This is a genomic window from Iodobacter fluviatilis, assembly GCF_004194535.1.
Classification (GTDB): domain Bacteria; phylum Pseudomonadota; class Gammaproteobacteria; order Burkholderiales; family Chitinibacteraceae; genus Iodobacter; species Iodobacter fluviatilis_A.
This window is the reverse complement of sequence record NZ_CP025781.1, coordinates 2,994,873-3,456,245: the sequence shown is the minus strand read 5'-3', so window position 1 is coordinate 3,456,245 and position 461,373 is coordinate 2,994,873. Positions and strand designations below refer to the sequence as shown.

Genomic DNA, 461,373 nt, shown 5'->3' with positions numbered 1-461,373 from the left:
CCACCGTAACCAGATAAAGGCACAAACAAAGCTTGTGCTAAAAAATCACTGGCATCGCTTACAAAAGTACCTACGCCTTGTCTGCGATATAAAACACCTTCAACGACTAATACATCTAAAGCTTTGCGTACCGTGCCTTGGCTAACACCAAAACGGTGTGCTAAGTCATTTTCGCTCGGCAAACTTTCATCGGCTCCCCACTCACCGGCATCAACTGCCGTTGTGACTGCACGAATAACCTGACGATAGAGGGGTATGGCTGCAAGTTTGCTCATATTTAAGATAGGTTGCTTTTTATCATGTTGTAGCATCATAGTCTACTACAGTCTTATATAAGACAAAAGATACACAACATTATATTTCGTATAGCAGCAAAACGCGCACAAAGCCACCACGTGCGTGATAGACTTTCACTGCTAAGCTTACGCAGTAGCTAAAACACACTACCATCCGTGTAAATACAAGCGTGCAGGATGTAGTCAGCAGATAAATTTATAAAAAAGAAATACGGTTACGCTCTGTTTTGCTCTACAAATAAAGAAAATAATCGGATTCCCTGATTGAATAACTTTTGTAGTAAAAAGTAATCAGCGAGGCTTTTTATTAGATTGACTGCTGAAAATCCCAGCATCGTTCACCGAGGTGCTAACCCCACCCACAACCGGAGTGACCTTCATGAAAAAACCTATTCGCGTTGCCGTTACCGGCGCTGCCGGCCAAATTGGTTATAGCCTTTTATTCCGCATTGCATCTGGTGCAATGCTGGGCCCAGATCAGCCAGTGATCTTGCAATTGCTCGACATCACCCCTTCCCTACCCGCATTAAATGGCGTGGTTATGGAGTTGGATGACTGTGCATTCCCATTATTGCAAGGCATTGTACAAAGCGATGATCCAAAAGTAGCCTTCAAAGATGTGGATATCGCCCTCTTGGTTGGCGCTCGTCCACGTGGCCCGGGGATGGAGCGCAAAGATTTGCTCGAAGCTAACGGTGCTATCTTTACTGCTCAGGGTAAAGCACTGAATGAAGTGGCATCGCGTGACGTGAAAGTACTGGTAGTAGGCAATCCAGCCAACACCAATGCTTACATCGCAATGAAAAATGCTCCGGATTTAAACCCAGCCAACTTCACAGCCATGATGCGTCTGGATCACAACCGTGCTCTGACTCAAATCGCACAAAAAACATCAACAGCCGTAACCGATATCAACAAGATGATCATCTGGGGCAATCACTCTGCTACCCAGTATCCAGATCTATTCCACGCTACAGTGAAAGGCCAAAGCGCTTCTGCTCTGATCAATGATCAAAAGTGGTTAGAAACAGAATTCATCCCTACCGTTCAGCAACGTGGTGCAGCCATTATTAAAGCGCGCGGTTTGTCGTCCGCCGCTTCTGCAGCCAATGCCGCCATTGACCATATCCGTAATTGGGTACTGGGCACAACGGATGGCGATTGGGTGACGATGGGCGTTCCAGCTAATGGCGAATACGGCTATAGCGATTTGATTTTTGGCTACCCAGTCACTTGCAAAGATGGCAAATACACCATTGTTGAAGGCTTGGAAATCAGCGAATTCAGCCGTACCCGCATGGACGTTAGCGCGAAAGAGCTGTCTGAAGAGCGTGATGCAGTGAAGCATTTAATCGGTAATTAATGGCTTAGGAGTACGGCAACGTGCCCCTAAATAAAAAAGGCGAACCCAAAAGGTTCGCCTTTTTTACAGCTAACAGCCTGATAAAGCAGGCTGCTAGCGGCCTGTCAGACTTAGGCGGTCGAAGCGAAAAATCGCATGATCGAGACCAGATTTTGCCGGATTTGCAGCGCCAATAACGAGTTATTGGTCAAAAATATGGTGAAATATAGGCCGATCAGGTGATTTTGCAGCTGACTGATGCTAAGTCCGACAGGCTGCTAGCTAAGCCAATTACTTAGCTTTAATCGTGTACAAAGCAGTTTTACCTGCTTCCACCTGACCTACAGCAAAATCAATCACGCCATCAAACTGCTCAACATTGCTAACAACCACAGGGCTGATGATCGATACCGCATTTGCAGTAAGGTATTCAAGATCCAACTCCAACACGGCATCACCCGCTTTTACGCGTGAGCCTTGTTCTAACAAGCGAGTAAAGCCTTTACCCCCCAACTTCACGGTATCCAACCCAATATGCACAATCAGTTCAGCGCCGTTATCTGCAATCAGCGCAAATGCGTGATTAGTGTTAAATATTTTAGCAATTACGCCATCTGCGGGGGCCAACACAAGCTTACCCGTTGGACGAATCGCCAAGCCTTCACCCACTGCCTTGCTCGAAAACGCAGCATCTGGCACTTGCAACAAGGAAACCACTTCTCCGCTCATTGGGGCTACTAAAACTAAGTTGCCCATCACTGGCTTAACTGCGACTGCCGGAGCAGCAAAGGCTGCCACTTTTACTGCGGCTACCGCTGGTACTTCAATCACTTTGCCCGCCAATAACTGACTCATACGTGTGGCAATCAGCTCAGCTTTTGCACCCACAATAATCTGCACATTGGTTTTATTTAGTTTAATCACGCCTGAAGCACCCAAGCGTTTAGCCGCAGCTTCATCCACGATAGCAGTGTCGTTCAGCGTCAAACGCAGGCGGGTAATGCAAGAATCAATACCCACTACATTAGCGCCACCACCAATCAGATCGATATAAGCATGTGCCAATGAATCAGTATCACTACTTACCGGTGAGCCATCTTGCTCTACGCCTTCTTCGTCATCTTCTTCTTGACCTGGAGTCTTAAAATTGAATGTTTTGATCGCAAAACGGAAGCTAAAGTAGTAGATCGCAAAGAATGCAAAACCTTGTACAACCAACATCAGAATATCTTTAGCCAACGGGTTTTTAGTCGACAGCACCAAGTCAACCAAACCTGCACTGAAACCAAAGCCAGCAATCCACTGCATACTTGCTGCGATATATACCGAAAGACCGGTTAATACTGCGTGCAATAAATAAAGCGCAGGAGCTACAAACATAAAGGAGAATTCAAGTGGCTCAGTCACACCGGTAAAGAAAGCAGCAAAAGCAGCCGCAATCATCAATGAGGCAACGCGTGCTTTATTTTGTGGCTTAGCGGTGTGATAAATTGCCAGCGCAGCACCAGGCAAACCAAACATCATAATTGGGAAGAAACCGGCTTGATACATACCCGTTACACCCAATACTGCCTTACCTTCAGCAAGGGACTTAGCCCCACCCAAGAAGTTAGGAATATCGTTAATACCCGCAACGTCAAACCAGAACACGCTGTTAAGAGCATGATGCAAGCCAACAGGAATCAACAAACGGTTAAAGAAAGCGTAAATACCCGCACCTACTGGGCCCATACCCATAATGCTTTCGCCAAAATGCACTAAGCCATTAAACACGATAGGCCATAGATACATTAGTGGGAAAGCCAACGCCAGCATCACTACCGAAGTGACGATCGGTACAAGGCGACGGCCACTAAAGAAGGCAAGCGCTTTATGCAGCTCTACAGAACTAAAACGGTTATATAGCTCCGCAGTGATCACACCCACCAAAATACCGATAAATTGGTTATTTATTTTTGCAAATGCCTTAGGCACTTGATCAAGGGGCAAGCCCTGAATTTGAGCAACCGCACCTGGTGATAACAGGGTAGTTAATACGTAGTAACCAACCAAACCGGATAAAGCAGCAGCACCGTCTTTATCTTTAGACATACCGTAGGCAATACCAACCGCAAACAGAATCGACATATTATCGATAATCGCAGCACCCGATTTAATCAGGAAGGCTGCCAGGGCACTATTACTACCCCAGCCTGTTGGATCGATCCAATAGCCAATACCCATTAAAATAGCTGCAGCTGGCAAAGTTGCCACCGGCACCATCAGCGCACGGCCTATTTTCTGTAGATAGCCCAGAATATTCATCACATCCCCTTTTTACTTGCTTAAACAACGAGTGTTAGTACGACTCTCGTTGAACCAAAATTTTGAAGCTCGAGAGCTTAAATGCTTGTGCAGAAAACTAATCCATACACCTTACAACACCAAACACGTTGGATTATTCACTGCACCGTGATAATTGGCAATCAAAAGATCAATACACTGCAATTAAATAACAAGAAAAATAAATATCACAATACTAGCGGATGAGAAATAGCAGCTACTTGAATTAAAAATGCTTATAAATAATATAATTATTATTCTAGCCATATTGACTAGGTAATTTACAGACTTCTCAACGGGCAGATATTGAGCTAGCTCAAAGGGAATAAGTCATAAATGTAGTTTAAAATTCAAACTGCATATTGCATTGCAGCAATAAATTATTACAATCAAAAAAAACTTGCCAAGGCCTTGCTGTATATGTAGAAACAGCCCATAAATGGGCTGTTTCTATTCAATTTCAAGGATAAATGTAACTTTATCTTTCAAGCCAAGTAGGCCATTTTTAAGAGAATCAACGGACTACTTTTTTTTGTATTGCTCAAAACGCTCTTGAGCTTCTGTTTCTTTTTCGCCACCAAATGCGTGGGTGCTTTCAAACCACAGCACATTAATCAGGCCTAAGGCCACGGCCAAACCCACGCCAAGTATCCAAGTAAAGTACCACATTGTCCTACTCCTTCTAGCGCATCCTCATTGATGCGGTGACTGGAAAATTAATAGCTATGTGTATCATTTTGCAGCCTTTCCACCGTGACCGGCCCACGCATAACGCGATACACCCAAGCGGTGTACAGCGTAATAATAGGTACAAAGATCACCACCACACCCAGCATCACACCCAAGGTTTTTTGGCTAGATACCGCATCCCAAACCGTTAAGCTAGAGCGCGCGTCTAAAGTTGAAGGCAAAATAAAGGGGAATAAAGCAATCGCTGTGGTGCACAACACGCCAACACTCGCCACGCCACTCAGAATAAAGGCGACCTGCGGTACACGCCTCCAGCTCGCCAAAGCCGATAATATTGCAGCAGCCACACCTGCAATAGGCACGCTCCAAGCCAGTGGATATTGGTTAAAGTTGTTTAACCATGCGCCACTCACGATCGATACTGTTTTATCCAGTGGATTTAGAATCCCTCCAACATCACCCATGCTATCGATATGCCAAGCGGCAAGTTGCCCAACCCACACACCACCAAGCGCAAATAACAAGGCCAAGCTCAACCCTGCGATGATCGCAGCGCGGATAGCACGGGCCTGCAATTGCTCTCTGGTTTTAATCACCAAAAAAGTAGCGCCATGCAAGACCAACATGGCAATAGCCACCACGCCCGCATACAGTGAGAATGGGTTAAGCAAATCGTAAAAATGCCCCGCATAACTCACCCGCAAAGTGTCATCAAATTGAAAAGGCAGGCCAATAAATAGATTGCCTATCGCTACCCCAAACACCAAACTTGGCACAACACTACCGATAAACAAGGCCCAATCCCAGCTATTACGCCAACGAGGATCAGCCAGTTTGCTACGGTAATCAAAACCCACAGGGCGCAAAAACAAAGCAAACAGTACAAACATCAAGGCCACATACATTACGGAAAAAGCCGCCGCATACAAGAGAGGCCAAGCAGCAAATAAAGCCGCCCCCACCGTGACCAACCAAACCTGATTGCCTTCCCAAGTGGGCCCTACTGAATTAATCACTAAACGGCGCTCATCATCGGTCTTGCCCACAAAGGGTAAGAGAATCGCCACGCCCAAATCAAAACCACCGGTGAGGGTGAAGCCGATCAGAAGAAAAATCATCAGCCCCCACCAAATCAACTTTAAAACTTCATAATCAAGCATGATTTTTCCTTAAGCGTGCACAGCAGTTTGTTCACCAAAATAACGGCCCGTGTGCAAGCTGGCAGGCCCAAGGCGGATATATTTCAGCATTAAATACATTTCAATCGCAAACAAGCTGCAATACATCAAGCCCAAACCGATCATGCTGAAATGTAATTGCCCTACACTGAGCGCTGATGCCGACATAAACGTAGGCAGAATCCCTGAAATCGTCCAAGGCTGACGACCATACTCAGCCACTAACCAACCGGCTTCAATCGCTACCCAAGGTAGCGGAATCGATAGCACGGCAAGGCGTAATAGCCATCGCTGCGGCGCAAGATTGCGGCGTGCCAAGAAATAAAACGACAAACTAAAAATAAACAGAAACAGCATCCCTAACCCCACCATAATCCGGAAAGACCAAAAGATTGGCGCTACATTAGGAATCGTATCCGCAGCTGCCGCTTTAATCTGCGCGGGCGTTGCATCAACCACATTGCGAGTGTATTTCTTCAGCAATAAACCAAAACCTAAGTCAGCCTTATGAGCTTCAAATAAATCATGTGCTGATTTGTCCCCCGCTTTTAAACGCGTTAATGCGCCATAGGCTTGTATCCCGCTGATGATTCTTTGCTCGTATTCAATTTTTAAGTCTTTAATGCCCGTGACTTCCTCGGTGGTAGAACGAGTGGCAATTAAGCCCAGCGCATAAGGAATGCTCACTTCATAATCCGTGCGCTCTTCTTTTTGATTAGGAATACCAAATAGCGTGAGCGGTGCTGGTGCGGGGTGGGTATCCCATTGGCCTTCCATTGCGGCCAATTTTACTTTTTGCACCTCACCCGTGGTGTAGCCGGATTCATCGCCTAAAACAATCACGGATAAAATAGAAGCAAGACCAAAAGCGGATGCAATAGCGAATGAGCGCAATGCAAATCCGGTATCTCTAGCTTTTAATAAGTACCAGCTTGAAACACCCAATACAAACATTGAAGCAGCCACATAACCCGCCGCCACCGTATGTACAAACTTAACTTGGGCCACTGGGTTAAAGAACACCTCGGCAAGGCTCACTAACTCCATACGCATGGTGATGTAATTAAACTCTGCACCTACTGGGTTTTGCATCCAGCCATTGGCAATGAGAATCCACATGGCCGATAAATTAGAACCCAATGCCACTAAGAATGTAATTCCTAAGTGCTGCACCTTAGATAGTCTATCCCAGCCAAAAAAGAATAAACCCACAAAGGTAGATTCTAAAAAAAAGGCCATCATGCCTTCAATAGCGAGAGGTACACCAAAGATATCGCCCACATAATGCGAGTAATAAGCCCAGTTGGTACCAAATTGAAATTCCAACGTTAAACCGGTGGTGACGCCCATGGCAAAGTTAATGCCAAATAACTTTCCCCAAAAACGCGTCATATCTTTGTAAATGACTTTGCCCGTCATGACGTATGCGGCTTCTGAGATCACTAAAATCCACGAAAGCCCCATGGTGAGTGGTACAAATAAAAAATGAAACATCGCGGTTAAACCAAATTGCATGCGCGACAATTCCACCACTTCAGCGGCGGGAATCATAAAAAATCCTTTATAGATAGTTAATGCTACAGCTGGCGTTGTGTTACTTCGTCAATGGGCTAGATGCAGTACCAAGAAATCGCTCCGCCACCATGGGTTGTGGCACCAACATATGCTTGGCCACTGGCTCAGAAAAAAAGCATTTCCAGATGACAAATAACAAGGCCATCTTTATCAGCAGCACCACGGTAATTTCCTGCCACAAAGGTAAACACTTGTTGATTCGCATCATTTACTCTCCACGCCCACCAGGGCGTAAATGCCCTGCGAAACTCAATACTTTTTGTACTTTTGAACCTAATCGCATCAGGCTTTCTAAGGTTTCAGGAGATAAATGCTGCACTTCATCAAACCAACCCGTGGCCAGCTCAATCAACTCGTGCATTTCGCGCATACGCTGTTGTGCGTGTTTATCCGCTTCTGAAGTTGCCTCGTCCATCAAGGCATCGCGTAGCAAAGTGAGCGTTGGCTCGATCTCGCGCTTACGTTTTTCTTCTACTAATGATCTAAAAATTTCCCAGACATCTTTGGGCGTTTCAAAGTAATCGCGTCGATCACCTGGTTTATGCACTAATTTGCAGAGCTTCCATGACAGTAGCTCCTTCATACCCATGCTGACATTGGAACGAGAAAACCCGAGTTGCTCAGCAATTTCATCAGAATTTAAAGCCTTAGGTGAAATAAACAGCAGCGCGTACATTTGCCCCACGGTGCGATTGACCCCCCAGCGACTCCCCATTTCGCCAAAATGCAGTACAAAACGTTCGTTGATTGGTGAGAGATTCATGGAATATTCCAAATTTCAGTAATTACTGAAATTATAATAAGTTCTTTGATTTGAAGCAATGCAAACTTCTCCGAGCCAAGGTATGACGCACGCGTTTTTTCTTGCTAACATCAATGCTAGCCTTGATTTGTGCCACAGCAACCCCAATGATTACTGCTTATTTTTGGAGTATTTATAAATGAAAATACGCATTGAAGAGTTATTAGAAAAGGTGATCTTTCAGAGCAGATGGCTGCTCGCACCTTTTTATTTGGCGCTGATTTTGGGCGTGGTCGCGCTGTTTGCTAAAATGCTCAAAGAACTCTTAGGCATGTTCAACGCCCTGATTACGGGGGATGGCAATTTAATCATTGCCATTTTAGGGATGGTAGATGTGACTTTAGTCGCCAATCTATTGTTGATTGTGATTTTTAGTGGCTATGAGAATTTCATTTCTAAACTTGATATTGCCCATCAATCGGTGGACAAGCCCTCCTGGATGGGCAAGGTTAGCTACGCAGATTTAAAACTTAAGTTGATTGGTTCTATTGTGGCGATTTCAGCCATTGATCTGCTCAAGGCATTTATGAATATAAAATCCACAGACCATACCGAGCTGGCATGGTTGATTGGTATCCACCTGACTTTTGTTGTATCAGGCGTCATGTTTGCAGTGATGGATAGAATTGCAGCAGGCAGCCCAAAGCACTAAGTAAAACGGTCGGCTTAGCCAATTTAAAACAAGCCGACCTTTTTTATGCTTTAGCGCTAAAAATAAAATTGATTAAAAATTAAGCGGCTTATTTTTATCTATACAAATCAGCCACCTAATTGACTTATCCACATCTTATCCTTAGTTAGACTCAGTTTATGCGTGGATAAGCGCCATGCCAAAGAGATACTCATCTCCAAACTAGCGGGCCCTTGGTCGCGTATTAAATTCATCATTCATACGCTGCTCATTACGTAATTCTTTTTGCATTTCAGCGCTTAAATGACGCTTTTTTAAAGCCTCAAATGCTTTTACTTTTTTTTCACACTCCAGCCATACATCACGCTGACTTTCATAAACAGCGAGTAAACGATTAATCTCTTGCTGCTGTGACAATGCCACATCATCGAGCTTGGCTAAAAACAATTGAAAATCACGCCACTGTGAAATACCCATGCCACCTTGGCCGTTATTTAACAATCTTGCTCGATATTCAACCCGATATTGATCAATTTGATCCAGCTTACCTTGGGCACTCAACCACAGCGCCTGCGAAGCTTGCATTAGCCGTGCCGCATCTTCACGTGCATCAATTGCCAGCTCTAATAAGAAAGCAAACCGAAACTGGGCCACGTCTACAACTCCTGCTTAGCTCACATTAATAGCTGTGAAAGCTTCATTCTAGCCGCATCATAGGGCTCGCACTCGCTAATTCCTTGCTGCAAAAAAGTCTCAAAGCTAGGATTACGTCGAATGGCTTCATCCAAAACGGGATCAGAGCCCGGTACATAAGCGCCCACGCTAATCAAATCACGGCTGCGCTGATAGCGAGAGTAAAGATATTTAAAGCGCCGCACCACTGCAAATTCTTCTGGAGAAATAATATCGTTCATCACACGGCTAATCGATGCCTCAATATCAATAGCAGGATAATGCCCCGCTTCAGCCAACTGACGGCTCAGCACAAAATGACCATCTAAAATAGCCCGTGCATTATCGGCAATCGGGTCCTGCTGATCGTCTCCTTCGGATAACACAGTATAGAAGGCAGTAATCGAGCCACCGCCTTCTTCCGCATTCCCTGCTCGCTCTACCAATTGTGGCAAGCGTGCAAAGACCGAGGCTGGATAACCTTTGGTGGCTGGTGGCTCACCCACAGCCAAAGCGATCTCCCGCTGCGCCATAGCGTAACGCGTGAGCGAATCCATAATCAGCAAAACATGCTTGCCCTGGTTTCTAAAATACTCGGCAATCGAAGTGGCATAAGCAGCGCCGTATAAACGTAGCAGGGGCGGCGTATCGGCGGGAGTCGCCACCACCACCGAGCGCTTTAAGCCCTCGTCACCCAAAATATTCTCAATAAAATCTTTCACCTCACGCCCACGCTCACCAATCAAACCCACCACCACTACGTCGGCGGTGGTGTAGCGCGCCATCATGCCGAGCAGCACCGATTTACCCACACCCGAGCCCGCAAACAAACCCAAACGCTGACCACGCCCCACTGTGAGCATGGCATTAATCGCCCGCACGCCCACATCCATGACGTGGCGTACTGGCTCTCGCGTCATTGGGTTATAAGGACGAGCAAAAAGTGGCATGTAATCATCGTGCTCAATACGCCCCTTGCCATCTAGCGGCCGCCCTAGGCCGTCTAAAATTCGCCCAAGCAACCCCCAGCCTACTGGCATTTGCCGACCATGGTCTTCTAAACGCCGCTGCGGTGGCCTTGGGTGGCCATAATCAGGCACCCACGCTTCCACATCCTCATGTGGCACCACTTGCGCGCCGGGTTCTACACCGTAAATCTCCGCGATCGGCATCAAAAACAGCCTATCCTCGTGAAAGCCCACCACTACAGCCTCTACCGATGCACCACTAGGCGTCATTACATCGCAAGATGCACCAATGGCAAGGCGTAAACCTACTGCCTCTAAAACCAAACCCGACACCCGCACTAAGCGCCCACGCGGCAGCCACGGCCGCATCCAGCGTACCGCATCTTTGCAATCAGCCAAATATTGGCTACAACCTTGCAATGCTTCAGTCATGTTTATCTGCTTCAGCAGGAGGTTCAAAGCCGTGATTTAGCGAAGGCTCAATCTCGGCGTCATCAGATAGAGCTGATTCAAGCGATGCAAAATCTGATTGTGTTGCAACACCATCAAGCTCTGAGTCTGGCTCTGGCTCTGGCTCTGGCTCTGGTTCTGGTTCTGGTTCTGGTTCTGCTTCTGACTCTGACTTTTGTTCTATTTTTGGCTCTGGCTCAATATCTGGGGGAGTAGAAGTCACAGGCTCTGCCACTTTATTTAATGGAGCAGCCCCAAAAGGAGGTTCAGGCGCGTCCCAAACCAGATCAGGGCGTCCATCGCGGCCCAATACCCGTAGAATATTCTGCCAGCGAACCGGCAAAGATAAATCAACCGCAGAATCTGGGGTTTCAATCCGACAGCCGCCAGACTCTAAGTGCGCATCAGCGATAAATCGCCACGTGTCACTCAGCATTTCGCCGCCCAACATGGCAGAGATGGCCGTTAAGTCTTCTGGGTTTAAGAATACCCGCGATGGGGATCGCGCTGCAGGCATACTGGCTAAGGCTTCTCGCACAATAGGCAGTAGGCGCTCAGGCGAATCACTTAATTCATCCCGCACCATTTGCCGCGCAATCACAACCGCCAAATCCAGCACTTCATTGGCAAGCATGGCTTCTGCTTTTTGCAAAGTAAATTCCACACTCGCCAGTACAGCGCGAAGACGATTAACTTCGTCTTCGGCCACTAAGCGCCCAGCCTCTAAGCCCGCTTCAAAACCTTCGCTTTGTGCTTGCTGAGAAATAGCTTCAATTTCTTCTGCAGTTGGAAAAGGAACATCAGGGGCGGCCGTCTCTTCCGGTTCAATAGGCAAAGGCACTAATACGTCATGCGCTTCGGCCTCAAGGTTTGCCTCAGCTTCCTCAAGAGAAATCGCATCTTCTAAACTCACTTCGGCCAACTCTGCAGCCGCTTCTGCCTCTGCTTCATTAAGCGAGGCTAATTCCCATTTTTCCCAAGCACTTAATTGCTCGCGTGGAATCACGCGTGGATTACTCATTAGAGGGTCTCGAAAAGCCTATTATTCTAAATAATTCAAGGCAAGATTGAATAAACACGATGCAGTGTCTATTTGATATATCAAGGTAATTCATTAAAGTGCAGCACTGCAGCATGCCTAAAGATGGACTTTTTATCACTCTCATTACTCAACCAAGCCTTCATCACCCTTACCACCCAAGACAATTTGTCCTTCATCGGCCAAACGTCGCACGATTTTAAGGATTTCTTTTTGCTCAGCTTCAACATCAGATAGCTTAACCGGTCCACGTGCTTCTAAATCGTCACGCAGCATTTCAGCAGCCCGTGAAGACATATTTTTAAAGATCTTTTCTTTGAGTGCTTGGCTCGTACCCTTCAGCGAAATCACCAAGGAATCGGATTGAATTTCGCGCATCAAGAGTTGAATACCCCGGTCATCAATATCTATAATATTGTCGAAGGTAAACATTTTGTCCTGAATTTTTTGTGCCAGCTCTGGATCGTAATCACGTACACTAGAAATCGCAGCAGCCTCTATCACTCCACCCATAAAGTTGAGAATATCGGCAGTCATTTGCACACCACCCATGGCGCTCTTTTTCACCTTATCAGTGCCAGACATCAATTGCGTAAGCACGTCATTCAACTCTTTCAAGGCAACTGGCTGCACGCCTTCTAAGGTGGCAATCCGCAGCAGCACATCATTACGCAGCCGCTCTACAAAACAGCTTAAAACTTCCGCTGATTGATCGGATTCTAAATGCACCAAGATGGTCGCAATAATTTGCGGATGCTCATTTTTAATAAGCTCAGCAACCGCAGATGAATCCATCCATTTTAAAGACTCAATCCCGTTATTATCATTACCCTGCAAAATGCGATCAAGCAAATTAGCGGCCTTATCAGTCCCTAACGCTTTAGTTAATACCGATCGAATATATTCATCCGCCGCTCCCAAGTTGGCTCGATTCTGCGTGGAGGCAATAAAATCGCCGAGCACGATACCAATCTCTTCACGCTTTACCCCATCCATCCCCGCAACGGCAAAGCCTAGCTTTTGCACTTCCTTGGGGCCTAAAAACTTAAACACTTCAACGGCCACGTCTTCGCCCAAAGTCATTAGCAAGAGAGCGCATTTGCGCACCCCTTCGTCCTTTAAATCAGCAGCCATGGTTTGCTCCTCAAGGCTTAAAGCATTGCTTCACAACATCTTTTTTTAGTTATATGCTGCAATAAAATGCCAGTGTGAATCAGTACAAAGGCCACTCATTCAGCCTTAGCAGTTTGCCAGTCACGTTGATAACCCTAAGCACTTAAGCCATTGGGGGCTAAGTATCGCTTCTTTCTTAAAGTTGTTATCCCTTTTTATTAGGACCACCGCCTTTATCATCACCGCTACTTAACATCCATTCACGCAAGATAGTGGCCACCATGCGAGGATCGTCCTTAGCCAACTCTCTAGCCTTCTGCAATAGCACTTCATAGGCTGCCAGGCTGTTTTGATTTTCATCTTCTTCTGGGCTCTGCTCAGTATCGCCATCTGTCCCTAGGGTTTCGCCAAAATCCAACTCTTGTATACGGGCTTCTTCGCGGGTTTTGGCCATATCCTTCATCAGTGGGCGCAAAACAAACAACAGCAAATACAACACAACAATGGCAATGAGCGCTAGCTTGCCCACATCGGTGGCATTAGTTTGAATATAAGCCAAGGCCTGATCTTTAATTTTCTTCTCTTCAAGGGGCAAGGAATCGGCAAATGCAGCATTCACCACATTCACCGAATCACCACGCTCTTTGTTATACCCTATCGCTTCTCGGACTAGATTATTGATCTGAGTCATTTCTTGTGGGCTAAACGGCAGGTATGTCATTTTTCCGTCTTTACCTTTACCTGGCTTATAGTTAAGTACTACGGCCGCGGATAAGCGCTTCACTCCTCCTACTTGCTGCTTCACATGCTGAATGGTTTTATCCACTTCATAATTAATCGTGGCTTCCTTACGACTATTGGCACTGCCACTACTGAGTGCCTCTGAAGCGCCGGAAGCAACTGGCGCTGTAATAGGTGCCGCCGCTGCGCCTGGCGGCTGATTAGATAATGCACCAGGCACACCACCAGCCGATTCACTACTGGATTTACCTTGTAAATCCAAAGTTTGCTGACTGCGCATGGCCGAGCTATTAGGCGGTGAATTTGGCTTAAACGACTCCGAAGTTTGCTCAATCTCAGCGAAATCAATTTGCGCCGTTACTTCGGCTTTTACATTTTCTTTACCCACCAGCGGTGCCAAAATGGTTTCTACCCGCTCAACAAAACCTTTCTCTACGTGTTGTACATAAAGTAATTGCCGCGGGTCTAAATTGTTTTGGCTCATTTCCGGCAATTTAGATAATAAATTGCCATCTTGATCCACAATGGTCACGTTTTTAATGGGCAATTCAGGGATGCTAGAGGAAACTAAATGGATAATCCCTGCTACCTGGCCACCATCTAATATTCGCCCTGGATATAAAGTTAACATCACGGAGGCCGTAGGTTTTTGCTGATCACGCAAAAACACGGTTTGTTTAGGCATGGCTAAATGCACCCGTGCTTTACTCACCGATGCAACCGTTTCAATTGAGCGCGCTAATTCACCTTCAATTGCACGTTGATAATTGACTTGCTCAGCAAATTGAGAAACGCCAAATTTTTGATTATCGAGCAGCTCAAACCCCGCATTACCTGATTTAGGCAATCCCTGTGCGGCGAGTTTTAATCTAACGTCATATATTTTATCGGCCGTTACAGAAATAGTGCCGCCAGGATCAAGCTTATAGGGCACATTCATTTGCTGTAGCGATTGAACGATGGCACCGCCATCTTTATCAGGAATATTGGTAAATAAAACACGATAGGCTGGCTCTTTAGACCAAAGTAAATTACCCACAATAAGCGCAATCACTGCGGCCACGGCAACCATTAATCCAATCTTACGCCCAGACGAAAGCGCGGCGAAGCGCTCACGCGCAACCCCAAATCCTCTTGCTGTAATCAGATTGTTATCTGCCGCTACACTTACCTCTGCCATACGTCAAAATCCTATGCAGGCTTTAAATAGCCTGTCTAAATTCTAGTCTAAATATTTCATCAGTGCTTACATGAAATATTCAGGCTAGCCTAGGCTAAGCTTTAGACCTGCATATTCATGACTTCCTGATAAGCACTAACTAGCTTATTGCGCACCTGCACCATGGTTTGGAATGAGAGACTGGCTTTTTGCAAGGATACCATTACGTCTTGCAAATTGGCTTCTGGCGCTCCTGACTGAAACGCAAGCTGTTGAGCTTGTGCGTCTTGTTGCACTTGATTCACTTGATCCAAGGAAGACTTTAACATCGATGCAAAATCAGGTGAGCCGGCAGTAGGCTTTACTTGCGACGCAGCCTGCCCACCCGCTTGAGTAGACATCGCTTTTAATTCGCTAAGAACCTGATCGATTCCTTGCACGCTCATGACTTATATCCCCTTTTAAGCCCTTAATCAATGTTTGCTGCCATCAAGGCAGGTGTCAGCTTGTACAATAAGGCTAGGCCGATAGAAACACTCAGTAAGAACACGCTTTTAAATTGTAGGTGTTTAGATTCATCTACCGCAAGCAATACTCGCGCCACTTACAACAAGCCCATAGCAAATTAGGAAAAATACCCATTATTCTGTTTTACTCAGCCTTAGCTCGCCCAAACCCTCACCGTTGAAAAAACGGCACTTAGATCAATAGATCAGGATTTTGCTCACGATATTGCTGTAATTTATACCTTAGCGTTCTTTCACTCATCCCAAGTTTTTCTGCAGTAGATTTACGCGCGCCACCTAAAGACTTAAGTGTTTCCAATATATGCTTTTTTTCCAACTCTTTAATATCACTTACGACAACCGGCATATCTACAGGGGCTAAATCGCCGCTCAATGTCTGCAAAGCGGCAACATTTGCCGCAGAAGAGTGCACTGGCAAATAAAGGTGCTCTGCAGAGATTTCATCTCCTGGCGCTAAAATCAAAGCACGCTGCATCACATTATCTAATTCACGAATATTCCCTTCCCAAGCATTTGCAAGCAGAGCCGATACAGCACCAGCTGATAAAACGGGAATACGGCGTTTTTGCCTAGCAGCATGCCTAGCCACCATGGCTTTAGCCAAAGGCAAAATATCATTACTACGCTCACGCAATGCGGGTAAATGCAATGGAAATACATTTAAGCGGTAAAACAAATCTTCTCGAAACCGCCCAGCCGCCACTTCTTGCTTCATATCTCGATTTGAAGTGGCTAAAACACGGATATCAATCTGTATCGGCCGACTACCCCCGACCCGCTCGACTTCACGCTCTTGAAGCACGCGTAGCAATTTAGCCTGCAGCACCAGCGGCATTTCAGAGATTTCATCTAATAATAAAGTACCGCCATTGGCTTGTTCAAACTTGCCCAAGTGCTGGGTTGCAGCCCCCGTAAATGAGCCCTTTTCATGCCCAAACAGAGTGGATTCTAATAAAGTTTCTGGAATCGCAGCACAGTTAATAGCCACAAAAGGCCGAGCAGCACGATCACTATTGCGGTGCAAAAACTTAGCAAGCACCTCCTTTCCCGTACCAGACTCGCCGGTAATCATGACGGATGCATCTGACAAAGCCACCCGCCGCGACATATCTAATAGGCTAAGCATGGCAGGATCTTCAGCAATGACATCATGCTCATCGCCCGCCCCCAGCATATATTTAGCCACTTCTTGTAGTAGACGATCAGGCTCAAAGGGCTTGGGCAAATAATGACATGCACCAGCATGTAAAGCGGCCACAGCTTTTTCAATCACACCATAGGCCGTCATTAAAATAACAGGGAGGTAGGGATAGAGTAATTTAATTTCTTGCAGCAGCGCCTCGCCATCTATGGGCTGCATTTGCACATCAGATAGCACTAAACCTACGCGGTTTTTTTCTAGAATATTCAGAGCATCCTGCCCTTCTTCTGCCAGCAAAACCGTATAGCCGCCTAACTCAAGGGTATCGGCCAGTGCCTCTCTTAAGTCATCATCATCTTCAACAATTAAAATCGGTAAGCTCATTGCCTGCTTCACTATCGGGGGTTTCGAAAAACCTTTATTTCTAAATAACACAAGGCACGTCTTAAAAATAGTCGTTACATACTATTGATAGTTAAGGGCACTTTTCATACGCAAGACAATACTCTAACAAAAGATAGGGTATTCAAGGTCTGCTATTAAATTCGTACATTACGCCCACCATGCAAGGTTAAAAACCCAAGCACGCGAGTAGAAATATCTTTTAATGGCAGAATTTCATGCACCCCACCCAAGGCAATGGCTTCTTTAGGCATGCCAAATACCACGCAGCTAGCTTCATCTTGGGCAAAGTTATAGGAACCCGCCTGCTTCATTTCCAGCATGCCAACTGCACCATCTTTGCCCATGCCCGTCAAAATAACCCCAATGGCATTTTTCCCCGCTAAATTAGCCACAGATCTAAACAATACATCTACCGAAGGTCTATGACGATTTACTGGCTCACCTTGAGACAATTGACAAACGTAATTCGCCCCTGATACCCCAAGCATTAAATGCGAATGCCCTGGAGCAATATAGGCATGCCCAGGCAATATACGCTCACCCTGCTCTGCCTCTTTAACAGTAAGACGGCATAAAGAATCTAAGCGAGCAGCAAAAGACTTAGTAAACATTTCGGGCATATGCTGGGCAATTAATATCGCCGGCGAATCGGGGGGCATAGGCATTAAAAATTCTTTTAATGCTTCAGTTCCGCCTGTTGAGGCCCCCACAATAATTAATTTTTCTGTTTTTAAAATGGGTTTAGAGACTTTAGGAAGCACCACGTCTGCCGAATGGTTTGGAGTAACACTGCTAAGCATTGGCTTCACTTTAGCCCCCGCAGCACTGCGGATTTTTTCCCGAATATCATCGGCATATCCTTGAATTCCACGCACAATATCCAACTTTGGCTTGGCAATAATATCCACCGCACCTAATTCTAAGGCGCGGAGGGCCGCTTCAGAACCCTGTTCAGTTAACGAGGATATCATAATCACTGGCGTGGGTTTAAGCCGCATAAGCCGCTCAAGAAACTCTAGGCCATCCATCTTGGGCATTTCAATATCAAGAGTAATCACATCTGGATTAAGCTCTCGGATTTTTTCCCGAGCAATCAAGGGGTCTGGTGCGGTTGCAATGCATTCTAAATCGGGTGCTTCATCAATAATTTCTTTTAACAGGTTTCTCATTAATGCAGAATCATCAATGACGATCACTCTAATATTTTTTTTCATCATTTATTTCCCGCACTAAACTCGCTGGACTAAAATATATTTAGCTAAATATTAAAACGACCCCATTTTTACATCTAGAACAATTCAATATCACCACCCTGCTTAACATCCTTGATCCTAGTACGATAATCTTTTTCTCTATCAACAATGGTATTGTTATGAACCGCTTTAAGTTTTTTAATTAATACACGTCCTGTTTGTGGAAAAAAATATACTTTCCTTGGGTAAATATCCAGCAAATCCTCACCCACAATTGGAATTCTTTCTAAGTTTAAAAAAGACCTTACAAAATCTACATTTTTTTGCCCAATATTAACGACCGTAAACCCTTTTAATACATTACCACCACCAAAAACTTTAGCCTCTAAAGAAGCGCGCGAGCCGCCCATTTTCATAATCTGATTAATCAACATTTCCATTGCATAAGTACCATATCGAGTCGATAAGCCTGCCATGGCCGTGGCCTCATCAGCCGCCTCTGGCAGCATAAAGTGATTCATCCCCCCAACACCGGTCTTTCTATCTCGGATACAGGCCGCGACACAAGAGCCCAATACGGTCACTAAAAGCATATTTTTCCCTGTAACATAATATTCACCAGGCAGTAGCTTTGCGGCATCAATATCAAAACTTTTATCAAAATATAGCGTTGGAGCGAGTACCTCTTCATATGATTTACTCATCGATGAGCGCCCCACTCTTTAATCGCTTTATCCGTTAAGCGATACACTGTTTTGCCACAAGAATGAAACCATTCAGACATATGATGTAGGTTTTCTGAATGCCCAACATAAAGTAAACCATCCGATTTTAATAAACGCCCCATTTTTTCCAGCATGACACGCTGAGTAGGCTGATCAAAGTAAATCATTACATTACGGCAGAAAATAGCATCAAAATAGGGCGTTAATGGCCATGAACTAGCCAATAAATTAATTTGTTTAAACTCAATCATTTCTCGCAATTCACGCCTAATTTTGGCTTGCCCTGTATTTTCTCCTCGACCTTTTAAAAAAAACATTTTACATCTTTCTTGCGATACTTTATCCAATTTATCCATTGAATAAATACCATTTTTTGCCTTATTTAATACTTGTGTATCTAAATCAGAGGCAATAATCTCTACATCGGGCTTTAATTTTCCATAGGCTTCTACTGCGGTCATGGCTAAAGAATAGGGTTCTTCACCGGTACTGGATGCAGAACACCAAATACGCACAGGGCCATGTAAATGCTGTAATTGCTCGGTTAGCATTTCAAAATGATGCTTTTCTCTAAAAAAGAAAGTCAAATTAGTGGTTAAGGCGTTGGTAAAGTGCTGCCATTCCCCACTTTTAGGATCTGCTTCTAGAGAATTTAAATAATCACTAAATCTTTCGAGATCTAAAACCCTTAAACGGCGAGCTAAGCGGCTATATACCATGGATTGCTTGCTATCATTTAAACGAATACCCGCTCGTGCATAAATAAGACCAACCACACGGCGAAAATCAGTATCGGTAAAAACAAAATCTTGCTCACGCGTATTTGTCATATTGGCCAATTTATCATCATCTGGGGAAGCTTATCCACAACATCAATTTCACCATCCTTTGAGCGTGATCGCCGACTGGATATAAGGCTGCTCTAGTGTAAATAGATGCAAAGAATAGCCCAATGAATGATTGATGCCGAGGATTGCAAATTTTAAATGCCAAAAACCAAGCTAAAGAGGGGCAGCACCACTTAAACTGCCCCACGGCACTCTACGACTTAAAACTCTTCCCAATCACCATCATCGGCAGTAGGGCTTGGTAGCTTTTTGCCGGAGCTCGCCGATTTAGATGACGCAGGGGGAGAAGCACGCTGAGCAGCGATAGCAGGACGAGCAGCTACCGGAGCACTGCGCGGTGCCGGCAAGCGTTTTGCGGCGACCCCTGCTTGTTGATATGAAGCACCTAATTTAAAGATCGCAACGGCATCTGCAAGGCTACCTGCCTGCTCTTCTAAGCTTTCTGCAGCAGCGGCGGCTTCTTCAACCAAGGCAGCATTTTGCTGGGTGTTTTCATCCATCTGCACCACAGCCTGATTGACTTGCTCGATACCTGAACTTTGCTCTGCGCTGGCTGCAGAAATCTCGCTCATAATGTCGGTGACACGTTTCACCGCAGCAACCACTTCTTGCATGGTGCGCCCTGCATCGTCGACTAAGCGTGAACCTAACTCGACTTTCAGTACCGAATCGCCAATCAGGGTTTTAATTTCCTTCGCCGCTGCTGCCGAGCGCTGCGCTAAATTACGCACTTCGCTGGCCACCACCGCAAAGCCTCTACCCTGCTCACCAGCTCTTGCCGCTTCTACCGCAGCATTCAATGCCAAGATATTGGTTTGGAAGGCAATGCCGTCAATGACCGAAATAATATCGACAATTTTCTTGGCGCTATTATTAATCTCGCTCATGGTAGAAACCACTTGCTCAACCACCCCGCCCCCTTTCACCGCAATATCAGAAGCACCAATCGCCAACTGATTCGCTTGCTTAGCGTTTTCTGCATTTTGTTTAACGGTACCAGTAAGCTCTTCCATGCTCGAGGCCGTTTCTTCTAAGCTGGCCGCTTGCTGCTCAGTACGGCTAGAAAGATTGTTATTACCCGCAGCAATTTCTTGCGAAGCCGTATTAATCAAGCCTACCGAGTCTTTAATCTGCATCACGATTTCAGACAAACGCTCGCCGGTTAAATTGCAATCATCCTTCAGCTGACCCAGCGTCCCTTTGTAATCATCATTAATCGTTTCGGATAGATCACCACGCGCTAAGGCCCCCAACACCCTGACTACATCGGCCAAGCCTTTTTCATTAGAATCCATTAACTGATTGATCCCTTCGCACAGGCCCAGGGTAAAGCCTTCTTTGCCTTCAAGTTTGGCGCGCTTAGAAAAATCCCCATTCACTGCAGCAGCTTCCACAATATTGGCAATTTCAACTTCCACGGCGACTTCCGATGTACGATCAAGCCACTCAACCACCGTACCTTGACGACTCCCCTGCTCATCGTGTACAGGATTTGCCACCAGTTTAAAAGTGCGACCACTGACCACAATTTCAGCGATATATGTGCTACGTAAACTACTTAACATATCACGCTGATGTGCTGGATTTTTATGAAACACATCCACGTTTTGCCCAATCAGTTTATTCACATCAAACTGAGGCAATACTTTACGCAATTCATTTTGTGCACTGCTTAGCATACTGATTACTGATTTATTCATGTAAATGATTTCACGATCATTATTTGCAATCATTACATTTGTAGTGCAATTATCAAGTGCGGATTTAATTCGACTATTGTCTGCACTTAAGCGGCTTTCAATTTCTACACGTTTCTCTTCTGCAGCTTGGGCAGCCAATTCAGCCGATAGATCTTGCCATTCCACCACGGTACCCTGTCTCTCCCCATGATCATCCATCACAGGGGAGGCAATTAAGCCAAAGGTGCGCCCCCCAACCAAAATACGCGTTTTATATGTGCCACGTAAATTAGCAAGCATATCCCTTTGATGAGAAGGATTTTTATGAAATAGATCTACATTCACCCCACCTGCTTGTACTTGCCTTGCATTAAACTGTGGTAATTCTTTGCGGATATCTGCCTCTGCTACTGATAGCATATCAATGACAGATTTATTCGTATAAATAATATTTCTATCATTATCTGCAATCATCACATTCGACGTTACACTGTCTAATGCTGATTTAATTCTTGAGTTATTCGATGCTAATTTATTTGCAGCACTTTCAATTGCAATGGCATCGGTTCTATCTTGCCACTCAACCACAGTACCAATACGATTTTTGTTTTTTGCAAAGACAGGCGTCACTAATAATTTAAACGTCCTCCCACCTAAAATCAATTGCGTCTCATGCATTGAACTTAAACCAGCTAGCATACTACGCTGAAAGGCGGGGCTTTTATGAAACACATCAATATTGCTTCCCAATACTTTTGAAGCTGAAAAATTAGATAAATCTTTACGGATATCCGCCTCTGCCACGCTAAGCATTTTTTCCATTGAATTATTGGTATAAATAATATTAAAATTTTCATCCGCCATCATCACATTCGTAGAGGCCACATCAAGTGCAGATTGTAAATTAGCACTTTCTATGAACTCTGTAACATCACTTGCAAATTTAATGACTTTGCAAGGTTTGCCGTTTTTATCAAAAATAGGATTATAGCTGGCTTGAATCCAAATTTTCTTGCCGTTTTTTCCAATTCGCTTATAAACACCAGAATCGAAATCACCACGGCGTAATTTATCCCAAAAAGAAATATATTCCGATGACTGCCTTTCTGTAGGCTCAACGAACATACTATGATGTTGGTCTTTTATTTCGCTTAATCTATACCCAAGTACACTCAGGAAGTTTTCATTTGCCGTGATAATCTTCCCCGTTAAATCAAATTCAATAACAGCTTGGGCTTTTTCAATTGCATCTGATTTAGCTTTAAATTCAATTAGCTCTGCTTGCACCCCAAGCAATTGTTTTTTCATTGCCTCATCTTTGGCAGGATCGTAAGAGAGGTTCAAAGCCATATATTTTGCTTTTACTTCTTGCAACTCTTCTTGCAAGCCAATAATCTGCTTTCTAGTTGCTTCTTCTTTAGCGGAATCTGTAAATAGATTGAACATCATATTATCCTCGAATCATGAATTAAGCGGGAATGGCAACATGATCAACCAATGACATATCATTACTTGTCATCAGCTTTTCAATATCAACAAGGATAATCATGCGCTCTTCTAAAGTACCCAGCCCTTGAATATAGGCAGTATCTAATACCGCACCAAACTCAGGGGCTGGCTTAACGTGATTAGCTGCCAAAGTTAAAACATCTGAAACACCATCGACTACAATGCCCACAGTACGATTAGCCACATTTAGAATAATCACTACCGTAAAATGGTCATACATAATATTGCCAAGACCAAATTTAATTCTTAGATCAACAATGGGTACAATATTGCCGCGTAGATTAATTACCCCCTTAATAAAAGCAGGAACATTGGCGATACTGGTCACTGCATCGTAGCCACGAATTTCCTGCACCTTTAAAATATCAATGCCATATTCCTCGTTACCCAATGCAAAAACGAGGATTTCACGAACGGCATCTGGGTGGTCTAAACCATTATCCATCTCCGGTCCTCCTTAATAAAATGAATTCGATGAGAATCACTCAAGCTGCTACGGCTCGAGCTATTCCTTGGCTAATACGCACCAATTGGGCGACATCTAAAATAAATGCCACGTGCCCATCCCCCATAATGGTGGCGCCCGCCACCCCTGGCACTTTTCGATAGTTTGTTTCTAGATTTTTAACCACAACTTGATGCTGGCCTAATAAATCATCCACAAACATCGCTACTTTTTCCCCTTCTGCCTCTAATATAATCACCAAGCCTTCATGAAATTCAGTGACTTTAGGGGGAACATTAAATATTTCATGTAAAGCAATAAGCGGTAGATATTCGCCACGAACATTAATCACCCGCCCTTTACCCGCCATTGTTTTTACTTCATCGTGCCGTGGCTGTAATGATTCAATAATAAAAGCCAGCGGGATAAGGTAAATTTCATCGCCTACCGATATAGACATTCCATCCAAAATTGCCAATGTTAATGGCAATCGAATACTCATCGTGGAGCCAATGCCGTACATTGAGCTAATTTCAATCCGCCCGCCCATTGATTGAATATTCCGGCGCACCACATCCATGCCTACGCCACGCCCAGAAACATCCGTTACTTGAGCGGCGGTTGAAAAGCCAGCTTCAAAGATAAGTAACCAAACTTCCCCATCCGTCATCCCGTCGTGCACAGCAATATCACGCTCACGCGCTTTAGCTAAAATACGCTCACGATTAAGCCCAGCCCCATCATCCGCTACCTCAATCACAATATTGCCGCCTTGATGAAAAGCACGCAGAGTGAGGGTTCCCGTTGCGGATTTACCTTTAGCGACACGCTCATCCGGCAATTCAATTCCATGATCAAGACTATTTCTAACTAAGTGAGTTAAAGGATCAGAAAGTTTTTCAATAAATCCTTTATCTAACTCAGTACTTTCACCAATTAATTTTAATTCTATTTTTTTATTTAATTTACCAGCCAAATCTCTGACTAGTCGTGGAAAACGACTAAATACAAAAGAAATAGGCATCATACGAATCGACATCACTGATTCTTGTAATTCGCGAGTATTGCGCTCTAATTGCCCAACACCAGAAAGCATATTTTCATGGATAACAGGATCAAGATTGAGTGCAGTTTGAACCAACATTGATTGGGTAATCACTAGCTCGCCGACTAGATTCAGGAGCTGATCAACTTTCTCTACACTCACACGAATAGAAGTATCTGCCGCCGCTACGTTTGCTTTTGCAGAAGGCGTTGCAGCCTTCGTTTTACTCGGCTCTGGCTCCTCAGCCTTAGCAATACTCACTTCTGGAGCAGGGGCCAATACTTTAGGCTTTGGGTCCAAAAAGCCATAACCGGCCCCCTCTGTAACGGTTGCAGCTTCGACGGGCAGGGTAGCAGGCGAGGGTGTAATTTCAGTAAAAAAGCCATAGCCCTCACCATCTTGAGTGCTTACCACAGGGGCATCATCAGTGAAGAAACCGTAGCCATCCCCTCCTTCCATCGTGGGGGCGGGCTCATCCTCGGTAAAAAAGCCATAGCCTTCGCCATCGCTCAATTTATCCGCAGCAACCTCATCCGCAGCAGCGCCAACGGTTAGCCGAGTATGCTCAATAGCAAAAGCCAGCGTATCTAGAATCTCTTGGGCTGCAGCCGTAGTGAGCAGTTCATACACCCAACACCTGTGCTCATTACCTACTGTGTGACCAACTAATTCGCCATAGCCTGTTAATGCTCTCTTAACAGCCTCTTCATCAAAGCTTGCACCCGCACTAACACTGATTTGTAAACGGGGCTGCTCAGCCGATTCATTGGCAAACTTCTCTAGCAGGGTTGTTATTTGTTTTGCTGCTTCTAAATCTGCACTGCCGCCATCGCGATGCGAGGACAAAATATTCTGCAAAACATCGCCACTACGCAAAAATACATCAATCATGTCTGCGCGAAGATCGAGTTCATTTTTACGAATCCGATCTAGCAAGTTTTCTAGGATATGGGTTACCGCAGCTAAATCGGTAAATCCAAATGTAGCAGCGCCCCCTTTAATGGAGTGCGCAGCCCGAAAAATAGCGTTTAAATCCTCACTATCGGGATCATCCAAACTGAGCTTAAGTAAAATAGATTCCATTGTTGCCAGGTGTTCTGCAGCTTCATCAAAAAACACTGCAATAAACTGGCTCATATCAATTGCCATACCCCCTCCTTCAGCCAAAAGCCTAGCGAATGGCTAACCAATCACTTTGCGCACAACTTCAAGTAGTTTCTGAGGGTCAAAGGGTTTAACGAGCCAACCTGTTGCTCCTGCCGTTTTTCCTTGCATTTTCATTGCATCACTTGATTCTGTAGTGAGCATCAGCATCGGGGTCGATTTATATTGCGGTGTGGCTCTCAGCGTTTTAATTAAAGTGAGTCCATCCATGCCGGGCATGTTTTGATCGGTAAGGATCAAATCAACTTGTGTTTTTTTAGCCTGCTGCACACCCAAATTGCCATCACTGGCTTCAACAACGTCATAGCCCGCGCTTTTAAGCGTAAACACCACCATCTGCCGAATGGATGTGGAATCATCAACGGTCAAAATCTTTTTAGCCATATCGCCCCCAAGCCTATAAATTTTTAAAAAATTAATATTTATACCAAATCACTTTTTCATATACCCAAAGCATAGTGATAAAAAATGTCAGATGGTATGTAAACTTAAGTAGTTAAAATAAATCTACATCGCCACTACTCATATTGCCCTGCGCGACAGGATTTTTATGCATTGAATCTGCCACTTGCACCGATCGCTCACCCAAAGTTTGAAATTCAGTTACTTTTTCTTTCCATGCCCGCATTGGGTTTTTATCATTTGCAATATAACCATAAATTAATCCCAATGCTTCTTGCATTTCTGCCTGAGCCTCCACACGGCCTTTAGCGTGTAATAAAAGCTGATTCACTAAATCCTGGAATTGTAAGCCTCGCACCGCATTAGCAACACCTAGCTCCACTTGCGCAGCGATTACTGCTAATTCACTCACCACCGCTTCAACATTTTTATTCATCTCACCAATCTTAGTCATGGTTGATTCAATTTGCACCTTTGATTGCATTGATTTACTCATATCTTGCGAAGCCAACCTCATAATCGCTCCATCAGCAATAGATACAGACTCATGGATTTGCTTAATATTTACCCTAATTTGTCGGCTAAAATGATTAGTACGTGTTGAAAGTGCTCTTACCTCATCAGCAACAACGGCAAAACCCCGCCCTGCTTCTCCAGCCCTTGCTGCCTCAATAGCTGCATTTAAAGCCAGTAAGTTAGTTTGCTTAGCGATGGATTCAATTTCATTTAATACACCCAATACTTCTACTATTCCTTCCCCTACCTGCTCCATTTGCTCAACTAAGCCCATTGCCGTATAAGAAGTAGAAACAATACTTTCTACAAACGTGCTTAAAATACTCCTTGTTTCACTCACAAAACTTTCAAAACCAACGCCTCCATCCTTTTTTGAATGTAAAAACAATGACTCCGCCATTTCTTTTTGTAAGCGGGACTGATCAGCAATTTGCACAAAGCCATCCAGTAATGCAGGTATGGCATCTTCAAATATGTCAGCAGCGCGTTTTACTTCATCATCAGCTAGTTGCAATTGTGCTACTGAAAAAAAAGCCATATCGGATTGAGCCTGCAAAGAGCCTCCCATCTGTAATAAATCAGTAAACTGAGTATCACCTAAATCAACAACGCTCTCTTTATTAAAAAATAATAAAATAAGAATAGGGCACCAAGCAGCAAGCAGCCCACAGATCAGTAAGAGCCACGCAGAAGCATTCAGCCACATGATAAAAAAGAATAGGAAACTTACGAAAAATGCAAAACAAAATAAAATAGACAGGTTCTTTTTTAGCATAATAAAACCTCAAAATCAGTACGCAGCATCAACGAGAAATCGCCTAGCCGCTTCACACTCATAAAGATAGCTTATATGGCTAAAATTGAAACAAGAACAATAGATAATGGATAGAATACGAAAAATAATTTATGAATGCAGCCTTTTAATTTTTTTTAAAAAGCCATCTAGTTATTAAATAAAGAGTAAGTATTTAATATTTGATAAAAATAGAAAATAACTTAGGCTGCCTCTGTACGAGGAATATAATAGGCAACCACTTCATTACCCGTGCCATGGTATTGCGTAGATGCGCAAAGAGATTTAACCAATGCAATCCCCCGACCAAAGGCGAGCTGATGCGACAGCGCATCTGTTTTAGAACTTAACTGTGCCCAATCGAAACCATGGCCACTATCTTTAACGCGAATTCTTAATACGTCTTTGTCCTCATAATGCAGCCCAGTTAAATCAATTTCAATTCTACCTTCGGTGAGTTGCTCTAGACGAATAGCACGCTCACACAGGTATTGCTCCATCCCATCAACACCACGTTTCATGGAAGAACTCAAACCAAGCACGCCATGATCTAAAGCATTAACAAATAGCTCAGTTAAAATTAAAAAAACATCTGATTGGCTAAACTCAAGAGAGCGCACTCCGCCAATAAAATTCATCATAAAAGGCACCGTATTAATATGCCGAATTTCATCCACGCCTAAGGCAACACTATAACGCCAAGCACTTTCGCCTAGAGCCGCCAATGTTGAGATATTAACTACTTCGGTACTATGGAAAACCCGCTCAACAGCAGTTGAGCTCGTTTTATCTTTATCACCAAAATAAGCCAGTACAAGCGAGATATCATCATGATGTGCCTCGCCCTCTAAAAATGCAGCTAGATCATTTTGAGCATGCTTTAATCTTTCTGTGGCGGGTACTTCCGCGAGCACTTTTAATAAACGCTCTAGGCCATAATCACCTTTTACAGAATGCCGCGCTTCAATTAATCCATCCGAGTAAGCAGTAAGGCAAGCAGGCTCATTAAAGTAATAACGATCCGTCATCAAATCCATGGCATGGGTAGGAACAATACCTAATGGTAAATGAGATGATTTCCACGTGTGTTTAACGGCACCACTTGGGTCAATGACATGCACAGATGGCATACCCCCATTCCACACTTCAATACAGCCAGCGGATTCATCAATTGAAATCAATACCAAGGCGACAAAACGGCCTATAGGCAAAACTTGCCTAACCTTGTTATTCATTTCAATAAGAATATCTGAGATCGTGTAGCCCTTTTCAGTCATAGTGTAAAACGGCTGGGTTAATGGCAATACATTAAGTGCAGCAGTTAAACCATGACCAATGCCATCAGCCAACATCAAATAAAGCGCCTGCCCAGGGGTGCGGGCTGCAGCAATTAAATCCCCAGAAAGGCTTTCAGCTGGGGAGAGATAGTATTCAAACTGAGGGTCATACAGTAATTCAGCATTAACCATTTGTTCCATTAAATGGCTAACTACGCGTTTCTCTTCTTCTGCTCTATCGTAGTAGTCAGCCAACTTAAGCGACTGCTCACGTACTTTACGATTCAATTCTAAAGTACGGCTAAAGGCTTTTAATTTGGCCTCTAAAACCCGAAAATTTACTGGTTTATTTATATAATCATCAGCCCCTTGCTCAATCGCTTCGGCTAATTTGTTTTCTTCTCCCACGCCAGTTACAAAAACGATGGGCACCCATGTTTCATTCGCTTCATGTTTAATAGCAATCGCAGCATCTAGCCCTGACATGACCGGCATCATCATATCCATCAGTACCAGATCAGGCCGTTCTAAACGCCACGTTTCTAAGGCCTCTAAGCCGTTGCGCGCCTGAATAGCCTTATGCCCTAAGGCTTCCACAAAGCGTGAAATAAGTAAGAGCACTGATTCAGTATCGTCAACAACTAGAATTTTCATTGTAAGCTTTAACGTATGGTGAAAATCTTACCGAAACAGGCAATTTCCAGCACTTGCCTGACCGAATCTCTACAATTAACCAATGCTAAATTCTTACTCGCAGCACCGATTTTTTCTTTCAGCAATAACAACATGCCTAATGCAGAGCTGTCTAAGTAATTAACATTTTGAAAATCAACCAGCACTTCTTTAATACTTGGATTGCTAATAAGTGTTTCACACACCTGGCGAAACTCTCGGTGAGCGCTGAAATCGAACTGCCCGGAGAGAACCACGCGGCCCACTTCCCCTTCGATCTGCACAGTTGGTGTCATACAAACCTCAATTTCATGAAAGATATATGTTTAAAATTACTATGAAGCACATAAGATGGGCGAAAGAAAAAAACCATCTCTTGCTTTCATACCTTAGTCGGGCAATACAAAACTGGCAACCGTATCGTAAACGAACTACCTGCTCCAAGGTTGGAATTTACGCCAATCTCCCCACCTAAGCGAGTCAGAAGGTTACTCACAATCGCCAAACCAAGGCCTGTGCCGTCTTTTTTAGTGGTAAAGAATGGCTCAAATAAACGCTCTTGCACCTCTACGGACATGCCGCAGCCCTGATCCTCCACGTTAACTTCCGCCATACCTTCATTTAGTGTAAGCGATAATTGAATTATGTCGCCCTTTTTAGATGCAAGCATGGCATTGTCTAGCAAATTAGTCACACAACCCAACAGTTCCTTGCGGTTTGCGCTGACGGCTAAAGTATCTGCCCCCGATGAAACATTAAGCACGCAACTTATTTGATGGCTACTCAGCTGCGGCAGCATCATTTGCTGTGCTTCATTGAGTAAACCCAATAAATTCACTGACTCCAATGGCACGTCTTGGCCACGGACAAAACTCAGCATATTTTGAATTAATACTTCTAAGTGTCTCAAGCGCGCTAAATTTTTTTGCCCAAATTTTTGTCTATCTTGATCACTTAACTCAGGCTTAGCTAGGTGCGCAGAATAAAGTAATGCCGTAGCAAGTGGGGTGCGCAGTTGATGCGCCAGACCTGCGGTCATTTCCCCCATGGCAGCTAAACGTTTGTGTTGGGTAAGTGCTCGCTGTAATTCCCACATATCACTCACGTCATGAATCAACATGATTTTGCCATGCTCATTTGGCATATCGTTCACCATAATACTGATGCGTCGCTCTCCATTTTCTGTCTGGGATAGCCATAGATCAGGGCCATTGCTGGCCTGTAAATGCTCAGTAATATATTGCTGCCAAACAGCCCCTAAACATAATGATTTCATCATTAAACCGGCAGCAGGATTGAATTCAACCACCACGCCATGCTCATTTAATTCCACCACCCCGCCAGGTAAACGCTGCAAAAGTAATGACAGCCGTCTTGATAAAGCGGCCTTTTCATCTAACTCGCGGCGTAGATTTCCATTGGCAATTTCCAATTGATCGGTCAAAGAAACAACTTGCTGCTGTAAATCTGCGTAAGCCAAGCTAAGCTGATTTGAAGCTTCTGTAAAAAGCGAAAAAGCACTTTCCAACTCACGGGGGTCAATACCAAGATTGTCCATATAACACCTTCCTTGTTGCTTTTTCTTTTTTACATTATAAAGTGACTAGACAGCAGTCCAAAACAATGATCTATATTTTTATGGAAGCCAAGATAATTTAAATATTAGTGAAAGTTTAAATAGTTCTAGTCTTACGGCTATAATTGCTTCTTTTAGTGTTTGTACAGCTGCTTCCTAAATGTTCCATCTCAACACCGTCGGTTAAGAATACTTAAACGCAGCCTGGAGCTATTTCTGTGTCTGACTTATTAAAAAATATTGACGCTCGTACAAAGCTGGCTGGTACTAACAAGCTGGAAATCCTTTTATTTACTCTCGGGCAAGATGAGCGCTCTGGCCGACGAGAAAACTTTGCAATCAATGTGTTCAAAGTGCGCGAAGTCATGCGAACGCCGGAAATCACCAAAGCGCCAGATATGCCCCCTTCAATCGAAGGAATGGTGAGTTTGCGCGGAGTACTGGTTCCCGTCATTGATTTAGCACGCTACGCGGGTATTGCTACCACAACGCGCCCAGAAATCATGATTGTTTCTGAATATAACGGCCACACACAGGGTTTTTTAGTTGAAGCGGTTGACACCATTTTACGACTGGATTGGTCGCAAATGCGTGTACCTCCCGACATGCTAATGTCACAAATGGGCGGTTTAGTTGTTGCGGTAACCGAGCTTCCAAATAATAAGCTTGTAATGATGATGGACGTTGAAAAGGTACTGGCTGAATCTGTACCTGGCTCTGATAAAATCGACCCTGAGTCCTTAATTCAAGATGTTAGCTTAGCCTCAAAAACTGTTTTTATTGCTGATGATTCGATCGTTGCTCGCCGTCAAATTGAAATGACCTTAGATGCGATGCATATCAAACATATTTCTACCATTAATGGCAAGCGTGCTTGGGAAGAATTGCAGCGCCTCGCACAATCTGCAGATTTGCAGGGAAAATTAGTAAGAGACATGGTTCATTTGGTGCTCACCGACGTAGAAATGCCAGAAATGGATGGCTATATGCTCACCAAATTAATTAAGAGTGACCCACGTTTTGCAGGGATTCCAGTTTTAATGCACTCGTCATTATCTGGTGCCTCTAATCAAAAACTAGGGCAATCCGTTGGTGTTGATGGTTATGTTGCCAAATTTGAGGCGCATCGACTATCTGAAGCAGTTGCCAATTTCCTAATTAAAGAATAATGCACCACTAAGAACAACAGCGGAGGTGATTCATGTCAAGTAATTCGAGCAATTTACTTGAAAGCATTGATGCGCGAACCAAGCTAGCTGGTTCCAATAAAATGGAAATCCTGCTGTTTACCCTAGGCACGCGTGAAATATTTGGTATCAATGTGTTTAAAGTACGCGAAGTATCCCAAACACCAAAAATTACCAAGACTCCAAATATGCCCCTTGGTGTTGAAGGTGTTCTTTCTTTGCGTGGTAATATCATCCCCGTTATTGCACTAGCAACATTTGTAGCTACACAAGAAACGCCTTCAGCAGAAGCCACCAGCACCATGATTGTGACTGAATTCTCGAAGCACACTCAAGCCTTCCTCGTTCATGAAGTGGATCGTATTATTCGAGTTGATTGGGACAAGGTTCGTGCGCCAGAAACCATGCTGGCAGGTAATCAACAATTAATTACCGCCCTCACCGAACTACCCGATGGCAAGCTCGTATCCATCTTAGATGTAGAGCAAATTTTAGCCAGTGTGATTGGCGACCCCACGATTCCTGATTTACAAAAAGCGGCCATTAATCCTGAAACATTCATGTTTTTTGTGGATGATTCAATGGTGGCCCGCAAAGAAATTATTAGCGTACTTGATAAAATTGGTGTTAAGTATCACCAAGCTAATAATGGCCGTGAAGCATGGGATAAACTGCAAAACTTAGCGAATCGCGCCACACATGACGGCGAACGGCTGCGCGACAAACTAAAAATGATTTTAGTAGATGCTGAAATGCCAGAGATGGATGGCTATGTATTAACTAAGCACATTAAGTCTGATAATCGTTTCCAAGGTATTCCCATCGTAATGCATTCATCTTTATCTTCAAATGCAAACAGAGCGATGGGAAGCAGCGTTGGTGTCGACGCTTATGTGGCAAAATTTGACGCCGTCATTCTAGCCGACACAATCACCCCTCTGCTGGTTGGTTAAGATCGGTTTTATAAAACAAGCCGTTTACAAAGAGTGTAAACGACATGGAGTATCATATGGCAGATAGTAACCTGCGTATTTTAGTGGTGGATGATTTTTCCACAATGCGCCGTATTGTTCGTAACCTTTTGAAAGAACTAGGTTTTTCCAATGTTGACGAGGCAGAAGACGGCCAAGTTGCATTGCATAAGCTCAAAAATGGCTCTTTCGAATTTGTGGTTACCGATTGGAACATGCCGAACATGACTGGCATTGAGCTACTACGTGCAATTCGCGCAGATGCACAACTTAAACATCTACCGGTCATGATGGTGACGGCAGAGGCTAAAAAAGAAAACATTATTGAAGCGGCTACCGCTGGCGCAAATGGCTATATCGTAAAACCATTCACAGCTGCCACATTGGATGAAAAACTGAAGAAAGTTTTCGCCAATATGAGCAAGTAGAACAAGAACCTGACAGACGCACAGGAGGCGACTGTGAACGATCATGCCCTAAATAGCGGAGATTCCGCTGACCTAGAAGCGCTATTCGATAGTATCTCCAATAAGGAGAGTGAACCGGAAGCCCCTGCCCCTGCTCCTGCCTCGGCTGAAGTTAGTCCACTGGCAGCAAGCAGCCCTCCGGTCACACTCACTGCTGAAGAGATGAACGATCCTGCTCGCGCTATGTTTTCACACATTGGGCAACTAACACGAAAATTACACGACACCCTAAAAGAACTCGGCTTAGATAAATCATTAGAGAAAGCTGCAACGGACATCCCCGATGCGCGTGACCGACTCTCTTATATCGCGACCTTAACCGAGCAAGCGGCAGATCGTACGCTCAATGCACTTGATTTTGCTAAACCCATCCAAGACAAAATCAGTGATGATGCAAAAGCACTCGGTACGCAATGGGATAAGCTTTTAGCAAACCAGTTATCTGTCGATGAGTTTAAAGCTTTGGTTGAAAAAACCAGAACACACTTAAACGACACCGTTACAGGCTCAGATCAAGTGAGCAGTAAGATGTTAGAAATTATGATGGCTCAAGATTTCCAAGATCTCACTGGGCAAGTCATTAAAAAAGTACTGGCTATGTCCAAGCAAATGGAAGCCCATCTGATGGACTTCTTGCTGCTGTTTTCTCCACAAGGCACCGTTGTTCGTCACGAGGCCCTGACAGTAGATGGTGACGCCTCCTTACTCAATGGCCCAGTTATTAATCCTGAAGGTCGTACGGATGTGGTGGCTAATCAAGGGCAAGTAGACGATTTGCTTGAGAGCTTGGGTTTCTAAGCCTCTAATTAAATGAAAGAGCGCAACCTTAGGGGGAGCGAAGATGAGCACTGACTTTGGCGGCATGGAAGACCTGCTGCAAGATTTTTTAACAGAAGCATCTGAGCTCCTGTCTGAAGTAGACAATAAACTAGTTGAGCTTGAAAAAAGGCCTAACGACAAAAATCTACTAAACGATATTTTTAGAGGGTTCCACACCATTAAAGGTGGCGCAGGCTTTCTGAATGTTGATGCGATGGTGCGCCTCTGCCATCGCACAGAAAATCTATTTGATAAGCTGCGTACGCTTGAGCTGGTGCTTACCCCCGAGATTATGGACACCATAATGGCCGCAACCGGCATTGTGCGTGATATGTTTGGTGCACTAGCGAAAGGGGCTCTACCTGCGAATGCACCAGAAGAATTAATCGCAGCACTCGATGCAGTATTGGAAGGACGGCCATTAGAAACCGCTGTTGCCCACGTTGCAACAGCAGCCCCTAGCCCAGTTCCAGTAGCTCCAGTAGCTCCACCGGCTCACGGCCCTGATTGGGATGCCTTATACAATGCACTACTTGGCAGCACACCTAGCCCAGCCATAGCAGCAGTTGTTGCACCGATTGATAACGAAACACAACATGGATCTGCAGCCATGGAACAAATTGTTACTGATCCAATGAATAGCTTAAAACCCGCTCCTATAAAAGCTGCGGCACCCGCCCCTCAACAGCAGCAACAGCAGCAGCAAGTTGCAGCGGCCCCCCAAGAAGCCACGATTCGTATTGATACTGTACGACTAGATCAAGTGCTTAACTTATCAGGTGAAATTGGTCTAACCAAAAACCGTCTGACTACGTTACGCACCGATATTATGGCAGGCAAGATGGATAGCAACACCTTAAAAGCGATGGATGAGGCAATTAGCCAGCTCGATCTCTTGGTAGGTGATTTACAAAACGCGGTAATGAAAACGCGCATGCAGCCTATTGGCCGCTTATTCCAAAAATACCCGCGTTTAGCGCGCGACTTAGCCCGCCAACTCGGTAAAGACGTTGAGCTGGTTATTTCTGGTGAAGAAACCGAGCTAGATAAAACCATGCTCGAGGACTTAAATGATCCACTCGTCCACTTAGTACGTAATGCGGTTGATCATGGTATTGAAACCATGGAAGACCGTAAAACCAGCGGCAAATCAGCTAAAGCGATTGTTCAGCTATCCGCCACGCAAGTTGGCGACCATATTCTGATCGCGATTTCGGATGATGGCCGAGGAATGCGCCCCGATGTGATTCGTAAAAAAGCAGTCGAAAAAGGCTTAATTGACGTCGAAACAGCGAATAGCCTCGATGACAAACAAAGCTTGCAACTGATTTTTATGCCTGGTTTTTCGACCAAAGACCAAGTTTCCAGCGTATCAGGACGCGGTGTGGGTATGGATGTGGTTAAAACCAATATCCAGCGCCTTAATGGCCGTATCGATATTCAATCGGTAGTTGGCGAAGGCTCACGCTTTACCATTTCTCTGCCACTCACCTTGGCGATTCTGCCGGTATTGGTGGTGCGCGTTTGCGACCAACCCTTTGCAGTACCACTGGCTATGGTGCGTGAAATTATCCCAATTCGTCACGAACAAATCCAAGAAGTATCTGGCCGTGCCACGATTGTGGTACGTGATGAAATCCTCTCAGTACGCTCCTTGGCCAGCCTACTTGGCTGGGAAGACGTTCAACTACCGCAGTTTGGCGTGTTGATGCAATCTGCTGAACATTCCTTTATCTTGGCCGTAGATAGCTTTATTGGCCGAGATGATGTGGTCATTAAACCACTGCAAAACATTCGCCCTAAAGGTGTTGCGGGTGCAACATTATCGGGAGATGGCTCCGTCGTGCTTGTTTTAGACATGGAAGATCTGCTAGGTGCTGCGGACGCAGATAACTCTGCAATCCGTACCTCGCGCTTCCTTGAAAAAACTGAGTAGCTCCATAACATTTGCAGCTAGGATAATTCATACCCCTAGCTGCACACAGAACTGGTACAATTTTCCGGTGCGAATATCACCTCGATGTCGCGTACAGGGTGTTTCCAAAATATGACGCAAGACCATGCATTTATAGGCCGCCAGCCTATCCTTAATCGCCAACAAGAAATTATTGGCTATGAGCTGTTATTTCGACTCAATAAAGAAGCGGTTACCGCAAATTTCTCCAGTGATATGCAAGCTGGTACCAATGTACTGGTAAACACGCTCAGTAATATGGGAACAGATTGGCTAGTAGGTAATAAATTAGCCTTTATCAATGTTGCTGAATCAATGTTAGAAAGTAATTTCTTAGAATTACTTCATCCAGAGCGTGTGGTTTTAGAAGTCGTTGAAACTACCGAAGCGACACCACAATTATTAGCACGTTTGCAAAGCCTGAAAGACCAAGGCTTCTCAATTGCCCTCGATGATTTTTTACTTACCCCTCAAACTGCACCGTTTTTAGAGTTTGCTGATTATATCAAGATAGATATACAGCTATTAGGCATGGCACAAGTGCCAGCACTATCTAAAGAATTACGCGGCTCTAAAGCACTACAAGTTGCAGAAAAGGTTGAAACAAAAGACGAATTCAAACAATGCATGGATTTAGGCTTTGAATGTTTCCAAGGTTATTACTTTGCCCGCCCAGAAACACTGTCAGCTAAAGTCATTAACCCCTCGTATGCCAACATCCTAAATCTTTTAAATATGCTGCGTAACAATGCAGAATTAAAAGATATTGAAAATGCACTTAAACGTGATGTGGCTTTATCTTTTAAACTATTGCGCTACATTAATTCAGTTGGGTTTGGCTTATCCTGTGAAATTCAATCGTTCCGCCATGCAGTGACTATTCTAGGCTACCAAAAACTATACCGCTGGCTCACTCTGCTCTTAGTTACAGCGGGTGCGGATAATGGTTCACCACCTGCCCTACTCAAAACAGCGATTACCCGTGGCCGTTTAGTTGAATTACTGGGCTCTCATCTGCTAGATGGCCAGGATAGAGACAATCTATTTATCGTTGGCGTATTCTCGCTACTCGATGTATTGCTCGATATGCCAATGGAAAAAATATTAGAAACACTGATTTTGCCAGAGAATGTCACAGATGCCCTACTGACCCGCACAGGCATTTACGGCCCCTTCCTAGCACTAGCAGAGGCTTGTGAAGACCCAAGCATGTCTGAAGTACCCTTTTTATGTGAGCAGCTGCAACTCACGCCTGACATGCTAAACGGCTCTCACGTTCAAGCACTAAAATGGGTTGAAGAACTGGGCATATAATCATTTTTTAGAACACAAAAAAAGACGCTAAATGAACTGCCCCAAAAAATTGGACACCCGTCCATATTTTTGGGGTGTTTTTATGTCCAAGCACACAACGCAACGCAAGCTTTCTGTTGTTCAGTAATATTTAAATGCCGAAGCAGACATCAAAATGATCGCCAACCAACATGGCATCGAGTACGCCATTTTTCGTAACTGGGTGAGGTCATTTCTCCTGCATGGTGGATCGTGCTTAACACCCAAATACAGTCATTACGATGCCGTATTCAAGCTCTCCGTGCTCCAGCACATGTGGGACAATCATATTTCCCTGCAGAAAACTGCCGCTTATTTTGATATTCGTAGCCCCACTTGCTTGAGTGAATGGAGCTCGAAGTATGACGCTGGCGGAATTGCTGCCATTGAACCTGCGCCTAAAATCACCCATGCCCGTCGCCGAAAATAATACAGCTCTCCCACCGATTGATGTTAATGCAAGAGCGGGGTTTGAAGTCGTGCGTTCGGCCTAAAAAGCACCGTTCATACAAAGGTGAATGCGGCAAAGTCGCGCCAAATAGATTGCAGCGGCAATTTAGCCCCCTGTATCAGGATAGTTGAGATACAGCCCGCCTTGCCAAATAAAGGCTTTGCCAGTCTGGATGAAGCAAGGCAATGGGTCAGGCGCTTTGTGGATTGGTACAGCCATACGCACCGGCACAGCGGGATTTAATTCGTCACGCCATCGCAACGGCATCAAGGGCAGGACAAAGCTCTATTAGAAAAACGCCATGCCGTCTACCAAACCGCCCGCTTGGTACGGCCGGAACGGTGGCGGAACACAACTCGGAACTGGATCTGGCAAAACGAAGTACAACTCAACCCAGGCTGGGTCATTGAGCCCAAAACAAGCAAGGAATTACAGGTAGCTTAAATCGTAAAAACATCTCCACTACTTTGACAATTACCGTAATGCGCCCGCCACTTCTAAATACCCAAGCACTTTCGTGCATTTCAACTTCAATATTGAGCACTCTTTAGTAGAGCATTTTTTTGACCAAGGTGCGAAATGCGCCAGCACTTGGGCTAAGTCCTCGTGATTTTCGCCAGATCATGGTGAAATCTCTCTCAATCTTCAAGTCAGTAACAGCTAACTTCACAAGCGAGCCATTGGCTAACTCTTCCGCGATGCTTCGCTGGGAAATCCACGCGACCGCATTGCCAAGCAGTAGTAACTGTTTGATCGCTTCCGTGCTACCAACATACAATTTAGGCGCAAGCACAAGACCATGCTGTGCATATGACTGCTCAACAACTGCACGGGAGCCAGAGCCTGCCTCCCGCACCACGAGTTCGCCACAGCCTATTTCCGCAGCACTTACGCTGCCTTTGGCATACAAGCTGTTGGATGGACTTACCACTGGAATAATCTCATCGTGCCCAATCAATACGGCATCGAACAATGCAATATCGTATGTTCCCTCGATAAAGCCGACTTGTCTTTCTTGGGTCAAAAGCGTCTCTTCAACTTGCTCCGTATTTGTAACGGCCAAGTCAATGGTCACTCCAGGATAAAGACGCCGGAAAGTGTCTAAAATTTTAGGTAAGAAGTAAACGCCAATGGTTCGGCTGGCCGCAAGGCGAAGATCACCACGTAGCACCTCAGCAAACTCTCCTACCGCATTTTCGGCTGAATTGGCTAATGTAAAGATTTGGGCAGCGAACTGAGCAAGTAGAACTCCTGCCTCCGTAGGTTTCATGCCTCTTGGTAAACGATCAAAAAGTACAACGCCAAAACGCTCTTCAAGCTCCCTAATCTCCCGTGTCAACGCAGGTTGACTGACGTGCAGATGCTCTGATGCAGCCGTCACGCTGCCCATTTTTACTACAGCAAAGAATGCTTCGAGGTGGGTAAAGTTCATAATATCAATCTATATCAAAATCATATGGCAGCCATAGTAAATATGTATTTTTTTTATAAATAGCACCGTTCTATATTAGAGGCATCTACTCCTTATGAAGTAGATGCATTCACTCCTTACGAAGGATGATGATTATGGGAAGCCTTGCAGAGAAAGTTCGCCAGTTCACGCCTAACTGGTTTGCCATCACGATGGGAAACGGCATTGTGTTTTTAATTTTGGCCGCACTGCCGATTCACTTTAGTGGCCAACAAATACTTGCTGAAGCACTTTGGGCTATCGATACGGTTGTATACATGATTTTTGCATTGATGTTTACGGCTAGATTGATTATTTACCCTGACACGATCAAACCCATGCTACAGCACCCCGTCCAGTCCATGTTCCTTGGCGCTATACCCATGGGGCTGGTTCCTATTATTAATGGCATCGTCATTTTTGCAGGTCCACGCTTTGGCTCAGATGTTTACTCGCTGGCTTTTTTTGTTTGGTGCTTCGATGTCGTGCTTGCTGTGGTGATTGCGATTGGCGTGCCTTATTTAGCCTTTCGCTCTCAAAACCATGCATTTGAAAAGCTCACTGCCGTGCTGCTCTTGCCCATTGTTGCGCCAGAAGTCGCAGCATCAAGTGCTGCAGTATTAGCGCCTCACCTCGCTCCAGAAATTGCTCGTTATATTATCGGAGCAGGCTATGTTCTTTGGGCTATTTCAGTGCCGCAAGCATTTATGGTTTTGACGCTGGTGTTTTTTCGATTAGTGATCCACAAACTACCGCATCGAGACTTGGGTGTTTCAAGTTGGTTAACCCTTGGCCCCATTGGCACTGGCGCTCTTGGCTTACTCACTCTTGGACAAGCCGCGCCTGCAGCCTTCAGCGGAACTCAATTAGCTAGCGTGGCCATCACAGCGAGGGATTTTGGTGTGATTGGCGGTCTGCTGCTTTGGGGAATGGGGATTTGGTGGCTCGTGTGTGCCATTTTATTTATGAGTCATTATCGCCGAGAAGGCTTGCCATTCAATCTTGGCTGGTGGGGATTAACCTTCCCGCTGGGGGTCTATGTTGCAGCTACATTGAATCTGTACTTCATAACTCAACTTATTGTGTTCGAGGTGATAGGCATTGTGCTTGCTGGGCTTTTGTTAGGTCTATGGCTCATTGTGCTGATTAAAACACTTAACGCGCTTATACATGGTCGCTTATTCCATGCTCCCTGTTTAAACGATTTAAATTAGCTATTTAATTAGCAATCGTTAAGTCATTAAATAGCACTTATTTAACTACTAAGAGATATATAAAAAATGAAAATTTATACTTTTATTCTTGCGATAGGACTTGCGTGTATATCTGCCCTATCGGGGGCAAATGAAGGCCCTTGCAAAAACAAGAGTTATTCATTGCAGCTTTTGGGTTCTGGTGGCCCCATTTCAGATGATGGCCGCTCTTCTTCTGCATCCTTGATCTGGTGGAAAAACAAACCTCTATTCATGATCGACGCTGGTGGGGGCTCATTTCTACGGTTTGGTCAGTCTGGCGCAAAACTAGAGGATGTACGTTTTATCGGTCTAACCCATTTTCATACCGACCACGTTTCAGATTTGCCCGCTCTTTTGAAAGGCAGTTATTTCTTTAATGCCCCGCACAATATTGACATTGCTGGCCCAACAGCAAGTGAAGCATTTCCTAGCTTGACTCATTTCATGAACGCTCAATTTGCCAAAAATGGCGCTTATGCTTATTTATCAGGAATCTTTGATGGAAAAGGAGATATTCCCTTAAAAGTGAAGCTGACTGATGTGGATTACCATCAAACAGCCGCAACAAAAGTCTATGAAGACGGTGATATTACGATCTCAGCCCTCGGTATTCCTCATGGCAATGTCCCTACGCTGGCATACCGAATTGATACACCCGAAGGGCGGATTGTGATCTCGGCCGATCAAAACGGCAGCAATCAGCATTTTATTGATTTTGCTAAAAATGCCGACATATTGGTCATGCCGCTCGCTATTGATGAAGGGGCCGACTCCAGCTCTGCTTTCCTACACGCCAAGCCTTCCACCGTCGGCAAGATTGCTGCGGCAGTTCAAGCTAAAAACCTCGTTTTGAACCATTTCATGGGCAAAAGTCTACGCACCAAAGATCAGTCTATTGCCATCATTAAGAAATACTACAAAGGTCCTGTTTATGCTGGGCGAGATTTGTCATCTATTTCTGTGAATTAAATTGTATTGCGATAAAACCATCGTAATTTTAATAAATAATTAAACTCGTTTAATCCAAAAAAAGAGGCAAAAATTGAAAAATAAAATCATTTTATCGATAGCGATGACTTCATTGGTGACTATGTATGCAGAGCCATTGATGGCCAAAACCAGCCATGCAGCACAGCCCGTAAAAAGTGAAAGTGGCAATGGCGGAAAGTGCGCAAGCGGGAAATGTGGAACCGTAAAAATGTACGAGAAAGCCGACCTTAAGAGTGATCCTCAGGACAAATTGGTACGCGCTCGTGACGGAAAATGCGGCAAATCTGGGCAAGGGACACATGCAGCTGCTTCAAGCTACAAAATGACGGAGGGAGTATGCGGACAATAGCCCCTTCCTCTCTGGGAGTAGGGCTACGCAGCGAGCACGCTCAATGGCTATCTGATCAGCCCATAGACCCCAATATTGATTTTCTTGAACTGACCATTGAAAACTGGTTGGAAGTGGGCGGAAGGAAACGTGAGCAGCTGGATATTCTGTCTAGCAAATACCCACTGATTGCCCATGGGCTAAGCCTTTCAATTGGCGATACCTTGCCCTTAAATATAGAGTTTATTAAAAGAGTAAAACGCTTTCTCGATCGCTACCAGATCGACGTATATAGCGATCACTTGAGCTATTCCAGGGACAAACAAGGCTATTTATACGATTTATTGCCGATTCCCCGCAGCCCAGAGATGGCGGTATATATTTCGGAAAAAATACGGCAAGCGCAATATATTCTAGAACGCACGCTTATTCTGGAAAACATCAGTTACTACTACAACCATGATGGGCAAATGAACGAAGCGGAATTTATTAACGAAATTGTTGAACGCAGCCAATGCCAGCTATTGCTAGATATCAACAATGCTTATGTTAATGGCGTAAATCATGATTACGATCCGCTTAAATTTATTGCCAACCTACCATCAGCCTCAATTCGGTATTTTCATATTGCAGGCCATTGGCAGCAAGAGGATGGCGTCATTATTGATACACATGGTGCAAATGTATGCGGCGAAGTGATTGAACTGGCTAAGCAAACTATTAAATTGCACGGTACTAAGCCCTTGGTATTAGAAAGGGACAACCACCTTCCTTCATTAAAAGACTTATGCGGGGAAGTTTCAGAGCTAGGTAGCCAATTGCTCTATTCGCATTAGAAACATCCAATAAATGCCGCAAAAGGAACATGAAATGAGCGCTTACGTAAATATGGAGCTTAGTCAGGAATTCAGCAGCATACTGCGCAATAAACAATCCATCACTAAAGATCCTAGCATTTTACTGTATCGCGAATTTTTGCGTGGCAATATTGAAAATGTAATTGAACACACTTTCCCCGTGTTTTATCAAAAAACGGGAATAAAAAACGTTCAACAGCATATTGATGATTTTCTGCAAGACCATCATGCGCTCTCGCCTGAGTTTCATCATATTGCCACCGAATTTTTAACATTTATTCAAGAAAGAGTTTCGCCAGAAATACGGCAGGGTTTGGAATACGAGTGGGTGCTTTTTTGTGTTGAGATTGATGAAGGCATCGTTAGCCATTGCTCACCGGAAGGATTATCCAACGAATCCATCCTTACAACTAATCCAACCCTGCTTTGTATAACGCTCAATCAAGAAATCGATGGTTTACAGGGCTCTTTCGCTATTTTTCGAGACGCCCAACATCAAGTCATCCGCAAGCCTTTAAGCCTGTTTGATCATTGGATGCTTTCGCAAATAGGCACTAGCTGCTCTTTCCTGGCTTTGAAATCCAGTACAGAAACAACAGAAATGCAATTGCAGCATTGGCTAAGTGAAGCTACAGAAATTGGCCTGATTCAACACCAATCTACGCTAAGGCTCGAATGCTGAAAATAAACAGCACTTGGCCCAAATACAAAACACAAGGAATATGAAAATGATTAAGAAAATAATGCATTATTTTGATAGTGCAGTTTCAGCGTGCAGCCGATATGACTTTATAGCCCTACTTTGTATTCGGCTTTATTTATTGCCGGTGATTTATGTAGGCGCATATTCTAAAGTGGTCGGCTTTAATGAGTCCGTTGCTTGGTTTGGCGCTTCATCCAGTGATGGAGGTTTAGGCTTGCCATTACCCTTCCTATTTGCGTTTTTAGCGGTGGCAACCGAAGTAGCCGGTCTGATTTGTATCGCTCTAGGGCTATTTACCCGCGTCATGGCCATTCCGATGATGATCTTGATGAGTGCTGCCAGCGCTATGGTGCACTTGCCACGCGGCTGGTTGGCTATTGCTGACAAAGGTGCGGAATCGAGTCAGCGCTTGGCAGGGCTCTTATCTTGGCTGGCAGAGAACTTCCCTGGCCGTTATAACTACATTACCGAGTTTGGCGACCCTGTTATTCTAAATAACGGGATGGAGTTCGCCGCCACTTACTTTGTCATGCTGCTGGTGCTGTTCTTTTATGGTGGCGGACGTTTTGTTAGCATGGATTTCTGGATTCGCAAAAGACTTACACAATAAAGCAGAGATTGCCTTAAATGCCATGACATAGATTTGTCATGGCTCTGCTTAGCCCTATAAGCCCACTTCTCGCTTAAATACTTGTGTTTCCGCCACTCTACTCGCTGATGCCGATGCCTGAAGTGGTGGCACGCCTACTTTATCACCCCGCCTTAACTTACAAAGACACTCTATGAACGTACTTGATGCGCTTACTATGGCGCGCATTCAATTTGGCGCCAATATCAGTTTTCATATTCTTTTTCCCTCTATTAACATTGCACTGGGCTGGTTTCTATTATTTTTCAAATGGCGTTATATTAAAACCGGCCAACAGGCTTGGATGGACGCCTATGCTTTTTGGATCAAGATATTTGCATTGTCATTTGCACTAGGCGTGGTCACCGGTGCCACCATGAGTTTCCAATTTGGTACCAATTGGCCAGGCTTTATGCGTGTCGTCGGCAATATTGCTGGACCGCTGCTCTCTTATGAGATTCTTACGGCCTTTTTCTTAGAAGCCACCTTTCTTGGCGTGATGCTGTTCGGAAGATCTCGCATTTCCGAACGTGCTCATACCTTAGCCACCTTGATCGTGGCTCTCGGCAATACCATGTCGACATTCTGGATCTTGACGCTTAACTCGTGGATGCAAACGCCTGCTGGCTTCGAGATGGTCAATGGCCACGCCGTTGTGACAAGTTGGTTAGAAGTCATCTTCAATCCCTCTGCCCCATACCGCTTCGCGCACATGCTGATTGCTTCTGGCCTAACGGCCGCTTTCTTATTAGCCGGTTTGTCCGCCTATCGCCGGCTGAAGGGGGACAGCAGTGAAGGAGTGAGCCTGACCTTAAAAACAGGCGTGCTTGCCGCTGCGCTGTTGATTCCACTGCAGATTGTAGTGGGGGACATGCATGGCTTGAAAACACGAGAAGTACAACCCGCCAAGCTGGCCGCGATAGAGGGCATCTGGCGAACGGAGCAATCTGTGCCCTTATTATTGTTTGCGCTGCCCAATGAGCAGACTCACAACAATGACTTCGCGCTGGGTATTCCAAAGCTGGGTAGCCTGATCCTCACCCACTCTTTGGATGGAGAAATAAAAGGACTTGAGTCCTTTCCCCAACATCCCCCTGTAGCAAAAGTGTTTTGGAGTTTCCGCGTCATGGCGGGTATCGGCTCGCTGATGCTGCTTGTTTCTTGGCTGGCCGCATGGAAGCTGCGCCGCAAAGAATCACCACGCTGGCTATTGCGTATTCTGGTGGGAATGACTTTTTCTGGATGGGTCGCCACATTGGCGGGATGGTATGTCACAGAAATGGGGCGCCAGCCTTGGCTAGTCACAGGCGTGTTAACTACCGCTGAAGCCGCTGGTGGTGCTACGCCAACCATGCTGGCTTCTAGTTTAGCCATGTACCTATCTCTATATGCGTTTCTACTTGTCGCCTACGTGTCGGTGCTATTTCATTTGGCTAAAAAGGCCGCCAGTGCTCAGGTACTCACTCAACAGGAGCAACTCGCATGAATCTGACTTATTGGCTGCCTGTTATTTTCGCTGGCTTGTTAACCTTGTCGATGCTGATCTATGTGGTACTAGACGGCTACGACCTCGGAATCGGCCTGCTACTGCCGCGCGTAGAGCGTGCGGAAAAAACCCAGATGCTTGCGACGATAGGCCCGTTCTGGGATGCAAATGAAACTTGGCTGGTATTGGGAATAGGCTTATTGCTCGCCGCATTTCCCGCCGCTAATTCACTCGTGTCTAGTGAGCTCTATCTGCCGCTTGCTTTCATGCTAGGCGGGCTCATTATCCGTGGGGTCGCCTTTGATTTTCGCGTTAAAGCGCGTGAGCCACACCAGCCATTATGGGATAGCGCTTTTTTCGTCAGCTCCCTGCTGGTTTCCCTGATGCAGGGCTTGATGCTGGGCCGTTATCTGATGGGTTTTAGCGAAGGATGGGTGGCTTGGGGCTTTGCCTGGTTAACGGCCTTATGCCTTTGCACCGCTTATGCCTTACTAGGGGCCAGTTGGCTAATTCTAAAGACCACAGGCTTATTGCAAGCTCGTGCTTATGTTTGGGCAAAACAGGTGTTATTAGGCGCAATCGCAGCTGTGGCCTTAGTCTCTATCGCCACCCCCTTGGCAAGCCCAGCGATCGCCGTCAAGTGGTTTGCATTGCCGCAGTTTCTGCTGCTATTGCCACTGCCACTAGTCACTTTTGGCTTATTTGCATTGCTGAATTACTTACTGCCGCGCCTTGCTCGCCGCCAGGCCCAAGGAGATGACCGCTATTGTTGGGTGCCATTTGTGCTGTGTGTAAGCATTGTGCTGCTATCGTTCTGGGGGCTTGCTTACAGCATATTTCCAGATATCGTTATCAGCAAAATGACGATATGGCAGGCCGCAAGTGACACGGAGGCGCTATGGGCGATTCTAGTGGTTGCTGCCGTGGTGCTACCGGTCGTGCTCGCATACACCGCTTACGTTTATCGCGTTTTTCATGGCAAGGCGGCTACAGAGCTAAGTTACGACTAAAGCCTTATCACTTAGGCATCACATCACAACCGTTATTCGTTTTGCTTGATGTTTTGCTTGATTCAAACAAAGCATTGAACGGGCCTAGCGAGCTAAGGTTTTCGAACCATAGTTGGGGCCGCTTCTTGCTTTCAACATAATTCCACAACCGAAGGGATGAGGCATGATGGAGTTAACGGAGACCTTCAGCCTGGTTGTATTTGGCGGGGGTTAAGGATGTATTTACGTGTGAGATTGTCCGTTATCCAATGGGTTCACGAATGATGAAAAAGTAAGTAAGTGCCGAATTAACACTGGCCTTGGCACATAAACGTCCCAGTAAAGGCTTGGTTTTACACTCGAATCGCGGCAGCCAATATTGCTCTTATAGCTACCAAAAAAAATCGTTGCGGCGGGTTTATAAGCCTCGATGAGTCGGAAGGGAAATTGCTACGACAACGCGCGGATGGAAAGTTTCTTGGGCTCGTGAAAAGGGAGTATCTCAACTATCCTGACACAGGGGGACGAACCGACTGAACAACCACCAGTAATTCCAAAGGCACTTACACAGAAAGATTTACAGGCTCAACCGGTCCGCTTTAGTAGTGCTTTTTTCTCTATGGCCAATAATTGCAAATCACCATTCCAAAAATAGCCTAGGCACGGGCCAAATCGAAACCTAGAATTCGTTGTTTCATTTCAATCTCCCATACCGCACAGCGCCGTATTTAGAACGAATAACTCACAGCAAGAGAAGCTAAAGGACTAGTTTTTGATTCTGTTAAAGGGCTATTTTCAGCATTCTTAAATAAACGCTTCACCCCTACAGATGAGGAAATCCCCCAGTTTTTATCAAAGGAGTGATTCCACGTCAGGCTTAAGCTGCCCGTATCAAACCCCGCCGTAGGCGCATAAGCCTTATACCCTGAGGCAATGCTTTGCACTGCAGTCACACCATAATAAGTTTGCGCGTATTTAGCATCGGCATAATGTGCAAAGGCACCAATAGATATTTGATCAGCCTCTGTAGAGTAAATAGGAACCGCCAGCGTTACATTATAGGCATTGCCATTTTCACGATGATTCAGCTTCAACTCTGCCCCCAAGGATAAATGCGCAATCTCCCATAGATTTACCCCAGCCTTTAAATTTAATAGCGCCGAGTTTTTAATATCTCCCATCCCCTTAAATTTAATTTTTGTATCTGAATAATTGGCAATATCGTCACCACGACTGCCCCCATAACCTAAAGCAATACTGCTATCAAAAATACCTTTTCCTACCTGAAAGCCAATGCCACGTATGCCTGCAAAAAAACCATTTGCAGCCTGATAATCAGCATAAAAGAGAGGGGATACTTTATTCTTCTTGCCGCCTACAAACTCCGAGCCGTAAGCCATTCCAACAGCAAGGGTTATTTTTGATTCATCTGCTGGCTGATCTGCGGCATAAAGGGGAGCAACCACAAATAGAGAAACCAGAGCAATAATACGACGCATGATGCTTACTCGTTTTTTGAAAGTAAACCATCATAACAGTTCGATCATAAAAAGATCCCTCTTGAGTTGTTTATAATTTGTCGCAAAATTGTATGTAATAAAAAGCTAAATTAAGATGTATAGAAAGTGTAGATCTTTGCAACGAAGTGTCTTTCCCCAAGCCATCACTGGCAAGCGCTTGTACAATACCGACTGCATATCAAGCTAAGGGCTAATAATGTACAGGTTAATGCTAGTAGAAGATGATTCCAAGCTGGCGGCGCTCATTCAGGAGTACCTCAGCAGCTATGAGTTTAAGGTAGAGATCATTAGTCGCGGGGACACGGCTCTCGACCACTATAAGGCAACTCTGCCCGATATTATTGTGCTCGATTTGATGCTACCTGGCTTAGATGGCATGGTCGTATGCCAACATATTCGTGAAATAAGTAAAGTGCCTATCTTAATTCTGACTGCACGCGAAGATATGTTTGATGAAGTTTCTGGCCTTGAGCAAGGCGCAGATGATTATATTAATAAGCCGATCCAACCCCGAATTCTACTCGCCCGATTACGGGCACTATTAAGACGAGGCGCAAGAAAGCTGAGTACCCCAAACGCCCCACTTAGCTTTGGCGAACTAGAAATATCCAAAACAGATCGAAGTGTACGCTGGAAAAATGAAACCTATAATTTAAGTAATTCGGAATTCAAACTATTACTCTTACTGGCCGAATCCGCAGGCCGTGTTTTATCACGCGATGATATTTTAAAATCCATGCGCGGTATTGAATTTGATGGGACAGATAGAAGTATTGATAATAGTATTTCGCGTTTACGCCGCAAGTTTAACGATCATGATTCAAAAAAAATAAAAACCATCTGGGGTGAAGGCTATTTATTTAGCCCTTCAGCCTGGGAGTAAACCGCTATGTATCGCATCTATTTACGTATCTTTGTATTGATTGCCGTCGTCACCCTTTCATTAACGCAAGTGCTCAGCTATATAACCACTCATTTTTATGCAGAGCAGCTTGAACAATATTCAGTTAAAGATGCGGTTGCTCAGATTTTTTTAGTTGAACTATATCTAGACGATAGCCAAGGGGCGCTCTGGTTTAAGCGTTTTAAAACGCTGCAGGAAAAATCCGATAATAGCTATACCCTTATCCCACTTGAACGCGCAATAGCCATGATTGCTCCCCACAACAGACAGAAGTTGCTGGAAAAGAAAGTGGTGGTTGACTTTCAAAGCGAAGCTTATTTCCGCCGGGTAGATATAGATAATTCAAAATTCCCCGGCAGCGCTAATCAGGTTATTTATGCCCCTGAAAAAGAAAATCACGCCTCCATAATTGTCAAAATAAAACGATTTCAATACACAATTATCTTTCTTTTATTACTCACTCTTTGCGGAGTTTGGTCTTATTTTCATTGGAGAGAATTGCAATCTCTCTCCAAAACAGCGAACGACTTTGGTTCTGGCCTATTATCTAGCCGTGCAAAGGTTAGAAAAAGCGCCAGCATCTATCCGCTTGCCCAATGCATGAATTTAATGGCAGAAAGAATTGAGCGCTTAGTTGATTCACAGAGCGAATTACTCCATTCCGTTTCCCATGAGTTACGCACGCCGATTGCTAGGCTAGAATTTGGCCTAGAACTACTCAAAAAAGATGCCCAAAATAATGATCTCAACCCGCGTTTTTTAGCAATGGAAAATGATTTACAAGAACTTAATGAGCTAGTTAGCGAGCTACTTAGCCTAACAAAAATTGAGCAACAACAAGCACTGCCAATGCATAAAATTAATCTGGCCGAAATGCTACATATGGTTTTAAATTCGCTAGAGCATGTCATGCACGGCAAAGAAGTTAGCCATGCTATTCACTCACAAAATAGCATGGTATTGGGTGACTCTAAACTGCTAAGCCGTGCGCTTAGTAATCTTTTGCGCAATGCCGCCAAATATGCAGAGCATAAAATCAAGATATCCACCTTACAAAATAACGCAGGTGAGCTAGAAATCACCATTGAGGATGACGGCCCTGGCATTCCAGACAAAGAGCGTGAGCATATTTTCGAGCCTTTCTATCGGCTCAATCGAAGCCGAGACAGGGCGAGCGGAGGATTTGGTTTAGGGCTAGCAATTGCTAAAAAAGCAGTGACTTTGCATCAAGGGGAAATTTGGGTCGATCAATCAACGCTAGGTGGAGCACGATTTACCATTCGTCTCATAGAAGCTTAAAATCCACAACTGCCTTTAAGGCCTGCGAATTTAAGTAATAAGCCTGTAACGGCTATGCCGAAACCATGCGCTGTGGCATCCAGCGTATGGCCTGTGGCACAGGTTGTGCGCTTAAAGCATCAGCCATCACTTGCTTAGCACAGCTGGTGCACTGACCACAGCAGGTTGACACGGCTGTTTGCTCTTGTAACTCAGCAAAGGTGCGCACGCCACCGGCCACGGCTTTGTAAATGGCTTTGTCGGTAACACTATTACAGATGCAAACATACATGGCAGGCTTCTAAGACTGATAACTGTTCTCATTATATTCCAAAACAACCACTTGCCAAGTGATAAATAACACCCATTCTCAAAAATCTGCGTATAAAGCATATCCAATCCCAAACCGCCTATTTATGATAAAAAATATCAGCTTTATGAAAGAAAATCGAATTTCATTCTTTAATTTTTCTGATACATAAATTCGTTAAAAATAATAATTAATGCAAGCTTATGCCAGAATGCTGACGCAACCCACGTTTATTCCACTGCCTAACAAAATGCGCTACGGCTATAAGACGAGCTGCACAATCTAAACATCTACTTAGCAGCCTGTCGGACTTAAGCGATCGTAGCGAGGGAAAGACTGGTTTGAGACAGATTTCGTGCGTTTTTGAGGCGAATAGCTGGCTATTAAATGAGAAAATGCGTGAAATATGGCCAAATCCGGCTTTTCCGTAGTAGATCAGTCTTAAGTCCGACAGGCTGCTAGCGCCCTTCCCATTTGCTATGAGCGCGCACTGACGCTACTTCCTCGCCTAAAAGCCGCTCATACCAGTAACACCGAGGCGCAGACTCGCTCATGGCAAACGGCACAGCAAGCTCAGGTCCGTGCATCAACGTTTTATAGAGGCCGTGGCTCAAAAAGCGTGTGAAACAGGGCTATTTGTAAGCAGCCGCCCCTACTTACAAGCGCTCGGCATGATATTAAAGAGCACATAGCAGCTGTGCTGTTTGCACGCACGCTTACGCCACTCCCCAAAGGATTGTGGCTGGGATGGGCGTTGTTACACAAATTAGTCATACCTTGCTACTGCTAAAATGTACGTATGTGCAAGTGGCAGAACTACAAGTGCGTGTTGCGATCTTAAATCGCTTCACGCAATTAGGTGCGCCAGTAACGATTGTGGCGTAAATCCGCATGGAGTTTGGGGCGGTTCGTCCTTAAATTGATTTGTGCAACAATACCGTTTTCAGGTATTAACACGTCATTAAAAATGGAGCACTGCCATTTATTCAGAGGCTTTCTAAAGAAACAATGATCAATTTTTAATTGTATTTCTGTTGTATGTATATACAATGCCATTTTTACAAACCAAATAAGAATTTCCTAATTATGTCTCTTCCTAAAAAAGGCTTGATTTAGCAATTCGTACGGCATAAAAAGCATCCACATCGGCGGTGCTTTGATTCGGTGCAAGACTTTTCGTTTTAAACTCAAACCGTGGGCAGCAAGGATTGTCACTGGGGTGTACACATTAATCGTGGGTATTGATTTGTGCGCCCTTGTTCCTCGTATGCTACATGCCTTACTTATAGCCAAGCCATGTCCGCGTGGATAATTAACTGAGCAAGAGACATAACAGGTTAATGCTTAACTAACTTTCTAGGTATGATTATGTCAATTCCGAACCAAATTGCAAGTCAGAACCCGCTGTCCAATACTGCACAAAGTAGAAATACAGCTACAACACTAAATAACTTAGCGTGTGAGCAGGAAATAGATTCTGAATTTGAAAAAGTTAAATATCAGCCAGAAATGCATAATAAGTTTTGCCATCTTTTTCCCAGTGATGAGTTTTTTCATAAAAATGGCCAAAATATTGATAATTACCTTGATAAACTATGGAATGGCTATCATTATATTCAAGCTAAAATTGCTTATGGCCCGAAGTTCCCTGTGACAGACTATTCCTATGAAGAAATGATACAAAAAGGATTGATGACTGATATAGGAAAAAAAAGCGATCAAGTTTTTAACGCATTTGCAGACATTGTTGATGGGAGTATTCGGCCTTCGTCTCCTTACGCTGTATTTAATATGGTGCCGAATCCAATGTTAGATTCTATCGCAGCCGCATCTTTAATGCAGCTCTATAATATAAATGCCATTATGGATAACTACGGTGGAAAATCCTTATTGTTTGAGCAGCAAGTAGCAAGAAGTTTAGGTGAATTGGCAGGGTGGGATCAGGCGACAGGACTTTCGTGCAGTGGAGGCAAGCTTACTCTTTTTTATGGAATCAAGGCAGCAATTGATAGAATTGAGCCTAATGCAGCAATTGTGGGTATTCCAAATGATTTGGTTATATTAGTTGCTGATGGAGCACATTATTCTCTTGAGCACACATGCAGCCTATTGGGGCTAGGCAGCCAGCAATGCATTCGTGTACCTATTCAATCTTCTGATGGAATGCAAGCCGATGATTTAAAAGCAGCATTTGCATCACAAGTTGCTAAAAAAAAACGAGTTGCTGCAATTATTGTCTGTGGAGGAACAACGTTAGATTTTCTATGCGAAGATACACATGTTGTGCATAAAGCAGTTTCAGACATTGTCAATCTCTATCAACTTAATTATTTCCCTTATTTGCATCTGGATAGTGTTATAGGTTGGCTCTGGCTGAGTTTTATGCAGGCGCCTGAGGGGATTTATGACGAAATGAATATTAATGAACCAATTAAGAGTAAAATTAATTCTGTATTAAATAAGTTTAAATACATAAAGCATTTTGATTCATTTGGTGTTGATCTACATAAAAATGGACTTTCTCCTTACTCTAGTAGTTTTTTTATTAGTAAAAAAATGGCAATCACAACACGTAAAGAAAATGAGGGGCAAGCACAATCATTACATTATGGTGAGTTAAAGGCATTTGAGAATACAATTGAAAACTCACGTTCTGCTTCAGGCATTGCAAGCTCATGGGTTGCATTACAAAGATTAGGCAAGAATGGTCTTAGAACCTATTTAGCTGAATTATTACATTCAACAGAACAAATTAAAGATTGCCTTCTAGAATATAACCAAGTAAATATATTAAATAATTACTCTTTAGGGTGGGAAATTATTTTTTCAATACAGCCAAATAAAGAGTTAAGCATTTTGCATTCAAATAATAAAATTTACGAAGGTTTTTATCAGTATGTTACTGAGCAAATCAATAGCGGAAATGAGATACCTAGCATCAGCATCGTTAAAGATTTTCGCCGTGAATATGGTAACAATTTAGGACATGGTTTTATTTGTTACAACATGGTCCCTGGTTTGAGCAAACAGAAAGCACGTGAGCTTGTCGATCATATAATGATGGCTTTTTCAAAATATGAACAATTGATTTTATCAGGGCGCTATTTTATAGCGAATGAAGATATTAGCTCGCCAATTCGTTAGTTTTTATTGCGGTTATATGTACTTTAAAACCATCCTATTTTTCAATTTTTGAAGCATTAAAGGGGTGGGGTTTTCCACGTATATGCATCGATAATACCATGGAGTAAAAATATGCCTATTGAACTTTGTCGCCAGCCCAGCTCGTATTTTCTTTCAGCATCAGAAAACATGATGCCGAAAGAAAAAAATGTTGAATTAAACTCACAAGTCAGTATAGATGCTATTGATATGCAATCAGAAAAAGCAGACTGTGGAGTTAAACCTCTTTCGGTTATTCTAATTGGCGTGAGCCATTTAGTGGAAAAAGTCAATGGATCATTATTGATGGCAAAGGAAGGTATCCAAGTTGTAAATGGGGATAGATTGCTAATTGATACCGCCAATACTGTGCATTCAAGACGTGGACCCAATCATGATATTTATGATCAGGTAGATAAGAGAAGTCGTCCAGATTACATATGGTTTCATGTTTTAGAATTAAATGGTAATGATATTACCGAAAGTGATTTGTATGTTCGTCAAGAGACATTTATAACCGATGACCATGAAGTATTGAATGCTTCCAACATTGAACTGAGTAATGAACATCGTTTCTATCCATTAAAAGTAGATAAATATGATTATCCTACTTTATTAACACATCAAAAATGCGCTCCAGGCGCATTAAAGACGATTAAAGATATAATTACCGCAGTTGAAGTACGGGAGGAAAATATCAATGTTAAATATGAAATAGAAAAATTTTGTTCGGAGTTATCTACACATTTAGGTGGCACTTTTGTATCATTTCTATATGGTTCATATGCAACGGGCAGTCAAAAGGAGGGTTCTGATATTGATGTTATGTTTTCTTGTGATAATCAAACTTATATTGTATATCAGGATAAACTCGTTCCTTTACTGACTGATTTTTTAAAAGTATTGCATGATAAAGTGGGGGCTAGAGTTGACGATGAAGTTCCTGCCGAGGCAAAGCATTTAATCTGTGCGCAAGAAATGATGGAGGCGGCTAATGGCAGAATCTATTATCCTCAAGGTGATACCGGCAAACCGAATATACATACATTGTCATATTTCCTAGATAAAGAGGTTGTACTGGATGGGATGAAAAAGTCTGAGAGTGGTAGGTTTGGAGCTGATTTTTTAGCGAGTAAATATTTGAAATTACGGTTGATTTTTAATATTCTAACGACACCAAATGAAATAGCAAGCAATAATAGTGATGTTGTTTTAGATATAAAAAACAATGTAAGAGATAGTTTAATTAAACTTAGCGGTGATTTATTAGCTATGAGACCTGACGAAGATCAATTTGGGGTTGGCCATTTACTACAGGATGGCCATGGCAATGCAGGTGAGATGTATTTAGGATATAAATTTGATCGTGTAGGGGTCGCTGAAAAGTTAAAACAGCTGATTTATAACTTTAATTAACCTGATTATGTTTCTTGCTCAGCCAAGCGCCCAAGGCTTGGCTATGAGTAAGGCATGTAGGGCACACAAATCAAAACGCCGATTAAATCGATACTACATTTCTGCCAAATAGCGACCCGCATATTTACCGTATTTGAATGCATGATAGGTCCCTGATTGCGCCGTTTTTAGATTCCCCAGCATCACATTGTGCCATTTAAATACGTCAATTTCCGTTCCGGCCTTACCTTTGGGCGCTTGGCTGACTCGGTGCTTAAATCTCAATTGTCGCACCACTTCAAAAACAACCAGACCGTCCGAAGTCACCGTGCTCGCTATCTTGTATAGCAATAAGGGATTTTAATGATGTTTAAACACTCTATTCATCATTTATTACTTATCCTTAGCTACAAATCCAAGCGCTTTAAGCCATTTTCGATCCTGTCTGATTGTTAAACCGTATATTGCGCTGATATTTTTCTGAGCTGGATTGCGCGTACTTTACTAGTAGGCGCAATCATTTTGCTTGATGCATGTTTTTATGCAGCATGTGCCGGTAGATTTTGCTTAAAAATGGAGCGTAAGCGCAATTTTTACCACTAAATAGTCTTGAACCCTGCTCCGCGATAAAGGTCTACTTCCTTTTCCCAAACACTGCACGTAAGAGGAATACTTTGCCTCATCCCCCTCCTATCCCCACATCCAAGAGCGACCCAAGCTGCTGGGTGCTTATTTTTATCGCATGGCTGATCGCTGCCAGCGGCACACTCGGTGCTCTATTTTTTGGCGAGGTGATGGGTCTTCCCCCTGCACTTTGTGTTGGTATCAGCGGATTTTTATGTTTCCACTGGCAATCTTCCTGCCGCTGGCGCTGTTCCCACTCGATACTAAAGTAGCCCGCTATGCCTTGCCTTTAGCGCTGATCGGCCTTGGATTTGCGATTTTTCACTGGTTTTTGCAGCTGGGGCTCATTTCGCCTTCCGCCAGCCCTTGCGCCCAAGGCTCGTCGTGCTCTGAAATAGAAGCCGAATGGTTTGGCTTTCTGACTATTCCACTGATGTCGGTCTGCGCCTTTGCGCTGATCAATATTTCTTTATTCGCTACATTTATTCAGGGTAAAAAATGAAGCAGAAAATTATCTTTATCGCCGCAGCGCTGGTTTTATTGGCACTGTTTATTGTCGGAACATTGGCATTTAAGAATAAGCAGCACTCGGCGGCCCAAGCGCATGTTCAGATCAATCAAGAAGCCTTAATCCGCATGCATTCGCCCATCATTGGTGCGCAAAATGCAAAAGTGACAATTGTTGAATTTATCGATCCCGCTTGCGAAGCTTGTGCAGCGTTTTACCCTTTTGTAAAAGAGCTGATTGCAAAAAATCCGGAGCAAATCCGCCTTGTGATGCGTTACGCCCCATTGCATCAAGGCGCAGAGCAGGTGATTGCCGTATTAGAGGCCGCACGTAAACAAGGCAAGTATTGGCCCGCACTTGAAACCGTGCTTGCTACGCAAGATCAATGGACAAAAAACCATCAAGCCAAGGTCGATCTCGTACTACCACTACTCGCGCCTCTGGGGCTGGATATGGCGCAATTACAAACCGATATGCAATCCAGCGGCATTCAAATAGTGATTCAGCAAGAAATAGCCGATGCGAAAGCACTGGGCGTGAATAAAACACCAAGCTATTTTGTAAATGGGAAACCACTGCTCAGTTTTGGCTACCAGCAATTAAGCGATTTAGTTGATGAAGCGCTCAATAAGTAAGCAAACAGCAACATAAAAATAGCCCTTCGCTTACACAGGGGCTATTTTTGAGCAGATAAATGGAGATGAACAACTAGCCTTTCTAATAAAACGAGCTAAAGTAAATAAAAATACAACTCTGGAGCTGATGATGCTTAAACCACTGCAAGAATGGATTTGCGATAGCTGCGGCAAAACCATTACATCCCCTGATGAAGGCTATGTGATTTGGCAGCACGATAGCAAGCAGCACGATTTTGATTTTAGAATCATCCACAAATTTGTGTGCGAGCCGCCATCCTATCCCTCGTCTGTGCCTCTGACTGATTTCTTAGGCAGCAAAGGCAGCACCTATTTACTCTCGTTTATTAGCCTTGGCAAAATCAAAGCACGCGGCCAATACCGCAATTATTGCCATGTGCTCGATTTCGACGAGTTCGTCGATCTATATCGCCGCGTACAAATCCCCTATTACGAAGAAGCGCGCAAGAAATTTAATAACCCCCAATTACTAGCCGATATGGAAGACGCCAGCGAAGTACATCCTTATCAAGAAGAGGTACTTAAGCAGATTATTGAAAAATACTAACCCTCCCACTCGGAGCAACTGTTAAAAAAGATAAATTATCTGTTTTTTAGTAACAACAAGTCGATACCCATTAGGCCATTTCCATTTTTCATTAAATAATTTTTAGGCAAAATGGTAAATTCCATCAACCTTTATGCAAAAAAACTCAATGACAAACAATTTATTACCCTTTTGCTAAGTGCATAAACACCTAACAAAAGGGTAATCATAATAACTTACATTTATTGAGCCCTGATCGCCCCGCCATTTTTTCAGAAAAAGCAGGCTTTTAAGCAGCGACTAATCAAGTTAATACCAGATGCGTATATAGTTTTTGTTGTTATCCGCAGGGTAGCGCACAAACTCTTGAATACCTAATCGCTCGCCATTTGCGTCTTTGAATTTATAAAAACGCATCGTCCGACTGCCCTGATTATCTTGTGTAGCTAAACTCATCCCTGCAAGCAACCGTTTGAAGTCATCCGCAGAAATAGCGATAGCTGGCTCACCTGTAATGATTTCTTTGGCACCGCCAACTGCATCAAACATCAAAGTTTTTCTACGCCCATCGTCTAAACAAGTACCCTTATCATGACGCTTACTAGATAATGTTTTATTTAAAAAACTATTCATATCATTCAATTGGATTGCCGCTGCATTAATTAATAAATGCTGCTGATCTGGCGCGCAAAGAGAAATGAAATCCATTGCAGGATTTGCATTTTTAGATGAGCCATTGCCAATATCAGCACGAGATTTCTTATCAGAATAAATCAAATAATCAATTTGGCTATCGTTTAATTGCTCTGAACCACCTATAAAACTCAAACCATCATGATTCCAAGGGCTACCCGCAGTAAAATTAAAACGCAAGCCTGTTTGCTTTGCTTGAAAATTACGTTTTTTTCCATCAAGAATCACTGCGCCATCAGCGCCTGCCACAACAACAAGGCTCGCTGCATCAAGCGTTTCTGGCTTATACGCCATATAGCTAGAAGGGCCAGTCCAAGGCTCCAAAACAATAGGAGGTGGCGGATTAAAATCAACACTCAATCCGCCCCCACAGGCGGTCAGCAAAACAATTAAGGCACTGGCTGCTGATGCTGGATAAGAAATAGCCATAATATTTCAGTTCCTTTATACAATTTTTTTAACTCCGCTTTGTCACCATATTACAAAACGCCCTTCAAAAAGAGCGTTGGTAAATAACGAAGTATCGGTCAGAAATTAAATACAAAATTGATAGTTACGGTGTGCGCATTGTTTACCATAAGACAGACAAGGGCTTACACAATCATCCCTCCTTGTTATTACTCACTATCGGTGCATTACACATACAGCAATCAAAAGCCTTCCTTTACAGGAATGCATTTGCACTTAACCTATTCACTTGATCTGCTGAATTCATGATTAACACAAAAAACCCGAAAGCAAGGCACCAAGGCATACAAAATCCGTAGCAGATTAAATCTACATACCAACTCTGATGAGTATGCAAAGGAGGCGTTCAATAAATATGACTTAATGCCAAAAAAACCATTAAATAACAAGGCTTCAAGTACATATGGTTGTTTTTATTCAGCGCCTACAGCCATTTGCTTCCAACTTTCTTGCTCAATCCCAAGGAAGCTCCTGCACGAATTGAACCATCAGAGATAATGCACCAGCAGTAAGCACCCAGCCCTCCCATATAACGCCCTTTTCTTTTTTCGTCATGCTGAGGTTTTTATCAGGCAGGAGGATTTACGGGAGATTTGCAGGCGATAAAGCGCTGTTTAGCACGGGCGTGACCGAACTCGGCTGCTGGGCGGGCACATGCACGGCGCAAATCCTATGAACTGTATGAATCGAACCAAAGCCCGATTGCCGCCTAAGCGCTGCGCCGCATCGTGGCTCTGTATGCGCTGGAAGGCGAGGTCAATGCGCTGGATCTCCATCTGGAGGCTCGCATTGCCGAGCGGGCGAGACGTCGTTTGCTCGAAGCCAAGCCCTTACTGAACGACTTCAAAACGTGGCTGGATCAGATATGACTCACCACAGCGCCCCATAGCGGTCTAGCAAAAGAGCTGCATTACAGCAGCAAACGCTGGGATGCGTTGGTGCACTACAGCCACAGTATTGCTCGTTACTTCATTTGCAAGTATTTCAAGGGTTTTAGCATCAATACCCTTGATACCCGTACTATCGACTGCCGCTACTTTTACACACCGAAATAATGGCAATAAGGTGTCTTTGCCATTGGCAGATCGATTAAGCAGAACTGAATAGCCGCGTCTCTAAAATCGGCTTATCTATTGGCTAGGTATTCATTGCACATTTATATCAAACAAAACAGACAAGACAGTGAACCACACGATTTAAGTGCTACGTGATCGGTTTTCCAGTTTGTGGGTTTACACTTTTTCGATTTGGATTTGCTCATGCTACTGTTCTAAACAGCAACAAAATTTGACCAATTTATGCAACAACGCTGCTTTGCCAAATACTGCAAAATGACGAAATTATTGCATCGAACTCAACTAAATAATGCTGAACGTGAATCCTCTTTCATTTATGGGCCATTGATAAAGCTTATAAAATAAATTGATGACTTACCCGCATCCTTCCAGCCAATCCGACGTGCATTCCTCCTGAAACACCACGGCTTCACAACCATTAAACTCAGCAAACTGCTGCAATTTTGCCCTAAAAGGTGCAGCAAAGGTATCGCTATCCGGCATCTCACCCTCTAGATGAAAGCGCATCACTTCTAAGCGTTTTGCTTGTCTGTGGGCTTTGCAATCGATGCGGCCAATAAAGCGCTCTCCAAATAAAACCGGTAGGCAGAAGTAGCCGTACTGGCGTTTAGCGGCGGGCACATAACACTCCAGTTTGTAATCAAAGCCAAATAATTGTTGCAAGCGTTTACGGTGAATCACGGCATTATCAAAGGGGGAGAGCAGGTGCACGGTGGGACTAGCAATCGGGGAAATGGCCAGTGCGGCCGTTGCTTTGTAGGCATTGGGGATGCCGCAATCTGTAAGCGCGCTGATTTCACCGCTGGCGATTTGTGCGGCCAGTAGTTCGCGCAGGCTGCTTTTAAGGGCTTTATCGTTATGTAAATGGCTAAGCTGCTCAAACGTGATTAGGCCGTGCGCACGCAGATTACTACGCAGCAAATAGGTGGCGTAATCGGCTAAATCTGGCGCTCGGGTATCCAGATCTGGCGGCAGGATACGCTCCTTCAAATCATAGACTTTCTCCATGCCGATACGCTGGCTCACCATTAAATCGCCCTGAAAAAACAGCTTTTCTAGTGCGCGTTTACCAGGGCCCCAGTTCCACCATGTGCCGCCCTTGGTTTTATGGCCTTCTAGATCACGGACCCGCAGCGGGCCTTCATCACGCACTTTTTGCAAAATATCCTGCATCAGCGCGGGGCTGATTTCACTATGCCAAGACTGCGCGCTATCTCTGGCGGCGGCCATGCGGCGCTGCGTAAAGCGATAATCACGCATGGGCAGATAGGACGCAGCATGAAACCAGTATTCAAAGATTTGCCGCTCGGCAAGCAGCTGGTTTAAGTATGGCGAGCGATAATCGGGCACTCTAGACCACAGCACATGATGGTGTGCGCGCTCAACCCTAGCAATAGTATCGATCTGCACATAGCCCAGATGCTCAATCGCCGCCAACGTGCCTGTAATACCCCCTCCAAAATAGGCCGCACCAAGCAAGCCTTGCTGCGCTAAGGCTAGGCGTTGTAATTGAAGGTTTGTGTAAGTATGCATGCCTAGCCCATAAAATAGAACGATCGTTCACCTTATGGTAGCGCAGCGCAAGGGACAGTAAAAGAGATTCAGGATTTGAGAAGAAAATGTGTTTAGTGATCACAACACGCAACGCTCAGTTTCCCCCCTAACTGAGCGATTTACGTTTGCTATAGGCTTAGTTATTAACCCGCTGCGTATTGTTGAATAAATTTTTGCACAGCAGTTGGGCGCAACGGGGGTTCTCCCTTGCTGCTAAATATTTGTGCTATTTCATTACGGATCAGCCCAGCTTCCAGCGTGCGATTTTTGGTATCTACCATCAGCCAAGCCGTGCCAATTTTTGCATCCGTAGGGGCTTTGCCCAGCACATATAAGACACCATCATATTGTAGAGCACTTGCCGAGCTCATCAGGGATACAAAGGCTGGATGCTCGCTATTAAGTATATTCTTTAGCTCTGCGCTAATTGGGCTTACCGCAGTAAACAGCCCAATATTTTGAGGAAGTTGGCCTTGATATTGTTCTAGCTGCTGCCAACTGCTATCGCTATTTAATGCTTTTTGCGCCAGTAAAACCCCTTTGGCTTTAACGGAGCTGGCAAGCTGATTAGCATCTATACCCAAAGGTTGCAACACGTCATTGGCTTGACCCGCTATCTGCTCTAATGCCCCATCGCTTTGTTTTTTGATTTCAGCACTGACTATGCCCGCAGCCGATGAAGCGGCCTGTTGAGCTATTTGGCTGGCTTGATCACAACCACTCAGTGCAAGCAGTAAACTAACAAGGAGTGGTGTCATTATTTTTTGCTTGATTTGAACGGGCATCACTTCGATCATCCACAGGATTAATCAGAGTAAGAGTGCTGCTCAGCAAGCAAGTTTCTATTTTGAATAAATATTTATGACATTGCCACTACAGATGAATCAGCTAGGCTATGCAGCCCACTAAAGCACAACTTCCTCCTTACTCCCCCTATCATTAGCGGCTTTTGGGCCGCTATAGTTTCTGCTTTATCTCCTCTGGCAAGCTCTAATCAGGGTACTACTCATACCAGCGTTGCCATAGCTGCTGCATATCATTTTTTAATAGATCAGTAATGGCATCAGTCACTTTCTTTACCTCATCTGCGGCGGGAATGGCGGATGCAAGCCGCAGTGATTCAGCTTGCGCGGCTTAATTTCTGGGAGTATGGGCTGATACAATGGTTTTAATTCAATAACTGCCGAGCCTGCAATCTGATCAGGGCCCTTACTTATGACTTCGAGCAGAGGGGGGGGTAATTCTGAAGTTGGGCGATTGAGTATCAATAACGCAGCCAAACACACCACCCCAACGCTGGCAAAAGCATCCACATAACCCGCAGCAAGAGCGCTGTTTACCTACGCCATATTTTGAACAGGAGCAGTAAGCAGCTCCTGCAATATTTTGGCAATTAAGACTGGCCTTGTTTCCCCCCTTGCCAGCAGGCCACATAAAGAGGCGCATCCACTTTGCAATCCTCATTAGGCACGGGTTTAGCTTGCAAGGTTTGAAATGGCAAAACGCCCGCCCATACCTCGATATGCATATCCTTAGTATCGTCCTCCGCACCACCGCTGCGCACCTTGGCGGCGGCCTCATCAAGGGTGATTTTCAGCACAATGGTTGCGCCCAATTCTTGCTTACTGCCGCTGCGCACTTCGTTCTTACGCCCAGGGGCCAGCTTATCCATAAAGGCATCCAGCGCTGCCATTTTTTGCTCCGCTTCAATCACCGTCACAAACTTGCCGTAAATCACCACCGAGCGGTAATTCATCGAATGATTAAACGCCGAGCGGGCCAGTACCAAGCCATCAAGATGGCTGATAGCAATACTGACCTCTGCTCCGCTAGACAAATGCTTCATTAAGCGGCTGCCATTAGAGCCATGAATATACAGCGCATCATTGATACGCCAATACGCCATAGGAATGCAATGCGAGCCGTTTTCATCTTGAAACGCAAGGTGGCACAGATAGCCCGCATCTAAAATACCATGCAAAACCTCACGCTCATACACGGCCAGCTCAGGGATACGGCGAATGCGGGTACGGCTACTTGGGGCTGCGTTCATTATTATTCTCTTTGTGTGATTCAATTTAGATGCATGCAGCATAGCCAAAGTAGTGGCTCTCACATAAGATCCATCTATTATCATTTTTTTAGAACCACAACACATTAGAATGGATTATGCACTTATCCTTGCCCAGTATCAGCGCCAACACCTTGCGGCCAACTACTCACGCCAACGTATGCTTTATGAAGCACTCAGAACGGCGATTTTAAGCCAGCAGTTACTCGCAGCAACCCGCTTACCGGCTACACGCCAGCTTTCTGCCGAGCTGGGTATTGCCCGCAATTCAGTGATTTACGCTTACGAGCAGCTGGCTAGCGAGGGCTTAGTTTGTGCGGATCAGCGTGGCACACTGGTTGCCCCGCTTAGCTTAAGCCTCCCCACTAGCAAGGCAGAGATACCACAGCAAGGCTTATCCCAGCGGGGCCGAGCGTTTAAAACCCCATTTATCGATCCAGATACCTTGGCCGCCTTTACGCCGGGCGTGCCTTCTTTAGCGGATTTCCCCCACGCCCGCTGGCAACGACTTATTGCCCGCAGCTGGCGCAATATCAAGCCAGAACAACTGGCTTATGGCCATGCAGCGGGCGAGCCTGCTTTGCGCGAAGCCATTGCGGGGCACTTACGCGCAGCAAGAGGAGTGGTCTGTGATGCCAGCCAAGTTTTTATTACTGATGGCACGCAAAATAGTTTGGACTTATGCGCCAGGCTTTTTGCCGATGCCGGCGATTTAGCCTGGATAGAAAACCCCGGCTATACAGGGGCCACCAATGCCTTTAGTACCGCCCAGCTTTTACTGCGTGGCATTGCCGTCGATCAAAATGGCATTAACCCTAGCCCAAAAGACTGGCAAAACCATCCGCCACGGCTGATTTATGTCACCCCATCGCATCAATATCCGCTGGGCAGCGTGTTAAGTTTAGAACGCCGGCTGATGCTAATCCGCCAAGCACAAGCGGTGGGTGCCTTGATTATTGAAGACGATTACGACAGCGAATTTCGCCGCGATGGCCCACCCCTACCGGCCATGCAAGGCTTAGTGCCTAACTCACCCGTGATTTATCTAGGGACATTTAGCAAAACTTTATTCCCCGCGCTGCGTACAGGATTTATGCTGGTGCCCCTGCAATTTACACAGGCGGTGGAAGCGGCGTTGGCGCAGTGCCATCCACTCGGGCGGCAAATAGAGCAGATCGCTTTGGCTGAGTTTGTTCGCAGTGGTGAATTTGCCAGCCATTTACGCCGAATGCGTAAGCTTTACAGCGAGCGTAGAGACGCCATGAGCGAAGCCATTACGCGCCATTTTGGCCCCCTTGCGCCTATCTATGGCGGCTCGTCCGGCATGCATTTATCAATAAAATTGCAGCCACAATACCCCGATCAAATCATCAGCCAGCAAGCGTTCAGCGAGCGGCTGATTGCTAGGCCTTTAAGTGCATACATAATCAGCCCAGCGCTTCCCTGCAATGGTTATATCCTTGGCTATGCTCAGGTTCCAAGCGCAGAAATGGATGCAAACATTGCCCATTTGGCTAGACTAGTTAAGACCTATTAAGTGGCAGGTACAAGGCTAGCAGCCTGTCGGACTTAGCATCAGTCAGCTGCAAAATCACCTGATCGGCCTATATTTCACCAGATTTTTGACCAATAACTCGTTATTGGCGCTGTAAATCCGGCAAAATCTGGTCTCGACCATGCGATTTTTCGCTTCGACCGTCTAAGTCCGACAGGCTGCTAGGCCATTTCCTTTATCAGAAAGAAGGTTGCCCTAGTAATTGCTGAAGATCATTCTGCCCAGCAGGCAAAGGCGAAGCATTGGTTTTTACTTTTCTGATCCAGATACCGCTGATTTGCTCAGGATAGCGCAGGGCTATTTCGGCGTAGATTTGCGGGTCAGATTCACCATCGTCACCCACCAGCGCAAATTTCACCTCAGGAAAATCATGCATGATCGCAGTGATGCGCGCGCGTTTATAGGCCCGTTGGTCAAGAATAGAATCGGTGCTTTCGTCCCCAATTTCTTTCAGCATCAATATGCCCTGTGGGAAGCCGTTTTTCTGCAAAAAACGCCGAATGCCATCCGTAAGCTGCTTTGGAGACGCTGAAACATAGAAAATCGGGGAGGCGGCGGGGTTGGCATTGCGCTCAGCCAACTGCCGATAGGTTTGGGCCATCTGCGGCACCGCTTGGCGTGATTCTGGTGGAAGTGTCAGGCTATTACGGAGTAGTTTTATTTTGTCTGGCACTTCACTGACTAAAATAGTGTCATCAATATCAGAAATAATGCCGAATTGATTACGAGGATCATGCACCAGCAAAAAGGCGGGGCTACTTGCAGCAGGATCGCTACGGATGCTTTGCCAGCCGCTACTTAACATTAATGGCTGATTACTGGTTAACTCCCAATAACCGTGATCATCCACACGGCTTTGCCACTGCGCCCCATCAATCTGCCAGCTCACCTTACCCTCAGCACTGCTGGCAAAAAGCAGCCGTGTATTACGGTGCAGGCTTTGCACTGCCCCAGAGCCTGCTTTGGCAGGCTGATGATTATCCTCAGTTAATCTGCCAGAAAACCGATAGCCCTGAGCGCTACTCCAGCCATCGTCCACAATAGCTTGCAGGGCGGACGCTGACGCGGCAAAACTGCCGATAACTGCAATGACAATAAGCTGAACCGCTCTACACATACGCATACCTAAGCTCCCTATTTAAACAGCCCCGTTGTTAGCAACAAATAGGCAGATAAAGCATCCAGCCGCAACGCCTCACCCGCCAAACTCAGCACCAAGGCCAGACACATCGCTGCTAGCCTTAGGCTTATTTCACTAACACCTGCCCCATCATGCCCTGCCCTTCGTGCTCTAAGATATGGCAGTGGTACATGCGTAAACCTTTGTGTTGCTGCGTCACTAAAATACGGGCGCTTTGCTGGGGTAGCAGATTAAACGTATCAATCAATGCACGCCATGGTGCGGGGCTGGTTTTGCCTTTGAGCGTACTATCTATCATTTCAAACTGCATACCATGCATATGAAATGGGTGATCCATATGCGAATCGTTAAAGATCTCCCATAACTCGGTATCCCCTACTCGGCTGACAAAATCCACCCGCTGCATATCATAGCTTTTGCCATTTACCAAAAACTGCATCGAATGCTGGCCCCCTTCCATGCTCATGGTTTCGCTAAAAACCACCCGCTTTTTAGCCACAGGGATGCGCTTGGGCGGCAAACTGCGTAAGCGCTCTGGCAATTGGGCACTCGTGTTTTGGATAAATTGAATGGTGGCTAACTTAATATCTTGCTCAGGCGCTACCGCCCCCATTTTATGCCTATCGTAAGCCATTGCCATTAAATCAACTTCAGCCTCGGGGCCAGCGACTAGCCATTCTGCACGCGATCCTGGCGCGAGCAATAGCTCATCCAGCTGCTGGGCTTTTTCCAGCAAACCGCCGTCTGAACCCAGCAGAATGATTTTTCTACCTGGCAAAGCCAGCCGCAGATAACGGGCGCTGCAGGCGTTCCAGATGCGCCAGCGCTGCGCTTCTGCCACTTTAATCAGCGGCTGGCGCTGGCCATTAAGCAATACAAACTGCCCTTCTCGGCCATTCATCCAGTCATTCATAGTGTTGTCTGGAATACTGCCATCGGCGGCGAGTTTTAGATCAGAGATCACCAAATGCTGCTCAGGCAGATGCGCCAACACATCGTCTTTAGCCCGCACAATAAACAACCCGGCTAAACCGCGATAAACTTGTTCCGCCGTATCGCCATGCGGATGGGGGTGATACCAATACGTGCCTGCGCAGCCCTTAGGCAAGCTAAACCGATACAACCGCTCGCCCCCCACCGGCACCGCATCCTGCGGGTTGCCATCTTGATCGGATGGCACCGGCAAGCCGTGCCAGTGCACCGTAGTGGGCTGAGCCAGCTTATTGATAAAGCGAATCTCTACGATATCCCCCTCAAAAGCCTCAATCAGCGGGCCAGGAATATGCTGGTTATAGGCCCACACCGTGGTCTTTTTACCCGGCAGCAACTCTACTTCATATGGCTCCGCCGTTAGTGTTGCCGACACCATGCCCTTTTTAGAGCTGAGATTAGGCAGGCGATATAAAGCGGCATGGGGCTGGCCAGCTGGCAACGCATCGGCAGCCAGCAGTGGTAGATTATCTGCCGCTATTTTCAAAGGTATGCTCGGCATTTGGCTATGCGCCTGCTGCATAGCGGCCCAAAGCGGCTTCGACATCAGCGCAAAGCCTGCCGATGCAAGGCTGGCATGTAAAAAATGTCTGCGATTCATATCCATAGCCCCTATTCAATCGAGAAAAGTTTAGGTTCTGCCGACTGGCCCAGCTCATAAATCTTTAATGTACCTTTGATTTCTGGCCCCATTCCAGGCGAGTTTTTCGGCATACCAGGCGCGCTAATACCGGCAATTTGCGGTTTTTCTTTAAGTAACTTATGAATCGCCGCCACCGGCACATGGCCTTCTACCGTGTATTGCCCAATACGAGTGGTATGGCAACTGGCCAATTGCGCCGAGCCATACTGCTTTTTAAGCGTAGACATGTCGCTACTATTAACAGCTTTTACTTTAAAGCCATTTTTCTCAAGGTACTTCACGTACTCCTCGCAGCAGCCACAAGCAGGATCTTTATAAAGGGTGGCATTGATCGCCGCAAAGGCCGGTTGGGCAAGCAGAACCAACAGCATTAAGAATAATTTTTTCATGATTAAATCTCTTATAAACAGCAAGCTACAGACGTGCAGCAGCCCATTTAAAATACACAAAAGATGTTGCTCACCAACAGAGCAAACAGCCATTCGGGCGAGTATGACCCACCCTGCAAAACATCTCGTGCATAAGGATAGTAAAGCGCTTAACTAGAACGAAATAATCGCGCCTAGAGTAGGTGGCTTATAAGGAGATTCAAGGGGAGGATCAGGCAAGAATTGAACGGGCGCGGCGCTAAAAACCGGCTTTATCGCCGTAAAAGCAGCAAAAGGAAGCACATTAGGCAAGGCAGGATAATGGCTAGTACATGCTTGTACGCAGTCGGCCATATCCAGCATGGCAGAATCCATCTGACAGGGGCCATGAGACTGAGACATGTGGCAAGGCGTGCTAGCGGCAGACGCAAGCCAGCCTGCCGTATTCAACGACAGCACTGACACTAGCAATAAGAAAAACCACACTTTTTTCATTTCTTGATTGTAGCACTGCAAGCAAAAATGGCGTATTTGAAAAATTACATGCGGCTTAAAAGAAGGCTCTATAATCCCTTTTTTTTAATGTAAGCCCGCCAATATGGCCGCTTAAGCCTTAAGGACAATGCTTTATGCTTCTCTATGGCAGCACCGACTCTGGCCACTCTTATAAAATCCGCTTATTCCTTCTGCTTACAGCCAGTCCTTTTGGCGAGTACCCATTTTAGTCGATCAAGGCAGAGTACTCTGCCAATCGAATGCAATTCTAAGTTACCTTGCCCAGCAAAGTGGGCAATTCACAGGAAATGAAGAGCGGCAAGCGGTGCTAGCAGCCTGTCGGACTTAAGCGATCGTAGCGAGGGAAAGACCGGTTTGAGACAGATTTCGTGGGTTTTTGAGGCGAATAGCTGGCTATTCAACGAGAAAATGCGTGAAATATGGCCAAATCCGGCTTTTCCGTAGTAGATCAGTCTTAAGTCCGACAGGCTGCTAGAGTGGTTATCTTGGGAGGCGAACCGCATCGGCTTTAGCGCGCCCAATTACCGCTATGCTCTGCTCTGGGCCCCGCAAGGGCCCGAGGTTATGGCCTATTTACATGCACGGCTAATGGCCGATCTGGCCATGCTGGAAGACAAACTTGCTGGCCGTGAATTTTTGCTGGCATCAGGGCCAAGCATTGCAGACATTAGCTGCTCAGCATATTTATTTTGGCTAGATCAAATCGGCATTTTAGAGGCAGACTTACCCAATATTAACCGCTGGCTAAGCGCGATACGCCAACTGCCCAATTGGCAACATCCTGATGTTGCCATGCAAAGCAATTAATATGGAAAATTGGCTAGGCTAATGGGTAAAGGCCATCGCTAAATTAAATGATGGCCTTTTTAATGCCAATTTACTGTAATACGCAGGGCGAAAATTATTTAGCCAAACGACGGCGGGTAACAAGCAAGCCCACTAAGCCCAACCCCATTAAAGTGTAGGTTTCTGGCTCTGGAACAGGCATGGCCGGCACGATACTAAAGGAGCCTGCACCAATATAACCATTTTAGGTGCCGGTTTGAAACTGCAATAAATGCTTACCAGTTAGAGTAGCTAATGTCAGGCTATTTTCATAAGCTTTTTTATTAGCAAATGAATCAAGCATTACACCATCTAGCCACATGCTTACAGATGCATTTGCTGTGGGTTTAGTTGCCGCATTATATGCGTTTTGCACAATAGACCAAGTCAAATAGCCTTGTTTTAATGTGGATCCAAAATCAATCGAGAAATCATATTTATTGGTCTTAACTACTTTAAAACCCCCAGTTGCCACGCCTTCTTCAAACGTGGCTTACGTAGCCGCGGCGGCAAACACCGCCGTACTTGCTGCAAACATGACACCTGCAATCAGTGATTTAAAGATATTCATCTATTCTCACCTTAAAAGTTGATTATAAAGTGATAAATAAACCTCACCTCTGCTTACATAAATTTAAAACAAAGCACAAGCGAACATTCATTATATTAATTAATCAAACCCTAAAAAACAAATAGGTATTTCTAATTTATCGAGTATTTCATTAAAACACCAAAAATACGTTTATTACATTAGTATGTAATCAAACAATCATCATTTAAAGCACATAATTTTTATATAAATTTAAAAAAAATTAAAAATCAATCATACTTAACAATACTTTACCTAGATTACGATTCTCTGCAATATATTGATGGGCCTCGGCTACTTTTCCCCAATCAAAAACGCAATCAATGGTTATTTTTAAATCACCAATAGCGATTAAAGGCAGTATTTTTTCGCGCAGTGCGGTAGCTAATTCAACTTTCACGCCCAAAGGTTGAGCCCTAAGGGTGGAGCCGGTAATGCGCTGGCGTTTCATCAGCAGTAAACCAAGATGAGCCTCGGCACTTATGCCACGTAATAAGCCTATCAACACAATCTGCCCATCCATATTCAAGCACGCTTGGTTTTTAGCGAGATAATCACCGCCTACCCCATCCAAAATCAAATCCACTCCACCGGCTTCTTTGACGATGGCGGCAAAATCATCTTGCTGGTAATCCACCACTAGATCAGCCCCAAGCTGGCGGCAAAACTCACCTTTCAAAGTGCCGCCTGCCGTGGTGGCAACCCAAGCACCTAAATGCTTAGCAAGCTGAATACCTGCAGCCCCTACGCCACTGGCCCCCGCATGAATCAGCACCCGCTGGCCTGCTTTTAGACCTCCAATTTGCACCAAATTAAACCACGCAGTCATCCACGCTTCAGGTAGGCTGGCTGCATCGGTAAACGAGAGCCCAGCGGGTATTTTCATGGCAAGACTAGATTCTATTATGCAATATTCTGCATAAGCGCCGCCCCCCACAAGGCCGAATACCTCGTCTCCCAGAGCAAAACGACTCACGCCCTCACCCACCGCAGTGATCACACCTGCTACTTCTAAACCCAAGATGGGCGAATCCCCCGCAGGAGCTGGGTAGCGCCCTGCAGCTTGGGCTAAATCTGCCCGATTAATCCCGGCGACATAAACTTGTATCAATAACTGCCCAGCCTGCACGTGGGGCAGCTCTGCGTGGCCTAAAGAAAGTAATGGCTTGGTCTGAATAACTGCACGCATCGATCGCCACCTAAAGAATGTGAAAAAATATTGAATAACCCATACTGTCACAATGCATTACACATGCCAAAGCCCCCCCCAGCCTCACTTTCATCATTCTTACTGCTTTTGCTATTCCATGCTATTTGCGGCCTTCACCTATTGGTAAATATGCCGAATACCAAGCCCTTATAAGAGCATTTTCCTAAGCGTCATTTTTAATAAGGGATGCTAGGGTCTGTTGACGTTCCATTCGCCATTGCGCTGAGCCGGAAAACGGCCAGGCACAAGGCATGTGACGAAGACAATAACGGGTTATTGTCGAGGAGCATAACGCAGTGAATGTCTGCCCATGCGTCGTAGCAAAGCCGCACATGAAGTAGGTGCGCTGCTTGCTATTCGTGGACGTCGCCATAAAGACGATCTATAGAGCAAAAACGTCATCAACTTGGTTGATTTGCTATGCCAAAAACGCCATACAAACAGTTTCACCAATAGTTACAAGTTGCTTCATTTACATTGTAGTCCAGCGTAAGCACGTGTTAAAAACTGTCCTCTTCTAAAAAATCACTCTGCATACAGCAGTGATCAAGGCCTAAAGCCTTTCTATTTGCACTGACGATATCGCGGCGCTTAGCCACTGATTTTCATCGAAATGGGCCGTAAAACATCATTACGGCCTCAGCCAGTGCACCCCATCTGCGATTTTTAAATCGCTAGGGTCTGTTGAGTTTTTCTGCGCTCACGCAGCAAAACCAGCCCAAAGTAAGGCAACCCTCAATTCCTAAGTTGTCACTCTCACCATTGTGAGCGGTTTTGGCCGCTCTACAATAAGGAGTATGCACATGTCTGTATATCTAAAACGTGGTGGGTTCGTCGTCTTTTTGGCGGCCATCTTCGCCATTATTCAGTCGCATCCGGCTTGGCTAAAAACTTACCAGAGCGATCTAATTTACCTAGGGCAGCAGCATCTGCGCTTGGTTGCCTATTCGATGTTTCTAGCGCTGATTATTGGGCTACCCGCTGGGGTCATACTCAGCCGCAGCTGGGCCAAACGCTTTGCCGAACCGATTCTGCAAATCTTTAACATCGGCAATACTCTGCCCCCGCTTGCCGTACTCGCGCTGGCCATGGTGCTGGTTGGCATTGGCGATCAACCCGCCATCATCGCCCTCTTTTTAGCTTCACTACTCCCCATTGTTCGTAACACTTACACCGGCCTTTGCGGTGTATCGCCCGCCTTGCTTGAAGCCGCACGCGGCCTTGGCATGACCCCAAGGCAAAGCCTTTACTTTGTTGAGCTACCCAATGCTGCTCCCGTTATTTTGGTGGGGGTGCGGCTAGCACTGGTGATTAATGTGGGCACCGTGCCACTGACCTTCCTCATTGGAGCCAGTAGTTATGGCGAGCTAATTTTCCCCGGCATCTTTTTAAATAATCATGCCCAGCTACTGGTTGGCGCAGGGGCGACCGCCATTGTCGCCTTAGCACTTGATCAAGCCGTTGCTGGCCTTGGACGTGTCTTTGCCGGACATGCTGCACACTAAAAGGAAACGGCCATGAAACGACTTATCATCAACATCAGCCTTATTCTGGCGGCTAGTTTTGCCAGCGCAGCGCAGATTCGCTTAGGTAGTAAAGACTTTACCGAGCAGCATTTACTCTCTGCGATGACTCGCCTCTACCTTGAAGAAAAAGGCTTTGAAGTCACCGCGACCACCGACCTACCCAGCGTCATCCTACGCGGCGCACTGATCAACAATCAGCTGGATCTGGTTTGGGATTACACCGGCACGGCGCTAATCGTTTATCACAAGCTCACCGAAGTAAACCCCGAGCAGAGCTATGAAAGAGTGAAGGAGCTGGATATTCCCAATGGCTTGGTCTGGCTTAAGCCCGCCGCCATGAACAATACCTACGCCTTTGCCATGCAACGCAAACGGGCCGAGGCGCTAGGCATCAGCACCATGAGCGGTATGGTCAAACAATTCAACCAGCATAAAAATTGGAAAATAGGGCTGGATATCGAGTTTGCAGGCCGGCCTGATGGCTTAAAACCGATGCAAGAAAAATATCAGTTGACGTTGGATCGCCCACAAATGAAGCAGATGAATTCAGGCCTGGTTTACAACGCCATTCGTGATGGCTTTGTTGACGTGGGCTTGGTCTATGCCACAGATGGCCGAGTCAAAGGCTTTGATTTTATTATTCTCGAAGACGATCTACACTTTTTCCCCAGCTACGCGGCAACACCCGTCGTAGAAAAATCCGTACTGGATGCCAACCCCGGCCTTGAAGAAGCCCTCAACACCCTGTCTGCGCTACTCGACAACGATACGATCTCTACGCTTAACGCCAAAGTAGATATTGAACACCTGCGTGTGGACGAAGTGGCCGCTCAGTTTCTAAAAGACAAAGGCTTACTGCAAGGAAAATAAGATGGAAATCATTCACTATGCTTGGGAAAACAGCAGCTTTATTATGGGATTAACCCGTGAGCACATGATGCTGGTCTCGATTGCCGTTGGCCTTGCCATTTTGTTGGGTGTGCCGATTGGTGTACTGATTATGCGGCTGCCCGCGCTCGCCCCTTGGGTGCTTGGCCTTGCCACCGTGATTTTAACCACCCCATCCATTGCGCTATTTGGGCTGATGATTCCGCTTTTCTCGCTGATTAATCAGGGGATTGGCTATGTTCCAGCCATTTCGGCGGTGTTTTTATACTCACTCCTGCCGATTATCCGCAACACCCACGCCGCATTTCAGCAGATCGATCCAGGTATTCGCGAATCATGCAAAGGCCTAGGTATGAGTTTTTTCCAGCGCTTGTGCTGGGTAGAGCTACCGCTGGCTGTACCACTGATTTTTTGCGGGATTCGCACCGCCGTGGTGATGAATATTGGTGTGATGGCGATTGCCAGCACCATCGGCGCAGGTGGCCTTGGCCTGCTGATTTTGCATGGTATTAGCCAGAGCGACATCCGCCAATTGATCGTTGGCGCAGTGATGATCAGCCTGCTCGCCATTGTGATGGATCTAATCCTTAGCAGCATCCAGCACTACCTCACTCCTAAAGGTATCCGCTCATGATTACGCTCGAAAATCTCAGTAAAACTTTTACCCAAAAAAATGGCCAGAGCATGCAGGCTGTCAACAATGTGAACCTGCATGTTGAAGAAGGCAAAATCTGCGTCCTGCTTGGCCCATCGGGCTGCGGCAAAACCACCACGCTTAAAATGGTCAATCGCCTGATTACGCCCACTTCTGGACGTATTCTCATTAATGGGCAAGATACCCAAGAAATAGATGTGGTAGCGCTGCGCCGCCAAATTGGCTATGTGATTCAGCAGATTGGTCTGTTTCCAAACATGACCATTGAAGAAAACATCTGCATCGTGCCGCGTCTTTTGGGCTGGGATAAAAAGAAAAGCCGCGAGCGTGCACGTGAACTGATGGATATGGTGGCGCTTGATCCTAAACGTTTTTTAAGCCGCTATCCACGCGAAATGTCTGGTGGCCAGCAGCAGCGGATTGGGGTAATCCGTGCACTAGCCGCCGATGCACCAGTCTTGCTAATGGACGAGCCTTTTGGCGCGGTCGATCCAATTAACCGTGAATCCATCCAAAACGAATTTCTACTGATGCAGCGTAAACTCAATAAAACGGTGCTGATGGTTAGCCACGATATCGACGAAGCCCTCAAGCTAGGTGACAGTATCGCCATCTTCAAGCAAGGTAAAATTGTGCAGCATACCAGCCCAGATCAGCTGCTGGCCGCCCCTAAGGATGAATTTGTGGGCTCCTTTGTGGGCCAAGATCGAACTTTAAAACGCCTACTGCTGATTAACGCTGGCCAAGTGTGTGATGGACAAACCACCATCACGGCGAAACCTAGCACCGCGTTAAAAGAAGCATTTAATCTAATGGATGATAACGATCAGCGTTTTCTGACCATCGTGGACGAAGCTGGCAAGCCATTAGGCTATGTCTCACGTAAAGAAGCGCGTCATGCAGAAGGAGTATGTGCAGATAAGGTTCATGCTTTTGAAGCAACAGCACAAGCCAGCGATAATTTACGCATCATTCTGTCTAAATTATACGAACACAATCTAGTTTGGATGCCGATTGTGGACGACGAAAACAGTTATCAGGGTGAAATATCGCAAGACGATATAGCGCGCCACCTCAGTAGCCCAGCAATCACCTTGGCAGTCTAACCAGCCACCAACTAGCCACCAACAATAAGCGATTCAGCCCAAGCCCCTTATTGCCGTAAACGTAATACTTACGGCAATAAGGGATTTTTTTGAAACAAATACAATTGGTAAGCATTATCATTCATGATAAGGTAGAGGTATTGTGAATGCCTTAAGAAGTTTGCCCTCATGAGCCAAGAAGCCACGCCTAAAAAAAAACCACGTCGATTACAAGTCCTAAAAAGTGTACAGCTAACGCCTCATCTGCAACGCCTCACCTTGGGCGGCCCAGAATTAGAGCACTTTCCTAGTGGCAGTAATGGGGCACATATCAAGCTGCTGTTACCGCAGCAAGGGCAAGCGCTCACGCTACCTACGGCAGGGCCTAAAGGTTTGATCTGGCCAGCGGCGCAAGATAGGCCCTTAGTGCGCACTTATAGCATTCGTCAATTTAATGAAGAGCGCAAAGAGCTAACCGTTGATTTTGTGATTCATGATGAATATGGCCCCGCTTCTTTTTGGGCCAAACACGCACAGATTGGCGATGAAGTAGGCCTTGGCGGCCCAGGCGGGCCTGCACTCTTTAATCCAGATGCTGAGTATTTTTTACTGGCAGGTGATCTATCCGCCCTACCTTTGATTGCTGCAGTACTAGAAATGCTGCCAAGCAATGCTATTGGCCATGCCTTTATCGAAATCCCCTCCGAGCAAGACCAGCAAACACTGCAACATCCCGAGGGCATCAAGCTGACTTGGTTAATCAGCCCAACACCTAGCTCGCGGCTTCCCCAAGCCGTTTTGGACTTACCTTGGCCAGAGCAAGTTGTTTCCGCCACCGTGGCCGGTGAAGCAAAGGCCGTGGTATTGATCCGCAATTATCTGCGCCTAGAAAAAAAACTAACCGTCAGCCATTGCTATGCCGTGCCTTACTGGAAAAACCAACACAGTGAAGAGGCCTATCACGAGGAGCGCCATCGCACTATGGATGAAGTGCTTACCCCCGCTTAAGCCACCATCTCATTTGCAAGCGTAGCCTTGGCCCACTCTTAACAAGCGATAACCTCATCATGAATAAAAAATACCTTTTGGCTGGCACAGTATTCGTTCTGGCAATCTTAGCTGCATTCAGCTTTAGCCCAAAACAAGCGGTTGAGAGCCAGGCCTTGGCCCCCGTCGCCATGCATACCATTACAGATGCAATGGGGCGAAAAGTGACCCTGCCGCTTAAGCCACAAAGAGTTATTGCTTTAGGTGAGTTTGATTTAGACGCGCTACTCGCTCTTGGGATTGAGCCCGTTGGCACCAGCAATGGCCGAGGCCAACAAACCGCCCCCAATTATTTGCAAACCATTGCAGCAAAAGTTCCCAGCGTCGGTGCATTTGCCCAGCCCACTATGGATAAAGTGATTGCGGCCCAGCCCGATCTCATCATCACCAGCACCATTAATGATGAGCAAATACTGAACCAGCTACAAAAAATAGCCCCAACCGTGGTTTCAATCAAAAATGGCACCGAATGGAAATCTGCCTTTAGCCAATTTGCAGGCTATTTAAACCGTGATGCTGAGGCCAAGGTATTTTTAAAGCAATACCAAGACCGCGCGGATCAACTTCAAGGCAAACTGGCCGCCCATCAAAATGAAACGGTTAGCATTGTGCGCTGGAACCCTAAAGGTCCTGGCTATATGTTCAATGACGCTTTTGCAAGCTTAGTGATCCGCGATTTGCAGCTCGCTCGGCCAAAAAGCCAAATGCAACCAGGTGTTGCGCACTCTCACCCATTAAGCCTTGAGGCCTTGGATCAAATTGATGCCGATTGGTTATTTTTGGGCACGCTTTCTCCTGAAGGCGAAGCCGCTAATATGCTTAAAACTGTTAAAGACTCCCCTGCGTTTGCTCAACTGAATGCGGTTAAACAAAACCATGTCGTGGTCATTGATGGCTCCTTATGGACCAGCGCGGGTGGCCCGCTTGCTGCACTGGCTATTTTGAACGACGTAGAAAAATTCTTGCTTAGCCCCAAAGCATCTCTTGCCAAGCTTTAGTCACCTGAGCCCCCTCACCACAGTCCATAAATGGCGGCTAGAGTTCGCTAAGCCCTGAAATATGTCTCAGCCTTGAGTAATAAAGGTCTTGTTAAAGACCGCTTGTTTTAAGTTTGGAGTTTTTTTGTGTTTATTTCTTCCCCCACTCTTGCGCAGCTATTGCGCTGGATGCTCTTACTAACGGCTTTACTACTCGGCCTTGCTTTTTTATCTCTCCTGATTGGTTCAGGCCATTTAGGTATGAAAGATAGCTTGGCTTATTTAGCTGGCGATACCCAAGCCCGTACCAATGAACAATTAAGTATGGTGATTCAAAGCTTGCGTGCACCGCGCACCTTAGCCGCCATTATAGTAGGGGCCTGTTTAGGCAGTGCAGGGGTGCTGTTGCAAACAGCCACCCGCAATCCACTTGCAGAAAGTGGCTTACTTGGCGTGAATGCTGGAGCGGCATTGGGCGTGGTCATTGGGATTAGCTTTGCGAATGCGCAAGACGGCTACGCCTATTTGCTATGGGCTTTTGGCGGGGCACTCTTGGGCAATGGCTTAGTACTGTTGGTGGCCAGCCGAGCCAGTGCGCTAAAGCTAGTACTGGCGGGCGTGGCCATCAGCGCCACCTTTCAAGGCTTAAGCTCATATTTATTGCTCAGTAATATTTCATCTTTTGATCAGTACCGCTTCTGGGTATTAGGCTCGCTCTCTGGCGTAAGCCTGAGCATGACTCTGCAATTACTGCCAATCAGTGTCTTTGCGCTACTGCTGGCATTGATTATGGCAAGGCCCTTATCCGCGTTATTACTTGGCGATGATAGCGCCCGTGCGCTAGGCCACAATCCCACCTTAACCCGCAGCATTATTGCCCTTACAGTCACGCTCATGAGCGGCATAGCCGTTGCCTTGGCAGGGCCACTGGTATTTTTGGGTATCGTTGCCCCCTACGCGGCACGCCACATTGTAGGGCCACGAATTGCTAGCCAAATCTTACTTGCAGCGCTTATTGGCGCATTAGTCTTGCTCAGCGCCGACATCTTGGCACGGCTAGTGATCCGCCCCTTTGACTCCCCTGTTGGCGTGATCTTAGCTTTTATCGGCGCACCATTTTTAATCTTGCTAGTGCGCTCTAGCAAAGTCAGCACAATATGATCAATACGCCTCCAATCAATCACGACAGCACGGTGATGCGTTACCAAGGATTCTCCTTGCTGCTATCGCATAGCGCCCTCTTTAGCACCATCGTAATCAGCCTAATCTTGCTGATCTCCGTGATCGCCTCTTTGGCTCTGGGCTCGACTTTTATTCCACTAAATGCGGCTCTTCCCGCTATTTTTGGCCAAGGCAGCCATAGCACGCTCTTACTGGTGCAAGAAATTCGCTTGCCGCGTATTTTTGCGGGCTTGATTACCGGAGCAGCCCTTGGCTCTGCAGGCTGCTTAATCCAAACCATGGCGCGTAATCGCTTAGCGTCCCCAGATTTATTAGGCATTAACAATGGTGCAACGCTGGCGATTATCCTAGGACTGATTATTGGCAATATCTTAGGCAGTTGGTGGCTTGCCCTGATCGGAGCGGCCGCCTGTGCCCTGCTGATTTTTACGCTAGCTGGTCGATGGGGCCGCCAAGGTTACCGCGTATTGGTGATTGGTCTTGCCATTGCCGTTATGCTGCGATCGGTGATTGAGCTACTCATGTCTACCGTTAGCTTACAGCACGCCAGCACGCTATATACATGGAGCCTTGGCAGCTTAGTAGGCCGAGGCTATAGCGCATCGCTGCCCGCAGCTTTTGGCCTGACGCTGCTCTTGCCCGCCGCACTCTTGCTCAGCCGCCGCCTTGCCCTCTTACGCTTTGAAGAAGACTTAGCCGCCAGCCTTGGCCTAAATGTAAACAAAACACAATTTTTCATTATGCTACTCACCATTGGCCTAGCGGGGCTGGGTGTCACCATTGGCGGCCCTATAGGCTTTATCGCCCTTGCCGCGCCCATCATCGCCAGCCGCTTTGCCGATCCCGCCCATGTTCCTATTTTTAGATCTGCCCTAATCGGCGCAATCGTGATTATCTGCGCCGATACGCTAGGTCGCATCACCAGCAGCCATGCTGAGGTGCCGGTAGGGGTGATTACCAGCATCTTGGGCGGGCCATTTTTGCTATGGGTTTTGCTGTCAAAACAATAAAAAAAGAGAATTTACAATGCGTCTGATGGTTAAAAATATTCAGGTGAGCTATGAGCAGCACTTAGCTGTAGATGGCGTGAGTTTAAGCGTGGCAGCAGGCCAGCTTGCAGTGATTGTTGGCCCCAATGGCTGCGGAAAATCCACATTATTGCGCAGTATTGCCCGCTTACAAAAACCAAAAAATGGCCAAATTTTAGTGGATGGGCAAAATGTTTGGCAGCTATCACCACGCAAAGCGGCGCACGCCATTGCCCTGCTCCCCCAAAGCCCGATTGCTCCTGAGGGCATCAGCGTAACTGATTTAGTACGCTATGGCCGCCATCCTCACCAAGGCTTATTTCGCCAGTGGTCCGCCCGTGATGAAGAAGTGGTTAACGCCGCCCTATTAAGCACCAACACCCACGATTTAGCCCAGCGCACCCTAGAACGTTTATCCGGCGGGCAACGTCAGCGCTGTTGGCTCGCCATGATTTTGGCGCAAGAAGCACCGCTGGTGCTGCTCGATGAGCCGATTAGCATGCTGGACTTGGGCCACCAAGTAGAAGTGCTATCGCTAGTAAAAGCGCTCACTCAAACAGGAGTAACCGTCGTGATGGTGCTGCACGATTTAATTGCCGCAGCCCGCTACGCAGATGTATTAATTGCCATGAAAGACGGCAAAATCATCGCCAATGGCCCACCGCGTGAGATCGTAAGCACTGAGCTCGTGCATACGCTTTACGGTGTACACGCAGATATTTTACAAGCGCCCAGCGATGGCAGCCCCGTCATTGTGCCCGCGGCACGGCCCAGCCCATCACCCCATGTAAATGCAAGCAAAAAGAATGTTTCAAAACAGGGCACACACTAAAATAAACAAGCTAAGGCGGATAATTCGGCCGCTTTAGCGAGTAATCAAAAGTAACCAAAATGTAACAAATGCTTTAAAAACAGCAAACTAGAGCACAAAACAGCCTAAAAAATGACTAATTTGCACATTTTTAACAAAAAACCAAACAAAGTGTTGACAGAGATAAAAAATACAGCAACAATCGATCCACTAATTTGATTGAGCATAACCTTGTAAAGCGAATATTTTTGATTCGCAATGTGTTTGTAGTAGTACTATCCAGCAAGCCTTCTCAGCTTTTCTGCAAGTTCTCCCCGAACCAGGTGCTCTTCTTTTGGTGCTTCGCCATCCGTCCTTGGATGGCCAATTACTAGGAGCCATCATGGCACAATTTGATTTTATCGTAGAAGCTCGTCCGTCCACCCGTCACACCGGTATGGAAGGTTGGTATCAAATCGTCGTTTGTCACGGCAAGCAAAAAAAACCAGTTACAGACTGGCAAGCTGCCCCACAAGCTCACGACAATAAACTACATAGCGTTTTAACTAGCGCCGCAGCTTTAGCCAAACAACAGATCCAAGTGCAATTTCATTAATCATTTGAATAGCAAGATCTAACGTAAAAAAGCCCACCACTGCGTGGGCTTTTGTTTATCTGCAAAATCTAACACACGCGCATGGTAGAATCTCCCCTTAATTGTTTTTCTGCCTACCCATGCCCTATCTAGCGCTTGACACCTCTACCGAATCTCTCTCCCTAGCCATTAGCAGCCAGCAAGGCATCATTGCCCATGACTGGCCTGCAGAGCAAAAGCATGCCGAGATGATTCTTCCTTGCTTAGCCGCGCTATTGGAAGAATGCCAACTGACAATGAAAGATATCCAAGGCATCGCCTTTGGCAATGGCCCTGGCTCCTTCACTGGCTTACGCATTGCCGCAGGCATCACCCAAGGCTTGGCCTTTGCACGAGGCATTCCGGTGCTAGGCGTTTCGACCCTAGCAGCCCTTGCTGCGGGCTGCGATGCAGATCAGGTCTATGCCTGCCTTGATGCGCGAATGAATCAAGTTTACTGCGCAGCCTATCGCAAAGAACATGGCACATGGCTAGAGGAAATCGCCCCCTGCTTATGCGATCCAGATCATATTCCTCTTCCTAATGGAGATAACTGGATGGCAGCGGGAAGCGGCTTTGCAATGTATAGCGACGCACTTAAATGCCGCCTAGGTGAGCAGATCAGTGGCATTGATGCCACACGTTTGCCGCTTGCCAAAGATATTCTCGCCTTAGCCCTACCTGATTTTGTAGCGGGCAAAGGCCTTGCCGCGCATGAGGCGGAGCTCGTATATTTACGCAATAAAGTCGCGCTCAAAACCCACGAGCGGATGAGTAAATGAAACAAGTACGCCAATTAGATGAGCGTGATATCCAAGCGCTGATGCAGCTAGATGCCGCCACCAATTCGCACCCTTGGGCAGATAGCCATTGGCAACACTCGCTAAAAGCCGATGTTTGCCTTGGCATTGATGACGATAAAGGGCTTGCCGCCTTTGCCATTGCCATGAGAATGGCCGATGAAGCCGAGCTACTATTGATTGCCGTCAGGCCAGCCTTACAAGGCCAAGGGCTGGGACAAAATATCTTTAACTCCCTTGTCAAACAACTATATGCCGTGGGTGCGCAAAGCTTATTTTTAGAAGTACGGCAATCCAACCGCCGCGCACGGGATTTCTACGAGAAGGCCGGTTTTGCAGAAACCGGTATTCGCCCCGCTTACTACCCCGCAGCCAGCGGCTCTGGCCGTGAAGATGCTTTAATTTTTGCCATGATGATGGGTACACACTAATGAATCGCCGGGCGCTGATACTGGATGAATTGGGCTTAAGCCCTGTCTGGGTACGTAAGGACATCTTGGCTGGACTACAAGCCAATCCCACTGAGCCTATGCTGGCTAGCGTTGAGTCTCATTCACCGGCACCTCGCCCGCAAGGCTTTTCACCCGTAGCGGTAGCGGCTCATCAAGCTCTCGCCCCACTGGTTAACCAAGCTAAATTCACCCCGCCCCCGCCCCAAACCATTCCTGCCAATGATCCCATTGAGGACGAGCGCTCACAACGCATTGCACGCATGAATTGGGAAGAGCTCAATGATGCCGTTAGCACGTGTACCGCCTGCCCGCTTTGCGAAGCAAGGCAAAAAACCGGAGGGCAAACGGTGTTTGGTACTGGCCCGATGCAAGCCAATATTATGGTAATTGGTGAAGCACCTGATGCAGATGAAGAAACCCAGCAAACGCCATTTTTGGGTGATGCAGGGAAGTTGCTCAGTAATATGCTAGCCGCGATTGGTGAAGATGAGCAGGTATATAAGGCCAATCTTTTAAAATGCCGCACACCCAATAAGCGCAACCCACAAGCTGCCGAAACATTGCAATGCGCGCCCTTTTTAAAGCGCCAGATCGAGCTTATTCAACCCCAAACCCTGCTGCTGCTTGGGCGCTTTGCCATGAAAACACTACTCGAATCCGACGAGCCAGTTAGCGTGCTGCGCGAAGCGCTGCAAGAATACAAGCAGATTCCGCTGGTTGTCAGCTACAACCCAAGCTACCTGCTGCGCAACTTACCCGACAAATCGCGTGCATGGCATGACCTACTTCGAGTAAAGGCCGCACTTAAAAGCCGCACGCAATAAACCGATTGTCTTGTCACACTACAATAAAATAAAAGGGAATTCGCCAGTCTTAAAAATTAAGGTCTAGACTGAATCAATCTTCACTATTTAGACCGCCATGCAAAATTCATATCATTTGGGGCGACAACCCATTTTAAACCGCCAGCAAGAATTAGTTGCTTACGAACTGCTATTTAGAAACAGCAGTCAACGCAATGAAGCCATTGTTTCTGACGATTTTTTAGCCACCCTTGATGTGATTCAACATGCCTTTAGCACCTTAGGTGCTAGCAGTGTACTAGGGGATAAACTCGGGTTTATTAATGTTAATGCTGATTTATTGCTATCAGATGTCTTAGAATTACTCCCGCCCCAGCAAGTCGTATTAGAAATACTAGAAACGGTTGAAATTACCCCCTTAATTGTTGATCGCTGCCTTGCCCTTAAAAAAAAGGGCTTTAAACTCGCACTTGATGATGTTATTCAATTAGATGACACTCAACGCTCTCTATTGCCCCATATCAGCTTTGTAAAGCTGGAAGTATTAGGCATGAACAAGAGCCAAATGAACGCGCTAATTAGAGAGTTGCGCGCCTACCCATTACAAATTTTGGCAGAAAAAGTTGATAATCCAGCTCAACATCTTTTATGCATGAAATTAGGCTTTGATCTCTTTCAAGGCTATTACTTTGCTAAGCCCACCATTTTATCTGGCAGCAAACCACAACCTTCGCAACTGGCCTTATTGCATTTATTAGGGCTAATAAATAGTAATGCTGACAATAGTGATATTGAGATGGCTTTTAAGCACTCTCCCGACTTAACCATTAATTTACTAAAGCTGGTTAATTCAGTAGGATCTAACTCCCCCAAAAAAATAGATAGCATTGCTGCCGCCATCACCGTATTAGGGCGTAGGCAAATGGGGCGCTGGATTCATTTATTAGCCTATGTACAACAATCAGGCAAATCCATACGTAGTAATCCACTGGTGCAAACAGCAGCCATTCGTGGCAAATTTATGGAGTTATTATCTTTAAAACAAAGCCCACACGACCAAAGCTTGGCTGATCAAGCATTTATGGTGGGGATGTTTTCTTTAATTGATGTGTTTTTTAGTGCGCCACTACAAGAATTATTAGAGCCGCTAAATTTAGCCGACAATGTAAAAGATGCACTTCTGGGAGAAAAAAATGCACTAGGATTGCTTCTTAGCCAAGTACTACTCGCAGAAGACAGAGACCCAATTAGTAATTCAAATCCACCCTGTGATTTTGAAGCGCTGCTAGCCGCAATGAGTTGGGCAAATGAATTAGGTTGATTTAATTTAAATAAAAAACACCGCCCATATCAACTATGCCGGTGTTTTTCTTGCCCTCACCTATCGACTAACACTTAGTATCTTTACTTTAACCTCATGGCCGCCTGGCGCAGGCCAATCAATGCTTTGCCCTACCGATAAACCCAAGAGGGCGCTACCTACTGGCGCAGTAACGGAAACCTTGCCCGTTGTGCCATCAATTTCGTGCGGGAAACATAAAGTCAGCTCAAACTCTTTATTACTCGGGGTCATTAAAAAGCGCGTCGTAGAATGCATTGTTACCACATCTGCGGGCATATCAGCTTGCTCAAGCACGGTGGCGCGACCTAATTCAGCCTCTAATGCCGCTGCATCAGGAAAAGCATCCGCTGGTAATTTATCCAACAAAGCATAAAGACGATCGCAATCTAAAGTAGACACGGTAATCGGGGGCAATGCACTCATCATCAGATCTCCAAACCTATCTGCACGCAGAAATTGACTTAATAAAGAATAAGACTTGGCAAATAAAAAGTAGTTCCCCTTAATGCAGAAATCCCCACCTTGTGGCGGGGATTTATAAGTAAGCCGCTTAATTACGGCGTCTAAATAAAGGCACAGGCTGATCCGTACCCGTTTGATAAGACTCAGCTAAGGCATCTAAGCCTAATAAAGCGTCTTCAATATTTTTATCGCTATTTACAACAAAAGCGTTAAATCCACAGCGCTTTAAATAAACGATTGTGTCTTTAAATACATCACCAAAAGCACGTAATTCACCAGTAAAGCCATAACGCTCACGCAATAAACGGCCAATAGAAAAACCACGGCCATCCGTAAATACTGGGAATTCAACCGCAATAAGCGTTAGGCTATTGGCTTCGCCACCTAAGCTTTCTGGCTCATCATCTGGAGCAAACCAAACACCAAAATCGCCACGCGATTGCAACTCTATTTTTTGCGCAAAATACTGAGCCAAAGGAACAATAATTAAGCCACTACTGGGTAATACCGTAAAGCTTCCATCCTCTGCATTTCTAAGGAGTTCTGCTTCACAATCAATAATAGCGTGGTCTTTAATGATACGCGCCATTATGCAGCCTCCTTCGCATAAACACGAGTTTTAAAGGGCAACATACCAATGCGATCAAACACATCAATAAAGCGCTCTTCACCCAAGCGGTTTTCTACAAATACATTCATGATTTTTTCAATCACGTCAGGCATTTGCTCTTGAGCAAAAGAAGGCCCCACCACTTTAGCTAAAGTAGCGCCATTACCTTGCCGCCCGCCTAAAGAAACCTGATACCACTCTGAACCATTTTTATCGACACCTAAAATACCGATATTGCCAATATGATGATGACCGCAAGCATTCATACAGCCGGACATATTTAAATCAATCTCACCTAAATCATAGAGGTAATCAAGATTATCAAAGCGCTCTTGAATGGCAATTGCAATCGGGATAGATTTAGCATTGGCTAAAGAGCAAAAATCACCGCCTGGGCAGCAAATCACATCCGTCATCAAGCCGATATTGGGTGTGGCAAAACCAATTTCCTTAGCTTTTTCCCATAGTGCAAATAAATCAGATTGTTTGACATCCGATAAAATTAAATTTTGCTCGTGAGAAACGCGCAATTCACCCAAAGCATAGCGATCGGCTAAATCGGCGACAGCAGCCAATTGCTCACTCGATGCATCCCCAGGGGCTACACCATGCTTTTTAAGACTTAAAGTAACAGCAGCATAACCCGCTTGCTTATGCTTAAACACATTACGCTCTACCCAACGGCTAAAGGCTTTGTTATCTAATTGCTGCTGAATAAAGTCGAGATCGTCACCCACAAAAGAATCGTAATCAGGCGTGGTAAAAAAGCCCTGCATCCGTGTCATTTCGGCGGTGGTTAACGTTTGTGGGCCATTTTTTAAAAACGCCCATTCTGTGGCTACTTTGCTAGCAAATACTTCAGGCGTAAGTGCCTTTACTAAAATCTTAATCCGCGCCTTATATTTATTATCGCGGCGGCCATAGCGGTTATAAACACGCAATACCGCCTCTAAATAAGTCAACAAATGAATACAGGGTAGAAACTCACAAATCACACTACCAATAATTGGCGTTCTGCCTAGGCCACCACCCACAATCACTTTAAAGCCTAATTCGCCTGCGGCATTTTGCACCACATTCAGGCCAATATCGTGCACCCAAATCGCAGCGCGATCTTCCACAGCGCCGTTAACGGCAATTTTAAATTTGCGTGGCAAATGCGCGAATTCAGGATGGAAAGTAGACCATTGGCGAATAATTTCGCACCACGGGCGCGGGTCGAGCAGCTCATCATGCGCAACACCGGCAAACTGATCGGTGGTGGTATTACGAATACAGTTGCCCGAGGTTTGAATGGCGTGCATTTGCACCGTTGCCAATTCAGCCAAAATATCGGGGATATCTTCTAATTTAGGCCAGTTGTATTGCAAATTTTGGCGAGTAGTAAAGTGTGCGTAATCTTTATCGTATTTACGTGCAATTTCTGCCAGCTTGCGCAATTGGGTGCTCGTGAGATGCCCGTAGGGAATCGCCACACGTAGCATAGGGGCATGGCGTTGGATATACAGGCCATTTTGCAGACGCAGCGGGCGGAATTCTTCCTCACTCAATTCTCCCGCTAAGTAGCGACGAGTTTGATCACGGTACTGAACCACACGCTGGTCTACGATGCGTTGATCGTAGTCGTCGTAAATATACATCTGAATCATCCAGAAAAAGGGATAGTGCTATCCGTCGCTGCCAATAAACAGGCAACAAAAAGGGCAGATAATCTCACCACCTGCAGAGATTTCTACCCCTGTACTTGCTCAGCCTGACGAGGAAGTCAATTTATTGTTCCGACTATACCAGCGGCACTTTGTAAACTAAATGACTATTTATGAATAAGGTTAGGCCACAATGTGTATATAAAGCACGGCCTTGCTTCTTTTAATCTGACACTCCCATAGTGCAATGGCTATACGCAAATGCAACAAACGCTACGCGGTAAATTTTGCGAGATTAACCTTCCACCCCCTCACTAATTAAAGCTTAATAAACAAGCTATTTAGCAGCATAAACCCTAACTTGAAGGCCCTAAGCTGCGGATAATTTTCTGCCTACCTTGCCTTGCTCATCGTGATTTATTTACACGGCTCTTGCACGAGGGGTATCCTCGCATTTCAACCGAACTTTGAATCCTCAGCATGACACTCCAAAGCACGCAAATTAATCGCCTCGACTACACCGCTCCGGCCTTTTTAATCGACCGCGTAGATCTCACTTTTGAGCTTGAAGAAAGCCAAACACGGGTTCAATCTAGATTGGTACTCAAGCGTAACCCCGAAGCGGCGGCTGGCCTGCCCCTGTCTCTATTCGGTGAAGAGCTATTGCTTGAATCAATCAAGCTAGACGGTGCACTACTCAAAGCCGATGCCTATAGCGTATCACCCACTGGCCTTGTGATTGCCGCCATGCCAGACGAGGCTATTTTAGAAATCGTCACCATTATTAATCCGCTGAGTAATACCAGCCTCAATGGCTTGTATGTATCCAGTGGCAATTTTGTAAGCCAATGCGAGGCGGAAGGTTTCCGTAAGATTACTTATTATTTAGATCGCCCTGATGTAATGGCTAAATTTACCACTACCATTATTGCGGATAAGACTCGCTACCCGATTATGCTATCTAATGGTAATCGCGTAGACAGCGGCCAGTTAGATAAAAATCGGCATTGGGTAAAATGGGTTGATCCATTTAAAAAACCCGCCTATTTATTTGCACTAGTCGCCGGTAAATTTGTGATGCTGGCCGATCAGCACACCACGCCTAGTGGCCGCCGCGTGGCTTTAGAAATTTTTGTAGAGCCTGGCAATCTAGATAAATGCCATCACGCCATGGCGGCGATTAAAAAAGCCATGCGTTGGGACGAAGAGCGCTTTGGTCTGGAATACGATCTAGACACATATATGATCGTGGCCACCAGCGACTTTAATATGGGTGCAATGGAAAACAAGGGCTTGAATATTTTCAACACTAAGTACGTGTTGGCCAAACCAGAAACCGCTACAGACGTTGATTTTGACGGCATTGATGCCGTGGTTGCGCACGAGTACTTCCATAATTGGACGGGTAACCGTGTGACCTGCCGTGATTGGTTCCAGCTCAGTTTAAAAGAAGGCTTAACGGTTTATCGCGATCAAGAATTCTCTAGCGATATCGGCAGCCGCTCGGTTGAGCGTATTAATAATGTTAAAGTACTGCGCGAGATGCAGTTTGCCGAAGATGCAGGCCCGCAGGCGCACTCAGTTCGCCCTGAAGCTTACTCAGAAATAAACAACTTCTACACCATGACCATTTACGAGAAAGGCTCGGAAGTAGTCCGCATGTATGCCACCCTACTTGGCCGCGAAGGTTTCCGTAAGGGCATGGATTTGTACTTTAAGCGCCACGATGGCCAAGCCGTAACCTGCGATGATTTCCGCGCAGCGATGGCGGATGCTAATGGTGTCGATTTCACACAATTTGAAGAATGGTATAAGCAAGCTGGCACACCAATACTTACTATCAGTAGCCATTACGATGCAGCCACGCAAACTTATAATTTAAATGTAAAACAAAGCTGCCCAGCCACCCCAGGCCAAGCAGAAAAACGCCCTTTCCATATTCCACTGGCGGTTGGCCTGCTGGATAAACAAGGCAAAGATCTGCCGCTGCAACTCACAGGCGAAACCGCTGCACAAGGCACAACCCGCGTCTTAGCACTAACACAAGCGGAGCAGAGCTTTAGCTTTATTAATGTCACGGCTGCGCCTACACCCTCCTTGCTGCGTGATTTCTCTGCGCCTGTGAAGATCAGCTACGCCTACACCGATGAAGAGCTGGTGTTTCTGATGGCTAACGACAGCGATGCCTTTAATCGCTGGGAAGCGGCCAATACCTTCGCTAAAAACCTGCTGCTGGCGCTTTACGCCGGCAACGAAGAGCAGCCTTTAGCCCCAGCAAGCTTTATCAATGCACTGCGTAAAGTATTAAGTGAAAAGCTTGATCCTTCGCTGATTGCACTGATGCTGGAGCTGCCACGCGAAAACTATCTGCTGGAGCAGCTAGATGAAGTCAATCCGGCCCGCCTGCATCTGGTGCATCACAGTATTAAAGCGCAAATTGCCCGCGAATTACGTGCAGAGCTGATCGCAACTTACAACAAGCTCAACGATGGCAGTGCTTACAAGTATGAAAACGCCGGTAAACGCAGCCTGAAAAATATCTGTCTAGATTACCTAGCCGAGCTGGATGACCCCCTAGTCACCGAGCTGCTCAGCAAGCAATATCGCCTGTCCGACAATATGACTGATCGCCTAGCCGCGCTCAAAGCACTGGTTAACCGAGATGGTGGTGAAGCACAGCTGGCTGACTTTGCGGTGCAATGGCACGACGACGCGCTGGTAATGGATAAGTGGTTTGCCCTGCAATCTACTAGTCGCCGCCCCGGCGCCCTCAGCCGTGTACAAGCACTGATGGATCATCCGGCGTTTTCAATTAAAAACCCGAATAAAGTACGCTCGCTGGTAATGAGTTTCTGTCTGCAAAATGCAGTGCACTTCCACGCTGCAGATGGCTATGGCTATGCTTTTGCTGCCGACCGGATTATTGAACTCGACAAAATCAACCCGCAAGTCGCTGCCCGCTTAGCCTCCAGCTTTAACCGCTGGAAGAAAATGGAGCCGCAACGCAAGCAAATGATGCAAGCAGAGCTGCAACGCATTGCCCAGCAAAACGAGCTGTCCAGTGATCTGGCTGAGATTGTGAATAAAGCTTTAAGCTAAGTAAGGCCATTGGCTTAATTTATCTGAGCTGACATAAAGCGGGTGAAGCATTTTTCAGTGCTTCACCCGCTTTTACATTTAAGAATCTAGCTCACAATGGTGATCTTGAATTAACCAGCAACGATGCTGGCCAGCTTTGCGTATCACTAACGCCACGGGGTGGAATCCCGACTGCGATGGCAACTATTTTGGTTTTAACTTTATCCTAGTAGCCTGTCGGACTTAGACGGTCGAAGCGAAAAATCGCATGATCTAGACCAGATTTTGCCGGATTTGCAGCGCCAATAACGCGTTATTGGTTAAAAATCTGGTGAAATATAGGCCGATCAGGTGATTTTGCAGCTGACTGATGCTAAGTCCGACAGGCTGCTAGAGTCTGTTGACGTTTCATTCACGGCTGCGTTTGGCCCAGTTTTGGGGCTGAACAAGGAGAAAATTGCGACATGGTACGAGTACCATGAGCGATTTTTAACTTTCGTTCCGCCCCAAAAATGAGCTAAACCCGAAGAGCTATGCCTTGCAATCACAGGTTATCTATTCTGAGTGGCAGATTACACAGGCTATTGCTCGGATTTATACCCTGCCCTGATTACTGAACCTTACTTTTAACTTTTATTGAGTAGCGTGGTTTGAGTTTAGGCGGGTAGATGCATGGCTTGCCGCTGAGGGGTTGCACCGCTTTTTCCGCGTTTAGATTTACCTGCATAGTCTGATGCAATCAACTCAGCAGCAGCAAGCTCAGACAAGCTGTGCAACACCAACCACTCGCCGACCATTTTAGCTAATCTATCTAGCGCAATGCGGTGGGTGGCGTCGGTGTTGGCATATAGCCAATCGCTAAACGCCATAAAACGCGCAAATGGCGCATCACCCAGCAGCACAGGCAAAGTGTTAGCAAAGCGGCCAGAATTGGCAACTAAATCCCAATAGCGCGAAAAGCGCACCAAACGCTGCATGTTGGCAAAATCTATCAGGCCATTGGCCAAAATGGTGTAAGGCGGGTAAGGATCGTACACCATGCCAAAGTCGCTAGTATGGCGAATAATTGGCGTGCCGCGCAGGCGTTTTAAAATACCAAATTGAATTTCATGCGGGCGCAAGGCGTAAAGCTGATCAAAACCGCGCCCAAAACTCGCCATATCTTCCCCCGGCAAACCGGCAATTAAATCCACATGCAAATGCGCGTGCGAATGCTCAATCAGCCAAGAAATATTATCCGCCGCCTTTTCATTATTTTGCTTACGGCTTACCAAGGCTTGCACTTCAGGATTAAAGCTTTGAATACCAATCTCAAATTGCAAAGCACCGGCAGGAAACTGACTAATGCCTGCTTTTAAGGCCTCGGGTAAATGATCGGGCACAACTTCAAAATGGGCAAACACAGGGTCATCTGGGTAGGCGGCAATTTTATCCAGAAAGAACTGCATGATCTTTAAGCTAGATTTGATATTCAGATTAAACGTGCGATCCACAAATTTGAATAGCCGCGCACCGCGCTGATACAGTGTTTCCATCTCGGCCAAAAACACATCCAAATCAAACGGCCACGCCGTTTTATCCAGCGCCGACAAACAGAATTCACACTTAAACGGGCAGCCTCTGGAAGCTTCCACATACAGGGTGCGGTGTGCAATATCTTCATCGGTATAAAGGGAATACGGCAGCGCCAAGTCATTGAGCGGCGGCTGCACACCCACATGCGTTTTCATCAAGGGCTGCGGGCCGTTCAAAATTTGCTTACAAAGCTGAGGCAAAGTCACCTCGCCCCAACCAGTAATTAAATAGTCTGCCAGCTGAACAATACTTTGCTCAGCGCTTTCATAAGATACCTCGGGCCCACCGAGGATAATCTTAATCTGCGGCGCAACGCGTTTCAGCATCGCCACCACCCGCTCAGTTTCCTCCACATTCCAGATGTACACGCCAAAACCAATAATCTTGGGATGCTTAGCCAGCAATTGCTCGACTATTTCAGTGGTTTTGGTGCCAATCACAAACTCCACCAACTGCGTCTTCCCCCGCAAATCGCCCATATTGGCCAGCAAATAGCGCAGCCCAAGCGAGGCATGGGTGTAGCGAGCGTTTAAAGTAGAAAGAATAATCGACATGGCGTAAATCTGGCTGAGGCAAAGGGGGGTATTTTACGGGTTTATAGAAGAATAGGGGATGTAAGAATAGAGCAAAAGACTGAAGCAACTACGAAAAAAAAGAAAAATGCTAAGCTTAAGTTATTAGGAAAGGAAGCATCTTATTTATGAATATATTGTGCCATGAAAATACTCATTAACATTTCCATCAAGACCCAAAAAATATTTTTTATAATTACACCACTTATAAGGCTTTCGCATGAATTATTCCAATTTCAAAATATGTAAAAAATTAAGAAAAAAAGAAAAATGCTTTCGCGTTGAGCTATACAACAATGGTCTATTCGTAGAGGTATTTCATGAGCATATTCCAACACATAGAATTAGTGAACAAAATGCACATGGAGTACTTAAAGCACTGATTATTCATTACTCAGAGCAAGAAGCGGTTTCAATTTTTCACTCCTACCTAAATAAAAGAGGAAAAAACCCAAGCGTGCCTGCAACATTTAACTTTCACATGGAATATCCAGAGCCAGGAGTAATAAGAAAATACATTTGTAGCCATACAGTAAACACTTGGTTTGATGAGGTCATCAGCACAGATTACTTCCGACCTTCTGGCAACAATAAAGCCCCACTCTAGGCTTTGCTAAAAATCCATTTCCCCCCAGAGCGATGCTGAAAAATACGTGAGTTTCACCCCACCCCTATCAACTTCAGCTTTTATCTTAATCTGAATTAGCATTTCGTAGGGTTTATTAAACAAGAAGCCTAAACATGAATCTGCTGGCTTTATCTGCGAGAAGTATTTAATGAAACAAGTCAAACTTTTTTCCCCATTAAAAAGCCAGATCATTAAATCTGGCTTTTTTATATTACAAACTAAGCAACACCTTAACTCTTCAAAATCTGCAAAGGCATGCGCAACATGTCATCGCCATGCCCTGCAAAATACCAGATGATGCCAATCAATGCGCCAACGGTGATTAAATACCACACCGCAGAGAAGATTTGCCCATAGCGATCCAGTGGCAATAGATGGCTTTGGTGACGGCCTCGCCATTCAAAGACGATTTCCACACTACCAATCAGCAATAAAAATCCTAATAACGCCAAACCAAGGGTGTAGCTGATAAATACGCCGAAGGCAGCACCTACCACACAGGCCACTAAGCCCAGCACACTATTCATCGAAAAACTAATGCTTTTTAAAATGTGGCCGCCATCAAGCGGCAGGATAGGCAATAGATTAAATAGATTAAGCAGCGCATTAAATGCGGCTAAGCCTGCAAAGAACATCGAGCCGGTTAGCCAATAAATCACCAACGATGCAATCGACAATAATAAGCCAAAGGTCGGCCCCATAATTGAAATCACTACATCTTGCCAGCGAGTATTAATTTTTTCATCTGATAACGCTAATCCGCCCATAAAGGGGATTAAATAAATGCCCTTGGTCTTAATGCCAAAGTATTTCATCGCCCTGATATGGCCGTATTCATGAAAAACCAAACAGGCAATCAAGGCGATTGCAAATTGGAAAGAAAACAACCATGAATATGCCGCAACGCTCGCCCCTGCTAAAGCTACTTTCACCAGTTTGGCACTTTTAAGCAGTTTCAACGCCAAAGCACCCAAGCCAAGCAGGCTCAGTTTATTGGTTTTAGTGATTGGCACAACGGGGGTTTGCCGCTCGATATCCTGTGTATTGCGCTGGCCCTGTACCGCCTCTTGCTCATCAACGAGTAGGCGATATTTGAGCAAAAAGGGCTGCCATTGCAGATCTGTTTCTAGGCGAACACGCGTCGTTGCTGCGGTGCCATCGGGGCTAACCGCCGATAGCTCAAATTGCAAAGCGCTCAATCCTTCGCGCTCAGCCGAGGCGTTTTTTTCTGCAACTAAGGTATTGTCCCAAAACAACTGCTGCCAGCCCGCTGGCGTTCCTTCCAGCCTAAGCGCTTTGCCTAGGCAGTTAATATTTAATAATTCCACGGTGTATCCAGTTCAATAAAAGTCAATATGCATAAAGTTTAGAGCGAATGCGGGCATTTTACGGGTTTCTGAGTTTTTAGGGGCAAGCACTGTGGGTAAGTTCAGAGAAGGCTCAATGCCCATCTTATTACAGAATCAGACAAACTGCCCCAGCGGCAACCCCAGTGAAAGAGTGGTATTCGCAAATGCCGCAGCGTGGTCGTGTGCATGCTCAGACAACAGGCGAAGCAGCACCACCTTGCCCAGCTCTGCGCTAGATAATGCGCACGCATCATGGCTTCCAATCACTACCACGCCAGAAACCGCTGGCCAGCCTGCTTTGGCGTAGAACGAAGCAAGTGGTGGATCGCAAGTAAACAAGCCGATATCAGCATGGCTGTTTTCAATACAACGAGTGGCTGCACTGACAACTAAACTGCTTAGGCCTTGATTTTGATAGGCAGGGTCGGTTGCCACACAGCTCAATGCGGCCACGGAAAAGGTCTGCTCAGCGTGGCTAAGTGTAAAGTTCAGGATCGCAGCGTAGCTCAGCAGGCGATTGCCCCGGTATATAAAGCAGCAAAGCGCATCTAGCTCCGGATCATGCTCCTCTGGCACGGCTTCGCCCTGAGAGGGAGCAGACTGATCAGGCCATACACGATGCATCAGCAAAGCAATATCCCGCCGCACCTGCCCGGAAGTCTGTCGGTAAGGCAGGATGCTAAGCAAGTCAGAAGGGATGGTACTCAAAGAATTAAAACTCCCAGATAACAGATAAAAAATGAGCAGCGGTAAAACTGTATTTAGCTTCCTTTCTCACGTTTTATTAAGACAAAGAAGCTGCATTTAAAAAAATACTAAAGTTTTTTTAGTACCTCATTCGTAAAATAAGGCTCGTCTTCTACCCAAAAAATATAATCCAAGCCGAGATAATTTTGACCAAAACTCAGAATATCTTCCACCGTATTTTTTTTGCCGGTCTTAGGATTAATTTGGCGAAGGTTGCCGTCTTGCACCGCCATGCCCTTTACCAAATTGTTAGGATAATCTTTAAAAAACCCATAGGTCTGCGCCATATGGCTTTTGCGGTAGGGCATTAAATCTGGTCCGCCAATTCCCATTTTTAGCGATTTGGCCAAGGCAAATAAGCCGCGCATATAACCCTTATCATCACCTGGCAGCCATTCATCGGGCAGGAAGTTTAAATACACCATGGCGGTGGATTGCTTAAACGACCCAGCCAATACGCGCATATTGTCGCCAATCGCATCCACATAGGCCTTAGGATTGAAATCCTGAGGGAAAGTGGTACTGCCATCGGCGTTTTCAGTGCCAACATCAATTGAGCTTTCGCTGAAATTAATCCCTGCAATCTTGCCATCAAATTCACGACCTAATTGCTGGATTAATTTTTGATAACGATCACGTACTGGTGGCTCCCACATTTTGGGCGACCAACCGTATTCATCATCCGTAACCGGCTTATTAGGATCACGCTCTGGCGCACTCAGCATACTTTGCTTAATCGCGCCGCCCTTATAAATAGGGTCTTGCAAAAGATAGGCAGGCACATTGGGGCGGGGCGAAAATGACTTTTCTTGTAGCTGAATCCACAGCTTTTTATTCATCGAATTCAAATAGACGATATCTGCTTTAATGGCGCTAAAATCGTAGTTGTCTTTAGTCGGCTCAAGATCCCGCCATTTATAGACAATTTGCGCACCACTAAAGCGTGGATCAAGCAGCCCCTTATCCGCCTTAATATTTTCACCACCCGCCTCGCGGTGATTAATGTAAATAAAATGCTGCAGAGTCGGGGCGGCAGCGAAAGCCGCCGAACTCATGACGGATAAAACCAGAGTAAAACTGAGGAATCGGCTAAGCATAATCACTCTGCATGGGATGATGGATGCTCAAGTTAACCTGAATATGCCAGAGCAGATACCCAGATTATTTACATATTTTGAGCCGTATTTTAATTTATGCCATTAAATTAATTAGCAGAGGACATGCCATGCCACTTCCATGCAATAAAGCAGAGCTGCTTCTAAACTTTGACAGCGCCTATTCCAAGCTCATTAATGAGCTCGCCACCATTCCTGAGCAAGATACAAGGCGGCCCGAAATAGAAAGTAAAATATCTACATGCGATTTGCTTGCCTATCAAATAGGCTGGGGGCGGCTTTTATTGCAATGGGATAAAGACGAGTTACCAGGGAAAACCGCGCAAATGCCTACGCTAGGTTTTAAATGAAAGTAGAAAGCAGTTTTAAGGGGTTCGCCACAGTTCGCAAACCCTAGAAAAACCCAGTATTTACGCCACCTCATCATTCAAGGCTGCTCGCCCTCTTCCGTATACAGCTGTGCTTTGTAGGTACACGCTAAGCAGTACAAACTGCTTATATCAAAACATTGTGTACTGCCCCTCAGTCAGGTGAAATCGGAGAAGGTTTAGTGAGCATTTCAGAAAAACTACGAATCAAAACCCCGCCTCGTGAAGCGGAGTTCTGATTCATTCTGATAAATATAGACTGACGCTTTTAGCAACTTACGCGTCTACGAAGATAACCTCCCCGCTGATGAAGCCGTCAACAGAACGTTCAAACGCTTTACCCACCAATACACTTGGTACCGGTTGGAAGCCTGGCATCATTTCACCGTAGACGTGCCATGCTTCTTCCAGAACGGTTGGGTTCACAACGTTGATGCGAATACCGCGCGGCAGCTCATGGGCGACACATTTTACGAAGGTGTCAATAGCTCCGCTGGTGGTGGCATCAGCGATAGCGAACGGAATCGGCTTCATATTCAAGATGCCCGAGATCAGGGTGAACGAGCCGCCGTCCTCGATATATTGCAAGCCAACGCTCACCAAGTTGATCTGACCAACCAGTTTGCTTTGAATAGTGGTATCCCACTGCTCGCTGGTCATAGATTCAAACGGAGCGTACTCACAGACGCCGACTGTATTTACCACAGCATTGAAGCTACCAACTTTTTTGTACAGCTCTTGAATGGAGTTTTTGTCGGTAATGTCGACCTTGTAATCGACACCCTCTCCGCTGCGGCTAGCAGTAATAACGCGGTGTTTACCAAGCCCAGTCAACGCCGCTTGACCCATTTTACCGTTTGCGCCAATAAGAATTACAGTTTTCATGGAAAATTCCTAGTAATGAAGTTTGTGACCTCATACTAAACTAGCCATGATACAATTAAAATCATAATAAAATTGTATGAGATACAACTTTTCATGATGGATAAATTCGATCTGAAGCACATGCGGATCTTCCTTCAGCTGGTAAGGGTGGGCAATGTGTCCAAGGTGGCCGAGGAAACAGGCGTGTCGCAGCAGGCTATTAGCGGGTATCTCAAGCGTCTCCGAGAAGCTTTTCCTCATGAGTTGTTTCTCAGGCAGAGTAGTGGGCTGAAGCCAACGGACTTCGCTTTGGGCTTGGCAGCAAAATTCGAAAAAATATTGCTGGACGTTGATGGTCTGTTCAACGATAGCTCTTTTGATGCCACTACCTCTACGGCGACGTTCCGGCTGATAGCAAATGAGTATGCTCAGTTAACGATCATCCCACGTCTCTCAAGCTTGATTGCGCTTGAAGCACCTAGCGTGAGGCTGCATGTGAAAGATTTCGATCCACAAACTCATGAGGCAAGCTTGGCAAGTGGAGATGCAGATATACTTATTGGGTTCTCCGAGTTCGTCAGTGCAGGTGTAGTTAAAGCGCACCTAAAGAAAGAACAGTATTCGTGGGTTGTGGGTAAAAACTCACTTATATCATCCTCCATTCGTACTGTTGGCGACCTCCAAAACCACTCACATATTGGGTTTGCAAATGGTGCATCCCACCTTGTGGATAATGTGGAATCCTTCTTACATAAACACTCGGTCTCCCGACAAGTCACTGCGGTACTTCCTTGTTATACGTCCCTAATCCCTTTTCTCGAATTCAATGACGTTGTAGCATTCGTTCCATCTGCCCTGGCGCGTTCAAGTCATCTCAACATCCTATCATTTGATTCTGAGATGGGAACTTTCGACGTCGTGGTTGGCTGGCATCGTCGATCCTCTGGTAGCTCGGCGAGGAAGTGGCTCACGAATCTTGTTCAACGCTCTTCTGAGTAAATGCGGTACTGGACGTAACTCAAGTATGTGCTTTCCCATCGCTATTTTTCTGCAGACCTACTACTAGCAAGGTTACTTCGTCGGCCGGTTACGTTAGCTCCGCACTTGATCACCGGCATCTTGTTCTCCAAGGGGGGGCTCCCCTTCTCCTGCAAGTCTCGCGCCGGCTATCGTTTTCAGTTTATCTTTTATTTGGAGCAGGACAGTTCAATCTCCCGCTCAGTCAAATTCAAAGCCTTGCCTCCAACCTTCACCTGCAAAATGGTATTTCCATTAGTTGTCAAAGACACCACGATCTCTGAAGGCATTTCCATCGAATAGCCCTGCTCCATGATGAGTTTTTTTGCTTGTAAAGCGTTAACTAGCCCCTGCTGAAACAGATACGAAGCAAGAGCCCCGTTAGACGTCCCTGTCGCGGATTCCTCTGGAATGCCATAAAGTGGTGCCAAGTTTCTGCAGTGGGCCATCCCTTCGTTCAAAGTCTCTAGTGTGAATACGTGAAAGCCCACGACGTTCCGCTGCCTGCTAATGTCGGCAACTCGGTCAAAATCCGGCTTCATTTCGTGAAGGATTTTCAAGGACTTGACCGGCACCATAATATCTCGGATGCCGGTGCTCACTATCTGTATGGGCATGCCCGCCATAAGTTCATCTACATTCAGATTCAGGGAAGCTGCAATATCAGCAGGTTCTAAAACGTCAAAAAAACTTGGGGCTTGCTGATCCATCAGGATCGACAAATCATCGGCTACAACGACTTTCATCAACCCAGCTTTGGTTTCCTGCATGTACTGGCCGGGCAGCACGAATCCCAACTTCGCCAAAGCATAGAACGTTGCTATCGTGGCATGACCACAAAGATCCACTTCATCTGTTGGCGTAAAAAAACGCACTTTGAAGTCCGCGACACTGGATTTCATCACAAAGGCTGTTTCGCTGAAGCCGATGATTCTGGCAATTTCATGCATTTGCGATTCAGTCAAAGTGTCGGCATCGAAGACGACTCCGGCTGGATTGCCGCCTTGACTGGTCTTCGCAAATGCGTTGAGTGTGTAAGCTTTCATGTTTCCGATTCCTACAATACTGTTGGCGCTGATTGAAAACTGACTTAGGGTAAATTGCTGATTTTTGTCCGAGCACGCAATCAATCTAGGGCAGACCACAATATTGCTGCTGACCGGCCGCGGTGGGCCAGTCTCTGCCTGCCGATTAGGCCACTAAGTATACGGGTCAAACCCGATACAAATGACTGTTCAGGTCGAAAGAATGGGGTAAAACATGCAATTTTACTCCGCCCAAGGTACAAACCACCGATCATTTACGAACAAGAAATGGCAGCAAAAAAACCGATATTGGTGTCTGAAAGTACTTTACCGCTACATAGCAGAAGCCATCATTCACTAAGCTTCTTTTAAGTAACTGATGTTACGCAGCGATCCTCTTTTTAGTGCATTCGGCACGTTTATTTTGGTGCGGGCATCCCGCGAACTATATGATTTTTGTGTGGCCAAGAAACGAAGCCAAGCCACAACACCAATAACACGAAGGCCCCTGCTGCGGTCCAATCGAGTCGGCGGCGGGCGGGATTGGCTCGCTGCCTTGCTCCCAAGCGATCCCCCGCCCCGCTTGTTCGGAGCTTGCGTGTTTCAAGGGGAGATTTAAGCCCCGTGCCACTCGCTGCGATACGAACCTTAAGTACTGGGGTTTTAAAATACTTAAAACCTACAAAACAACTTAACTCAAGCCTTGTCTTTCTCCGTGAAACTCCGTGTTCTCTGTAGCATCGCGGGTTCAAGATTTGGGTTTGGCTGCGTAACATCAGTTAAGTAAGCACTCACGGAACGCACTATTTTGTCCTCTCCCTAAAAACCCTTCCAATATACCCTACATGGGTATATTATCATTTCAAACAGGAGGGCAAAATGACTTCAGAAATCCAACTTCGTCTTGGTGGTATGACCTGCGCAGCGTGTGCTGCGCGGATTGAGAAAATCCTTAATCGCCAAACTGGCGTGGCCGCCGAGGTGAATTTTGCGACTGAAACCGCGCATATCCGCAGCAGCGATAAGGCCATTACGGCTGAATCGCTGATCGCAACGATTAGCCGCGCGGGATTTACGGCCGAGCTAGCCAGCACGCCTGCTGCGGCAGAGAAAGACGAGCGCTGGCCACTGCTGATTGCCGCGCTGCTTAGCCTGCCGCTGATGGCCAGCATGTTTAGCCTTGAGCACGCCGAGCTACTACCACGCTGGCTGCAAATGCTGCTGGCTACGCCGGTGCAGTTTATTTTGGGCTGGCGCTTTTATCGCGGCGCGTTTTTTGCACTGAAAAATGGTGGAGCGAATATGGATGTGCTGGTGGCACTGGGCACAAGCATGGCTTATGGGCTATCAGCCGTCGTGACCCTGCTGGGCATCCACGAGCAACACGTTTATTTTGAAGCCAGCGCGATGATTATTACGCTGGTATTGACAGGCAAATGGCTAGAAAGCCGCGCTAAAAAGAAAACATCAGGGGCGATTAGTGAGCTTTTGAAGCTGCAGCCTAAAACAGCCAGGGTAGAAACGGCAGAAGGACTTATCGACGTCGCCATTGGCCAACTCCAGTTAGGCGATATCGTGATTGTGCGTCACGGTGAAGTGATTCCCGTAGATGGCGTGGTCATTGAAGGCCAAGCAGCGGTCAATGAAAGTATGTTGACAGGAGAGAGCTTGCCGGTCGAAAAAAACATAGACAGCAAAGTATTTGCCGCCACTAAAAACAGCAGCGGGATGCTCAAAATCCGCGCCAGCAGCGTGGGCAGCAAAACCCAGCTAGCAGAAATTGTGCGGCTGGTGGCCCATGCCCAAGGCTCTAAAGCACCTATCCAGCGCCTTGCCGACCAGATCTCCGGCGTCTTTGTGCCCATCGTAGCGGCGATTGCCGTACTGACCTTTTTGGGCAACTTTTGGTACTGGGATAGCGCCGTTACCGCGCTGATCCACGCCGTTGCCGTCCTGGTCATCGCCTGCCCTTGCGCACTGGGGCTGGCCACACCAACCGCAATCTCAGTCGGCATAGGGCGTGCAGCGCAGCAGGGTATTTTATTTAGGAATGCCACGGCGCTAGAGCATGCAGGCAAGATTGAAATGCTGGTGGTGGATAAAACGGGCACGCTGACCACAGGGCAGGCCAAGGTGGTAGAGATTATCAGCTTACAGAGCGAGCTATCTAAAGAGGGCTTGCTTCAGTTAGCTGCCAGCCTAGAGCAAGGCTCAGAACACCCGCTAGCCCACGCCATTTTGGCTGCAAACACCCTGCCACTCTTGCCTATCAGTGACTTTGTCGCTGTACCGGGGCAAGGCGTGATGGGCAAGCTGGACGATGGCAGTGAAATCAAAGTCGGCATCCCAAGCTGGGCAGGCGAAATGCCTGAGAAAAACACTCAGCCGCATACTTTGGTCAGTATCGCCAAAAATGGTGTTCTGCTAGGGCAGTTAGCACTTGCCGACACACTTCGAGCCAGCTCAGTCGAAGCCGTCAAACGCTTGCACGAGATGGGCATTGAAGTGGTGATGCTTACGGGTGATCAGCCAGCCACCGCAACCGCCATTGCCAAGGCCAGCGGCGTCAGCCAGTACCAAGCCTTAATGCACCCACAAGACAAGGCTGCGTTTATTCAACAGCAAAACAAGGTCGTCGCTATGGTCGGTGACGGCGTAAACGACGCCCCTGCACTCGCCGTTGCAGCAGTAAGCTTTGCGATGGGTGCAGGTAGCGATGTGGCGATTGAAGCGGCTGACATCACCCTATTGCATAACGACTTACTAGCGGTGAGCGACGCGATTGCCCTATCCCGCGCCACCATCAGCAAAATCCGCCAGAATTTATTCTTCGCGTTTTTCTATAACACGCTGGGCATACCACTGGCGGCCATCGGCCTGCTTAACCCTGTATTGGCGGGAGCTGCGATGGCGCTGAGTTCAGTTTCGGTAGTGAGTAATTCATTGCTGCTAAGGCGATGGAAAAGCGAAGGGGTTTCAGAGGAAAAATCTAGCGCCAGTCAGCCCTCGCAGGGTGGGCTAGGCAATTGAAAGGCTGAGAACGGTTTATTGTCCACGTACCCACCGCAAAGAGATCAGCCCCCTAATCAGCACCAAGAGCGGCCTAACCCGCCCTACCTAATTTTTTATGCATAGAAAGGAGTAAAAAAATGGAACACAGCACTCTTAAAATCGAAGGCATGACTTGTATGGGTTGCGTGCGATCTTTAACTAGCGCTTTAAGCGCCCTGCCCGGCGTTAGCCATGTGGCGATTGATTTAGAAAGCGGCATCGCTAAAGTAGATCACAATGCGGCGCTTACTTCGCTCGCTACCTTGAGTGAAGCCATTGAAGGAGCAGGCTTTGAGCTTGTCTGATTGCTGCACCCCAGATGAAGGGCCAAAAGTAATTCAGCCGGGCAAGCAAAAGCTGCTATCTCGGCTCAATCGCATCGAAGGCCAAGTGCGTGGCGTGATTAAGATGGTCGATGAAGATAGATACTGCGTGGATGTGTTAACGCAAATCTCGGCGATTAAATCAGCCATGGATTCAGTCGCCATGCAGCTATTAGAAAACCATGCTCATGGCTGCGTAGCACAAGCAATTAAAGATGGGGAAGGAGATGCGGCGATTGATGAGCTGATGATGGTGGTTAAAAAGCTCAGTGGGAAAACGCTGGGGTAAATCAAAAATTCTGTAGGCACAGAGCAAAACGAAGGACACGGAGAAAACTAAACATTTGGTTTTCTCCGTGTTCTCTCCTTACACACTCTGTACTCTCCGTGTCTACAGAATTTAGAGGGTACAAACTTACAACGTCAATCCACCCGTCACTTCAATCGCTGCGCCGTTGATATAGCTAGCTTCATCGCTGGCTAAAAACGCATACACATTGGCAATTTCTTCTGGCCTAGCCATGCGCTTCATTGGCACGCGTGCTTCCATATCTTGGATGACTTTTTCTGGCATGGCTTTTAGGATCGGCGTTGCTACAAAGCCAGGGCACACTGCATTGGCACGTATGCCTTTTTTACCCAGCTCTTTAGCCCACGTTTTTACAAAGCCAATCACCCCAAATTTAGCCGCAGCATAATTGGTCTGGCCAAAATTGCCATATACACCTACCACCGATGAAGCGTTCAAAATCACACCACTGCCCTGCTCCACCATGGTGTCAACCACGGCGCGAGCACAGTTATATACGCCCTTCAGATTGATATCGATCACGCGATCAAACTGATCTTCAGTCATTTTGATCAACTGTGCGTCTTGCACAATCCCTGCGTTATTCACCAGCACATCAATGCGTCCAAATTGCGCCTTCACCGCCGCCACCATTTCAGCGATCTGGGTTTTATTGGTGACATCAACCACATAGCCCACCGCTACAGCGCCGCTTTGTACCAAGCTAGACACCACTGCGTCAATACCGCTTTGATTTACATCGCAAACCACCACTTTAGCGCCTTCTGCTGCAAACTTAATGGCGGTGGCTTGGCCAATACCGCTGGCAGAACCCGTGATAATAGTTACTTTGTCTTTGAGTCTCATATGCACACCTTATCGATCAATTGGAAACGGCTGCAGCTAGCAGGCACAACAAACTCAGCATAGACGTAACTTGTGCAATGCAACAAGTCAAAATCTGCGCACTTTAGAAAAATGACAGCACTAGACATTAGCAAACGCCATTACACAAACAAAGGGAGTAAAACATGCAGAGTGAGAGCAGATAAAAAAGAGAGGCTAAGCAGATTTACCAAACAAAGCGGCCCCCAACAGTAGTGTCACTGCTGGGAAAATAGACAATACGCTTATTCTGCTGGTTTGTCGGCGTAATGCTCGCTCAATAAAGAGCGGCAATCCACGATGCGTAAATCATTATCACGTGCAAAAGTCATGATAAAGTCAAAAACGCGTGGGTCCACTTTTTCAAGCTGTTTATCTACGGCTACGCAGCGCACGTTTTCGTGCATCATTGGACGTACAAAAGGGGCGTAAGAAAGCTTTTGGTCGGCGCCAAAGGTACATAAAATACCTGACAAGCGCTCTGCCCAATCGCTAGGTCGGAATTCACGGCCATTACTGGTAATGCCCTGAATAATGATTTCGTATGGATTACAGATCATTTGAAAAACAGCGTGGCGGATTGAATATCTTTCAGATTATACCATCCAAGGGCAAATTGCCGCCTTAGAAATTCTTAGTCTATTCTCCGTACAAGTTACTACGTAAACACCCGACACACTGACAAAGCTTGCCAGCCACCTGCAAACGGTTGAATAATGGTTGTTTTTTCTCAAAGTGGCTAGATCCATTTTAAGAATGATCGTTTTTTGATGAACTCCAAAAATCATAATGCGCGGCCGAAAAGCTGTAAGTATTTTTTGTAGCAGCTATCCGCACCGCTCAAATAATGCAGATGACGCTCAGGCACGTTGTATTAACAGAACTCGATCACGCTCTTAATTTGGCAGCCCGTACGGACTGTGCCCTATGCGCCATTATCTGCAATTCACCGATTTCACCCGCGAAGAATACGAATATCTATTCAAACGCGCCGCCATCCTTAAAGCCAAACTGGCCGCGGGCGAGCTATACCAACCGCTAATCGGCAAAGTCTTGGCCATGATTTTTGAAAAATCATCCACTCGAACCCGCGTTTCTTTTGAAGCTGGCATGGCCCAATTCGGCGGCCATGCGATGTTTTTGCAATCTAAAGACACCCAGCTAGGCCGTGGCGAGCCGATCGAAGATGTGGCAAAAGTGATTAGCCGCATGACCAATATCGTCATGGTGCGCACTTTTGAGCAAAGTATTGTCGAGCGCTTTGCTGATAATTCTTTAGTCCCTGTGATTAACGGGCTAACCAATGAATATCATCCTTGCCAAATTTTGGCTGATATTTTTACTTATATCGAAAAAAACGGCTCGATCGAAGGCAAAACTGTAGCTTGGATTGGCGATAGCAATAATATCTCCCGCACTTGGCTGCAAGCGGCGAAAATCTTCAACTTTAAACTCAACCAAGCCTGTCCTCGCGGTTACGAGATGACAGTTTTAGACGGGCAGAAATATGGTATCGAGCATTTCGAAACATTCTACGACCCATACCAAGCCGCACGCGATGCCGATATCGTGACCACCGACGTTTGCACTTCAATGGGATTTGAGCGCGAAACACTGCAACGCCGAAAAGACTTTTTACACTACCGCGTAAGCGAAAAAGTCATGTTACAAGCCAAGGCAAATGCAATGTTTATGCACTGCTTACCCGCACACCGAGGCGAAGAAGTAGACCCTGAAGTGATCGATGGCCCACAATCAGTAGTATGGGATGAAGCAGAAAATCGCATGCATACGCAAAAAGCAGTGATTGAATATCTATTACTCGGTAAAGTAGAGGGCTAAATACTCAAAAACCGTAGAAATAGCTTATTTTCACGCTATTTCTAGCTCTGCCATCTAGGATTACGCTTCTTTTTACGTAATCTCTAGTGGGAGCGAGGAGAAATAAACTTAGCAACAATCTGATCACTTTTGTATGAGTACTTAAATGTTTGGCATTACCGATTTAACGAGCTACCTTCTAGGCACTGTTTTTATTATTTTATTACCGGGCCCAAATTCCATTTTTGCTTTATCCGTAGCAGCCAAGCAAGGCGTGCGCGCGGGTTATGCTGCGGCAGCTGGCATTGTGACGGGTGATCTAATTTTAATGCTACTAGCCAGCGTAGGCGTTGCTTCATTAATGCGTACTCATCCTGAAGCATTTAACTGGGTTCGCTATGCAGGTACCGCGTATTTATCGTGGATGGGCATAAAAATGCTGCTTGCTAAACCGCAAACAGCGAGTGATACCCCAGTAAATATACCGTCTAGCCATATTTATAAGCAGGCGTTATCTATTTCTCTGGTTAATGTGAAAGCCATTTTGTTTTTTATGGCATTCTTCCCCCAGTTTGTGGATCCGACTTATGATCGCGTTCCACTGACTTTTGCAATCCTTGGCATGATCGTTCAAGCCGTAAGTTTGGCTTATCTGACCTTTTTAATCTTTGCTGGTGCTGGCCTTTCTAGGCGACTAGCAGGCAAACAGTGGTTGGGCCGTTGGCTCGCTCGCCTAACTGGTGTACTTTTCATCAGTTTTGGTCTGCGACTTGCGCTCTCTAGCTAATCCATTGCCTTTCCTCCCCCTTGGAGTTCCTACATGTCTGATGTAAAAAAAGCAGTACTTGCCTACTCCGGTGGCCTCGATACCTCGGTGATTTTGAAGTGGTTGCAAGATACCTATCAATGTGAAGTGGTAACCTTTACCGCAGACTTGGGCCAGGGTGAAGAACTAGAACCTGCCCGCCAAAAAGCAGTGCAATTTGGCATTAAACCAGAAAACATTTTTATTGATGATTTGCGCGAAGAATTTGTGCGTGACTTTGTATTCCCAATGTTTCGCGCCAATACGGTTTACGAAGGTGAATACCTGCTGGGCACCTCGATTGCCCGCCCACTGATTGCCAAGCGTCAAATTGAGATTGCTAATTTAACCGGCGCAGATGCCGTAAGCCACGGCGCAACCGGCAAGGGCAATGATCAAGTCCGCTTCGAGCTAGGTTATTACGCACTACGCCCAGACATCAAAGTGATTGCACCATGGCGTGAATGGGATTTAAACAGCCGTGAAAAACTGCTGGATTACGCCGAAAAACACGGTATGGATATCGCCAAGAAAAAGAACGGCGGCAGCCCTTACTCTATGGATGCCAATCTGCTGCATATCTCTTACGAAGGCCAAATGCTGGAAAACCCAGCCGCCGAGCCAGAAGAAGATATGTGGCTATGGTCGGTTAGCCCAGAGCAGGCACCAGATGCAGCTGAGTACGTAGAGCTTGAATACGAAAACGGCGATATCGTCGGCATCGATGGTGTAAAAATGAGCCCTGCCAGCGTGCTGGCTGCATTAAATAAAGTAGGTGGCAAGCATGGCATTGGCCGTCTAGATCTGGTTGAAAACCGTTTTGTTGGTATGAAAAGCCGTGGCTGTTACGAAACCCCTGGCGGCACGATTATGCTCAAGGCACACCGCGCCATTGAATCCATCTGCCTAGACCGCGAAGTGGCTCACCTCAAAGATGAGCTGATGCCAAAATACGCCAGCCTCATTTATAACGGTTACTGGTGGGCACCAGAGCGCCTGATGCTGCAAACCATGATTGATGCCAGCCAAGCTCATGTTAATGGTTGGGTTCGGCTCAAACTCTATAAAGGCAATGTAATTGTAGTGGGCCGTGATTCTAAAGAATCGCTGTTTGATGCCAATATTGCCACCTTTGAAGATGATGGCGGTGCTTATAATCAAGCAGATGCTGCAGGCTTTATTAAACTGAATGCATTACGTATGCGAATTGCCGCGAAGTTACGTAATTAAATTCGCAAGTTACACCTAATCGTCAATAAATAAACAAAGCCGGCAGCTGCCGGCTTTGTGCGTAAAAGGAAACCAGCATGCTAGAGGCGCTGAAAAACATATCGGAGGAAACATTCACCACATTATCAGTGTCCATCCTTTGTACCGCCCTCATTATCTATATGGGCTTTATTATCTACCGCTTGGCTGCAGATTCTAAAGCCGGCAAGTATGGCTCGCTGGTTTTATTTTTTACACTAGGCTTTGGCGTATTCGGGTTTATTGTTAAAACAGTACTGACTGAAATCATTCAAAAGTAATGGAGTTATAATGTCTCAATTTGATAATGTATCTGTTCTGAAGCAGGGCAATGTTTACTTTGATGGCCTATGTGTTTCTCACACCCTTATTTTAGCCAGTGGTGAGAAAAAAACCATTGGCGTGATTCTGCCATCCAAGCTGGTTTTTAATACCGCTGCGGCAGAAATAATGGAAGTTGTTGCTGGTCACTGCCAAGTTAAACTGGCAGGAGAAGCAAATAGCACCGCCTATACTGCCGGCCAAAGCTTTAATGTGCCAGCGAACTCCAGCTTTGTAATTGAAACACTAGAAACACTGCATTATGTTTGTCATTTTTCTTAATTATATTTATTAACTATTTACTTTAAAGGGAAGCAATATGCCTTCTTTCGATATTAGCTCCGAACTCGATATGGTTGCCCTCAAAAACGCCATCGATGCAGTTGATCGTGTGATCAATAATCGCTTTGATTTTAAAGGCACCAGCGCCAAGGTCGAGTTAAACGAAAAAGACGAGACAATCACTTTACACGGTGATTCCAATGCTCAGCTTGATCAAATTAAAGATATCTTATTTCCAGCGCTAGAAAAAAAAGAAGCCGATAGTAGCAAACGCCTTGAAAGTGGCGATGTGCAAAAAATATCTGGCAATAAAGTAAAAATGGAAATGAAGATTAAAGCAGGCATTGATCAAGATTTAGCTAAAAAAATCATTAAATTGATTAAAGATGAAAAATTAAAAGTTCAAACCGCCATTCAAGGTGACGCAGTACGCGTAACGGGTGCCAAGCGTGATATTTTGCAAGAAGTTATTGCTCTTATGAGAAAATCAATTACTGACTTCCCACTGCAATACCAAAATTTCCGCGACTAATTACTTAAAATTAGGGCGGTAGAATAAGTAAATATGGGTTTAAAGCATAATTCATCTATTTACATCATGAAGAAAATAGATAAGAAAGCTAGGGCCTGTTGACGTTTCATTCGCCATTGCGCTGAGTCGGAAAACGGCCAGACACAAGGTATGTGACGAAGGCAATAACGGGTTATTGTTGAGAAGCATAACGCAGTGAATGGCCATTTTCCGGCTCAGCCCTTCGGGTTTAGCCCCAAAGCTGGGCCAAACGCAGCCGTGAATGAAACGTCAATAGACCCTAGCAACCTGTCGGACTTAAGCGATCGTAGCGAGGGAAAGACCGGCTTGAGACTGATTTCGCGGGTTTTTGAGGCGAATAGCTGGCTATTCAACGAGAAAATGCGTGAAATATGGCCAAATCCGGCTTTTCCGTAGTAGATCAGTCTTAAGTCCGACAGGCTGCTAAGGCAACGGCTAGGAAGTGGAAATCGCGTACCGAAACGCAGGATCGCTCACATCGCCCGCATACTTTGCACACCACGCTGACACCTGCGCAAGAAATCATCGTCGTTGAATTGCGTCGACTGCTCTTACTGCCCCTGGATGACATGCTGGTCAATACCCAGGAATTCATCAACCCTCATGCTTCTCGGGCTGGCTTGTATCGCTGCTTTTCACGATATGGGGTGAACAAACTAAAGGACAATGTGGGTGTCTTGGCTGAAAGTGATTGAATCAGATCGTGCAGAAGATCTCTGACTTAGAACAGAAGCCAACTGCGAATAGAAATAGAATGACCCGACATTTACATGAACTACATGGTCTTATTTGAGCAAGGGGCATAATCAGGTAAAATTTATAAATACCACGTATTTACGCAATACACCTACATACCTTGATACAAATCAAATCCTCATCCCCCATTCTTCTTTTATATTAGGTCTATATAAAAGCAAGGAGATCAAGATGGAAAACACACCACTACAAGCGCTGTTTACTTCTGACATTGGTTTATTGAGTCTATTTACTATCTTGTTTGTTTTAAGCATGGCTGTGTATATATTTTTCTATGTGCGCCGCAAGGTGATAGAAGATACTGCGGCTAATGCGACTAAAAAAACGACTCACTTAAATATAAAATAAAATCACCTGTCGCTCATGCAGCATGATTAAAACAAGGATCGCTTACATAAAGTAAACGATCTTTTTTACGGCTGAACCTCAATCAATGCAAACGACTCTTTATGTTCGCCCGCGCGGTTGCCACGCCATACCACTGCACTACCAAAAGACTCCCCACCCAGCGTCATTTTCAAATGGCATGCTTCAGCCTTACTTCCCTGTGCAAGGGTAATCCCTGCAAAATACTCAAAAGAAGCCAGTGGTGCAGATGGAATATTGCGCCCATCAATGCATGAGGTTTGCCCTCGCATGGCATCTCGCAAAGAATAAGATACGGCTCGATAGCTTTTTGATGCGTCTAACCATGGCTGCCAGAGGCTAATTAACACCCCCCAAATCAAGGTTACGCCACAAGCCCAATTGGTAACCGCTAAGCGCCCTGGTGGGCGTTTGCGCGAAATCACAACACACCAAATCCCGGTCAAGCAAAGCGCAAATACGATGCCTAGCCAGCTCCATTGTACTTGATAAGCAGGGCTTGCCTCCTTCAGCGCTCTAGCCATACCCGTTGGTATGCCGGTATGCACGGCAAGCCACCCCAGCCACAGCAGACCTGCAAAGAGGCCAAAAGTCATTAAACCAAACCAGTTCAGGGCTTGAGCTGCACCACGGCGTAAATCATCCACTCCACTAGCAGCCAAGATAGAGAGTGGCAATAACACGATCAAAGCATGCGATTCACGCGCGTCCCCCGCTATCACAAACCAAAGCACGTGCATAAGCAGCAACACACTTGGCAACAGCATCTTAGGCTGGTTTAGCTGATGACGATTCGCCCATATCCCCCACACGGCCAAAGGCAATGCTGGCCATGCAAACCAAAGCACAATAGAAAAGAAAAAACCAAACGCATGAAATGCTTTGAAATCAGATAAGCCACCAAATGGGCCTAAAGCATATTTCCCAAGCCACAAATCAAATACAGGCCGCGCATGCTGATAAAGATCAATGGGCCAAATTGCACTTAGCGGAACAGCAATCACTAAAGCGCAAAGAATACTCACTGCATAAGAAGTACTTCGCCAAGGCTTAAATAGAAATAAAAGCAAGGCTGAGCTTAATGCCAAGATAAATTCAGCCCAATTTCCCCCTAGCAATAATAGCAACCATGCCAGCCCTAGAATAAACCCAGCCTTTAGCGGCTGGCGTAGTGCATAGGCGAGCCCATATGCGTGCCAAGAAAAACCTGCCAAGACCAAAATCTGAGGTGATAGATGATGCCCCCAAATAATCAAACCAATACAACCAATCATGGTGATTACAGCAACACGGCCATAACGGCGGCCATATAGCTCACGCCCAGCCAAGCCCAAGCCCCAAAGTGCTAGCGCCATCCAAATACCCGTCGTTAAACGGGCGGCATCATGCACGGCCATTCCTAGTTTTTGTAAAGGCCAAGCAAACAAAGCAGCAGCCCAATAATACAAGGGAGCGCTTTCTAAATAAGGCTGGCCTGCATATTGTGGGATAGACCAATAAGCACCCTGCATAAAGCGCTGAATAACTGCAGCAGTTTCAACTTCATCTGGCTTCCAAGGATCATGACCGATCAAGCCTGGTACAAGCCAAACCAGACACAGAAGCAGGAGTAGCCAAGGCTTTTCTGCCCCAACAGACAGGGGTTCCCGCTCTGCAGGAGGAATATAAGTCAGCATGGTGTTTACCCAAGGCCCAAGGTAGCCCGGTTGTTTTTACCGGATTTTTAAAAACTAATTTTTAAATGCAAAAAAGGCAGCTTGCGGCTGCCTTTTTCAGATACTGCGCAGGAACAATTATTCCTTGCTGCCGTACATGCTGTATTTCTGACGGAACTTGTCGATACGACCGGCAGTGTCCACAATCTTTTGCTTGCCAGTGTAGAACGGATGTGATTCTGAAGAGATATCCAACTTAACCAGCGGGTACTCTTTACCGTCTGTCCAAACAATAGTTTGTTTAGCAGTCAGAGTAGAACGGCTGATAAATTTGAAATCAGCAGCTGTGTCGTGAAATACCACTTCTTTATATTCTGGATGAATGCCGTCTTTCATTTTACTTCCCTTGTTAGCGTGCTGGGGTTGTGCCAACACTAGCCATAAAAACGAGATGATCGCACAAAAGCGCAATTTGAACAAGCTGCGCTTTTGTAATTATCGACGCATCGAATCAAAGAAATCCATATTATTTTTGGTGCCTTTGATTTTATCTAATAAGAATTCCATCGCATCCAAATCATCCATTGGATAAAGTAATTTGCGCAACACCCAAATCTTTTGCAATTGATCTTGCTGAATCAGCAATTCTTCACGACGTGTACCGGAGCGATTTACATTGAGCGCTGGATAAGTGCGTTTTTCTGCCATACGACGATCAAGGTGGATTTCATTATTACCCGTACCCTTGAATTCTTCATAAATCACATCATCCATACGGCTGCCGGTATCGATCAGCGCCGTGGCAATAATCGTTAAACTACCGCCCTCTTCAATATTACGTGCCGCGCCAAAGAAGCGCTTAGGACGCTGCAATGCATTTGCATCCACACCCCCCGTTAATACCTTGCCAGAAGCGGGCACTACGGTATTGTAGGCGCGAGCCAGACGGGTAATCGAATCCAGCAGAATCACCACGTCTTTTTTGTGCTCAACAAGGCGCTTGGCCTTTTCGATAACCATCTCAGCCACTTGTACGTGGCGAGTTGCTGGCTCATCAAAGGTGGAAGAAACCACTTCACCCTTCACTGAGCGCTGCATTTCGGTTACTTCTTCAGGGCGCTCATCAATCAAGAGCACAATCAGCATGACTTCTGGGTGATTGGCACTAATAGCGTGAGCAATATGCTGCAACATCACGGTTTTACCGGTTTTTGGCGGTGCAACTAAGAGTGCGCGCTGCCCTTTACCGATAGGTGCGATCAAATCAATGATGCGGCCGGTGACGTTTTCTTCGGCGCGGATATCGCGCTCAAGATGCAAGCGCTTATTTGGAAATAACGGCGTTAAGTTTTCAAATAAGATTTTATGCTTAGCATTTTCAGGCGATTCACCATTTACTTTATCAACTTTAACTAGAGCAAAATAGCGCTCACCATCCTTAGGCGTTCGAATTTCGCCATCGATGGTGTCACCAGTATGCAGGTTAAAGCGGCGAATTTGACTGGGGCTAACGTAAATATCGTCAGGGCCAGCCAAATACGAGGTATCGGGGCTTCGCAAGAATCCAAAACCATCAGGCAACACTTCTAGCGTTCCATCGCCATAAATGTTTTCGCCTTTCTTGGCTTTTGTTTTTAATATGGCAAAAACCAGATCTTGCTTACGCAGCCGGTTTGCACCGTCAATCTCGCAAGACGTAGCCATATCAACAAGTTCGGAAACGTGGAGGTGTTTTAAATCAGACAGGTGCATAGGAGGGCGCGCTTGAATAAATCGGGAAGGGAAAATTAGAGTTAGAGACTGGGCTGGTCGAAAAGAATATCCGGCTGACCCAGTTGAATTAATACTAGCCTATACGGGTTTAACTAGTACTGTCAAATATTACTATCAATAAATGCAGTTAATTGTGATTTTGACAACGCACCAACCTTAGTTGCCTTCACTGCGCCGTTCACAAACAACATTAGTGTAGGGATACCGCGAATGCCATACTTAGGCGGTGTAGCTTGGTTGTCGTCGATATTAAGCTTAGCTACTTTCAAACGCCCAGCGTATTCAGCACCCACTTCTTCCAAAATAGGAGTAATCATTTTGCACGGACCGCACCATTCAGCCCAGTAATCAACTAAAACAGGGCCTTTTGCTTGCAAAACATCAACATCAAAAGAGGCATCTGTTACCTGTGCGATATGTTCACTCATATTAAATCTCCAGCATGGGGGTAATCAATTGGCTTATCAAATCCTAGACGAAGGATGAAGCAGCCAGCAATGTTTTATTGATGTGGGCCGTACGCTTATTTTTCAAGCCCATTGTACTAGAAAACTTACATTGCCGCGCTAACGGCCTCATCCAAACGATCAACCAAGGTCACGGTCATGCCTTCAATGGCTTGGCGCGGACGATTACCTTTAGGAATAATGGCATGGGTAAAACCCAATTTAGCAGCCTCGCGCAGGCGCTCTTGTCCACGTTGCACGGGCCTCACTTCACCAGCCAACCCCACCTCACCAAACACCACTAATTTTTCTGGCAATGGCCGATTTTTTAGCGAGGAAACAATCGCCAATAAAACAGCCAAATCTGCCGCAGGCTCAGCGATACGCACCCCGCCTACAGCATTAATAAACACATCTTGATCAAATGCAGCAATCCCCGCATGGCGATGCAACACAGCAAGCAGTAAAGCCAAGCGATTTTGCTCCACCCCAACAGCCAAGCGCTTAGGCTGAGGTGAGTGTGCATCATCCACCAAGGCTTGAATCTCCACCAGTAACGGCCGTGTGCCCTCTTGCGTTACCAGCACACAACTACCTGGCACCGGCTCTTTATGCTGGGATAAAAACAGCGCCGAAGGATTTGAAACTTCACGCAAGCCTTTATCCGTCATAGCAAACACGCCTAGCTCATTGACCGCTCCAAAGCGGTTTTTAATGGCTCGGATTAGTCTAAAACTAGAATGCGTATCGCCCTCAAAATACAATACCGCATCAACAATATGCTCAAGCACGCGCGGGCCAGCAATGGCACCATCTTTGGTGACGTGGCCAACCAAGAAAATAGTTGTGCCGGTACGCTTTGCGTAACGCGTAAGCTGGGCTGCGCATTCTCTAACTTGGGCTACGCTACCTGGCGCAGAGGTTAAAGCCTCAGAATAAACGGTTTGGATCGAATCAATTACAGCCACTTGGGGGCCAACTTTTTCTAGGGCAGCTAAAATTTTTTCTAAGCCAATTTCGGCATACAAAGCCACTTTGCCAGCGGGCAAACCTAGGCGTTTAGCCCGCAAAGCAATCTGCTGTGGCGATTCTTCCCCCGATACATACAAAACCGCTCTTGCCGCCGCCAGCAGCGTCATCGCCTGCAAGAGTAGCGTTGATTTGCCGATCCCTGGATCGCCACCAATCAACACCACGCCACCCGGCACTAAGCCACCGCCTAGCACACGATCAAGCTCCGCCATACCGGTAGGGATGCGGGGGATTTCTGCCGCTTCTACATCGCTTAGCTGGTGGATTGCCCCATCAGCAGCCAAAGATTGAAAACGCGTACTGGATGCGGCCTCTGCCACACCTTCTTGCAGCGTATTCCACTCGCCACAACCTGGACATTGCCCCTGCCATTTGGGCGATGCTGTGCCGCAAAGCTGACAAATAAAAGTAGATCGAATTTTAGCCATAAGCCGAATAATACAGGAGTCGACCAAACCCAGCTTGCCCACAAAAAAAACGGCCAAAATAATGGCCGCTTCATTACTCATAATACTAGCAGCCTGTCGGACTTAAGACTGATCTACTACGGAAAAGCCGGATTTGGCCATATTTCACGCATTTTCTCGTTGAATAGCCAGCTATTCGCCTCAAAAACCCACGAAATCTGTCTCAAACCGGTCTTTCCCTCGCCACGATCGCTTAAGTCCGACAGGCTGCTAGTTAATGTACTGAAATAAACTTAAACCTTGCACTTGGGAGAAAGATTTTCGCGATGCCTCAAGCAAGGTCTGCGTTAAGGAGAAATCACTCAATGCAATGGAGTAATCCAAATCCTGTAATTGCGACAAGGTTTGCCCGTACTGCACTTTTAAATCGCCATTGGTGTCTTGTACAGATTGCGTTTCAACCATCTTGGCCCCAAAGCTACCATTTGAGCTCAGTACATTTGTCAACATATTACTGGTATTTTGCAAAACAGCATTAAGTTGATTATGAAAATTAGCCATCCCTGTTGGACTGGTCTGATAGTTATTCAATGCATCAGAAAAGACCTTCATGGTTTGAAAAATATCACCGTTATTTCGGCTTGGATCAACGTTAAATGAATCTAATACGCCACTAGAAACAATCCCTGTTGGGGTGGCACTTGCTCCCAAGGGGCCAATCACCGTACTTGGCTGCCCTGTTACATTCATTTTGATACCGTAATCCCAAGCAGCAACCGGCGGGATTCCCACTGGGTCGGTCGCCAGATTTTTAAACTGAATATCGCCGCCTGGCACATAAGGGCGCGGGTAATTATTTAGCGTACCAGGAATGACTGGCCTTACACCCGCCGTATAATCATACCCATCCACTAATGATTTATTAAAATTAGTGTTTGCAGTCACCCCATCGGCGAGCATCGGCTGATTATCAATCAGGTCATAAGAAATAACCGGCTTACCTGGATTAGCGGGGTCATCTACCGATTGAAACTCAAGCTTAAATTTCTGAGAATGAGCAGGATTATTCCACTTGGTGACATCAACCACTTCACCAGGGCTTACAATACCGCTACCGCTATTACCCGGAGCCACACTATTGGCGGAGCTTACAAAGCTGCCATTGCCGGTACGGCCTGCTTGAAAAATTTGATAACCCGATTCAGAAACGGGAATCTGCCTAGAGCCAGATATTTGCATCAAACGCTGCCCATCATCCCCTGAGTAAGTCACATTACCAAAGGAGGTTTCACTAAAAGGCTGAGTTGAACCCTTAAAGCCAGAAAACAAATAAGCGCCCACACCATCCGTTGCATTGGCAAGGCTCATCATTTCCTTGTATTGGCCCTGCAGCTGAGTATCAATAAGCTTTTTTTCTGCCACAGTTTGCGAAGGATTGCCCGCGCTTACCGCCAAAGAGTAAATATCGTGCAGTAACTCAGTAACTTGATGCAAAGTTGATTCAGAAAGGCGCATTGCCGAATCAGCCGTTTGGCTATTCACGGCATATTGCTTATTGAGCTCTTGAGCTTGAGTTACATCTAATATTTTTGCCGAGGAAATAGGATCATCAGCCGGCGTCAGCACACGGCGACCAGTCGACAATTGATTTTGCAGCTTCGCTTGCACGCTAGAATGACGCTGTAACTCTGCCGCGCCTTGTTTATAAATGGTCGTAGTGGCGATACGCATGCTGTTTATTCCTTATAAATACTGGGCAATAGGGGTGAAACACCTATTAGCCACCAATTCGCACAATGGCATCAAACGCTTGTTGTGCAATTTGAATCACTTTACTGGATGCTTGATAGGCCTGCTGATAGCGCAATAAATTTGCGGCTTCTTCATCCAAATTCACCGCAGAAACCGAATCACGCGAAATCTCAGCCTGTTTAAGCACCTCAGTTTGTGCGGTTGACATGATAGTCACTTCATTGGTTTTTGCGCCAATCACCGCAACCATCTGCCCATAAGCCTCTTGGTAATTAGATTTACCACCATCAATCATTTTACGCGATTGTAGTTCACCCAATTTCAAGGCATTACGGCCATCAGCATCCTGCGAAGTACCAGGATCAATAGAAAATTTATCGCCCGTTGCTGGTTGCCCATCAATTTTTACACTCCAGCCATTAAAAGAAATCAACTGGCCAGCTACAAAGCCTATCGGTGCAGATGTTGTTGCGCCATCGGTCAAGGTATAAGTCGTAGGCGTTGTAAAATTAATCGTTACTGGATTTTTTAAGGCGGGATTAACTGCTGATTGCGTCGTAATGGTTGATGCCGCATCCACTGATACTTGGCTTATTTTACCGGTACCAGTATTCGTACGTTGCGTATTAGAAATAATCGGCACACCCGCAGCAATGGCACGTGGATCTGTCGGCTTAATACTTAAACCACGGCTAAAGCCCGCGTACGGCTGCACTGTAAACCGATCACCCGGCATTGCTGCGCCTTGTGAAAAACTTAAACGTAAACCGTCTACGACAATAGAATTAGCATTATTGGCAAATTGCCCCCCCACTCCACCTGTAATTCTAGTGAGCTGGCCATCTGATTGTCGTGTCACTTGGTAATCAGTGCCATCGTAAAATACTTCGTAATCACTAGCCTGAACTTTGCTTACATCCTCGATATAGCCTCCCAATAAAGGGGGCAGCGCTTGCACGGTGTTATTGCGATTGGAAAGCACATTTCCCACCACTGGCGGCATGCTGACCCCCACCATTTCTCCTGCAGCCATAGAACCAGTCACCACATTCCAAGTCAAACCCAAAACAGAGGTACCGGGACTCGTTTCCATTGCTGCAGCGCTCACACTATTCGCCACGCCATCTGATAAACGCGTCACGATATACTCAGTTCCAAGAGAGAGTGGATTGTAGCTAAGCGAATAATCACTCGCCACACTCTTTACGCCCGTTGGCAGGCTAACACTTGCAAATGCTGTGCTCACGCCTGCAACCGTATGGTTTAGTGACACACTACTCTGCTCATAATCAAAAAAGTTTGTACCCATATTGCCGTACAAATCTTGACCTTGGCGCATCTGGGCATTAAATGTTTGCCCTAGCACCATCGCCATACGCTCAATTGAGTTTTGTGCTAAATCTAATGTTTTGCTGCGATACTCTAGCAGCCCACCTAACTGCCCTCCCGTAAGCATGGTTTCAGGGATCTCGGCATCAATCGCGCCTTGGGTATATACAATCGAAAGCCGTTGTGGATCACTAATCGAAGGCTTTGCCGCAATAGAATACGCCGTGCCACCTACCACTAAGTTTTGACCATTGCCAATAAACACATTGATCGTGCCATCACTTTGTTTAATAGAAGTGGCTTTTACTAGCGTATTTAAATCCAATACCATTTGATCGCGCTGATCTAGCAAATCATTTGGCAATTGCCCACCGCTGGTCGAAATGGCAATTTGGCCATTAATTTGGGCAATTTGTTTAGATAATGCTGCGACATGGTCAGCAGCGCTGACTAAATTACCATTCACGCCTGCACGCATTTCAGAAAGCCGCTGATCAAACACTTGAAATCGATTCACCAAGCCTTGAGCATTACTCATTAAAGATTGACGAGCAGGCAAAGACGCGGGATTGGTGGCCATCCCTTGAACCGCACTAAAAAACGATTGCAGCACCGGTGATACCCCAGCAGCAGGATCGGCCACTAAATTATCGAGCTGCTTAATTTCGGCAAGATAAGTACCGTAATAGCTATCTTGAGAGGTGGATGTTTGAACTTGCTTAGTTAAAAACTCATCATAAGAGCGCTGCACGGTATCCACGCGCACGCCAAGCCCAGTAAAACCGTTACCCGTATATTGAGGGTAAGGTGCACTTTGCTTCACGCTTTGGCGGGAATAGCCTGGAGTATTGGCATTGGCAATATTATGCCCTGCTGTACTCAAGCCTAAGCTTGCCGCGTTTAGGCCACTTAGACCGATACCAAAAACACTGGCTCCCATGATGCAACTCCTTTGCTACTATTTATCGGCACAAACGGCCAATACTTGAAGGCGGAATAAAAAAGCCTATCTGCCACCACTTATTTAATACATCAACTCAACTAAGCTAATTGACGCCGTAATTGCTCAGCAACTTGCGTCAATTTATTCGCATACTGTGGGTCTGTAGCGTAGCCACCTGTTTGCAAAGCCTTTGCAAAGCCCTGCGCATTACTCCCTTGGCCCATCGCCTCGGTGTAGCGACGCTTGATTAAGCTTGCGTAATCATTAAAGCTTTCTGCATAAGAGTCATACACTCTAAAGCTCTCTACCCGCTTTTGAGCCCGCCCACCAATAAACTCAGTGGTGGTGATATCTGTGGTTTTACCTTTCCAATCTTTAGTTGCCTTGATGCCAAAGAGATTATGGCTATCCGCACCTACAGCATCCCGAATCGGCTTTTTACCCCAACCCGATTCCAACGCCGCGTGGGCCACCAAAACATGCGCAGATACGCCTAAAGCGGCGGATGCGGCACTGGCATTACCCACCTGCTTTGCGACAAACGAATCACCCGATCCGGCATCTTTTGCCGAAACCTCGGCCGCTTTTGCCGCTGGTAAATCATTGAGCAAAGCACGCGATGGTTTTTGGTAGAGCGAAGGATCACGCTGCAATTCGATTTGCCGCACAATGGATTCAGCAAAACCTACACCACCGTGCTTAGACCACATTTGCGAGAGCTGTTGATCATGCATACCGCGAAACATATCCGCCGTGCCTGATTCCATCTCATCGTATTTAGGCGTGGCTTCACGCATTGATTTGAGCATTTGATTGGTCAATAAAGCCTCAAATTGACGCGCAACTTCTAAAGCGGCTTTGCTCGGATCTTTGCGGGCCAGCTGACGTAAGCTATCTACGCCCCGTACATCAATGGCGAGATCATTACTGGAAGGAGTAGCGGAAGAGATCATCCTGCTCGGCGCTTATATAAAAGGTTAAGCAAGTATTAAGCAATAAGCATGCCGGGGGATAAAGGGAGTCGGGAGTCGGGAGTCGGGAGTCGGGAGTCGGGAGTCGGGAGTCGGGAGTCGGGAGTCGGGCAAGTGTACTTCAATACATTCCTTAATCAAGTCAGGAGTAAGGACAATTGATCCGCCATCAAATCACTTCTAGCTCAGCCTTTAAAGCGCCTGCAGCCTTCATGGCTTGCAAAATAGCCAATAAATCCTGCGGCGTTGCGCCTACAGCGTTTAAAGCACGTACTACATCTCGCAACGTACTGGACTTAGGCAAACGCACAATTGGGCCTTTATCCGCTTTAATTTGAATATCGGCATTTTGCACTTTAGTGGTTTTACCCCCAGCGAGCGGATCAGGCTGGGAAACGGCGTTATCTGCCGTAATGGTTACAGTTAAGTTGCCGTGTGCGATGGCGCAGCTATCAAGCTTAACAGCCTGATTCATCACAATTGAGCCAGTACGCGCATTGATAATCACCTTAGGGCTTGATTCTGCGGGGATGACGTCAATATTTTCTAAACGGGATAAAAAAGCCACGCGCAAATTATTATCTTGCGGTGCGCGCACTTGGATTACTCTGCCATCCAAAGCCACAGCCGTACCTGAGAACTGAGAATTCACAGCATTCACAACGCGGTTAGCGGTGGTGAAATCCGTTGTCAGTAATTCAAGCTGAACATACTCACCATTACCCAATAAGGTAGCCACGGCTTTTTCTACCGTTGCCCCTGCGGGAATACGCCCTGTAGCCAGTTGATTAATCTGTGTGCTTGATCCACCCGCCGATGCGCCTGCCCCAGCCACAATAATATTGCCCTGTGCCATCGCATAAATCTGCCCATCCGCCCCTTTAAGCGGGGCCATCAGCAAAGTGCCACCGCGAATAGACTTGGCATTCCCAATCGAAGCAATTGTTACATCCAGCGGCTGCCCCGGCCGAGCAAAAGGCGGCAAGGTTGCGGTAACCGTTACCGCAGCAACGTTTTTAAGCTGCATATTGCCGCCCGCTGGGACTTGAATCCCCAGATTAGTCAGCATATTCACTACCGATTGCACGGTAAACGGCGTTTGCGTGGTTTGATCGCCGCTGCCATCCAAGCCCACCACCAAGCCATAACCTACCAATTGGTTATTCCTTACCCCAGCAACCGACACTAAGTCTTTTATCTTTTCAGCCTGCGCAGGCGCTAAAGCAAACAAAAAACAGCAGATAAGGGCAACACGGTACATATACACAACCTATTTAAAACGGCATTACATTTAAGAAAAATCGCTGCAGCCAGCCAATGGTATTGGCATCGGCCATCGAGCCCACACCCAGCTGCTCGATGCGTGCATCGGCCACCTTATTCGATGAAATCGTATTACCCGCTTTAATATCTAGCGGATTAACCACCCCAGTAAAACGCAGGGTATTAATTTGATTATTCACGGCAACTTGCTTTTCACCGCCCACAATCAGATTGCCATTAGCCAGTAAATCAATCACGGTCACAGCAACCGTACCTTTAAAAGTATTGGTGCTATTAGTCGCACCCTTGCCCTCAAATTTATTCGTTCCCGCCACCTTAACCGCCGCCGCTCCTTCGCGCGAGAAGTATTGCTCGATATCCCAAGGCACCAACGGAAAATTACCCGTCGTACTGTAATCCAAGGATCCTGCTTTATTGCTGCTGCTATTGGAGGTATTTACCGCCGCGAGATTTTCTTCGATGGTGATATTAAGCAGATCACCAATATTGCGCGCCACCCGCTCTTCAAACAGTAATCGCGAACTATTGGGCTGAAAAATAGAGCCATTATTAATACTGGCCACAACCGGCTGAGCAGGCCTGGCCGTGGTTGGCAAAGTGACTACCGACGGCGGTGTGGTACAAGCGGCAAGCAGTACGGCAATCATTGCCGCTGCGCTGTGGCGTAATGTCATTTAAATCTCCTCATTACAACTGAGTGAGCTTTTGCAACATCTCATCTGAGGTTTTAATTGCCCGCGAATTAATTTCAAACGAGCGCTGCGCTTGAATCATATTGATTAGCTCTTCAGTGACATTCACATTCGATGTTTCTACATAGCCTTGGTTAAGCGCGCCCAAGCCATTTGTACCCGGCGTACCCACCGTTGGCGCACCAGAAGCCGTGGTTTCTAAGTAAAGATTTTCGCCCACTGATTGCAAGCCAGGCGGATTAATAAACGTAGCCAGTTGGATATTACCTAACTGCACAGGCGCTGCCGCATCATTATTTACAATCGCGGTTACCGTACCATCTTTAGCAATAGTGAGTTTTGTAGTGCCTTGCGGAACCTGCAAAGCAGGCTGCAAAGCATAGCCACTGGCGGTCACCACGGCACCTTGGCTATCCACTTGAAACGAGCCATCACGGGTATAGGCCGTGGTGCCATCGGGCATAGCAATTTGTAAAAACCCTTGCCCGTTAATCGCCAAATCCAGCGGGCCATCAGTGAGCTGTAAATTACCCTGCATATGAATACGGGCCGTGGCCACGGGCCGTACCCCTGTACCAAGCTGCAATCCCGTTGGTTGCTGGGTTTGCGCACTGGTTGACCCACCAGGCTGGCGTAAATTTTGATAGAGCAAATCTTCAAACACCGCGCGTTCACGCTTAAAGCCATTGGTGCTGACGTTAGCCAAGTTATGCGAGATGACATCTACATTCATCTGCATGGCATCCATGCCAGTTTTAGCAATCCACAGCGAGCGCATCATGATGCGTACTTCCTATTGTATTTTTTGATATAAGACATAAATAACGCTATCCACAAACAGTAAAAACACAAACTACATGTGCGATTAGCGGATAAGCATTGTGAAAAACAACTTAATCATCAACCATTTAATGACAACAACTGCGCGGCGCTGCGTGCATTTTGATCTACGGTTTGCATCATTTTAATCTGCAAATCATATTGGCGCTGCGCACCAATCATATGTACCAACTGATCTACCGGATTCACATTACTCACTTCCAAAGATTCTGAAGCCAGTTTCACACTAACATCTGCCTGGGCCACTTCACCATTTCTTTGGCGAAACAAACCATCATTGCCTTTTTCTAACTCACGCTCTGGTGGATTAACCAGTTTAAGCCGGCCAATTTCTACTGCCTGCGACGGATTATCAAAGGGCGAGCCATTAATCGTGCCATCTTTTGCAATGGTAATGCGGGTGTTCTCGGGAATAGATAATGGGCCATTTTCGCCCTGCACTACCAAGCCACTGCGGGTTTTTAATAAGCCTGCTGCATCAATTTCAAAACCACCGTTACGGGTATAGGCTTCACCGGTTGGAGTTTGCACCGCCAGCCAACCCGCCCCATTCACCGCCACATCCAAAGATCGCCCAGTCTGCTGGATAATCCCCGGTGTAAAATCAGCGCCAGTCCCCTGCTCCACCACATAAGCTCTGCTAGGGGCGCCCATACCACCAATCACCGGCACCGCACGAAAAGCCGTTAGCTCCGCTCTAAAACCTGGCGTAGCCACATTAGCTAAATTATTGGCAACCGAGGCCTGACGCAGCATGGTTTGTTTGGCCCCAGTCATCGCGATATACAGCATTCGATCCATTTTTTTTACTCGGGCATGGGCATAAAAGCACGGGGCTGAATGATTTTAAAAAAACCATTCCTACCCTATAGATGATTCAATTAACGCAAATTCACAATCGTTTGCAAAATAGTGTCTTGGGCCTTAATGGTTTGCGCATTGGCCTGATAGGTGCGCTGCGCAGTAATCAAATTAACCAGTTCAGCGGTTAAATCAACGTTGGCGTCTTCCACCGAAGCCGATTGCAAGGAGCCTAGATCACTGGTTCCAGGATCGTTGGTCCTAGGCTGGCCCGAAGCAAAGGTTTCTGCCCAGCGATTGTCGCCTAAGTTTTGCAGCCCTTGTGAATTAGCAAAGTTGGTCAGTGTGATTTGGCCAATGGCCCTGTTTTGCCCATTGGAATACTTACCCTGCATAATGCCTTCACGATCAACCAAAACCCCTGTTAGCACGCCATCAGGATAGCCGTCTTGCTTGATTGTATTCACCCCAAATGGGCTACCGTATTGGGTTGTGCCCTCTAAGCCAATACGAAAAGCCAAGGGCGAGGTTGCACCGGAAGCGAGGGTAGTACTAAAAGACAGTGGCAAGGGATTGATCAATTTACCATTTGAATCAAAAGTAACATCTGGGTAAGGATTTAAATTTAGCGGATCATTATTAGGCAATGAAACTGGATCATTATCAAAACGCGTTCTGACTTCCCAAGTATTGGGTGCAGTTTTGGTGAAATACATGGTCAAACTATGCGAAACACCTTGGGAATCATAAACTTGTGCCGAGGTTGAATTCGTAAATGTTTTTACATCAGCAGGGTTAAGCGCCCCCACATAATTGGCTGCAAGTGGATTGGTTCTGTCTTTAGGCAGCTGACTTGCGTCCAAATTCATCCCAAACTGCAGCCCTGCACTAACCCCCCCACCCACGACTTCTGTCCAACCGGTGGTTTTTGCGCCGATATTGCCTACAGACAATTGTAAAGGCGCAGGATTACCGCCCTTTTGCAAGGCATTGGCATTGATATCAAATGGCCAACCAGTGAGTTTCTGGCCGGTATTGCCCACAATAAAACCATCTTTATTGACTTGAAACTGGCCATTACGCGTGTAACTAACAGAGTCGCCATCCATCATGCGGAAATAACCGTTCCCAGTAATAGCGATATCCAGCGGGTTATTGGTAGAGGTGAGATTGCCCTGACCAAATTGCTGAGTCACCGCAACCGTGCGCGCCCCCATCCCAGAGATAGTCGATGAGTTAGCGAATGTATTGGCATACATATCTGCAAACTCTGAACGCGATTGCTTAAAACCGACCGTGCTAGAGTTGGCAATATTATTACCGATCGCGTCTAGGCTTTTTGACGACGCACTTAAACCACTCAAGCCCTGCTGGAAACCCATAACCGTATCCTCAAAAATTGTTTACTGCAGATGCCTTGAACTAGCGAATCTGCCTTACCGCACTAAAATCAACGCTGCTCTGATCCGCCAACATCACTTTGACACCTGTCTTTGCCAACTCAACGCTACTAGCGGTTTGCCACGTTAAAGTATTTAAAGCAATTTCCTTGCCATCTTGTACGCCACGTGCAGAAATTAAATAATCGCCAGCTGGGGCTTTATCGCCATTATCCATCTTCCCATCCCAAGCCACGGCCGCGGCACCCGCTGGCTGTTGGGGCAAGGTGATGTTATCCACCACAAGGCCGTTTTTATCCATAATGGATACTTTAATATGACTGACACCAGATGGCAGATCAATCCGTGTATCAACGGGCTTGGTGCCGTCAAACTTCATTTTATTGCCCACTGTTAGCACTTCTTTGCCAATTAAAGCTGCGGCTTGAAAGCTTTGTGCGGCTGAAAAACTCGCCAGCATGGTTTGCATGGTGGTATTGAGCTTTTCAATCCCCGTTACGCTACTGATCTGCGCCATCTGGCTCGTGGTTGCCGCGTTATCCATTGGATTCATTGGGTCTTGGCTTTGCAATTGCTTAACCAGCAGCTTAAGGAATCGATCCTGCTGCTGATCGGCCGCTGATGCTTTGGCCGTTCCCGCTTTTTGATTCAGCGCAGAATAATCCGTCGTTGAATTAACCGTTGTACGAGCAACCATGATGATTCTCCTTTAGATTATTGGCCAAGAGCCAAGGTGCGTAGCAACAAGGTTTTGGCGGTATTCATGACATCTGCATTAGTTTGATATGAGCGCGAAGCTGAAATCATATTGGTCATTTCTTCCACCACATTCACATTAGGCATGGCCACATAGCCATTGGCATCAGCCAAGCTGTTTTTTGGGTCATACACCAGTTTAGGCGGTGTTTGATCTTCGATCACGCCAGCCACTTGCACCCCAACTGATTCCTTACCACCGCCCGGTATTTGAGCCGATTGAAACACCACCTGCTTGGCGCGATAAGGCTGGCCATTAGAGCTGGTAATGGATTCTGCATTGGCTAAATTGGACGCCACAGCGTTTAAACGCGTGGTCTGTGCGTGCATGGCGGTTGAAGCAATATCAAACACTCTGAACATAGACATGATTTAGCTCTCTTATTGGCCCGTCAGCGCGGAGCGCAGACCTTCAACTTTTTTCTGCATAAAAGTAATCCCTGCCTGATAGCGGATTGCGTTATCGGTAAACGCTGCCATTTCGGCATTCATATCCACCGTATTGCCATCAATGCCAGATTGACGTGGATTACGGTAGAGCAAGGCTTTAGATAAAGGGTCAACACTGTCTTTAGGCTGTAGATGGCGTGCATCGGTTGCGGCTAAAGGCTTCACTGGATTTTTTTGCAGAGCGGCTTCAAACGATTTTTTGAAATCAAAATCGCGTGCCTTATACCCTGGCGTATCGTTATTGGCGATATTTGAAGCCAACACTTCTTGCCGCTGGCTGCGTAATGACAACGCAGTTTCTTGCGGGCGGAAGTAATCGTCCAAACGACCTAACATAGCCAAACTCCAGTTTTAATCATCACCAGCCATAAGATACGCTGTTTACACATATAAAATTAAGCACGAAACGTGCCAAGCAAAAAGCCCGCATTCAGCGGGCTTGAGAAGGGTTCAGTACAAGGCTTCGGCAATTATTGCCGCCTAAAAAGTGTTTAGTTTCGGGCAATCATGCCCCGGTGCGTAGCTGGCCCTTGTTTCTGGCGAGGGGCATCATCCATGATCTGATTAACCAAACAACTCACTTCGACCAATATAAGAAAAATTCATCCACAGGCTCGAGCAACGCCACTCGTTCGAGCTGAAACTCAAGCTTCACCCCTGTTCGTTGATGCGCTAGCAGCCTGTCGGACTTAAGCGATCGTAGCGAGGGAAAGACCGGTTTTAATAACTGGGGTCAGAAGTTCGCAGTAACAGTAATTTAGCTAGCGGGTTAAAGTCCCGTCCGAGGAATTGTCCATACGCCTCGGTAGTACGAAAGAGCGGCGTTTGAGTAATCAAGGGTCGTGAGTTCTTTACGACAAAGAGGCAGACCGTAACGAAAGTGAACCTAGAAGTAGCCTCGTTAACATTGCAGTTGCCGACCTCGTTTCTGTATAGGGAAGGCCGTTGTGCTGATGTGTTGGCAATGGAAGCCACATCCGCGAGCTGTCGGGGTAGCAGGGGCGGTATGTTTTGGAAGTTAAATTACCCAGTGCTGGAGATCCATCACGGTGGCAGGGAGACTGCCAAGCGCAAGGTATAAGGAAACGAAATCAGTGCGTATCGTGATGGAAGTCGGAGGGGTTCATAGTACCGTTTGAGATTGAGGGACAACATAACCCCAGTCGAGGGAAGGGACCCTGCTTTGTTCATGCAACTGAAGAGCTGAGGATCAGGAGATTGCCATGTTGCTAATCACTCCGAATGAGATCAGGACGCTACAGAGGAAGCTGTACATCAAAGCCAAGCAGGAACCAAACTATCGTTTCTACGCACTCTACGACAAGATTTACTGTGCTGACATCCTCAAGTTAGCGTGGCGACTGGTCAAGGCAAACAAGGGCAGTCCTGGGGTTGATGGGATTGACTTTGCTGCCATAGAAAGCGGCGAAGGGGTAGATTGCTACTTGTCGGTAATTAGTCAGGAACTGCAAGATAAAAGCTACCGGACTGGGGCAATCAAGCGCGTCATGATTCCCAAAGCGGATGGCAGTTTGCGTCCACTCGGGATTCCGACGATACGAGATCGCGTGGTTCAGATGGCGACCAAGCTGGTGATGGAGCCTATCTTTGAGGCGGATTTTTGCGAGCACTCCTATGGGTTTCGCCCAAGGAAATCAGCACATCAAGCAATAGACGCCATTGCAGAAGCTTTGTGGCAAGGTAAAACGCAGGTCATCGATGCTGATTTGTCGAAGTATTTCGACAGCATTCCTCACGCTAAACTGATGGCCACGGTAGCTGAGCGCATTGTGGATGGGGCTGTACTGGCCTTGATTCAACAATGGCTTAAAGCGCCGGTTATTGGAAAAAGTGAGAATGGAAAAGCGGCAACGGTCAGTGGAGGAAAAGGGCAGCGCAAGGGCACGCCGCAAGGTGGGGTGATTTCTCCGTTGCTATCGAACCTTTACTTACATCTACTGGATAGAATCTGGCATCGCCACAATATAGGGAAGAAACTACAAGCGAGCTTGGTGCGGTATGCCGATGACTTTGTAGTGCTCTGCCGTGGCGAGACCCAAAGCCCGCTGGCGCATATGAAGTGGATATTGGATCGGCTGGAATTGACGCTTAACGAAAGCAAGACAAAAATTGTTGATGCTAAAGCCGCGTCATTTCTATTTCTGGGATTTGATTTGCGCACGAACCTATCCGCTAAAGGCACTCGCTATCCCTATATTGAGGCCTCAGCTAAATCGGTAGAGAAAATCAAGACGCGACTAAATGAAATTACTGGAAGAACCCAAACATGGCGACCAATTGAAGAGGTGGTGCGAGATTTAAATCAAGCATTACGCGGTTGGTCGAGTTACTTCCATTACCGGAATTCATCCAAGCAATTTTATAAAGTGAAGCGTCATTCAGAAGAACGGCTAAGGATACATCTTCGCAAACGGCACAAAGTCAGCGATTGGAAAACGAGCATGCTCCGTTATCCAAGGCGGGTGCTAAATGAGCGATACGGTTTGTATTCATTACCGACAGCAGCAGGTTGGAAATCAGCGCATGCTTGATGTGAAGAACATCGGAAAGCCGTGTGCGGGAAAATCGCATGCACGGTTTGATGAGGGAGGGCAGGTGAAAACCTGCTCTCTACTCTACCAAAATTAAATCCTACTATGCATAATGCTCTTAGAGCCAAAGAAAGCGGGTTTAACCTTACTCTAACCCCAGTTATTTTTACCTACCTAGAGTCATTTTGAGGGAGGGTTACCATTGATGAATGAAAGATCGTTTTTTGAAAGTCAAATATATACTGAAACCAATATAATAAAGCTTTATATTTTATATTAAAATACCATCTATTAATGCACTGCTTTAACTTTAACATCTACTTTTCGTAGTCAAACATCTGCACAATCAGAAAAAGTTAATGGTATCGACGCCGATGGAATTAAGATATTTAAGCATAACGGAATTACTCTATGTCAAAATGGTAAAGTTAACCAATTGGTTATTAATTGTCATGGCGGATGAGAATATTAATTGTGAATAGTGTTAATTGTGAATATGTGAATATGAATAACTGTGAATAACTGGGGTAATAAGGTAGGGTAAGGGTAATAACTGGAGTCAGAACAAAATTAAATCCTACTATGATTAATGCGTCTTAGGGCCAAAGAAAGCGGGTTTAACCTTACTCTGACCCCAGTTATTATTGCTGTGTAATCTATTGAACTATGAAAAAGGAATGGAATAATGCCTAATCCTATTAAAGCTCAGAACAATTTACTTATTGCTTTCCATCCGCAACAATTTGCGAAAGGATCGAAGGTTAGTGCTCGTCTCGTTAAAATGATACGTAAAGTAGAAAACAACAACGCCACTCTTGCCAGTTCCAGCCCAAAAATGAGCCTAAATACGGAGAGTGCAAACAAATTCATAGCTAAATTAAATGCCTACATTGCAGAGAATCCGGTGCATTGTGAAAAACTTAAACAAGATATACAAAAAAATAATGAAATTTCTTCTTTAATTACAGTGCGAAATAAGGATGGAAAGGAAAAGGTTGAATGGGTAGGCGAACAAGCCACGAAGCAGGATCTGGACAATATGCTGTGTGTACTCAAAAGCCAGCATCATGTCACGAGTACCCTTTATAAAAAAATATACAATTTTAAATTCTCGGATTTAGTCCCAGCTCAACCAAGTGAAGTATCGAACGTCCCTTCAAGCTTGAGAGGCAGTTTTCTCTACCCTGAAAAATTAAATCCTTTCGCAGACCGCGTTTCGGTGAATGAGTCTACTTCTACGGAAAATGCAACTTCGAGCTTGAGCGTCAATTCTCCCGATCCTAAAAACGGCAATCCTTTCGGAGACTACGATTTGGAGGGTGCGTCTGATTCCTCCAATTTTGCGGAAAGTGCAACTGTTGAATCTAGCTATCCTGAAGTATTAAATCCTTTCGCAGACCGCGTTTCGGTGAATGAGTCTACTTCCTCCAATTCTACGGAAAATGCAACTTCAAGCTTGAGCGTCAGTTCTCCCGATCCTAAAAACGGCAATCCTTTCGGAGGCTCCGATTTGGAAGGTGCATCTGATTCCTCCAATTTTGCGGAAAGTGCAACTGTTGAATCTAGCTATCCTGAAGTATTAAATCCTTTCGCAGACCGCGTTTCGGTGAATGAATCTACTTCCTCCAATTCTACGGAAAATGCAATTTCGCGTACTGAGTCACAAAGGCCTTTGAAGGATGGAGTGGCTGACGCCTTCCTTCAATTATTAAATGAGTATTTGCGCTATGATGGTGAATCCTTTAAAGCAAAAAATCAAATTGCAAGCCATATCAAAAAGATAAAACAGGATATTAAAGATCCGGCCGTAAGTAAATATATCAAGATAGAACAAGGGGAAAAAGGAGTTGAGATCCGTTGGGTGAACGATAAACTTAATACAATTGAACAAATGCAGGAATTATGGGATGGAGTTAATCGCGGCCATGATTTGGAAAAAAGTTCATTCGGTAAATTGTTTAAAAATTTCTCTTTCGTCGATGCCAAGGTGAATGTTCTGCCTAGAGAACAGATTGATAAGATTGTCCTGCGAGCAGCAAATCCTGCTATGCATGCTCTGGGAAAATCAGCTGTAGTAGCGATGAAGCAAGAAACGGCGACCAAAGTATTAGAATACTACCTAGATCTGGATAATCATGACAAAAGAATGCCCAATGACGCTTTGTCAGAATTGGTGGCGCATTATGGCAGAGTAGATGAGGCGATCGGAGCGGCGCAATCTAAGACAAAAAAGCTTAGCGCTGAAAATTCGTTATCTTTGATGGACGTTAGTTTAAAAGAACAATTGCAGCGTATTTTTCATGGTATCCAAACGGACGTCCGGATTGAACGATTTGAAAGCGATGTTGACAAAGAGGGGGGCAAATTTTTAACCACCATGAAGAGTCAGTTAAATGAATTTAATTCGACATTTGGCTGGAAAGCAGTTGCCGAAAAAATAAAATCAAACGTCGATGAGGATTTCAAAAAAGCTCATGAGGGTTACGCTCAAAAAACACAAAGGGCAAAAAATATATTCCCTAGTGGGTTAAAAGCTGAACATCCACTATCAAGTCAAATTGATAGTATTTGTAGAGAAAGTCATCAAGGCGCCATCACTAACATAGTGAAATGCTATGGAGAGACATACTTAACGAATATAACCGCAGCTGTTGCGGGTTTTGATGCTGAAACATATTTCAAGGGTAAAAGTTTAGAACGCACCGCAGATAATGTTGTCAAGCTGAATAAGAGCCTACGTGATCTTTATGCTCATGCTGAAGATAAAATTAAGCAATTCGTTAAGGAGAGCAATGTTGGTGAGTCGAGTCAGGATCTGGAAAAAGCATTCTCCCTGGCGCAAACTCAATTAAAAACAGCTATCCATGAAAAGACCTTGGCTAATGATATGACGGTATTTAATTTGCTTCAGGCAAAAGTCGATAACCTGCCTAAGCTAAATCCGGCTCAAGTCAAGAAATCATTCTGGCAACGTTCTATTCATAAGAGTTCGATAAATATATCGACTGAACAAGCTGATAAACTATTAAAATTATCTCAGCAGCTGAAAGAAGACAAAATCAAGATTATAAATCAAGAACGGCTGGGGAGCGATGGGGTGCCAACCGAGCTTAGCAATAAAATCAATACGGTGAATAAAACAATTTTAGATAAGACTCCTGAGAAGGAGAGCTTTTCAAAAAAACTTCGCGAGGGCTTCAAAGAGGCATTCAAGCCGAATTGGTTACGCATACTCGGCGGGGGTGGTATGGCGGCGGGGCTGACTGCGGGCGTAATCGTAGCAGCAACAACGCCCGTTCTCGTGGCTCTGGCACCTATCATCATCCCGTCACTATTGGTAAGTGTAGGTGTAGCTGCGGCGATTTGGGTCGGCAAGAACGTGTATGAGCACGTTCAAAAGCTCAAACAGTTCGAGGTGGTGACCGATCAGATTAGAGAAAATTGCAATTCTGTGGCAGTAAGCTAACGGTATTGACAAGTTCACTAGTGAGGGGGCTGTTGCATAAATTGTAGAAGTTCAGACCTGATCTGACAGTCCTATTTTGATTCGGGCCGGATTGTCAGATTAGTTTAGATTGTCGACCTTCTCCTTCCAGAGCGATTAGCCTTCTAACCGTGTTTGGAATAACTGGGGTCAGGGAATGACTGGAGTCAGAACAAAATTAAATCCTACTATGCTTAATGCTCTTAGAGCCAAAGAAAACGGGTTTAACTTTACTCTGACCCCAGTTATTACGGATTACGGATTACGGATTACGGATTATCAAATCAAGGGTACCTGAGCAATAGACATAATCAGGTTAATTTTTATTAAATACAAGCTGGAGCACCAATGAAACTACCTAGTTTAATATCAACATCTCACTCATCGCAAATAAGCCATGTGCCTAAAAGTGATAAAAAAAAAGAGGGATTGTTTTCAAAGATAAAAAATGTTTATAACTCATCTGTGGAAATGGGAAAAAATTCAAGACTATTAAGAGGGCATTTCAACAAAGTTATATCTTCCAACAAACCGGCCTCTCCGGCAATACCGAATCAGCCCCAGTTAAATGCTTCGACTTTGAAAAATAAACAAGTTATGAATATCATAGAACGTCTTGTTGATATAGTTGAAACAGGAAGAGGAGGAATGAGAACGTTACAAGGTGAGCAGTTTAACGAAACTATGACTAAATTAGCTGCTTTCTATATTGATTTACAGCCAGATGGCGCTTTTTCTAGCGGAAAAATAATTACGCAGAATTCAAAGGGCTTCTGCCGACCACCTAAAGATATGGTTAACCAGACTAAAGAAAAAGGGAGTTTATATGATTTTATGACACCTTATCTTACTAGAAACCAAGACTCCGAGAATTTTTGTCTCCAAAATGTAACCTCAGACTTACATAAATGGACTTCATATATTATTGAGAAACAAGGTCACCGCCTTTCAACTGAAAAAGCATCTGAATTTCTTCTGCGGATGAATCAGGCGGCAGATCCAGAAATAACTCGAGCAGAGTTTAAACAGAACCCAGCATCACGTCCTCCGGAGGATCAAGAGGAGGCGATACAATTTATATATTATATGGCTGGCCAGTGTGATAATGAAAGCGACTGGGTGAATTTTGCTCGTGATATGTATACTGATGAGTACCCCCAGTTAAAAAATGTAACGTATAACAGGGCCAGAGAAATTTATGATAAAAATATAAGTTTAGAGATTTATAAAATAACTAGAGAATAACAAGGGTCAGAGGAATAATTGGGGCCAGAATAAAGTTAAATTTGCTTGCTTTGGCTCTAAGAGCTTTAAGCATAGTAGGATTTAATTTCGTTCTGGCCCCAGTTATATTAGTACAAGGCTTCGGCAATTATTGCCGCCTAATACTGCCATTTACTGGGGGAAAAAAATTATTTGTAAAGGTTAACTTTTATCAAAAACGACACGCCGTCTAAAGTAGCCCGTTCCCTCTCTACGCGTCGCGGTATTGGCACGCACAACCACGCCCATTCCCTGCAATAAATCCCACTGATCCTGATCGCTCATTAATGGGAATTCGCCCATCCTACTCGCCAATACTTTTCTCTCCCATTTAGTCAATTGATTATTAATATATTCATATTCACTTAATTGATGTTTATTAACATACCCCGTATTTACTGATTTGGCATTATTTGGCTGGTAATATTTTTTATACACAAGACTCAAGGCACTCGCCTTGTCCTTTATCCTTTTTTTCTCCATCTCTTTATCATATTTAGTCACCGCACCCGCCAAATAAAAGCCAGCGTGTGAGTCGTGTACATATTGCACAAAGAAATCAAGCACATCATTAGGCAGAGTTGTTTCTACATCAATATAATCATTTTTAATTCTGCTAGGATCATAATCGGGAATATAGTGCAACCCTTCTATTTTTATTTTTGCCGCCTCTTTTTCAAAATCCTTTGCTGCCTCATCTAAATCCAGCTTATCCTGATCTTTAACCTCGGTTAATTTGCTTTCATTCTTGCCAATTTGCGCCTTATAGCGCCGATAATAACGCATATGCGCATCTAGCATATCCTCCACTTTAGCCGTCTTAATTGCGCTATATTTCACATAGGCATTAAATGCAAGCCGTAATGGCTCGCTAATTACAAAGTCTTTTTTAATCAAGGCATCTAACTGTGCAATAGGAAGAAGTGGTACACCTGCTTTCACCGCCTCTCGGTACATATTCAACAAGGGAATATTAGACAGTAAATGCTCAATTCCCGCCTTACTACGCCCCTGCTCGCCTGGCCCATAGCCCCCGCCAATATTTGAATGCGCGCCAGGATAAACCTGCTCCAGCACATTAGCGGGATAAGCTTTACCATTACGGGCGCAGCTCAAAGGAAACGAAGCGCGAATTTCATTTGCGGCCACATAATGCACGCAGCGCTGCACCTGCGGCAGGATTTCCATCGTGCCATCCGCCCAATCCATTAAGCCTTGCACAGGAATAGGAAACGAATCCGCCAAACCAACCGAGGCCACCGTATCAAAAATACCCAAGAATTGAATTTTTATTGGAACACCCGCCAAATACGCGCCATTCCCTTCACAGCAATCTACCAGCCAATGACAAAACGCCCGCGCCTCTGCCGCACCGCGCGAAAAACCAAACACAGAAATATTTAATTGAACGATTTTTGGTTTTTTATTGGCAATCACTTCTTCTAATTTTTTAACCTGCTTTTTAAACCAAGCCTGCCTTTTTGTATTATAAATAGCCCAAACTGTGGCGAGTTGATTTGTGTCTTTGATTGCAGTTTTTGCTTCATCGTCTTCCAATAGGCGTTTAGCATCAAATGCACGACGCACACTATTTAAAACCTGAATTACAGCCCAAGCGATTCTTGAATCCCCACCTTTTGCATAAGCTTTACCATCACTACTTTCCGTTAACTCACCAATTTCTTTAAAAGGTGTACCAACCCCTGGAATATAGTATGCAAAATAGCCATTTTGTTTGTCATCTAAATAACTAGAAAATAACTTAGCAATATTTGAATGCCCTTTCTCAGGCCGATCTCTTTTGTCATTATTATTAGTACCATCAAAAAAAATACCTACATTGACCGTTTTTTGGCAAGCTAATTGAGGCTTATCTATGGAACAGGCTGACGCCTTTGCTAATTGATCCGCAGGGCTTAAACCTGATTTTGCGGGCAATAAAACGAGATTACTTGTAGTCATTATTTCTCCTCCCCTAGCAAATGAGGCCCCGGATAATCTGGATTCTCAGGATAAAGATTACTTACAATCACTTTAACTTGCTGTTCAGGTAAAAAATGCACGTAAACACTGCCTCCACCCGCAGGATAAGGGTCCACTAAAACTTCTTTTTCAAACCAATGCTCTTCCAATGTATCTGTCGCATTCCAACGCACTTTTACTTTAAGGCCTTCCTTGGGATACTCTCGCGGCATAGAAACACAACACACGGTTTTCCCCCACCGCCCATTGCACGAAGATTCCCCCCCATTCACCATCAACATAAAAAGCAATAATCGCTACCTTGGTATGATTTAAACCAGACAATCCCCCTGGAACACTCGTATCTTCTGGCTGTTTTTCTTGGCATGAGGCCAATGAAAAAAACATCGCAAAACAAAAAAATACATTGAATATGAATTTTATTTTTAAAGGCAATTTTATGTTTATCATTTATTTTTTCTCTTCTCCGGGCATGCCTGGCCCCGGATAATCTGGGCTCATGGGATGTATATTGCTAACAACCACTCGGACATTTTGATTTGGCAAGAAATGAACATAAACCCTCCCCCTTTGCTTGAATAGGGGTCAACATTCACTTCTTTTTCAAACCAATGCTCTTCTAATGTATCCGTAGCATTCCAACGCACTTTTACTTTAATACCCTCCTTGGGATACTCACGCGGCATAGAAACACAACAAGTCGTACTCCCACCACCACCCATTGCACGGATATTCCCTCCCCATTCACCATTAACATAAAAAGCAATAATCGCTACCTTGGTATGATTTAGGCCCGTTAATCCCCCCGGAACGCTCGTATCTTCCGGCTGTTTTTCTTGGCATGAAGCCAATACAAAAACCATTAGAAAACACAGCAATACTTTTAATCTATTGTTCATTGCTTTCGCTGCGGCTCAAAAGAATATTCCATTAGCTTTTCATATCCATTTCTTCAAAAAATGCAGCAGGTATTTCAGCCATTGCATCTTGCAATAAAACACCTTGCTTAATACTCTTTTTCATTTCCAAGTATTCAGCGCGTAAATCAAGCCCCTCGCCATACATAAACCAGAGCACCGCCAATACCAGCACATCATTTTGCTTGCTTTCTAGCTGCATTTCCCTTGCTTCTTTTACGCTTATGTACGCTAATTGATAAGATACTACGCTGGAATATTTATTCAATAAATCAGGAAAATGCACTTTTAGCTGGCTTAATAGCGTATCTGGCTCTGATTGCTCTAGTAAGGCGGCAAACTGCTGATCGGTAAACGCCAACATTTCTTTAGGCTCCTCTCCCCATAGCGGCCCCGTGCCCATACCCAATTGAACCTGCCAATTTTCCTGGTGATTTAAGTAAAGCCAATGATTGATTGGATTAAATAAAATATCTTTTTGCTGGGGGTTTAGAACTAGGAACAAAGACTCAGTAATTCTTGTGTCCGCAAATCTTAATGTCCATGATTTTTCATCCGACACGATAAAATGCAAATATTCTAAATGCTGCTTTAATTCTTCGATATTTCTATCGCTATTTATAAAGCTCAGCATAGGCTTGCCTTCACAAACACGCAGTAACGCTTGCAAAAAAACATGATCTCCATCTTTTTCAATTTTAACAATTAAAGGCGATAGCTCGTCATATTCCTCTAGCACAGAGCCTGCATAGAGTTGATCACCCCTAGCCCCAATCAATTTTTTTATCTTTTTGGGTTCAAAGGCGGCATCAATTATGGCAAACCAACACCCCTCAATTTCTGAGTTATTTAAATACGCTTCTAAAGTGATTAATTTACTCTCATTCATATGCCAAATTCCTATACAACAAATGGGCTGCCTGATTTAAGCGCTAGCAATAAACACTCCTTGCAAACACTATTCGGAAACTGCGTAAAAGATGGGTTCATTTGCGTAGGGCCGCTTATCTCATGCTCCCCCCTTTAATGCTTATTTCCCCCGGGCAATGAATCTCAATATTGCCGTCTTTTATCCGGATATAGCCGCCGCCGGATGTAAAGAGCAGTTCATTACCTGCTGCGATTTCTGCTTTTTCTTTGCAGGCGGTGATTTTAACGTTTTTATCGGCAGTGATTTCAATATCGTCGCTTTGTGCTTGCAGCTGGATTTTGCCTTTGGCTGCGATGATCTTCAGCGCAACTTTGTCTTTTACCCCGGCCACAAATAGGCTGATGTGCTGGCCTACGTTGTGAATCCAGCGGCGGCCAGAGGTTTGGTTGGTGTCTCTTTGGGCGACCATATCAAGGTTTGTGCCTGCGCTGAGGGTTTGGCTTTGCGGGCTGGTGATGGCCACGCCGTCTTCCCCGTGCAGCAAGATAATTTTTTGTTGGCCTGCTTGGTCTTTAGATTTGCTCTTGCCGTCTTTATCGGTGTTGCTGCCTGCTTCAAGGCTTTTGCTGGCGTGTACGTGGTGATAAAGATGGCCGGTGCTGGCGGTGCTGCCCGCGCTATTATCGGCCTCAACAGTTTTGCCTTCGTCGCCGGTTTCTATGCTGTCGGCTAGCTGGTTGGTGGCCGTTTCGCCTAGGCTTTGGGCAAGTGAAAGGGCAGATTCAAGCTGGCTTTGCGCAGGGCTGTGGTCTAGCTGCTTGCCGCTAGCGCCGCCTTTGGCTTCAGTGCTAATTAGTAAGCCGCTGGCGCGAATGGCACCTTGTTTATCCGTGCGTAGCTCAAAGCCTTCGCCGCGTGCTTCGCCTTTTCCGTCGGTGCGTGGGTGAATCAGATAGCCCAGATTAAGCTGGGTTTTACCGTGCTCGCTCGATAGCTTGGTGCGCACTTCGCCTTTGGTGTCATCAAACAGCAGCTCGCCGTATTGCCCGCCTTCATGTTCTTTGGTTTTGATGCCAGATAGCGTTTTGTTGGCGGGTAGTGCGCCTGCGCCGCTAAACGTGGCCACAGGATGACTTCCGTTATGGACTACACCGGTGACGATGGGGCGGTCGATATCATTTTCGAGGAAATCCACCAGAACTTCCTGGCCGATGCGCGGAATAAACTGATGCCCAAAGCCTGCACCGGCACTTGGCATGGAGACGCGCACCCAGCAGGATGACTTGTCATCCATATTTGCGCCAAACTCTGGGTGCTCCTTAACCCTCTGCCAGTGAAAATTTATTTTTATGCGGCCGTGCTCATCCGTATGCACCTCTGCTTGTTGGCTAGAGTCGGCACCGCTGCTTTGTGGGCCAACTACGGTGGCGGTTTGTACGCCTAGGCTTTTGGGTTTGCTGTGTTCGGTATGAGCAAAGTTAGGCGTAATCGGCTGGCCGCGTCTTTGGGCGGTGAAGTTAACTTGGTAAGGAGGATTCGCAGCTGAAGCCGCTGCGACCAGTAGGCTGGGCGCGACTAGGCCAAGTTGCTGAGTTAAATCTGCTGGCAAATTATTATTGGCGGTGAATTTAAGCTCGGTAATGGCGAATTCCCGTTGTTCCGCTGACGTCCCCTCATGAGCGGGGTGGTCTTCTAGGCGGAACCACTGCCCCGCTTGTAAGTTACGTAAAGTACCAGTGCCGGTAAATGATTTCTTTTTTGCATCCAACGCTTGCTGACGCAGCCTTGCGTAGTGGCTTAGTTCATCGTTATCGCTTGCGTAATACAAAGACTGAGGATCATAATCCTCAAAGCTGACTTGTAGCTGTTGACCACCCTCGCCTTGGTCGATATAACTTTCATCAAAACTTTGGTTCGTTGTGGTGGTTTTGTAATCAAAGCTAGCCAAAGAGACCGAGCTGCTACCGACTTGGCGCTGAGTTGTCCATTCGGTAAGAGAGTCATTCTCCTCCGTTACGTCAGCTCGATGAAAGCGCACCAGTGATTCTTGCGCCTCTGGAATCGCAAACGCATCGTCAAAGATCAGCAGCTGAACTTGGGGGTTATCTCCGGCCAGATGAAGCCAACTCCAGCCAAGCCCTTCCTCCGCCAATAGCCGTGTAATAAAATCGCTATCTGATTCTCTATACTGCGTACAGTAAGATCGGGGCGCGTACGTGCCGGATAGCTTGAAATCCAGCGTTTGCACGGCGGCAAACACAGGGTTTTTAGCTTGGTGTTCGGCCAAAATTTGCTTGACGATATCTGCCACGGATAAATTTTGAAATACGCGGGAAGTACGGCGGTATCTGAGTAGCGCAAACGGCGGCTCTACCGTCAGTGCGTATTTTGCAAAGCCGCCATCAGAGCCGAGTAATTGCGCTTGGGAAATCACACCACAGCGTTCAACCTTGCCACCGTTAGCATCAGTTACAGATAAAACAACAGGCAAGCCAAGCAGCGATTTAAGCTCAAGCGCACCGTCTGGGGATAAACACTCAACCTGATAGCGGTAAGCTTGGTTAAGCCCTTCACTGCCCACCACTCGCTGCGGTAAAAGCTGCTGGCCCCAGGCTGCGCCATCGCCAAGCTGTAGAGAGATAAGTCGCTGATTTTGTGCGAAAGCAGCGGCAAAGGAGGCGAGTAAGTCTGTGGCACTCATATGGGGCAAACCGTGGATAAGCAAGGCCGAAACTTTACACCATACTTTGCAACTATACACACCTTCATTATCAACATAAGCAAGCAACGTAAGCTAAATCACTTATACGCCATATCAATGCCGTGCTCTGGCTTGCAGCACTCAAAATAACTGGCCTAGCACTTCTAGGGTCTGTTGACGTTTCATTCGCCATTGCGCTGAGCCGGAAAACGGCTAGGCACAAGGCATGTGACGAAGGCAATAACGGGTTATTGTCGAGAAGCATAACGCAGTGAATGGCTATTTTCCGGCTCAGCCCTTCGGGTTTAACCCATTTTTGGGGCTGCACGGCGTTAAAAATCGCTCATGGTACTCGTGCCATGTCGCAATTTTCTCCTTGTTCAGCCCCAAAACTGGGCCAAACGCAGCCGCGAATGAAACGTCAACAGACCCTAGCAGCCTATCGGACTTAAGACTGATCTACTACTGAAAAACCGGATTGGGCCATATTTCATGCATTTTCTTGTTGAATAGCCAGCTATTCGCCTCAAAAACCCGCGAAATCTGTCTCAAACCGGTCTTTCCCTCGCTACGATTGCTTAAGTCCGACAGGCTGCTAACCACAACACATATATCGATCAGTGCGTCTTTCTATTTGGGCATGCATCGCACACCTTCGTACACTCTATTTTGTCTAGCGATTGGCTTAAGGCACAGACCGAGCGGCGGCAGGCTACAAAGCGCACGTTCTCTTCATGGGCTAGATCACGATAGGCGCGCATCACATTGTGGCTTAAAAAATCAGTAAACAAGATTAATAGATCTGCACCTTTTAAGCTGGCAGGTTTGCGCTGGTGAGCGGCATTTCGGCCAGAAACATGTTTGTGCACCTTGATGCCATAGCTAGATAAAAGATCAGGAATATTGCCCAGTACGTCTGCGCCAACCAAATATGCGTTCATGCTATTGCCTCGATAGAGTGGATAAATTCATTCTCCTACAAATGATAATGATTATCAATAGCGAACTTATTACATGTTTGATGTCAGCGTTTGTTCCTTGGTGACAAGGATCGCGGCACATACTCTTTTTAAGTAAAGAATCCCCCTATCAAGATAAAAAACCCCAATAAATCATCTTAATACGGTATAAAATTTTCATACATTTGTTTTAAAACAGCCCGCAACTCTCCGTTATTGATTTTATGTTGATGGCATTTTTATGCAAAAATAAGCAATACACCCTACAAAAATAAACAAAATAAAGCTTTTTTTCACGCTAAATACAACACCTTTTCAACAAACAGCAATCCCACTTACTTAAATTATGTTGCACTGCGATAAGATCAAATTGATGTTTTATTAACCTAGCCCAAGAATCAAAAAGTTATTAGCGCTCATTGTTTGCCCCAGACCCATCTCCCATGAGGACACAGACATGCTGATTGCCATTCCCGCCGAAAAACTGCACGGAGAATTCCGAGTAGCCGCTACGCCGGAAACCATAAAAAAACTGATAAAAGCGGGTCATCAGGTCAAAGTTGAAAGCAAAGCAGGCCAACACGCCGCCATTAGCGACGCAGCCTATACCGAGGCTGGCGCAGAAATCGCCAAAGATAGCGATGCACTTTATCAAGGTGCAGAGCTGGTGCTAAAAGTACGTGCGCCAGACGCGCATGAGATTGCCAAGCTGCCAAACCACTCCGCCCTTATCGCCCTATTTGATATTCATCACTACCCCCATTTAGCAGCGCTGAGCAGCAAGCACATCAGCAGCTATGCGCTAGAGCTAGTACCACGAATTACCCGTGCACAATCGATGGATGTTTTATCTTCACAAGCCAATATCGCGGGCTACCGTGCCGTGCTACTGGCAACGCAATACTATCCCCGCTTTATGCCAATGCTGATGACCGCCGCTGGGACAGTTAAACCAGCAAGGGTGCTGATTTTGGGTGCAGGCGTGGCGGGCCTACAAGCCATCGCCACCGCCAAGCGGCTTGGCGCCATTGTAGAAGTCTTTGATGTGCGCCCTGCCACCCGTGAGCAGGTGGAATCGCTGGGGGGCAAGTTTATTGAAGTCGCGCTCAGCGATGCCGAAAAAGCTGCAGCAGAAACCGCCGGTGGCTACGCACGTGAGATGTCAGATGATTACAAACTGCGCCAAAGCGCCTTAATCGACAGCCAAGCCCGCCTTGCCGACATTATTATCAGCACTGCACAAATCCCAGGCAAAGCCGCGCCCGTATTGATTTCAGCCGAAACAGTTGAGGCTATGAAAGCAGGCTCGGTGATTATTGATCTAGCAGTAGATAGCGGCGGTAATTGCCCGTTATCCAAAGCCGATAAAGTAGTGCATAGCAATAATGGCGTCACTATTGTAGGCCACGGCAATTTGGCCAGCCTGCTGGCTGCCGATGCATCCGCGCTCTATGCGCGCAATATGCTGACTTTCTTAAGCCTGCTGCAAGATGCCGAAGGCAAATACGCCCCGCATTTTGAGGATGAAATCATTAAAGCCACGCTAGTCTGCCATCAGGGTTCGGCATTATTAGGCAAAAAAACCGAGGCAGCCCCCAGCCGCGCAGAAACCGTCATCTAGCAGCCTGTCGGACTTAGACGGTCGAAGCGAAAAATCGCATGGTCGAGACCAGATTTTGCCGGATTTGCAGCGCCAATAACGAGTTATTGGTCAAAAATCTGTTGAAATATGGGCCGATCAGGTGATTTTGCAGCTGACTGATGCTAAGTCCGACAGGCTGCTAGCCCACGCGATATCAATAGCATTGCAACGCGTGGGCAAAAAAGCGCACCCAACCCTAAGCAAAACTCAAAACATAATTGGAGTAAGCAATGTCTCTATCTTTAGCAGCCTCTGCCGTTGCAGAAGTCAGCAGCCATGCGCTGAGCACGGATCCATTTATTGGCAGCCTGACTATTTTTATTCTGGCAATTTTTGTTGGCTATCACGTGGTATGGAATGTCACCCCAGCCCTGCACACACCACTGATGGCGGTAACTAACGCGATCAGCGGCATCATTATTGTTGGGGCGATGCTGCAAGTTGTGGATATCAACGCACAAGAAATCAGCATCACCAGCGTATTAGGTGCCGTGGCTATTTTCCTTGCCAGTATTAATATTTTTGGTGGATTTTTAGTCACACAACGCATGCTGGCGATGTTTAAAAGGAAGGCAAAATAATGCAAAACTTTACTTCCATTCTTTATCTGATATCTGCAGTACTGTTTATCTTATCGCTCAAAGGGCTTTCATCGCCTTTATCTGCCAGACGCGGCAACCTATTTGGCATGATTGGCATGGCGATTGCCATTGCCACCTCGTTTTTTGTGGCAGATAAACCGGTAATCTGGCTGATTTTAGCCGCCATGAGCGCAGGCGCTGTGGTTGGCGCTTACAGAGCGCGCACCGTAGCAATGACCTCTATGCCTGAGCTGGTTGCCGCCATGCATTCTTTGGTGGGTTTATCTGCGGTGCTGATTGCCATTGCTGCGATCTTCCATACTGGGGTTGCACACGGCAGCATGCAAAAAACCGAGTTATTTATCGGCGCATTTATCGGAGCAATCACCTTTAGTGCATCGGTGATTGCCTACGGTAAGCTCTCTGGCAAATTTGGTGCAAGAGCGATCAACTTTAAAGGTCAGCACGGTTTAAATTTAGTGCTCGCCCTCGCCATGCTGGGCTTTGGGGCCATTTATGTGGTGAGCGATAGTCAGTCTTCTTTCCTGATCATGACCGCGATTGCGCTGGCACTGGGTGTGCTGCTGATTATTCCGATTGGCGGAGCCGATATGCCCGTCGTGGTGTCGATGCTCAACTCTTACTCCGGCTGGGCAGCAGCGGGGATTGGCTTTACGCTCAATAACCCCGTGCTGATTATTGCTGGAGCTTGCGTTGGCGCATCGGGGGCGATTCTTTCCTACATTATGTGTAAAGCCATGAATCGCTCGATTCTCTCAGTGCTGCTCGGTGGCTTTGGGGCTGCAGTTGCCATTGAAGGCCCTGCTGGCTCGGCGCAAAAAAACTACCGAACGGGCAGTGCCGATGATGCAGCGTTTTTAATGGAAAACGCGGAAAGAGTGATTATTGTGCCGGGCTATGGCCTTGCCGTTTCCCGCGCTCAACACGCCCTGCAAGAGCTAAGCGATCTACTCTCCGCCCGAGGTGTTGACGTACGCTACGCCATTCACCCCGTCGCTGGCCGCATGCCAGGGCATATGAATGTGCTGCTCGCTGAAGCCGAAGTACCCTACGATAAAGTGGTAGAAATGGAGGAAATCAATAGCGAATTCTCCACTGCCGACGTGGTATTGATTATTGGTGCCAACGACGTGGTCAACCCCGCCGCCAAAAACGACCCCGCTAGCCCCATTTATGGCATGCCAATTTTAGAAGCCTATAAAGCCAAAACGGTGATGGTCGTGAAACGCTCAATGAATGCAGGCTACGCAGGGCTAGATAATGATTTGTTCTATATGGATAGAACAATGATGGTATTTGGTGATGCAAAGAAAGTAGTTGAGCAGATGTTGCAGGCGGTGCATTAAAAGATATAGCGTGGGCACGTGTGCCCACGCAGCGTATAAAGATGATTGCCCCAGCAAAAAAATGGCCCAGAATCATCTGGGCCATTTTTATTACAATCTGATGTTACGCAGCGATCCTCTTTTTAGTGCCTTCGGCACGTTTATTTTGGTGCGGGCGTCCCGCTGGACCTTCCTTTCTTGTGTGGCCAAAAAACGAAGCCAAGCCACAACCCCAATAACACGAAGGCCCCTACTGCGGTCCAATCGAGTCGGCGGCGGGCGGGATTGGCTCGTTCCTCGCTCCCAAGCGATCCCCCGCCCCGCTTGTTCCTCGCTCCGGCGTGTTTCAAGGGGACTTTTAAGCCCTATGCAAAGAGCGTGGTTGTTATGCTTTTTCGCTGTTTGCTAATGAAAACCAATTTGGTTAGCGCGTATGTCCCCCGCCCCGCTTGTTCGGAGCTTGCGTGTTTCAAGGGGAGATTTAAGCCCCGTGCCACTCGCTGCTATACGAACCTTAAGTACTGGAGTTTTAAAATACTTAAAACCTACAAAACAACTTAACTCAAGCCTTGTCTATCTCCGTGCCCTCTGTGGTTCAAGATTTGGGTTTGGCTGCGTAACATCAGTTACAATCATTAAACCATCAAACCGTCACGGGTTTATCCAAAACGGGCGCGGGCTGGGCCACAACTGCGGGCTCTAGCTCATCAGGCAACACATCACGCTCTTCGCCCAGCTCGTTTTCCCACTTACAAACCACCCCAGTTGCCACGGCATTGCCAAGTACATTAGTGGCAGAGCGGCCCATATCTAAGAAATGATCCACGCCCAAAATCAGTAATAACCCTGCTTCAGGAATATTAAACTGCGATAGCGTAGCGGCAATCACCACTAAAGAAGCGCGCGGCACACCAGCCATACCTTTTGATGTCAGCATCAAAATCAGTAGCATCATGATTTTTTGCATCAAGGTCAGCTCAATACCGTAAGCCTGGGCAATAAACAAGGTAGCAAATGTGCAATACATCATTGAGCCATCAAGGTTAAACGAGTAACCAATTGGCAGTACAAAACTGGATATCTTCTTATTGCAGCCAAATTTCTCTAGCTGCTCTAATGTTTGCGGATAAGCCGCCTCACTGCTGGCAGTGGTAAAGGCAAGCAATACCGCACCACGAATCCGGCGTAGTAATGAAAAAACCCGCGTCCTTAAGAATATAAAGCCCAGCAATGTAATCACACACCACAGCATAAAGATACTGAGGTAAAAGCTCGCCACAAACTTGCCATACACTGCCAATACATCCAGCCCTTCTTTAGCAATCACTGCGGCCATTGCGGCAAATACGGCTACTGGCGCAAAGTTCATAATGTAGGTGGTGATTTTGAGCATGACATGGGCCACCATATCAATCACATCCACCAGTGGGGCAACCCGTTTACCCAGCGCTGCGCCCGCTACCCCAAAGAAAATAGAGAACACGACGATTTGCAGAATTTCATTCTTAGCCATTGCATCAAAAATGCTGGTTGGAAAAGCATGGTGCAAAAAGTCTTTTAGATTCATCGCGGTTTTAACCACGCCGCTGTCTGTACCTACGGCGGGCAAAGGCAGATTTAAGCCTACTCCTGGCTCAAGAATGGTCACCATCACCAAGCCTAATACAAGAGACGTGAGTGACATAAACATAAACCAGCTCATGGTTTTAAGACCAATCCGGCCAATTGCACCGCTATCACCCATTCTGGCGATCCCTACCACTAAAGTAGAAAAAACCAACGGGGCAATAATCATTTTAATTAAGCGCAGAAAGATATCGCTCAGCAGCGATATATAAGAGGCAAAAGACGCTAGCGAAGCGGAGTTATCCGCATACTGATTCACTGCATAGCCACAGATAATACCTAGCACCATCGCTAGGATAATATATAAAGTTAAATTTTTAGACTGCATTACAATTCTCTGTATTCTTATCAAGAAATTTAGTACGGCAATAGAAAACACAATATACAAAAAATCTTAGCGTATTAACCAGATTAAAATATAAATAAATGATATCTATTTCGATTTAAAATTACTTAATATTTTATTTTTAATTCATGAAATATTTTTATTCCAATTCAATTAGCAAGTAAAACGCAAAGGCCGCCATGCGAGGCATAAGCAACACAGAGGCCTCACAAACGCAGCCAACAAGGTATCTTTCTAACTGAAATTCGAATCATCATGCACTCTTACACCGTGCTATTACACCGCAAGTCTTACTTGTTAGCATGTGCATTATTTACACTCAAACGAACAAAGCACGCTCCAGAGACTCCAGAGCAGGCTAGGCGTAAGAAAAAAAAATTAACAAGCGCTACTTATAAAGGATATATACCATTTTTCATGGGCTTAAGCTTACAACGTGTTCAGTGAAATTATTTTCAAGCCCGACACAATACTGTAATCAACCCAGCCTTAAACGGTACTTAAACCCCCTAAATAAAGGAAAAAACTGCCTGTGTAAAGCCATAAAAGTAAGACTACCAATCAGACTCAGCGCGAGCCAAGGCAAGCTTGGCGCATTCAAGCTACGCGCGTTATCCAGCAAAAATCCCCCGCCGGTATAACCAAACAAGCCACCTAAAGCCAAGCCCATCCGCCCCATTCCCATATAGCTTGCTCTCGCCTCTGGTTGAGCAAAACGAGCAAGCAGCGCTTCTCTAGCTGGCTCGGTAATTAATGTACCCAAATAAAAAAAAGTCAGCACCACAAATGCCGCCACAATTTCATTCACCATAGCCATAGCCGCCATGCTCAAAGTCATTAAAGCAATTCCCGCTAAAACCCGTGCTTCTAGACTAAAATATCGCTCTCCTAATCTTGCCAATGGATAAAGTAAACACAGCGCCAACATGGCATCCAAGCTATACATCCACCCCACCGCCTGCGCCGTACCTGCCAATTGCTTTATCACCACAGGCATCAGCAGCATGATTTGCACACAGAGCACGTAATAGCCGCTTAGCGTCAGCACAAACACCAGAAAAGGCTTATCTGCCAACACCGTGCGAATAGCAGCCAAAGCCGAAGTCCGCCTTGCAGCAACTTTATACGCAGGTAAGAAAATAGCATTCACCAAGGCTGTTAATACAAAGGCCACACAGCCGCCCATCGCCACCCAATAAAAATCAAAAGCCAGCAACCATGAGCCAATCAAAGCCCCCAACATGGCTGCAGCACTCTCTTGCATCATTAATAGCGAATAAAAACGATTACGCTCAGCAGGGCGAGTCAGCTTAATGATTAAAGCGCCACGGGGCGGATCAAATAACATACCGCCTAAGCCAGATAGCACACAGGAAAAAACTAAAATACTGGGGTGACTTGCCCATGCCATCACGGCAAAACCTGCCGCCCGCAGCAGCATCCCAGCCACAATCAAAGGCTTTGCCCCAAAACGATCCGCCAAAGAGCCACCAATTAAACCCAAACCCTGCTGCGATAACTGCCGCACGCCCAAAGCCAAACCCACGGCCGCGGCTGCCCAACCTAATTGGTCCACAAAGTGCAGGCTAATCAGCGGAAATACTAAAAAGAAACCACAAACCACCAGCATATTGTCCAACATAATAAAACGCCGCCCCAAGCGCCTTGCCCGCTCTGCCCCCGCCATTTTCTTGCCCCTTATGAATGATTTGTGCATATTCTGAGCCGTTAACAGTTATTATAGAAGTCGTTAACTGCTAATATTTAATATGGGTTTTTCTTATGGCTCTTAGCCTTGATGATTTGTAATTACTGCTTGATATCGAGGCCTGTGGCAGCTTTAGTCAAGCGGCAGCACGGCGGGGCTGGTCACAGCCTCAGGTGAGTCAGCGCGTAAGCCTGCTAGAGGCTGATTTAGGCACGCAGTTATTTCAACGCCATCGCCGAGGAGCCATTGCCACAGCCGCTTGCCTCGGCTTTTTACCGTCGGTAAAAGAAGCCTTAGCCGCTCTAGAAACCGGCCGCCAAGCTCTGCAAGGCGCACCGGCCCTTCCCAGAATGCAGTTAGCCTGCATGCCCTCTTTGGCATCGGTGATTTTTGGCCCTATTTTGGTCGCGCTGGCCAAAGCGCCGCTTGAAATACGCTGCAATACCGATCATTCGCCCAATATCATGGAGCAACTTTTAAGCAGTAAAGCCCAGCTAGGCTTTATTTTAAAATGTCCACCTATGGCAGGCATTCAGATGGAGCGTATTTGGCGCTCCTCTATTGTGGCGGTGGTGCACAAACGCCACCCGCTTGCCCGCTCCGGCGTTTTAAGCTTGGCGGATATCGCCAACGAGCAGCTCGCCCCGCAATTTTGGGGGGATGGTTGTGATCAACTTATTAGCCAGCTACGCAGTTATCGCACCGCTAGCGGCCCCATCCACGCCATTCAACCCGCCAGCGCCGCCCGCGAAATGGCGATGGAGCATGGTTTTTTAACTTTTATGCCGGAAGTCGCCGTTAAGCGGGATTTGCGTGAAGGGCGGCTAATCAAACTAGCAATCAGCGATTTACCGGTTTGGGAATGGGAGGTCATGATGGCGTGGCGCAGCGGCAAACGCAGCGATAGCAGCAAGCAGCTCGTCATAGATACCGTTAGGGCGATGGCGGCAGACTGGGCTTAAACTGCATACCCAAAAATAATCACCAACAAAAAACACGAAGAAACCACCTTAAACCTCGGTGTTTGTTCGTGTTTCTTTTGGCCTCACCCGCTGTACCCAGAGCGCGATTACAAATTAACCCGCTCAATTTTATTCAAGCTGCGCCCCAAAAAGCGCTCGCCTACGCTTTGGAATTTAACTGGCACATCGGTCACATAAAAGCGGTATTCCGGCGCAAGATGACTGGGGTTTGCCATACCAGAAGACTGCAATAAATCAGCCGCCTGATCGGCAATGGATAAGGCCGAATCCACCAGTTTCATTCGCCCACCGACCAAATCTAAAAGCAGCGGCTTAATCAGCGGATAGTGAGTACAGCCCAATACCAACGTGTCGATCTTTTCTACGAAAACAGGCTTTAAGTATTCCTGAGCCGTGAGCTTAGTGACCGGATGATCTAACCACCCCTCTTCGACTAGCGGCACAAACAGCGGGCAGGCTTGCGAATACACACGGTAACTAGGATTAAGTTGGTGAATTGCTCGGGCATAGGCGTTAGAGTTAATCGTGGCTGGCGTACCAATCACGCCAATACCCCCCGTCCAGCTGACTTCTACCGCATTGCGAGCACCGGCTTCGATCACATCAAGCACCGGCACATTGGAATTGGCACGCACCAAATCGGCCGCTACCGCCGCCATCGTATTACAGGCAATGATCAACATTTTTACCTGCTGATTTTGCAAGAATTGGGCGATCTCTTGAGTGAAATGGGCAATAGTATCCACCGATTTCACCCCGTAAGGCACTCGGGCAGTATCACCAAAATAAATAATATTTTCAAACGGCAGTCTGTCCATGAGGGCGCGCACTACAGTTAAACCGCCAACGCCAGAATCAAACACGCCAATAGGATGAGAAGGAAGAGATGGATTTTGCATGGGGAGGCATTTTACGCCTGAGCGCTGATCAGAGCGAGCTAGATATTTAAGCAATGCAAGTAGCACTCCCCTCTAAGGCAAAAAAACAGCCCGCTATACGCAAAGCGCAGCAGCGGGCTGTTGATCAGAGCACAAAAATTTAAGCGATTACGTCTTGGTGCATCATTTTTTGCAGCTTTTTGGTTGAAAGCAGCAACAGTGCCGCCGCCGCCATCGCCATCCCTACAAACAGCATAAAGAACTCATAGATACTGCTGATTTGGTAGCCCATAAAGCTTGGAATAGCTTGGCCAGCTTCTGGATAGAAACCAGCCAAAACACCCGCAAACCAGTTAGCTGCAGCGCTAGCCGTAAACCATACCGCCATGAGCAGCGAGGCAAAGCGGGCCGGAGCCAGCTTATTCACAAGTGAGAGGCCAATCGGGGAAAGACACAGCTCACCCATGGTGTGCAGCCAGTACATTGTAACCAGCCACATAATGGATACTTTTACGCCTGGCTCGATGTGTTTTACCGCCATGGCAATCACGATATAACCAAAGCCTAGAAACAACAGACCCCATGCCATTTTAGTGGGTGAGCTAGGCTCTGCGCCGCGCTTGGATAGAAAGGTCCAAAGGGATGCCAATACCGGAGCAAAAATCAGCACAAATACAGGGTTAAGCGATTGAAACCATGATGTTGGTACAACAAAGCCCAGTACTTCACGATCTAGCGATTCAGCAGCAAAGAATGTCAGCGATACACCCGCCTGCTCAAATGCCGACCAAAAGAAAATCACGAAAAATGACAATACACCAATCACGATAATACGTTCGATATCAACTTGAGTCAGTGGTGTATCACGCTTAGCCCGCTCTTCTGCGCTGATTTTTCCTGGTGCTAAGCCGATTAACTTACCTACTGGATCAACCAAATACTTATCACGGAAAGAGATAAAGATCGCCAAAGAAATCAGCATCCCCACGCCCGCAGTTAAAAAACCCCAGCGAAAATCAGCCGGATTACCCGTGTCGCCCAAAGCACCACAAATCAGCGGAGCCATAAACGAGCCTAAGTTAATCCCCATATAAAAGATGGTATAGGCGGTGTCTTTACGGCTATCGTTTGCCTCGTAAAGCTGGCCAACCATCGTCGAAATATTCGGTTTAAAAAAACCATTACCCGCAATAATAAAACCGAGACCACTGTAAAAAAATGGAATGGCAAGCTTTGCTTCTTGATACCAAGTTCCTGCACAAAACAACAGAAACTGACCAAGTGCCATCAATACGCCACCAACAACAATAGAGCGGCGATTACCCCAGAAACGATCAGCGACATAGCCACCGACCAGCGGTGCCAAATACACCAAACCCGTGTATTGCCCATACAGCGCCGAGGTAAAATGCTTGTCAAACGACAGCGCAGAAATCATAAACAGCGCTAATAAAGCACGGTTGCCGTAGTAAGAAAAGCGCTCCCACATTTCAGTGGCGAATAAAAGGTAGAGGCCTTTAGGGTGGCTAGACTGATTTGCCATCTGGGCATCCTTTGTAAGTATGAAGTGTTGTATTGCTACTATTAATACCTTACAAACGTAGCGGTGCGTTACTTAAAAATCCCATTTTTGCAGGGGTAATTTTCACACCACAGGAACTAAATACGCAAAAATAGAACAAAGGCGACGTAAATAATATGCCTTATTAGTGTGTAAATTGCCCGCCATGTCGCGTAAAGACTTACTTTTCAGCCAGAATCAATTTTCTATACGTAGCAATTTAGGCCAATGCAGAGATAAAGCAGCAAGAGCATCGCTCTTTATGCCATAAGCGTGCTTGATTTAGCGCAGATATTGGCACTTTATGCTGATGATAAACGCATAAAGTGCCATAAATTGAGAACAACAGGAAATCAAAGGCAAAAATATTGCTAACAACATAAGCTTGCTTAAAGCAAAAATAGACAATCAATTACTTACAAAATAAGAAATGTATCTGGCTTTACGAAAGCCGTCTTGCAGCAAGAAGAGCGAAGTCACGAAATTATTAAAACGAAGGGAACGGCTGGCTGCTAGCCAGCCATGCCCTGGATAACGCTGCTACCCTACTAAGCTACGTCATTAATGAAAATGCCCTTCTGCCGCCTTAGCACCCACTTCGCGCTCCTGCACCATCACCGACACCTCTACCGCCCCTGATTTTTTAAACTGCAGTTTCAGCGGAAATTTATCCCCAGCTTTTAACGGCTGTTTTAGGCCAAACATCATCAAGTGATAGCCCATGCCCGGTTTCATCTTGATGGTTTCACCGGCTTTGACTTCTAGCTCATTAATCTGGCGCATTTTCATTACATCACCCTCCATGCTCATAGTATGCAGCTCAACCCGCTCGGCACGAGCTGTACTAGCCGCAAGCAGCACATCGGCCTCGCCTTTATTTTCAAGCCCAATATAAGCCGCGCCAACATCCTTACCAGGCAGTGTTGGCACTGAAAAAGGATGAACCACCCGGATATCCCCAGCTTTGTATTCATGGGCAAACGCCGAAACAGACAACACGGAAGAAGCGAGTAATAAAGCGATTTTTTTCATTTTTAGAATCCCTGATTTAAAAGTGGAAGATGGTTTTGAAACATGGATAGGAATGTTGGGCTTCGTTTCACTCCGCACCAACTCAGCTCTAACGCACAAGCGCTAGAATGTGCAAAGGCACTGGATCTTGCGCACTCTAAAAACATTAAAAAAACGACACCATTTAAGCACTGTTTTTCGCATGGAAACCTAGGGTCTGTTGACGTTTCATTCACCATTGCGCTGAGCCGGAAAACGGCCAAGCACAAGGCATGTAACGAAGGCAATAACGGGTTATTGTCGAGGAGCATAACGCAGTGAATGGCCATTTTCCGGCTCAGCCCTTCGGGTTTAGCCCATTTTTGGGGCTGCACGGCGTTAAAAATCGCTCATGGTACTCGTACCATGTCGCCATTTTCTCCTTGTTCAGCCCCAAAACTGGGCCAAACGCAGCCGCGAATGAAACGTCAATAGACCCTAGCAGCCTGTCGGACTTAAGACTGATCTACTACGGAAAAGCCGGATTTGGCCATATTTCACGCATTTTCTCGTTGAATAGCCAGCTATTCGCCTCAAAAACCCACGAAATCTGTCTCAAACTGGTTTTTCCCTCGCTACGATCGCTTAAGTCCGACAGGCTGCTAGTGCTCTCTGGAGCCCCCCCTAGTTCAAAACTTCTCTGCTGTGTGCCTGCATAAATCAGTACAGCCGGTCATTCATTTGCCATTGCAACATAGCCATACGGTTTGATTCGCCATTTATATGAGTCTGATACAACTCTAGCGCCAACAAATGCGCGGTGTGAGCTTGCCAAGCCAAGCGCACACCCGTTTGCCGTGGCCATTCATCGCTATTGGCGATGCCATTTTTACTGGCAATTTGTGCGGCATTAACGCCGCTTAGCTGATGATGGATAGCCATCTGCTCATGCCTTAGCGCAAGGCTTAGCTCTGTATTGATCGACACGCCCCCTTCCAGCGCAAATCCTGTTAATTCGCCCTGATAATTAACCTTAGCCAAGGTGCTTTCAAGTTGGCCATCCTGCTTTTGCCAACTTGCAGCCCCGTGCAGCCAAAACTGATCGCCTTGCCAGCGTGCATTGGCGCGCATGAGTAGGGTATCTCCAGCAAAACAATCAATCAGCTGAGCGCAACCTGTAACTTGCCCTGCATGGCTATGGCCGGTGTGCGCATCAGAGGCCAAAGAGCGTTTAACCTCCGCCACGTAAGCCGCATGCCCACTGATATGCCAAGGCCCATCCTGCCACTCCAGCCCTGTGCTCCAGAGCGCACTTTCTGTCCCAGGTAAACCTGCTCCTCTAAATACACCCGCGTGACCAGTCACCGCACCAGTGGCATAGCGCAGCGCTAAGCCATCTTCGTGCCAGTGATCATCTCCCAGTACAGTGTTCAGCCAAAGCTCTGGTAAAGCCCAAGCACTTAAACCGCCACTGGCCAATAGTGGCGACTGCCGCCCTAGCGTCCACTGCGTAGCCCCTGCGTGATAAAAAAAAGCAGCATGATCCACGGCCATACCCTGCTCATGGTCGTCATAAGCCAGCACCACATGGCTACTTAAGTCCTGCAGCCAGCGCTGCTGCCAAGCAAGGCCAGAGCCACCGTAGCGCATACCACGCAGGTCTTCTTGGCTGGCGGCCAGAACTGGCAGAGCGGATGGCCACGCTGACTCTGCGCTTAAATAGCGAACATTGCTTAAGAGATGAATCTCTGTGGCAGCCCCTTCATCGTCATGCGGCCTGTCGTGCGCCAGCGCACTATTTGCTGCGGCGAGGATCAGCGAAGCGCTGATCATTAATAAATTTTTCATCGGTCAGAGTCTTTAAATAGGCGACGATATTGGCTTTGTCTTGCTCGTTTAACTGAATACGAACAATCAAATCACTTTTAAATGGATTAAGACGGCCATCCCCTCTATGCGGGCCGGTTTTAATTTCACGCCCCCCTGCGGCGTAAAAATCCAGCGCTTCTTCCAGCGTAGCGATGCTGCCATCGTGCATATAGGGGGCGGTTAGCGCCACATTGCGTAAGCTGGGCGCACGAAACATGCCCATATCACGCGGCACACCGCTCAGCTCAAACAAGCCTCGGTTAGGCTCGGGAAAGCCCCCCTTACCATCGATATTGTAAAGACCCGTGTTATGAAACAAAGCCTCAGTCAGGCCAGAACCGGCATGCACCACCTGATCATTAAAATTAAAGCTACCGTGGCAATGAAAGCACTCCGCCTGCTCGCCAAAAAACAGATCTTTACCGCGCAGCTCGGCTGCCGACAGCGTGGCCTTACCTTGCAAATATTGATCATATTTAGAAGAAGCAGAAATCAACCCGCGCTGAAAAGTGGCAATGGCTTTAATGATCTGGCTAAAGCCGATTGGCTCGCCAGGGAAAACCTCAGCAAAGCGCTGCACATAATCACGATCAGCCTGAAAGCGCGCCAACACCGTGGCTTTGTTCTGATCATTGACGCCCATTTCTACTGGATGCTCGGCAAACAAGGGCACTTCCATTTGCCGCTCTAGCGTAACCAATGCCGGATTCGCCCAAGTGTACGTACTGTGCCAAGCCACATTGGCCAGATTCTGCGCATTACGCGGCGTGTGTTCACCGGTAGAGCCTGTCGCCACAGCGCGGCCATCCGTAAATGCTTTGCCCTGCTCATGACAGGAAGCACAGCTTTGCTGGCCGTTGCCAGACAGCCTTACGTCATAAAACAAGGCGCGGCCGAGCTGAAACTTGGCCTCGCTCATTGGGTTGTCGCTAGGCACTTTTGGAGTAGGGAAATAAAACGGCAGCGCCCATGACCAACTCGCACTCTGGCGAGCCGGATCATCGGTAGAAGTGCCCGACTGCACGCAGCCGCCGAGCACTAACGCTGCCAGCAGGCAGCGTAAAATCATTTCAGTTCAACCTTAAATACTTTAGAGAAATTGCCATCGCCCTTAGGCAGGCCCGCATCCTTCTTACCTGCAGCTGATTCATTCAGATTCAGATCAAGATTATTAAAGATTTGCGCGCATTCCGGATCGGTCGGCCCGCTCATGCAGCCCATCGCCCCACCCGCATCTTGGCTGAGATCCACCCCTTGCAAGAGGCTGGCTAAATCCAGCACCACCCGCTGCTTTGCCACATCAAAGCTGGCAAAACGCAGCGGCAGAATATTTGGATTGCTGCAGCTAAACAAATTGGCATTTACTGCATCAGCCTTGCAGCCCGTTGCGCCTAAGTGAAAGAACCAATTCACGGTTTTGCCGTTAACTGCGGGCACATCCGGATTAAGCTCCAGCTGCACAAAGCGACGCCCCGCCTGCCAGCTCCAGCCCAGTGCCATAATATCCAACGGCGAAGGCACCGCCATTGTGTCGCTGTGATTAAGAATCACCTCTTTGCCTGCCGCATCTTTGGCGGTATCAGGTGCACCCACTTTAAAGCTAAGCCCCACATACTGGCCGCTTGGCGCAGTACCTGTAACCTGCTGGTTTAGCGCTGAGCTGCCGACGCAATTACCCGTTTTATTTTCAAAATCCAGCATCGCCACATTCAGGTATTGCGAGGCATTTTGCGTGAGCGCCAGCGGCACTTCCTGCCCCAAGGCATTGATCAGTTTAATGTCGTGTACATAAAGGCGGGCATCACGCAACTTGGCAGATGTGGCACGGCTCCCCAGTGCTGGCAATGTGGTATTACATTCCGCCGTTTGCCCACCGGCTTTTAACGCAAACTGCACCGCAACCGCCTGATCTGGCTGTGGGCTAATAGGCGTGGCTGTGGCGCTATCACCACTAGAATTGCAGGCAGACAAAATAAGGCAGGCAAGAATGGCATATAAACGCATGGTTTTCTCCAAACAGCATAAAAAAGCACGCCAGATAAACTGGGTGCAAAAAGGCTGAGCAGATCCATACAAACGCGCGAGTGTTTAGACAAAAGGCTGAAAAACCTCAGATCCGTAGACACAGAGCCAAATAAGAACAAAAGCAAACAGACAAACCTTAGGTTTTTTCTGTGTTTACAGAATTTAGCTTTTTAACCCTAGCATGCGGATATCAAGAATCTGCTAGGAAAAAACAGGCGGGGCATGGCCCGGGGGAGGATGGGATATATTGCGATGCAGGCGCAGCGGTGGCGCTGCTGGCATGCCAAAACTATGCGGCAACATGGCCACAGCCGCTATCGTTGCCGGTATAGCGACTGCCGGTGCCTGAGTCTGATCGGCATGGGCACAGAGCACACAGGCTGGGGCGGCCTTAGCTAATAAAGATTCAGACTTACTACCAGGAAGCTGGCTGAGTTGATATTCAACAATCGGTGTCATCGTGCCGCAGAAAACGCTGCTTCTTAAAGCAGACTGCGGCAATGTGGCGTGCAGCAAGGGCATCAGGACGTGCAGCATGATCGCCAAGAAGGCAATACCTATGCTGAGCTGATAGCGGCGTACTGTCATAAACCAGAAAGTGCGGGGAAAGATCAGATTATATTGGCATAGGCCGCTGGCATCCAAGCAAAATCAGCAGCCACAAGAAAATAAGCCTGAAATCTCGCCAGCGCCAAGGGGCCAAGCGTTTATTTTTTCCCATGCCTTAATTCAGACTTAGCCTTATGTACTAGTTTTTTGCATTCAAAATCCGGCAGAGGATTGGCATTGATATGCTTTACATCTGCCTTCATTAAATAAGCCAGCGCCTTGTTTCTGGAGGCCAGCGAATAATCCTCTTTGTTTTCATGGATTTCATCACGAGTTTTCTGAATTAAACTCTCACAATCGGCCAAGACCAGACCACTGGCCATCATTAATGCCATCAATATCGTTTTATACTGCATCACGACTCCTTAAATTAAATCTTGTTTGCTACTGAGCATCTTCTCTGCCCAAAAAATACCAGCCACGGTTTTACCATCGGTGATCGATCCATCCAGTACCCCAGCTATCAACTCATCTAGGCTCAGGGAAACACACTCCACAAACTCGCCCTCATCCAGCTGGGCCTGGCCTGCAGTTAAATCCTCGGCAAGATAAAAATGAATTTCTTCATTGGTATAGCTGATGATGGGGTGATGCACGCCCAATTTTTGCCACTTCTGCGCGGTATACCCGGTTTCTTCCAATAGCTCGCGCTTGCCGCAAGCCAGTGCATCTTCACCGGCATCCAGCTTGCCTGCCGGGAACTCCAAATACACGCGATGCATAGGGTAGCGATACTGCCGCTCCATCAGCAGCTTGCCATCGGGCAACACAGGGATAATCATCACGGCACCGGGGTGGATCACATATTCACGCGTGGCATGGCTACCATCAGGCAAGCGCACAGTGTCACGGTTGATATGTAATAAAGCGCCATCAAATACCCGCTCGCTACTAATTTTTTCTTCAATTAAATGTTGATCTTTTTGCATGGATTCCCAGCAGATTGATAATTAAAAATTGCTGTCGGCACAGCGTTAAATGAGTGATCAGAGAATACACAAAAGTGAAAAAATATCTCTGCTGTAGTCCAAACATCGTCATTCCCGAATACTTTTATCGGGAATCCAGCGGCTCTGCAAAATCCCCGATAGAAACACGGGGATAACACAATAATTCAGCTTCTGAGGTGCTGCGGTATATATATGATCTCGTTTTCTATCATTGTTTCAGCATTACTCTAACCATACCGCAACAACAATTACAATTTAACACTGCTGCTATTCCATATTTTACGCGCATATTCGCTAATACTGCGGTCTGATGAAAAGCGCCCCATCCCTGCCACATTAAACAGCGCCTTTTTATGCCATTCCAATGGTTTTAAATACAGGGCGTCTACTTTCCCCTGCACTTTGACATAATCGGCAAAATCAGCCAATAATTGATAATGGTCGCCCCAATTAACCAGTAAATCAAATAACACCCGATATCGCTCCGGCTCATCAGGGCTAAATACGCCCGATGCAATGCTATTTAATACCTCGTGCAAAATAGGATCTGCCTCATAAATAGCCCGTGGGTTATAGGATTCTTGCCGCAGGCGTTGTACATCGTCGCTATTATTGCCAAATATAAAAATATTATCCGCCCCCACCGCTTGGCCAATTTCAATATTGGCACCATCTAAAGTACCAATCGTTAACGCGCCATTTAATGCAAACTTCATATTTCCTGTGCCTGATGCCTCGGTGCCTGCGGTAGAAATCTGCTCAGATAAATCAGCCGCAGGAATAATGATTTCAGCAAGGCTAACGCTATAATTAGGAATAAAAACCACTTTAAGCTTATCGCCCACCCTAGTGTCATGATTAATCTTACTACCCACATCATTAATTAAATGAATTAATAATTTAGCTGTTTTATATGCAGATGCCGCTTTACCTGAAAAAATAACTACCCTAGGCACAATTGCAGCATCTGGATTTTTTAAAATATACTGATAACGCGCAATCACATGCAATAAATTTAACAACTGCCGTTTATATTCATGGATACGTTTTACTTGCACATCAAATAGTGCATCAGGGGATACCACCCCACCCAAATGCGTAGCAATATAACGAACCAAACGTTGTTTATTTTGCCGTTTAGCCGCCATAAAACAATTTATAAAATCTTCATCCTCGGCCCAAGGTTTTAGCTCGGCTAATTCATCTAAATTCACCCGCCAAGTTTTGCCAATTTTATCGTCTATCAAAGCAGCCAGCGGCCGATTCGCCTGAGCTAACCAGCGCCTAGGCGTAATGCCATTAGTTACATTGGTAAAGCGCTCTGGATAAATACGAGCGAAATCAGCAAAGATGGTCGATTTCATTAATTGTGAATGCAGGGCAGAAACGCCATTCACCTTATGGCTAGCCACTACGGCAATATAAGCCATTCTAATTTTACGCTCGCCCGATTCATCCACTAAAGAAACACGGCTAATCAAAGCATCATCACCAGCAAAACGCTGTTTAACCTCGGCTAAAAATCGCTCATTAATATCAAAAATAATTTTTAAATGTCGGGGCAATAAATGAGCAAACATCTCTACCGGCCATGTTTCCAGCGCTTCGCTCATCAGAGTATGATTCGTATAAGAAAAAATCTTTTGCGTATGCCCCCAAGCCGTATCCCAATCCAGATGAAATTCATCCATCAATAATCGCATTAACTCAGGCACCGCTAATACTGGATGCGTGTCATTTAAATGAATTGCAGTTTTATCGCTTAATTGATTAAAATCTTCGTGGGTAAATAGATAGCGATGCAAAATATCTTGCAAAGAAGCTGAAACAAAAAAATATTCCTGTCGTAATCTAAGCTCTTTGCCATGCTGGGTAGAGTCATCAGGGTACAAAACCCTAGAGACATTTTCACTATGATTTTTCTCCTCTACCGCCGCAAAATAATCGCCCTGATTAAACATATGTAAATTAATACTGCGCGATGCCCTAGCCGACCAAAGCCTAAGTGTATTGGTGGCCGTGGTCTGATAGCCGGGAATAATATAATCATAAGCCATCGCCAATACATCTTGCGTATCCAGCCAATGTACCGTATTGCCAGTGTTTTCTATTCGCCCGCCGAATTGCACCACATATTGAGTTTCATCACGGGGGAATTCCCATACATTTAAAGCAGACAGCCAAGTATCGGGGGCTTCAACTTGCTGTCCATCAATAATGCGCTGCTTAAACATTCCAAAATCATAGCGTATGCCATAGGCAAAACCTGGCACGCCCATGGTTGCCATTGAATCTAAAAAACAAGCGGCCAATCGGCCCAAGCCTCCATTACCCAAAGCCGCATCAGGCTCGTGATCTAAAATCTCATTTAAATCCACCCCCATTTCATCCAGTGCAGCTTTTACTGGCTCAAACAATTCCAAAGCCAATAGCGCATTTGATAAAGCACGGCCAATTAAAAACTCCATCGATAAATAATAAACCCGCTTTAAATCCTGAGAATACTGCGCCCGCGTGGTGCGCATCCAGCGCTCAACTAATCTATCCCGCACAGCCAAAAAAGTCGCATTCAGCCAATCTTTAGGCTGCGCCACGATAGGGTCCTTACCAATAAAAAAAACCAGCTTATTCGCAATAGCTTGTTTTAAAGCCTCGGTGTCATTACCAGGGGAATCGTATTCAAAAGAAACCGTCATCGGGATAATCCTTTGTTAAAAACACTGACTGCGTTGCTGACATGCCTTATAAACTAATAATGACTCAATGCTTGTTTGGTTAAAGATTTAGGGGGGTGTCCGCACCAAAATCATCACCTTATTTCACCAATCAACTTTTCATACAAAGCCATATACTGCGTGGCCGCTGCGCTCCAGCCAAAATCAGCTTGCATGGCGCTGCGTCTAACTATTTTCCAGTCTTTAGTACGATGCCAAAGGATAAAGGCGCGGCGCAGGGCGCGGCTGAGGCTGGCTGCGTTAAAGTCGTCAAAGACAAAGCCAGTGGCGCTGGCGTCTTCTAGGTTTTCTAGGCTGCAATCGATAACCGTATCGGCAAGGCCGCCGACTCTGCGCACCAAGGGTAGTGCGCCATATTTTAGGGCGTAGAGCTGGGTGAGGCCGCAGGGCTCAAAACGGCTGGGCACGAGTAGCACATCAGCGGCGGCCATAATGCGATGCGAACAATCTTCGTCATAGCCAATTTGCACGGCAATTTGCGCTGGATTGGCTGCGGCAGCGGCTTTAAAGGCGTCTTCCAAGGCAGCGTCCCCTCCGCCTAAAAGCACAAACTGCCCGCCTCTGGACGTGATTTCATCCAGTGCTGCCAGTACCAGATGCAGGCCTTTTTGCTCGGTAAGGCGGCTAACCACGGCAAACAGCGGTTGATCGCTAGTTTGATCTAAACCCATCCGCGTTTGCATATCTAGCTTGCACTTGGCCTTGCCTTGCGTTTTTTCCACGCTATAGTTTGCAGCGATCAGCGGGTCGAGACTCGGATTCCACACCTGATCGTCTACGCCATTCAAGATGCCAGTTAGATCTGCTTTTCTGGTTCTGAGTAGGCCATCAAGTCCGCAGCCTTGCTCATCATGGGTGATTTCGCTGGCGTAGCGAGGGGAAACGGTGGAGATATGATCGCAAAAATACAGCCCTGCTTTCATAAAAGAAATCTTGCCGTGAAACTCGATGCCTTCCAGCGAAAAAAACTCAGGTGGCAATTCCAGACTGGCAAAAGCCGAGGGCGGAAACACCCCCTGATAAGCCAAGTTATGCACCGTAAACACGCTTTTTGCTGGCCGGCCCGCAGCCACTAAGTAAGCTGGCACAAGGCCCGCATGCCAATCGTGAGCATGCACCAGCTCTGCTCGCCAATAAGGATCTAAGCCACTGGCAAGCTGCGCCGCCACCCAGCCCAAGAGGGCAAAACGCAGATGATTATCACTATAAGGCTGCTGGCCCACATCAAGGTAAGGGCTACCGGGGCGATCAAAGCAATGTGGCGCGTCGATGACATACACGGCAATGCCGCTGGCAGTATGCCCAAATAAAATCCTAATTGGCCCCGCCATGCTATTCACGGTAGCGACTTCACCTTGAATATTAAGCCCCGCCAAAATCGCCGGAAAGCCAGGTAAAAGCACGCGCACATCACAGCCCAAATCCCCCAGCGCCAAGGGCAAAGCCCCTGCCACATCGGCCAGCCCGCCGGTTTTTAACAGCGGAAACAACTCGGCACATACATGTAACACGCGCATAAATACCTACCCCTTGCTATTGGTTTTAAAACAAGCTCTACAGACACTGAGCTTTAATAAGCACATAGAAAAAACATAGCGCTAATTAATTACATAAATGCTGATGCTCTGCACTGAGGTCGCTAAATATCAATCCACAGAGAGCACGGTGTTTCTCAGAGAAAAGAGCCTACAAATCTTTTTGTGCAAATGCCGTTGGAATTAATAATAGCCATTTAACCAATCCCCATGCATCAGGATAGTTGAGATATTCCCTTTTTAGGATTTCAACTTACTTAGGGAGCTGGTTACTCATCATGTCGCGTATTTCCGAGACTCGTAAAGATGCCATTTTAAGCAAGCTGCTTGCTCCTTATACCGCGCTTGTGAAATCGTCGGTATTTCTGTGCATAGCTGGCGCTGGCAGGCAGCCGGTGAGGTAATCGCGGATCAGCGGCCATTTGTGGAGCGGAATAATCCAGTAAATAAGCGGAGTGAAACGGAGTATCGGGTGATTTTATCTGTGTGTAACAGCCCGCGTTTTAACAGCGCACCACCCAGCCAGATTGGGCCTATTCTGAGTAATGAAGGACGCTATTTAGATTCTGAATCAGCGATTTACTGCGTGCTACGCAAAGCCAAACTGACCCGCTTTACCACGACCATCCCGAATCAAGTCAGGATGTGCTATATCAGCTCACAGCCAAGTCAGGTAAAATGTGAGTATTACAAGCTGTATATGATCGAAAACTTGTTCAGCCGCTATTTAACGGGCTGGCGAGTGCACGCAGAGGAAACAAGGGTAGATAAAAGCGCCATAAAAAAACGCTATGCCACCTGACACTGCTGGGAGCGGGGGCGTAACAAGGCCAGAAACTGGCGCTGGCAAAGCCAAGTACAACTTAAGCCGAGCCATTGAAGCTAAAATAAACGAGGACTTGCAAGCGGCCTAAATTTAAAAAATATCTCAACCACTTTGACAATTGCCTTGCCACTCCCCCTATGGCGTACTCACCACCAAGGTAGCTGATGCACTAAAAGCGCCCACAGGCAGTTGATCATTGGTAATAGTGCTATTTTTCACCGGCACAAAGGAAACCGAGGTCGATCCAAACCCATTACTGATATAGCTAGTTAGCTTTCGCCCCGGCCTAACCACATTCCGGCTCGCATCCAGCATCGCCACACCTATTTTATTCTTATCAGAACCCAAAGTAGTTTGAATAAAATCCTGATTAAAAGCAGCAGGCGTTGCCAATAATTCTATCCCCACTGGCCCAGTGAAAGCAGATTGACTACACCTAATACTTAAGGGAACCTCAACCGATTTAACTGCCGAATTCGTATCATTCGTAAGTAGATATTTATCTACTTGGCCAAAATCAACATCAATTTGCTCTCCCCCATTAACATCACAGGTATTTGTTACTACGCCAACATCATTGAGCGCATAGAAATTAAAATTAAAATATTGCCCACCATCGTGAGAACTATCCTGCTTCATACGAAAAATAGCAAATAGCTCGCCTTTTTTAATTTTTAGCGCTTCCGAAGGCGTATCACCCACATCAACAAACAAAGACACCGGAAGCGACTTTTTCTCCCCAGGCCCCAATGTAACAATATGAATTTTGCTTGTAAATGGTGGTATATATTTAACGCCCTGTACAATTGCACCCGCACCAGCTCCTGTAAGCCCTCCTCTAAAATCCAGATTATTAAGATATAACGTATCTGTAATACCTGAGTTAGGCACGGTATTAGCACAGAATACCTCATTAAACTTTACAAGTTCATTATAGCCTCCGTGTATTTCAGGGGCCAACTCTACATCCAGGCGCAACTCTGTCTGGCCATTATTATCAACATAATTACCTCGATATTCACACTCAAAAGCAGCTGCGTTCTGAGCATACAAAAAAAATATTAAAGACAAAAAAACTTTACAAAGCATTGAAAAACACGATTTTGAACATTGAGCAGGTACGCGCCCTGAAAAACAAAAAAAAGAAAAGACCGACATACGAACCCTACCTATTATTGATAATATATGACAAGAGTAGAAGTAGCGCTAAATAGCCCCCTCCTAATACTATGATCACTTAATGCTCTGGGTTCCGCCTGAACATACGCTCTTAATTTAATTGTATTATTACCAGGGTTGGCAATTTCAAACCCTGGTGTTTGTTTGTTAAATGATAACGGTGTTTTATCCAGCATCTCTAATCCAATTGCGATACCAGAATTAGCTTCGGTTGTTTTAATTAAACCTGGAAGCTGAGTACTTTCACTGCCTCCAAATAAAAAAGTAACATCCTTCCCAACCATACTTTGACTACATCGAAGTAATTTTATCTCGAATATTTCACCATTTATTCGCTGATTCAAATATAAATCTTTATCTATAATTGTACCAAAATCTACCTCAATATCCCCCTCCAAACTACATGCAGGTGCAACTAACTCCCCACTAATCCTAACATTCGTCATACCTGATGATCCAGCGCGACTTGAATTCATCGATGGCGCAGCGAATACGCTGGCGGAATATAAATAAATACCCCCCATCAACATTATCAACAGATATTTCAATATATATCTCCAATCCGCATAGTCAAATTATTCCAATAATTAATCAAGCCCATACCATGAGTTGAGTATAAATTATTCCATTTCCCACAAAAAAACTTTTTTATTAAAAACAATTGATACAATATGCAAATAATATTAAATATTTATTCTTTCAACTCGGAAACTTTGCATATTCCATTTTCACAATTAAAATAAAGTTGCGGACGCCCACCATAATCATTAATAAAAGTTAAAGCAGGTGAAATACCAACATTTTTTACAGTAACACCACTTAAAATTTTATCGCTTTTGGGCGCCACCATTACGGATAAAAAATCTTTAGAATTTTTTTTAGTGCCTAGTTTTTTTAGATCAATCACCGTAATGTGAAAAGGTGTTGGATTAATTAATTTATAAAAATCCCCTTCTTGAACCAGTGTAACCTCCTTCATTAACTCTTGAATACTTGAAGATTCCATTTCAATGCTTTTAGGTCGATAAAACAATTTAACTTTTGTTTGCAATGCAATTTGCAATACATTGGGCTTATCGCTACGAGGTGGAACTTCACGTAAATTAAAGTAGTAAACAGATTCTCTATCTTGCGGCAATGCTTTTAGCGAAGGCAAAGCGACTACTTTGACTTGGCTTTTACCATTCGCTTCTACCCTCTGAATAGGCGGAACAACAACCAAAGGCTCACTAATTTTCTTTCCATCCTCAGCCTCAATCCAGGCTTGAGCCAGATAAGGAAAAGTCTTATTATTATTACTTACTCCAACACTTACGGATTGTTGACTTTCACTTATAATTACCCGAGTACGATCCATGGTAATCGCAGAATATGAATGAGCACTCAGCACCGCAAGCATACCTAGCACACTTAATTTATTAATCATCATTTTTGCCCTTCTTAATTTATCGTTAACCCATCACAATCACGAAATACCATATTTTTACTTATTATTCATTTTACATTCTAAATTTAAATTAACATTAAACCCCTTACCAAATTCTGCATCTTTCGGCACGATCATTATGCACTGCTCTGAATCACCCCAATTAACCATCATTTGCATTCCCGGATTTAAGCCCGTCAAATAAACACTGCCCCCCTCCCCGACGATAGCCACCTGGCGTTTATCTTTATTCATCACCTGCGCACCAAATGGGGGAGATGTACCGTCATCCAATTTCAACACTGCCATTGCTTTATAGCCCGCTATAACATCCATTTTCTTATAGCCAATAGCCCCTTCAGTTAATGTCATTTGCACCACAGCCCCTGATGCTTCAACATTATCAGGCAATTTATTTAAATCCACTTTTACAGCACTTCGGCTATAGCTATCGACATCACTCACTACTGCATTACCCAATCCATTGGTGAACGTTGCCTTACCATTCCCAAGAACCGGCACATTACTTACACCTCCCGTATCAACCAAGAGACGAGCTCCCCCAAGAGTGGACAAACGATGTAACGCCCCGCCCTCAGCCGTTAATGTCATACCCCCTTGAGCTGACATACCAAGAGATTGATACGCTGAATCCTGAAAGCCTGCATTAACAGAGTAATCACCAATGCTGCCAGTGTGGCGATAATAAGCACCGCCTCTAGCGGTCTGATTTTCTCCATTACCCGCACTAACACGATAGCTACTATTTTCATCCAACCTGCCATAGTAACCAATCGTATTGGTCGAACTTCCATTTGCATAATTAGTATTTAAATCCACACTATTACCATTACCCAGCGGAAAAGAAAAAGACAAATAAACGCCGTTGTTTTCAGTATTATCTCTTATGTTTTTATATATTGATAAATTTACACTGGCATTTTTAATATTACCAATACTAAAAGAATCAGAAACAGATAAATTATAATAATTAGTGGTTTCTCTATCCCAGTATGTTTCTCTATCAAAGCTTATATACGCAGAAAGGCCAGAATCAAATGTCTTATTAAACATCAACCTGTACATATCCTTACCATTACCGCGCGTATCTCCTTCATTCAATCTATTCAAATACTCATTCATATTCATAAATGTTTTGTCAGAAAAACGATAACCAGCAAAAGTTACTTGGCTATTGTATTCATCAAAGCGTTTAGAGTAGCTTAATTTATATGAATTACCAGATATATCCTCTTGCGATACTCCTTTGGCTATAGCATGCGTAGTATCAAAAGAAACTGCACCGAAAGACCAAAGATCCCGTCCTAATCCAAGAGCAAAAGAGCTATACCCATCACCGACTACAGCGCCGCCATATAAAGAAAGGCCGTTACTCACCCCCCAAGAATATTCCCCGGCAGCAAATGTCACACCTTTGTTTTCACGCACATACTCAGTGGCCTGACCTATAGACAAACGATAGCGAACACTCCCTGGGCGACTTAAATACGGAATATTGGCAGTATTCATTTGATACTCACTAATACTCCCATCCTGCTCTTCAATTCGTACATCCAAGGCGCCACTTATCGCTGAGTGCAACTCCTGAATCCGAAAAGGACCTGCAGGTACCGTGGTTTCGTACACTACGCGACCTTGCTCACTTACCGTAACCTTGGCATTTGTTTTTGCAAAGCCGACAATCTCAGGCGCATACCCACGCAAATTAGGAGGCAACATCTTATCTTCAGAATTAATTGACGCGCCCGTAAAGTTAAAACTATCAAATACCATTGACCCAAGTGAACTCTCACCAACTGTCAACTTTGCCCCTAGCTCTGGAATAGGCCGATAAGCGTAAAAACGGGTAAAGCTTGAATCTCGCTGAATATCTCCGCTATAACTACTTTCGTTCGCGGATGCCTGCCAAGCCGCCCTAAATCGCCAAGCATCGTAATTCACACCTAACACACCATTGCCGCTCAACGATTTAGTACTGGATGAGGAGTTCAGATCGCGGCGATACATTCCATTCAGATTATAATCCAGCATTATTCCACCGATACCATCATCCCAACTACTTGGCGGATCCCAATTGTCTACAGTATATTTTTGATAAATATGAGGAACACTCACTTGAACAGTATTTTTCTGCAAATTACCACGTGCTTCAAGCCATGTTAGTTCACTCAAATTCAGACATTGTCCCCCCTCTGACCAAACTAATTTCTGGTTCACTTCTTCTTTAAATTCAAACTGTTTTACCAATTTGGGAGTCAAGCACGGCACGCTCTCTTTAGAACTCTCTTTCGGCACAAAAAAAAGTACCTCCTGCTCTGGAAGCACTCGATCATTAATGCGTACGCCCATGCGATAAATCCCGGGCAAAACAAAACCCGCGGCAGAAAACCGCTCAAGATCAATATTTTCACGATCTTCCAGATCAAGGGCATTAACATTAAACCGAACCTCGGCACTAACCTGAGAATATGCCCCCAAAAAAAATAGTGCCATCAATACCGAATGTCTAATACGTACCTGCTTCACACGAAATGAATCCATTAAATTAACAACCCATCTAAAATCCATTAAAAGAACTGATTACAACCATGCTTCTACAAGTTAGAATAAAAAATCATACATTACAAATATGACGGACAAAAACATCGTATTCGTAATAAATTTTATTTATCTAAACAACATTAAACATTAACTACTAACCACTTATAAAATAAAGCCATGTTGTTGTGAGTTGGCGCTAAAGTTTCAGCCATTTTTTATACTTATTTCACAAGGCAAGAGAATACCCCTCCAACTTGGGAGCATCCCTTCGCCTTTGTGATTAAGCAGTGGTGCTTCTCAGACTTACATCATTCATCCACATTGCGTGTATTTCATTCTCGCCTTTAATATCAAGGGACAATAAACATACAACGTAATTTGAACGAAAAACCGACATTAACGTCAAAACAACCAACACTCAATTAAATACATATATTTTTATTTTATTTTATTTTATTGATTAAGAATACGCCAAAGTCCAAGTCACAAGACTTTCAAATGCACCCGGAACAATCGTATTTTCAGCTGGACTAACAACAGGGAATCCCTCTACCCATGCTCCAAAATTCAAGGTGTTATTGCCTTCGACTATTTTAAGAGTACTGCTTGAATTCGGGGCGATTGGCGAATTGTCAGCATTTGTAAGAACAATACCTGCCTGACTTGTATTACCACTCAATGCAAACCATTCACTTTTACCATTGGCAGCCGCACCGTTAAAAGTAGCTGTTACAGTTGTAGCAGTAGCATCACACTGCAATAATTTGATATTAAAAAACTGCTTAGAACTACTACCGCCTTTTTTTAATTCATTTGCAGACAATAAACCAAAATCCACTTCTTGATTCTGGCTCTCTGGGGCAATTGAGCAAGGCGCATCAATAATAGCGCCCTTAAATTTCACTTCACCATGCCCTTGATCCGCATTTGCAAAAGAAGCTACAGCCAATGTAAGAGAAAGGCCTAAAACAATTTTATTCAACTTCATTTAATAAATCCTTATACTTAACAAAAATAAATAATTAATTTATACAAAGCAACAACCAAGAGAATTGTAAAATCAAACACTCCGATTAATTTAATACACTTTTCAAATAAATAAAAAATGAAATTAATTAATTAGGAATTGCATAATACAAAAACACTCACACGGTGGTCTATGAGACTATTCTTACCGGTCATTTCATCTATGATTAACATCACAATTGTTACATCAAGGGTTTACTCTCGAAGCACCTGAAGCAATGGCGTAACCTCTCCATTCAGGCAAAGGCGGAAATCAGTACGGTGGAACAGGCGCGGGGAAAAAATGCTACATAAACAGGGCAAGCAGCAGGCACAGGAAATTCTGCGTAAAGATAAGATGCTCACTGAGGGGCAAGAGCATCGTTTTACTCTGACTCAAGGTGTAACTTTCCATCAAGGCAAGCTGAAGCCTTTTTATAATAAAAAAGCGTCATAGTTATTTCCGCCTCAGGCCTTTTTAAAAAAACAAAAAACATTATAACTTTGCCAACATTTCCCTCGTTACCAGCACCACGCCACCTTCGGAGCAGTAAAAGCGCTGCTCGTCTTTACTGCGATCCTCGCCAATCACCGTGCCCTCAGGGATTTGACAGCCGCGGTCTATCACGCAGCGGCGCAGGCGGCTGGAGCGGCCTACGGTAACGGAGGGCAAGATCACGGCGGAATCGATGGTGCAAAAAGAATGCAAACGCACTTTAGAAAACAGCACCGAGTTATTCACTAAGGAGCCAGAAACAATGCAGCCGCCAGAGACAAGCGAATTTAAAGTCATGCCGTGGCTGCCATTGATATCTTGCACAAATTTAGCGGGGGAAAGCTGCTCTTGGTGCGTCCATATTGGCCAGTTTTTATCGTAAATGTCCAAATCAGGCAGTACCGATGCCAAATCTAAATTGGCCTCCCAATAGGCATCCACCGTACCCACATCGCGCCAATAGGGTGGCGAATGGGGATCGCTAGAAACACAAGATGCACTAAAGGGATGCGCCAAGGCGCGGCCTTCAGCCACAATGCGCGGAATAATATCTTTGCCAAAATCGTGGGTGGATTCTTCATCGGCCAAATCTTCGGCCAGCATACGGTTAATATAATCAGCATTAAAAACATAAACGCCCATCGATGCCAAAGCTTTATCACTTTTATTAGGCATGCAGGGCGGATCGGTGGGTTTTTCAATAAAGGCGGTTATTTTTCTATTTTCATCCACCGCCATTACACCAAAGGCAGAGGCTTCTACTCGGTCAACTTCGATGCAGGCAATGGTGCACGCTGCATCGTTTTCTACATGATCAAGCAGCATGCGGGAATAATCCATTTTATAGATATGGTCCCCCGCTAATATCACCACATATTGCGCTCTATAGCTGCGGATAATATCTAGATTTTGAAATACCGCATCGGCCGTGCCGCGATACCAATGCTCTTCGTCCACCCTTTGCTGCGCGGGCAAAAGGTCAATAAACTCATTCATTTCATTGCGCAAAAAGGACCAGCCACGCTGCAAATGCCGTAATAAGCTATGAGATTTATATTGGGTAATCACGCCAATTCGGCGAATTCCCGAATTTAAACAATTAGACAGGGCAAAATCAATAATCCGGTATTTGCCACCAAAATGCACCGCAGGCTTGGCGCGATGATTGGTTAAGTCTTTTAAACGAGAGCCTCGGCCTCCTGCCAAAACCAGCGCAACGGCTTGATTAGGGAGTTGACGCGCCAAAACTAGCTTATCGATTGCTTCCATCTCACCACTCCCATAGATAAACCTACCTCTATAGATATTAAGCAAGCTTGGAGCTAATTTCCCAGAAAGTTAGTGATTTAAACAATTTATATTTTAATTATAAAAATGAGCACCTAATGAAGTGCTCATTTTTATATACGCAAGAAATTTAACGCCTTAAGGATAGGGGGCGAAATAAATCCCGAAATGGCTCACCCATTTTAATCGTCATTCCCGAGTGCTTTTGTCGGGAATCCAGTGGCTCTGCTGGATCCCCGATAAATACCTTCGGGGATCACGGGCCTATCAACTTGGGAGGTCATGTGAGCCGTCCTAAGTCACAACGGTAGGCTGCGCCATTCCTGTAAATGCCGTAATTTTTGCTAATTCTCGTGAAATATCAATCAAGCCCGCTAAAGCAAGCTGTGCCTCCACGCCATCCTGAGTGACATCTGCCTGATATTTTTCCAAGTAAACCCTGAGCGTTGCCCCAGCCGTACCGGTGCCTGAAAGCCGGTAAATAATTCGGTCACCGTTGGCAAAAATAATCCGCACGCCTTGCTTGGCGCTGTGCGAGCCATCGACTGGATCATCGTAAGCAAAATCATCGGCAAGATGAATTTCTTGCCCACCTAGCGTTTGTCCAACTAACTCAGGCAGCTGTGAGCGTAGTGCGGCCATTAACTGCTCGGCAGATTCACTAGCAATGCCTTCAAAATCATGGCGGGAATAAATATGCCTGCCAAAACGTGCCCAATGCGCGGTGATGATTTCTTCAACCGATTTGCCCGTGACCGCCAGCAGATTCAGCCAGAACAATACCGCCCACACGCCGTCTTTTTCCCGCACATGATCCGAACCTGTGCCATAGCTTTCCTCGCCGCAGAGCGTGACCTTGCCCGCATCAAGCAAATTGCCAAAAAATTTCCAGCCGGTTGGCGTTTCATAGCAGGCGATACCCAGTGCTTTGGCTACGGCATCCACCGCTGCAGAGGTTGGCATGGATCTAGCCACTCCGACCAAGCCTTTGCGATAACCCGGAACCAAAGTAGCGTTCGCGGCCAATACGGCCAAGCTATCCGATGGCGTTACCACAAAGTTGCGGCCCAGCACCATATTCCGATCCGCATCGCCATCACTGGCCGCGCCAAAGTCTGGTGCATTGGCTGCCGACATCGCGGCAATCAGCGCCGTTGCATGGGCGGGATTAGGGTCTGGATGATGGCCGCCAAAGTCTTCCAGCGGCACACCATTCACCACCGTGCCGCACGGCGCGGCGAGCAGGCCTTCGATAATCTCAACAGCATAAGGGCCAGCCACTGCCGACATGGCATCAAATTGCATGCGCTTGCCCGCAGCAAACCATGCGCGGATGGCATCAAAATCAAATAAATCCTGCATCAGTACGGCGTAATCAGCCACCGGATCGATGATCTCCACCGCCATACCTGCCACGCTAAAGCTGCCTAATACGTCTAAATCTAAATCAGCCGCATCGCTGATCTGGTATTGGCTGATGCGGGTGGTGTGCTGGTAAATGGCTTCAGTGATTTTTTCTGCTGCGGGGCCGCCGTTATCGGTATTGTATTTAATGCCAAAATCGCCATCTGCTCCGCCTGGGTTATGGGACGCTGATAAAACAATCCCGCCTGTGGCCGCGTATTTACGAATCACGCTGCTCGCCGCTGGGGTGGATAAAATACCGCCCCGCCCGAGGATCACCTGAGCGACGCCATTAGCCGCTGCCATTTTCAAAATAATCTGCACCGCCACACGATTATAAAAACGCCCGTCCCCACCCAACACCAAGGTTCCGCCCTTGAGTGCAGGCACAGCATCAAAAATGGCTTGGACAAAGTTTTCTAAATAATGCGGCTGTTGAAATACGGTGACTTTCTTGCGCAAACCCGAAGTGCCGGGGCGTTGACCAGCGATAGGCTGTGTGTGGATGACTTTCAAACGGTGTTCCTTATTAAAATCAATGGGTGATTTGGCGGGGAAACCCGCTCTTGAACCACGGAGAACGCGGAGTTTCACGGAGAAAAGCAATTGAGCAGCTACGGGATGCTTCGCTGTTCGTACTTATGAGCTAGTTAAATTTGGTTTTACCTTTGCCAACTACAAAAAAACATAATGACCGCGCTCTTTGCACGGGGCTTTAGAGTCCCCTTGAAACACGCCAAAGCGAGGAACAAGCAGGACGGGGGATCGCTTGTGAAGGAGGATCCAGCCAATCCCGCCCGCCGCCGACTCGATTGTCCGCAGCGCAAGAGCCTTCGTGTTTCGTGTGGTCGCCTTCTTTGCGTTCTAGCAGCCTGTCAGACTTAAGACTGGTCTACTACGGAAAAGCCGGATTTGGCCATATTTCACGCATTTTCTCGTTGAATAGCCAGCTATTCGCCTCAAAAACCCGCGAAATCTGTCTCAAACCGGTCTTTCCCTCGCTACGATCACTTAAGTCAGACAGGCTGCTAGGATTTCTGGCGAAACAGAAATCAAATACTTCGCGGAGGACTCCCGCACCGAAATAAACGTGCCGAAGGCACTAAAAAGATCTTTTTGACCTTACTTGGGCCAGTAGATATGAACCACGAAGCGTTTCATATCTACGAACAAATTACATTCAACTACTCTCCAAAATCGTCACACTCCTTGCGGCAACTCGGCAATCGTGGGGGTTGATTGCTGATTCCGCATCTCCCGTACTAGCTAGTCTCAGGCACCACATCCCTGCGGGCAATCTGAAATGCACCTGATGCGCCGAGGCATTAATCATGATGAGTAAGCGGCCATCCAGCTGAATCATCATCGCCCGCCCGCCTGCATCCTGCCAATCGTGCGAATGCAGCGGTGCGCCAGAGGGATTTAGCCACTCCACATCAGCCCTACCCCATTCATCATGAATGCCCGTCCACCAGCGGCCAGAAATCAGTACCGCACAGGATTTACGAATTGCGATGAGCTCCCCTACATATTCAGCAAGGCCAGGCTCGGCTTTTTCCCAATTCAGCCAGTTTATTTCATTATCCTGACAATAAGCATTGTTATTACCCTGCTGAGTATGCCCTAGCTCGTCTCCAGCCAAAAACATCGGCGTACCCTGCGCCAGCAAAACGGTTGCCAGCATAGCTTTCAAGCTGCGTAATCGCAAGATATTAACCCCCGCATCTTTGCTTGGGCCTTCCTCGCCGCAATTCCAGCTCAGGTTATGGTTATGCCCGTCCCGATTGTGTTCTTTATTCGCCTGATTATGCTTATGATTATATGAAACCATGTCACGCAAATTAAACCCATCGTGTGCGCAAATAAAATTCACCACCGAAACCGGCCGTCGACCCTGCCTATGGAATGAATCACTGGATGCCGCAAAACGCTGGGCAAATAAGGCACGGTGTACGCCATCATGCAGCCAGAATTTGCGCATCACATCGCGAAACTGATCTGACCATTCCACCCAGCCATTTGGAAAGTGCCCTAATTGATAGCCACCATTACCAATATCCCAAGGCTCGGCAATGAGTTTTACACCAGATAAGAGTGGGTCTTGCTGAATTGCAATAAAAAACGGGGCTTGCGGGCTAAAATGATGATCGACCCGCCCTAAAATTGGCGCTAGATCAAATCTAAACCCATCCACATGGCATTGACTCACCCAATAGCGCAGGCTATCCATCACCATTTGCAATACGCGAGGGTGGCTTAAATTAAGGACATTGCCACAACCCGTCCAGTTTTCGTACTGATCTAATTGGCCCGTTCTTAATACATAGTAATTAGCGTTATCTATGCCACGCCAAGATAAAGTTGGGCCCATGTCGCTAGATTCAGCGGTATGGTTAAATACCACATCGAGTAATACTTCAATTCCCACGGCATGCAATGCTTTTACCATATCTCTGAATTCAGACAATGGCGTAGTACCTTCCCGCCCAGACCAATAATGCGTTTCCGGTGCGAAAAATCCTAAACTGTTATAACCCCAATAATTACTTAATCCTTGTCTTAATAAATGCGATTCATCAATAAAAAAATGCACTGGCAGTAATTCAATAGCAGTAATGCCAATTTTTTTTAGATGTGCTAATACCGCAGGATGAGCCAGCCCTGCGTAGCTGCCTCGGATATCCTCTGGCACATCGGGGTGCAGCATAGTCATGCCGCGCACATGCGCCTCGTATACCACCGTTTCTACCCAAGGGATACGTGGCGCTTTTTCACTCCCCCAATCGTAGAGCTCGGCAACCACCTTGCCTTTTAACGCAATCGCCGCATTATCAATGGGGTCTAGCAGCGCTGGCTGGTCTTCTTGATAACCAAAGCTGCGTGGGTCATTAGTAAACTCACCCACAATGGCGCGGGCATAAGGGTCTAGCAATACTTTATTTGGATTAAAACGGTGGCCTTGCTGCGGCGCATAAGGCCCGTGCACGCGGTAGCCATACACCAGCCCAGCAGGGGCATCGGGCAGATAGCCATGCCAGATACTGTTGCTGCATTCGGTCAGCTCAAAACGCGCGGCTTCATTAACACCCGATGCATCAAACAGGCATAGCTCAACACGCGTGGCATACTCTGAAAACAAAGCAAAATTAACACCATCACCATCAAAGGTTGCCCCTAGCGGATACGGCGTACCTTCTTCTAGCTTCATAAAGTGTTTCCTTTGCTATTCCACCACAAAAAAACTCAGATCCTGAAACACAGGGGACACGGAGCTCCACGAAGAAAACCTCAAACTGATAAATTTCTACTTTATAGAATCACTTATTTAGCAATAAATCCATTCTTTCTTTATTAAAATAAAAAGCTTTTTATTTTTTTACCCGCTTAAAAATCCATACTCTCTGGGTTTTATTTGGTTCAATATTCAGTTTTGTCACCTAGCCACTTTAAATAAAGGGTTGCTAGTGGCGGGATGGTGATGGATATGGATTGGGGATATTGGTGGCTGGCAATATTATCTGTTTGGCACTCTCTATTCCCCACATTGCTGCCTTGATAATAAGTTGAATCGGTATTAATGATTTCAATATAGCGCCCCGCTAGCGGAACACCTATACGATATGTGTGGCGCACTTCAGGTGTAAAATTACTGATTACCAATACAAAGTCATTTGAATCCGCTGCGTGGCGAGTAAAAACAAAGACCGAATTAAGCGCATCATCGCCAACAATCCACTTAAACCCACTTGGCGAAGAATCCATTTCATATAAAGCGGGCTGGTCTTGATAGCTTTGATTTAAATCCCGTACCAATGCTTGCACTCCGCGATGCCACGCTGATTCTAACAAATGCCAATCCAAACTATGCAGATGCGACCATTCCCTTATTTGCCCCCATTCCGAGCCCATAAATAATAATTTTTTACCCGGATGCGCCCACATAAAGGCGTAATAAGCGCGCAAATTAGCAAACTGCTGCCAAGTATCCCCAGGCATGCGGCTCAGTATCGAACCCTTGCCGTGCACCACTTCATCATGCGATAGCGGTAAAACAAACTCCTCATCAAATACATACATCAGGCTAAAGGTCATCTGATTATGGTGGTGCTGGCGATAAATAGGATCGATATGCATATAGCTGAGGCTATCGTGCATCCAGCCCATATTCCATTTGTAGTTAAAGCCTAGCCCACCCTGTTTTGCCGCCCGTGTCACGCGAGGAAAAGAGGTGGATTCCTCAGCAAAAGTCACGGCATGCGGGCATTCACTGGCCAGAATTTCGCTCATTTCTCGCAAAAAGGCGATGGCTTCAAGGTTTTCTCTGCCACCAAACTCATTAGGCAGCCACTGCCCCGCTGGGCGCGAGTAATCGCGGTAAAGCATTGAGGCCACTGCATCTACTCGCAGGCCATCCACCCCAAAACGCTCTATCCAATAGAGGGCATTGCCGATCAAATAATTTTTAACTTCATTGCGGCCATAGTTATAAATCAGCGTTTTCCAATCATGATGAAAGCCTTCACGCGGATCGCTGTGCTCAAACAAGGGCGTGCCATCAAATTGAGCTAAACCAAAGCTATCGCATGGAAAATGCCCCGGCACCCAATCAAGCAGCACGCCCAGATCCATAGCATGCGCAGCCCGCACAAAATAGCTAAAGTCCGCCGCCGTGCCAAAACGTGCCGTCGGCGCATATAGGCCCAGCGGCTGATACCCCCATGAGCCATCAAAGGGAAACTCACTAATCGGCAGCAGCTCTATATGGGTAAAGCCTAGATCTTTCACATAAGGCAGCAATTGCGCGGCCAGCTCATGCCAGTTTAAGCTGCGCTGGCCCTCTTCTGGCACACAGCGCCAAGAGGCCAAATGCACTTCGTAAATAGCGATGGGGTTGTGATTAGCAGCCTCGCGCCCCATAAACTCAATCACTTTGCTAGGGCAACCAGCAACCACAGACGCGGTGCCAGGGCGCAGCTCAGCGGCAAAAGCATAAGGATCGGCTTTTAGATTGCGCACGCCATCCATGCCCAGAATTTCAAATTTATAACACGCGCCCAGCGACACGGCAGGCAGAAAAATTTCCCATACCCCACACTCTTGGCGTAAACGCATGCCGTGGCGACGCCCATCCCAGCCATTAAAATCCCCCACCACCGCCACCCGCTGGGCGTTCGGTGCCCAAACGGCAAAAACCACGCCATCGATCCCGTCAATTTGCTGCGGATGCGCACCCAGCTTTTCAAACGGGCGATGATGCGTGCCCTCTGCCAATAGCCATACATCCATTTCGCCCAAGATAGGCGCAAAACAATAGGGATCATCCAGCAGCACTTCCTGCTCGCCCCAGCTCACCGCCAGTTGGTAAGTAAATGGCTTCTTGCGCCGAGGAATGGTTCCGGCAAATAAGCCGCGAGCATCAATCAGGGTTAAGGCCGCAAGGCGGCGGCCCGAAGCTTGCTCTATCACGATACAAGCGGTGGCATCGGGCAAAAAAGCACGCACACTGAGTGCGCCATCAGCGTGCATTCCCAGTGCGGCAAAAGAATCGCCGTAGCCAGCGGTGCAAATGGCTTCAATTGTCCCGATATCCAGCAAGTTCATAGAGGGCTGCTCATTTAAATACAACGTATTTATAAATTGCTTTCATTAAAAATAAGCCACCGCTTGCGGTTTCGCTGCTTTTTGTCAAGCTTAGTCACAGATGTAAGCATTCCCCTTCGGCCATAAAGTCGAGTAAAATACTCAACTTTGCTAACTTAGCGGCCCTCCTATGCTTGCTCGTCTGCGTGAAAATATCGCTGTGGTCTTCGACCGCGACCCTGCCGCCCGAAATATCTGGGAAGTGGTCTGCTGTTACCCGGGTTTTCATGCTTTATCCCTGCACTTGGTGGCCAATGGCCTGTGGCTGCGGGATTGCAAGCTGCTTGCGCGTATGGTGTCGCACTTTTCGCGCTTTATTACCGGCATCGAAATTCACCCTGGCGCAACGATTGGCCGTCGTGTATTTATCGATCACGGCATGGGCATTGTGATTGGTGAAACCGCTGAGATTGGCGATGACTGCACGCTTTACCACGGCGTAACGTTGGGCGGGACCTCTTGGAATCAAGGTAAGCGCCACCCAACCTTAGAGCGCGGGGTGATTGTTGGGGCTGGGGCAAAAATTCTTGGCCCGATTACCGTACATGAAGGCGGCAAAGTGGGCTCTAATGCGGTGCTAGTCAAAGATGTACCAGCCAACGCCACCGCGGTCGGCATCCCCGCCAGAATCATTGAGGAAGTGGATAAAACCCGCAAAGCCAAGGCTGAACAAATGGGCTTTTCTGCCTATGGTATTTCTGCCGACATGAATGACCCTATCGTCAAAGCCATACACGGCATGATCGATCACTCGGTGACCACTGATAAACGCATCGAAGCCATTCTTGTCAAGCTTGAGCAGCTGGGATTGAACTGCGAAGCAGAAAGAGCCGAAGGTGATCAGTTTGACCCAAGCTATCTCAATCGGATTGTGGATTAAATGCTAGGCAACGGGAGCTATGAGTGGGGAGTCGAAACAGATCTCCACTCACTACTCCCACATATAAGCCACCTACTCCCAACTCACTACTCCCCGCCTTATTAATACTTGACTAAATCACTCTGGTATTTTACGATTGGCCTGTAATGAGAGGAAAACCATGCGACTGACCACCAAAGGCCGTTTTGCTGTAACGGCAATGCTAGACCTTGCACTGCGAGAATCCGCAGGGCCAGTAACGCTCTCCGGCATCAGCGATCGCCAGCATATTTCGCTGTCTTATTTAGAGCAGCTATTTGGAAAGCTACGCCGCCGTGAGCTGGTAGACAGCGTGCGCGGCCCAGGCGGCGGCTATTGCCTAGCCAAAAACGCCAGCCTGATTACGGTTGCCGATATTATTTTAGCCGTGGACGAGCCATTAGACGCCACCCAATGTGGCGGCAAGGAAAACTGCCATGATGAGGGCCGATGTATGACACACGACCTCTGGGCGAGCCTCAACAGTACGATCTTTGACTACCTAGCCTCCATCACTTTGGCGCAATTAATAGACAAACATCAAGCCAAGCAAAAACGCTGCACTGACAGCATTTTACTCGGCAGCATCAAGCCTTCTCGTATTGAATCTGGAGTCACCGCAAAATGAGCGCAAACAAACCTATCTATCTTGACTACTCTGCCACCACACCGGTTGATCCACGCGTTGCGGCCAAGATGATTCCCTGTTTAACCGAGCACTTCGGCAACCCAGCTTCACGCTCGCACGCCTTTGGCTGGGAAGCAGAAGCCGCAGTAGAAGAAGCGCGTGAGCAGGTTGCAGCGCTAGTGAATTGCGATCCAAAAGAAATCGTCTGGACCTCCGGCGCCACCGAATCCAACAACTTGGCCTTAAAAGGTGCAGCGCACTTTTACCAAGCCAAGGGCAAGCATTTAATTACCGTAAAAACAGAACACAAAGCCATTCTGGACACCATGCGCGAGCTGGAACGCGAAGGTTTTGAGGTCACTTATTTAGATGTAAAAGACGACGGTTTACTGGATTTAAACGTACTAAAAGCAGCGATTCGCCCAGATACCATTCTGATCTCGGTGATGTTTGTGAATAACGAAATCGGCGTGATTCAAGATATCCCCGCCATTGGCGAATTATGCCGTGAAAAAGGCATTATTTTCCACGTAGATGCAGCACAAGCGACCGGCAAAGTAGCGATTGATTTGGCCGCACTTAAAGTCGATTTAATGAGCTTTTCTGCACACAAAACTTACGGCCCTAAGGGCATTGGCGCGCTGTATATCCGCCGCAAGCCACGTATCCGTTTAGAAGCACAGATGCACGGTGGCGGCCATGAGCGAGGGTTTCGCTCTGGCACACTGGCTACACATCAAATTGTGGGTATGGGCGAAGCCTTCCATATCGCCAAAGAAGATATGGGTACCGAGCTGGAACGCATGCGTATGCTGCGTGACCGCCTGTGGGCTGGTTTATCTGATATCGAAGAAGTGCACCTTAACGGCGATATGAAGCAACGCGTTCCGCATAATCTGAATGTGAGCTTTAACTATGTAGAAGGCGAATCGCTGGTCATGGCGCTGAAAGAACTGGCGGTATCCAGTGGCTCTGCGTGTACATCGGCGTCTTTAGAGCCGTCTTATGTATTGCGCGCCCTTGGCCGCTCGGATGAACTGGCCCATTCGTCGATTCGCTTCACCATTGGCCGCTTTAATACCGTAGAAGAAATCGACTTTGCGATTGCTTTAATTCGCAGCAAAATCGGCAAACTGCGCGAGCTGTCGCCGCTTTGGGATATGTACAAAGAGGGGATCGATATCTCCACCATCGAATGGGCTGCCCACTAAATTTAGCGTGCCTCGTAGCCCTGTGCGGCGTTGCAAAGCCCCTCGTTTACAAAAGTAAACGTCGTGATTTTGCGCCTTGCCCAGAACTGCGATCCACACTAAATGCAGTCTTATAGATAAGTTTAAAGCATGACGTAGGTTGGTTGGGTTACGCACCTACGAACCACAGAAACAATAAAGAGGCACACAAAATGGCATACAGCGAACAAGTTCTAGACCACTATGAAAACCCACGTAATGTTGGCGCGTTTGAGAAAGGCGACGATAGCGTAGGTACGGGCATGGTTGGCGCTCCAGCCTGTGGCGACGTAATGAAGCTGCAGATCAAGGTAGGTGCAGACGGTATTATTGAAGACGCTAAGTTTAAAACTTACGGCTGTGGCTCGGCGATTGCATCGTCTTCCCTCGTTACCGAATGGGTAAAGGGCAAGACGCTAGAGCAAGCTTTGAGCATTAAAAACACCCACATCGCGGAAGAGTTAGCGCTGCCGCCGGTTAAAATTCACTGCTCTATCTTGGCAGAAGACGCTATTAAAGCGGCAGTAGCAGATTACAAAACTAAGCACGGTTAAATTGATCAAGGCGGGGCTTTAGCCCAATCTTATCAACTTAAAAATGAAAACAATTGTAGGGTGGGCAAAGGCGGTTTATCTTACCCTGGTGGATATACAGGGCAAATAAAATGCCCCTCCCCCACCCTAAGAATGCAACGAGACAAAAAATGGCTCTTACATTAAGCGAAAGTGCAGCAACCCATATTTCTAACTTTCTGGCAAAACGCGGCAAGGGCCTTGGCGTGCGCTTGGCAGTGAAGACTTCGGGCTGTTCCGGCATGGCGTATAAGCTTGAATTTGTTGACGTTGCTAACGAGACAGACTTGGCGTTTGAAAGCTTTGGGGTAAAGATATTTACCGACAGCAAATCGCTGGCCTACTTAGACGGCACCGAGCTGGATTTCACCAAAGAAGGCCTCAATGAAGGGTTTAAGTTTAATAACCCAAATGTGAAGAACGAATGTGGCTGTGGCGAAAGCTTTAACGTGTAGCAACAAGGCTTAAGCTATGCAAAAAAGGCCCTGATCTTAAACCACTAAGAAAATGGAGGATGCGGCGTCTCACTGAGAAAACTTTTAGGCTCGTTCTCTAATTTTTTTTGCTTTTCTCTGTGCAACTCCATGTTCTCATGTGCCCTCCATGATTGAAGATTTGGGTTTTAAAAGCAACATTTCACTCCCTTCTCCCCCGCTAGAAACGCCATGAACTTCGACTTTACTCAGTTTGACTTTGCCCAAAGCCACTTCCAGCTTTTCAGCCTACCCGCTCAGTTTGCCCTGGATCAGCGCACGCTTGATAGCAATTACCGCACGCTACTGGCTCAATACCATCCTGACCGCTTTGCTAGCGAAAGCGATGCGATACGCCGCATCAGTTTGCAAATCGCCACCCAAGTGAATGAAGCGTATCAAACCTTAAAATCACCCATTGCACGTGGTCGCTACTTATTAAAGCTAGCAGGGGTAGATACTCAGGAAGAAAGCAACACCGCCATGCCGATCGATTTTTTAATGAATCAGATGGAGTGGCGCGAAGCTATTTCTGATGCAAAATCCACACAAAATATTGATCGCCTCGAAGCCATCGGCCGCGAGCTAGCACTTGAAACCAGCGCGCTGGAGCAGCATCTAGCCAGCTTACTTGATGAAACCCATAATTTAAGCGCAGCCACCGTGGCCGTGCGTAAATTACGCTTTATGGAAAAACTAGAGCAGGAAATTGGCGACGCGATTGAAACATTGCTGTTTTGATCTGATAAGGGCACCACATGACGTGCCATACCCTTTGTTTTAATAAAACCGCCAATCAAACGCTCTCACGGATAAAACATGGCCTTACTACAAATTTCTGAGCCTGGTATGTTTGCCGAGCCACATCAACACCGACTTGCAGTAGGCATTGATCTCGGCACCACCAATTCTCTTGTTGCAGCAGTAAAAAGCGGTAGCGCCGCCTGTTTGCCCGATGAGCAAGGCCGCACGCTATTGGCCTCGGTGGTGAACTACGGCAAGGATGGCACAACCCGTGTTGGCAGCAGCGCCATTGCCTGCCAAAATGATGATCCAAGCAACACCATTAGCTCGGTCAAACGTTTTATGGGCCGTGGCATCAATGATATTGCCGATTTGGCTACGCCTTACCGTTTTGTTGACGAGCCTGGCATGCTCAAAATATCCACCCGTGCAGGGGTAAAAAGCCCCGTTGAAGTCTCTGCCGATATTCTGCGTACGCTCAAAACCCGCGCCGAACAAAGCTTGGGCGGCGATTTAGTCGGTGCCGTGATCACCGTACCGGCCTATTTTGATGATGCGCAACGCCAAGCCACCAAAGACGCCGCACGCATCGCGGGCCTCAATGTGCTGCGTTTACTTAATGAACCCACCGCCGCAGCCATTGCCTATGGCCTTGATAATGGCAGCGAAGGCACTTACGTTATCTACGATTTAGGTGGCGGCACCTTTGATGTATCCATCCTAGAGCTGACTCGTGGCTTATTTGAAGTGCGTGCGACATCAGGGGATTCTAGGCTAGGGGGCGATGATTTTGATCACCGTATTTACTGCTGGATTTTGCAAGAAGCAGGTTTATCCGCACTCAACGCCCATGACGCCCGAGTGCTGCTGACCCGCGCCCGCGAAGCGAAAGAAGCACTTTCTGAGCACCCCACTACACGCATCACGGCAGTGCTGAGCGAAGGCGTGGTAGTCGATGTGGCACTAAACACTGAAACCCTACATGAAATCACCCATACCTTAGTCAGCAACACCATCACACCAGTACGCAAAGCCTTACGCGATGCCAAGCTGCAAGTCAATGACATCAAGGGTGTAGTCATGGTGGGTGGCGCTACCCGCATGCCGCAAATCCGCCATGCCGTCGCTGATTTTTTTAAGCAAGAACCCCTCACTAATCTAGACCCCGATAAAGTCGTCGCCATTGGTGCGGCCATCCAAGCCAATGTATTGGCAGGTAATAAGGGTGATGATGAATGGCTACTATTAGATGTGATCCCACTCTCGCTGGGCTTGGAAACCATGGGTAATCTAGTTGAAAAAATCATCCCAAGAAACAGCACCATCCCTACCGCCCGCGCGCAAGAATTCACCACCTTTAAAGATGGTCAAACGGCGATGGCGATTCATGTATTGCAAGGTGAGCGTGAGCTAGTCAGCGATTGCCGCAGCCTAGCGCGTTTTGAATTACGTGGCATCCCACCCATGGTGGCAGGCGCAGCGCGCATTCGCGTCAGCTTTCAAGTTGATGCCGATGGATTATTATCGGTTGCTGCCAAAGAACTCTCGTCCGGCGTTGAGGCCAGCATCATGGTTAAGCCCTCTTACGGCCTATCTGATGATGAAATCAGCAGCATGCTGAGCGATTCCATGCAAAATGCCAACGCCGATGTACAAGCACGTAAGCTCGCTGAAGCACTAGTGGACGCCAACTCGATTCTAAACGCCACCCAAGCAGCACTTACCAGTGATGCTGAGTTGCTCAACGCGCAAGAGCTCAGCAACATTGAAAACAGCTTAGCCACGCTGCAAGTAAGCATGCAAGCCTTAGATGCCAACGCCATTCATGCCGCTACCGAAAAACTGAATGAAATCACCGGTGATTTTGCCGCCAAACGGATGGATGCAGCCGTTAAACGCGGGCTAGCTGGCCAGAATATTGCAGACTTTAAGGATTAATCATGGTTCAAATTGTTGTTCTACCTCACCCACAACTCTGCCCCGAAGGCGCCGTGCTTGAAGCCGAAGCGGGCATCTCGATTTGTGATGTGCTGCTACAAAACGATATCGAAATCGAACACGCTTGCGAAAAATCCTGTGCCTGCACTACCTGCCATGTGATTATCCGTGAAGGATTTAACTCCTTAGCACCATCGGACGAGCTAGAAGACGATATGCTGGATAAGGCATGGGGCTTAGAATCTGAATCGCGTCTTTCTTGCCAATCAATTATTGAAGACACTGATTTAGTGGTAGAGATTCCTAAATACACCGTTAATCATGCGCGTGAACATCATTAATATAAAACCAACTTTCGCTAAATAAACACCTAATATTTTATTTCAACCGATGTTTATTAATACAAATTAAGGTGTCGCAAAATGAAATGGACAGACTCACGCGAAATTGCTATCGCTTTAGCCGATAAATACCCAGACCAAGACCCAAAAAATCTGCGTTTTACAGATTTAATGCAATGGGTGCTAGAGCTAGAAGATTTTAATGACGATGCCAAGCATTGCGGCGAAAAAATTTTAGAAGCTATTCAGCTCATGTGGATTGATGAAGCAGACTAAACGCTTAGCCAATTGAAAAGCGATTGCTTTTAATAAAGGCTCAGTGCTCTGCTTTAGATTTTTAGCAAATTGAGATGTAGATAATGTACTTTGCTGAGTAAGCTATGTTTACTCAGCAAAAACCCCCATATTTGCTGCAATCTCACTAATAGCCGACATTTGTTGACACATTACCTGGTTAATTTAATTAGATTCAACTGAAAGCTCTCTGCTTCATTAGTCATTTGTTTAATCCGCAGATCTATTACACGGCAATCTCCCCACAAAACCAGCTCATTTTTAAGTAGCATTTTCTCGCAATCTTTGAGTAGCTCTACATGAAAGCCGTAGGCAATTAATAACGCCAGATTATGGTGATTTTAAAGCAAGCCGAAGCCGGTTCAAGTGTTCCTGATCTGTGCCGCGAGCACGGTATGAGTTCTGCCTCTTTTTAGAAGTAGCTCGTTACGTTTAGTGGCATGGAGTCTCGATGATGACGCAAATGAAAGAGCTAGACGAGAACAAGCCCCTTAAAAAGAGATCTATCGAAGCCCAAATGCAGGCGGATGTTATCAAGGAGGCCATGTCAGAAAAAACCCTCTGAAACATCTTTGCGTCGCAAGATGGCTCACTGGACCGTTGAAACCAAGGCAGTTTCTATTCGTGCGGCTTGCGCTAGCGTTTCAATGAGCACGACTCGCTATCGCTCTATTTGTAAGCTGGATACAGAAAACGCAAAAATTGTGGAATCGCTAATTCAGCTCACAGAAACAAATCGAAGCTGGGGCTTTGGCCTCTGTTTTTTACATCTGCGCAACAAAAAGCACTAGCAGCCTGTCGGACTTAAGCAATCGTAGCGAGGGAAAGACCGGTTTGAGACAGATTTCGCGGGTTTTTGAGGCGAATAGCTGGCTATTCAACGAGAAAATGCGTGAAATATGGCCAAATCCGGCTTTTCCGTAGTAGATCAGTCTTAAGTCCGACAGGCTGCTAGGACTTTACTCATTACAATCTCCCGTTGGGTCGATTTTACCAAACAAGTGTATCTACCAAAATCAGGCAACCTCAAGCCGCCGTGTATGGAGAAAAAAGATTGTTTTTATCCAGACACGGCAACACTGATTAAGTGAGCTGAAGAACACTCGTGTTTTTGTTCATACGAGGGTAAGCGAGCGATAAATAATCCTGCACAAACGCTTCCAGTGCAATGGCTGACGGCAAAGAATATTCTCCAGAGTTAGGGTCAAAAAACCTGAATGATTTTGCGGCATCATCAACCTGAACACCTAGGGCGTGGCCATCGCCCTGAGCCGGAGAAATCCCGATCTCATATAAACCATCCTTACTAAAATCAATTTTAAAGCCAGTACTGCTATAAACTTTATCTAAGTTCATACCAATATCCCCTAGGTAGCTTTGAACTGCATGATTGTTTTTATGAACATAGTATTCAACAGCAGTCGCCATGACTTCTTCTCTGCCAGCAGCCGTATTGATATCTTTGTAAAAAAAGTCATGATCATTCTGGCTGATTTTCGGGCTACTAAGCCATTTCAACACCAGAGGAAAGCACACCCCCTTCTTACCAATAGTAGATTCCTGAATAAAATCGGACTGCTTAAAGACATGCGTTTGTATTCCTTTATGCCAAAGTATGCACCGGCCCCACGGATTATTTATTTTATTGGTCAACACCTTTAGAATTTTATTTGTCATTTTCGGTTGAGGGGCATCGTTCATATTGGTGTCCTTCAGGCTCTTTCTGATCGATTCGGTCAGATTAGGCGCTACCGAAGCCTCGATAACCGACATCATTTCAGCGTAATTTTTTGGCGCTTGGGGAAAATGGACCCCCAGTATTTCAAAACGCGTCAAGGTGGCCTGAGGCATCACTTTGGGTTTGTTGCCTGTCATTAAAAGCTGTTGTTTAGCTCGGGCTACCGCACCTGTATATTTAGTAGCTCGTTGAACTACCTCCTTGGTACTCAGCATTGCTAGATCACTCTGAATACCAGTACGTTGCAATTTGTGCATTTGCTGCATCGTCGCCTGATCTAGTAACTCACGGCAAACAGGCTGAGCAACGATTTTATTTGTACTCAAACCAAAAAGACGGGCGCCAAGATTGCTTACACTAGTCTTGATATTTTTGGAAAAAGCAGCCACTTTTCCTTTCAAAGACCTGCTAGTGCGTGCAGTTGAATTCTTACTACGCTCAAGCAGCCCCTGAACATTTGAAGTAGAGGAGCAATGTCTAGCCGCCGATGATGTGTTGGCAGAGTCCGTTGCTGAATGAACCTGATAACTCACAGAGCTTGGAGTTGGCGTAAATGCTATTGGTAGATTTGGCATAATTGCAACCTATTACTTAATAAAATACAACTAAATCGGCCTGTCGAACAATCAATCAAAACATTGCATACATCGATTAAATGCTCTAAATCAAGCCAAGAAAAAGTGAAAGTGTAACTGGGCCCAGCACATCAAACTACGGTAATCCTCCCACCAAACCAGCTCATTTTTTCAGCAGCATTTTCTCGCAATTTTTTAGGAGTTTTAGATGAAATTCATAGGCAATTAATAACGCCAGATTATGGTGATTTTAAAGCAAGCCGAAGCCGGTTCGACCGTTCCCGATCTATGCCTCGAGCACGGTATGAGTTCAGCCTTTTTCTACAAGTAGCGCGCTAAGTTTGGCGGCATGGACGTCTCGATGATGACGCGGATGAAAGAGCTGGAGGACGAAAACAAGCGCCTTAAAAAAGAGGTATATCAAAGCCCAGATGCAAGCGGATATCATCTCAGAAATCCTCTGAAACATCTTTGCGTCGCAAGATGGCTCACTGGACCGTTGACACCAAGGCAATTTCTATTCGTGCGGTTTGTGCTAGCGTTTCAATGAGCACGACTTGCTATCGCTCCAATTCGTAAGCTGGATGCAGAAAACGTAAAAACTACGGAAATGCTGATTTATCTCACTGAAACAAGTCAAAGCTAGGGCTTTGGCCTCTTCTTTTTGCATCTGCGCAACAAAAAGCACTGGGACCATAAACGCGTCTACCGGATTTATTGTGATTTAGAATTAAATCTACGAATAAAGCCTAACAAGCGCTTAGAACTCGAAGCGCCAGCGCCATTAGCAGTGCCAGAGGCAAAAAATGAAACCTAGTCGATGGATTTTATGCACGATCAAATTGCATATGGCTGTAGCATTCGCTTATTTAACGTGATTAATGATTTTAATAGGAAGGAATTAGGCATTGAAGTTGATTTCTCTTTACCTGCAGAGCGCGTAATACGCAGCCTGAATCAAATCATTGAATGGCGCGGCAAGCCTAATCGAATACGATCCGATAATGGCCCTGAATATGTTAGCTATCTGCTAAAGAATTGGGCAGAGCAACAATCGATTGAATTGGCCTATATTCAGCCTGGCAATCCGCAGCAAAACTCATATATTAAGCGCTATAATCGTAGCGTGCGTTATGAATGGATGGCCTGCAATGATTTTGAAAATATTGCTGAAGTACAAGAAACCACAACGCAATGGCTTTGGACTTACAAATAACGAACGCCCACATATGGGATTGGGCGGCATCACTCAAAAAAAACTGGCATTACATGCCTGACCTCTACTTTTAAGTGGCTTAAAAATAGGGGGATTACCCAAACTTTGCTCATCATTATTTTCGTTTACGCCATAAAATGTTTAAAACTGACTCAGTTGTTGCAATAAAACCAATAAGAGATCAAACCTAATGCATACTTTTTAATTTATAGCGAATGAACTACGTGTAATCCAAGACAAAAAATGTGGTCCTATTTAGACAAAAATAAGTAGGGATGTCGCCTATTCAAATTTCATTAGATAGCAATATAGAGAGGTGCTTTACTTGGCAAAATGCCAACAATACAAACTAGGAGTCTGTAAGCTTTCCTTTAGCTCCATTTAAAGCCTTTGAATTCAACTCAGGTACTCGATGCGTGTTTTCTAATCAAGAATGGTTAGATTTTTTTAACTAAAAACGCATGAATTATCATTGCACCACGTTGCCTTGCCATTTATTCAGCTAAAATGATGGTGACAACATGGAGTTTTGCATGGCCTCATCCCCTAAAGCCAGTGGATCTAAGACATCTCGACCGGCTTCAGCCCCCCGATTCATTTTTGAGTCACGTGCTGCGCTTGATCGAATTTCAAGTAAATCAGAAGCTTACACTGGGGTATTTCCAGGCCATATAAGTACCATTATTGGCCACCTTAGTCATGCCTGTGATATCAATCGCAATGTCGTTATTGGCATGATTATGCTGCGCCAAGATGGCACATATGCAATTCGGCATGCCATTAATGTTGCATGTGTAGTAGAGCTGGCCTTACGTGATTTAGGCCGATCCGCGGTTGAGCGCAAACCCGTAGTTGCCGCCGCCCTCACCATGAATATTGGCATGTATGCCATTCAAGAAAAGCTCTCCAGCCAATCTGGCCCCCTATCCGATGAACAACGCCATCTGATGCAAGCTCACCCCATTGAAGGGCGTGATCTATTACGCAAATTAGGCGTAACTGATCCACTCTGGCTTGATTATGTGCTGCAGCATCACGAGATCCCAGATGGTAGCGGCTACCCACAGCGCCTAGCAGGTGATGATATTCATTTTGAGGCTCGCTTAATTGGAATTGCCGATCGCTACTGCGCCATGCTGACCCGCAATGCTTGGCGGCGTGGGGAATTATCTGACTTAGCCCTGCTAACCTCCTTAACCGGCTCGCAAAATAGTATCGATGTCAAACTGGGCCGCCTGTTTACCCAAACCATGGGGCTTTACCCGCCAGGTGCAGTTGTACAGTTATTGAATGGTGAAATTGGTATCGTAAAACGCCCAGGCCGTAGTGAACAAACGCCAATCGTAGCGGCTTTATTCAATAAGCAGTGGCAGCCACTCTTAAATATTGTTGAACGAGATAGCGACGATATTGATTTCAGTATTATTTCTGTAATCGAAAGCCAACGCGTTGCGGGTCTAGTACCTATGGAAGACGTGTGGGGTGTCGACGCCACGGGGGCTTAATACCCGCAAAGTGTATACATAAAACAAAAACACCTGTAAAATACACGCACCGTGTAGATGAGGTGATGATATGCAAAACGCGCAACAAAACACACTCCGTGATGCCATGCGCATCCTCAACCTAACCCGTGATGCCATAACAGAACGATTAGGCGTAAGCCGCCGTGCTTTAGACAGCTGGCTACTCCCCGATCACTCCAACGAACACCGCAGCATGCCCACCATTGTTGAGCGTTTTTTAGCTGAAATTCTAAGCCAAGCCCCCAAAAACCTCGCAACAAAGAATATTGATTCCACCTCTGCCCATTGGGCTCCCCATTTATTATCGGTTGAACAATTTAGCCGCGAATCGGTTGAAGAGCTGTTTCGTATCGCTGATATTATGCAGCCCGTTGCCCGCAGGCAAAAGACTTGCCGTGTGCTAGAAGGTGCGGTGCTGGCCAATCTATTTTTTGAAGCCAGCACTCGTACTCGGATTAGCTTTGGCGCGGCATTTTGCCGGCTAGGTGGCTCAGTATGCGATACCACAGGCTTTACCTTTTCATCCATGGCCAAGGGTGAATCAATCTACGACACTAGCCGTGTAGTCAGTGGCTACGCCGATGTGATTGTAGTGCGCCACCCTGAGCAAGGCGCAGTGGCAGAGTTTGCCCAAGCCAGCAATATCCCCATCATTAACGGTGGTGATGGGCCAGGCGAGCATCCAACTCAAGCGCTGCTGGATCTGTACACGATGGAGCGCGAATTCTCCCGCCTGAATAAATTAATCGACGGCAGCCATATAGCCTTAGTCGGCGATTTAAAACATGGTCGTGCCGCCCACTCCTTAGCTAAATTACTGAGTTTATATCGTGGACTAAAAATCACCCTACTTGCCCCAGCTGGCCTAGAAATGCCAGCCAGCATCATTGATGCCGCCAGCCGCAACGGCAATATTGTGCAGTGCACCGATAACCTCGCCACAGGGCTAGCAGATGCCGACGTGATTTACGCTACCCGCGTTCAAAAAGAACGCATGCAGGGCGAAGTTATGGAAGGTTATGGTGAGAATTTTCAAATTAACTTGCGAGCGGTTAATAGCTTCTGCAAACCCAATGTGATTGTGATGCACCCCTTGCCCAGAGATAGCCGCAGCGGAGCCAATGATTTATCTACCGATTTAAATCAAGATCCTCGCCTCGCCATCTTTCGCCAAACCGATAACGGCGTGCCGATCCGTATGGCGATTTTTGCTAAACTGCTGGGTGTGGATCAGCAGGTTGCGCATAGCCTACGCGATATTAGCTGGGTTCACCCACAGAAACTGGGCCCTAACGACGCGTCTTTTGACGAGTTGTAATCGATCAGCCAACACCAAGGATTTCCAATGCTTTTTAACGATGTATTAGCCAGCCTACCCACGATTGATCATTTATCCGCGCTAGAGCTACTTGATGGCGAGCAAATTGTCGCTCGGATTGAAAACAAACCAGGCCAAGCTGGCAGCATGCGGGTTTATCACGCCTTGTACCAAGAGTTTGGTGCCATCAATACCGTGGCAGCAGCCAAGGGCGTACGGCTCTATGCAGAGTACAGCGCTGATGCAATTGCGTTTCCAAATAAGCATCCAAATATTGATCGCCTCCTCACTTTAGCCACAGCCGGCCAACCATTCGCCGTTAGATTGATTGCGGCCGGTTGACCAAGCCCCACATAGAAGCTACATTCCAAGCTAATCTCAAGATAAAAAAAGCCCATGTTTAAGCATTACTTTCTATTAATTAGCTTGGTTTGTTGTGGTCTAGCCCATGCGGGCGCCCAAAAAGAAGAACAGCTTTCTTCTGCAGTGCAAACCTCGATGCAAAGATCAATCAATGATGGGCAGTCGGCCAGATTGGTTTTTGCCAATCCAAATGATGGTGAAGCTTGGCTTGCGGCAATGTCGGCCCGTTTAGCTAAACGCATCCCCGATGAGTTTATCCGCCGTACCCTTCTTACGGCCATTCATTACGAAGCCAGCCGTGCAGGATTAGATCCACAATTAGTTTTGGGCCTAATACATGTAGAAAGCGGATTTAATCGCTATGCTTTTTCTGTAGTTGGCGCACGAGGGCTGATGCAAGTGATGCCCTTTTGGCAAAGATCAATTGGAAGCAGCGAGCACAACTTATTCGATATGAATACCAATTTGCGCTATGGCTGTACTATTTTACGCCACTATTTAAATATAGAAAACGGTGATTACTTTAGGGCACTCGGCCGTTACAACGGCAGCTTAGGCCGCGCCGAATACCCTAATCTTGTATATGGCGCATGGAAAAATTATTACGCTTATGGGGGTGAAAGTACCAAGCTGGCAGAAAAATAACTATCCAGGCAATTTATCCGCCTGCAATAAGCGGATAAAGCCAAACTCCATATTTACCCAGCCGCGCTCCCCCAAACGCTAAGCTGTTTATTCACGCTTTCACGGCTAGCACCCACCATATTGGCTAACTCTTGTTGAGTGAGTTTTAAATCAATAGTGACGCCATCCGCATCTTTAATTCCATGCTGGTTAGCGAGTTGTCTGAGCATTTTTCCTAGGCGCTGTGGCAAATTTAAAAACAACGTGTCTTGTAATGAATCATCGACATAGCGTAAACGTAGACATAAAGCTGCCAACATTTGCCGCATCACCTTGGGGTGGCGGTCTAAATACTGCATCACGTTTTCTCGCCGTAAAACTAGCAGCTCACAAGCTTCTATCGTTTCAACGCTGGCAGTACGAGCCCCCCCATCTAGCATCGCAATCTCGCCAAACATCTCCCCTGCTTCCAAGATGCAAATTGTAGCTTCTTTTCCTTCAGTGCTACTTCTCACTACTTTTAAACGGCCATGCAAAATGGCGTACATTTCATCGCCCAAAGAACCCTGAACCACAACCAATTGCTTTGCCCGCAAGCTTCGCCATTCAGTTTGGTTAGCAAGTTCCGCTAATTCCGCATTACTTAAATCACAAAACAGGCTACTGCCTGATAATAATTTAGCTTTATCCATATGGCACTCTTTAAATTTGATACTAGCAAGCTGCCAGATATAATAAAAAACAACCTTAATATGCCCTAATTCCACAACGATCAAGTCGCTTAGTTCATACAACCTTAGAACGCTTAAATCAACAAACTAGCAATCACTGGCGTATGATCTGATGGGCGTTCATTTCTTCTTGGCTCTTTATCAATCACACATGCGCTGCATAAAGGGACTAATTCTTTAGTTAATAAAATATGATCAATACGCATACCGGCGTTTTTCCTAAAACCAAAACCACGATAATCCCACCAAGAAAATGTTTTTTCTGGTTGATCAAATAGGCGATAAGAATCGGTTAATCCTAAATCTAATAAAGCCTGAAATGCCGCACGCTCCGGCCCTGAAACCAATACCTGCCCTTCCCATTTTTTAGGATCATGCACATCCATATCATGTGGCGCGATATTGTAATCGCCCAGCAGTGCCAATTTAGAATACACCACCATTTCTTTTTTTAAAAAAGCAGTTAAAGCCGCCAGCCAAGATAATTTATATGGATATTTTTCTGAATCTAAGGCTTGCCCATTTGGAATATAAGCACAAACCAAGCGCACACCCTGCATCGTGGCTGCAATTAATCTCACCTGATGATCAATAAAACCAGGGATATTAATCACCACATCACTTAAGGCTGCACGCGCAATAATGGCTACGCCGTTATAAGTTTTTTGCCCTGCAAACACCACATGAAACCCTGCGGCTTCAATGTCCGCCTTCGGAAACACTACGTCTTCCATTTTAGTTTCTTGCAAACAAAGCGCTGTAACATCTGGATTATCCGCCAACCACTCCAATACTTGGGGCAAACGCACTTTCAGACTATTCACATTCCATGTCACAATTTTTATCACGGCGTATTTCCTACTTATTCAGGTTTATATTTCTCTGCAAGCAATACAGAATCATCTTATCCGTATATTTTCACATGAATTGGCTACTCTATGGGTACTTTAAAGAGTGTAAAAATGGGGAAAAAAGTTCATAAAAAAATATACGCAAAAATCAATCACTACTCTAGTAGCAAAAATAAGCAAATCCTGAACTTTACATGCAGCAATTTGCTTGGAAACATGTAGCCTAATCACTTGGTAATTTTGGCAGGGTGTTGCATGTGTAATTTATACTGTATATGCACCAAGAAAATAAGCAATTCCTAATAAACAGTCACGAGCAACCCATTTTATCTGCCTAGCCCAATTAAGCGTAATATTTGTCAATTAAATATTTATTAAACATCAAGCCTCGTCAGATCATAAACTCGTTTTTTAAATAATTCAGGTTTGTTTTCCTGCCCTTTCTTCATTGTCTGAATGGAGGTTTCGTGATCAAGTGCTTTCTGTAGAATGTGGTAGTTGTAGATCTTTAAATAATTCTCCATAGTCACTTTTTGCTCAGCCAATGAGGCAAAGCGCGTTTGCACAATGACCTCGCTTATTCGCCCGTTGAAACGCTCCACCATCCCGTTGGTTTGTGGGTGGCGAGGGGGGATAAGACCGTGCTCAATCTTCAGTACGGCGCATTCGCGAGTATTGTTAGGCAACTTAAAAAGCTGCTATCTGGTACGCATCATGCATTTAAGTTTAAAAAATATGCGGCCCGCTATTTAGCGGAAATACAGTGCTGATTTAATCAGCGAGCTGACTTATATGCCATGATTCCTCTACTCCTTAAAGCAATGTTTTTGGCTAAACCCTGCCCGCACGGGTGCAATTACGCTGAAATGGAGCAAGAGTCATCATCAGCTCAAGCATTATAGAGCGCACACCTTTATTACTCTTATTTCAGTATAAGAAAAAACTTAAACAGCATTTTTCTTTAAGTACGATAGCTGCCTGCACGGCTCAGCATCTTCAGCTACCGCTTATCTTTAGTAAGCCATCGAAGCTCGCCCAAGTCATATTGCCTCTGCTAAGCCTGCTAGCCCCAGCCAGCCTCAACACTAGATCAATAATCCAACAAAAAACCCCATTCAAACAATTGTTTTATAAGGGTTTTCCTATAAATAAACCCTATTGATTTATTAGCTTATTACGCATAGCATTGATTAAATCAAACGGATTGATTTATAAAAAATCAATGGCTTGATGCCTTTTGGCTAAACCCCTTGGAGAAAAGAAATGTTGCAGACCCGTATCTCGATAGCCCTTGCCTCACTGACTTTGGCCCTACCCGTGTTTGCTAACGAACCTGTGATTGGCTTGGTCACCAAAACTGAAACCAATCCATTTTTTGTCAAAATGAAAGAGGGCGCGGTTGCCGAAGCTAAAGCCAAAGGTGCAAAACTACTTTCGGCTGCTGGTAAAGCCGATGGCGATAACGCAGGCCAAGTTACTGCCATTGAGAACATGATTGCGGCAGGGGCAAAAACGATTCTGATTGCTCCAAATGACTCCAAAGCCATTGTGCCCACCATTAAAAAAGCCCGACAAAAAGGTATTTTAATTATCGCCTTAGATAGCCCAACAGACCCCACCGATGCAACGGATGCCCTATTTGCCACTGATAACTTTAAAGCGGGTGTTTTGATCGGCGAATACGCCAAAGCCACTTTTGCAGGCAAGCCAGCCAAAATTGCCACCTTAGATCTCTTTCCTGGCCACCCCGTAGGTGCGCAGCGCCACAATGGTTTTTTGCAGGGTTTTGGCCTGCAATCTTTTGATGCAAAAAACAATGAATTAGCCAAACCAAGCAATGTGGTCTGTATGGCAGATAGCTTTGGCGATCAAGCCAAGGGCCAAACGGCTATGGAAAACTGCCTGCAAAAAAATCCTGATATCAATTTGGTTTACACCATCAACGAGCCAGCAGCAGCGGGCGCATTTAATGCGCTCAAAAAAGCCGGTAAAGAAAAAAACGTACTGATTGTTTCCGTAGATGGCGGATGCCAAGGGATTAAAGATTTAAAGAATGGAAAAATCGCCGCCACCTCGCAGCAATACCCATTAAAAATGGCCGCAATGGGTGTAGCAGCGGGCATTGAATACGCCAAGACCGGTAAAAAACCTGCTGGCTACACCGATACCGGCGTGATGCTGATTGCGGCCAAGCCTGTGGCTGGCATTGAAAGCAAAGATAGTAAAACCGGCATGGACCTGTGCTGGGGCAATAAATAATCCTGCCTTAATCATAAGAGCCTGAGCGTTATAGAAAATTTTTGACACTCGGCTCTAAACAATCCAATTTAAAAAGCACCAAGGAGCGTTGTATGCCGAGTTGGAAAGAACACATCCCTTCAATCGGCACCTTAGGGCCATTTTTGGCACTTTTAATCGCCTGCACATTTTTCTCTTTCCAAAGCGAGCAGTTTTTTACGGGGGCGAATTTTTCGCTGATACTGCAGCAGATTATGGTGGTTGGGTTAATTGCAATCGGCCAGACCTTAATTATTCTTACCGCTGGGATCGATCTATCCTGCGGCATGGTAATGGCGCTTGGTGGCGTGGTCATGACCAAAGTAGCGCATGATTTTGGCCTGCACCCAAGCTTAGCCATCGGACTGGGTTTGACGGTTACCGCTGGCTTTGGCCTGCTTAATGGCTTACTGGTTACTCGGATTAAGCTGCCACCGTTTATTGTGACCTTAGGCACGATGAATATTGCGTTTGCAATTACCCAGCTCTATTCAGGATCGCAAACCATTACCGATCTCCCCGCCAGCATGACTTTTTTAGGTAACACTTTTAATCTGGGCCAAACCCAAGTGGCCTATGGCACGGTACTGATGCTGGTTTGCTATGCACTAAGCTGGATCTGGCTGCGAGAAACTGCGGCAGGCCGGCATATTTACGCCGTTGGCAATAATCCAGAAGCTACCCGCCTAACCGGCATCCCCACTCATAGAGTGATTTTAATGGTGTATGTGCTGGCGGGGCTTTGCTACGGCGTGGCATCGCTTTTATCTGTGGCGCGTACTGGTGTGGGCGACCCCAATGCGGGGCAGACTGAAAACCTAGATGCAATTACCGCCGTGGTACTGGGTGGTACCAGCTTATTTGGTGGCCGTGGCGTGGTACTTGGCTCCTTAATTGGCGCAATGATTGTGGGTGTGTTTCGTAATGGCCTTACCTTGATGGGGGTTTCATCGGTTTATCAAATTCTCATTACCGGCATTTTGGTGATTCTTGCCGTTGCTACCGATCAACTCTCCAGAAAAGGTGGCCGCTAATGAGCCCGCATCCAGAACACAATGCCCTGCCTTTGGTGATTCAAGCCAAAGGCTTAGTGAAACGCTACGGCCAAGTTACCGCCTTAGATGGCGCTGATTTCGAACTACGCGCAGGGGAAATTCTTGCGGTTATTGGGGATAATGGTGCGGGCAAATCCTCCCTGATTAAGGCTTTATCAGGCGCGATTACGCCCGATAGTGGTGATATTTTTTTGGATGGGCAAAGTGTTTGCTTTAAAAGCCCAATCGAAGCCCGCCGTGCAGGCATCGAAACCGTTTACCAAGACCTAGCCGTTGCCCCCGCCATGACTATTGCAGAAAACTTATTTATGGGCAGAGAAATCCGCCGTACTGGCTTATTGGGCAGCCTGGGGTTTTTAGATAAAAAGCGCATGTTAAATGACAGCATCGCCTATATGCAGGAGCTAAAAATCGGTATCCGCTCTATGACTCAAGCGGTAGAGACGCTATCAGGCGGCCAGCGTCAAGGGGTGGCTGTGGCACGCGCGGCCGCCTTTGCCCGCCACGTGGTCATCATGGATGAGCCCACCGCAGCACTGGGGGTAAAAGAAGGCAATATGGTACTAGAACTAATCCGCAATGTGCGCGACCGAGGCTTACCCGTGGTGCTAATCAGCCACAATATGCCACATGTGTTTGAAATAGCCGATCGCATCCACGTTGCCCGCTTAGGGCGCAGAGCTGCCGTACTCAACCCTAAGGCCATCACCATGAGTGATGCCGTAGCGGTAATGACTGGTGCCATGAAGCCAGAAGATATTCCCGCTGAATGGTTGGCCCACTAGCTGGACAGGAGAAATAACATGCTAAAAGGAATAGATCCGCTCCTCACGCCTGAATTACTTAAGGTATTAGCCGAAATGGGGCATGGCGATGAGATTGTGATCGCCGATGCAAACTTTACCGCCGCCTCACTGGCCGTAGGCAAGCCATTGATTTATCTTTCTGGCGAGGGGGTTGCCCGTGTAATAACAGCGATTATCAGCCTACTGCCCCTAGATCAAGACGTAAGCCAACCCATTGCCTATATGCAAGTTAGCCACCAAACCACAGGCTGGTGCAGCGCATTACAAAAACAAATCATCCGCGAGCTAAACGATGCAGGCCATGCCTTAGCAGGGCAATACGAGGCATTAGAGCGATTTGCTTTCTATGAGCGAGTCAAGCAAGCTTATGCCATTGTTTTAACCGGTGAATTACAGCCTTACGGCAATTTCATCTTAAAAAAAGGAGTGATTTGTGAGCCTCTCGCCGGATAACAGCAGCACCGCTGCGAGCAAGCTCAAGCCCAGAGGCTCTTCACAAGGGGGAATGCGTCAGTATAACGAGCGCGTTGTGCTGCAAGCCATTCGCCTTAATGGCCAGATCTCTGGAGCAGAAATCGCTAGATTAACCCACTTAACGGCGCAAGCTATTTCACTGATCACCAAGCGTTTGCTCGATGACGAGCTGCTCATCAAAAAAACCCCGCAGCGCGGCAAGGTAGGCCAGCCCTCGGTTCCTCTTGTGCTCAACCCCGATGGGGCGTTTGCAATTGGGGTAAAAGTGGGGCGACGCAGCTTAGATATTTTGCTGGTAGATTTTAGCGGCGCGGTGCGCGAACGCTGGAATTTAAGCTATGACTTTGCCGATCCAAATCAGATTTTGGGGCATATCAGCCAGTGCCTAGCCAAAATCAAACACAAGCTCAGCCCCAAACTATGGGAGCGCGTACAAGGCATCGGCATTGCTGCACCACTACATATGGGTGGCTGGCAACAGCTACTCGGCCTTGATGCCGATGTGGTAGCACGCTGGGAGCGCTTTCAACTTAAAGAAGAAATTGCCACGCTAACGGGCTTGCCGGTGCAAACGCTAAAGGACACCACCGCCGCCTGCGTGGCCGAATTAGTAGCAGGGCGCGGGCGTGATATGCGTAACTTTGTTTACGTATTTGTAGATACCTTTATTGGCGGCGGCTTAGTGCTTGATAGCCACTTACATTTGGGCAAGCATGGTAATGCAGGGGCCTTAGGTTCTTTGCCGCTGGGGCTAAACGGCGGCGGCAAACACAGCCCGCAGCTATTAAATGTGGCATCGTTATTTAAACTAGAAAGCCGGTTTATTACCGCAGGCTTAGATGGCCGCGCCACCAGCGATGAGCGTGCTGCTAGCCCAGAATACTGGCCCCACACCCAAGCATGGATTGCAGAAACAGCCCCTCCTATCGCCTTTGCCATGCTCAATAGCACTTGCCTACTCGATTTAGAAGGCGTGATTTTAGATGGCTGCTTTTGCAGCGCCGTAAAAGAAGCGCTGATTGTGGCTGTAGAAGCCGCCATGCAAGATTTCAACTGGGAAGGCATTGTTGCACCGCAGGTATTCGCTGGCACTATAGGTTCGGATGCCAGAGCGCTAGGCGGCGCGCTGCTGCCGCTCTACGCCAACTTTGCCCCTGATCGAGATCTGTTTTTAAAACTAGACGACGCCCTGTAAAACCACGACTTAATCTATTTAAAACTCAAAAAGAACATCATGAATCAGCCTAGCATTCGTCCTCTGCCCCGCTTTATTGCTGCTGGGGAAGCCCTCACCGATATGATTAAAACCGAAGGCAACCATTGGCAAAGTAAAGTGGGCGGCTCTACTTGGAATGTCAGCCGCGTGCTCGCTAGCTTAGGCGTAGCAAGTGCTTTTGCTGGGGCAATCAGTAAGGATTGTTTTGGCCAAGATTTATACCAAGCATCGAGCCAAGCGGGTTTAGATGTGCGCTTTTTACAGCAGCTAGATAAGTCACCCTTGCTGGCGATTGTGCCAGCTAGCCATCCACCGCAATATTTCTTTATTGGTGAAGACTCAGCAGATTTGTATTTTGCCCCAGAAGCCCTCCCTGTCGGCTGGCAAAGCGCAGTCAGCTGGGTGCACTTCGGTGGCATCAGCTTAGCGCGCCAGCCCTTAGGCAAACGCTTACTCGCCCTAGCGATGGAACTTAAGCAGCTCGGAGTTAAAATCAGCTACGACCCCAACTTTAGAATTTTGATGGATCAAGAGTACGACGCAACATTCAAAGCCATGAGCCAGCTAGCCGATGTGATCAAGGTATCTGATGAAGACTTGGCAGGCTTATTTCGCAGCGCAGACATCGATCAAGCATTAAAAACGCTCATCAGTTGGAACCCTCAGGCCAGTATTCTCTATACCCGTGGCGCAGGCGGCGCATCTTTAATCACACCCAACACCATCGTAATCAGCGCAGCAATTGAGATAAATGTAGCCGATACGGTAGGGGCTGGGGACGCCTCAATCGGCGGACTAATTTATAGCATGATGACTTGGCCAGGGCGCGAAGCGGGCGAACATTTACGCTTTGCTATCGCCAGCGGCGCAGCGGCCTGCATGCAACACGGCGCAAGCCCGCCCAATTTAGAAAGCATTCAAGCGCTGTATTTGGCTTAGTGCCCGCTCGGCTTGGCTGCAGGCTCAGCAGGTGCTTCGGCAGGTTTGCCCTGAGCACTGCGATTTTGGTTAACGCATTCCTTCCACGCTGCACTGCCCTTGCCTCCGCCTGCGGGTAAGACGCAGTCTCCGCCACCAAACTTCACATAACCACCACCTGCGGGTTTGATATCCGCGCCTGCGGCTTCACCATGCGTTGCCGCTGGCGCAGCAGCTGCGTCGTGTTCTGCTGCGCCAGTGGCTTTTGCGCCGCCGCCACGCCGTTCTAAGTCTTCTACTTTGACTTCTAGCTCTTCTACTTCAATTTTCTTTTCTTTTACTTCTTTTTTTAACTCGGAGATTCTTTCCTCAAGCTCTTTACGCGTCTCGATGGTTTCTTCAAAAGAAACCTTCAGGCGAGCAATTTGCTCAACGTATTGCGCTCTTTCAAAATTACGCTTGGTCATCCCAATCGCAATGCCAATAATCAGCACCAACAAAAATCCAAAAAAACCGCCGCCAATCATGAGTGCTAAACGGTTTTTTTGCATAAAGGAGGGGCTAGGCTCACCATTCACTGTGTGCTCGTCGTGTGTGGCGGCAGGTGTAGCATGATCACTCATTGCTCTCTTTCCAATTTAATTCCAAACCTAGTTAGAAACTAGCCCTTGTCGGCACTGCAAATAAGGCCTAACGGCCTATTTTGTCTGTGGCCTCGCTTGCAGATCAGGTCTAGCCTCTCACTCGTTTTTGGGGTAATCAAGTTAGTCAGGGTAAAACCACTTCCCCTTGACGTTCAAAGCTTATGCCATCCGGACGTAAAGGTAGGAACAGTTTACCTTTAATACGATAGGCGATTGGCTTGCCACTTGCTTGCAGAACATTAAATTGTTGGATAAAAGTGGCTAGAGATGTACTGACACGCAGTTTGACCACCGCCGATCCCAAGCGCGGCAGCGTGGTTGCCTCATTAGAAACCCCATTTGCAAAGGGTTTGTCATTGACCTCTAAATTGATATTTAGCCCATTTAATGGAATATCAATATTATTAGGATTATTTACCCGTAAGTTTAAAATAAATTGCTGCTCTAGCAGGCTCACCTCAGCCACGCTGATTCCAGCCAAACTCACCGTTGGCTTTTCTAAATCTGTAGGCAAGCTGCCGCAAGCAGCCAACCCAAGCAACAGCCCCAAGCAGGCAAGAAGTTTGATGCATTGTTTAAACATGCATCATCCCTTGCAAACGCTCCGCCAGCTCGCCCTCTAGTGGCAAAGCGCCAGGCGATTTAGCGCTAATCACCGCAAATGTCACATCCGCTTCAGCCACTAATTTATCGTTATCTAAACGCAAGATACGCTGATTAATAATGCCTTCTTTTTCACCTATATGCGTTAATCGAGTTTCAATTTTTAGCACATCGCCCATTGTGGCAGGGCGTTTATAACGGATATCAACGCGACTAATAACCAAGGCTAAACGCTCGCTGGTAAACCATTCAAAACCACCACTTTCGTCAACCAATGCCCAACGTGCTTCTTCCAAAAATTCTAAATAACGTGCGTTATTCACATGACCATATAAATCTAAATGGTAACCGCGAACCTTAATTTCTGTAGTTTGTGCCATATATTCCTCATAGGTGTGAAAATTATTATTAATACAAAGCCTAAATACATAGGCCAGATCGCCGCAAAGCAAAGCTACTGATTTAACATCACAAATGCCGTTCCAAAGCCAATACGCACCAAGAAATAGGGAAAAAATACCACCTTAATCTGGCTTATGCCGTGCTTTTTAACGCAATAAGATCAATCTTAACTTTGAAATTAATCCAAGTCTTCGGGATAATCCCGCTATGCACCGTCCTCACATAGATTGGCGACACTCTCGCCCTTTCAGAATTTGCCTGCTTTTGCTCGTCATGATTGTGACCCTGCTTGGCACGCTGCCCTATTTTATTTCTTTTGATCTAATCAAAAGTGAGCTTTCCAGCATGCTGGAAAAAGACACACAGCGCCAACTCACCATACGGGGTGATGCGCGTTTTGTCTTGCTACCACAGCCAGCACTGCTGCTAGATGATGTCACCCTTACCGAGCCTAGCCAAAAAGATATCTTCTCCCACGCTGATCGTGTACGTGTAGAGCTTAGCCTGTGGCCATTACTATTCGGCAAAGGGACAATTAAAGCACTAGATTTTGAAAAGCCAGAGCTCAATGTAATTCGCCGCGAAGACGGCACGTATAATTTTGAAGACCTACTTACACCTAAATCGCAAACTCAGGAGCTGAGTTTCTCGCTTGATACAGTGCACTTTAATGAGGCGGCATTTAAGCTTTCAGATGAATTTTTGGGTGAAAGCATTCGCCTTTCCCGCCTTAACCTCACCATGAAAAACCTATCAGACCCTAAAGCAGGGCGTTTGGATGTGGATGGCATCCTACTGATTGGCGATGAGGATAGACCGGTACAATGGCAAGGCGCTTTGAGTGCCACGGCCGCTATGCGCTATCACGAAGCAGATCATCGCTTGCTGGTGGCTGATTTGCTACTAGAGCTAGAGCAAAAAGGCGGCAGCTCACCTGAATTACGCCTACAAGATGTAAAAGTCAGTACCGTGGGTAATTTAGTCTACGGCTGGCAGCCACTGCGCTTTAAAGGTGGCGAGCTAAAACTAACCGCCTCTGGCCAGCGCGCAGGCCAGCACTGGAAAGGCGAGCTAGATGTGCCAGAGATTTTGTTCTCTAAAGAAGCCATCAGCCTAAACCGCCTTAAGCTGAATGTGGGTATGCAAAGCCCAAGCGGCCAGCTTAGTGCTAAAGCCACCATCCCTACTTTATCTGGCATGCAGCAAGGCCTGCTGCGCACCGATTTAGCCCGCTTTGAAGTAAGAATCAATAGCCCAGAACAAAACCTAGCCCTCTCTTTTGCCAGCCCGCTAGAGCTACTAAAAGGCAGCATTGCTAGATTACCCGCCTATAGCTTAAGCGGTAGCTACACCAACCGTAATTTGCCACGCGGCGCAATTGGCTTAGATCTAAAAGGCGAAGGCACGCTTAATTTGCAGGCAGAAACGCTTAGCCTTTCCAGCCAAGGCCAGCTGGATAAATCGCCAATTAAAGCCACGATAGATGTGAGCGACTTTGTTCATCCCCACTACGCCGTTGATGTGGATTTACACAAACTAGATTTATCACCCTATTTGCCCGTAGTGGCCGCAGGGGCAAAAACAGTTAATCCAGATAAACCTTTTGATTTTTGGTGGCTCAATAATTTAGATGCCAGCGGTAATCTAAAGATTAGCGAACTAGTGTTACAAAAACTGCATATCAATGATATATCTTTACAATTTGCGGCCAAAAACCGTAAATTAAATCTAAACCCGCTCGCAGCTATGCTTTATGAAGGCCAGCTATCAGGCAGCTTAGAAGTAGATGCCAATCGAAAAAACGCTTCTTTCCGTGTTCAGCAAAAGCTTGCCAACATGAATATCAACGCACTCCTAGCCGATGTATTTGATACCAGCCGTTTTGAAGGCCGTGGTCACGTTGATCTGGATGTTTCAGCCGTTGGCAATCAGCTTAGCGATTTACGCCGCACCGCAGGTGGCAATGTGCGTTTACTGCTCAACCAAGGGGCTATTCGCGGAGTTGATCTTGAAGCCTTGCTACGCACCACCAGCCGCCAAATCAGCCTAATGAATGGCGAGCCCACCCCACCCGCTAATTCAAACGCTAAAACAAGCTTTAGTGAGCTACGGTCCACCCTTACCTTAAAACACGGTGTTGCCAGCAATAGCGATCTAGACCTTACAGCTGGCATTTTAAAACTAAACGGCGGCGGCACTTTAGACCTGAACAGCAATGCGATTGATTACAATATGCACGCTAGCGCCAATCCCAAAGTACCCGAGCTTAAGGGTTTAGCTGGCCTAAAACTACCGATCCAATTATCAGGAGCAATCAATGCCCCTGAATATCATATCGATTACGCCAGCCTAAAAGAGCAAATTTTAGTCAAACAAAAAGCTGCAGCTGAACAACAGAAAAGCGCAGCAGAAGCGGCTGCCAAGCAAAAGAAACAACTTGCTGCACAGGCCATCGCCAATAAAAAAGCGACCGATATCGCCGCCAAAGCCCCCGCCACAAAGAAGCTAGCCAATCCCACTAAGAAACCCCATAAATGAGCGATTTTTCCCAGCGTTTAATCGCTTGGCAAGCCATACACGGCCGCCACAATCTACCTTGGCAAGTCAGTGATCCTTACAAAGTATGGCTGTCAGAAATCATGCTGCAGCAAACGCAGGTCGTCACGGTCATCCCCTATTACCAGCAGTTTTTAGAGCGTTTTCCTGACGTGGCTAGCTTAGCCTCAGCCAGCTCTGATGATGTTTTAGCCAGATGGAGTGGCCTTGGCTACTACAGCCGCGCACGCAATCTGCACAAAGCCGCGCAAATGGTCATGGCGCGTTTTGGCGGAGAATTCCCGCGTACGCCCGAGTTACTGGCCGAGCTACCTGGGGTCGGCCCATCCACCGCAGCCGCTATTGCCGCCTTCAGCTTTGGCGCGCACGCGGCTATTTTGGATGGCAATGTAAAACGTGTGCTGGCCCGCTGGGCAGGGATCAGTGGTTATCCGGGCACTAAGTTAGTTGAAAGAGAATTGTGGCAACTGGCGGCAACACTGCTGCCAGATCAAGAAATTGAGCGCTATACGCAAAGTCTAATGGATATGGGCGCAACCATATGCACGCCTAAAAAACCAGCCTGTATCACCTGCCCCGTGTTTGATGATTGTATCGCCCGCCAGCAAGGCCGCCAAGCCGAGCTGCCAACACCCAAGCCCAAAAAAGTTTCGCCAGAGCGCCAAACTGTGCTGATGATGATTACAAGGAATGGCAAGCTTTTGCTAGAACGCCGCCCACCCACAGGCATCTGGGGCGGATTATGGAGCCTGCCAGAAAGCACCTCCACGCTAGAAGCAAGCGCCTCCTGTAGCCAGCGCTATGGGCTTGATGTTGAGTTCGACAGCGCCGCAGAAGACTTTGTGCACGTTTTTACTCATTTTCGCCTCACCATCACCCCACTGCCTGGCAACGTCATCAGCCAGACTGCCCTCACCCATGAAGACCATCTGGGCTGGTTCAGCAAAGCAGAGGCACTGGAATTAGGCCTGCCTACGCCAGTCAGAAAACTGATCACCTCTGGGCGTGGCTAACACACAGCCTGCCGGTAGTGCCGCTCACTAATGCTGTTTTGCTTCCCCCCCTTTTATAAGGGGGAAGCAAAACCAACACATTAAGTAAACGGCATTAGGGCAGGCTGGGCTTTTTAATGCTTGTATTTTTACGCTAGCTTTAGCTCTAAGCGGCGCAGATTGCCCAGCATTTCTTTCCATTTAATCAGTGCAGAAATCAGAATCGCCACACCCAAGCACATCATCACAATAGAAATCATGCCATTAAAGATATTATATCCTTTAGATGCAGGATTAAAATAAACATGCTCTATCATCCAATAGCCCGCGTAATTAACGGTAACAAACAAATACGCCAAAGGAATCAGACAAGTCAGCATATATGTACGGTTTTTACTTAAGCGTAAGATAATCGTCGCGCCAATAATTAAGCCTATCGATGCCATTAATTGATTAGACACACCAAACAGCGCCCATACCGAATTAATATCGCCCGAATTTAATAAATAGCCCCACAGCGAACAAGCCACAATCGATGTACCAATTGCACCTGGCATCCAATCTGTCTGTTTTAATGGCTTCCAGAAATCACCCAAAAAGTCCTGCAATAAATAGCGGGCCACACGGGTACCAGAATCGATCGCGGTCAGAATAAATACCGCCTCAAACATCACCATAAACTGAAAGAAATAAGATGCAAGTTGATTTAATAAAGGAATACGGGTGAAAATATCGGTCATCCCAACCGCCAGAGTAACCGCCCCACCTGTACGCCCGTGTAAATCAAGGCCAATGGCAGAACTTAAAGCAGGTAAATTAACCACATCCATGCCTAAAGTTTTAAATACTTCAGGGCTGGAGTTAATCGCAAAATAATCGGCAGGATGTAATGAAGTAGCCGCAATTAAAGCCATCACCCCAATCATACATTCGGCCAGCATCGCGCCAAATCCAACCGGCAGAATATCGCTCCATTTATCAATTTGCTTAGGCGTAGTTCCTGAGCCAATAAAAGCATGAAAACCCGATATCGCACCACAGGCAATGGTAATAGAAATAAACGGCCATACCGGGCCAGCCAGCACTGGGCCACCACCATGAATAAATTCGGTGACCGCAGGAAACTGAATTTGTGGATTAACAAACACCACGCCCACAATGAGTAAGCCAAATACACCAATCTTCATAAAGCTAGATAAAGCAGCTCTGGGCGTAAGCAGCAGCCAGACAGGCAGTGCCGTTGCAAAGAAAGCATAGACCGGCAAGATCAAAGAAACGGTTTTAGCATTCAGCGAAAACCACTCGCCCAGAAATGTATTCTGAATATACGGGCCGGCAAATACACAGGCCATAATGGCAACCACACCAAGGTAGGAGGCGTTTTTCATATTGCCGGTAACGCGCTCCCACAGGCCGATACAAATCGCGATAGGGATGGTCATAAAGACCGCAAATGCACCCCAAGGATTACGCTCCAGCGCATGCACCACCACCATCGATAAACCCGCCATGGTAATGGTGATAATAAACATCATCGCCAAGCCCGTGCACCAGCCAGCCACTGGCCCAAGCTCCGCCTTAGCGACTTCAGAAAGTGATTTACCATGATGCGACATCGAGGCAAACAGCACCACCGTATCATGCACCGCACCGCCAATCACACAGCCTATCAGCAGCCATAAAAAGCCGGGCAGATAGCCATATTGTGCCGCCAGTACCGGCCCTACCAGCGGCCCGGCAGCGGCAATCGCTGCAAAGTGGCCGCCAAATGCAACCCATTTTTTAGTCGGCAAATAATCTTTACCATCTTTAAGCTCATGCGCGGGAGTTGTCTCTTCATCATTAATATTGAGCACTTTACGCACAAAAAACACGCCGTAAAACCGATAGCAAATCATCAGAATACAGAGTGTGCTGATCACAAAAGTGAGTGCATGATCCATAGCAGTACTACTCCTGGAAAGAATTCCATCACTGTACGGAACAGCTACTGTATGCGGCTTACGATTGTGATTAAGCGGCAGCCCACCCTTGCAAGCGGTAAGCCAGAAGATTAAGTGGTCAGCTATCTATCCCTAAGGCATCTTTGAGCGCTTTCAGATAACGGCGGCTGACTGGCACGCGCAGTTGGGAGCGGGTGATAATCTCTGCAGCTCCGTTTTCAGCAAACACAATTTCTGAAATTCGCTCTGGATTCACTAAATACTGGCGGTGGCAGCGTAGCAACATGGTTTTAAACTCCAGCGTTTTCAGCGTCAGCACGGTAAAACGCTCCTGCCCATCCTGCCCCACCAGATAAACGCCGCTTAATTTTGAACAGGCGTATTCCACATCGGCGGTGGGCATCAGGCAAATCCGGTTATGCCCATGACAAGGCAGCTGATTTAATACCGGCGTCAGCGCAGCGATATTTTGCGGCAAACGCACTTTATGCAGCCGCTCCAGCGTTTTGGCTAGGCGTGAGGCTTCTACCGGCTTGAGCAAATAATCAAAGGCGTGCTCTTCAAAGGCTCTGAGTGCAAATTCATCAAACGCAGTCACAAAAACAATCTGCGGCAGGCACTCCGGATCCAGCATGGCCACCAGCTCCATGCCATTAATTTTGGGCATCTGAATATCTAAAAAAATAATATCCGGATGCCAGCGATGAATCGCCGCCATGGCCTCAATCGCATTGGCCGCCTCGCCCACAATCTCAAGCTGGGTATCGGCCACCAGCAACGCACGCAATTCTTCCCTAGCTAAGGGCTCATCATCAATAATCAAGGCAGTCAGCATCATCAGTTCAAACCCACTTAAAGATTATTCACAGGTAAATGCAGGCTGATCCGGGTGGATTTTTCGGCAACGCAATGCACAGAAACGCCATATTCTGCGCCATAAATGGCCTTAATCCGCCGGTCAACCAGCTTCATTCCTAACCCTTCTGAATGAATTTTAGCCGGATAAAGCCCTGCATTATCCTCAATATGCAGCAGCAGTTCTTTGCTGTTTTGTTCTGCATAAATACGAATATGACCCTGATCAAACAATTGCGATGTGCCGTGTTTAATCGCGTTTTCTACCACAGGCTGCAAAGAAAACGCCGGTAATTTAGCCTGCAAGATTGCACCGCTCAAATCAATATCGACCTTTAAATGATCAGAAAAACGCGCAAGCTCAATTTGCAAATAGGCATTCACATGCTCAATCTCATCGGCCAGCGTCACCTCATCCAGCGTGCGTTTCAGATTTTTACGGAAAAATACCGATAGATACTGGATCAGTTTTCTAGCGCGATCAGGATCATTACGAATCACCGCACTAATGGTATTGAGCGCATTAAATAAGAAATGCGGATTAACTTGTGCGTGTAATAGCTTGACTTCTGTCTGCGCTAATAACAACTGCTGAGCCTCTATCCGGCCGGATAAAATCTGCGTAGACAGCAAGCGGGCAATGCCCTCCCCGAGGGTGCGGTTTAATCTTAAAAACAACTTGCCCCTGTTTTCATACAGTTTAATTGTCCCTATCACCTGGCCATCATCGCCCCATAAGGGAATAACCAGGGTAGAGCCCAGCGGACAGCGAGGGCTGATCGAGCAAATATAGGGCACCTCATTGCCATCGGCATAGACCACCCGATTATCACGAATAGCCGCAAAGGTATGCTCCGAGGTAATCGGTGAGCCTGGCAAATGATGATCAGCACCACTGCCAATAAAGGCCAGAACTTTAGTTCTGTCGGTCATTGAAACCGCACTGACGCTCAGCTCTTCCAATATTATTTTTGCTACTTTAAGGGTATTTTCTTCGTCAAAACCGGCGCGTAAAGCGCCCTCGCTTCTGGCAGCAATTCGCAGCGCCTTGGCAGAAAACGCATTCGAGTATTTTTCCAGCATCTCGCGCCTGTCCAGCAAGATGCGCATAAACATGGCCGAGCCTAAGGTATTGGCAATCATCATGGGAATGCCGATATTTTCTACCAGAGCCAGCGATTTAGAAAAAGGCTGAGCCACCGCAAGGATAATCAGCATCTGCATGATTTCCGCCACTAGGGCAACCGATGCCACCAGTAAAGGCTTAAACAGTAAATCGACCCGGCCCTGCTTCATTAAATAGCGATGAATCAGGCCACTTAACAACCCTTCGCTAATGGTAGAAATCATGCAAGCCAGCGCGGTAGGCCCGCCCAGCGAATAACGGTGCACCCCGCCGGTAAAACCAATGGCCAGCCCCACCGCAGGCCCGCCCAGCAAGCCGCCTAATACCGCGCCAATTGCCCGCGTATTGGCAATAGAGCCCAGGATATTCAGCCCCAGATAAGTACCCAGCACACAAAAAGTAGAAAAAACGGCATAGCAAGCCAGCTTATGCGGCAAGCGAATCGTGACCTGCATTAAGGGGGTAAACAGAGGCGTTTTAGATAATAAGTAGGCAATCAGCAAATACACGCACATTTGCTGCAACAACAATAAAATCAGATTTAACTGTTCGGTAATCATGATGTTAGCAAATGTTTGGTGCGCAAAAAAGCAATTATAGCGCCGATCTGATCACTATCTTACCTAGCAGCCTGTCGGACTTAAGACTGATCTACTACGGAAAAGCCGGATTTGGCCATATTTCACGCATTTTCTCGTTGAATAGCCAGCTATTCGCCTCAAAAACCCGCGAAATCTGTCTCAAACCGGTCTTTCCCTCGCTACGATCGCTTAAGTCCGACAGGCTGCTAGGCTATTTATTGCAATATGATCAAAAACAATAACCTGGCTAATAAATTTTGATGGCTTATCAGGCGGAGATCAAAAGACAAATTAATCTTTTAAATACGGACAAAATAAAATATCAGAGCGCGCCATTCACCCTGCTTAATTAATAGTGCAAAACAAATGCACTCTTTTGCGCCCGCACCATCCTGATGATGCGGGCTGATTGGTTTAGGGTATAGCGCAGGCATCTGCCCGCACGACGCAAACCCTAAGCGGATTGACCAGCTAAGCGGCTGGCCTTCCAATAGCTCATCAAGCCCGCTGCAGAATAAATAATCAACGCGGCCCAGATGAGTGAGAAGCCGATGATGCGATCCATGCCAAATGGCTCTTGATACAGCCATACGCCTAGCAATAATTGCAGGGTTGGGCCGATATATTGGATGATGCCCACAGTAGCCAGCTTCAGCGTTCTAGCACCAGAGGCAAACATCAGCAATGGCAAGGCCGTCACCACACCGGCCCCCATCAATAATGCATCAATATTCCAACTGATATTGCCTAGCGCGCCCAACCCCTGAGCATGAAACCAAAACAAGGCCGCCAGCGCAAACGGCGCCATCAAAAACGTCTCTAAAGCCAAGCCCTCTAAAGACGGCAAGCTGGCTCTTTTACGCAGCAAGCCGTAAATACCAAAACTCAAGCCCAAACACAGCGCAATCCACGGCAAAGTACCTGCCGCAATCGTAATCCACAACACGCCTATGGCCGCTAATCCAACGGCAAAGCTTTGCGAGCCAGTTAAACGCTCACCCAAAAACAATCTGCCCAGCAAAACATTAATCAGCGGATTAATAAAATAACCGAGGCTGGCATCCACCACGCGGTTTTCATTCACCGCCCAGATATACAGCAGCCAGTTTAGCGACAGCAGCAAAGAAGACAGAGCAAAAACCCCCAATACCCGTGGATTTTTTACCGCCGGAATCAGCCAGCCCCAGTTTTTTTGCAGCAATAAAATTGCCGCCACAAATACCGCCGACCAAACAATCCGGTGCGAAATAATCTGTAGCGCATCAATGCCATGCAAAGCCTTCCAATAAAGCGGAAACAGGCCCCAAATAATAAAGGCCAGCACAGTAAACAAAACGCCACGCGAGGTATTGGGAGTAGACATAGAAAAAACCAAAGAAAATAGCCAGAAAAGCAGCAAAGAGCCACTTTAAAGGATACGGTACAGCCTGCTCAAGCAATATCTCACTGCGAACGGTAGGGAATATATACGGTATGAAATATTATTGCAGCGGATACCATAATTAGTGATGTGATAAGATTATGGTAAGCAAAAAACACGGCCTGCCGTAGAGACAACTCCAATATGCCTTACAACTTAGAATCCCGCTTGGTCGTCGGCGTTGCATCCAGCGCAGTGTTTGATCTTCATGAATCTGACGAGGTATTTCGCCGTGATGGCGAGGCGCAGTATCGAAAGTACCAAGAAGAACACTTGAATAACCCACTGGAGAAGGGCATTGCCTTTTCATTTATTCGCCGCCTACTCAGCCTAAATGATCTAGGTGAAGATCCCGTCAACGACCCGTTGGTTGAAGTGATTTTACTTTCCAGAAATGACCCTGATACAGGGATGCGGGTGATGAAGTCTATCGCGCATCATGGCCTGGGTATTACAAGGGCGATCTTTATGCAAGGGATGGCCCCGCACGAATACATCCCTGCTTTGAATATCTCACTATTTTTATCTGCCAATGCTGATGACGTGCGCGCCGCCATGACAGCAGGTTTGCCCGCTGGCAGAGTATTGGATTCTGCGATAGTGGATGATGCAAATGACTCTGGCCTGCGCATTGCATTCGACTTTGACGGCGTGCTCGCAGACGATGAATCAGAATCTGTCATGCACACGACCAATGATCTGAATATGTTTCATGAAAACGAGGTTAAGAAAAACAATCAGCCATTAGGCCCTGGGCCTTTGAAAGAATTTTTCATGCGTGTTGCAAGCATTCAATCCTGTGAAGAAGCCAAACGCAAGGCTGATCCTTCCTATAAAAACAGGCTCAGAATTTCACTCGTCACAGCCAGAAACGCCCCATCGCATGAGCGTGCATTAAACACTTTAAAAAGCTGGGGCGTCATGCCCAATGATGCTTTTTTCCTTGGTGGGATCGACAAAATGAAGGTGCTTGGCGTAATGAAGCCACATCTATTTTTCGACGATCAATCGGGGCACCTTGCTGGTGCGGCAACCGTAGCCCCTTCGGTACATATTCCTTTTGGTATCAAAAACTTAGCCCTATAAGACGGATTTGATCATGCACCACTTACTTTAAAGGTTAGGCTTTTTGCAAATCATGAAAAACATACCCCTAAGTGAAAGACTAGCCTCAGCATTTATAGGCGCCATTTTTGGTGCAGTGATTGGCTTTATTGTGGCTTGGTTACTAGGGGTGTACTCACAAACTTTAGGCCCTGGCCAATTTGATGTTTCTATGGCTCCTTGGGTTGGCACGAGCACCTGCATTTTTGCGCTGATTGGTTTACTCATCGGCCAGCATATTGCAACGATGATTAGCAATGCTTTTACTGCCTTATTAGAATTTGAAACTCTTGGTCATTATGGCCTTCCATCATGGTGGAAATTTATTGTCCTGCTCGTGATCATCGGTGGCGGCTACTTATCCTTGAAATAATCAATGCGCTGATCCATCAGCTCCGAAATATCCGATTCACCAAGCTCCTCCCTTCCATACCCCCCACAAGCGAACAAAGCAGCACTGAGTTACAATGCGCGTTTAGCGAAGGGCTCTGCCCTGCCGCGTATTTTTCTGGATTTTGCTATGTCTACGCCCCGCGTGCTGTCTGTTATCCCTCCGATGACGCAGCTCAACACTCCCTACCCTTCTACCGCCTATATCACGGGGTTTTTACGCTCGCGTGATGTGGATGCCGTGCAGGAGGATTTGGCGCTGGCGCTGGTGCTCAGGCTATTTTCTAAGCAAGGCTTGTTAGAGGTTAAAACCTGTATTGAGGCATTACCAGAGCGTAATCGCAGCTTTCAAGTACAGGCTTTTTATGAGCAGTTTGATCTTTACCTTGCCACCATCGGCCCTGCCATTGCCTTTTTGCAGGGCAAAGATTCCACCGTTGGACACCGGATTTGTTCGCGGCAGTTTTTACCAGAAGGTTCCCGCTTTGAATCCTTAGATGTGTATGTGGATGATGAAGGCGGTGATCCGCTGGCATGGGCGTTTGGTGCGCTGGGTATGCAAGATAGAGCGCGGCATTTAGCTACGCTTTATCTAAACGATATTTCAGATGTGCTGCGCGATGCGGTCGACCCGCGTTTTGAATTTGTGCGCTACGCAGAATCGCTGGCATCCAGCCAGCCCACCTTTAATCCGCTGGCCAAGGCGCTAGGCGAGCCACTCAATCTGGTCGATGCCACGCTGCTGGAACTGACACTGGCATCGGTTAAAAAACACGTCCCCACCATTGTTTTGGTGTCTGTGCCCTTCCCCGGCGCAGTGTACGCAGCGTTCAGAATTGCCCAAGCAATTAAGACACACAATCCAAGTATCGTGCTGGCGCTAGGCGGCGGCTTTGTGAACACCGAGCTGCGCGAGATGTCTGACCCGCGTGTATTTGATTATTTTGATTATGTAACGCTAGATGATGGCGAGCGCCCGCTATTAGCGCTGCTCGATCATCTAGCAGGCAAACGTAGCCAGCAACGTCTGGTACGCACCTTTGTCAGAAACGATGGGGCAGTCAAATATATTAACTTTGTAGAGCCAGATATCGCCTTTGCCGAAGTCGGAACCCCAACGTGGGATGGTTTGCCGATTGATCGCTACCTATCGCTCTTAGATATGCTGAACCCCATGCACAGGCTGTGGTCAGATGGGCGCTGGAATAAACTGACGGTGGCCCATGGTTGCTACTGGAAAAAATGCAGCTTTTGCGATGTCAGCCTTGATTATATCTCGCGCTACGATGGCGCATCGGCGGCTACCCTTGTCGATCGCATCGAAGAAATCATCGCTGAAACCGGCCAGACCGGCTTTCACTTTGTTGACGAAGCCGCCCCGCCTAAAGCGCTGAAAACACTGGCGGCAGAATTACAAAAGCGCAATTTGGCAATTTCATGGTGGGGCAATATCCGCTTTGAAAAATCCTTCAGCCCCGAGCTATGTCAATCGCTTGCCGATAGTGGCTGTATTGCGATTTCTGGCGGGCTGGAAGTCGCCTCAGATCGCCTGCTTACGCTGATGAAAAAAGGCGTATCCATTGATCAGGTCGCCCGCGTCACCCGCTCGTTTACCGATGCTGGCATTCTGGTCCACGCTTACCTGATGTATGGCTTTCCCACGCAAACCGTGCAAGATACCGTTGATGCGCTGGAATACGTGCGTCAGCTATTTGCCGAAGGTTGTATTCAATCCGGCTTTTTCCACCGCTTTGCCTGCACCGTGCATTCGCCAGTTGGCCAACACCCAGAGGAATACGGCATCACACTGCTACCGCTACCCGAAGTCACCTTCGCTAAAAACGACGTCGGCTTTATCGACCCAACGGGTGTAGACCATGACGCCCTAGGCATAGCGCTAAATAAAGCGCTGTACAACTATATGCACGGCATTGGTTTGGATGACGATGTGCGGGTGTGGTTTAGCGGGCTTATTCAGAAGGTACCGCGCACCACCGTACCAAGAAATAAGATTGCTAAGGCGCTAACGGCTAAAGGCTAGCAAGCAACCCATTTTTGCTAAACATAGCGCCAATGAAGCAAGTACGACGTTATTGCCAAATATTTTTATTGGGGATTCAGCAGCAGCTGAACCCCCGCAAAAAAACGTAGGTGCATTGATAAAGAAAGGCAACTTAATCAGCCGCACTTAACCTCAAAATCATCTGCTCATCCTTCAGCGTTATATCAAAGCGCTTTAGGATATTCATGCCTAATAAGACTTCATCACTCATATTAGGTACCACGCCAACGCTGGCATTTTCAAACTCAAACGGGCCAAACTGCAATTGGGACAGTCGGGATGAATAACCTTCCACTACGCCATTGGCCGTTTGGCTCAGCATTGGCTCACCACGCTCTAAATTCAAACGCTGCGCCAAAGCTGCATTCATCGCCATAGTGGTTGCCCCTGTATCAATCAGCATCACCACGGGTTGGCCATTAATACTGGCATTCAGACGAAAATGCCCATCTTTTGCCCGTTTTAAAACCAACTCCTGCCCTTGGCCAGCGGCAATGCGCGTATTGGGATTATATTGATGCGCTAAAAAAGTATTAAAACCCCAGTAAATCCCCGCCGCCACCACAAGCCATACCAGCACAATCGAAAACGTAGAGCGCATATTTGCCATATATTGTTTTATAAAACAGCAGCAACAATATATAGGCCGCCTAGGAATTGCAAAACATTAAGCTAAAAACCCAATATCCCTTTTCATAAATCCACCGCATCGGGCGACTACTGCGTGGCGAGCATACCCAGTATGGTGGTCGAAACCGATTTAAGCCTGATTTTTGCTGCCCACTGCAGATTACAAGTAATTTTTGGGTCTTTAGGCCGAGGGGCATAGGCCAGATTCAGCTCATCAGCATAGGCAATTACTCAGCATGCCCTGGCCCACCGCCTCCTTAGGCGCTTTTTCTGTGCTGGCGGCTAACAGCATAGAGCCGGAATAGGTCGCCAGATCCATCCGCACCTAGGCCACTGGGCGTGGATATGGGCGGCAGCGCAGCATGGCTCAGGCTGGTGCAGCTCAGGATACAAACATAAATGGCACGCATGGCAAACTCGCAAAAAAAGAGGATTGCCCTTGTTCTAGTCGAGTTTTAAATGCGGGGAAAGGCAGCGATTCACCCCAAACCGCTTATGGCTTGCGTCCCCACTGATGGCCACGACGGCTTTTGCCAACGCTGGTGGGGCGACGACTGGTGTTTTGTTTTTGCAGCAGCTGGTCAATTTTCTCTGAAGTGGATTGCATTAAAGACTCGGCCATTTCACCGCTCGGGAAGGTATCCGGCATTCTGAACCCCAGCCAAGCGTAAGCAGAATAGAGCTTGCAGGTGTCTTCTAAATATTGCAGCTCATTACGCCCGCCTAGGCCATCCATGCGTAGCAGTGGCACGGTTTTGCGCTTGGCTCTGGCTTGTGTCCAGTCTTTAAATGCCGATTCAAGCATGGCAAATTTGGTGGAGATTGGACAAAGGCTAAATACAAATCGATCAGTTAACGGCAAGAGTAGAGTATCTAACCAGCGGGCTTTTTCGATTTGTTCGCTTAAATTAGCCGGTAAGAAAAACTCATCATGCACATTAATATGCTTAGCAAATAGCTCTAGCAGCGGCTGCAATTTGGTTTCGCCAGTTGCGCCAGAAATCTGCTGCAAATAATCAAGGTTAGGGGAAACAAAAAAGCCAGTTGCGGGTAAAGGCTCTATTTTTTGCTTGAGTAGCTCGGCAATCATTTGGTGCGTTTTAGCATCTAAGCCCGCTACAAAACCCGCCTCATGCTCACCAAAGCGCCCTGCCCGTCCAGCGATTTGCTTGGCCAGCGATGCGGCAATCGTGCCCTCGGCGTAACCATCCCATTTATTGGCGGTGGTAAAAATAATCCGCCTGGCTGGGGTATTTAGGCCCATGCCGATTGCGTCGGTGCCAACCACAATTTTGGTGGTGCCATCGATAAATCGCTCGGCTTGTGCTTGGCGCACTTCGGGAGATAAATTGCCGTAAATGGCAGAAACCTTAAAACCCTGCTCGATTGCTTGATCCCGCCAGTTCAAAACTTCGCGGCGGGAAAAAGCGATCAGTACATCGCCAGCTTGCAAATTAGATAAGGAGCCGAGTGGTTTTTTCTCCATTTCCAGCGGCGACATGCGCTCTAATTTGCGCACTTCCAGCGTGCCACCTACACGTTTTACTAGGGATTCGATGGCAGGCTGGGCCTCTAGTGCACCCAGCAAATACACGGTGCTGGCCGGTACGCCGCACACGGCCGCCGTCCAAGCCGCACCGCGATCCTGATCTTCTAAAAGTTGAATTTCATCAATCACCGCCACCTCAATCATCCGATTGGGGTTAAGCATTTCTACCGTGCTGGCTACGTGAGTGGCCTCTGGGTGCAGCTTTCTTTGCTCGCCAGTAATTAAACTCACCGCCACGCCCGCGTCGGACAGGCGACGATAGTTTTCTAAAGCCAGCAAGCGCAAAGGGGCCAGATACACGCCCGATTTGGCTTTGAGTAAATGCTGCATCGCTGCATGGGTTTTGCCCGAATTGGTTGGACCTAAGATAGCAATAAAGTGCCGAGGCATCGCCTGCGCCACGGTAAAGGATTCGGGGTAGAGCGATAAATTGACCGCATTATGGGTTTTATCCTCTTGCCGCGTAGCGGTTTTGCCGAGTTTTTGTGCGGCAATCCGATCCAAGGCTAATTGGCAGCGAAACCGCGCCAACTCATACTTAGCCTGAAACGCGGTCAAAGTGCTCGTTGGATCCAACTCAAAATCATTGGCAATCGCCAGTACTTGCTCAGCACAGTGTAATAATTGAGTCTCAAGCTTGGCACGGGCCTCATCATTCCAACGCGCTTTAAGCATGTCAAAACGCGCCGCAGTATCCATCTTGCGCCACTTACTGGTCTTACCTAAAAAACCTTCATCGGGCACCAAATGATAAGCAATCTTCCGCCCATCCAACTCAATCTCACCCTGCACCGATACGGCATAGCAGCCATCGGTGGTCACCAGCGTGGCGTGATGCAACTGGAGGTAATTATTGATTTGCAGGATTTCTGGGGTGTCGATCAGGGGTTCAGTCATGGCTTCCTACGATAATATAAATGGCATGTGCCTATAAGCGGCGAAGTATACAGCCTGTAACCCTCCCTGAGGGTCAAGCACGTTCATCCTCCAGCCATTCCCGCCACACTACTAATGCCACGGCCAAAATAACTGGCCCAATAAACAACCCCACTAAGCCAAACGCAGCCAAGCCCCCTAAAACACCAAATAAGGCGAGGACAAAAGGAATATCAACTACGCCAGACAGCACCAAGGGCCGAACAATATTATCCACCCAAGACACCACTAACACGCCCCATAGAAACAAGCCCAGAGCTGCCAACTCGTTCCCAGTAAAAAATAAATACACGGATGCCGCGCCCCAAACCACAGGCGTGCCAAAAGGGATCATGGCCAACACCACCGTCACCGCCGCCAGCGCAATTGGTGCAGATAAGCCCGCCACCCAATAACCCAAACCCGCGACAAGACCTTGAATCAACGCTGTTAGCACAATGCCATAAACCACAGCACGTGTAGTAAGTGCCACTGCATCTAAATAGGCATCCGCCCTAGCGCCAAGCAGGGAGAGAAAGATAATCCTCACTTGGCGCGCCACACTTTGCCCATGCAAATAAACAAAAAACAAGGTAAACAGCGCCAATACTAGCTTGAGCACGTTCTTGCCTAGCCCGCCAAGTAATACAGGGAGGTAGTGATTTAAACGGCTGAAGTGCATTTTTAGCTGCTGCTGAAATTGAGTAGGGTCGGCCAGCATATTATTGAGCCACGCCAGTAGCTCCTGCCCAATAAAAGGCAGATGCCCAATCATCACTGGCGGGCGCAAACGCCCAGCGGCCATTTCTACACTAATGGTATGCAGCAGTTGCCCACTTTCTGTACGCAGTAAAAACACCAACCAAGCAAGGGGCAAAACCACCAGTGCCGACATTAAAAAGGTCAGCACGCTTGCTGCGAGTAAAGATCGCCCTCCCACTAGCAGATTCACCCTTAAATACAACGGCCATGATGCAAAAGCCAAGATAGCCGCCCATAGCATAGGGACTAAAAAAGGGCTTAAAACCACCGTCACAGCAAGCGCTAAGGCCGTCAAAAAAGCCCCAAGCAACAAGCGGCGTATTACAGGACTACTCGTAAATTCACGCATTGTTAAAATTTCTCGGCTCGAATCACTTCCACATCTTGCAGGTACGCCACCATAGCAAAGTTAGCAAAATAGTGCTCTTGCAAAAACAACAGCGTACTTTCAGCCTGAGGACGCGGCAAAATCATTTCAACCCGTATATTGGCAGACTTCCCCCAAGCGCCATCTCTTAGACCATGCATGCCGCGGCCACGCGCATCAGATATCGTGTAGGCCTTGATGCCTAATTGCTGAAGATCGCGCAGCAACACCTGCTCTACCGCAGCCTCCGTAATTGCGGTCAGCAAGGTGCGTAGTTCTGTATGGATGGTCATTAAAATACTCCGTGAAAATACGAGGCCAAGCGATGATATAAAGGGATCCCAAACACCACATTAAATGGGAAAGTCACGCCTAACACAGCGGCAAGTGAAATAACCGGATTAGCCTCAGGCACGGCTAAACGCATCGTAGCTGGCACCGCAATATACGAAGCACTGGCCGCCAAAGTAGCCAGTAAGGTAAGACCACCTAGAGATAGGCCCAGTAATAAACCGCAGAACAGACCCAGTGCCGCAGAAAACAACGGCATTAACACGCCAAACGCTAAAATAAAGGCGCCGCGTTTTTTAATTTCATCAAGCTGGCGGCTCACAATCAGGCCCATTTCCAGTAGAAACAATGCCAATACACCTTTAAATAACTCAAAAAATAGCGGCTTTATTGGCGCTAGCCCTTCAGGCCCGGCAGCCCAACCAATAGCCATCCCTCCCAGCAGCAGCACTACGCCTTTACCTAGAAAAGTTTCGTGCGCCAACTTACCCCATTGCGTGTCTTTACCCATACCACGCACCAGCACAATCCCCACCAAAATTGCGGGAATTTCCATGACAGCTAGAAAAATCACCATTTGCGATTCAAATGCAATCTGGCGACTACTTAACCAATTCACACCAACAGCATAAGTGGCAACGCTGACCGAGCCATAATGCGCGGCCATAGAGGCTGCATCGGCCCTATTTAATCTGCCAACCCCCTTCAACACAACAAAACCAAACAAAGTCAGCGCCGCACCAAGGCTAATCACTAAAGCAAGCTGAGGTAAAAGCGGCAATATGGGCTGCTGTGCCAGACCTAATCCACCTTTTAAGCCAATAGCAAGCAATAAAAAAACTGCCAGCGACTCATATAAAGCCGCTGGCAGTTTTAAATCAGATCGCATGAGCCCTGCAGCAAGTCCAAGCAAAAAAAACATCACAACGACATCAATCATTCACTTATCCTAAAAAAGCACGGCACAGCCCGCTGTGGCTTGCCCCTTAGCGCTTGGGAAAAGAAGCTAGGCCAGCTAGCTTCTTCGCGGCAAACAAGGCAATCAGCGATTACGCGTTAGATATAAGCTGGCTGCCACACTACCGGCAATTAATAGACCGACCACTGAAAGTGAGATTGCGATCGGCATATGATACCAAGGCATAATCAACATTTTGCTACCAATAAAAGCCAATACTAAAGCCAAGCCATATTTGAGTAAATGAAAGCGATCAGCCATATCCGCCAATAGGAAATACAGCGCCCTTAAACCTAAAATCGCAAAAATATTTGAAGTAAACACAATAAACGGATCAGTCGTAATGGCAAAAATAGCTGGAATTGAATCCACCGCAAATACTAAATCTGACACTTCAACCAAAATCAGCACTAAAAATAGCGGAGTAAAATACAGTACACCATTTTGCTTAACCGTAAACTGCTCGCCATGGTGCGTTTCCGTCACCCGCAGGTATTTCTTAGCCAACCTAAGCACGGGGTTTTTCGTCATATCCGGCTCTGAATCCACCGTAAACAACATTTTTATCCCTGTGACCAGTAAGAAAAAACCAAATAGATACAGAACCCAGCTAAATTCACGCACCACCCACGCGCCGGCCAAAATCATAATAGCCCGCATCACGATAGCGCCAAGCACGCCGTAAATTAACACCCTACGTTGATATTCTGCAGGCACACTAAAGGCCGAGAAAATCAATAAGAATACAAACACATTATCAATTGAAAGCGATTTCTCAATCACATAGCCGGTTAAGAATTCTAATGCTTTACGGTCAGCAATCTCAGGGCCTACCGCACCATTGAGATACCACCACATACCGGCATTAAATAACAGTGCTAAACTAACCCACACTAAAGACCAGCTAGCAGCCTCTTTAATGCTGACCTTATGTACCTTATTGCCGCCGAATACAAATAGATCAAGAGCCAACATCACCAATACAAAGCCAATAAAGCAGGCCCACATCCACGGCTCACCAATTGAAACGGCTGCATCCATACCTACCCCCTCATGTATAAAAATCAATGTCTTAACTTTAGTGCCAAAATCCGCTCACTAAGCAAGGGATGCGACATAAATAAATGCTTCATGCCAACCCCGATACTTCCTGCAATGCCTAGCGCAACCTGAGGCTGCTCTGAGCTAGGTGCACCATCCAAAAACTCTAATGCGGCAATCATGGCCGCATTGCCAGATATTCTTGCCCCGCTCACATCAGCTAAAAATTCAATACGGCGCAAGAACCACATCACCGCCAATGCTGCCAGCACTAAGCCCATCGCCAGCACAGCAACAAACATAGCTACTTCGGCCCACCCGTAAAAATGTGATATGGCATATTGATTAGCCATAAAACAGGCCAATAGCACCACTAAAATATTGGCTATACCTTGCATTGCAATTAACTTAGTCATATCCGCATTAGCGATATGACTGACTTCATGAGCCAGTACTGCCTCTGCTTCATATCTAGGTAAACGCCACAATAAACCAGAAGAAACAGCAATTAAGGCATGGTGCCTTGATAACCCTGAAGCAAACGCGTTGATATCAACTGAATCGTAAATAGCCACCGCCGGGCCACGAATTCCTGCCAATTTAGACTGTTTTTCCACCGTAGCAAGCAGCCAAGATTCTGCTGTGTTGCTAGGAGTTTTTAGCGGTTTGGCCACTAATAGTTGCTGCGCTTTGTGCTTTGAAATAGCAAAGGCAAGAAAAGCTGTGCCCAGATACATCACAGCACAAAACAAAGCAAATGGATAAAAATTTAAACCATTAAAAAAAGGCCATAGTGAGCAAATGCTGAACGACAACAACAGCACAAGCACCAAGTTACTTAAAAAAAACACCTTCAGCCTTTTCATGATCTACTCCTTACATTGCTACCAGCCCTAGGGCTACTCGCCCCAATGGCAAGCTCTTCAATGTAAGCTTACTGTGTTTAGCCTCCACATTTTAAACTAGCGTAGAAATTGAGTTTGTGAGCGGTAGGTCAACGTTTCTCTTACTTTTAAAAGTTAAAAATCTATTAAATAATTTACGCAAAGCTAACAATCATTCAAAAACTTTATCTATAAAAACTGACTAAAAATCAACAACTTCGTTCAAATTAACAACAATAATTTTATATTAACCCTATCCTTCCACAAAGAAAATCAGATTATTATTGATTTATAGTTCGTAAAAAACTGATCATTGGACCAAGAAGCATGATGAATTACAAGCAGCTTTACTATTTTTGGAATGTAGCAAAAGTGGGTAGCATTACTCGTGCCGCCGAGCAGCTTCACCTCACTCCGCAAACTATTAGTGGCCAGATTTCAGAGTTAGAAGCCTCCTTAGGTACTGATTTATTTCGCCGTGTGGGCAGGCGGCTGGAGCTCACCTCTGCTGGCAAACTGGCACAAACGCAGGCCGAAGAAATATTTCAAATTGGCAATCAGCTAGAGCAATCGTTAAAAAGTGGCGCAGCTAGCCCTGAATTAATTTTTAAAGTTGGCGTAGCCGATGCCGTTCCTAAATCCATTGCCTACCAGCTCTTAGCCCCTGCGATTACGCTAGCGGAGCCGGTGCGCTTAATTTGCTATGAAGATAAACTAGAGCGCCTTTTTGCCGAATTGGCCATCCATAAGCTTGATTTGGTGATTGCCGATCAACCTCTTCCCTCAGAACTAGGGGTAAAAGGCTATAACCATGCCTTAGGTAAATGCGGCATCGCTTTATATGCGGTACCCGAGCTTGCCACGCGCTATCGCAGTGGTTTTCCACAATCGCTGAAAGACGCACCCGTACTTTTCCCAGGCGATAAAGTCGCGATGCAAGCGCCGCTTTTACGTTGGTTTCAAGAGCAAGGAATGAGCCCAAGGATAGTGGGGCAATTTGACGATAGCGCGCTAATGAAGGCTTTTGGCAAAGCCGGAGCAGGTGTTTTTGCTGCGCCCGCCATTATGGAGGAAGAAATCCTCAAGCAACACGGAGCCCAATTGATCGGCCATGCTTCAAGCGTGCAGGTAAACTACTTTGCCATCTCAGTAGAAAGAAGGCTTAGTCACCCTGCGGTACTGGCTGTCAGTGAAGCCGCAAGGCGATCGCTCTTGATGCAGAAAGAATAACAATTAAATACTTACAGAAACTTGAACCCAAGCCTGTTTTTAAGCTATGATGCGGCTAGGTCTGCAGTTCACCTAGGCGTCGCCGCTTCATCTTGAAGCACGCTAAACCTGTTATGGCGAAAAATGTTTGAAATTTTTGCTTGGCCCGAACCCTAGTGCCAAGCCGTAACGGCGACCAGCGGCAGTCTCAGCGACTTCGGCACGACAGGAGAATTCGACCATGTCGCGCACCACCTATCCTTTTTATACCTCTGATATCTCTGCCCTAGCCCGCTCATTAAAGCTGCAATGGGCTGCAGAACCTGCCGCCCCCAGCCACTTACAAATTTTAAATATGCTTGCGCGTGCAGCGGGCTTTAGTAATTTTCAGCATCTGCGCGCCGCAGCAGAAATGCCTGCCCCCTTAACCACCAGCACGCAATCCGTGCTAACAAAACGTCTACTCAGGCATTTTAATGAACAAGGGTGCTTAATTCGCTGGCCTAAGAAATTTTCCGAGCAACTACCCTGCCTATGGCCGGTGTGGGCCAATATTCCAGCAGCAACAGAGATGACAGAAAAGGCCGCCAATGAGTGGATTAAATCTGCAGAAGCCATAGGAGACCATGTTTTACTGCGCCGCGAATTGGTGAACTACCAACTCATCACCCGCACACCAGATTGCCGCGTTTACCAGCGGCTGGAGCAAGATATTCCTGATGAATTGGCTGAATTTTTGGCTGAAATACAAAAACGCAAAGAGAAAATGCTCACCTAAATCACCGAAGGGGGATTAGTGCCTATCATGCCAACTTATATGTTTATTGAGTGGGCAAGATAAATCGCCTTTGCCCCCCATCAGTTATATATCTTAACGTTGATACTCAAAGTAAGTGGATGGGATGAGAGCCGCCTACGGCAAACTCCACCCAAACGGCTCTATGCTGGATTGCGATTCAATCCCCACGTAATGCAGCTAAATCCACCCTATTTTGGCAATTGATATTACCCACGGCCCAATAGCTCTCCCCTAGCCAAGCTTTGGCATATTTATGCACCAGTTCTGGCGTGTATTGCGAAAAATCCGTGGCATTGCCAACTAAAGAAGCATCAAGCAGCCAATTCCAAGAAATATATTGTGCATGCTGCATAGGAAAATCTGCTCTTTCATTTTGCTGCTTAATTAATATGCTTCGGATATTTTTAATTTCCTCTAGACTAGCTGCTTCTTTACGTAAACGAGCGATTTCATTCACGGTTATTTTTGCGGCTTGATCACATTGCTTAATATCAGTTTGATAATTTAATTTTATCAATAAACCTTGCCAAGCATTTAACTCGTAATTACTGTAAACCCCATACGTTTCACCGGTATTTTCACGTAAAGCCTGCCAAAGCCGCTGCTGTAATAACTGGCTAAGGAAATCAGCCATATCCGCGCTGGCAGACGTTGCAGGTACCGGAATATAAGCATGCCAAACGCGGATAGCGCGTTGTTCCTGCATGGTTTGGTGTAGTTCATTACCACGGCCATGAGCTAATGCTTTAGGTTTAAATGAACTCACCGGCTGAGTGGGCAAACTTGCAATATATTTTTCAATCCACTGCTTAGTTTGCGCTTGCTTATTTAGCCCCGTAAATACAAAACGGAATGCGCGTGGATTACCAAACAACCTACCCCGTGCGGCAGAAAAATCTGCTAAAGAAGCATCAAATTGATAATCCAGCCAAAAGCTAGGATATGGCCAGTTTTCACCATAATGCTTTTCATTAAGCCACATATAAAGAGACTGCCAATTGGCTTTAGCCTGCTGAAAAGACCGCACCATACTTTGTTTATGCACCGCCGCATCGTCTCTTGGCGCAGTCCATACTAAGTATTGCAATTGCAAGAATTTTTCTAGATCTTGCACGCTAGTTTCACCGCTAAAGCCATGCTGATCTGGGGTAATAAACGGGTGTAATTGCAGAGATGCAGCCGCAAGCTGCTGTTTTAATTCAGCACCACTCCACTCACCCAATCCGGCATCTAACATGTAATCAGTGAGCGACAAACCGGCTGGGCCTAGTTTTTTGCCTAAAGCGGCCATGCCCCCTGAAGATCGGGCAGAGAAACCAACTATGTCATTCGCATTTTTAGCGGGGGTGGTAAGAACTTCAATACCATTACTTAAAATAAACAGCGTCCCCCCCGTTGCAGGGTCAAATTGCTCGCTGATGATTTTTCCTGGCTGTGGCTGTTTGCTTAATAAAGGCTTATCGATCTTAAGCAATGTGGTGTTTTCTAGCGTTTCAGCTTGCACCGCATCCACAATATTTTGCGCGGTGCTATCCAAAAATAAGGAATAGCTGGTCACCGCAGGGGCAGTAATACGGTAGCCAGCTGATCTGGCAAGCCTAATAACCTCTTGAGCTCAGCCTGTAGATCCTCTGGCTTGATTGCAGCAAATAATATTTTTTTCTGCTGTAGCGAGCCTGCTAAATCTCTGGCTGATTGACCATATTGCACGTGCATTTGCAAAAGAAAGGCCCAGTCCAGATGATTAAGCTGAGTGGCTTGCAGTTTTTGCCATTTCGCAAAGGTCTGGTCTAGCTCTTGCTGGGTAAAGCCAAAGCGCTTGGCTCTTTCAAACTCACGATATAAGGCCTGTAAAGCCTTTTTCATTTGCTTATCTTTAACCATCACAGAAAAACTAAACTCGGGTTGCCGTGTAGGAAGACTTAATCCATGACCATTCACCCAACTGGCTTCTAAGATTGGGCTTTCTTTGCTCGCCGCTTGGCTAAGCAAACGCTGATGAATTAAATCGCCCAATAAGCCTCGCTTAAAATAAGCTAGCTCAGTGTCCACACTCCAACTTAACTCCGCCGGCAGAATCCATCCCCAGCCTACAACCGGATGCGCTATGCTCCACACGTCTCGGTGGCTAAAAAAACGTAAGCCTGGGCTTGCAGCGGGGATAGGATAGCCATTAGGTAAATCGCCTTTTGCCACATCGGCAAACAACACCTTGATTTTTTCTTCGACTTCTAGTGGATCCACATCCCCCGCCACAATCACCGCCATACGCTGAGCTTGATACTCGCGCTGATAAAAGGCTTTAATCTTGGCTAAGGGAATATTTTTAACAACATCAACATCCCCTATCGCCATCTGCAGGTGATACCGCTCTTGGGGATACATAACTTTAAACAAGGACTGATAAAAATCAGTACTCCACTGGCTTTGCCGGCCCTCATCCAGCACCACCTCCCGCTCTAGCTCTAATTCCGCCGCATCGAGCTCAATGCCAGCAGCCCAATCAGCCAATAATTGCAAAGCCTGAGGCGCGGCATCGCTGGCCACGCTGATCTGATAAATCGTGTTTTCATTCGAGGTAAAGGCATTAAAATCACTGCCAATGCGCATGCCTTGGCTTTCTAAAAATGCTTTTAATTGCTGAGGGGAAAAATGCTTAGTACGGCGAAACGCCATATGCTCTAACAAATGCGCTACACCACGCTCTTCTTTGGCCTCGCTCATGGAGCCCGCATTCACAATCAACCGTAATTCAACCTTTGCGGCCGGTGAGGCATTCGCTTTAATGAAATATTTCAAACCATTTGTAAGCTGACCATGGCGAATATCCGCCGCCAACACAGGAAGCTGTTCTACTACATTGCTCGCCGCAGATGCCGCCACATTCAACAATAATAATAAGCATGCACAAACTATATTTTTCAAAACCAGCACCGTATACTTTCAGAGGGCGCAAATATTACGGCAGTTATAAGAAATTATCAACCTTCCATTTGCCCTATTTAGCCCCTCCTCCATAGCTGTAAAAAATTAAGCACAAGCAAGTCGGTTTAAAACTTACTGGTCTAGCCCGCCCATGCACAAATATTTAATGACCAAGTAATCATCCATCCCGTAATGAGAGCCTTCGCGGCCTAAGCCTGATTGTTTTACCCCACCAAAAGGGGCAATTTCATTTGAAATTAAGCCGGTGTTAATCCCCACCATGCCATATTCCAAGGCTTCGGCCACACGCCAAACACGGCCAATATCACGGCTATAGAAGTAGCTAGCCAATCCAAACTCGCTCTCATTCGCCATCGCGATTACTTCTGCATCGCTATGAAAACGAAATAAAGGTGCTAATGGGCCAAAGGTTTCTTCTTTTGCCACCAACATACTGCTATCTACCCCTGCAAGCACAGTTGGCTCAAAGAAAGTTTGCCCCAGCGCATGACGCTGACCACCGAATAGCAGGCTTGCTCCTTTTTGCAGTGCATCAGCAATATGCGCCTCGATTTTTTCTACCGCAGCTTCATTAATTAATGGGCCTTGATCTACGTCTGGCTCTAACCCATTCCCTACTTTTAAGCGGCTGACCGCAGCAACTAATTTGGCTGCGAAAGTATCGTAAACACGGTCATGCACATACAAGCGATTAGCACAGACGCAGGTTTGCCCTGCATTACGATATTTAGACGCCATCGCCCCCAGCACGGCCGCGTCTAGATCTGCATCTTCAAACACAATAAAAGGCGCATTTCCCCCCAGCTCTAAAGACAGCTTTTTAATGGTTGGGGCACTTTGCGCCATCAAAATACGCCCTACTTGCGTGGAACCGGTAAAGCTAAGCTTACGTACCAGCGGGTTACTTGTCATCTCCTCACCAATTTCGCGAGCCTTGCCTGTAACCACGCTAAGCACACCGGCCGGAATCCCTGCGCGCTCGGCCAATACCGCTAGCGCTAGGGCAGAAAGCGGTGTGCTTTCTGCTGGCTTAATAATCATGGTGCAGCCCGCAGCCAAGGCTGGGCCTGCCTTGCGAGTAATCATGGCAGCAGGAAAATTCCACGGCGTAATAGCAGCGCACACCCCAATTGGCTCTTTAATCACCAAAAGCCGCTTATCCGCAGCAGGCGTTTGCAAGGTATCCCCACAGACGCGCTTGCCTTCTTCTGCAAACCATTCAATAAATGACGCCGCATAGCCAATCTCGCCCCGAGCCTCCGCCAAAGGCTTACCCTGCTCGGCGGTCATAATTGCGGCCAAATCATCCGTATTTTCAATAATCAAATCAAACCAGCGCCGTAATAAACCACTGCGCTCCTTGGCCGTTTTTTTGCGCCATGATGCCCAAGCCACATTGGCCGCAGCGATCCCCGCCTGCGTTTCTATCCGCCCCATATTCGGCACATAGGCGATTACCTCACCAGTTGCAGGGTTATGCACAGCAAAGCGGTCACCATCTAAAGCATCTTGCCAAACGCCATTGAGATACGCTTGCTGGCGTAATAGATCTGCATCTTGTAGCTTTAACATAGGTTTTCCTTATACTGCTTAAGCTTGAAACTTCATCACGGCACTGAGCATGGCTTGCTCAAGAATATCTAGGCCTTCATTGAGCAGCGCATCGCTGATAGTGAGCGGGAATAAAAAGCGGATCACATTGCCATAGCTGCCACAGATCAATAAGAGCAAGCCATTTTCTAGCGCCTTAGCCTGTACCTGCTGAGTAAACGCCACATCAGCGATGCCATCGCGGATAAACTCCAGCCCCACCATTGCCCCCAAGCCTCTGACCTCAGCGATTTGCGGCACCCGCTCACGCAAACTGTTTAAACGGGTTTTTACGGCTATGCCTAAAATATTTGCACGCTCGCAGAGTTTTTCTTCTTCGATAATATCCAGCACAGCATGAGCCGCGGCCACCGCGATGGGATTGCCAGCGTAAGTCCCACCTAAGCCGCCGGGGCTAGGCGCATCCATGATTTCGGCCCGACCACAGACGGCAGATAAGGGCATACCACCCGCTAAACCTTTCGCCATAGTGATTAAATCGGCCTCTACATCGTAATGCTCCATCGCAAACAATTTGCCAGTTCGGGCAAAGCCCGTTTGCACTTCATCTGCAATCAGTAAAATGCCATGCTCATTGCAGAGCTTGCGTAAGGCACGCATCAGCTCTATAGGTGCCGCATAGAAGCCGCCCTCGCCTTGCTCTGGCTCAATAATAATTGCGGCCACACGGCTAGGCTCAATATCAGCTTTAAATAATTGAGTTAGAGCTTGTAAGGTATCTGCAACGCTCACGCCATGCAGCATACTGGGAAAAGGCAGGTGATAAACATCGCTAGGAAAGGGACCAAAACCTATTTTATAAGGAGACACTTTGCCAGTCAGCGCCATACCCATCATGGTACGGCCATGAAAACCGCCATGAAATGCAATAATCCCCGCGCGGCCAGTGGCAACCCGCGCAATTTTAACCGCATTCTCCACCGCCTCCGCACCCGTGGTAAAAAACGCAGTTTTCTTGGCATGCGTGCCTGGCGTGGCCTGATTAATTCGTTCGGCTAATTCTACATACGAGGCATAGGGCATCACTTGATAAGCCGTATGGGTAAAACGCTCCAGCTGCGCATGCATCGCGGCGATCACTTTAGGGTGACAATGCCCAGTATTGGTCACCGCAATCCCCGCAGCAAAATCGATATAGCGCCGCCCCTCTACATCCCACAGCTCGGCGTTCTCTGCCCTATCGACATAGATAGCACACATCACCCCCACTCCACGGGGAGTGGCGAGATTTTTCCTTTCCTGCAACGATGCATTGCTCAACATAGCGTTCATCCTCTGCTTTAATTAGAAAGTTTGATTGCAATATAGCGCCTGCCTACTGAGCCACACGCTACAGGGCCAACACCCTGCTTGCCAATGGGCTTTGGTTAAACCAGAGCCACTCCATCCTATCGCCAACTGTAATGTATATGCAAAAGGGACACAGCTAGCTGTGTCCCTTTTAATGACTTTTGTCGCTGATGTTGTTTGCTAAGCACTCACTTTAATCTGTGACCCTATAAGTGGCACCGCCACCAGACTCCGCAAAACAAAACAACAAAACGATTTACAGACCCTAATCACATCGATCAGCACTCCACAATATTCACTGGCAATTCGATCATATTAATCGCTAAGCCACCACGAGCGGTTTCTTTGTATTTGGTATTCATATCGCGGCCGGTGTCGCGCATGGTTTTGATGACTCGATCGAGCGATACAAAGTGCTGGCCGTCACCGCGCAACGCCATGCGGGCGGCGTTAATGGCCTTGATCGACGCCATTGCATTGCGCTCGATACACGGCACTTGCACCAAGCCACCCACGGGGTCGCACGTGAGGCCCAGATTGTGCTCCATACCAATCTCTGCCGCATTTTCGACTTGCTCGGGCGTGCCACCTAGCACTTCTGCCAATGCACCTGCCGCCATGGAACAGGCCGAGCCTACTTCGCCTTGACAACCAACTTCTGCACCAGAGATCGACGCATTGAGCTTAAACAAAATACCAATCGCCCCCGCCGTGAGAAAGAATCGCACAATGCCGTCATCCGTTGGATTTGGCGTAAAGCGGGCGTAGTAATGCATAACGGCGGGGATAATCCCAGCGGCACCATTGGTTGGAGCCGTCACCACACGGCCACCACCCGCGTTTTCTTCATTGACCGCCAGCGCGTATAAATTCACCCAGTCGAGCACGGTGAGCGGATCACGCAACGCGGCTTCAGGCGAAGCCAGTAGCTTTTGGTACATATCAGCAGCACGGCGTTTTACCTTTAATCCGCCAGGTAAAATGCCCTCATGCTCGCAGCCGCGTTTAACACAGGCTTGCATCACCGACCATATTTCTAGCAAACCAGCGCGAATTTCGTCTTCGGTGCGCCAAGCCAGCTCGTTCTCTAACATGATCTGACTGATGGTTTTGCCGTGGCGCTCACACAGCGCCAACAGCTCTGCACCGCTCTTAAATGGGTGCTTTAGCTCCGTTACGCCCGGCGGGTTAAAGCCAGCATCCACCGCGGCTTCATCCACCACAAACCCACCACCTACCGAGTAATAAGCCCGCTTAGAAAGGCTTTCGCCCGCCACATCAAAAGCTTCAAAAGTCATTCCATTGGGGTGAAAAGGCAGGGTTTTACGCTTATGTAAGATGAGATGTTCGGCTTCAATAAAGGCAATACTCTGCTTGCCCAGCAAATTGAGCTTACGGCCTTCGCGGATCGCGGCTACCATCTCGTCAACCTTATCGGTATCCACAAGACGGGGGGATTCGCCTTGCAGGCCTAATAAAACAGCAATATCCGAGCCGTGCCCCTTACCGGTGGCCCCTAAGGAGCCAAATAACTCGCTCTTTACTTTGGCAACTTTTTCAAGAAGGCCATCTTTCTCTAAGCGGCGAGCAAAAGTACGCGCAGCCCGCATCGGGCCTACCGTGTGCGAGCTGGATGGCCCAAGGCCAATTTTAAATAAATCGAAAACGCTAATTGCCATTTTGAGTATCTCTAGTGGTTCTTGCCCAGCCCCATTTCAATATGGGACTCTCACTGACGAGGAGCGCGGGCAAGGTAACGGTTTATAAGTGTATTTTTAAGTTTGAGCCGAGTAAGCGCTTATCGTTCAATCTGAGGTAACAGTCTGACTGGCTCAATCATTCAGCACATCACCGCTATTTATGCATCTAAAATGGGAAGGACAGCTGAGTTAAGCGGGCGATAACAAGCGTTAATAAGGGAGCCCACACAGCGCTGGCTGAGCGATGCCCCTCTGTCCGTTTGCCTGAGAGATTGCGGCGCGACGTATCGCCCATGCTTCTTCGGCGAGGCACTTAAGCCTGCTCCCCAGAGTGCTGTGATTCAGTTTTGAGCTGATTCCTACCATCCCCCACTCAAACCAAACCATGACAGTTCTTTTGCCTGAGCGTTTTCTGGGCGATTCCCCTTCGGCGCTGCGCCACTTGCAGCTTGCTAAAGCAAGCCATAAGCCAGGTGCAGCCTCTCTTGTCATTGCAGCGGAAGATTCCGGCCTAAACCGGCCAATGCCGCGTAGCTGCGCTAATTTAGTGAAGCTTGCGCAGGCTGTCAATTCACGATTAGCCGTAGATCATCAGCCTCAAAAAATCATGATAAGTAAGAACAAGACTAGCAGCCTGTCGGACTTAAGACTGATCTACTACGGAAAAGCCGGATTTGGCCAGCACGCCAGACAGCAAATACATCTATACCGCCAATGGCAAATTGCTCGGCCAGATCAACACAGGAGCACCTGCACTATTACCGGTAGCGCTCGATGGAAAAACCATTTTCCTAATCAATTATGTTTGAAGCACTTTGTAGTTAATTGCTAACTAAAAACACGGGCAATCGCAGAAACAAGCTTTGTTATTGTCCTTAATGTGCCTTTAAAGAGCGAATCGCTGCCGCTTTAAACTCAGCGAAATCTGCACACTCTAGCAAGCGGGCACTGGCGCACTCCCTAATTAAAGAGATAAATAAATCATAAATCGCCATCGCTTCTTCGTAGTCTTCCTTGCTAATCGCCAGTAAGAAAATCACCGAAGCCACCGCGCCATCGCCCCAAGCAATGCCCTGCGGGGCGAGCACGGTATAGACCACGGAGCGCTTGGCGAGCAGGCCCAAGGAATGTGGCACGGCAATGCCATCGCCTTGAATCGTGGATAAAATCGCCTCGCGCTCGGTGACTGAGGGGTAGAAATCCTCGTTCACAATGCCTTCTTGCTCTAATTGTGCGCATAGACGCTGAAAGAGTGCGTCTTGGGTGATGGGCTCATCAATGCGCAAAAAGTGCTTGGCATCAAAATAGCGATCAAGCATATAGGGGTGAGCGCGGTTGATCTCTACCGTTTTAGCCAATTGCTCTAGCTGAAACTCGGTAGGAAACGGCGATAGCACAATCACTGGCTTGCCCTTGTTGTCTAGCGGCTGAGTAGAGATCACAAAGTCATCGCTTACCCCATCCAAGGCGTAATAATCTTGCTGCGAGATTGATTTGCTCAGCAATACCTGCGGGAATTTGCGCTGCAACATCGCCTCTATCATCCGCGTAGTCGAATTGCCCATATCGCACACCAGCAGGGCCTGTGGGCGGCAGACAAAGGCAATCTGATAGTGCCGCTCCAACCCCACGCCAATATGCAGCACCAAATAGCCAATTTCATTTTCACTTACTTGATAGGCCGTGTGCTTGGCCCAGCTAGAAACAGCGCTTAGGGTAAAATCGTAAGCCAAAGCGTAATGTTGCTTAATATCGGTTAGCACGGGATTGGGTAAATTAATTTGATAGCGCAAACGCGTGATCATGGTTTTAACGTGGGTGAGCAAATCCAAGCGCAGACGGCTATCGTGGCGCAAATCATAGTGATAATGGCGGTTGATATAATCCAGGATATAGCTGACCAAGGCCTCGGCATCGTCGGCATTAATCGTATCGGGCATGATGCCTTGTATGCTACGCGCGGCGATATTGATCGCTAAAAAATGCTGTTCAGCGCTCGATAATTCGCAGAGCGTGATTTGCTTAAGCTCTGCCACCAACTCACTAACAATGGCCGCAATATCATGGCTGACTTCTTCTTTCGTTCGCTCTTCGATAGGGAAGCCATCGCTAATTCTTTTACTCGCTACGGCACAATATTGGCTAATAAAGTGAAAGCCATCATCACTTAAGCGTACCGTGCTATGCGCAAGTAAACGCGTCAAAGTGCTCACAAAATTTATCGATGTACTAGCCAAATCTGGATCGCTTGCTAGCAGCGGATGGCTGGCTTCTTCACGGCGCAGTTGGCAGAGTAAATCACTTAAGCACACCCGAATCGCCGATTCTCTGCCTATCAACTTCATACCGTAATGCGGCCGAGTTTCGATGCGCAATTGATATTGGGCAAGATGGCTGCGCACCTCGGCCATATCGATTTGCAGTACCGCGCGGTTCACATACCAGGAGTCCGCAAGGTCTTGCAATTTAAACGCATAGGCTGAAGTCAGAAAACTCATTAATAAATACTGAACCCGCTCGCCTGCGGTACGCGGCAGCGCTTTGCTCGATTGTTGGCTTAAAGTCAGCTGAGCAAAGCGCTCCTCATTCTGAATACTGAGCACATAGCCTTCACCCCGCTGCAAAATAAATTGCGCGCCATGCTCAAGTAAAGTTTCATTCAGTGCCGCAATATCGGTACGCACCGTGCGCGTAGACACCGAAAACCGGCGCGCCAGCTCATCCTGCGGCAGCGTTTCTGCCTGCAAAGTACGATAAAGCAAAGCCAAACGCTTATAAGGGAAACGAACCATAATGACTTAAGCCCTGCAAGGAGTGCCTCTTCATTACAAGAACACGCCCGCTGAAATAAATCGATCAATCAAAATCGCCTGAAGCAGCGCGAAGCGAACAAGAACGCCAGATCTTCAGATTACGGGGACTCACCAGATCAGCAAAAATAAATAGCCCCAATGCCATGCAGAATATGTAGGGCGGGACCCCGCGAGCGATGCTGAAAAATCGGCGGGTTGCAGCCCATGTGCGCTAAGCCGTCTGGTTTTAGTAGCAAACAGCAAAAAAACACAATAACCACGCTCTCTGCATAGGGCTTTAAAGTCCCCTTGAAACACGCCGTAGCGAGGAACAAGCGGGGCGGGATTTCCGCAAGGGAGCGAGGCAGCGAGCCAATCCCGCCCGCCGCCGACTCGATTGTCCGCAGCGAAGGGGCATTCGTGTTTCGTGGGGTGGCCTTCTTTGGCTTCGTTTCTTGGCCACGCAAGAAAGGAAGGTCCAGCGGGACGCCCGCACCAAAATAAACGTGCCGAAGGCACTAAAAAAATCTTTTTGATTTTGCCTAGGGTCTGTTGACGTTTCATTCACGCCTGCGTTTGGCCCAGTTTTGGGGCTGAACAAGGAGAAAATGGCGACATGGTACGAGTACCATGAGCGATTTTTAACGCAGTGCAGCCCCAAAAGTGGGCTAAACCCGAAGGGCTGTGCCGGAAAATGGCCATTCACTGCGTTATGCTCCTCGACAATAACCCGTTATTGCCTTCGTCACATGCCTTGTGCTTGGCCGTTTTCCGGCTCAGCGCAATTGTGAATGAAACGTCAACAGACCCTAGCATACCCGCGAGCCTTGATAGAAAACCCGCGGGTTTCACCCGCCCTACGAATGCAGCCGCCTACCCCAGCTTTGCCTTCACCATCGCCAACAACGTTGCCACGTCTTCTGGGCGAGTATTGCCGCTGGCTTTGTCGATAATCGAACTATAGATATGGGGGATGATTTTTGTCACTCCTGCGTCCAGCGCAATGCTGAGGATTTCTTCAAAGTTTTGCAGATCAATCCCACCTGTCGGCTCTAGCCAAAAATCATTGGCCGCGCAGGCTTGAGCTACGGCGATATATTCATCGCGGTATTTCAGGCCATCCATTGAGAAATATTTCACCGAATTACCGCCCATATCTTTCAGCATGGCAATAGCGGTGGCAACCGGCACAATCCCATCTGCCTGTTGGCTGCTTAAAATGCCGGTGGAGATTTTTACCATGCCAACCTGGCCAGTCGGTGAAATCAAACCATTCACCACCGTGTTATCTTGGCCAACTAGGGCACGGGCGGGGCCGACGCCGGTGAACACTTGGTTGATATGCTGCGGCTGAATCTGGCGGCTGATCTCATTCACCATCGCCGATTGTCGAGGATCGCCTGCCCCTAAACCCACAGAAATTGCATTCTCAATCAATTGGGCATAGGCCCGCATATCTTCAACGGCACTGGCTACATCGGGGTAGTTTTTAGAAAGCAGCCCCACCACCACAGCGCCCTCTGCGGCCTGATAAATATCCACGGCATTTTGCTTAGTGCCGCCTAAAACATTTAAACACACCCGATCACGATAAAAATTTGGGCTTAATTGGCTTAATTTCATAGTAATTTTTCCTTTAACAATTGCTGAATCTGCTCGCTGATCGTAGTGAGCTGACTATCGCTTACGCTGCGCACATCCACCTCGACCTTGCCTTCATTGGCTTTGTATTCACGGAAATAAATAGCGATGGGGCCCCCTTTAAGTGCGGCCACCATCTCGACAGCGCTGCGGCCCAAAGCGGCCTGATCAAAGGCTATTTCTGTACGGGCAATATCGCGCCCTGCGCCATCCCAAACCACTTTGGCGCTCACGCCATGAATCTCGTTAAGCGCCGCAATAAAAGGCCGCATTTTGGCAACCATTTGCTCGCCGCTTTCTTTCTCACGTAATAGATAAGTTTCAATGGCACAAGTCAGGCCCAAGATGCCTTCTTTGCCGACCTTCATCGCGCGGCCTATACCTTTGCCCTGCTTTTTAACCCAAGCTACATACTGCTCACGGCCCAGCACCAAGCCGCTGGACGGGCCTTCAATGGCTTTTGCACCGCTGTAAATCACCAAATCCGCACCCAGCTGATAATAAAGACGCAAATCTTCTTCGGCGGCTGCGTCCACAATCAAAGGCACACCATGGCTTTTAGCCACAGCCACGGCTTCTGCCACGCTCAACATGCTTTTTTGCACGGTATGGTGCGATTTAATATATAAAATCGCTGCGGTATTGGGCGTAATCACTGCCGCCAATTCCTCAGCCGAGCACTCATTAGCCCAACCCGCTTCCACCACTTTGCCACCACCCAGCGCCACCATTGTCGCCACCGGCGCGCCGTAATTCACGTTATGACCTTTTGCCAGCACAATTTCGCAAGGGCCATGAATAGGCTTGGCATGCAGATTCAGCAGCAAATCTGCATCGTCTTTAATAATCACAGCGGCCACAGCTTGGGCGATTCCGGCGGATGCGCAAGACACCACCACCGCGCTTTCTACGCCCAGCAAACCCGCAATATAAGCACCTGTTTTATCAACTAAATCCTGCATCTCGAAATAATGATTCAGCCCCAGGTTAACGGCCTCTACTACTTCAGGCTGCGGGGTAGAAACACCAAGGATGGTCATCCGCCCAGAAGCGTTAATCACCGGCTTAAGTTGGTACTTTTTATAAATCGAAGACATGATCTTTTTTTCCTTCTTCAGTCAAAAACACCTTCCCTGCGACAATCGCAGCCAAAGGCCTGAGGTGGTGATCAGAAATAAGCGATTCACCCTCACAATCGCGCTGAGTATTGGGCGTTTTATCCAGGGAAAAAATCGAGATATCGGCATCAAAGCCAACAGCCAGCTGGCCTTTGCCAGCCAGATTCAGCGCCTTAGCGGCGTGGCTAGTAACACAAGGGATGACTTGCGCGAGGCTCATGCCCAAGGACAGAAACTTGGCCATCACAGGGGCTAAGCCATAAACCGGGCCAGCGATGCGGTTGCGGCAATAAATATCCGAGCTAATTGTGTTAGGTAAAATACCCTGAGCAATCGCTTGCCTTGCCACAGCAAAACTAAAGCTCGCACCGCCGTGGCCCACATCAAGGCAAACACCACGCTGAATCGCCCGATAAATACTGGGCCGCAGCACGCCTTCGGCATTCAAAATGCGATTGGGTTTGCCGTTATAGCAGTGGGTTAAAATATCGCCCTGATCGAGTAGATCGGCAATATCATCCAAATCGGGCGGGGTATTGCCCACATGCACCATCAGCGGCAGATGGCGATGTTTTTGCTGAATGGCTTTGGCCATTTGCAAAGGGATAATCCCATTGCCACCCACCACGCTTGCACTTAAACGTGCTTTTAAGCCAACGATAAACTCAGGGAATTGGCCAATTGCTTGGCTGGCGGCGGCCTCATCAATATCGGCCAGATCGGCTAACTCGTGCTGAGTAACCAAACCGATGCGAGAAATATTCAATAAAGCCCGCACTTCAGTCTGGCATGCCTGCGCCAGCTGATAAAAATGCGCAATATCATTAGCACCACAACTACCCGCATCCACCACCGTGGTTACACCGCCCGCGATGCCGACTAAATCGGGCTGATCGTTATAAATAGGCGAGGCCGAATAGCAATGCACATGGCCGTCAATCCAGCCTGCGCTGGCATAAAACTGACCTTTTAAATCCATAGTTTGACGAGCTTGGGCATTGATCTGGCCAATGGCCGCAATTTTGCCGTCCTTCATCGCAATATCAAAGATGGCATCGTCTGTGGGGCTCACGGCACGACGGATGATTAAATCAAACATGGGATTCCTTTTTTTGCTGCGTATACGTATCCAATAAGCCAAGGTCTGCAGTGCTCAGCCAAGTCAACAAGGTCTTTTTAGTGCCTTCGGCACGTTAATTTTGGAGCGGTAGCCACCGCGGGGCCTTCCTTTCTTGATCGGCCAAGAAACGAAGCCAAAGAAGGCCGCCCCGACCAGCACGAAGGCCCCTCACTGCGGATAATCGGCTCGGCGAAAAAGGCTGCTCGCTCGCTGCCTCGCTACCCCTTTTCCGAAACCCCGACCCGCTTATTCCTCGCTTCGGCGTGCTTCAAGGGGGGATTTAAGCCCCGTGCCATGATCAGCGATAGAAATCCAGAGCATTGGAGCTGGAAATATTCAAAAGCCTATTAGGAAATATGTAATTAATAAGCTGTTTTTCTCCGTGAAACTCCGTGTTCTCTGTGGCCTCCGTGGTTCAAGATTTGGGTTTTCCGGCATCAAATCAGTAAATCAAACAATTGCCACCGGAAACACCGAACCAAATAACATCGCGCCTAAAATTGCGCCGCCGGTAATGGGTTTGCCCCAGAGGTAGAAGGCTAAAGCGCCGATTAATGAGCCCACGCCAATGGGGATTGATGCGGCAATTGCGGTGATGATGATCAGGGGGCCTAGAAAACGCCCCGATGAATTACCCGCGCCCATCATCACGTCGGCACCAAAGGTTGAGTTAGATTGATTCACCGTAAACTTACGTGCCAAGATAATAATTCCGCCGATGGCGCAGCCAATCACCATGCCTGTGGCGAGCGCGGCAAAGAAGTTATCCAGTGGATACGTCACGCCTGCGCCCAAAAACATGGCGGGAATGCCCAGGCCCACGCCGGTCATAATCGCGCCGCCGATATCTAAAATACCGACCAGCGCACCTTCGATAATCCGTGCAAACAAAAAGCTCGCACCAAAGGCCGCCACCGCGCCATACACGCCGGTATCCATTCCCGCACGCAGCATCGAGACAAAAGCCACTTCATTGAATGCGCCTATGCCGTAGACGTAATACATATGCGTTCCGGCAAACACCCCAGCGGACAGCAAGCCTACAAAGAAAGGAAAGCTCCAATCGGCGAACCAGAAATTACCCTGTACTTCTTCTTTAGTGAGTTCCGTCATTTTCGTCTCCTTAAGGCTTCAATGTGGAGTGGATCAATTCATACCAAGCCGGTATGGCTAAATGGAAGGATTCAATCATTTTCAAATCAAAGCCACGGAAGAAGGCGCTTAATACAAATAACATCACCACGCTAAACATCATCGATTTGGTGATTCTGTTCCAGCCACCATCATCAACGCCTTTGCCAATCAAGATACCCAGCACCAGGCCCGGTACGGCATTGCCCATAATCAGCTGCGCTAAGCCACCAAAAATCGTCCCCCAAAAGCCTGAGCGTTTACCTGCTTCAATCGCCGCCAGCCAAAAAATCACCGGCATGATGATATTGACCAGCATATTGGCCGCAGGCACCAAAACTTTAACCGCGGTGACTTGCAAAGAAGGTGGCACAGCCGAGGCGGTGGTATTTAAAAACGCCACCACCACCATGCCGATCAAGCCACAGGCCAGCGCCATTTTTCTAGGGTTGTGCAGCGTTTCGGCCAGGTTGGGATTTTTGCTCATTAGCGCCGCAGCGCCCCAATGCGGAATCACACGGTGATCCACATCTTGGGTAAACGCCCCTGCCGCCACGGAAGACGCCCAGGCATTAAAAAAGAAGCCCAAGCCAAAGGAGAAATGCGAAGCCGCATCGCCTTCACACGAATTAAGCTCGCCTAAGGTACGAAACGCGCCTATCCCCTGTGCCGTTGGCGCATGAAACATCCGCGCCGCCCCCGCCCCAACAGCAAAACCAACCAAGCCACCAATCACTAGCGACTTCATTAATATCATCAGCAACATACGGCTACCTTTTTAAGACTTGGATGGATGAGCAGTAAAAGACACCTGATCGGTATCAATCGCCGTCACACTCACAACCACTTCCAGCTGCACTTTGTAATGCGAGCGAATACGCGGCAGAAACAAGAATAAAAATCGCTCCTTTCTTTGTGCCTCCTCTGCCTTTAGCACCACCACATCTTGTGGCTCGATGCGTAGCAACACCTTTTGGCTACCTGCCATCACGGCGCGCTGCACTTGGGAGAGCGCATCGGCAAAAGCCTTAGCTTTGCTATCCCCCATGCCGCTCACAATCACCTTGCTCTGGAAGTGTTCTTTCATTTAATTGCCGTACTTTTTCTGGTAAGCCACAACCAAGCGCTGGCCCAGCTCTTCCTTATCCATAAAGCCAAAGCCTAGGACGACGTAGCCTTCTTCAATCGCAGTAATGCCTTCTTCAACCGAGCGCATACCATATTTCGCCTTATAGCCATGCTTGGTCTGAGCAGTAATCGCCCCCGCCCCGCCGCTGCCGCAAAATGAAATACCCAGCTGCGCGTTTTCAGCCTTCATCACATCGCCCAGCTTCATATCCGCAGCCACACCCGGAATCACCACCGCACGCCCCGCTGCTAATTCAACGCCAGCGCCTACTTTTTGGCCTTTGCCTAAACGATCGCCAATTACTACGGTAATTTGAGTCATTTCAATTCCTTTTTAAGAAAAGCTCATTACAAAGAGGGATATTATTTATTCTTTGCCAATTCAAAATGAATCGATAACAGCAGCGCTTCCTTGTTTGATAAATTGCCAAACATTGCCGTCACCATTTCGGATAGCCGCATCGCAGGGGCTGAAATCTCGTCGAATAAATCGTCATCAAAATCAGGTAAGCCCTCACCCGTCAAAGAGCGCCGAGCCATCGCCTTGATATGAGCATCCATCTTCATTTGCTGCACTTCGCTGAGGTATTTGTTTTCCACCTCCAGCAGCTCAGTAATTTGCCCCAGCACCCGCTCTGCCAAAGCCTGAATCTCTACCTCCCTTACTTCTACAACTTCACCCATGTTTGCTCCCAAGCCTGTCATAGCTAGCTGTGATTAATTCGATCACTCATCGTAAGCAATATGGGAGGCACTTTGTACCTGTTTAATTTCCACTACGAAGTGGAAGAATGAGGGGTAGCGGAAGAATTTGCTGGAAGCTGCCATGAGAGGCTTTGAGCTAAGGCAGGGGATATTACAAAAGGAAACGGGCAAAACATCAGCTGTTTTGCCCGTGGGTAATGCCAGAATTATGGTGCAAAAATCACTTATCTAAGATGCATATTTATCTTGTGAAATCAAATGACCTGCTTCTGCATCTTGGCATAGCTAAGCCACTACACGCCCAGCCAGTACCCGCTTCCCCAACCATTGCACGGCGGTGCAGAGCAGCAGGTACACCAGTGCAATAAAGCCGAAGACTTCCAGCGGGTAGACTTGCTCACGGCTGTTGACCTGGCTGGCGACGAAGGTAAATTCAGCCACGCCAACTATATAAGCAAGCGAGGTGTCTTTCACCAGCACCACCCACTGATTCACAAAGGATGGCTGCACAATACGCAGAGCTTGCGGCAGGATGACGAGGCGCAGGACTTGATAGCGATTTAGGCCGCTGGCGTGAGCGGCTTCCCACTGGCCATCCGGCACGGCGCGGATGCCCGATTGCACGGTGTAGGCGAGATATGCGCCAGACACCAGTGACAGTGCGGCAATCACGGTGAGCACGCCGGGGATGTCAATGCCAAAGGCAATCGGCAGTAAGAAGTAGCACCAAAAAATCAGCAGCAAAACCGGAATAGCGCGCAGCAGCTCGCAGACTGCCAGCAAAATTCGCCGCAGCCAGCCTTGGCTTAGCGTGAGGCTAATGCCCCAGACCAGCCCTAAAATACTGGCGAGGATGGCGGCGCTGGATGCCAAAATCAGGGTAAGGGCGATGCCGCCCAGTGGGCCGTTGGGCCAAGCGCCGACAAAAAAGAACAGCAGATTATTGCTAATCACCGCGGTATTCATACCCACCTCCGCAGGGGTTTGGCCACGGGGCCTGCCAATGTACGTTGCACCAGCACAATCAGCAGCACATAAAACACGCTGGCTACTGCAAAAGATTGAAATGTCAGCAGGGTTTGAGCGTCGATCTGGCGTGATCGATAAGAGAGCTCCATCACGCCGATGGCCATGGTGAGCGAGGTGTTTTTAATGGTGTTCAGCCATTGCCCTAACAGCGGCGGCCATGCGGTTTTAATCGCCTGCGGCCAAATCACCCAGCGCAAAACATCTAGAGGGCGCAGCCCCAAGGCTCGGCCCGCATTCCATTGGCCCTGGCCCACGGCATTCATGCCAGAGCGGATATCTTCGGCAATAAACGCCATGGCGTAGAGCGATAAGGCCACCCACGCGGCCATAAACTCAAACGACGGCAGGCCAAGAAAAATATCCCCTGCCTGCCAAAGCACATGCGGGCTATTGAGCCAGAACATCCACTCCTCGGGCAGCAAGGAGCCCACGGCAAAATACCAAAACAGCACTTGCACCAGCAGCGGGATATTGCGGATCAGATGATGTGGCAGTGCCAAAATCCGGCTGCGTGATTGATGGCGGGCAATACCCAGCAGCACACCAGCAATAGTGCCGGTGAAAATCACGGCCACAGAGAGTAATAAGGTAATCAGCAAGCCTTGGCCCAGCGTCAGAATATGCGGCCAATCCAGCCAGCCATTGCCCAGCCATGCGGGGGGATTCATTTCCCTTACTCCAATAAAAAAATGCGCAAGGGCGAACCCTTGCGCTAAAAATCGAGAATGTCGATACCAGGAGATAAAACAATGTCTAAAACAAGCTGCGTTTGTGCGGTACAACAACTACATCCACACTCACACGGCCCTTACTACACCTACACAAAAACTTGTTCCTCAACAGCTCTTTGAGTAGCAGCAAAGCAGAGAGGGTGAATCACTTTAAACTTTGTCACCAATTTTAAAATCACGCGGCAAGGCTGCGCGGCTTTTTGGGCCAAACCAGTGATCGTAAATCTTTTTCGCCTGACCCGATTTCTCTAGCTCCAGCAAGGCGTCGTTCACCTCTTTGCTCAGGCGCTCTTCGCCACGCGCGATACCAATGGCCTGATATTCACGCGTCAATGCAAAAGGGGAAATCTCGTATTTGGTTTTATCCGGCGCATTGGCCAGCAATGCCAGCAGCTTGGCAATATCAGCCGGAGCCTTAAGCACGCCTTTTCTGGCGATAAACTTTTGCCCAGTGGCAAAGTATGGTGTGCTGAATTCAACCTGCTTACGGCGCTCTTCGGTAACTGTAAAGTTAGCCGCCACCAAATCCACTTTATTTGCAGCGAGTAAAGGAATGCGATTGGCCGGATTCGTTGCCAGCAGCTCCAGCTTTACCCCCAGCTTTTTAGCAATTGCCTGAGCGATTTCCACATCAAAGCCCACCAGCTGGCGGCTGGTTTCGTTTACAAAGCCAAAAGGCGGGTTGCTATCAAAAGCAGCTACTCGCAATACACCCGCTTTTTTGATGTCGTCAAGCTTATCAGCCAAGGCTGGCCCAGCAATTATTGTAAGGATCAGAGCTAGTAATAGGGGACATTTCATGATTTATTTTCTTATGAGGTTTTATATTAAAAAGGAACCTGATTATGTCTCTTGCTCAGCCACGCTTCTGCACGCACATGATCCGGCTTGAGTAAGGTGCGTGTGGAATAAGGGCACCCCACTTCAAAACCCATTAAATCGTCTGAAGTTAGCAATGCCGTACAGGACACTAAATCAAGGGTTCCGGAGCAAAGAGACATAATCAGGAAAACTTATGTGAATCTATATTTAAGATTCAGAATTTGGTAATAAGCCGTAATGAATACATCATGCCGGATAATTTAAACATTTAAAAGAATTTTAAATTTGATTTATATAATAATTTAGAATATCAAATGTTAGCGATATTTATGAGCTGAAGAGATGCGTGTTTTACTAGATCTTGCATAAAATGCGCTCAAAGCTCTTTTTTGATAAAGAATCATGAAAGTTTGAATCATCAGTTTGGGTATAAAGAGAATATCCAGATACGATTTTTATTTGCGGCAGCGCTGCTGGCTCTTACGCCATACGAGCAATTTGGCCAGCTGGTGCAGACGGATAACTTAGCTGCATAACAGACGTTAGCAGCAAAAGGCATGTGTGGCGTTTGAATAAGGAAGGCATGAATGAGCATATCAATTTCACCTTAATATACTCATATTTGAACACATAAATTTTTATAAAAACACAAGGATAGACTGATGAGCGGTTGATTTTCTTTCGATTTGAACAGGGTATAATTTATATAAATTACATAATTTATTGACAAGTCATGATTGGTCTTGGCAGGGTTTCCTCTTCTTTTTATCACGAACCACTTCCGCCCAAGGAGCAAGCCTTGGCGGCAAAGGGGGAGACTGCTGATAAAACTAAAACGGCCAACGTGCAAACTAAACCTAATAGGGAGCCCTTAAGTGATGCGGAGCTAGCAGTAATAGAAAAACTGGCTAAGCAGGATAGGATGGTGCGTCAACATGAGCAGGCGCACCTTAGTGCAGCGGGGGGCTTGGCCACTAGTGGTGCAATCTACTCGATGGAAACAGGGCCAGATGGCAAGCAATATGCGGTGGGCGGAGAAGTAAAGATTGATGTTGGCCCAGGCAGGACGCCCGAAGAAACGCTGAGCAAAGCCAGAATTATTCAAGCAGCCGCTTTAGCCCCTGCGGATCCTAGCTCGGCAGATCGGGCTATTGCGGCCAAGGCTGCGTCAATGGCGCAAGCCGCCCAAATAGAAATCGCCAAACGTAGCCCAAACGCACAAAAACTGGCTGAGCATTATGGGCAAAATGATTATCCCAAAAGTACCTTAGCCATCTCGGCTTAGCTGTCGTTTAAAACGCAGCTAAGCCTTTGGGCTAGCACCAAACCCTCTAAGTTTTGAGGGCCAGATCGCAGATGCTAGTTCCCCAATTTTTCGTACTGATTAGTAATTTTATCCATGACTTCTAATAAACGCTCGCTAGTGCTGGCGATGTTTTTATCTGCATGACCATCTAGCCCGCTAAGTGCGCTTTCTAAAAAAACCCATTGCATTTCCGCCAGATCGAGCTGTTCAATTATCGGACGTGAATTTTGGGGGGCTGCTTTTAACGTGACTAAGTTCGCTGAAAATTCTTTTTGTGCCTGAGCCTGCTGCTGTTTTAGCGCAGGGTTTTGATTACCCCAGCTTTCTAAACAAGCTGTTTTAGCTAGGCGTTGGCTAAGCGTACGCTGACGGCCCGCAATGCGAATCAACTTACCCTGTGGCTTGCCCATGCTTACGTCTAAACGCTTTACCAGCTCGCCGGCGTCGTATAGCATCGCTTCGGCAATATCATTTAGCTGCTTGGCTGTTTCTAGCTTGGGTGGAGTGAGAGCTAAAGTACGCATGTTTTGCCACTGCGTTTCTTGTTTTTTTAAAGCTTCAATGTTTTCTGGCGCTGTTACACTTTCAAAAAGATTACTTAACTGGGTAGAAAACTGGGTAATAGATGAGTTAATTTGTAACTTTGCAGCATTGCTGTTAATTCCTCGACCTTGCTGACAATAGGCTTTCACAATGCGCTGGGTTAGCATGCGCTGCGCAGTGACAGTGTTTATGGTAGCGCTAGGGCTTAATACTGCAGCTTGAGCCAAGAGGGGAAATAAAAGGAGGGGAATCAAAATGATACGCATGGAGCAATCTCGTTAAATAAATTAAATATAGTCATTTTTTTTTGCTTGGTTACATAAAGCAAAAAAAAATGCCCCCCGTCTAGATAAACTCATAACGAGGGCTTAAATGAGCGAGGATGCTCAGAATGCCGGAGTCTAGCGTGATCCATTGATATACAGTAGCAGGTAAATTACCCATTATTCTATTTGATCTTGCCGCTGACATATGAATATACGGGCATGATTTTTTTCCAAAGACTCGATGTTGCCCTGCTACATCACAAAACACATCGTCCACGAAATACACAAAAAACATGGGTAGGTGCTACTTTTCAAGCAAGTTTTGTTGTATTTAAACAATCAAACGCTAAACCAATCCCTTAGAATGTAAAGCAAACTCAATACCCAGACGAAACATAAATCGATCAGGTACGAGGCCTTTTGTCGATTTTTTCGTGCATTTAGTGTTTTTCGTGAACATGCGTCGTTGTGCATAATATGGGTATTACTTAATACTTAATACCCATTTAGCTAAATCTTTCGCTTCAGCTTCACTGACTGCATTGGGCGGCATAGGCATTGTGCCCCAAGCGCCGCTGCCACCTTTCTTGATTTTATCAGCTAGCTTTCCTACGGCACTGGCGTCGCCTTTATATTTAGCGGCCACGTCCTTATAAGATGGGCCAATGAGTTTTTTATCTGTTGCATGACAGGCGAAGCAGTTTTTTGCCTTGGCTAAATCTGCGGGTGCAATGGCATGGGCACTGCTTACGAAAAATAGGCTTAACAAGAAGATGGCTTTTTTCATAGATAACTCCTAGGTAGTAAATAAAATGCAGACGGCATGCAGCCTTGATCTTAGTAAACATGAGAGGTGACTTTCTATATTTGATTTAGATCATATCTATAGCTGAATGTGATTTTGCAAATACTTAGAAAGTCTAGCTCAAACTACAGCCAAGTTAAATTTAAGGTTACAAAGGTTGCTTCAGTATGAATTACTTCCCACTTTTTTTAAATTTACATGAACAAAATTGCTTGATTATTGGCGGTGGCGATGTGGCTGCACGCAAAATCCGCTTACTGGCCGCTGCGGGGGGGAAAATCATGGTGGTAGCCCCTCAGCTCTGTGAGGAGCTAGCGAGTGCCGCCGAGGCTGGCAAGCTTATTTATTTAGCCGCAAGTTTTTGTGAGGCACAGCTACAAAATGTAAGGCTCGTCATTGCTGCAACGGATAGTGAGGAAGTGAATCGTCAGGTTTTTGAAGCTTGTGAAGCGCGCGGTATTTTGGTGAATGCGGTGGATGATCCAGCTAGCTGCCGTTTTATTACGCCAGCTATTGTGGATCGATCGCCACTGGTGATTGCCATTTCTACCTCGGGTGGTGTGCCGGTACTGGCGCGGCAATTGCGCACCCAGCTGGAAGCCCTCATCCCACACGGTTATGGTGATTTAGCACAGATGGCGGCAGATTTTCGGGATGAAGTAAAAGCAACCCTAGTAAGCACCGATGCCCGTAAGCAATTTTGGGAAAAAACTCTCGCAGGGCCGATTCCCGATATGGTGTTTGCAGGCAAACATGCTGCTGCGCGTCAGGCATTAAGCGATTCGATTAAAGCCGATGCCGATGCCCCCTTACAAGGGGCTGTGTATTTAGTGGGTTGCGGGCCGGGCAATCCTGATTTACTCACATTTAGAGCCTTACGCTTGATGCAGCAAGCCGATGCGGTGCTGTACGATAATCTAGTGTCTTTACCTATTTTAGAGATGGTTCGCCGTGATGCCGAGCGGGTCTATGTGGGGAAAAAATCCAACAATCATGCTGTGCCACAACAAGAAATTAATCAACTCTTAGTGCGCTATGCCTTGCAAGGGAAAAAAGTTTTGCGCTTAAAAGGCGGCGATCCATTTATTTTTGGTCGTGGTGGGGAAGAAATTGAAGAGCTAGCCGCCGCTGGTATTGCTTTTGAAGTGGTCCCTGGTATTACCTCGGCAGCGGGTGCATCGTGTTATGCCGGTATTCCGCTTACGCACAGGGATTATGCGCAATCGGTGACTTTTGTTACCGGCCATCGTCGTGATGGCGAAGTAGAGCTCGATTGGCCGCGTTTGGTTAACCCCACTGAAACGGTGGTGGTCTATATGGGCGTGGCGCAGCTAGAAAAAATTTGTCAGCAATTAATTAAGCATGGCAGAAATCCAGACACCCCTGCTGCCATGGTAGAAAACGCCACGCTGGCTAAGCAGCGCGTGGTAATAGGTACTTTAAGCAGCCTGCCGCAGCGTGCGTCCGAACGTGGTATTAAGCCGCCAGCTTTGATTATCATTGGTGAAGTGGTCAGTCTGCACGATAAGCTGAAATGGCGTGAGGATTGATTGTTTTTTGGGAGGCTTAATTGCGCTAAATAAAAGGGCTGACACGCTAAGTTAAATTCAATGGGCGACTACGATGTAGCCCATTTTTTTGCCTAAATGCTCGGCAGATGCAACACTAATAATTGGGGTTTCATCAAACAGCTCCTGATTGCGAGGGTTTGCCTGCGCATTAAATTAAAACCGCCGCTCCAGCCAGGGCTGAGAACGGCGGTTGCGTACTCATTTCACTTAAATCAGCCAGCTGCTTTATTTGGCCTTTTTAGTCCCCGGCAAAACCTCAAAGCGAGGGTCAAATTTTTCCTGTGTGCTCATTAATTGCTTCAGCACGCCTGCATCGCCAGCCAGCTTCGCTTTGCCGGCTTTTGTGAGGTCATCAAAAGTGGCTTTTCCGGAAATAATGGTTTCCAGGTCGCTGCGATTCAGTGTGATAGTCAGATCAGCATCTTTAGCATTAAAACCTTTGATATTGGTGAGTGTGGCGTTACTCATTTCCAACACATATTTCTCACCAATATCTGGGGTGTTGATGTTGATCTTAAATTTCATACCATCTGCTTTCTTGCTATTCATCGTGATAGCCATGTAATCCAGCAGCAGATCTGTAGACATTGCACGGGCCATATCTGGGCTGGTAGAGCTAGGTGATGCCCCTTCCGGAATACCATTTCGCAGCTCATACGCTCCGGCTAGGAAGCTGTTTCTTAAGGCTACACTTTCTTTTTGATAACCCAGCTGCTCGTAAGCATCGGCCAGCTGATCTTTAGCTGCAGTATTTTTTGGCTCTGCCAGTGTCAGCTTATTCAAAATTTCTACCGCTTCCAGATACTTGCCCTGATTATGTAGCGTCTTGGCTTTAGCCATGATTTTTTTACTTCCCCCCATCATCTCTACGTATAAAGGAGCAGAATCACGTGGGGATAAAGGCACTAAAGTCGCCGGATTGGCATCCCAATATCCAAGGTAGCGGTTGAGTACTGCGCGGCTATTGTGTTCTTCGGAGCCATGGTAAGAATGCGCTGCCCACTGATTTTGCAGCGATTTAGGCGGCTTATATACATTATGAATTTCATTAATGGTTACGCCTTTATTGGCCTGATTTAACACTTCATTATTCAGGTTGGCATAAATATCACGCTGAGTGCGCATCACTTCTTGCACACGGTCATTGCCCCAGCGCGGCCAGCTGTGCGAAGCAAACATCACATCAGTTTTATCGCCAAATAAATACAAGGCATTATTAATATTTTTGGACCATGCCAGTGCATCCCGCACCAAAGCACCACGCAGAGTGTAAATATTGTGTACGGTGCCGGTGATATTTTCCGCAGCCCAAAAGGCTTTAAACTGCGGGAAGTAGGTATTCATTTCTGAAGGTGCTTCGGTACCCGGTGTGTTTTGAAAAACCATTTGCACGCCGTCAATGGTGATTTCTTCAATATCTTTGCTTACTGTGCGGGTAGGCGGAATCAAGCCCAAATCACCAGCGGCTACATTCTTACCAATGGCCTGATCAACATGGCCAAACGGGCTACGTGGTAAAAGTGTGCCATAGGTCAGCATCAGGCGGCGGCTCATGGCATTACCAGCGTACACATTTTCAGAAATAGCATGCTTCATAAAGCCTTCCGGTGCAATAATTTGTACTTTGCCGCTGATCACATCTTTTTCATCCACTACACCACGTGCGCCACCGAAGTGATCACCATGTGAATGCGAGTAAACCACAGCAACGACCGGCCGCTGACCCAGTTTTTCATTTACAAAGGCTAGAGCTGAACGAGCTGTTTCTTTGGCCGTTAATACGTCAAATAAAATCCAGCCGGTATCACCTTTAATAATGGTCATATTCGCCAGATCAAAACCACGTACCTGATACACCTTCCCTGGTACGACTTCATACAGACCGTAGCCCATATTTAAAATAGCTTGTCGCTGCAAAGATGGGTGGATGCTGTCAAAGTCTTTACCTTGCAGCAAATAATCGTAACTGCCCATGTTCCAGGCTACATGGCCGGCATCCGCCATGATTTCCCTATAAGGCGGAGCAGCAATAAAACCTTTTTTTGATTCTTCAAAATCACGGGTATCTTCAAATGGCAGGCTGCTGCGCTGCCCTTTGATCAGTTCTTTAGTGTATTGAGAAGGCATCTTGCCTTTCGCATCAAAGTGCTTACCCTGCATTGCATTTGGGTCTGTTTCTGCAGCTCCGCCGCCCCTGAAGCATTAGAAACCGCACTTACTCCACCCATTAGAGCCATCGACAGAAAGATTGATAACGTTTTTATTTTCATGGAATTCATCCTTAAAAGCAGATATTTATTAACTAGGAACCAGCTGCCTAAATGAGCTGGTTAGGGATTAATCGATGTACTTTAAAGTCTAGCAGCCTGTCGGACTTAAGACTGATCTACTACGGAAAAGCCGTATTTGGCCATATTTCACGCATTTTCTCGTTGAATAGCCAGCTATTCGCCTCAAAAACCCACGAAATCTGTCTCAAACCGGTCTTTCCCTCGCTACGATCGCTTAAGTCCGACAGGCTACTAGGAAAATAAACGACCAAGCGTTAAAATTAGTACTATTGAACTATTTATTGCCAATTTAGTACAAAAGAACTAATTTGGTCAATGCATAAAAAATACAAAATCAAAAGGCGATACCCGTTATGTCGGTACCAAAAAAATCTAGACCACAGACAAAAATTACTCCATTCGTAAAGAATGGCACATCACAAGCCACAGTTACCCATATTCTTGAATGCGCACAGCAGGTGCTTGTCACATGTGGAAATGCCAAATTTACAACTCGCCGGGTTGCAGAAGCAGCAGGGATTTCCCCTGGCAACCTGACTTATCACTTTCCCAGTAAAAACGAGCTGATTAAGGCACTAGTAGCAAAGATTCTGGAGAAATACCTTATTCATTTTGAAGAATCCCTATCACTAGAGGGGGAGTTTTATGCAGAGGGATTGAAAGGGCTGGTGCGATGGATGATGGTTGATGCGATCAAAGTAGAGACAATACGAATCTTTCGCGAATTATGGGTAATGGCACTGCATGATGAGCAGATTTGCCAGGTCGTTGATGACTTTTATGATGCAATGATCAACAAATCTGCATATTTAGTTGGACTTAGATATCCTACCGCCGACACCACAGTAATTAATGAACTCATTCATTTGTTAGCTACGATGATTGGGGGCTGTATGGTCATTTATGGCACCAGTAAGATTCGTGCGGTCACCTTTGAGCGCATAACTGAAATGACCATGCCCATGATCGAGCAGCTTGATCCTCAGGGTATTTAATACCGTTTTTTTTGTATTTCAATTAATGCCGCACATTGCGCCATAACCATTGTTTGAAGTAGGCAGCCATTAAATGAGTACACGAACAACACCGGAACTACAAAACAGGAGAGGTGGCTCAAAAAGAGGTCACTGAATATATTGAAATTTTTTACAATAAGATTCGCCGCCATTCGCACTTAAACAACGAAGCGCCAGCAGCATTTTCGACGCAGTTTTAGTTAACAAATCAGGAAGAAATCCAAAGCGGGTGCACGTGATTGACCCAGCCCTGACTTTGCCTTGATTAGCATGCTCAGCCTACACTTTCAGCAACATCTCCCGCCCAGGTAGCCATCTATCCAGATGCGCTAATGCGGTGGCGGCATCGTTTGCCAGCAAGTCTTCTGCAACCAAGCGAGCTTCCTCGAGTAAATCGGCGTCTTTTTCTAAATCGGCAAAACGCAGCATCGGTACGCCGGATTGCCTTACCCCAGCCAGCTCACCAGGCCCACGGATTTCCATATCCTGACGGGCAATTTCAAAGCCATCGGTATTTTCATAGATCACCCGTAAGCGTGCCTTAGCCAGCTCGCCAAGTGGAGTGGTATAGAGCAAGACACACAGCGATGCGTGCGCGCCCCGCCCTACTCGGCCACGCAACTGGTGCAGCTGCGATAGACCCATACGCTCGGCGTGCTCAATCACCATCAGGCTGGCGTTCGGCACATCTACACCCACTTCAATCACCGTGGTGGCCACCAGCACCTGCACTTCGTTTCTTAAAAATGCTGCCATTACCTCGGCTTTTTCGGCAGTTTTCATTCGCCCGTGCACCAGGCCTACTGCGATATCTTCTAGCTCTTCGGATAATTGCTGATGTGTATCCACGGCGGTTTGCAATTGCAGCGCTTCAGACTCCTCAATCAGCGGGCAAACCCAATACACCTGACGGCCCTCTTCAACCTTCGCGGCAATACGCTGAATGATTTCATCTCGGCGTGCATCGCTAATTAACTTGGTGACAATCGGCGTGCGCCCTGGTGGTAGCTCATCGATCACGCTGACATCCAAATCGGCGTAATAGCTCATCGCCAACGTGCGGGGAATCGGCGTGGCGCTCATCATCAGTTGATGCGGGCTGCCGCCTTTTTCACGCAGCGCCAGCCTTTGCGCTACGCCAAAGCGATGCTGCTCATCCACAATCGCCAGCCCTAACTTGGCAAAGGTCACGCTCGCCTGAAAGATGGCGTGCGTTCCCACCACCAGCGGCGCAGTGCCCAGCGCAGCGTCTTCAATCGCTAGCCGCTTGGCTTTTGCCCCCAAAGAGCCCGCCAACCACACCACCTTAATACCCAGCGGCGCAAACCATGCGGATAATTTATTAAAATGCTGCTCGGCCAAAATTTCTGTCGGCGCCATCAGTGCCACCTGATAGCCCGATTCAATCGCCTGACACGCCGCCAGCGCGGCCACAATGGTTTTTCCCGAGCCCACATCGCCCTGCAAAAGTCGCTGCATAGGGTGAGGCTGGTTTAAATCATGGGTAATTTCTTTTAAAACTTTGCCCTGAGCGCCGGTCAAAGCAAATGGCAAACTCGCCAGCAAACTTGCCGCCAGCTCGCCTTTGGGCGCAATCACCGGTGCGGTACGCTCGCGCCTTGCGGCATGGGCCGTGCGCAGGCTGAGCTGCTGGGCCAGCAGCTCGTCAAACTTCAGACGCTGCCAAGCGGGGTGAGTGCGCTCAGTAAGTAAGATATTCGGAATATCTGGCGTGGGTGCATGTAATAGCTGCACGCTGGATGAAAAATCTGGCAGATCGAGCCGCCCAAGTATTCGCTCCGACAAGGTGTCGGCTAAGTTGCAGTGCTTTAAAGCTAAGCGGATCAGCTTTGCCAATTGCAGCTGGTTTAATCCTGCCGTTGTTGGATAAATGGGCGTCAGCGCTTCGTTCAGGCCCTGCTCATTAGCAGCGCGTATTTTAGGGTGCACCATTTCATCACCCAAAAACCCACGACGGATTTCACCATAGAGGCGTACCGTTTTACCCACTGCTAGCTGCTTGGCCACGCTCGGATAAAAATTAAGCAGCCGCACGGAGATGGTTGCAGATGCATCACTTACCCGAGCAATCAGCTGCTTACGCGGCTTATATTGCACTTCACAGGAGTCAACAGTGCCCTCCACCAATACCGATTGCCCCATCGGCGCATCCACTATGGGGTAAAGGTGTGTTTCGTCTTCGTAGCGCAATGGCAGATGCAGCACCAGATCAAACGGGCGCAATAGCCCTAATTTGGTGAGACGAGTTTTAAGTGCTTCAGGTAGCGCAGCCAGATCCATATCTTTGAACGATCGTTCGATTGAACGCTACTTTAGGGCATTCGTTGCGTAAGGGAAAGGGGAGATGTAGCGTTTATGCAAACAAGCAGCCTGTCGGACTTAAGACTGATCTACTACGGAAAAGCCGGATTTGGCCATATTTCACGCATTTTCTCGTTGAATAGCCAGCTATTCGCCTCAAAAACCCGCGAAATCTGTCTCAAACCGGTCTTTCCCTCGCTACGATCGCTTAAGTCCGACAGGCTGCTAGCCCATATTTTTGGGCTTAGTTTGTTGAGGCTTGAGCCACAAATGGCAGAATCATTTTAAATATGGCCCCCTCGCCTTCTGAGCTAATTACACTGATGCTGCCACCTATGCCAAGTTGCGTAGTAAAAAATGGCTCAAAGATGCAATCAATATACTCACTACTGATACCGCGCCTATTGTCTTTAAAAATCACTCTCACTTGAGTTTCACTGATGGCGCTGGCTTATGCTCATCAGGCCATCTCTGCGCCCTGCTAAGCCATGCACAATGGCGTTGATAATCAGATTACTGAGCACTTGGCCAAATGCGCCCAGATAGCTATTCATCAGTAAGTCATTCGCAATATCTAGCTTTAGCATGTGGCCAGCGCCGCAAATACGGCTACCTAGCAGCCTGTCCGTAAATCGAAAGATTGCTGCTGATCCGACGTTTGATCGATGGCAAGCTGCTTAAAGCTAACAATCAAGCTAGCGGCTTTTTGTAAACAATAAGAAAATAAAAATCATTTTCATCTGCAATTCCTGCAAAGCCATTTAATAGATGGCGGCAGAATATGCCGAAATGCTGCGGGCAAGCGATGCATATATTTCTGTTTTATTTAATGTTCGCAATTTAGCGCTGCAGTGTGGCGTAGAAAACACACCATACCCCTTACAGCACTTAGTTTTAAAAAATAATTTCAATATTTTAGATAAGCAAGACACATTAATTTAATGCCAATAAAGCAGATGTATTTAGCACAAAAAATAAATATACCCTTTAAATGCGCTATATATATTCTTTAAAATTCACATGGGAAAACCACTACTCTGGCGTAATTCAATACAAAAATTTCAGAAACTTACAAAACCACCCACGTGACAAATGTGTTTTATACGCTTAACAAGCTACTAATTAAGCCTTATTTAGAAAGGTTTTTTTATCAATAAAACAGCCATTTTGAATTTTTTAACCGCGCCTATTTAATGTTTACTTTCAATATGATTACGGTCAGTTTGTCGCACCACCCCATCATACTCTTGTCATTTAATTGCTAAGCACTTCTGCAGCAGAATTACAGCAAAGAGAGTCAAACGGTTACATTCCGTTACATGGTAAATAATAACAAATGATAATTTTTCCCTAGCAGCGGTCTTGACACTGCCACGCAGACACCAAGGCATCTAACCCAAGGGGACATCCAATGAAGATGAAGCGACTCAGCATTGCTATTGCAATGATCGGTGCAGGCGCAATGATCCATGCGCAAGCCGCGGATACCGTTAATAAAGTTGAACGGGTTGAAGTTACCGGCTCCAATATCAAACGCGCTAATAAAGTTGGCGCAACACCAGTCCAAGTACTTGGAAAACAAGAAATTGCCAAAACCGGTGCGACTACCGTGGCCGAGCTGGTAGACAATCTAGCAGCCAGCAATAATGGCTACGCGCAGGCGCAGGCCGTAGGCGATTCAGCTAAACCGGGCTTCTCTGGCGCAAATTTGCGTGGTCTGGGCACATCCAAAACGCTAATTCTGGTGAATGGCCGCCGCATGGCCAACTACGCTTTTGATAGCGCGGGGGTTGATTTGAACTCTATTCCGCTGGGCGCAGTGGACAGGGTTGAAATTGTAAAAGATGGCGCTTCTGCGGTTTACGGCACCGATGCAATCGGCGGCGTAATGAACTTTATTTTAAAGAAAAATTTTATTGGCGCAGAAATTGGCGGTAGCGTTGAGCAAACGTTTGACGGCGGCGGCGAAGTCAAAAAAGCCAACTTTAGTTTTGGTTTTGGTAACCTAGACGAAGATAATTACAACGTCTTTATGGCACTGGATGTATCCAAACAAGAAGCCCTAGCCGCTAAAGATCGTAGCTATTCCAAAACATCTTATATTCCTGATAAAGAAGTCAATAAAACATCAGGCAATACCTTCCCTGCCACCATTTTAAATGGCCCAGGCGGAAAGCCAGTTAATGTGGGCTATTTAACCGGCTGCGATCAGCCCCGCTCCATTCCCGTGGCTAACCCAGGTTTTGCCACTGGCGGTAATTGCCGTTTTGATTACGCCAGCATTATTGATATTGTTTCACCACAAGAGCGCCTTTCCTTCTATAGCAAGGGCACTTTAAAAATTAACGACAGTACCCAAGTCTTTGCGGATTACCTTTTTACCCGCAATGTGGGTACTTATTCTTCATCCCCTGTGCCGGTTTCAAGCGCCACTACTTTTAATGGCGATGATTTGCTTTACCCAGCCAATGGCAAATATGATCCTTATAAAGGCACACTTGGTAATTTAAAGCTGCAATGGCGCGGTATTGATGCAGGTGCGCGTGAAAACGAAGCAACTTCTGATCAACACCGCTTTATTGTTGGAGCAGAGGGTGAAGTAGCAGGCTGGGATTACCGCACTGCCTTGGTTTATGCACTCAATAAAACCGAAGATAAATATACCAATGGCTGGGTATACGAAAGTAAACTCCTGCCCGCAATGCTAAGCGGTGTGATTAACCCATTTGGCCCGCAAGACGCCGCAGGTAAAGCCGCATTAGATGCCGCAAAAATCACCGGCAAAGTACAAAGCGGTGAAACCAGCAATAAATCAGCCGATGTTCAATTCTCTAAAGAAATTTATCAGTTAGACGCAGGGAAAGTTGGCTTTGCCTTTGGTGGTGATGTGCGTAAAGAAAGCTATACGTATACGCCTGAAGCTATTTTATCCAGCGGTGATATCTTAGGCGGTGGCGGCAACCGCCAATCCACCAATGGTGAGCGCTTGGTGTATGCAGGTTTTGCCGAAATGGTCGTACCCATTCTTAAAAACTTGGAATTACAAGCAGCGCTTCGTTATGACCATTATGACGATATGGGCGGCACTACCAATCCTAAAATCAGCTTCCGCTATCAGCCCATCGATGAAGTGGTGATACGCGGCTCAATCAGCACCGGTTATCACGCCCCTACGCTGGACGATTTAAACCGCCCTACCAGCAAAACAAATACTGGCGGCAGTTACGATGACCCTGAGCGCTGCGCAGCAACCAAGAGCCCACTGGATTGCAATTTGCAATTAAATCTAGTGCAAGGTGGGAATAAATCACTCACACCAGAATTATCCACTAATTACACCTTTGGCTTTTTAATTGAGCCAGTTAAAAACATCTCCCTAGGTATTGATTACTGGAATATCAATATTAAAGATCGGATTGATTCAATATCCGATTCCACCATCTTTGGTGACTACGCTAAATACAAAGATAAAGTGATTCGCAAAGCACGAACCGCAGCGGATATTGCAGCGGGCTTGCCAGGCTTGATCGACTATGTGGATTCCAAATCACAAAATCTGGGTGAGTTACGCACTGATGGTCTTGATGTATCCTTTCTGGCTGCAACACCTAAAACAGAATATGGTACTTTCCGCCTCGGCGTAGAAGGTACTTACACCATCACCAACGAGTATCAGCGTGAAAAAGACGGCGCTTTCTTTGATAGCGTTGGCCAATATATCGACCTTGGCATGAACCCACGTTGGAGACACAATCTAACGCTGTCTTGGAATATGGCTGAATGGGGTGCTGCACTGACCAATAACCTGACATCCAGCTATATCGATCAAAACCAAGTCACAGATCCAGTAACAGGTAATAGTGTTAACCGTACCGTAGAAGCCTATAGCACTTGGGGCCTGCAAGGCACGTATCGCACCAAGAGCCTTGAGCTGACGCTTGGGGTGAAAAACCTATTTGATACCGATCCGCCTTTCACCAATCAGGCCGATCACTTCCAAGTAGGTTTCGATCCTAAATATACAGACCCACATGGCCGCAGCTGGTACGCCAAGGCCAATTACAAGTTTTAATCACGCATTAAATTAAACAGCTCTACAAATAAAAAGAGGCAGCCCTTCAAAGCGGCCTCTTTTTATTCTTCAGTTAATTACTTCAGTGCTGTCGTTTTAAAATATTCAAACTTACCATTCTTTACCACGACCTTAGCAAGATGCTTTCCTACCAAATCACCCTTGCTGCTGTATGTATCTACACCCGTTACACCCTGCCAATTTTTAGTGGCTCTTAATGCCGTAGCCACTTTATCTGGCACAGCACTATTGGCCGTTTTCATGGCCTGCACCAGTAATTTAACGGTGTCATAGCCTTGAGCAGCTGTGCTGTCTGGTAATCATTAACAAACCCGCTCGCTCGTAAATTTGCGCAGCTGGGGCGGCAATATACGAATTTAAATGCCCAATCACCGCCGCCACGGCAATATCGTCGGCAATTTCTTGAGCAACTAGCCGCCCTTTACTGAGCGAGGCGGTATCGTCCTTAACTGATGTTGCGCACCCAAAATCAAAATCCGTTAACCTTACAGCATAAAACTTGAAGAACTTGAACTCTATACCGACTTTTTAATCGCGACCTGTGGGCAAGCAACGGCGACGAGTTTGGCCGAGGTCTTGGATCAGGAAATCAGTCACGATCAAGTGACGCGGTTCTTATCTGAGCGCATGAAACATAGTAGGATTTAAGTTTGCTCTAACCTCAGTTACTCCTTGGCATAAAAAACACAACGAATTTCTAAAAAACGGAATTCTCGACTAAACAATTAAACGTCCACTTAACCATTTGATTTCTTCATACTTGCTGCACATGCAAGTATGAAGAGCAATTAACAACTAAAATCAACCACTTATCAACACTCACTCTTGCTACCAACCCGCAACAGCCTGTAACAGTTTTACGCAAAAACCCCGCCAAGAATTAATCTTATCAAGTAATCCCCCTTCCAAGATACTTTCTACTTCATGACCATGTAGAACCTCCCTTGAAATAAAAAATAAGCACAACACCTTATAATTTCTGATTTTGTGCATAATTACACAATACATTTTTTGCAAGACTAGATCAGCAATCATAAAGTCCCATGTAATATACGAAGCTTCTCGTAAGCCCTTGGTTTAACATGCCCTTCGATCTGCTTGCCTCCTTCGCCGCTGCTTTTAATCAAGATCAGCGCCTTATCTCTCTTCAGCTAGGCGATGGTGCAGCTTGGGGCCAGCAGCTCTTACCCCAGCGCGTAACAGGTAGTGAGGGGATCTGCCAAGCGTATCGCTATCAGGTTGAGTGCTTGTCCTCCAATGGCGATTTAGAACTTAAATCGCTATTAGGCTTGCCGGTGGTATTGGCGATAGAAAACGCCAATGGTGATGCGATAGAGCGTTGTGGGGTAGTGAGTCAGGCGCAGCTATTAGGTTCTGATGGGGCTTCGCTCAATATTCCCTCACCGTAGAGCCGCCGTTTGCGCTACTCAGATACCGCCGTACTTCCCGCGTATTTCAAAACTTATCCGTGCCAGATATCGTTAAGCAAATTTTGGCTGAGCACCAAGCTAAAAACCCTGTGTTTGCCGCCGTGCAAACGCTGGATTTCAAGCTATCCGGCACTTACGCGCCCCGATCCTACTGTACGCAGTATAGAGAATCAGATAGCGATTTTATTACACGGCTATTGGCGGAGGAAGGGCTTGGGTGGAGCTGGCTTCATCTGGCCGGAGATAGCCCCCAAGTTCAGCTGCTGATCTTTGACGATGCGTTTGCGATTCCAGAGGCGCATGAATCACTGGTGCGCTTTCATAGAGCTGACGTGACGGAGGAGAATGATTCTCTTACCGAATGGACAACTCAGCGTCAAGTAGGCAGCAGCTCGGTATCGCTTGCCAGCTTTGATTACAAAACCACCACAACGAACCAAAGCTTTGATGAAAGTTATATCGATCAAGGCGAGGGTGGTCAACAGCTACAAGTCAGTTTTGAGGACTATGATCCTCAGTCTTTGTATTACGCAAGCGATAACGATGAACTAAGCCACTACGCAAGGCTGCGTCAGCAAGCGTTGGATGCAAAAAAGAAATCATTTACCGGCTCTGGCACTTTGCGCAGCTTACAAGCGGGGCAATGGTTTCGCCTAGAAGACCACCCCGCGCATGAGGGGACGTCAGCGGAGCAACGGGAATTCGCGGTAACCGAGCTAAAATTCACGGCCAATAATAATTTCCCAGCCGATTTAACCCAGCAACTTGGCCTAGTCGCGCCCAGCCTACTGGTCACAGCGGCTTCAGCTGCGAATCCTCCTTACCAAGTTAATTTCACCGCCCAAAGACGTGGCCAGCCGATCACGCCTAACTTTGCTCATACCGAACACAGCAAACCCAAAAGCCGAGGCGTACAAACCGCCACCGTGGTTGGCCCGCAAGGCGGCGCTGCCGACTCTAGCCAACAAGCTGAAGTGTATACCGACGAATATGGCCGCATTAAGGTGCAATATCACTGGCAACGTGCCGCAGAACACCCAGAATTTGGCGCAAACCTTGACGATAAGTCATCCTGCTGGGTTCGCGTTGCGTGCCCATCCGCAGGTGTAGGTTTCGGTCATCAGTTTATCCCTAGGGTGGGCCAGGAGGTGAGTATCAGCTTTATAGAGGGCGATATCGACCGCCCAATTGTAACGGGTGTTACCTATAACGGCAGCCATTCAGTACCCGCGTTCAGCGGCGCTGGCGCTCTGCCTGCCAATAAAACCCTATCCGGCATCAAAACCAAAGAGCATGAAGGCGGCCAATACGGCGAGCTGCTGTTTGATGATACCAAGGGCGAAGTTCGCACTAAATTATCTAGCGAGCACGGTAAAACCCAGCTTAACCTTGGCTACTTAATCCACCCGCGCACCGATGGCAAAGGTGAAGCACGCGGCGAAGGCTTTGAATTACGCAGCGACAAACAAGGTGCGATTCGCGCCAGCGGCTTGCTGATTAGCACCGAAGCCAAAGGTGGCGCTAGCGGCAAGCAGCTAGACCACAGCCCTGCGCAAAGCCAGCTTGAATCTGCCCTTTCACTTGCCCAAAGCCTAGGCGAAACGGCCACCAACCAGCTAGCCGACAGCATAGAAACCGGCGACGAAGGCAAAACTGTTGAGGCCGATAATAGCGCGGGCAGCACCGCCAGCACCGGCCATCTTTATCACCACGTACACGCCAGCAAAAGCCTTGAAGCAGGCAGCAACACCGATAAAGACGGCAAGAGCAAATCTAAAGACCAAGCAGGCCAACAAAAAATTATCTTGCTGCACGGGGAAGACGGCGTGGCCATCACCAGCCCGCAAAGCCAAACCCTCAGCGCAGGCACAAACCTTGATATGGTCGCCCAAAGAGACACCAACCAAACCTCTGGCCGCCGCTGGATTCACAACGTAGGCCAGCACATCAGCCTATTTGTGGCCGGGGTAAAAGACAAAGTTGCGCTGAAGATCATCGCAGCCAAAGGCAAAATCCAGCTGCAAGCACAAAGCGACGATATCGAAATCACCGCCGATAAAAACGTTAAAATCACCGCCTGCAAAGAAAAAGCAGAAATCACCGCAAGTGATGAACTGCTCTTTACATCCGGCGGCGGCTATATCCGGATAAAAGACGGCAATATTGAAATTCATTGCCCAGGGGAAATAAGCATTAAAGGGGGGAGCATGAGATCAGTGGGCCTACGAGCTTGGTGAAGGCATTCAAATCTGAGGGCAAAAAAACAAATATGAAAATAAGATATGAAGATGCAGATGGAAACTCACCAAAAAATGAATTAATTCAATTGGCGTCCCAAGATGGCACAGGGCACTCATTGACATTGGATAGCTCTGGTTGGGCCGAATTAAAAGATATTAATTTTGATAGCTTCAAAGCAAGTCAAATAACTAGAAAAGGTAAATAATAATGAATAATTTGCCAGAAAAAAAAATATACATCTGCTTGCCGGGGCAAGACGCAAAAGGGATTGTTGCAGGGTGTGCTAATCGAGTTATTTTACGTAAACATCGTGATATTGTTTTTGATATAAATTTAAAAAAAGGAAACACCTATACTTTAAGCGCTGTAAAGTCTGATTTTTATAATGAGCGTGACAAGGTGTTGGTTGAAGCCAGCAAAAACCAAAGAGCAACATTTAAAGATGGTGAGCGCTTTTCTATTTGGGTATCTAGAAATTTTAGAACAAGTCTAGTTCTGGAGCTTAATGGAGTGGTGATTGGAAAGTATGCACCAAATAAATTGGATGATACAAAATATGACGATGATCCAAAAATAAAACCTGAGCCCATGCTAATTGCAATAGGGAGTAAGGATGCATCGTTGGTTAAAATGCAATGTACCGCAGATGACCCATATGGTATGGGCCAAATCAATAAACAAGAAATTGATTTTTTCTCTAAATATTTAGCTGATAAGAGTATGAAGCAGAGCCAGTTCGATTATGCTTCTTTTCAGCCGCAAAAAATACAAGTGCAAGAGCATGTAATTGTTGGTGAGTTGACAGCTAAAGAATTACATCCTGCAATTTTAGCTCGTTTGAATGCTGGTGGACTTATTTCAGGAGCACCAGATGAAATTTTAGCTAAAGAGCCAGCTATAAATAGTGATTTTTATTTCATAGTAAAAAATACTGTTGGCGCTGCAGATTCATTGATAGCTAATGATGTATCGACAGCCAACTATTTCAAAGAGTCAGCGGGTTATTTTATATCACATTGGAAAAAATTTAATACTCTCGGCATGAAAATGTATATAGAAAAATCACCTATTGGAAATTATAGGTATGTTTTAAAAGGTAAACTTATTTCACTTTCTGGTTTGTCAAATAAGGTGCAAACTATGAAATTTCCTATAGGAAGTGCAAAGGCAGAGTATTTAGGCGCTAACAATACAATCAGAGGAAGAAATGGGTTTGGTGGGTTTAAACGTATTTCACTAACGGTTGGAAGTAATTTTAAAGCAGGAATGAAAGTTGGGGCGGTTGGTACTGTAATTGATCTTTATGGCGATATGGTTACTGTATTTGGAAAAAATGGCAGTAAAGATACGAGTGAGTTCCTTGGTAGGGCAGGAGTTAGTATTGCTAAAGCAGGTGCAACTGCTGCCCTTGGAGGGGTTATTGTTGCTGGTGTAACAGCAGGCATTATTGGTCTTGGGGCTTTTGTGGGGTCAGTTCCCGTACTCCTTACAGTGGTGATTGTTATCGGAGGGTATGTTTTAGCAGCTACGTTAGTCGATGGATTCGACACGTATTTTGATGTAAAAAATAGAATAGCTAATGGTACTCGTGATGTTTATTAAAAAATTTGATAGTTTATACATTATTTTACAATTGTTTATATTAGTTGATGCCTTGGCTTTTTTTATACTTGCTAATAAATATTCAGGAGGTAGTGATGATGCAAGAGTTTTGTCACTATTTATAATAATACCTTGTATCATCTGTTTTTTTTCTTTATCAACTTTTGTGTACTTAATTAAAAGTAATGAAGCTTGTTTTATCTTGCTAAAACGTTTAGTGTCTGTTGCTGCGTTTGTGTTTCTTTGTCTTTCATTGTCTATGCCTGTTTTTTTTAAGCACTCCATATTTACAAAGATTGGGTTTTGTTTGTTTGCATTGTATTTATCCTTAATTGTTTATGTCTGTTCTTTTACAGTAAGATATTTTGTTGTGAATTCTATTGCGTGCGTTAGTTTTTTAAAATCTATTGTTTTTAACTCTAAAGAAATGAATGAGGGCGAAATGTCTTCTTTTTTGCCGGAAGGTTTTTTTTTCTATGATAAAATTCCTGTCGTATTTGGTATAATATTATTGGCTTCTGAATTGGCTGGGTTGAGCACTAGAAATATCTACCCTTCATTTGCATCTGTAGCCATTTCTGTTCCATTGTTTGTTGCAGCAAGTTATTTTATTCAACGCTATATTGCTGGTGTATGTTTTTTCTTTATGTTGAGGAAGATGCAAAATGAATTTAATATTAAAGTGTTTTTTGTAGATAAAAAACGAATGATGAAAAAGAAATAAAAAAGAAATAACAACTGGGGTCAGAGTAAAGTTAAATCCGCTTTCTTTGGCTCTAAGAGCATTAAGCATAGTAGGATTTAATTTTGGTAGAGTAGAGAGCAGGTTTTCACCTGCCCTCCCTCATCAAACCGTGCATGCGATTTTCCCGCACACGGCTTTCCGATGTTCTTCACATCAAGCATGCGCTGATTTCCAACCTGCTGCTGTCGGTAATGAATACAAACCGTATCGCTCATTTAGCACCCGCCTTGGATAACGGAGCATGCTCGTTTTCCAATCGCTGACTTTGTGCCGTTTGCGAAGATGTATCCTTAGCCGTTCTTCTGAATGACGCTTCACTTTATAAAATTGCTTGGATGAATTCCGGTAATGGAAGTAACTCGACCAACCGCGTAATGCTTGATTTAAATCTCGCACCACCTCTTCAATTGGTCGCCATGTTTGGGTTCTTCCAGTAATTTCATTTAGTCGCGTCTTGATTTTCTCTACCGATTTAGCTGAGGCCTCAATATAGGGATAGCGAGTGCCTTTAGCGGATAGGTTCGTGCGCAAATCAAATCCCAGAAATAGAAATGACGCGGCTTTAGCATCAACAATTTTTGTCTTGCTTTCGTTAAGCGTCAATTCCAGCCGATCCAATATCCACTTCATATGCGCCAGCGGGCTTTGGGTCTCGCCACGGCAGAGCACTACAAAGTCATCGGCATACCGCACCAAGCTCGCTTGTAGTTTCTTCCCTATATTGTGGCGATGCCAGATTCTATCCAGTAGATGTAAGTAAAGGTTCGATAGCAACGGAGAGATAACCCCGCCTTGCGGCGTGCCCTTGCGCTGCCCTTTTCCTCCACTGACCGTTGCCGCTTTTCCATTCTCACTTTTTCCAATCACCGGCGCTTTAAGCCATTGTTGAATCAAGGCCAGTACGGCCCCATCCACAATGCGCTCAGCTACCGTGGCCATCAGTTTAGCGTGAGGAATGCTGTCGAAATACTTCGACAAATCAGCATCAATGACTTGCGTTTTACCTTGCCACAAAGCTTCTGCAATGGCGTCTATCGCTTGATGTGCTGATTTCCTTGGGCGAAACCCATAGGAGTGCTCGCAAAAATCCGCCTCAAAGATAGGCTCCATCACCAGCTTGGTCGCCATCTGAACCACGCGATCTCGTATCGTCGGAATCCCGAGTGGACGCAAACTGCCATCCGCTTTGGGAATCATGACGCGCTTGATCGCCCCAGTCCGGTAGCTTTTATCTTGCAGTTCCTGACTAATTACCGACAAGTAGCAATCTACCCCTTCGCCGCTTTCTATGGCAGCAAAGTCAATCCCATCAGCCCCAGGACTGCCCTTGTTTGCCTTGACCAGTCGCCACGCTAACTTGAGGATGTCAGCACAGTAAATCTTGTCGTAGAGTGCGTAGAAACGATAGTTTGGTTCCTGCTTGGCTTTGATGTACAGCTTCCTCTGTAGCGTCCTGATCTCATTCGGAGTGATTAGCAACATGGCAATCTCCTGATCCTCAGCTCTTCAGTTGCATGAACAAAGCAGGGTCCCTTCCCTCGACTGGGGTTATGTTGTCCCTCAATCTCAAACGGTACTATGAACCCCTCCGACTTCCATCACGATACGCGCTGATTTCGTTTCCTTATACATTGCGCTTGGCAGTCTCCCTGCCACCGTGATGGATCTCCAGCACTGGGTAATTTAACTTCCAAAACATACCGCCCCTGCTACCCCGACAGCTCGCGGATGTGGCTTCCATTGCCAACACATCAGCACAACGGCCTTCCCTATACAGAAACGAGGTCGGCAACTGCAATGTTAACGAGGCTACTTCTAGGTTCACTTTCGTTACGGTCTGCCTCTTTGTCGTAAAGAACTCACGACCCTTGATTACTCAAACGCCGCTCTTTCGTACTACCGAGGCGTATGGACAATTCCTCGGGCGGGACTTTAACCCGCTAGCTAAATTACTGTTACTGCGAACTTCTGACCCCAGTTATTTTTGGTAGAGTAGAGAGCAGGTTTTCACCTGCCCTCCCTCATCAAACCGTGCATGCGATTTTCCCGCACACGGCTTTCCGATGTTCTTCACATCAAGCATGCGCTGATTTCCAACCTGCTGCTGTCGGTAATGAATACAAACCGTATCGCTCATTTAGCACCCGCCTTGGATAACGGAGCATGCTCGTTTTCCAATCGCTGACTTTGTGCCGTTTGCGAAGATGTATCCTTAGCCGTTCTTCTGAATGACGCTTCACTTTATAAAATTGCTTGGATGAATTCCGGTAATGGAAGTAACTCGACCAACCGCGTAATGCTTGATTTAAATCTCGCACCACCTCTTCAATTGGTCGCCATGTTTGGGTTCTTCCAGTAATTTCATTTAGTCGCGTCTTGATTTTCTCTACCGATTTAGCTGAGGCCTCAATATAGGGATAGCGAGTGCCTTTAGCGGATAGGTTCGTGCGCAAATCAAATCCCAGAAATAGAAATGACGCGGCTTTAGCATCAACAATTTTTGTCTTGCTTTCGTTAAGCGTCAATTCCAGCCGATCCAATATCCACTTCATATGCGCCAGCGGGCTTTGGGTCTCGCCACGGCAGAGCACTACAAAGTCATCGGCATACCGCACCAAGCTCGCTTGTAGTTTCTTCCCTATATTGTGGCGATGCCAGATTCTATCCAGTAGATGTAAGTAAAGGTTCGATAGCAACGGAGAAATCACCCCACCTTGCGGCGTGCCCTTGCGCTGCCCTTTTCCTCCACTGACCGTTGCCGCTTTTCCATTCTCACTTTTTCCAATAACCGGCGCTTTAAGCCATTGTTGAATCAAGGCCAGTACAGCCCCATCCACAATGCGCTCAGCTACCGTGGCCATCAGTTTAGCGTGAGGAATGCTGTCGAAATACTTCGACAAATCAGCATCGATGACCTGCGTTTTACCTTGCCACAAAGCTTCTGCAATGGCGTCTATTGCTTGATGTGCTGATTTCCTTGGGCGAAACCCATAGGAGTGCTCGCAAAAATCCGCCTCAAAGATAGGCTCCATCACCAGCTTGGTCGCCATCTGAACCACGCGATCTCGTATCGTCGGAATCCCGAGTGGACGCAAACTGCCATCCGCTTTGGGAATCATGACGCGCTTGATTGCCCCAGTCCGGTAGCTTTTATCTTGCAGTTCCTGACTAATTACCGACAAGTAGCAATCTACCCCTTCGCCGCTTTCTATGGCAGCAAAGTCAATCCCATCAACCCCAGGACTGCCCTTGTTTGCCTTGACCAGTCGCCACGCTAACTTGAGGATGTCAGCACAGTAAATCTTGTCGTAGAGTGCGTAGAAACGATAGTTTGGTTCCTGCTTGGCTTTGATGTACAGCTTCCTCTGTAGCGTCCTGATCTCATTCGGAGTGATTAGCAACATGGCAATCTCCTGATCCTCAGCTCTTCAGTTGCATGAACAAAGCAGGGTCCCTTCCCTCGACTGGGGTTATGTTGTCCCTCAATCTCAAACGGTACTATGAACCCCTCCGACTTCCATCACGATACGCGCTGATTTCGTTTCCTTATACATTGCGCTTGGCAGTCTCCCTGCCACCGTGATGGATCTCCAGCACTGGGTAATTTAACTTCCAAAACATACCGCCCCTGCTACCCCGACAGCTCGCGGATGTGGCTTCCATTGCCAACACATCAGCACAACGGCCTTCCCTATACAGAAACGAGGTCGGCAACTGCAATGTTAACGAGGCTACTTCTAGGTTCACTTTCGTTACGGTCTGCCTCTTTGTCGTAAAGAACTCACGACCCTTGATTACTCAAACGCCGCTCTTTCGTACTACCGAGGCGTATGGACAATTCCTCGGGCGGGACTTTAACCCGCTAGCTAAATTACTGTTACTGCGAACTTCTGACCCCAGTTATTTTGGTTATTTCCAGTTATTTCATAGGTTTAGTGTTAGAATTTATAGATATTAACTGATATTACGCACACATTATGAAAAATCAATGGGTTAGGGATTTCTCAATCAGCTGCAGAGCCCATTCCACCTAAAGCGATTAGGTAACATCAGATATTAATCTACTTAAATTTTTAACGGGGTTTTATGGATGCCGTCGTACCTAGTTTATTTGGACTAAAAAAAACAAATCGAGATTTCACAAATAAAGACTCATGGGGTAAGAATCAGTTTAACTCATCATTTCCAGCTGCTATGTGCTGTTATCTTTCTAGCAAAGACATAAGTTCAAACTATTTATCTATTAACAATGGTATTTTCTCTGTTAACTCAATAACAATTAAAGAAGCATTTGGAATAGACCCAAACGGAGATAACACTTTTTTTGCATTTGAAGCTCAACACTCTCCATATCAAAAATTTGTTATCGGGCAACTACCTAGAACCGATTTAGTTATTCAGGAAATACACTCAGGGGAGTGCTTATCTGGATTAGAAGTTAAGCTAACGGCTTTACCTGATAATTCAACACATAGCTTATCTGAAAATTTATATGGCAGTGAAATAGTTGTTCGCCCAGACTCTATTGTATATTTGGCCTGTAGTCTTGCAGCTAGTCTTGGTGATAACTTACATAAACTAATACCAGATATTAAAATTTCAGACTGGACAGATCCTAAGTTAGTTCTTGAAAAAATAGATATTATTGTTAGCTCTGTCCGTTCAATTTGCTTTAGCGATTTTTTGTCGCAAAAACCTTTCTTAATTCAACCAATCTGGAAAACAAAAGGTAAACAACCAGAACTTACTGAGAACTGTTTAGATATATTTATTTGGAGCGATGCAGGATTTAGTTATTTCTTAACAGAAATTGCATGTAGTAAGACTGATGCAAAAAGTATCACTCGACAAACAAGAACAGTAATCTGGTTATTTAAAATGTTGCGTGACATTAAAGCAAATGGTCACTTCAATGCAGAAGAAGTAATAGATAAGCTGTCATTCAACACAAAAAATGACAAAGCCTTTGCCTCAAATGGCAGTGTTACAAATAAATACATGAGATGTGATAGATTATCAACGCCTATAATAAAAAAAACTGAGATTAAAAATATAATTTTAGGTGGTGGTCAAGACTTATTAAGCCCAGAAAGGCGGTTTGATGCAATCTTATTCAATACACCAGGGCTTTTTTAAATACACATCCAGTCGAAAATTTAGCCGAACCAGATATGTATTAGTTTTACTTACCTATAAAATAATAATGTAGCACAATAGCTCTTTTTAACTGTCTTCTTACATTACCAGTTAATGATTTAAACTCTTCAGTATCAGAAAGTAAGAATATTAAATTATTAACTGGTGTTTTGTTATTAATATCCACAAATAATGATCTTCGTTTAAGTTTGCAAACAACATTTCTAGTTGACCGATCTTTAAAATCCTTATTCTAAAACCAACCAACTCTTAAACTCTTCATTCATTACTATTTTCCATTTTTATCTATATATTTTTTAATCGCATTTGCCACATATTTACCAAGCTCAACAGGAACGGCATTTCCAATCATTTGCTCCAAGTCAGTTTTTGTCCCAGACCACGAAAAATCAGAGGGGAATGTTTGCACTCTAGCTCTTTCCAAAGTTGTCAGTGGTCTAATTCCATCTAAACTAGATGTATCGCCATCATGCTTCACATAATTAGGTGGAACAGGTCGATTAACACCACGAATTGTAGGTGCAGGCTCATCCATCGAGAAAATACCCCTTCTACTATAATTTCGTGGGTGCCGATAGTAATGATCCAAGCCCAGTTCACTACCAAAATAATCTCTCATTGTCATAGCCTTTTCACTTAAACCAGACATTAAAAAATCATCCATAAATCCATCAATTTCACCTAGTTTTCCAATACAAAAAAATCTTTTTCTCTTCTGTGGTACACCACAAAGACTTGCATTAAGTACGTTCTCTGACAAACCATACCCTGCTAATTTTAAAATATCTCTAGCTTCTTTATATGCCGAACTGTTCTGTGCTCTATCAACATTTTCCATTACAAACCATTCAGGCCTTACTGTTGAAACGATAGTCGCAAATGATGATGTTAAGTTAGCCCTTGTCCCCTCACTTCTTTTTCCTGCATGGGAAAAATCTTGGCATGGTGGACCACCAATTATAATATTTGGATTCAACAACCCAATACTTTCAGATGCTTTATCACTATCAGACAAATCAAATTTATATACTGGATGAGAAAAATTATCTCGATAAATGGCTACTGCTTTTTCCCATGAATCGTATGATGCCTTAATATCAAAACCAGCAGACTGAAAGCCAAGAGAAAGCCCACCAACACCGCAAAACAAATCAACAATTTTCATTTCTTCACATCTTTAAGGGCAATGGCGTCAATTTATTGACGACGTTGAAACATGTCAAGTCTCACATTCCAAAAAAATGTTAAATAACAGGGGTCATTAAAAAATAACTGGGGTCAGAGTAAAGTTAAATTTGCTTCCTTAGGCTATGAGGGTATGAAACCTAGCAGGACTTATGTTTGCTCTGCACCTGTTACTACCTAAATAGGTGTTGCGTACCTTGCAACAATAGGCAAGCAATACGCAAATTATGCAAGCTTTTATAGGTGCATTTTTTACCATTTTGGGCCATATTTGGCGCGGCTTGAGCCTTCCTCATGCAGGTGCATAAAAAATAGTGTGTTAAGTGGGCAGGCGTGGCGGGGTCACGAGGGCGCGCGCTGGGGGCTGATGGCAGATTCTTCTTAAAATGCAGGCGTAAAAAAGCCCGCGCTTGCGGGCTTGCTGTTTGCTTGGGTTTGTTTACGCCAGTACGTAAGGTTTGAAGCGGATCACCTCCACCCCCAGCCAGTCGTTTAACTCTTTCATGCGCTCTTGCAATGGTTCAATCTCGTTATACGCAAACACGGTGGCGGCTTTCTCTACGTCACCTAAGCCGCCGGTGTTGTTGGGAATGATGCCCATCAGTTGTGCCGGTACACGATGGGCGCTGAGTTGATCGTCGCGGGTTACATTCTTGATGTTCCAGAAGTCATCCTTTGCCGCCACTTCCGAGATAGGCAAGATCTGCATGCCGTCTTTCTTGCCGCCTGGTGCGTACACCATTAAGTTTTTAAAATTCCCTGGGCCTTTGCTTTTTTGCAGGGCTTCGCGCAGGTCGTCGATATAGCTTTCGTTTTGGGCGGCGTCGGTCATGTACAGAATAAAACCGGCATGGCTGCCGTTTTCAAAATAGCGGCGGCGAAACAGCGTGGCGGATTCATTAAGCCAGGTTGAATTAAGCGCCGATAGGTATTCAGGCAAGCCGTAAATCTCTTGATTGATATCAGGCTCGAGCAGGTGTAATAACTGGGGTCAGAGTAATAATAACTGGGGTCAGAGTAATAATAACTGGGGTCAGAGTAAAATTAAATCCGCTTTCTTTGGCTCTAAGAGCATTAAGCATAGTAGGATTTAATTTTGTTCTCACCCCAGTTATAGTTCAGCCTCAAAACTGTAGCCAACGCAGCCGCGAATGAAACGGTCATCACGTCGTAGGCAACTGTACCTGCTGCTCATCTAATGCAGCACGCTGCTCCAAATGCAATGTAGCAATAGCGTGGTTTTCAGATACAAGCGGAACACTGGTATTAAAATAGTCCCCAGTTTTTTGAGTCTGCACTACATGATGGCTGATAACGACAAAGACATAAAAGCATAATTTGTAAGAATTTTTAGAGCTTAACAAGCAAAAAATTTCAATTATTGAAACAATAATCCAATAAATACATAAAAATTCAAACACACCCCATTAGCTAAAAAACATATGAAATAGAAATTTTGTTGTTTTTTTTAAGAAGAAATCTTCACAGTACAAAAATTTTCTTTAACAAAAAATAATATTGATTGTTTAAAAAAAACAACATTGCCCTGTCAATAAAACAACACCGACCCAGAAACTTAATAAAAAAGAGCAGGCTATACGCCTGCTCTTTTTCTACGCTCACCAACTTTATAATGCTAGCCATACAAAACAATGACGTATAAAAAAACCAAACATTCAGAGCATATTTTTATTTGCCAAGTTCATAACACAGCCCAATGACAGTGAGCTGTATTTAGTGGAGGCCTCTGATCATTACCGATCACTTTAGCAGTGGAGCCATTATAAATTTCAGATGATTTACTGTACGGGAATCGCTAGTGAAAATGGCCCACTATTCTATAAGTACGAATACACCTTTTCTTAGGTTATCTACAACGCTGTAATAAGAAAATTTATATCCCCAAATCTTTTCCCACCATTTTCATCAACAAGGGCTGAGCTTCTGCCTTAGGGTGCAACTGATCGGCCTGAAAAAGTGCCTCATTTTTAATAACAGGTGCCAGTAAAAATGGCGTTAAACTGCTACTGTACCTCTTGGCCAATCGCGGATAAATAGCGGCAAAGCCTTGGGTATAGGCCGCGCCATAATTAGGTGGCATTTGCATACCGATCAGATGCACTTTAGCCCCGCTGGCTTGGGCAAGTTTAATCATGCTGGCTAAGTTTTTTTCCATGGCATCTAGTGGTAAGCCGCGTAAGCCATCGTTGGCACCTAACTGCAGCACCACGATTTTAGCCTGATGTATTTTTAGTGCATGCGGGAACCTTGTTAGCCCGCCAGCAGTCGTCTCTCCTGACACACTGGCATTGATCACTCGCCAAGGTGTGCCACGCGTAACTAAGTCTTTATCTAACAGAGCTGGCCAAGCGCTACTTGCCGAAATGCCATAACCAGCCGATAAGCTGTCGCCAAACACCAGAATATTTGCCGCTTGCACTTGAGTACTCAACAAGCAGCAAAAACCTAATAAGAGAAAACGCATGACCCACTCCTCAGAAATAATGCTATCGGTAAGCGGCCTTGGTAAAACAGTCCTCACCGCAGTAGAAAAACTTGATCTCTTACATGATATTGAGTTTTCACTACCAGCGGGAGCCAGCCTTGCGATTGTTGGCAGTTCTGGCTCTGGAAAATCCACACTATTGGCGCTGTTAGCAGGGCTGGATGATGCATCGCGCGGGCAAATCATGCTGGCGGGAAAAGATTTGAGCCGCTTAAACGAAGACCAACGTGCCGAGCTACGCGGGCAGATTTCTGGCTTTGTGTTTCAATCGTTTCAGCTTTTGCCCGAGCTAACAGCTTTAGAAAATACCATGCTACCGCTGGAATTAGCCGGCCGCAAAGATGCCAGCGCACAGGCAAAAATCTGGCTAGAGCGCGTTGGCCTTAGCCACCGCTTAGCCCATACCCCTCGGCAATTATCCGGTGGCGAGCAGCAACGCGTCGCACTTGCCCGCGCCTTTGCCGCAAACCCAAAAATCTTATTTGCCGACGAACCCACCGGCAGCCTAGATGCTGCCACCGGTGAGGCGATTGCCGATCTCTTATTTCAGCTCAATACGGAAAGCAATGCCACGTTGGTGCTGGTCACCCACGACGAAAAACTCGCAGCCCGCTGCAGCTGGCGCCTACGGCTATCGGCAGGAACACAAGTTGAGTTTAGTGGCGAGGCCGCATGACCATCATCCGCCAATATATAGGATGGGCACCTGTGCCCACGCGCTTTCCACAAGGCTCTGCGCCTAGGCAGGATCAAGCATTTTTCCCGCCTCATCAGCATTCAAAAGTGACCCACTACCATGAATAAACTCAGCTGGCGTTTATTTTATCGCAGCTTTCAGGCTGGCGAATATCGAACTTTGTTGGCAGCACTGATTATTGCGATTGCGGCGCTGACGGCTGTTGGACTGTTGGCGGCCCGAATGGAGAAGCTGCTGGCGCTAGAAGCAAATGATTTGCTGGCAGCAGATGCCGTCATTAGCTCAGATCATCCACTGGCCATTAATTTTAAGCATGCTGCTGAGGCGCGGGGTTTAACAACGGCAGAAACAGCGGTTTTTCCGAGTATGGCAAGCTTTAACGGCCAGGTGATGCTGTCGTCGGTAAAGGCGGTCAGCCATGCCTATCCGCTGCGGGGCTTACTCAAGCTTGCCCCTGACGGCCATGCCTCTACAGCTCCGCAAGTTGGGACTGCCTTTGCCGATGCACGGCTGGCGGCCACTTTAAAACTACAAATCGGTGACACGCTAGAGCTTGGCCAACTCAAGCTTAAACTTGCTGGCTTGATTGAGCGCGAGCCCGATGCCGCGATGGATTTCTCTGGCATTCAGCCAAGGCTTATGATTAATCATCAAGATTTAGCCGCAAGTGGGTTATTAGGTTTTGGCAGCCGAGTAAAATATCGCCTACTCGTAGCTGGCCCCCCCGCCACCGTGGCCATATGGCATCAAGCGATGCAGCCTAACCTTGGCCGTGGCGAAAAACTAGAAAACGTTAAAGACGCCCGCCCCGAAGTAAAAACCGCTTTAGAGCGCGCCGAGCGTTTTTTACGCTTGACCTCTTTGCTGGCTGGCTGCTTAGCCGCCATGGCGATTTTACTGGCGGCACGGCGCTTTGCCAGCCGTCATTTTGATACCGTGGCACTGCTGCGCACGCTAGGAGCAAGCCGCGCCACAGTGCGCACTTTGCTGTTATCGCAACTTGCCCTGCTGACGCTGGCAGCCAGCCTGCTTGGTGGCCTGCTCGGCTGGGGCGCGCAAAGTTTGCTGGTGTTCAGTATTCAAGCTCGCCTGCCCGCGCCCTTGCCCGATGGCAATGTTTTGCCTTGGCTGATGGCGTCGCTACTGGGCTTGGTCCTGCTAATGGGCAGCGCTGGGCCGATGCTACTCGCGCTAGCCAACACGCCGCCACTACGGGTGCTGCGCCATGAGTTAGAGCCCAAAGCCAGCCTGATTTTGCAATGGGCTTTAACGCTACTCGCTCTCATGCTCTTGCTATGGTGGATTGCCAGCGAGGCCAAACTTGCGCTCATGGTGGGCGGCGGTATTGCCGCCACCTTACTGCTGGCGGGGGGATCTGGCCTAGCCCTGCTGTGGGTTTTACCGCGCATCCTGCCAGAGCACCCACTGCAACTTGCCCTGCGACAGCTACTGCGCCGCCCTGCTCTGGCCTTTACCCAGCTAGGTGCGCTAGCGATTGGGCTGCTAGGTATTTGGATACTCACCGTCATAGAAGGCGATTTACTTAAAGCTTGGGAAGATCGCGTACCTGCTAATGCGCCAAATCATTTTGCCGTTAATATTCAACCCGAGCAGGCTTTACGCTTTGAGCAAATATTTAGCCATAAGCACCTTGCTCCCCCCGCCCTACACAGCATGATTCGCGGCCGTTGGACAATGCAAAATAAAGCCACGGTTAAACCGCAATCGTTTAAAGAGGAAAATGCCCAACGCCTAGCCGAGCGCGAATTCAATCTATCTTGGGGTGAAAGCTTAAATGCCGACAACCGCATCACTGCGGGGAAACCATTAAATGACACGCAGCCCGGTTTTTCAGTAGAAGCAGGGCTGGCTAAAACCCTAAACATCAAGCTCGGTGATGTGCTGAGCTTTGATATTGCAGGCACCACCATCACCGCTCCAGTGATCAATTTGCGTGAGGTCAATTGGGATTCGTTTAAGGTAAATTTCTTTGTTGTGGCTAGCAAGGGGCTGGTTGCCGAGCTGCCCGCTAGCCTGATCAGCAGCTTTTATTTAAGCGAGACAGACAAAAATTTGGTACCAGAGCTAGTGCAGGCCCTTCCCAATGTCACCATTATCGACGTTGGCCAAGTGCTCGCCGAAGTACGGCGCATTTTAGATTTATCTGCGGCGGCATTGAGGCTGGTATTTATCTTCTGCATCGCCGCCGGCATCACGGTGCTATTTGCCGCGCTAGACACCACCGAAGCCGAACGCAGCCGCGAGGCCGCCATCTTGCGGGCACTGGGAGCAACGTCAAGAAAGCTACGTCATTTGTGGCTGACAGAAAGCCTGCTACTTGGCAGCATTGCAGGGTTGATTGCCGGATTAATGGCCAGTATCGGTGGTGTAGTGATCGGCCAAGAGTTACTAGAGCTCCCCGTAGCCTTCAACTACTGGCTGCCTTTTACCAGCCTGCTTGCAGGAGCCATGATCACCGGATTAGCCGTACTCAGACGCTTACATAAAATCAGCAGAACATCGCCTATGGTGCTGCTGAGAGATGCAGGATAAAGGCTGAATAAAAAGGCTTAGGGCGAGTTACGCTTATAAAAAACACTAAGCTAACCCGCCCTCATTAACATCAATTACTTCTTCGCAAAATCACCTGCATACACCACTGAAAGCGCTGTTGGATCGAGGTATTTCACCATCACCGCTTTGATTTTCTCTGGTGTTAGTGCGGCAATTTTCGCTTCAAACTCAGCGCTAAATTGCATGGTTCGGCCAAGGTATAAATTGCTGTTTAATGCACCCGCAAGGCTTCCATCCTGAGTACGGGATAATTGTAATTGCTGCAAGAAGCTCTCCTTGCCTAATTTTACCTCTTCGTCCTTAAAGCCTTCTTGGCGCGCTTTAGCGATTTCTTCACGCATCCCCGCCTCTAACTTGGCCCGATTTTCTGGGGCGTAAATAGCGTAAGTTATAAAGCTGCCCGATTCATCGGTGGCAGAGGCTTGCAATCTAGAGCCGCCACCATAGCTAATCCCATCTTTCTGGCGAATCCGTTCCAATATTCTGGAATTCATACTGCCGCCTAATAAGTAATTAGCTAACACTAAGGCAGGATAATCAGCGTGCTGATCACCAACCGGTAATGCTAAACGCCCCACAAAAAAGGCATTGGCTTTATCAGGGGTTTGCTGCTTGATATCGAGCGGTTTATTCCCCTGAAAAGGCCTGCTTAAACGAGCGTAATCTTGCTTAGCATTCCAATTGCCATATTGCTCAGCCAATTGTGCCTTAATCACCGCCTCGTCAAAATCCCCCACCACGGCAACTTCAGCGTGATTCGCACCGTAATACGCTTGCCAGAACGATTTAAGCTCGGCTAATTTAATGGTTTTCAATTGCACAATACGTTGCTCAATTGAAATATAAGCGCGTGGATCGCCAACTGGCCAAGTGTTTAAGTGGGAGCTCAATAAATCAGAAGCAATTGACTGCGGCTCCTTGCGTGAAGATTCTAGCTGAGCCAATTCTTGATTAATCAGCAGCGCAAATTCTGCGTCATCAAACGCAGGCTGGCGCAAAGCATCGTTAACTAAATCCAATACTCTCGGCAATTTATCTTTTATCGTTTCTACATAAATGGATAAACGATTGACATCACCACTGATTTGCAATTTGGCTTGCAGCTGATCTAATTGCTCAGCAAACTGCTTGCTAGTAAGCTTTTTAGTGCCGCGATCCAGTATTGCTGCGGTCAAGCCTGCCACCATGGCTTTATCTTTTAAATTAGTTTCATTGCCCATATTAAACGATAAGCTAGCCGAAACGGTATTGCCCCGCGTAGTTTTAGGTAAGAAAGCGTATTTCATGCCATTAGCAAATTGGCCATGATGTGTGCGCTTATTGATATTCTCTGGCGTAGCCACAAAGCGCTCGCCCGCAGCCACGGCAACACCCGGTTTAAATTGCTGCAATTGTGCGGCCAAATCTACTTTGGCGGGCTGAGGTGCACGCTGCGGATCGGCTTCTGGAATAAACTCGCCGGTGGTGCGATTACTGGCTTTTAACCAAGTTTGTGCTACGCGTTGTACATCGGCTTTAGTCAACGCTTTAATACGGTCTCTTAATAGCAGTAATAGACGCCAATCACCATTACCAATATGATCCGATAAAGCCACACCCAATTGCTCTGGGTTATTAAATACTTTGGCCATATCACTATCAATTTTTGCCTTAGCACGCGTTAACTCTTCATCACTAATAGGATTAGCCGCTAAATCTTCAATGGTATTGATTAATACTTTTTTAGCCATCACGATGGTTTGATCGTTTTTTAGCTCGGTTGCAAATGCAATATTTTGCTCACTGCGTAGCTCCGCGCCAAACATAATAAAACTGGGTTCTTCTAAATTAGCCGACCATGAAAACACGCCGGTTCCCAGTTTGCTTTCTACCAGCGATTTATATAACCGGCCATTTGGTGTATCACCCAAAATCACTTGCAACGCTTCAAAAGCCGCGTAATCAGGGTGAGCAGCAGGCACGGTATGGTAGGCCGCCGCCACAAACTGGCTATCTCCCACGCGGCGCACCACCACACTCCGTTCGCCGTCTTGAACGGGGTCTAGAGTGTAAGTGGCTTCAATAATGCGTTTTGGGCGCGGGATCACGCCAAATTTCTTTTCAATCAGCTTAAGTGTTTGGGCGGTATCAAACGAGCCCGCCACCACCAGCACCGCGTTATCGGGCTGATAATATTTGCGCCAAAAATCTTGCAAGCGTGGAATGCTGACGTTTTCTACGTCGGTACGTGCACCAATTGTGTCTTTACCATAGTTATGCCACTGATACGCTGCCGACAGCACCCGCTGAATGAGCACGCGTGAAGGTGAATTTTCGTTTTTTTCCATTTCATTACGGACGACAGAAAACTCAGTTTTTAGATCGTCGCCAGAAATACGTGAATTCACCATTCGATCTGCTTCCATCGAGATCGCCCACTCCAAGGTCTCAGGCTTTGCCGCGAAAGTTTCGTAGTAATTGGTGCGGTCTAGCCAAGTGGTGCCATTAAACTGAACGCCACGCTGGCTCATTTCTTCCCACAATCTTGGATGCGCCTTACTGCCCTTGAACATCAAATGTTCTAACAAATGGGCCATGCCCGTTTCACCGTAGTTTTCGTGCTTTGAACCAACCCGATAAGTGATATTCACCGTGGTCACTGGCTTACTTGCATCTGGCACCAGTAATACTTTCAGACCGTTATCTAATTGATACTCTTGAATCCCTTCAACAGTACGAATCAACTTAAGCCCTGCTACCGCTGCTTGCGCACTGGCTTGTGGCTTGGTTGCCGCAGGGCTGATTGTAGGGAAGAAGGCAAAAGTGAGAAGTAAGCTTAAAAGCGTAAGACGAGGTGGCTTCATAATTTCCATCGATAATTAGCAATTTATGACGTGGATATAACTTACTCAATTATGTCCATATTTAAGCATAAAGAGAAAGCATTTCATGTGAGGACGTAATATTTTTAATTCAACTCGAGTCAGTATATTTAAGAGTTTGAAATAAAACTTGGCAATAGTAAGGGGGCAATCACATAAAAATTAGCTGCCATGCTAACGATTAACTATGGGAGGTATATGAATCCGATCAGAACCCAATTAAGTATTGCCCTCGCCAGCGATCTCACACTACTGTCGCAACTATATCGCAGTGCCGTTGATCAATGTGCACATCGCCATGCTTTAACCTTAGCCAGCGCTTGGCCTTTAGTGTAGATAGGCCTCAGCTAAGCAGGCATTCGCCATGGTGTGCTAGCCGAAATGGTGGGCATTGAAGCGGCTTCTTTAATCCGTGTAGTTGATCGCCTCGTGGCCGATCCATTAGTTTTACGTAGCGAAGACACACAAGATAGGCGTGCCAAAAATTAGTCGTAGTATTGAAGCATCACAAACCGATAGCGAAGCCGCTAAAACCGCTTACGATTTAGTCTGCGTCTCGGTCGCTGGTGAAACCACCCGCGCCTTCACTGATATCTGCACTTGGCAAACAACTGCAAGTGGCTGGGCGTTCGGTTAGCTTGCAGCAGCAGCGCTTAGGCTTAGATGAAAAACGATTAAAAACAGGTAGGGGAACCACGCTGAATGTGGTGCGTTCACGCGGGCAACTCGCCCAATTGCAAGCCGCCCTACCGCCTTTAGAAGCCCAGCGTCGCATCGCCATGTACCGGCTTGCTGAGCTCACCGGCCATGTTCCTGAAGCCATAGAAAAAGTACTCCCCACCACTTACCAGCAATCAGATTGCGGTATTTATGGCGCTAGCAGCCTGTCGGACTTAAGCGATCGTAGCGAGGGAAAGACCGGTTTGAGACAGATTTCGCGGGTTTTTGAGGCGAATAGCTGGCTATTCAACGAGAAAATGCGTGAAATATGACCAAATCCAGCTTTTCCGCAGTAGATCAGTCTTAAGTCCGACAGGCTGCTAGGCGGATGGTGGGATGAATAAGCTGCATCAGGACGATGCAGCTTTATATATCAAAGACTGGGTTTGCTATCAACAGCGAGCAAACCCAATATTGCTTAACTACGCAATGCAATCACTTCAATTTCAACCATCGCATCTTTAGGCAAACGCGCTACTTCTACACAGCTACGTGCTGGGTAGCTGCCGGTGCCTTCAAAGAAGCGGCTATACGCTTCGTTAACTTCGCCAAAATTATTTAGGTCTTTTACATACACCGTGGTCTTAATAATGTGAGATGCATTCAAGCCCGCTTCCGCAAGAATAGCCGCCACATTAGCCAAGCACTGCGTGGTTTGATCGCCTGCCGCAGCAGGCATCTCACCCGTTGCTGCATTGATAGGGAGCTGGCCAGAAGTAAATACGAGCTGGCCGATATCTTTAGCCTGAACGTAAGGGCCGATGGCGGCAGGTGCTTGGCTGGTATGTATATCTTTCATGATGTGTCCTTATTAATGAAGAGCGATCATCGCTATAAGCAACGCCCCCCCTTTTAGGGCACAAAGCTGTGAGCTGGCAATGCTGATGACGATAAATCAGTCGGTAAGCGCAATGATACCCGAGTCTGCTCGGCTTATGCTTTACACAACTTTACACAAAGCACACAAACGCTTTACCTCCGGTGGCTATTCTGTAGGTGTTGCAAGCCTATTCATTCCCAAGGAAGCCATTATGTTTAATGCACTGAAAACTAAATTCCAACATCGTCATCGCCGTGCCGCCATTATTGCCGTGCTCGGTCTTTCACTCGGCGGCCTAGCCTATGCCGCAGCCCCCGAACATTGCGGCGGCCCTGGGATGCGCCACGGCAATCCTGAGCAAATGCAAAAAATGATGCAAAGCCGCTTAGAAAAAATGCTGCAAGAGATCAATGCAACTGAAGCGCAAAAAAGCCAGCTAAAACCACTAGCCGAGCAAGCCTTTGCCGAAATGAAAATCCAACGTAAAGCCATGGGCAATGATCACGATGAGCTGCGTAAATTATTTAGCCAAAACACCGTTGATGCCGCACAGCTTGAAACCTTGCGCGCCGCTAAAATTAAGGTCATGGACGATTCATCGCGTAAACTAACCGCACTTGTGGCGGAAGCAAGCCGTATCCTCACGCCAGAGCAAAGGCTTAAGCTGGTTGAAAAAATGGAAAAACGCCGCGGCCATCGTGGTGATAAAAATCTAACTAAATAAAGAGCTTAGCGCATGAACAAATCACTTTTATTGATCGACGACGATCAACGCCTCACCGCCATGCTGGCCGAATACTTACGCCAGCAAGGGTTTAGTGTGATGATTGCCGACGACGGTAAAAGTGGTTTGGCTGCCCTTGCCAGCCAGCATTTTTCGGCGCTAATTTTAGACTTAATGCTGCCAGACACCGATGGCTTAGATTTATGCCGGCAGATTCGCCAAACTCATCCGCTGCCCATACTGATGCTCACCGCCCGAGGCGATGTCACCGATAGAATCGTCGGCTTAGAGCTGGGCGCGGATGATTATTTGGCCAAGCCTTTTGATGCCAGAGAATTACTGGCAAGGCTGCGCGCTATCTTGCGCCGCCATAGCACACCCTCTGACGGCAGCTTACGTTTTAATGATATTGAGATAGACCCAGACGCCCGCAGCGTGCAGCTGGCTGGGCAAGATTGCAATATCACCAGCTATCAGTTTGATTTGCTGCTATGCCTCGCCCGTCAAGCTGGTAAGGTGATGAGCCGCGAGCAAATCATGGATCACGTTCGCGGTGAAGCGCTGGAAGCGTTTGATCGCAGTATCGATGTGCATATTTCCAAACTCCGCGCAGCGTTGGGTGATGATTCCAAATCGCCCAAACGCATCATCACCGTACGGGGTGTCGGCTATGTATTTGCTAAAAATGATGATTAAGCCTTAGAGCGCAATCCCCCAAACATAAAGCAAAACAAGGATGTATCGTGCGGCACAAGCTTTATTGGCAGATTTACCTTACAGTAGTCAGCAGCCTCGCTCTATTTGCCATCCTAGCAGGCTTGCTCTACCAATTGCATGACGATCCTCCCCCCAAACGTCTGCTCCACGGCACAGCCAACCTGCTAGCCACCGCACTACCACCAGCCAGCGCCCCTATTACCGAGCAAGCCACGGCCTTTACCAAGCTAACGCAGGAATTTGATGTCCCTATCAGCTTTTATGCGGCCAATGGGCAATTAATTGCCAGCACAGGGGACACCTTAAACGAAGCTGAGCGCCGTAAAACGCGCTTTATCCAGCTGCGCATGCCTGATCAGCGCCTGCTCACCCTATCCCCGCCTCGCCACCGCGAAAAAAACTTTGGCCTCTTAGGCAGTTTTGCCCTGCTGGCGCTGGCAGTCGCCATTAGCGCGCTGCCACTGACACGTAAACTCACCCGTCGGCTAGAAGCTTTGGCCAACCAACTGGATGCACTCGCAGAAGGCGATTTTTCCGCCCGCTTGCCCGTGCTTGGTAAAGATGAAGTTTCCAGACTATCCAGTCGTTTTAACCACGCGGCCGAGCAAATTGCCGAGCTACTGAATGCGCACAAAAACCTACTCGCCCACGCCTCACATGAATTACGCTCGCCACTGGCTCGTTTACAAATGGCAGCCACGCTATTAGGTGAGCACGCCCCAGCGCATTTACAAATTGAATTAAGCCAAAATATCAACGAGCTGAACGAACTAGTAGAAGAAATTCTGCTGATGAGCCGGCTAGATGCCAAGCCCTCCAGTCTACAAACCCAATCGATTGATTTACTCGAACTATGCCAAATTGAAGCCGCCCCTTACCAAGCAAACGTGGATGGCTCAAGCCTTTTTATTGATGCCGACCCACGGCTATTAAAACGACTGGTACGCAATCTATTAGAAAACGCCGCTCGCTATGGCCTTGCCCCAGTAAGTGTTCAGATCAGTCAAACGACAGAAAACGTTTATCTCTGTATTTGCGACCAAGGTCAAGGCATCGCAACAGCAGCCCAGCCCCATTTATTTGAACCCTTTTACCGCCCCCCTGGTACACCAGAAGGCAAAGGGGGCCATGGCCTAGGCTTAGCCTTGGTGAAACGCATCGCCGAGCATCACGGCGGCAGCGTTGAATATCAAGCCAGTCTAGGAGGAGGAAGCTGCTTTAAGGTAAATCTAAAAAAGTAATTGAGTAGGTGCAGAAAAGAGAAGGTGCTTCATCATGCCCACCACCTTAGCCTTCTAGCAGCCTGTCGGACTTAAGCGATCGTAGCGAGGGAAAGACCGGTTTGAGACAGATTTCGCGGGTTTTTGAGGCGAATAGCTGGCTATTCAACGAGAAAATGCGTGAAATATGGCCAAATCCGGCTTTTCTGTAGTAGATCAGTCTTAAGCCCAACAGCCTTCTAGCCACTTATACATCACCAGCGTATCAACCAACCCCAAGCGCTTATGCCGATAAGCTTTAGGCACTCTACCCACCGCCTCAAATCCCAGCTTTTGCCATAGCCCTACCGCCACTGTATTTGTGAAAACCACGGCATTAAATTGCATGGCTTTAAACCCCAAGGCCAAAGCACGCTGCTGTGAATGCAAGCAAAGGCGCTGAGCAACACCCTTACCCCGCGCCGCTGCAGCCACCATATAGCCACAATTGCAAACATGCTCGCCCGGCCCGCTGGCATTGGGCTTTATATAGTAAGAGCCAAGCAACTCACCGTCTTCTACCAGCACATAAGTCTCTGCAGGCAACAGACACCACAGCTCATAGCCCTGTTGCTCAGTGAGCCTTGCATCAAAAGCATAGGTCTCTTCTGCCTGAATAATCGCCACAAAAGTCGGCCAAAATTGAGAAAATAATACTGGGGTTATTGGAATAATGTTCATTACCGCACCTTAAATCGCCAAAGAAATTTTTCATATGCAGTGCACAAAAAAATACGCCAACCCTGCTCGGTATAAATCAAGTTATACGATGTATGAAAAATCCAAGGCGCAAAATCTGCCCGCTCTATCGTCTAAGGCATGATTTGCTCCCTGCTTGATCATGCTTGAAATAATAAGCGTAGCCTTCTCATAAGCATTTGCAGTATAGAAATGGCATAGATCCAGCATATTGCTTTTCACTGCATCAAAAGCACGTCAATGAATATACTGGCCATTTTGCGCTAGGCCCGAAGGAAGTCCATAAAATTAGGCAATGCACTCACCATCTAATAAATTAAACGCTACGCAATATTGACTTAAAAACAACTCAACATCGTAATCAATTGTCATTGCTTTAATTTTAATCCATTTAAAATTAGATATTTCTATATAAAACGCCACACAAGTACACAATCCCACAGGCACTGCTTATAATCGACGTTTTCTGTACCTTGGCGTGTTTTTATGTCATTGCAGCAACACTGGCGCACCCCACTCTGTCTTGCCCCACGGCATTTACTTCCTTGGCTTACCGAGAGAGGCTCGCTCACCACAATGCTGATGGCACACTTTCCCAATATCTCCGTAAAAGTGATCTTCCAAGGCTGGCAAGCGGCCCATTTAGATGAAATGGACTGCTTAGGCCCCATCGCGCATCAACAAAACATCGCCTGCCGTGAAGTTTTATTAAAAAGTAATCAGCAGCCACTGGTATACGCCCACAGCATTACCACCGCCTCAGCCTTGCGCAAGGGCTTCCATCTATTTGGTCGTAGTGGCAGCCGGCCACTGGGTGCCTTACTTTTTGCTGACCCTAAAATCCAACGCTCAAGCCTAAGCTGGTGCTGTATCGATACACGCCACCCTCTCTGGCAAAAAGCGCAAGCTGCAGTGGGCCATTTACCACAAAGGCTATGGGCAAGACGTTCAGTATTTTACTCTGGCTGCGATAAACTATTAGTTACAGAAGTCTTCTTATCCAGCATCAATTGTAAGTAACCCAACAAACCAAGCGCCTATGGCTGCTTTGCCATAATTTTTCCTTACTTCCCCTGCTGATAATGATCAGTAAAGTAAGCTTATAGACCTTTCTTAATAGAACATTTCTCTATGCCGCCACGTATTTCTGCTTACGCGCGTCTCATGCGCATCGACAAACCAATCGGTACCCTATTACTACTCTGGCCTACGCTTTGGGCACTCTGGTTTGCTAGCAATGGCCGTCCAGATCCATTGCTGCTGCTTATTTTTTGCCTAGGCACGTTTCTAATGCGTGCTGCTGGCTGCGTCATTAATGATTATGTCGATCGCAATTTTGACGGCTACGTTGAACGCACACAAGCTAGGCCACTGGTGTCAGGTGAAGTACGCCCCAAAGAAGCACTTTGGCTTGCAGCAGGTTTGGCTATCAGCGCTTTTTTAATCGCGTTACCATTAAATAAACTAACACTTTTGCTCACTATCCCTGCTATTTTTTTAGCGGGAAGTTACCCCTTCACAAAGCGTTTTTTAGCTCTACCACAAGCCTATTTAGGCATCGCCTTTGGCTTTGGCATCCCCATGGCATTTACAGCGCAAACCAATAGCGTGCCCGCTTTTGCGTGGATCTTACTCGTAGCCAATATCCTATGGACCATAGCTTACGACACCGAATACGCAATGGTTGATCGTGCCGATGATTTAAAAATTAGCATTAAAACTTCAGCGATTACCTTTGGCCGCTTTGACGTCGCCGCTATTATGCTGTGCTTTATCAGCTTTATTGCCATCATGATTTACCTAGGCTTAAGCAGCCAGCGCGGCCCTATCTACTTTACGTCACTACTGATTGCTAGCGGCCTTTGCTTTCAACAATACAGCCAAATCATGGCCCGTGAACCTGCGGATTGTTTTAAAGCTTTTTTAAGCAATAACCGAGTTGGAGCAATCATTTTTATTGGCATCGTGCTGGATTACTGGCTAAAACATTAAGATCAAATAGATAGTTAGACTCCAAAAAGGCGAACACGCACAGCGTATTCGCCTTCTTTATTACTCAAGCCATAGACCATAGCTCATAACTCAGACGTTCGGGCATAGATCGGGAAGTCTGCGCGCGAAGTTTACCTCGCCCAGCGATGATCTAGTATCCGTACCCCAACAAGCAAAAAACCACGCTCATTCGTGCGCTTTTCTTCCGCCCAAAACAAAACCCCCGCCTCTTTCGAGTACGGGGGTTTTGTTTACTACGTCTTTACTACTAATGGGGGTCTGGCAATGACCTACTTTCACACAGGTAATCTGCACTATCATCGGCGCTAAGGTGTTTCACTGTCCTGTTCGGGATGGGAAGGAGTGGGGCCACCTCGCTATGGTCGCCAGACTTTAACGGGTTAACTCGTTGCACTTATTGCTCTGCAACGCGTTCAGTTCAATAGAAGAAGTAATATATTGCTTTGTATTGCTTGTTTCTCAAATTTAGTTTTCTAATCTGGGTAGATTATACCGTCGCACACACGCGCTTCAGGTTATAGGATCAAGCCTTACGGGCAATTAGTATCGGTTAGCTTAACACATTACTGCGCTTCCACACCCGACCTATCAACGTCCTGGTCTCGAACGACCCTTTAAAAGGCTTAAAGCCTTGGGGAAATCTCATCTTGAGGCGAGTTTCGCGCTTAGATGCTTTCAGCGCTTATCTCTTCCAGATTTAGCTACCCGGCGATGCCACTGGCGTGACAACCGGTACACCAGAGATCTGTCCACTCCGGTCCTCTCGTACTAGGAGCAGCCCCCCTCAAATTTCCAACGCCCACTGCAGATAGGGACCAAACTGTCTCACGACGTTTTGAACCCAGCTCACGTACCACTTTAAATGGCGAACAGCCATACCCTTGGGACCGGCTACAGCCCCAGGATGTGATGAGCCGACATCGAGGTGCCAAACTCCGCCGTCGATGTGAACTCTTGGGCGGAATCAGCCTGTTATCCCCGGAGTACCTTTTATCCGTTGAGCGATGGCCCTTCCATTCAGAACCACCGGATCACTATGTCCTGCTTTCGCACCTGCTCGACTTGTCTGTCTCGCAGTTAAGCCGCCTTATGCCATTACACTATCAGTACGATGTCCGACCGTACCTAGGCGACCTTCGAGCTCCTCCGTTACAATTTGGGAGGAGACCGCCCCAGTCAAACTGCCTACCATGCACGGTCCCCGATCCGGATAACGGACCAAGGTTAGAACCTCAAAGGGGTCAGGGTGGTATTTCAAGGTTGGCTCCACACAGACTAGCGTCCATGCTTCAATGCCTCCCACCTATCCTACACAAACCACTTCAAAGTCCAATGCAAAGCTACAGTAAAGGTTCACGGGGTCTTTCCGTCTAGCAGCGGGGAGATTGCATCTTCACAAACATTTCAACTTCGCTGAGTCTCAGGAGGAGACAGTAGGGCCATCGTTACGCCATTCGTGCGGGTCGGAACTTACCCGACAAGGAATTTCGCTACCTTAGGACCGTTATAGTTACGGCCGCCGTTTACTGGGACTTCAGTCAAGAGCTTGCACCCCATCATTTAATCTTCCAGCACCGGGCAGGCGTCACACCCTATACGTCGTCTTTCGACTTTGCAGAGTGCTGTGTTTTTGATAAACAGTCGCAGCCCCCATTTCTCTGCGACCCATTTCAGCTCCAGCCGCGAGGGCCTTCACTTAATATGGGCTCACCTTCTCCCGAAGTTACGGTGATAATTTGCCGAGTTCCTTCTCCTGAGTTCTCTCAAGCACCTTAGAATTCTCTTCCTACCCACCTGTGTCGGTTTGCGGTACGGTCAATATAAAGCTGAAGCTTAGAGGCTTTTCTTGGAAGCATAGGATCAATCACTTCAGTCCGAGGACTTCGTCGTCACGTCTCAGCGTTATAGCAGCCCGGATTTGCCTAAGCCACACGCCTACTCGCTTAAACCCACTATTCCAACAGTGGGCTGACCTACCTTTCTCCGTCCCCCCATCGCACTTTATATCGGTACGGGAATATTAACCCGTTGTCCATCGACTACGCATTTCTGCCTCGCCTTAGGGGCCGACTCACCCTGCGCCGATGAACGTTGCGCAGGAAACCTTGGGTTTTCGGTGTGCGGGCTTTTCACCCGCATTATCGCTACTCATGTCAGCATTCGCACTTCCGATACCTCCAGCATCCTTCTCAAGACACCTTCGCAGGCCTACGGAACGCTCCTCTACCATATGCACATCGTGCATATTCGCGTCTTCGGTTATCAGTTTGAGCCCCGTTACATCTTCCGCGCAGGACGACTCGACCAGTGAGCTATTACGCTTTCTTTAAATGATGGCTGCTTCTAAGCCAACATCCTGGCTGTCTATGCCTTCCCACCTCGTTTTCCACTTAACTGATTATTTGGGACCTTAGACGGCGATCTGGGTTGTTTCCCTCTTGACCATGGACGTTAGCACCCACAGTCTGTCTCCCATGCTCGCACTTGACGGTATTCAGAGTTTGCCATGGTTTGGTAAGTCGCGATGACCCCCTAGCCATAACAGTGCTTTACCCCCGTCAGTGATACATGAGGCACTACCTAAATAGTTTTCGAGGAGAACCAGCTATTTCCAAGTTTGTTTAGCCTTTCACCCCTATCCACAGCTCATCCCCTAATTTTGCAACATTAGTGGGTTCGGACCTCCACTGCGTTTTACCGCAGCTTCATCCTGGCCATGGATAGATCACTTGGTTTCGGGTCTACGCCCAGCAACTATGCGCCCTATTCGGACTCGGTTTCCCTACGCCTCCCCTACTCGGTTAAGCTTGCTACTGAACGTAAGTCGCTGACCCATTATACAAAAGGTACGCAGTCACCCCATTTTGCAAGGGCTCCCACTGTTTGTATGCATCCGGTTTCAGGTTCTATTTCACTCCCCTCCCGGGGTTCTTTTCGCCTTTCCCTCACGGTACTGGTTCACTATCGGTCGATGATGAGTATTTAGCCTTGGAGGATGGTCCCCCCATCTTCAAACAGGATTTCTCGTGTCCCGCCCTACTTGTCGCATGCTTAGTACCAACCAATCTCTTTCGTGTACGGGGCTATCACCCACTGTCGCCAGACTTTCCAGACTGTTCCACTAAAGTTTGATTTATCACATGCAGGCTCTTCCCATTTCGCTCGCCACTACTTTGGGAATCTCGGTTGATTTCTTTTCCTTCGGCTACTTAGATGTTTCAGTTCGCCGAGTTCGCTCTACATCACCTATGTATTCAGTGATGAGTGACCCAAAAGGGCCGGGTTTCCCCATTCGGATATCACGGGATCAATGCTTATTTGCCAGCTCCCCCGTGCTTTTCGCAGGCTAACGCGTCCTTCTTCGCCTATCATCGCCAAGGCATCCACCAGATGCACTTAGTCGCTTGATCCTATAACCTCAAACACGTGAAAAATATTCGCCAAGCTACTGCGAAGTACAATGACTGCGTTAAAAAACGACTCGAAATCCTCATTTACATACGTAAACTCCGGTTTCTCGTCTTTTTTTGCCTTGTCCTTGCACTTCTCGCCACGTCTGACAAAGATTTTTATGGCCGAAACCAATCACATCTTTAAAGTATCTGATTTCGCTTTGTTTGCGACACTTAAACCTCAGTTCTGACTTCGAGATTTAAGTTTTGATACAATCTACCCTTATTTATTTCTAAATTTGAGTATTACTTCTTCTATTTTTTTAAAGATCAATGTACTGGCTTGCTGTGAAGCAATCAGAACTAATGTGACTTTTTAATCGCATTAGTGCTCAATCCTTCAATCACAATCCTTAAACCTACAGTCGATGAGTGTGAGTACTCAATCCAAAAGACTTTTCTCTTGAAAGGAGGTGATCCAGCCGCAGGTTCCCCTACGGCTACCTTGTTACGACTTCACCCCAGTCATGAATCCCACCGTGGTAAGCGGCCTCCTTACGGTTAGCCTACCTACTTCTGGTGAAACCCATTCCCATGGTGTGACGGGCGGTGTGTACAAGGCCCGGGAACGTATTCACCGCGACATGCTGATCCGCGATTACTAGCGATTCCGACTTCATGGAGTCGAGTTGCAGACTCCAATCCGGACTACGATCGGTTTTATGAGATTAGCTCCACCTCGCGGCTTGGCAACCCTCTGTACCGACCATTGTATGACGTGTGAAGCCCTAGCCATAAGGGCCATGAGGACTTGACGTCATCCCCACCTTCCTCCGGTTTGTCACCGGCAGTCTCCTTAAAGTGCCCAACTAAATGGTAGCAACTAAGGACAAGGGTTGCGCTCGTTGCGGGACTTAACCCAACATCTCACGACACGAGCTGACGACAGCCATGCAGCACCTGTGTTCAAGTTCCTTGCGGCACTCCCCGATCTCTCAGGGATTCTTGACATGTCAAGGCTAGGTAAGGTTTTTCGCGTTGCATCGAATTAATCCACATCATCCACCGCTTGTGCGGGCCCCCGTCAATTCCTTTGAGTTTTAGCCTTGCGGCCGTACTCCCCAGGCGGTCTACTTCACGCGTTAGCTGCGTTACTAAGGAACGAATTCCCCAACAACTAGTAGACATCGTTTAGGGCGTGGACTACCAGGGTATCTAATCCTGTTTGCTCCCCACGCTTTCGTGCATGAGTGTCAGTATTAGCCCAGGGGGTTGCCTTCGCCATCGGTGTTCCTCCGCATCTCTACGCATTTCACTGCTACACGCGGAATTCCACCCCCCTCTGCCATACTCTAGTTGACCAGTTTGCAATGCAATTCCCAGGTTGAGCCCGGGGCTTTCACATCACACTTAATCAACCACCTGCGCACCCTTTACGCCCAGTAATTCCGATTAACGCTTGGACCCTACGTATTACCGCGGCTGCTGGCACGTAGTTAGCCGGTCCTTATTCTTCCGGTACTGTCATCCCCAAGAGGTATTAGCCCCTAGGATTTCCTCCCGAACAAAAGCGCTTTACAACCCGAAGGCCTTCTTCACGCACGCGGCATTGCTGGATCAGGCTTGCGCCCATTGTCCAAGATTCCCCACTGCTGCCTCCCGTAGGAGTCTGGACCGTGTCTCAGTTCCAGTGTGGCGGATCGTCCTCTAAGACCCGCTACAGATCGTTGCCTTGGTGAGCCTTTACCTCACCAACTAGCTAATCTGATATCGGCCGCTCTAATAACGAGAGGTCTTGCGATCCCCCTCTTTCCCCCTCAGGGCGTATGCGGTATTAGCTATCCTTTCGGATAGTTATCCCCCATTACTAGGTACGTTCCGATATATTACTCACCCGTTCGCCACTCGTCAGCGGTGCAAGCACCCTGTTACCGTTCGACTTGCATGTGTAAAGCATGCCGCCAGCGTTCAATCTGAGCCAGGATCAAACTCTTTAGTTTAATCGCTAAGCTAGTACTTACTGGCTTACTTTATTTTGAACATCCATCGCTGGATATTCATCACTCATGTAAGCACTTGTTTCGCTTCCGAATCAAGCACTCACACTCATCGACTGTATTTTTTTAAAGATCATTCGCTACTGCTAGAACACCGTGTTGCTGTGTGCGCTGCAGCGAGAGGCCGAACTATACCGATGGGACTTTGTTCGGTCAATCCTTTTTTTACTGAACAAGCAAAAAAACGGATAAGACGTTGATTTTTAAATCAACAAACCAACATTTTCGATTGAAGCAATCAAGCAACCGCGTCTTTAATTGCTTTCAACGGGGTATATTTCAACGCTTTTTTTGCAGGAATCTGCACTGGCTCGCCGGTGCGTGGGTTACGGCCGATTCTAGCATCACGGTGTTTAACGGCTAATTTGCCAATACCTGGCAAAGTCACTTCCCCCCCCCTTTTAGCGTTGCCCCCGTTACATCACCGAGCGCTTCTAAAGTTGCTTCTACAGACTTCTTAGAAATACCTGGCAACTCGTATTCTGCAACCCTTAGTACCGCCTCGATGAGTTCTCGCTTATTCATTATGAAATTCCAGATATTTAAAATAATTTGAATACATTGTGCCAGCCATTATTACTTTGTGTCTGTTTGAAGTTAAGAGATGGTTTAATTTTTAGACTTTGCTGCAACACCACTAGGCACAATGCCAATTGCGATTATGGCCAATTACTGAAAAAATAAGTAAATGAGTCTTATACAAAATCCTATACCTACTCAAATTGCGGTGTTGCTGCTACCTCCAGCACCACTCCTTAGCATCGCAAGCATTGATGCAGTGCTTGGCTTGGCCAATACACTGAGTGATGAAGCATTATATAAAGTTAATTATTACTCACTCGATGGTTTAGCTATTGCATTGGCAACAGGTGGACACTATCCACAAATGCCAGCACTAACAATAACTCAACCTTTTGATGTACTACTGGTGCTAGCCCAAACTGCACCAGTTTCTCATGACCCGCGCTTATCGCTACTTAAACCATTGCTGCAAAATGTGACTCAAATTGGGGCTATCGATTGTGGCGCTTGGTGGCTAGCAGCTTGTGGCTTACTGGACCAGCATAGGGCAACTTTGCGCTGGCCTGAGCTTGGCAATTTTTCCGCCTCATTTCCTAAAGTAATTTGCACGCAAAACGTATTTGAGTTTGATCGAAAATACTTTAGCTGCGGCGCAGGAGCAGCCACTTTAGATGCCATGCTACATTTTGTTAGCCAACAACAAGGACTTGGGCTGGCTGAGCAGATTGCTGAAGCGCTGTGTATTGAACACTTGCGTAGCACAGAGACTCGCCAGCGAACCTCGCATGGCTTACAACTTGGCCAGCGCCAGCCTAAATTGAGCACCGTTTTACAATTAATGGAGGCCAATTTAGAAGAGCCTATCAGTAGCGATGCACTCGCGCTGCAAGTTGGCCTTTCCCGTCGACAACTTGAGCGTTTATTTAAACAGCATTTAGATACTCTTCCCGCTCGTCACTATATGCAATTGCGCTTAGAGCGCGCCCGCACCCTATTGCAACGTACGGGGATTTCTGTGGTGCAGATTGGGCTATCTTGCGGGTTTTCTTCTGGTGCACATTTTTCTACCGCTTACCGTGCCCACTTTGGGATCTCTCCTAGAGAGGAACGTAACGGATAAGTATTTTAAGCTCAGCATGCTCTGTTCGGATGAATTAGAAAACATTTAACCAAGCATTGATTGCAATGGGCATGTGTTTAAACACGCCCCCCCCCTTCTGGATATCCCTAGGTGCTGAAGGTGTAAAGCTATAGCTTTATGTCGCATTTATAGAAGATTCATTAAGGGCGGCCGCTCTACACTAGATGCACCTCTCCAGCATGCAGGATCTACGTAATGTTTACAGTCAATCGCGCCACATTTGATCAAGTAATGGTCCCAAACTACGCCCCTGCGCCGTTTATTCCGGTAAAAGGCCTTGCATCCCGCCTCTGGGATCAAGAAGGCCGTGAGTATGTGGATTTTTCCAGTGGCATTGCTGTTACCAGCCTTGGGCATTTACATCCTGAGCTAACCGCCGTGCTACACGATCAGGCCGATAAACTCTGGCATTTATCCAATGGTTTTACCAATGAGCCAGCACTGCGGCTGGCTCAGCGTCTGATCGATGCCACCTTTGCTGAGCGTGTATTCTTTTGTAACTCTGGCGCAGAGGCCAACGAAGCCGCGCTGAAACTAGCCCGCCGCTATGCAGTCGATCATTTCTCTAGCGATAAAGATCAGATTATTTCCTGCACCCAGTCTTTCCATGGTCGCACCCTGTTTACTGTATCGGTAGGCGGCCAGCCAAAATACGCAGAAGGCTTTGGCCCAACACCTGCCGGTATCAGCCACGTGCCATTTAATGATCTGGCGGCCATTGAAGCCATGATCAGCGACAAAACCTGCGCGGTGATTGTAGAACCCGTGCAAGGCGAAGGCGGTGTTATTCCAGCAACGCAAGCATATCTAAACGGCCTGCGTGCGCTTTGCGACAAACACAATGCCCTGCTGATTTTTGATGAAGTGCAGATAGGCGTGGGCCGCTCGGGCTCCCTCTATGCTTATATGCACTACGGCGTCACACCAGATATTTTGACCTCGGCCAAGGCTCTGGGTAATGGCCTGCCAATTGGTGCGATGCTGACGACCAAAACCATTGCTAAATCCTTTATCGTGGGCACACACGGCTCGACTTATGGTGGTAATCCGCTAGTCACCGCCGTAGCCAACAAAGTGATTGAGCTGATTAATACGCCAGCCGTATTAGATGGCGTAAAACACCGCAATAAGCTGTTTGTAGATGGCTTAAACAAGATCAATACAAAACACGGTGTATTTAAAGAGATTCGTAGCAGCGGCTTATTGATTGGCGCCGAGCTAGCCCCTGTATTGCAAGGCCGCGCTAAAGATGTGATCACTCTCGGTGCAAAGCACGGGGTAGTGCTGCTGATGGCGGGCCCAAATGTATTACGCCTGCTACCCTCTTTAGTGATTTCAGAAACGGATTTGAATGAAGGCCTGCGCCGTTTAGAGGCAGTGATTGCTGAGCTGGTACCGGCGACAGTTGCGGCTTAGGTTTACAAATAGGATTAAACCCACACATTTAACCACGGAGGGCACTGAGAACAACAAATTCAACACAGGCATGTAATGTCTAACTGTTTTCTCCGTGCTCCTCCGTGTTCTCCCAAACTCCGTGGTTCAAGATTTGGGTTTTAAAATAGACTCTTCATCATTCCCGAATACCTTTATCGGGAATCCAGCCTCACTACTGGATCCCCGACTAAAACACTCGGGGATGACGGTTTGAAAATCTTATTAAGCAGTTGTGGCGTAGCCAGTAATGCCAAATGGTTTTCTCCGTGTAACTCCGTGTTCTCCCAAACTCCGTAGTTCAAGATTTGGGTTTTAAACTCCACCACCCACCTCCATTCGGATCGTCCCTATGCTTATCGTAAGACCAGGAAAACTGTCCGACCTTGATCAACTGGAACGCATGGCGCGCTCTAAGGGGCCGATTTTGCATTCGCTGCCGCCAGATCGTGCACGCCTGCAAGAGCTGATTTTGCGCTCAATTGACTCCCTACAAAACGAGATCGACTACCCTGGCGAAGAAAGCTATTTATTTGTATTAGAAGAAAACGGCACTCTGTATGGATCGGCTAGCATCGTCGCACTTGCGGGGCAGCACGAGCCTTTCTACGCTTTTCGCAACGAAGTGGTCGTGCACGCCTCGCGCGAGCTGCATGTAAATCATCGGATTCACGCCTTAGTGATGTCGCATGAGCTAACCAGCTGTACGCGGCTGACAGGCTTTTATATCGAGCCAGAAAAAGCCGCTTATGCTGATCTGCTATCACGTGCGCGGCTATTGTTTATTGCTCAGCACCGCCAGCGTTTTTGCAAAGACATTTTCTCAGTACTACCTGGCATCGCCGACGCAGAAGGTAACTCACCATTTTGGGAGAGCGTAGGGCGCAAGTTTACCCGCCGTGATTTTGCCGAAATGGAGCGTGAATCAGCCGGGCGCAGCCGTGGTTTTATTGCCGAAGTAATGCCGGTTGATCCGCTCTATGTACCACTACTCTCTATCGATGCGCAGCGTGTAATGGGTGAGCCCCACCCCGGATCACGCCTGCCTTACCAATCCCATCTGGATGAGGGCTTTGAGCCAGATCGCTTTATCGATATTTTTGACGCAGGGCCAATACTAACCAATACGCTGGATGCCTGTTACTCACTGCGCCACAGCGCGCTGCATCATCTGGCTTACACATCCGATGTGCACGGTACAGCCAGCTATCTGGTTTGCAATACCTCGGCCAGCGAATTTCGCTGCATTAAAACTCACCTACCCAAACAACTCAGCCACGATATTGCACTACCAACAGCACTGGCTGCGACACTAGAAGTCAGCACCGGCAGCGATGTACGCTGTGTAAAACTTAACCACTCAGGGGCGGCATGATGAAGATTGTCCGCCTCTGTCAATTTAGTGACGTAGATAAACTCGTTGAGCTGGCGCATAAAGCGGGCCCCGGCATGACCACACTCAAGCCTGATCCAGGTGCACAGGCAGCGCGTATCGATCGTGTTCGCCGCACCATAGAAGGCAGCGCAGCCATAGCCGATCAGGGCTATCTATTCTTAATGGAAGAAACGGACACTGGCGAGATTGTGGGGGTCTGCGGTATTGAAACCGCAGTGGGACTAGAGCAGCCGTTTTACACCTACCGCATCGATACCTCGGTTTACGCCAGCCGCGAAATGCATATCTGGAGCAAGATGGATAAGCTGACCATCTCGCACGATCTCACCGGCTACACCGAGCTGTGCTCGCTATTTTTAGACCCGCTGCACCGTGTCAGCTGCAACGGCGCGCTCTTGTCCAAATCTCGCTTTATGTTTTTGGCGCAATTTAGCGACCGCTTTGGCGAGCGCGTTTGCGCCGAAATGCGCGGCGTATTTGATGAAAATGGTGACTCACCTTTTTGGCGTGCGCTGGGTAGCCATTTTTACCGCATCGATTTTCACGAAGCAGACCGGCTGGTGTCCCTCGGTAAGAAGTCATTCCTTGCAGAGCTGATGCCGCGTTTCCCCGTGTATATCGACTTTTTACCGGACGATGCCAAAGCCTGTATTGGCGCCACGCACAAAGACACCACCCCTGCCCGTCATCTGTTAGAAAGTGAAGGCTTACGGCTAGAGCGGCACATCGATATCTTTGAAGCAGGCCCCGTGCTAGAAGCCCGTATCGACAGCCTGCGTGTGATGCGGGAAAGTGGGCTTTGTAGTGTGGTGATCAGCGACACACACAAAGCAGCACCATCAGCACCGCATTTAATCGCAACCGGTAAGTTAAAGAAATTCCGAACGGGGCTGATCTATACAGCGCCAGAGCAAGGCTTGATTATGCTAACCCCAGCAGAAGCCAAGGCATTGCAAGTGAGCACTGGAGATCAGGTCAGAATGATGGAAGCTTATCCACGGAGAGTGGTGTAGCACCAAACATAGCGATCGAAACCCAAATCTTGAACCACAGAGGAAAAGGAGAACACGGATGGACACAGAGGAAAGCAAGTAAGTTGGCGAAATCAAAGATCATTCCTACTCAGTCTAAAATCCTGCATTTACGCTGGATCGCCGACAAAAACGCTCGGGAATGACAACAATAACTCTAGAGGGGTTTCTCCGTGGAACTCCGTGTTCTCTGTGCTCTCCGTAGTTCAAGACTTGGGTTTTGCTTTAGGTTTTGAATCAACCAATATCTTAAAGGACAGCAATATGGCTCAACTGTTTATGAATGGCCAATGGCAAGATGGCACGGGTAGTGAATTGATTTCTACCAATCCAGCGAATAACGCGGTGGTGTGGCAGGGTAAGAGCGCTAGCAGCGACGATGTGAATCTAGCTATGCAGAGCGCCCGCGCGGCCTTCCCTGCATGGAAACGCACCTCGTTAGAAGCACGGATTGCCATCGTGCGCCGCTTTGCTGAATTACTTGGCGAGCATAAAGAAGACCTTGCCCACGCTATTGGCTTTGAAACCGGTAAGCCATTGTGGGAATCACGTCAGGAAGTGGCGGCGATGGTGGGCAAGATTGAGATTTCTATCCGCGCCCATGCAGAGCGCACGGGTGAGCGCAGCAGCGCGACCCCTGATGGCAACGCCGTTTTGCGTCATCGCCCACATGGTGTGGTAGCTGTGTACGGCCCTTATAACTTCCCTGGCCACTTGCCCAACGGCCATATTGTGCCTGCGCTGCTGGCGGGCAATTGCATTGTATTTAAGCCGTCCGAACAAGCGCCGCTGGTGGCCGAAAAAACCGTGCAGCTTTGGCAAGCGGCTGGCCTGCCTGCCGGTGTGATAGCACTGCTGCAAGGCGAAAAAGAAACCGGCATTGCTCTGGCGAAACACGACGATCTAAATGGCCTGCTGTTTACTGGCAGCTCTGGCACTGGCGTGGCGCTGCACAAGCAATTTGCTGGCCGGCCTGATTTTATGCTGGCACTGGAAATGGGCGGCAATAACCCGCTGATTATCGCCCCCACCGAAGCGCTGGATGCGGCGGTACACCACACCATTCAATCGGCGTTTTTATCCGCTGGCCAACGCTGCACCTGCTCGCGCCGCATTCTGGTGCCGCACGGTGAATTTGGTGATCGCTTCCTTGCCCGCCTGATTAAAGTGGCTGGCAAGCTATCTATCGGCCATTTTGATGCTGCCGAGCAGCCTTTTATGGGCTCGGTTATTTCTTTGACCGCCGCACGCCAGCTTATGGCCGCGCAAGATAAGCTGATTGCCCTTGGCGCTGTGCCGCTGCTTAAAATGCAACACGCCGACCCAAGCAACGCCTTTGTTACGCCAGCGATTCTGGATGTGAGCAAGGTGGCTAATTTGCCAGACGAAGAATACTTTGGCCCGCTGACGCAAATCATTCGCTACAGCGATTTTGCCAAGGCGATAGAGATGGCCAACGACACGGCCTATGGCCTGTCTGCTGGCCTGTTAGCTGATGACCCGGCGCTGTGGGATGAATTTAAAACCGAAATCGACGCTGGGGTCGTGAACTGGAACCGCCCAACCAACGGCGCATCCTCTGCCGCGCCATTTGGCGGCACCGGCAAATCAGGCAACCACCGCCCAAGCGCCTATTACGCCGCCGACTACTGCGCCACACCGATGGCATCAATTGAATCAGCCAGCTTAGTGCTGCCCGCTCAGTTGTCACCAGGGATGAGCTTATAAAGCATCCACCAAGAGAGCTTACTTAAGTGTCAAGTTTCGCAAGATCATAAACTCGTTTTTTAAATAATTCAGGTTTATTTTCTTGCCATTTTTTCATTGGTTGAATAGGGCTTTCGTGATCAAGTGCTTTCTGTGGAATACCGATTTGAGACAGATTTCGCGGGTTTTTGAGGCGAATAGCTGGCTATTCAACGAGAAAATGCGTGAAATATGGCCAAATCCGGCTTTTCCGTAGTAGATCAGTCTTAAGTCCGACAGGCTGCTAGGTGTCTGGCTAAGTTGCTAAGATTGAATACCCCTTCACGACTTGGATTGATATTTGATTAGAACGGCAAAAGATTCAAAGAGCGTCAAAACTTGAATATTGAAATCATCAATAGATACAGAAACACCATGCGGCAATTGCAATTTCATTCCCGTTAACGACATATCTACGGTCACGGACTCCACCCAGTGCCCATCCACATCCAATTCCACCCAAAAATTGCTTCCCTAAAGGGGTACGGCCCGTTTTTCATGCGTAGCCACTTCTACTATTATTTCTGTATCAAATTGAAAAGCCCCAAGGCAATGCTTTAATTTATCGGTTAGATCATACAAATCATGGCTAATGGTGCCAGTGGTATGAGCACGTTCCGCGCTATCTTGTAGGGCAGAAAACAAGACTTGCAAACGATCGCGCTGCTCGGACATCATTTCAATTTGCCCCTTAATTTCCTTAGTCACCGTTTGCGAGAGGTCAGTTGTGGTCCGTGCGCTATCGCTAATTTCCTCAATAGCCTTGGTGCTCACCAATGCCTGCTCCAAGCCTGTTTGAGTGCTTTGTAAAATAATTGTCATGGCCGCTCGGCTTTCACCAATCAAACCAGCCAGCTCTTTAATAATCCCGCCAATCTCCGATGTTGCCTCACCCGTACGGTAAGCTAGTTTTCTGACTTCATCGGCGACCACAGCAAAACCGCGCCCCATTTCTCCTGCACGCGCAGCTTCAATAGCGGCATTCAAAGCCAGTAAATTAGTTTGCTCGGAAATTTCCCGAATCACCTCGGTAATCCCTTGGATTTTTTGCCCCGCCTGATCCAATTGCAACACACTACCCTCAGCCTCCTGCGCCTTCTCTGAAATTGCGCTCATTTCCTGTTGGCTAGAGCGCACGGCCAGCAAGCCTTTTTGCGCCAAGCTACTGGTTTCATTCACCTGTTGCTGAATCTGCTCTGAGCATGCTCCCACCTTGTAAGACGCTGCATTTAAACGATCGGTCACATTATTCACTTGCTGCGCACTTTCCTCCCTTTGCTTAGAAGAATCCACAATGTCACGGCTAATCTCGGTAATTTGATAAGACGACAAAGTAATTTGCTTACTCACACGCAAAATTTGCCGCATATGCTCAGATAAATGCGAAACCAATAATCCCATATTTGCCAAGACACTCTGATTGCTATTTTTACTGACAAAAGAATAATTTCTTAAGATTAAATCACCAGTCACAATGGCTTTAACTAGGTCCATTAAATAAGAAGGCTCGCCGCCTAATCTTTTTTTCATTTCACGCATTAATAAAATCAGTAAACCGGTCACAATAATGACCCCAATTAAGCCCAATAATATAGAGGCTTTAATAGCTCGACTTGATTCTAAAATCAAACCCTCTGATGTTGTGGATGCAAATTCATTGCCCTTAATCACCAGATGATCAATTGCAGATCTGTGTGCAGCATAAGAGGGCTTTAGCTCAATTAAGGTTTGCTCAATCACCGGTTTATTACTACTTTTCACCGCAGGAATTAAGCGCTGATCGACAATATCCCAAAAACGTTTGGCCGTAACTTGCGCCTCGCCTAGTAGCATTTTCTTTAAATCAGGGGTGAGATCGCTGCCTTCCCAATAGCTAATTCGGGTGAAATAGTCTTTTTTTAATTGAGCCAGTTGCGCCAATAAACGTGCTTGCTCTTCAGCATCAGCACTCAGTAGCTGATATGACACCAACTGCGCTTCGATGATATACAAAGGGGGCGGCAAAATATCGGCCACCACATCCTTGCCTTGCCCCATCAGGCCTGCTGCAAGCGCTGTTCTACTCTGGAAATAATAAGACTGTACCGCCAGCCCCAGCACAATAATGAGTACCAGCGACAAGATCAGTAGCAGAAAGTTTTTTAAACTGAAACTTGCAATCAAAGCAATCACCATGAAAAATTATCAACAATTATAATTAAAGTTCAATTACAAAAGTAATACAAGAATTCAAGGATAGCTTGAACGATAAAATAGTACCTATAAAAAACCCTCTTGAAATGTATGTTGCAACAGGCAAACACATGTCAAGAGGGCTAGCCTGTCGAACTTAAGGCTGATCTACCGTAGAAAAGCGGATTAGCTCACTTTTTCTGTTAAAAAAGGGCGCGTCGCAAAGTTTTGTGAGATTTTTTCTAGCTGGCGCAAGGTATCGCCGCGCAAGGCGTGAATACCGTTATCGCCTTGAAAATTAGCACGCACTGCAGCAGAAAAATGCTCGCGCAACCATTTGCTGGTCATTTCAATAGCCTCATCGCTATCCGAGCCTTCAAACCACATGCTTTGTACGTGAGCAGGATCATAAAAAATGGTCGACTGCACATCTACCACGGGCACCTTCACCGCAGCCTTATCGCTCCAGCGCAAGCACGCCAATAATTGCACGCTACCTTTCTTGCCTATAGGGGTTTTAATCACCCAAATACGATCAGGATAGCTTTCGCTCAACTCACTTAATTTGCCACGAGATGAACGAAACCAGCCAATGTGCCCAGCAGCCATATCTGCTTTTACATCTTTCCAATAATACAAAACATCCATATTGAAGACTTCCTTTTTCGTTAAACACTTGCTAATCAGCCAAGCTAAATACCCTGCACTTAAATCAAGCAAAGAGCTCAAGCAATCTCATTATTGAGAAAATCACTTAAAAATGGCCAACAGATCCAATACCAAGATGACCTAGTGGATTACACATAAACTATGATTTGCGTAAATACACCTACCACAGCTTACAAAGATACCAAAGGCATGCAGGATAAAAAAGGAGCTCTTGTTGTTATACATCTCTAACAGCAATCATTACATGCAATTGTGTTGGGGTGTAGACAATTCACTTGTTTAACAAAGAAAAGCACTTTAAATTTACTCGATAATCACACTAATATGCAATCAGCTGTATCTATTTACGCTATAAATTAACATATTGTCATGCACCCACAGCCTACAAAAATCATAAGCTATTGTTTTAATTATGTTAGTTTAAGCAAGCACAAAAATATGTCTAATCAAACACGCAACGGAGTAACACGATGAAAAAGATTTTTCTAAGTTTCGGCCTACTTGCTTTGATTAACACTAGCTCATGGGCTGGCAGTGCCAATGTCATTTGGCAGGCTCCCGAAAAATACACAGATATCCGTGCCACACACGAACAACAAGATCGCTTCCAGCAACGACTATTTACGTACATGGAAAAAACATTTGCAGATTTAGCCCAAAAATTGCCCACTGATAGCTTGTTAGAAATCACCGTCACTGATTTTGATCTAGCCGGAGATATCCCACCCATGCAAGGGGGTCGGATGAATGGAGTACGTGTAATTAAAGATATTTACAGCCCTAAAATATCATTCAATTATATTTTTACCCAAAATGATAATGTTATTTCAGGCTCAGAGAATTTTCGCGACCTCAATTTTATGTCTGGCCTACACCGCATAAATAATCAAGATGACTTTGTGTATGAAGAAAAAATGCTCAGAAAAGGCTTTGATAAATTGCAGGCACGTTTAGTTAAATAAAAAAAGCCAAGCATTCGTGCTTGGCTTTTTTTTATTGATGAATTACTTAGCAGCAAGTAATTGTTCAATTTGCTCCTTAGGAATTGCCCCAGATACAATTTGGCCTGATTTAAAAATCAGGGCAGGTGTGCCGCTAATGCCAAGGGTTTCGGCCAGTTTCATATTTTTTTCAACTGGATTTTCGCAATCTGACTTACCTTCAAGCATTTGATCTTTAAGCATAAAATTGCTCCAAGCTGCTTGTTTATCAGCAGCACACCAAATAACTTTTGATTTACGCTCTGCATCTGGGTGAATACTTAAAGGCATTAAAAAAGTATAAATAGTGACATTCGTAATACCATTTAAACTTTCACGCTCTAAACGTTTGCAATAAGGGCAATCTGGATCAGAGAATACCGCCAGTACGCGGGAACCATCGCCACGCACTTCTTTAAAGGCTTGCTCTAATGGCAGTTTGCTAAAATCTGTTTTTTGTAATTCAGCCGTGCGCTGCTCTGTTAGGCTAGATTTTTTAGCTAAATCAATCATATCCCCAGCCAAGATATATTCACCTTTAGCATCGGTATACACAATCTGCCGCTTCGCAATCACCACCTCATAAATACCTTTCATTGGCGTGGTATTGATCGAGGTAATTTCACGGCCAGGTAATTGCTTTGCCAGCTTTTGCTTAAGCTGGGAAATAGAATTATCTGCCGAAGCAGAGCAAGCCGTTAAGGCTAAAAAACCAGTAGCAATCAAAACTTGAGTAACAGACTTCATTTTCATAAATATCCTAAGCATCCATTGCATGGCGAATTAATTGCCTTTTTAGCCATGGTAATTGGTTAGTGGCCCCTAAGCCCAGATTTCGTAAAGTTTTTAGCAAGGGGTTCGTATTATTAAATAATTTTTGCAAACCATGACAAACGCTTTGCATGGTGTAGACCGCTTCACTGCGCGCACGTTCATAACGGCGTAACAGCAAATAATCACCTATTTGATTCACAGGTGTTTGTACCAGTAATGCCGCCAATTCAGCCACATCACCAAAACCTAAGTTCACCCCCTGTCCAGCCAGAGGATGAACGGTATGGGCGGCATCACCAATCAGCACCACCTTATCACTCACGGTATGTGGCAATTGATTTAAACGAAGTGGAAAAGCGGCCGCAGGGGTAATTAGCTGCAAAGCACCTAAAAGTGCTCCACCCGCTGCTGCAACATATTGGCAAAGTGCTTCAGGAGATAGCGCCATTAATTCAGCCCGCTTAGCATCATTGCAAGACCAAACCATAGACATGCGATGACCTGCCAATGGCAGCCACGCCAAGATACCATCGGGCATAAACCATTGATGCGCCACCCCAAGATGTGACTTTTCAATCGTAAAATTAGCCACTACGCCAAACTGCTCATACGGTGTGACTTGCGGTACGATGCCAAGCTGGCTTCTTACCCAAGAATGAGCACCATCCGCGCCCACAACCAAACGCGCACGCAATTGACGGCCATCGCTTAAGCTAAGGGTAGCAGCACGCTCATCCACATGAAGTAAGCTAGGAGTAGCAGGAGTAATCATTTGGATATGGCTACAATCGGCAAGCCCTGCCCACAGTGCTTTTTGCAGTTCGCGATTTTCTAGCATAAAAGCCAGCTCATCCACGCCTGCTTCCAGCGCATTAAATTGCAAAGAAGCTGCGTTCGCATCGCCAAATATTTTCATCGCAGATGTAGCTTGTAAACGCGTCGCATCCATCTGCTGCCACGCACAAATCCGCTGCAATAATTGCCGACTAGCACGGCTAATTGCATAAATGCGTTGGTCCCAAGACTCTAGCGGCCAATCCCAAGCGGGCGGGCTGCCTTCTATTAGCATGACCGTAAGACTAGTCTGTTTGAGCGCCAAAGCTAAGGCACTTCCTACCAAACCGCCACCGACGATGATGACATCTGCGTCAAAATTTTCCATGAAGCGAAGTTTATCAGGCTGTTGCTTTAGAAACCAAACAAAGAACAGTTTGCTACAGCCAATTTTTCACAGCCCTAGGGGCTGATGGCGTATGACTCAAGCTGCGCTGGCTAGCTATCTTCGACCACCAAAGTCTTCCAGCAACATATCTTGCTGGGGCAAGACCAAGGTTTTTAGGGTCTGTTGACGTTTCATTCACGGCTGCGTTTGGCCCAGTTTTGGGGCTGAACCCAAAGGGCTGAGTCGGAAAATGGCCATTCACTGCGTGATGCTCCTCGACAATAACCAGTTATTGCCTTCGTTACATGCCTTTTGCCTGGCCGTTTTCCGGCTCAGCGCAATGGCGAATAAAACGTCAACAGCCCCTAGGGCGCTAACAATAGCCTATGCCATCAACATGGGTATTACGAGGATGACATCTTTTCCCTGCTAAGCTAAAACATGCTGACCCGTTATTTACTCCTGATCACGGGCTTTGTAAGTGGGGTATGTCTACTGCAAAGCCTAGCCTCCTTGCCTGCGCTTTGGCTCTTAATTGCCGCCGCAGTACTCTGCTTTAGCTTGCATCGTAAGCACTTTATTTTTTTATTACTGGCGGTGCTGTGCTGCGGCTTTAGCTGGGCAAATTGGCGAGCTCAGCTACGGATGGCAGATAGGCTTTCACCAGCCCTTGAACAGCAACTGATTGAGGCAGATGGCTATATTACTGATTTACCGCAAGCCACGCGCTTTGGCACGCGGTTTTTGTTTATTCCAGAATCAAGTAGCCAGCCCTTACCCAGCAAGCTGCAATTACAATGGTATGGCGCGCCAGATAAGGTAAAAGCTGGTGAGCGTTGGCATTTTTTACTGAAACTGAAGCAAGTGCACGGCCAAAGTAATCCTGGGAGTTTTGATTTAGAAAGCTGGTTTTTACAGCAAGGTATCGGCGCAACCGGCACAGTAAAGTCGGGAACCCTTTTACCCGAGCAACGCGCTTGGCTGCATCGGATACGTGCCCAGCTACGCAGCAAAATTCAACTGGCCCTACCCAGTGCGCCGTATCAAGGCGTGATGATAGCGCTTACAGTAGGCGATCAAGGCGCAATTCCACCTGAGCAATGGCAGCGCTTTGCATCCACTGGCATTACGCATTTAATTAGCATTTCTGGCTTGCATATTACTTTACTTGCTGCGATTGCTGCAGGCATCTGTAAAGCATGTTGGCGGCGTATCCCTTACCTTGCGGCACGCTTTGCCGCCCAACGGGCCGCATTACTCGCTGGCGTTATTACCGCACTCTGCTATTGCCTGCTGGCAGGGATGGCTGTGCCCACCCAACGCACACTTTTTATGCTGGCCATTGCAGCCCTCTGCCTATGGCGAGCGCAGCCCAGCGCCAGCAGCGCCATTTGGGCAGCCGCATTATGCGTCACCGTGGCGATTGATCCTTTTGCGGTATTATCGATTGGATTTTGGCTATCCTACCTCACCGTGGGTGCGCTACTTTGGGCGGGAGGACGGCAAATTGGACAAGGGCCTAAATGGAGGATCTGGATCAGCGCGCAAGCCGCAGCAACCATCGCATCAGCGCCCATCTTACTGGTAATGTTTGGGCAACTACCGCTGGTTTCCCCCTTAGCCAATGCGTTTGCGATACCTATTGTCAGTGTGCTGATTACACCGCTCGCTCTTGCTGGCTTGCTCGATCCTTTTGGCTACCTACTTTTCGCAGCCGAGCGCCTATTTGCGGGCACCGACTATCTGCTGCAATGGTGCAGTACGCTGCCCAATATTGCTTTCAATATGCCCTCCGCACTCACCCTTATCCCAGCAGGGCTTGGTGTAATGCTGTTGCTGCTGCCTCGCGGCGTACCTGGGCGGCATTTGGGGCTGATTTGCTGCCTGCCGCTGTTTATTCCTACGCCCAATCAAATCCCGCCCAATAGCTATCGGCTGACCGTGCTTGATGTGGGCCAAGGCTTGGCGGTATTGGTACAAACAGCCAAGCATCAGCTGCTATTTGATACCGGCCAGCTACCCAACGGCGAACGTGTGCTGCTGCCCGCCTTACGCAGCCAGAGCATTCGTCAGCTAGATGCACTGGTGTTATCCCATAACGATATGGATCATATTGGCGCAGCCCCGCCCTTGTTCAAAAACATCCCCATCCAAACCATCTGGCATAGTTTGCCCGACGATCATCCCCTCTTGAGCCCCCTGCAGATCCATCGGCAGCACTGCCAGCTTGGCAAAAGCTGGACTTGGGATGGCGTGCGCTTTCGCTTTATCTGGCCCGATCCGACCTACGCCGCAAGGACCGATAACGCACGCGGCTGCACGCTGCTCATCCAAAATGACCAGCATACTGCGCTGATTCCCGCCGATATTGGCATCCATGAAGAAACCGAGCTGATTAATCAGGGCTTAGGCAAGATCGATATTCTGCTGGTGCCGCACCACGGCAGTAAATCATCGTCGTCCTTAGCCTTTATTGAGACAAGCACGCCCCGCTATGCCGTTTTTTCCGCAGGCTATTTAAACCACTATGGTCACCCCAAGCCAGAAATCATCGCCCGCTATGCCGCCGCCCAAGCGATCAACTTACGCACCGATCAAGAAGGCGCACTCATTTTTGATGTGGATAAAGAAATAAAACTAAGCAGCTGGCGAAAAGCCCATCGCCATTATTGGCAACAGGCGAGTGCGGCGTTTTAGCCGCTGATACTCAAAACGAACAGGTATTTTTACTGAGAATAAGGCGTGGTAAATTTGCGCCACCATGGCGTGGGATAGCCACAGAATGGCCTGCTTTGTAGATTATTTAGCCAGAGCACTGCAATAGCCCACGCATACCGTGGGCCACGCGCCATTTACTGCAGATAAGCTGGGCTGGTGGCCAATAAATCAAGCCATTTGCCTGAAGAAACCCGATTTAATTTCTTATGTGCCCGCGCATAAAACTGCTCTGTTGCCACAGGCAGCTGCAAGTCTGGCCCGAATCAAGCGCCGTTTGACTGAGCAGCAAGCCAGCCCGCAAAATGCTGCATGCTAGGCGCACGATGCACCGGCCCATCATAGATCCAAGCCACAGACGTACAGAGCGTGGCTACATTACCCGACATCTGCACATTGCTATATCCGTTGGCGATATGATTAAAATCGAACAACAAGCCTTTAATTAATCGACGCTATAAACTTTTGGGTCCAGAGTGCCCATTGCCTCAATGGCATAGGCCACGGTTTACTGAATTTCACCGCCGGTAAATTTAGCCGTCTGCCAGCCAAAATTCTTGCCGTCTATCAGCCATCCCCGCCTTACACCCCATCTTGGTCAAAAGTGATACAGGCTTCGCGCTAGTTAATAAAATCTATCAATTGCATTTAAACAATCAATTTGTTTTAACTATTACAAAAACCCATAATCGCTTCAACAAGGAGCCACCATGAAGCAAGACACACTTGGGGAACTCTTTTGCGAACTGCTTGCCAGCCTTAGCTGGATGCAGTAATCCCAATCTCAGCAAAGGAAACACATCATGACTTCTAAAAAACTCACCACTCAGGCGGGTGCTCCCGTCAGCGACAACCAGCATGCGCTTACAGCAGGCCCACGCGGCCCGATGCTGATGCAAGATGTTTGGTATATGGAAAAGATGGCGCACTTTAATCGTGAAGTGATTCCAGAGCGCAGAATGCACGCAAAAGGCTCGGGTGCTTACGGCACATTTACTGTGACCCACGACATCAGCCAGTACAGCAAGGCCAAGATTTTTTCCGAAGTGGGTAAACAAACACCATTATTCTTACGCTTTTCAACCGTAGCGGGTGAGCGTGGTGCGGCCGATGCCGAGCGCGATATCCGTGGTTTCTCAATGAAGTTTTATACCGAAGAAGGTAATTGGGATCTGGTCGGCAATAACACACCGGTGTTCTTTTTGCGCGACCCACTGAAGTTCCCTGATCTAAACCATGTGGTGAAACGCGATCCGCGCACCAATATGTTTAATGCCAATTCGCAGTGGGATTTTTTCTCTAGCCTGCCCGAAGCCCTGCATCAAATCACCATTGTGATGAGCGATCGTGGCCTGCCTAAAAACTACCGCCAGATGCACGGCTTTGGTAGCCACACGTTTAGCCTGATTAGCAGCGATAACACACGCACTTGGGTGAAATTCCACTTTAAAAGCATGCAAGGCATCGAGAACTACAGCAATGAAGAAGCCGCAGCGGTGGTTGCCAACGACAGAGAAAGCTCGCAACGCGATTTATACAACAGCATCGAAAACGGCGATTTCCCACGTTGGAAAATGTGTGTGCAGCTAATGACCGAAGCCGAAGCGGATAACTACGCGATCAACCCCTTTGACCTGACCAAAGTCTGGCCACACGGTGATTTCCCACTGCATGAAGTCGGCGTGCTAGAGCTAAACCGCAACGCAGAAAACTACCATGCGGAAGTCGAACAATCCGCGCATAACCCAGCTAATGTGGTGCCTGGCATCAGCTTCTCTCCAGATAAAATGCTGCAAGGTCGTTTATTTGCTTACGGAGACGCGCAGCGCTACCGCCTTGGCGTGAACCACGGCCATCTGCCGGTGAACGCCCCTAAATGTCCATTTAGCAATTACCACCGTGATGGGCAAATGCAGAGCGGAAACTACGGCGGTAGCGCCTACCCAAGCTACGAGCCAAATAGCTTTGGTGGCCCAAAAGAAGACCCGAGCGCAGCCGAGCCGCCTTTGGCAATTTATGGCAGCGCAGATCGCTACAACCCGCTGCAAGATCAGCCCGATGATTACATCCAAGCCGGCGATCTATTCCGCCTGATCGGCAAAGATGCCCAGGAACGCTTGCTGGACAATATGGCCGGTGCGCTCAGCCAGGTCACCGTCAAAGAAATCCAAGTGCGCCAACTACGCCACTGTTATAAAGCCGATCCAGCTTATGGCTTGGGATTAGCGAGCCGCTTGGGGATTGATGGGGCTGAGATTAAGTAAATAGATTAGCTAAGCTGCAAATCAGCAAAAGGTCACCCTCTGGGGTGGCCTTTTTTTATGCTGATCAGGGATAGAATTTGAGTGTGTATTTTCCATACAAAAAATTGCGATAAATTTTTAAATATCGGACGAATAAAACCTTAGCTCAAGTCGCCATACTTAATTTAAAATCGCTAAAAGAAATGAATTAAAGCGATATCTCTTTCAAATTATTTTTCACCACAAGGCCCTTATGAAAACCGCAATGCTGATCATTGATGTGCAAGAAGCGCTCTGCAGCGGCGAATATGCTGCCTTTGAAGCCGTGCAAGTGATTAATCAAATTAATAGCGTGGCCCAATTAGCCCGCCAAAATAGCGTGCCGGTTATTTATATCCAGCACGAAGCCAATGATGGCCTGCTTGAATATGGCTCTGTTGGCTGGCAACTTGCCGTGGGCTTGCAAGCTCAGCCGGATGATTTATTGATCAGAAAAAGCGCCTCAGATTCATTTCACAATACCAATCTGCACACCCTGCTCAAAGACCTTGGTACCGAGCACTTAATTATTTGTGGCTTACAAAGCGAATTTTGCGTAGACACCACCGTCCGCCGCGCCCTTGCCTTAGGTTACCCTATTACGCTGATTGCTGACGGCCATTCCACCGTGGACAACGATGTGTTATCTGCAGCACAAATTTCCGCGCATCACAATGCCACACTATCAAACCTAGCCAGCTTCGGGCCGCGGGTTAAAGCGATTTTGGCTGCGCAGATCCAATTTAATTCAAAAAGCTAACGCTACATTAAATTACTCTGCACACTCAATTGCCAAATTAAGCTTCATCTTTTTGCATTCATTCCCCGACTTATTTTTGTAGGTACTGATCATGAATATCACCGATCTGCTATCAATCACAGGCTCTGTGCTATTTGCCCTTAGCGGAGGTACAGCAATTATCTTTGCACTGTTTAAATGGCTTGGGGGAGTTTGGGCGGCACGCATACTTGAAACAGAACGTCTGACTGGAGCACGCGAACAAGAGCTCCTTGTCAGACGGCGCAATGTCTACACCAAGCTATCCATATCCTTAAGGGTATTCTTAAGCGCTGCAACTCGAAACAATACAGACGATCAGAAACGTTTTCTGGAAGCTTATGATGAAGCCGCACTATGGGCACCTGATGATGTTATGAACCCCATTGGTCATCTATTAGACCTTATTAAAGCGAACTCAGCAGCCCGTGGCTCAGTTTCCGAAAATGAGTTACAAATTGCTTACTCCTCATCCATTACAGCGATGCGTAAAGACTGTGGTTTTCCTGATTCAAAATTCAACTACCGATTTGTAAGCTTCTAATAACTAAAATCCAACCATTTGCTTTTTAGTGGAAAACAAATGGCAAAGCACCATAACCACGCTCTTTGCATGGGGCTTTAAAGTCCCCTTGAAGCACGCCGAAGCGAGGAATAAGCGGATCGGGGTTTCGGAAAAGGGGTAGGGCTTGCTCCCGAGCAGCCTTTTTCGCCGAGCCGATTATCCGCAGTGAGGGGCCTTCGTGCTGGTCGGGGTCGCCTTCTTTGCTTACTTTCTTGGCGAAGCAAGAAAGTGAGTCCCAGCGGGGATACCGCACCAAAAATAACGTGCCGAAGGCACTAAAAAAACATTGCTTTTGAGCTTGATTACAAACAACAGATAAAACGCCATTTTTACTTCATGCCAAAATCTGGCAGGGCCGCACCTCGCAACATTACATACCAACCCCACGTAAATCTTCCCCCCAAACCACGCCAAGTTTTAGCTTCCCCCCGCAGAGGGGTACAATCCTGCCTTTGCTGCTTAAATCGATTCGCCATGTCCCCCCATTCAGTCCTCGAACACGTCTTTGGTTACCGCAGTTTTCGCGGTGAGCAGGAAACCATTGTCAGCCATGTGGCGGGGGGTGGGGATGCGTTGGTTTTGATGCCCACTGGCGGGGGAAAGTCGCTCTGTTATCAGATCCCCGCCTTGCTGAGAGATGGCTGCGGCGTGGTAGTGTCGCCCTTGATTGCGCTGATGCAGGATCAGGTGGATGCCTTAAAAGAGCTGGGGGTTGCGGCTGCTTATTTGAATTCGAGCCTCAATCAGGATGAGGCGCGGGAAGTAGAAAACGCGTTTATCAATGGCCAGCTCAAGATGCTGTATGTGGCGCCAGAGCGGCTAGTCACGCCGCGCTTTATGGCGCTGCTGAAACGTGCGCAGATTGGCCTGTTTGCGATTGATGAGGCGCACTGCGTATCGCAATGGGGCCATGATTTTAGGCCGGAATATCTGGCGCTGTCTCTCCTTGCCGATGAATTTCCTGGCATTCCACGCATCGCCCTCACCGCCACGGCGGATCACGCCACGCGCACCGAGATGATAGAGCGGCTGCGCTTAGAGGACGCGCAAAAGTTTGTCTCTAGCTTTGATCGGCCCAATTTGCGCTACGCCATGGTCGAGAAAAAAAATGCCCGCGATCAACTACTCACCTTTATCCGCAGAGAGCACGAGGGCGATTCGGGCATTGTGTATTGCTTAAGCCGCAAAAAGGTTGAAGACACCGCAGCATGGCTGCGAAGCAAGGAAATCAACGCCCTGCCCTACCATGCCGGGCTGGATGTGAGCGTGCGCACCAAAAATCAGCAGCAGTTTATTCGCCAAGAAGGCGTGGTGATGGTGGCGACCATTGCTTTTGGGATGGGTATCGACAAGCCCGATGTGCGCTTTGTGGCCCACCTAGATTTACCCAAGAGCATAGAAAACTATTATCAAGAAACCGGCCGTGCGGGGCGTGATGGCTTGCCTGCCAACACTTGGCTGGCTTACGGCCTGCAAGATTTAATCTTGCTCAATAGCATGATTGATAATTCCAACTCCCCCGATATGCAAAAGCTGGTGGAGCGGCGCAAGCTCGACGCCATGCTGGGCTTGGTGGAAGCCACCGCCTGCCGCCGCCAAACCTTACTGGGCTATTTTGGCGAAGACAGCCAGCCCTGCGGCAATTGCGATAATTGCATCAACCCGCCCAAGCTGGTGGAAATGACCGAGGCGGCGAGAAAAGCGCTGTCGTGCATATTCAGAACCGGCAATCGCTTCGGCGTTGGCCATTTAGTGGATATTTTGCAGGGCAAGGCCACGCCCAAAGTGAAAGAACATTTTCATGAACGCATCACTACCTTTGGCATCGGCAAAGATGTGGACGAATCCAGCTGGCGCGCCGTTTTTCGGCAGCTTTTGGCCCGTGGAGCCATCCGCTTAAATGCGTCCGGCCACGGCGGGCTGGAGCTGACCGATGCTGCTCGGCCCTTACTTAAGGGCGAAACACCGCTGTTTTTGCGCGAACGCACCGAGAAATTTAATTACAAGGGTGAAAAAGGCAGTGACTTTAGTAATGACGCCGACCAAACTCTGTGGCAAGCGCTGCGCCGCCTACGTAAAGAACTAGCTGACGAGCAAAATGTACCGGCTTATGTCATTTTTGGCGATGTCACGCTTAAAGAGATGGTGCGGCTACGCCCTGGCGATCATTATGAAATGTCCCGCGTTTCCGGTATCGGCGATCGAAAACTAGAAAAATATGGCAATGATTTTTTAGAAGTCATTGCGGCGCATCATTAAGCATGCCCTCCATCAAGCCAATAAGAATATTTAATAGTAATGTGGCTCTGCACAACTAAAATAAAACAAGAGCCATAGTATGCAAAGGGTAAAAATGAGCCTCAGAATAAGCCACTATTTATCAGGCTTGGCCATTGTACTATTTAACTCAAGCATAGCGGCCGATCTACACGCCTACACCGAGGATTTGCCACCACTTAATTATTTGCAGCAGGGCCAACTACAAGGCTACAGCGTAGAACTACTACAAATAATCGCTCATAACGCAGGTATTAACATTGATATTGAGGTGCTACCTTGGGCTAGAGCGGTTGCCACTGCCGATGTGGATCCAAACAGCATTTTATTTACCGTAGCCCGCACGCCGGCAAGAGAAGAGCAATACCAATGGTTAGGTCCAATTAGCAAGCGCCGCATTGTATTAATTAAACTGGCTAATCGTGGTCATATTCAGGCTAAAACAGTAGAAGATACAAAAAAATATACGGTAAGTGCAGTGCGTGACTCCGCATCGGCTAAAAAACTACAGCAACTTGGCTTTATCCTCGGAAAATCGCTTGATCTATCACCCAATGATGCCATTAGCTTTAAAAAGCTCATTAAACAGCGCACCGATATTATTGCTATTTTAGACTGGGGCGCGGCATGGCAAGCCCGCGAGCAAGGCCTGAAATATACTCAATTAAGCACCCTGGTCGTACTCGATGACGATCTTGATTATTACTTTGCTTTAAATAAAAAAATTAACCCCCTACTGTTTGCTAGGTTAAAAGCGGCATTAGCTCAAGTAGAAAAAACTGGTAAAATAGAGCAACTTCGACATAAATATTTTAATTAAAAGATGATGCTGCTCATTACGCTGTAAAATCTACAAATATCTCCTCACACATCGCTTTAAGTAAGCTCCCACGCACGAAACAGCTATCATCTTTACCTTAAACATGGCAAGAAAAGTAAAACCAATATGCCATTGATTTAATTAGGGTATATTTCAGCTTATAAGCAAACCAACACACCCCTACTAGCGATAAAAGCTGGTCGTATCTAAACGCGATACAACTGGCATATTTTTGCCACACTCAATGGAATTCATATGAAATATCTCCTCTTACTCTGCTTTTTTGCCAGCATGGCTGCCCAAGCAGACTCAATGCGCTGTGGCCAACAGCTTGTTAGCGACGGAGATCCTATTTTTACAGCAGAAGCCAAATGTGGCGCGCCCATGGATAAACGCGAATACAGCATGCCTGTCAGCTATATCAATAGCAAAGGCGATAAAAAAGTAGATCCCAGCAAAGCCCCCATCTTTCATCAAGAATGGACTTACAACTTTGGCCCCGATCGGCTGATGATGAAAATCAAAGCCATCGACAATAAAATCACCACGATCGAAACGCTAGGCTATGGGCATTAATGGCATACTAGCCTGTAGCCGTGTAATTATCGGTAAACGGCGACAACTCCACTAATAAGGAACAACATGTTTCCTCATTCACTTGCAGAACTCGATGCTTTAAAAAACGATTGCAAAGCGATGGTAAATAAACGTGCAGGGCTTTCTGCGGTGGCGGCAGTGATCCCCATTCCAGGGGCCGATATTGGCGCAGATATGACCTTACTATTGGAAATGCTTCCCGCCATTAATCAAAAATTTGGCTTAAGCCCCGCTCAAATTGCTTCGCTAGATCCGCAGCTTAAAAAAATTGTATTAATTGGTATTACTAGCATTGGCAGTCAACTCATTGGCCAAGTCATTACCAAGCCTATCATTTTACAAATATTAAGCCGACTTGGAGCACGCGTTGCAAGCAAATCAGTGGCTAAATTTATCCCTATCTTAGGGCAGGCTTTGGCCGCTGGTATTAGTTTTGGCGCAATGAAATTAGTTGGAAATGCCCACGTTGATGATTGCTATAAAGTGGCAAAACAAGCCTTATTGGCTACGCAGAAAATCAGCAAATAACCTAGCAATCTGCCTAGGTTAATTTAGCCTGCTTGCGCAATTGCCAAACATAGCCGCAATACGCCACATCCAGAATGGTTGAAGAGGCGGCCAAAACCAAAATAAACACATCTGCGGGATTGTGAAGATACATATAAATAGAAATCAACCCTGTACCCAAAGTGCGCAGCCACGCAATGCTCCAAGCATAACCCACCGCACTTGGCTGCTGAATAAGTAATATCATACAAAGCAAGCTGATAATAAATTGGCAAATATAGGCAGACCTTGCTCCGGTTGGGGTATCAATCCCAGCAAGTGTCATACTCCAATAAACCAAGATAAAAAATACTACACTGGTCCAAACTATTTTTTGATAATGCTGCTTGAATATCTCATTAGTAAATTGACCAAAGCCCAGCTGCAATACCTGCCAAAATATAAACAAATCAAAAATTAACCAAGCACGGTACGTCCAAACTAAAAACGCCCCCATATCGGTACGTAATAAAACACCCCACACAAATTCCCACGCCAAATTACTTGCTGCAGCAATCACTGCCATTTCTACCGCACGATGCTGTTTGGCCTGTAGCAAAATTAGCGCATAGGCCACCACCCAAAGCAGGCAACCTACCGCAAACAAACCCAATTGCAGCGGGGTATAAAAACTACCATCCACACTCACGGTATTAAACCACGCGTCTGGATTATTAATTGCGCCACCAAATAAAATCATACTTTGCTCGAAACCAAATCTGCAGCAACACCGCTTGGAACATGCAACTGCTCAGGAATTTGAAAAGGGGTGCCAGGATTTGGCCCCGCCCAATGCTTTTGTAATGCATCCATAAAATACTCGCCATATTCCTGCATAAAGCTTTCAGCAGTGTGCGAGCTATTGGCTAAGCGGCTTTTCAAGCGAAATATAAATCGCAGTAAATCAACAGCCCAGCCCCAAGCGTTATGCTTTTTTAAACCTAGATAGCCAGCATTACGGCGACCTAGTAGCGTAGCCATTAGTTCTGGCACTAGTCCTGCAGCAAGATCTGGAAGATTCGCTTGCAAGAAAGCGACGTGAGCTTTAGTTAGCATCGCACCCGCTTCAGAAGCACCAAAATTACGCCGCTCTAGCGCTTTCCAAACCTCGCGCGCCTCAGTTAAGTTGCTTGGCATGGCTTCGGGCATAATGCCTAAGGCTGTACCAATCACTTTCCATAAATAAAGCTGATCCTCTTCTTGCTGCTTGCTTACCTTAACCCCTAATTGGCGCAAACCTTCAATCGCCTGCTGGGAGAATGCGAGCATGGTGCCAATTAACTCTTCTTGGTTAATTGGCATTCCCCAGTCTGCATGCCAGTTATACGATGAGCTGCGTCGTTTAGCACGTGCAAAGTGGCGCACCGCCGCGTGCATTAAGCGAATCTTACGAATCGTTAATAAACCCTTGCCACCTTCTGCAAGGCTATTAGGCTCGGCCACATTTAAAATAAAACGCAGTGTTTCAGACGCTCTACGTTCAAAATGTCCCGTTAATTGCCCCGTTGCGGCCAAAACCTGTGCCCCGCCTACTTTGCCCGCATATAGCACAGGTAAAGAGCGGCACATCAAGCTAATCCCAAATGGAATACCGTAAGTAATAAAAAATTGCTGCGCTCGCTCAATGCGCAGCATATCGGTATCACTTTCTAGCTTGGACGTTGCTTCCAAATAATCATGTAATTTGAGTGGCATATCGCTAGGCCATGCGATATTCGTATCCATTTGAGCTAAAATATGATTAGCCTTACTAATATTGCCGCTCAGGATGAGGTCGCGCATACATTGATCCGCTAAGGGATCTGCGCTCATTTTAAGCTGATCTAGCGTGGCATCTGACCAAATAGGGGAATAGATTTTTCGATTCACAGATTTATTCTTGTGCTAAGGCAAGTGAGCGATCCCTTGATGGGCAAGCCACTCATTAATATTAGTTTCACTGATTGAGCCACTAGTTGAAAAAGAAATGAATGACTTAAGGCGAAACGCAAAAGTTATTCTGGCGTGCCTATACAAGTAAAACTTAAGCAGGTCACTAGCTTATGGATTATTTAAGTTTAATATACATATATTAGCGCAAATAATTACTCAATTGTTATTTTATGTTACTTAAACAGAAAGTTTGTTACTAGGAAAATAAAATAATCGAGCCGACCTTCACTAAGAATGATCCTGTGCCTACGCTGACACTCCAATATTTTCTCAATATTTTATCTCTAAGCAGATGCATTTTTTGCTTTTGCTTGCTGATAGCTTGCCCCAGCCATGCACTTATCGTCAATAGTCAATTGCCAGGTATACAACTCGAGCAAGAGCTAAAAATTTGGCAAGACCCAAGCCGAGAAATGGGTGTAAATGAAGTAGCAGCTCAACGTGATTTAGGCCATTTTCTAGCACAAAAAAACGCGCGGCACTCACTGGGCTATTCAAAAAATGCCGTATGGTTTTCCTTTGTGTTGAATAACCCCAGCTCAGCAGATCTTTTTAATTACGTGGAATACACCGAAGCCCATATTGGCAGTGTCAAGCTCTATACCCGCCAAGTAGGCGGCAACTGGCAAGAGCAGAATTTTAGCGTGGCTCAAAGCGCTAACAACCGACCTTTTGCTACGATTAGGCCCGTATTTTTACAAAAAATCCCAGCCCAATCCCAAGTTGAAGTCCTGATGCGCGCTATTTATAGCGATCATGAAGTCATGGCCGGCCCTATTATTGCTGATGTGCGTATCTGGGGCGAGCAAGCCTTTATCCAAGCCAATAATCTAGAAATGCTGTTGTGGGGGGCATGGCGGGGATAATGCTTTTAGTCGCGTTTGCCGCATTAGCCGTTTTTTCAGCATCAAAAGATAAAACATTTCTATTTTATGGATTAAAACTTTTAACTCTTTTTCTTTCTCATTTAAGCGCCATCGGACTACTGCCTTTATTTCTATGGCAGGGCCAATATAGCTTGACCCATTTATATGTATTAAGTGGGCTTTATTATGTTTGCGCAGCTCAGTTTGTTCGGCAATATTTAAAAACAGCGCAAATCACCCCAAGGCTAGATATCGCATTAAAAGGCATTATTGTCTGTGGAGCAATAAGCACACTGAGTGCCTTATTGGGCTTTACTCAATTTACCTTACTCGCTTTAGAAATTGGTGGCGCGGGCTTTATGCTGCATATTGTAGCTAGCCTCTACGCAGTGCGATATAGGGTTTCTGGTGCAAAACTCTTTGCCTTAGCTTGGACTATTTATACAGTTTCAATTACCGTAACCTGGGGTTTACGTGGCTCTGCCATGATCGACCACACCCCACTTACTTACCGATTTAATTCCGTGGGTATTGTGATTGAGATTTTATTATTCAGCGCAGCTATGGCACTGCGCGTTGCCGAGATTAATCGGCAAAAAGAGCACTTAGAAACGGTTTATCGCCAGCAACTCGAAAAAGAAGCTTCAGAATTAGAAGCACTGGTAATGCAACGAACATTAGAGCTAGATTTGGCACGGCTCGATGCCGAGGCAGCCAGCTTAGCCAAGAGCAATTTCTTAGCCCATGTAAGTCACGAAATTCGCACTCCGCTCACCTCTATTTTGGGCTATGTAGATCGATTAAAACATGATAAATCTTTAAATTCCATGCAAATGCAAAGCTTGGCACGTATTGCAGATAGCGGTGATTATTTATTAAGTCTGATTGGTAATGTGCTTAATGTAAGCCGTTTAGAAGTTGGTTTAGCTGAATTAGATGAAAGCCATATCTCAATTGAAGTATTAATTCGCCAACTTAATGCCCTATTTGATGAGCAAGCAAACGTTAAAAACATTGCATTAAAGGTTCATTCTGATGTTCAAGGGGAGTTTTTATTAGATACCGGAAAACTCAGGCAGATTCTCGTTAATCTGTTAGGCAATGCCATTAAATTTACTGAAGTAGGCTTAGTGCAATTGAATATCAGCTTGCAACAAACCGAAAAAAAATGCTGGCTAATTGCAGAAGTCAGCGATACCGGCCCTGGGATCGCTGATGCCGATTGCCAAAAAATATTTGCCCCTTTCGAACAAACGCTACAAGGCAAACGCGCCGGCGGTGCAGGCCTTGGCTTATCCATTAGCAAGGATTTTGCCCTGCTTATGGGGGGAAATTTGCATGTAGAAAGTACGCTTGGGAAAGGCGCAAACTTTACCCTCTGTGTACCGGTTAAAATCAAACCTGCCTCAAGCCGCCAAGCTACTTTTGCAAGTACTAACAACTCTCGGCTAGATGGCTTGCATATTTTAATTGCCGAAGATCAAGACATTAACCGCGAGCTGCTACATGATTTACTGATCAGCATTGGGGCAAAAATAACGGCAGTTGAAGATGGGTTATCGGCGCTCAACGCATGGCGTAGCAATAGCTCTATCGATATCCTTTTGTTGGATTACCATATGCCGCTTATGAATGGCATGCAAGTCTCACGCAGCCTTCGTGCGCTAGGCTTTAAAGGCAAAATATTGCTGCTTAGCGCTGGCCACCCCCCTCAAGCAGATACGCTGCAAGCCGCTGGGATAGATCAGTGGATAGAGAAGCCTTTCCATAGAGAAACGCTATTTATAGCCTTACGCGATCAAGCAAGTTTGCCTACGTTGCCAAGCACGGCACCAGAAATTCTTGATTTAGAAGGAACCGCTCAAGCACTTGCTTACTCATTAGAAAAGTGTGTAAGTATCGCGCAAAAAGGCTTAAATAGAATCACTCAGCTATTAGAAACGATGCAAAAAGAAAGCAACCTAGAAAACAAGAGCCGTCATGCACACAGCGCGAGGGGAATTGCAGGGCAAATTGGTGCGCATCAGCTTAGCACCAGCCTAAGCCTATTAGAAATTCAGCCTGATAATCAGCAATTACATATTCAAGCCACCGCCTGTACACAAGCAGCCTTTATCGCACTACAAGCGTGGCGGGACAAACTCTAAAATAATTAGAGCGCAGCACTGGCAAACCACTAACGCAATGGCGGCTAAACACCGCAGAAACAGGTATAATCCTTACATTAAATGAGATTTATCAATTGCCTTATGCGAATTAAATAACTCACACAATAGGCACAAAGGGCTATATATATTTACTACAAACGGCTCGGCAGCGTTCTGCTTGGCCGTTTTATGCTTTATAGACCTTAGTTTATGGCATTAAAGATTTTGGGATTATATGTAAGGGGCTATACAATCCTGAATTACTCTGTGGGATTTACCCGCTTTTTTTAAATCAAGCCCACAAGGTTTGCACTACTGTGATTAAACTTGAAAACGTCAGCAAGGCGTATCGGGTCGATGGCCGCGATATTCCAGCACTTGCTGGTGTGTCTTTATCGATACCTACCGGAACTGTATTTGGGATTATTGGCCATTCAGGCGCAGGTAAATCCACGCTGATTCGGCTTATCAATCTATTAGAGCGCCCAACAGGTGGCCGCATTGTGCTGGACGGCGACGATGTTACCGAGCTGAGCACCGCTGGTCTACGCGGCTTACGCCAGCAAGTTGGAATGATTTTTCAGCATTTTAATTTACTTGGCTCCAAAACCATTGGCGATAATATCGCCTTCCCTTTAAAGATTGCTGGCAAGCTCAGCAAGGCCGAGATTAACCAGCGTGTAAATGAATTGCTCGCACTGGTTGGCCTCACTGAGCACAAAAATAAATATCCAGCTCAGCTATCTGGCGGGCAAAAGCAGCGTGTCGGTATTGCACGCGCCTTGGCTAATCGCCCCAAAGTATTACTTTGTGATGAAGCCACCAGCGCACTTGACCCACAAACCACCCAATCGGTTTTGCAATTACTGCTAGATATTAATCGCCAACTAGGTCTGACTATTGTCTTAATCACCCATGAAATGGACGTGATTCGCAGTATTTGTGATCGTGTGGCGGTGATTGATGATGGTGCCATTGTGGAAGAAGGCGAAGTCACGCAAGTCTTTCTGCATCCCAAACATCCGACGACGCGCCGCTTTGTATTTGAAGCAGAGCATATTGATGAAAGTAAGCAGTTTGACGACTACACGCATGTCAGCGGCAAAGTGGTTCGCTTAACCTTTATTGGCGAATCAACCTACCAGCCTATTTTGGGATCGGTGGCACGCGATTGCGCGGTCGATTTTAGTATTTTAGCGGGCCGTATTGAACGAATTAAAGACACACCTTGTGGCCAGCTGACCATTGCCCTGAGCGGCAATGATATCGACGCCGCCTTAGCGCGTTTTGCCGCTGAAGGTATCGATGTAGAGGTATTACGCTAATGGAACTTTTAAATCAACTGACTGCCAATATCGATTGGTCAGAGATCTGGCTGGCTGGGCAAGACACCCTGCTGATGCTGCTTGGCTCCTTGGTATTTACCTTGGTACTGGGCCTGCCACTTGGTATCTTGCTATTTTTAACCGGCAAGCGCCAATTGCTCGATCAGCCGATTATTTACGGCATCTTATCGTTTCTAGTTAATATTTTGCGCTCAGTTCCATTTGTAATCTTACTGATTATTATGATTCCGTTTACAGTACTAATTGCGGGTACATCGCTCGGCGTAGCAGGGGCGATTCCGCCACTGGTAGTAGGCGCAACACCGTTTTTTGCCCGTTTAGTTGAAACCGCACTACGCGAAGTAGACAAAGGCATTATCGAAGCCACCCAAGCAATGGGCGCCAGTACACGACAAATTGTTTTTGGTGCGCTACTCCCCGAAGCACTGCCAGGATTATTGGCCGCCATGACAGTTACCGCGATTACACTGGTATCCTACGCAGCTATGTCGGGCGTTATTGGCGGCGGCGGCCTTGGCGATTTGGCGATTAGATTTGGCTATCAGCGCTTTCAAACTGATGTCATGGTGGTTACCGTTGTATTACTGCTGGTCTTGGTGCAGATATTACAAATGATTGGCGATCGTTTAGTGAGCCACTTTAGCCGTAAATAAAATTTGGCCGCGTGCTTTGTCCTGCTCATTTCACAGATAAAGCACGCTTTCCAAGAATCAACAGCTCTATTTAGTAAGCACACTCAACTCCCAAGGGAATCACCTTTATGAAAAAGATACTCGCCCTCCTTACCGCAACACTGGCTTTAAATGTGTCTGCAGCAGACACGCTGACCATCGGTGCCACAGCAGTTCCTCATGCCGAGCTGCTAGAATTTGTAAAGCCACAGCTGGCAAAAGACGGTGTGGTGCTTAAAATTAAAGTGTTTACCGATTACGTTCAGCCTAATGTGCAATTACTAGAGAAGCGCCTCGATGCTAACTTCTTCCAACACAAGCCATACTTAGCCGAATTTAACAAAGGCAAGGGTGCTAATCTGCAAAGCGTAGCCAATGTGCACGTCGAACCATTTGGTGCTTATTCAACCAAGGTAAAACACCTTAAAGACCTAGCAGTTGGTGCCACTGTAGCCATTCCTAACGATGCTACCAATGGTGGCCGTGCCTTGCTACTGCTAGAAAAAGCCGGTTTGATTAAACTGAAAGACAGCAAAAACATTCTTGCAACAAGCCGTGACATTGTAGAAAACAACAAGAAATTAAAATTCCGCGAATTAGAAGCGGCCACCCTACCGCGCGTACTTACCCAAGTTGATCTAGCCCTGATTAACACCAATTACGCACTCGCGGCCAACCTTAACCCAAGTAAAGACGCACTCGCTATCGAAGGGGCACAATCCCCTTACGCAAATATCATTGCTACCCGCGCCGACAACGCCAACAGCCCTGCAATGAAAAAATTAATTGCAGCACTGAACAGCCCAGCGGTTAAAGCCTTTATTTTAGAAAAATACAAAGGCGCTATCGTTCCAGCGTTTTAATATTCTGTACGGCATAAAAAAACCCAAGCAATAAAGCTTGGGGTTTTTTATGCCTAATCCATTTCTTCAGAACCGCACACCAGCCATGACTCTGCTAGGGCCTGTTGACGTTTCATTCGCCATTGCGCTGAGCCGGAAAACGGCTAGGCACAAGGCATGTGACGAAGGCAATAACGGGTTATTGTCGAGGAGCATAACGCAGTGAATGGCCATTTTCCGGCTCAGCCCTTCGGGTTTAGCCCCTTTTTGGGGCGGAACGAAAGTTAAAAATCGCTCATGGTACTCGTACCATGTCGCCATTTTCTCCTTGTTCAGCCCCAAAACTGGGCCAAACGCAGCCGTGAATGAAACATCAACAGACCCTAGCCAATTTGCAGTAAAGGGAAAGGTATTTACCACAGCTTAAATCTAAGCTTATCGCAGGACACAGGGTGAAATTGTAATTACACCGTGGCTTACAGAGTAAAACGCCCCTAGGATGCAATAGCGACAACACAAACATGGCGTTATTAACGTGCGTAGATTCGTGTCCAAAATAAAAATTACCGCAACCCAACCGCGATTACAGCTTAATATTTTCAAGCGATGCAACGAGGAGATCTAATTTTTAAGCAATAAAAAACCCCGGCGCAAAACCGGGGTTTTTCTTAAGCGGCAATAAATTATTGCGGCTGGATGTTCGATGCTTGTTGGCCTTTTTGGCCAGTTGTCACATCAAAGCTTACTTTTTGACCTTCTTGAAGTGACTTGAAGCCACTTGAAGTGATCGCAGAAAAGTGGGCAAACAAGTCTTCGCCGCCTTGATCAGGAGTGATGAAGCCGAAGCCTTTTGCATCGTTGAACCACTTTACAGTACCAGTTGCCATTGCTCTTTACCTTGAACTAAACATTATGAGCACACGCTCACTCACTCAATAATGCCTGTGAAAAACAATTGATGCAAGGATTAAAGTAGTTACTGTGCACATACTCGCAATTTAACAAGAGAAAAAGCACAATAGACTGTTGAATTCACAGACTTTTTAAGTATTTATCACATCGAAGCAGCATAGCCATAACAGCTTGTGCTCGCTAGACAATCATAAATTTTCTGCTGCCTCCCCTAAACCTGCTGCCATCACAGCTAATTTTTTTCACCCGTTTCTTTTTCTCTAGAGCATTACATTACCGCTTACCTGTCCCTTTTTTATATATTCATATGCATATCATCAACCAAAATCAAAGCTTAAAACGCAATTTTAGGTACTTTTTAGCTAACGAGAAAGACTATGCAAGCAACTGGTATAATCCAGACGATCTGAACCAACTACCAGAAAAACATCATGTCTAATATCCCCGCTTGCCCACAATGCACTTTAGAAAACACTTACCCAGATGCAGAAAACTATATCTGCGCCGACTGTGGTTTTGAGTGGCCACAAGCAGCCCTCAGTGATGATAGCGATGATGTGGTCATCAAAGACGCAAATGGCACCGTATTGGTTGATGGCGATGCCGTGGTGTTGATTAAAGATTTAAAAGTAAAAGGCACGTCTACAGTACTAAAGCAAGGCTCTAAGGTGAAAAGTATTCGCTTGGTTTCCGGTGGCGATCATGAAGTAGATTGCCGGATGGATGCCGGTAACTTTATGCTCAAAGCGTGCTTCTTAAAGAAAGCTTAATTGCTTCAGTGAGGGCTGATACGATTGGCCTTCACTCAAAAAACATCCCTCACTCGGCTTATTTCTTTATGCCAATCCTCCCTAACACAGACTCGGCTTAGGCCCAACATACAGAGCCGCTCGCTCCCGTAGAGTAATAAATAGCGAGTATCATTCGCCTAAGCCATTTACTTTACTGATCATGTTCCCCATTTTTTATTCCTTCCGCCGTTGCCCCTATGCCATGCGCGCCAGATTAGCGATTCAATACAGCGATATTACCGTTGAGCTACGCGAAATTGTGCTGCGAAACAAACCCATCGAAATGCTAATTGCATCGCCTAAAGGCACAGTGCCGGTTTTAGTGCTGAGCAATCAGCAAATCATTGAACAAAGCCGCGATATTATGCAATGGGCATTAATTCAAAATGACCCGCTCGATTTCCTTTGCCTAAAAAATCCAGCACTACAAACACAAATAAATCAATTCATCGATCACAACGATCAAGTATTTAAATTACATTTAGATCAATATAAATACGCTGATCGCTACCCAGAGCACGGCAAGGAGTATTATCGCGTCCAAGGCGAGCTCTTTTTGCAACGCTTAGAGCAATGTTTGGAACAAACTTCGTTTTTACTGCTCAATCAAATAAGCTTGGCAGATCTGGCTATTTTTCCATTTGTACGTCAATTTACCAGCGTTGATCCAAAATGGTTTGACTCCGCCCCTTACCCTAAGTTAAAGCAGTGGCTATATTTTTTCTGTAGCAGTGCTGAATTTGCACACTGCATGCAAAAATTCCCTGCTTGGCAAGCCGGTAACGATTGCTTCATTTTTCCTTAAATCACAAATATGCAATTCAAATGGTCGTGGTAGCCTTGCCGCTTGAATGTGCATGAAGAACTGAGTCATCGTGAGTCAATTTATTCGCCTAACTATGGATGATATTGCCCGTCTGGCTAATGTATCCAAAACCACGGCTAGCCTAGTGCTAAACGGACGCTCTGCCGAATACCGCATCGCCGAATCTACCAAAGAGCGCGTGCTAGCCATCGCACGCGAGCATCATTTTCAGCCATCCCAATCGGCCAAAACACTCCGCTCACGCAAAAGTGGCACTTTAGGCTTACTGGTGCCCGAGCTAAGCAACTTTGCCCACGCCAGCCTAGCCCAAGCTTTAGAGCCCCTTTGCCGCGAAGCAGGCTATCAATTATTGGTGATGAGCAGTAATGAGCAAGCCAATATGGAAACCGCAGGCGTCGAGCATCTACTCACCCGCCAAGTAGACGGGCTGATTGTGGTGCCCTGCAGCAGCGATGCTACGCAATATTTAAAATGGTCTTTGCGCCTGCCGCTGGTGTTTGTCGATCGCCATATCAAAGGCTGCCCGATTCCCTTTGTCGTCACCGATGCCATCGATGCCGTCACGTCCTTAGTCATGCAAACTATCGCCAAGGGCAGCAAAGAGGTGGTTTACTTTGGTGGACAAGCCGATTTATCCCCCAGCCAAGATCGTTTGGCTGGCTATCGCAAAGGTTTGGAATTAAGCGCTGTGCCAGAGCAAGAATATTGGGTCTGGCAAAGAGATTACCTGCGCCCATCGGGCTACAGCATGATGGCTGAATGCTATGAAAGACTTGGCCACTATCCTGACAGCCTATTTACCGGCTCGCTCACCCTACTAGAAGGCGCACTAGCCTATATCAACGAAAAACAAAATGGCATGCCTAAGCATTTAATGACTTTTGACGACCACAACCTACTCAATTGCCTACCTTGGAGTATTCAATCCGTAGTACAAGACAGCCAACTACTCGCCAGCGAAAGCTTAGCCCGCGTACTGAAACTCATGCAAGGCGAAGCTGTAGATTCGGTATGGGTGCCAGCAAGCCTGCATCAGCGCAGCTGATTTCTAGAGCAAATAGCACGATGGCATTAAGTGGCATAGGCTTATGCCACATGTAGATGTATTATAAATACTTATTTTAAAGCTCGGACCACCGCAATGCGTATGAATGTTTTTACCGATTACTGTTTACGCACTTTAATTTACGTGGGCGTACAGAATGATGGCATTGTTACTCGAGGGGAGATTGCAACGGCTTATGGCGTTTCTGACAATCATCTGATGAAAGTCATGAGCTTTCTAGCCCGCAATGGTTTTCTGGACACCACTCGTGGTAAAGGCGGCGGCATGCGTTTATCTCGGCCTGCGGATCAAATAAGCGTCGGCGCATTGGTGCGCCTAAGCGAGGCAGATAGCCCAGTTGTAGAATGCTTTGATCGTAAACACTCCACCTGTAGCATTGGCAGGGTATGCCGCTTAAAAGGAGTGCTCTTTGAAGCCATGGAAGCGTTTTATAGCGTGCTCGATCGCTACACTCTACAAGACTTAATCAATAACCCAGTTGAATTAAACGCCATCTTTAGTATTTCACTACTGCAAGTCAAAAATCCGCAGCAGTAAACTCCCACAAAAAATGACTTTATGAACCAAATAAATAATAGCCAGCACGGCATTACCTTAGAAAAAATGCTCACCGATTTAGTCGAGCATTTTGGCTGGCCAGAGCTAGCCCGCCGCATCCCAATTCAATGTTTTGAAAAAGACCCATCGATTAAATCCAGCCTTAAGTTCCTACGCCGCACAGCTTGGGCACGCAGCAAGGTAGAAGAGTTAGATGCCAGAATGCGTCGCTAAGCCTGCAGTGCATTCAATTTACTCATTCGAGCCGCTTAATCTAAGCGGCTCTATTTATTTAAAAGGTCCTAAATCAGCGCGGGCCAAATATTTTGGGCAGCATTTCGGCTTGTGGCGCGCCCTGTGCTTTTTGCATTTTGCCCTCGCTGTCTTTGTAAAACGTCACAGGGGTAGCAAAAACACCAAATCGCTGCATCAATTGATAATTAGCATCTAGCTTGCTGCGTGCTTCTTTTGGGATCTGTGCTAAAGGCTTTACCCCGCCGCTGGCATGCTGTTTTTCATGTTGATAAAGCGCAGCTTCTGGCGCTTTATCAACCATCAGCGCGGCCGCTTTGCCCAAGCTATCGCTTTTAATAATGCCCACCATAATATGCCGGATCTGCACCTTGCCTGCATTCACCCAAGGTCGAGCGTCATTCCACAATTTATTGCAATAGGGGCAATTAGGATCAGTAAACATATACACAATCCTTGGCGCATTTTTATTGCCATCGCTAATCCAATGGCTGTCTTCTAGCTGCTTCCAAAGCTTATTGCTAAATAGCTGATCAACATGGGCCTGATTAAGCAGCTCGCCTTTGCTATCAACCATCGAGCCAATAATCGCTTGTTTGCCATCCGCCGTTAGATAAACCGTAACCGGCTGCTGCTGGTATAAGGCGGCATAGCCTGTTACGCCGCCGAGGGCTTTAAAGCTATCCAGCACTTCCATGCCTTTGCTTTCTAAGGCTTTAATCGGAGCAGGCCAATCGGATACCGCCTGAGCGTGGCTCATGATTAAGAAGCTACTGATTAATGCGGTGATGATTACTTTCATTTGCTTATTCCTATTTGGGCTGAGCAGAGCGCAGTAATTGAAGCTTACTGGCTAAAGAAGCAGCAGACAGCTCACCAAGGTGAGAGCCCAGCAATTGGCCATCTGCACTAAAAAACAAAGTGCTTGGAAACGCCACCGTGCCGTATTCCTTAGCCAGCAGGCTAAAAGGATCAACCAGCACATGGTTTAGATTCAGCTTATTCTTGTGTAAATACTGCTCAACAACAGCATTTGCTTCGCCCTGATTGGCAAACACAAAGCGGATATTGGGTTCTGCCGCTTGAGCGGCTTGCAGCACCGGCATTTCTCGCAGGCAAGGCGGGCACCAACTGGCCCATAGATTAAGCACCAGTGGTTTATCTTCGGCCAATTTAGCCAACGTGGTCTTTGTGCCGGCTAAATGCTGCAAGGGCAAGGCAGAAAGTGGCGCGCTCTTTTGCATGCTTAGCATGGTCGTCATCGCCCCCCAAGCCAATATGCTGGCCAGCAGGCTCCAAGCAAGGGGCCGACGCAAGGGCACGTTTAATCTCACCCGCCATCCTGCATACAGCAATGCCGCCACCAAGCCGCCCCACACGTTGTAGCCACCATCGCGTAAATCGATCATGGCCCAGAGTGAGGGATAAAGATCAAACCACAGGGCAATAAACACCAAGCGAGCGCCCAGCAACCCTAGCCATAAAAGATCCAGCAGCAAGGAGGCAATGCCTTGGCCTTTCCCCAAATAGCGCCCCACGCCTGCTCCAATCAAGAGCGATAAACCCAGCACGGCATAAGCCAAAGGAAAAGGGCCGATACTCATTATGCTATTCATAACTTGGCTTGCGCTAAGCGGGCAAGAAAGGCATCGGCGCTCAGCTTGCCCACGACCCGCTGTGCTCGCCGCTCCTTACCATCGGGGCCGATGAGCAAGAGCGTAGGCGGGCCAAGCACCTGATAAGCAGAAAGTAGTGCCTGACTTTGATCGCCAGAGCTGGTCACATCAGGGCGGATTAATCGCATACCTGCTAAGGCTTGCTGCACGCGGGCATCTCCCAGCACATCGCGCTCGATTTCTTTGCAAGCCACGCACCAGTCTGCGTAATAATCCACCAAAGCCCACTGCCCTTGCCCGCTGGCCGATTGGATTTCTGCAGCCAATTCACCCACGCTCTTTACCGTGGTAAACCGCTCTAGAAAAGGCCGCTCAAGGGTGTTCACCGCTGTTGCCTGCATCAATCCTAAGGGCTGATAAGGATTATGATGACCCGCGGCAGCGCCCAGCACCATTGCCGCGCCCCAAAGCGCCATCACAGCAGCAAGGCTACGGATTGCCCAAGCTTTGCTTTGCGGCAATAAAGCCCGTAGGCAAAAAGACATCGCCAGTAATAAAGCCCCCATAACGCCAAAGCCAGCGCTGGCGGCATGATGCGGGCCATAAACAAAATAGCCATACCCAGCAGCACAAAGCCAAACACCATTTTGACCCGATTCATCCATATGCCGGGCCGTGGCAAAAAACGTGCGCCTAGCGTGCCCACCAGCAACAGTGGCAAGCCCATTCCCAGCCCCATTGAGAGCAACGCTAAGCTTCCTTTCAATACATCGCCGGTATTGCTGATATAAAGTAAGGCCCCCGCCAATGGCGCAGTCATGCATGGCCCCACCAGCAAGGCCGATAAAAATCCCATCATGGCCGCGCCACCCAATGTTCCGCCTTGCGACTTTTGATTGGCTACCGATAGTCGATCACGCACCACTGCGGGCAGCTGCAACTCGTACACCCCGAACATCGCCAGCGCCAAAAGCACAAAAATCATGCCGAACACGCCCAGCGCCCAAGGATTTTGCAAAAATGCCTGCAGATTCGCCCCTGCCATCGCCGCAGCAGCACCCAATGCAGCGTAAGTCAGCGCCATAGGTAAAACAAAAGCCAGTGAAAGTATAAAACCGCGCCGAGGAGAGGCCCCACTGCCTGCAATCAGGCTAGAAAGAATAGGCACCATCGGTAACACGCAGGGGGTAAAAGTCATCAGCAAACCCAGCCCCAAAAACATCAGCAACATCCATCCCAAATGCGCCTGGCTTAATCGCTGTGCAATTTGCTGATCTTCAGCCAGCTCGCCTGCAGGTAAGTCTTCAGACACAGGCGGTTGGCTATCACTGAGATTAAGCGGGTTGGCTAATGAGGGGCGATCTAAGGCATCCAGCTGATCCAATTTAATTTGCCGTGTTTGCGGCTGATAGCACAGCCCCGCTTCAGCGCACCCCTGCCAGCCGATGACCAGCTCCTTAGCATGAGGCGCTTTAAGCAGCACATCGACATGATTAAAGTAGACCTCGGTTTCGCCGAAGAATTCATCCGTTTTGGGCACACCGGCGGGCAGCTCTGTTTTTTCGATAAGACCCGCAGGCAGGCTCTCTACTTTTATATTTTTACGATAAAGGTAATAGCCTTGAGCAATATCCCAATGCAGCTTGATCTGGCCGGATTTCTCCTGACTCACCACCAGTTTAAAAGCTTGCTCTGGTGGCAAAAAATTTTCCTCTGCCTGAGCAAAAGGCAGCCATAGCAGGGCCAATAGCAGGCCTATCCATAATGAACGCAACATCAATCTCTCCAAAATCAAAACCGGAAATGTAAGGATGTCGCCTTCGGATTAAGGCAACATTAACTGTGCAATAATCTGCGCCCTGAATACGAAGCAAGGAAAAATCGCCCATGCGCGTGCTGCTGGTAGAAGACAACGAATTAATTGCACATGGCATTAAAGCAGGCTTACGAGCCCATCAATTCACCGTAGACAGTGTGGCCAGTGCTGCAATGGCAGAGGCTGCGCTTGCCACTTTAAATTGTGATGTGCTGATTCTAGATCTTGGCTTGCCTGACGAAGACGGCATGAAACTCCTGCCGCGCTTAAGAGCAAAAGGCATCGTTTTACCCATCCTGGTGCTGACCGCGCGTGATTCAGTAAAAGACAAAGTAATGGCATTGCAAAGAGGGGCCGATGATTATCTGCTGAAGCCTTTTGATTTAGATGAATTAGTTGCCCGCTTACACGCCTTGCAGCGGCGCGTAGCTGGGCGTTGCGTTGATCTGATCGAAGATGGGCCATTAAAACTCAACCCCGCCACGGGTAATGTAAGCCTTAATGAGCTGCCCATTGCCTTATCGCGTCGGGAAATGGCGCTGCTGGCCGCGCTGATGCAAGCCAAGGATCGGATACTCAGTGCCGAGCAGCTTAAAGACCGGCTGTACGATTTCAGCGAAGAAATCGAAAGCAATGCCCTTAATGTGCATATTTATCATCTGCGCCGTAAATTAGGCGGCGAAATTATCGAGACCATCCGCGGCATGGGCTATCGCTATGGTGGAGTAAAACAATGAGCTTGCGCCTGCGCTTATTACTGCTGATTGGTGTTTCTTTAAGCTTGCTATGGGGCGGCGTAACGACTTGGACTTTATATAATCTGGACCGACAAATACGCAATACGCTGGACCAACGCTTAAGCATGTCGGCGCAAATGGTAGCAGGGCTGATCTCGCAAAACGCTGCTGCTTGGGATGCAGCGGCCAAAGGTAATAAGCGCGATACCCTACTGCTACCAGCAGGCAAAGGCTTAGCCTGCCAGATCAGCTCCTTGCGTGGCGAAGTGCTGGCGCGCACCGCTCATACGCATCCCGATGCCACACGCTCTGAAGCGCTGGGCTTTACTGATTTAACCATCAATAAAGAGCAATGGCGAAGCTACACCACCGAAGCCTTTGGCCTGCGTGTCACCACCGCCGACCGGCTAAGCGAAAGAAATCAAATGCTGCACGATGTGCTATTTGCCACCACGCTACCCTTTATGGTTGCACTCGTTGGTAGCCTACTTTTACTTTGGTTTGGCGTAAAACAAGGGCTGCTGCCGCTAGAGAAAATTCGCCAAGCCCTTGCAGGCCAAGCCCCGCTAACTTTTAGCCCTCTCTCTACCCAGCATATTCCCAAAGATCTGCTGCCTTTGGTGAGCAGCTTAAATCAATTACTAAGCCGCATAGAGCAAACACTGGAGCGGGAACGACAGCTCACCAGCGATGCTGCACATGAATTACGCACCCCGCTCACCGCCATTAAAATCCACTTGCAAGTTGCCCGCATTACCGAGGGCGAAGAAGCAAAAACCGCTTTAGATTACGCCGAAGAAAGCGTAGCAAGGCTGCAGCATACGCTAACGCAATTGCTGACACTGGCCCAAATTGAAGGCGATTTCTGCTGGGATGACGGGCAAAGCACCTCTGCCAACGAGATCTTAAAACTAGCCATCAGAGACGCCGCCCCCCAACAGCCAGAGCGGGTGCAATTAGGCGCAATAGCCACCGCTCAGCTGGCCCTGCCTCAGGCGCTAGCCGTAACAGCGCTGCGTAATCTGCTGGATAATGCGCTGAATTACTCCCCGGCCAATAGCGTGGTAAGAGTGGAAACACAGCGCTTAGAATCAGCAATGTGTTTCAGCATTATCGACCAAGGGCCGGGGCTGCAGCCCGCCGAGCTAGCCTTAGTCACCCAGCGTTTCTGGCGGCGTAGCAGCACAAAAGGCAGCGGGCTTGGCCTATCTATTGTAGCTGCCATCGCTAAGCGATTTAATGGCAAACTAGAATTAAGCCAGCATGAAAATGGCGGCATAAAAGCGACACTCCATTTGCCAATTCAGAGGTAAATTTCCTCTAGATTGGTGGTGTATTCTTTCTAGAAATTCAGCTTCAAACGCCTGTATTGCGCGCCTTAGGCACGCAGCAAAGTAACAGAACGAGCTTGCAAAATGTAGCGCCAGACTTAAGCTTGCTAGTAGCTAGCAAATAATGTCTTAAAAAAATATTTTACTTACGCATTACCACAATAATACTGACATTATCATCCACAAAAAAAATAAAAAAATCTTCGTCATATTTTGCTGATCTGCTACGACTAAGGGGCAACAAGTAATTTTGCTTGTTGACTACTCAGCAAAATTTGGAGAATAACTATGAATCGTATTACCGGCGCAACCTTAGCTGCAGCAGCTGCAACGCTCTTTTCTCTTGCGGCTTATGCCGAGGAAATGCCAGCCTCAAACGATGCGAGCAAAGAAGTGAAGTGTGCAGGGACTAATAGCTGCAAAGGCACATCAATGTGCAAAACAGCAGATAACGCCTGCAAAGGCCAAAACGTTTGTAAGGGCCATGGTTGGTTGCCAGCCGCCAGCGCCAAAGCGTGTACCGAGCAAGGTGGAAAAGTTCTTTAAAGTCGCTATTTTTTACAAAGGGGGCCTTCTTTGCCCCCTTTATTTTATTTGAGCCGCTATGCACCCATTACTCACAGGCTTTGGACTCGGTCTACGCCCAGAACACTATGCAGATTTTTTAGCCCAGAAACAGCCAGTGGATTGGCTAGAAATCATTTCAGATAATTATCTTGTACCAGGCGGCAAACCCCTTTATTACCTCGATAAAATTCGCTGCGATTATTCAATGGTGATGCATGGCGTAGCAATGAATCTAGGCTCAATTGATCCCATTGATTTAAATTACCTTGCAGAGATTAAAGCGCTGGCCAAACGCATCGAGCCATTGGCGATTTCTGATCATCTTTGCTGGACCGGCGTAGATGGCAAATACTTACATGATTTGCTGCCGATTCCCTATACCGAAGAGGCCGTCAAACATGTCGCTGGGCGAATCCGGCAGGTACAGGATTTCCTAGGCCGACGCTTAGTGATAGAAAACGCATCGACCTATCTTGAAGCAAAAGCAAATCTAAACGAATGGGAATTTATCAGCGCCATATTGAGCGAAGCCGACTGCGGCTTACTGCTCGACATTAACAATATCTACGTTTCCAGCCGTAATCATGGCTTTGATCCGCTGCGCTATTTACAAGGTATTCCTCGCCAGAGCATTACCTATATTCATTTGGCAGGCCATACCGATCATGGTGATCATTGCATCGACACCCACGATCAAGCCATTTGCGCCGAAGTGTGGTCTTTATATACTCAAGCCCTTGCCCAATGGGGTGCGATTCCTACCATGATTGAGCGTGATGTAAATATCCCAGCACTACCAGAGTTATTAGCCGAGCTGGATCATGCCCGCCAGATAGGAGCCGCCCATGAATCTGCACGCATGGCAGCGTGATTTACAGGCCTGTATTCTAACGGCCAGTGATCAAATACAGCAGCCGTTAAATAAGGGAAATATCAGCCGCGAGCGGGAGATCGCCATCTATGCTGATGGCTATTTTTTGCGCTTAGCCGAGGCATTACAAAGCAATTACCCCGCCCTATTTCAAATTCTGGGGGACGATGATTTTTACAGCCTAGCCCGAGCTTATCTGCACGCCCATCCTTCATCGCAACCATCGATACGCTGGTTTGGCAATCAACTGGCCACCTTCCTCGCACAAGAGGCACCCTATGCCAGCGTCCCTATTTTTGCTGAGCTCGCTACTTTTGAATGGGCTTTGCGCCATACCATCGATGCCGCTGATACGCCCCTGCTGACGCTAGAAAACCTACAGGGAATTCCAGACCAAGATTGGGGTCTACTTCACTTTAAGCTGCATCCTTCCTTAAGCATTTTATCGCTGCAGTGGAACGCGCCTAAGGTGTGGCAAGCACTAATGGCAGAGGAAACGCCGCCAGAGCCACAAATCTATCCCCAGCCTTATTTAGTCTGGCGTAAGCCTGATTTAACTATCAACTGGCGCAGTGCCAATCCAGCTGAAATCCATGCCTTAAACTTACTGGCAAGCGGTGAAAATTTTTCCTCTATCTGCGAAGCACTGCTCAACGATGATATTAACGATGTACCTTTAGTCGCAGCCGGTTTTTTACGCGTTTGGATTGAGCAGGGGATAATCGCTGCAGCTTAACCACCTCCGCATGCGGGTCAGAATAGGCTTTCGAAACAGCTTATCAAAGCTGCCCGCATCCCCTAATACCTATATCGGTTATCCAGCAGAGCCGCTAAATTGCCGCCAATAGCCAAGTAGCAATGACCGCATTTCGTAGCAAGAATATAAGTTAAATCCCCATGCCCCTCCCCAGCATCCCTTTTTAAATATGTATTTTATTTGCATCTTTTAAAAATAGGTATATATTATGCACATATAAATTCCAAAACGTCTCACTCATCCGGAGTGCATCATGCATAAAACGCGTAATCTCTGGCGCTCGCTTGCGGTTATTTTCTTCCTGTCTTTTGCCGTGCTCGGCTGGATAGGCAGGGAAATTTACCTTGAAAAGCCGCCGATTCCCCAACAAGTTTTAAGTAGCACCGGCAAGCTGCTGTATAGCGGCGAGCAAATTCAGCGCGGTCAGGAAGCTTGGTTGTCCGCCGGTGGCCAACAGATGGGTTCGGTTTGGGGGCATGGTAGTTATGTCGCGCCAGATTGGTCGGCCGATTGGCTGCACCGCGAGGCGATTACCCTGCGTGACATCTGGGCAAAACAGCAGTTTACAAAGGACTACAGCCAGCTGAGCCGTGAAGAGCAAGCGCCGCTGGATGCACGTTTAATCTCGGTAATGCGTAGCAATACTTACGATAAAGCCAGCGATACGCTGACTATTCAAGCCGATAGAGCCGTGGCGATCGAGCAAGTAGCGCAGCACTATATGGGCCTGTTTGGCACGGATGCGTCGCAAGATAAGCTGCGCGAGCAGTACGCGATGATTGCTGGCTCGATTAAAAATGCTGACGACTTGAAAGCCTTACCTGCTTTCTTCTTTTGGTCGGCATGGTCGGCCACCACTAATCGCCCCGGCGTTGATCATATTTCCTACACCAGCAATTGGCCGCACGAGCCGCTGGTGGCCAATACCCCGACCACCGGCACCAGCGTTTGGTCGATTGCCAGCATTATTTTATTGCTGGCAGGTATTGCAGGGATGATCTTATTTCACCAAATGCACCGCGATGAAGAGCCGGTGATTTGCCCAGAAAATGATCCGCTAGTCACCCTTAAACTAACGCCATCGATGAAAGCCACCATGAAGTATTTCTATGTGGTGATTGGCCTGCTGCTGGTGCAAGTTGGGATGGGGATTGTTTCTGCGCATTACCAAGTAGAAGGCGGTAGCTTTTTTGGGATTCCGCTGGCAGAAGTGCTGCCGTTTACCATTAGCCGCACCATCCACACCCAGCTTGGTGTGTTGTGGATTGCCACAGCATGGCTGGCAACGGGCCTGTTTTTAGCCCCGGTATTGGGCGGCAAAGAGCCTAAGTTTCAAAAACTCGGCGTAGATGCGTTGTTCTATGCGCTGGTATTGATTGTGGTCGGATCGATTGCCTGTGGCTGGGTCGGCACCTTACAACGTTTGGGCACGAGCTATAGTTTTTGGCTGGGCAATCAAGGCTTGGAATACACCAGCATGGGCCGCGTCTGGCAAGTATTACTCTTTATTGGTTTATTGATCTGGGTGGGTTTGCTGGGCCGTGGCTTATGGCCTACGCTGCGTAAACCATCCGAAAGCCAAGGCATGATCGCCATGGTATTTATCTCTGCAGTATGTATCGGCCTGTTTTACGCATCCTCTTTGGTTTGGGGGCAAAAAACCCATTACGCGCTCATTGAATACTGGCGCTGGTGGTTGGTGCATCTGTGGGTAGAAGGCTTCTTTGAAGTATTTGCCACCGCCGTGATTGCCCTGCTACTCAGCCGACTAGGCTTAATCCGTGCCGCATCGGCCAACCGCGCCATTGTGCTTGAAACGATTGTGTTCTTATTTGGCGGTATTTTAGGCACGCTGCATCACCTCTACTTTACCGGCTCTCCAACCAGCGTCATTGCGGTCGGTGCGATGTTCTCAGCCTTAGAAGTCGTGCCTTTAGCGCTAATTGGTGCAGAAGCTTATCAAACTTATCGCCACAACCAAGCCGCACCGTGGGTGGCTAAATATCGTTGGGCAATCATGTGTTTTGTGGCGGTCGGATTTTGGAACACCGTCGGCGCGGGCTTGCTGGGCTTTGCGATTAACCCACCGATCTCGCTGTATTACGTGCAAGGTTTAAACATGACCGCAGCCCACGCACACGGCGCGCTATTTGGTGTGTACGGCATGCTCGGCATCGGCCTGATGTTGTTCTGCTTACGCGGCCTTGCTCCTGCTGCCAATTGGAATGACAAGCTACTGAAACCTGCTTTCTGGTCGCTGAATATAGGCCTGTTTATGATGGTATTTATGTCGCTGCTACCATCTGGTATTTACCAAGCCATTGCCAGCGTAGAACACGGCCTGTGGTATGCCCGCTCCGCCGCAATCATCCATTCACCCGTGATGGAAGCCTTGGTCTGGCTGCGTGTACCGGGCGATATCGTGTTCTCGGTAGGTGTGGTGTATCTCGCGGTGTTTGCCCTGAAACTGTTGGGTAGAGATCGTAGTTTGCCTTTGCCTGCAGGCAAGTTGGTAGATGCATAAAGGTATTTTGAAATAAATGTGGGATGGGTGAAATCCAATCCACCCATTTAAACACACGTAGGAGCGGCTTCAGCAGCGAAAGCACTACTGGCTAAAGCCTCTCCTACAAAAAGCATTAGTCTCTTATTTTTAATTTAAAGGAATTACCATGCATGACTGTAGCCTCCCCACTCAATTAGACGGTGTATATGGCTTTGATGCGCGCGGTGTCGCTAAGCGCTTTCGCCATGCTGCAATCTTTGGGGCTATCGAATCACTCAATACAGGCGAAACAATGCGCTTTATTAATGATCACGATCCATTGCCTTTATTAGCGCAAATTGAGCAACGTTATCAAGGCCAAGTTAAAGCCGCATATATTCAGCGCAATCATGAAGAAATTGTGATTGATTTTTCAATCCAACCCAAACCAGCAGCAGCGAGTGAAGGCTGTGGTAGTGGTGGATGTGCTTGTAGTGGGGAATAAAACTAGCAGCCTGTCTGACTTAGCGATCGTAGCGAGGGAAAGACCGGTTTGAGACAGATTTCGCGGGTTTTTGAGGCGAATAGCTGGCTATTCAACGAGAAAATGGGTGAAATATGGCCAACTCCGGCTTTTCCGTAGTAGATCAGTCTTAAGTCCGACAGGCTGCTAGGCCAGATATACGCAATATACAGGCTTAAAATACATTGCCGTATAACAACCTAAATTTTTCATGGCCACTTATTAAAAGCGCCATCCCCGAGTAATTTTATCGGGAATCCAGCAGTACTACGAACCTCCGGAAAAAACAATTCCGAGTGGACGATATTAAAAAATAAATACTTATTTGGCATAGTTTATCTTCTAAAAAAACAATGATTTGCTCCAACAAAACGGTGCCTAGATGCACCGTTTTTTACGCCTGTAAGATGTATAAAAAGATCACACTGCTTGTTGATTTTTATCAATGTTAAATATGTATATTAAATACAATATATGTATAGAAAAATATAAAACACACACAGCATGGCAAATGGAGCTTCATCATGAAACTGAAATCCTGTTATTTAAATACCAAATGTGCATTTAAATCTTTGCTTATTTGCAGTGCTTTAACAGCACCATTGGCATGGGCAGAAACTGAAGCCGCTTTGCCAATAGAAACCGCCGTGTTATTAGCCCCCCCCAATGTACCGCCTGCGGTTATTCGTAAAACACCGGCTAAAGTAATTGTTAATCTCACCGTCGAAGAAATGGTGCGCGAAATCACCCCCGGCACCAAATATATGTTTTGGACTTTTGGCGGCACCGTTCCAGGTAAAATGATTCGGGTACGCGAAGGCGATACGGTAGAGCTTAATTTAAAGAATTTAGCCAGCAGCAAATTGCCACACAATATTGATTTGCACGCCGTATCCGGCCCAGGAGGCGGTGCTTCACAAACCCTCATTGCTCCGGGCAATCAGGCCAAATTTACTTTTAAAGCATTAAACCCCGGCCTCTATGTTTATCACTGCGCCACAGCCCCAGTGGCGATGCATATTGCCAATGGGATGTATGGCATGATTTTGGTTGAGCCTAAAGAAGGCTTAGCGCCAGTAGATAAGGAGTATTACGTCATGCAGGGCGATTTTTATACTCCGGGTGTATTTGGCGCTGGCGGTATGCAGCCCTTTGATATGCAAAAATCAATTGATGAAAAAGCCAGTTATGTTTTATTTAATGGCGCTTCTAACTCACTCACCGGAAAAAATGCACTTACCGCCAAAGTAAATGACAAAGTGCGTATTTTCTTTGGCGATGGCGGGCCTAATTTATTATCTAGCTTCCATATTATTGGCGCGGTATTTGATAAAGTTTATTTTGAAGGCGGATTAAAATTCCAAGAGCAAGTACAAACCACCGCCGTCCCCCCTGGTGGCTCAGCAATGGTTGAATTCACCACCAAAGTACCCGGCAATTTAACCCTCGTCGATCACGCCCTCAGCCGTGCCTTCCATAAAGGGGCAATTGGCATTATGTCAGTCACTGGCGACGATCAGCCCGACATTTATAGTAAGGGCATTCATAGCAAATTAAAAGTGGAATAAATATAGCCAAGGATTTTACTCGGAATAAATCCCGCAATGATTTATCAAATAAAACCGTCATCCCCGAGTGTTTTTATCGGGGATCCAGCAGTCCAGCTGGATTCCCGCCAAAGGCACGCGGGAATGACGAGGTTTCAAAAACGGGACGTTAATATAAGCCAAGTCCTAAGGCGCGGAGTGAATAGAGCAGGCACTGTACATCAGACATCAAATTATCTCTTTCAGATACAACAGGATAATCAATATGAAACCGCTATTATTTATATTAACGGCCTTTGCATCTTTTCAAGTATTAGCCATCGATGTGAGCGCAGGCAAAGCCGTTTATGAAAAAACCTGTACCAGCTGTCATATAGCCAATGGTGATGGTTTAGCCGGTGCGTTTCCTCCTTTAAATAAATCTGATTATTTTAAAAAAGCCAACTCTGCCGCACTGATTAAAATAATAGATCAAGGATTAAGTGGTGAAATCACGGTGAATGGCCAAAAATTTGTTTCTGCCATGCCAGCACAAAATTTAAGCGATCAAGAAATAACTGATGTGTTAAATTATGTGAGCGTAGCTATGAATAGCGGCAAGCCCATCTTTAAAGTGGATCAGGTTAAAAAAATAAGGGCTCCAAAATGAAAATCCTAGCTCTATTGGCATTCAGCCTAATCAGCAACGTATTTGCTGCTGATTATATGCCAATAGCGGGTGGCACTTTACGCACCGCTTTGCCAACCGATGGCGAAACGGTGCAAGTGGCAGCTTATCGCTTAAGGTCTAAGCCGGTGAGTAATCAGGATTATTTAATCTTTTTAATAAATAATCCACAGTGGCAGCGCGGGCAACACGCCGCGCTTTTTGCAAATTCGGACTATTTAGCCAATTGGCAATCAGCCACAGATTATTCACCTAATCAGCACCATGCCCCCGTCACCCAAATTAGCTGGTTTGCCGCCAATGCCTATTGCGCCAGTGAAAATGCACAATTACCTACTTGGTCTCAATGGGAATTTGCCGCCGCTGCCGACGCCCTGCGCAAAGACGCCAGAAGTGATCCGCTTTGGCGGGCCAAGATATTAAGGTGGTATGCTGAACCAGCCTCCACGCCCTTAGCCCAATCAGGCCAGCAAGTTGCCAATATCTATGGCGTTTACGATATGCACCAATCAATTTGGGAATGGGTAGAAGATTTTAATGGGCTATTTGTCACCAGCGATAGTCGTGGTCAAGGCGATCAAACCTTATTAGAAACCTGTGGAGCGGCTAGCTTATCGCTAGGAGATAAAGAGAATTACGCCATCTTAATGCGCATTGCCTTATTGGCGGCATTAAATGGCACCGATACGGTGAATACCCTTGGCTTTCGTTGTGCCAAGCCAATGCAATAGTTAATAGGAAACAATCATGTTAATGAAGCCACTCTTGCTTAGTATCTTACTTTCCATCAGTGCGTTCAGTATCGCCTGCGATGATCATGCCGCACATAAGGCCGCCAATGCCATAGCAATACCCATTGGAAATTCTCTCTATCAAATCGATGTCCCCTTAATGGATCAAGCTGGCAATACATTTAAGCTGGCTGATGAGCAGGCTAAAATGACGATCATTACCATGTTTTATGGTGATTGCAATCTATCTTGCCCAATTGTGATGGAAAATGTAAAACGCACTATTGAAGCAGTACCCCTTGCACAGCGTAAAAATATCAGGGCGCTATTAATTAGCCTAAATCCCGGTATTGATACGCCTAAATCCTTGGCTGGATTAGCTAAAGTTCATCAATTTGATCCAGCTACTTATCGATTGGCCGTCAGTGATAACGACAGCCATACTCGGCAAATTGCCGCCTCATTGGGGGTTAAGTATCGCCGTGCAGCCAATGGCGAAATTAACCACAATACCCGATTTGTGTTAATGAACCAGCAGGGTATCATTATTAAAATAAGCGATACGCTCAGCATTACGCCTGATTCAGGGATACTGGCGGCGATTCAAGCCAATTTATAGCCACTCGTATTAATATGCCCTTAGGAAACGCGATTAAATCATCATGACAAATAAATATTTTCGTATAACGGGTCACCCGCCCTACGATGATTTAATACCCTATTTGCATAACCCCTTATTGTTTTATTAAAAAAAAATTCATTTCTAAACAACACATTCATTCAATGACTGAACCTCACCAATGAAAAAAATAATTGTCCTCGCATTAAGTTCCGCATTTTCAGCGCCATTTTCCAATGCAGAAACTATTCAACTCCCCCCTGTTATTGTCACCGCGCCTGCGATGCAAGAGGCGCTAAAAGTAGAACTTGATGCAAAAAACCCACAGCAGCCCTTGCCTGCTACCGATGGGGCTAGCTTTTTAAAAACCATTCCAGGCATGAATGTGATTCGCAAAGGCGGGATTGATGGCGATCCGGTCTTTCGGGGTATGGCGGGCTCTAGGCTGAATATTTTGCTGGATGGTGAGCAAATTCTGGGTGGCTGCGGTGGCCGAATGGACCCGCCCACGGCTTATATTTTTGCTGATTCTTACGACAAAGTGAGCCTGCTCAAGGGACCGCAAACGGTGCTATATGGGCCGGGTAACTCTGCGGGCACAGTGCTGTTTGAACGCAAAGCACCTTCATTTTCGCAAGGCGGCATCAAGGCCAATGCGGCGCTCACCGCCGGCAGCTTTGGCCGCTTTGATGCCATGGGCGAAGTCTCCACCGGCAATGGCAAGGCCGATGTCAGTGTGATTGCCACCCACTCTCAGCAAGATGATTACAAGGATGGCGATGGCAACACCGTGCATTCAAATTACCAAAGGCACAGTGCCAACCTGACCCTCGGCTGGACGCCCGATGAAGACACCCGTTTGCAATTTTCTGCCACCAAAAGCGATGGCGAAGCTGCTTACGCCGATCGTGGCATGGATGGCAGCCAGTTTGCCCGCAATAGCCTGAGCGTTAAATTCAGCAAAAAAAATATCTCCCCGCTACTCAAGCAAATCGAAGCGCAGCTTTCACACGCTTATATCGATCATGTAATGGATAACTACAGCCTGCGCCCCTACACGCCGGGTAAGGAAATGGCCAGCAATCCAGATCGCCTGACATGGGGCGGACGCATCATGGCCACGCTCAATACCAGCGATGACAGCCAGTTGAAAACCGGCCTGGATTTTCAACAGGATGAACACAGCTTACGCACCGGCAAAGATTATCAAGATAAACCGCGTATCGACGATGCCCGCTTTAAAAATAGCGGTGTCTTTGCTGAGTTCAGTTACTTTATTAGCGAGCAATCACGCCTGATTAGCGGTGCGCGTGCCGATTTTTGGCAGGCCAACGATAGACGCCTGAGCAGCGCAACGGCCAAGCAAGAACGCAATGAAGTGCTAGGCAGCGGCTTTATGCGCTTTGAGCAAGATATCAGTGCGGACACAATGCTTTATGCTGGTTTAGGCCGCAGCGAGCGAGCGCCAGATTACTGGGAGCTGATCAGTAAGCAAAGCGCAGACAGCAATTCTGCATTTAATACCGCCACAGAAAAAACCAGCCAGCTGGATCTTGGTGCAATCCATAACAATGGGCCTTTATCTCTAAGTGCCTCTGCGTTTTATAACCAGATTAACGACTATATTTTGATTCAGTCCGGCGTGCCCAATGGCAGCATGGCCACAAAAACCATTAGCCGCAATGTTGACGCCAGCACTTGGGGCGGCGAAATGGGGCTGGCTTATCAGATCAGCCCCAAGCTAAAAAGCGAGTTAGCGCTCTCCTATGTGCGCGGCAATAATCAAACCGATCACAGCGCCCTTGCCCAAATCCCCCACTAGAAAGCCGCATCAATCTCAGCTGGAATGAAGCCAACTGGAATGTCGGTGGGCTGATCCGTGCGGTTGCTGCACAAAACAGAATTGACTTAGGCAAGGGTAATATCGTTGGGCAAGACACTGGCAGCACGGCAGGCTTTACGATTTTCTCGCTCAACGCCGCTTACAAGCCCAGCAAAAATAGCCAGCTGAGCATCGGTATCGATAATCTATTTGATCGCAGCTATGCAGAACACATCAGCCGCGCAGGTGCGATGGTGGGTGGCTATTTGCAAACCAGCAAAATCAACGAGCCAGGCAGAACGCTTTGGCTGAAAGGGCAAATCAATTTATAAATGATAGAAATTCTAGGGTGGATGTGTTGTTTTATGCCCTGCTATTGATTGTGGTTGGATAGATTGCCTGTGGCTGGGTCGGCACCTTACAACGCTTGGGCACGAGCTATAGTTTTTGGCTGGGCAATCAAGGCTTGGAATACAGCAGCATGGGCCGCGCCTGGCAAGGATTACGCTTTATCTGAGGGGGTGCTGGGCCATGGCTTATGGCCTGCGCTGCGTAAATCATCCGAAAGCCAAGGCATGATCGCCATGGTATTTATCTCTACAGTATGTATCGGCCTGTTTTACGCATCATCCCTGATATGGGGGCAAAAAACCGATTACGCGCTCATTGAATACTGGCGCTGGTGGTGGGTGGGTGGTGCATCTTTGGGCAAAAGGCTTCTTTGAAGTATTTGCCACCGCCGTGATTGCCCTGCTGCTCAGCCGCTTAGGGTTAATTCGCGCCACATCGGCCAACCGCGCCATTGTGTTCTTATTTGGTGATATTTTAGGCACGCTGCATCACCTTTGCTTTATCGGCTCTCCAACCAGCGTCATTGCAGTAATTCACTTAATTTAGCTGGTGTTTATGGATTTAATGAGCGTGGCGTGGCGTGGCCAAACACTTCCGACACGCCGCTATTTTTGGCGCATTAGATACATTATATGAAGGCGAAACCATGCGTTTTGTGAATGACCACGATCCGCTGCCTCTATTCGCACAAATTGAGAAGCACTATAAAGGCCAACTGCAGATCAAATATATCCAGCGCGAGCATGAAGCCATTGTGATTGAATCTTTACTTCAGCCGGCTATAAACTCCGCATCGACATCAAATACTAAATATTTGAATTAAAAAGGAAAATGGCATTTAATGTGCCATTTTTTTATATATCTAAATAAAAATTAAATAAACTCTATTAAAAATAACACTCTTCAAGATTAAGTAAGATGATTATAGACTCAGTGCAATGCTAAGTACTTCAGCTAGAAAAAACCTCTCAAAGCTGTTGTTTTACACATGATGCCCATCCCAACAAGTGACTAATTTTGGCTAGCCTTTTTTGTATTTCAACCTGATACTGCAATTTAATTTTTCCCTATAGGTTTGCTCATGCCCACACACAAAATCATTAATCGGTGGCGCAACCTTCAAACCATCCATCTATTACTCGCGGCCTTAATCATCTTAACTACCGTGCTATTAGTTTGGCAGCATTTTGGGATGAATACGTTTTTGCGCTTTGACCCAAGTCACTTCAAAAAAATTAGCGTTAATGATGATAGAGAGCACATCAATGGAAAAAGCATTAGCCGGCTCACCACCAGCCCAGACTTCTGGCGATTAGATTGCCAGCTCAATGAAGGCTATCGCGCTCCTTATTGCTCATTAGATCTTGATCTTAGCCTCGGTGAGCAAGGGATTAATATCGATAATTACGACCAAATTACCATACGTTATCGCTATCCAATTCCCAATGAGCAAGCATTACTGATGCTGGTTAATTTTAATCCCGTCTATAGCACGCTAGATGACTACCGTAGCCAGAAATTTAATGAAGTTTTTCTCCCTAGCACCAATGAATGGCTCACCAGCCATTTAAATGGCAACCAATTTAATGTCGCTTCTTGGTGGGTTGCTTATAAAAAAATCCTCCCTGAATGGACCATCAATGAATTTAACAATGTACGTGAAATTCGTTTAGCTACGGGCATGTATCCTCAGCAGCAGCAATATCAAATTGATCTAGCCTATATAGAATTAAGTGGTAAATGGATCAGCACGCATAATTTGCAGCTATTGCTACTTGTATTATGGGGAGGCAGTGCAGCATGCTGGCTAATTGCTGAATTACGCCGTGCCATGCGCGCGTTGCACCGCAGCCATACTCGGCATGCAGATTTAGAAAATACTCAGCGGCATTTAAAAGAATTAAATCAATTACTTGCAGAACGAAGCATGCGAGACCCGCTCACCTTAGCATTTAATCGTGAAGGGCTTAGCGTAATACTCGCCAATGAGCAGCCCAATACGCCCAGTAGCATTATTTTTATTGATATCGACTATTTCAAAAAAATAAATGATAACTATGGTCATGCAATCGGAGACCAAGTCCTATGCCTACTTACGCAACATATTCAGCAGCAAATTCGTCCCAGCGAAAAACTCATTCGCTTGGGCGGTGAAGAGTTTGTCTTGCTATGCCAACACAGTGCTTTGGCACAAGCTGGGCAGCTTGCAGAAAAACTACGCCTCTGGCTATTTAGCCAAAGCTGGCCAACCGGCACCAGCCTAAGCTGCAGTTTTGGCGTGGCAGAGCGCTTAGAAAATGAAAGCTTTGAAGCAGCGCTGCATCGAGCTGATCTTGCGCTGTATCGCGCAAAAACTGCAGGGCGAAATCGGGTAGAAATAGCTGAAGAAGAGTAAGCAACGATGACTGGCATCGCTTTGTGATATGGGTGTATTTCATAGACGCTGCCCAAAATCCGCAAGGCTGCTGGCCGTTTGCCCATCTCGTACTATCTGCAATGGCGTACTACCGTCGCTCAAGCTATCCCTCTTTGCTCCACAACCACTTTATTGCGGTGCCTCACTCGAGGCTTATCAGGAAAATCCCGTAGTTTATTGAAAAGCACTACATTTTCTTGATTTAGATCTATATTTTTTGCTGTGTACGGTTTAGCATTACTCACAACTCACGTAGCAATCAGCATAAATAAGGGTGCAACATGACAAAAATAGTCGTCGTTGGCAGCATGAATATGGATTTAGTTGTCCATAGCCAGCAGCTTCCTCGCATGGGGGAAACGCTGTTTGGTGAGCAATTTTCAACGCATCTGGGCGGCAAAGGTGCCAATCAAGCCGTTGCAGCGCAGCGCCTTGGCGCCTCAGTTGCAATGGTGGGCTGTGTTGGAAATGATGAATTTGGCCAAAGGTTAGTCGCTGGCTTACAAGCAGAAGGGATTGATACCCGCTGGCTCAAAACGAGCCCAGACACCGCTACCGGCGTGGCTCTGATTACACTTTGCCAAGGCGACAATGCCATTGTGGTTGTACCAGGTGCTAATCATCAGCTCAGCCCAAGCGATATCCAAGCTGCCGAAGCGGCATTTATCGATGCCGATGTGATTCTTGCTCAGCTAGAAATCCCCTTAACAACCGTTATGGCTGCAGCGCAATTAGCAAAAAAACACAGCAAACCATTTTTCCTAAACCCAGCTCCCGCGCAAGCACTGCCCGCTAAGCTATTAGCGCTTTGCACCCTGCTCACCCCCAATGAGTTTGAGCTACTTCAATCACTGGGTGAACCAGAGGGCGATTGGAAAAAAGTGTTGGCTCAGCATGCGGCGGTAATGACCAAGGGCAGCGATGGCGCTTGGTTTAATCAAGATGGCCGGTTGCAGCACCAAGCGGGTTTTAAGGTTGACTTGGTTGACAGCACCGGCGCTGGCGACACGTTTAATGGCGCGCTCGCTACCTTTTGGCATCAGGGCATTGCAGAAGCCACGCATAAGGCTAGCGCCGCAGGCGCCTTATCGGTAACCCGCGCAGGCGCGCAAGGCGGCATGCCAACCCTTGCAGAACTCGAACATTTTTTAAAGCAAGCATCATGAAAAAGCACGGCATATTAAATAGCGACATCGCTCGCGTTCTTGCCCAACTGGGCCACACCGATAGTATTGTGATTGCAGATTGCGGGCTGCCGATTCCAGATCATGTGGAGCGTATCGATCTGGCGCTAAAACTGGGCCAGCCCAGCTTTGTAGACACGCTGCAAGAAATCCTTGCTGACATGCAAGTAGAACGTGCCGTATTTGCCACAGAATGCTTGGCAAAAAATCCAACCGTTGCAGCTCAGGCACAAGCCATGCAATCGTCAGGCATTAATATTGATTTTGTCAGCCATGAAGAATTCAAACAGCTGTGCCACAAAGCAAAAGCCGTAATCCGCACCGGCGAAGCATCGCCCTACGCCAATATCATCCTGCAATCTGGCGTGATTTTTTAAGCGATGCACCGCTGCGTGGGTACGACGTACTCACCCTACATTTTTTTAAGGTAAGGCAAATGCTGATCCAAATGCAGGGCATTAATAAAGCTTTCGGCCCAGTAAAGGTGCTGGAAGGTGTGGATTTTGCACTGGAACGCGGTGAAATCCACGCGCTAATGGGCGAAAACGGCGCGGGTAAATCCACGCTAATGAAGATCCTTACCGGCATTTACCCAAGCGACGCTGGCCGTATTCATGTGGATGGGCGCGAGGTTCATATCCATAGCCCAAAAGAAGCAGAGGCACTGGGCATCGCCATTATTCATCAGGAGCTAAACCTGATCCCACAATTATCTGTGGTGGAGAACCTCTTTTTGGGCCGGGAAAAAACCCGTGGCGGCCTACTTAAATCGGCTGAAATGCATGCGCAGTGTTTAGAGTTTTTGGCGCTGCTTGGCATACACAATATCGATCCTCAGCAAGAAGCTGGCACTTTATCCGTGGGCCGGCAGCAAATGGTTGAGATTGCCAAGGCGCTATCACTCAACGCCCAAGTGCTGATTATGGACGAGCCAACAGCAGCGCTCAGCCACAAGGAAACCGAAGTCCTGTTTACGCTGATGCACGATTTAAAATCACGTGGCGTGGGCATTGTGTATGTTTCGCACCGCATGGAAGAAATTTTTCAGGTTTGCGACCGTATCTCGGTACTGCGTGATGGCCAGTTTGTTGGCAGCCGCGTTATTAAAGAAACCCGTTTCGATGAAATCGTAAAAATGATGGTTGGCCGTGAAATGAGCGATCGCTATCCATCGCGTAGCAGCACACTAGGCCCCGTGCGCTTTAAGGTTGAGGGCCTGTGTGATACCAGCACCATCAGTGATATCAGTTTTGAAATTCGCCAGGGCGAAGTGCTCGGTGTGGCGGGTTTAATGGGGGCTGGGCGCAGTGAAATTGCGCACACATTATTCGGCCTCGCCGCTAGATCTGCAGGCAACGTTTGGTTAGATGGCCAACCTATCCACTGCCGCTCGGCGATCGAGGCTATTTCTCACGGCATTGGCTATGTTACTGAAGACAGAAAAACCCAAGGCTTAGTACTGAGTTTATCCGTCAAAGAAAACATCAGCCTTACTAAAGCCCCTAGCCACTGGGGCGTAGTTAATAGCCAAGCCGAGGATAAAAATGTCAGCGAGTTGATTGCTAAATTATCTATCCGCACCCGTGATGCCGATTTAGAAGTGAAATCACTTTCTGGCGGCAATCAGCAGAAAGTGGTGTTTGCCAAATGGCTGGGCATTGCGCCCAAAGTGCTGTTTTTAGACGAACCAACCCGTGGCGTGGACGTCGGCGGCAAAGCCGAGATTTACCACATCATTAATCAGCTAGCCGCCAGCGGCGTAGCCATTTTAATGATCTCGTCTGAGCTACCCGAGGTGCTGGCCATGAGTGATCGCATCCTTGTGATGCACCAAGGCAATAGCGCCGGAATATTCGACGCCAAAACCGCCAGCCAAGAATCCATTATGCATGCAGCAACCGGAGGGCAATAAGAATGAATGCTCAGCAAAAAGCCACACTACACAAGCTTGGCCCCCTACTCGCCTTACTGCTTATTTCAAGCGTTTTATCGGTCATGAGCCGCGATTTTCTAACCGTTAATAATCTACTCAACGTGCTGCGCCAAGTTTCAATTAATGCGCTGATTGCCTTTGGCATGACCTTTGTGATTTTGCTCGGCGGGATTGATTTATCCGTAGGTGCCGTGCTGGCGCTCTCTTCAGTGGCCATTGCCAGCATGATGGCCGCAGGAGTGGACCCAATCCTTGCCACGCTTTGCGGCGTTTTAGCCGGTGCAGCGCTGGGCGCGGTTAATGGGTTGATTATCAGCCGCGGTAAGGTCGCCCCCTTTATTGCCACTTTGGGCACCATGACCGTGTTTCGCGGCTTAGCGCTAGTGGCATCAGATGGCCGCCCTATTACTGGCTTTAATAGCGATTTTTTCGCCATGCTGGGCGGCGGCTATATCGCTAATCTGATCCCCGTGCCAGTCGTTACCACCATGCTCGCCTTTGTAGCGCTGTGGTTTTTGCTGAAAAAAACCGTCTTTGGCCGCCATGTGTATGCGGTAGGTGGCAATGAAGAAGCCTCGCTGATTTCCGGCGTAAAAGTGAATAGCGTCAAGCTGTGGGTGTACACACTTTCCGGCGCTCTATCTGCCCTTGCTGGAGTTATTCTGACTTCCCGCCTGAACTCCGCCCAGCCCAATGCAGGGATGGGATACGAGCTGGATGCAATTGCTGCAGTGGTATTAGGCGGCACCAGTTTATCAGGTGGCCGAGGCTGGATTATTGGCACACTGATTGGCGCTGTATTAATTGGTGTACTTAATAATGGGTTAAACTTACTATCTGTGTCATCATTTTACCAGCAAGTAATTAAAGGTAGCGTCATTCTACTGGCAGTCTTACTAGATAGAAGTGCAAAAAAATAAGCGACAGCCAAGGCACACAGCCTGAAACTGCACTTACTAAACGCACTTAAAAGCGAGAAAATACGCTTAGTGCTGATATTGATATCTTTACCCACACACAAGGCTCTCATTATGAAAATCTGGCTTAAACCACTCCTTATCGCTTCCATGGCACTTGCCTTCTCCGCTTGCTCTAAGCAAGGCCCAGAAAGCGCAGCACCTGATGCATCGGCCCCCGCAGTGGCCTCAGCGGGCAGCAATACCATCGGTCTTGCCATTTCTACCCAAAATAATCCCTTCTTTGTGACCCTAAAACAAGGCGCAGAAGAAGCTGCTAAGGCCAATGGCCTTACCCTGATCACCGTGGATGCCCAAGATGATGCGGCCAAGCAAATTGCCAGTATCGAAGATTTAATCCAGAAAAAAGTAAAAGTGATCCTGATCAACGCAACCGATTCTGATGCCGTTGTCTCCGCAGTTAAGCAAGCCAACGCCGCGCACATCCCTGTTATTACCTTGGATCGCAGTGTGAATGGCGGCGAAGTAGCCAGCCATATCGCTTCAGACAATGTGGCTGGCGGTAAAATGGCAGCGACATTCTTACTAGAAAAAATTGGTAAGCAAGGCGAAATTGCGGAGCTAGAAGGTATTGCAGGTTCATCTGCGGCACGTGAACGCGGCCAAGGCTTTCATGCTGTGATTGATGCAGAAAAAGGCGTAAAAGTAGCCGCCAAACAGCCCGCTGACTTTGATCGAGCCAAGGGCTTGTCGGTCATGGAAAACATTCTACAAGGCAATAAAAAAATTAAAGCCGTCTTTGCCCATAACGACGAAATGGCACTAGGTGCCGTGCAAGCGCTAGAAGCAGCAGGCTTGAAAAACGTGGTTGTTGTAGGCTTTGATGCAACGACTGATGCCGTTGCCGCTGTAAAAGCGGGCCGTATGGCCGCTACCGTACAGCAAAAACCAGAGCTGATCGGAAAAATGGGAATTGAAGCGGCCAAAAAAATTATTGATGGTCAAACCCCTGATAAAAATATCCCCGTACCTTTAGAACTGGTTAAATAAATTATAAAAAAATAAAAAGCCTGCATCTTGTGATGCAGGCTTTTTTACGTCTTATACCTAGTAAAACCAATTACAAATGTAAGGAAAAACAACACTTTTATGAGATGTAATCTGTATTGTAACAATTACCTTTGTCAGCTTCAAACAAGGAGAAGAAAATATTAACGTAATAAATCATCTTGGATTTTTAACGTTTTATCCGGAGAAAAATCAGCAATGCGAATGCTCTTTTTAGCACTAAGCTTTTTGCTGGCCAGCCAGAGCCAGGCTCATATCCTGATTTCACATGAAAATTTTGAATCGCTCCGCGACAAGATCCCTTGGCCTGAAAGCACTGAAGCCAATATGAAAGGCAGTTTTAATCTGGCAAATATTGACGCTGATGTCCCATTTAAACTGGAGGAGCAGAACACAAGCTTAGATCTCTCCTTGGGGCACTTGGGTAGTAACACCCACCTAATCAGCACAGAGACGAGCGTATTACTAGGCCTTGGCATCAGCGCACTACTGTACCGCCGCCGCAAATTACAGTTTTAAGCTCGCTATACGTAAAAATGCCCCAGATCATTTAAATAAAATCTGGGGCACTGCTTTATCTAAATTTTTCTTTGCATAAAAAATGACGTTAAAATTAAAAGCATGGGAATTATTATCGCCTAGCGGGAAAACAGTCATTCACTTTGGTACATGCAAAATAGGGTTTTATTTGTGCAAGAGGTGTGTTCAAGTACCACTCCGGTATCAAGCATACAATTAGAACTCCCCCTCTCTTTTAAAACATTCGAGACGATTACTGCCGCAGGTTGATTCAATCATCTTTGCGCAGCCAATAAAGCAACGCGATCGGTGCTCATTAATGGACTAAATTGCTCATCTAATTTGTTTTTGCAAATTACTTCACTTGCAGCCGTTAAAGGCAGAGCAAATGCAACCACAATATCGTCATCATCCAATTCATACTGAACGCATTCTCCATCATTTAAACCAATGACTTGATCTAACCTAGCACCGAATGAATGTATAACGGCATCCGTGTCTTATGCCTCATTTTCAAAAAATTGAATCTCATTTGCAAATCAAGATCAATGCCTATAGCGGCATACTCAATCACCACTACCCGCACCAAGATCGAAATCAGAAAAAATCATATCCAAAAATTCTTTATTGATTAGCCCAATCACTTTCATCGTATTAACGCCTCACTTGATAACGAGTGCTTAATTTAAACAATACATAGGGCAATTAGCCTCAATAAATAGTTTAAATCTGCCCTAAAAACCAATTCACAATATAAAAGTGATCTTCAAATAACTCTGCTTCCATACGGTTAAACTCAAATAGTGGCACCCATTTGGCACGATCTGCATCCTCACCACCACGCACTTTGGGCAAGCCTTCGCCGGTTGGCGTCAGCTCAATCAAAAAAGCATGGGTGATGGTTCGGCCACGTAAAGAGCGATGCGGATGATCAAACACCCGTGAAGAACGAATCGAGCCTGCTAGTACCGGCGCAGGTACTTTTAAACGTGTCTCCTCTCGCAACTCACGAATAACCGCGTCTTTTACCAGCTCATCTTGATTAATAAAGCCCCCGGTAGCGCCCACAGCCCCCGCCCTGGCAGGTTTTTACGCCGTACCAGCAGAATATGCCCAGAATGAATCACCACCGCATCAACCGTCACAAAAGTGGGGGGATGGGGTGACTCCGACCATGCCTTGCGATAATCCTGAACAAAACGCCATTCAGTTTCTAGATTCGCGTAAATATCCCCTTGGCGAAACACTTGTAAATGCTGGTAGACGGGCGCGGGGAGTTTATCGGCGCATAGCCCTGCCCCCCCTTGTGCAAATAGATTACGCCGCACTTGTGAGGCATGGATGCCGATAATTTCTGGTACTTCCACCCTGAGCCACTGCGGAAAAAGATCAAGATAATAGGTATGCTTGCTGCGGCTACTGCCCACAATCCCCACTTTAAACTGCGCTTCGCGGCTACCAAGGCTGGCGTTATCTACCGCGATCACCTTATCCACCAAGCTCTGCACCTCGGTCACCCACTGCTGATCGTTGTACATCCGGTCTGAGCAGCCCACCACAAACACGCGATCTTGCATCTCTGCTGGCAAAGCCGCACGCAGCATCGCCTCGCGCTCTGGCACCGTCCAGGGATTGCGTGGGTTTCTAGCCTGGCGGGCCGAGCCACATATAACAATTAATTTACCTGCACGCTCTAAAGCGGCTTTTACGACCTGCAAATGCCCTAAATGAAAAGGCTGAAAGCGCCCAATAAACACAAGGTAATCCAGCATTATCACCCGCCTGTTAGTGTTTCAAACGCAAATAACGTGCTTTAAAAGACAAATCGCCAGCAAAATCCTGCCAAGTATAAACTCAGCAGACGGCTAGCGATCCATAGCAAAAGACCCATAGATTAGATGAAGTACAGGCCCTTTTTGCTTACTCAAGGGCTTATTGGTAATAACGCTTGGAGAACTCCAGCATGCGCTCAATCGGCAAGCGTGCGTCATCCATTTGTTGAGGAGTCAGATAATCAATGCGTGTTCCCTCTCCCGCTTGAGCGCGTTTGACCGCATCAATGGTATTCATCTTCATATATGGGCATGAATTACACTGACAGCCCGCATAAATCGGTGCTTGCTTAATGTTTAAGTCAGGGCGGGCAAGGCCCATATTGTAGAGAATACCGTCCTCTGTCGCGACAAAGATCACCGCATCTGGCTCTTTATCGAAAGCCTTAATCCAGTTCAGCATGCCAGAAGTTGACCCCACGTAATCAGCCTGTTGCAACACGGGCAACGGGCTTTCAGGGTGGGCAATCAGGTATTTAGCCCCTGCTACTGCCGCGAATGCTTCATCCAGAGCAGCCTGATTGAATTTATCGTGGACTTCACACACGGCGCTCCACAGCGGCATATCGTAGCCATACTGAAAGTTTAAATACGCGCCCATATTACGATCTGGCGAGAACGCCACCTTTTTACCTTCGGCATAAAGGCTGGCAATAATGTCATCTACATTACGGCTGGTTACAATCCAATCCGATAAAGCCTTATGCTCGGCTGAGGAGTTAATATAAGAAACATGCACGTAATCTGCATGCTCTTCACGCCATTTTTGTAAGGCTTTTACATCGGTTTGAGTAACGAGTGAACAGGTTGAGCCACTAGCAGGCAAAATCACCTCCGCCTGCGGATTTAAAATTTTGGCGGTTTCAGCCATAAAACGCACACCAGCAAACACAATGACATCGGCGCCGCATTCTTTGGCATAGAGAGATAGCTCTAAGCTATCGCCAACTTTATCGGCCATTTGCTGGATTTCGGGCTGGGTATAATAATGAGCAAGCGTGACAATACGTTTAGACACGGGAAGTCCTCCGATGTAGACGCCGCCGTCATCTCGGCAGCATAAAAAATTAAAGGTTTGCTAATGACCAACATCACCACCAGTATCCCTGGCAAGCATCAGCAGGCATAAGATTAACATAAACAGACTTTTTAGCCTTTAAATATCAAGACACTATCGATATAGTGGCTTTTTTCAGCGGAAAAGCACGTAGATAGTGCTTGACGAAGCAGGGGCTCATCTTCATAATGCGACTCCTCTTCTGACGCAACGACAGAAAAGAAAATGTAATAAAACCTGCTGCGGGAATAGCTCAGTTGGTAGAGCACTACCTTGCCAAGGTAGATGTCGAGAGTTCGAGTCTCTTTTCCCGCTCCATTTATTATAGTAATAACCGTTGTACTTAAAGTAAGATGCGGGAATAGCTCAGTTGGTAGAGCACTACCTTGCCAAGGTAGATGTCGAGAGTTCGAGTCTCTTTTCCCGCTCCACTTATTTTAAATTTTTTAAAAAGCATGAACAATGCGGGAATAGCTCAGTTGGTAGAGCACTACCTTGCCAAGGTAGATGTCGGGAGTTCGAGTCTCCTTTCCCGCTCCAATTCATGCTGTATCGCCCTAATGCGGGAATAGCTCAGTTGGTAGAGCACTACCTTGCCAAGGTAGATGTCGGGAGTTCGAGTCTCCTTTCCCGCTCCAAATTTTAAGAATAAAGAAAATATCTTTATTTAAGTAACCATGGCGGAGTAGCAAAATGGTTATGCAGCGGCTTGCAAAGCCGTCTACGCCGGTTCGATTCCGGCCTCCGCCTCCATAAGTAAGACAGTTAAAGCCCTGATTAATCAGGGCTTTTTCTTTGTCTAGCGTTTCTGCCATCACCTTACATATCTGTAAAAAACCCCGAATAACAGCCATAAACCATATAATTAACCCACTGCAGGCATGCTTAGCCCTTGATTAGCAAAGCTGGCCAATTAGGCGAGACCAACTAAGCAATAGCGCGTTATTAAAGTAAGCGAGAAAAACCATGACAATAGAATTGGAAGTCTTCGATATCCAACTGGGCGATGGAAAAGAAGCGGTTAAAGGCGCGCTGATCACCACCCAATACAATGGATTTCTTGAAGATGGCACAAAATTTGACTCCTCTTACGACAGAGGCTCGCCATTTCAGTGCGTCATCGGCACTGGCCGCGTCATTAAAGGCTGGGATCAGGGATTAATGGGGATGAAAGTAGGCGGTAAACGCAAGCTTATCGTTCCTGCCCACCTTGCCTACGGCGAAAGACAAATCGGCGAGCACATTAAACCAAACTCAAATCTCATCTTCGAAATTGAACTCCTAGAAGTACTTACTCGGGACGATTAATAGCACCTTAATCACCCCCCTCTGTGTTTCAACATTGCAAAATCTTTACCCGCAACAGAGACCGTAGCAAGATTTAATTACTAGGGGTGCAACCAATGATAAGTTCCTTGAAAATCAATAGGCTGACAAAATCTAGCCTTCCTTAGTAAGCACTCACCATCACCGTCCGCCATTTTTCTTTACAAAAGAGCTTGCAAAATATCTAGGGCTAGTTATAATGCGCACCTGTTCTGCAAACGCAGCAGCTAGTGTTTGTAGCCCGGGTGGTGAAATTGGTAGACACAAGGGACTTAAAATCCCTCGCTTATGGCGTATCGGTTCAAGTCCGATCCCGGGCACCACAGCAAAATATTAAGCCCGCATCCTCACGGATTAGCGGGTTTTTTGTTTTTTAGGCTCGGCGTTTACTTCCCAGCTGCTAAATCAATAAATGCTCCCGTTGCATAAGATGCCTCATCGGACAAGCCACATAATAGCATGAGCCTCCTCTAAGGCGGTGCCACCCGCTGCATGGGGATAGTAGATTTAAGACAATCTACCCTCCCTGCCTCACCGCCGTCTGCATGAATATCGGTGTAGATAAAAGCTGGCCTGACAGCATTGACACGAATAGCTTCACTGATGACTTCTTTGGATAAGCCAAAGGTCAGGGTATCAATGGCACCTTTCGAAGCTGCATAATCCACGTATTCCCCCGCCGAGCCAAGGCGCGATGCCGCGGATGAGGCATTAACAATCGCCCCGCCGCTGCCACCATAACGATTAGACATCCGCTTGACGGCTTCTTTAGCGCATAAAAAATAGGGAATCACATTGCTAGCAAAAATGCGATTTAAACGAGCGCCATCCATTTCATCCACTCGCATTTGTTGCTCTAAAATATCTGCGTTGTTAACCAGAGCCGTAATAGAACCAAACTGCTCGTCAACGATTTGAAATAGGCGCTGCACTTCGGCATCAAGCGATACATCCGCAGCCACAGCAATGGCAACGCCACCTGAGGCGGTGATCTCATCCGCAATACTTTGAGCCGCAGCGTGGTTTTTTAAGTAATTTACGCAAACAGCATAGCCACGCGCGGCAGCCAGTTTGGCGGTCGCAGCACCAATGCCGTGGCTAGCACCGGTAAAAACGATCACTTTATTCATCTCTTCTCAATGTGATTAAACTTAAGCGCGCACCACCGCAGCCAAAGCTTCAATATCCCCCGCCATAATCTCAGCTAAATGCTCGCTAATGATTTCCACCGGCCAATCCCACCAAGCTATTTCTTCTAATCTTGCCACTTGATCTAGGGTAAAGCGATGCTTAATAAGCTTAGCTGGATTACCACCAGCAACGGTGTAGGCAGGGATATCACAAGTAACAACAGATCGAGCAGAAATCACTGCACCATGGCCAATTTTAACGCCGGGCATAATTAATGCATCAAAACCTATCCAGACATCATGACCAATAATGGTATCGCCTTTGTATGGAAATTCAGAGAGTGGAGGGGCGTTCTTTTCCCAGCCATTGCCAAATATTTGAAAGGGGTAGGTTGAAATACCAGAAAGCTTATGATTGGCACCATTCATTATAAATTTTACCCCTTTAGCTATGGCGCAAAATTTACCAATGATTAACTTATCGCCTATAAAGGGGTAGTGGTAAAGCACATTGCGTTCGAAGTTTTCTGAATCTTCCGGGTCATCGTAATAGCTGTAGTCACCAATGATGATATTTGGATTAGCCACGGTGTTTTTAATAAAACAGACCTGAGGAAAGCCATCCTTAGGGTGAGGGTTATCTGGACTTGGGCCGATGGTCATGATGACTCCTGCTACAGTTTAATTAACAAGATAAAGGGTGGCTGCAATTTAGATTATTTTCAAGAGGGCATGCTCCAAACACACCAATAAGAAGTGCTTAGACAAGAGTACTTATTTGGCCTAAATTGTGATTAATACCTAAGCCACAATTTAAATGCATAAGCATATCCTAATAACATTATTAAAAGAGGATAATTCGGATTAATTCTCTTTACTTTTAGGTCAATATATGAATTCAATCAGAAGTAAAATCACGCTATTAATCGCGTTGTCTATGCTTTTTGCAACAATCAGCATCACCCTGATTACTTGCTTTAACATCCGCAATCACACCTATGCTGAAGCCGAGCGAGAGGTAGACTCGGTTGTCGCAGGCCAATCGGCAATGATCAGCCAGTGGCTTAATGCACGTAAGCGCGTTGTTAAATCTGCACTGCGCCATAGCGGTGAAGAGAACGTCAGCCTTTATTTGCAACAGCTTGCCGATGCGGGTGGCTATAGCCTGATGTTTGAAGGCGATGGCACAAACAAAACTATGATGTATTCAGTACCCGGCCAAAGTAAACCGAGCCCTGAGTATGATCCAGCAGCACGCCCTTGGTATATTCAGGCAAAATCAGCCAATGATGTGATTCTTTCAGAGCCTTACCGCGATGCCGCCCTGAATGAATTGGTCATCACTTTGGCACAAAAAGTCGGTGGTCAAGAGAAAGTAATTGGTGGCGATATTTTAATTGGCGACTTGGTGAAATCTACTCTTGCCATCAAGCTGGCAGGCAATGGCCATGTATTTTTAATGACCAAAGAAGGTAAAGTCATTGCTTATCCTAAGTCAGGATTTGAGCTTAAGCCCATTACTGAGTTAATTCCAAGCTTAGACAGCCAGCACTTATCAGCACTTTTAAATAAAGGAAGTGCCAGTCAAGTAGAAATTGCAGGTGAGCCATTTTTAATCAAGCTTTCCCCAGTTGCGGGTAGTGACTGGATACTAGGTGTTGCCCTAGATAAGGCTGAAATTGATGCGCCGCTTATTCGCTTGATTATGATCATTATTGCCGCCGTTGTATTAGTCTTAATTATCGTACTTACATTCTGTACCACTTATTTAGTTCGCTTATTGGCGGGCTTATTACAGATTCGCGATGCCATGCTGGATATATCCAAGGGCGAAGCCGATTTAACTCAGCGCATCCCAAGTACTGGTAACGATGAGGTGGCTGAAACCGCACAGGCGTTTAACCTGTTTATTGAGCGCTTAAATATTTTATTTAAAGAATTACGCCGTGAAGCCATTGAGCTAACCGGAGGGGTAAGTACAGTTAATCACTCAGTACTAAAACTTGCAGATGATTCACACATGCTGGCCGATATTTCTAGCTCTAATGCCGCAGCCATCGAAGAAGTGAGCGTCAGCATCTCGCATATTGCCGAAGCCGCGCGCGAAACCGACAATCTAGTGAAAGACGCGGCAAAAGCTTCGCTGCATGGTAGCGAAAACGTGCTTAAAATCAGCACAGAAATGGAGCACACGCGCCAATCAGTCAATGATTTATCTAGCCTACTGGTATCACTAGAGCATCGCTCCCAAGATATTAGCAAAATCACCAATGTGATTCGCGAAATTGCCGACCAAACCAATCTACTGGCACTGAATGCTGCGATTGAAGCGGCACGGGCTGGTGAGCAAGGCCGCGGCTTTGCCGTAGTGGCTGATGAAGTGCGCAAGCTAGCTGAGCGCACGGGCAAGGCCACCATGGAGATCAGCCAGATGATTGGCGATATCCTTAGCGAAACAGGGCTTGCTGTTAGCAATATGCAAACCACGGTAAAGGCCGTAGATGTAAGTAGCGCGCTCACCCAAACTGCTAGCGAGCACATGCTGTTGATTGGCCATTCGATGAAACAAGTAACCGAAAGAATCGGTGAGATTGCGCTATCTACTAGTGAGCAGCAAAACGCTACCACCGCCATGGCGCAAAGCACAGAATCGATTAATGGCCAAATTCTTGATTCTGATGCGGCCCTGCAATTCTCTATGAAAACGCTAAAAATGCTCGATGAATTAGCTAAAAATATGCAGGATACTTTTAATCGCTTTAAAATCTAATTAATTGTGTTTACTCACGCGCTGCCCTGCTGGGTGGCGCTTTTTTTGGACATAATTATGCCAATGAGTTAATTGTGCCGATTCACTTATCCTCGCTTGTATTATTTTAAACAAAAAACAAACGGCGTAAGGGAATCCCCAGTAGTAAGATCTTCATTTAGCTCTTATCCTCCCCCCTAAATCACTCCGCATTCAAAGCCCCTTTCTATTCACTAGAAATCGGCTACGCGTTATTATTAAATAATGCCATATAGATAACAAAAGGAAATTCAATGCCACAGGTAAAAAATCCACTCATTAGGCTATTGAACAGCACCAGTTTAGTCAGTCAAATATTAGTTGGCTTAATTCTAGGCATTATGCTTGCGCTATTCTTTCCTGAATTTGCCAAATCATCTGGCTTATTAGGTAATTTATTTGTAAGCGCGTTAAAAGCTGTCGCGCCAATTTTGGTATTTGTATTAGTTGCTGCATCGATTACCAATCATAAACCCAGCCAAAAATCAAATATGCGGCCTATTCTGGTTTTATATTTATTCGGCACCTTCGCCGCTGCAGTAGTCGCTGTGGCAGCTAGTTTTTTATTTCCATCTACATTAATTTTGGTCAAACAGGCCAGCGACATCACCCCGCCTAGCGGCATTGTTGAAGTGCTGCGTAGCCTGCTGCTTAGCGTGGTAGATAACCCAGTAAAAGCACTAATGAACGCAAACTTCATCGGCATTTTAGCTTGGGCAGTGGCACTGGGCGTTGCCATGCGCCACGCCAATGAAACGACTAAAACCGTGATAAGCGATTTATCGGGCGGCGTGTCAGTGATTGTGGGTGTGGTAATTCGCTTTGCACCGCTTGGGATTTTTGGCTTGGTGGCCTCTACTATTGCTGAAACAGGGATTGAATCTTTGTTGAACTACGCTCATCTGTTATTAGTACTGGTAGGCAGCATGCTGTTTGTAGCACTGGTGATGAACCCAGCGATTGTGTTTTGGAAACTACGCCGCAATCCCTATCCATTAGTATTTGCTTGCCTACGTGAAAGTGGCGTTACCGCCTTCTTTACCCGTAGCTCCGCCGCCAATATCCCGGTAAATATGGCGCTATGCAAAAAACTAGGTCTGCATGAAGACGATTACTCGATATCGATTCCACTAGGCGCAACCATTAATATGGCCGGCGCGGCGATCACTATTTCGGTACTGACTTTAGCAGCAGTCAACACCCTAGGTATTCAAGTTGATTTACCAACTGCACTTCTCCTCAGCGTTGTCTCTGCCATTTGTGCCTGCGGTGCTTCTGGCGTGGCAGGTGGCTCGCTCTTGCTGATTCCTATGGCTTGTAGCTTGTTTGGTATCTCTAACGATCTAGCCATGCAAGTAGTTGCCGTCGGCTTTATTATTGGCGTACTGCAAGATTCCGCCGAAACCGCCTTAAATTCATCCACCGATGTCTTATTCACTGCTGCAGCCTGCCAAGCCGCCAGCAATAAAGCACAAGATCAACTGGCTTTTGCTGATCGCTAAGCGCTCAGTAGCCAAATATCCTTTTCAAAAGCGCAGATCAATCTGCGCTTTTTTTATATCCCTTTACTACACTCCCGCGGACTACTCGTAAAAATTCCTTTCCTCTGGAGCGGCAAACTGCGAGAATCAATTGACCCATCAATCATTGACCAGTCTACTATGCAAACACCCAACACCGAACGCACTTTCACGCAATCCTTGCTCGCCATGTTGGGTATTTGCTTTGTGACTATGATGGTGGCCCTTGATCAAACCGTGGTGGCCACCGCACTGCCCACCATCGTGGCAGAGCTGCATGGCTTTGAGCTTTATGCTTGGGTTTCTACCGCTTATTTACTGGCATCGGTGGTTACCATTCCCATCTTTGGCCGCTTAGGCGATTACTATGGCCGGCGGCCCTTTGTGGTAGTGGCCATCATCATCTTTACCTTGGCATCCATCCTCTGTGGCATGGCCAATAGCATGTTACTGCTGGTGCTAGCCCGTGCTCTGCAGGGGATAGGTGGCGGGATGCTGGTCGGGACGGCGTTTGCCTGCATTCCCGATTTATTCCCCGATAGTAAAGTGCGTCTGCAATGGCAAGTCATGCTTAGCGCGGCCTTTGGGATTGCTAACGCGATTGGCCCAAGCATTGGTGGCTTACTCACCCACTATGTAAGCTGGAGGGCCGTGTTCTTTGTGAATATCCCAGTTGGCCTACTAAGTGTATTTTTTGTTAGCCGCTACCTGCCACGGATTAGGCCTAGGCCGCAGCATAGCAATAAGATTCGGCTCGATTGGCTAGGTGCACTGTTGATTACACTGTTTTTAGGCAGCTTGCAGCTATCAGTAGAATGGTTACCAGCGCAAGGGCTGAGCCTAACGGTAGTGGCTACGCTGATCATTTGCATCCTCACTGGCGTATTAGCTTGGCGGCAAGAAGCCAATAACGAGCACGCCATGCTGCCCTTTGCGCTATTTCGCGATCCCGCCTTGGCGGTGCTATTTAGGCTATCGCTGCTAATGGGCTTTACCATGTTTGCGATTTTGTCTTACGCGCCCTTGCTATTACAAGGCGGCTTTCATCTTTCGGCCAGCCAAGCGGGGATGCTGATTACCCCACTGGTGGTCTGCATTACCTTTGCCAGCATTATCAATGGCCGTGTCGTGCCGCATTTACCCAGACCCGAAGCGATGCTTTATGTAGGCTTTGGCCTGCTACTGGTTTGTGTACTGGGCATGATGCTAATTAGCCCACAAACCTCGCATACCTTGGTGATTGCACTGATGGTGTCTGGTGGCTTGGGGCTGGGATTTATCATGCCCAATCTAACTATATTTGTGCAGGAAACCTGTCCGCGCAAAGACCTCGGCATTAGCACCGCGCTACTACAATCGTTGCGAATGATTGGCGGTATGTTGAGCACCGCACTGGTTGGCTCTATTCTGACTTGGCGCTACGGTCATGAAATCCAGCAGCGCTTTGCCAACCAAACCGCCATTGCCAATTTAATGCACGACCCGCAAGTATTGGTGAACCCAGAAGCGCAGCAAATAGCGGTTACTCAGATCAACCAAATGGGCTTTGATGGCTTAGCGCTGATCGAGCAAGCCCGCGCCACACTCAGCCATGCCATTCAAAGCAGCCAATGGCTGGGCGTAGCCGCCATCTTATTTGCCTTCTGGTGCTTGCGCCGAATTCCCCGTATTCAGTTCAAATCAAAGGCCGTAGCATGACACCGCATGAAGCTGAGCAACTCAAAGTATTACAACAGCTTGGGCGCAGCTATCGCACCATGCTGGGCGCATTTGAGCTATCCGTGGGTCAAGGTCTAAGCCGTTGGCGAATTTTGAACCAACTACATCAAGAAACGCTATGCACGCAAAAATTTTTGGTGCATCAGCTCGGCATGGATCCAGGCGCATTAACGCGACAGCTTAAATCAATGGAAAAAGATTTATTAATCCATCGAGTCAATGATAGCCAAGACAATCGCCTCAGCAATGTCACCCTTACCACGCAAGGGCATGCCGCCATCACTCAAGCACAGCCCAAACGCAGCGAATTTTTAAGCGTGATTTTGGCAGAATTTAGCGATGAAGAACTGCAGGCGTTTCAAGGGATGCTGAATAAACTGGAGCGTGGCTGTGAACAGGTTGGCTTAAAGGAATAAACACAAACCAACAAAATATCATCATTCTGCTCAGCAGAGTGAGCAAGGCCCTGTACCTTGCCCACCTCGTACTGCTAGCGCAGCGATTCGATCCGCTTTAGAGCGACTTTCAGTGTCACACTTGGGCAGCCGAAGTTTAGCCTGACAAAGCCTGGTAAGCCAAAATCTCGCCCATCCGATAGCCCCACACCCAACTGTTCAAAAAACGGCAGCGGGTTGATAGGATCGAGCGCCCTTGCGTCTATCCACGCCAAGTACGTGGCTTCTGGCAAAGTAATTTTTAGGCGGGTTGATCCGGCAAACCAATCAAGCAGAATATCGCGGTTCTGCCGCAGAGTGGTAATCAACTCTGCATGCCATACGCCATCATCACGGTAGGCGGCTTCTGCCGCAGTAAAAGCCAGCAGGTTGACTGAAGGCACAATCCCCGCCATTTGCTTACAGAAATTTGCACGCAATGTTGGGTCTGGAATCACCGCCAGCGAGCAGCCAAGCCCTGCGATATTCCATGCTTTAGAAGGGGCAAGCAGTGTAATGGTTTGCGCAGCAAAGCTGGCATCCACGGCTGCCAGTGGCTGATGCTGCACGCCTTCTTGCAGCAGTAAATCGCAATGAATTTCATCTGAACAAATAATCAGCTGATGGCGACGGGCGATGGCAATCAGCTGGATTAGCTCCTGCTGATTCCAAGCACGCCCAACCGGATTATGCGGATGGCAAAGCAGCAGCAGCTTGGTTTTAGGCGTGATTGCCGCTTCTAAGGCAGCAAAATCCCATTCCCAGTGATGATCTACTTGCTGCAGCGGCACGGCCAGCAAGCTGCGGCCTGATAAGCCTGGTGCACGTAAAAACGGCGGGTAGATCGGCGTGGCAGTCAGCACCTCATCCCCCGCCTCGCCCACCGTGCGGCAAGCCAGATTTAAACCCTGCACCAGCCCCGGCAACCAAACGATCCAGCTGGCATCAATTTGCCAGCCATAATGCTGAGCCGCGTAGCTTTGCACCGCCTCTACCAAGCTATCCGGTGCATCGGTATAACCAAACACCCCATGCGCCACCCGCTCCTGCAGCGCAGTAATAATGGATTCCGGGCTAGCAAAATCCATATCCGCCACCCACATCGGCAAAATATCTTGGCCAGCGTATTTATTCCATTTCTGGCTAGAGGTGGCACTGCGATCGACGGGAGTCTGGAAATCCATAGTAAATCCTTTTACAAAATAGTAAGCAAAGGATAACGGTTTAAGGGGGCACTTAATAGCTACAGATCAGCATATACAACTCAATACATCTCGTTTACACCGCCAGCGCCTGCTCCAAATCAGCGATTAAATCTTCAATCCCTTCAATCCCAACTGAAAGACGAATCAGATTATCGCTGATGCCTAATTTAAGGCGGCGCTCTGGTGGCACGGAGGCGTGGGTCATCCGCACAGGCTGGCTGATCAGGCTTTCCACCCCGCCAAGGCTTTCGGCCAAGGTAAACAGCTTGGTGTGAGTAAGCACTTGATGCACCGCTGCGTCATCGCCCTTTAGGTAAAACGACACCACACCGCCACCGCCTGACATTTGTTTTTTTGCCAAGGCATATTGTGGGTGGCTTTCTAAATAAGGGTATAAAACGCGCTCTACCCGTGGATGCTGCTCCAGCCAATTAGCAACAGCCAAGGCATTTTGATTATGGCGCTGCATACGAATTGCCAAAGTGCGAATCCCACGCAGCGCTAAAAAGCTTTGAAATGGATCGAGCACCGCACCAATGGCATTTTGCAAAAAGCCTAATTGCTCAGCCAGCTCAGCGTTATCCCCCACCACCACCGCTCCGGCGATCACATCGGAATGGCCATTTAAATATTTAGTTGCCGAGTGCAGTACGATATCCACGCCATGCTCTAACGGGCGCTGCAAAGCGGGCGAGGCAAAGGTATTATCAGCCACAGTAAGCACACCTACTTCACGGGCAATCGCCACAATCCCGCTTAAATCACTGAGGCGATTCAATGGATTAGAAGGTGTTTCGATCCAGATCATTTTGGTTTCTGGCTGAATGGCCGCACGTAGCGCGTCTAAATCGCCGGTTGGCACATAAGTCACCGTTAAGCCTGCGGTGCGCAGCTTTACTTTCTCAAATAAGCGACCACTACCACCGTATAAATCATCCACCGCCACCAAATGGCTATTCACCGGGAGTAGCTCCAGCACGGTCGCAATGGCAGCCATTCCAGAGGCAAAAGCATAGCCACGTGTACCGCCTTCTAGCGCGGCAATCGCCACCTCAAAAGCATCACGCGTCGGATTAGATGAGCGCGAATACTCATACTGATCCGGCTGGCCGGGGGATGGCTGGCGGAAAGTAGAAGAGGCATAAATTGGGGTATTAATTGCACCCAGTGGATCGCGGTGCAGGCCGCTGGTTACGGCTAGGGTTTCAAATGAACTCATAATGACACTCCAAATTATATTTGTGGTGAAGCTGAAGGTTTGATGCCCTGTATGCAAAAAAGTCACAAGGAACCTCAGCGATGAGTAAGAATACGAAAGATATTTAACGCACGGGCTCATATCACCATTTATTTGCTTAACGCGAATGCACCTAAGCCCCCGCCCCACTCACAAATTTTTTACGCCAGAAGGCCAGTAAATCACTCTGGGTAATGAGGCCGTAAAAGCATGTTTTATCAGCGATAACGGCTATTTTTTCGTCATTGAAAACTTGCAGTAAATCTCTGACTGATGCATCTGGCACTAAGGTGGTGACTTGGCTAGTCATGGCGGCCCGCACCGGCATAGCAAATTGCTGCGGCTCGCCGTGCACAGACAAGAGTAAATCCCACTCGTCGATAATACCGACAATTTCACCGTTTTCCAGCACCGGCAATTGCGATACATCGTTGCTGCGCATGCGCTGCCAAGCTTGAGAAAGTGGCTCGTCTGGATCAGCAATCAGCGTGGCTCCACTGGCGTGCGGGCGGCCAATGAGATCAGCCAGATTACCCGTTTTAGCGTTTTCTATCATGCCTTGATCGATCATCCAGTGATCGTTATACATTTTGCTTAAATATTTATTACCGCTGTCGCCAATAAAGGTCACCACGCGTTTGGGCGTGGTCTGCTCGCGGCAATAACGTAGTGCAGCGGCCAGCAGCGTGCCGGACGATGCACCGGCAAACAGGCCTTCAGCCAGCAGTAGCGCGCGGCCAGTTTCAAAGCTTTCTTTATCGCTGATGCGGTAGCTACGTTTAATTGAACTACCGTCAAACTGCGGCGGTACAAAGTCTTCTCCTATGCCCTCAACCAGCCAGCTGCCTGCGCTGCCAAAAGCGCCGGTTTCTACATAATCCGCCAGAATCGATCCCACTGGGTCGGCCAGTACAAACTCGGTTTGCGGAGAAACGCGGGCAAAAAAGCGTGATAAGCCAGTGAGTGTGCCGCTTGAGCCTACACCCACCACCACCGCATCCACTTTTTCCTCCAACTGACGCCAGATTTCCGGCCCCGTGGTTTTTTCATGCGCGGCAGGGTTTGCCGGATTACTAAATTGATCAATATAAAAAGCGCTCGGAATCGATTGCGCCACGCGACGCGCTTTATCTTGGTAATAGTCAGGATGCCCCTTGCTCACATCGGAGCGAGTCAGAATCACTTCCGCACCTAAAGCTTGCAGATTCAGCACTTTTTCACGGCTCATTTTGTCCGGAACAATCAGCACGGTGCGATAGCCCTTACGGCCCGCCACCAGTGCCAGCCCAAGGCCGGTATTGCCAGCAGTGGCTTCAACAATGGTACCGCCAGGCTTTAACTGCCCGCTTTGCTCGGCGGCTTCAATCATTGAAAGTGCAACGCGATCTTTAATTGACCCTCCGAGATTTTGGTTTTCCAGCTTTACAAATAAGCGACAGAGGCCCGTATCAAGCTGGGTAATTTCTACCAATGGCGTATTACCGATCAAAGATAAAATAGATGCTGAGGTCATTTATTAAACTCTTCTGTAGTTTTAATACCGGCTGACAAACAAAAAACTGACTTGCTAAGGTCAGCATGTCCTGCTGATAACGCTCACCGATGCCATGACCACGCAAATAAAAAAACCGTAATCCCGCGCGGCATAGCGCAGATCACGCAAGAATTCATCACGATTTTCACTTTCAAACAGGGATAAATCTAAAATGGGCAAGCTCATTTAAACACCTCAATCACCTTGTAAACACGGCAGGCTCCACATTGCAGCGTCAACAAGAGATGAGAAAAAAAGGATGTTTAAACATACAGGCCCCTATCAATCTAACGATTATTTTAAAAATTTTTTTAGAACAGTTTGATCTAAAAAGGCCAGCTTATCCGCTTTTTATATTATTTGGCTATAAAAAATTACTTTAATAGTATTTTTTATACTTTTCAGACACAGAGGATGACCACTTGCCAGAAAGGGCCACAGCCCCCTACTGCGAGGGAAAGCAAGTAACCAGCGAAGGAACGCTGTAGGGTTCAGCCAAGCAAGCGCAATAAAACCCTACTTTCAACGAACAGATAAGCCCCATAAAACGATCTGCTTAGCTTGCCTGCTGCGTTGTACTTTACTAATTTACGGTCTAAAACAAGGGTAAGAGCCCCCTAGCAGCCTGTCGGACTTAGACGGTCGAAGCGAAAAATCGCATGGTCGAGACCAGATTTTGCCGGATTTGCAGCGCCAATAACGAGTTATTGGTCAAAAATCTGGTGAAATATAGGCCGATCAGGTGATTTTGCAGCTGACTGATGCTAAGCCCGGCAAGCTGCTAGCCTCAGCAACTCAATCACAAAGCCAGCTAAGCAAATAGATATAGCTCCCTATGAAAAATCTTCCACGAATAGCGCTTGAACAGAGAGAAAGTGCGACTAATTAGTACTGGCTTTATTTGGAGTAGAAAATGAAATCAACGCTTTTGACTCTAATCATACTGAGCAGCCCAGCACAAGCACTGACCTTAACCACGGAGGACTACCCGCCGTTTAATATCGTGGATGCAAAAAGCCAGCAGGTTAGCGGCATCTCTACAGAGAAAGTAATTGAAGTGATGGCACGTGCCAAAGAAAGCTATACCATCACCGCCTATCCTTGGGTCAGGGCTTATCAATTAGCTCAAAAAGAGCGCGATACTTGCGTTTTTTCGACCACTCGCACTCCAGAGCGCGTAGCGCTATTTCAATGGGTAGGCCCTTTAGTCAAAAATAATTGGTATATCTTTGCCAAACAAGGTGATAATCGCGCGCCTAAAAATCTAGATGAATTAAAGCCTTATTCAATTGGCGCATATCACGGCGATGCAATCGCTGAATATTTACTTAAGAATGGCTTTAAAGTTGATCTTGCAAAAGCAGATGAAGACAACCCACAAAAACTATTAAAGAATCGTTTTGATTTTTGGGCTACGGGTGAACTCCTTGGCTTAGCTATTTTAAAAAGGAAAAACTTATCAGATAAGATATCGCCCATTCTTTTATTTAACCAAACAGAATTGTATCTGGCTTGTAATCTAAACGTAGATAAAAAAAAGATAGATATTTACAATAAAATTTTGCAAAGCATGGATAAAGATGGAAGCAACTTAGCCATAGAAAATAAATATAGAAAATAAAGCACTAGCAGCCTGTCGGACTTAGACGGTCGAAGCGAAAAATCGCATGGTCGAGACCAGATTTTGCCGGATTTGCAACGCCAATAACGAGTTATTGGTCAAAAATCTGTTGAAATATGGGCCGATCAGGTGATTTTGCAACTGACTGATGCTAAGTCCAACAGGCTGCTAGAGTCTGTTGATGTTTCCTTCGCAATTGCGGTGAGCTGGGAAACGTCAACCGACCCTAGCAACAACGCCCCAAGCCCCCCTCGCTACTCATCTTTAGGCATAATTACCATGTCATTGCCTAATAAAATTTCTGTTCAGCACCGCGCAACTATGCGAATATTGCATTTGAAAACATCCACTTAGATTAAAAAGGAATATGTAAATGCGCAAATTCTTACTTGCTGCAGCTCTATTGGGTTTTACAATTCACGCTAGTGCCACTGATTTACTCGATACGATTAAACAACGTGGCACACTAAAAATTGCGGTTGAAGGCACTTACCCCCCTTTTAACTTCAAAGAAAACAATGTGTTAACAGGATTTGAAGTTGAGCTAGCTAAAGCTTTAGCGCAAAAAATTGGGGTAAAAGCGGAGTTTAGTACCAGCGAGTGGAGCGCCATGCTGGCAGGCCTACAGGCGGGTAAGTACGATATTGTAATTAACCAAGTAGGTATTACTGATAAACGTAAAGAAACTTTTGATTTTTCTGAGCCTTATACACTATCTAGCCCGCAACTGATTGTGCGCAACAATGACACACGCGTATTCAAAAGTTTAGAAGATTTAAAAGGTAAAAAACTGGGCTTGGGCCAAGGCACTAACTATGCCGATATCGCCAAGGCTGTAGGAGGAATCGACGTTAAGACTTATCCAGGCTCCCAAGAATATCTGCAAGATTTAGCGCTTAGCCGTATTGATGCAGCGCTGAACGATAGCTTGCTTATCCCTTATATTGTTAAGAAAACTAAATTGCCACTGAAAGCTGGTGCTCCGCTGGGCGATATCGAGAAATCAGGGATTCCTTTTGTAAAAGGCAATCCTAAATTTAAGGCATCCTTAAACAAAGCCTTAGCTGATCTACAAGCAGAGGGTAGTTTCGCCAAAATATCTAAAAAATGGTTTGATCGCGATGTGAGCAAAGCCCCTACTGCACAATAAATGGCCTACGAAATACATGAAAAAATGCAATTTCCCAACTGTTCGTATTTTTGGTGTATTTCGTGGACTAAAAATGGTTATATATAGGGTCTGTTGACGTTTCATTCGCCATTGCGCTGAGCCGGAAAACGGCCAGGCACAAAGCATGTGACGAAGGCAATAACGGGTTATTGTCGAGGAGCATAACGCAGTGAATGAAACGTCAACAGATCCTAATATCAACGAGTAAAGGTAAGATTTACGCCCCCTGTTATAAAGGGGGTTTTTATTTTTGGAGTAACGGAATGGATTTGCCCAGTTTAATACAGCTACTTAAAGACGCCTTCCCGATTTTGCTGCACGGCGCAGGCTATACGCTCTTTTTAGCGGTTGCTTCCATGTTTGGCGGCTTGCTGATCGCTATCTTGGTGGTTTTAATCCGGTTAAGTAAAATCCCCGTACTATCACAAATTTGCGCTGTTTATGTTAGCTGCATTCGTGGCACCCCCCTATTAGTGCAATTATTTGTGATTTATTTTGGTCTGCCCAGCATCGGCATCCAATTTGAGCCGCTCACCGCGGGTGTTTTAGCCCTCAGCTTAAATGTGGGTGGATATTTATCTGAAACGCTGCGTGGCTCTATCAATGGCATAACCCAAGGACAATGGGATGCAGGTAAAAGCTTGGGCCTAACAAATAGTCAAACCCTGCGTTACGTCGTTGCCCCACAGGCTTTACGCCTAGCAGTGCCTAGCCTATCAAATAGCCTGATTAGCCTAATTAAAGACACCTCGCTGGTATCAGTGATTTCAGTGAGCGAGCTTATGCTGGCCAGTAAGGAAGTGATTGCTACCACCTTTCAACCCTTCCCGCTTTATTTAATGGCCGCCGCTATTTACTGGGTATTAAGCGCATCTTTTGAATCCGTACAACGCAAGCTAGAAGTAAAGCTAAACCAAATGTATATTAGGTAAGTTGCAAGGCAACAGAATATAAATAAGCCATCCAGCATCCGCCGCTGCTTACGATAAAAGCACCTTGATCTCACTTACCTGAGTAAATCATGCTGCAATTACCAGAACTGATTGAACTGGAAGACATCATCCTACAAGCGGGTGACGCTATCCGTTTGCAGCAGCATGGAGAGGTCAAATACGCAGCCAGCCGCTTTCCCCTCTATAGCATCAGCATGGGCAGTCAACGCGCAGATGCACCGGTACTGGGATTTTTTGGCGGAGTACATGGTTTAGAGCGTATTGGCAGCCAAATTGTGCTGGCTTTTCTTCGCTCCTTATTAGTCAGGCAGAGCTGGGATAGTAGCCTGCAGCATAAATTAAAAAACATACGGCTGGTGTTTATGCCGCTCATCAACCCAATTGGTATTGCCCGAGGCACACGGAGCAATGGCTATGGGGTAGATTTAATGCGCAATGCGCCCATTGAATCAGCAGAAAAAACATCTTTTTTAGTAGGGGGGCATAGAATTAGCCCACATCTGCCTTGGTATCGAGGTGAATTAAACTCAAGCATGGAATTAGAAAACCAAGCACTTTGCAGTGTAGTTAAATCCCAATTACTCAATAGCCCATTTAGCATTGCCCTAGATTGCCATTCTGGCTTTGGCCTAAGAGATAGACTGTGGTTTCCCTATGCTCATACCCGCACACCTTTCCCTAATTTAGCCGAAGTCTATGCGCTTAAAGCCCTATTTGACCAAAGCTACCCGCAGCACCCCTATGTGATAGAACCACAGGCTTTACAGTATTGTACCCACGGCGATATTTGGGATTATTTATATACAGAAAATAGTAGCAGTGGTCAGCTTTTTTTACCCCTCACTTTAGAATTAGGCTCTTGGCTATGGGTTAAAAAAAACCCACGCCAGTTAATGTCATTATTAGGTTTATTTAACCCCATTGTGCCACATCGCCAGCAAAGAGTATTACGTAGCCATTTACTATTGTTTGAATTTTTATTGCGTGCAGTTCACGATCACAGCAAATGGTTACCCAAAACCAATCACTATCTAAACTGTAAACAAGAAGCCGAAGCGCTTTGGTACGGTATCGTATGAAAACATGGGTACTATTACGCGGGCTAATGCGCGAATCTCGGCATTGGGGTGATTTTATTGTAAAAGCACAAACCGCTTGGCCAAATGATAAAATAATGACCCTTGATTGGCCTGGTAATGGCGTATTGCATCAGCAAAATAGCTTAAGCCATATTGAAGAAATGGTAGCGCATATCCGGCAAAGCCTAGCGACACACCCTGGGCCCTATCATGTATTAGCCATTTCATTAGGCGCTATGGCAGCGGTAGCATGGGCTAAGGCATATCCAGCAGAAATCAGTGCCTGCATTCTTATTAATACCAGCTTAAGGCCAATTAATCCTTTTTATCAGCGACTCAGGCCGCAAAGCTATCTAGCTTTACTGCGATTATTCATCAGTAGGCCTGAAAATAAAGAGCGTATTATTTTGCAATTAACCAGCCAAACTCGGCCTCAGGCCGCTTTAGCAGCTTGGGTGGTAATGCAACGCCAATACCCGATTAGCCACCTAAATATCCTACGCCAATTGCTAGCCGCAATACGCTATAAGGCCAGCCAACCCCAAGTGCCGATTTTGCTATTATCTGGTGGAGCAGATCAATTAGTGAGCCCCGCTTGCTCACAAACACTTGCCAATAAATGGCAAGTACCCTGCTTAGTTCACACTCAGGCAGGCCACGATTTACCATTAGACGATGCTGATTGGGTACTGCGGGCGATTGCGCAGTATTTAAGCTCGCACCATTAATTGCTGATCTAACTCTTCAATGCACGCCAGCATTTGATTACGGCATTGCTCGATTAAAGCAGGTAAATCTTCCTGCGTTAAACCAGCGGTTGAGATAGGCTCTAGCGAGCGCATCAGTACATCCGTAGCATGCCAATTATTGAGCTGCATATGCTTGCTATAAGTGCTCACACAGACTGGTAAAATAGGCACTCCCGCATTAATTGCCATCTGAAATGCGCCTTTTTTAAAAGGCAATAAACCACGGCCTTTATTCCGTGTTCCCTCAACAAACACCCAAATTGACGTGTCTTTATGTTGTAAAGTATCCGTTGTGGCCAGCATGGCTTTTTTAGCCCGCTGCGCATTGCCTCTATCGATAAGCACATTGCCCGAGAGCCAAAATAATTGACCAAAAAATGGAATCCATTTCAGGCTTTTTTTACCAATGGTGACGGTGCGTGCAGGCACAGCACCACCAAAAACAAATAAATCATAATTAGATTGATGATTAGCCACAATGACACAGGAACGTTGATGCTCTAGTAGGCCTTTGATCTCAGGCTTAACCTTAAAGCCAAGAATACGCATGGCAGGCAGCGAGTAAAGACGGCCACAGAGGCGGCTATTATCAGGATTAAATGGGCGGCAAAGGCCAACCAGAATGCCAATCATGCCAGCAACAATAAAGTGTACCGACATCAACAGCATTCGAAGCAAATAAAGCATAAAAGCGCCCATGACAATAAAGGGCAGAAGTGTACGGATCTATCCGCTATTTCACAATTAAAGTTGCTAAATAGCCGCTTAAACGATGTGAATTAGATAAATAACTGCATGTAGCAGCGCTATTTCTTACGCCATTCATGAAATTATCATGGTAAATAGTAAGGGCGCGATAAATTGCGCCCCAATGTAATTAAGCAGAAACCGGTACAATGCGTAATTCTACGCGGCGATTTAAGCTACGACCCGCTTCAGTTTCATTGCTGGCTCGAGGCTCTGCTTTACCACGACCTGATGCATCAAGACGTACTGAATTAACATGACGACTAACAAAGTAATCCGATACCGATTGAGCACGGCGCTCTGATACGCTTTGATTTACCGCTACGCTACCGGTGTTATCGGTATGGCCAACGATAGAAATAGATGTTTTGCCATATTGATTCACAATTTTGGCAATTTTATCTAACGTTGGGGTATAGCCCGCTTTTAATACCGATGAATTGGTATCAAAACCAGTATTAGAAGTCATGCTTACCAATAATGATTGATCGGCCATTTTTTGCACGGTGATATCGCCACGCTGAATTTCAGCCGCTAATTGCTGTTGGAAATCCTTGGTTTGCTTATCCATATAATAACCAATTCCTCCCCCTGCCAAGCCACCGCCAATAGCGCCAATCAACGCACCTTTGCCACGATTATTATGATTGATTGCCGCCCCTGCAGCAGCACCACCAACCACGCCAATTAAAGCGCCTAACTCGGTTTTATTAAAATCTCGCTTTTCCCCCAAATCATTGGTGGCACACGCTGAAAGTAATAAGACTAAAATAAGTGGCAGAGTAATACGCACGATGATTCCTTTTGTTTTTTTGAAAGGCAAATATTTGACCTATCCGTATAACAAATACAGCCAATGCCAATTCAATATTTAATGAATATATCCTTGATTATAAACGCCTTAGGCATAATTTAAATCAAAAGAATTTGGGCATATTACCCAGTATGGGTGAGGAAGAACACAGCAAAGATGGGGATTAAACCACGCCCCACCCCATACCTACTAAAGAACAATAAAATACTTAATCAGCGACTTTTAATTCATGCAAAATACTTAAAGCCACCGCTTCAGCAATTTTAATCCCATCCACGCCTGCCGATAAAATTCCCCCCGCATAGCCAGCACCTTCACCTGCAGGGAATAAGCCCTTAGTATTGATACTTTGCAAGCTGTCGTTATCGCGTTTAATCCGCACTGGCGACGAGGTACGCGTTTCAACACCAGTAAACAGCGCATCGGCCATACCAAAGCCTTTGATCTGTTTATCAAAAGCAGGCATCGCTTCACGAATGGCGGTAATGGCGTATTCAGGCAGACAATCACTTAAATCAGTGAGATGTACACCCGGTGTATAAGAGGGCACGACCACACCAAACTCGGTAGAAGGCTTGCCTGCAAGGAAATCACCCAGCTTTTGAGCTGGCGCTTGGTAAGTGCTGCCTCCCACTTCAAAGGCTTTGCTTTCCCATTTACGTTGCAGCTCAATCCCTGCCAGAGGATGGCCGGGGAAATCAATCTCTGGCGTAATCCCCACCACAATCGCGGCGTTGGCATTACGCTCATTGCGTGAATACTGGCTCATACCATTGGTAACCACACGGCCCGGCTCAGATGCGGCAGCCACCACTGTGCCACCTGGGCACATACAGAAGCTATACACCGAGCGGCCATTGCTGGCGTGATGCACCAATTTATAATCCGCCGCACCCAATATCGGATGGCCTGCGCTTGGGCCAAAGCGTGCGCTATCAATCATGGTTTGCGGATGCTCTACTCGGAAACCCAGCGAAAACGGCTTAGCTTCCATATACACGCCCTGCTCAAATAATTTGTAGAACGTATCGCGCGCGCTATGGCCAATCGCCAGCACCACATGCTTGGATGGGATTTTTTCGCCATTGGCCAGCTCAACGCCTTCAACTTGACCGTTATTCAGAATCAGCTGCTCTACTTTGCTGGAGAAACGCACTTCGCCGCCCAACTCAATAATATTGGCGCGCATGCTTTCAACCATGCTGACTAAGCGAAACGTTCCGATATGGGGCTTGCTGACGTACATAATCTCGTCCGGTGCGCCCGCTTTTACAAACTCTTGCAATACTTTATGCCCAAGATGCTTAGGGTCTTTAATCTGGCTGTAAAGCTTGCCATCCGAAAACGTACCCGCGCCACCCTCACCATATTGCACATTTGATTCAGGATTTAACTCGCCCTTTCGCCACAAGCCCCACGTATCTTTGGTGCGCTCACGTACCGCCTTACCACGCTCAAGGATAATCGGCTTAAAGCCCATTTGCGCCAGCAATAGGCCAGCAAACAAACCACAAGGACCAGTGCCAATCACTACAGGGCGATCTGTAAGACCATCAGGAGCGCTAGCCACATATTGATATTCAATATTTGGGGTGAGCATAATATGGCGATCGCTACTTAAGCGCTTTAGCACCGTGGCTTCTTGCTTAACTTCAGCATCTAAGGAATAGATCAGCAAAATAGCTGCACGTTTACGCGCATCATAGCTGCGCTTAAAAATACTAAAGCGAATGAGATCACTGGCAGAAATAGCCAAGCGCTTCAATAGCGCCTGTTTTAATTCTTCTTCCGAATGATCCAGTGGTAGTTTTACTTCATTGATTCTTAACATTCTGTGCTTCCGAAATTCAAGGTGCGCAAATGGCACTGATTTACATATTTTATGCAGTACTAGGGTCTGTTGACGTTTCATTCACGGCTGCGTTTGGCCCAGTTTTGGGGCTGAACAAGGAGAAAATTGCGACATGGTACGAGTACCATCAGCGATTTTTAACGCCGTGCAGCCCCAAAAATGGGCTAAACCCGAAGGACTGGGCCGGAAAATGGCCATTCACTGCGTTATGCTCCTTGGAAATAACGCGTTATTGCCTTCGTCGCATGCCTTGTGCCTAGCCATTTTCCGGCTCAGCGCAATTGTGAATGAAACGTCAACAGACCCTACAAAACACCCACCATAAAATATGCAAACAAGCCCACTCCTCCAGTTCAACCCGCTATTTTGCCGGTTTTCTAGATAGCTTGCAGCACTATGGCATGGCAAATAAAGCCACCGAAGCTTTAAGCCGCCCAATACTTCGATATAAACAGGCCATATTTTCTAAACTCATTCCTCCAGCCAACACCAGCCGCGATTTGCCTGATCAAAGTAAAACACATACAGCAATAAACACAGCAATGTCCATTGCATTAAAAATTTCATCCCTTTGCAATACAACTTAAGTCTTACTGCAAATTGCTATCATCTATACTCGCCCTTTCATTAAAAATCAGAAAGAGAAGAGAAGAAATGCGCGTTTCACTATTAGCAAGTCTGATCAGCAGCACGCTGGTTTTAGCTGCATGTAATAACAGCGACGATACTCCTGCAGCAGGCACGAAACTTGATTTAGCCGTACTGCAAACCACCGACCTACACGCCAATGTGCTGAGCTACGATTACTACAAAACCACGGATGACACGACGCTTGGTTTTGAACGCACCGCCACCCTGATCGACACCGCACGTAAAGAAAACCCAAACAACCTGCTGGTTGATGATGGCGATACCATCCAAGGCACCTCGCTTTCTGATTTTCAGGCGCAAATCGAGCCAGTGAAGTGTGATAGCCAGCTGGCTATTCATAAAGTAATGAGCGCGATGAAATATGACGCGGGCAATATTGGGAACCATGAATTTAACTATGGCCTGAAATACCTTGGCCAAATTGCGGGCAACTCCATGAAAGCCGGCCCTGAAGCGGGGCAAAACTGTAAAGGCCCAGATTTCCCGCTGGTCACTTCCAACGTAAACAACGCTGGCGATAGCAAGCCTCTGTTTGCCCCTTACGTTATTCTGGATCGCACTTTTAAAAGCGCAGATGGTAAAGATGTCCAACTGAAAGTCGGCATCATCGGCTTTACCCCTCCCGGCATTATGGATTGGGACAAACGCAATCTGGAAGGTAAAGTCAGCGTATTAGGTATTGTGGACGCAGCAAAAAAATACGTTCCAGAAATGAAAGCCAAGGGCGCTGATATCGTAGTCGCACTGGCGCACAGCGGTATTTCTACTGCCGATTACAGCTCAAACATGGAAAACGCGGTGTACTACCTCGCCAAAGACGTGCCTGGCATTACCGCCATTGTTTCTGGGCACTCGCACAGCTTTTTCCCTGATGGCAAAAACTACGCTGGCATCAAGAATGTTGACAATGTAAAAGGCTTAGTCAATGGCGTGCCCACCGTGATGTCTGGTTTCTGGGGCAACACACTGGGCGTGCTGAAGTTGAATCTTGAATTTGATGGCAAAGTCTGGAAAACCAACGATTCAAAAGGCGAGTTGAAATCAGTGAGCACGAAGGATGCTGCTGGCGTAGCCACCGTCGTACCAGCAAAAGCCGAGATTGCTAAGCTGGTAGAAAAAGAGCACCAAGGCACAATCAAGTATGTCAATGCGGGGGTTGGCAAGAGCGAATACCGCATCAGCTCTTTCTTCACGCAAGTTGCACCTACTGCGGCGATGCGCCTGATTAACTTGGCTCAAACTGATTATGCAACTAAGTTTGTCAAAGCCAATTTACCGCAATATGCCTCGCTGCCGATTCTTTCTGCAGCCGCGCCGTTTAAGGTTAATTTCCGTGGCTCGGGCTTTACCGATATTGCGGCTGGCGATGTGGCGATCAAAAATATTGCTGACCTTTATCTTTATCCAAATACACTGCAAGCCGTAAAAATTAACGGCGCTACAGTCAAACTTTGGTTAGAAAAATCGGCAGAGCAATTCAATCAAATTGATCCAAGCAAAGTAGCAGATCAAAACCTGATTAACGATAAATTTCCATCGTATAACTTTGATCAAATCGACGGCATTACTTATGAAATCGATGTAACCAAAGAGAAGGGCAGCCGTATTGTTAATCTAAGCCTCAATGGCAAAGCAATCGATCTGAAAGCTGACTTTATCGTCGTCACCAATAACTACCGTGCTAGCGGTGGTGGCGGTTTTGCGGGCCTAGATGGTAGCCAAATTGTGATAGATAGCGGTGGCGATGCCAATCGCGACATCATCGTTAAATATGTAAAAGAGCAAAAAACGCTAACACTGGCCAAACAAGGCCCAGTAGCAAACTGGCGCTTTGCTAAGGTCAAAATAGCGGGCAAGGTGCTGTTTGAATCTTCAGCAGATACGAGCGCACTCAGCGTGGCAGCTCAAGAGAAAATCAGCAATATCGCCCTCGACTCCACCAAGGCGGACAAGAGTGCATCGGTATTTAGCATTGATCTAAGCAAGTAAGCATTTGTTGATGTTTTGTCTAAAAATCCTCAGGGCGCAAGCCTTGGGGATTTGGAGTTTTTATGAAAGCCCTATCCAAACCGATGCTTGCCCTCGTCGCCATCACGCTTTTTGCCACAGGCGGCATTGCCATCAAGCAGTATCAACACCGCCAGCAAGCCCGTGCCTTAGCCATGCCCAACGAAGCAGTGCATCAATTACGCCTTGATGCCAAAGACGGCAATGCACGCCTGCTAGAGCTGGCAACGCTAGGCCATCCGCTGGCTGCACGCCTCATTGCAGAACGCACAGACGACAAAAACATGGCCCCGCATTGGCTAGAAAAATCGGCCGAAGCTGGGGACCAAAAAGCACGCTATCTGCTAGGCATGGCCTATTTAAAAGGCGATGGCGTGAATGAAGACAAGCAAAAAGCCAGATTATTATTTAGCACCGCAGGCAATTTAGGCATTTACCGCCTAGGCATGCTGACGCTTAAAGGCGAAGGCGGCAGCAAAGATAAGGCCAAGGGAATTGCAATGGTAGAAGCCGCAGCCAAAAATAACGACGCTGCCGCGATCTACACCCTAGGCAATTGGTATCGCTACGGTGATTACCTAGGGCAAGACGACCAGTTGGCCATTAAACACTACAAAAAAGCCGCCAATCTGCAATATGTACCCGCCCTGCAAGAACTAGCGCTGGCTTTTGAAATGGGCGAAATGGGCCTTGATATCAACCCAGTACAGGCGCACTCCCTTAGCGAAATGGCGGGGCATATCAGCCATTGCAAGCAAGATCATAGCAATAAGGTCATGATGTTTGATTAAGGCTTGGGGCCGCCATTTCAGGCGTGGCCCGAAGCCGGCTTGTCGATCTTGGCAGCGGCCTGTAGAATCGCTGCGGAGTTGGGTTCCATTGGCAACCCACCGCCAAAACACTAAAAGACTAAAAACCCGCATAAAGCCTCGCTTTAGCGGGTTTTTTATTGCCGTCAATCAAAATACGGGCGCGCGGCAAAAAGTAGAGGTGCTATAAGTAGCCCTCTACTCGTTTCACACCATAATCAATTTTCCATATTTTTTAGCTTGAGATTTCCACCATGCCGCATCGCTCTCCCGCCATTTTTTTAATGGGCCCTACCGCTAGCGGCAAGACTGCCAGTGCGATTTATTTACTGGAAAGCGGCTTGCCGGTGGAGTTGATTTCGGTTGATTCGGCGCTGGTATTTAAAGATATGGATATCGGCAGCGCCAAGCCAAGTGCGGATGAGCTGGCCCGTGCCCCGCATCATTTGATTGATATTATTTCACCGGAAGAGGCTTATTCTGCTGCGCAATTTAGGCGTGATGCGCTGGCTTTAATGGCCGATATTACAGCGCGTGGCAAGGTGCCGGTGCTGGTGGGTGGCACCATGCTGTATTACAACACCTTGCAACACGGTATTCATGAATTACCGCAAGCTGATGTGGCGCTGCGGGCACAAATCCACGAAGAAGCCGCGCTCATAGGCTGGCCTGCCATGCACGCCAAGCTGGCCGCCATCGACCCGATCACCGCCGAGCGCCTAAAACCCACCGATGCCCAGCGCATCGAGCGTGCTTTGGAAGTCTGCCAGCTTACTGGTCGAAAAATGTCTGATTTACTGGCCGAGCCCGCCAGCGGCGCGCTACCTTATCGCCTGCTGAAGATCGCCCTGCTGCCACAAGACAGAAAATGGCTGCACGACCGTATTGCATTACGTTTTGATCAAATGCTGGAGCTGGGTTTACTCGATGAAGTCAGCCGCTTGCGCGCTAAATATGCTTTATCGCTGGAGCTGCCGTCGATGCGCTGTGTGGGCTATCGGCAGGCTTGGGAATATCAAGATCACTTAGTGGATTATCCAACCATGCGTGAAAAAGGCATCGCCGCCACCCGCCAATTGGCTAAACGCCAGCTAACTTGGATGCGGGGAATGGATGATTTGTTTGAGATTAATTGCCAAGAAAGTGATTTGGCAGAGCGGGTAAAAGCAGCCCTTGAAAGCTGGCTTTAATGCGGCGATCTATCATCGCGCCAGTGTTGCATCCGTCTTTCGGCCCAGCGCTCTAAGGGGCCACCCAGATTAATCACCAGCAACGCTAATACCACAACAAATAGGGCGATATCCAAATAGCCAGCACCGCAGGCCAAACCTATCGCCGCCGTAAGCCAGATGGATGCGGCAGAGGTCAGCCCCTCCACAACATTATCGGAGCGATGCACAATCAAGCCCGCCCCTAAAAACCCAATGCCGGTAATGAGGCCCTGGGCCACACGGCTAAAGGCTTGGGCATCGTCATGGCTAATCACGCCATTTAAAGCAATCATCAACGCAGCGCCCAAGGAAACCAAAGCATGGGTGCGCACGCCGGCTGGCTTTTTATGCATAAAGCGATTTATACCAATCATTCCCCCCAAAAACACGGCCACAAGCAAGCGCAAGAAAATATCTAGATCTAAAAGCATTCTCATAAAACCTCACCACTACGGATTGAGTAAGCCAGATAGCAAGATAAAGCATAAAACGCTTAACGCGGCATAAAGCTTGCGTCGTGTAGCAATTCACCCACGCCATTAATAAAAAATTGCACCCCGATACAAATCAGCATAAACCCCATAATTCTTGAAATAGCACTAATGCCTTCATCTCCAAGCACCGCAAACAAACGGCTGGAGGCGCGTAAGGTGAGCCAGCAGATAAATGCTGTGGCAGCAATCCCAAGAATCAAAAGACAATAGCCCGCCCAAACAGGAATATGCCGTTGCGAATGCAGGGTAGAAGACATTGAAATCACCACCGCAATCGAGCCTGGCCCCGCCATCGAAGGCATGGCGAGCGGGGTAAACGCGATTTCACGTCTGGCGCCTAACTCAGGCTTATCATCAATGGGCGGTGAGGCATCAGGAAACAGCATTCTAAAACCCAAATAAATCACCACCATTCCACCTGCAATGCGTAAGCCTGGAATAGAAATATTAAAAAAATCCATAATCAAGCCCCCCGCCATCAAGAAGGTGATTAAGATTCCTGCCATATAGTAGCAAGCCAGTTTGACCTGCTGCTTTCGCTCTGCATCAGATAAATGTGCCGATATCCCAGGCAAAATGGCCGCGGTGGAAAGTGGGTTAATAATAGGTAACAGCGCCGTGACCGTAGTCAGGATGTAAGACAGGTACTCCAGTACCAAGCGAAATAAGGTCATCTTGTCCACGCAAAAAAGGGAAGCGTACACTTAAACAGTGCCCTTCCCTCTTATTATGAATCAAGAATAGAGAAAGTTTACGCCGCCGTATTAAACACCTCTAGCTTGGCCTCCACCACGGAAAAATTCCACACTGGGTAAGCAGGCAAGCCATCCACATAGGGTGGAATCGCCTCACCCATAATCAGCGGTGCAAAATAAGTGTGCGCTGCGGGGGTAATATGAAATCCATCCGCGCGGATATATTCTGCTGGTAGATGCTTTTCATGATTTGCCACTTCTTCTAGTTTTACCGATCCAATCGTCCAAGCATAAGGCGCATCGCTAGTGCGAACAATAGTTGGCATCACGCCGCGCTCACCGGCCAGTGCAAACTTAACCGCAGCAGTGCCCGCTGCCATCGCTTGATCCACATCGGTTTGCGACGCCATATGGCGAGCCGCACGTTGCAGATAATCGGCCACTGCCCAGTGGCATTTGTGGCCCTGCGCTGTTTTGATCAGCTGTGCCAAGTAAGGCGCAACACCGCCTAGCTGGGCATGACCAAAAGCATCAGTACCACCGGCTTCGGCAACAAACTTGCCTTCGGCGTTTTTAATGCCTTCCGCAGCCACGATCACGCAATAGCCTTCGCGGGCAATGGTTTCTTCAACGGCAGCAAGGAAAGTAGCTGCGTTAAAGGTGACTTCCGGCAGCAAAATCAAGTGTGGTGGCAAGTTTCCTTCGCCAGACGCTAAGCCAGCACTGGCCGCAATCCAGCCGGTGTGGCGGCCCATGACTTCCATAATAAAGACTTTAGTGCTTGAGCCGCACATGGATGCCACATCCATGCCCGCTTCACGGATCGATGTACCCACATATTTTGCCACCGAGCCAAAGCCGGGCGAGCAATCTGAATGCGGCAAATCATTATCAATGGTTTTAGGTACGTGAATCGCGGTGAGATCGTAGCCAAGGTATTCAGCGTGGGCAGCAATCTTTAAGCAGGTATCGGCCGAATCGCCGCCACCGTTATAAAACAGATAGCCAATATCGTGCGCGGCAAAGACTTCAAATAAGCGGGTTAGCTCTTTGCCAAAGCGCAGCTTATGGCGGCAAGAGCCAAAAGCGCCACCAGGCGATGCGGCCAGTGCGGCAAGATCTGCCTCGCTCATGCAGGCGGTATCGACCAGCTCTTCAGCCAGTACACCCAGTACGCCATTTTTAGCGGCATACATACGGCCAATCTGTTCAGGATGTGCGCGAGCTGCCGCAATCACGGCCGCTGCCGAAGCGTTAATCACAGGGGTTACACCACCCGATTGGGCGTAAAGCGCGTTTCTGGCCATGAGAGATTCCAAAAAGATAAATTCTAGGCGCGTATTTTGCGCGCTGCAGCATGTTAAGTCATCGGGGCTTTTTGCATTAGGGTTTTAGAGCATGTAAAAAAGTGGGGGTGTCCACGCGTAAACGTCACCCCAGCTTGCCCTGCACTGCAGTGCCTATAGGCTCAAAATATAGCTATTTAATGAAAAAAACGCCATAAATCTACAAATAAAAACCCAAAATACCCTGCACCAATTAATCCCCTCAATTTATTGGAAAAATATAAAATCAATCCATTTTAAATATGAAATTGACAATACATATTAAACTTCATAGCGGCTAGCTGTTTTATCGCGTAACCCAACATGCACGCCACATCTGCATCTTTTTTGATGGGTATCGCAGCGCTTAACCCATCCTACAAAATGTGCGAAAACTTATACTCGGCTACTTACTGAATAAAGATCGCGAAATAAAACAAGACTACGGCATGGCCAGCGGCATTTTTTCTTTATGCTTGGCTATTCTGTGTTTTTTAGGTGTCATTGCATTTCATTTTTCTGAATATCTCACCACACCTGAGGCATAATCAGGAACAATCAGATTAAATACAAAAAAATGCCCCAATTTAAATAGGGGCATTTTTAATGGGCGTCGCTTATTTCAAAGGTACAGGGCTAAACATGGGCCAAATTAAACCTGATAAGTTGCTATAGCCGCATCCAGCTCGCTACTTAGCTGCCGCAAGCGTAGGCCTTCAGAGGCTGTGTTTTGTGCAACAGAGCTGCTTTCCTCAGACATTTGCGCCACGCGCTCTACCTGCTGAGCCATCATGCTACTTGCCGCGCTTTGCTCACGCATTGAATCGCTAATTTCACTAACCTGTACCACAACTAGATCGGCATTCTGGCGAATGTTCAATATAGCTGAGCTGGCTTCTTGAGCTTGCAACACGCCCAAATCAACTTGTTTTACGGTTTGCTGCATACTTAGCACCGTTGAATTGGCTTCATCTTGAATGGCAGAAACGGTAGCAACGATTTCTTGAGTAGATTGACTGGTTCGCTCAGCAAGCTTACGCACTTCATCGGCAACAACAGCAAAACCACGGCCAAGATCACCCGCGCGCGCAGCCTCAATTGCGGCATTAAGTGCAAGCAAGTTAGTTTGATCAGCAATGTCTTTGATCACCTTCACAACGGTATTAATGCTTGCAGTGCGCTCCTTCAGTGATTCAACTTGCCCCGCTGAAACGCGGACATCTGCGGCAATTTGCTGGATACTTTGAATGGTGCTTTCAATCACATCACCACCGCTTGCGGCCATCAAGCCTGCCTCTCGCGCCGTACGATCGCATTCACTACTTCGATCTGCAACCAAACTAATACTCACCGTCACCTCTTCTACCCCCGCCGCCATACTCGATGCAGCCCCACTTACATGGTGTGAAGTGCTCGATAACTCATGGCTGGCAGAAGATAATTCGCTGGCGGTCGCCGTCACATCGCGGCCAATTCTATGTAGCTGTTGCAAGCTAGCTTGCAGGGTATCAAGTAAGCCATTCAAAGCGTGCAACGACTCCCCAATTTCATCATTGCTGCTTACTTTCATGCGTTGAGTGAAATCGTAATTCGTGCCTAAATTAACTAAGAATTGGCGCAAGTCCATAAGTGGCTTTTTGATGCCTTGCGTAATCCAATAGCCAATTGCAAAAGCCAAGATCAGCAGTACGCCCCCCACAACTAAAGAGCTAGTAATAGCCTTGGCAATATGCGATTTAACCTCCTGCCCTGCTTCTTTGGAATACTGACTATTGTATTCTTTAGCGATACTAAGCGCGGTAAAAAATTTTTCTGCCTGAGGGGTAATTGAATTAGAAACAAACGCACGCGTTTCTTCCGCAGGGCGGGACAATGCAAAACGTGCCCCTTCAGCCATCAATGGTTTTAAAGCGGTAAATTCTGCGACGGCAGTAGCTAAGTTTTTACGATCAATATCATCATCAACGTATTTTTCATAACTTTGCAGCAAACGATCAACGTCTGCCAATAAGCCCTGCATTTTATCAATTTGCGCCTGCTTTTGAGCCGGATCCGCTTCAATAATATAACTGAGCTCCAAGCGACGAGCGCTCATAAAGGTGAGCTCAGCATTATTTAAGATTTCTAAAGATGGCATCACATTGACGACTACTTCGTCGACCAGCGTATTAATTGCGCTGAGCTTTAAATATCCGACGGTAATCAATAGCAAAATTGAAACGGTTGTTGTTGCCACCAATACGGTGAGCCGGTGAGCGATTTTCAAAGTTTTTCCAAATAGTGAGTTACATAATTCAAGCGAATCAACCAGCATCTCGCCTAAGTACCTGAAAATTAAATAAGCGATACCGCTAAATAAATTGAGCACCGCGCCACTTTGCCAAGTAGGCCTGCAATTTTACTCATTATGCCGCTTGCGCAACAAATGTTCACCCCGCATTTAACTAGAATTATTTCATTTAATGCAAGGATGCAATAAAAAATTCCGGCCTAAGCCGGAGTTTTTTGTTTTACACCGCGATTAATTTCGCTGGCTATCTAGATCCATTGTGGCTAAAGAAACAAACTTGCTCTTATTTTTATACTTATAACCAAACCAAATAATTAAAAACAGCGGAATACCAATATAGGTAGCGGCAACGCTAGCCCAATCAATGTTCCCTGCCATAAAGGCTTGGTAGTTTTGTCCCAGCATAATCACCATGCAGAGCGCAAACGCAAACAAAGGCCCAACGGGATAAAAGCGCGAGCGATAAGGCAATGTACTTAAATCACGACCCTGAGCGATATAACCTTTACGGAAACGATAATGGCAAATAGCAATACCTAGCCAAGCAATAAAGCCCGTCATTCCTGAGGTATTTAATAGCCACAGATAAACTGTTTTATCGCCAAAAATAGAGGCAAAGAAGCACAACATCCCCACGACCGTAGTGGCATAAAGTGCATTTCTTGGCACGCCATTATTGGATAACTTAGCGAAGACCTTTGGCGCTTTACCTTCAGTAGCAAGGGAGTAAAGCATGCGGGTAGAAGCATACATGCCCGAATTACCCGCCGATATAATTGCGGTTAAAATCACCGTATTCATCAAGCTAGCGGCAAAGGCAATCCCTGCGTTTTTAAACACCAGCGTAAATGGGCTAACCCCAATATCACTCACATCGCCTTTTAATAGATTAGGATCGGTATAGGGGATCAACAAGCCAATGATTAGAATGGCAAATACATAAAATAATAAAATACGCCAGAACACTTGCTTAATCGCTAGGGGAATATCTTTTGCTGGATTAGCCGATTCGCCAGCAGCAATGCCGATCAGCTCAGTCCCTTGAAAAGAAAACCCAGCAATCATGGCCACCCCGAGCATGGCGGGGAATCCTCCAACAAAGGGCGCATCACCTAAGGTAAAGTTTTCTAAGCCCACCGAATGCGTGCCTTTCATGATGCCAAACACCATAAACAGGCCAGTGCCGATAAATACAATCACCGTCACTACTTTGACTAAGGAAAACCAGTACTCTGCCTCACCAAAGCCTTTCACCGAGATATAGTTCAGCGAAAACATAATCCCTAGAAATAAAGCGCTCCATAGCATGCTAGGGCTATCGGGAAACCAGAACTTCATCACCATACTGGCCGCGGCCAGCTCAACCGCAATAGTAACCGCCCAGTTGTACCAGTAGTTCCACCCCAGTGCGAAGCCAAAGCCTGGCTCCACAAATTTGGCACCGTAGGTCGAAAAAGATCCGGAGACCGGCATATACGCAGCCATTTCAGCCAGACTGGTCATTAAAAAATAAACCATCAGACCGATTACTGCGTAAGCAAGTAAGGCACCGCCCGGCCCCGCTTGCGCAACTGTCGCACCAGAAGCCACAAACAGCCCAGTACCAATCGATCCGCCAATGGCGATCATGGAGAGATGGCGAGCGCGTAAATTACGCTTTAATCCGTGGGCCTGACCTGTATCTTCTCCAATCATTACATATTCCTTTGCTAGACTTTAAAAACCATATGCCAAACAGCCCGTTACATAGGCGCTGTAATCAGCGGCGCGTGATCTTAGCACCCACAGCAGCCACCCTTACAGCGGAAATTGATGAATAGGGAATAAAACCGTTTTGGCAAAAGTTCCCTAATTCCTAAAGCAATATTTCCTACCGCGGGTTAAAGTCCGGTTTTTTCCTGCCGAATCTGCTTATGAATGCCGTCTTAATCGCCGTCACACTGATGCTGGCACTCTCACTCAGCCGCGTAAATGTGGTGATCAGCATTTTAGTCAGCGCCATGGCTGGTGGATTATTTGGAGGGCTAAGTATTTCGCAGACCTTGGCAGCTTTTAATGCGGGCTTGGGTGGTGGCGCAGGGATTGCCTTGTCTTATGCCTTATTGGGCGCTTTTGCACTGGCGCTTGCCGAATCTGGCTTGCCGCACGCCATGGCCGATGGTTTAGCTAAGCTAGCAAAGCAAAGCAGCACCGGCAGCAAAATCAAATGGGGAATTATTCTAGCACTACTGGGACTTGCGATTGCCTCACAGAATATTTTGCCGATTCATATCGCCTTTATCCCGCTCGTCGTTCCGCCACTACTCTACACCCTAGCCAAGCTAAAAGTAGATCGTCGTTTATTAGCTTGTATTCTGACTTTTGGTCTGGTGACGCCCTATATGGTGTTTCCTGTGGGCTTTGGCGAGATTTTCCTGCAACAAATTCTACTCGGCAGCATTGCTAAATCAGGCCTAGACGCCAGCCACGTCGATGTGATGCACGCAATGGCCCTGCCTGCACTGGGCATGGTGGTTGGCTTAATGATTGCGGTGTTTATTAGCTACCGCAAACCGCGCCAATACAATATTGATGCGATTGCCGCGATTGAGCGCGAAGACATTCTTTACAACCGCCGCAGCCTATCAGTGGCAGGCTTGGCCATGGTGGGCACTTTTATTACCCAGCTTTATGCTGATTCCATGCTGTTTGGGGCATTGGCAGGGTTTATGATTTGCGTACTGGGCGGTGCTGTGCCACTTAAAAAGGCCGATAGCATTTTTGCTGAAGGCATGAAAATGATGGCCGGGATTGGCCTGATTATGATTGCCGCCTCTGGTTTTGCCGAAGTACTCAAAGCCACTGGCGACGTCACCAGCCTCGTTGAACAGTCTATGAGCTTAATTGGTGGCAATAAGCCGCTCGCAGTGTTTTTAATGCTACTCGTAGGGCTGATTGTTACGCTGGGCATTGGCTCTTCGTTTTCTACCGTGCCTATTTTGGCCACCATTTATGTACCGCTGGCGATCAAGCTGGGGCTAAGCGCTGAAGCCATCGTCTGCCTTATTGGTACAGCGGGTGCGCTGGGCGATGCCGGCTCCCCTGCTGCAGACTCCACACTGGGGCCAACCGCAGGCTTAAATATCGATGGGCAACACGATCATATGTGGGATACCGTAGTGCCCACCTTCTTACACTTTAACTTGCCTGTGATGGTGTTTGGCTGGGCAGCGGTAATGGCATTGTAAGTTTAAATCAATGGTACGCAGGGCCATACGTATGGCAGGAGCGCCACTAAAATCAGTATTTAATTTAGGCTAGATCATTTAACCCTTGGTTTTTTAAGGGTTAAATGAAGCCCAAAACCAATTTATACAAAATACTCAACCATATTATGGTTTATTCTAGATTTGAGAGCCGTAAGAAATCAAACAAGAGAAACACCATAGGCTATTGATTTAATAAGATATAAATTTAAATACCCATAATGACCGAGTTAACGCCCAATTCCTCTATCTAGACAGCACTCAAAGCTATTGATAAAAAACAACACCTCCCTAAATATCCCGCAAGTATGAAATGGATATAACAGATTGAATTTTAAATCATTTATTGTATACACAGAGTGCGAAGTAATTACTTCACCTTATGCGTATAATCTCCCTACTTGGAGGAGAATCGCACCCTTTTTTTAATGACGCTTAAAAAAGCCAAATTGAGATAAAAAAATAACGCTTATAAACTGATACAATCAGGTTTGATCTAAAACAAGCCAAGTATTAAAGCGATCCATTACAAATACAATATTGAAGAATTAAAAAAAATATTTTAAATCACACCCAGCAATAGGACTAAACCATGAATAACGTTCGTCATGAAGAAGCCAAGCTTTCTGCTGCACACCTGCAAAAAGCCTTTACTCATGCCATCCCAGAAACAGCAGTTATTCTGGGCTCTGGCCTGGGCGACTTCACTAAAATCGTCAAAGTATTAGAAAGTATTTCTTACGGCGATATTCCACACTTCCCACAATCCTCCGTAGCGGGCCATAAGGGCAAGCTGACGATTGCTGAAGTGGCAGATGGTAAAAACGTATTGATTATGGAAGGGCGCTTTCATTATTACGAAGGCTATACCCCACAAGAAGTGACTTTCCCGATTGCTGTGTTTAAAGAGCTGGGCATCAAGCAGTTGATCGTCAGCAATGCGGCAGGTGGCTGCAATCCTAGCTTTACCGCAGGCGACATTATGATCATTGACGATCATATCAACCTGACTGGTAACCACCCGCTGATCGGCAAAAACGACGATGCATGCGGCCCGCGTTTCTTAGACCAAACTGCGCCTTACTCGCCACGCCTGATCGCACTAGCTGAATCACTCGCGACTGAATCTGGCGTTGCGCCTAAGAAAGGCACCTATGTGAAGATGACCGGCCCCACTTACGAAACCCGCGCTGAAATTAAAATGGTTCAATCCTACGGCGCAGATTCAGTGGGGATGTCTACCGTATACGAAGTGATTATGGCTAATTACTTTGGTATGGAAGTGCTGGGTATTTCCTGCATCACCAATATGGCGACCGGCCTAGCTAAAACCCATCACAACCACGCAGCCGTGGTGGATGTGGCCAATAGCGTATCCGAGAAGTTTTCTAAGTGGGTTAAAAACATTGTGGTGGCCCTGTAATCATGGACGTTCAAAAAGATTCCAAGCGCAGATTAAATCTGATCGCATACGTGTGCTATTTCTTTACTGGCGCTTTAATCACCACACTGGGCTTGGTACTTGGCCCCGTCTCTGCGGCATTCAATAAAGACCCTGGCTTTATCGGCCAAATGTTTACCCTGCTGAACTTTGGCTTGTTTGTGCCGATTCTGGTGGGTGGTGTGCTGATGCAGAAATACAGCATCAAATCACTATTGGCCATTGCTTCTGCCGTGACCATCGCACTGACCGTGGTACTTACCGTTGTGCCATCGATCACGCTGTTTGGTTTTACGGTACTGATGATTGGTGCTGCAGCCGGTATCACCATGGCCGTGGGTAGTTACTTAGTGGTGCGGATTAATCCGGATCCTAAAGACCGCTCATCTAGCCTGATTTTTACCGACTTCTTTTTCAGCTTTGCCGGTGTGGTATTGCCAGTGATTCTGGGTTATCTGTTTAAGCACAACGCCAGCTGGTTGGTGATGTACTTCCTGATGTCTGCTATTTCTCTGCTATTGATTGTGTTGATCGCTAAGGCGAAATTCCCAACCGTAGAGCGTGAAGTAAAATCGGAAGATGGCACGGCTATTAAAGAGCCTTGGGGCAAAGCCATTTACTACGTGTGTTTCGCTGCCTTTGCGTTTATTTATGCCGAGCTGGTCTTCACCATGTGGCTGCCTACTTACCTGCAAGATGCAGTTAAGCTGCCCGTTGATACTGCCGCACTATACGTCACGCTATACTGGGGCTCTAAGGCTATTGGCCTATGGCTAAATCATTACACCGTGCGTTATGTACAACTACGCACCTTCCTGATTGCTTCGGCCATCGTGGGCACAGCTAGCATTGCAACGATCGCTAACGTGCCACAGGCAACGGTAATTGGCGTAGCGCTAGTGTGTTTTGGCTTCTTTAACTCAGGCATTTACTCTGGTCTGATCAGCTACGGCAGCTTGCAAGTTAAAGTATCGCCACCAAGCCTGATCTCAACCATTCTGACCTGCGGTTCGGTTGGTACACTGATTTTTGCTTCTGTATCAGCGTATATCTTCTCGAACTACGGCCTGCACTGGGCACTGAACTCTTCCGTGATTGTGTATGTATTCGCACTGATCGGGATTATTCTGGCCGGTTCATGCAGCAAAGCAGAAGAACTACACGGTAAGCTAGGTCTGTAATCACCGCTTTCCCCCTAAAAAAAACGCCCCAATTGGGGCGTTTTTTTTACATCCTATTTGCTTAAAAAAATTTAATCAAACGACCAAGGCATCGCCTTTGGCAGGTCTTGTTCCCTCATCATTTAACGCAGTGGCGTGCTGATTTTTGTGTGCGTCAATGCTTATCTGGAGGGCGGGGGAATAACGGTGCTGCCCGAACGCCAGCTTTGCCTTGATTTGCTTCAAGAGGCGGTTGAAGCTGGGGCAATGCTATATCGCTTCATAATCAACGTTTTATCGGGTGCTGCGCGAGGCGAATCAGCTCAGGCATCAGCCGAACGCCGAGCTCAAGTGCGCAGTAAACGAAGGCCTTATCGCCTTCGCACCGAATCAACGGTATAGCTGGGACATCACCTATTTACCGACCACACTGCAGGGCAAGTATTTTTATCCATTTAGCAGGCTGCAGCAGCTAAGTTAAAACATCGGCTCGGACGTAAGCAACTAGGCGGACGTAAGCACCTGCTCTAATGAAGTACGCCTAAGTACTGAAGTAAATAAACACAAAGAAAAACTCTGTTCCATTTCTTCTGCCCAAAACAAAACCCCCGCCTCTTTCGAGTACGGGGGTTTTGTTTACGGCTTAGGGTGTCTGGCAATGACCTACTTTCACACAGGTAATCTGCACTATCATCGGCGCTAAGGTGTTTCACTGTCCTGTTCGGGATGGGAAGGAGTGGGGCCACCTCGCTATGGTCGCCAGACTTTAACGGGTTAACTCGTTGCACTTATTGCTCTGCAACGCGTTCAGTTCAATAGAAGAAGTAATGTCTTACATTTCAAATTTAGTTTTCTAATCTGGGTAGATTATACCGTCGCGCACACGCGTCTCAGGTTATAGGATCAAGCCTTACGGGCAATTAGTATCGGTTAGCTTAATGCATTACTGCACTTCCACACCCGACCTATCAACGTCCTGGTCTCGAACGACCCTTTAAAAGGCTTAAAGCCTTGGGGAAATCTCATCTTGAGGCGAGTTTCGCGCTTAGATGCTTTCAGCGCTTATCTCTTCCAGATTTAGCTACCCGGCGATGCCACTGGCGTGACAACCGGTACACCAGAGATCTGTCCACTCCGGTCCTCTCGTACTAGGAGCAGCCCCCCTCAAATTTCCAACGCCCACTGCAGATAGGGACCAAACTGTCTCACGACGTTTTGAACCCAGCTCACGTACCACTTTAAATGGCGAACAGCCATACCCTTGGGACCGGCTACAGCCCCAGGATGTGATGAGCCGACATCGAGGTGCCAAACTCCGCCGTCGATGTGAACTCTTGGGCGGAATCAGCCTGTTATCCCCGGAGTACCTTTTATCCGTTGAGCGATGGCCCTTCCATTCAGAACCACCGGATCACTATGTCCTGCTTTCGCACCTGCTCGACTTGTCTGTCTCGCAGTTAAGCCGCCTTATGCCATTACACTATCAGTACGATGTCCGACCGTACCTAGGCGACCTTCGAGCTCCTCCGTTACAATTTGGGAGGAGACCGCCCCAGTCAAACTGCCTACCATGCACGGTCCCCGATCCGGATAACGGACCAAGGTTAGAACCTCAAAGGGGTCAGGGTGGTATTTCAAGGACGACTCCACACAGACTAGCGTCCATGCTTCAATGCCTCCCACCTATCCTACACAAACCACTTCAAAGTCCAATGCAAAGCTACAGTAAAGGTTCACGGGGTCTTTCCGTCTAGCAGCGGGGAGATTGCATCTTCACAAACATTTCAACTTCGCTGAGTCTCAGGAGGAGACAGTAGGGCCATCGTTACGCCATTCGTGCGGGTCGGAACTTACCCGACAAGGAATTTCGCTACCTTAGGACCGTTATAGTTACGGCCGCCGTTTACTGGGACTTCAGTCAAGAGCTTGCACCCCATCATTTAATCTTCCAGCACCGGGCAGGCGTCACACCCTATACGTCGTCTTTCGACTTTGCAGAGTGCTGTGTTTTTGATAAACAGTCGCAGCCCCCATTTCTCTGCGACCCATTTCAGCTCCAGCCGCAAGGGCTTTCACTTAATATGGGCTCACCTTCTCCCGAAGTTACGGTGATAATTTGCCGAGTTCCTTCTCCTGAGTTCTCTCAAGCACCTTAGAATTCTCTTCCTACCCACCTGTGTCGGTTTGCGGTACGGTCAATATAAAGCTGAAGCTTAGAGGCTTTTCTTGGAAGCATAGGATCAATCACTTCAGTCCGAGGACTTCGTCGTCACGTCTCAGCGTTATAGCAGCCCGGATTTGCCTAAGCCACACGCCTACTCGCTTAAACCCACTATTCCAACAGTGGGCTGACCTACCTTTCTCCGTCCCCCCATCGCACTTTATATCGGTACGGGAATATTAACCCGTTGTCCATCGACTACGCATTTCTGCCTCGCCTTAGGGGCCGACTCACCCTGCGCCGATGAACGTTGCGCAGGAAACCTTGGGTTTTCGGTGTGCGGGCTTTTCACCCGCATTATCGCTACTCATGTCAGCATTCGCACTTCCGATACCTCCAGCATCCTTCTCAAGACACCTTCGCAGGCCTACGGAACGCTCCTCTACCATATGCACATCGTGCATATTCGCGTCTTCGGTTATCAGTTTGAGCCCCGTTACATCTTCCGCGCAGGACGACTCGACCAGTGAGCTATTACGCTTTCTTTAAATGATGGCTGCTTCTAAGCCAACATCCTGGCTGTCTATGCCTTCCCACCTCGTTTTCCACTTAACTGATTATTTGGGACCTTAGACGGCGATCTGGGTTGTTTCCCTCTTGACCATGGACGTTAGCACCCACAGTCTGTCTCCCATGCTCGCACTTGACGGTATTCAGAGTTTGCCATGGTTTGGTAAGTCGCGATGACCCCCTAGCCATAACAGTGCTTTACCCCCGTCAGTGATACATGAGGCACTACCTAAATAGTTTTCGAGGAGAACCAGCTATTTCCAAGTTTGTTTAGCCTTTCACCCCTATCCACAGCTCATCCCCTAATTTTGCAACATTAGTGGGTTCGGACCTCCACTGCGTTTTACCGCAGCTTCATCCTGGCCATGGATAGATCACTTGGTTTCGGGTCTACGCCCAGCAACTATGCGCCCTATTCGGACTCGGTTTCCCTACGCCTCCCCTACTCGGTTAAGCTTGCTACTGAACGTAAGTCGCTGACCCATTATACAAAAGGTACGCAGTCACCCCATTTTGCAAGGGCTCCCACTGTTTGTATGCATCCGGTTTCAGGTTCTATTTCACTCCCCTCCCGGGGTTCTTTTCGCCTTTCCCTCACGGTACTGGTTCACTATCGGTCGATGATGAGTATTTAGCCTTGGAGGATGGTCCCCCCATCTTCAAACAGGATTTCTCGTGTCCCGCCCTACTTGTCGCATGCTTAGTACCAACCAATCTCTTTCGTGTACGGGGCTATCACCCACTGTCGCCAGACTTTCCAGACTGTTCCACTAAAGTTTGATTTATCACATGCAGGCTCTTCCCATTTCGCTCGCCACTACTTTGGGAATCTCGGTTGATTTCTTTTCCTTCGGCTACTTAGATGTTTCAGTTCGCCGAGTTCGCTCTACATCACCTATGTATTCAGTGATGAGTGACCCAAAAGGGCCGGGTTTCCCCATTCGGATATCACGGGATCAATGCTTATTTGCCAGCTCCCCCGTGCTTTTCGCAGGCTAACGCGTCCTTCTTCGCCTATCATCGCCAAGGCATCCACCAGATGCACTTAGTCGCTTGATCCTATAACCTCAAACACGTATTAACAAAGTTAATACAATTCAAAGTATCTGATTTCGCTTTGTTTGCGACATCGATTATTCATTTCTGACTTCGAACAATCGATTTTGATACAATCTACCCTTATTTATTTCTAAATTTGAGTATTACTTCTTCTATTTTTTTAAAGATCAATGTACTGGCTTGCTATGAAGCAATCAGAACTAATGTGACTTTTTAATCGCATGAGTTCTAAATCCTTCAATCACAATCCTTAAACCTACAGTCGATGAGTGTGAGTACTCAATCCAAAAGACTTTTCTCTTGAAAGGAGGTGATCCAGCCGCAGGTTCCCCTACGGCTACCTTGTTACGACTTCACCCCAGTCATGAATCCCACCGTGGTAAGCGGCCTCCTTACGGTTAGCCTACCTACTTCTGGTGAAACCCATTCCCATGGTGTGACGGGCGGTGTGTACAAGGCCCGGGAACGTATTCACCGCGACATGCTGATCCGCGATTACTAGCGATTCCGACTTCATGGAGTCGAGTTGCAGACTCCAATCCGGACTACGATCGGTTTTATGAGATTAGCTCCACCTCGCGGCTTGGCAACCCTCTGTACCGACCATTGTATGACGTGTGAAGCCCTAGCCATAAGGGCCATGAGGACTTGACGTCATCCCCACCTTCCTCCGGTTTGTCACCGGCAGTCTCCTTAAAGTGCCCAACTAAATGGTAGCAACTAAGGACAAGGGTTGCGCTCGTTGCGGGACTTAACCCAACATCTCACGACACGAGCTGACGACAGCCATGCAGCACCTGTGTTCAAGTTCCTTGCGGCACTCCCCGATCTCTCAGGGATTCTTGACATGTCAAGGCTAGGTAAGGTTTTTCGCGTTGCATCGAATTAATCCACATCATCCACCGCTTGTGCGGGCCCCCGTCAATTCCTTTGAGTTTTAGCCTTGCGGCCGTACTCCCCAGGCGGTCTACTTCACGCGTTAGCTGCGTTACTAAGGAACGAATTCCCCAACAACTAGTAGACATCGTTTAGGGCGTGGACTACCAGGGTATCTAATCCTGTTTGCTCCCCACGCTTTCGTGCATGAGTGTCAGTATTAGCCCAGGGGGTTGCCTTCGCCATCGGTGTTCCTCCGCATCTCTACGCATTTCACTGCTACACGCGGAATTCCACCCCCCTCTGCCATACTCTAGTTGACCAGTTTGCAATGCAATTCCCAGGTTGAGCCCGGGGCTTTCACATCACACTTAATCAACCACCTGCGCACCCTTTACGCCCAGTAATTCCGATTAACGCTTGGACCCTACGTATTACCGCGGCTGCTGGCACGTAGTTAGCCGGTCCTTATTCTTCCGGTACTGTCATCCCCAAGAGGTATTAGCCCCTAGGATTTCCTCCCGAACAAAAGCGCTTTACAACCCGAAGGCCTTCTTCACGCACGCGGCATTGCTGGATCAGGCTTGCGCCCATTGTCCAAGATTCCCCACTGCTGCCTCCCGTAGGAGTCTGGACCGTGTCTCAGTTCCAGTGTGGCGGATCGTCCTCTAAGACCCGCTACAGATCGTCGCCTTGGTGAGCCTTTACCTCACCAACTAGCTAATCTGATATCGGCCGCTCTAATAACGAGAGGTCTTGCGATCCCCCTCTTTCCCCCTCAGGGCGTATGCGGTATTAGCTATCCTTTCGGATAGTTATCCCCCATTACTAGGTACGTTCCGATATATTACTCACCCGTTCGCCACTCGTCAGCGGTGCAAGCACCCTGTTACCGTTCGACTTGCATGTGTAAAGCATGCCGCCAGCGTTCAATCTGAGCCAGGATCAAACTCTTTAGTTTAATCGCTAAGCTAGTACTTACTGGCTTACTTTATTCGGCACATCCATCGCTGAATGCGCCTTACTAATGCAAGCACTTGTTCGCTTCCGAATCAAGCACTCACACTCATCGACTGTATTTTTTTAAAGATCAGCTCGCTGGCTAGAACACCGTGTTGCTGTGTGTGCTGCAGCGAGAGGCCGAAATATACGGCCCTTGCCGGACTAGGTCAACCACTACCATGCAATAAAATGCAGGAAATACGGTAAGCTATTGATTACTAACAGTAAGAAAATAGATGCATTAAACCCTGTAACGTTGTCTGCCAGATAATTTTCAAAGCAAGCTATGGAAACACCGTGTAGATTGCGTACCGATTTGTATGTTTCACCCTAAACCAGAGCGCCCCATGCCTACTGAGCAGCAGAGTATTGTTATAAGCAATGAAATTCGCACGGCTATTTTAAGACTCCAACAGCTGGATGAAGCCGAATGTGCCGCGCTGCTGGCTAGCCTGCAAAACATTGGTCTGGCCGATGACGAATCAATATTGGAAATAACCCACCTGACCGCCGCTGCTAACCCCGCATGGAAGACACTATATATAGGTGAATTGAAAACGCTGCTGGCTTTAGCCATTGGCGACAAACACGCCACGCTAGAAGGCTGCAACTGGATACATCACTTTGGCCAAATGGAAGATTCCCGCCGCCGCGTGTACCGCTGCATAGATGGCCTGATTAATATGCACAAAACCGAGATGTTTCATCATTCATTAGAACTTATGTACAGCACGGAAACACTGTACTTGGCGATGGACTTATTAAAGCGCAAGCAACGCTTCTTTGGCTTAGATGAGCTTGGCTTAGATATGTAGCCGATTCATGCATGCTTACTTGGCGTTATATAACAGGCTGAAATTCAATGCGGCCACTATAAGCATAGAGCCGCAGACCTGTTCATTTATAGAAGTTCAGCACCACACACTACTGGCGCACCTTGGCCACGCAACGAGCGCGCACCTCTCCTAAACTTCCCTGCTCATTGGCACTGCATGAACGATAGCGCTCGGCATACTGATTAAAATTAACCCGTGCCTGCTCCAACGGCAGTTGGATTAGTTCATTAATATAACGGCGGCTGCCAATTTCGAAATGCTGGTAATCAATGGGTGCATCCCAATCGCCGCCCCAAGTCATAAAGCCATGCTGGGCAAATAAGCTCACCACTGACTCGTTCACTAAACCGGCACGGCGAGTTTTCTCTGGGCGCAGCTCATTTCGATTGATATAACTCTTCGCACTAGCCGCAGGCAACACATTCACCCCGCCATCATCTGCAAAGCTTATATATGGATTTTGCAACGGATTAATATCCATCGCCACGCCATAAGCATGCTTAGACCAGCTTTTAGCCCCCGTTATCGCTCGGCCATTAAATGCACTGCTATTATTGGCATTCATAGACTGCACATCATCACCAGCAAACTGCTCCAGCGGCAGCGCCGAAAAAAGTGGAAATTTAGCCTGATATAAAGCCGCGAACAAAGCCTCTACCTGCTGCGCCACCACATCCAGCACCAGCAACTGCCCCTCTGCTTTTTGCCCCTTCATATCCCAATGCAAAAAACGCACTCTTTGCAAACGATCGCAAGGCAGCGGATTAGCCGCCGTAATCACGCCGCGCTCTTGCAGCAAGGCGCAATCTGCGGGGCTTAAGGGTGCAGTGGCTGCGTATGATGCGATTGGCAAACATAAAAGACACAAAAATCGTAGCAATTCACAGCTCCTGAATAAATACCGGCATTAAACAATGAAATCTAATTTTATTGACCCAAATATTTCACCAACAACGTATCCAAATCCGCGCCAGTTAAGGGACGGATAGCGGACAAAAAACGAGGAGGCAACTGACCCGCTTGCGTAAAATCATCCGCCAGCAGCAAAGGTAAAAAGTCATCCAGGCTGCGTTTATTCTGACTATTTACTTGTAAAAGCCTGTCTACTTCTGACCAAAACGTAGCACCCTGAGCATAAAAAAGCGGATATACCGATCGATCACCCTGCTTATATTTACGCTCCAACGCCAGCAATCCATCTTTAGGCACTTGCTCTGGCCGAATAAATCGAGCACGAAGTTTCGCAAGCTCCTCAGCCGGCAACTTACTTTGTGCCAACGTTTTTAAGCCATAGTAATGCGCCAGCCCCTCGCCAGCCCAAGCGGGCGATTTAACTTCATGACCCACAGACATTGCCGCAAGCTGATGAAATTGCTCATGCGCAAGAATCATCAAGGTAAGCGCGGTACTGGCAGCGGTATTTTTTTCAGCGCCTTTAATATAATTAGCCAGAAAAGAACGATGCCCCGCAGCACCACCCGCGCCCCCCTTTTTTTCATCAATACCCAGCCACACCACCAAAAGATGACGCTCTTTAGCCGCAATATTTTTAGCTGGGGGAAGGATTTTAGCTAAATAACTCAAAGCATCCGCATGCAGTGCAGGCAACTGTAATCTGGCGACTTCGGCCGCATCATCCGCCACATAATCCACACTAAACGGGCCGATTTGCTGCTGGCTTAAAGCCAAATCACCAAAGGCATAATATTCTGGCGCACCTTTAGAAGGCACTCGCCACTGCCCTGCAGCCGCCGCCATCGCCCCTTGCTGCGCATTCACGCCCACAATACTCAGTGTGTCTTCAGCATCCCCATCCAAACGTAGTAAAGAAGTAGGCTCAGATAACAACCACCATTTTTTATCCTGAAAATAAACGCTCTTTTGCTCTGAAGAATTCACCGAGCCATTCAGCACGGATTGCGCATAAATATCCCAACTAACCTGAGCACAGCCAGCAGGCAATACCCACTCGCCCGGCTTGGATAAAGCCAGCGCCTGCTTATCGCAATGCGGCGCAACAAGCTGTGAGGCCAAGCCCCTGCTAAGCCCATGCAAACGCAATACCCTATCCTGAGCACTGGCAGGAAAATCAGTCAAACTAGCATGTAATTGCGTGGGATTTTCAGGAGAAACCGAGATTTGATAATGAGCAGCCAAGGCTTGAGATGAAGCAAAGCCCAAAACAATACAAACTTTATAAAAAAACATAGCAAGCCCATATATCAGGAAACAGAGCATCAAACCGTACCGGAAAAAACAGATTGAGCTCAAGTAAAAATAACCCGCCACAACTTATGAAACAGACATCAAATCTTTAATTGCCCTAGCAGCCTGTCGGACTTAAGCGATCGTAGCGAGGGAAAGACCGGTTTGAGACAGATTTCGCGGGTTTTTGAGGCGAATAGCTGGCTATTCAACGAGAAAATGCGTGAAATATGGCCAAATCCGGCTTTTCCGAAGTAGATCATTCTTAAGTCCGACAGGCTGCTAGGCAGGCGCTCTTCTACGGCTGAAGCTATGGCTGCGCTTTTTGCCTGTGTTTTAACCGTTGCGCTGATCGTGGCTTTTTGAGCGACTAATTACTATGTGTCGTTCAATGAAAGACTATCTGTCGTTTTGGAAAAACTATATGCCTCAGCTAAAAAGGCTTTTGTAGGTAATTATAGGCAGTGTGGCTAAGGCCGTTAAGTGCAATAATTTTGGCTTGCAAAATCAGCAAGAAAAATTACTTTCAATTATTCTGGATTAAATTGTGCTTAGTTCTTCCTTACGCGGTAAGTGTTCTGCCTGTGCCCCAATGTTTGTTTTGCTTGAATATGAAAGGTTTTTGTTTGATAACCGTATTGATCTTGTCTGGGAGCGTCTTGGAAGCGCGCAGGGTGATTTTAGTGTTCAGTTTGAAAATAGCTCACTCAGAGATGCCCTGGATTGGTTGGTTCGGCACGGGGATACCGATGAAGCTCTAATTAAGCTCGCGCTTGAGGTGCTACTGGATGAAACCACGCCTGAAAATGCCCTTTATCTTGAGAAGTTTTTAAGCCTTAATCCGGTACTGATCGGCAAAAAAATTCAGCAATTGATGTTAGATCTTTTGGTAAAGCATCAATTTTTGAATGATGAAAACGCGGCTCTGGCCAAGCCGCATTTAGAGCAGGCAGGTACGCTGTCGCATGAGCATTATTTGCTGCGAGAAGTGCTGGACTGGCTGATTGCAGAGGGATATTCCAGCACATCCCAAGCACAAAATGCGATTGATACTTTGCTGGCAGAATATGCTTTTGATGCAGATACATTATTGCGAATGCGCCCAATTAACCCTGAGCGCATAAATCGCTCTTTGCATCCCTTGCTAAGCTGGCAATATCTTCAACAGTTGCAAGAGCTGGGTTTCCTCGTGCCTGCACAGTATCAAAATCTGCAAGCCCGCTTTGATGCAGGCGCATTGCCGGAGTATGACGATGCATCCATCAATGGCCTACTAGATTATCTCATTGCCAGCCATTACATTCCGCAGCAAGAGGCTGAGCAAAGAAAAACCTATTTGTTTAGTGGGCAAGTTGAAACAAGCCTGCTAACAGAATCTTTTATTTATGCTCTACAAGCGCTGGATTTTGATCGCACGACCTCGATGTTGCAGGTGCGCCAGGAGCGGAATAAGGCTTCGGATAAGAGAAGTGTTCTGCTGAGCTGTGCCGTGCTGATTTTTTGTCTCGGGAGTGTAATTGGATATATGCAGCTACCTGCAACGACACTATTGTGTAATGCGAAGAACGTTAGCATCAATGTCTCTATGACACTGTATCAAATGGAAGCCAAAAATAATCATTACCGTCCCTCTGTAAATAAGGAGCAGCAAAGGTCTCATATTCATCCAGCCGAAGAGATTGGATACGATAAGCTGAGCCGATCACGTGCCTGTCGTGTTGTTTTTGAAAGTGAGGGTGAAAAAACAGCAATTGGTTATTTAATTGTGCCTGAGAATGAGAAAACCGATTTATTTAGCCTCTCGTTCAAACCCGTTGACTATCTGAATGTTCGTTTTGGGCCTAAAGCGCTTGATCCGGCGCTGAGCGGGCCTCTGAGTAGTGAAGTCTTAAATCAGGCGGTGCGGGATGGCTTGAAGTCTATTGATGCTGGAGTGAAAAACAAATGGACGCCAGATTTGAAAGATAAAACTTCGCGAATTGATGGCCTATGGGGCGTTTTGCCGGATGGAAAATGTACCTCATCCGCAAAAGACCAACTAAGTTGCCCTGTATTGATTGATTACACCGATTCGTATCTGTCTGCTTTGGGAATCTCGGCTGAGGTGCAGTTTAAAGCAACAATCGATTTAAAAAAGGTGGGAGGTAAGTGGCTGGTGGGAGATGACTTCTTATCGCAGTTTATGGAGCCTTTGGCGCTTGCCCGGGTTAAAAATGTGGTGGGTGGTAAAGGTACTTAAGATAAAGCAGAGGGGGCTTGGCCCTCTCTGCTTTGAGCTAAGGCTGGTGCTTTGCTTTATTGAGCAAACTATCCAGTGCCCGCGCGAAATAAAATCTCTTAAATCACCTTAGGGCAGGCATCGGTAAAAATACGAGGGCGTCCGGGGCGAGCTCCGTCCTGAAGTCCTACAATACCAAACTGGCTCCATGCATTTAGCCAAGTGTTGGTTACATCACGACCACCCCCAAAAATCTCGATGAGCTGAGAAATTGAATAACCTTTTGAGTTCAACAAAACAGAATGTGATCTTTGCCGAAGGCGATGCTGATGGTTATTTTTGTAAGCATCTTCTAACTGAGTCTGCTCTGCTTCTGTTAAAGGTTTTATAAACTTCATGACTAATTTCAACTGGGTAGATTCGATATTGTGGCATTTGTGTAAGTATTATGTTTTGTAGGAAAACTTATACTCGGCGACTTACACGATAAGCCGTGGTGGTAGCCGTTGGAGTCATGAGCTTTTATTTTTTTAGATGGAATTGAATGATTAATCTAATTGCAGCGACTCCTGCTTTATTTGCTGCTATCGCACAAGGCGATAGCAGTGCTAAGATTTATTTTTTAGGCAGTAATGGCTCTCCCCACTCGGCACGGATTTCTGGAGGGAATGGGGCTTCGAATGCGGTTTTATGCGAAAGCCAATTAAAGGTTCCCCATAGGGAATAAAAAGGCCCCGTGATTGGGAAGAATATAAAAAATATCGGTACAAAAATAGGGTGTTCTTTACACCAATGTTTAAACCTAGATCCTAATGGGCAGACCAGCCCCATAGATTGCCACCAACTATTAGGGGCTGCCTCGGCTAAAGACTCGCCAGCAGGCAAGGCCGGGCCGTTTTTTTCCATATAGGCATGTAGATAGGCCCATAATGCCTGCACGGAATATTCACTCATGACCAGTGGATTACCAATGGTAAAGAAATCAACAAAGTCTGGTATTGCTTCGTGCTTTAGCATTTGATCCCAGGCTTTATCATGGTCACTTTTTGCGACTTGTTTTTGTGCAAAGTCAGGATCTTTAATCCCCACCCCCAGGGTGTGAACCGTCGATGGTAATTGCCCCAACATCACAACTTTTGAAACATAAACAAAGATTAAAGAATCCCAATCGTATTCAATAATTACGGTAGGCCAAGCATAAAATGGATTACGTTTTTTTAAGCTGTTTCTAACGTAATCGATAAGACCAGGTATGTTTCTAAAAACACGGTAAACTTTTTTCTTTTTTCTATCAAAAAACAAGCTGTCGTTTTTAAGTGAAAACATATCGGCTCTTAGCGGATATAACCCAAAATGAAAAGCAACCATAACGGAAAAAACACTGAATATGAACATGACCAATGCCATCAGAAAAAGAACTACCCCTGCACCATTAAAAAACCATGTGAAAAAATAGGCGCTATACATCATCAGTGGGAAGACCCCAAAAATGATGAGCATTGCAAACACAGTTACAAGGCCACGCTGATAATGTGTGGTACTGGCCAGCTCAATAGCTGCTGGATAGATCGTTTTAACTTCGCTCAGCGTACTGCCACTTTGCCGCGTGGTTGTTTTCTTATTCAGATATGTGACGATGCCTAAGCTGGATGAATTGATCAATGCTGGCGGGTATTCACCTTGCAGTACACGATAAGCCGTGGTGGTTGCCGTATTTAATGTCATTTTTAATAAGCTCACGGATATTTAATCGAGGCGGGTGCAGATTTATTTACGGGCGAAGATTTATTTGCGGCCGAAGGTTTTTTTTCTTCATATTTAATTTGAGGTTCAGATTCAGATTGACTGCTCATTTTTAAAGCCTTAAACAAAGCTTTTTCCTCTTCTGCCGATGTACTAAACCTATTTGCCTTACCAAAAAAGCAATCTTCGGCCCAATCCTGTAGCGCGGTAGGCGTAAGCATTGCAGAGCCAGAATATAAAAGTACACCCAGCCCCATTAAAACCAAGGCCCAGCCAGTTAAGCTCAGGCCCAAAATAGCAATCCCCCTTCGGTGGCCACCGCTGTGGCAGAAACAAGCTTCCCTGTTCGCAGCCATATAATCACCACCTCAAAAGTTGCCCCGATACCTGCTCCTGCTCCAGTAACATATAAAGCACTAGTGCTTCCCCACGCAAATGATGAGTTCATATCATTGCGCTTAAACCGCTCCCCCGCAAAAACAAAAGCCTGCACACCATCCACCAGCAAAGCCCCCCAGCCTGCAAAGCCACCTAGGGCTTTCAGCCCCATAGTAAAGACACCATGCTTCGCAAATTGCGCGGCAGCAATGCCCGCCAGCTCCCCTGTAGCCCCAACCGTACCCGAGCCATTGCTGGCAATGCCAAACCAGGCATCGCGCAAGGCTTTTTGATCTTCTGGGCTTGCAGCGGCTAAAGATTGAAGGCTGCCATTTAAGCCCAGCATTTGCAGGGATAAAAAGCCGATGGCAATGCGGCCTTCTGCCTTGATAAAGACCGCTTTACTACCACGCCAGCTGTTTTCTTTTAAGTTATATAAGGCTTCTTTGGCCGTCTCTGCCACGTGCCTTTGCTGCGCAAACATCTTGCCAAAATCATCTGCGGATACCTTTTGTATCCCCGCTACGCCTTGCGCGGTTAAATTAAGCTTAGAGATATTTAAGGTTACTTTTTCAGCGTCTTTTAGGGCCGTGGCGCTTTGTGTAGCTTGTTTCAGCTTATCGGTATCGGTAAGTACATGCAGCTCGATCAGGCTTTGATTGCGCATGCTATTCATCAGTTTTTTACTTGGCGTATAACGCTTACTAGCAAGTAATGCAATCGCCTCATCAAAAGGTAAGAACACACTGACTAATAGGGGCCGAGGCTTGATCTTGGTTTTATCAAGCACACTGGCCAGAATATGCTCCATATTCTGGCCAAGCAAACCCATGCCAAGCAGCTTGCGTTCTATGGTTTTAAAGCTGCTGTGCTGACTGGCGTAGCCCACCGCCCCGCCAATCAGTGCCGTAGAAACCCCCTGATGAAAGCCAAATACCGCCTCATTCAGCCAGCTAAACTTAGCATTAAGCTGCGGCGCAAGTAAGTCTTTGAGTAGGTTATAGGTTTTGGCTTGATTATCTTCGGCCACATATTCAAACACTGATTTTTGATTAGAAAGCTGCGCACGCAGCATCACCGCATCTAGATCAGTGATTTTTTTAAGCGCCTGCTGATACGCCAGCTCGGCGCTGCTAGGCCCCATACTGCCCCCGCCGTAAACATGAAAAGCCTCTTCGCTATAACAAGTCCCCGCGCTATGGTGGGTTTGCTTAGGATCGTTCGGATCGTTCTCATCAAAATGCAGGGCAAAAAAATCAGTCACGTTTTTTTGAGATGCAGCGGCGTAATCATCATCGTATAAGGTGATGATCTGTTCCATCTCTGCCATTTTTGTATCGTACTCGAGCATAAACTGCGCACGTTTTGGCTCATCAAAAAAAGTACTTAGTTTTGCCCAGTCTGTTTGGGTGCGCTCATTAGCCTTCGTCTTACGAAGTGCATCATCTTCTAGCTGATAAACCTCTCCCATACTTGCGGGTGTAACAGGCTGCCCCGCATGAGCTGGCTTCCATATGGTGTCTTTTAGGCTAGGTCGAAAAGAGGGGTTAAGTTTATTTTTATCATATAGCGCTTTATTCATTGGGCCTAAACGTCTTTGTGCCCCATCGAATAAGGTGGTTCCAGTCTTCTTATAATTATCCTTACCGATGCAATTTTTTACCCCAAGAAGAAAGCCTGAGCATATGACACCTCGGCTGTAAGGGGCGGCAACTTCATTTTTTCTTACCAGCGCCCGCATGCGCAAATGATTTAGCTCGGCAGAAACCGCCACTGGGTCATGCAGGGCAAACACAAGGCCTTTATCTTTGGTCTTGGGGTGCATATTGCCAAATTGCTGCATATGGCCATTCAGCTGAGCTAGCGCATCTAAGCCATCTTTAAAGGGGAAGTAAGGCTCCGCATCTTTGCCCGGGCTGATATTGCGCAGCGCATATTCAGCAACAAATTTACCTGGGCTTTCTGCCTTGGCAACAAATGCATTATCTGGTGCTTTTCCGCTATCTAAGTAGGCTTTAACATCAAGGCATTGCATGACTTTGGGATTGGCTTGATTGGCTTTTTTTAGCTTGTCATTCCATAAGTTGGCGCTATACGCCAGCCATATTTTCCCCGTTTTATGCGCTTGGGGAATCGTCAGCAAACGTACTTTATGCAAATGGCCGAGTTTATTACAAGAAAAAGGCTCTGCTAAATAAAAGGAGGGATGTGAGGCAGAGTAAAGCGCCCCTTCTGGCGTAATCCGGTAAATATCCCAGCCATCTTTTTTGCCTGCTGGCGGGGTTTCATAAAACACGTATAAATAGCCCCGGCGCAGGGTTCGCAGTACATAGCGCGATTGCTTAGGCGTAGCAAGCTGAGCCGCTTTTTGCGCAATGGCGTGCGAAAGCAGCTTTGCACTGCCAGGTGGCTGTAAATCTGCTTTATTCGCAATCACGGAGGGGCGCACCAATAGAATAGGCAGGCCACTTTTTTCACACGCTCTACAGGTATCCGTCATTGGTTTTCTTTTTGTGGTGAGTGCAGCATGATCTGATCCCATTGGCTTGCTGTGATTTCAGCCAAGGCGGTATTCAAAGGCGTTTGAGTTTCTTTGGCGTTTTTAAAAATGGCGCTCATGGATGGATGCTGCCAAAACTGCGGATATTGATCCGCATAGAGGGCAAAGGCCACTTGATCATCGATTTGCGGCCAGCCCAATTCCCTAACCGTTTTAACCCATAGCCGTGCATTTAAAAACATCTGGGCATAGGGGGCTGATCGCGTGGCATACCATTGCGCTAATGTTCGGTTGATCGCCTCGGCATCGAGGATGGCTTCTGCTTCATGGGGCTTTAATGCTAGCGTTGCTTGGCTGCCCCCAGTGCTTTGTAGATGGGTGACTCTGCCGTCAATCGATAAAAAATACCAGTTAGCAACAGGCCCAAGCCACAGATGGATGCGCTCTTCACCCAGCAGCGCTAAAAGTAAGGGCAATGTTCTGGGGTCAGCGGCTCTTAAATAGCGCGTGCCTTTTAGCCCCTTGATTCTTTGCTGCATCATTCTGACTAACCATGCCGCCAGCTCTTCACTACCTGCATGGCTTTGTAGCCAAGCGCATACAGGCAGCCCACCAAAGCCCCTATCTAGCAATGCCAGATTATTTTCTAAGGCAATCTGAATAGACTCTGCAAATAAAGGGTCTTCTTTACCCTGCAATTGCACTAAATAGGGCAATTGGGCATAGGGCAAAGATGGCTCGCTAAAAATCAGCATAGTGATGCTTCGCCCATCCCACGCTGCTGTGCGGGAGTCTTGCAGAGTAGGCGTGTTTTCTAGCGGCGCAGCATCTGGCCCGCCATCCAAGGGGCGTGGCTCGCCCAGCATGGGATCAATCAGCAGATAAAAAGCGCCGTCTTGTTTTGATGATCCAATTTGTGCAGCTAGCTGCGTCATATGGGTCGGCTCTATCGCCAGTGGAGGCCATGGGTCAAACAGTACTGTGTTTTGCATTAGTTTTGGCCTGTGTATCAAAGAACGGCTGCGCCGCCCGCAGCGGCATCTTTCATTTTTTGTGAACAATCCTTGGCTTTAACAAAGGGTACAAATTGGGGCGTTAAGCTCGCTGGCCCGCTCATATCATGACTCGCGCCTTTAATACTTACTTTCCCAGGGCAGTGAATCTCGATATCACCGCCTTTTAGCCGGATATAGCCGCCACCCGCGGTCATCAGGATTTCTTCTTTGGCCGAAATGTTGATCAGCCCTTTGCAAGCCGTCACTTTTAGGTCTTTATCGCCGGTGATTTCAATATCGCCGCTTTGCGCTTGCAGCTGGATTTGGCCTTTGGCGGCAATCAGTTTGAGCGCAACTTTGTCTTTTACCCCAGCTACAAATAGGCTGATGTGCTGGCCTACGTTATGTATCCAGCGGCGGCCGGAGGTTTGGTTGGTATCGCGCTGCGCAACCAAATCTAAGTTGGTGCCTGCGGTAAGGGTTTGGCTTTGCGGGCTGGTGATGGCCACGCCGTCTTCACCGTGTAGCAGGATGATATTCTGCTGGCCTGCTTGATCTTTGGATTTGCTCTTACCATCTTTATCGGTGTTGCTGCCCGCTTCAAGGCTTTTGCTGGCGTGAATATGATGGTGCAAATGGCCTTGGCTATTTGCGTCACCCACGCTATTGTCCGGATTAATCGTTTTATTGTCTTCGCCGGTTTCTATGCTGTCGGCAAGCTGGTGGGTGGCCGTTTCGCCTAGGCTTTGGGCCAGTGAAAATGCTGATTCAAGCTGGCTTTGCGCGGGTGTGTGGTCTAGCTGCTTGCCGCTAGCGCCACCTTTGGCTTCGGTACTGATGAGTAAGCCGCTGGCGCGAATCGCACCTTGTTTGTCGCTGCGTAATTCAAAGCCTTCGCCGCGTGCTTCGCCTTTGCCATCGGTGCGTGGATGGATCAGATAGCCAAGGTTAAGCTGGGTTTTACCGTGCTCGCTAGATAATTTAGTGCGCACTTCATCCTTGGTATCATCAAACAGCAGCTCGCCATATTGGCCGCCTTCATGCTCTTTGGTTTTGATGCCAGATAGGGTTTTGTTGGCAGGCAAAGCGCCAGCACCGCTAAACGCGGGCACTGAATGGCTGCCGTTATAAACAGTACCTGTTACAATGGGGCGGTCGATATCACCTTCTAAAAAGCTTACAGTCACCTCCTGGCCCACTCTAGGGATGAACTGATGCCCAAAGCCTGCACCCGCCGATGGATAGGCGACGCGTATCCAGCAGGATGACTTATCGTCGAGGTTGGCACCAAACTCTGGGTGTTCCTGAGCACGCTGCCAATGTAGCTGAATTTTTATGCGGCCGAGCTCATCCGTATGCACCTCTGATCCGGCGGGGCCAACTACCGTGGCGGTTTGTAAGCCTAGGCTGGTGGGCTTGGTAAATTCTTGCCCGATCAAATGGCTAAAATGGCTAAGCACAGGCTGGCCGCGTCTTTGCGCGGTGAAGTCCGCTTGGTAAGGCGCGTTATCTTTGGCGGAAGTGGCAAGCAGGCTAGGTGCAACTAAGCCAAGTTGCTGGGTTAGATCTGCTGGAAAATTATTGTTTGCGGTGAATTTAAGCTCGGTGATGGCGAACTCTCGCTGCTCCGCGTTATCCCACTCGTGCGCAGGGTGATCTTCTAAGCGGAACCATTGCCCGGCTTGTAAGCTGCGTAATGTGCCAGAGCCGGTAAATGATTTCTTTTGCGCATCCATTGCGTCTTGGCGCAGCTTGGCATCATTATTGAACTGGTCTAAATCGCTGGCGTAGTAATGCGTTTGCGGATCGTAATATTCTAGGCTGGCCTGAATTTGCTGCCCGCCATCTCCCTGATCAATCGCGCTATCGCTTGAGCTGTGGCTGGTATTGCTGGCTTTGTAGTCGTAGCTGGCAAGGGAAACTGAGCTGCTGCCAATTTGCCGCTGGGTATTCCATTGGGTAAGAGAATCACTTTCCTCCGTACCTGACGCACGATGAAAGCGAGCGATGGGCTCTAAAGCTTCGGGGATGGAGAATACATCATCAAACACCACCAGCTGCACTTGCGGGGAATCACCCGCCAAATGCTCGAATCGCCAAGCCAAACCACTTTCTTTCATTAATCGGCATAAAAACGCAAAATCGTCTTCGCGATACTGTAAGCAGTATGAGCGCGGTGGATATTCGCCTGATAGCTTGAAATCCAGCGTTTGCACGGAGGCAAACACAGGATTCTTGGCCTGATGCTCGGCCAGTACCTGTTTCACAATATCGACTGGAGATAAATCCTGAAAAACGCGTGAAGTACGCCGATACCTAAGCAGCGCAAAAGGCGGCTCTACGGTGAGGGAATATTGAGCGAAGCCCCCATCAGAACCTAATAGCTGCGCCTGACTAACCACCCCACAGCGCTCAATCGCATCGCCATTGGCGTTTGCTATAGACAATACCACCGGCAAGCCTAATAGCGATTTAAGTTCTAAATCGCCATTGGAGGATAGGCACTCAATTTGATAGCGATAAGCTTGGCAGATCCCCTCGCTACCTGTTACGCGCTGTGGTAAGAGCTGCTGGCCCCATGCCGCACCATCACCTAGCTGAAGAGAGATAAGACGCTGCTCTTGATTAAAAGCAGAGGCGAAGGAGGCAAGCAGATCACTAAGATTCATGATAAATCAACGATATATGGCGAGCGCAAATATTACATGAAGCTTTAAACCGCCTGTTTTATGATTTACCTTATTTGTGCATATTCACTAATACATCAGCCAATTGGCGTAAGTAATTACCCGCCATCTAAATTAAAAGCCCACTATGCACACTCCAAACTCCGTCTTACCAATCGGCAATCGCGGTTAAGTGCAGATGATTGGTGCGTAGCTTGGTTTGGGTTTGGGTTTGGGTTTGGGTTTGGGTTTGGGTTTGGGTTTGGGTTTGGGTTTGGGTTTGGGTTTGGGTTTGGGTTTGGGTTTGGGTTTGGGTTTGGGTTTGCGCTGGGCTGAGCTGGGCTGTAGCCACTGTTGCCCAGTGCGATATGGGTGATTTTTGCTTAAAAACTAGCCTGGGTTGCATTAAAAAACGCCGCCAAACCGGCTTCGGTAATGACAGATTGTAAAAGTGCGGTCGTCATCAACAGGCACGATTGATCACCACAAATGAGCGGCCATCATCCAGCATGTTCATGCGTGATCGAAAAGCCTTATCCGTAAAGGAAACAGGCTGAATCTGTGTATGACTAGGCTTAGCCATATTGGCCTCCTGCAGATAAAAAAACGCCCCAGAGCAATGAAGCGCCAGGGCGTAAAAAAGAAAACATTTTTTATAATACTTGTAACAATCCAATTTACTTTATTTAATTAAACAATATTAAATACCGTAAGCATGTCTAACCGACAAGAGATAATATTTTTTAACACATTTAATTTAATAGAAACAATAGCAGCATATACATAATGGATTTAATTTTTGCAGCGTTTTTCAATACAGTGACATCTTCTTATCAATATTCAGTACTTATTCAAGAGTCACTTTGGCGCGCAAGCATATTTTTCCACCTAACATAAGCTTAAGAGCTATAAAAGTTTTTCAACCCTTCATCAAGTGTCTTATTGGCGTTTTCTGTATCACCACGTCTAATCATTTCATCTACATTTTTTAATGTTTTTAGACAAACATCACTGAAGCTAGGATCGTTCTGTCCAATTGTTGCCATTTCTCCAACCTTAGAGGTTAACTGTCTACAAAGAGCATCATTACTTACAAAATTCTTAATGGTACTCTTTAATCCCATATTTACCAATGTAAGATCAACCGCAACGCTTCCACTGTTACCTTCCATTATTTTTTTCGTTTCATGTTTATCCAAAATTAACTCTAACTTATGTCTTGCCAAGTCTCCTCTAACATTACTTATTTCATGCCTCAATTCACTCATATAACCGGGTGTTATTCCTCCAGGCAAATTTGATACACTTCTTAGCTTTTCCGAAATTTTACTTATTGTTTTCTTGGAAACGTCATTGTTAGCAGCCTTGCACCTCAAAGCCTCTACTAATGAATGATTGCTTTGTATTTTCATGATTAATCCTGAAAATAATTAAAATAACAAAACCAATAAAACATATATTTCAGATTTCGATCATTCATCAGTGGTCCTGAAAGTGATACCTGCTTAACGAAGAGCATGATTACTCTAAACTTAATAATTATTAATTTCAACCTCCTTAAAAAAATAGCATCCATTAAACCGCCTCACTCGTCAGCTGCCCATCCCCCTGCTCCCTGTACGCGTATTTCATCAGGCTAACTTCTCCCGCGCTCACGTCGCCTTTGGCTTCAATGGCCCCCCCAAACTGGCTTTCGCTCCGCCATTGGCTAAGTGATTAATGGCTGCGCCTACCGTCAGATTCTGGGTCACGATGACATCATCGGCATCTAGGGTCTGTTGACGTTTCATTCACCATTGCGCTGAGCCGGAAAACGGCCAAGCACAAGGCATGTGACGAAGGCAATAACGAGTTATTTCCGAGGAGCATAACCCAGTGAATAACCATTTTCCGGCAAGCCCCGTACTGCCTCGGAAAGTACCAGGGTGCCCAGCGAGTACAAGAAAAAACAGGACGTCATTGAGCAACAAGCGCCACCTATAAGGAGAAAAACTGACACAGTTTCAATCTTTTTTGTAATAAAAACTGTGTGAATGCCCTTGACCGATTAATCTCTTCCCAGAGAAAATTCATGTCAGGCATCACAATAGATCGTCAAAATTTACAGGCTCTTACATAACAGCCTTCACAAACTATTCGCGCTTACCCATAAAAAAATCAGCCAATATAATGTAATTAAAAGGCTGCAAACGCAGCCTTCTTAGCAAGAATAATTTCTGAATTAATTAGCGATTCGGCTGTGGGGTTAAACGCAGATAAGGCCGTACAACTCTGTAGCCCTTTGGAAAGCGCTGAGCAATTTCATCTGCATCTTGCAAGGATGGCACAATCACAACATCATCACCATCAAGCCAATCTGCCGGTGTAGCTAACTATCAACAAAGCTAATCCTGATTATGTCTATTGCTCAGCCAAGCGCCCATACAGCGTGGTTTGGCTTGAGTAAGGCATGCAGCATATGTGGACTAATAGCCCCCCAATTCAAAACCGTTCAGACCATCCGAATTCATGCCATACGGATTGCTAAATGAAGGGGACCTAAGCAATAGACATAATCAGGTTTGCAATAACAAAATATGCAATTAACACACACTCTATTTATTCAATATAAGATATTTCCTATTGTCCCATTTACAAAAAAATAGTCCAATTAATGAAATGCAACATGCTTAATGCATTGGCTAAATTTGAGCAGGAGAGAGAGTGCAGGTAAGTCTTCAACCTGCGCTAGCCAGAGGGAAAAATAGGAGAGAAAAATACTGCATAAAAATAAATATACTCTGCCGGCGCTACCAAATGATAAAAATACAAGGTTACATAGATATGAAATTAATGAGCGAGTTAATATATACGCTATATAAAAATTAATACATTTATACTAAAAAACATTAGGGGTATTACATTTATAACAAAAACATCATTAACAATAATTAATTTCATTAAAAACATATATAGGTTATCAAATGATAAAATCAACCACACTATCAAACATCGTTCCGCAACAAGATTGCGTTCAACCCAAACAGGTAAGTGAAACAAGAATAGAAAAAACTAATGAAATAAAGAATATTAGTTCTGTTAGTAATTCACCTATGGAATTTTCAAAAAATAGAAATTTAGTTGAAAAAAGTGCTAATACTATTAAAAACTTCCTTAAAAAAGCCATAGCTGCTCAAAGCTATAGCAACATGTTCTCTAAAGGAGCCTACTTCAAAGAATTAGGCATTGAAATGGAGGAACCAAAAAATATAAAATCCTCATTTAACTCACTACAACATCTGGATAAAATATCGAATACTTATTTAAGTAAAATAAAACAAAAAACAAAAGACCTAACACCCGATGAAAAAAACTTACTTAGTAAGATAATTGATACAAAATTACATTTCAGACACCAGAGCAACTCAAACCTTTCCAATATTATGTCCCTCGACAAATTGCAGCGTGATGGCATAGCTACTGCAAAAAACACGTATTCAGAAGATGTAAGATGTTTAAGTAATCAAGACTTCGTTTTTTTTGGAGTTGAGTTCTCGGATGACAAATCAAAACTACCACTTAATTCAAAACATACTACGGTCGACTTTGGGGCTATCGCATACATAACTGACGACCAAAATCCTTACGGTTATTTAACATTAACCGATCACTTTGATAACAAAGTACCACCTGCATTTACTCATGAACATAAAGATTTCATATCTCAATTTTCTCAAGTTAGAAACGAAATAGAAAGGTATGTACATGGAGAAAATGGCCGACATGATATACCTATTTATAACGCTAAGGACTTGAAGGTTGCGCTGGGACTACATCTTATCGATTTTTTGAGAAATAGTACTGATAACAAATTTAAGGAATTTGTCCTAAATAAAAACCTAGGGAATAAGGATTTAGATAGAGTCCTCAACTTTGTATTTCAACCAGAGTTCCATATCCCACGAATGGTTAGCACAACCAATTTTAAAAAAGTTCAGTTACGAGAAATAAGGTTGGGCGAAGCAATTAGTGCATCTAACATTGAAGAGCTTTCTGCCCACATAAAGAACAAGGACGATGCATGTAAAGCAATGGGAATTGCCATTAAAAAATCAAAACCTGATATTGTTGAATATTTGTTTTCAAAGTTCAATTTTAGCAAAGAAGATACACATAAAATGTCGTCATACGATGGCGGCATAGCATACATTCTAAGCGATAAATCTTCTGACAGTAGAATACTAAAAATATTTCTGGACCTTAAATTGGTAGAACCTAACAAGAAATTTACAACCGTGAATAGTGGAGATACCATGCTGGATAATGCAATCAAATACTCAAAAAAAGAAATGATAAGTATTTTACTTGAGCATGGCGCTGTTTGCGGTAAAGAACTAAGAAAAAATGAATCGAAGATGAAGGAAGTTAATATATTAAACAATAAAACCAAATAAATAAAAAAATACTATAGCCACTTAGCTTAAAAGAAAACCTGCAACAGCAGGTTTTCTTTTAAGCTTTATCGTCGATCAGTTTTCTGCCAAACAGGCAACTCTTCTGCCGGCTAGGCCTCTGCAGCCCCACCGATCACCTTCACGGCTGCTGAAGATAACGATGACAGCACTTCATACTTACCATGCAGTGATTCTAGCCGCTGATTGGTATAGCGGCGCAAACTTCCCCATGACTTATGGCCAAAGACCATAGCCACTTCCTGTATTTGATATCCAGCCTCAAACAGTCGGCTAATACCCTCATGCCGCAAGTCGTGAAATCTCAGGTCCTCAATGGCCAGCGCCTTGCACATACGAATAAATGCTGCACCAACAGAGCTGTGGTTATAAGAGAAGATGCAGGGGTCTGTCTTGGGCTGGCGCTGCAAAATCTCCCTCGCATTGCCAAACAAAGGGATTTCTTGATCATTTATTTATTTCGTTCTTGGATGGATCTTTACGTTGCCGGACTAATAGAGTGTGCTTAGCTTCATGTACATCCATCCACAAAGCCTTGCAGATTTCTTCTTGCTGCATGCAAGTGCTGATGGCAAAACGAATAATATCCGCCATCAGCGGCGTTTTGCTGTGCTGAAAAGCTTTCGGTTTATATACCAATAGCTCAGCCAGTTCATTCGCCACAACTCTACGCTCACCCCAATGCCGACCCCAGATAAATAACATCCTGGGTAATTGTAGAAGGGCCAGCCCCCCTCACCCAGGCGCAGCTTGCAATGGGCAATCACATCTGCGGCGGTTAAATCACCAATCCATTTTTTAGCAATAGGCTTTTTGATCAGGTTTTCCATGACATGACGCTTGGTCCTGCCAAACTTCTGCACTTCCCCAACTTCATCAATATAACGACGTAATAATTCACTAACGAGCAGCTTGGCAATTTTGTGCCATTCCACTGCTCCATCACCCTTTAATGCCTGCTCTAACTTTGCTGCCCAATCCTTTACCAGCTTTTCTTTCGAGAATGTTTTGGCCTCAGAATAAATTATCTGACCGCCGCGTTTGACCCGAACCTGTGCGCGATAGGACAATGAACCATCAGCTGCCTTTGTTTGACTCATTGTTGCCATTTTTTCCTATGTGCTACACGAGTTCTACAGCGGTGCTACATGCACCACCACGAAGCAAAATTCGTAGCATCGGTAGCAAAAAACAGCCCCAAATGCACAATAATTAATCAATATACAAATAAGTAGAAACAATGAATACGCAAGAAAATCAACAAGTTACAGATATAAAACCTAGCCGCCGTTATTCCATTGCACCGATGCTGGATGGGTTCAACACATAATAAATAACAAGTAAAATCATAGAGTTACAAACAACAAAAAACACGAATAGGATTTATTTTCCTATTCGTGTTTTTTTTAAACCTTGCTTATACTGATCCCATAATGAATGGGATCAGTACCCATCCGCTAACCACCCCTGCAGCGCCGTCAATTGCTGCTCGACTTCTCTGCAGTAACCGGCCTCGATGCTGTGTTGCTCTGCAACTTCAGAGAGCTTAACCCCGCTGGTTTGTGCATCAGCAGCTCTGGGGGCGTCGGGCGGATTACCACTGTTTGCGGCGTTCCACACGCTGACAAAGCCATTGTTGATAACAGCAGCAGCATCGTTTTCTTGAGTAACATAGATCGGAACCTCTTTGATTATGGTTTGGCCCTGCTCGCGCACGATGCGCACTTTATCGACGTATTTTGTAACCACCTGCACCGTGGCCACGGCGTTATTTAGCTGCGCTTTGTTCACTGTCTTTTCTGCATCGGCGATCGCTAAATCCCACTGCGATTGAACGCGGCCAGCGCCGTAGTGCCAACCTGTTGCCATACCCAGCGCAAAAAAACCAAACAGCAGCGCTAGGCCAAGTAAACTTTTTTGAATAAATGTCATTTTTTGCCTAAAAAAAGAGCGCCCACATAAGGCGCTTGTATTGATTGGGTTACCGCAATATGACTCACCGCTTTACCCACTAAAACTGTGGATAACTAATTAATCACCACCGCATCGCAAAACTGTTGGCACTCTGACAATGTGGGCGGGATCAGCCAATGCGATGGGAAGTGATTGTAATTAAATTCATAACAGGGCCACTCCCGACAAGCTGGCAAGGTATTTTTCATACAAAGCCAAATCAGATGCAGATGGTGCAGCAGCAACGGCAATTAAGCCGTATATGCCACCACCCCAATAAAAGGCGCTCCCCTCTATTGAGCCAATACGAATAGGCGTTGCCACTCCCGCTCTGCCTGCGGACACCGCAGTATTTGAACCTCCATTGAGCCGCCCCGTTTGGCTTGCCAGTGCCCCGATCGACGACAATACGAATGGCGTGTTAGCTGCCAGCAAGCTGCCGACTGGAACTCCTCGCCAAGCGCCACCAGCATTGGAAGACCATGTTTCTAAGCCACCAGCAGGGGTTTTGTACAAAATCCCTTCTGCCGTCGTATTTCGTTTACTGGCAAGTGCTTGGTGAGTAGCCGTAACTTGAGTGTTAAAAAACCCGCTACCAATCAGCGCTAATTCATTACTCGGAGGGGAAATAGGGCTAGCTAACGTATCGTTCACCCCGTCAAATTCCCACCATAGCTGGCCAGTCGCAGCAGACACTCCCCCCGTCACCACTCCACGCCTAAGCAAAGGTTTATTTGCGGTTGTTGCCTGCGTTTGGTGTGTGCCAGAAGCCAAATCCCGCACATAGCCCACCTGCCCATCGATCGCAACACCACCAGAGCCGTCAGCCATCAACGCATTATCTGCTAGCGATGGCACCCACAAGCTGCCACCGCTTAATCTCAGCCGCTGAATCACCTGATCCTGCAGCGTGAAAAATTTATCGAATAATTGAGCGCGTAAAACGGTTTTAACTGGCATCAGTGCCCGCCTCCCTCAATTTCACCGCTCACAACAAAACCCACACCGGATAGGCTTAGCTCTAGAAAGGCGAAATTAGCTGGAATCGTCACCGCCCCGCTTGTTCCTGCTGCCAGCGTAGACGCAGGGGCTACAGGTACTTTTATTGCTGTTGACGTGCCCACATTCACAGCAACCGTAGCATCACCGCCCCCCATATTTTTTAACATCAGCACCGCCCCAAAACAATTGCGGGGCAATACCAATGCGAAAACACCGGGGCCGATGGCCGTGGCTTGCCCATTAAATTCAAAAGCTCTCACGGCAGCCCCTATTTAATTTCAAGCGTCACGGCTTCTTTACGATCCAGCGCAGCTTTGATTTTTGTAAAAATCGCATCGTAAGCAATGCGCGAGCCGCCGACTTTATTCAACCAGCGCGCATTCCCCACCAGTAAGCAGCCTTCGGTATCCGCTGCGCTATTGCCGCAGTGGATACGGATACCATCAAAGCCTTTCACACCAGAGAGCAACGGCAAGGGCTTTTTAAAGCGGGGACTGTATGTAACTGTTAGAGGGTAAATCCCTCGCGGGATTGCCGTCTGGCCGTAGATTTTAGCCCCGCCTGCTTCTAGCTTTCTGTCTACGTCTTCCAGCACAAAACACTGAAACACACCATCGATCGACAGCACGCCGGTTGTGGACTCGGTAGTAAAGAAATCGCGTTTTAGTAGCAGTTGCATCATCACCTCTTCAGTTTTAAAACTTGCTTCTTTAGCCACATCTCAAGGAACTGAGCGCCGGTAATCCCTAGAGCGCAACCGACGGCCATGAGCGCCAGCGGTGGCAAATCCGGGATTTGAATCAGCAACGCACCTGCCACCGCCGTGGTGGCACTACCCAAAATTGAGCGGCCAATCACCAGGCGAACAGTCAGCTCTTCTTGAGAGACAAGCAGCTTGCCTAGGCCAATCGCGGCCCCCAGCAACAGCAACCAAACCAGATTTTTTTCATGCTCTTGCATAGGACTCCAAAATCCATAGACGTAAAAAAACCCGCCAGTGCGGGGTTCTATTTTTTAAATATGCAAAGCAGGCTAAAACTGAATTAAGCCTTTAGCCTTTAATGCTTTAATAATTTCAGCAGACAGCAGTTGAATGACCGTTTGCCCAGGGCTAGCTTGTGCTGACAAAACCACCACCGCTTCATCGGCAGGTAAATAATGGTTTTGTGTGCCAATACTCACCATACCCGCCGCGCCGTTATCAACCTGCACATTGACATATGCAGTAATTGATCCACTCGCATCAATGGTAATCGGGCTGACACTATAGCCAACGGGCTTGCTGATCATGGTCAGCGGGGCTGGTAACACTGGCACCGCAGGCGGCTGACTAAGTATATTTTCTGTAATGTTCATTGCTTTCCCTTGTGAGTAAAAAAACTAATAATTTGTAACATCAATCACCAGCAATTGATTGGGCGAACGATTGATATTCTTCCATGATGGATTTGGTTTTTTCTGGATTGATACACCCGTAACCACCGAATCGCCCACTAAAGCGAATCGCCCACCTCCACGATCAGAAATCGAAACCCCTGGCAAGCGAGATTCAAAACGGCCATAGCCCGGCGGCAAGCCTTCATCGTGATATTCAAATTTTGCGGAATACCCACCTGATATCACACCAGCCAGTGAAGCAACGGCTTCAACCGTCCCCTCCGGTGGTGCCATAGCCACAACCCGCATATATCGCTTCTCAGAAGAGAACACGATCTGACCATCTGCCGACCGAATGCGCAGACCACAGCCACTTGGTGCATATTGCAGAGGCTCAGCAAACACATAAACCGTAAACGACTGCCCACCACCGCTTGTATAAAAACGGTGAACACCGCCATCTTTACGCCAGTACGCCACTCCTCCCGTATTAGGCGCGGGGGCCAGCGCCAGAATGGCGTTTTCTTCCCCTGGCAAAGCAGAAAATGAAGCCACCCCTTGCCCCGCTTGGCCCCATGAATCCAGCACGCTAGTAAGCTGAACTTTGCGCCGAAACTCTAAATTTTTATAATTAGAGTCAATTTGCAGCACGCCGGATGGCGTAAAAACCCGTAACCCTGCCTCTGCCATATCAAAATGATCCGTAGTAAATTAAGCCGGAATAACTCTCCCCGGCAGACCATGACACGGTATTGCCGCTAATCGTGATCGCGGGCGGGATAATGTAGGTATCATCGGGCACAAAAACCGCCCAGAGTTGATTCCCCTGCAGTAGCGGTGCCCAAGCAGTACCACTACCTGCCACACGCACCGAACCTAAAATCTTCGACACGCGATCGGTCATATCAAGTGTCAACCGCCCCTGTTCGTCATAAACCCGCAGCCCTTGTGCCATTAGAAAATACCCAGATCAACACGGCGCACGCCATTGCCATCAAATACCGTGATCAGTTGATTGGTGATCTGCATATAGCCCTGCCCTGCGTTTTTAGATTTCAAATTCACTTCGCATGCTTCAATGGCAGATGCCCGAATCGTGCCATTACGCACCTCAAGATTGCCATTCAGAACGTCGTAATGAAAAAACGAGCCATTGCCATAGTTTGGATTACCCAACAGCATGCCGCGCTCTGAAATATGAAAACCCGTTTGCCCAGCAGCTGGCCAGCTCCAGTAATTAGAAAAATTACTGCTGCAAATGGAGCCACCACCATCAACAATCAGGTTGCCGGTGCGGGCATTAACGGACTGCAGTGTGTCTACTTTTAGAGACTTTGCAGTGATCGAGCCATCTACAATCAGCTCAGCTCCAAACGCCCTTTCCAGACGAACAGCGCAGCAATACTGAGGATTTGCGGTTGATCCACCACCAGAATATTGCCCCCATACTCCAATACGACACAGACGTGCATTACTAGGAATTGGCCGAGACGTATCTAAACCAAACTGAGCGCCATATCGTGTAAATCGACCTCCAGACACCAGACCTCCGTGAGTGTAGCCAGACAATGCACCACCCCATCCGTTAGGAGCAATCTCTACCCCTGCTGCGTCGTAAAAAATAATGTAAACATACATATTACGATCGGAGCCCGCCTCTGCGCCAAGTGCAGCAGTTAACCTATAAACATGACTTGGGTTGATCGGCATCGCTTTTGCCGTATGAATACGTGTATTAGGCGTATCAAACCGAAAGTAATTTCCCTCTGCACCATCCCACGACGACGGCCCAACAATGGCACCAACGCCGTTTGCAATAACCCAAGTTCCAGGTAAAGACTTATCTGAAAAATTAGGGTCTGGATTGATTTCGCCACCACTGGTAATCAAAACCTGATCGGCGGAAATGATAAATTGACTTACCGATCCATCATTAAACGCCTGCACCCCAGATAGTTTTTTACGCCCATCAGTAGTGGCTTCAAGCACGACACCCCACTTAGATGAAACCTTGCCATCAAGCGCCGCCTGAGCATTTTTGATTTCCGTCACGCTAGCAGAAATACCATCAACAGCAGTTTGACCAGTGCGCCACTCTGACGGGCCAGCAGCACCTTCTGTAACCCCTTCAAACATTGCACGGGTAAAGAAGTGCCAGCTATCACTAAAGGGCGGTAGCGTGCCATCCTTACCAATTACTGTGTTGACTTTCACCGCACCAACAGGGGCTTTTCTCAATAGGAAAATACGCTTGTATCCAGATAACAACGCCCCACCAAACGAATTACTCGCATCTCCTGTATATAGATTGATGGACTCTGCCCCTCCAGCGGCTACAGGGATCAACTTCCCAGTAGCATCTAAAAACTCAAGGCTAACCCAGCACCGCGCACGATGCGCCCCCGAAAAAACCGAGAAGCAATAGGTTTTCCCTGCCTCTACAAGATGAGTTTGATATACCCACGTCGGTGAGCCTCCAGCAGCGAGCGTATGCAGGTAGGCTGTTTTCGCCGCCGTAGCAGGCAGAACTTGCCAATCGTTACTAAGACTATGCCCACGGGCTAAATTGACGCTATCCCCTCCGACCTGCCAGCCAAGCAAAGGCACGGCACTATCATTAACTGAAAGAAAATCAGCATTAATCAGCATATTGCTGCTAGAGCCCACCTTAGCCAGCTTGGCCTCCAAAATACTCACATCGCCAATCGATGCTTTCCCGTTCAGATCTTGCACAGCCTGCGTAACCCGCGCCTTTAAATCCGCCTGCCCTTCAATCTGCCAATCCTGCAAAGTACCGGCAATTTTTGCTGCATCTACCGCCTTGATCAAAACCGAATCAATTTCGCCCGGCTTCAACCCTTCCAACAGCTTAAGTGGTGTACACGCTAACTCTGAGGAAATATTCAGACCTGTTTTGCCAAAGGCGTCATAAGCCGCAGCACGAACATAGACCGGCACGCCACCGGCTAATTTCTGCCCGCTGCGTAGCGTGGTAATTGGCACTTGGGTATTTGGCCCGTCGTAAACCAAAAAGGTGTCATCTGCCGTGCTAAAGCCAGTGTTAGCCGAAGCCCACACTTTCAGACCTTTAAAATCCAGATCGGCAGGCGCAGCGCAGCTGAAAAGCACCGCGTCATAGCCTGCAGTCATCAGCAGGCCATTCAGCGCAGCCGGTACCGGATTAGTGGCCAACAATGACGACCACGGCCCCGGCTGAGCTCGGGTATTTTCTGCCCGCACTTTCAGCGTAACGCTACGCCACGGGCCACCATCGGCCAGCATCGATTCAGCTAGGTATTCAAAGTGCGCTACATCGCCGATGAACAACTGACGAATCAGCACGCCGCCGGTTGTTCGCAATTCCACTGTATAACCCGTGGCACGCGGCACCCGATTCCATTTAGCCCGCAAGCCGTTACCGGCAAATGGCTCGATCAGCGTCAAGCCGATTACCGCCGCAGGCGGGGCAGAATCGCCCTGCATGGTGTAGCTGGCCGCCGTCATTCTGGCTGACACACCCATTGCACCCACAGAGCCCACCTCTACATCGACTAGGCCAACGGGTACATCGCGGATTTCATAGCTGGCATCACTAGGATTAGCCTCGCTCCAATTGCCCGCGCCAAAGCGCCAACGCACACGGTATTCTCGTGCGCCTTGCACCATATCCCAGCTTAAAAGCAGCTTTACCGTGATTTTTTCTGCATCGTTTTGTAGCAGCTCTGCAAAATTAATCACGGCAGGTGCAGCGGGGATCACCGCTGCAGGTGGACGTTTTACAGGCTCTAACCGCAAGTTTTGCTCTACCCGTGCATATTTATCAGGCATATGCAGCAGAGCTGTTACCGCAATTTGCCCAGGCTCCGTCTCAGCAATACTCACTACCCGATACAGCACCTCTGGCACGGTATCACTCGCCAAAATCCAAACGGCTTGCGGCACTGGCACAAAGGGCAGCGGATTTTGCAGTGTCAGCACATTGCCAACCACGCCAATTACCACGCCCTCTGCTAATGTGCCATTTGGCTGCACAACTGTTAGCCGCTCGACCCCACCCAGCGCCTCGTAGCTATCTACCGTAACTTTTGAAGCGGTAGCGCTGACAATACGGCCACCGGCCCGCTTGGCCTTGCGTAGGCGATCAGATACTTTAATCACGGTGCCGGGCAGAATAAACGCGCCATCTAAGCCACATTTAAACGAAACAACTTCGGATTCCATCGCCTCGCTATACAGCAACCAGCGCCCCAGCCGGTGCGCTTGCCCGCGAGACGTGCAGCCAATTGCGGCGATCTCCGCCTGACGTACGCCAAAACGCCGGATACCCTCATCATCCGCCACGTATTCAATCTGGGGCCGGTACATATTATCGGGGTCGTTCCACGTTACCAGCGCCACAGTATGGCGGCTGGATGCAGATGCACCCTGATACTCAAACCGGCCATCAATCACATTGGCATTGGTGAACTGTGCCTCTGCATCGGCAGGCGCGTCTTGTGTGGCAAAGAGCGAGCCAGCCGCCCAGAAGCTAATGCCCCGAAACACGCTGGCCAAATCTTGCAGCACGCGATAAGCATCTTGCCGCGTTTGCAAATACACATTGCAGGTAAAACGTGGCTCAGTACCGCCGAAACCCGTAGCCACTTTCTCATCGCAGTAGCGGGCGATTTCGTACAGCGCCCATTTATCCACGCTGGATGCAGGAATAAATTGCCCCAAGCCATAGCGAGAATTGAGCACTAAATCATAAAAAACCCATGCCGGATTATTGCTATACGCTGGCTTAAAACTGCCGTTCCAAATACCGTTATAAGTACGCGCCACCGGATCGTAATTGCTGGGCACTTGAATAATCAGCCCGCGCATATGATAGGCGCGGGTGGGAATGCTATTGAACTGGCTGGAATCAACCGACAGCGCCACCAAAGCGCTATTGGGATAGCGCAGCTTGGCATCGATGATTTCGGTATAGCTTTCCCAGAAAGTTTTATTCTGCAGCGCCACCAGTGCGCTATCAGGGGTAATACGCCGCACGCGCACTTGCCACGGCGCAGCGCCGGTTAGTTCGACACGGTAACTGCGTACATACTTGCTCACGGCCTTGCCACGGATCGTGTCGCGTTTTTTTTCTACCCACGGGCCACCAGCAGATTGCACATCGATGGCGACTTCAACGGCAGTACCGTTTAAATCCCCATTGCTGGTGTTTTGTGCTGACAGATTAGGAAACGACAAACGCACCCGCACGGCATTCACACTGGGGCTGATAATGCTGCGCACTAGCGGCACAGCCACTTTGACCTCTGCGCCAACCTGAATTTCATTTTCTACAGCAGGAATGCCGGGGATATAGCCTTGGCTTTGTGTGCCTGTGCGGGTATCCACTGTAATGCCTGTAAAATTAGGATTACCGGACGGATCTTGCAAAGGGACTTCATTTAAGTAAATGGATTTCATGCCATTGACCAGCCCTTGAATCTCTCCCTCAGAGATTAAATCCAACACCCGCGCCAGATCACGGCTACGTAAGCTATCCGGCGCTTCTACTGGCGTGCGCCCGCCCTCATCCCCACCTTTGCCGCCACCACCGGCACCAATAATATCGCGTGCGCTCATAGGGCTACATCATCCGTAGAAATGCCCGCGCTGATGACAGCAGAGCCCACAATCAACTCGCCATACAGCACCGGCACGGGGTGGCCTTGGGCCGTGGTATTCACTGCCCCCGAAAATACAGTAGAAGGCTTGTTGCCAGGGCGCTCTTCTGGCGCATCGGCAGTGCGCTGTGGCGAAAGCATTTGCACGACACCACCAATAATCATGCCCACACCGGCAGCGAAAATACCAGCGGCCACGGGGCCGGACCAGAACGTCATATAACTCACTGCAATTAAAATCACCCCCATTACAACCTGCAATACACCTGCCTTAGCTCCACGCAGCGCTGGAGCAATACGAATCGCCGCAGAATCAGGATGCGGGTCATGCAGCTGATCTTTATTCAGATCTTTTTTACCCACCAGTACGTGATACGCCGCACCGGCCTGCGCCTGTTTGGTGAACCAAACTTTAAAGCCCGGCACAACGGCCATTAGCGCACGGACGGCTTCTGCTGGGTTTGCAACGTCCAAAAAAAAGCGCCTGCCAAACTGGCGGCGCATTGCACCGTATAAAATGATTTCACGCATATCGAACCCTTTTAACCGTGACTTTCTGCCAGAAACCGCCATACACATCGCGGCCAGACAAACGCCCGTGGATATGGTGCATGATGATGCCGTCACCTAAATAAACCGCGCCGTGATTGGGTTTGTCTGCCCTGATCTGCATCAAGATCACATCACCAATCTGCCAATCATCTACATCCTGCACCTCAGCAAAACCAGCTTCCTTGAAATGATCCATGTAAAGATTGTCATCACCCAGCCACCAGTTATCGCGCCGATTAAAATCAGGTAAAACGATGCTGCGCTCTTGGCGATACCAATCACGGATTAGCGCGTAGCAATCCAGCACGCCATGCACAAAGGGTCTGCCCAACAGCGGAGCCTGATAATCATCAGGGCACAGCAACTGATGCCCAGAAGGCGGGTGGCTCACAATCAGCCACGGCAGGCCAGAAATATTGCAGCTAACGCGATCAGCGGGGCTAGGCTCTGGCGATGCATTGGGGTGGCTATGCACCACCGCCAAAATCTCGCCCATATCTTCAGCCTCGGCCAAATCCTCGGCAGCCAGTACAAAGTGCTCGCTGCCCTGGGCACGGTTTGGGTAGGGCAAATAAGCCGCACCATCCGCCAGTGCTACCACTAAGCCACAGCATTCACGCGGAAACTCTGCTGCAGCATGCGCCGCGATCTCTTCCATGATTTCAGCGCTAAACATATTCGGGCTCCAGAATGCAAAAAGCCCCGCAGATGCGAGGCTTAGAAATGTATTTAAAACTCAGTAGCGCAGCAGGCCCGCCGCAGGATAGCCCCCGTAAGGCAGCTCGCTATTGGCACCAAAGCGCAGTTTGCAGCTGGCCAGCCGTTTACCGCACTGATCTTTTACTGAATCCGTTGTAGCCAGATCATTAATATCTGCCACCGGCCCGCCCGTATAACCGCACTCGCTGCCCCGATAACGCCAGGTGCAGCAGTTCTGCACAATTTGCCGAGCAGGCAATTGCTGGCCCATCAGATCCATCGGGGAAGCAAGCTCGAATTCAATCAGTTCGGGCGTTTCTAGCGCTTTGCGATCGATCATCCAGATCTCTGGCGGGAATTCTTGCGAGGGATCAGCCGATGGATTCACACCATCAGGGAAATTAACCGTATCAAGGTACTGAGCCAGTGTGCGGCGGCGTGTGACTTTGCAGCCCAGCAAATCATTATGATCCCCTGCCAGCGCCGACATTAAGCCCACGACGTTGGCCACTTTTAAGCTGGGGCGCGGCATTGCGCCTTTATTGCTGGCCGCAAATCCGGTGGCCTCAACCGGATAAGGGGCGTACTGCTGCCCCTTCCAAACCACAGGCTGAGTCAGCGCATTAGTGCCTGCATGAAAGCGCACCACATCGCCGCCGATCTGTGTCATATCCAGCTCGAACAGCTCAATATGTGCGCCCGGCGTGAGGGTTTGAATATCTGTTTTTAACATTTACACCCCCGGATCAAAGCACTCGATAAACTCGGCAGTGATATCGACATTATTAAAACCCTTTTCGTCTTTCGTCCATGTTTCACAACGCACTTTGACAGGGGCACTGCGCTGAGGAGACCACCAGAACCAATCTACGCCGCCATTTCTGGCCTTAAAAAACTCATCTATCGCATCAGCGTCCACCCCCTTACGTGCAGTGAATTTTAAGTTCCATGTACGGGGATGAATATTTAGCCCAGCTGGCTGGCGCTGCTCGTAACCATCCCCAAATCGCGCCGTAATAATGCGTGGCTTGGTGTTGGTCTGAATCCCATAATCAGAAATCCAATTAAAGGTACTAGCGGCCATAAAGTAAGCCCCCCGGCCTTTGCTCTTGTTGAATCACCGTCAAAGTGACACTTTTCATTCTTTCACCCAAAGCCTTAGCCACGGCGGCACCGTTGCTATCGCCACTTTGTTTTTCTTCCTTCGTGCCGTTTGCGTTGTAAACCACGGATAAATCAATCGTGACATCACCACCCGATACGCTGACCTGCTGCGCACCACCAGTAGCGCCGCGTGGTAATGGGCCCAGCATTTTTACCCCCAGCGAGCCGGTGCTATCCCGCGCCAGCGGCATAATCGCCTCTGCCCCTGCCTCACCAAATAAAGCCATAGGCGCAAGCGTTGGGCGCGTGGCGATCGTGTTGGTAAATGCACCGCCTTTGGCAAAAGCAGTGACTTTACCGCCAGCAAATGCATTGCCCTTGGCTGATGCGGTGGTGCTACCAAACATCGACGACACGGCCATAACAATGGCTTTCTTAATCGCAATCCGGGCCAAATCGGCCATGATTGATTTGGCCATATCACCAAACGCCATTTTTCCGGTCATCGCCGCATTGACCAGACTATCCTCAAGCCCGCCCATTGCGCTGCCTGCCAGCTCTTCAGTTTGCTTGGACACGTTTTTAGCGTTGTCCATGTAATCATCAAAGCCCTTCTTCGCACCACCCAAAGCATCGGCCTGCTTGGCATCTTTATCTGCCAGCGATTGCACAACGCCCTGCTGATACACATCGCGCAGCCGTTCGGCTTCGGCTAGCTCTTCACCCGTTAAACCTACCGAGCGCTTTTTAAAATCCACAGCGGCTTGATGTAAGAGGTTGAGCTTTTCTTGCTCTACTACAGAGCGGTTAAGCAGATCGTTTGAGAACTGCATTTGTTGCAGACTTTGAATATTTTCACGACCATACAGAACATTACTCTGCTGCATTGCCGCCAGATCTTTGGCTGTAGCTTGATCTTGCAAGCTTTTCTTACGCGGGCGATCAATCTCCCCAGCAAACTTGCCGCCGGGAACAAACTCATCCTCCAAAGCCTGCCTATTCTGATACGGGCTAACCACGCCAATTTTCTTGAAACTGGCAGTATCACGCTGAGTTTTTGCAATATCCGCCGCACTGCTGCGCATATAGTCGTAATACTCAGCGGTTTGCTTAGCAGATACAGCCTGCTTGTCCGCCTCTTTAGCTAACGTCTGCAAAACAGAAACCCGATCTTTGCCTAGCGCGGCACCTTCTTTATCGTATTTCAGCCACTCAGCCAGGGCAGCAACATGTTTCCCATCTGCAGAGCTAACACCAGCCGTGCTGTCAGCAATTTGGGTATTTGCTGCAGCAATGGCCTTGGATAACGTCAGCTTTTGCTGTAGATAATTACTTTCAAGCGGATCTGACTTTTTAGATTTGTCCTTGTACTTGTCTTCAATGTCAGACACGCCTGTTTTATGCGCGGCGTTAATTTGCTTTAACAGCTCTTCACTACCGCCTGCAATGGCAAGCTGACGCTGATACTCCTTATTCTCTTCTGCCAGCGCTGTAGTACGTTGCTGGGCATTTGTCAGGTGCGAATCAAGATATGCTTTGGTAGAAAGCGCCTTGCCCAAGCCAACAGGCGAATCCTTATAGTTTCCATAACCGGCTTTTGCATACATGGCATCTTTGCCATCGTAAATTCTTTCTGAGCCAACCAGCAAAGCTTCTCTGCGCTTGCTTTTAAACGCCTCAAGCGCTCTTTCTCCAGACTGAATTTCGCCTCGGATTCGCTCCCCACGCTCCGCCTCAGCATCAATAGCCGCTTTTAGCTCCGCTTTGGCATAGTCAGGCATCTCAGCCGTTGGCACGCTTCGTAATGAGGTTTCACTGGCCGCAGATTTTGCACGCTCACTTTTTAATACGGCCAAAGCATCATTTGCTTTCGCAACATCAGAAGCCTTTAAGGCGTCGCTAACATCACGAGCAGCCTTACAAGAAGCATCTGCAGCCTCGTTCGCTGCCCGCTTAATATCGTCCCAATTCCATGCAAGCAGCCCAAGGCCGATCACGGCAATGCCAATCGGCCCACCCAACGCCGCCAACGCAGTACCAAACATGCCAGAAGCCCCTGCCGCCGCAGTACCTGCAGCGGCAGAACCAACCTGAGCAATATTGAGCGCCTGTGTCGCAGCAGCTGCAGAGCCGGTTGCGGCTACGCTTGCTTCACGCAACACATTCAACCGAGCTTGCGCTGCAGAAGATGCATTTGCACCACCCGCAGACTCCAACTCTGCAGCCGCCAACGCCGTTTCTGTCCGAATCAGCGCAGCATTTGCAGCCGCCAATTCCATCGACAGCACCGCCATAGCCTGAGTACGCTGAGCACGGCCAATATCTGAGATCTGCGCCAGTAAGCGCGTCTGCTCTAACTGCAATTCACTACGAATTAATACAGCCGTTGAAGCATAGCGCTCACGATCTGCGGCCAAAACAGCAACACCGGCCGCAACCTGCTGCTCAGCAGCCAGTACTGCCGCCCGTGCCCTGCTCATATCCTGCACAGCGAGCAACTGCATACGCTCTGCACGAACCACAGCACCAGCGGCTAATTCTGCCTCTGCAGCTAATACCGCTTTCTTTGCAGAAATATCAACAATTGCAGCTTTAGTGCTGGCAGCAAAACCGCCCACCATTTTTACTGAGTACACCCCAGCAAGCAAAGTGGCGCTTTGCCCCACAAAACCCATCACCGTCAGCATGCTATCTAAGTGCTGATTAACAAAGGTAATACCCGCAGCAATATTGCGCGAGATACCAGCGGCTTTATCAAACTCATGCATGGCCACCGCGCCATGATCACTCAGGGCTGCACTAGCTCGCGCAATAGTAGGGGTGATTTGTGCAAACTGAGCATCAACACCCGACAAACCCCGCAGCATCGCAGGAAAAACCACATCAGCGGTGAGTTGCCCATCATCAGCCAACTTTTTAAGCTCGCCACGCGGCTTACCCAGACCCACTGCCAGGGCATCCAGCAGAAAGGGCGTCTGCTCATTTAATGAGTTAAATTCTTCGCCACGCAATACCCCTGAATTCATCGCCTGAGCAAACTGAATTAAAGCGGCCTTGCTTGATTCAGCAGCAGAGCCCGATACAACCAGCCCCTTACTCACCTTATCGGTAAACGCCAGCACAATACTTTGCTGATAGCCCAAATTGGCCGTAGCACGCGTCATATCCACAAACAGGCCCGCTGTTGCCTGATAACCCGTTTGTGCTTTTTGCGAGCCTAAATAAAGCTTTTCCTGCACTGCAGCCAGATTGGCCGCACCGTAGGTCACCAGCTTCATACGGCTATCTAAATTTGTCAGCTCATCATTGAGCGAAACCAACTCGGACACACTGAGCGAAATCCCCGTCAGCGCCAGCGCGCCAGCCCCGAGCCGCTTTACTGCAGCCAGATTATTACTGAGGGTTTGCGTATGGTTAGCCAGCCGCACCATATCTGTGCTGGTATTTTTTGCCTGATTGCCAACGGCGCTAATAGCCCGAGTGGCTCTACCTGCCTCCGCAATAAGCACGCGGCCGTCGGCAGTAATTCTGATTCCAATTTCACCAGCGGCCATTACTTATCCTTACGCGTCAAAATGGCACGCTCCATCACTCGGATCAGATCGAGAATGGCGGCATGCTCTTTAGAGGGAATGGCTTGCTGGGCAAGCACGGCGAAAACAACTTGATAATTCAAACCCACCCATACCCCCTCTACGGGGTGAAAATTCCACTGGGTCTCGCAGATTTTAAAAACTTCGTAAGCCGTTTTATGCTCTGGCCAGATGACAAAATCAGGCTGAACTGGCTCTTCTGGGGGAGCGAGTCCAAAGGCAACAAAATCATCATGCAGCGCCTTTGGGTTCGATTCGACGCCGCACATCCAGCGCAGCGCGGCGTCACTTAGTTTTTTAGTTTCAGCTCATTTAGGGCCTTGTGGTATTGCTGCAGCGCAGTAGTTGCCATGCCCGCCACAGAAAACAAAGCCAGGCGATTCGCCGTGGTGCAAGGCAAGGGCTTGTCATCGGCATCAGTAGGGCCAGACCAATCATCAACCACTTCTTCCAGCGCATCGATCATCGTGGTTTGACCGCCAAAAATACGAGTGAAATCATCAGCGCTTACACGCTTAAAGCGTAAATCCAACTTGAATTCGCGCTCTTCATCTTTCTCTACACGAGTTGTGAATTTAATTTCGTGCCAGAATTTTTGTAAATCAGCAATTTTAAACATGGGTTAAAGCCTTATCTGAATGTGAGTTTAATTTCGTCGTTACCCGCCAACGGCGTCAGCGCTATGCCCATTTTGAGCATCGTGATGCCATCAGCGTATTCATATGCAGGGCTATTGACCGAGCCACGCGGTGCGTCGATTTGTACGATGTTGCCCGCCGTTGCGCCATGAACCACGGCCAGCGCTCCAGTACCCACGGTTAACGCAGCATCGAACCAGTTTTTAGCGGCAATGGTCGGCATTTCTAGGGTGATATCACCCTCAACATCACGATCTGTTAGCTCAACGCCCTTGTAATTCACTAGCTCGCGGTAAGCGATATTGGCACCCAGATTAATATTGAGTGACTGCACTCGCCCGCTAAAACCATGCAGCGCGATCGTAGTTGCAGGCCCAACCAAGACGGGAATCTGCACTGCAGAGAACGTAGGCGCTAGCTGCGCAGCATCAACAACGGGGTTATAAATGCCCGTCATTGTAAATTTCAGTTTTGGAATGCCTTTAGCCGTCATTTCTAGCGACCAAGTACCCCGGCTACCCGTGGCCTTATGCAGCAGACCATCTTGATTAAAATACAAAGTAGCGGATTCAAAACCGGCGGAAATGGGATTGTATGCAACTGAAACACTCGCCGTTGCCACCGCCGCCATGCCGCAAGCACGCAGCAGCACATCAACATTAGGCGCAGTACCCGCCACGCCAGAGCCTGCTAATTCAGCAGATGCTTCAATCTTGACACGCGCACCGCTAACCAACTTATCCATGCCCCCTAAAAATGGGCGAACGAGCGTACGGTCTACAGAATCATTTTCCAGCGGAGTAATCGTCAGATCACTACATTGAATGGCCTGCGCCCCCGTAGGGACGGCATCAACGCCATACGTACCCTCAAGCTTTGCGACTAATAGTCGTTTCTTTTCCAGTGCCACGGTCTACCTCACTTTCAATAGGCGTAAAAAAACCCGCATCGGCGGGCTGGGTAACGGGTGTTAGCTCCCCAGTTTTGGGGTGGCGGGTGTAAGACCCGCCGGTTTGTGGGAGATCCATGATTTATCCGGTTAAGCTGGTTTCACTGGTGCGATACTTAATGTTGTAGGGCACCAATTTGGCGGCAATGACTTCGCCGAATTCTTCCCGCTTGAATTCATCCTCGATGCGCTCAAGCTCAATGATTAAAGGCAGGCCAGATTGCGGTAACGCACTATCTATCAGCGCATCAAGTTCTTCTAAAACAGCATCAGAATCAACTTGCCGGCGGCACATTAAATAAATAGTGATTAAACGGGACCAATTACGCAGCCCCGTTGGCCCACCTGTTGGCAGGCCACTGCCCAAACGTACAACAACCGCCCTGCTCACATCATCAGGTAAAGCGTGCAAGGGGTCGTATTCCAGAGCAACATCGAGAGGCAATACAGCACGCAAACGCTCCATGATGAGATCACGGATTTGTAGAGCTACGGTTTTCATACCGCCACCAGATCCGCACGCCAGAGCGCGCCGTCCCCATCTGGCCCAGCGTTTTCAATTCGCCAAGATTTCGCGCGAAACTGAACCTCTGAACCGTTTTTCATACCAGGGAAATCGAGCTGTTTGTAAGTGATCGCTGAGCTGTTCGACAACATAAAGCCCTCGACGCCCTGTGCTGGCTCGCTCTCAAACAACACCCGCTTATTCAAAGGGCCAAAGGTCAGTATTTCGCCAAAGTCTGCGAAAAACACACCGAGCGGCTCTTTCACTCTTGGCTCCTCACTTTAAGCGTAATCGGCTTACTAGCTTCGGGCTCTGCCTCAGAGCGCTCTTCATCTTCCACAAACTCACGTACCCGTGCGCATGCGGTTAAGAGCCTAGCCACTGCATCATCCAGCTCCAGCACCTCACCTGCTTCATGATGCTGGCCGTCAATCAGGCAGGGCTCAACAATTTGTACTTTTTTAGCCATGGTTTTATCCTTTCCCCCGCGATAAAGCGGGGCCGTTACTTAACTTGTTAGGGCATCCGCCATTACGGCAAATGATTCAGGATGGCGAACTGTGAAGTCAGCAGACTGGAAACACGTCACGCGCAATGCACCGGTTGTGCTGTTGCTGTACGGGTCAACCAAAATATCCAGACCACCCCACAGGCCCATCAGCAAATCAGCCCAATTGCCGTAAATCAAGGCAGAACAAATACCGGCGGACAGGCCCTTAGTCAGATTGGACGGAATCTGATTACTGATTGCCACATCACCGGCAATAATGTCCCAGATTGAATTACCGTTCGTGCCTGAGAATTGCTGAGATTTTTTCAGCTTGCCGCGCACCTTGGTATTAGTCAGGTACTTCATCATTCCAGCAGAGGCATTCACGTTTGCAACAGCAGATTCAAGATCCACAACGCTATCCCACACCGGCGCACCACCGTTCACCCCACCCGCTACCGATCCAATGCCAGCGGTATTCAAAATACCGCGTGGCTGGCCAGCAGTGCCAGAGCCACTTACACCCGCCATATCCAAACCCAGCGCCATATTTCGCTGTAAATCCATCTGAATAAACGCTTCTACATCAAGGCTAGACTGCTTGAGCAATAAACGGCTGACTTCGGTAAATGCCGCGATCGTCTTAGGCATTAAAGCAATCTGATCAAAAGAGGCTTGGGACTCTGCCGGTGCCCCGTTTTCAGCGACCCAATAGCACGACACGCCACCTGTTTGGCGAGGAATGGCAACATTGCCAGTTAAGCCCGTTAAACGGCTGATATTGAGCTGGTCCAACACCATTTCATTAATCAATAGATCAATAAAAGAGCCGGTTTCCAGACTGGTTGCCACAGTATGCCCACCTGCCGTAGCAGGATTTGTCATCAGATCACGCTTAAGAATTGGGCGCATCAGCTGACGCATAATCACTTCATGCGGGATCGTCGCTGTGACCCCAGCGCCTTTTGCAATACTGTCTCGCTTACCTGCCGCTGCGCGGCAAGCATCTAATTCAAATGCCGCATCACGCGCATAAGCAGGATCAGAAATACCCAGAATCAACTTACGGAAACTGAACGATTCCGCTTCTTGATCTGTTAAACCGGTTTCAGCGTCTTTTTCAGTGGCACGGATCACGCCAGATTTTTTATCTTTCGATAAATCATCCATCACGGCAATGCGGAATTCATTTACCGCCGTACCCTGGGCAATCGCTTGCAATGCACGGGCTTGCTGGCCAAACTGACCCGCGATAGCGTTAATTTCTGCAACACGGCTACGTTCTGCCGTAATTACGGCGTTTTCATCGACAACAACAGTCATGGGTTTAGGCTCCATCAATTTGGTTTTGGGGGTTTCGGTTACTGCAGGGCTTGCAACTGGATCGATAACAAGCGATTCAGGCGCAAATTCGTCGGCACTGCGACCGACACCCACGGTGTCATCCGCAGGGATAGACACAATGGAGATTTCATAGGGCTCCCAATCCGTGATGCGGTAGGTTTCTACATCGTTCGTTTTGGATTCCAGTTGATAAGCGTTGATTTGATAACCAACTGAAACCTTGCTACGGATACCATCCAGCACGTCTTGCCAGATTTCGGTAGCGCGCGGCGATTGGCCAAAACGCACAACAGCGCGGCCAACACCGTTTTCAATCGTCACCGATTCCACCACGCCGATCTGATCACGGCTGTTGTGATCCATCAGCAGTGGCGCGGCATTATTCAGCCGCCCTAAGCGCACGGCCTCTGTTTTGTGGCTAAGGATTTCTACGCCCCACCAGCGCTCATAAGGCTCTTCACTAGAAAAAGCCAGCGTGACACGGCGGTTTTCTTCATCGATTCCATCACGCACCACGCTAAACGCGCGGTGCGCAATATTGGGCTTGTTAGGCTGAGGCATCGGCCCCTCCAGATGATGCAATGCCCGCATCAGCGGGCACTTTTTGTTGAATGATTTTTTCCATAATGGGCTGCCACTTATCCAGATCAGCTTGCAAGCGCTGAACAAAGCTCACCGGGTCTACACCGCGCGCTGCGAGTAGATCTGATCTCGTCGCCAAACCTGCATCCAGCAACATAATGTCGGCCTTGGCATCTCTAAGCGGATCAACCCATTGCCAGCGCCGACCTTGCCAGCGGTGCGCCTGAAACTTCGCCAGCTTGGCCATCGGCAAGACAAGCTGGCCGGAAAGGATGGCCAGCGACAACCACTCTTCGTATAAGGGGGCGAGAAAGACATCCGCAAACCAACTTTGCAAAGAAAGCCATTCATCTCGCTCATCAAGCAAGCCAGCTCGGATAGAGGAGTAATTAACGTTTTCCAGATCATTGGATAGCCCGTTATAAGAAACCCCCATCCCTGCAGCCATGCCGCGTAAGCAGGCTTTGGTGAATTCGCCATAGAGCGCGTGCGGGTAATCGGGGTTAAACGATTTAAAATCTACCCCCGGAGGCAAGGTCTCGAATGTGCCCGGCTCAGCATCGGTAATCATTCTATCTGCGGCATTGTCGTATTCACCCATCGCAGGGCCACCGCTGCTGGTCTCTTCTTGGGTAAAGAAGCCCATTTTTGCGGCACCCACCCTTGCCGCAGTGACTGCAGCCTCTTCATAGCCAGCCAACATATTTAAGCGCAGCATGCCGGTAGTCATCCACGGCACACCTCGCGCTTGGCCGATCTCTAAAGGCAGAAATAAATGCCAGATTTGATCCGCCGGAATACGCAAGTGCTGCCCAGTAACGCGCGTATCTTGCTTAATGTGATAGGCCACCGGCTTAGCCCATTCATCAATCTCTACGCCCATCACAATGCGGTTTTGGCCAGCGGCTTCACTGTTTAATGCTTCATCCAGCAAGCTGACATCGATCAGCTGCACCTGATAGCCAAACAAGCCCTTGCCCTTAATACGCCGCACCAGCGTTTCGCCGTCTTTGGCTAAGGTTTCAAGTAACAGCCTTTGCATCGTTAAAAAAGAATGCTGGCCCGTTACCTCGCACTGGCCACGCTTGCCCCACTGTGCAAATACCGATTCGATGTAGCTGCTATCCGTTTCATCGATGATGCCGTTTGGCTTAGCTGCCTGCACTTGCAAGCCAAAGCCTTCGGGGCCAACGATATTGCGCACCGCCATCCGCACAAAATTACGGGCGTAATCATTATTGCGGGCCAGATCACGCGATCTGGCCCGTAGCGCCTTTAAGCCACGCTTTAAATCCTGATTAATGGTGGTGGGCGTGGTAGACCATGATTCTGTCAACCTGCCGGATTGTGCTGCGCTAAAAAATCGTTTTTGCACTACGGGTGCATTTCTTTGCCGCTCCCGCTCTGCCATCCACTTTTTAAGTACTACGGACCCAGATTGATTAACCCGCTCCGCGTCATACCAAGGCTTAGTCATCAGAACCTCACCTTAATTTGTGAATGATTCTTAACCGGCTGTTGCAGCCCTTCAGCCAGCTCTAGCTGACGCACTCTCAGCTCATGCTTGCGGATATCTTCAAGCAAGCCCGCCCGATACTTCGCCCGGCGGTTGTTATGTGCATATTCCTCGATCGCCGCATTGCCGCTATTTAGATGATCCAAATACGCTTTGCGTAATGCGGCCAGCGCCTCTCGCTCATACACCAAGTCAGCAGAAGGTATTGGATCAGCCATGATGTAGCCCTTCTTTATCAATAAAAAAAACCTGCCGAAGCAGGGTCAGGAAAAGCTCACCTCCTTCGAGGCGTGGGAAAAAGTACAAAAACATCAGTTAGCCAGCTCTACGACGGGTTTGTTGACGAACGCGTAGATACGGCAAATGCAGAGCTGGCTAACGGATACCGACTTGCTAAAATCGGCACATAAATTACTTAGTTAGATAGCCTAAGCCGCATCTAACTCAATTGCACTTTCTCCCCACCACTGTTCAACCTGCTTACCAGTGGCATCTTTATAACGAACAAAATAGCCATTTGCATCAGTCAGGTATGCAGCTTGCCCAATCACTTCGCCAGTCTCACCGCTCAGTTTCAGACGGACCTTATCCGACAATTTAAATTTAAAACCTTTATTTTCAGACATTTTATTACCTTTAAAAGTTAAACAACGAGCAAAAGTCAGCGGGCGCATGGGGCTATTGGGCGAAGTAGATTGGATCCCCGCACCGCGCTGGCTTTTGCTTGCTAGAAAAAGAAACGCCCCAGCAAGGCTAGGGCGTTTAAGAGGAGGCTTACAGCGCACATCGATCCGCCTCCCGATGGGGAAATGTCGGGGAGACTTTGGCATGGGGTGCCTGATGGGTTCGGGAGGCGGATCGATAGGCGCTGGAATGCAAAAAACCCGCTCAGAGGCGGGTTTTTGGGCTTGCTAGGCTGCTAGACGTAGAAATAAACAGCTTAGCGGAATTCATACTAAAGTGTCGGAGCTGACCTGTCAACACTCTGTGTAAAAAATTTCTGCCTTTGTACAACACGGGCGGCTTTTGTTGTCAGCCCGCTGACTTTTTTAATCTCTTCTTTTACTCTGGCATAACCGACCACCAGTAAATCAACCTCACGCCAGCCTACCTGCAATGCTTCCATCGTAATGACATGCGCCCGATGTAAACGGCTGTAATACGTATCACGGCTACAACCACACGCCTGAGCATGTTGAATCGCTGTACCCGCAGTTAAATAACACTCCTGCACGGCCTGCCTAAGTTCTTCAGGCAAAAACGCGATAATTTGCGTTAATTCGTGCATATCTTCATCTGAAACATGCAATGGGATGCCTGCAAATCGCTTGTCTTGCACTGCATCTAAGCGACTTAACTGGCTTTGCACATAACCGACACCCATATCATCTCGCCGTGCTTGCCAGCGAGCCCAATTACTTAACTGCCCATCAATATACTGAATCACTACTAGTCTCCCAACCCCCAGGAAACCTCCGTTTAGCCATCGTCACACACCCCTGTGCGCGTGGCTTTATTTGTACCTTTATTTTACCCGAAATCAAGGGTGGGCGCAGCTTAAGTTTCTTGCTTTCTGTAACCACATTGGTTACACTAAGAACATGATTAAATCGTTCAAACACAAAGGCTTAGAAGCCTTCTTTTTGACCGGCAGCAAGGCTGGAATCCGCCCCGATCATGCAAGCAAGCTCAACATTGTGCTGACCCATCTTGATGTGGCAGATTGCCCACAGGATATGGGCACCCCAAGCTGGCGCTTGCACCCACTAAAAGGCCCCCTGGACCAACACTGGGCAGTCACTATCAACGGCAACTGGCGGCTAACATTTCGTTTTTTGCCCGATGGCAATGTCGAATTGGTTGATTACCAGGACTATCACTAGGAGAACACCATGCGTATGCACAACCCAGCCCACCCCGGCGAAGTGCTTCAAGAATGGCTAATTGATATCAGTGTCACCGAAGCCGCCCGCAAACTAGGTATTACCCGCGTCCATCTGTCACGCATTCTGCACGGCCATATGGGCATCAGTGCCGATATGGATTTGCGCCTATCCGCTAGCCTTGGCACTACACCGGGACTCTGGATGAAAATGCAATTGAACTACGATCTGTGGCAAGCAGAACAAAAGCCCCGACCACAAGTTGAGCGACTGGTCGCCTAAAATTACCACCGCTTTGCAAACCCTTGCCCACGTCTTACCGGCCTTGCCACTGGCTTTTTAGCTTGTGGCGCTTCAACTAAGGGATGAGTGGCTGGTAATGGTTCTGGCTCGCTTGGGGTTACATGGGCGGGCTGTAGCATGGCCTCGCGTTTATCCCAATCTGCCGTTTTCCATTTATGGATATACAGCTCAGGGTGGTGGCTGGCGGCCAGTGCGTAGATATCGGTATCCAGCACTTCATTACGCTTGCCCTTTTTGATCTCCCAGCGATTTTTCTTAGGGTTAAATGCTTCGGACACCAGTTGATCAAAATACTTGGCTTCTAGCTGATGGCTGAAATGTTCTTTGCGCTCATTGGCCGGTTTATCTGTGTCGGCATTCAGCCGGGCATAAATCCAGTGCTTAGCGGTATCACCACCTACCGTATAGAGCGATACGCCCTTTTTAATCGTTTCGCCCTTCCAGTTCACATCTTGCTTTGTTGGCTTGCCCAGAATAGCTCGACCAGTCGTGTTGGCTCCTTTGAGCGCCAGCGGACGCCGTACAGATTCAGAGCGGACAAACTGGTAAACCATATGCGTATGATGGCCACCAGTATCGATGCCGGTGGCTTCTAAGCGCATGATCTTGCCCCAGGCATTAACGAACACGGCACCATTGAGGTATTCAGCCAGCGCCATCCAAAGTTTATCTTCTGCTGGATTCCCCCAAAGCACATGGTAATCAATCGTCCAAGCATTGGAATCGCGGCCCCAGCCTTTAATTTTGATCTCTAAACGATCATCCTGAGTATCTACCCCAGCAGTCAGTGCAAGGCAGCCAATCGGAATGGTACGTAAATCATAAGGCTCTACCCGTGCCAGCAAAACATTGGGCTTTAAATCATGGCTGCGATCAGCCCATGTTTCGCCCAAACGGGTATTCATAAAGGGCATCAGCTTAGCGGGATCACCCTGCGCCGCTATCCACTCGTTCGCAAGCTCTACCCAGCTCAGGCCCAAACCCACCGGCGAGTAAAGAGCAGAGATATGGTAGCTAGGATAAGCCGCGCCGGGATTATGGGCGTGCCATACGCCAGCGGCCATCATGGCCGTTTTGTGGTGTTCTTCAATCACGCAGCCGTTGTGCTCGCACACATACCAAGCACGGGTGACGTATTTTCCGATTAAATGCCACTGCACCTGCCCCCAGCGCAAATGCTGAAGCTCGCCACAATGCGGGCAGGGAAGCATGTAGCGGCGCTGATCGCCGCCTTCAAACTTCTCTTCTATCTTGCTGCCATCTTTAACGGTGGGTGAGCTGACACCAAATAGCTTGCGATCATGAAAGGTGGTCTGCCGTACTTTCAGCAGCTCTATCGGGTCGCCTTGCAAGGTAGTCCAGTCGTACTCATCCACCTCATCGGCAATGGCATAGCGCATCGAGGTTGATTTTAAATCTGTGGTAGAGCCCGCTGTTTTGGCATAAAGAATGCCGCCAATAAATTTCTTACGCTCTGCAGAGTTATCCCCGCCCTTATTACTACGAGTGGCCAATACATCGCGCACCGCCGGTGTTTGCTCTGCCATCGGGTCAAACTTCTGACTAAACCAGTCTTTGAGCGCTTTTTCAGTGGGCATCACCACACCGACCGGCCCCTTAGCATGGTCCATGATATAACCCAGCCAGTTAGAGCCACATTCAGTGCCCCCCACTTGACTGGACTTCATAAACCACACTTCACGGGTGGGCGAATCCTCACTCAGCTGATCCATAATCTCGCGCAGGTACGGCGTGCGGCTGGTTTTCCAATCCCCCGCCTCTGCGCTGCCTTCGCTGGATAGCTTGCGGTTTGTATCTGCCCACTCAGATACCGTTAAAAATTGCTTGGGGCGCACCGCTCGCTGAGCGGCTTTATAGGCGATTTGGTAGGCATTGGCGGTTTGCATTACGCCACCTCCGGCGCTATTTCAGTCAGTTTTTCCGCAAAGCTGCGTTCCATCTCGGACAAAGCAGCATAAATTTCTTGCTTGAGCGTAGAGCGGATCTGGTCCAAATCTTTACCGATTAACTCCCCCGCCACCCGTGCAGGCAGGTTTTCTAGCGCATGGCGAAAAGAGATCGACACATCCGCCACCGCAGCAGCCACCTCTTTGGCCTCTACAAGCTCGCCAATACGCACGCGGTAATCGGCCTCTGCCTGCAGCGCAGCAAAATGCTCTTTCTTAGCGGCGCTATCAGCTTTGCTGGGGCCACCCCACTCAGAAAGTTTTTCAGGGACTTCATCAGCAGGCTGCTGGCCTCTTTCATTAGCAAAGCGCTCAGCGACGTCAGGGCGATCGCTCCCGCCCGTTTGGATAATCAGCCGCTTACTGGCCTCAACATCAACCTTGCCATCCACGCTGAGGCACAAACGCCCTTCTTGCTTCAATTTGGTCACATAGCTTTTTGCCCAGCCCATCTGCCTAGCAAATTCTGCTTGAGATACAAAATCGCTCATGTATTCATGGCCTTGTTAAATTCTGTTTGAAAGTGCTGTTGGTACGCAGCTTGTGCATAGTCTTTCAGCTTTAAACGCTGGGTATATTTGGCCGATTTCACATAGGCCAGTACTAAACGCGTGCCCCAACCAAAGCCCGTACGCACCCGCTGATATACACCAGCAGGCATGCCCTGCTTATTACCCGGCTGCAGCGCAAAAAAGGTGCCATTACGCTTTTTATTGCGCGCCATTGCCTTAGGGTCATGCGTGCGGTTTTGGTAGCCGGATAGAAGCTCTGTACCAATCTGGCTAACGATCTTCATCAGCGTACCGCGCCCCATATTGCCGTAGCCATCCACCGGAAAACCTTTAGCGGGCACACAAACCCAGCCACGCGGCATAGCATTGACTGCTTGCAAAGCCAGCTCAAAGCGTTTTAGGTGACGCGCAGCAGCCATATCTGCCCCGCCGTCGATGATGTTGCGCATGTATTTGGTTTGCCAGTCTTTGAAATCCACACGGGCCGTCATCGAGCCGCGCTCATAGCGAGCGGCCCGCACAACCAGCGCATTCATCGTGAAAGCCACTGGACGATCAAAGATACGGGGCAAATCAGCAACGATGGCCGCTTTGGCTGCGCTGGCGGTCTTTGTGAGTGCAATGGCAGTGCAACGCTGCGCCTTGACGCTTAAATCATGCCCAAGGAATTGAAGGGCGTTTCCAGTAACTGTGAATTCTGTTCTCATTTTTTTACTTTTCCCGTGATGTTACTAAGGTGATTCATCTTGTTACGCACAAAAAAACATCTAACTCATTGATTTTTATAAGATGTTACTTACATTACTCATGTTACTCATACAGATATATATAAAAGAAAGAAAATAGACCTGTATCTCTATGCGCCTATACGCGAGCGAGCGCATGCATGTATGAGTAACTTGAGTAACAAGGGTAACTTTCTATATTTGACGCGGGTTTGCGGGGTGTTTTATGAGTCACTTCGTCAGTAACATGACTCACTTTTTTAGGCGTATTCATGTACCGCCCCTTTACGTGCTATCTCTAATGCATTTGTTACCTTCTCAATGCATGACGAGTTCCACGATGTCGCTGTTTCCCCAACAGGAATTTCTGTTTTTCCGAAGGGGTACAGCATCGTCACTTGGCGCTTGCAATGACCAATGGTGACGTGAACGCGTTCACGCTTAGCAAAACCGTTCAGCTTGCTGACTTTCCCCGTGAAATCATTTTTGCGATCAATGAAACGCTGTCCACTTTTCTCTGACCAGCGCCGATAAGACTGATAAAGAATTTCGCAATCGCATGGCAAAGGAAGCACGCCAAGATGGGCCAGCAATCCTTCTGACCAACTCATTGCAAATTCTTCCCAGCCATCCATAGAAACATTTATCAGATCGCGCTTGGCTACCGTCATCGGCGGTTCTGAGTCAGGATGAAAGCCAGTTAAATCAACCTTCAATAAATAATTGTGCAGCGCCGCCACGCCGCCAGCTTTAATCTCTGCATTGATAGCGATGTAATTGATCTTGTCCAACTTCGGTGGCGTATAAAGAATCAGATTTCTTCGATCATCGCGCTCAAGCACAATCGGCTTATGCTCATTAGAGAGAAACACTAAATTGACGTGGTTTTTCTCTTTATGCGCCGCAACATGCTTTGGATTTACCCGGATCGTGTCGCCAGTGACCATGCATTTCAATTTGTTTTTAATGTGATGCATTTCTTGCTGGGCAACCACTTCATCGGCAATCAGGAAGAGCTTCTTACTGGACCAATCGTTATGCTTGTCTTCCAGCGCAGTTTGATCGATGGTTTGCCCATATTCGCCGTAGATATCGCGGATGCAATCAAAAAACAGGTTTTTACCCGTACCCTGCGGGCCATGGATAACGCACGCGCTTTTCATCTTTGCGCCAGGATGCTGAATTGGATAAGCCAGCCATTTAAGTAGCCAGCCATAAATAGCATCAGCGTCAGGCTCGCCGCTGCATAGGTAATAAAGCAATTCCAGCAGCTCGAAACATTCGCCCGCTGCCGGTTTAGTTGGCCAGCCAGCCCACATATTGCAAAGGATTGTTGTATCAAGGCCTGTTGGATCAAAACCAACTTGTTCCATACGAACAACTTTGCGGCGATGTATCCCTGCCTGCCAATCACGAACAAAATTCTTATCTGCGCAGGCATCACGAACATCGGACAATTTCAGCAGCATGTGATGCTCATGGTCGAAACAAACACCACCCGCCCCGTAGACCAAGCTAAAGCGGGTAAATAATTCTTCAGCATCACCAATTACAAGCTTCGATACTTCCCCGCCCCCCTGAGCGCGAGCGAGCGGCTGCACCGCATTGCCAACCCAGCCCAATACCGTAAGGCGGTTTTCAATCTGAGTGCGAACAACATGCAGTCCTTCCAGCGCATGCAGGTCGTTAAAATCTGTAGGGCCTTTTTTATCGCTAGGGCGCTCATTCGCAAATACAGGCGCAATCCATGCCCCAGACACAGCCAGTGCTGCGGCATCAGCAGCCAGTGCCCCAGCATTTTTTGCCTTGGTTTCTGCCCCGCAAGCGCAGCAGTGTGTAGCCGTAACTAAATTGTATTTTTTGCAGCTTTTTACTACGCACTTTTGAACGTAGTCGTCATCGCCGCAGATAAGCACCTTGGCTTTTTTGTACTTAGCCTGAATGGCCTGAGAGACAGGTAGTAAATTACCCGCATCAAATGCAATCACCACCGGCAAACCGGTTGCCTGATGAATTGAGGCGCCTGTGGCATAGCCTTCTGCGATCAGAACAACATTGCTAATCGTACCAATTTGAAAGAAATAGCCCTTTTTAAGCATGCCTTCAGGCCAGAAATCCTTATCACGGCCCGTCTTTTTGGACTTGGTGGCGTAAATAATCTGCAAGCCATGGATTTTTCCTCCCCCATCGAGCAGCGGAATCGCCATATTTCCGGCAGCAGTAAACCGTACACCATGCCCAGCCACTCCTTTACGTGCTAAATACGTGCAATCACCGTCATGATTTAGCCGTGCCCACATCGCCGCCGCTTCTTTTGCAGCGCGATCAGCCATTTGCTTACGCTCAAAATCAACACGTTCCTGAGCAACCTTGGCGGCAGCTTTGATGGCGGCCAGTTGATCCGCTGAAAACGAAACATCTTTGCCCAGCGCTATTTTTTGCGCGTTGTTTTCATTGCCCCGCCACATGCCAAAGCTGCCAACGATCATCGTTTGGCCGTCATCGCGCAAAATCTCATGCACCATGTACCAGCCCCGCTTTTCCCGATCGCCCTCAACCTTAACCCGCTTCATGCGGCCAACATCAATTGCAGTCACCAGCAGACCAAATGCCTGCAGTTGACCTAGCGCATCATCGTAATTTATTGGAAAGCTCATACAACTCACGCTCCGCGTTCACTATGTTTAAAACCCATCTACAACCGAAACAATGGGGTCCGAATTACCCGCAGCTTAGAAAGTTGGGGGAGTACCTTTTTCCGGCAGGGATCTTGTAAGCTTGCCTAGATAGGGGGAATGTTCACCAGCAGGTGAACGCTGCGCCGCTGCGCGCCTTGCTTCCAATGGGGAGGCGGGGTTCAGTGATAGAATCTGAGATGCAAAACGCATAAACCCCTTAATGAAGCACACAACCTTGAGGTAAGTTTTCATATGGATTCAAGCATTCAAGCTATCGGTATGGTCTGGTACAAAGAGGCTGATTACCCTCAGCTTTTGCAACTGTTCAGCGATGCACACTTGCTCCCCCGCACCTTCCTGCAGTGGCAGGACAAGGCAGAGCAAGGCCGCAAGCGTTACTTGAGAGCAGGTCACATCATCGTCAAGGCGTACATCAATCCAAATACCTTCCCTGCTTGGTGCAGCAGCAGAGGCTTGAATATCGACGCCCGCGCTCGCACTGAGTTTGCCAACCTCGAAGCGGCCCGCGTGCTGGCTGAAGCAAACCAACACTCTTGAATCAAGCCCTGAAGAACACGCCTCAGTCGTTCCTATTTCTTTTTGCATAATCCACCATTAAGGAAAATTAAAGTGACTCAAGATCAACTAGACCAACTCAACACCACCCAAGAAGTTTTGCGCGGACTCATGCAATCACTTGCCATCGCATCAGGAGTGAATACATTAGACTTGGCACGTTTACTCAAGGCATCCGCTCAGCACACTGGCTTAAGCCCAATGGCACAACAGATGCTGCAAGACTTGGCGTGTGGGGCAGAAACACTCCCTCAGACGAAAAGTCGGCCAGAGTAAATAGCTTCTTGCCCATCCAAGCGGCCTGCCGCTGAACCAGTTCCGCCAACTCGGTTTTCGGCATCGCTGCACATCTAGTTTTTGCCAGATGCGTGGAAGCACTCCTATCTCGCAGCAGCTGCAGACGCCCTTGCATCTGGACCAGCACCTCCCCATCCGCACTCAGACTAAACAACTTGCTGCCTGCCCAATCCCTAAGCCAAGTCCCCATTTGGTTACGCTGCATATGATCCATTGCCTTACTCCTGTGATGTTTTCGGTTCAAATCGCATTTATCTTTCCAAGATGGCTAGCAACTGCAAACACAAGCGCCTTGCCGCTGACTTGCGCTCATGGCGAGGCAAATAGCGGATTCGCCAAGCTTGCTTATTCAGCGATGCCTGACGGAAATCCATTACTTCACCACGGCAGCAAGTACCACTGCTCTGATGCCATTCAGCGCAGCAATCTGCTCATCGATAGAGCGCTCAATCCGCTCTGCCTCATGCTGCTCAATCTTCAAATCGACATAGGCATCAACCAGTGCAGCACTGGTAGATGCTGCTGTACCCATCTGACTAAGCAATACCTGTCGTGCTAATTGCTCTGCATTACCCACAGCAAAGCCTTGCAGTAGCAAACGTGATGGCACAACCACATGGCCAGTAAGGGCAGCTAACGCCGCAGCAATTTCAGGAGAGCCACTGCTAGCAACAATATGGGCTAGCTGTAGTACAGAGAATTGCTTCTCAGGCAGATTAGGATTGGCACAATTGGCCACGCTTGAATAAGCACGATCAAACACTTCAGATAAGCGCCTTAAACCCGCCTTACCTGCCGACAACTCCACCGCCAGCACAAAATCGCGATACGTATTTGCAAACTCTGAGTTAGTCATATGAAGAATGCCGCCTATCAAGTTCTTCTTTTCTTTCGCCGTAAGCCTCTACTATTGGCTACGGGAAATGTTGTAAAAAACCTCGCTGGGGAGCGAGGAACTGAACTCACTGGGGAGTGAGATCAGGGGAGGAATCGGGGATCGTTCGCAAAACATCCCAGCGCACTTGTGGGCAAATATCTTCACACCTCACCTCGCGCTGAGATGCCAATTCAACGAGCGGTGCATAAGCAATCGGAAATGGCCGAACCTTTGTCAAGATTTGAAACAACTGACTTGGTGACATGCCTATTTCGCGAGCAAATGCGCTGATGTTGCGATCGGAGAGGTAGTTAATTAGCTTGTCCATACCGAGATATTAGCAATGCTAATTCAAGAACGCAACACCATTGATGTTTTGTCTATTAGTAGCAACGCTAATAACATAGTGAAGATGAGCAAACCAAGACGTCAGCTGAGCGAAGAAGAACAAGCAGAAGCACTGCGGCTTAAACTCGCCTTTGAAAAGAAAAAAGAAAAAACAGGAATCTCGCAAGCAATACTTGCTGATTTAGTGGGATGGTCCAACCAAAGTGCAATTAGTCAGTATTTTAACGGACATATTCCGTTGAATTTAGAGGCTTTAATTCGTCTTTGCCCACATTTAGATGCAGATCCATACATCATCAGCCCACGATTGATGAGCATGATGGATGGATCAAATGCAAATTACACTCCACCTACAGAACAAAAAAGTGCATTAAATCCAAAAATAAGTAGGCTGATTGCCCTTTTAGAACGGCTAGATCAAACTGGGGCCCTTCCAAAACAAGCTTTGGTTGGAATAGAAAATATTCTGCTTAGTTTTGAAGATATTGCAATTCAATCTCAAGCACAAAACCTAACCAATACTGCGATTACATCAGCAGGCGGCAAAGTATCTAGCAGCCTGACAGACTCATCAGATATTTTTAAAACAGCGCCCGCCAACACCACCGCGCCTCAGCCAGATTATGCGGCCCTCAGCCAGATGGCAGCCAAAACCAACAAAAAATCCCCGCTTTAATTTACCGCGCAGGTCAATGACGCAAGCCGCGATATCCGTAAGGATTCGTGCATGCAGATCAATGAGCTTCGCGCCCACCTCATCAAACGCTTGATTGCAGGCTATCCAACCCAAGAAGCCTTCGCAATCGCCGTGGGCGTAGAATCGTCAACTCTGACGCGCTGCCTTGGGCCCCGCCCATCGCGCAGCATTGGCCCCAAACTATGTGAGAAAATTGAACTGTCTTTAGGCTTGAATTCTGGCCATTTGTCGGATTTTGGCGCACTAATTGACCTCGCAGGTATACTGCGATCCACGCATTTTGAACAGCATCACCCAAACCAGCTGCAACTGATTGCCAATCTAGTCGTCCACCCCCTCACACCAGAACAAGCGCTATTGATCAATCAACTAGTCTCGCAGCTTAATAAATACCCTATTTAAATGACCAGTAAAAACCCAACAATCCACGTTCTGGGCCCAGAGCGCCACGCCGGCTGGGCCTGTGTTTCACCTACATCTGCCCTGGCCGATTTAATTGATGAAAACAAGCAACACGTCATGGCCTACATCAAGCCATTCCCGCGTAATAGCAGAGGCTGCTTCAGCGAGATCAGCCGCTGGACACTCGCCACATCACAAGGCATCAGCACATCACCTAAAGTTTGGATTCACTTACTCAGCCCCGAGCGGGCTCGTGAGGCATGGCCCGATCAAATCTGGCCGGATGAGCCAACCATTTGTTTTGCATCAGCAGAAATAAATAACGACATTGCCGACTGCCAATTTCAAACCGACAGCCCACTCTTGATTGAGATGCTGCTTAAATGGCCAATGCTCTATCACACTATCGCCCTAGATATTTGGCTAGACAATATCGATAGCCACGCAGGTAATTTAATCTGGACGGGCGGAAATGATTTTGTAGTGATTGATGGGGCAGAATGCTTTGGCGGGCAATTTTGGACTGCGGCACAGTTAGAGAATCCTGCCTATAGTATTAATAAACTTGCGGCGTTGATTGGGGCCATCGATGATTTCGCCCCAACAGCCAGTGCAAAAATAAAGATCCTTGCCGCCAGCACCTCACACAATGCCGCCTTTATTAGCTGTGAAAGCCTATTACAGGAATGGGCCAGAAAATTAATTGGCCCCCAAGAGTGCCATGCACCGCTGGATGCTTTGCGGCGTGGTCTTGGCCTAGTTAATACACGATGGAATACAAATGCCTTACAACCCACTCATTGAACTCACCGCACTAGCAGAAGCACTCCCCCCAGTGCCACGGCAAGTCACCGCGCAGGTATATGCCGTGTTTTTAAATGGGGTACGCCAAGTGCGGGGTGAAGCGGGCGCGATTGGTGCATTATTTGATTTTCCTGCCCCGATCAATCTCATGGTTTGCCGCACGCTACCCATCAGCCATTTATTAGCTGCATTTAGCGCCAAGCAAGTTGCTGCATGGGAAACTCAGATCGCTATTTTTGAAGAGCGGGTTAAATCCCAAGCGCTAGCCAGGGGCAAAGATGGCGCATTGCAATCAAGCAGCCCAGAAACGCTGGTACTCGATGGCCCATGGCAGGCCAATCACGACACCCCTGATCTACTGATTGCACGGCAAATGCAAATACGCACTGGCTTTCACAAAACCCTACTCAAACCCCGCAGCCGTGGCGGGCTAGAAAACACGGCCTCCACCCCTGATCCGCTCGTCATTTTGCTAAAACAACGCTTTGGCATGGTGAAAATGATTGAGTCAGAAGAGCACTGGCAGGTATGGCAAGGTAAGAAACAGATTATCGGCATCCTCGACCACGAGCACTGCAATACTGCCGAAATTCTGCAAGCCGCCATTCGCTTGGAGGAAATCAGCGGCACCGACAAAAAATCTATATTTTTAGTCTGCGACAATGCCAAGGCCATGCAACATAATAAACTACTCATGGAGCGGCTAAGCAAGTTTGACACCAGCCTATTGGCCGCAGACAGCCTAAAACTACTATTAGAGCAATTGACCAATGACCAATATTGAAATACGCGCCTACCATTGCGATGGATTTGGCCACGTTAATAACGCACGCTGGCTAGAACTATTTGACGAAGCCCGCTGGCAATTCTGGCAAGATCGCGATTATGCATGGTTTAAAAACCAACAGCTCGCCATTGTAAGCAGCAGAATTGAAATCGATTACCTACGCCCAGCCATCACCGGCGACAGCATCAGCATAACCAGCACATGGGAAGCATTCGAGCCCCGCGCCGCTTGGCTCACCCAAACAGCCACCCGCAACGGCAAACCACTAGCCAGCGCACGAGTAAAGTTGGCGGTACTAGGGCCAGACAGCCCAAGAGCCTTGGATTTAGCGGGAGAGCTGTTGGAGAAACTACGATAGCAACAGTAAGCTTAACCCAACCCGCTTCGGCGGGTTTTCTTTTTCCTATATAACCTGTAAATTTCTACTCTCTTACAATTCGAAAGCATAGAGATGAAAAAAACCATCCTTTATACATTATTGGCAACACTCTTAACCAGTTGCGCATCAACCACAAACATCAAATCCAAACTTAATGTTACAGAAACTGAAAAACTACTCGAGCAGGGGAAAAACACCATTAAGGGCAGTGCTTTAATTCGTCAACAAGCAGGGGGCATAGTCACATGCGCTGGAATGAAAGTTACCCTCTTGCCCGCAACAGACTACTCAACGGAGAGAATGGCATCTATTTATGGAAATTCAGAGCAGGGTTATAACTCTGCAGGACTATATGGAAAACGTATTAACTTTGAGAACACCCCTCCAGAATATTACCAACTAACAAAAAATACCCAATGTGATGCCCAAGGATTTTTTAAGTTTGAAAATATTGCAAACGGTGCATTTTTCATTCACACAACTATCACATGGAAAGTTAATGACTACCTCAATGAAGGAGGCTCAATCATGAAGCGCGTCGCAGTATCCAATGGGGAAGTAAAGGAAGTTGTCTTGGCTCCGTAACACAATCAAAATGACTCTTACCCGCTTCGGCGGGTTTTTTTTCGCCCTAACCCAAGTAAAACCAAGAAATTTAACCCTCAATCCATACCCACGATTACAACAGCGTATCCTTATTTAACATCAAAAATAATATTATCGTTGCTAATTAAAATTAGCATTGCTAATATAATCACATCACCCCAGCACAACGGCCTCGGCTCTGGTGATACCGACATATCTTCAAACGCCGTTGTGCATCAAACATAAAAAACCCGCCATGGCGGGTGAGGAGCTAGAGATGGGCAACATCGATCAAGCCACGGCTTATCACACCGATGACTATTCACGCATCGACTGCAGCGCCGTGATTGTGCAAGGCAAAGATGGACGGTACCGCTTACGCACACATGCCCCAGGTGAAAAGGGCCAACTAGGCCCCCTCATGGAAAGCTACCGAAGCGGCGACCAAGACGACGTTTTAAACCTGCTACGCGATTGGATGAATAGCAAGACCGGCGATAACCGCCCGATTATTCAGCAGTTACGACGTAAACCTGATTGAACTCGACATTAACGGCAGGTTGATCGACAGCTCCACGGTTTTTGGCTCGGTAAAACACCAGATCGCCTGCTCCAAAACTTAATGGGGTGTTGTCTGAATAGCCAGATAACTCTTGGCGCAATTCACCAACCGTCATGCAGTAATGATTTTCCATGGTTGCTCCTTAGTAAAAGTTGAATGTGTCCTAGTAAGACATCAACAGTTTATCACAGGAGCGACCACCCTTACTTTGTATGTCAACTAAAAAACCCGCCATGGCGGGTGAGGAGCTGGAAATGATCCCTGTTTGCTACCAACAAGCCTGCTGGACTTGCACTACCGCCACCGACGCTCAAGGGCAGGTAGGCATTGGTCTAAAAACAGCCGATGGCATCATTCATCGCTTTCTATTAAACGCAGAAAACGCGCACCACCTGAGCACCACCCTAAATGCACAGGCACAGCGCCATGCGCCGAGTGAAGAGGACCAGAAGTCTGTGGCATTGGGCGTGATTCAACAAGAGCAAAGGCCAGGGGGCTTACTTTATGGCCGCTAGTACCTTTAATTGGCTTACGGATTATGGCATTCAAACCAATACCGAGCCGATCGGAGCGACCACCCTTACTTAATATGTCAACTAAAAAAACCACCACCAAACTGAGGCTCCCCATGAAATTAATAAAAAACGCCATTGTCTTTAATGTAGAAATGCCCACATCGAAAATACTTGCCGACAAACTAGAAGCGCGTCCATTTATTGAACCAACCTCACTGGAAACACTGTCGATTGGCTTTGTTGGCGTACCTATCAGCAATGAAACGGTCATCAATTACGAAGGAGGCATGGCCTTTGCCGTGCGCATTGATGAAAAAGTAATCCCTAACAGCGCCATTGAACTAAAGACGCAGGAATTAGTGGCAAAAGTTGAAACAGAAGAAAAACGCAAAGTTGGCAAAAAGGAAAGACGCGACCTTAAAGATATCGTAGCGACTGACATTATTAAGCGAGCCATTGCAAAAACCTCAATCATTACTGTTTTCTTTGATACAAAAAAGAAATATCTAATTATCCCCATTAGTAGCAGCCGCCATGCACAAATGATTATTAATTTATTAATAATTGCAATTGAAACGCTAAAAACATCTACCATTCATATTAATAGCGTAACCAAAGGAATTACAGCCTTACTATGCGACCAAGTAAATGGCAATAACACAGCATTTGGCCACTTTAATGTAGGAGATCATGTACAGCTCCAAAGACAAAAAAAAGAAAAAGTCACATTTAATTTGCACAACGCAACAGCCGCTGCTGAGAAAGGTTTTATTGAAGCACTTGATAGTGGTTTTGAAGTAAAACAGATTCAACTCATATCAAAATTAGGCTCCTTTAATTTAACCGAACAATTCCACCTTAAATCTATTGCATTTGATGATTATGAAGAAGCCTACAACAAAGAATCTTTTGTTGACGTATGGATGCACGAAGCCGCCGTACAAACCCTCATGACATCGACCTTAATCAGCAATTTATGCGAAATGATCGGCTACCTGCCCGAAGAACAAAGGGCTGCAGCTTAACGCTCCCAGCGTATAGCCCCTGCCAAAGCGGTGGCTATGCGATGTGAGTGAACTATTAAACGGAGTTAGCTATGCGGGATTTAATCATTGTTTTAGTGCTCTTTTCTTTATTTGTAATTGCATGGATGGCTATCTGTTTAATTTTAATTAAAGTTCCAGCCCCAGAAAACAGCGCATTTGCTGTAGTGGTTTTATTAGGCATTATTTATATTTTTTACGGCCTGTCTATTACTTTTAATCCTACTGATTTTGAGAAACAATCATGAATAAACCACGCATTATTATCGGGCTCAGCGGATTAGCTGGGGCAGGCAAAGACACTGTAGCTGATTTTCTGCTGGCTCAGCATGATTTTACAAAAATGGCGTTTGGCGACGCATTAAAACAAACAGAGGAATTAGAAAAACGTATCAAATCAACAGTGGGAAACATCGTTGTTACCAGCGTGCACTTTGACGATCAAGCCGAATTAATTAGTAAATTAAACGGGCATATCTGGCAAATCAATCGCCGTAATATTGCAGCAGTTAATCCGCATTCTAGCGAGCGCGGCATATCGCCATATTTTATTGATCAGAACATCAATAATTACGGCGACATTCGCAGCCTGCATATTATTTGTGAGCTGCATTTGCAATCAACGATACAACATCAATCACGCAGCTTGTGGGGCCACGCATGAACCGCGCCAGCCGCCGTAAAAAAGTACTTACCCCCACCATCTTTGAAGTACGCAGCGCCTTTTTACTGATCGATCAGATGTTTGATGATCTGCGCACTGGCCAGTTGGAATTCGCCAGTATCGAAGGCGGACCTGAATACGCGGTTTTTCGGGATAAGCACGATGACCGCTTACCCATCGTGCCCGCGTTAGACGGCTGGATCAACTGCTGGGAACGCCTGGGCAAAGATATGCATTTCAGCATTGATCAGCAGCCGCTACGTGTGCTGATGCAAGTACTAGATATACCCGATGCCTACCTAACCAGCGAGCAAATCGCAGCGGCCAGCGCCGTAGTAGAAAACCAGCGCCGCATGTATCGCACTCTGGATGTTTACAAAGTACGGTCAACAGCGGTTACAGAACAGACCGCTATTCTGCTAGAAAAGGCCACAGCATGAACACATCATTTGTACTACTTGCCTGCTACCAAAAAGCACTGGTGCCACTAGAAACGGTCGGGGTGGATTTTCTGGGGCTGGGTAAACGGGAAGTGAACGAACAAGCCGCGCGAAACAAGCTGCCATTCCCCGCCATTCGTTTAAGAGACAGCCCACAGGCCCCACGCTTTGTAAAAATCGAAGACCTAGCAAACTGGATCGATCTACAAGCCGCAGCCGCCAAACAAAGCTGGCAACAAAGCCAAATCTAAAGGAGCAAGACATGCGAGGAGCACGAGCACACACACGGGATGCGCAGGAGTTAAATCAAACCATGAACCTGCGTAGCATCATCAAAAACACGGCCACCCCAGCACAAATCGCCCGCGACACCGCGATCAGCAAAAAGCGGCTGGATTGGCAACTAGGGGCGGAGCTAAAGCAAGCAACAAAAGAAGTTTGGGAATGCAGGGTGTAAAGAACTAAACACTTTCTAAACATTCTCTAAACAAAATCTAAACAGTTTCTAAACAGAAACTAAACACTTTCTAAACAAAATGGCCGATTTACTCACTGAGTTATCCAGCCGCAAACCGCAAAGCACCGCAGCAAGGTTAAGAGCCTTACTGCCAGAAATTAACGCCGCACAAGCCGATGGCTACACCCACGTAGAAATACTGGCAGCACTAAAGCAGCTGCACGGCCTTGATATCAGCTTTGAGGTTTACCAAACAACCCTGTCCAGAATCAGGAAGCCGCCAAAAAGGAAAACCCATGCGCCCACGGCCACAGCCCCGGCCAAAACAATTACGGCCCAAGCATTACCCGCAGCAAAAAATAGCAATCCGTCATTTGAATTCGACAAAACACCATCCGACAATCTCTGGGAGTAAAGCAATGAGCATTCATTTTGTATTACAAGGCAAAGGCGGCGTTGGCAAAAGTCTTATTGCCGTATTACTGGCGCAATACCTGCAGGAAAAAAACGACCATTTATTTTGTGCAGATACAGATCCAGTAAATGATACATTCAGCCGCTATAAATCTCTTCCCGTGCAAAGACTAAATGTTTTAAATCAAAGCATGGAAATAGATTCACGAGTTTTTGACTGCCTAATTGAAAGCTTAATGAATCAGACTTGCCCAGCCGTTATTGATAATGGCGCAAGCACTTTTATTCCCCTCTCTGCCTATTTAGCAGAAAACGGGGTAATCGATATGCTCAATGAAATGGGCAAAACGGTTTATATCCATACCGTATTAACCGGCGGGCAAGCAATGGATGACACCATGAATGGGCTAGTGGCACTGCTCAGAAATCAACCAGCCCAAATCGTAGTATGGGAAAACGAATACTTTGGTGATGTCAGCAAGAACGGTAAGCGCTTTATCGATACCAATATCTATGAACACAATAAAAACAGAATTAAAGGGATTATCAATATCAAGCAGCGAAATAAATCAACGTTTGGCAAAGATATTGAATTGATGGTCAGCAATAAATTGACTTTTAACGATGCACCCGCCAGCGGCCTATTCACCGCCATGCCACTACAGCGCTTGGCAACAGTGCGCCGAGACATCTTTGAACAGCTTGAAACGGCTGGCTTGTAAACCAAAGGGGCAATTATTCAATGAAGAAACCAAAAGCCTGCACTAATGGCCCGCGCCATAAGTGGAAATTTGTAAAAGATATCGCGGTAAAAAAAATGAGTGGGTGCGCCAATGGTTTTTCCACTCTCTCGATTACGGCTAAAGGCGTTTATAGCTGCGAATGTGGCGCTAAGAAATGTGGCAATCCTCACGGAGGGATTCAGTAATGAGTAACGCAATTGAATTAGCCCAATACCTAGAAGCTGGCCGTCCGGGAGAGCTTGAATTACTTGGCTATTTGTCCGATGCAGCGAAGGAACTGCGGCGCTTGGCAGCAGTTGAAGCTGAGCTGACAGCGCTACCGGGGCAAGTTGTCCCTTCTGGTTACGGGATTTTACCTTTAGCTCTTACCGCAGGAAATGGCGCTAAATATCTTTTATCTGGTGAGTTCAAGGAGATATATGAAGACGCATGCGAATGCCAAGCCTTCGACGACGAAGATTCAGATGATGAATGCGAGATGTGCGGTGGCTATGGCGAGGTGCAAATAGTTCGAGTTATTAGTTGGAGCAATATCAAAGCAATTTGGGCGATGGCAGCTTCAAATTTAGAGATCAAATCATGAGCCGTAGCGATCAAGAATATATCGAATTCTGCATATGGCAAGGCGAAGAAGGGGAGCTCAGCCTGCAGACAGTCAAAATTAGAACGGCAAGAAAAGAACACCATTGCATGAGCTTTAGCGAGACCAACTCCCACACGATCACCCTGGGCCAGCGTTACCGTCACGAACGAGCACGAGTAGACGGCGACTTTTGGGGGGAGTGGAAAATTTGCTTAAGCTGCATGGATAAATGGATTAATGAGTTAGAGGGAGAGGAAAGCGATGATTAAATTAAGCGATACCCAAATAGATATTTTAGGCAGGCCAAACTTTGCCCGCACTCAAATCGCAAAGCTTTTAATTGCAGCAGGTATTTACGAAGATAAGGCAAAAAAGGCTGAATATGAGCAGGCCGTTTTTATCCACTGGGCCATGGCTTTACTTAACGAACACGGCGAAAAGTGGCGAGAAGTCGCCCAAGCAAAACTTGCCGAATACGATGAAAAAATCAAAGCCAAGGCGGTGGAAAATGAACCATCCACTTGAAATTGCGCCCTACCAAACATTAAAAGATTACGCGCTATTAGCAAAGCTGGCTAAAGAGCAGTCCATCATTTGCATCGTAGATTATGCTTGCCGTGGTATTGAATTGCCATTGCGTGATGTTTCACAAACAGGTTACCAAAAATACAAGCATAACGAACACTTCCAGATTGGCGTACGTGGCATGGGTTATGTGAACGCATTCAGTGAAAAAGATTTCATCGCGTGCTGTGAAATGAAAAACGTCGAATTCATCGTTCCAATGGACAAGTTGGAGGGGGTAGAAAATGAGTAAAACACTACAAATCGCAGAAAACCTAGCCATATTCACCGCAAATCATGAGCGTGTAGGAGATATTTTTGCCCCAGCCGTTTCGGAGTTATGCCGTCTTGCCGCCATCGAGCAAGCCGCCATTAATAACAAGACCGAGCCATTTGGTTATTTTAGGTGCAATTCGTTTGGATGGGAGGATTGCCGCGAAGATGACGAAGGCGCTATTGCGCTGTATGAGCGCCCGCCAATAAGGATCATTGGCAAGCCAACAACCGAAGCGATTATGCAAACCAGTACTAAAAATTAAAAATCAAGAAAACCACCAAGCCCCTTGCGGGGCTTTTTAACGCCTATCAACTCGATCAGACAGCTCAGTAATCACTCTTGGCTTATCCCTGTGCAAATCAACAGCCCGCAGCTGGGTATAACGTGCTAGGTTTTTCCATGACCGATGCCCAGACACCAACGCCACTTCCTGAATCGCATACCCCTGCTCAAATAAGCGGCTGATTCCCTCATGCCTCAGATCATGAAAATGTAAATCAATGATGCCAGCACGCGAGCAAAGCCGGGTGAAAGCGGCACTAGCACACTCTGCTTTATAAGGAAAAATGCACTCATGCGCACGAGGCTGGGATTGAATGATATCCATCGCAAAGCCCAGCAAAGGGACCATCTGGTTATTACCGATCTTTTTCTTAGGGTCTTTACGATCCCGAATCATGATGGTGCGATTTTTCTCATCTAAATCGCTCCAGCGCAGAGCTACAATTTCCCCAAGACGCATCGCGGTTTCAACAGCAAAACGCATTACATCTGTAATTGGGATCACACGCTGGTGATTCGTCGGTCTGGCCACTGCCATTAAGCGTGATAGCTCTGATTCGCCAAGACGCCGATCTCGCTCTGCAGATTTTCCAATCATGCCGTTTGCGTGCAGATACTCTGATGCCAGCTCAAATATTGAAATATCAATATTCATACCAAAATATTTATTTGCTGTTTTTAAAACGCCCCCTAAATAAATAATATCTTGATTGATCGTTTGTGGCAGAGTACCGCCCGAGCCACGTTCACGCGCATACTCGACAATAATATCCGTGGTGAGACGACTCAGCGGTAAATCCCCAAGCAGGGTGGAACGCGCTAAAATATTCAGGACGCTGCGCTTTGTATCGCCGATCGGTTTGTCTTTTTCAATAAACTCAATATATTGCCCAATCAGCGACTGCAGAGTGACACTTTTTAATTTGTGCTGATTGATCGCTGTAGCATCTTGCATCTGCTCTGTTAGCCTAGCGGCCCAGTCTTCAGCCAAACGCTTTGCTACCGCCTCTGCCCGTGTACCAGCACCTGAAACTTTGAAATTTCTGGATTCATTCAGCAGAATCTTTCCAGCTCGCTGAATGCGTACTTGTGCCTGAAAAGAAACCGAGCCGTCTTTATTCGATACGCGTAAAATGGTGGCCACTTTAAGCGCTCCTATTCGTGTTTTTCAGACCCTGAAAATAGCAGCAAAATAGGAGTTGATGCAACTGAGTACCGCTCAAACCCGCATTCGACCGTAGAAGACCGCAAACATGAAAAGCAAGCTATGACTGAAGAAAACCCAATAAAACCAATGGATACAAGGGGTAGGCGCTACTCTATAGCACCTATGCTGGACTGGACAGATCGCCACTATAGGTACTTTTCCAGACTGCTAACCAAGCACACTTGGCTGTACACCGAGATGGTGACAACTGGGGCGATTATTCATGGGGATAAGCAGCGGCATCTTAATTTTGATGAGATTGAAAACCCAATTGCTTTGCAGCTGGGTGGATCTGATCCGATGGCTTTAGCGACTTGTGCCAAGCTGGGCGAGGGCTGGGGCTATGACGAGATTAATCTAAATGTGGGTTGCCCTTCCGAGCGGGTGCAAAATGGCGCGTTTGGTGCTTGCCTGATGGCGGAGCCGCGTTTGGTGGCGGATTGTGTAAAGGCCATGAAAGATGTGGTGGATATTGATGTCACCATCAAGCATCGTATCGGCATTGATCAGGAAGAAAGCTACGACTTTGTGCGCGATTTTGTGGGTACGATCGCTGATGAAGGTTGTAATACTTTTATTGTGCATGCGCGCAATGCAATTTTAAAAGGCTTGTCGCCTAAAGAAAACCGCGAAATTCCGCCGCTTAAATATCATTATGCTTATCAGTTAAAACAAGATTTCCCGCATTTAGAAATCATTGTAAATGGCGGCATTACGACGCATGAGCAAGCGGCGGAGCATTTAAAGCATCTGGATGGCGTAATGGTGGGGCGTGAGGCTTACCATAATC

The 461,373-nt window shown here is 47.1% G+C and carries 432 protein-coding genes, 6 tRNA genes, 6 rRNA genes, 9 pseudogenes and 2 riboswitches (2 of these 455 running past the window's edge); of the genes and pseudogenes, 219 read left to right on the top strand and 234 right to left on the bottom strand.

Translation table 11 applies throughout. The features are described 5' to 3' along the window. Window positions 1-275, bottom strand: partial view of a GntR family transcriptional regulator gene (locus C1H71_RS15355; protein WP_188053342.1) — the 5' portion only. The gene continues 448 nt to the left of window position 1, outside the view; the window shows 275 of its 723 coding nt (coding positions 1-275); the start codon lies at window positions 273-275; its stop codon lies off the left edge, out of view. A 400-nt stretch (window positions 276-675) separates the two neighbouring features. Here C1H71_RS15355 and C1H71_RS15350 point away from each other — a divergent pair, with 400 nt between their 5' ends. Continuing rightward, window positions 676-1,659, top strand: a complete 984-nt coding sequence (locus C1H71_RS15350) for a malate dehydrogenase (protein ID WP_130107330.1) — start codon at window positions 676-678, stop codon at window positions 1,657-1,659. 270 nt (window positions 1,660-1,929) lie between these two features. Here C1H71_RS15350 and nagE read toward each other — a convergent pair whose 3' ends face one another. The 6 genes from nagE to C1H71_RS15320 form a co-directional block, all read right to left on the bottom strand. Further along, window positions 1,930-3,942, bottom strand: coding sequence for an N-acetylglucosamine-specific PTS transporter subunit IIBC (nagE, locus tag C1H71_RS15345; RefSeq protein ID WP_130107329.1), 2,013 nt, complete (start codon window positions 3,940-3,942; stop codon window positions 1,930-1,932). A gap of 540 nt (window positions 3,943-4,482) precedes the next feature. Beyond that, a complete protein-coding gene (gene cydX / locus C1H71_RS15340; RefSeq protein ID WP_130107328.1) occupies window positions 4,483-4,629 on the bottom strand; it encodes a cytochrome bd-I oxidase subunit CydX in 147 nt (48 codons plus the stop codon). Between the two features lie 47 nt (window positions 4,630-4,676). Continuing rightward, entirely contained in the window at window positions 4,677-5,810 is a 1,134-nt protein-coding gene (cydB, locus tag C1H71_RS15335; RefSeq protein WP_188053340.1) for a cytochrome d ubiquinol oxidase subunit II, read from the bottom strand. Between the two features lie 9 nt (window positions 5,811-5,819). Next, window positions 5,820-7,379: a cytochrome ubiquinol oxidase subunit I gene (locus tag C1H71_RS15330; protein ID WP_130107326.1), complete on the bottom strand. Its 1,560-nt coding sequence runs from the start codon at window positions 7,377-7,379 to the stop codon at window positions 5,820-5,822. A 43-nt stretch (window positions 7,380-7,422) separates the two neighbouring features. Beyond that, the gene (gene cydP, locus C1H71_RS15325; protein WP_130107325.1) at window positions 7,423-7,611 is read right to left on the bottom strand and encodes a cytochrome oxidase putative small subunit CydP; all 189 of its coding nucleotides are present in this window, start codon (window positions 7,609-7,611) and stop codon (window positions 7,423-7,425) included. Continuing rightward, the gene (locus C1H71_RS15320) at window positions 7,612-8,166 is read right to left on the bottom strand and encodes a GbsR/MarR family transcriptional regulator (protein WP_130107324.1); all 555 of its coding nucleotides are present in this window, start codon (window positions 8,164-8,166) and stop codon (window positions 7,612-7,614) included. Between the two features lie 178 nt (window positions 8,167-8,344). On the opposite strand from C1H71_RS15320, the gene C1H71_RS15315 reads away from it, so the two are divergent. Further along, a complete protein-coding gene (locus tag C1H71_RS15315) occupies window positions 8,345-8,857 on the top strand; it encodes a TIGR00645 family protein (RefSeq protein ID WP_130107323.1) in 513 nt (170 codons plus the stop codon). A gap of 201 nt (window positions 8,858-9,058) precedes the next feature. Here the strand turns inward: C1H71_RS15315 and fliJ are convergent, their stop codons facing one another. The 18 genes from fliJ to C1H71_RS15225 all read right to left on the bottom strand — a co-directional run bounded on the left by fliJ (window position 9,059) and on the right by C1H71_RS15225 (window position 30,877). Continuing rightward, window positions 9,059-9,490: a flagellar export protein FliJ gene (gene fliJ, locus C1H71_RS15310; protein WP_130107322.1), complete on the bottom strand. Its 432-nt coding sequence runs from the start codon at window positions 9,488-9,490 to the stop codon at window positions 9,059-9,061. A 20-nt stretch (window positions 9,491-9,510) separates the two neighbouring features. Then, complete coding sequence (gene fliI / locus C1H71_RS15305; RefSeq protein ID WP_130107321.1) at window positions 9,511-10,908, bottom strand: flagellar protein export ATPase FliI; 1,398 nt, start codon at window positions 10,906-10,908, stop codon at window positions 9,511-9,513. Further along, window positions 10,901-11,947: a FliH/SctL family protein gene (locus tag C1H71_RS15300; protein WP_188053338.1), complete on the bottom strand. Its 1,047-nt coding sequence runs from the start codon at window positions 11,945-11,947 to the stop codon at window positions 10,901-10,903. Before C1H71_RS15300 ends, fliI begins: the two co-directional genes overlap by 8 nt. Before the next feature lie 144 nt (window positions 11,948-12,091). Further along, window positions 12,092-13,099, bottom strand: a complete 1,008-nt coding sequence (fliG, locus tag C1H71_RS15295) for a flagellar motor switch protein FliG (RefSeq protein ID WP_130107320.1) — start codon at window positions 13,097-13,099, stop codon at window positions 12,092-12,094. 184 nt (window positions 13,100-13,283) lie between these two features. Beyond that, window positions 13,284-14,999, bottom strand: a complete 1,716-nt coding sequence (gene fliF, locus C1H71_RS15290; RefSeq protein ID WP_130107319.1) for a flagellar basal-body MS-ring/collar protein FliF — start codon at window positions 14,997-14,999, stop codon at window positions 13,284-13,286. A 101-nt stretch (window positions 15,000-15,100) separates the two neighbouring features. Further along, the gene (fliE, locus tag C1H71_RS15285; protein WP_130107318.1) at window positions 15,101-15,424 is read right to left on the bottom strand and encodes a flagellar hook-basal body complex protein FliE; all 324 of its coding nucleotides are present in this window, start codon (window positions 15,422-15,424) and stop codon (window positions 15,101-15,103) included. A gap of 253 nt (window positions 15,425-15,677) precedes the next feature. After that, window positions 15,678-17,030, bottom strand: coding sequence for a sigma-54-dependent transcriptional regulator (locus tag C1H71_RS15280; protein ID WP_130107317.1), 1,353 nt, complete (start codon window positions 17,028-17,030; stop codon window positions 15,678-15,680). A gap of 155 nt (window positions 17,031-17,185) precedes the next feature. After that, window positions 17,186-18,268 carry a protein-glutamate methylesterase/protein-glutamine glutaminase gene (locus C1H71_RS15275; RefSeq protein WP_308418287.1) on the bottom strand — a complete coding sequence of 361 codons (1,083 nt, stop codon included), beginning with the start codon at window positions 18,266-18,268 and terminating at the stop codon, window positions 17,186-17,188. A gap of 71 nt (window positions 18,269-18,339) precedes the next feature. After that, window positions 18,340-18,948, bottom strand: coding sequence for a chemoreceptor glutamine deamidase CheD (gene cheD / locus C1H71_RS15270; protein ID WP_130107316.1), 609 nt, complete (start codon window positions 18,946-18,948; stop codon window positions 18,340-18,342). Next, window positions 18,945-19,745, bottom strand: a complete 801-nt coding sequence (locus tag C1H71_RS15265) for a CheR family methyltransferase (RefSeq protein ID WP_262488307.1) — start codon at window positions 19,743-19,745, stop codon at window positions 18,945-18,947. The genes cheD and C1H71_RS15265 overlap by 4 nt, the downstream gene beginning before the upstream one ends. Window positions 19,746-20,017: 272 nt before the next feature. Continuing rightward, entirely contained in the window at window positions 20,018-22,945 is a 2,928-nt protein-coding gene (locus C1H71_RS22000) for a methyl-accepting chemotaxis protein (RefSeq protein ID WP_188053336.1), read from the bottom strand. A 19-nt stretch (window positions 22,946-22,964) separates the two neighbouring features. Continuing rightward, window positions 22,965-23,450 (bottom strand): chemotaxis protein CheW, encoded by a 486-nt coding sequence (locus C1H71_RS15255; RefSeq protein WP_130107315.1) that lies wholly within the window; start codon window positions 23,448-23,450, stop codon window positions 22,965-22,967. Window positions 23,451-23,490: 40 nt separating this feature from the next. Next, on the bottom strand, window positions 23,491-25,644 hold the full coding sequence (locus tag C1H71_RS15250) for a chemotaxis protein CheW (RefSeq protein WP_130107314.1): 2,154 nt from the start codon (window positions 25,642-25,644) through the stop codon (window positions 23,491-23,493). 33 nt (window positions 25,645-25,677) lie between these two features. After that, window positions 25,678-26,043, bottom strand: coding sequence for a response regulator (locus C1H71_RS15245; RefSeq protein WP_130107313.1), 366 nt, complete (start codon window positions 26,041-26,043; stop codon window positions 25,678-25,680). A 112-nt stretch (window positions 26,044-26,155) separates the two neighbouring features. Beyond that, complete coding sequence (locus C1H71_RS21560; protein ID WP_262488462.1) at window positions 26,156-26,851, bottom strand: methyl-accepting chemotaxis protein; 696 nt, start codon at window positions 26,849-26,851, stop codon at window positions 26,156-26,158. A gap of 722 nt (window positions 26,852-27,573) precedes the next feature. Continuing rightward, window positions 27,574-29,301 carry an ATP-binding SpoIIE family protein phosphatase gene (locus tag C1H71_RS15235; protein ID WP_130107311.1) on the bottom strand — a complete coding sequence of 576 codons (1,728 nt, stop codon included), beginning with the start codon at window positions 29,299-29,301 and terminating at the stop codon, window positions 27,574-27,576. A gap of 8 nt (window positions 29,302-29,309) precedes the next feature. Continuing rightward, window positions 29,310-29,615 carry an STAS domain-containing protein gene (locus C1H71_RS15230; protein WP_130107310.1) on the bottom strand — a complete coding sequence of 102 codons (306 nt, stop codon included), beginning with the start codon at window positions 29,613-29,615 and terminating at the stop codon, window positions 29,310-29,312. Window positions 29,616-29,701: 86 nt separating this feature from the next. Next, window positions 29,702-30,877, bottom strand: coding sequence for a sensor histidine kinase (locus tag C1H71_RS15225; protein WP_130107309.1), 1,176 nt, complete (start codon window positions 30,875-30,877; stop codon window positions 29,702-29,704). A 236-nt stretch (window positions 30,878-31,113) separates the two neighbouring features. Here C1H71_RS15225 and C1H71_RS15220 point away from each other — a divergent pair, with 236 nt between their 5' ends. The 7 genes from C1H71_RS15220 (at window position 31,114) to C1H71_RS15190 (ending at window position 38,055) form a co-directional block, all read left to right on the top strand. Next, window positions 31,114-32,064: a chemotaxis protein gene (locus C1H71_RS15220; protein WP_130107308.1), complete on the top strand. Its 951-nt coding sequence runs from the start codon at window positions 31,114-31,116 to the stop codon at window positions 32,062-32,064. A gap of 32 nt (window positions 32,065-32,096) precedes the next feature. After that, window positions 32,097-33,035, top strand: coding sequence for a chemotaxis protein (locus tag C1H71_RS15215; protein WP_130107307.1), 939 nt, complete (start codon window positions 32,097-32,099; stop codon window positions 33,033-33,035). Between the two features lie 56 nt (window positions 33,036-33,091). Beyond that, a complete protein-coding gene (gene cheY / locus C1H71_RS15210) occupies window positions 33,092-33,481 on the top strand; it encodes a chemotaxis response regulator CheY (protein WP_046351200.1) in 390 nt (129 codons plus the stop codon). A 33-nt stretch (window positions 33,482-33,514) separates the two neighbouring features. Then, entirely contained in the window at window positions 33,515-34,318 is an 804-nt protein-coding gene (cheZ, locus tag C1H71_RS15205) for a protein phosphatase CheZ (RefSeq protein WP_130107306.1), read from the top strand. A 43-nt stretch (window positions 34,319-34,361) separates the two neighbouring features. Next, window positions 34,362-36,275 (top strand): chemotaxis protein CheA, encoded by a 1,914-nt coding sequence (locus C1H71_RS15200; RefSeq protein WP_223145889.1) that lies wholly within the window; start codon window positions 34,362-34,364, stop codon window positions 36,273-36,275. A 111-nt stretch (window positions 36,276-36,386) separates the two neighbouring features. Then, window positions 36,387-37,607 carry an EAL and HDOD domain-containing protein gene (locus tag C1H71_RS15195; RefSeq protein ID WP_130107305.1) on the top strand — a complete coding sequence of 407 codons (1,221 nt, stop codon included), beginning with the start codon at window positions 36,387-36,389 and terminating at the stop codon, window positions 37,605-37,607. A gap of 154 nt (window positions 37,608-37,761) precedes the next feature. Beyond that, window positions 37,762-38,055, top strand: a complete 294-nt coding sequence (locus C1H71_RS15190) for a helix-turn-helix domain-containing protein (RefSeq protein WP_130107304.1) — start codon at window positions 37,762-37,764, stop codon at window positions 38,053-38,055. Window positions 38,056-38,623: 568 nt separating this feature from the next. Here the strand turns inward: C1H71_RS15190 and C1H71_RS15185 are convergent. Then, complete coding sequence (locus C1H71_RS15185; protein ID WP_130107303.1) at window positions 38,624-39,508, bottom strand: LysR family transcriptional regulator; 885 nt, start codon at window positions 39,506-39,508, stop codon at window positions 38,624-38,626. Between the two features lie 134 nt (window positions 39,509-39,642). Between C1H71_RS15185 and C1H71_RS15180 the strand changes: the two genes are divergently transcribed. The 9 genes and pseudogenes from C1H71_RS15180 to C1H71_RS21550 form a co-directional block, all read left to right on the top strand. After that, on the top strand, window positions 39,643-40,740 hold the full coding sequence (locus tag C1H71_RS15180; protein WP_223145888.1) for a TDT family transporter: 1,098 nt from the start codon (window positions 39,643-39,645) through the stop codon (window positions 40,738-40,740). Window positions 40,741-40,806: 66 nt separating this feature from the next. Next, complete coding sequence (locus C1H71_RS15175) at window positions 40,807-41,730, top strand: MBL fold metallo-hydrolase (protein WP_130107301.1); 924 nt, start codon at window positions 40,807-40,809, stop codon at window positions 41,728-41,730. Between the two features lie 73 nt (window positions 41,731-41,803). Continuing rightward, complete coding sequence (locus C1H71_RS15170) at window positions 41,804-42,100, top strand: hypothetical protein (RefSeq protein ID WP_130107300.1); 297 nt, start codon at window positions 41,804-41,806, stop codon at window positions 42,098-42,100. Next, window positions 42,088-42,915 carry a DUF692 domain-containing protein gene (locus tag C1H71_RS15165; RefSeq protein ID WP_130107299.1) on the top strand — a complete coding sequence of 276 codons (828 nt, stop codon included), beginning with the start codon at window positions 42,088-42,090 and terminating at the stop codon, window positions 42,913-42,915. Before C1H71_RS15170 ends, C1H71_RS15165 begins: the two co-directional genes overlap by 13 nt. A 34-nt stretch (window positions 42,916-42,949) precedes the next feature. After that, entirely contained in the window at window positions 42,950-43,618 is a 669-nt protein-coding gene (locus C1H71_RS15160; RefSeq protein ID WP_188053334.1) for an HvfC/BufC family peptide modification chaperone, read from the top strand. Between the two features lie 46 nt (window positions 43,619-43,664). Next, complete coding sequence (locus C1H71_RS15155; RefSeq protein WP_130107297.1) at window positions 43,665-44,249, top strand: HvfX family Cu-binding RiPP maturation protein; 585 nt, start codon at window positions 43,665-43,667, stop codon at window positions 44,247-44,249. A gap of 172 nt (window positions 44,250-44,421) precedes the next feature. Next, on the top strand, window positions 44,422-45,753 hold the full coding sequence (locus C1H71_RS15150; protein ID WP_130107296.1) for a cytochrome ubiquinol oxidase subunit I: 1,332 nt from the start codon (window positions 44,422-44,424) through the stop codon (window positions 45,751-45,753). Continuing rightward, entirely contained in the window at window positions 45,750-46,763 is a 1,014-nt protein-coding gene (locus C1H71_RS15145; protein WP_130107295.1) for a cytochrome d ubiquinol oxidase subunit II, read from the top strand. Before C1H71_RS15150 ends, C1H71_RS15145 begins: the two co-directional genes overlap by 4 nt. 191 nt (window positions 46,764-46,954) lie before the next feature. Further along, window positions 46,955-47,229 (top strand): annotated as a pseudogene (locus C1H71_RS21550) (DDE-type integrase/transposase/recombinase); the annotation flags it as partial. Between the two features lie 241 nt (window positions 47,230-47,470). Here C1H71_RS21550 and C1H71_RS15140 read toward each other — a convergent pair. Next, the gene (locus tag C1H71_RS15140) at window positions 47,471-48,241 is read right to left on the bottom strand and encodes a MipA/OmpV family protein (RefSeq protein ID WP_130107294.1); all 771 of its coding nucleotides are present in this window, start codon (window positions 48,239-48,241) and stop codon (window positions 47,471-47,473) included. A 217-nt stretch (window positions 48,242-48,458) separates the two neighbouring features. On the opposite strand from C1H71_RS15140, the gene C1H71_RS15135 reads away from it, so the two are divergent. Next, window positions 48,459-49,145 carry a response regulator gene (locus tag C1H71_RS15135; RefSeq protein ID WP_223145887.1) on the top strand — a complete coding sequence of 229 codons (687 nt, stop codon included), beginning with the start codon at window positions 48,459-48,461 and terminating at the stop codon, window positions 49,143-49,145. A gap of 6 nt (window positions 49,146-49,151) precedes the next feature. Next, a complete protein-coding gene (locus C1H71_RS15130) occupies window positions 49,152-50,465 on the top strand; it encodes an ATP-binding protein (protein ID WP_130107292.1) in 1,314 nt (437 codons plus the stop codon). 52 nt (window positions 50,466-50,517) lie between these two features. Here the strand turns inward: C1H71_RS15130 and C1H71_RS15125 are convergent, their stop codons facing one another. Then, window positions 50,518-50,736: a (2Fe-2S)-binding protein gene (locus C1H71_RS15125; RefSeq protein ID WP_130107291.1), complete on the bottom strand. Its 219-nt coding sequence runs from the start codon at window positions 50,734-50,736 to the stop codon at window positions 50,518-50,520. 765 nt (window positions 50,737-51,501) lie between these two features. On the opposite strand from C1H71_RS15125, the gene C1H71_RS20750 reads away from it, so the two are divergent. From C1H71_RS20750 to C1H71_RS15115, 3 genes are all read left to right on the top strand, one after another. Then, a complete protein-coding gene (locus C1H71_RS20750; protein ID WP_188053332.1) occupies window positions 51,502-51,639 on the top strand; it encodes a hypothetical protein in 138 nt (45 codons plus the stop codon). Window positions 51,640-52,122: 483 nt separating this feature from the next. Further along, the gene (locus tag C1H71_RS15120) at window positions 52,123-53,898 is read left to right on the top strand and encodes a glutamate decarboxylase (RefSeq protein WP_130107290.1); all 1,776 of its coding nucleotides are present in this window, start codon (window positions 52,123-52,125) and stop codon (window positions 53,896-53,898) included. 111 nt (window positions 53,899-54,009) lie between these two features. After that, window positions 54,010-55,332, top strand: a complete 1,323-nt coding sequence (locus tag C1H71_RS15115; RefSeq protein ID WP_130107289.1) for a nucleotidyltransferase domain-containing protein — start codon at window positions 54,010-54,012, stop codon at window positions 55,330-55,332. 96 nt (window positions 55,333-55,428) lie between these two features. Here C1H71_RS15115 and C1H71_RS20745 read toward each other — a convergent pair. Continuing rightward, a pseudogene (locus tag C1H71_RS20745) lies at window positions 55,429-55,638 on the bottom strand (transposase); the annotation flags it as partial. 415 nt (window positions 55,639-56,053) lie between these two features. Between C1H71_RS20745 and C1H71_RS15105 the strand changes: the two are divergent. The 3 genes from C1H71_RS15105 to C1H71_RS15095 all read left to right on the top strand — a co-directional run bounded on the left by C1H71_RS15105 (window position 56,054) and on the right by C1H71_RS15095 (window position 57,646). Continuing rightward, window positions 56,054-56,437 carry a disulfide bond formation protein B gene (locus C1H71_RS15105; RefSeq protein ID WP_223145886.1) on the top strand — a complete coding sequence of 128 codons (384 nt, stop codon included), beginning with the start codon at window positions 56,054-56,056 and terminating at the stop codon, window positions 56,435-56,437. Next, on the top strand, window positions 56,434-57,078 hold the full coding sequence (locus C1H71_RS15100; protein WP_130107288.1) for a DsbA family protein: 645 nt from the start codon (window positions 56,434-56,436) through the stop codon (window positions 57,076-57,078). The genes C1H71_RS15105 and C1H71_RS15100 overlap by 4 nt, the downstream gene beginning before the upstream one ends. Window positions 57,079-57,205: 127 nt before the next feature. Beyond that, complete coding sequence (locus C1H71_RS15095; RefSeq protein ID WP_130107287.1) at window positions 57,206-57,646, top strand: hypothetical protein; 441 nt, start codon at window positions 57,206-57,208, stop codon at window positions 57,644-57,646. 288 nt (window positions 57,647-57,934) lie between these two features. Here the strand turns inward: C1H71_RS15095 and C1H71_RS15090 are convergent, their stop codons facing one another. The 4 genes from C1H71_RS15090 to C1H71_RS15075 all read right to left on the bottom strand — a co-directional run bounded on the left by C1H71_RS15090 (window position 57,935) and on the right by C1H71_RS15075 (window position 63,469). Next, window positions 57,935-58,747 (bottom strand): hypothetical protein, encoded by an 813-nt coding sequence (locus C1H71_RS15090; RefSeq protein ID WP_130107286.1) that lies wholly within the window; start codon window positions 58,745-58,747, stop codon window positions 57,935-57,937. Between the two features lie 1,469 nt (window positions 58,748-60,216). After that, the gene (locus tag C1H71_RS15085; RefSeq protein ID WP_130107285.1) at window positions 60,217-61,395 is read right to left on the bottom strand and encodes a winged helix-turn-helix domain-containing protein; all 1,179 of its coding nucleotides are present in this window, start codon (window positions 61,393-61,395) and stop codon (window positions 60,217-60,219) included. 164 nt (window positions 61,396-61,559) lie between these two features. Next, entirely contained in the window at window positions 61,560-62,174 is a 615-nt protein-coding gene (locus C1H71_RS15080) for a hypothetical protein (protein ID WP_130107284.1), read from the bottom strand. Between the two features lie 635 nt (window positions 62,175-62,809). Beyond that, complete coding sequence (locus tag C1H71_RS15075; protein WP_130107283.1) at window positions 62,810-63,469, bottom strand: pyridoxamine 5'-phosphate oxidase family protein; 660 nt, start codon at window positions 63,467-63,469, stop codon at window positions 62,810-62,812. 109 nt (window positions 63,470-63,578) lie between these two features. On the opposite strand from C1H71_RS15075, the gene pdxR reads away from it, so the two are divergent. Next, entirely contained in the window at window positions 63,579-65,024 is a 1,446-nt protein-coding gene (pdxR, locus tag C1H71_RS15070; RefSeq protein ID WP_130107282.1) for a MocR-like pyridoxine biosynthesis transcription factor PdxR, read from the top strand. Window positions 65,025-65,220: 196 nt separating this feature from the next. Here pdxR and C1H71_RS15065 read toward each other — a convergent pair whose 3' ends face one another. The 4 genes from C1H71_RS15065 to C1H71_RS15050 all read right to left on the bottom strand — a co-directional run bounded on the left by C1H71_RS15065 (window position 65,221) and on the right by C1H71_RS15050 (window position 68,586). Next, the gene (locus tag C1H71_RS15065) at window positions 65,221-66,165 is read right to left on the bottom strand and encodes a phosphatase domain-containing protein (RefSeq protein WP_130107281.1); all 945 of its coding nucleotides are present in this window, start codon (window positions 66,163-66,165) and stop codon (window positions 65,221-65,223) included. Between the two features lie 124 nt (window positions 66,166-66,289). Continuing rightward, window positions 66,290-67,774, bottom strand: a complete 1,485-nt coding sequence (locus C1H71_RS15060; RefSeq protein ID WP_130107280.1) for a multicopper oxidase family protein — start codon at window positions 67,772-67,774, stop codon at window positions 66,290-66,292. 11 nt (window positions 67,775-67,785) lie between these two features. Continuing rightward, the gene (locus tag C1H71_RS15055) at window positions 67,786-68,205 is read right to left on the bottom strand and encodes a DUF411 domain-containing protein (RefSeq protein WP_188053328.1); all 420 of its coding nucleotides are present in this window, start codon (window positions 68,203-68,205) and stop codon (window positions 67,786-67,788) included. Between the two features lie 153 nt (window positions 68,206-68,358). Further along, window positions 68,359-68,586: a hypothetical protein gene (locus C1H71_RS15050; RefSeq protein ID WP_130107279.1), complete on the bottom strand. Its 228-nt coding sequence runs from the start codon at window positions 68,584-68,586 to the stop codon at window positions 68,359-68,361. Window positions 68,587-68,863: 277 nt separating this feature from the next. On the opposite strand from C1H71_RS15050, the gene C1H71_RS21995 reads away from it, so the two are divergent. Continuing rightward, window positions 68,864-69,028 carry a glutathione S-transferase N-terminal domain-containing protein gene (locus C1H71_RS21995; protein ID WP_130108251.1) on the top strand — a complete coding sequence of 55 codons (165 nt, stop codon included), beginning with the start codon at window positions 68,864-68,866 and terminating at the stop codon, window positions 69,026-69,028. 236 nt (window positions 69,029-69,264) lie between these two features. Continuing rightward, window positions 69,265-69,507 carry a glutathione S-transferase family protein gene (locus tag C1H71_RS15040; protein WP_130107278.1) on the top strand — a complete coding sequence of 81 codons (243 nt, stop codon included), beginning with the start codon at window positions 69,265-69,267 and terminating at the stop codon, window positions 69,505-69,507. A 94-nt stretch (window positions 69,508-69,601) separates the two neighbouring features. Here the strand turns inward: C1H71_RS15040 and C1H71_RS21990 are convergent, their stop codons facing one another. From C1H71_RS21990 to C1H71_RS15025, 3 genes are all read right to left on the bottom strand, one after another. Then, window positions 69,602-69,688 (bottom strand): PEP-CTERM sorting domain-containing protein, encoded by an 87-nt coding sequence (locus C1H71_RS21990; protein ID WP_130108250.1) that lies wholly within the window; start codon window positions 69,686-69,688, stop codon window positions 69,602-69,604. Window positions 69,689-69,730: 42 nt separating this feature from the next. Continuing rightward, on the bottom strand, window positions 69,731-70,000 hold the full coding sequence (locus C1H71_RS15030; RefSeq protein WP_130107277.1) for a hypothetical protein: 270 nt from the start codon (window positions 69,998-70,000) through the stop codon (window positions 69,731-69,733). A 337-nt stretch (window positions 70,001-70,337) separates the two neighbouring features. Further along, window positions 70,338-71,303, bottom strand: coding sequence for an NAD(P)H-quinone oxidoreductase (locus C1H71_RS15025; RefSeq protein ID WP_130107276.1), 966 nt, complete (start codon window positions 71,301-71,303; stop codon window positions 70,338-70,340). A gap of 824 nt (window positions 71,304-72,127) precedes the next feature. Here C1H71_RS15025 and C1H71_RS15020 point away from each other — a divergent pair. From C1H71_RS15020 to C1H71_RS14955, 14 genes are all read left to right on the top strand, one after another. Beyond that, the gene (locus C1H71_RS15020) at window positions 72,128-72,829 is read left to right on the top strand and encodes an ABC transporter permease (RefSeq protein WP_308418286.1); all 702 of its coding nucleotides are present in this window, start codon (window positions 72,128-72,130) and stop codon (window positions 72,827-72,829) included. Between the two features lie 12 nt (window positions 72,830-72,841). Continuing rightward, window positions 72,842-73,720, top strand: a complete 879-nt coding sequence (locus tag C1H71_RS15015; protein WP_130107274.1) for a glycine betaine ABC transporter substrate-binding protein — start codon at window positions 72,842-72,844, stop codon at window positions 73,718-73,720. A 1-nt stretch (window position 73,721) separates the two neighbouring features. Beyond that, complete coding sequence (locus C1H71_RS15010) at window positions 73,722-74,372, top strand: ABC transporter permease (protein WP_130107273.1); 651 nt, start codon at window positions 73,722-73,724, stop codon at window positions 74,370-74,372. Then, the gene (locus C1H71_RS15005; protein WP_130107272.1) at window positions 74,369-75,499 is read left to right on the top strand and encodes an ABC transporter ATP-binding protein; all 1,131 of its coding nucleotides are present in this window, start codon (window positions 74,369-74,371) and stop codon (window positions 75,497-75,499) included. The genes C1H71_RS15010 and C1H71_RS15005 overlap by 4 nt, the downstream gene beginning before the upstream one ends. 168 nt (window positions 75,500-75,667) lie before the next feature. Beyond that, window positions 75,668-76,486, top strand: a complete 819-nt coding sequence (locus C1H71_RS15000; RefSeq protein WP_130107271.1) for a siderophore-interacting protein — start codon at window positions 75,668-75,670, stop codon at window positions 76,484-76,486. 59 nt (window positions 76,487-76,545) lie between these two features. Further along, window positions 76,546-77,523, top strand: coding sequence for an ABC transporter substrate-binding protein (locus tag C1H71_RS14995; RefSeq protein WP_130107270.1), 978 nt, complete (start codon window positions 76,546-76,548; stop codon window positions 77,521-77,523). A gap of 126 nt (window positions 77,524-77,649) precedes the next feature. Next, a complete protein-coding gene (locus C1H71_RS14990; RefSeq protein WP_223145884.1) occupies window positions 77,650-78,663 on the top strand; it encodes a FecCD family ABC transporter permease in 1,014 nt (337 codons plus the stop codon). Beyond that, a complete protein-coding gene (locus tag C1H71_RS14985) occupies window positions 78,660-79,694 on the top strand; it encodes a FecCD family ABC transporter permease (RefSeq protein ID WP_130107269.1) in 1,035 nt (344 codons plus the stop codon). Before C1H71_RS14990 ends, C1H71_RS14985 begins: the two co-directional genes overlap by 4 nt. 16 nt (window positions 79,695-79,710) lie before the next feature. Next, window positions 79,711-80,544 (top strand): ABC transporter ATP-binding protein, encoded by an 834-nt coding sequence (locus tag C1H71_RS14980; RefSeq protein ID WP_130107268.1) that lies wholly within the window; start codon window positions 79,711-79,713, stop codon window positions 80,542-80,544. A 361-nt stretch (window positions 80,545-80,905) separates the two neighbouring features. Continuing rightward, window positions 80,906-81,118: a hypothetical protein gene (locus C1H71_RS14975; protein ID WP_130107267.1), complete on the top strand. Its 213-nt coding sequence runs from the start codon at window positions 80,906-80,908 to the stop codon at window positions 81,116-81,118. Between the two features lie 119 nt (window positions 81,119-81,237). Beyond that, window positions 81,238-81,918: a tRNA (adenosine(37)-N6)-threonylcarbamoyltransferase complex dimerization subunit type 1 TsaB gene (gene tsaB / locus C1H71_RS14970; RefSeq protein ID WP_130107266.1), complete on the top strand. Its 681-nt coding sequence runs from the start codon at window positions 81,238-81,240 to the stop codon at window positions 81,916-81,918. Next, the gene (gene rimI / locus C1H71_RS14965) at window positions 81,915-82,367 is read left to right on the top strand and encodes a ribosomal protein S18-alanine N-acetyltransferase (protein ID WP_130107265.1); all 453 of its coding nucleotides are present in this window, start codon (window positions 81,915-81,917) and stop codon (window positions 82,365-82,367) included. Before tsaB ends, rimI begins: the two co-directional genes overlap by 4 nt. Continuing rightward, on the top strand, window positions 82,367-83,212 hold the full coding sequence (locus C1H71_RS14960) for a uracil-DNA glycosylase (RefSeq protein WP_130107264.1): 846 nt from the start codon (window positions 82,367-82,369) through the stop codon (window positions 83,210-83,212). Before rimI ends, C1H71_RS14960 begins: the two co-directional genes overlap by 1 nt. A 97-nt stretch (window positions 83,213-83,309) precedes the next feature. Next, window positions 83,310-84,512: an EAL and HDOD domain-containing protein gene (locus tag C1H71_RS14955; RefSeq protein ID WP_130107263.1), complete on the top strand. Its 1,203-nt coding sequence runs from the start codon at window positions 83,310-83,312 to the stop codon at window positions 84,510-84,512. 60 nt (window positions 84,513-84,572) lie between these two features. Here C1H71_RS14955 and rnk read toward each other — a convergent pair whose 3' ends face one another. From rnk to C1H71_RS14940, 3 genes are all read right to left on the bottom strand, one after another. After that, a complete protein-coding gene (gene rnk / locus C1H71_RS14950) occupies window positions 84,573-84,959 on the bottom strand; it encodes a nucleoside diphosphate kinase regulator (RefSeq protein ID WP_262488305.1) in 387 nt (128 codons plus the stop codon). Window positions 84,960-85,083: 124 nt separating this feature from the next. Then, entirely contained in the window at window positions 85,084-85,584 is a 501-nt protein-coding gene (locus C1H71_RS14945; RefSeq protein WP_130107262.1) for a DUF934 domain-containing protein, read from the bottom strand. Further along, the gene (locus C1H71_RS14940; protein WP_130107261.1) at window positions 85,584-87,245 is read right to left on the bottom strand and encodes a nitrite/sulfite reductase; all 1,662 of its coding nucleotides are present in this window, start codon (window positions 87,243-87,245) and stop codon (window positions 85,584-85,586) included. The genes C1H71_RS14945 and C1H71_RS14940 overlap by 1 nt, the downstream gene beginning before the upstream one ends. A 486-nt stretch (window positions 87,246-87,731) precedes the next feature. Between C1H71_RS14940 and pepN the strand changes: the two genes are divergently transcribed. Next, window positions 87,732-90,350, top strand: a complete 2,619-nt coding sequence (pepN, locus tag C1H71_RS14935) for an aminopeptidase N (RefSeq protein WP_130107260.1) — start codon at window positions 87,732-87,734, stop codon at window positions 90,348-90,350. 635 nt (window positions 90,351-90,985) lie between these two features. On the opposite strand, the gene C1H71_RS14930 is transcribed toward pepN, so the two are convergent. Continuing rightward, a complete protein-coding gene (locus C1H71_RS14930) occupies window positions 90,986-92,458 on the bottom strand; it encodes a B12-binding domain-containing radical SAM protein (RefSeq protein WP_130107259.1) in 1,473 nt (490 codons plus the stop codon). Between the two features lie 238 nt (window positions 92,459-92,696). Here C1H71_RS14930 and C1H71_RS14925 point away from each other — a divergent pair, with 238 nt between their 5' ends. Then, complete coding sequence (locus tag C1H71_RS14925) at window positions 92,697-93,083, top strand: hypothetical protein (protein ID WP_130107258.1); 387 nt, start codon at window positions 92,697-92,699, stop codon at window positions 93,081-93,083. Between the two features lie 251 nt (window positions 93,084-93,334). Here C1H71_RS14925 and C1H71_RS14920 read toward each other — a convergent pair whose 3' ends face one another. The 3 genes from C1H71_RS14920 to C1H71_RS14910 all read right to left on the bottom strand — a co-directional run bounded on the left by C1H71_RS14920 (window position 93,335) and on the right by C1H71_RS14910 (window position 96,297). Beyond that, a complete protein-coding gene (locus C1H71_RS14920; protein ID WP_130107257.1) occupies window positions 93,335-94,432 on the bottom strand; it encodes a site-2 protease family protein in 1,098 nt (365 codons plus the stop codon). A 135-nt stretch (window positions 94,433-94,567) separates the two neighbouring features. Beyond that, a complete protein-coding gene (locus tag C1H71_RS14915; RefSeq protein ID WP_223145883.1) occupies window positions 94,568-95,161 on the bottom strand; it encodes a GNAT family N-acetyltransferase in 594 nt (197 codons plus the stop codon). A 107-nt stretch (window positions 95,162-95,268) separates the two neighbouring features. Continuing rightward, entirely contained in the window at window positions 95,269-96,297 is a 1,029-nt protein-coding gene (locus C1H71_RS14910; RefSeq protein WP_130107256.1) for a hypothetical protein, read from the bottom strand. Between the two features lie 128 nt (window positions 96,298-96,425). On the opposite strand from C1H71_RS14910, the gene C1H71_RS14905 reads away from it, so the two are divergent. After that, window positions 96,426-96,665, top strand: a complete 240-nt coding sequence (locus tag C1H71_RS14905) for a ClbS/DfsB family four-helix bundle protein (RefSeq protein WP_130107255.1) — start codon at window positions 96,426-96,428, stop codon at window positions 96,663-96,665. Window positions 96,666-96,959: 294 nt separating this feature from the next. On the opposite strand, the gene C1H71_RS14900 is transcribed toward C1H71_RS14905, so the two are convergent. Beyond that, window positions 96,960-97,568 carry a short chain dehydrogenase gene (locus tag C1H71_RS14900; protein WP_130107254.1) on the bottom strand — a complete coding sequence of 203 codons (609 nt, stop codon included), beginning with the start codon at window positions 97,566-97,568 and terminating at the stop codon, window positions 96,960-96,962. Between the two features lie 93 nt (window positions 97,569-97,661). On the opposite strand from C1H71_RS14900, the gene C1H71_RS14895 reads away from it, so the two are divergent. Next, window positions 97,662-98,546: a LysR family transcriptional regulator gene (locus tag C1H71_RS14895; protein WP_130107253.1), complete on the top strand. Its 885-nt coding sequence runs from the start codon at window positions 97,662-97,664 to the stop codon at window positions 98,544-98,546. Window positions 98,547-98,734: 188 nt separating this feature from the next. Here C1H71_RS14895 and C1H71_RS14890 read toward each other — a convergent pair whose 3' ends face one another. Continuing rightward, entirely contained in the window at window positions 98,735-99,610 is an 876-nt protein-coding gene (locus C1H71_RS14890) for a PhzF family phenazine biosynthesis protein (protein WP_130107252.1), read from the bottom strand. Window positions 99,611-100,468: 858 nt separating this feature from the next. Between C1H71_RS14890 and C1H71_RS14885 the strand changes: the two genes are divergently transcribed. The 3 genes from C1H71_RS14885 to C1H71_RS14875 all read left to right on the top strand — a co-directional run bounded on the left by C1H71_RS14885 (window position 100,469) and on the right by C1H71_RS14875 (window position 103,252). Continuing rightward, window positions 100,469-102,619 carry a heavy metal translocating P-type ATPase gene (locus C1H71_RS14885; RefSeq protein WP_130107251.1) on the top strand — a complete coding sequence of 717 codons (2,151 nt, stop codon included), beginning with the start codon at window positions 100,469-100,471 and terminating at the stop codon, window positions 102,617-102,619. A gap of 119 nt (window positions 102,620-102,738) precedes the next feature. Continuing rightward, a complete protein-coding gene (locus C1H71_RS14880; RefSeq protein ID WP_130107250.1) occupies window positions 102,739-102,945 on the top strand; it encodes a heavy-metal-associated domain-containing protein in 207 nt (68 codons plus the stop codon). Next, window positions 102,932-103,252 (top strand): metal-sensitive transcriptional regulator, encoded by a 321-nt coding sequence (locus C1H71_RS14875; RefSeq protein ID WP_130107249.1) that lies wholly within the window; start codon window positions 102,932-102,934, stop codon window positions 103,250-103,252. Before C1H71_RS14880 ends, C1H71_RS14875 begins: the two co-directional genes overlap by 14 nt. Before the next feature lie 126 nt (window positions 103,253-103,378). Here the strand turns inward: C1H71_RS14875 and fabG are convergent, their stop codons facing one another. Beyond that, window positions 103,379-104,119: a 3-oxoacyl-ACP reductase FabG gene (gene fabG / locus C1H71_RS14870; RefSeq protein ID WP_130107248.1), complete on the bottom strand. Its 741-nt coding sequence runs from the start codon at window positions 104,117-104,119 to the stop codon at window positions 103,379-103,381. 290 nt (window positions 104,120-104,409) lie between these two features. Further along, window positions 104,410-104,697 (bottom strand): annotated as a pseudogene (locus C1H71_RS14865) (DUF3579 domain-containing protein); the annotation flags it as partial. Between the two features lie 367 nt (window positions 104,698-105,064). Between C1H71_RS14865 and argF the strand changes: the two are divergent. The 8 genes and pseudogenes from argF to C1H71_RS14830 all read left to right on the top strand — a co-directional run bounded on the left by argF (window position 105,065) and on the right by C1H71_RS14830 (window position 110,271). After that, window positions 105,065-105,979, top strand: a complete 915-nt coding sequence (argF, locus tag C1H71_RS14860; RefSeq protein WP_188053326.1) for an ornithine carbamoyltransferase — start codon at window positions 105,065-105,067, stop codon at window positions 105,977-105,979. A gap of 145 nt (window positions 105,980-106,124) precedes the next feature. After that, window positions 106,125-106,745, top strand: coding sequence for a leucine efflux protein LeuE (gene leuE, locus C1H71_RS14855; protein WP_130107245.1), 621 nt, complete (start codon window positions 106,125-106,127; stop codon window positions 106,743-106,745). 33 nt (window positions 106,746-106,778) lie between these two features. Beyond that, window positions 106,779-107,993, top strand: a complete 1,215-nt coding sequence (locus C1H71_RS14850; RefSeq protein WP_130107244.1) for an argininosuccinate synthase — start codon at window positions 106,779-106,781, stop codon at window positions 107,991-107,993. Between the two features lie 77 nt (window positions 107,994-108,070). Beyond that, window positions 108,071-108,292, top strand: a complete 222-nt coding sequence (locus tag C1H71_RS14845; protein WP_130107243.1) for a DUF2788 domain-containing protein — start codon at window positions 108,071-108,073, stop codon at window positions 108,290-108,292. A gap of 10 nt (window positions 108,293-108,302) precedes the next feature. Next, window positions 108,303-108,614 (top strand): pyrimidine/purine nucleoside phosphorylase, encoded by a 312-nt coding sequence (ppnP, locus tag C1H71_RS14840; RefSeq protein WP_130107242.1) that lies wholly within the window; start codon window positions 108,303-108,305, stop codon window positions 108,612-108,614. 37 nt (window positions 108,615-108,651) lie between these two features. After that, window positions 108,652-109,146 carry a YajQ family cyclic di-GMP-binding protein gene (locus tag C1H71_RS14835; RefSeq protein ID WP_130107241.1) on the top strand — a complete coding sequence of 165 codons (495 nt, stop codon included), beginning with the start codon at window positions 108,652-108,654 and terminating at the stop codon, window positions 109,144-109,146. Window positions 109,147-109,598: 452 nt separating this feature from the next. Continuing rightward, a pseudogene (locus C1H71_RS21545) lies at window positions 109,599-109,826 on the top strand (IS481 family transposase); the annotation flags it as partial. 268 nt (window positions 109,827-110,094) lie between these two features. Continuing rightward, window positions 110,095-110,271, top strand: a complete 177-nt coding sequence (locus C1H71_RS14830) for a DUF3149 domain-containing protein (protein WP_130107240.1) — start codon at window positions 110,095-110,097, stop codon at window positions 110,269-110,271. A 65-nt stretch (window positions 110,272-110,336) separates the two neighbouring features. Here C1H71_RS14830 and C1H71_RS14825 read toward each other — a convergent pair whose 3' ends face one another. From C1H71_RS14825 to flgB, 16 genes are all read right to left on the bottom strand, one after another. After that, on the bottom strand, window positions 110,337-111,965 hold the full coding sequence (locus C1H71_RS14825) for an ArnT family glycosyltransferase (protein WP_130107239.1): 1,629 nt from the start codon (window positions 111,963-111,965) through the stop codon (window positions 110,337-110,339). A gap of 117 nt (window positions 111,966-112,082) precedes the next feature. Then, entirely contained in the window at window positions 112,083-112,340 is a 258-nt protein-coding gene (locus tag C1H71_RS14820) for a type B 50S ribosomal protein L31 (protein WP_130107238.1), read from the bottom strand. A 99-nt stretch (window positions 112,341-112,439) separates the two neighbouring features. Next, on the bottom strand, window positions 112,440-113,696 hold the full coding sequence (rho, locus tag C1H71_RS14815; protein ID WP_130107237.1) for a transcription termination factor Rho: 1,257 nt from the start codon (window positions 113,694-113,696) through the stop codon (window positions 112,440-112,442). A gap of 122 nt (window positions 113,697-113,818) precedes the next feature. After that, window positions 113,819-114,145, bottom strand: coding sequence for a thioredoxin TrxA (trxA, locus tag C1H71_RS14810; RefSeq protein WP_130107236.1), 327 nt, complete (start codon window positions 114,143-114,145; stop codon window positions 113,819-113,821). A 125-nt stretch (window positions 114,146-114,270) separates the two neighbouring features. Beyond that, window positions 114,271-115,623, bottom strand: coding sequence for a DNA repair protein RadA (gene radA / locus C1H71_RS14805; protein WP_130108246.1), 1,353 nt, complete (start codon window positions 115,621-115,623; stop codon window positions 114,271-114,273). Window positions 115,624-115,872: 249 nt separating this feature from the next. Continuing rightward, window positions 115,873-117,333, bottom strand: a complete 1,461-nt coding sequence (gene flgL, locus C1H71_RS14800; RefSeq protein WP_130107235.1) for a flagellar hook-associated protein FlgL — start codon at window positions 117,331-117,333, stop codon at window positions 115,873-115,875. A 46-nt stretch (window positions 117,334-117,379) separates the two neighbouring features. Further along, complete coding sequence (gene flgK, locus C1H71_RS14795; protein ID WP_130107234.1) at window positions 117,380-119,623, bottom strand: flagellar hook-associated protein FlgK; 2,244 nt, start codon at window positions 119,621-119,623, stop codon at window positions 117,380-117,382. 101 nt (window positions 119,624-119,724) lie between these two features. Beyond that, the gene (flgJ, locus tag C1H71_RS14790) at window positions 119,725-120,579 is read right to left on the bottom strand and encodes a flagellar assembly peptidoglycan hydrolase FlgJ (protein ID WP_130107233.1); all 855 of its coding nucleotides are present in this window, start codon (window positions 120,577-120,579) and stop codon (window positions 119,725-119,727) included. Window positions 120,580-120,766: 187 nt separating this feature from the next. Then, a complete protein-coding gene (locus C1H71_RS14785; protein WP_130107232.1) occupies window positions 120,767-121,858 on the bottom strand; it encodes a flagellar basal body P-ring protein FlgI in 1,092 nt (363 codons plus the stop codon). A gap of 13 nt (window positions 121,859-121,871) precedes the next feature. Next, complete coding sequence (locus C1H71_RS14780; protein WP_262488304.1) at window positions 121,872-122,555, bottom strand: flagellar basal body L-ring protein FlgH; 684 nt, start codon at window positions 122,553-122,555, stop codon at window positions 121,872-121,874. A 13-nt stretch (window positions 122,556-122,568) separates the two neighbouring features. Then, a complete protein-coding gene (flgG, locus tag C1H71_RS14775; protein WP_130107231.1) occupies window positions 122,569-123,354 on the bottom strand; it encodes a flagellar basal-body rod protein FlgG in 786 nt (261 codons plus the stop codon). A gap of 119 nt (window positions 123,355-123,473) precedes the next feature. Further along, complete coding sequence (gene flgF / locus C1H71_RS14770) at window positions 123,474-124,214, bottom strand: flagellar basal-body rod protein FlgF (protein ID WP_130107230.1); 741 nt, start codon at window positions 124,212-124,214, stop codon at window positions 123,474-123,476. 80 nt (window positions 124,215-124,294) lie between these two features. Further along, window positions 124,295-125,596 (bottom strand): flagellar hook protein FlgE, encoded by a 1,302-nt coding sequence (gene flgE, locus C1H71_RS14765; RefSeq protein WP_130107229.1) that lies wholly within the window; start codon window positions 125,594-125,596, stop codon window positions 124,295-124,297. A gap of 40 nt (window positions 125,597-125,636) precedes the next feature. Next, window positions 125,637-126,311: a flagellar hook assembly protein FlgD gene (locus C1H71_RS14760; protein WP_130107228.1), complete on the bottom strand. Its 675-nt coding sequence runs from the start codon at window positions 126,309-126,311 to the stop codon at window positions 125,637-125,639. Window positions 126,312-126,328: 17 nt separating this feature from the next. Continuing rightward, window positions 126,329-126,739 carry a flagellar basal body rod protein FlgC gene (gene flgC / locus C1H71_RS14755; RefSeq protein WP_130107227.1) on the bottom strand — a complete coding sequence of 137 codons (411 nt, stop codon included), beginning with the start codon at window positions 126,737-126,739 and terminating at the stop codon, window positions 126,329-126,331. A gap of 12 nt (window positions 126,740-126,751) precedes the next feature. Continuing rightward, a complete protein-coding gene (gene flgB / locus C1H71_RS14750; RefSeq protein ID WP_130107226.1) occupies window positions 126,752-127,156 on the bottom strand; it encodes a flagellar basal body rod protein FlgB in 405 nt (134 codons plus the stop codon). Between the two features lie 887 nt (window positions 127,157-128,043). Between flgB and ltrA (C1H71_RS14745) the strand changes: the two genes are divergently transcribed. The 3 genes from ltrA (C1H71_RS14745) (at window position 128,044) to C1H71_RS14735 (ending at window position 134,101) form a co-directional block, all read left to right on the top strand. Continuing rightward, complete coding sequence (gene ltrA, locus C1H71_RS14745) at window positions 128,044-129,372, top strand: group II intron reverse transcriptase/maturase (RefSeq protein WP_130104759.1); 1,329 nt, start codon at window positions 128,044-128,046, stop codon at window positions 129,370-129,372. Window positions 129,373-130,057: 685 nt separating this feature from the next. After that, a complete protein-coding gene (locus C1H71_RS14740; RefSeq protein WP_130107225.1) occupies window positions 130,058-132,838 on the top strand; it encodes a hypothetical protein in 2,781 nt (926 codons plus the stop codon). Between the two features lie 366 nt (window positions 132,839-133,204). Next, the gene (locus C1H71_RS14735) at window positions 133,205-134,101 is read left to right on the top strand and encodes a hypothetical protein (RefSeq protein WP_130107224.1); all 897 of its coding nucleotides are present in this window, start codon (window positions 133,205-133,207) and stop codon (window positions 134,099-134,101) included. Window positions 134,102-134,281: 180 nt separating this feature from the next. Here C1H71_RS14735 and C1H71_RS14730 read toward each other — a convergent pair whose 3' ends face one another. The 7 genes from C1H71_RS14730 to C1H71_RS14705 all read right to left on the bottom strand — a co-directional run bounded on the left by C1H71_RS14730 (window position 134,282) and on the right by C1H71_RS14705 (window position 141,532). After that, window positions 134,282-136,081 carry a phospholipase effector Tle1 domain-containing protein gene (locus C1H71_RS14730; protein WP_130107223.1) on the bottom strand — a complete coding sequence of 600 codons (1,800 nt, stop codon included), beginning with the start codon at window positions 136,079-136,081 and terminating at the stop codon, window positions 134,282-134,284. Continuing rightward, window positions 136,081-136,314: a DUF3304 domain-containing protein gene (locus C1H71_RS14725; protein ID WP_262488303.1), complete on the bottom strand. Its 234-nt coding sequence runs from the start codon at window positions 136,312-136,314 to the stop codon at window positions 136,081-136,083. Before C1H71_RS14725 ends, C1H71_RS14730 begins: the two co-directional genes overlap by 1 nt. Further along, the gene (locus C1H71_RS20740; protein ID WP_188053752.1) at window positions 136,283-136,552 is read right to left on the bottom strand and encodes a hypothetical protein; all 270 of its coding nucleotides are present in this window, start codon (window positions 136,550-136,552) and stop codon (window positions 136,283-136,285) included. Before C1H71_RS20740 ends, C1H71_RS14725 begins: the two co-directional genes overlap by 32 nt. Before the next feature lie 47 nt (window positions 136,553-136,599). Beyond that, a complete protein-coding gene (locus C1H71_RS14720) occupies window positions 136,600-137,001 on the bottom strand; it encodes a DUF3304 domain-containing protein (protein ID WP_130107221.1) in 402 nt (133 codons plus the stop codon). Window positions 137,002-137,032: 31 nt separating this feature from the next. Next, window positions 137,033-137,908, bottom strand: coding sequence for a DUF4123 domain-containing protein (locus C1H71_RS14715; protein ID WP_130107220.1), 876 nt, complete (start codon window positions 137,906-137,908; stop codon window positions 137,033-137,035). A gap of 115 nt (window positions 137,909-138,023) precedes the next feature. Beyond that, entirely contained in the window at window positions 138,024-140,591 is a 2,568-nt protein-coding gene (locus C1H71_RS14710; protein ID WP_308418285.1) for a type VI secretion system Vgr family protein, read from the bottom strand. Between the two features lie 617 nt (window positions 140,592-141,208). After that, on the bottom strand, window positions 141,209-141,532 hold the full coding sequence (locus C1H71_RS14705) for a DUF2325 domain-containing protein (protein ID WP_046351268.1): 324 nt from the start codon (window positions 141,530-141,532) through the stop codon (window positions 141,209-141,211). Between the two features lie 475 nt (window positions 141,533-142,007). Between C1H71_RS14705 and C1H71_RS14700 the strand changes: the two genes are divergently transcribed. From C1H71_RS14700 to C1H71_RS14690, 3 genes are all read left to right on the top strand, one after another. Next, window positions 142,008-143,171 carry a Re/Si-specific NAD(P)(+) transhydrogenase subunit alpha gene (locus tag C1H71_RS14700; RefSeq protein ID WP_130107219.1) on the top strand — a complete coding sequence of 388 codons (1,164 nt, stop codon included), beginning with the start codon at window positions 142,008-142,010 and terminating at the stop codon, window positions 143,169-143,171. Between the two features lie 251 nt (window positions 143,172-143,422). Next, window positions 143,423-143,773 (top strand): proton-translocating transhydrogenase family protein, encoded by a 351-nt coding sequence (locus C1H71_RS14695; protein ID WP_130107218.1) that lies wholly within the window; start codon window positions 143,423-143,425, stop codon window positions 143,771-143,773. Beyond that, a complete protein-coding gene (locus C1H71_RS14690; protein WP_130107217.1) occupies window positions 143,773-145,140 on the top strand; it encodes an NAD(P)(+) transhydrogenase (Re/Si-specific) subunit beta in 1,368 nt (455 codons plus the stop codon). The genes C1H71_RS14695 and C1H71_RS14690 overlap by 1 nt, the downstream gene beginning before the upstream one ends. Before the next feature lie 622 nt (window positions 145,141-145,762). Here the strand turns inward: C1H71_RS14690 and C1H71_RS14685 are convergent. Together C1H71_RS14685 and mdtH are read right to left on the bottom strand one after the other, a co-directional pair. Then, window positions 145,763-147,073, bottom strand: coding sequence for a dicarboxylate/amino acid:cation symporter (locus C1H71_RS14685; protein ID WP_130107216.1), 1,311 nt, complete (start codon window positions 147,071-147,073; stop codon window positions 145,763-145,765). A 496-nt stretch (window positions 147,074-147,569) separates the two neighbouring features. After that, window positions 147,570-148,808, bottom strand: coding sequence for a multidrug efflux MFS transporter MdtH (gene mdtH / locus C1H71_RS14680; protein WP_223145882.1), 1,239 nt, complete (start codon window positions 148,806-148,808; stop codon window positions 147,570-147,572). A gap of 95 nt (window positions 148,809-148,903) precedes the next feature. On the opposite strand from mdtH, the gene C1H71_RS14675 reads away from it, so the two are divergent. Further along, window positions 148,904-149,761: a LysR family transcriptional regulator gene (locus C1H71_RS14675; RefSeq protein WP_308418313.1), complete on the top strand. Its 858-nt coding sequence runs from the start codon at window positions 148,904-148,906 to the stop codon at window positions 149,759-149,761. 107 nt (window positions 149,762-149,868) lie between these two features. Here the strand turns inward: C1H71_RS14675 and murI are convergent, their stop codons facing one another. From murI to glgA, 11 genes are all read right to left on the bottom strand, one after another. Further along, on the bottom strand, window positions 149,869-150,681 hold the full coding sequence (murI, locus tag C1H71_RS14670) for a glutamate racemase (protein ID WP_130107215.1): 813 nt from the start codon (window positions 150,679-150,681) through the stop codon (window positions 149,869-149,871). 139 nt (window positions 150,682-150,820) lie between these two features. After that, on the bottom strand, window positions 150,821-152,203 hold the full coding sequence (locus C1H71_RS14665) for a peptide MFS transporter (RefSeq protein WP_130107214.1): 1,383 nt from the start codon (window positions 152,201-152,203) through the stop codon (window positions 150,821-150,823). Between the two features lie 579 nt (window positions 152,204-152,782). Continuing rightward, window positions 152,783-153,253, bottom strand: a complete 471-nt coding sequence (locus C1H71_RS14660; RefSeq protein ID WP_130107213.1) for a copper chaperone PCu(A)C — start codon at window positions 153,251-153,253, stop codon at window positions 152,783-152,785. A gap of 678 nt (window positions 153,254-153,931) precedes the next feature. Further along, window positions 153,932-155,059, bottom strand: a complete 1,128-nt coding sequence (locus tag C1H71_RS14655) for a hypothetical protein (RefSeq protein ID WP_130107212.1) — start codon at window positions 155,057-155,059, stop codon at window positions 153,932-153,934. Further along, window positions 155,007-156,149 (bottom strand): methanobactin export MATE transporter MbnM, encoded by a 1,143-nt coding sequence (locus tag C1H71_RS14650; RefSeq protein ID WP_130107211.1) that lies wholly within the window; start codon window positions 156,147-156,149, stop codon window positions 155,007-155,009. The genes C1H71_RS14655 and C1H71_RS14650 overlap by 53 nt, the downstream gene beginning before the upstream one ends. Further along, complete coding sequence (locus C1H71_RS14645; RefSeq protein ID WP_130107210.1) at window positions 156,146-157,084, bottom strand: MbnP family copper-binding protein; 939 nt, start codon at window positions 157,082-157,084, stop codon at window positions 156,146-156,148. The genes C1H71_RS14650 and C1H71_RS14645 overlap by 4 nt, the downstream gene beginning before the upstream one ends. A 222-nt stretch (window positions 157,085-157,306) precedes the next feature. After that, on the bottom strand, window positions 157,307-157,693 hold the full coding sequence (locus tag C1H71_RS14640; protein WP_130107209.1) for a hypothetical protein: 387 nt from the start codon (window positions 157,691-157,693) through the stop codon (window positions 157,307-157,309). A gap of 119 nt (window positions 157,694-157,812) precedes the next feature. Next, window positions 157,813-158,070: a hypothetical protein gene (locus C1H71_RS14635; protein WP_130107208.1), complete on the bottom strand. Its 258-nt coding sequence runs from the start codon at window positions 158,068-158,070 to the stop codon at window positions 157,813-157,815. 9 nt (window positions 158,071-158,079) lie between these two features. Then, entirely contained in the window at window positions 158,080-158,643 is a 564-nt protein-coding gene (locus C1H71_RS14630) for an NUDIX domain-containing protein (RefSeq protein WP_130107207.1), read from the bottom strand. Window positions 158,644-158,912: 269 nt separating this feature from the next. Beyond that, window positions 158,913-161,360 (bottom strand): glycogen/starch/alpha-glucan phosphorylase, encoded by a 2,448-nt coding sequence (locus tag C1H71_RS14625; RefSeq protein WP_130107206.1) that lies wholly within the window; start codon window positions 161,358-161,360, stop codon window positions 158,913-158,915. Between the two features lie 113 nt (window positions 161,361-161,473). Beyond that, window positions 161,474-162,916, bottom strand: coding sequence for a glycogen synthase GlgA (gene glgA, locus C1H71_RS14620; RefSeq protein ID WP_130107205.1), 1,443 nt, complete (start codon window positions 162,914-162,916; stop codon window positions 161,474-161,476). A gap of 385 nt (window positions 162,917-163,301) precedes the next feature. On the opposite strand from glgA, the gene C1H71_RS14615 reads away from it, so the two are divergent. Next, complete coding sequence (locus tag C1H71_RS14615; protein WP_130107204.1) at window positions 163,302-163,736, top strand: hypothetical protein; 435 nt, start codon at window positions 163,302-163,304, stop codon at window positions 163,734-163,736. Window positions 163,737-163,895: 159 nt separating this feature from the next. Here C1H71_RS14615 and C1H71_RS14610 read toward each other — a convergent pair whose 3' ends face one another. The 5 genes from C1H71_RS14610 to C1H71_RS14590 form a co-directional block, all read right to left on the bottom strand. Next, window positions 163,896-164,918 carry a fimbrial protein gene (locus C1H71_RS14610; protein WP_130107203.1) on the bottom strand — a complete coding sequence of 341 codons (1,023 nt, stop codon included), beginning with the start codon at window positions 164,916-164,918 and terminating at the stop codon, window positions 163,896-163,898. A 14-nt stretch (window positions 164,919-164,932) separates the two neighbouring features. Next, on the bottom strand, window positions 164,933-165,487 hold the full coding sequence (locus tag C1H71_RS14605; protein WP_130107202.1) for a fimbrial protein: 555 nt from the start codon (window positions 165,485-165,487) through the stop codon (window positions 164,933-164,935). Window positions 165,488-165,630: 143 nt separating this feature from the next. Further along, window positions 165,631-166,368, bottom strand: coding sequence for a fimbria/pilus periplasmic chaperone (locus C1H71_RS14600; protein ID WP_130107201.1), 738 nt, complete (start codon window positions 166,366-166,368; stop codon window positions 165,631-165,633). Between the two features lie 54 nt (window positions 166,369-166,422). Beyond that, window positions 166,423-168,927 carry a fimbria/pilus outer membrane usher protein gene (locus C1H71_RS14595; protein ID WP_188053324.1) on the bottom strand — a complete coding sequence of 835 codons (2,505 nt, stop codon included), beginning with the start codon at window positions 168,925-168,927 and terminating at the stop codon, window positions 166,423-166,425. A 460-nt stretch (window positions 168,928-169,387) separates the two neighbouring features. Then, window positions 169,388-169,915, bottom strand: a complete 528-nt coding sequence (locus C1H71_RS14590) for a fimbrial protein (RefSeq protein WP_130107199.1) — start codon at window positions 169,913-169,915, stop codon at window positions 169,388-169,390. Window positions 169,916-170,236: 321 nt separating this feature from the next. Here C1H71_RS14590 and C1H71_RS20735 point away from each other — a divergent pair, with 321 nt between their 5' ends. Continuing rightward, the gene (locus C1H71_RS20735; RefSeq protein ID WP_188053322.1) at window positions 170,237-170,389 is read left to right on the top strand and encodes a hypothetical protein; all 153 of its coding nucleotides are present in this window, start codon (window positions 170,237-170,239) and stop codon (window positions 170,387-170,389) included. A gap of 39 nt (window positions 170,390-170,428) precedes the next feature. On the opposite strand, the gene glgC is transcribed toward C1H71_RS20735, so the two are convergent. The 4 genes from glgC to glgB all read right to left on the bottom strand — a co-directional run bounded on the left by glgC (window position 170,429) and on the right by glgB (window position 178,720). Beyond that, window positions 170,429-171,697 carry a glucose-1-phosphate adenylyltransferase gene (gene glgC / locus C1H71_RS14585; protein WP_130107198.1) on the bottom strand — a complete coding sequence of 423 codons (1,269 nt, stop codon included), beginning with the start codon at window positions 171,695-171,697 and terminating at the stop codon, window positions 170,429-170,431. A gap of 312 nt (window positions 171,698-172,009) precedes the next feature. Continuing rightward, the gene (locus tag C1H71_RS14580) at window positions 172,010-173,635 is read right to left on the bottom strand and encodes an alpha-D-glucose phosphate-specific phosphoglucomutase (RefSeq protein ID WP_130107197.1); all 1,626 of its coding nucleotides are present in this window, start codon (window positions 173,633-173,635) and stop codon (window positions 172,010-172,012) included. A gap of 664 nt (window positions 173,636-174,299) precedes the next feature. After that, entirely contained in the window at window positions 174,300-176,327 is a 2,028-nt protein-coding gene (glgX, locus tag C1H71_RS14575) for a glycogen debranching protein GlgX (protein ID WP_130107196.1), read from the bottom strand. A gap of 209 nt (window positions 176,328-176,536) precedes the next feature. After that, entirely contained in the window at window positions 176,537-178,720 is a 2,184-nt protein-coding gene (glgB, locus tag C1H71_RS14570) for a 1,4-alpha-glucan branching protein GlgB (RefSeq protein WP_130107195.1), read from the bottom strand. Window positions 178,721-178,889: 169 nt separating this feature from the next. On the opposite strand from glgB, the gene cysE reads away from it, so the two are divergent. From cysE to C1H71_RS14520, 10 genes are all read left to right on the top strand, one after another. Beyond that, complete coding sequence (gene cysE, locus C1H71_RS14565; protein ID WP_130107194.1) at window positions 178,890-179,639, top strand: serine O-acetyltransferase; 750 nt, start codon at window positions 178,890-178,892, stop codon at window positions 179,637-179,639. A 160-nt stretch (window positions 179,640-179,799) separates the two neighbouring features. Further along, window positions 179,800-180,285: a Fe-S cluster assembly transcriptional regulator IscR gene (gene iscR, locus C1H71_RS14560; protein WP_130107193.1), complete on the top strand. Its 486-nt coding sequence runs from the start codon at window positions 179,800-179,802 to the stop codon at window positions 180,283-180,285. Next, window positions 180,282-181,496: an IscS subfamily cysteine desulfurase gene (locus tag C1H71_RS14555; protein WP_130107192.1), complete on the top strand. Its 1,215-nt coding sequence runs from the start codon at window positions 180,282-180,284 to the stop codon at window positions 181,494-181,496. The genes iscR and C1H71_RS14555 overlap by 4 nt, the downstream gene beginning before the upstream one ends. 191 nt (window positions 181,497-181,687) lie before the next feature. Beyond that, complete coding sequence (iscU, locus tag C1H71_RS14550) at window positions 181,688-182,068, top strand: Fe-S cluster assembly scaffold IscU (RefSeq protein WP_130107191.1); 381 nt, start codon at window positions 181,688-181,690, stop codon at window positions 182,066-182,068. 149 nt (window positions 182,069-182,217) lie between these two features. Continuing rightward, window positions 182,218-182,541, top strand: a complete 324-nt coding sequence (gene iscA / locus C1H71_RS14545; RefSeq protein ID WP_130107190.1) for an iron-sulfur cluster assembly protein IscA — start codon at window positions 182,218-182,220, stop codon at window positions 182,539-182,541. Window positions 182,542-182,751: 210 nt separating this feature from the next. Next, window positions 182,752-183,300 (top strand): Fe-S protein assembly co-chaperone HscB, encoded by a 549-nt coding sequence (hscB, locus tag C1H71_RS14540; RefSeq protein WP_130107189.1) that lies wholly within the window; start codon window positions 182,752-182,754, stop codon window positions 183,298-183,300. A 78-nt stretch (window positions 183,301-183,378) separates the two neighbouring features. Then, complete coding sequence (gene hscA / locus C1H71_RS14535; protein WP_130107188.1) at window positions 183,379-185,241, top strand: Fe-S protein assembly chaperone HscA; 1,863 nt, start codon at window positions 183,379-183,381, stop codon at window positions 185,239-185,241. Between the two features lie 2 nt (window positions 185,242-185,243). After that, window positions 185,244-185,582: an ISC system 2Fe-2S type ferredoxin gene (gene fdx, locus C1H71_RS14530; protein WP_130107187.1), complete on the top strand. Its 339-nt coding sequence runs from the start codon at window positions 185,244-185,246 to the stop codon at window positions 185,580-185,582. An 81-nt stretch (window positions 185,583-185,663) separates the two neighbouring features. Further along, entirely contained in the window at window positions 185,664-185,858 is a 195-nt protein-coding gene (gene iscX / locus C1H71_RS14525; RefSeq protein WP_130107186.1) for a Fe-S cluster assembly protein IscX, read from the top strand. A gap of 602 nt (window positions 185,859-186,460) precedes the next feature. Then, the gene (locus C1H71_RS14520; RefSeq protein ID WP_130107185.1) at window positions 186,461-186,667 is read left to right on the top strand and encodes a hypothetical protein; all 207 of its coding nucleotides are present in this window, start codon (window positions 186,461-186,463) and stop codon (window positions 186,665-186,667) included. 292 nt (window positions 186,668-186,959) lie between these two features. On the opposite strand, the gene C1H71_RS14515 is transcribed toward C1H71_RS14520, so the two are convergent. After that, a complete protein-coding gene (locus C1H71_RS14515; protein WP_130107184.1) occupies window positions 186,960-188,189 on the bottom strand; it encodes a hypothetical protein in 1,230 nt (409 codons plus the stop codon). A 241-nt stretch (window positions 188,190-188,430) separates the two neighbouring features. On the opposite strand from C1H71_RS14515, the pseudogene C1H71_RS14510 reads away from it, so the two are divergent. The 5 genes and pseudogenes from C1H71_RS14510 to C1H71_RS14490 all read left to right on the top strand — a co-directional run bounded on the left by C1H71_RS14510 (window position 188,431) and on the right by C1H71_RS14490 (window position 193,257). Next, window positions 188,431-189,466 (top strand): annotated as a pseudogene (locus C1H71_RS14510) (IS3 family transposase). Window positions 189,467-189,938: 472 nt separating this feature from the next. Beyond that, window positions 189,939-190,910: an HD-GYP domain-containing protein gene (locus tag C1H71_RS14505; RefSeq protein WP_188053320.1), complete on the top strand. Its 972-nt coding sequence runs from the start codon at window positions 189,939-189,941 to the stop codon at window positions 190,908-190,910. A gap of 70 nt (window positions 190,911-190,980) precedes the next feature. After that, a complete protein-coding gene (locus C1H71_RS14500; RefSeq protein WP_130107182.1) occupies window positions 190,981-192,249 on the top strand; it encodes an aspartate carbamoyltransferase in 1,269 nt (422 codons plus the stop codon). A 27-nt stretch (window positions 192,250-192,276) separates the two neighbouring features. Beyond that, on the top strand, window positions 192,277-192,591 hold the full coding sequence (locus C1H71_RS14495; protein WP_130107181.1) for a DUF2322 family protein: 315 nt from the start codon (window positions 192,277-192,279) through the stop codon (window positions 192,589-192,591). Window positions 192,592-192,645: 54 nt separating this feature from the next. Continuing rightward, window positions 192,646-193,257: a lytic transglycosylase domain-containing protein gene (locus tag C1H71_RS14490; RefSeq protein WP_130107180.1), complete on the top strand. Its 612-nt coding sequence runs from the start codon at window positions 192,646-192,648 to the stop codon at window positions 193,255-193,257. A 53-nt stretch (window positions 193,258-193,310) separates the two neighbouring features. On the opposite strand, the gene C1H71_RS14485 is transcribed toward C1H71_RS14490, so the two are convergent. From C1H71_RS14485 to C1H71_RS14475, 3 genes and pseudogenes are all read right to left on the bottom strand, one after another. Continuing rightward, the gene (locus tag C1H71_RS14485; RefSeq protein ID WP_130107179.1) at window positions 193,311-193,928 is read right to left on the bottom strand and encodes a Crp/Fnr family transcriptional regulator; all 618 of its coding nucleotides are present in this window, start codon (window positions 193,926-193,928) and stop codon (window positions 193,311-193,313) included. 113 nt (window positions 193,929-194,041) lie between these two features. Further along, the gene (gene xth, locus C1H71_RS14480) at window positions 194,042-194,812 is read right to left on the bottom strand and encodes an exodeoxyribonuclease III (RefSeq protein WP_130108243.1); all 771 of its coding nucleotides are present in this window, start codon (window positions 194,810-194,812) and stop codon (window positions 194,042-194,044) included. Between the two features lie 380 nt (window positions 194,813-195,192). Further along, a pseudogene (locus C1H71_RS14475) lies at window positions 195,193-195,489 on the bottom strand (integrase core domain-containing protein); the annotation flags it as partial. Window positions 195,490-196,081: 592 nt separating this feature from the next. On the opposite strand from C1H71_RS14475, the gene C1H71_RS14470 reads away from it, so the two are divergent. From C1H71_RS14470 to C1H71_RS14445, 6 genes are all read left to right on the top strand, one after another. After that, window positions 196,082-197,077: a sugar ABC transporter substrate-binding protein gene (locus tag C1H71_RS14470; protein WP_130107177.1), complete on the top strand. Its 996-nt coding sequence runs from the start codon at window positions 196,082-196,084 to the stop codon at window positions 197,075-197,077. A 92-nt stretch (window positions 197,078-197,169) separates the two neighbouring features. Further along, on the top strand, window positions 197,170-198,129 hold the full coding sequence (locus C1H71_RS14465; RefSeq protein ID WP_130107176.1) for an ABC transporter permease: 960 nt from the start codon (window positions 197,170-197,172) through the stop codon (window positions 198,127-198,129). Then, window positions 198,129-198,935 (top strand): ATP-binding cassette domain-containing protein, encoded by an 807-nt coding sequence (locus C1H71_RS14460; protein ID WP_130107175.1) that lies wholly within the window; start codon window positions 198,129-198,131, stop codon window positions 198,933-198,935. Before C1H71_RS14465 ends, C1H71_RS14460 begins: the two co-directional genes overlap by 1 nt. A gap of 18 nt (window positions 198,936-198,953) precedes the next feature. Further along, window positions 198,954-199,409, top strand: coding sequence for an RbsD/FucU family protein (locus C1H71_RS14455; RefSeq protein WP_130107174.1), 456 nt, complete (start codon window positions 198,954-198,956; stop codon window positions 199,407-199,409). Then, complete coding sequence (locus tag C1H71_RS14450) at window positions 199,390-200,625, top strand: ROK family transcriptional regulator (RefSeq protein ID WP_223145880.1); 1,236 nt, start codon at window positions 199,390-199,392, stop codon at window positions 200,623-200,625. The genes C1H71_RS14455 and C1H71_RS14450 overlap by 20 nt, the downstream gene beginning before the upstream one ends. A gap of 39 nt (window positions 200,626-200,664) precedes the next feature. Continuing rightward, entirely contained in the window at window positions 200,665-201,585 is a 921-nt protein-coding gene (locus C1H71_RS14445; protein WP_130107173.1) for a carbohydrate kinase family protein, read from the top strand. Here C1H71_RS14445 and C1H71_RS14440 read toward each other — a convergent pair. The 3 genes from C1H71_RS14440 to C1H71_RS14430 form a co-directional block, all read right to left on the bottom strand. Beyond that, window positions 201,582-202,187, bottom strand: coding sequence for a hypothetical protein (locus C1H71_RS14440; protein ID WP_130107172.1), 606 nt, complete (start codon window positions 202,185-202,187; stop codon window positions 201,582-201,584). The two genes, C1H71_RS14445 and C1H71_RS14440, sit on opposite strands and share 4 nt — an antisense overlap. Before the next feature lie 145 nt (window positions 202,188-202,332). Further along, window positions 202,333-202,791, bottom strand: a complete 459-nt coding sequence (locus tag C1H71_RS14435; RefSeq protein ID WP_130107171.1) for an LEA type 2 family protein — start codon at window positions 202,789-202,791, stop codon at window positions 202,333-202,335. Beyond that, entirely contained in the window at window positions 202,784-203,191 is a 408-nt protein-coding gene (locus tag C1H71_RS14430) for an acyl-CoA thioesterase (RefSeq protein ID WP_130107170.1), read from the bottom strand. The genes C1H71_RS14435 and C1H71_RS14430 overlap by 8 nt, the downstream gene beginning before the upstream one ends. A gap of 229 nt (window positions 203,192-203,420) precedes the next feature. Here C1H71_RS14430 and C1H71_RS14425 point away from each other — a divergent pair, with 229 nt between their 5' ends. Together C1H71_RS14425 and mutY are read left to right on the top strand one after the other, a co-directional pair. Next, on the top strand, window positions 203,421-205,751 hold the full coding sequence (locus C1H71_RS14425) for an AsmA family protein (RefSeq protein ID WP_130107169.1): 2,331 nt from the start codon (window positions 203,421-203,423) through the stop codon (window positions 205,749-205,751). Then, complete coding sequence (gene mutY / locus C1H71_RS14420) at window positions 205,748-206,782, top strand: A/G-specific adenine glycosylase (RefSeq protein ID WP_130107168.1); 1,035 nt, start codon at window positions 205,748-205,750, stop codon at window positions 206,780-206,782. The genes C1H71_RS14425 and mutY overlap by 4 nt, the downstream gene beginning before the upstream one ends. Before the next feature lie 128 nt (window positions 206,783-206,910). Here mutY and C1H71_RS14415 read toward each other — a convergent pair whose 3' ends face one another. The 4 genes from C1H71_RS14415 to rarD form a co-directional block, all read right to left on the bottom strand. After that, the gene (locus tag C1H71_RS14415) at window positions 206,911-208,704 is read right to left on the bottom strand and encodes a carbon starvation CstA family protein (protein WP_130107167.1); all 1,794 of its coding nucleotides are present in this window, start codon (window positions 208,702-208,704) and stop codon (window positions 206,911-206,913) included. A 118-nt stretch (window positions 208,705-208,822) separates the two neighbouring features. Further along, window positions 208,823-209,542 carry a two-component system response regulator BtsR gene (btsR, locus tag C1H71_RS14410; RefSeq protein WP_262488301.1) on the bottom strand — a complete coding sequence of 240 codons (720 nt, stop codon included), beginning with the start codon at window positions 209,540-209,542 and terminating at the stop codon, window positions 208,823-208,825. Window positions 209,543-209,556: 14 nt separating this feature from the next. Continuing rightward, on the bottom strand, window positions 209,557-211,245 hold the full coding sequence (locus tag C1H71_RS14405; RefSeq protein WP_130107166.1) for a sensor histidine kinase: 1,689 nt from the start codon (window positions 211,243-211,245) through the stop codon (window positions 209,557-209,559). 475 nt (window positions 211,246-211,720) lie between these two features. After that, window positions 211,721-212,629, bottom strand: a complete 909-nt coding sequence (gene rarD / locus C1H71_RS14400; protein ID WP_130107165.1) for an EamA family transporter RarD — start codon at window positions 212,627-212,629, stop codon at window positions 211,721-211,723. 201 nt (window positions 212,630-212,830) lie between these two features. Between rarD and C1H71_RS14395 the strand changes: the two genes are divergently transcribed. The 3 genes from C1H71_RS14395 to C1H71_RS14385 all read left to right on the top strand — a co-directional run bounded on the left by C1H71_RS14395 (window position 212,831) and on the right by C1H71_RS14385 (window position 216,221). Then, window positions 212,831-213,772, top strand: coding sequence for a 5'-nucleotidase (locus C1H71_RS14395; RefSeq protein ID WP_130107164.1), 942 nt, complete (start codon window positions 212,831-212,833; stop codon window positions 213,770-213,772). 43 nt (window positions 213,773-213,815) lie between these two features. Next, window positions 213,816-214,163, top strand: coding sequence for a hypothetical protein (locus tag C1H71_RS14390; protein ID WP_130107163.1), 348 nt, complete (start codon window positions 213,816-213,818; stop codon window positions 214,161-214,163). A 147-nt stretch (window positions 214,164-214,310) separates the two neighbouring features. Continuing rightward, window positions 214,311-216,221, top strand: a complete 1,911-nt coding sequence (locus tag C1H71_RS14385) for a B12-binding domain-containing radical SAM protein (protein WP_130107162.1) — start codon at window positions 214,311-214,313, stop codon at window positions 216,219-216,221. Between the two features lie 133 nt (window positions 216,222-216,354). Here the strand turns inward: C1H71_RS14385 and C1H71_RS14380 are convergent, their stop codons facing one another. The 8 genes from C1H71_RS14380 to C1H71_RS14350 all read right to left on the bottom strand — a co-directional run bounded on the left by C1H71_RS14380 (window position 216,355) and on the right by C1H71_RS14350 (window position 223,621). Further along, window positions 216,355-216,843 (bottom strand): retropepsin-like aspartic protease family protein, encoded by a 489-nt coding sequence (locus C1H71_RS14380; RefSeq protein WP_188053318.1) that lies wholly within the window; start codon window positions 216,841-216,843, stop codon window positions 216,355-216,357. Window positions 216,844-217,129: 286 nt separating this feature from the next. Continuing rightward, the gene (locus C1H71_RS20730) at window positions 217,130-217,282 is read right to left on the bottom strand and encodes a hypothetical protein (protein ID WP_188053316.1); all 153 of its coding nucleotides are present in this window, start codon (window positions 217,280-217,282) and stop codon (window positions 217,130-217,132) included. Between the two features lie 83 nt (window positions 217,283-217,365). Next, complete coding sequence (locus tag C1H71_RS14375; protein WP_130107160.1) at window positions 217,366-219,318, bottom strand: helicase-related protein; 1,953 nt, start codon at window positions 219,316-219,318, stop codon at window positions 217,366-217,368. 73 nt (window positions 219,319-219,391) lie between these two features. After that, window positions 219,392-220,447: an AI-2E family transporter gene (locus C1H71_RS14370; protein ID WP_130107159.1), complete on the bottom strand. Its 1,056-nt coding sequence runs from the start codon at window positions 220,445-220,447 to the stop codon at window positions 219,392-219,394. Window positions 220,448-220,449: 2 nt separating this feature from the next. Beyond that, window positions 220,450-220,758, bottom strand: a complete 309-nt coding sequence (locus C1H71_RS14365; protein ID WP_130107158.1) for a P-II family nitrogen regulator — start codon at window positions 220,756-220,758, stop codon at window positions 220,450-220,452. Beyond that, window positions 220,758-221,696: a sodium-dependent bicarbonate transport family permease gene (locus C1H71_RS14360; protein WP_130107157.1), complete on the bottom strand. Its 939-nt coding sequence runs from the start codon at window positions 221,694-221,696 to the stop codon at window positions 220,758-220,760. Before C1H71_RS14360 ends, C1H71_RS14365 begins: the two co-directional genes overlap by 1 nt. A 102-nt stretch (window positions 221,697-221,798) precedes the next feature. After that, the gene (locus C1H71_RS14355) at window positions 221,799-222,755 is read right to left on the bottom strand and encodes a TerC family protein (RefSeq protein ID WP_130107156.1); all 957 of its coding nucleotides are present in this window, start codon (window positions 222,753-222,755) and stop codon (window positions 221,799-221,801) included. 23 nt (window positions 222,756-222,778) lie between these two features. Further along, the gene (locus C1H71_RS14350; RefSeq protein WP_130107155.1) at window positions 222,779-223,621 is read right to left on the bottom strand and encodes a M48 family metalloprotease; all 843 of its coding nucleotides are present in this window, start codon (window positions 223,619-223,621) and stop codon (window positions 222,779-222,781) included. Window positions 223,622-223,966: 345 nt separating this feature from the next. Between C1H71_RS14350 and nhaR the strand changes: the two genes are divergently transcribed. Continuing rightward, on the top strand, window positions 223,967-224,869 hold the full coding sequence (gene nhaR, locus C1H71_RS14345; RefSeq protein WP_130107154.1) for a transcriptional activator NhaR: 903 nt from the start codon (window positions 223,967-223,969) through the stop codon (window positions 224,867-224,869). A gap of 220 nt (window positions 224,870-225,089) precedes the next feature. After that, a complete protein-coding gene (locus tag C1H71_RS14340) occupies window positions 225,090-225,626 on the top strand; it encodes a DUF2087 domain-containing protein (protein ID WP_130107153.1) in 537 nt (178 codons plus the stop codon). A 178-nt stretch (window positions 225,627-225,804) separates the two neighbouring features. Here C1H71_RS14340 and C1H71_RS14335 read toward each other — a convergent pair whose 3' ends face one another. The 17 genes from C1H71_RS14335 to C1H71_RS14255 all read right to left on the bottom strand — a co-directional run bounded on the left by C1H71_RS14335 (window position 225,805) and on the right by C1H71_RS14255 (window position 245,390). Further along, window positions 225,805-227,205 (bottom strand): M16 family metallopeptidase, encoded by a 1,401-nt coding sequence (locus C1H71_RS14335; RefSeq protein ID WP_130107152.1) that lies wholly within the window; start codon window positions 227,203-227,205, stop codon window positions 225,805-225,807. Next, complete coding sequence (locus tag C1H71_RS14330) at window positions 227,202-228,572, bottom strand: M16 family metallopeptidase (protein WP_188053314.1); 1,371 nt, start codon at window positions 228,570-228,572, stop codon at window positions 227,202-227,204. The genes C1H71_RS14335 and C1H71_RS14330 overlap by 4 nt, the downstream gene beginning before the upstream one ends. A 132-nt stretch (window positions 228,573-228,704) precedes the next feature. Then, entirely contained in the window at window positions 228,705-230,165 is a 1,461-nt protein-coding gene (locus C1H71_RS14325) for an NAD-dependent succinate-semialdehyde dehydrogenase (RefSeq protein ID WP_130107150.1), read from the bottom strand. Window positions 230,166-230,183: 18 nt separating this feature from the next. Beyond that, window positions 230,184-231,467 (bottom strand): 4-aminobutyrate--2-oxoglutarate transaminase, encoded by a 1,284-nt coding sequence (gene gabT / locus C1H71_RS14320; RefSeq protein WP_223145879.1) that lies wholly within the window; start codon window positions 231,465-231,467, stop codon window positions 230,184-230,186. Between the two features lie 305 nt (window positions 231,468-231,772). Then, complete coding sequence (locus tag C1H71_RS14315; protein ID WP_130107149.1) at window positions 231,773-233,173, bottom strand: L-serine ammonia-lyase; 1,401 nt, start codon at window positions 233,171-233,173, stop codon at window positions 231,773-231,775. Window positions 233,174-233,436: 263 nt separating this feature from the next. Beyond that, a riboswitch (glycine riboswitch) is annotated at window positions 233,437-233,534 on the bottom strand. Window positions 233,535-233,573: 39 nt separating this feature from the next. Further along, window positions 233,574-233,692: riboswitch (glycine riboswitch) on the bottom strand. Between the two features lie 377 nt (window positions 233,693-234,069). Further along, on the bottom strand, window positions 234,070-235,986 hold the full coding sequence (locus C1H71_RS14310) for a BglG family transcription antiterminator (protein ID WP_130107148.1): 1,917 nt from the start codon (window positions 235,984-235,986) through the stop codon (window positions 234,070-234,072). A gap of 873 nt (window positions 235,987-236,859) precedes the next feature. Then, entirely contained in the window at window positions 236,860-237,609 is a 750-nt protein-coding gene (dagF, locus tag C1H71_RS14305) for a 2-dehydro-3-deoxy-phosphogluconate aldolase (RefSeq protein ID WP_130107147.1), read from the bottom strand. Continuing rightward, complete coding sequence (locus tag C1H71_RS14300) at window positions 237,606-238,724, bottom strand: DgaE family pyridoxal phosphate-dependent ammonia lyase (protein ID WP_130107146.1); 1,119 nt, start codon at window positions 238,722-238,724, stop codon at window positions 237,606-237,608. Before C1H71_RS14300 ends, dagF begins: the two co-directional genes overlap by 4 nt. Continuing rightward, a complete protein-coding gene (locus tag C1H71_RS14295) occupies window positions 238,708-239,844 on the bottom strand; it encodes an amidohydrolase/deacetylase family metallohydrolase (RefSeq protein ID WP_130107145.1) in 1,137 nt (378 codons plus the stop codon). Before C1H71_RS14295 ends, C1H71_RS14300 begins: the two co-directional genes overlap by 17 nt. A gap of 471 nt (window positions 239,845-240,315) precedes the next feature. After that, the gene (locus C1H71_RS14290; protein WP_130107144.1) at window positions 240,316-240,978 is read right to left on the bottom strand and encodes a DUF4310 family protein; all 663 of its coding nucleotides are present in this window, start codon (window positions 240,976-240,978) and stop codon (window positions 240,316-240,318) included. 10 nt (window positions 240,979-240,988) lie between these two features. Then, window positions 240,989-241,762: a DUF4311 domain-containing protein gene (locus tag C1H71_RS14285; RefSeq protein ID WP_130107143.1), complete on the bottom strand. Its 774-nt coding sequence runs from the start codon at window positions 241,760-241,762 to the stop codon at window positions 240,989-240,991. 12 nt (window positions 241,763-241,774) lie between these two features. Further along, entirely contained in the window at window positions 241,775-242,083 is a 309-nt protein-coding gene (locus C1H71_RS14280; RefSeq protein ID WP_130107142.1) for a DUF4312 family protein, read from the bottom strand. After that, window positions 242,084-242,446, bottom strand: coding sequence for an SFCGS family glycine-rich protein (locus C1H71_RS14275; protein ID WP_130107141.1), 363 nt, complete (start codon window positions 242,444-242,446; stop codon window positions 242,084-242,086). A 41-nt stretch (window positions 242,447-242,487) separates the two neighbouring features. Further along, entirely contained in the window at window positions 242,488-242,808 is a 321-nt protein-coding gene (locus C1H71_RS14270; protein WP_130107140.1) for a glycine dehydrogenase, read from the bottom strand. A 306-nt stretch (window positions 242,809-243,114) separates the two neighbouring features. Beyond that, window positions 243,115-243,795 (bottom strand): amino acid ABC transporter permease, encoded by a 681-nt coding sequence (locus C1H71_RS14265; protein ID WP_130107139.1) that lies wholly within the window; start codon window positions 243,793-243,795, stop codon window positions 243,115-243,117. Further along, a complete protein-coding gene (locus C1H71_RS14260; protein ID WP_130107138.1) occupies window positions 243,792-244,526 on the bottom strand; it encodes an amino acid ABC transporter permease in 735 nt (244 codons plus the stop codon). Before C1H71_RS14260 ends, C1H71_RS14265 begins: the two co-directional genes overlap by 4 nt. 213 nt (window positions 244,527-244,739) lie before the next feature. After that, window positions 244,740-245,390: a transporter substrate-binding domain-containing protein gene (locus C1H71_RS14255; protein ID WP_130107137.1), complete on the bottom strand. Its 651-nt coding sequence runs from the start codon at window positions 245,388-245,390 to the stop codon at window positions 244,740-244,742. A 754-nt stretch (window positions 245,391-246,144) separates the two neighbouring features. Here C1H71_RS14255 and C1H71_RS14250 point away from each other — a divergent pair. After that, window positions 246,145-246,696 carry a putative metalloprotease CJM1_0395 family protein gene (locus C1H71_RS14250; protein ID WP_130107136.1) on the top strand — a complete coding sequence of 184 codons (552 nt, stop codon included), beginning with the start codon at window positions 246,145-246,147 and terminating at the stop codon, window positions 246,694-246,696. A 74-nt stretch (window positions 246,697-246,770) separates the two neighbouring features. Here the strand turns inward: C1H71_RS14250 and C1H71_RS14245 are convergent, their stop codons facing one another. Together C1H71_RS14245 and C1H71_RS14240 are read right to left on the bottom strand one after the other, a co-directional pair. Next, window positions 246,771-247,526 (bottom strand): type IV pili methyl-accepting chemotaxis transducer N-terminal domain-containing protein, encoded by a 756-nt coding sequence (locus tag C1H71_RS14245; protein WP_130107135.1) that lies wholly within the window; start codon window positions 247,524-247,526, stop codon window positions 246,771-246,773. A 484-nt stretch (window positions 247,527-248,010) separates the two neighbouring features. Further along, window positions 248,011-248,313 carry a c-type cytochrome gene (locus C1H71_RS14240; protein WP_130107134.1) on the bottom strand — a complete coding sequence of 101 codons (303 nt, stop codon included), beginning with the start codon at window positions 248,311-248,313 and terminating at the stop codon, window positions 248,011-248,013. Window positions 248,314-248,498: 185 nt separating this feature from the next. Between C1H71_RS14240 and cysG the strand changes: the two genes are divergently transcribed. After that, window positions 248,499-249,881: a siroheme synthase CysG gene (gene cysG, locus C1H71_RS14235; RefSeq protein ID WP_130107133.1), complete on the top strand. Its 1,383-nt coding sequence runs from the start codon at window positions 248,499-248,501 to the stop codon at window positions 249,879-249,881. 246 nt (window positions 249,882-250,127) lie between these two features. Here the strand turns inward: cysG and C1H71_RS14230 are convergent, their stop codons facing one another. Next, on the bottom strand, window positions 250,128-252,029 hold the full coding sequence (locus C1H71_RS14230) for an alkyl/aryl-sulfatase (protein WP_130108239.1): 1,902 nt from the start codon (window positions 252,027-252,029) through the stop codon (window positions 250,128-250,130). 517 nt (window positions 252,030-252,546) lie between these two features. Between C1H71_RS14230 and C1H71_RS14225 the strand changes: the two genes are divergently transcribed. Both C1H71_RS14225 and C1H71_RS21985 read left to right on the top strand, forming a co-directional pair. Then, window positions 252,547-253,188, top strand: coding sequence for a TetR/AcrR family transcriptional regulator (locus tag C1H71_RS14225; protein WP_130107132.1), 642 nt, complete (start codon window positions 252,547-252,549; stop codon window positions 253,186-253,188). 98 nt (window positions 253,189-253,286) lie between these two features. After that, a pseudogene (locus tag C1H71_RS21985) lies at window positions 253,287-253,409 on the top strand (IS3 family transposase); the annotation flags it as partial. A gap of 79 nt (window positions 253,410-253,488) precedes the next feature. Here C1H71_RS21985 and recG read toward each other — a convergent pair. Further along, window positions 253,489-255,510 (bottom strand): ATP-dependent DNA helicase RecG, encoded by a 2,022-nt coding sequence (recG, locus tag C1H71_RS14215; protein ID WP_130107130.1) that lies wholly within the window; start codon window positions 255,508-255,510, stop codon window positions 253,489-253,491. A 455-nt stretch (window positions 255,511-255,965) separates the two neighbouring features. After that, window positions 255,966-256,118, bottom strand: coding sequence for a hypothetical protein (locus C1H71_RS20725; RefSeq protein WP_188053312.1), 153 nt, complete (start codon window positions 256,116-256,118; stop codon window positions 255,966-255,968). A 181-nt stretch (window positions 256,119-256,299) separates the two neighbouring features. Between C1H71_RS20725 and C1H71_RS20720 the strand changes: the two genes are divergently transcribed. After that, on the top strand, window positions 256,300-256,473 hold the full coding sequence (locus C1H71_RS20720; RefSeq protein ID WP_188053310.1) for a hypothetical protein: 174 nt from the start codon (window positions 256,300-256,302) through the stop codon (window positions 256,471-256,473). Window positions 256,474-256,942: 469 nt separating this feature from the next. Next, entirely contained in the window at window positions 256,943-259,603 is a 2,661-nt protein-coding gene (locus tag C1H71_RS14210) for a TonB-dependent receptor (RefSeq protein WP_130107129.1), read from the top strand. A 77-nt stretch (window positions 259,604-259,680) separates the two neighbouring features. On the opposite strand, the gene C1H71_RS14205 is transcribed toward C1H71_RS14210, so the two are convergent. After that, window positions 259,681-259,866 (bottom strand): hypothetical protein, encoded by a 186-nt coding sequence (locus tag C1H71_RS14205; protein WP_130107128.1) that lies wholly within the window; start codon window positions 259,864-259,866, stop codon window positions 259,681-259,683. A 250-nt stretch (window positions 259,867-260,116) separates the two neighbouring features. Between C1H71_RS14205 and C1H71_RS21540 the strand changes: the two are divergent. The 6 genes and pseudogenes from C1H71_RS21540 to C1H71_RS14190 form a co-directional block, all read left to right on the top strand. After that, a pseudogene (locus tag C1H71_RS21540) lies at window positions 260,117-260,245 on the top strand (IS701 family transposase); the annotation flags it as partial. 461 nt (window positions 260,246-260,706) lie between these two features. Further along, window positions 260,707-262,601, top strand: a pseudogene (locus C1H71_RS14200) (type VI secretion system Vgr family protein); the annotation flags it as partial. A gap of 279 nt (window positions 262,602-262,880) precedes the next feature. Beyond that, window positions 262,881-263,291, top strand: coding sequence for a DUF2345 domain-containing protein (locus tag C1H71_RS21830; protein ID WP_308418312.1), 411 nt, complete (start codon window positions 262,881-262,883; stop codon window positions 263,289-263,291). Between the two features lie 32 nt (window positions 263,292-263,323). Next, on the top strand, window positions 263,324-263,500 hold the full coding sequence (locus C1H71_RS21535) for a hypothetical protein (RefSeq protein WP_262488480.1): 177 nt from the start codon (window positions 263,324-263,326) through the stop codon (window positions 263,498-263,500). A gap of 2 nt (window positions 263,501-263,502) precedes the next feature. Continuing rightward, window positions 263,503-264,897, top strand: a complete 1,395-nt coding sequence (locus C1H71_RS14195) for a hypothetical protein (protein WP_130107127.1) — start codon at window positions 263,503-263,505, stop codon at window positions 264,895-264,897. Then, complete coding sequence (locus C1H71_RS14190) at window positions 264,887-265,621, top strand: hypothetical protein (protein ID WP_130107126.1); 735 nt, start codon at window positions 264,887-264,889, stop codon at window positions 265,619-265,621. The genes C1H71_RS14195 and C1H71_RS14190 overlap by 11 nt, the downstream gene beginning before the upstream one ends. A 174-nt stretch (window positions 265,622-265,795) precedes the next feature. Here the strand turns inward: C1H71_RS14190 and ltrA (C1H71_RS14185) are convergent, their stop codons facing one another. Both ltrA (C1H71_RS14185) and ltrA (C1H71_RS14180) read right to left on the bottom strand, forming a co-directional pair. Beyond that, window positions 265,796-267,124, bottom strand: coding sequence for a group II intron reverse transcriptase/maturase (gene ltrA / locus C1H71_RS14185; RefSeq protein WP_130105239.1), 1,329 nt, complete (start codon window positions 267,122-267,124; stop codon window positions 265,796-265,798). A gap of 593 nt (window positions 267,125-267,717) precedes the next feature. Next, on the bottom strand, window positions 267,718-269,046 hold the full coding sequence (ltrA, locus tag C1H71_RS14180) for a group II intron reverse transcriptase/maturase (protein WP_130104759.1): 1,329 nt from the start codon (window positions 269,044-269,046) through the stop codon (window positions 267,718-267,720). Between the two features lie 682 nt (window positions 269,047-269,728). Here ltrA (C1H71_RS14180) and C1H71_RS14175 point away from each other — a divergent pair. Further along, the gene (locus C1H71_RS14175; protein WP_130107125.1) at window positions 269,729-270,778 is read left to right on the top strand and encodes a HindVP family restriction endonuclease; all 1,050 of its coding nucleotides are present in this window, start codon (window positions 269,729-269,731) and stop codon (window positions 270,776-270,778) included. A 289-nt stretch (window positions 270,779-271,067) separates the two neighbouring features. Here the strand turns inward: C1H71_RS14175 and C1H71_RS14170 are convergent, their stop codons facing one another. The 4 genes from C1H71_RS14170 to C1H71_RS14155 all read right to left on the bottom strand — a co-directional run bounded on the left by C1H71_RS14170 (window position 271,068) and on the right by C1H71_RS14155 (window position 274,469). Next, a complete protein-coding gene (locus C1H71_RS14170) occupies window positions 271,068-271,964 on the bottom strand; it encodes a DNA cytosine methyltransferase (RefSeq protein ID WP_130107124.1) in 897 nt (298 codons plus the stop codon). Window positions 271,965-272,423: 459 nt separating this feature from the next. Then, window positions 272,424-272,960: a phage portal protein gene (locus C1H71_RS14165; RefSeq protein ID WP_130107123.1), complete on the bottom strand. Its 537-nt coding sequence runs from the start codon at window positions 272,958-272,960 to the stop codon at window positions 272,424-272,426. Window positions 272,961-273,147: 187 nt separating this feature from the next. Next, window positions 273,148-273,405 (bottom strand): hypothetical protein, encoded by a 258-nt coding sequence (locus C1H71_RS14160; RefSeq protein WP_130107122.1) that lies wholly within the window; start codon window positions 273,403-273,405, stop codon window positions 273,148-273,150. A 473-nt stretch (window positions 273,406-273,878) separates the two neighbouring features. Next, a complete protein-coding gene (locus tag C1H71_RS14155; RefSeq protein WP_130107121.1) occupies window positions 273,879-274,469 on the bottom strand; it encodes an arylesterase in 591 nt (196 codons plus the stop codon). Between C1H71_RS14155 and C1H71_RS14150 the strand changes: the two genes are divergently transcribed. Both C1H71_RS14150 and C1H71_RS14145 read left to right on the top strand, forming a co-directional pair. Further along, window positions 274,468-275,166 carry an ABC transporter ATP-binding protein gene (locus tag C1H71_RS14150; protein ID WP_130107120.1) on the top strand — a complete coding sequence of 233 codons (699 nt, stop codon included), beginning with the start codon at window positions 274,468-274,470 and terminating at the stop codon, window positions 275,164-275,166. The genes C1H71_RS14155 and C1H71_RS14150 overlap by 2 nt on opposite strands. A gap of 120 nt (window positions 275,167-275,286) precedes the next feature. Continuing rightward, window positions 275,287-277,740 carry an ABC transporter permease gene (locus C1H71_RS14145; protein ID WP_130107119.1) on the top strand — a complete coding sequence of 818 codons (2,454 nt, stop codon included), beginning with the start codon at window positions 275,287-275,289 and terminating at the stop codon, window positions 277,738-277,740. A 74-nt stretch (window positions 277,741-277,814) separates the two neighbouring features. Here the strand turns inward: C1H71_RS14145 and C1H71_RS14140 are convergent, their stop codons facing one another. After that, on the bottom strand, window positions 277,815-280,604 hold the full coding sequence (locus C1H71_RS14140; protein ID WP_188053308.1) for a M16 family metallopeptidase: 2,790 nt from the start codon (window positions 280,602-280,604) through the stop codon (window positions 277,815-277,817). Between the two features lie 216 nt (window positions 280,605-280,820). Here C1H71_RS14140 and C1H71_RS20715 point away from each other — a divergent pair, with 216 nt between their 5' ends. The 4 genes from C1H71_RS20715 to C1H71_RS14130 are packed head-to-tail and all read left to right on the top strand — an operon-like array spanning window position 280,821 to window position 281,614. Then, the gene (locus tag C1H71_RS20715) at window positions 280,821-280,958 is read left to right on the top strand and encodes a hypothetical protein (RefSeq protein ID WP_188053306.1); all 138 of its coding nucleotides are present in this window, start codon (window positions 280,821-280,823) and stop codon (window positions 280,956-280,958) included. Window positions 280,959-280,991: 33 nt separating this feature from the next. After that, window positions 280,992-281,111 carry a MarR family transcriptional regulator gene (locus tag C1H71_RS14135; RefSeq protein WP_130107117.1) on the top strand — a complete coding sequence of 40 codons (120 nt, stop codon included), beginning with the start codon at window positions 280,992-280,994 and terminating at the stop codon, window positions 281,109-281,111. Then, window positions 281,098-281,259: a hypothetical protein gene (locus C1H71_RS20710; protein WP_188053304.1), complete on the top strand. Its 162-nt coding sequence runs from the start codon at window positions 281,098-281,100 to the stop codon at window positions 281,257-281,259. The genes C1H71_RS14135 and C1H71_RS20710 overlap by 14 nt, the downstream gene beginning before the upstream one ends. Further along, window positions 281,240-281,614, top strand: coding sequence for a TolC family protein (locus tag C1H71_RS14130; RefSeq protein WP_188053302.1), 375 nt, complete (start codon window positions 281,240-281,242; stop codon window positions 281,612-281,614). Before C1H71_RS20710 ends, C1H71_RS14130 begins: the two co-directional genes overlap by 20 nt. Before the next feature lie 146 nt (window positions 281,615-281,760). Here the strand turns inward: C1H71_RS14130 and C1H71_RS14125 are convergent, their stop codons facing one another. After that, window positions 281,761-282,141 (bottom strand): Rid family detoxifying hydrolase, encoded by a 381-nt coding sequence (locus C1H71_RS14125; protein ID WP_130107115.1) that lies wholly within the window; start codon window positions 282,139-282,141, stop codon window positions 281,761-281,763. A gap of 232 nt (window positions 282,142-282,373) precedes the next feature. Here C1H71_RS14125 and C1H71_RS14120 point away from each other — a divergent pair, with 232 nt between their 5' ends. From C1H71_RS14120 to C1H71_RS14110, 3 genes are read left to right on the top strand one after another with little or no spacing between them, the layout of a single operon-like run. After that, the gene (locus C1H71_RS14120) at window positions 282,374-282,886 is read left to right on the top strand and encodes a Spy/CpxP family protein refolding chaperone (RefSeq protein WP_188053300.1); all 513 of its coding nucleotides are present in this window, start codon (window positions 282,374-282,376) and stop codon (window positions 282,884-282,886) included. A 12-nt stretch (window positions 282,887-282,898) separates the two neighbouring features. Beyond that, window positions 282,899-283,582 carry a response regulator gene (locus C1H71_RS14115; RefSeq protein ID WP_188053297.1) on the top strand — a complete coding sequence of 228 codons (684 nt, stop codon included), beginning with the start codon at window positions 282,899-282,901 and terminating at the stop codon, window positions 283,580-283,582. Between the two features lie 47 nt (window positions 283,583-283,629). Continuing rightward, window positions 283,630-284,844 carry a HAMP domain-containing sensor histidine kinase gene (locus C1H71_RS14110; RefSeq protein WP_130107113.1) on the top strand — a complete coding sequence of 405 codons (1,215 nt, stop codon included), beginning with the start codon at window positions 283,630-283,632 and terminating at the stop codon, window positions 284,842-284,844. Window positions 284,845-285,045: 201 nt separating this feature from the next. On the opposite strand, the gene C1H71_RS14105 is transcribed toward C1H71_RS14110, so the two are convergent. Then, window positions 285,046-285,543 carry a GNAT family N-acetyltransferase gene (locus tag C1H71_RS14105; protein ID WP_130107112.1) on the bottom strand — a complete coding sequence of 166 codons (498 nt, stop codon included), beginning with the start codon at window positions 285,541-285,543 and terminating at the stop codon, window positions 285,046-285,048. A 504-nt stretch (window positions 285,544-286,047) separates the two neighbouring features. Between C1H71_RS14105 and C1H71_RS14100 the strand changes: the two genes are divergently transcribed. Both C1H71_RS14100 and ubiA read left to right on the top strand, forming a co-directional pair. Next, window positions 286,048-286,581, top strand: a complete 534-nt coding sequence (locus C1H71_RS14100) for a chorismate--pyruvate lyase family protein (RefSeq protein ID WP_130107111.1) — start codon at window positions 286,048-286,050, stop codon at window positions 286,579-286,581. Window positions 286,582-286,692: 111 nt separating this feature from the next. Continuing rightward, on the top strand, window positions 286,693-287,553 hold the full coding sequence (gene ubiA, locus C1H71_RS14095) for a 4-hydroxybenzoate octaprenyltransferase (protein WP_130107110.1): 861 nt from the start codon (window positions 286,693-286,695) through the stop codon (window positions 287,551-287,553). Between the two features lie 277 nt (window positions 287,554-287,830). Here ubiA and rrf (C1H71_RS14090) read toward each other — a convergent pair. From rrf (C1H71_RS14090) to C1H71_RS21075, 5 genes are all read right to left on the bottom strand, one after another. Continuing rightward, window positions 287,831-287,944 (bottom strand): 5S ribosomal RNA (gene rrf, locus C1H71_RS14090). Window positions 287,945-288,093: 149 nt separating this feature from the next. After that, window positions 288,094-290,984 (bottom strand): 23S ribosomal RNA (locus tag C1H71_RS14085). Window positions 290,985-291,432: 448 nt separating this feature from the next. Then, window positions 291,433-292,966 (bottom strand): 16S ribosomal RNA (locus C1H71_RS14080). The 16S, 23S and 5S rRNA genes sit together here, the layout of an rRNA operon. A gap of 295 nt (window positions 292,967-293,261) precedes the next feature. Beyond that, the gene (locus C1H71_RS21080; RefSeq protein WP_223145878.1) at window positions 293,262-293,411 is read right to left on the bottom strand and encodes an HU family DNA-binding protein; all 150 of its coding nucleotides are present in this window, start codon (window positions 293,409-293,411) and stop codon (window positions 293,262-293,264) included. Then, window positions 293,408-293,548, bottom strand: coding sequence for a hypothetical protein (locus C1H71_RS21075; RefSeq protein WP_223145877.1), 141 nt, complete (start codon window positions 293,546-293,548; stop codon window positions 293,408-293,410). The genes C1H71_RS21080 and C1H71_RS21075 overlap by 4 nt, the downstream gene beginning before the upstream one ends. 163 nt (window positions 293,549-293,711) lie before the next feature. Here C1H71_RS21075 and C1H71_RS14070 point away from each other — a divergent pair, with 163 nt between their 5' ends. The 5 genes from C1H71_RS14070 to astD all read left to right on the top strand — a co-directional run bounded on the left by C1H71_RS14070 (window position 293,712) and on the right by astD (window position 300,275). Further along, window positions 293,712-294,665, top strand: coding sequence for a GlxA family transcriptional regulator (locus C1H71_RS14070; RefSeq protein WP_130107109.1), 954 nt, complete (start codon window positions 293,712-293,714; stop codon window positions 294,663-294,665). Window positions 294,666-294,881: 216 nt separating this feature from the next. Next, complete coding sequence (locus tag C1H71_RS14065) at window positions 294,882-296,102, top strand: aspartate aminotransferase family protein (protein WP_130107108.1); 1,221 nt, start codon at window positions 294,882-294,884, stop codon at window positions 296,100-296,102. Between the two features lie 370 nt (window positions 296,103-296,472). Then, window positions 296,473-297,495 carry an arginine N-succinyltransferase gene (locus C1H71_RS14060; RefSeq protein WP_130107107.1) on the top strand — a complete coding sequence of 341 codons (1,023 nt, stop codon included), beginning with the start codon at window positions 296,473-296,475 and terminating at the stop codon, window positions 297,493-297,495. Then, window positions 297,492-298,529: an arginine N-succinyltransferase gene (gene astA, locus C1H71_RS14055; RefSeq protein WP_262488300.1), complete on the top strand. Its 1,038-nt coding sequence runs from the start codon at window positions 297,492-297,494 to the stop codon at window positions 298,527-298,529. Before C1H71_RS14060 ends, astA begins: the two co-directional genes overlap by 4 nt. A gap of 282 nt (window positions 298,530-298,811) precedes the next feature. Further along, a complete protein-coding gene (astD, locus tag C1H71_RS14050) occupies window positions 298,812-300,275 on the top strand; it encodes a succinylglutamate-semialdehyde dehydrogenase (protein ID WP_130107106.1) in 1,464 nt (487 codons plus the stop codon). Between the two features lie 492 nt (window positions 300,276-300,767). Here the strand turns inward: astD and C1H71_RS14045 are convergent, their stop codons facing one another. Further along, on the bottom strand, window positions 300,768-302,456 hold the full coding sequence (locus C1H71_RS14045; RefSeq protein ID WP_188053296.1) for a methyl-accepting chemotaxis protein: 1,689 nt from the start codon (window positions 302,454-302,456) through the stop codon (window positions 300,768-300,770). A 195-nt stretch (window positions 302,457-302,651) separates the two neighbouring features. Further along, window positions 302,652-303,194, bottom strand: a complete 543-nt coding sequence (locus C1H71_RS14040) for a hypothetical protein (protein ID WP_130107104.1) — start codon at window positions 303,192-303,194, stop codon at window positions 302,652-302,654. Window positions 303,195-303,604: 410 nt separating this feature from the next. Here C1H71_RS14040 and C1H71_RS14035 point away from each other — a divergent pair, with 410 nt between their 5' ends. After that, window positions 303,605-304,096: a DUF3016 domain-containing protein gene (locus C1H71_RS14035; protein WP_130107103.1), complete on the top strand. Its 492-nt coding sequence runs from the start codon at window positions 303,605-303,607 to the stop codon at window positions 304,094-304,096. A gap of 42 nt (window positions 304,097-304,138) precedes the next feature. Here the strand turns inward: C1H71_RS14035 and C1H71_RS14030 are convergent, their stop codons facing one another. Both C1H71_RS14030 and C1H71_RS14025 read right to left on the bottom strand, forming a co-directional pair. Beyond that, entirely contained in the window at window positions 304,139-304,867 is a 729-nt protein-coding gene (locus tag C1H71_RS14030) for a DsbC family protein (RefSeq protein ID WP_130107102.1), read from the bottom strand. Between the two features lie 7 nt (window positions 304,868-304,874). Then, complete coding sequence (locus C1H71_RS14025; RefSeq protein WP_130107101.1) at window positions 304,875-306,050, bottom strand: UbiH/UbiF family hydroxylase; 1,176 nt, start codon at window positions 306,048-306,050, stop codon at window positions 304,875-304,877. Window positions 306,051-306,491: 441 nt separating this feature from the next. On the opposite strand from C1H71_RS14025, the gene C1H71_RS14020 reads away from it, so the two are divergent. Then, complete coding sequence (locus C1H71_RS14020; protein ID WP_130107100.1) at window positions 306,492-308,747, top strand: DNA internalization-related competence protein ComEC/Rec2; 2,256 nt, start codon at window positions 306,492-306,494, stop codon at window positions 308,745-308,747. Between the two features lie 284 nt (window positions 308,748-309,031). Here the strand turns inward: C1H71_RS14020 and C1H71_RS21530 are convergent, their stop codons facing one another. Next, a complete protein-coding gene (locus tag C1H71_RS21530) occupies window positions 309,032-309,154 on the bottom strand; it encodes a hypothetical protein (protein WP_262488299.1) in 123 nt (40 codons plus the stop codon). A 414-nt stretch (window positions 309,155-309,568) separates the two neighbouring features. On the opposite strand from C1H71_RS21530, the gene C1H71_RS14015 reads away from it, so the two are divergent. The 7 genes from C1H71_RS14015 (at window position 309,569) to C1H71_RS13985 (ending at window position 316,612) form a co-directional block, all read left to right on the top strand. Beyond that, on the top strand, window positions 309,569-311,029 hold the full coding sequence (locus C1H71_RS14015) for a catalase (RefSeq protein WP_130107099.1): 1,461 nt from the start codon (window positions 309,569-309,571) through the stop codon (window positions 311,027-311,029). Window positions 311,030-311,273: 244 nt separating this feature from the next. Then, window positions 311,274-311,807 carry a cysteine hydrolase family protein gene (locus tag C1H71_RS14010; protein WP_223145876.1) on the top strand — a complete coding sequence of 178 codons (534 nt, stop codon included), beginning with the start codon at window positions 311,274-311,276 and terminating at the stop codon, window positions 311,805-311,807. 91 nt (window positions 311,808-311,898) lie between these two features. Continuing rightward, complete coding sequence (locus C1H71_RS14005) at window positions 311,899-312,369, top strand: hypothetical protein (RefSeq protein ID WP_130107097.1); 471 nt, start codon at window positions 311,899-311,901, stop codon at window positions 312,367-312,369. 495 nt (window positions 312,370-312,864) lie between these two features. Further along, window positions 312,865-314,649, top strand: a complete 1,785-nt coding sequence (recQ, locus tag C1H71_RS14000; RefSeq protein ID WP_130107096.1) for a DNA helicase RecQ — start codon at window positions 312,865-312,867, stop codon at window positions 314,647-314,649. A 94-nt stretch (window positions 314,650-314,743) separates the two neighbouring features. Next, entirely contained in the window at window positions 314,744-315,487 is a 744-nt protein-coding gene (locus C1H71_RS13995; RefSeq protein ID WP_188053294.1) for a substrate-binding periplasmic protein, read from the top strand. Window positions 315,488-315,742: 255 nt separating this feature from the next. Then, the gene (locus C1H71_RS13990) at window positions 315,743-316,063 is read left to right on the top strand and encodes a DUF2845 domain-containing protein (protein ID WP_130107094.1); all 321 of its coding nucleotides are present in this window, start codon (window positions 315,743-315,745) and stop codon (window positions 316,061-316,063) included. Between the two features lie 66 nt (window positions 316,064-316,129). After that, complete coding sequence (locus tag C1H71_RS13985) at window positions 316,130-316,612, top strand: hypothetical protein (RefSeq protein ID WP_130107093.1); 483 nt, start codon at window positions 316,130-316,132, stop codon at window positions 316,610-316,612. A 13-nt stretch (window positions 316,613-316,625) separates the two neighbouring features. Here C1H71_RS13985 and C1H71_RS13980 read toward each other — a convergent pair whose 3' ends face one another. Both C1H71_RS13980 and C1H71_RS13975 read right to left on the bottom strand, forming a co-directional pair. Next, a complete protein-coding gene (locus C1H71_RS13980) occupies window positions 316,626-317,330 on the bottom strand; it encodes a transmembrane-type terpene cyclase (protein ID WP_130107092.1) in 705 nt (234 codons plus the stop codon). Then, window positions 317,327-318,499 carry an oxygenase MpaB family protein gene (locus C1H71_RS13975; RefSeq protein ID WP_130107091.1) on the bottom strand — a complete coding sequence of 391 codons (1,173 nt, stop codon included), beginning with the start codon at window positions 318,497-318,499 and terminating at the stop codon, window positions 317,327-317,329. Before C1H71_RS13975 ends, C1H71_RS13980 begins: the two co-directional genes overlap by 4 nt. 374 nt (window positions 318,500-318,873) lie before the next feature. Here C1H71_RS13975 and C1H71_RS13970 point away from each other — a divergent pair, with 374 nt between their 5' ends. The 5 genes from C1H71_RS13970 to C1H71_RS13950 all read left to right on the top strand — a co-directional run bounded on the left by C1H71_RS13970 (window position 318,874) and on the right by C1H71_RS13950 (window position 324,455). Further along, entirely contained in the window at window positions 318,874-319,428 is a 555-nt protein-coding gene (locus C1H71_RS13970; RefSeq protein ID WP_130107090.1) for a 7TMR-DISMED2 domain-containing protein, read from the top strand. Beyond that, window positions 319,428-321,575, top strand: coding sequence for an ATP-binding protein (locus C1H71_RS13965; RefSeq protein ID WP_188053292.1), 2,148 nt, complete (start codon window positions 319,428-319,430; stop codon window positions 321,573-321,575). Before C1H71_RS13970 ends, C1H71_RS13965 begins: the two co-directional genes overlap by 1 nt. A 317-nt stretch (window positions 321,576-321,892) precedes the next feature. Further along, entirely contained in the window at window positions 321,893-322,900 is a 1,008-nt protein-coding gene (locus C1H71_RS13960) for a methionine ABC transporter ATP-binding protein (protein WP_130107088.1), read from the top strand. Further along, on the top strand, window positions 322,900-323,574 hold the full coding sequence (locus C1H71_RS13955; RefSeq protein ID WP_130107087.1) for a methionine ABC transporter permease: 675 nt from the start codon (window positions 322,900-322,902) through the stop codon (window positions 323,572-323,574). Before C1H71_RS13960 ends, C1H71_RS13955 begins: the two co-directional genes overlap by 1 nt. A 107-nt stretch (window positions 323,575-323,681) precedes the next feature. Next, window positions 323,682-324,455 carry a MetQ/NlpA family ABC transporter substrate-binding protein gene (locus C1H71_RS13950; protein WP_130107086.1) on the top strand — a complete coding sequence of 258 codons (774 nt, stop codon included), beginning with the start codon at window positions 323,682-323,684 and terminating at the stop codon, window positions 324,453-324,455. Window positions 324,456-325,117: 662 nt separating this feature from the next. Here C1H71_RS13950 and C1H71_RS13945 read toward each other — a convergent pair. Further along, on the bottom strand, window positions 325,118-325,321 hold the full coding sequence (locus C1H71_RS13945) for a cold-shock protein (RefSeq protein WP_130107085.1): 204 nt from the start codon (window positions 325,319-325,321) through the stop codon (window positions 325,118-325,120). Window positions 325,322-325,777: 456 nt separating this feature from the next. Here C1H71_RS13945 and C1H71_RS13940 point away from each other — a divergent pair, with 456 nt between their 5' ends. The 5 genes from C1H71_RS13940 to C1H71_RS13920 all read left to right on the top strand — a co-directional run bounded on the left by C1H71_RS13940 (window position 325,778) and on the right by C1H71_RS13920 (window position 328,800). Next, window positions 325,778-326,116: a zinc ribbon domain-containing protein YjdM gene (locus C1H71_RS13940; RefSeq protein WP_130107084.1), complete on the top strand. Its 339-nt coding sequence runs from the start codon at window positions 325,778-325,780 to the stop codon at window positions 326,114-326,116. 181 nt (window positions 326,117-326,297) lie between these two features. Then, entirely contained in the window at window positions 326,298-326,942 is a 645-nt protein-coding gene (locus C1H71_RS13935) for a glutathione S-transferase (protein ID WP_130107083.1), read from the top strand. A gap of 70 nt (window positions 326,943-327,012) precedes the next feature. Beyond that, on the top strand, window positions 327,013-328,008 hold the full coding sequence (locus tag C1H71_RS13930) for a LacI family DNA-binding transcriptional regulator (protein ID WP_130107082.1): 996 nt from the start codon (window positions 327,013-327,015) through the stop codon (window positions 328,006-328,008). 96 nt (window positions 328,009-328,104) lie between these two features. Continuing rightward, window positions 328,105-328,566: an RrF2 family transcriptional regulator gene (locus C1H71_RS13925; protein ID WP_130107081.1), complete on the top strand. Its 462-nt coding sequence runs from the start codon at window positions 328,105-328,107 to the stop codon at window positions 328,564-328,566. A 21-nt stretch (window positions 328,567-328,587) separates the two neighbouring features. Further along, the gene (locus tag C1H71_RS13920) at window positions 328,588-328,800 is read left to right on the top strand and encodes a VF530 family protein (RefSeq protein WP_130107080.1); all 213 of its coding nucleotides are present in this window, start codon (window positions 328,588-328,590) and stop codon (window positions 328,798-328,800) included. A gap of 73 nt (window positions 328,801-328,873) precedes the next feature. Here the strand turns inward: C1H71_RS13920 and dsbG are convergent, their stop codons facing one another. The 4 genes from dsbG to dsbD are packed head-to-tail and all read right to left on the bottom strand — an operon-like array spanning window position 328,874 to window position 332,211. Then, entirely contained in the window at window positions 328,874-329,620 is a 747-nt protein-coding gene (gene dsbG, locus C1H71_RS13915; protein WP_130107079.1) for a thiol:disulfide interchange protein DsbG, read from the bottom strand. A gap of 10 nt (window positions 329,621-329,630) precedes the next feature. Beyond that, window positions 329,631-330,422 carry a TlpA family protein disulfide reductase gene (locus tag C1H71_RS13910; RefSeq protein ID WP_223145874.1) on the bottom strand — a complete coding sequence of 264 codons (792 nt, stop codon included), beginning with the start codon at window positions 330,420-330,422 and terminating at the stop codon, window positions 329,631-329,633. 8 nt (window positions 330,423-330,430) lie between these two features. Then, window positions 330,431-330,910: a thioredoxin family protein gene (locus C1H71_RS21070; RefSeq protein WP_223145873.1), complete on the bottom strand. Its 480-nt coding sequence runs from the start codon at window positions 330,908-330,910 to the stop codon at window positions 330,431-330,433. Then, window positions 330,910-332,211 (bottom strand): protein-disulfide reductase DsbD, encoded by a 1,302-nt coding sequence (dsbD, locus tag C1H71_RS13905; RefSeq protein ID WP_223145872.1) that lies wholly within the window; start codon window positions 332,209-332,211, stop codon window positions 330,910-330,912. Before dsbD ends, C1H71_RS21070 begins: the two co-directional genes overlap by 1 nt. 110 nt (window positions 332,212-332,321) lie before the next feature. Between dsbD and C1H71_RS13900 the strand changes: the two genes are divergently transcribed. The 23 genes from C1H71_RS13900 (at window position 332,322) to C1H71_RS13800 (ending at window position 353,295) form a co-directional block, all read left to right on the top strand. Next, window positions 332,322-332,987 carry a response regulator gene (locus C1H71_RS13900; RefSeq protein ID WP_130107077.1) on the top strand — a complete coding sequence of 222 codons (666 nt, stop codon included), beginning with the start codon at window positions 332,322-332,324 and terminating at the stop codon, window positions 332,985-332,987. Beyond that, window positions 332,984-334,300 (top strand): ATP-binding protein, encoded by a 1,317-nt coding sequence (locus C1H71_RS13895; protein ID WP_130107076.1) that lies wholly within the window; start codon window positions 332,984-332,986, stop codon window positions 334,298-334,300. Before C1H71_RS13900 ends, C1H71_RS13895 begins: the two co-directional genes overlap by 4 nt. A 306-nt stretch (window positions 334,301-334,606) precedes the next feature. Continuing rightward, on the top strand, window positions 334,607-334,864 hold the full coding sequence (gene bufA2 / locus C1H71_RS13890; RefSeq protein WP_130107075.1) for a BufA2 family periplasmic bufferin-type metallophore: 258 nt from the start codon (window positions 334,607-334,609) through the stop codon (window positions 334,862-334,864). 58 nt (window positions 334,865-334,922) lie between these two features. After that, a complete protein-coding gene (gene bufB / locus C1H71_RS13885) occupies window positions 334,923-335,756 on the top strand; it encodes an MNIO family bufferin maturase (RefSeq protein ID WP_130107074.1) in 834 nt (277 codons plus the stop codon). Next, window positions 335,731-336,492 (top strand): HvfC/BufC N-terminal domain-containing protein, encoded by a 762-nt coding sequence (locus tag C1H71_RS13880; RefSeq protein WP_130107073.1) that lies wholly within the window; start codon window positions 335,731-335,733, stop codon window positions 336,490-336,492. The genes bufB and C1H71_RS13880 overlap by 26 nt, the downstream gene beginning before the upstream one ends. A 274-nt stretch (window positions 336,493-336,766) precedes the next feature. Further along, complete coding sequence (locus C1H71_RS13875) at window positions 336,767-339,037, top strand: nitric-oxide reductase large subunit (RefSeq protein WP_130107072.1); 2,271 nt, start codon at window positions 336,767-336,769, stop codon at window positions 339,035-339,037. A 148-nt stretch (window positions 339,038-339,185) separates the two neighbouring features. Further along, complete coding sequence (locus C1H71_RS13870; RefSeq protein ID WP_130107071.1) at window positions 339,186-339,503, top strand: DUF2249 domain-containing protein; 318 nt, start codon at window positions 339,186-339,188, stop codon at window positions 339,501-339,503. A gap of 542 nt (window positions 339,504-340,045) precedes the next feature. Then, entirely contained in the window at window positions 340,046-341,089 is a 1,044-nt protein-coding gene (gene nirK, locus C1H71_RS13865) for a copper-containing nitrite reductase (RefSeq protein ID WP_130107070.1), read from the top strand. Between the two features lie 244 nt (window positions 341,090-341,333). Further along, window positions 341,334-341,717, top strand: coding sequence for a c-type cytochrome (locus tag C1H71_RS13860; protein WP_130107069.1), 384 nt, complete (start codon window positions 341,334-341,336; stop codon window positions 341,715-341,717). Next, window positions 341,714-342,466: a formylglycine-generating enzyme family protein gene (locus tag C1H71_RS13855; protein ID WP_130107068.1), complete on the top strand. Its 753-nt coding sequence runs from the start codon at window positions 341,714-341,716 to the stop codon at window positions 342,464-342,466. The genes C1H71_RS13860 and C1H71_RS13855 overlap by 4 nt, the downstream gene beginning before the upstream one ends. Before the next feature lie 16 nt (window positions 342,467-342,482). Beyond that, entirely contained in the window at window positions 342,483-343,085 is a 603-nt protein-coding gene (locus C1H71_RS13850) for an SCO family protein (RefSeq protein WP_130107067.1), read from the top strand. A 181-nt stretch (window positions 343,086-343,266) separates the two neighbouring features. Continuing rightward, entirely contained in the window at window positions 343,267-344,907 is a 1,641-nt protein-coding gene (locus C1H71_RS13845; RefSeq protein WP_262488298.1) for a TonB-dependent copper receptor, read from the top strand. An 8-nt stretch (window positions 344,908-344,915) separates the two neighbouring features. After that, window positions 344,916-345,239, top strand: a complete 324-nt coding sequence (locus C1H71_RS21520; RefSeq protein ID WP_262488458.1) for a TonB-dependent receptor — start codon at window positions 344,916-344,918, stop codon at window positions 345,237-345,239. Window positions 345,240-345,308: 69 nt separating this feature from the next. Continuing rightward, the gene (locus tag C1H71_RS21065) at window positions 345,309-345,632 is read left to right on the top strand and encodes a hypothetical protein (protein WP_223145871.1); all 324 of its coding nucleotides are present in this window, start codon (window positions 345,309-345,311) and stop codon (window positions 345,630-345,632) included. Continuing rightward, window positions 345,604-345,804: a hypothetical protein gene (locus C1H71_RS21060; RefSeq protein WP_223145870.1), complete on the top strand. Its 201-nt coding sequence runs from the start codon at window positions 345,604-345,606 to the stop codon at window positions 345,802-345,804. Before C1H71_RS21065 ends, C1H71_RS21060 begins: the two co-directional genes overlap by 29 nt. Before the next feature lie 34 nt (window positions 345,805-345,838). Then, window positions 345,839-346,081: a DUF2249 domain-containing protein gene (locus tag C1H71_RS13835; protein WP_130107066.1), complete on the top strand. Its 243-nt coding sequence runs from the start codon at window positions 345,839-345,841 to the stop codon at window positions 346,079-346,081. Window positions 346,082-346,339: 258 nt separating this feature from the next. Further along, window positions 346,340-347,653 carry a GGDEF domain-containing protein gene (locus C1H71_RS13830; protein WP_130107065.1) on the top strand — a complete coding sequence of 438 codons (1,314 nt, stop codon included), beginning with the start codon at window positions 346,340-346,342 and terminating at the stop codon, window positions 347,651-347,653. Window positions 347,654-347,955: 302 nt separating this feature from the next. Next, window positions 347,956-348,840 carry a ribokinase gene (gene rbsK, locus C1H71_RS13825; protein ID WP_130107064.1) on the top strand — a complete coding sequence of 295 codons (885 nt, stop codon included), beginning with the start codon at window positions 347,956-347,958 and terminating at the stop codon, window positions 348,838-348,840. Then, window positions 348,837-349,235: a D-ribose pyranase gene (rbsD, locus tag C1H71_RS13820; RefSeq protein ID WP_130107063.1), complete on the top strand. Its 399-nt coding sequence runs from the start codon at window positions 348,837-348,839 to the stop codon at window positions 349,233-349,235. Before rbsK ends, rbsD begins: the two co-directional genes overlap by 4 nt. A 59-nt stretch (window positions 349,236-349,294) precedes the next feature. Beyond that, complete coding sequence (locus C1H71_RS13815) at window positions 349,295-350,770, top strand: sugar ABC transporter ATP-binding protein (RefSeq protein WP_130107062.1); 1,476 nt, start codon at window positions 349,295-349,297, stop codon at window positions 350,768-350,770. A 2-nt stretch (window positions 350,771-350,772) separates the two neighbouring features. After that, window positions 350,773-351,711, top strand: a complete 939-nt coding sequence (locus tag C1H71_RS13810; RefSeq protein WP_130107061.1) for an ABC transporter permease subunit — start codon at window positions 350,773-350,775, stop codon at window positions 351,709-351,711. A gap of 111 nt (window positions 351,712-351,822) precedes the next feature. Beyond that, window positions 351,823-352,758 carry a ribose ABC transporter substrate-binding protein RbsB gene (gene rbsB / locus C1H71_RS13805; RefSeq protein WP_130107060.1) on the top strand — a complete coding sequence of 312 codons (936 nt, stop codon included), beginning with the start codon at window positions 351,823-351,825 and terminating at the stop codon, window positions 352,756-352,758. A gap of 216 nt (window positions 352,759-352,974) precedes the next feature. Further along, the gene (locus tag C1H71_RS13800; protein WP_130107059.1) at window positions 352,975-353,295 is read left to right on the top strand and encodes a hypothetical protein; all 321 of its coding nucleotides are present in this window, start codon (window positions 352,975-352,977) and stop codon (window positions 353,293-353,295) included. 275 nt (window positions 353,296-353,570) lie between these two features. On the opposite strand, the gene C1H71_RS20705 is transcribed toward C1H71_RS13800, so the two are convergent. The 4 genes from C1H71_RS20705 to nadA form a co-directional block, all read right to left on the bottom strand. Further along, on the bottom strand, window positions 353,571-353,711 hold the full coding sequence (locus C1H71_RS20705; protein WP_188053290.1) for a hypothetical protein: 141 nt from the start codon (window positions 353,709-353,711) through the stop codon (window positions 353,571-353,573). Between the two features lie 307 nt (window positions 353,712-354,018). Beyond that, a complete protein-coding gene (locus tag C1H71_RS21515) occupies window positions 354,019-354,363 on the bottom strand; it encodes an NUDIX domain-containing protein (protein ID WP_262488297.1) in 345 nt (114 codons plus the stop codon). Then, a complete protein-coding gene (locus C1H71_RS13795; RefSeq protein ID WP_262488296.1) occupies window positions 354,321-355,067 on the bottom strand; it encodes an adenylyltransferase/cytidyltransferase family protein in 747 nt (248 codons plus the stop codon). Before C1H71_RS13795 ends, C1H71_RS21515 begins: the two co-directional genes overlap by 43 nt. A gap of 160 nt (window positions 355,068-355,227) precedes the next feature. Continuing rightward, entirely contained in the window at window positions 355,228-356,145 is a 918-nt protein-coding gene (nadA, locus tag C1H71_RS13790) for a quinolinate synthase NadA (RefSeq protein WP_130107058.1), read from the bottom strand. 281 nt (window positions 356,146-356,426) lie between these two features. Between nadA and C1H71_RS13785 the strand changes: the two genes are divergently transcribed. The 7 genes from C1H71_RS13785 (at window position 356,427) to C1H71_RS13755 (ending at window position 357,833) form a co-directional block, all read left to right on the top strand. Next, window positions 356,427-356,502: transfer RNA gene (locus tag C1H71_RS13785), tRNA-Gly, on the top strand. 37 nt (window positions 356,503-356,539) lie between these two features. After that, window positions 356,540-356,615: transfer RNA gene (locus C1H71_RS13780), tRNA-Gly, on the top strand. 33 nt (window positions 356,616-356,648) lie between these two features. Beyond that, window positions 356,649-356,724 (top strand) — tRNA-Gly (locus C1H71_RS13775). A 22-nt stretch (window positions 356,725-356,746) separates the two neighbouring features. Further along, window positions 356,747-356,822, top strand: a tRNA-Gly gene (locus C1H71_RS13770). A 41-nt stretch (window positions 356,823-356,863) separates the two neighbouring features. Then, window positions 356,864-356,937, top strand: a tRNA-Cys gene (locus C1H71_RS13765). A 213-nt stretch (window positions 356,938-357,150) separates the two neighbouring features. Next, complete coding sequence (locus tag C1H71_RS13760; RefSeq protein WP_130107057.1) at window positions 357,151-357,492, top strand: FKBP-type peptidyl-prolyl cis-trans isomerase; 342 nt, start codon at window positions 357,151-357,153, stop codon at window positions 357,490-357,492. A 257-nt stretch (window positions 357,493-357,749) separates the two neighbouring features. Next, a tRNA-Leu gene (locus C1H71_RS13755) sits at window positions 357,750-357,833 on the top strand. Window positions 357,834-357,980: 147 nt separating this feature from the next. Here the strand turns inward: C1H71_RS13755 and C1H71_RS13750 are convergent. After that, on the bottom strand, window positions 357,981-358,640 hold the full coding sequence (locus C1H71_RS13750; protein WP_262488295.1) for an SDR family NAD(P)-dependent oxidoreductase: 660 nt from the start codon (window positions 358,638-358,640) through the stop codon (window positions 357,981-357,983). 21 nt (window positions 358,641-358,661) lie between these two features. Next, on the bottom strand, window positions 358,662-359,303 hold the full coding sequence (locus C1H71_RS13745; protein WP_130107056.1) for a Vat family streptogramin A O-acetyltransferase: 642 nt from the start codon (window positions 359,301-359,303) through the stop codon (window positions 358,662-358,664). 229 nt (window positions 359,304-359,532) lie between these two features. On the opposite strand from C1H71_RS13745, the gene C1H71_RS13740 reads away from it, so the two are divergent. The 4 genes from C1H71_RS13740 to C1H71_RS13725 all read left to right on the top strand — a co-directional run bounded on the left by C1H71_RS13740 (window position 359,533) and on the right by C1H71_RS13725 (window position 365,083). Beyond that, a complete protein-coding gene (locus C1H71_RS13740) occupies window positions 359,533-361,410 on the top strand; it encodes a methyl-accepting chemotaxis protein (protein WP_130107055.1) in 1,878 nt (625 codons plus the stop codon). Between the two features lie 272 nt (window positions 361,411-361,682). Further along, window positions 361,683-362,930 (top strand): serine/threonine transporter SstT, encoded by a 1,248-nt coding sequence (gene sstT, locus C1H71_RS13735; RefSeq protein WP_130107054.1) that lies wholly within the window; start codon window positions 361,683-361,685, stop codon window positions 362,928-362,930. Between the two features lie 159 nt (window positions 362,931-363,089). After that, on the top strand, window positions 363,090-364,646 hold the full coding sequence (locus C1H71_RS13730) for an MFS transporter (RefSeq protein WP_130107053.1): 1,557 nt from the start codon (window positions 363,090-363,092) through the stop codon (window positions 364,644-364,646). Beyond that, window positions 364,643-365,083, top strand: coding sequence for a MarR family winged helix-turn-helix transcriptional regulator (locus C1H71_RS13725; protein WP_188053288.1), 441 nt, complete (start codon window positions 364,643-364,645; stop codon window positions 365,081-365,083). Before C1H71_RS13730 ends, C1H71_RS13725 begins: the two co-directional genes overlap by 4 nt. Window positions 365,084-365,157: 74 nt before the next feature. Here the strand turns inward: C1H71_RS13725 and C1H71_RS13720 are convergent, their stop codons facing one another. The 4 genes from C1H71_RS13720 to C1H71_RS13705 form a co-directional block, all read right to left on the bottom strand. After that, the gene (locus tag C1H71_RS13720) at window positions 365,158-366,285 is read right to left on the bottom strand and encodes a MalY/PatB family protein (protein WP_130107051.1); all 1,128 of its coding nucleotides are present in this window, start codon (window positions 366,283-366,285) and stop codon (window positions 365,158-365,160) included. 94 nt (window positions 366,286-366,379) lie between these two features. Further along, a complete protein-coding gene (locus C1H71_RS13715) occupies window positions 366,380-367,525 on the bottom strand; it encodes a trans-sulfuration enzyme family protein (RefSeq protein WP_130107050.1) in 1,146 nt (381 codons plus the stop codon). A gap of 151 nt (window positions 367,526-367,676) precedes the next feature. After that, window positions 367,677-369,056 carry a pyridoxal-phosphate dependent enzyme gene (locus C1H71_RS13710; protein WP_130107049.1) on the bottom strand — a complete coding sequence of 460 codons (1,380 nt, stop codon included), beginning with the start codon at window positions 369,054-369,056 and terminating at the stop codon, window positions 367,677-367,679. Between the two features lie 60 nt (window positions 369,057-369,116). Continuing rightward, complete coding sequence (locus tag C1H71_RS13705; RefSeq protein ID WP_188053286.1) at window positions 369,117-369,263, bottom strand: 2-oxoglutarate and iron-dependent oxygenase domain-containing protein; 147 nt, start codon at window positions 369,261-369,263, stop codon at window positions 369,117-369,119. A gap of 727 nt (window positions 369,264-369,990) precedes the next feature. Here C1H71_RS13705 and C1H71_RS13700 point away from each other — a divergent pair. From C1H71_RS13700 to C1H71_RS13680, 5 genes are all read left to right on the top strand, one after another. After that, complete coding sequence (locus C1H71_RS13700; protein ID WP_130107048.1) at window positions 369,991-370,698, top strand: substrate-binding periplasmic protein; 708 nt, start codon at window positions 369,991-369,993, stop codon at window positions 370,696-370,698. Window positions 370,699-371,071: 373 nt separating this feature from the next. Continuing rightward, window positions 371,072-371,848, top strand: coding sequence for a transporter substrate-binding domain-containing protein (locus tag C1H71_RS13695; RefSeq protein WP_130107047.1), 777 nt, complete (start codon window positions 371,072-371,074; stop codon window positions 371,846-371,848). 284 nt (window positions 371,849-372,132) lie between these two features. Next, on the top strand, window positions 372,133-372,801 hold the full coding sequence (locus C1H71_RS13690; RefSeq protein ID WP_130107046.1) for an amino acid ABC transporter permease: 669 nt from the start codon (window positions 372,133-372,135) through the stop codon (window positions 372,799-372,801). Window positions 372,802-372,890: 89 nt separating this feature from the next. After that, window positions 372,891-373,901, top strand: coding sequence for a M14 family zinc carboxypeptidase (locus C1H71_RS13685; protein WP_130107045.1), 1,011 nt, complete (start codon window positions 372,891-372,893; stop codon window positions 373,899-373,901). After that, entirely contained in the window at window positions 373,898-374,629 is a 732-nt protein-coding gene (locus C1H71_RS13680) for an alpha/beta fold hydrolase (RefSeq protein ID WP_130107044.1), read from the top strand. Before C1H71_RS13685 ends, C1H71_RS13680 begins: the two co-directional genes overlap by 4 nt. Here the strand turns inward: C1H71_RS13680 and C1H71_RS13675 are convergent. The 3 genes from C1H71_RS13675 to C1H71_RS13665 all read right to left on the bottom strand — a co-directional run bounded on the left by C1H71_RS13675 (window position 374,612) and on the right by C1H71_RS13665 (window position 378,042). Then, window positions 374,612-375,337, bottom strand: a complete 726-nt coding sequence (locus tag C1H71_RS13675; RefSeq protein WP_130107043.1) for a lysophospholipid acyltransferase family protein — start codon at window positions 375,335-375,337, stop codon at window positions 374,612-374,614. The genes C1H71_RS13680 and C1H71_RS13675 overlap by 18 nt on opposite strands. Window positions 375,338-375,527: 190 nt before the next feature. Then, window positions 375,528-376,190 (bottom strand): OmpA family protein, encoded by a 663-nt coding sequence (locus C1H71_RS13670; protein ID WP_262488294.1) that lies wholly within the window; start codon window positions 376,188-376,190, stop codon window positions 375,528-375,530. Between the two features lie 229 nt (window positions 376,191-376,419). Further along, window positions 376,420-378,042 carry an NAD(P)/FAD-dependent oxidoreductase gene (locus C1H71_RS13665; protein ID WP_130107042.1) on the bottom strand — a complete coding sequence of 541 codons (1,623 nt, stop codon included), beginning with the start codon at window positions 378,040-378,042 and terminating at the stop codon, window positions 376,420-376,422. 308 nt (window positions 378,043-378,350) lie between these two features. Between C1H71_RS13665 and C1H71_RS13660 the strand changes: the two genes are divergently transcribed. The 4 genes from C1H71_RS13660 to miaA all read left to right on the top strand — a co-directional run bounded on the left by C1H71_RS13660 (window position 378,351) and on the right by miaA (window position 382,720). After that, complete coding sequence (locus tag C1H71_RS13660) at window positions 378,351-378,650, top strand: hypothetical protein (protein WP_130107041.1); 300 nt, start codon at window positions 378,351-378,353, stop codon at window positions 378,648-378,650. Between the two features lie 67 nt (window positions 378,651-378,717). Next, on the top strand, window positions 378,718-380,703 hold the full coding sequence (locus C1H71_RS13655) for a bifunctional 2',3'-cyclic-nucleotide 2'-phosphodiesterase/3'-nucleotidase (RefSeq protein WP_130107040.1): 1,986 nt from the start codon (window positions 378,718-378,720) through the stop codon (window positions 380,701-380,703). Between the two features lie 62 nt (window positions 380,704-380,765). Then, window positions 380,766-381,512, top strand: coding sequence for a tetratricopeptide repeat protein (locus C1H71_RS13650; protein ID WP_130107039.1), 747 nt, complete (start codon window positions 380,766-380,768; stop codon window positions 381,510-381,512). Between the two features lie 272 nt (window positions 381,513-381,784). Then, window positions 381,785-382,720 carry a tRNA (adenosine(37)-N6)-dimethylallyltransferase MiaA gene (gene miaA, locus C1H71_RS13645; RefSeq protein ID WP_130107038.1) on the top strand — a complete coding sequence of 312 codons (936 nt, stop codon included), beginning with the start codon at window positions 381,785-381,787 and terminating at the stop codon, window positions 382,718-382,720. On the opposite strand, the gene C1H71_RS13640 is transcribed toward miaA, so the two are convergent. The 5 genes from C1H71_RS13640 to C1H71_RS13620 form a co-directional block, all read right to left on the bottom strand. After that, window positions 382,717-383,178, bottom strand: coding sequence for an MgtC/SapB family protein (locus C1H71_RS13640; RefSeq protein WP_223145869.1), 462 nt, complete (start codon window positions 383,176-383,178; stop codon window positions 382,717-382,719). The genes miaA and C1H71_RS13640 overlap by 4 nt on opposite strands. A gap of 56 nt (window positions 383,179-383,234) precedes the next feature. Beyond that, entirely contained in the window at window positions 383,235-383,909 is a 675-nt protein-coding gene (locus C1H71_RS13635) for a MarC family NAAT transporter (RefSeq protein WP_130107037.1), read from the bottom strand. 77 nt (window positions 383,910-383,986) lie between these two features. Continuing rightward, window positions 383,987-385,237, bottom strand: a complete 1,251-nt coding sequence (locus C1H71_RS13630; RefSeq protein ID WP_130107036.1) for a 6-phosphofructokinase — start codon at window positions 385,235-385,237, stop codon at window positions 383,987-383,989. Between the two features lie 670 nt (window positions 385,238-385,907). Then, complete coding sequence (locus tag C1H71_RS13625) at window positions 385,908-387,521, bottom strand: methyl-accepting chemotaxis protein (protein ID WP_188053282.1); 1,614 nt, start codon at window positions 387,519-387,521, stop codon at window positions 385,908-385,910. A 255-nt stretch (window positions 387,522-387,776) separates the two neighbouring features. Further along, complete coding sequence (locus C1H71_RS13620; protein WP_130107034.1) at window positions 387,777-389,240, bottom strand: amino acid permease; 1,464 nt, start codon at window positions 389,238-389,240, stop codon at window positions 387,777-387,779. 218 nt (window positions 389,241-389,458) lie between these two features. Here C1H71_RS13620 and C1H71_RS13615 point away from each other — a divergent pair, with 218 nt between their 5' ends. From C1H71_RS13615 to tsgA, 3 genes are all read left to right on the top strand, one after another. Beyond that, window positions 389,459-390,772, top strand: coding sequence for a Na+/H+ antiporter family protein (locus C1H71_RS13615; protein ID WP_130107033.1), 1,314 nt, complete (start codon window positions 389,459-389,461; stop codon window positions 390,770-390,772). 610 nt (window positions 390,773-391,382) lie between these two features. Then, window positions 391,383-392,213 (top strand): purine-nucleoside phosphorylase, encoded by an 831-nt coding sequence (locus C1H71_RS13610; RefSeq protein ID WP_130107032.1) that lies wholly within the window; start codon window positions 391,383-391,385, stop codon window positions 392,211-392,213. A gap of 2 nt (window positions 392,214-392,215) precedes the next feature. Then, window positions 392,216-393,412, top strand: a complete 1,197-nt coding sequence (gene tsgA / locus C1H71_RS13605; RefSeq protein WP_130107031.1) for an MFS transporter TsgA — start codon at window positions 392,216-392,218, stop codon at window positions 393,410-393,412. 629 nt (window positions 393,413-394,041) lie between these two features. On the opposite strand, the gene rrf (C1H71_RS13600) is transcribed toward tsgA, so the two are convergent. The 3 genes from rrf (C1H71_RS13600) to C1H71_RS13590 form a co-directional block, all read right to left on the bottom strand. Beyond that, window positions 394,042-394,155: ribosomal RNA gene (gene rrf, locus C1H71_RS13600) — 5S ribosomal RNA — on the bottom strand. Between the two features lie 135 nt (window positions 394,156-394,290). Next, window positions 394,291-397,181, bottom strand: a 23S ribosomal RNA gene (locus C1H71_RS13595). Between the two features lie 303 nt (window positions 397,182-397,484). Continuing rightward, window positions 397,485-399,018 (bottom strand): 16S ribosomal RNA (locus tag C1H71_RS13590). A 361-nt stretch (window positions 399,019-399,379) separates the two neighbouring features. Here C1H71_RS13590 and C1H71_RS13585 point away from each other — a divergent pair. After that, window positions 399,380-399,874 carry a hypothetical protein gene (locus C1H71_RS13585; RefSeq protein WP_130107030.1) on the top strand — a complete coding sequence of 165 codons (495 nt, stop codon included), beginning with the start codon at window positions 399,380-399,382 and terminating at the stop codon, window positions 399,872-399,874. 109 nt (window positions 399,875-399,983) lie between these two features. On the opposite strand, the gene C1H71_RS13580 is transcribed toward C1H71_RS13585, so the two are convergent. Together C1H71_RS13580 and C1H71_RS13575 are read right to left on the bottom strand one after the other, a co-directional pair. Further along, window positions 399,984-400,748 (bottom strand): M15 family metallopeptidase, encoded by a 765-nt coding sequence (locus tag C1H71_RS13580; RefSeq protein WP_223145868.1) that lies wholly within the window; start codon window positions 400,746-400,748, stop codon window positions 399,984-399,986. Between the two features lie 74 nt (window positions 400,749-400,822). Continuing rightward, window positions 400,823-402,103, bottom strand: coding sequence for a hypothetical protein (locus tag C1H71_RS13575; protein ID WP_130107029.1), 1,281 nt, complete (start codon window positions 402,101-402,103; stop codon window positions 400,823-400,825). Window positions 402,104-402,647: 544 nt separating this feature from the next. Between C1H71_RS13575 and C1H71_RS13570 the strand changes: the two genes are divergently transcribed. Further along, entirely contained in the window at window positions 402,648-404,339 is a 1,692-nt protein-coding gene (locus C1H71_RS13570; RefSeq protein ID WP_130107028.1) for a hypothetical protein, read from the top strand. Window positions 404,340-404,437: 98 nt separating this feature from the next. Here C1H71_RS13570 and C1H71_RS13565 read toward each other — a convergent pair whose 3' ends face one another. The 9 genes from C1H71_RS13565 to C1H71_RS20695 form a co-directional block, all read right to left on the bottom strand. Next, window positions 404,438-404,716 (bottom strand): helix-turn-helix domain-containing protein, encoded by a 279-nt coding sequence (locus C1H71_RS13565; RefSeq protein WP_130107027.1) that lies wholly within the window; start codon window positions 404,714-404,716, stop codon window positions 404,438-404,440. A gap of 217 nt (window positions 404,717-404,933) precedes the next feature. After that, entirely contained in the window at window positions 404,934-405,980 is a 1,047-nt protein-coding gene (locus C1H71_RS13560) for a DUF6708 domain-containing protein (RefSeq protein WP_130107026.1), read from the bottom strand. 74 nt (window positions 405,981-406,054) lie between these two features. Beyond that, window positions 406,055-406,327: a hypothetical protein gene (locus tag C1H71_RS13555; RefSeq protein ID WP_130107025.1), complete on the bottom strand. Its 273-nt coding sequence runs from the start codon at window positions 406,325-406,327 to the stop codon at window positions 406,055-406,057. A gap of 17 nt (window positions 406,328-406,344) precedes the next feature. Then, window positions 406,345-408,939 carry a T6SS effector BTH_I2691 family protein gene (locus C1H71_RS13550; protein ID WP_130107024.1) on the bottom strand — a complete coding sequence of 865 codons (2,595 nt, stop codon included), beginning with the start codon at window positions 408,937-408,939 and terminating at the stop codon, window positions 406,345-406,347. After that, on the bottom strand, window positions 408,936-409,931 hold the full coding sequence (locus C1H71_RS13545) for a DUF4123 domain-containing protein (protein ID WP_130107023.1): 996 nt from the start codon (window positions 409,929-409,931) through the stop codon (window positions 408,936-408,938). Before C1H71_RS13545 ends, C1H71_RS13550 begins: the two co-directional genes overlap by 4 nt. Window positions 409,932-409,948: 17 nt before the next feature. Then, window positions 409,949-412,603, bottom strand: coding sequence for a type VI secretion system Vgr family protein (locus C1H71_RS13540; RefSeq protein ID WP_130107022.1), 2,655 nt, complete (start codon window positions 412,601-412,603; stop codon window positions 409,949-409,951). A gap of 166 nt (window positions 412,604-412,769) precedes the next feature. Next, window positions 412,770-413,006: a hypothetical protein gene (locus tag C1H71_RS20700; RefSeq protein ID WP_188053280.1), complete on the bottom strand. Its 237-nt coding sequence runs from the start codon at window positions 413,004-413,006 to the stop codon at window positions 412,770-412,772. A gap of 493 nt (window positions 413,007-413,499) precedes the next feature. After that, window positions 413,500-414,012, bottom strand: a complete 513-nt coding sequence (locus C1H71_RS13530) for a hypothetical protein (protein ID WP_130107020.1) — start codon at window positions 414,010-414,012, stop codon at window positions 413,500-413,502. Between the two features lie 240 nt (window positions 414,013-414,252). Further along, on the bottom strand, window positions 414,253-414,390 hold the full coding sequence (locus C1H71_RS20695) for a hypothetical protein (protein WP_188053278.1): 138 nt from the start codon (window positions 414,388-414,390) through the stop codon (window positions 414,253-414,255). Window positions 414,391-415,563: 1,173 nt separating this feature from the next. Here C1H71_RS20695 and C1H71_RS13520 point away from each other — a divergent pair. Then, complete coding sequence (locus C1H71_RS13520) at window positions 415,564-417,033, top strand: T3SS effector OspC family protein (protein ID WP_130107019.1); 1,470 nt, start codon at window positions 415,564-415,566, stop codon at window positions 417,031-417,033. A gap of 110 nt (window positions 417,034-417,143) precedes the next feature. Here C1H71_RS13520 and C1H71_RS13515 read toward each other — a convergent pair whose 3' ends face one another. The 29 genes from C1H71_RS13515 to C1H71_RS13385 form a co-directional block, all read right to left on the bottom strand. Continuing rightward, on the bottom strand, window positions 417,144-417,485 hold the full coding sequence (locus C1H71_RS13515; RefSeq protein WP_130107018.1) for a tyrosine-type recombinase/integrase: 342 nt from the start codon (window positions 417,483-417,485) through the stop codon (window positions 417,144-417,146). A 13-nt stretch (window positions 417,486-417,498) separates the two neighbouring features. Further along, a complete protein-coding gene (locus tag C1H71_RS20690; RefSeq protein ID WP_188053276.1) occupies window positions 417,499-417,645 on the bottom strand; it encodes a hypothetical protein in 147 nt (48 codons plus the stop codon). Continuing rightward, a complete protein-coding gene (locus C1H71_RS13510) occupies window positions 417,645-418,160 on the bottom strand; it encodes a hypothetical protein (protein WP_130107017.1) in 516 nt (171 codons plus the stop codon). The genes C1H71_RS20690 and C1H71_RS13510 overlap by 1 nt, the downstream gene beginning before the upstream one ends. A 334-nt stretch (window positions 418,161-418,494) precedes the next feature. Beyond that, a complete protein-coding gene (locus C1H71_RS13505; protein ID WP_130107016.1) occupies window positions 418,495-418,983 on the bottom strand; it encodes a hypothetical protein in 489 nt (162 codons plus the stop codon). 186 nt (window positions 418,984-419,169) lie between these two features. Beyond that, entirely contained in the window at window positions 419,170-419,964 is a 795-nt protein-coding gene (locus C1H71_RS13500) for a hypothetical protein (protein ID WP_130107015.1), read from the bottom strand. Beyond that, on the bottom strand, window positions 419,964-420,266 hold the full coding sequence (locus C1H71_RS13495; RefSeq protein ID WP_130107014.1) for a hypothetical protein: 303 nt from the start codon (window positions 420,264-420,266) through the stop codon (window positions 419,964-419,966). Before C1H71_RS13495 ends, C1H71_RS13500 begins: the two co-directional genes overlap by 1 nt. 8 nt (window positions 420,267-420,274) lie before the next feature. Further along, window positions 420,275-420,688: a DUF5675 family protein gene (locus tag C1H71_RS13490; protein WP_223145867.1), complete on the bottom strand. Its 414-nt coding sequence runs from the start codon at window positions 420,686-420,688 to the stop codon at window positions 420,275-420,277. Further along, the gene (locus tag C1H71_RS13485; protein WP_130107013.1) at window positions 420,688-420,966 is read right to left on the bottom strand and encodes a holin; all 279 of its coding nucleotides are present in this window, start codon (window positions 420,964-420,966) and stop codon (window positions 420,688-420,690) included. Before C1H71_RS13485 ends, C1H71_RS13490 begins: the two co-directional genes overlap by 1 nt. Before the next feature lie 72 nt (window positions 420,967-421,038). After that, window positions 421,039-421,362 (bottom strand): hypothetical protein, encoded by a 324-nt coding sequence (locus tag C1H71_RS13480; protein ID WP_130107012.1) that lies wholly within the window; start codon window positions 421,360-421,362, stop codon window positions 421,039-421,041. A 24-nt stretch (window positions 421,363-421,386) separates the two neighbouring features. Beyond that, window positions 421,387-422,073: a hypothetical protein gene (locus C1H71_RS13475; protein WP_130107011.1), complete on the bottom strand. Its 687-nt coding sequence runs from the start codon at window positions 422,071-422,073 to the stop codon at window positions 421,387-421,389. Between the two features lies 1 nt (window position 422,074). Next, window positions 422,075-422,338, bottom strand: coding sequence for a hypothetical protein (locus C1H71_RS13470; RefSeq protein ID WP_188053274.1), 264 nt, complete (start codon window positions 422,336-422,338; stop codon window positions 422,075-422,077). Next, window positions 422,338-426,999 carry a TipJ family phage tail tip protein gene (gene gpJ, locus C1H71_RS13465; RefSeq protein WP_130107009.1) on the bottom strand — a complete coding sequence of 1,554 codons (4,662 nt, stop codon included), beginning with the start codon at window positions 426,997-426,999 and terminating at the stop codon, window positions 422,338-422,340. The genes C1H71_RS13470 and gpJ overlap by 1 nt, the downstream gene beginning before the upstream one ends. After that, window positions 426,996-427,571, bottom strand: coding sequence for a tail assembly protein (locus tag C1H71_RS13460; protein ID WP_188053272.1), 576 nt, complete (start codon window positions 427,569-427,571; stop codon window positions 426,996-426,998). Before C1H71_RS13460 ends, gpJ begins: the two co-directional genes overlap by 4 nt. Continuing rightward, window positions 427,564-428,268, bottom strand: coding sequence for a C40 family peptidase (locus tag C1H71_RS13455; RefSeq protein WP_130107007.1), 705 nt, complete (start codon window positions 428,266-428,268; stop codon window positions 427,564-427,566). The genes C1H71_RS13460 and C1H71_RS13455 overlap by 8 nt, the downstream gene beginning before the upstream one ends. 60 nt (window positions 428,269-428,328) lie before the next feature. After that, on the bottom strand, window positions 428,329-429,024 hold the full coding sequence (locus tag C1H71_RS13450) for a phage minor tail protein L (protein ID WP_130107006.1): 696 nt from the start codon (window positions 429,022-429,024) through the stop codon (window positions 428,329-428,331). Continuing rightward, complete coding sequence (locus C1H71_RS13445; RefSeq protein WP_130107005.1) at window positions 429,025-429,375, bottom strand: phage tail protein; 351 nt, start codon at window positions 429,373-429,375, stop codon at window positions 429,025-429,027. Beyond that, window positions 429,365-432,949 carry a tape measure protein gene (locus C1H71_RS13440; RefSeq protein WP_130107004.1) on the bottom strand — a complete coding sequence of 1,195 codons (3,585 nt, stop codon included), beginning with the start codon at window positions 432,947-432,949 and terminating at the stop codon, window positions 429,365-429,367. The genes C1H71_RS13445 and C1H71_RS13440 overlap by 11 nt, the downstream gene beginning before the upstream one ends. Beyond that, the gene (locus tag C1H71_RS13435; protein WP_130107003.1) at window positions 432,949-433,257 is read right to left on the bottom strand and encodes a DUF1799 domain-containing protein; all 309 of its coding nucleotides are present in this window, start codon (window positions 433,255-433,257) and stop codon (window positions 432,949-432,951) included. The genes C1H71_RS13440 and C1H71_RS13435 overlap by 1 nt, the downstream gene beginning before the upstream one ends. Before the next feature lie 20 nt (window positions 433,258-433,277). Further along, the gene (locus C1H71_RS13430) at window positions 433,278-433,607 is read right to left on the bottom strand and encodes a hypothetical protein (protein ID WP_130107002.1); all 330 of its coding nucleotides are present in this window, start codon (window positions 433,605-433,607) and stop codon (window positions 433,278-433,280) included. An 11-nt stretch (window positions 433,608-433,618) separates the two neighbouring features. Then, window positions 433,619-434,536, bottom strand: a complete 918-nt coding sequence (locus C1H71_RS13425) for a phage tail tube protein (protein WP_130107001.1) — start codon at window positions 434,534-434,536, stop codon at window positions 433,619-433,621. Next, window positions 434,496-434,654 carry a hypothetical protein gene (locus C1H71_RS20685; RefSeq protein WP_188053270.1) on the bottom strand — a complete coding sequence of 53 codons (159 nt, stop codon included), beginning with the start codon at window positions 434,652-434,654 and terminating at the stop codon, window positions 434,496-434,498. Before C1H71_RS20685 ends, C1H71_RS13425 begins: the two co-directional genes overlap by 41 nt. Window positions 434,655-434,657: 3 nt before the next feature. After that, window positions 434,658-435,077: a hypothetical protein gene (locus C1H71_RS13420; RefSeq protein ID WP_130107000.1), complete on the bottom strand. Its 420-nt coding sequence runs from the start codon at window positions 435,075-435,077 to the stop codon at window positions 434,658-434,660. Then, window positions 435,074-435,346 carry a head-tail joining protein gene (locus C1H71_RS13415; RefSeq protein ID WP_130106999.1) on the bottom strand — a complete coding sequence of 91 codons (273 nt, stop codon included), beginning with the start codon at window positions 435,344-435,346 and terminating at the stop codon, window positions 435,074-435,076. Before C1H71_RS13415 ends, C1H71_RS13420 begins: the two co-directional genes overlap by 4 nt. Then, complete coding sequence (locus C1H71_RS13410; RefSeq protein ID WP_130106998.1) at window positions 435,343-435,549, bottom strand: hypothetical protein; 207 nt, start codon at window positions 435,547-435,549, stop codon at window positions 435,343-435,345. The genes C1H71_RS13415 and C1H71_RS13410 overlap by 4 nt, the downstream gene beginning before the upstream one ends. A gap of 39 nt (window positions 435,550-435,588) precedes the next feature. Next, entirely contained in the window at window positions 435,589-437,475 is a 1,887-nt protein-coding gene (locus tag C1H71_RS13405; RefSeq protein WP_188053268.1) for a phage major capsid protein, read from the bottom strand. Next, complete coding sequence (locus tag C1H71_RS13400) at window positions 437,462-438,973, bottom strand: phage portal protein (protein ID WP_130106996.1); 1,512 nt, start codon at window positions 438,971-438,973, stop codon at window positions 437,462-437,464. Before C1H71_RS13400 ends, C1H71_RS13405 begins: the two co-directional genes overlap by 14 nt. Then, window positions 438,973-439,230 (bottom strand): hypothetical protein, encoded by a 258-nt coding sequence (locus tag C1H71_RS13395; RefSeq protein ID WP_130106995.1) that lies wholly within the window; start codon window positions 439,228-439,230, stop codon window positions 438,973-438,975. The genes C1H71_RS13400 and C1H71_RS13395 overlap by 1 nt, the downstream gene beginning before the upstream one ends. A gap of 210 nt (window positions 439,231-439,440) precedes the next feature. Further along, window positions 439,441-439,638 (bottom strand): hypothetical protein, encoded by a 198-nt coding sequence (locus tag C1H71_RS13390; RefSeq protein WP_130106994.1) that lies wholly within the window; start codon window positions 439,636-439,638, stop codon window positions 439,441-439,443. A 329-nt stretch (window positions 439,639-439,967) separates the two neighbouring features. Then, on the bottom strand, window positions 439,968-440,459 hold the full coding sequence (locus tag C1H71_RS13385; protein WP_130106993.1) for a hypothetical protein: 492 nt from the start codon (window positions 440,457-440,459) through the stop codon (window positions 439,968-439,970). 154 nt (window positions 440,460-440,613) lie between these two features. Between C1H71_RS13385 and C1H71_RS13380 the strand changes: the two genes are divergently transcribed. Together C1H71_RS13380 and C1H71_RS13375 are read left to right on the top strand one after the other, a co-directional pair. Beyond that, on the top strand, window positions 440,614-440,895 hold the full coding sequence (locus tag C1H71_RS13380) for a type II toxin-antitoxin system RelE/ParE family toxin (RefSeq protein WP_130106992.1): 282 nt from the start codon (window positions 440,614-440,616) through the stop codon (window positions 440,893-440,895). 9 nt (window positions 440,896-440,904) lie between these two features. Further along, window positions 440,905-441,177, top strand: a complete 273-nt coding sequence (locus C1H71_RS13375; RefSeq protein ID WP_130106991.1) for a HigA family addiction module antitoxin — start codon at window positions 440,905-440,907, stop codon at window positions 441,175-441,177. Between the two features lie 2 nt (window positions 441,178-441,179). Here the strand turns inward: C1H71_RS13375 and C1H71_RS13370 are convergent, their stop codons facing one another. From C1H71_RS13370 to C1H71_RS13355, 4 genes are all read right to left on the bottom strand, one after another. Next, window positions 441,180-443,105, bottom strand: a complete 1,926-nt coding sequence (locus C1H71_RS13370) for a phage terminase large subunit family protein (protein ID WP_130106990.1) — start codon at window positions 443,103-443,105, stop codon at window positions 441,180-441,182. Beyond that, complete coding sequence (locus tag C1H71_RS13365) at window positions 443,105-443,656, bottom strand: hypothetical protein (RefSeq protein ID WP_130106989.1); 552 nt, start codon at window positions 443,654-443,656, stop codon at window positions 443,105-443,107. Before C1H71_RS13365 ends, C1H71_RS13370 begins: the two co-directional genes overlap by 1 nt. Beyond that, window positions 443,653-444,384 carry a hypothetical protein gene (locus C1H71_RS13360; RefSeq protein ID WP_130106988.1) on the bottom strand — a complete coding sequence of 244 codons (732 nt, stop codon included), beginning with the start codon at window positions 444,382-444,384 and terminating at the stop codon, window positions 443,653-443,655. The genes C1H71_RS13365 and C1H71_RS13360 overlap by 4 nt, the downstream gene beginning before the upstream one ends. A gap of 278 nt (window positions 444,385-444,662) precedes the next feature. Next, on the bottom strand, window positions 444,663-447,059 hold the full coding sequence (locus C1H71_RS13355; protein ID WP_130106987.1) for a DUF5906 domain-containing protein: 2,397 nt from the start codon (window positions 447,057-447,059) through the stop codon (window positions 444,663-444,665). Between the two features lie 273 nt (window positions 447,060-447,332). Between C1H71_RS13355 and C1H71_RS13350 the strand changes: the two genes are divergently transcribed. Both C1H71_RS13350 and C1H71_RS13345 read left to right on the top strand, forming a co-directional pair. Further along, on the top strand, window positions 447,333-447,638 hold the full coding sequence (locus C1H71_RS13350) for a hypothetical protein (RefSeq protein ID WP_130106986.1): 306 nt from the start codon (window positions 447,333-447,335) through the stop codon (window positions 447,636-447,638). Window positions 447,639-447,710: 72 nt separating this feature from the next. Continuing rightward, window positions 447,711-447,932: a hypothetical protein gene (locus C1H71_RS13345; RefSeq protein WP_130106985.1), complete on the top strand. Its 222-nt coding sequence runs from the start codon at window positions 447,711-447,713 to the stop codon at window positions 447,930-447,932. A 272-nt stretch (window positions 447,933-448,204) separates the two neighbouring features. On the opposite strand, the gene C1H71_RS21510 is transcribed toward C1H71_RS13345, so the two are convergent. The 3 genes from C1H71_RS21510 to C1H71_RS21975 all read right to left on the bottom strand — a co-directional run bounded on the left by C1H71_RS21510 (window position 448,205) and on the right by C1H71_RS21975 (window position 449,158). Then, window positions 448,205-448,327, bottom strand: coding sequence for a hypothetical protein (locus tag C1H71_RS21510; protein ID WP_262488293.1), 123 nt, complete (start codon window positions 448,325-448,327; stop codon window positions 448,205-448,207). Beyond that, window positions 448,327-448,809, bottom strand: a complete 483-nt coding sequence (locus C1H71_RS13340; RefSeq protein ID WP_130106984.1) for a phage regulatory CII family protein — start codon at window positions 448,807-448,809, stop codon at window positions 448,327-448,329. The genes C1H71_RS21510 and C1H71_RS13340 overlap by 1 nt, the downstream gene beginning before the upstream one ends. 106 nt (window positions 448,810-448,915) lie before the next feature. Continuing rightward, window positions 448,916-449,158, bottom strand: coding sequence for a YdaS family helix-turn-helix protein (locus C1H71_RS21975; RefSeq protein WP_130106983.1), 243 nt, complete (start codon window positions 449,156-449,158; stop codon window positions 448,916-448,918). A gap of 15 nt (window positions 449,159-449,173) precedes the next feature. Between C1H71_RS21975 and C1H71_RS13330 the strand changes: the two genes are divergently transcribed. The 7 genes from C1H71_RS13330 to C1H71_RS13300 all read left to right on the top strand — a co-directional run bounded on the left by C1H71_RS13330 (window position 449,174) and on the right by C1H71_RS13300 (window position 453,373). Continuing rightward, window positions 449,174-449,854, top strand: a complete 681-nt coding sequence (locus C1H71_RS13330) for a helix-turn-helix domain-containing protein (RefSeq protein ID WP_130106982.1) — start codon at window positions 449,174-449,176, stop codon at window positions 449,852-449,854. Window positions 449,855-449,905: 51 nt separating this feature from the next. Further along, the gene (locus C1H71_RS13325) at window positions 449,906-450,277 is read left to right on the top strand and encodes a hypothetical protein (protein WP_130106981.1); all 372 of its coding nucleotides are present in this window, start codon (window positions 449,906-449,908) and stop codon (window positions 450,275-450,277) included. Next, window positions 450,278-451,081: a hypothetical protein gene (locus tag C1H71_RS13320; RefSeq protein WP_130106980.1), complete on the top strand. Its 804-nt coding sequence runs from the start codon at window positions 450,278-450,280 to the stop codon at window positions 451,079-451,081. Next, window positions 451,059-451,865: a hypothetical protein gene (locus C1H71_RS13315; RefSeq protein ID WP_130106979.1), complete on the top strand. Its 807-nt coding sequence runs from the start codon at window positions 451,059-451,061 to the stop codon at window positions 451,863-451,865. Before C1H71_RS13320 ends, C1H71_RS13315 begins: the two co-directional genes overlap by 23 nt. After that, window positions 451,852-452,226 carry an acyl-CoA thioesterase gene (locus C1H71_RS13310; protein ID WP_130106978.1) on the top strand — a complete coding sequence of 125 codons (375 nt, stop codon included), beginning with the start codon at window positions 451,852-451,854 and terminating at the stop codon, window positions 452,224-452,226. Before C1H71_RS13315 ends, C1H71_RS13310 begins: the two co-directional genes overlap by 14 nt. Before the next feature lie 93 nt (window positions 452,227-452,319). Next, entirely contained in the window at window positions 452,320-452,832 is a 513-nt protein-coding gene (locus C1H71_RS13305) for a hypothetical protein (protein ID WP_130106977.1), read from the top strand. 277 nt (window positions 452,833-453,109) lie between these two features. After that, the gene (locus tag C1H71_RS13300) at window positions 453,110-453,373 is read left to right on the top strand and encodes a hypothetical protein (RefSeq protein WP_130106976.1); all 264 of its coding nucleotides are present in this window, start codon (window positions 453,110-453,112) and stop codon (window positions 453,371-453,373) included. On the opposite strand, the gene C1H71_RS13295 is transcribed toward C1H71_RS13300, so the two are convergent. Continuing rightward, window positions 453,342-453,527, bottom strand: coding sequence for a hypothetical protein (locus C1H71_RS13295; protein WP_130106975.1), 186 nt, complete (start codon window positions 453,525-453,527; stop codon window positions 453,342-453,344). The genes C1H71_RS13300 and C1H71_RS13295 overlap by 32 nt on opposite strands. Window positions 453,528-453,606: 79 nt before the next feature. Between C1H71_RS13295 and C1H71_RS13290 the strand changes: the two genes are divergently transcribed. From C1H71_RS13290 to C1H71_RS13220, 15 genes are all read left to right on the top strand, one after another. Beyond that, on the top strand, window positions 453,607-453,909 hold the full coding sequence (locus C1H71_RS13290; protein WP_130106974.1) for a hypothetical protein: 303 nt from the start codon (window positions 453,607-453,609) through the stop codon (window positions 453,907-453,909). Between the two features lie 113 nt (window positions 453,910-454,022). Then, window positions 454,023-454,934, top strand: a complete 912-nt coding sequence (gene rdgC / locus C1H71_RS13285) for a recombination-associated protein RdgC (RefSeq protein ID WP_188053266.1) — start codon at window positions 454,023-454,025, stop codon at window positions 454,932-454,934. A 71-nt stretch (window positions 454,935-455,005) separates the two neighbouring features. Beyond that, window positions 455,006-455,200, top strand: coding sequence for a hypothetical protein (locus C1H71_RS13280; protein WP_130106972.1), 195 nt, complete (start codon window positions 455,006-455,008; stop codon window positions 455,198-455,200). Then, window positions 455,197-455,616: a hypothetical protein gene (locus C1H71_RS13275; protein WP_130106971.1), complete on the top strand. Its 420-nt coding sequence runs from the start codon at window positions 455,197-455,199 to the stop codon at window positions 455,614-455,616. The genes C1H71_RS13280 and C1H71_RS13275 overlap by 4 nt, the downstream gene beginning before the upstream one ends. Further along, complete coding sequence (locus C1H71_RS13270) at window positions 455,613-456,056, top strand: hypothetical protein (protein WP_130106970.1); 444 nt, start codon at window positions 455,613-455,615, stop codon at window positions 456,054-456,056. Before C1H71_RS13275 ends, C1H71_RS13270 begins: the two co-directional genes overlap by 4 nt. Beyond that, a complete protein-coding gene (locus C1H71_RS13265; protein ID WP_130106969.1) occupies window positions 456,053-456,307 on the top strand; it encodes a pyocin activator PrtN family protein in 255 nt (84 codons plus the stop codon). Before C1H71_RS13270 ends, C1H71_RS13265 begins: the two co-directional genes overlap by 4 nt. Window positions 456,308-456,318: 11 nt before the next feature. After that, window positions 456,319-456,513: a hypothetical protein gene (locus C1H71_RS13260; RefSeq protein ID WP_130106968.1), complete on the top strand. Its 195-nt coding sequence runs from the start codon at window positions 456,319-456,321 to the stop codon at window positions 456,511-456,513. Window positions 456,514-456,592: 79 nt separating this feature from the next. Next, on the top strand, window positions 456,593-456,928 hold the full coding sequence (locus C1H71_RS13255; protein ID WP_130106967.1) for a hypothetical protein: 336 nt from the start codon (window positions 456,593-456,595) through the stop codon (window positions 456,926-456,928). Window positions 456,929-456,932: 4 nt separating this feature from the next. Then, window positions 456,933-457,649, top strand: coding sequence for a nucleotide-binding protein (locus C1H71_RS13250; RefSeq protein WP_130106966.1), 717 nt, complete (start codon window positions 456,933-456,935; stop codon window positions 457,647-457,649). Window positions 457,650-457,669: 20 nt separating this feature from the next. Further along, window positions 457,670-457,855, top strand: a complete 186-nt coding sequence (locus tag C1H71_RS13245) for a hypothetical protein (RefSeq protein ID WP_130106965.1) — start codon at window positions 457,670-457,672, stop codon at window positions 457,853-457,855. Beyond that, window positions 457,855-458,253, top strand: a complete 399-nt coding sequence (locus C1H71_RS13240) for a hypothetical protein (RefSeq protein WP_130106964.1) — start codon at window positions 457,855-457,857, stop codon at window positions 458,251-458,253. The genes C1H71_RS13245 and C1H71_RS13240 overlap by 1 nt, the downstream gene beginning before the upstream one ends. Further along, window positions 458,250-458,522, top strand: a complete 273-nt coding sequence (locus C1H71_RS13235; protein WP_130106963.1) for a hypothetical protein — start codon at window positions 458,250-458,252, stop codon at window positions 458,520-458,522. Before C1H71_RS13240 ends, C1H71_RS13235 begins: the two co-directional genes overlap by 4 nt. Then, the gene (locus C1H71_RS13230) at window positions 458,515-458,778 is read left to right on the top strand and encodes a hypothetical protein (RefSeq protein WP_130106962.1); all 264 of its coding nucleotides are present in this window, start codon (window positions 458,515-458,517) and stop codon (window positions 458,776-458,778) included. Before C1H71_RS13235 ends, C1H71_RS13230 begins: the two co-directional genes overlap by 8 nt. Continuing rightward, a complete protein-coding gene (locus C1H71_RS13225; RefSeq protein ID WP_130106961.1) occupies window positions 458,762-459,070 on the top strand; it encodes a hypothetical protein in 309 nt (102 codons plus the stop codon). Before C1H71_RS13230 ends, C1H71_RS13225 begins: the two co-directional genes overlap by 17 nt. Beyond that, complete coding sequence (locus C1H71_RS13220; protein WP_130106960.1) at window positions 459,063-459,356, top strand: hypothetical protein; 294 nt, start codon at window positions 459,063-459,065, stop codon at window positions 459,354-459,356. Before C1H71_RS13225 ends, C1H71_RS13220 begins: the two co-directional genes overlap by 8 nt. A gap of 36 nt (window positions 459,357-459,392) precedes the next feature. On the opposite strand, the gene C1H71_RS13215 is transcribed toward C1H71_RS13220, so the two are convergent. Beyond that, window positions 459,393-460,520, bottom strand: coding sequence for a site-specific integrase (locus C1H71_RS13215; RefSeq protein ID WP_130106959.1), 1,128 nt, complete (start codon window positions 460,518-460,520; stop codon window positions 459,393-459,395). Window positions 460,521-460,706: 186 nt separating this feature from the next. Between C1H71_RS13215 and dusA the strand changes: the two genes are divergently transcribed. Continuing rightward, on the top strand, window positions 460,707-461,373 hold the 5' portion of the coding sequence (dusA, locus tag C1H71_RS13210) for a tRNA dihydrouridine(20/20a) synthase DusA (protein WP_374704441.1). It continues 278 nt past the right edge of the window; only the first 667 of its 945 coding nucleotides appear in the window; it begins with the start codon at window positions 460,707-460,709; its stop codon lies off the right edge, out of view.

What these genes read in the sequence shown, in the direction of transcription:
- C1H71_RS15350 (WP_130107330.1), top strand. Translation starts at nt 676, where the DNA reads ATGAAAAAACCTATTCGCGTTGCCGTTACCGGCGCTGCCGGCCAAATT.
- nagE (WP_130107329.1), bottom strand. Translation starts at nt 3,942, where the DNA reads ATGAATATTCTGGGCTATCTACAGAAAATAGGCCGTGCGCTGATGGTG.
- cydX (WP_130107328.1), bottom strand. Translation starts at nt 4,629, where the DNA reads ATGTGGTACTTTACTTGGATACTTGGCGTGGGTTTGGCCGTGGCCTTA.
- cydB (WP_188053340.1), bottom strand. Translation starts at nt 5,810, where the DNA reads ATGCTTGATTATGAAGTTTTAAAGTTGATTTGGTGGGGGCTGATGATT.
- C1H71_RS15330 (WP_130107326.1), bottom strand. Translation starts at nt 7,379, where the DNA reads ATGATTCCCGCCGCTGAAGTGGTGGAATTGTCGCGCATGCAATTTGGT.
- cydP (WP_130107325.1), bottom strand. Translation starts at nt 7,611, where the DNA reads ATGATGCGAATCAACAAGTGTTTACCTTTGTGGCAGGAAATTACCGTG.
- C1H71_RS15320 (WP_130107324.1), bottom strand. Translation starts at nt 8,166, where the DNA reads ATGAATCTCTCACCAATCAACGAACGTTTTGTACTGCATTTTGGCGAA.
- C1H71_RS15315 (WP_130107323.1), top strand. Translation starts at nt 8,345, where the DNA reads ATGAAAATACGCATTGAAGAGTTATTAGAAAAGGTGATCTTTCAGAGC.
- fliI (WP_130107321.1), bottom strand. Translation starts at nt 10,908, where the DNA reads ATGACTGAAGCATTGCAAGGTTGTAGCCAATATTTGGCTGATTGCAAA.
- C1H71_RS15300 (WP_188053338.1), bottom strand. Translation starts at nt 11,947, where the DNA reads ATGAGTAATCCACGCGTGATTCCACGCGAGCAATTAAGTGCTTGGGAA.
- fliG (WP_130107320.1), bottom strand. Translation starts at nt 13,099, where the DNA reads ATGGCTGCTGATTTAAAGGACGAAGGGGTGCGCAAATGCGCTCTCTTG.
- fliF (WP_130107319.1), bottom strand. Translation starts at nt 14,999, where the DNA reads ATGGCAGAGGTAAGTGTAGCGGCAGATAACAATCTGATTACAGCAAGA.
- fliE (WP_130107318.1), bottom strand. Translation starts at nt 15,424, where the DNA reads ATGAGCGTGCAAGGAATCGATCAGGTTCTTAGCGAATTAAAAGCGATG.
- C1H71_RS15280 (WP_130107317.1), bottom strand. Translation starts at nt 17,030, where the DNA reads ATGAGCTTACCGATTTTAATTGTTGAAGATGATGATGACTTAAGAGAG.
- C1H71_RS15275 (WP_308418287.1), bottom strand. Translation starts at nt 18,268, where the DNA reads ATGATGAAAAAAAATATTAGAGTGATCGTCATTGATGATTCTGCATTA.
- cheD (WP_130107316.1), bottom strand. Translation starts at nt 18,948, where the DNA reads ATGAGTAAATCATATGAAGAGGTACTCGCTCCAACGCTATATTTTGAT.
- C1H71_RS22000 (WP_188053336.1), bottom strand. Translation starts at nt 22,945, where the DNA reads ATGATGTTCAATCTATTTACAGATTCCGCTAAAGAAGAAGCAACTAGA.
- C1H71_RS15255 (WP_130107315.1), bottom strand. Translation starts at nt 23,450, where the DNA reads ATGGATAATGGTTTAGACCACCCAGATGCCGTTCGTGAAATCCTCGTT.
- C1H71_RS15250 (WP_130107314.1), bottom strand. Translation starts at nt 25,644, where the DNA reads ATGGCAATTGATATGAGCCAGTTTATTGCAGTGTTTTTTGATGAAGCT.
- C1H71_RS15245 (WP_130107313.1), bottom strand. Translation starts at nt 26,043, where the DNA reads ATGGCTAAAAAGATTTTGACCGTTGATGATTCCACATCCATTCGGCAG.
- C1H71_RS21560 (WP_262488462.1), bottom strand. Translation starts at nt 26,851, where the DNA reads ATGGGCTTAGTTGAGCAAATGGAGCAGGTAGGGGAAGGAATAGTAGAA.
- C1H71_RS15235 (WP_130107311.1), bottom strand. Translation starts at nt 29,301, where the DNA reads ATGAAAATTCTAGTTGTTGACGATACTGAATCAGTGCTCTTACTTATT.
- C1H71_RS15230 (WP_130107310.1), bottom strand. Translation starts at nt 29,615, where the DNA reads ATGACACCAACTGTGCAGATCGAAGGGGAAGTGGGCCGCGTGGTTCTC.
- C1H71_RS15225 (WP_130107309.1), bottom strand. Translation starts at nt 30,877, where the DNA reads ATGGACAATCTTGGTATTGACCCCCGTGAGTTGGAAAGTGCTTTTTCG.
- C1H71_RS15215 (WP_130107307.1), top strand. Translation starts at nt 32,097, where the DNA reads ATGTCAAGTAATTCGAGCAATTTACTTGAAAGCATTGATGCGCGAACC.
- cheY (WP_046351200.1), top strand. Translation starts at nt 33,092, where the DNA reads ATGGCAGATAGTAACCTGCGTATTTTAGTGGTGGATGATTTTTCCACA.
- C1H71_RS15200 (WP_223145889.1), top strand. Translation starts at nt 34,362, where the DNA reads ATGAGCACTGACTTTGGCGGCATGGAAGACCTGCTGCAAGATTTTTTA.
- C1H71_RS15195 (WP_130107305.1), top strand. Translation starts at nt 36,387, where the DNA reads ATGACGCAAGACCATGCATTTATAGGCCGCCAGCCTATCCTTAATCGC.
- C1H71_RS15190 (WP_130107304.1), top strand. Translation starts at nt 37,762, where the DNA reads ATGATCGCCAACCAACATGGCATCGAGTACGCCATTTTTCGTAACTGG.
- C1H71_RS15185 (WP_130107303.1), bottom strand. Translation starts at nt 39,508, where the DNA reads ATGAACTTTACCCACCTCGAAGCATTCTTTGCTGTAGTAAAAATGGGC.
- C1H71_RS15180 (WP_223145888.1), top strand. Translation starts at nt 39,643, where the DNA reads ATGGGAAGCCTTGCAGAGAAAGTTCGCCAGTTCACGCCTAACTGGTTT.
- C1H71_RS15175 (WP_130107301.1), top strand. Translation starts at nt 40,807, where the DNA reads ATGAAAATTTATACTTTTATTCTTGCGATAGGACTTGCGTGTATATCT.
- C1H71_RS15165 (WP_130107299.1), top strand. Translation starts at nt 42,088, where the DNA reads ATGCGGACAATAGCCCCTTCCTCTCTGGGAGTAGGGCTACGCAGCGAG.
- C1H71_RS15160 (WP_188053334.1), top strand. Translation starts at nt 42,950, where the DNA reads ATGAGCGCTTACGTAAATATGGAGCTTAGTCAGGAATTCAGCAGCATA.
- C1H71_RS15155 (WP_130107297.1), top strand. Translation starts at nt 43,665, where the DNA reads ATGATTAAGAAAATAATGCATTATTTTGATAGTGCAGTTTCAGCGTGC.
- C1H71_RS15150 (WP_130107296.1), top strand. Translation starts at nt 44,422, where the DNA reads ATGAACGTACTTGATGCGCTTACTATGGCGCGCATTCAATTTGGCGCC.
- C1H71_RS15145 (WP_130107295.1), top strand. Translation starts at nt 45,750, where the DNA reads ATGAATCTGACTTATTGGCTGCCTGTTATTTTCGCTGGCTTGTTAACC.
- C1H71_RS15140 (WP_130107294.1), bottom strand. Translation starts at nt 48,241, where the DNA reads ATGCGTCGTATTATTGCTCTGGTTTCTCTATTTGTGGTTGCTCCCCTT.
- C1H71_RS15135 (WP_223145887.1), top strand. Translation starts at nt 48,459, where the DNA reads ATGTACAGGTTAATGCTAGTAGAAGATGATTCCAAGCTGGCGGCGCTC.
- C1H71_RS15130 (WP_130107292.1), top strand. Translation starts at nt 49,152, where the DNA reads ATGTATCGCATCTATTTACGTATCTTTGTATTGATTGCCGTCGTCACC.
- C1H71_RS15125 (WP_130107291.1), bottom strand. Translation starts at nt 50,736, where the DNA reads ATGTATGTTTGCATCTGTAATAGTGTTACCGACAAAGCCATTTACAAA.
- C1H71_RS20750 (WP_188053332.1), top strand. Translation starts at nt 51,502, where the DNA reads ATGGGCGTTGTTACACAAATTAGTCATACCTTGCTACTGCTAAAATGT.
- C1H71_RS15120 (WP_130107290.1), top strand. Translation starts at nt 52,123, where the DNA reads ATGTCAATTCCGAACCAAATTGCAAGTCAGAACCCGCTGTCCAATACT.
- C1H71_RS15115 (WP_130107289.1), top strand. Translation starts at nt 54,010, where the DNA reads ATGCCTATTGAACTTTGTCGCCAGCCCAGCTCGTATTTTCTTTCAGCA.
- C1H71_RS15105 (WP_223145886.1), top strand. Translation starts at nt 56,054, where the DNA reads ATGGCTGATCGCTGCCAGCGGCACACTCGGTGCTCTATTTTTTGGCGA.
- C1H71_RS15100 (WP_130107288.1), top strand. Translation starts at nt 56,434, where the DNA reads ATGAAGCAGAAAATTATCTTTATCGCCGCAGCGCTGGTTTTATTGGCA.
- C1H71_RS15095 (WP_130107287.1), top strand. Translation starts at nt 57,206, where the DNA reads ATGATGCTTAAACCACTGCAAGAATGGATTTGCGATAGCTGCGGCAAA.
- C1H71_RS15090 (WP_130107286.1), bottom strand. Translation starts at nt 58,747, where the DNA reads ATGGCTATTTCTTATCCAGCATCAGCAGCCAGTGCCTTAATTGTTTTG.
- C1H71_RS15085 (WP_130107285.1), bottom strand. Translation starts at nt 61,395, where the DNA reads ATGCATACTTACACAAACCTTCAATTACAACGCCTAGCCTTAGCGCAG.
- C1H71_RS15080 (WP_130107284.1), bottom strand. Translation starts at nt 62,174, where the DNA reads ATGACACCACTCCTTGTTAGTTTACTGCTTGCACTGAGTGGTTGTGAT.
- C1H71_RS15075 (WP_130107283.1), bottom strand. Translation starts at nt 63,469, where the DNA reads ATGAACGCAGCCCCAAGTAGCCGTACCCGCATTCGCCGTATCCCTGAG.
- pdxR (WP_130107282.1), top strand. Translation starts at nt 63,579, where the DNA reads ATGGATTATGCACTTATCCTTGCCCAGTATCAGCGCCAACACCTTGCG.
- C1H71_RS15065 (WP_130107281.1), bottom strand. Translation starts at nt 66,165, where the DNA reads ATGCGTATGTGTAGAGCGGTTCAGCTTATTGTCATTGCAGTTATCGGC.
- C1H71_RS15060 (WP_130107280.1), bottom strand. Translation starts at nt 67,774, where the DNA reads ATGAATCGCAGACATTTTTTACATGCCAGCCTTGCATCGGCAGGCTTT.
- C1H71_RS15055 (WP_188053328.1), bottom strand. Translation starts at nt 68,205, where the DNA reads ATGAAAAAATTATTCTTAATGCTGTTGGTTCTGCTTGCCCAACCGGCC.
- C1H71_RS15050 (WP_130107279.1), bottom strand. Translation starts at nt 68,586, where the DNA reads ATGTCTCAGTCTCATGGCCCCTGTCAGATGGATTCTGCCATGCTGGAT.
- C1H71_RS15040 (WP_130107278.1), top strand. Translation starts at nt 69,265, where the DNA reads ATGGCCTATTTACATGCACGGCTAATGGCCGATCTGGCCATGCTGGAA.
- C1H71_RS21990 (WP_130108250.1), bottom strand. Translation starts at nt 69,688, where the DNA reads ATGCCTGTTCCAGAGCCAGAAACCTACACTTTAATGGGGTTGGGCTTA.
- C1H71_RS15025 (WP_130107276.1), bottom strand. Translation starts at nt 71,303, where the DNA reads ATGCGTGCAGTTATTCAGACCAAGCCATTACTTTCTTTAGGCCACGCA.
- C1H71_RS15020 (WP_308418286.1), top strand. Translation starts at nt 72,128, where the DNA reads ATGTCTGTATATCTAAAACGTGGTGGGTTCGTCGTCTTTTTGGCGGCC.
- C1H71_RS15015 (WP_130107274.1), top strand. Translation starts at nt 72,842, where the DNA reads ATGAAACGACTTATCATCAACATCAGCCTTATTCTGGCGGCTAGTTTT.
- C1H71_RS15010 (WP_130107273.1), top strand. Translation starts at nt 73,722, where the DNA reads ATGGAAATCATTCACTATGCTTGGGAAAACAGCAGCTTTATTATGGGA.
- C1H71_RS15005 (WP_130107272.1), top strand. Translation starts at nt 74,369, where the DNA reads ATGATTACGCTCGAAAATCTCAGTAAAACTTTTACCCAAAAAAATGGC.
- C1H71_RS15000 (WP_130107271.1), top strand. Translation starts at nt 75,668, where the DNA reads ATGAGCCAAGAAGCCACGCCTAAAAAAAAACCACGTCGATTACAAGTC.
- C1H71_RS14995 (WP_130107270.1), top strand. Translation starts at nt 76,546, where the DNA reads ATGAATAAAAAATACCTTTTGGCTGGCACAGTATTCGTTCTGGCAATC.
- C1H71_RS14985 (WP_130107269.1), top strand. Translation starts at nt 78,660, where the DNA reads ATGATCAATACGCCTCCAATCAATCACGACAGCACGGTGATGCGTTAC.
- C1H71_RS14980 (WP_130107268.1), top strand. Translation starts at nt 79,711, where the DNA reads ATGCGTCTGATGGTTAAAAATATTCAGGTGAGCTATGAGCAGCACTTA.
- C1H71_RS14975 (WP_130107267.1), top strand. Translation starts at nt 80,906, where the DNA reads ATGGCACAATTTGATTTTATCGTAGAAGCTCGTCCGTCCACCCGTCAC.
- tsaB (WP_130107266.1), top strand. Translation starts at nt 81,238, where the DNA reads ATGCCCTATCTAGCGCTTGACACCTCTACCGAATCTCTCTCCCTAGCC.
- rimI (WP_130107265.1), top strand. Translation starts at nt 81,915, where the DNA reads ATGAAACAAGTACGCCAATTAGATGAGCGTGATATCCAAGCGCTGATG.
- C1H71_RS14960 (WP_130107264.1), top strand. Translation starts at nt 82,367, where the DNA reads ATGAATCGCCGGGCGCTGATACTGGATGAATTGGGCTTAAGCCCTGTC.
- C1H71_RS14955 (WP_130107263.1), top strand. Translation starts at nt 83,310, where the DNA reads ATGCAAAATTCATATCATTTGGGGCGACAACCCATTTTAAACCGCCAG.
- rnk (WP_262488305.1), bottom strand. Translation starts at nt 84,959, where the DNA reads ATGATGAGTGCATTGCCCCCGATTACCGTGTCTACTTTAGATTGCGAT.
- C1H71_RS14945 (WP_130107262.1), bottom strand. Translation starts at nt 85,584, where the DNA reads ATGGCGCGTATCATTAAAGACCACGCTATTATTGATTGTGAAGCAGAA.
- C1H71_RS14940 (WP_130107261.1), bottom strand. Translation starts at nt 87,245, where the DNA reads ATGTATATTTACGACGACTACGATCAACGCATCGTAGACCAGCGTGTG.
- pepN (WP_130107260.1), top strand. Translation starts at nt 87,732, where the DNA reads ATGACACTCCAAAGCACGCAAATTAATCGCCTCGACTACACCGCTCCG.
- C1H71_RS14930 (WP_130107259.1), bottom strand. Translation starts at nt 92,458, where the DNA reads ATGTCGATTATTCTTTCTACTTTAAACGCTCGCTACACCCATGCCTCG.
- C1H71_RS14925 (WP_130107258.1), top strand. Translation starts at nt 92,697, where the DNA reads ATGAATTATTCCAATTTCAAAATATGTAAAAAATTAAGAAAAAAAGAA.
- C1H71_RS14910 (WP_130107256.1), bottom strand. Translation starts at nt 96,297, where the DNA reads ATGCTTAGCCGATTCCTCAGTTTTACTCTGGTTTTATCCGTCATGAGT.
- C1H71_RS14905 (WP_130107255.1), top strand. Translation starts at nt 96,426, where the DNA reads ATGCCACTTCCATGCAATAAAGCAGAGCTGCTTCTAAACTTTGACAGC.
- C1H71_RS14900 (WP_130107254.1), bottom strand. Translation starts at nt 97,568, where the DNA reads ATGAAAACTGTAATTCTTATTGGCGCAAACGGTAAAATGGGTCAAGCG.
- C1H71_RS14895 (WP_130107253.1), top strand. Translation starts at nt 97,662, where the DNA reads ATGATGGATAAATTCGATCTGAAGCACATGCGGATCTTCCTTCAGCTG.
- C1H71_RS14890 (WP_130107252.1), bottom strand. Translation starts at nt 99,610, where the DNA reads ATGAAAGCTTACACACTCAACGCATTTGCGAAGACCAGTCAAGGCGGC.
- C1H71_RS14885 (WP_130107251.1), top strand. Translation starts at nt 100,469, where the DNA reads ATGACTTCAGAAATCCAACTTCGTCTTGGTGGTATGACCTGCGCAGCG.
- C1H71_RS14880 (WP_130107250.1), top strand. Translation starts at nt 102,739, where the DNA reads ATGGAACACAGCACTCTTAAAATCGAAGGCATGACTTGTATGGGTTGC.
- fabG (WP_130107248.1), bottom strand. Translation starts at nt 104,119, where the DNA reads ATGAGACTCAAAGACAAAGTAACTATTATCACGGGTTCTGCCAGCGGT.
- argF (WP_188053326.1), top strand. Translation starts at nt 105,065, where the DNA reads ATGCGCCATTATCTGCAATTCACCGATTTCACCCGCGAAGAATACGAA.
- leuE (WP_130107245.1), top strand. Translation starts at nt 106,125, where the DNA reads ATGTTTGGCATTACCGATTTAACGAGCTACCTTCTAGGCACTGTTTTT.
- C1H71_RS14850 (WP_130107244.1), top strand. Translation starts at nt 106,779, where the DNA reads ATGTCTGATGTAAAAAAAGCAGTACTTGCCTACTCCGGTGGCCTCGAT.
- C1H71_RS14845 (WP_130107243.1), top strand. Translation starts at nt 108,071, where the DNA reads ATGCTAGAGGCGCTGAAAAACATATCGGAGGAAACATTCACCACATTA.
- ppnP (WP_130107242.1), top strand. Translation starts at nt 108,303, where the DNA reads ATGTCTCAATTTGATAATGTATCTGTTCTGAAGCAGGGCAATGTTTAC.
- C1H71_RS14835 (WP_130107241.1), top strand. Translation starts at nt 108,652, where the DNA reads ATGCCTTCTTTCGATATTAGCTCCGAACTCGATATGGTTGCCCTCAAA.
- C1H71_RS14830 (WP_130107240.1), top strand. Translation starts at nt 110,095, where the DNA reads ATGGAAAACACACCACTACAAGCGCTGTTTACTTCTGACATTGGTTTA.
- C1H71_RS14825 (WP_130107239.1), bottom strand. Translation starts at nt 111,965, where the DNA reads ATGCTGACTTATATTCCTCCTGCAGAGCGGGAACCCCTGTCTGTTGGG.
- C1H71_RS14820 (WP_130107238.1), bottom strand. Translation starts at nt 112,340, where the DNA reads ATGAAAGACGGCATTCATCCAGAATATAAAGAAGTGGTATTTCACGAC.
- rho (WP_130107237.1), bottom strand. Translation starts at nt 113,696, where the DNA reads ATGCACCTGTCTGATTTAAAACACCTCCACGTTTCCGAACTTGTTGAT.
- trxA (WP_130107236.1), bottom strand. Translation starts at nt 114,145, where the DNA reads ATGAGTGAACATATCGCACAGGTAACAGATGCCTCTTTTGATGTTGAT.
- radA (WP_130108246.1), bottom strand. Translation starts at nt 115,623, where the DNA reads ATGGCTAAAATTCGATCTACTTTTATTTGTCAGCTTTGCGGCACAGCA.
- flgL (WP_130107235.1), bottom strand. Translation starts at nt 117,333, where the DNA reads ATGCGTATCGCCACTACGACCATTTATAAACAAGGCGCGGCAGAGTTA.
- flgK (WP_130107234.1), bottom strand. Translation starts at nt 119,623, where the DNA reads ATGGGAGCCAGTGTTTTTGGTATCGGTCTAAGTGGCCTAAACGCGGCA.
- flgJ (WP_130107233.1), bottom strand. Translation starts at nt 120,579, where the DNA reads ATGATCTCTTCCGCTACTCCTTCCAGTAATGATCTCGCCATTGATGTA.
- C1H71_RS14785 (WP_130107232.1), bottom strand. Translation starts at nt 121,858, where the DNA reads ATGTACCGTGTTGCCCTTATCTGCTGTTTTTTGTTTGCTTTAGCGCCT.
- C1H71_RS14780 (WP_262488304.1), bottom strand. Translation starts at nt 122,555, where the DNA reads ATGACATTACGCCACAGCGCAGCGGCAATGATTGCCGTACTGCTTGCC.
- flgG (WP_130107231.1), bottom strand. Translation starts at nt 123,354, where the DNA reads ATGATGCGCTCGCTGTGGATTGCTAAAACTGGCATGGATGCCATGCAG.
- flgF (WP_130107230.1), bottom strand. Translation starts at nt 124,214, where the DNA reads ATGGATCGAATGCTGTATATCGCGATGACTGGGGCCAAACAAACCATG.
- flgE (WP_130107229.1), bottom strand. Translation starts at nt 125,596, where the DNA reads ATGGGTTTCCAGCAGGGCTTGAGTGGTTTAAGTGCGTCGTCAAAAAGC.
- C1H71_RS14760 (WP_130107228.1), bottom strand. Translation starts at nt 126,311, where the DNA reads ATGGTTGCTCGTACAACGGTTAATTCAACGACGGATTATTCTGCGCTG.
- flgC (WP_130107227.1), bottom strand. Translation starts at nt 126,739, where the DNA reads ATGTCTATGTTCAGAGTGTTTGATATTGCTTCAACCGCCATGCACGCA.
- flgB (WP_130107226.1), bottom strand. Translation starts at nt 127,156, where the DNA reads ATGTTAGGTCGTTTGGACGATTACTTCCGCCCGCAAGAAACTGCGTTG.
- ltrA (WP_130104759.1), top strand. Translation starts at nt 128,044, where the DNA reads ATGTTGCTAATCACTCCGAATGAGATCAGGACGCTACAGAGGAAGCTG.
- C1H71_RS14740 (WP_130107225.1), top strand. Translation starts at nt 130,058, where the DNA reads ATGCCTAATCCTATTAAAGCTCAGAACAATTTACTTATTGCTTTCCAT.
- C1H71_RS14735 (WP_130107224.1), top strand. Translation starts at nt 133,205, where the DNA reads ATGAAACTACCTAGTTTAATATCAACATCTCACTCATCGCAAATAAGC.
- C1H71_RS14730 (WP_130107223.1), bottom strand. Translation starts at nt 136,081, where the DNA reads ATGACTACAAGTAATCTCGTTTTATTGCCCGCAAAATCAGGTTTAAGC.
- C1H71_RS14725 (WP_262488303.1), bottom strand. Translation starts at nt 136,314, where the DNA reads ATGCCGCGAGAGTATCCCAAGGAAGGCCTTAAAGTAAAAGTGCGTTGG.
- C1H71_RS20740 (WP_188053752.1), bottom strand. Translation starts at nt 136,552, where the DNA reads ATGATAAACATAAAATTGCCTTTAAAAATAAAATTCATATTCAATGTA.
- C1H71_RS14720 (WP_130107221.1), bottom strand. Translation starts at nt 137,001, where the DNA reads ATGAACAATAGATTAAAAGTATTGCTGTGTTTTCTAATGGTTTTTGTA.
- C1H71_RS14715 (WP_130107220.1), bottom strand. Translation starts at nt 137,908, where the DNA reads ATGAATGAGAGTAAATTAATCACTTTAGAAGCGTATTTAAATAACTCA.
- C1H71_RS14710 (WP_308418285.1), bottom strand. Translation starts at nt 140,591, where the DNA reads ATGAGTGCCACAGACTTACTCGCCTCCTTTGCCGCTGCTTTCGCACAA.
- C1H71_RS14705 (WP_046351268.1), bottom strand. Translation starts at nt 141,532, where the DNA reads ATGAACGCATATTTGGTTGGCGCAGACGTACTGGGCAATATTCCTGAT.
- C1H71_RS14700 (WP_130107219.1), top strand. Translation starts at nt 142,008, where the DNA reads ATGCTGATTGCCATTCCCGCCGAAAAACTGCACGGAGAATTCCGAGTA.
- C1H71_RS14695 (WP_130107218.1), top strand. Translation starts at nt 143,423, where the DNA reads ATGTCTCTATCTTTAGCAGCCTCTGCCGTTGCAGAAGTCAGCAGCCAT.
- C1H71_RS14690 (WP_130107217.1), top strand. Translation starts at nt 143,773, where the DNA reads ATGCAAAACTTTACTTCCATTCTTTATCTGATATCTGCAGTACTGTTT.
- C1H71_RS14685 (WP_130107216.1), bottom strand. Translation starts at nt 147,073, where the DNA reads ATGCAGTCTAAAAATTTAACTTTATATATTATCCTAGCGATGGTGCTA.
- mdtH (WP_223145882.1), bottom strand. Translation starts at nt 148,808, where the DNA reads ATGCACAAATCATTCATAAGGGGCAAGAAAATGGCGGGGGCAGAGCGG.
- murI (WP_130107215.1), bottom strand. Translation starts at nt 150,681, where the DNA reads ATGCAAAATCCATCTCTTCCTTCTCATCCTATTGGCGTGTTTGATTCT.
- C1H71_RS14665 (WP_130107214.1), bottom strand. Translation starts at nt 152,203, where the DNA reads ATGGCAAATCAGTCTAGCCACCCTAAAGGCCTCTACCTTTTATTCGCC.
- C1H71_RS14660 (WP_130107213.1), bottom strand. Translation starts at nt 153,253, where the DNA reads ATGAAAAAAATCGCTTTATTACTCGCTTCTTCCGTGTTGTCTGTTTCG.
- C1H71_RS14655 (WP_130107212.1), bottom strand. Translation starts at nt 155,059, where the DNA reads ATGAAAAATTTATTAATGATCAGCGCTTCGCTGATCCTCGCCGCAGCA.
- C1H71_RS14650 (WP_130107211.1), bottom strand. Translation starts at nt 156,149, where the DNA reads ATGATTTTACGCTGCCTGCTGGCAGCGTTAGTGCTCGGCGGCTGCGTG.
- C1H71_RS14645 (WP_130107210.1), bottom strand. Translation starts at nt 157,084, where the DNA reads ATGCGTTTATATGCCATTCTTGCCTGCCTTATTTTGTCTGCCTGCAAT.
- C1H71_RS14640 (WP_130107209.1), bottom strand. Translation starts at nt 157,693, where the DNA reads ATGACAGTACGCCGCTATCAGCTCAGCATAGGTATTGCCTTCTTGGCG.
- C1H71_RS14635 (WP_130107208.1), bottom strand. Translation starts at nt 158,070, where the DNA reads ATGCAGTATAAAACGATATTGATGGCATTAATGATGGCCAGTGGTCTG.
- C1H71_RS14630 (WP_130107207.1), bottom strand. Translation starts at nt 158,643, where the DNA reads ATGCAAAAAGATCAACATTTAATTGAAGAAAAAATTAGTAGCGAGCGG.
- C1H71_RS14625 (WP_130107206.1), bottom strand. Translation starts at nt 161,360, where the DNA reads ATGACGGTTTCTTTTGAATACGATTCCCCTGGTAATGACACCGAGGCT.
- glgA (WP_130107205.1), bottom strand. Translation starts at nt 162,916, where the DNA reads ATGCGCGTGTTACATGTATGTGCCGAGTTGTTTCCGCTGTTAAAAACC.
- C1H71_RS14610 (WP_130107203.1), bottom strand. Translation starts at nt 164,918, where the DNA reads ATGTCGGTCTTTTCTTTTTTTTGTTTTTCAGGGCGCGTACCTGCTCAA.
- C1H71_RS14600 (WP_130107201.1), bottom strand. Translation starts at nt 166,368, where the DNA reads ATGATGATTAATAAATTAAGTGTGCTAGGTATGCTTGCGGTGCTGAGT.
- C1H71_RS14595 (WP_188053324.1), bottom strand. Translation starts at nt 168,927, where the DNA reads ATGGATTCATTTCGTGTGAAGCAGGTACGTATTAGACATTCGGTATTG.
- C1H71_RS14590 (WP_130107199.1), bottom strand. Translation starts at nt 169,915, where the DNA reads ATGAAGTTGAATAAAATTGTTTTAGGCCTTTCTCTTACATTGGCTGTA.
- C1H71_RS20735 (WP_188053322.1), top strand. Translation starts at nt 170,237, where the DNA reads ATGCTACATAAACAGGGCAAGCAGCAGGCACAGGAAATTCTGCGTAAA.
- glgC (WP_130107198.1), bottom strand. Translation starts at nt 171,697, where the DNA reads ATGGAAGCAATCGATAAGCTAGTTTTGGCGCGTCAACTCCCTAATCAA.
- glgX (WP_130107196.1), bottom strand. Translation starts at nt 176,327, where the DNA reads ATGAAGCTAGAAGAAGGTACGCCGTATCCGCTAGGGGCAACCTTTGAT.
- glgB (WP_130107195.1), bottom strand. Translation starts at nt 178,720, where the DNA reads ATGAACTTGCTGGATATCGGGACAATTGAAGCCATTTGCACCGCTGGC.
- cysE (WP_130107194.1), top strand. Translation starts at nt 178,890, where the DNA reads ATGCTTGCTCGTCTGCGTGAAAATATCGCTGTGGTCTTCGACCGCGAC.
- iscR (WP_130107193.1), top strand. Translation starts at nt 179,800, where the DNA reads ATGCGACTGACCACCAAAGGCCGTTTTGCTGTAACGGCAATGCTAGAC.
- C1H71_RS14555 (WP_130107192.1), top strand. Translation starts at nt 180,282, where the DNA reads ATGAGCGCAAACAAACCTATCTATCTTGACTACTCTGCCACCACACCG.
- iscU (WP_130107191.1), top strand. Translation starts at nt 181,688, where the DNA reads ATGGCATACAGCGAACAAGTTCTAGACCACTATGAAAACCCACGTAAT.
- iscA (WP_130107190.1), top strand. Translation starts at nt 182,218, where the DNA reads ATGGCTCTTACATTAAGCGAAAGTGCAGCAACCCATATTTCTAACTTT.
- hscB (WP_130107189.1), top strand. Translation starts at nt 182,752, where the DNA reads ATGAACTTCGACTTTACTCAGTTTGACTTTGCCCAAAGCCACTTCCAG.
- hscA (WP_130107188.1), top strand. Translation starts at nt 183,379, where the DNA reads ATGGCCTTACTACAAATTTCTGAGCCTGGTATGTTTGCCGAGCCACAT.
- fdx (WP_130107187.1), top strand. Translation starts at nt 185,244, where the DNA reads ATGGTTCAAATTGTTGTTCTACCTCACCCACAACTCTGCCCCGAAGGC.
- iscX (WP_130107186.1), top strand. Translation starts at nt 185,664, where the DNA reads ATGAAATGGACAGACTCACGCGAAATTGCTATCGCTTTAGCCGATAAA.
- C1H71_RS14520 (WP_130107185.1), top strand. Translation starts at nt 186,461, where the DNA reads ATGGCTCACTGGACCGTTGAAACCAAGGCAGTTTCTATTCGTGCGGCT.
- C1H71_RS14515 (WP_130107184.1), bottom strand. Translation starts at nt 188,189, where the DNA reads ATGCCAAATCTACCAATAGCATTTACGCCAACTCCAAGCTCTGTGAGT.
- C1H71_RS14505 (WP_188053320.1), top strand. Translation starts at nt 189,939, where the DNA reads ATGGCCTCATCCCCTAAAGCCAGTGGATCTAAGACATCTCGACCGGCT.
- C1H71_RS14500 (WP_130107182.1), top strand. Translation starts at nt 190,981, where the DNA reads ATGCAAAACGCGCAACAAAACACACTCCGTGATGCCATGCGCATCCTC.
- C1H71_RS14495 (WP_130107181.1), top strand. Translation starts at nt 192,277, where the DNA reads ATGCTTTTTAACGATGTATTAGCCAGCCTACCCACGATTGATCATTTA.
- C1H71_RS14490 (WP_130107180.1), top strand. Translation starts at nt 192,646, where the DNA reads ATGTTTAAGCATTACTTTCTATTAATTAGCTTGGTTTGTTGTGGTCTA.
- C1H71_RS14485 (WP_130107179.1), bottom strand. Translation starts at nt 193,928, where the DNA reads ATGGATAAAGCTAAATTATTATCAGGCAGTAGCCTGTTTTGTGATTTA.
- C1H71_RS14470 (WP_130107177.1), top strand. Translation starts at nt 196,082, where the DNA reads ATGTTGCAGACCCGTATCTCGATAGCCCTTGCCTCACTGACTTTGGCC.
- C1H71_RS14465 (WP_130107176.1), top strand. Translation starts at nt 197,170, where the DNA reads ATGCCGAGTTGGAAAGAACACATCCCTTCAATCGGCACCTTAGGGCCA.
- C1H71_RS14460 (WP_130107175.1), top strand. Translation starts at nt 198,129, where the DNA reads ATGAGCCCGCATCCAGAACACAATGCCCTGCCTTTGGTGATTCAAGCC.
- C1H71_RS14455 (WP_130107174.1), top strand. Translation starts at nt 198,954, where the DNA reads ATGCTAAAAGGAATAGATCCGCTCCTCACGCCTGAATTACTTAAGGTA.
- C1H71_RS14445 (WP_130107173.1), top strand. Translation starts at nt 200,665, where the DNA reads ATGAATCAGCCTAGCATTCGTCCTCTGCCCCGCTTTATTGCTGCTGGG.
- C1H71_RS14440 (WP_130107172.1), bottom strand. Translation starts at nt 202,187, where the DNA reads ATGAGTGATCATGCTACACCTGCCGCCACACACGACGAGCACACAGTG.
- C1H71_RS14435 (WP_130107171.1), bottom strand. Translation starts at nt 202,791, where the DNA reads ATGTTTAAACAATGCATCAAACTTCTTGCCTGCTTGGGGCTGTTGCTT.
- C1H71_RS14430 (WP_130107170.1), bottom strand. Translation starts at nt 203,191, where the DNA reads ATGGCACAAACTACAGAAATTAAGGTTCGCGGTTACCATTTAGATTTA.
- C1H71_RS14425 (WP_130107169.1), top strand. Translation starts at nt 203,421, where the DNA reads ATGCACCGTCCTCACATAGATTGGCGACACTCTCGCCCTTTCAGAATT.
- mutY (WP_130107168.1), top strand. Translation starts at nt 205,748, where the DNA reads ATGAGCGATTTTTCCCAGCGTTTAATCGCTTGGCAAGCCATACACGGC.
- C1H71_RS14415 (WP_130107167.1), bottom strand. Translation starts at nt 208,704, where the DNA reads ATGGATCATGCACTCACTTTTGTGATCAGCACACTCTGTATTCTGATG.
- btsR (WP_262488301.1), bottom strand. Translation starts at nt 209,542, where the DNA reads ATGATGCTGACTGCCTTGATTATTGATGATGAGCCCTTAGCTAGGGAA.
- C1H71_RS14405 (WP_130107166.1), bottom strand. Translation starts at nt 211,245, where the DNA reads ATGATTACCGAACAGTTAAATCTGATTTTATTGTTGTTGCAGCAAATG.
- rarD (WP_130107165.1), bottom strand. Translation starts at nt 212,629, where the DNA reads ATGTCTACTCCCAATACCTCGCGTGGCGTTTTGTTTACTGTGCTGGCC.
- C1H71_RS14395 (WP_130107164.1), top strand. Translation starts at nt 212,831, where the DNA reads ATGCCTTACAACTTAGAATCCCGCTTGGTCGTCGGCGTTGCATCCAGC.
- C1H71_RS14385 (WP_130107162.1), top strand. Translation starts at nt 214,311, where the DNA reads ATGTCTACGCCCCGCGTGCTGTCTGTTATCCCTCCGATGACGCAGCTC.
- C1H71_RS14380 (WP_188053318.1), bottom strand. Translation starts at nt 216,843, where the DNA reads ATGCGCTCTACGTTTTCGATTGTGCTGGTATGGCTTGTGGTGGCGGCG.
- C1H71_RS20730 (WP_188053316.1), bottom strand. Translation starts at nt 217,282, where the DNA reads ATGCGTGCCATTTATGTTTGTATCCTGAGCTGCACCAGCCTGAGCCAT.
- C1H71_RS14375 (WP_130107160.1), bottom strand. Translation starts at nt 219,318, where the DNA reads ATGACTGAACCCCTGATCGACACCCCAGAAATCCTGCAAATCAATAAT.
- C1H71_RS14370 (WP_130107159.1), bottom strand. Translation starts at nt 220,447, where the DNA reads ATGCGTGAATTTACGAGTAGTCCTGTAATACGCCGCTTGTTGCTTGGG.
- C1H71_RS14365 (WP_130107158.1), bottom strand. Translation starts at nt 220,758, where the DNA reads ATGACCATCCATACAGAACTACGCACCTTGCTGACCGCAATTACGGAG.
- C1H71_RS14360 (WP_130107157.1), bottom strand. Translation starts at nt 221,696, where the DNA reads ATGATTGATGTCGTTGTGATGTTTTTTTTGCTTGGACTTGCTGCAGGG.
- C1H71_RS14355 (WP_130107156.1), bottom strand. Translation starts at nt 222,755, where the DNA reads ATGGATGCAGCCGTTTCAATTGGTGAGCCGTGGATGTGGGCCTGCTTT.
- C1H71_RS14350 (WP_130107155.1), bottom strand. Translation starts at nt 223,621, where the DNA reads ATGAAAAGGCTGAAGGTGTTTTTTTTAAGTAACTTGGTGCTTGTGCTG.
- nhaR (WP_130107154.1), top strand. Translation starts at nt 223,967, where the DNA reads ATGATGAATTACAAGCAGCTTTACTATTTTTGGAATGTAGCAAAAGTG.
- C1H71_RS14340 (WP_130107153.1), top strand. Translation starts at nt 225,090, where the DNA reads ATGTCGCGCACCACCTATCCTTTTTATACCTCTGATATCTCTGCCCTA.
- C1H71_RS14325 (WP_130107150.1), bottom strand. Translation starts at nt 230,165, where the DNA reads ATGTTAAAGCTACAAGATGCAGATCTATTACGCCAGCAAGCGTATCTC.
- gabT (WP_223145879.1), bottom strand. Translation starts at nt 231,467, where the DNA reads ATGTTGAGCAATGCATCGTTGCAGGAAAGGAAAAATCTCGCCACTCCC.
- C1H71_RS14315 (WP_130107149.1), bottom strand. Translation starts at nt 233,173, where the DNA reads ATGGCAATTAGCGTTTTCGATTTATTTAAAATTGGCCTTGGGCCATCC.
- C1H71_RS14310 (WP_130107148.1), bottom strand. Translation starts at nt 235,986, where the DNA reads ATGGTTCGTTTCCCTTATAAGCGTTTGGCTTTGCTTTATCGTACTTTG.
- dagF (WP_130107147.1), bottom strand. Translation starts at nt 237,609, where the DNA reads ATGAAATTAAGCCAATTAAGCCCAAATTTTTATCGTGATCGGGTGTGT.
- C1H71_RS14300 (WP_130107146.1), bottom strand. Translation starts at nt 238,724, where the DNA reads ATGTCTTCGATTTATAAAAAGTACCAACTTAAGCCGGTGATTAACGCT.
- C1H71_RS14295 (WP_130107145.1), bottom strand. Translation starts at nt 239,844, where the DNA reads ATGTTTGATTTAATCATCCGTCGTGCCGTGAGCCCCACAGACGATGCC.
- C1H71_RS14290 (WP_130107144.1), bottom strand. Translation starts at nt 240,978, where the DNA reads ATGACGGAACTCACTAAAGAAGAAGTACAGGGTAATTTCTGGTTCGCC.
- C1H71_RS14285 (WP_130107143.1), bottom strand. Translation starts at nt 241,762, where the DNA reads ATGTTGCTGATGATATTAATGAAGTCGCTAGTGATTGGTGGCTTGGTT.
- C1H71_RS14280 (WP_130107142.1), bottom strand. Translation starts at nt 242,083, where the DNA reads ATGAAAGAACACTTCCAGAGCAAGGTGATTGTGAGCGGCATGGGGGAT.
- C1H71_RS14275 (WP_130107141.1), bottom strand. Translation starts at nt 242,446, where the DNA reads ATGACTCAAATTACCGTAGTAATTGGCGATCGTTTAGGCAAAGGCCAA.
- C1H71_RS14270 (WP_130107140.1), bottom strand. Translation starts at nt 242,808, where the DNA reads ATGGGTGAAGTTGTAGAAGTAAGGGAGGTAGAGATTCAGGCTTTGGCA.
- C1H71_RS14265 (WP_130107139.1), bottom strand. Translation starts at nt 243,795, where the DNA reads ATGAATACCGCGGTGATTAGCAATAATCTGCTGTTCTTTTTTGTCGGC.
- C1H71_RS14260 (WP_130107138.1), bottom strand. Translation starts at nt 244,526, where the DNA reads ATGAATCCCCCCGCATGGCTGGGCAATGGCTGGCTGGATTGGCCGCAT.
- C1H71_RS14255 (WP_130107137.1), bottom strand. Translation starts at nt 245,390, where the DNA reads ATGAAATGTCCCCTATTACTAGCTCTGATCCTTACAATAATTGCTGGG.
- C1H71_RS14250 (WP_130107136.1), top strand. Translation starts at nt 246,145, where the DNA reads ATGATTGGTCTTGGCAGGGTTTCCTCTTCTTTTTATCACGAACCACTT.
- C1H71_RS14245 (WP_130107135.1), bottom strand. Translation starts at nt 247,526, where the DNA reads ATGCGTATCATTTTGATTCCCCTCCTTTTATTTCCCCTCTTGGCTCAA.
- C1H71_RS14240 (WP_130107134.1), bottom strand. Translation starts at nt 248,313, where the DNA reads ATGAAAAAAGCCATCTTCTTGTTAAGCCTATTTTTCGTAAGCAGTGCC.
- cysG (WP_130107133.1), top strand. Translation starts at nt 248,499, where the DNA reads ATGAATTACTTCCCACTTTTTTTAAATTTACATGAACAAAATTGCTTG.
- C1H71_RS14230 (WP_130108239.1), bottom strand. Translation starts at nt 252,029, where the DNA reads ATGCCTTCTCAATACACTAAAGAACTGATCAAAGGGCAGCGCAGCAGC.
- C1H71_RS14225 (WP_130107132.1), top strand. Translation starts at nt 252,547, where the DNA reads ATGTCGGTACCAAAAAAATCTAGACCACAGACAAAAATTACTCCATTC.
- recG (WP_130107130.1), bottom strand. Translation starts at nt 255,510, where the DNA reads ATGGATCTGGCTGCGCTACCTGAAGCACTTAAAACTCGTCTCACCAAA.
- C1H71_RS20725 (WP_188053312.1), bottom strand. Translation starts at nt 256,118, where the DNA reads ATGCTAAAGCTAGATATTGCGAATGACTTACTGATGAATAGCTATCTG.
- C1H71_RS20720 (WP_188053310.1), top strand. Translation starts at nt 256,300, where the DNA reads ATGGCGGCAGAATATGCCGAAATGCTGCGGGCAAGCGATGCATATATT.
- C1H71_RS14210 (WP_130107129.1), top strand. Translation starts at nt 256,943, where the DNA reads ATGAAGATGAAGCGACTCAGCATTGCTATTGCAATGATCGGTGCAGGC.
- C1H71_RS14205 (WP_130107128.1), bottom strand. Translation starts at nt 259,866, where the DNA reads ATGAAAACGGCCAATAGTGCTGTGCCAGATAAAGTGGCTACGGCATTA.
- C1H71_RS21535 (WP_262488480.1), top strand. Translation starts at nt 263,324, where the DNA reads ATGAAAATAAGATATGAAGATGCAGATGGAAACTCACCAAAAAATGAA.
- C1H71_RS14195 (WP_130107127.1), top strand. Translation starts at nt 263,503, where the DNA reads ATGAATAATTTGCCAGAAAAAAAAATATACATCTGCTTGCCGGGGCAA.
- C1H71_RS14190 (WP_130107126.1), top strand. Translation starts at nt 264,887, where the DNA reads ATGTTTATTAAAAAATTTGATAGTTTATACATTATTTTACAATTGTTT.
- ltrA (WP_130105239.1), bottom strand. Translation starts at nt 267,124, where the DNA reads ATGTTGCTAATCACTCCGAATGAGATCAGGACGCTACAGAGGAAGCTG.
- ltrA (WP_130104759.1), bottom strand. Translation starts at nt 269,046, where the DNA reads ATGTTGCTAATCACTCCGAATGAGATCAGGACGCTACAGAGGAAGCTG.
- C1H71_RS14175 (WP_130107125.1), top strand. Translation starts at nt 269,729, where the DNA reads ATGGATGCCGTCGTACCTAGTTTATTTGGACTAAAAAAAACAAATCGA.
- C1H71_RS14170 (WP_130107124.1), bottom strand. Translation starts at nt 271,964, where the DNA reads ATGAAAATTGTTGATTTGTTTTGCGGTGTTGGTGGGCTTTCTCTTGGC.
- C1H71_RS14150 (WP_130107120.1), top strand. Translation starts at nt 274,468, where the DNA reads ATGACCCACTCCTCAGAAATAATGCTATCGGTAAGCGGCCTTGGTAAA.
- C1H71_RS14155 (WP_130107121.1), bottom strand. Translation starts at nt 274,469, where the DNA reads ATGCGTTTTCTCTTATTAGGTTTTTGCTGCTTGTTGAGTACTCAAGTG.
- C1H71_RS14145 (WP_130107119.1), top strand. Translation starts at nt 275,287, where the DNA reads ATGAATAAACTCAGCTGGCGTTTATTTTATCGCAGCTTTCAGGCTGGC.
- C1H71_RS14140 (WP_188053308.1), bottom strand. Translation starts at nt 280,604, where the DNA reads ATGAAGCCACCTCGTCTTACGCTTTTAAGCTTACTTCTCACTTTTGCC.
- C1H71_RS20715 (WP_188053306.1), top strand. Translation starts at nt 280,821, where the DNA reads ATGAATCCGATCAGAACCCAATTAAGTATTGCCCTCGCCAGCGATCTC.
- C1H71_RS14125 (WP_130107115.1), bottom strand. Translation starts at nt 282,141, where the DNA reads ATGAAAGATATACATACCAGCCAAGCACCTGCCGCCATCGGCCCTTAC.
- C1H71_RS14120 (WP_188053300.1), top strand. Translation starts at nt 282,374, where the DNA reads ATGTTTAATGCACTGAAAACTAAATTCCAACATCGTCATCGCCGTGCC.
- C1H71_RS14115 (WP_188053297.1), top strand. Translation starts at nt 282,899, where the DNA reads ATGAACAAATCACTTTTATTGATCGACGACGATCAACGCCTCACCGCC.
- C1H71_RS14105 (WP_130107112.1), bottom strand. Translation starts at nt 285,543, where the DNA reads ATGAACATTATTCCAATAACCCCAGTATTATTTTCTCAATTTTGGCCG.
- C1H71_RS14100 (WP_130107111.1), top strand. Translation starts at nt 286,048, where the DNA reads ATGTCATTGCAGCAACACTGGCGCACCCCACTCTGTCTTGCCCCACGG.
- ubiA (WP_130107110.1), top strand. Translation starts at nt 286,693, where the DNA reads ATGCCGCCACGTATTTCTGCTTACGCGCGTCTCATGCGCATCGACAAA.
- C1H71_RS21075 (WP_223145877.1), bottom strand. Translation starts at nt 293,548, where the DNA reads ATGAATAAGCGAGAACTCATCGAGGCGGTACTAAGGGTTGCAGAATAC.
- C1H71_RS14070 (WP_130107109.1), top strand. Translation starts at nt 293,712, where the DNA reads ATGAGTCTTATACAAAATCCTATACCTACTCAAATTGCGGTGTTGCTG.
- C1H71_RS14065 (WP_130107108.1), top strand. Translation starts at nt 294,882, where the DNA reads ATGTTTACAGTCAATCGCGCCACATTTGATCAAGTAATGGTCCCAAAC.
- C1H71_RS14060 (WP_130107107.1), top strand. Translation starts at nt 296,473, where the DNA reads ATGCTTATCGTAAGACCAGGAAAACTGTCCGACCTTGATCAACTGGAA.
- astA (WP_262488300.1), top strand. Translation starts at nt 297,492, where the DNA reads ATGATGAAGATTGTCCGCCTCTGTCAATTTAGTGACGTAGATAAACTC.
- astD (WP_130107106.1), top strand. Translation starts at nt 298,812, where the DNA reads ATGGCTCAACTGTTTATGAATGGCCAATGGCAAGATGGCACGGGTAGT.
- C1H71_RS14035 (WP_130107103.1), top strand. Translation starts at nt 303,605, where the DNA reads ATGAAAAAGATTTTTCTAAGTTTCGGCCTACTTGCTTTGATTAACACT.
- C1H71_RS14030 (WP_130107102.1), bottom strand. Translation starts at nt 304,867, where the DNA reads ATGAAAATGAAGTCTGTTACTCAAGTTTTGATTGCTACTGGTTTTTTA.
- C1H71_RS14025 (WP_130107101.1), bottom strand. Translation starts at nt 306,050, where the DNA reads ATGGAAAATTTTGACGCAGATGTCATCATCGTCGGTGGCGGTTTGGTA.
- C1H71_RS14020 (WP_130107100.1), top strand. Translation starts at nt 306,492, where the DNA reads ATGCTGACCCGTTATTTACTCCTGATCACGGGCTTTGTAAGTGGGGTA.
- C1H71_RS21530 (WP_262488299.1), bottom strand. Translation starts at nt 309,154, where the DNA reads ATGTCGGGTAATGTAGCCACGCTCTGTACGTCTGTGGCTTGGATCTAT.
- C1H71_RS14015 (WP_130107099.1), top strand. Translation starts at nt 309,569, where the DNA reads ATGACTTCTAAAAAACTCACCACTCAGGCGGGTGCTCCCGTCAGCGAC.
- C1H71_RS14010 (WP_223145876.1), top strand. Translation starts at nt 311,274, where the DNA reads ATGCTGATCATTGATGTGCAAGAAGCGCTCTGCAGCGGCGAATATGCT.
- C1H71_RS14005 (WP_130107097.1), top strand. Translation starts at nt 311,899, where the DNA reads ATGAATATCACCGATCTGCTATCAATCACAGGCTCTGTGCTATTTGCC.
- recQ (WP_130107096.1), top strand. Translation starts at nt 312,865, where the DNA reads ATGTCCCCCCATTCAGTCCTCGAACACGTCTTTGGTTACCGCAGTTTT.
- C1H71_RS13995 (WP_188053294.1), top strand. Translation starts at nt 314,744, where the DNA reads ATGAGCCTCAGAATAAGCCACTATTTATCAGGCTTGGCCATTGTACTA.
- C1H71_RS13990 (WP_130107094.1), top strand. Translation starts at nt 315,743, where the DNA reads ATGAAATATCTCCTCTTACTCTGCTTTTTTGCCAGCATGGCTGCCCAA.
- C1H71_RS13985 (WP_130107093.1), top strand. Translation starts at nt 316,130, where the DNA reads ATGTTTCCTCATTCACTTGCAGAACTCGATGCTTTAAAAAACGATTGC.
- C1H71_RS13980 (WP_130107092.1), bottom strand. Translation starts at nt 317,330, where the DNA reads ATGATTTTATTTGGTGGCGCAATTAATAATCCAGACGCGTGGTTTAAT.
- C1H71_RS13965 (WP_188053292.1), top strand. Translation starts at nt 319,428, where the DNA reads ATGCTTTTAGTCGCGTTTGCCGCATTAGCCGTTTTTTCAGCATCAAAA.
- C1H71_RS13955 (WP_130107087.1), top strand. Translation starts at nt 322,900, where the DNA reads ATGGAACTTTTAAATCAACTGACTGCCAATATCGATTGGTCAGAGATC.
- C1H71_RS13950 (WP_130107086.1), top strand. Translation starts at nt 323,682, where the DNA reads ATGAAAAAGATACTCGCCCTCCTTACCGCAACACTGGCTTTAAATGTG.
- C1H71_RS13945 (WP_130107085.1), bottom strand. Translation starts at nt 325,321, where the DNA reads ATGGCAACTGGTACTGTAAAGTGGTTCAACGATGCAAAAGGCTTCGGC.
- C1H71_RS13940 (WP_130107084.1), top strand. Translation starts at nt 325,778, where the DNA reads ATGTCTAATATCCCCGCTTGCCCACAATGCACTTTAGAAAACACTTAC.
- C1H71_RS13935 (WP_130107083.1), top strand. Translation starts at nt 326,298, where the DNA reads ATGTTCCCCATTTTTTATTCCTTCCGCCGTTGCCCCTATGCCATGCGC.
- C1H71_RS13925 (WP_130107081.1), top strand. Translation starts at nt 328,105, where the DNA reads ATGCGTATGAATGTTTTTACCGATTACTGTTTACGCACTTTAATTTAC.
- C1H71_RS13920 (WP_130107080.1), top strand. Translation starts at nt 328,588, where the DNA reads ATGAACCAAATAAATAATAGCCAGCACGGCATTACCTTAGAAAAAATG.
- dsbG (WP_130107079.1), bottom strand. Translation starts at nt 329,620, where the DNA reads ATGAAAGTAATCATCACCGCATTAATCAGTAGCTTCTTAATCATGAGC.
- C1H71_RS13910 (WP_223145874.1), bottom strand. Translation starts at nt 330,422, where the DNA reads ATGAGTATCGGCCCTTTTCCTTTGGCTTATGCCGTGCTGGGTTTATCG.
- C1H71_RS21070 (WP_223145873.1), bottom strand. Translation starts at nt 330,910, where the DNA reads ATGGCGCTTTGGGGCGCGGCAATGGTGCTGGGCGCTGCCGCGGGTCAT.
- dsbD (WP_223145872.1), bottom strand. Translation starts at nt 332,211, where the DNA reads ATGTTGCGTTCATTATGGATAGGCCTGCTATTGGCCCTGCTATGGCTG.
- C1H71_RS13900 (WP_130107077.1), top strand. Translation starts at nt 332,322, where the DNA reads ATGCGCGTGCTGCTGGTAGAAGACAACGAATTAATTGCACATGGCATT.
- C1H71_RS13895 (WP_130107076.1), top strand. Translation starts at nt 332,984, where the DNA reads ATGAGCTTGCGCCTGCGCTTATTACTGCTGATTGGTGTTTCTTTAAGC.
- bufA2 (WP_130107075.1), top strand. Translation starts at nt 334,607, where the DNA reads ATGAATCGTATTACCGGCGCAACCTTAGCTGCAGCAGCTGCAACGCTC.
- bufB (WP_130107074.1), top strand. Translation starts at nt 334,923, where the DNA reads ATGCACCCATTACTCACAGGCTTTGGACTCGGTCTACGCCCAGAACAC.
- C1H71_RS13880 (WP_130107073.1), top strand. Translation starts at nt 335,731, where the DNA reads ATGAATCTGCACGCATGGCAGCGTGATTTACAGGCCTGTATTCTAACG.
- C1H71_RS13875 (WP_130107072.1), top strand. Translation starts at nt 336,767, where the DNA reads ATGCATAAAACGCGTAATCTCTGGCGCTCGCTTGCGGTTATTTTCTTC.
- C1H71_RS13870 (WP_130107071.1), top strand. Translation starts at nt 339,186, where the DNA reads ATGCATGACTGTAGCCTCCCCACTCAATTAGACGGTGTATATGGCTTT.
- nirK (WP_130107070.1), top strand. Translation starts at nt 340,046, where the DNA reads ATGAAACTGAAATCCTGTTATTTAAATACCAAATGTGCATTTAAATCT.
- C1H71_RS13860 (WP_130107069.1), top strand. Translation starts at nt 341,334, where the DNA reads ATGAAACCGCTATTATTTATATTAACGGCCTTTGCATCTTTTCAAGTA.
- C1H71_RS13855 (WP_130107068.1), top strand. Translation starts at nt 341,714, where the DNA reads ATGAAAATCCTAGCTCTATTGGCATTCAGCCTAATCAGCAACGTATTT.
- C1H71_RS13850 (WP_130107067.1), top strand. Translation starts at nt 342,483, where the DNA reads ATGTTAATGAAGCCACTCTTGCTTAGTATCTTACTTTCCATCAGTGCG.
- C1H71_RS13845 (WP_262488298.1), top strand. Translation starts at nt 343,267, where the DNA reads ATGAAAAAAATAATTGTCCTCGCATTAAGTTCCGCATTTTCAGCGCCA.
- C1H71_RS13830 (WP_130107065.1), top strand. Translation starts at nt 346,340, where the DNA reads ATGCCCACACACAAAATCATTAATCGGTGGCGCAACCTTCAAACCATC.
- rbsK (WP_130107064.1), top strand. Translation starts at nt 347,956, where the DNA reads ATGACAAAAATAGTCGTCGTTGGCAGCATGAATATGGATTTAGTTGTC.
- rbsD (WP_130107063.1), top strand. Translation starts at nt 348,837, where the DNA reads ATGAAAAAGCACGGCATATTAAATAGCGACATCGCTCGCGTTCTTGCC.
- C1H71_RS13815 (WP_130107062.1), top strand. Translation starts at nt 349,295, where the DNA reads ATGCTGATCCAAATGCAGGGCATTAATAAAGCTTTCGGCCCAGTAAAG.
- C1H71_RS13810 (WP_130107061.1), top strand. Translation starts at nt 350,773, where the DNA reads ATGAATGCTCAGCAAAAAGCCACACTACACAAGCTTGGCCCCCTACTC.
- rbsB (WP_130107060.1), top strand. Translation starts at nt 351,823, where the DNA reads ATGAAAATCTGGCTTAAACCACTCCTTATCGCTTCCATGGCACTTGCC.
- C1H71_RS13800 (WP_130107059.1), top strand. Translation starts at nt 352,975, where the DNA reads ATGCGAATGCTCTTTTTAGCACTAAGCTTTTTGCTGGCCAGCCAGAGC.
- C1H71_RS13795 (WP_262488296.1), bottom strand. Translation starts at nt 355,067, where the DNA reads ATGCTGGATTACCTTGTGTTTATTGGGCGCTTTCAGCCTTTTCATTTA.
- C1H71_RS13760 (WP_130107057.1), top strand. Translation starts at nt 357,151, where the DNA reads ATGACAATAGAATTGGAAGTCTTCGATATCCAACTGGGCGATGGAAAA.
- C1H71_RS13750 (WP_262488295.1), bottom strand. Translation starts at nt 358,640, where the DNA reads ATGAATAAAGTGATCGTTTTTACCGGTGCTAGCCACGGCATTGGTGCT.
- C1H71_RS13745 (WP_130107056.1), bottom strand. Translation starts at nt 359,303, where the DNA reads ATGACCATCGGCCCAAGTCCAGATAACCCTCACCCTAAGGATGGCTTT.
- C1H71_RS13740 (WP_130107055.1), top strand. Translation starts at nt 359,533, where the DNA reads ATGAATTCAATCAGAAGTAAAATCACGCTATTAATCGCGTTGTCTATG.
- sstT (WP_130107054.1), top strand. Translation starts at nt 361,683, where the DNA reads ATGCCACAGGTAAAAAATCCACTCATTAGGCTATTGAACAGCACCAGT.
- C1H71_RS13730 (WP_130107053.1), top strand. Translation starts at nt 363,090, where the DNA reads ATGCAAACACCCAACACCGAACGCACTTTCACGCAATCCTTGCTCGCC.
- C1H71_RS13725 (WP_188053288.1), top strand. Translation starts at nt 364,643, where the DNA reads ATGACACCGCATGAAGCTGAGCAACTCAAAGTATTACAACAGCTTGGG.
- C1H71_RS13720 (WP_130107051.1), bottom strand. Translation starts at nt 366,285, where the DNA reads ATGGATTTCCAGACTCCCGTCGATCGCAGTGCCACCTCTAGCCAGAAA.
- C1H71_RS13715 (WP_130107050.1), bottom strand. Translation starts at nt 367,525, where the DNA reads ATGAGTTCATTTGAAACCCTAGCCGTAACCAGCGGCCTGCACCGCGAT.
- C1H71_RS13710 (WP_130107049.1), bottom strand. Translation starts at nt 369,056, where the DNA reads ATGACCTCAGCATCTATTTTATCTTTGATCGGTAATACGCCATTGGTA.
- C1H71_RS13705 (WP_188053286.1), bottom strand. Translation starts at nt 369,263, where the DNA reads ATGAGCTTGCCCATTTTAGATTTATCCCTGTTTGAAAGTGAAAATCGT.
- C1H71_RS13700 (WP_130107048.1), top strand. Translation starts at nt 369,991, where the DNA reads ATGAAATCAACGCTTTTGACTCTAATCATACTGAGCAGCCCAGCACAA.
- C1H71_RS13695 (WP_130107047.1), top strand. Translation starts at nt 371,072, where the DNA reads ATGCGCAAATTCTTACTTGCTGCAGCTCTATTGGGTTTTACAATTCAC.
- C1H71_RS13690 (WP_130107046.1), top strand. Translation starts at nt 372,133, where the DNA reads ATGGATTTGCCCAGTTTAATACAGCTACTTAAAGACGCCTTCCCGATT.
- C1H71_RS13685 (WP_130107045.1), top strand. Translation starts at nt 372,891, where the DNA reads ATGCTGCAATTACCAGAACTGATTGAACTGGAAGACATCATCCTACAA.
- C1H71_RS13680 (WP_130107044.1), top strand. Translation starts at nt 373,898, where the DNA reads ATGAAAACATGGGTACTATTACGCGGGCTAATGCGCGAATCTCGGCAT.
- C1H71_RS13675 (WP_130107043.1), bottom strand. Translation starts at nt 375,337, where the DNA reads ATGCTTTATTTGCTTCGAATGCTGTTGATGTCGGTACACTTTATTGTT.
- C1H71_RS13665 (WP_130107042.1), bottom strand. Translation starts at nt 378,042, where the DNA reads ATGTTAAGAATCAATGAAGTAAAACTACCACTGGATCATTCGGAAGAA.
- C1H71_RS13660 (WP_130107041.1), top strand. Translation starts at nt 378,351, where the DNA reads ATGAAACGTCAACAGACCCTACAAAACACCCACCATAAAATATGCAAA.
- C1H71_RS13655 (WP_130107040.1), top strand. Translation starts at nt 378,718, where the DNA reads ATGCGCGTTTCACTATTAGCAAGTCTGATCAGCAGCACGCTGGTTTTA.
- C1H71_RS13650 (WP_130107039.1), top strand. Translation starts at nt 380,766, where the DNA reads ATGAAAGCCCTATCCAAACCGATGCTTGCCCTCGTCGCCATCACGCTT.
- miaA (WP_130107038.1), top strand. Translation starts at nt 381,785, where the DNA reads ATGCCGCATCGCTCTCCCGCCATTTTTTTAATGGGCCCTACCGCTAGC.
- C1H71_RS13640 (WP_223145869.1), bottom strand. Translation starts at nt 383,178, where the DNA reads ATGAGAATGCTTTTAGATCTAGATATTTTCTTGCGCTTGCTTGTGGCC.
- C1H71_RS13635 (WP_130107037.1), bottom strand. Translation starts at nt 383,909, where the DNA reads ATGACCTTATTTCGCTTGGTACTGGAGTACCTGTCTTACATCCTGACT.
- C1H71_RS13630 (WP_130107036.1), bottom strand. Translation starts at nt 385,237, where the DNA reads ATGGCCAGAAACGCGCTTTACGCCCAATCGGGTGGTGTAACCCCTGTG.
- C1H71_RS13620 (WP_130107034.1), bottom strand. Translation starts at nt 389,240, where the DNA reads ATGATTGGAGAAGATACAGGTCAGGCCCACGGATTAAAGCGTAATTTA.
- C1H71_RS13615 (WP_130107033.1), top strand. Translation starts at nt 389,459, where the DNA reads ATGAATGCCGTCTTAATCGCCGTCACACTGATGCTGGCACTCTCACTC.
- C1H71_RS13610 (WP_130107032.1), top strand. Translation starts at nt 391,383, where the DNA reads ATGAATAACGTTCGTCATGAAGAAGCCAAGCTTTCTGCTGCACACCTG.
- tsgA (WP_130107031.1), top strand. Translation starts at nt 392,216, where the DNA reads ATGGACGTTCAAAAAGATTCCAAGCGCAGATTAAATCTGATCGCATAC.
- C1H71_RS13585 (WP_130107030.1), top strand. Translation starts at nt 399,380, where the DNA reads ATGTTTCACCCTAAACCAGAGCGCCCCATGCCTACTGAGCAGCAGAGT.
- C1H71_RS13575 (WP_130107029.1), bottom strand. Translation starts at nt 402,103, where the DNA reads ATGTTTTTTTATAAAGTTTGTATTGTTTTGGGCTTTGCTTCATCTCAA.
- C1H71_RS13565 (WP_130107027.1), bottom strand. Translation starts at nt 404,716, where the DNA reads ATGAAGTTTATAAAACCTTTAACAGAAGCAGAGCAGACTCAGTTAGAA.
- C1H71_RS13550 (WP_130107024.1), bottom strand. Translation starts at nt 408,939, where the DNA reads ATGACGGATACCTGTAGAGCGTGTGAAAAAAGTGGCCTGCCTATTCTA.
- C1H71_RS13545 (WP_130107023.1), bottom strand. Translation starts at nt 409,931, where the DNA reads ATGCAAAACACAGTACTGTTTGACCCATGGCCTCCACTGGCGATAGAG.
- C1H71_RS13540 (WP_130107022.1), bottom strand. Translation starts at nt 412,603, where the DNA reads ATGAATCTTAGTGATCTGCTTGCCTCCTTCGCCTCTGCTTTTAATCAA.
- C1H71_RS20700 (WP_188053280.1), bottom strand. Translation starts at nt 413,006, where the DNA reads ATGCAACCCAGGCTAGTTTTTAAGCAAAAATCACCCATATCGCACTGG.
- C1H71_RS13530 (WP_130107020.1), bottom strand. Translation starts at nt 414,012, where the DNA reads ATGAAAATACAAAGCAATCATTCATTAGTAGAGGCTTTGAGGTGCAAG.
- C1H71_RS20695 (WP_188053278.1), bottom strand. Translation starts at nt 414,390, where the DNA reads ATGAAACGTCAACAGACCCTAGATGCCGATGATGTCATCGTGACCCAG.
- C1H71_RS13520 (WP_130107019.1), top strand. Translation starts at nt 415,564, where the DNA reads ATGATAAAATCAACCACACTATCAAACATCGTTCCGCAACAAGATTGC.
- C1H71_RS20690 (WP_188053276.1), bottom strand. Translation starts at nt 417,645, where the DNA reads ATGGCGGATATTATTCGTTTTGCCATCAGCACTTGCATGCAGCAAGAA.
- C1H71_RS13510 (WP_130107017.1), bottom strand. Translation starts at nt 418,160, where the DNA reads ATGGCAACAATGAGTCAAACAAAGGCAGCTGATGGTTCATTGTCCTAT.
- C1H71_RS13505 (WP_130107016.1), bottom strand. Translation starts at nt 418,983, where the DNA reads ATGACATTTATTCAAAAAAGTTTACTTGGCCTAGCGCTGCTGTTTGGT.
- C1H71_RS13500 (WP_130107015.1), bottom strand. Translation starts at nt 419,964, where the DNA reads ATGCCAGTTAAAACCGTTTTACGCGCTCAATTATTCGATAAATTTTTC.
- C1H71_RS13490 (WP_223145867.1), bottom strand. Translation starts at nt 420,688, where the DNA reads ATGATGCAACTGCTACTAAAACGCGATTTCTTTACTACCGAGTCCACA.
- C1H71_RS13485 (WP_130107013.1), bottom strand. Translation starts at nt 420,966, where the DNA reads ATGCAAGAGCATGAAAAAAATCTGGTTTGGTTGCTGTTGCTGGGGGCC.
- C1H71_RS13480 (WP_130107012.1), bottom strand. Translation starts at nt 421,362, where the DNA reads ATGAACATTACAGAAAATATACTTAGTCAGCCGCCTGCGGTGCCAGTG.
- C1H71_RS13475 (WP_130107011.1), bottom strand. Translation starts at nt 422,073, where the DNA reads ATGGCAGAGGCAGGGTTACGGGTTTTTACGCCATCCGGCGTGCTGCAA.
- C1H71_RS13470 (WP_188053274.1), bottom strand. Translation starts at nt 422,338, where the DNA reads ATGGCACAAGGGCTGCGGGTTTATGACGAACAGGGGCGGTTGACACTT.
- gpJ (WP_130107009.1), bottom strand. Translation starts at nt 426,999, where the DNA reads ATGAGCGCACGCGATATTATTGGTGCCGGTGGTGGCGGCAAAGGTGGG.
- C1H71_RS13460 (WP_188053272.1), bottom strand. Translation starts at nt 427,571, where the DNA reads ATGCGTGAAATCATTTTATACGGTGCAATGCGCCGCCAGTTTGGCAGG.
- C1H71_RS13455 (WP_130107007.1), bottom strand. Translation starts at nt 428,268, where the DNA reads ATGTTTAGCGCTGAAATCATGGAAGAGATCGCGGCGCATGCTGCAGCA.
- C1H71_RS13450 (WP_130107006.1), bottom strand. Translation starts at nt 429,024, where the DNA reads ATGTTAAAAACAGATATTCAAACCCTCACGCCGGGCGCACATATTGAG.
- C1H71_RS13445 (WP_130107005.1), bottom strand. Translation starts at nt 429,375, where the DNA reads ATGGCCGCTAGTACCTTTAATTGGATTTCTGATTATGGGATTCAGACC.
- C1H71_RS13440 (WP_130107004.1), bottom strand. Translation starts at nt 432,949, where the DNA reads ATGGCCGCTGGTGAAATTGGAATCAGAATTACTGCCGACGGCCGCGTG.
- C1H71_RS13435 (WP_130107003.1), bottom strand. Translation starts at nt 433,257, where the DNA reads ATGTGCGGCGTCGAATCGAACCCAAAGGCGCTGCATGATGATTTTGTT.
- C1H71_RS13430 (WP_130107002.1), bottom strand. Translation starts at nt 433,607, where the DNA reads ATGTTTAAAATTGCTGATTTACAAAAATTCTGGCACGAAATTAAATTC.
- C1H71_RS20685 (WP_188053270.1), bottom strand. Translation starts at nt 434,654, where the DNA reads ATGGATCTCCCACAAACCGGCGGGTCTTACACCCGCCACCCCAAAACT.
- C1H71_RS13420 (WP_130107000.1), bottom strand. Translation starts at nt 435,077, where the DNA reads ATGAAAACCGTAGCTCTACAAATCCGTGATCTCATCATGGAGCGTTTG.
- C1H71_RS13410 (WP_130106998.1), bottom strand. Translation starts at nt 435,549, where the DNA reads ATGGCTAAAAAAGTACAAATTGTTGAGCCCTGCCTGATTGACGGCCAG.
- C1H71_RS13405 (WP_188053268.1), bottom strand. Translation starts at nt 437,475, where the DNA reads ATGCCTCAGCCTAACAAGCCCAATATTGCGCACCGCGCGTTTAGCGTG.
- C1H71_RS13400 (WP_130106996.1), bottom strand. Translation starts at nt 438,973, where the DNA reads ATGACTAAGCCTTGGTATGACGCGGAGCGGGTTAATCAATCTGGGTCC.
- C1H71_RS13395 (WP_130106995.1), bottom strand. Translation starts at nt 439,230, where the DNA reads ATGGCTGATCCAATACCTTCTGCTGACTTGGTGTATGAGCGAGAGGCG.
- C1H71_RS13390 (WP_130106994.1), bottom strand. Translation starts at nt 439,638, where the DNA reads ATGTCTGAAAATAAAGGTTTTAAATTTAAATTGTCGGATAAGGTCCGT.
- C1H71_RS13380 (WP_130106992.1), top strand. Translation starts at nt 440,614, where the DNA reads ATGATTAAATCGTTCAAACACAAAGGCTTAGAAGCCTTCTTTTTGACC.
- C1H71_RS13375 (WP_130106991.1), top strand. Translation starts at nt 440,905, where the DNA reads ATGCGTATGCACAACCCAGCCCACCCCGGCGAAGTGCTTCAAGAATGG.
- C1H71_RS13370 (WP_130106990.1), bottom strand. Translation starts at nt 443,105, where the DNA reads ATGCAAACCGCCAATGCCTACCAAATCGCCTATAAAGCCGCTCAGCGA.
- C1H71_RS13365 (WP_130106989.1), bottom strand. Translation starts at nt 443,656, where the DNA reads ATGAGCGATTTTGTATCTCAAGCAGAATTTGCTAGGCAGATGGGCTGG.
- C1H71_RS13360 (WP_130106988.1), bottom strand. Translation starts at nt 444,384, where the DNA reads ATGAGAACAGAATTCACAGTTACTGGAAACGCCCTTCAATTCCTTGGG.
- C1H71_RS13355 (WP_130106987.1), bottom strand. Translation starts at nt 447,059, where the DNA reads ATGAGCTTTCCAATAAATTACGATGATGCGCTAGGTCAACTGCAGGCA.
- C1H71_RS13350 (WP_130106986.1), top strand. Translation starts at nt 447,333, where the DNA reads ATGGATTCAAGCATTCAAGCTATCGGTATGGTCTGGTACAAAGAGGCT.
- C1H71_RS21510 (WP_262488293.1), bottom strand. Translation starts at nt 448,327, where the DNA reads ATGGATTTCCGTCAGGCATCGCTGAATAAGCAAGCTTGGCGAATCCGC.
- C1H71_RS13340 (WP_130106984.1), bottom strand. Translation starts at nt 448,809, where the DNA reads ATGACTAACTCAGAGTTTGCAAATACGTATCGCGATTTTGTGCTGGCG.
- C1H71_RS21975 (WP_130106983.1), bottom strand. Translation starts at nt 449,158, where the DNA reads ATGGACAAGCTAATTAACTACCTCTCCGATCGCAACATCAGCGCATTT.
- C1H71_RS13330 (WP_130106982.1), top strand. Translation starts at nt 449,174, where the DNA reads ATGCTAATTCAAGAACGCAACACCATTGATGTTTTGTCTATTAGTAGC.
- C1H71_RS13325 (WP_130106981.1), top strand. Translation starts at nt 449,906, where the DNA reads ATGCAGATCAATGAGCTTCGCGCCCACCTCATCAAACGCTTGATTGCA.
- C1H71_RS13320 (WP_130106980.1), top strand. Translation starts at nt 450,278, where the DNA reads ATGACCAGTAAAAACCCAACAATCCACGTTCTGGGCCCAGAGCGCCAC.
- C1H71_RS13315 (WP_130106979.1), top strand. Translation starts at nt 451,059, where the DNA reads ATGCCTTACAACCCACTCATTGAACTCACCGCACTAGCAGAAGCACTC.
- C1H71_RS13310 (WP_130106978.1), top strand. Translation starts at nt 451,852, where the DNA reads ATGACCAATATTGAAATACGCGCCTACCATTGCGATGGATTTGGCCAC.
- C1H71_RS13305 (WP_130106977.1), top strand. Translation starts at nt 452,320, where the DNA reads ATGAAAAAAACCATCCTTTATACATTATTGGCAACACTCTTAACCAGT.
- C1H71_RS13300 (WP_130106976.1), top strand. Translation starts at nt 453,110, where the DNA reads ATGGGCAACATCGATCAAGCCACGGCTTATCACACCGATGACTATTCA.
- C1H71_RS13295 (WP_130106975.1), bottom strand. Translation starts at nt 453,527, where the DNA reads ATGGAAAATCATTACTGCATGACGGTTGGTGAATTGCGCCAAGAGTTA.
- C1H71_RS13290 (WP_130106974.1), top strand. Translation starts at nt 453,607, where the DNA reads ATGTCAACTAAAAAACCCGCCATGGCGGGTGAGGAGCTGGAAATGATC.
- rdgC (WP_188053266.1), top strand. Translation starts at nt 454,023, where the DNA reads ATGAAATTAATAAAAAACGCCATTGTCTTTAATGTAGAAATGCCCACA.
- C1H71_RS13280 (WP_130106972.1), top strand. Translation starts at nt 455,006, where the DNA reads ATGCGGGATTTAATCATTGTTTTAGTGCTCTTTTCTTTATTTGTAATT.
- C1H71_RS13275 (WP_130106971.1), top strand. Translation starts at nt 455,197, where the DNA reads ATGAATAAACCACGCATTATTATCGGGCTCAGCGGATTAGCTGGGGCA.
- C1H71_RS13270 (WP_130106970.1), top strand. Translation starts at nt 455,613, where the DNA reads ATGAACCGCGCCAGCCGCCGTAAAAAAGTACTTACCCCCACCATCTTT.
- C1H71_RS13265 (WP_130106969.1), top strand. Translation starts at nt 456,053, where the DNA reads ATGAACACATCATTTGTACTACTTGCCTGCTACCAAAAAGCACTGGTG.
- C1H71_RS13260 (WP_130106968.1), top strand. Translation starts at nt 456,319, where the DNA reads ATGCGAGGAGCACGAGCACACACACGGGATGCGCAGGAGTTAAATCAA.
- C1H71_RS13255 (WP_130106967.1), top strand. Translation starts at nt 456,593, where the DNA reads ATGGCCGATTTACTCACTGAGTTATCCAGCCGCAAACCGCAAAGCACC.
- C1H71_RS13250 (WP_130106966.1), top strand. Translation starts at nt 456,933, where the DNA reads ATGAGCATTCATTTTGTATTACAAGGCAAAGGCGGCGTTGGCAAAAGT.
- C1H71_RS13245 (WP_130106965.1), top strand. Translation starts at nt 457,670, where the DNA reads ATGAAGAAACCAAAAGCCTGCACTAATGGCCCGCGCCATAAGTGGAAA.
- C1H71_RS13240 (WP_130106964.1), top strand. Translation starts at nt 457,855, where the DNA reads ATGAGTAACGCAATTGAATTAGCCCAATACCTAGAAGCTGGCCGTCCG.
- C1H71_RS13235 (WP_130106963.1), top strand. Translation starts at nt 458,250, where the DNA reads ATGAGCCGTAGCGATCAAGAATATATCGAATTCTGCATATGGCAAGGC.
- C1H71_RS13230 (WP_130106962.1), top strand. Translation starts at nt 458,515, where the DNA reads ATGATTAAATTAAGCGATACCCAAATAGATATTTTAGGCAGGCCAAAC.
- C1H71_RS13225 (WP_130106961.1), top strand. Translation starts at nt 458,762, where the DNA reads ATGAACCATCCACTTGAAATTGCGCCCTACCAAACATTAAAAGATTAC.
- C1H71_RS13220 (WP_130106960.1), top strand. Translation starts at nt 459,063, where the DNA reads ATGAGTAAAACACTACAAATCGCAGAAAACCTAGCCATATTCACCGCA.